This is a genomic window from Bradyrhizobium sp. CCBAU 51753 (assembly GCF_015291565.1).
GTDB classification, from domain to species: Bacteria; Pseudomonadota; Alphaproteobacteria; order Rhizobiales; family Xanthobacteraceae; genus Bradyrhizobium; species Bradyrhizobium ivorense.
The window spans coordinates 7347970-7806683 of record NZ_CP030037.1 but is presented as its reverse complement, the minus strand read 5'-3'; the positions used below and the strand labels follow the sequence as shown (position 1 = coordinate 7806683).

General features: G+C 64.8%; 430 protein-coding genes and 2 tRNA genes (1 of these 432 running past the window's edge). 233 read left to right on the top strand and 199 right to left on the bottom strand.

Annotated features, from left to right (window positions below; translation table 11 throughout):
• Positions 1-14 carry the beginning of a lipopolysaccharide biosynthesis protein gene (locus XH93_RS35685; RefSeq protein ID WP_194471064.1) on the bottom strand. Its footprint begins 1333 nt before the window's first position, so the window shows 14 of its 1347 coding nt (coding positions 1-14); its start codon is at positions 12-14; the stop codon falls past the left edge of the window.
• Between the two features lie 561 nt (positions 15-575).
• Between XH93_RS35685 and XH93_RS35680 the strand changes: the two genes are divergently transcribed.
• Complete coding sequence (locus tag XH93_RS35680; protein WP_194471063.1) at positions 576-1796, top strand: NAD(P)/FAD-dependent oxidoreductase; 1221 nt, start codon at positions 576-578, stop codon at positions 1794-1796.
• Positions 1797-2021: 225 nt separating this feature from the next.
• On the opposite strand, the gene XH93_RS35675 is transcribed toward XH93_RS35680, so the two are convergent.
• The gene (locus tag XH93_RS35675; protein ID WP_194471062.1) at positions 2022-3155 is read right to left on the bottom strand and encodes a GNAT family N-acetyltransferase; all 1134 of its coding nucleotides are present in this window, start codon (positions 3153-3155) and stop codon (positions 2022-2024) included.
• A 490-nt stretch (positions 3156-3645) separates the two neighbouring features.
• Between XH93_RS35675 and XH93_RS35670 the strand changes: the two genes are divergently transcribed.
• Together XH93_RS35670 and XH93_RS35665 are read left to right on the top strand one after the other, a co-directional pair.
• Positions 3646-4461, top strand: coding sequence for a WecB/TagA/CpsF family glycosyltransferase (locus XH93_RS35670; protein ID WP_139482288.1), 816 nt, complete (start codon positions 3646-3648; stop codon positions 4459-4461).
• A gap of 310 nt (positions 4462-4771) precedes the next feature.
• Positions 4772-6001, top strand: a complete 1230-nt coding sequence (locus XH93_RS35665; protein WP_246799758.1) for an MFS transporter — start codon at positions 4772-4774, stop codon at positions 5999-6001.
• Between the two features lie 10 nt (positions 6002-6011).
• Here XH93_RS35665 and XH93_RS35660 read toward each other — a convergent pair whose 3' ends face one another.
• The 4 genes from XH93_RS35660 to clpB form a co-directional block, all read right to left on the bottom strand.
• A complete protein-coding gene (locus tag XH93_RS35660; RefSeq protein WP_194471061.1) occupies positions 6012-6206 on the bottom strand; it encodes a hypothetical protein in 195 nt (64 codons plus the stop codon).
• Between the two features lie 71 nt (positions 6207-6277).
• Positions 6278-7093 carry a family 1 encapsulin nanocompartment shell protein gene (locus tag XH93_RS35655; RefSeq protein ID WP_194471060.1) on the bottom strand — a complete coding sequence of 272 codons (816 nt, stop codon included), beginning with the start codon at positions 7091-7093 and terminating at the stop codon, positions 6278-6280.
• Position 7094: 1 nt separating this feature from the next.
• Positions 7095-8135 carry a Dyp-type peroxidase gene (locus XH93_RS35650; RefSeq protein ID WP_194471059.1) on the bottom strand — a complete coding sequence of 347 codons (1041 nt, stop codon included), beginning with the start codon at positions 8133-8135 and terminating at the stop codon, positions 7095-7097.
• A 221-nt stretch (positions 8136-8356) separates the two neighbouring features.
• Positions 8357-10969: an ATP-dependent chaperone ClpB gene (clpB, locus tag XH93_RS35645; RefSeq protein WP_194471058.1), complete on the bottom strand. Its 2613-nt coding sequence runs from the start codon at positions 10967-10969 to the stop codon at positions 8357-8359.
• Between the two features lie 219 nt (positions 10970-11188).
• Between clpB and XH93_RS35640 the strand changes: the two genes are divergently transcribed.
• The 14 genes from XH93_RS35640 (at position 11189) to XH93_RS35575 (ending at position 23835) form a co-directional block, all read left to right on the top strand.
• Positions 11189-11659, top strand: a complete 471-nt coding sequence (locus XH93_RS35640) for a DUF992 domain-containing protein (protein ID WP_194471057.1) — start codon at positions 11189-11191, stop codon at positions 11657-11659.
• A gap of 102 nt (positions 11660-11761) precedes the next feature.
• Positions 11762-12664, top strand: a complete 903-nt coding sequence (locus XH93_RS35635; RefSeq protein WP_194471056.1) for a DnaJ C-terminal domain-containing protein — start codon at positions 11762-11764, stop codon at positions 12662-12664.
• Complete coding sequence (locus XH93_RS35630) at positions 12661-12933, top strand: chaperone modulator CbpM (protein ID WP_139482170.1); 273 nt, start codon at positions 12661-12663, stop codon at positions 12931-12933. The genes XH93_RS35635 and XH93_RS35630 overlap by 4 nt, the downstream gene beginning before the upstream one ends.
• Positions 12934-12982: 49 nt before the next feature.
• On the top strand, positions 12983-13216 hold the full coding sequence (locus tag XH93_RS35625) for a hypothetical protein (protein ID WP_139482169.1): 234 nt from the start codon (positions 12983-12985) through the stop codon (positions 13214-13216).
• Entirely contained in the window at positions 13197-13736 is a 540-nt protein-coding gene (locus XH93_RS35620; RefSeq protein ID WP_246799380.1) for a thioesterase family protein, read from the top strand. The genes XH93_RS35625 and XH93_RS35620 overlap by 20 nt, the downstream gene beginning before the upstream one ends.
• A gap of 108 nt (positions 13737-13844) precedes the next feature.
• On the top strand, positions 13845-14510 hold the full coding sequence (locus tag XH93_RS35615; RefSeq protein ID WP_194471055.1) for an HAD family hydrolase: 666 nt from the start codon (positions 13845-13847) through the stop codon (positions 14508-14510).
• A 12-nt stretch (positions 14511-14522) separates the two neighbouring features.
• The gene (locus XH93_RS35610; protein ID WP_139482167.1) at positions 14523-15473 is read left to right on the top strand and encodes a sugar-binding transcriptional regulator; all 951 of its coding nucleotides are present in this window, start codon (positions 14523-14525) and stop codon (positions 15471-15473) included.
• Positions 15474-16064: 591 nt separating this feature from the next.
• Entirely contained in the window at positions 16065-17378 is a 1314-nt protein-coding gene (locus XH93_RS35605) for a sugar ABC transporter substrate-binding protein (RefSeq protein WP_139482166.1), read from the top strand.
• Positions 17379-17568: 190 nt separating this feature from the next.
• Positions 17569-18441, top strand: coding sequence for a carbohydrate ABC transporter permease (locus XH93_RS35600; RefSeq protein WP_194471054.1), 873 nt, complete (start codon positions 17569-17571; stop codon positions 18439-18441).
• A gap of 4 nt (positions 18442-18445) precedes the next feature.
• Positions 18446-19276, top strand: a complete 831-nt coding sequence (locus tag XH93_RS35595; RefSeq protein WP_194471053.1) for a carbohydrate ABC transporter permease — start codon at positions 18446-18448, stop codon at positions 19274-19276.
• 15 nt (positions 19277-19291) lie between these two features.
• Positions 19292-20299: an ABC transporter ATP-binding protein gene (locus tag XH93_RS35590; protein WP_194471052.1), complete on the top strand. Its 1008-nt coding sequence runs from the start codon at positions 19292-19294 to the stop codon at positions 20297-20299.
• 127 nt (positions 20300-20426) lie between these two features.
• Positions 20427-21200 carry an SDR family NAD(P)-dependent oxidoreductase gene (locus XH93_RS35585; protein WP_139482162.1) on the top strand — a complete coding sequence of 258 codons (774 nt, stop codon included), beginning with the start codon at positions 20427-20429 and terminating at the stop codon, positions 21198-21200.
• Between the two features lie 28 nt (positions 21201-21228).
• Positions 21229-22884: an FGGY-family carbohydrate kinase gene (locus tag XH93_RS35580; protein WP_194471051.1), complete on the top strand. Its 1656-nt coding sequence runs from the start codon at positions 21229-21231 to the stop codon at positions 22882-22884.
• A 12-nt stretch (positions 22885-22896) separates the two neighbouring features.
• On the top strand, positions 22897-23835 hold the full coding sequence (locus XH93_RS35575; protein ID WP_194471050.1) for a carbohydrate kinase: 939 nt from the start codon (positions 22897-22899) through the stop codon (positions 23833-23835).
• A gap of 24 nt (positions 23836-23859) precedes the next feature.
• Here the strand turns inward: XH93_RS35575 and XH93_RS35570 are convergent, their stop codons facing one another.
• Positions 23860-24747 (bottom strand): LysR family transcriptional regulator, encoded by an 888-nt coding sequence (locus tag XH93_RS35570; protein ID WP_194475449.1) that lies wholly within the window; start codon positions 24745-24747, stop codon positions 23860-23862.
• 121 nt (positions 24748-24868) lie between these two features.
• On the opposite strand from XH93_RS35570, the gene XH93_RS35565 reads away from it, so the two are divergent.
• The 6 genes from XH93_RS35565 to XH93_RS35540 all read left to right on the top strand — a co-directional run bounded on the left by XH93_RS35565 (position 24869) and on the right by XH93_RS35540 (position 32094).
• Complete coding sequence (locus tag XH93_RS35565; protein WP_194471049.1) at positions 24869-26293, top strand: amidase; 1425 nt, start codon at positions 24869-24871, stop codon at positions 26291-26293.
• 302 nt (positions 26294-26595) lie between these two features.
• A complete protein-coding gene (locus XH93_RS35560; protein ID WP_194471048.1) occupies positions 26596-27546 on the top strand; it encodes an ABC transporter permease in 951 nt (316 codons plus the stop codon).
• Positions 27543-28439, top strand: coding sequence for an ABC transporter permease (locus tag XH93_RS35555; RefSeq protein ID WP_194471047.1), 897 nt, complete (start codon positions 27543-27545; stop codon positions 28437-28439). The genes XH93_RS35560 and XH93_RS35555 overlap by 4 nt, the downstream gene beginning before the upstream one ends.
• Positions 28440-28441: 2 nt before the next feature.
• The gene (locus tag XH93_RS35550; protein ID WP_194471046.1) at positions 28442-29452 is read left to right on the top strand and encodes an ABC transporter ATP-binding protein; all 1011 of its coding nucleotides are present in this window, start codon (positions 28442-28444) and stop codon (positions 29450-29452) included.
• 2 nt (positions 29453-29454) lie between these two features.
• The gene (locus XH93_RS35545) at positions 29455-30483 is read left to right on the top strand and encodes an ABC transporter ATP-binding protein (protein ID WP_371815134.1); all 1029 of its coding nucleotides are present in this window, start codon (positions 29455-29457) and stop codon (positions 30481-30483) included.
• 114 nt (positions 30484-30597) lie between these two features.
• Entirely contained in the window at positions 30598-32094 is a 1497-nt protein-coding gene (locus XH93_RS35540) for an ABC transporter substrate-binding protein (RefSeq protein ID WP_194471044.1), read from the top strand.
• Positions 32095-32569: 475 nt separating this feature from the next.
• Here XH93_RS35540 and bla read toward each other — a convergent pair whose 3' ends face one another.
• Positions 32570-33469, bottom strand: a complete 900-nt coding sequence (gene bla / locus XH93_RS35535; protein WP_194471043.1) for a class A beta-lactamase — start codon at positions 33467-33469, stop codon at positions 32570-32572.
• Between the two features lie 100 nt (positions 33470-33569).
• Between bla and XH93_RS35530 the strand changes: the two genes are divergently transcribed.
• Positions 33570-34538, top strand: coding sequence for a LysR family transcriptional regulator (locus XH93_RS35530; RefSeq protein ID WP_194471042.1), 969 nt, complete (start codon positions 33570-33572; stop codon positions 34536-34538).
• 443 nt (positions 34539-34981) lie between these two features.
• Here XH93_RS35530 and XH93_RS35525 read toward each other — a convergent pair whose 3' ends face one another.
• From XH93_RS35525 to XH93_RS35360, 34 genes are all read right to left on the bottom strand, one after another.
• The gene (locus XH93_RS35525; protein WP_194471041.1) at positions 34982-35950 is read right to left on the bottom strand and encodes an ABC transporter ATP-binding protein; all 969 of its coding nucleotides are present in this window, start codon (positions 35948-35950) and stop codon (positions 34982-34984) included.
• Positions 35947-36927 (bottom strand): ABC transporter ATP-binding protein, encoded by a 981-nt coding sequence (locus XH93_RS35520; RefSeq protein WP_194475448.1) that lies wholly within the window; start codon positions 36925-36927, stop codon positions 35947-35949. The genes XH93_RS35525 and XH93_RS35520 overlap by 4 nt, the downstream gene beginning before the upstream one ends.
• Complete coding sequence (locus tag XH93_RS35515) at positions 36924-37847, bottom strand: ABC transporter permease (protein ID WP_139482150.1); 924 nt, start codon at positions 37845-37847, stop codon at positions 36924-36926. The genes XH93_RS35520 and XH93_RS35515 overlap by 4 nt, the downstream gene beginning before the upstream one ends.
• Positions 37813-38772 carry an ABC transporter permease gene (locus XH93_RS35510; RefSeq protein ID WP_139859519.1) on the bottom strand — a complete coding sequence of 320 codons (960 nt, stop codon included), beginning with the start codon at positions 38770-38772 and terminating at the stop codon, positions 37813-37815. Before XH93_RS35510 ends, XH93_RS35515 begins: the two co-directional genes overlap by 35 nt.
• Before the next feature lie 260 nt (positions 38773-39032).
• The gene (locus XH93_RS35505) at positions 39033-40823 is read right to left on the bottom strand and encodes a peptide ABC transporter substrate-binding protein (RefSeq protein ID WP_139482148.1); all 1791 of its coding nucleotides are present in this window, start codon (positions 40821-40823) and stop codon (positions 39033-39035) included.
• 314 nt (positions 40824-41137) lie between these two features.
• Positions 41138-42556, bottom strand: coding sequence for a M20 family metallopeptidase (locus tag XH93_RS35500; RefSeq protein WP_194471040.1), 1419 nt, complete (start codon positions 42554-42556; stop codon positions 41138-41140).
• 303 nt (positions 42557-42859) lie between these two features.
• The gene (locus XH93_RS35495; RefSeq protein ID WP_194471039.1) at positions 42860-43951 is read right to left on the bottom strand and encodes a mandelate racemase/muconate lactonizing enzyme family protein; all 1092 of its coding nucleotides are present in this window, start codon (positions 43949-43951) and stop codon (positions 42860-42862) included.
• A gap of 115 nt (positions 43952-44066) precedes the next feature.
• The gene (locus XH93_RS35490; protein WP_194471038.1) at positions 44067-44594 is read right to left on the bottom strand and encodes a hypothetical protein; all 528 of its coding nucleotides are present in this window, start codon (positions 44592-44594) and stop codon (positions 44067-44069) included.
• A gap of 68 nt (positions 44595-44662) precedes the next feature.
• Positions 44663-45298, bottom strand: coding sequence for an HD domain-containing protein (locus XH93_RS35485; RefSeq protein WP_194471037.1), 636 nt, complete (start codon positions 45296-45298; stop codon positions 44663-44665).
• 168 nt (positions 45299-45466) lie between these two features.
• Positions 45467-45679, bottom strand: a complete 213-nt coding sequence (locus XH93_RS35480; RefSeq protein WP_194471036.1) for a hypothetical protein — start codon at positions 45677-45679, stop codon at positions 45467-45469.
• A gap of 370 nt (positions 45680-46049) precedes the next feature.
• Positions 46050-46676 carry an FMN-dependent NADH-azoreductase gene (locus tag XH93_RS35475; RefSeq protein WP_194471035.1) on the bottom strand — a complete coding sequence of 209 codons (627 nt, stop codon included), beginning with the start codon at positions 46674-46676 and terminating at the stop codon, positions 46050-46052.
• Between the two features lie 13 nt (positions 46677-46689).
• Positions 46690-48261 (bottom strand): isochorismatase family protein, encoded by a 1572-nt coding sequence (locus XH93_RS35470; protein ID WP_194471034.1) that lies wholly within the window; start codon positions 48259-48261, stop codon positions 46690-46692.
• A gap of 18 nt (positions 48262-48279) precedes the next feature.
• On the bottom strand, positions 48280-49128 hold the full coding sequence (locus tag XH93_RS35465) for an MBL fold metallo-hydrolase (protein WP_194471033.1): 849 nt from the start codon (positions 49126-49128) through the stop codon (positions 48280-48282).
• Positions 49129-49179: 51 nt separating this feature from the next.
• Complete coding sequence (locus XH93_RS35460; RefSeq protein WP_194471032.1) at positions 49180-50070, bottom strand: amidohydrolase; 891 nt, start codon at positions 50068-50070, stop codon at positions 49180-49182.
• Complete coding sequence (locus XH93_RS35455) at positions 50067-51185, bottom strand: VWA domain-containing protein (RefSeq protein ID WP_194471031.1); 1119 nt, start codon at positions 51183-51185, stop codon at positions 50067-50069. The genes XH93_RS35460 and XH93_RS35455 overlap by 4 nt, the downstream gene beginning before the upstream one ends.
• On the bottom strand, positions 51182-52063 hold the full coding sequence (locus XH93_RS35450) for a MoxR family ATPase (protein WP_194471030.1): 882 nt from the start codon (positions 52061-52063) through the stop codon (positions 51182-51184). The genes XH93_RS35455 and XH93_RS35450 overlap by 4 nt, the downstream gene beginning before the upstream one ends.
• Before the next feature lie 9 nt (positions 52064-52072).
• Positions 52073-53095 (bottom strand): xanthine dehydrogenase family protein molybdopterin-binding subunit, encoded by a 1023-nt coding sequence (locus tag XH93_RS35445; protein WP_194471029.1) that lies wholly within the window; start codon positions 53093-53095, stop codon positions 52073-52075.
• A gap of 2 nt (positions 53096-53097) precedes the next feature.
• Positions 53098-54681 carry a xanthine dehydrogenase family protein molybdopterin-binding subunit gene (locus XH93_RS35440; protein WP_194471028.1) on the bottom strand — a complete coding sequence of 528 codons (1584 nt, stop codon included), beginning with the start codon at positions 54679-54681 and terminating at the stop codon, positions 53098-53100.
• Between the two features lie 12 nt (positions 54682-54693).
• Positions 54694-55173: a (2Fe-2S)-binding protein gene (locus XH93_RS35435; protein WP_194471027.1), complete on the bottom strand. Its 480-nt coding sequence runs from the start codon at positions 55171-55173 to the stop codon at positions 54694-54696.
• Between the two features lie 6 nt (positions 55174-55179).
• On the bottom strand, positions 55180-55995 hold the full coding sequence (locus tag XH93_RS35430; protein ID WP_194471026.1) for a xanthine dehydrogenase family protein subunit M: 816 nt from the start codon (positions 55993-55995) through the stop codon (positions 55180-55182).
• A gap of 15 nt (positions 55996-56010) precedes the next feature.
• Positions 56011-56454, bottom strand: coding sequence for an SRPBCC family protein (locus XH93_RS35425; RefSeq protein ID WP_194471025.1), 444 nt, complete (start codon positions 56452-56454; stop codon positions 56011-56013).
• A 231-nt stretch (positions 56455-56685) separates the two neighbouring features.
• Positions 56686-57123, bottom strand: coding sequence for an SRPBCC family protein (locus XH93_RS35420; RefSeq protein WP_194471024.1), 438 nt, complete (start codon positions 57121-57123; stop codon positions 56686-56688).
• A 9-nt stretch (positions 57124-57132) separates the two neighbouring features.
• Positions 57133-60024, bottom strand: coding sequence for a flotillin family protein (locus tag XH93_RS35415; RefSeq protein ID WP_194471023.1), 2892 nt, complete (start codon positions 60022-60024; stop codon positions 57133-57135).
• A gap of 24 nt (positions 60025-60048) precedes the next feature.
• Positions 60049-60882: a phosphoenolpyruvate hydrolase family protein gene (locus XH93_RS35410; protein ID WP_194471022.1), complete on the bottom strand. Its 834-nt coding sequence runs from the start codon at positions 60880-60882 to the stop codon at positions 60049-60051.
• Between the two features lie 3 nt (positions 60883-60885).
• Positions 60886-63099, bottom strand: a complete 2214-nt coding sequence (locus XH93_RS35405) for an ABC transporter permease (RefSeq protein WP_194471021.1) — start codon at positions 63097-63099, stop codon at positions 60886-60888.
• Positions 63092-63874 (bottom strand): ABC transporter ATP-binding protein, encoded by a 783-nt coding sequence (locus tag XH93_RS35400; RefSeq protein WP_194471020.1) that lies wholly within the window; start codon positions 63872-63874, stop codon positions 63092-63094. The genes XH93_RS35405 and XH93_RS35400 overlap by 8 nt, the downstream gene beginning before the upstream one ends.
• Complete coding sequence (locus XH93_RS35395; protein ID WP_194471019.1) at positions 63867-64949, bottom strand: branched-chain amino acid ABC transporter permease; 1083 nt, start codon at positions 64947-64949, stop codon at positions 63867-63869. Before XH93_RS35395 ends, XH93_RS35400 begins: the two co-directional genes overlap by 8 nt.
• A 1-nt stretch (position 64950) precedes the next feature.
• Positions 64951-65961, bottom strand: coding sequence for a branched-chain amino acid ABC transporter permease (locus tag XH93_RS35390; RefSeq protein ID WP_194471018.1), 1011 nt, complete (start codon positions 65959-65961; stop codon positions 64951-64953).
• A 133-nt stretch (positions 65962-66094) separates the two neighbouring features.
• Positions 66095-66913: an AraC family transcriptional regulator gene (locus XH93_RS35385; RefSeq protein WP_139859472.1), complete on the bottom strand. Its 819-nt coding sequence runs from the start codon at positions 66911-66913 to the stop codon at positions 66095-66097.
• Between the two features lie 150 nt (positions 66914-67063).
• Positions 67064-68314 (bottom strand): ABC transporter substrate-binding protein, encoded by a 1251-nt coding sequence (locus XH93_RS35380; protein WP_194471017.1) that lies wholly within the window; start codon positions 68312-68314, stop codon positions 67064-67066.
• Positions 68315-69249: 935 nt separating this feature from the next.
• Positions 69250-69969, bottom strand: a complete 720-nt coding sequence (locus XH93_RS35375) for an SDR family NAD(P)-dependent oxidoreductase (RefSeq protein ID WP_194471016.1) — start codon at positions 69967-69969, stop codon at positions 69250-69252.
• A 25-nt stretch (positions 69970-69994) separates the two neighbouring features.
• The gene (locus XH93_RS35370) at positions 69995-71239 is read right to left on the bottom strand and encodes an acyl-CoA dehydrogenase family protein (protein WP_194471015.1); all 1245 of its coding nucleotides are present in this window, start codon (positions 71237-71239) and stop codon (positions 69995-69997) included.
• A 371-nt stretch (positions 71240-71610) separates the two neighbouring features.
• Entirely contained in the window at positions 71611-72546 is a 936-nt protein-coding gene (locus XH93_RS35365) for a helix-turn-helix domain-containing protein (RefSeq protein ID WP_194471014.1), read from the bottom strand.
• Between the two features lie 194 nt (positions 72547-72740).
• Positions 72741-74165, bottom strand: coding sequence for an aldehyde dehydrogenase family protein (locus XH93_RS35360; protein ID WP_194471013.1), 1425 nt, complete (start codon positions 74163-74165; stop codon positions 72741-72743).
• A gap of 95 nt (positions 74166-74260) precedes the next feature.
• On the opposite strand from XH93_RS35360, the gene XH93_RS35355 reads away from it, so the two are divergent.
• Positions 74261-75166, top strand: coding sequence for a LysR family transcriptional regulator (locus tag XH93_RS35355; protein ID WP_194471012.1), 906 nt, complete (start codon positions 74261-74263; stop codon positions 75164-75166).
• Positions 75167-75208: 42 nt separating this feature from the next.
• Here XH93_RS35355 and tuf read toward each other — a convergent pair whose 3' ends face one another.
• Positions 75209-76414 (bottom strand): elongation factor Tu, encoded by a 1206-nt coding sequence (tuf, locus tag XH93_RS35350; protein ID WP_194471011.1) that lies wholly within the window; start codon positions 76412-76414, stop codon positions 75209-75211.
• Positions 76415-76774: 360 nt separating this feature from the next.
• Here tuf and XH93_RS35345 point away from each other — a divergent pair, with 360 nt between their 5' ends.
• On the top strand, positions 76775-77395 hold the full coding sequence (locus XH93_RS35345; RefSeq protein ID WP_194471010.1) for a hypothetical protein: 621 nt from the start codon (positions 76775-76777) through the stop codon (positions 77393-77395).
• A 42-nt stretch (positions 77396-77437) separates the two neighbouring features.
• Here XH93_RS35345 and XH93_RS35340 read toward each other — a convergent pair whose 3' ends face one another.
• The 4 genes from XH93_RS35340 to XH93_RS35325 form a co-directional block, all read right to left on the bottom strand.
• The gene (locus tag XH93_RS35340) at positions 77438-79630 is read right to left on the bottom strand and encodes a TonB-dependent receptor (protein WP_246799757.1); all 2193 of its coding nucleotides are present in this window, start codon (positions 79628-79630) and stop codon (positions 77438-77440) included.
• Positions 79631-80191: 561 nt separating this feature from the next.
• Positions 80192-81685: an FAD-binding protein gene (locus XH93_RS35335; RefSeq protein WP_246799379.1), complete on the bottom strand. Its 1494-nt coding sequence runs from the start codon at positions 81683-81685 to the stop codon at positions 80192-80194.
• 146 nt (positions 81686-81831) lie between these two features.
• Positions 81832-82719 carry a LysR family transcriptional regulator gene (locus XH93_RS35330; protein WP_194471009.1) on the bottom strand — a complete coding sequence of 296 codons (888 nt, stop codon included), beginning with the start codon at positions 82717-82719 and terminating at the stop codon, positions 81832-81834.
• A 474-nt stretch (positions 82720-83193) separates the two neighbouring features.
• On the bottom strand, positions 83194-84285 hold the full coding sequence (locus XH93_RS35325; RefSeq protein ID WP_139862613.1) for a TRAP transporter substrate-binding protein: 1092 nt from the start codon (positions 84283-84285) through the stop codon (positions 83194-83196).
• Between the two features lie 206 nt (positions 84286-84491).
• On the opposite strand from XH93_RS35325, the gene XH93_RS35320 reads away from it, so the two are divergent.
• Positions 84492-84833, top strand: a complete 342-nt coding sequence (locus XH93_RS35320; protein WP_229178799.1) for a hypothetical protein — start codon at positions 84492-84494, stop codon at positions 84831-84833.
• Between the two features lie 141 nt (positions 84834-84974).
• Here XH93_RS35320 and XH93_RS35315 read toward each other — a convergent pair whose 3' ends face one another.
• The 3 genes from XH93_RS35315 to XH93_RS35305 form a co-directional block, all read right to left on the bottom strand.
• Complete coding sequence (locus XH93_RS35315; protein ID WP_194471008.1) at positions 84975-85649, bottom strand: RraA family protein; 675 nt, start codon at positions 85647-85649, stop codon at positions 84975-84977.
• Between the two features lie 217 nt (positions 85650-85866).
• Positions 85867-86892 carry an amidohydrolase family protein gene (locus XH93_RS35310; RefSeq protein WP_139862615.1) on the bottom strand — a complete coding sequence of 342 codons (1026 nt, stop codon included), beginning with the start codon at positions 86890-86892 and terminating at the stop codon, positions 85867-85869.
• A 16-nt stretch (positions 86893-86908) separates the two neighbouring features.
• Positions 86909-88237 carry an MFS transporter gene (locus XH93_RS35305; RefSeq protein WP_194471007.1) on the bottom strand — a complete coding sequence of 443 codons (1329 nt, stop codon included), beginning with the start codon at positions 88235-88237 and terminating at the stop codon, positions 86909-86911.
• Positions 88238-88481: 244 nt separating this feature from the next.
• On the opposite strand from XH93_RS35305, the gene XH93_RS35300 reads away from it, so the two are divergent.
• Entirely contained in the window at positions 88482-89417 is a 936-nt protein-coding gene (locus tag XH93_RS35300) for a LysR family transcriptional regulator (protein ID WP_194471006.1), read from the top strand.
• On the opposite strand, the gene XH93_RS35295 is transcribed toward XH93_RS35300, so the two are convergent.
• The 3 genes from XH93_RS35295 to XH93_RS35285 all read right to left on the bottom strand — a co-directional run bounded on the left by XH93_RS35295 (position 89418) and on the right by XH93_RS35285 (position 91830).
• Positions 89418-90128 carry a type 1 glutamine amidotransferase gene (locus tag XH93_RS35295; RefSeq protein WP_194471005.1) on the bottom strand — a complete coding sequence of 237 codons (711 nt, stop codon included), beginning with the start codon at positions 90126-90128 and terminating at the stop codon, positions 89418-89420. It abuts the gene before it with no gap.
• A gap of 86 nt (positions 90129-90214) precedes the next feature.
• Entirely contained in the window at positions 90215-91168 is a 954-nt protein-coding gene (locus XH93_RS35290) for a hypothetical protein (protein WP_194471004.1), read from the bottom strand.
• Between the two features lie 188 nt (positions 91169-91356).
• The gene (locus XH93_RS35285; RefSeq protein WP_172627118.1) at positions 91357-91830 is read right to left on the bottom strand and encodes an Lrp/AsnC family transcriptional regulator; all 474 of its coding nucleotides are present in this window, start codon (positions 91828-91830) and stop codon (positions 91357-91359) included.
• A 141-nt stretch (positions 91831-91971) separates the two neighbouring features.
• Between XH93_RS35285 and ald the strand changes: the two genes are divergently transcribed.
• A complete protein-coding gene (gene ald, locus XH93_RS35280) occupies positions 91972-93087 on the top strand; it encodes an alanine dehydrogenase (RefSeq protein ID WP_194471003.1) in 1116 nt (371 codons plus the stop codon).
• A gap of 567 nt (positions 93088-93654) precedes the next feature.
• Here ald and XH93_RS35275 read toward each other — a convergent pair.
• On the bottom strand, positions 93655-94443 hold the full coding sequence (locus tag XH93_RS35275; RefSeq protein WP_194471002.1) for an IclR family transcriptional regulator: 789 nt from the start codon (positions 94441-94443) through the stop codon (positions 93655-93657).
• A 142-nt stretch (positions 94444-94585) separates the two neighbouring features.
• Between XH93_RS35275 and leuC the strand changes: the two genes are divergently transcribed.
• The 6 genes from leuC to XH93_RS35245 are packed head-to-tail and all read left to right on the top strand — an operon-like array spanning position 94586 to position 100502.
• Entirely contained in the window at positions 94586-95989 is a 1404-nt protein-coding gene (gene leuC, locus XH93_RS35270) for a 3-isopropylmalate dehydratase large subunit (protein WP_194471001.1), read from the top strand.
• 2 nt (positions 95990-95991) lie between these two features.
• Positions 95992-96627 (top strand): 3-isopropylmalate dehydratase small subunit, encoded by a 636-nt coding sequence (leuD, locus tag XH93_RS35265; RefSeq protein WP_194471000.1) that lies wholly within the window; start codon positions 95992-95994, stop codon positions 96625-96627.
• Positions 96624-97757 carry a 3-isopropylmalate dehydrogenase gene (leuB, locus tag XH93_RS35260; protein ID WP_194470999.1) on the top strand — a complete coding sequence of 378 codons (1134 nt, stop codon included), beginning with the start codon at positions 96624-96626 and terminating at the stop codon, positions 97755-97757. The genes leuD and leuB overlap by 4 nt, the downstream gene beginning before the upstream one ends.
• Positions 97757-98803 (top strand): ABC transporter substrate-binding protein, encoded by a 1047-nt coding sequence (locus XH93_RS35255; RefSeq protein ID WP_194470998.1) that lies wholly within the window; start codon positions 97757-97759, stop codon positions 98801-98803. Before leuB ends, XH93_RS35255 begins: the two co-directional genes overlap by 1 nt.
• Positions 98800-99633, top strand: a complete 834-nt coding sequence (locus XH93_RS35250) for an ABC transporter ATP-binding protein (protein ID WP_194470997.1) — start codon at positions 98800-98802, stop codon at positions 99631-99633. The genes XH93_RS35255 and XH93_RS35250 overlap by 4 nt, the downstream gene beginning before the upstream one ends.
• Entirely contained in the window at positions 99630-100502 is an 873-nt protein-coding gene (locus tag XH93_RS35245; RefSeq protein ID WP_139486231.1) for an ABC transporter permease, read from the top strand. Before XH93_RS35250 ends, XH93_RS35245 begins: the two co-directional genes overlap by 4 nt.
• 50 nt (positions 100503-100552) lie before the next feature.
• Here the strand turns inward: XH93_RS35245 and XH93_RS35240 are convergent, their stop codons facing one another.
• Positions 100553-100729, bottom strand: coding sequence for a hypothetical protein (locus tag XH93_RS35240; protein WP_172627116.1), 177 nt, complete (start codon positions 100727-100729; stop codon positions 100553-100555).
• Positions 100730-100938: 209 nt separating this feature from the next.
• Here XH93_RS35240 and XH93_RS35235 point away from each other — a divergent pair, with 209 nt between their 5' ends.
• Positions 100939-102444: a CYTH and CHAD domain-containing protein gene (locus XH93_RS35235; protein WP_194470996.1), complete on the top strand. Its 1506-nt coding sequence runs from the start codon at positions 100939-100941 to the stop codon at positions 102442-102444.
• Between the two features lie 130 nt (positions 102445-102574).
• On the opposite strand, the gene garD is transcribed toward XH93_RS35235, so the two are convergent.
• From garD to XH93_RS35205, 6 genes are all read right to left on the bottom strand, one after another.
• Complete coding sequence (gene garD / locus XH93_RS35230) at positions 102575-104116, bottom strand: galactarate dehydratase (RefSeq protein ID WP_194470995.1); 1542 nt, start codon at positions 104114-104116, stop codon at positions 102575-102577.
• A 107-nt stretch (positions 104117-104223) separates the two neighbouring features.
• The gene (locus tag XH93_RS35225) at positions 104224-105672 is read right to left on the bottom strand and encodes an aldehyde dehydrogenase family protein (protein ID WP_194470994.1); all 1449 of its coding nucleotides are present in this window, start codon (positions 105670-105672) and stop codon (positions 104224-104226) included.
• A 23-nt stretch (positions 105673-105695) separates the two neighbouring features.
• Positions 105696-107051, bottom strand: coding sequence for a glucarate dehydratase (gene gudD, locus XH93_RS35220; protein WP_194470993.1), 1356 nt, complete (start codon positions 107049-107051; stop codon positions 105696-105698).
• A gap of 36 nt (positions 107052-107087) precedes the next feature.
• Positions 107088-108029, bottom strand: coding sequence for a 5-dehydro-4-deoxyglucarate dehydratase (gene kdgD / locus XH93_RS35215; protein ID WP_194470992.1), 942 nt, complete (start codon positions 108027-108029; stop codon positions 107088-107090).
• A gap of 146 nt (positions 108030-108175) precedes the next feature.
• The gene (locus tag XH93_RS35210; protein ID WP_194475445.1) at positions 108176-109081 is read right to left on the bottom strand and encodes a LysR substrate-binding domain-containing protein; all 906 of its coding nucleotides are present in this window, start codon (positions 109079-109081) and stop codon (positions 108176-108178) included.
• A 303-nt stretch (positions 109082-109384) separates the two neighbouring features.
• Positions 109385-110722: an MFS transporter gene (locus tag XH93_RS35205; RefSeq protein WP_194470991.1), complete on the bottom strand. Its 1338-nt coding sequence runs from the start codon at positions 110720-110722 to the stop codon at positions 109385-109387.
• A gap of 198 nt (positions 110723-110920) precedes the next feature.
• Here XH93_RS35205 and XH93_RS35200 point away from each other — a divergent pair, with 198 nt between their 5' ends.
• Together XH93_RS35200 and XH93_RS35195 are read left to right on the top strand one after the other, a co-directional pair.
• Positions 110921-111952, top strand: a complete 1032-nt coding sequence (locus XH93_RS35200) for an alpha/beta fold hydrolase (protein WP_194470990.1) — start codon at positions 110921-110923, stop codon at positions 111950-111952.
• 13 nt (positions 111953-111965) lie between these two features.
• Positions 111966-112913, top strand: a complete 948-nt coding sequence (locus XH93_RS35195; RefSeq protein WP_194470989.1) for a fatty acid desaturase — start codon at positions 111966-111968, stop codon at positions 112911-112913.
• A gap of 23 nt (positions 112914-112936) precedes the next feature.
• Here XH93_RS35195 and XH93_RS35190 read toward each other — a convergent pair whose 3' ends face one another.
• A complete protein-coding gene (locus tag XH93_RS35190) occupies positions 112937-113548 on the bottom strand; it encodes a TetR/AcrR family transcriptional regulator (RefSeq protein ID WP_194470988.1) in 612 nt (203 codons plus the stop codon).
• Positions 113549-113677: 129 nt separating this feature from the next.
• Between XH93_RS35190 and XH93_RS35185 the strand changes: the two genes are divergently transcribed.
• The 7 genes from XH93_RS35185 (at position 113678) to XH93_RS35155 (ending at position 120347) form a co-directional block, all read left to right on the top strand.
• Positions 113678-114703, top strand: a complete 1026-nt coding sequence (locus XH93_RS35185; protein WP_194470987.1) for a histone deacetylase family protein — start codon at positions 113678-113680, stop codon at positions 114701-114703.
• Positions 114704-114900: 197 nt separating this feature from the next.
• Entirely contained in the window at positions 114901-115659 is a 759-nt protein-coding gene (locus XH93_RS35180) for a FadR/GntR family transcriptional regulator (RefSeq protein WP_194470986.1), read from the top strand.
• 7 nt (positions 115660-115666) lie between these two features.
• Entirely contained in the window at positions 115667-116596 is a 930-nt protein-coding gene (locus XH93_RS35175; protein ID WP_194470985.1) for a Gfo/Idh/MocA family protein, read from the top strand.
• Positions 116597-116598: 2 nt separating this feature from the next.
• Positions 116599-117675 carry an aldose epimerase family protein gene (locus XH93_RS35170; protein WP_194470984.1) on the top strand — a complete coding sequence of 359 codons (1077 nt, stop codon included), beginning with the start codon at positions 116599-116601 and terminating at the stop codon, positions 117673-117675.
• Between the two features lie 23 nt (positions 117676-117698).
• On the top strand, positions 117699-118577 hold the full coding sequence (locus tag XH93_RS35165; protein ID WP_194475444.1) for an SMP-30/gluconolactonase/LRE family protein: 879 nt from the start codon (positions 117699-117701) through the stop codon (positions 118575-118577).
• Between the two features lie 45 nt (positions 118578-118622).
• Positions 118623-119351: a TetR/AcrR family transcriptional regulator gene (locus XH93_RS35160; protein WP_194470983.1), complete on the top strand. Its 729-nt coding sequence runs from the start codon at positions 118623-118625 to the stop codon at positions 119349-119351.
• 51 nt (positions 119352-119402) lie between these two features.
• Positions 119403-120347 carry a DUF1932 domain-containing protein gene (locus XH93_RS35155; protein WP_194470982.1) on the top strand — a complete coding sequence of 315 codons (945 nt, stop codon included), beginning with the start codon at positions 119403-119405 and terminating at the stop codon, positions 120345-120347.
• 191 nt (positions 120348-120538) lie between these two features.
• Here the strand turns inward: XH93_RS35155 and XH93_RS35150 are convergent, their stop codons facing one another.
• Entirely contained in the window at positions 120539-121996 is a 1458-nt protein-coding gene (locus tag XH93_RS35150) for an MmgE/PrpD family protein (protein WP_194470981.1), read from the bottom strand.
• A 286-nt stretch (positions 121997-122282) separates the two neighbouring features.
• On the opposite strand from XH93_RS35150, the gene XH93_RS35145 reads away from it, so the two are divergent.
• Positions 122283-123062 carry an SDR family NAD(P)-dependent oxidoreductase gene (locus tag XH93_RS35145; protein ID WP_139486215.1) on the top strand — a complete coding sequence of 260 codons (780 nt, stop codon included), beginning with the start codon at positions 122283-122285 and terminating at the stop codon, positions 123060-123062.
• A gap of 179 nt (positions 123063-123241) precedes the next feature.
• Here the strand turns inward: XH93_RS35145 and XH93_RS35140 are convergent, their stop codons facing one another.
• Positions 123242-124054 carry an enoyl-CoA hydratase gene (locus XH93_RS35140; RefSeq protein ID WP_194470980.1) on the bottom strand — a complete coding sequence of 271 codons (813 nt, stop codon included), beginning with the start codon at positions 124052-124054 and terminating at the stop codon, positions 123242-123244.
• Positions 124055-124439: 385 nt separating this feature from the next.
• On the opposite strand from XH93_RS35140, the gene XH93_RS35135 reads away from it, so the two are divergent.
• Positions 124440-125093 (top strand): PilZ domain-containing protein, encoded by a 654-nt coding sequence (locus XH93_RS35135; RefSeq protein ID WP_194470979.1) that lies wholly within the window; start codon positions 124440-124442, stop codon positions 125091-125093.
• Positions 125094-125148: 55 nt separating this feature from the next.
• Positions 125149-125415, top strand: coding sequence for a PilZ domain-containing protein (locus tag XH93_RS35130; RefSeq protein WP_244622483.1), 267 nt, complete (start codon positions 125149-125151; stop codon positions 125413-125415).
• A gap of 495 nt (positions 125416-125910) precedes the next feature.
• Here the strand turns inward: XH93_RS35130 and dapD are convergent, their stop codons facing one another.
• Positions 125911-126882, bottom strand: a complete 972-nt coding sequence (gene dapD, locus XH93_RS35125) for a 2,3,4,5-tetrahydropyridine-2,6-dicarboxylate N-succinyltransferase (RefSeq protein ID WP_194470978.1) — start codon at positions 126880-126882, stop codon at positions 125911-125913.
• A 110-nt stretch (positions 126883-126992) separates the two neighbouring features.
• A complete protein-coding gene (locus XH93_RS35120; RefSeq protein ID WP_194470977.1) occupies positions 126993-127706 on the bottom strand; it encodes a hypothetical protein in 714 nt (237 codons plus the stop codon).
• Positions 127707-127889: 183 nt separating this feature from the next.
• Between XH93_RS35120 and XH93_RS35115 the strand changes: the two genes are divergently transcribed.
• From XH93_RS35115 to XH93_RS35085, 7 genes are all read left to right on the top strand, one after another.
• A complete protein-coding gene (locus XH93_RS35115; protein ID WP_194470976.1) occupies positions 127890-128519 on the top strand; it encodes a trans-aconitate 2-methyltransferase in 630 nt (209 codons plus the stop codon).
• A 4-nt stretch (positions 128520-128523) separates the two neighbouring features.
• Positions 128524-128934 (top strand): DOPA 4,5-dioxygenase family protein, encoded by a 411-nt coding sequence (locus XH93_RS35110; protein WP_194470975.1) that lies wholly within the window; start codon positions 128524-128526, stop codon positions 128932-128934.
• Between the two features lie 149 nt (positions 128935-129083).
• Positions 129084-131465 carry a bifunctional diguanylate cyclase/phosphodiesterase gene (locus XH93_RS35105; RefSeq protein ID WP_194470974.1) on the top strand — a complete coding sequence of 794 codons (2382 nt, stop codon included), beginning with the start codon at positions 129084-129086 and terminating at the stop codon, positions 131463-131465.
• A gap of 271 nt (positions 131466-131736) precedes the next feature.
• Positions 131737-132699 (top strand): DUF2778 domain-containing protein, encoded by a 963-nt coding sequence (locus XH93_RS35100; RefSeq protein ID WP_244622128.1) that lies wholly within the window; start codon positions 131737-131739, stop codon positions 132697-132699.
• A 213-nt stretch (positions 132700-132912) separates the two neighbouring features.
• Complete coding sequence (locus tag XH93_RS35095; RefSeq protein WP_194470973.1) at positions 132913-133974, top strand: aromatic ring-hydroxylating dioxygenase subunit alpha; 1062 nt, start codon at positions 132913-132915, stop codon at positions 133972-133974.
• A gap of 3 nt (positions 133975-133977) precedes the next feature.
• Positions 133978-134733 (top strand): GntR family transcriptional regulator, encoded by a 756-nt coding sequence (locus XH93_RS35090; protein WP_139481083.1) that lies wholly within the window; start codon positions 133978-133980, stop codon positions 134731-134733.
• A 12-nt stretch (positions 134734-134745) separates the two neighbouring features.
• Positions 134746-135726, top strand: coding sequence for a PDR/VanB family oxidoreductase (locus XH93_RS35085; protein WP_194470972.1), 981 nt, complete (start codon positions 134746-134748; stop codon positions 135724-135726).
• A 213-nt stretch (positions 135727-135939) separates the two neighbouring features.
• Here the strand turns inward: XH93_RS35085 and XH93_RS35080 are convergent, their stop codons facing one another.
• Positions 135940-137901, bottom strand: coding sequence for a bifunctional diguanylate cyclase/phosphodiesterase (locus XH93_RS35080; protein ID WP_194470971.1), 1962 nt, complete (start codon positions 137899-137901; stop codon positions 135940-135942).
• A gap of 285 nt (positions 137902-138186) precedes the next feature.
• Between XH93_RS35080 and XH93_RS35075 the strand changes: the two genes are divergently transcribed.
• The 3 genes from XH93_RS35075 to XH93_RS35065 all read left to right on the top strand — a co-directional run bounded on the left by XH93_RS35075 (position 138187) and on the right by XH93_RS35065 (position 142449).
• Complete coding sequence (locus XH93_RS35075; RefSeq protein ID WP_194470970.1) at positions 138187-139182, top strand: VOC family protein; 996 nt, start codon at positions 138187-138189, stop codon at positions 139180-139182.
• 1 nt (position 139183) lies between these two features.
• The gene (locus XH93_RS35070; RefSeq protein WP_194470969.1) at positions 139184-140773 is read left to right on the top strand and encodes a bifunctional 3-(3-hydroxy-phenyl)propionate/3-hydroxycinnamic acid hydroxylase; all 1590 of its coding nucleotides are present in this window, start codon (positions 139184-139186) and stop codon (positions 140771-140773) included.
• A gap of 62 nt (positions 140774-140835) precedes the next feature.
• The gene (locus XH93_RS35065) at positions 140836-142449 is read left to right on the top strand and encodes a GMC family oxidoreductase (RefSeq protein ID WP_194470968.1); all 1614 of its coding nucleotides are present in this window, start codon (positions 140836-140838) and stop codon (positions 142447-142449) included.
• Between the two features lie 173 nt (positions 142450-142622).
• Here XH93_RS35065 and hemE read toward each other — a convergent pair whose 3' ends face one another.
• Entirely contained in the window at positions 142623-143669 is a 1047-nt protein-coding gene (hemE, locus tag XH93_RS35060; protein ID WP_194470967.1) for a uroporphyrinogen decarboxylase, read from the bottom strand.
• A gap of 147 nt (positions 143670-143816) precedes the next feature.
• Between hemE and XH93_RS35055 the strand changes: the two genes are divergently transcribed.
• Positions 143817-144002 (top strand): hypothetical protein, encoded by a 186-nt coding sequence (locus XH93_RS35055; protein WP_139481075.1) that lies wholly within the window; start codon positions 143817-143819, stop codon positions 144000-144002.
• Between the two features lie 59 nt (positions 144003-144061).
• On the opposite strand, the gene XH93_RS35050 is transcribed toward XH93_RS35055, so the two are convergent.
• The 3 genes from XH93_RS35050 to XH93_RS35040 all read right to left on the bottom strand — a co-directional run bounded on the left by XH93_RS35050 (position 144062) and on the right by XH93_RS35040 (position 146618).
• A complete protein-coding gene (locus tag XH93_RS35050) occupies positions 144062-144301 on the bottom strand; it encodes a PilZ domain-containing protein (RefSeq protein WP_194470966.1) in 240 nt (79 codons plus the stop codon).
• A gap of 224 nt (positions 144302-144525) precedes the next feature.
• Entirely contained in the window at positions 144526-146196 is a 1671-nt protein-coding gene (locus tag XH93_RS35045; RefSeq protein ID WP_194475443.1) for a pilus assembly protein TadG-related protein, read from the bottom strand.
• 8 nt (positions 146197-146204) lie between these two features.
• On the bottom strand, positions 146205-146618 hold the full coding sequence (locus XH93_RS35040) for a TadE/TadG family type IV pilus assembly protein (RefSeq protein ID WP_139481074.1): 414 nt from the start codon (positions 146616-146618) through the stop codon (positions 146205-146207).
• Positions 146619-147005: 387 nt separating this feature from the next.
• On the opposite strand from XH93_RS35040, the gene XH93_RS35035 reads away from it, so the two are divergent.
• On the top strand, positions 147006-147893 hold the full coding sequence (locus XH93_RS35035; protein WP_244626842.1) for a LysR family transcriptional regulator: 888 nt from the start codon (positions 147006-147008) through the stop codon (positions 147891-147893).
• 26 nt (positions 147894-147919) lie between these two features.
• Here the strand turns inward: XH93_RS35035 and XH93_RS35030 are convergent, their stop codons facing one another.
• Both XH93_RS35030 and XH93_RS35025 read right to left on the bottom strand, forming a co-directional pair.
• The gene (locus XH93_RS35030) at positions 147920-148135 is read right to left on the bottom strand and encodes a SlyX family protein (RefSeq protein ID WP_194470965.1); all 216 of its coding nucleotides are present in this window, start codon (positions 148133-148135) and stop codon (positions 147920-147922) included.
• Positions 148128-148880, bottom strand: coding sequence for a rhodanese-related sulfurtransferase (locus XH93_RS35025; protein WP_194470964.1), 753 nt, complete (start codon positions 148878-148880; stop codon positions 148128-148130). Before XH93_RS35025 ends, XH93_RS35030 begins: the two co-directional genes overlap by 8 nt.
• 182 nt (positions 148881-149062) lie before the next feature.
• On the opposite strand from XH93_RS35025, the gene ggt reads away from it, so the two are divergent.
• From ggt to XH93_RS35010, 3 genes are read left to right on the top strand one after another with little or no spacing between them, the layout of a single operon-like run.
• A complete protein-coding gene (ggt, locus tag XH93_RS35020) occupies positions 149063-150649 on the top strand; it encodes a gamma-glutamyltransferase (RefSeq protein ID WP_194470963.1) in 1587 nt (528 codons plus the stop codon).
• Positions 150650-150674: 25 nt separating this feature from the next.
• Entirely contained in the window at positions 150675-151133 is a 459-nt protein-coding gene (locus XH93_RS35015) for an FKBP-type peptidyl-prolyl cis-trans isomerase (RefSeq protein ID WP_139481070.1), read from the top strand.
• 28 nt (positions 151134-151161) lie between these two features.
• Positions 151162-152151 carry a D-2-hydroxyacid dehydrogenase family protein gene (locus tag XH93_RS35010; protein WP_194470962.1) on the top strand — a complete coding sequence of 330 codons (990 nt, stop codon included), beginning with the start codon at positions 151162-151164 and terminating at the stop codon, positions 152149-152151.
• 65 nt (positions 152152-152216) lie between these two features.
• On the opposite strand, the gene XH93_RS35005 is transcribed toward XH93_RS35010, so the two are convergent.
• Entirely contained in the window at positions 152217-152432 is a 216-nt protein-coding gene (locus tag XH93_RS35005; RefSeq protein WP_139864518.1) for a CsbD family protein, read from the bottom strand.
• Positions 152433-152591: 159 nt separating this feature from the next.
• Here XH93_RS35005 and XH93_RS35000 point away from each other — a divergent pair, with 159 nt between their 5' ends.
• Both XH93_RS35000 and XH93_RS34995 read left to right on the top strand, forming a co-directional pair.
• Positions 152592-153113 (top strand): cupin domain-containing protein, encoded by a 522-nt coding sequence (locus XH93_RS35000; RefSeq protein WP_194470961.1) that lies wholly within the window; start codon positions 152592-152594, stop codon positions 153111-153113.
• A 151-nt stretch (positions 153114-153264) separates the two neighbouring features.
• Positions 153265-154002: an enoyl-CoA hydratase/isomerase family protein gene (locus XH93_RS34995; RefSeq protein WP_194470960.1), complete on the top strand. Its 738-nt coding sequence runs from the start codon at positions 153265-153267 to the stop codon at positions 154000-154002.
• Positions 154003-154057: 55 nt separating this feature from the next.
• Here XH93_RS34995 and XH93_RS34990 read toward each other — a convergent pair whose 3' ends face one another.
• Positions 154058-155584, bottom strand: coding sequence for an amidohydrolase family protein (locus tag XH93_RS34990; RefSeq protein WP_194470959.1), 1527 nt, complete (start codon positions 155582-155584; stop codon positions 154058-154060).
• Positions 155585-155852: 268 nt separating this feature from the next.
• Between XH93_RS34990 and XH93_RS34985 the strand changes: the two genes are divergently transcribed.
• The 5 genes from XH93_RS34985 (at position 155853) to XH93_RS34965 (ending at position 161816) form a co-directional block, all read left to right on the top strand.
• Positions 155853-156863 (top strand): alpha/beta hydrolase, encoded by a 1011-nt coding sequence (locus XH93_RS34985; RefSeq protein WP_194470958.1) that lies wholly within the window; start codon positions 155853-155855, stop codon positions 156861-156863.
• 119 nt (positions 156864-156982) lie between these two features.
• Complete coding sequence (locus tag XH93_RS34980; protein WP_194475442.1) at positions 156983-157405, top strand: VOC family protein; 423 nt, start codon at positions 156983-156985, stop codon at positions 157403-157405.
• 31 nt (positions 157406-157436) lie between these two features.
• Entirely contained in the window at positions 157437-157916 is a 480-nt protein-coding gene (locus XH93_RS34975) for a VOC family protein (protein ID WP_194475441.1), read from the top strand.
• A gap of 255 nt (positions 157917-158171) precedes the next feature.
• Complete coding sequence (locus XH93_RS34970) at positions 158172-160280, top strand: phospholipase D-like domain-containing protein (protein ID WP_194470957.1); 2109 nt, start codon at positions 158172-158174, stop codon at positions 160278-160280.
• Positions 160281-160523: 243 nt separating this feature from the next.
• A complete protein-coding gene (locus tag XH93_RS34965) occupies positions 160524-161816 on the top strand; it encodes a phospholipid carrier-dependent glycosyltransferase (protein ID WP_246799378.1) in 1293 nt (430 codons plus the stop codon).
• 102 nt (positions 161817-161918) lie between these two features.
• Here XH93_RS34965 and XH93_RS34960 read toward each other — a convergent pair whose 3' ends face one another.
• Positions 161919-162554: an OmpA family protein gene (locus tag XH93_RS34960; protein ID WP_194470956.1), complete on the bottom strand. Its 636-nt coding sequence runs from the start codon at positions 162552-162554 to the stop codon at positions 161919-161921.
• Positions 162555-162779: 225 nt separating this feature from the next.
• Between XH93_RS34960 and XH93_RS34955 the strand changes: the two genes are divergently transcribed.
• The 20 genes from XH93_RS34955 (at position 162780) to XH93_RS34860 (ending at position 189289) form a co-directional block, all read left to right on the top strand.
• Positions 162780-163943 (top strand): winged helix-turn-helix domain-containing protein, encoded by a 1164-nt coding sequence (locus XH93_RS34955; RefSeq protein WP_194475439.1) that lies wholly within the window; start codon positions 162780-162782, stop codon positions 163941-163943.
• A 233-nt stretch (positions 163944-164176) separates the two neighbouring features.
• On the top strand, positions 164177-165502 hold the full coding sequence (locus tag XH93_RS34950; protein WP_194470955.1) for an MFS transporter: 1326 nt from the start codon (positions 164177-164179) through the stop codon (positions 165500-165502).
• A 337-nt stretch (positions 165503-165839) separates the two neighbouring features.
• On the top strand, positions 165840-166946 hold the full coding sequence (locus XH93_RS34945) for an efflux RND transporter periplasmic adaptor subunit (RefSeq protein WP_194470954.1): 1107 nt from the start codon (positions 165840-165842) through the stop codon (positions 166944-166946).
• A gap of 123 nt (positions 166947-167069) precedes the next feature.
• Complete coding sequence (locus XH93_RS34940; RefSeq protein ID WP_194470953.1) at positions 167070-170210, top strand: efflux RND transporter permease subunit; 3141 nt, start codon at positions 167070-167072, stop codon at positions 170208-170210.
• A gap of 22 nt (positions 170211-170232) precedes the next feature.
• Positions 170233-170841, top strand: a complete 609-nt coding sequence (locus XH93_RS34935) for a TetR/AcrR family transcriptional regulator (RefSeq protein ID WP_139864509.1) — start codon at positions 170233-170235, stop codon at positions 170839-170841.
• A 133-nt stretch (positions 170842-170974) separates the two neighbouring features.
• The gene (locus tag XH93_RS34930; protein WP_194470952.1) at positions 170975-171598 is read left to right on the top strand and encodes a flavin reductase family protein; all 624 of its coding nucleotides are present in this window, start codon (positions 170975-170977) and stop codon (positions 171596-171598) included.
• A gap of 397 nt (positions 171599-171995) precedes the next feature.
• Positions 171996-173216, top strand: a complete 1221-nt coding sequence (locus XH93_RS34925; protein ID WP_194470951.1) for an SMP-30/gluconolactonase/LRE family protein — start codon at positions 171996-171998, stop codon at positions 173214-173216.
• Between the two features lie 320 nt (positions 173217-173536).
• Positions 173537-175804: an acyl-CoA dehydrogenase gene (locus XH93_RS34920; protein ID WP_194470950.1), complete on the top strand. Its 2268-nt coding sequence runs from the start codon at positions 173537-173539 to the stop codon at positions 175802-175804.
• Entirely contained in the window at positions 175804-177087 is a 1284-nt protein-coding gene (locus tag XH93_RS34915; protein WP_139864505.1) for an acetyl-CoA C-acetyltransferase, read from the top strand. Before XH93_RS34920 ends, XH93_RS34915 begins: the two co-directional genes overlap by 1 nt.
• Positions 177088-177089: 2 nt before the next feature.
• Positions 177090-179186, top strand: coding sequence for a 3-hydroxyacyl-CoA dehydrogenase NAD-binding domain-containing protein (locus XH93_RS34910; RefSeq protein ID WP_194470949.1), 2097 nt, complete (start codon positions 177090-177092; stop codon positions 179184-179186).
• Positions 179187-179275: 89 nt separating this feature from the next.
• Entirely contained in the window at positions 179276-179629 is a 354-nt protein-coding gene (locus XH93_RS34905) for an acyl-CoA thioesterase (RefSeq protein ID WP_139481262.1), read from the top strand.
• A 121-nt stretch (positions 179630-179750) separates the two neighbouring features.
• The gene (locus XH93_RS34900) at positions 179751-179945 is read left to right on the top strand and encodes a hypothetical protein (RefSeq protein ID WP_139481051.1); all 195 of its coding nucleotides are present in this window, start codon (positions 179751-179753) and stop codon (positions 179943-179945) included.
• Positions 179946-180126: 181 nt separating this feature from the next.
• Entirely contained in the window at positions 180127-180957 is an 831-nt protein-coding gene (locus tag XH93_RS34895; protein WP_139481050.1) for a DeoR/GlpR family DNA-binding transcription regulator, read from the top strand.
• 461 nt (positions 180958-181418) lie between these two features.
• Positions 181419-182963, top strand: a complete 1545-nt coding sequence (gene glpD / locus XH93_RS34890) for a glycerol-3-phosphate dehydrogenase (protein WP_139482142.1) — start codon at positions 181419-181421, stop codon at positions 182961-182963.
• The gene (locus tag XH93_RS34885; protein ID WP_194470948.1) at positions 182960-184099 is read left to right on the top strand and encodes an ABC transporter ATP-binding protein; all 1140 of its coding nucleotides are present in this window, start codon (positions 182960-182962) and stop codon (positions 184097-184099) included. Before glpD ends, XH93_RS34885 begins: the two co-directional genes overlap by 4 nt.
• A gap of 12 nt (positions 184100-184111) precedes the next feature.
• Positions 184112-185197 (top strand): ABC transporter ATP-binding protein, encoded by a 1086-nt coding sequence (locus XH93_RS34880; protein ID WP_194470947.1) that lies wholly within the window; start codon positions 184112-184114, stop codon positions 185195-185197.
• On the top strand, positions 185197-186099 hold the full coding sequence (locus tag XH93_RS34875) for a carbohydrate ABC transporter permease (protein WP_139482139.1): 903 nt from the start codon (positions 185197-185199) through the stop codon (positions 186097-186099). The genes XH93_RS34880 and XH93_RS34875 overlap by 1 nt, the downstream gene beginning before the upstream one ends.
• Positions 186099-186905 (top strand): carbohydrate ABC transporter permease, encoded by an 807-nt coding sequence (locus tag XH93_RS34870; RefSeq protein ID WP_028333212.1) that lies wholly within the window; start codon positions 186099-186101, stop codon positions 186903-186905. Before XH93_RS34875 ends, XH93_RS34870 begins: the two co-directional genes overlap by 1 nt.
• A 199-nt stretch (positions 186906-187104) precedes the next feature.
• A complete protein-coding gene (locus XH93_RS34865; RefSeq protein ID WP_194470946.1) occupies positions 187105-187431 on the top strand; it encodes a DUF2160 domain-containing protein in 327 nt (108 codons plus the stop codon).
• Between the two features lie 115 nt (positions 187432-187546).
• Positions 187547-189289: an ABC transporter substrate-binding protein gene (locus XH93_RS34860; protein WP_172628398.1), complete on the top strand. Its 1743-nt coding sequence runs from the start codon at positions 187547-187549 to the stop codon at positions 189287-189289.
• 242 nt (positions 189290-189531) lie between these two features.
• Here XH93_RS34860 and XH93_RS34855 read toward each other — a convergent pair whose 3' ends face one another.
• The 4 genes from XH93_RS34855 to XH93_RS34840 all read right to left on the bottom strand — a co-directional run bounded on the left by XH93_RS34855 (position 189532) and on the right by XH93_RS34840 (position 193833).
• A complete protein-coding gene (locus XH93_RS34855) occupies positions 189532-190635 on the bottom strand; it encodes an alkene reductase (protein ID WP_194470945.1) in 1104 nt (367 codons plus the stop codon).
• A gap of 126 nt (positions 190636-190761) precedes the next feature.
• Positions 190762-191622 (bottom strand): SDR family NAD(P)-dependent oxidoreductase, encoded by an 861-nt coding sequence (locus tag XH93_RS34850; protein WP_194470944.1) that lies wholly within the window; start codon positions 191620-191622, stop codon positions 190762-190764.
• 100 nt (positions 191623-191722) lie between these two features.
• Complete coding sequence (locus tag XH93_RS34845; RefSeq protein WP_194470943.1) at positions 191723-192226, bottom strand: DUF1993 family protein; 504 nt, start codon at positions 192224-192226, stop codon at positions 191723-191725.
• A gap of 275 nt (positions 192227-192501) precedes the next feature.
• Complete coding sequence (locus XH93_RS34840) at positions 192502-193833, bottom strand: lytic murein transglycosylase (RefSeq protein ID WP_194470942.1); 1332 nt, start codon at positions 193831-193833, stop codon at positions 192502-192504.
• A 184-nt stretch (positions 193834-194017) separates the two neighbouring features.
• Between XH93_RS34840 and XH93_RS34835 the strand changes: the two genes are divergently transcribed.
• Positions 194018-195670: an ATP-binding protein gene (locus tag XH93_RS34835; protein WP_194470941.1), complete on the top strand. Its 1653-nt coding sequence runs from the start codon at positions 194018-194020 to the stop codon at positions 195668-195670.
• A 344-nt stretch (positions 195671-196014) separates the two neighbouring features.
• On the opposite strand, the gene XH93_RS34830 is transcribed toward XH93_RS34835, so the two are convergent.
• Both XH93_RS34830 and XH93_RS34825 read right to left on the bottom strand, forming a co-directional pair.
• Complete coding sequence (locus tag XH93_RS34830; protein WP_139482130.1) at positions 196015-196242, bottom strand: hypothetical protein; 228 nt, start codon at positions 196240-196242, stop codon at positions 196015-196017.
• A 4-nt stretch (positions 196243-196246) separates the two neighbouring features.
• Complete coding sequence (locus XH93_RS34825; RefSeq protein ID WP_139482129.1) at positions 196247-196477, bottom strand: hypothetical protein; 231 nt, start codon at positions 196475-196477, stop codon at positions 196247-196249.
• 229 nt (positions 196478-196706) lie between these two features.
• Here XH93_RS34825 and htpX point away from each other — a divergent pair, with 229 nt between their 5' ends.
• Positions 196707-197648 (top strand): zinc metalloprotease HtpX, encoded by a 942-nt coding sequence (gene htpX, locus XH93_RS34820; RefSeq protein WP_194470940.1) that lies wholly within the window; start codon positions 196707-196709, stop codon positions 197646-197648.
• A 289-nt stretch (positions 197649-197937) separates the two neighbouring features.
• On the opposite strand, the gene XH93_RS34815 is transcribed toward htpX, so the two are convergent.
• The 4 genes from XH93_RS34815 to XH93_RS34800 form a co-directional block, all read right to left on the bottom strand.
• On the bottom strand, positions 197938-198888 hold the full coding sequence (locus XH93_RS34815) for an aldo/keto reductase (RefSeq protein ID WP_194470939.1): 951 nt from the start codon (positions 198886-198888) through the stop codon (positions 197938-197940).
• Positions 198889-198976: 88 nt separating this feature from the next.
• Entirely contained in the window at positions 198977-199189 is a 213-nt protein-coding gene (locus XH93_RS34810) for a toxin-antitoxin system HicB family antitoxin (protein ID WP_172626796.1), read from the bottom strand.
• Positions 199182-200174: an SPFH domain-containing protein gene (locus tag XH93_RS34805; protein WP_194470938.1), complete on the bottom strand. Its 993-nt coding sequence runs from the start codon at positions 200172-200174 to the stop codon at positions 199182-199184. Before XH93_RS34805 ends, XH93_RS34810 begins: the two co-directional genes overlap by 8 nt.
• Positions 200175-200554: 380 nt before the next feature.
• Positions 200555-200854 (bottom strand): hypothetical protein, encoded by a 300-nt coding sequence (locus XH93_RS34800; RefSeq protein WP_347339302.1) that lies wholly within the window; start codon positions 200852-200854, stop codon positions 200555-200557.
• 744 nt (positions 200855-201598) lie between these two features.
• On the opposite strand from XH93_RS34800, the gene XH93_RS41950 reads away from it, so the two are divergent.
• Positions 201599-201853 (top strand): iron oxidase, encoded by a 255-nt coding sequence (locus XH93_RS41950; protein ID WP_210340419.1) that lies wholly within the window; start codon positions 201599-201601, stop codon positions 201851-201853.
• Between the two features lie 170 nt (positions 201854-202023).
• Here the strand turns inward: XH93_RS41950 and XH93_RS34790 are convergent, their stop codons facing one another.
• Complete coding sequence (locus XH93_RS34790) at positions 202024-203466, bottom strand: short-chain fatty acyl-CoA regulator family protein (RefSeq protein WP_194470936.1); 1443 nt, start codon at positions 203464-203466, stop codon at positions 202024-202026.
• 385 nt (positions 203467-203851) lie between these two features.
• Between XH93_RS34790 and XH93_RS34785 the strand changes: the two genes are divergently transcribed.
• The 4 genes from XH93_RS34785 (at position 203852) to XH93_RS34770 (ending at position 207390) form a co-directional block, all read left to right on the top strand.
• A complete protein-coding gene (locus tag XH93_RS34785; protein ID WP_194470935.1) occupies positions 203852-205489 on the top strand; it encodes an isocitrate lyase in 1638 nt (545 codons plus the stop codon).
• 48 nt (positions 205490-205537) lie between these two features.
• Entirely contained in the window at positions 205538-205747 is a 210-nt protein-coding gene (locus tag XH93_RS34780) for a hypothetical protein (protein WP_139482122.1), read from the top strand.
• 299 nt (positions 205748-206046) lie between these two features.
• Complete coding sequence (locus tag XH93_RS34775; protein WP_139864491.1) at positions 206047-206625, top strand: hypothetical protein; 579 nt, start codon at positions 206047-206049, stop codon at positions 206623-206625.
• Between the two features lie 24 nt (positions 206626-206649).
• A complete protein-coding gene (locus tag XH93_RS34770) occupies positions 206650-207390 on the top strand; it encodes a hypothetical protein (protein WP_194470934.1) in 741 nt (246 codons plus the stop codon).
• Positions 207391-207416: 26 nt separating this feature from the next.
• On the opposite strand, the gene XH93_RS34765 is transcribed toward XH93_RS34770, so the two are convergent.
• A complete protein-coding gene (locus tag XH93_RS34765; RefSeq protein ID WP_194470933.1) occupies positions 207417-208304 on the bottom strand; it encodes a metallophosphoesterase in 888 nt (295 codons plus the stop codon).
• A gap of 125 nt (positions 208305-208429) precedes the next feature.
• Here XH93_RS34765 and XH93_RS34760 point away from each other — a divergent pair, with 125 nt between their 5' ends.
• The 3 genes from XH93_RS34760 (at position 208430) to XH93_RS34750 (ending at position 209901) form a co-directional block, all read left to right on the top strand.
• A complete protein-coding gene (locus XH93_RS34760; protein WP_194470932.1) occupies positions 208430-208918 on the top strand; it encodes an NUDIX domain-containing protein in 489 nt (162 codons plus the stop codon).
• Positions 208919-208957: 39 nt separating this feature from the next.
• Positions 208958-209470, top strand: coding sequence for a GNAT family N-acetyltransferase (locus XH93_RS34755; protein WP_194470931.1), 513 nt, complete (start codon positions 208958-208960; stop codon positions 209468-209470).
• Positions 209471-209583: 113 nt separating this feature from the next.
• Positions 209584-209901 (top strand): EthD family reductase, encoded by a 318-nt coding sequence (locus tag XH93_RS34750; protein ID WP_139482117.1) that lies wholly within the window; start codon positions 209584-209586, stop codon positions 209899-209901.
• Between the two features lie 142 nt (positions 209902-210043).
• Here XH93_RS34750 and XH93_RS34745 read toward each other — a convergent pair whose 3' ends face one another.
• The 6 genes from XH93_RS34745 to XH93_RS34720 all read right to left on the bottom strand — a co-directional run bounded on the left by XH93_RS34745 (position 210044) and on the right by XH93_RS34720 (position 220051).
• Positions 210044-212431 (bottom strand): TonB-dependent receptor, encoded by a 2388-nt coding sequence (locus XH93_RS34745; RefSeq protein WP_194470930.1) that lies wholly within the window; start codon positions 212429-212431, stop codon positions 210044-210046.
• 108 nt (positions 212432-212539) lie between these two features.
• Positions 212540-212962 (bottom strand): DUF2946 family protein, encoded by a 423-nt coding sequence (locus XH93_RS34740; protein WP_194470929.1) that lies wholly within the window; start codon positions 212960-212962, stop codon positions 212540-212542.
• Positions 212963-213117: 155 nt separating this feature from the next.
• Positions 213118-215181 carry a hypothetical protein gene (locus XH93_RS34735; protein ID WP_139864485.1) on the bottom strand — a complete coding sequence of 688 codons (2064 nt, stop codon included), beginning with the start codon at positions 215179-215181 and terminating at the stop codon, positions 213118-213120.
• Between the two features lie 123 nt (positions 215182-215304).
• Complete coding sequence (locus XH93_RS34730; protein ID WP_194475438.1) at positions 215305-218106, bottom strand: DUF4159 domain-containing protein; 2802 nt, start codon at positions 218104-218106, stop codon at positions 215305-215307.
• Positions 218106-219047, bottom strand: coding sequence for a DUF58 domain-containing protein (locus XH93_RS34725; RefSeq protein WP_194470928.1), 942 nt, complete (start codon positions 219045-219047; stop codon positions 218106-218108). Before XH93_RS34725 ends, XH93_RS34730 begins: the two co-directional genes overlap by 1 nt.
• On the bottom strand, positions 219047-220051 hold the full coding sequence (locus XH93_RS34720; protein WP_139482112.1) for a MoxR family ATPase: 1005 nt from the start codon (positions 220049-220051) through the stop codon (positions 219047-219049). The genes XH93_RS34725 and XH93_RS34720 overlap by 1 nt, the downstream gene beginning before the upstream one ends.
• A 229-nt stretch (positions 220052-220280) precedes the next feature.
• On the opposite strand from XH93_RS34720, the gene XH93_RS34715 reads away from it, so the two are divergent.
• The 4 genes from XH93_RS34715 to XH93_RS34700 are packed head-to-tail and all read left to right on the top strand — an operon-like array spanning position 220281 to position 223118.
• Positions 220281-220937, top strand: a complete 657-nt coding sequence (locus tag XH93_RS34715; protein WP_194470927.1) for a DUF1285 domain-containing protein — start codon at positions 220281-220283, stop codon at positions 220935-220937.
• Positions 220938-220945: 8 nt separating this feature from the next.
• Positions 220946-221605 (top strand): CoA pyrophosphatase, encoded by a 660-nt coding sequence (locus XH93_RS34710; protein WP_371815132.1) that lies wholly within the window; start codon positions 220946-220948, stop codon positions 221603-221605.
• Positions 221602-221865 (top strand): DUF6111 family protein, encoded by a 264-nt coding sequence (locus XH93_RS34705; RefSeq protein ID WP_194470925.1) that lies wholly within the window; start codon positions 221602-221604, stop codon positions 221863-221865. The genes XH93_RS34710 and XH93_RS34705 overlap by 4 nt, the downstream gene beginning before the upstream one ends.
• Positions 221862-223118, top strand: coding sequence for a CCA tRNA nucleotidyltransferase (locus tag XH93_RS34700; protein ID WP_194470924.1), 1257 nt, complete (start codon positions 221862-221864; stop codon positions 223116-223118). The genes XH93_RS34705 and XH93_RS34700 overlap by 4 nt, the downstream gene beginning before the upstream one ends.
• Before the next feature lie 93 nt (positions 223119-223211).
• On the opposite strand, the gene XH93_RS34695 is transcribed toward XH93_RS34700, so the two are convergent.
• From XH93_RS34695 to XH93_RS34670, 6 genes are all read right to left on the bottom strand, one after another.
• Complete coding sequence (locus XH93_RS34695) at positions 223212-223496, bottom strand: DUF2158 domain-containing protein (RefSeq protein ID WP_172628383.1); 285 nt, start codon at positions 223494-223496, stop codon at positions 223212-223214.
• A gap of 114 nt (positions 223497-223610) precedes the next feature.
• Positions 223611-224351, bottom strand: a complete 741-nt coding sequence (locus XH93_RS34690; RefSeq protein ID WP_194470923.1) for an HAD family hydrolase — start codon at positions 224349-224351, stop codon at positions 223611-223613.
• Complete coding sequence (hemF, locus tag XH93_RS34685) at positions 224342-225232, bottom strand: oxygen-dependent coproporphyrinogen oxidase (protein ID WP_194470922.1); 891 nt, start codon at positions 225230-225232, stop codon at positions 224342-224344. The genes XH93_RS34690 and hemF overlap by 10 nt, the downstream gene beginning before the upstream one ends.
• A gap of 2 nt (positions 225233-225234) precedes the next feature.
• Positions 225235-225600, bottom strand: a complete 366-nt coding sequence (locus XH93_RS34680) for a 6-carboxytetrahydropterin synthase (protein WP_194470921.1) — start codon at positions 225598-225600, stop codon at positions 225235-225237.
• A gap of 31 nt (positions 225601-225631) precedes the next feature.
• Positions 225632-226264 (bottom strand): 7-carboxy-7-deazaguanine synthase, encoded by a 633-nt coding sequence (queE, locus tag XH93_RS34675; RefSeq protein ID WP_194470920.1) that lies wholly within the window; start codon positions 226262-226264, stop codon positions 225632-225634.
• A 10-nt stretch (positions 226265-226274) separates the two neighbouring features.
• Positions 226275-226742, bottom strand: coding sequence for a tRNA (cytidine(34)-2'-O)-methyltransferase (locus XH93_RS34670; protein WP_194470919.1), 468 nt, complete (start codon positions 226740-226742; stop codon positions 226275-226277).
• Positions 226743-227018: 276 nt separating this feature from the next.
• Between XH93_RS34670 and petA the strand changes: the two genes are divergently transcribed.
• The 3 genes from petA to XH93_RS34655 all read left to right on the top strand — a co-directional run bounded on the left by petA (position 227019) and on the right by XH93_RS34655 (position 230556).
• Entirely contained in the window at positions 227019-227549 is a 531-nt protein-coding gene (gene petA, locus XH93_RS34665; protein WP_139482101.1) for a ubiquinol-cytochrome c reductase iron-sulfur subunit, read from the top strand.
• Between the two features lie 72 nt (positions 227550-227621).
• Positions 227622-229694 carry a cytochrome c1 gene (locus XH93_RS34660; RefSeq protein ID WP_194470918.1) on the top strand — a complete coding sequence of 691 codons (2073 nt, stop codon included), beginning with the start codon at positions 227622-227624 and terminating at the stop codon, positions 229692-229694.
• Positions 229695-229881: 187 nt separating this feature from the next.
• Positions 229882-230556 carry a dienelactone hydrolase family protein gene (locus XH93_RS34655; protein WP_194470917.1) on the top strand — a complete coding sequence of 225 codons (675 nt, stop codon included), beginning with the start codon at positions 229882-229884 and terminating at the stop codon, positions 230554-230556.
• Between the two features lie 133 nt (positions 230557-230689).
• Here the strand turns inward: XH93_RS34655 and XH93_RS34650 are convergent, their stop codons facing one another.
• Positions 230690-231685, bottom strand: coding sequence for a VOC family protein (locus tag XH93_RS34650; protein ID WP_194470916.1), 996 nt, complete (start codon positions 231683-231685; stop codon positions 230690-230692).
• A gap of 342 nt (positions 231686-232027) precedes the next feature.
• Here XH93_RS34650 and XH93_RS34645 point away from each other — a divergent pair, with 342 nt between their 5' ends.
• Complete coding sequence (locus XH93_RS34645) at positions 232028-234193, top strand: anthranilate synthase component I (RefSeq protein ID WP_194470915.1); 2166 nt, start codon at positions 232028-232030, stop codon at positions 234191-234193.
• A 149-nt stretch (positions 234194-234342) separates the two neighbouring features.
• Positions 234343-234882, top strand: coding sequence for an adenine phosphoribosyltransferase (locus XH93_RS34640; protein ID WP_139481844.1), 540 nt, complete (start codon positions 234343-234345; stop codon positions 234880-234882).
• Positions 234883-235073: 191 nt separating this feature from the next.
• On the opposite strand, the gene XH93_RS34635 is transcribed toward XH93_RS34640, so the two are convergent.
• The 11 genes from XH93_RS34635 to XH93_RS34585 form a co-directional block, all read right to left on the bottom strand.
• On the bottom strand, positions 235074-235742 hold the full coding sequence (locus XH93_RS34635) for a hypothetical protein (RefSeq protein WP_139864462.1): 669 nt from the start codon (positions 235740-235742) through the stop codon (positions 235074-235076).
• A gap of 60 nt (positions 235743-235802) precedes the next feature.
• Positions 235803-236552: a hypothetical protein gene (locus tag XH93_RS34630; RefSeq protein WP_139481842.1), complete on the bottom strand. Its 750-nt coding sequence runs from the start codon at positions 236550-236552 to the stop codon at positions 235803-235805.
• Positions 236553-236715: 163 nt separating this feature from the next.
• A complete protein-coding gene (locus tag XH93_RS34625) occupies positions 236716-237939 on the bottom strand; it encodes a M48 family metallopeptidase (protein ID WP_194470914.1) in 1224 nt (407 codons plus the stop codon).
• Between the two features lie 143 nt (positions 237940-238082).
• Complete coding sequence (locus tag XH93_RS34620) at positions 238083-238643, bottom strand: LemA family protein (RefSeq protein WP_139481840.1); 561 nt, start codon at positions 238641-238643, stop codon at positions 238083-238085.
• A gap of 142 nt (positions 238644-238785) precedes the next feature.
• Complete coding sequence (locus tag XH93_RS34615) at positions 238786-239082, bottom strand: type II toxin-antitoxin system RelE/ParE family toxin (RefSeq protein ID WP_172628381.1); 297 nt, start codon at positions 239080-239082, stop codon at positions 238786-238788.
• Positions 239079-239306, bottom strand: coding sequence for a hypothetical protein (locus XH93_RS34610; protein WP_139864453.1), 228 nt, complete (start codon positions 239304-239306; stop codon positions 239079-239081). The genes XH93_RS34615 and XH93_RS34610 overlap by 4 nt, the downstream gene beginning before the upstream one ends.
• A gap of 67 nt (positions 239307-239373) precedes the next feature.
• A complete protein-coding gene (locus tag XH93_RS34605) occupies positions 239374-240339 on the bottom strand; it encodes a small ribosomal subunit Rsm22 family protein (protein ID WP_194470913.1) in 966 nt (321 codons plus the stop codon).
• A 139-nt stretch (positions 240340-240478) separates the two neighbouring features.
• Entirely contained in the window at positions 240479-243943 is a 3465-nt protein-coding gene (locus XH93_RS34600) for a chromosome segregation SMC family protein (protein WP_194470912.1), read from the bottom strand.
• 392 nt (positions 243944-244335) lie between these two features.
• A complete protein-coding gene (locus XH93_RS34595) occupies positions 244336-244992 on the bottom strand; it encodes a DsbA family protein (RefSeq protein ID WP_194470911.1) in 657 nt (218 codons plus the stop codon).
• Between the two features lie 121 nt (positions 244993-245113).
• A complete protein-coding gene (locus XH93_RS34590) occupies positions 245114-245593 on the bottom strand; it encodes a DUF721 domain-containing protein (RefSeq protein ID WP_139481834.1) in 480 nt (159 codons plus the stop codon).
• 31 nt (positions 245594-245624) lie between these two features.
• On the bottom strand, positions 245625-245915 hold the full coding sequence (locus XH93_RS34585) for a HigA family addiction module antitoxin (protein ID WP_194470910.1): 291 nt from the start codon (positions 245913-245915) through the stop codon (positions 245625-245627).
• Positions 245916-245980: 65 nt separating this feature from the next.
• Between XH93_RS34585 and mutY the strand changes: the two genes are divergently transcribed.
• Positions 245981-247084 carry an A/G-specific adenine glycosylase gene (gene mutY, locus XH93_RS34580; RefSeq protein WP_194470909.1) on the top strand — a complete coding sequence of 368 codons (1104 nt, stop codon included), beginning with the start codon at positions 245981-245983 and terminating at the stop codon, positions 247082-247084.
• A 60-nt stretch (positions 247085-247144) separates the two neighbouring features.
• The gene (locus XH93_RS34575; RefSeq protein ID WP_194470908.1) at positions 247145-247564 is read left to right on the top strand and encodes a PaaI family thioesterase; all 420 of its coding nucleotides are present in this window, start codon (positions 247145-247147) and stop codon (positions 247562-247564) included.
• A 198-nt stretch (positions 247565-247762) separates the two neighbouring features.
• On the opposite strand, the gene XH93_RS34570 is transcribed toward XH93_RS34575, so the two are convergent.
• Both XH93_RS34570 and XH93_RS34565 read right to left on the bottom strand, forming a co-directional pair.
• Positions 247763-248542 (bottom strand): DUF4239 domain-containing protein, encoded by a 780-nt coding sequence (locus XH93_RS34570; protein WP_194470907.1) that lies wholly within the window; start codon positions 248540-248542, stop codon positions 247763-247765.
• Between the two features lie 106 nt (positions 248543-248648).
• Positions 248649-249935 (bottom strand): flavin-dependent oxidoreductase, encoded by a 1287-nt coding sequence (locus tag XH93_RS34565; RefSeq protein ID WP_194470906.1) that lies wholly within the window; start codon positions 249933-249935, stop codon positions 248649-248651.
• Positions 249936-250200: 265 nt separating this feature from the next.
• Between XH93_RS34565 and XH93_RS34560 the strand changes: the two genes are divergently transcribed.
• Entirely contained in the window at positions 250201-250821 is a 621-nt protein-coding gene (locus tag XH93_RS34560; RefSeq protein ID WP_194470905.1) for a glutathione S-transferase family protein, read from the top strand.
• A gap of 234 nt (positions 250822-251055) precedes the next feature.
• On the opposite strand, the gene XH93_RS34555 is transcribed toward XH93_RS34560, so the two are convergent.
• Positions 251056-251970, bottom strand: a complete 915-nt coding sequence (locus XH93_RS34555) for a LysR family transcriptional regulator (protein WP_194470904.1) — start codon at positions 251968-251970, stop codon at positions 251056-251058.
• Positions 251971-252122: 152 nt separating this feature from the next.
• Here XH93_RS34555 and XH93_RS34550 point away from each other — a divergent pair, with 152 nt between their 5' ends.
• A complete protein-coding gene (locus XH93_RS34550) occupies positions 252123-252566 on the top strand; it encodes a nuclear transport factor 2 family protein (protein WP_194470903.1) in 444 nt (147 codons plus the stop codon).
• Between the two features lie 446 nt (positions 252567-253012).
• Here the strand turns inward: XH93_RS34550 and XH93_RS34545 are convergent, their stop codons facing one another.
• The 3 genes from XH93_RS34545 to XH93_RS34535 all read right to left on the bottom strand — a co-directional run bounded on the left by XH93_RS34545 (position 253013) and on the right by XH93_RS34535 (position 255535).
• Positions 253013-253699 (bottom strand): glutathione S-transferase family protein, encoded by a 687-nt coding sequence (locus XH93_RS34545; RefSeq protein ID WP_194470902.1) that lies wholly within the window; start codon positions 253697-253699, stop codon positions 253013-253015.
• A 153-nt stretch (positions 253700-253852) separates the two neighbouring features.
• Positions 253853-254179 (bottom strand): hypothetical protein, encoded by a 327-nt coding sequence (locus XH93_RS34540; protein ID WP_194470901.1) that lies wholly within the window; start codon positions 254177-254179, stop codon positions 253853-253855.
• A gap of 222 nt (positions 254180-254401) precedes the next feature.
• Positions 254402-255535: a site-specific DNA-methyltransferase gene (locus tag XH93_RS34535; RefSeq protein WP_194470900.1), complete on the bottom strand. Its 1134-nt coding sequence runs from the start codon at positions 255533-255535 to the stop codon at positions 254402-254404.
• A gap of 382 nt (positions 255536-255917) precedes the next feature.
• Here XH93_RS34535 and XH93_RS34530 point away from each other — a divergent pair, with 382 nt between their 5' ends.
• Both XH93_RS34530 and moaB read left to right on the top strand, forming a co-directional pair.
• Positions 255918-256856, top strand: coding sequence for a neutral zinc metallopeptidase (locus XH93_RS34530; RefSeq protein ID WP_194470899.1), 939 nt, complete (start codon positions 255918-255920; stop codon positions 256854-256856).
• Positions 256857-257008: 152 nt separating this feature from the next.
• A complete protein-coding gene (gene moaB / locus XH93_RS34525) occupies positions 257009-257572 on the top strand; it encodes a molybdenum cofactor biosynthesis protein B (RefSeq protein ID WP_139864436.1) in 564 nt (187 codons plus the stop codon).
• A 116-nt stretch (positions 257573-257688) separates the two neighbouring features.
• Here the strand turns inward: moaB and XH93_RS34520 are convergent, their stop codons facing one another.
• The 3 genes from XH93_RS34520 to XH93_RS34510 all read right to left on the bottom strand — a co-directional run bounded on the left by XH93_RS34520 (position 257689) and on the right by XH93_RS34510 (position 259409).
• On the bottom strand, positions 257689-257841 hold the full coding sequence (locus tag XH93_RS34520; RefSeq protein ID WP_194470898.1) for a hypothetical protein: 153 nt from the start codon (positions 257839-257841) through the stop codon (positions 257689-257691).
• Positions 257838-258773: a helix-turn-helix domain-containing GNAT family N-acetyltransferase gene (locus XH93_RS34515; protein ID WP_246799377.1), complete on the bottom strand. Its 936-nt coding sequence runs from the start codon at positions 258771-258773 to the stop codon at positions 257838-257840. Before XH93_RS34515 ends, XH93_RS34520 begins: the two co-directional genes overlap by 4 nt.
• A 66-nt stretch (positions 258774-258839) precedes the next feature.
• Positions 258840-259409, bottom strand: coding sequence for a glycosyl transferase (locus XH93_RS34510; protein WP_194470897.1), 570 nt, complete (start codon positions 259407-259409; stop codon positions 258840-258842).
• Between the two features lie 158 nt (positions 259410-259567).
• Here XH93_RS34510 and XH93_RS34505 point away from each other — a divergent pair, with 158 nt between their 5' ends.
• From XH93_RS34505 to XH93_RS34490, 4 genes are all read left to right on the top strand, one after another.
• Positions 259568-260731, top strand: coding sequence for a PA0069 family radical SAM protein (locus XH93_RS34505; RefSeq protein WP_194470896.1), 1164 nt, complete (start codon positions 259568-259570; stop codon positions 260729-260731).
• A gap of 208 nt (positions 260732-260939) precedes the next feature.
• Positions 260940-261386, top strand: a complete 447-nt coding sequence (locus tag XH93_RS34500; protein WP_194470895.1) for a VOC family protein — start codon at positions 260940-260942, stop codon at positions 261384-261386.
• 184 nt (positions 261387-261570) lie between these two features.
• Complete coding sequence (locus tag XH93_RS34495; RefSeq protein WP_194470894.1) at positions 261571-262350, top strand: ribonuclease HII; 780 nt, start codon at positions 261571-261573, stop codon at positions 262348-262350.
• Between the two features lie 339 nt (positions 262351-262689).
• Positions 262690-264195: a glycosyltransferase family 39 protein gene (locus tag XH93_RS34490; protein ID WP_194470893.1), complete on the top strand. Its 1506-nt coding sequence runs from the start codon at positions 262690-262692 to the stop codon at positions 264193-264195.
• A 122-nt stretch (positions 264196-264317) separates the two neighbouring features.
• Here XH93_RS34490 and XH93_RS34485 read toward each other — a convergent pair whose 3' ends face one another.
• Positions 264318-265145, bottom strand: a complete 828-nt coding sequence (locus XH93_RS34485; protein WP_194475436.1) for a uracil-DNA glycosylase — start codon at positions 265143-265145, stop codon at positions 264318-264320.
• Between the two features lie 139 nt (positions 265146-265284).
• On the opposite strand from XH93_RS34485, the gene XH93_RS34480 reads away from it, so the two are divergent.
• The 6 genes from XH93_RS34480 (at position 265285) to XH93_RS34455 (ending at position 273931) form a co-directional block, all read left to right on the top strand.
• The gene (locus XH93_RS34480) at positions 265285-266943 is read left to right on the top strand and encodes an electron transfer flavoprotein-ubiquinone oxidoreductase (RefSeq protein ID WP_194475435.1); all 1659 of its coding nucleotides are present in this window, start codon (positions 265285-265287) and stop codon (positions 266941-266943) included.
• Between the two features lie 349 nt (positions 266944-267292).
• The gene (locus XH93_RS34475) at positions 267293-269080 is read left to right on the top strand and encodes a tetratricopeptide repeat protein (protein WP_194470892.1); all 1788 of its coding nucleotides are present in this window, start codon (positions 267293-267295) and stop codon (positions 269078-269080) included.
• Positions 269081-269305: 225 nt separating this feature from the next.
• Positions 269306-270193 carry a 4-(cytidine 5'-diphospho)-2-C-methyl-D-erythritol kinase gene (locus tag XH93_RS34470; protein ID WP_194470891.1) on the top strand — a complete coding sequence of 296 codons (888 nt, stop codon included), beginning with the start codon at positions 269306-269308 and terminating at the stop codon, positions 270191-270193.
• Positions 270194-270608: 415 nt separating this feature from the next.
• Positions 270609-271535, top strand: a complete 927-nt coding sequence (locus XH93_RS34465; protein ID WP_194470890.1) for an SMP-30/gluconolactonase/LRE family protein — start codon at positions 270609-270611, stop codon at positions 271533-271535.
• A gap of 133 nt (positions 271536-271668) precedes the next feature.
• Entirely contained in the window at positions 271669-272262 is a 594-nt protein-coding gene (locus XH93_RS34460; RefSeq protein WP_139486024.1) for a GNAT family N-acetyltransferase, read from the top strand.
• Positions 272263-272287: 25 nt separating this feature from the next.
• On the top strand, positions 272288-273931 hold the full coding sequence (locus XH93_RS34455) for a GMC family oxidoreductase (RefSeq protein ID WP_194470889.1): 1644 nt from the start codon (positions 272288-272290) through the stop codon (positions 273929-273931).
• A gap of 202 nt (positions 273932-274133) precedes the next feature.
• Here the strand turns inward: XH93_RS34455 and XH93_RS34450 are convergent, their stop codons facing one another.
• The 3 genes from XH93_RS34450 to XH93_RS34440 form a co-directional block, all read right to left on the bottom strand.
• A complete protein-coding gene (locus XH93_RS34450; protein ID WP_194470888.1) occupies positions 274134-275636 on the bottom strand; it encodes an NAD(P)/FAD-dependent oxidoreductase in 1503 nt (500 codons plus the stop codon).
• Between the two features lie 78 nt (positions 275637-275714).
• Positions 275715-276557, bottom strand: coding sequence for a MoxR family ATPase (locus XH93_RS34445; protein WP_194470887.1), 843 nt, complete (start codon positions 276555-276557; stop codon positions 275715-275717).
• A 182-nt stretch (positions 276558-276739) separates the two neighbouring features.
• Positions 276740-278659: a diguanylate cyclase gene (locus XH93_RS34440; RefSeq protein WP_194470886.1), complete on the bottom strand. Its 1920-nt coding sequence runs from the start codon at positions 278657-278659 to the stop codon at positions 276740-276742.
• 157 nt (positions 278660-278816) lie between these two features.
• Here XH93_RS34440 and XH93_RS34435 point away from each other — a divergent pair, with 157 nt between their 5' ends.
• The 3 genes from XH93_RS34435 (at position 278817) to sseA (ending at position 281513) form a co-directional block, all read left to right on the top strand.
• Positions 278817-279992, top strand: a complete 1176-nt coding sequence (locus XH93_RS34435) for a VWA domain-containing protein (RefSeq protein WP_139864422.1) — start codon at positions 278817-278819, stop codon at positions 279990-279992.
• A gap of 121 nt (positions 279993-280113) precedes the next feature.
• Positions 280114-280527 (top strand): rhodanese-like domain-containing protein, encoded by a 414-nt coding sequence (locus XH93_RS34430; RefSeq protein WP_194470885.1) that lies wholly within the window; start codon positions 280114-280116, stop codon positions 280525-280527.
• Positions 280528-280655: 128 nt separating this feature from the next.
• Positions 280656-281513 carry a 3-mercaptopyruvate sulfurtransferase gene (gene sseA, locus XH93_RS34425; protein ID WP_194470884.1) on the top strand — a complete coding sequence of 286 codons (858 nt, stop codon included), beginning with the start codon at positions 280656-280658 and terminating at the stop codon, positions 281511-281513.
• On the opposite strand, the gene XH93_RS34420 is transcribed toward sseA, so the two are convergent.
• Complete coding sequence (locus XH93_RS34420; protein WP_194470883.1) at positions 281510-282367, bottom strand: hypothetical protein; 858 nt, start codon at positions 282365-282367, stop codon at positions 281510-281512. The two genes, sseA and XH93_RS34420, sit on opposite strands and share 4 nt — an antisense overlap.
• A gap of 327 nt (positions 282368-282694) precedes the next feature.
• Here XH93_RS34420 and XH93_RS34415 point away from each other — a divergent pair, with 327 nt between their 5' ends.
• Both XH93_RS34415 and XH93_RS34410 read left to right on the top strand, forming a co-directional pair.
• Positions 282695-283987, top strand: coding sequence for a L,D-transpeptidase (locus XH93_RS34415; protein ID WP_194470882.1), 1293 nt, complete (start codon positions 282695-282697; stop codon positions 283985-283987).
• A 99-nt stretch (positions 283988-284086) separates the two neighbouring features.
• Complete coding sequence (locus XH93_RS34410; protein ID WP_194470881.1) at positions 284087-284836, top strand: DUF4336 domain-containing protein; 750 nt, start codon at positions 284087-284089, stop codon at positions 284834-284836.
• 42 nt (positions 284837-284878) lie between these two features.
• On the opposite strand, the gene XH93_RS34405 is transcribed toward XH93_RS34410, so the two are convergent.
• The gene (locus XH93_RS34405; protein ID WP_194470880.1) at positions 284879-285841 is read right to left on the bottom strand and encodes a D-2-hydroxyacid dehydrogenase family protein; all 963 of its coding nucleotides are present in this window, start codon (positions 285839-285841) and stop codon (positions 284879-284881) included.
• A 107-nt stretch (positions 285842-285948) separates the two neighbouring features.
• Positions 285949-286197: a hypothetical protein gene (locus XH93_RS34400; RefSeq protein ID WP_194470879.1), complete on the bottom strand. Its 249-nt coding sequence runs from the start codon at positions 286195-286197 to the stop codon at positions 285949-285951.
• Positions 286198-286472: 275 nt separating this feature from the next.
• On the opposite strand from XH93_RS34400, the gene ettA reads away from it, so the two are divergent.
• The 4 genes from ettA to XH93_RS34380 all read left to right on the top strand — a co-directional run bounded on the left by ettA (position 286473) and on the right by XH93_RS34380 (position 290667).
• The gene (gene ettA / locus XH93_RS34395) at positions 286473-288122 is read left to right on the top strand and encodes an energy-dependent translational throttle protein EttA (protein WP_194470878.1); all 1650 of its coding nucleotides are present in this window, start codon (positions 286473-286475) and stop codon (positions 288120-288122) included.
• A gap of 242 nt (positions 288123-288364) precedes the next feature.
• Positions 288365-288949, top strand: coding sequence for a TIGR00645 family protein (locus XH93_RS34390; RefSeq protein WP_139864416.1), 585 nt, complete (start codon positions 288365-288367; stop codon positions 288947-288949).
• Between the two features lie 156 nt (positions 288950-289105).
• Positions 289106-290308, top strand: coding sequence for a lytic murein transglycosylase (locus XH93_RS34385; RefSeq protein ID WP_194475434.1), 1203 nt, complete (start codon positions 289106-289108; stop codon positions 290306-290308).
• Positions 290309-290322: 14 nt separating this feature from the next.
• Positions 290323-290667, top strand: coding sequence for a DUF3088 domain-containing protein (locus XH93_RS34380; RefSeq protein ID WP_194470877.1), 345 nt, complete (start codon positions 290323-290325; stop codon positions 290665-290667).
• 72 nt (positions 290668-290739) lie between these two features.
• On the opposite strand, the gene XH93_RS34375 is transcribed toward XH93_RS34380, so the two are convergent.
• Both XH93_RS34375 and XH93_RS34370 read right to left on the bottom strand, forming a co-directional pair.
• The gene (locus XH93_RS34375; protein ID WP_139486039.1) at positions 290740-291012 is read right to left on the bottom strand and encodes a hypothetical protein; all 273 of its coding nucleotides are present in this window, start codon (positions 291010-291012) and stop codon (positions 290740-290742) included.
• A gap of 228 nt (positions 291013-291240) precedes the next feature.
• Positions 291241-291546 carry a hypothetical protein gene (locus tag XH93_RS34370; protein WP_194470876.1) on the bottom strand — a complete coding sequence of 102 codons (306 nt, stop codon included), beginning with the start codon at positions 291544-291546 and terminating at the stop codon, positions 291241-291243.
• A gap of 279 nt (positions 291547-291825) precedes the next feature.
• Here XH93_RS34370 and XH93_RS34365 point away from each other — a divergent pair, with 279 nt between their 5' ends.
• Both XH93_RS34365 and bfr read left to right on the top strand, forming a co-directional pair.
• Entirely contained in the window at positions 291826-292098 is a 273-nt protein-coding gene (locus XH93_RS34365) for a bacterioferritin-associated ferredoxin (protein ID WP_194475433.1), read from the top strand.
• A 129-nt stretch (positions 292099-292227) separates the two neighbouring features.
• Positions 292228-292716 carry a bacterioferritin gene (bfr, locus tag XH93_RS34360; protein WP_194470875.1) on the top strand — a complete coding sequence of 163 codons (489 nt, stop codon included), beginning with the start codon at positions 292228-292230 and terminating at the stop codon, positions 292714-292716.
• Between the two features lie 89 nt (positions 292717-292805).
• Here the strand turns inward: bfr and XH93_RS34355 are convergent, their stop codons facing one another.
• The 6 genes from XH93_RS34355 to XH93_RS34330 form a co-directional block, all read right to left on the bottom strand.
• A complete protein-coding gene (locus XH93_RS34355; RefSeq protein ID WP_194470874.1) occupies positions 292806-293261 on the bottom strand; it encodes a hypothetical protein in 456 nt (151 codons plus the stop codon).
• Between the two features lie 146 nt (positions 293262-293407).
• A complete protein-coding gene (locus tag XH93_RS34350; protein ID WP_194470873.1) occupies positions 293408-294013 on the bottom strand; it encodes an MSMEG_1061 family FMN-dependent PPOX-type flavoprotein in 606 nt (201 codons plus the stop codon).
• Between the two features lie 316 nt (positions 294014-294329).
• A complete protein-coding gene (locus tag XH93_RS34345; protein WP_139484791.1) occupies positions 294330-294680 on the bottom strand; it encodes a hypothetical protein in 351 nt (116 codons plus the stop codon).
• Positions 294681-294782: 102 nt separating this feature from the next.
• Complete coding sequence (locus XH93_RS34340) at positions 294783-294965, bottom strand: hypothetical protein (RefSeq protein ID WP_194470872.1); 183 nt, start codon at positions 294963-294965, stop codon at positions 294783-294785.
• A gap of 129 nt (positions 294966-295094) precedes the next feature.
• Positions 295095-296156, bottom strand: a complete 1062-nt coding sequence (locus XH93_RS34335; protein ID WP_194470871.1) for an alpha/beta fold hydrolase — start codon at positions 296154-296156, stop codon at positions 295095-295097.
• Between the two features lie 108 nt (positions 296157-296264).
• A complete protein-coding gene (locus tag XH93_RS34330) occupies positions 296265-296666 on the bottom strand; it encodes a nuclear transport factor 2 family protein (protein WP_194470870.1) in 402 nt (133 codons plus the stop codon).
• A 134-nt stretch (positions 296667-296800) separates the two neighbouring features.
• Between XH93_RS34330 and XH93_RS34325 the strand changes: the two genes are divergently transcribed.
• A complete protein-coding gene (locus tag XH93_RS34325; RefSeq protein WP_194470869.1) occupies positions 296801-297490 on the top strand; it encodes a helix-turn-helix transcriptional regulator in 690 nt (229 codons plus the stop codon).
• 11 nt (positions 297491-297501) lie between these two features.
• Here XH93_RS34325 and XH93_RS34320 read toward each other — a convergent pair whose 3' ends face one another.
• On the bottom strand, positions 297502-297747 hold the full coding sequence (locus XH93_RS34320; RefSeq protein WP_139864408.1) for a DUF2188 domain-containing protein: 246 nt from the start codon (positions 297745-297747) through the stop codon (positions 297502-297504).
• 177 nt (positions 297748-297924) lie between these two features.
• Here XH93_RS34320 and XH93_RS34315 point away from each other — a divergent pair, with 177 nt between their 5' ends.
• Positions 297925-298191 (top strand): DUF2277 domain-containing protein, encoded by a 267-nt coding sequence (locus XH93_RS34315; RefSeq protein ID WP_139484795.1) that lies wholly within the window; start codon positions 297925-297927, stop codon positions 298189-298191.
• A gap of 88 nt (positions 298192-298279) precedes the next feature.
• Positions 298280-298507, top strand: coding sequence for a hypothetical protein (locus XH93_RS34310; protein WP_139484796.1), 228 nt, complete (start codon positions 298280-298282; stop codon positions 298505-298507).
• A 265-nt stretch (positions 298508-298772) separates the two neighbouring features.
• On the opposite strand, the gene XH93_RS34305 is transcribed toward XH93_RS34310, so the two are convergent.
• Positions 298773-299300 carry a collagen-like protein gene (locus XH93_RS34305; protein ID WP_194470868.1) on the bottom strand — a complete coding sequence of 176 codons (528 nt, stop codon included), beginning with the start codon at positions 299298-299300 and terminating at the stop codon, positions 298773-298775.
• 129 nt (positions 299301-299429) lie between these two features.
• Between XH93_RS34305 and XH93_RS34300 the strand changes: the two genes are divergently transcribed.
• Positions 299430-300416: a GNAT family N-acetyltransferase gene (locus XH93_RS34300; protein ID WP_194470867.1), complete on the top strand. Its 987-nt coding sequence runs from the start codon at positions 299430-299432 to the stop codon at positions 300414-300416.
• Between the two features lie 18 nt (positions 300417-300434).
• On the opposite strand, the gene XH93_RS34295 is transcribed toward XH93_RS34300, so the two are convergent.
• Both XH93_RS34295 and XH93_RS34290 read right to left on the bottom strand, forming a co-directional pair.
• A complete protein-coding gene (locus XH93_RS34295) occupies positions 300435-300698 on the bottom strand; it encodes a helix-turn-helix domain-containing protein (RefSeq protein WP_194470866.1) in 264 nt (87 codons plus the stop codon).
• Between the two features lie 177 nt (positions 300699-300875).
• Positions 300876-301643, bottom strand: coding sequence for an SDR family NAD(P)-dependent oxidoreductase (locus XH93_RS34290; protein WP_194470865.1), 768 nt, complete (start codon positions 301641-301643; stop codon positions 300876-300878).
• Between the two features lie 110 nt (positions 301644-301753).
• Between XH93_RS34290 and XH93_RS34285 the strand changes: the two genes are divergently transcribed.
• Positions 301754-302227: a hypothetical protein gene (locus tag XH93_RS34285; RefSeq protein ID WP_194470864.1), complete on the top strand. Its 474-nt coding sequence runs from the start codon at positions 301754-301756 to the stop codon at positions 302225-302227.
• A 209-nt stretch (positions 302228-302436) separates the two neighbouring features.
• On the opposite strand, the gene XH93_RS34280 is transcribed toward XH93_RS34285, so the two are convergent.
• From XH93_RS34280 to XH93_RS34255, 6 genes are all read right to left on the bottom strand, one after another.
• The gene (locus tag XH93_RS34280) at positions 302437-303138 is read right to left on the bottom strand and encodes a glutathione S-transferase C-terminal domain-containing protein (RefSeq protein ID WP_194470863.1); all 702 of its coding nucleotides are present in this window, start codon (positions 303136-303138) and stop codon (positions 302437-302439) included.
• A 158-nt stretch (positions 303139-303296) separates the two neighbouring features.
• Positions 303297-303551 (bottom strand): hypothetical protein, encoded by a 255-nt coding sequence (locus XH93_RS34275; protein ID WP_194470862.1) that lies wholly within the window; start codon positions 303549-303551, stop codon positions 303297-303299.
• Positions 303552-303677: 126 nt separating this feature from the next.
• Entirely contained in the window at positions 303678-304259 is a 582-nt protein-coding gene (locus XH93_RS34270; protein ID WP_194470861.1) for an NUDIX domain-containing protein, read from the bottom strand.
• Between the two features lie 16 nt (positions 304260-304275).
• Positions 304276-304713, bottom strand: a complete 438-nt coding sequence (locus XH93_RS34265) for a GNAT family acetyltransferase (protein ID WP_194470860.1) — start codon at positions 304711-304713, stop codon at positions 304276-304278.
• 14 nt (positions 304714-304727) lie between these two features.
• A complete protein-coding gene (locus tag XH93_RS34260) occupies positions 304728-306155 on the bottom strand; it encodes an FAD-binding oxidoreductase (protein ID WP_194470859.1) in 1428 nt (475 codons plus the stop codon).
• Positions 306156-306186: 31 nt separating this feature from the next.
• Entirely contained in the window at positions 306187-307179 is a 993-nt protein-coding gene (locus XH93_RS34255; RefSeq protein WP_139484806.1) for an L-threonylcarbamoyladenylate synthase, read from the bottom strand.
• A 67-nt stretch (positions 307180-307246) separates the two neighbouring features.
• Here XH93_RS34255 and XH93_RS34250 point away from each other — a divergent pair.
• A tRNA-Pro gene (locus tag XH93_RS34250) sits at positions 307247-307323 on the top strand.
• A gap of 299 nt (positions 307324-307622) precedes the next feature.
• On the opposite strand, the gene XH93_RS34245 is transcribed toward XH93_RS34250, so the two are convergent.
• Entirely contained in the window at positions 307623-308879 is a 1257-nt protein-coding gene (locus tag XH93_RS34245; protein ID WP_194470858.1) for a hypothetical protein, read from the bottom strand.
• An 858-nt stretch (positions 308880-309737) separates the two neighbouring features.
• Here XH93_RS34245 and XH93_RS34240 point away from each other — a divergent pair.
• The 11 genes from XH93_RS34240 to XH93_RS34195 all read left to right on the top strand — a co-directional run bounded on the left by XH93_RS34240 (position 309738) and on the right by XH93_RS34195 (position 320851).
• Positions 309738-311018, top strand: a complete 1281-nt coding sequence (locus XH93_RS34240; RefSeq protein ID WP_194470857.1) for a hypothetical protein — start codon at positions 309738-309740, stop codon at positions 311016-311018.
• Between the two features lie 9 nt (positions 311019-311027).
• Positions 311028-311603: a DUF2235 domain-containing protein gene (locus XH93_RS34235; protein WP_194470856.1), complete on the top strand. Its 576-nt coding sequence runs from the start codon at positions 311028-311030 to the stop codon at positions 311601-311603.
• The gene (locus XH93_RS43180; protein ID WP_371815131.1) at positions 311489-311938 is read left to right on the top strand and encodes a phospholipase effector Tle1 domain-containing protein; all 450 of its coding nucleotides are present in this window, start codon (positions 311489-311491) and stop codon (positions 311936-311938) included. Before XH93_RS34235 ends, XH93_RS43180 begins: the two co-directional genes overlap by 115 nt.
• The gene (locus XH93_RS34230) at positions 311896-312222 is read left to right on the top strand and encodes a hypothetical protein (protein WP_194470855.1); all 327 of its coding nucleotides are present in this window, start codon (positions 311896-311898) and stop codon (positions 312220-312222) included. Before XH93_RS43180 ends, XH93_RS34230 begins: the two co-directional genes overlap by 43 nt.
• A gap of 1214 nt (positions 312223-313436) precedes the next feature.
• A complete protein-coding gene (gene sfnG / locus XH93_RS34225; RefSeq protein ID WP_194470854.1) occupies positions 313437-314537 on the top strand; it encodes a dimethylsulfone monooxygenase SfnG in 1101 nt (366 codons plus the stop codon).
• 22 nt (positions 314538-314559) lie between these two features.
• Positions 314560-315477, top strand: a complete 918-nt coding sequence (locus XH93_RS34220; RefSeq protein ID WP_194475432.1) for an ABC transporter ATP-binding protein — start codon at positions 314560-314562, stop codon at positions 315475-315477.
• Complete coding sequence (locus XH93_RS34215) at positions 315477-316367, top strand: branched-chain amino acid ABC transporter permease (RefSeq protein ID WP_194470853.1); 891 nt, start codon at positions 315477-315479, stop codon at positions 316365-316367. The genes XH93_RS34220 and XH93_RS34215 overlap by 1 nt, the downstream gene beginning before the upstream one ends.
• Before the next feature lie 3 nt (positions 316368-316370).
• Entirely contained in the window at positions 316371-317432 is a 1062-nt protein-coding gene (locus XH93_RS34210) for a branched-chain amino acid ABC transporter permease (protein ID WP_194470852.1), read from the top strand.
• A gap of 72 nt (positions 317433-317504) precedes the next feature.
• A complete protein-coding gene (locus tag XH93_RS34205) occupies positions 317505-318782 on the top strand; it encodes an ABC transporter substrate-binding protein (protein WP_246799756.1) in 1278 nt (425 codons plus the stop codon).
• Between the two features lie 61 nt (positions 318783-318843).
• Positions 318844-319629, top strand: coding sequence for an ABC transporter ATP-binding protein (locus XH93_RS34200; protein WP_194470850.1), 786 nt, complete (start codon positions 318844-318846; stop codon positions 319627-319629).
• Positions 319630-319654: 25 nt separating this feature from the next.
• The gene (locus XH93_RS34195; protein WP_194470849.1) at positions 319655-320851 is read left to right on the top strand and encodes an acyl-CoA dehydrogenase family protein; all 1197 of its coding nucleotides are present in this window, start codon (positions 319655-319657) and stop codon (positions 320849-320851) included.
• Positions 320852-320935: 84 nt separating this feature from the next.
• Here the strand turns inward: XH93_RS34195 and XH93_RS34190 are convergent, their stop codons facing one another.
• A complete protein-coding gene (locus XH93_RS34190) occupies positions 320936-322219 on the bottom strand; it encodes a type II toxin-antitoxin system HipA family toxin (RefSeq protein ID WP_194470848.1) in 1284 nt (427 codons plus the stop codon).
• Positions 322216-322503, bottom strand: a complete 288-nt coding sequence (locus tag XH93_RS34185; protein WP_139484817.1) for a helix-turn-helix domain-containing protein — start codon at positions 322501-322503, stop codon at positions 322216-322218. Before XH93_RS34185 ends, XH93_RS34190 begins: the two co-directional genes overlap by 4 nt.
• Positions 322504-322914: 411 nt before the next feature.
• Here XH93_RS34185 and XH93_RS34180 point away from each other — a divergent pair, with 411 nt between their 5' ends.
• Positions 322915-323088 (top strand): hypothetical protein, encoded by a 174-nt coding sequence (locus tag XH93_RS34180; protein ID WP_194470847.1) that lies wholly within the window; start codon positions 322915-322917, stop codon positions 323086-323088.
• Between the two features lie 337 nt (positions 323089-323425).
• On the opposite strand, the gene XH93_RS34175 is transcribed toward XH93_RS34180, so the two are convergent.
• Together XH93_RS34175 and XH93_RS43175 are read right to left on the bottom strand one after the other, a co-directional pair.
• The gene (locus XH93_RS34175; RefSeq protein WP_194470846.1) at positions 323426-324028 is read right to left on the bottom strand and encodes a hypothetical protein; all 603 of its coding nucleotides are present in this window, start codon (positions 324026-324028) and stop codon (positions 323426-323428) included.
• 47 nt (positions 324029-324075) lie between these two features.
• The gene (locus XH93_RS43175) at positions 324076-324624 is read right to left on the bottom strand and encodes a recombinase family protein (protein WP_371815130.1); all 549 of its coding nucleotides are present in this window, start codon (positions 324622-324624) and stop codon (positions 324076-324078) included.
• A gap of 124 nt (positions 324625-324748) precedes the next feature.
• Between XH93_RS43175 and XH93_RS34165 the strand changes: the two genes are divergently transcribed.
• Positions 324749-325015, top strand: a complete 267-nt coding sequence (locus XH93_RS34165) for a hypothetical protein (protein ID WP_194470844.1) — start codon at positions 324749-324751, stop codon at positions 325013-325015.
• Positions 325016-325631: 616 nt separating this feature from the next.
• On the opposite strand, the gene XH93_RS43170 is transcribed toward XH93_RS34165, so the two are convergent.
• From XH93_RS43170 to XH93_RS34150, 4 genes are all read right to left on the bottom strand, one after another.
• Positions 325632-326153, bottom strand: a complete 522-nt coding sequence (locus tag XH93_RS43170) for a hypothetical protein (RefSeq protein WP_371814843.1) — start codon at positions 326151-326153, stop codon at positions 325632-325634.
• 18 nt (positions 326154-326171) lie between these two features.
• Positions 326172-326555 (bottom strand): hypothetical protein, encoded by a 384-nt coding sequence (locus XH93_RS43165; RefSeq protein ID WP_371814842.1) that lies wholly within the window; start codon positions 326553-326555, stop codon positions 326172-326174.
• A gap of 189 nt (positions 326556-326744) precedes the next feature.
• Positions 326745-328079: a metallohydrolase gene (locus XH93_RS34155; RefSeq protein ID WP_194470843.1), complete on the bottom strand. Its 1335-nt coding sequence runs from the start codon at positions 328077-328079 to the stop codon at positions 326745-326747.
• The gene (locus tag XH93_RS34150; protein WP_246799376.1) at positions 328061-329968 is read right to left on the bottom strand and encodes a serine protease; all 1908 of its coding nucleotides are present in this window, start codon (positions 329966-329968) and stop codon (positions 328061-328063) included. The genes XH93_RS34155 and XH93_RS34150 overlap by 19 nt, the downstream gene beginning before the upstream one ends.
• Positions 329969-330418: 450 nt before the next feature.
• Here XH93_RS34150 and XH93_RS34145 point away from each other — a divergent pair, with 450 nt between their 5' ends.
• Entirely contained in the window at positions 330419-331870 is a 1452-nt protein-coding gene (locus XH93_RS34145) for a metallo-hydrolase/oxidoreductase (protein WP_194470842.1), read from the top strand.
• Between the two features lie 75 nt (positions 331871-331945).
• Complete coding sequence (locus XH93_RS34140) at positions 331946-333352, top strand: hypothetical protein (protein WP_194470841.1); 1407 nt, start codon at positions 331946-331948, stop codon at positions 333350-333352.
• Positions 333353-333511: 159 nt separating this feature from the next.
• Here the strand turns inward: XH93_RS34140 and XH93_RS34135 are convergent, their stop codons facing one another.
• Positions 333512-334258, bottom strand: coding sequence for a hypothetical protein (locus XH93_RS34135; RefSeq protein ID WP_194470840.1), 747 nt, complete (start codon positions 334256-334258; stop codon positions 333512-333514).
• Positions 334259-334473: 215 nt separating this feature from the next.
• Positions 334474-335214, bottom strand: a complete 741-nt coding sequence (locus XH93_RS41945) for a hypothetical protein (protein WP_210340418.1) — start codon at positions 335212-335214, stop codon at positions 334474-334476.
• A gap of 446 nt (positions 335215-335660) precedes the next feature.
• Here XH93_RS41945 and XH93_RS34125 point away from each other — a divergent pair, with 446 nt between their 5' ends.
• The 5 genes from XH93_RS34125 (at position 335661) to XH93_RS34105 (ending at position 339212) form a co-directional block, all read left to right on the top strand.
• Complete coding sequence (locus tag XH93_RS34125; RefSeq protein WP_194470838.1) at positions 335661-336083, top strand: transposase; 423 nt, start codon at positions 335661-335663, stop codon at positions 336081-336083.
• Positions 336077-336430, top strand: a complete 354-nt coding sequence (gene tnpB / locus XH93_RS34120) for an IS66 family insertion sequence element accessory protein TnpB (protein ID WP_011931031.1) — start codon at positions 336077-336079, stop codon at positions 336428-336430. The genes XH93_RS34125 and tnpB (XH93_RS34120) overlap by 7 nt, the downstream gene beginning before the upstream one ends.
• Before the next feature lie 51 nt (positions 336431-336481).
• A complete protein-coding gene (locus XH93_RS34115; RefSeq protein ID WP_194470837.1) occupies positions 336482-338047 on the top strand; it encodes an IS66 family transposase in 1566 nt (521 codons plus the stop codon).
• Complete coding sequence (locus tag XH93_RS34110) at positions 338044-338646, top strand: plasmid pRiA4b ORF-3 family protein (RefSeq protein WP_194470836.1); 603 nt, start codon at positions 338044-338046, stop codon at positions 338644-338646. The genes XH93_RS34115 and XH93_RS34110 overlap by 4 nt, the downstream gene beginning before the upstream one ends.
• A 299-nt stretch (positions 338647-338945) precedes the next feature.
• Positions 338946-339212 carry a hypothetical protein gene (locus tag XH93_RS34105; protein ID WP_194470835.1) on the top strand — a complete coding sequence of 89 codons (267 nt, stop codon included), beginning with the start codon at positions 338946-338948 and terminating at the stop codon, positions 339210-339212.
• Between the two features lie 289 nt (positions 339213-339501).
• On the opposite strand, the gene XH93_RS34100 is transcribed toward XH93_RS34105, so the two are convergent.
• From XH93_RS34100 to XH93_RS34075, 6 genes are all read right to left on the bottom strand, one after another.
• Entirely contained in the window at positions 339502-340077 is a 576-nt protein-coding gene (locus XH93_RS34100; RefSeq protein WP_246799375.1) for a UPF0149 family protein, read from the bottom strand.
• 53 nt (positions 340078-340130) lie between these two features.
• Positions 340131-341690: an IS66 family transposase gene (locus XH93_RS34095; protein ID WP_194475108.1), complete on the bottom strand. Its 1560-nt coding sequence runs from the start codon at positions 341688-341690 to the stop codon at positions 340131-340133.
• Between the two features lie 50 nt (positions 341691-341740).
• A complete protein-coding gene (gene tnpB, locus XH93_RS34090) occupies positions 341741-342094 on the bottom strand; it encodes an IS66 family insertion sequence element accessory protein TnpB (protein ID WP_194470833.1) in 354 nt (117 codons plus the stop codon).
• Positions 342091-342564 (bottom strand): transposase, encoded by a 474-nt coding sequence (locus tag XH93_RS43160; RefSeq protein ID WP_194470832.1) that lies wholly within the window; start codon positions 342562-342564, stop codon positions 342091-342093. The genes tnpB (XH93_RS34090) and XH93_RS43160 overlap by 4 nt, the downstream gene beginning before the upstream one ends.
• 869 nt (positions 342565-343433) lie before the next feature.
• A tRNA-Arg gene (locus XH93_RS34080) sits at positions 343434-343523 on the bottom strand.
• A 388-nt stretch (positions 343524-343911) separates the two neighbouring features.
• Positions 343912-344415, bottom strand: coding sequence for a MarR family winged helix-turn-helix transcriptional regulator (locus XH93_RS34075; protein ID WP_194470831.1), 504 nt, complete (start codon positions 344413-344415; stop codon positions 343912-343914).
• A 237-nt stretch (positions 344416-344652) separates the two neighbouring features.
• Between XH93_RS34075 and XH93_RS34070 the strand changes: the two genes are divergently transcribed.
• The 6 genes from XH93_RS34070 to XH93_RS34045 are packed head-to-tail and all read left to right on the top strand — an operon-like array spanning position 344653 to position 351178.
• Positions 344653-345693, top strand: a complete 1041-nt coding sequence (locus XH93_RS34070; RefSeq protein ID WP_246799374.1) for an amidohydrolase family protein — start codon at positions 344653-344655, stop codon at positions 345691-345693.
• On the top strand, positions 345690-346793 hold the full coding sequence (locus XH93_RS34065; RefSeq protein WP_194470829.1) for an amidohydrolase family protein: 1104 nt from the start codon (positions 345690-345692) through the stop codon (positions 346791-346793). Before XH93_RS34070 ends, XH93_RS34065 begins: the two co-directional genes overlap by 4 nt.
• Complete coding sequence (locus XH93_RS34060) at positions 346793-347206, top strand: Rieske (2Fe-2S) protein (protein WP_139484831.1); 414 nt, start codon at positions 346793-346795, stop codon at positions 347204-347206. Before XH93_RS34065 ends, XH93_RS34060 begins: the two co-directional genes overlap by 1 nt.
• Positions 347207-347253: 47 nt before the next feature.
• Entirely contained in the window at positions 347254-348270 is a 1017-nt protein-coding gene (locus XH93_RS34055) for an ABC transporter substrate-binding protein (RefSeq protein WP_229174098.1), read from the top strand.
• A gap of 7 nt (positions 348271-348277) precedes the next feature.
• On the top strand, positions 348278-350041 hold the full coding sequence (locus XH93_RS34050; RefSeq protein ID WP_194470828.1) for an iron ABC transporter permease: 1764 nt from the start codon (positions 348278-348280) through the stop codon (positions 350039-350041).
• A gap of 18 nt (positions 350042-350059) precedes the next feature.
• Positions 350060-351178 (top strand): ABC transporter ATP-binding protein, encoded by a 1119-nt coding sequence (locus tag XH93_RS34045; protein ID WP_194470827.1) that lies wholly within the window; start codon positions 350060-350062, stop codon positions 351176-351178.
• 21 nt (positions 351179-351199) lie between these two features.
• On the opposite strand, the gene XH93_RS34040 is transcribed toward XH93_RS34045, so the two are convergent.
• Positions 351200-352252, bottom strand: a complete 1053-nt coding sequence (locus XH93_RS34040; RefSeq protein WP_194470826.1) for an ABC transporter substrate-binding protein — start codon at positions 352250-352252, stop codon at positions 351200-351202.
• Positions 352253-352257: 5 nt separating this feature from the next.
• Positions 352258-353586, bottom strand: a complete 1329-nt coding sequence (locus XH93_RS34035; RefSeq protein ID WP_139484835.1) for a Rieske 2Fe-2S domain-containing protein — start codon at positions 353584-353586, stop codon at positions 352258-352260.
• Positions 353587-353738: 152 nt separating this feature from the next.
• On the opposite strand from XH93_RS34035, the gene XH93_RS34030 reads away from it, so the two are divergent.
• A complete protein-coding gene (locus XH93_RS34030) occupies positions 353739-354218 on the top strand; it encodes a MarR family winged helix-turn-helix transcriptional regulator (protein ID WP_139484836.1) in 480 nt (159 codons plus the stop codon).
• A 516-nt stretch (positions 354219-354734) separates the two neighbouring features.
• Here the strand turns inward: XH93_RS34030 and XH93_RS34025 are convergent.
• The 3 genes from XH93_RS34025 to XH93_RS34015 form a co-directional block, all read right to left on the bottom strand.
• On the bottom strand, positions 354735-355994 hold the full coding sequence (locus tag XH93_RS34025) for an arsenic transporter (protein ID WP_194475429.1): 1260 nt from the start codon (positions 355992-355994) through the stop codon (positions 354735-354737).
• A complete protein-coding gene (locus XH93_RS34020) occupies positions 355994-357199 on the bottom strand; it encodes an MFS transporter (RefSeq protein WP_194470825.1) in 1206 nt (401 codons plus the stop codon). Before XH93_RS34020 ends, XH93_RS34025 begins: the two co-directional genes overlap by 1 nt.
• Positions 357200-357364: 165 nt before the next feature.
• Complete coding sequence (locus tag XH93_RS34015) at positions 357365-357844, bottom strand: hypothetical protein (protein WP_194470824.1); 480 nt, start codon at positions 357842-357844, stop codon at positions 357365-357367.
• A gap of 260 nt (positions 357845-358104) precedes the next feature.
• Here XH93_RS34015 and XH93_RS34010 point away from each other — a divergent pair, with 260 nt between their 5' ends.
• From XH93_RS34010 to XH93_RS33995, 4 genes are all read left to right on the top strand, one after another.
• Positions 358105-358311: a hypothetical protein gene (locus tag XH93_RS34010; protein WP_194470823.1), complete on the top strand. Its 207-nt coding sequence runs from the start codon at positions 358105-358107 to the stop codon at positions 358309-358311.
• Positions 358312-358608: 297 nt separating this feature from the next.
• Positions 358609-359274 carry a response regulator transcription factor gene (locus tag XH93_RS34005; protein WP_139484840.1) on the top strand — a complete coding sequence of 222 codons (666 nt, stop codon included), beginning with the start codon at positions 358609-358611 and terminating at the stop codon, positions 359272-359274.
• Entirely contained in the window at positions 359274-360659 is a 1386-nt protein-coding gene (locus XH93_RS34000) for a sensor histidine kinase (RefSeq protein ID WP_246799373.1), read from the top strand. Before XH93_RS34005 ends, XH93_RS34000 begins: the two co-directional genes overlap by 1 nt.
• A gap of 149 nt (positions 360660-360808) precedes the next feature.
• Positions 360809-361183, top strand: coding sequence for an anion permease (locus tag XH93_RS33995; RefSeq protein ID WP_246799372.1), 375 nt, complete (start codon positions 360809-360811; stop codon positions 361181-361183).
• An 89-nt stretch (positions 361184-361272) separates the two neighbouring features.
• On the opposite strand, the gene XH93_RS33990 is transcribed toward XH93_RS33995, so the two are convergent.
• Complete coding sequence (locus tag XH93_RS33990) at positions 361273-361857, bottom strand: ANTAR domain-containing response regulator (protein WP_139484842.1); 585 nt, start codon at positions 361855-361857, stop codon at positions 361273-361275.
• A complete protein-coding gene (locus XH93_RS33985; RefSeq protein WP_139864368.1) occupies positions 361854-363017 on the bottom strand; it encodes a transporter substrate-binding domain-containing protein in 1164 nt (387 codons plus the stop codon). Before XH93_RS33985 ends, XH93_RS33990 begins: the two co-directional genes overlap by 4 nt.
• Here XH93_RS33985 and XH93_RS33980 point away from each other — a divergent pair.
• From XH93_RS33980 to XH93_RS33935, 10 genes are all read left to right on the top strand, one after another.
• Entirely contained in the window at positions 363001-363156 is a 156-nt protein-coding gene (locus XH93_RS33980; protein WP_194470821.1) for a hypothetical protein, read from the top strand. The two genes, XH93_RS33985 and XH93_RS33980, sit on opposite strands and share 17 nt — an antisense overlap.
• A gap of 278 nt (positions 363157-363434) precedes the next feature.
• Positions 363435-364835 (top strand): amidase, encoded by a 1401-nt coding sequence (locus XH93_RS33975; RefSeq protein WP_194470820.1) that lies wholly within the window; start codon positions 363435-363437, stop codon positions 364833-364835.
• 20 nt (positions 364836-364855) lie between these two features.
• Positions 364856-365854 (top strand): acetamidase/formamidase family protein, encoded by a 999-nt coding sequence (locus XH93_RS33970; protein WP_194470819.1) that lies wholly within the window; start codon positions 364856-364858, stop codon positions 365852-365854.
• Positions 365855-365912: 58 nt separating this feature from the next.
• Entirely contained in the window at positions 365913-367127 is a 1215-nt protein-coding gene (locus tag XH93_RS33965) for an urea ABC transporter substrate-binding protein (protein WP_139484846.1), read from the top strand.
• Between the two features lie 122 nt (positions 367128-367249).
• The gene (locus XH93_RS33960; protein WP_194470818.1) at positions 367250-368116 is read left to right on the top strand and encodes a branched-chain amino acid ABC transporter permease; all 867 of its coding nucleotides are present in this window, start codon (positions 367250-367252) and stop codon (positions 368114-368116) included.
• Positions 368117-368131: 15 nt separating this feature from the next.
• Entirely contained in the window at positions 368132-369202 is a 1071-nt protein-coding gene (locus tag XH93_RS33955) for a branched-chain amino acid ABC transporter permease (RefSeq protein ID WP_194470817.1), read from the top strand.
• Positions 369203-369204: 2 nt separating this feature from the next.
• On the top strand, positions 369205-369924 hold the full coding sequence (locus XH93_RS33950) for an ABC transporter ATP-binding protein (protein WP_194470816.1): 720 nt from the start codon (positions 369205-369207) through the stop codon (positions 369922-369924).
• On the top strand, positions 369914-370624 hold the full coding sequence (locus tag XH93_RS33945) for an ABC transporter ATP-binding protein (protein ID WP_139484850.1): 711 nt from the start codon (positions 369914-369916) through the stop codon (positions 370622-370624). Before XH93_RS33950 ends, XH93_RS33945 begins: the two co-directional genes overlap by 11 nt.
• 65 nt (positions 370625-370689) lie before the next feature.
• Complete coding sequence (locus XH93_RS33940; protein ID WP_139864361.1) at positions 370690-371451, top strand: SDR family NAD(P)-dependent oxidoreductase; 762 nt, start codon at positions 370690-370692, stop codon at positions 371449-371451.
• Between the two features lie 82 nt (positions 371452-371533).
• Positions 371534-372937, top strand: coding sequence for an amidase (locus XH93_RS33935; RefSeq protein WP_194470815.1), 1404 nt, complete (start codon positions 371534-371536; stop codon positions 372935-372937).
• Between the two features lie 66 nt (positions 372938-373003).
• Here XH93_RS33935 and XH93_RS33930 read toward each other — a convergent pair whose 3' ends face one another.
• Positions 373004-374656: a TrkA C-terminal domain-containing protein gene (locus XH93_RS33930; RefSeq protein WP_246799371.1), complete on the bottom strand. Its 1653-nt coding sequence runs from the start codon at positions 374654-374656 to the stop codon at positions 373004-373006.
• Between the two features lie 14 nt (positions 374657-374670).
• Positions 374671-376362 (bottom strand): aspartate-alanine antiporter, encoded by a 1692-nt coding sequence (aspT, locus tag XH93_RS33925; RefSeq protein WP_194470814.1) that lies wholly within the window; start codon positions 376360-376362, stop codon positions 374671-374673.
• Between the two features lie 323 nt (positions 376363-376685).
• Here aspT and aspD point away from each other — a divergent pair, with 323 nt between their 5' ends.
• On the top strand, positions 376686-378317 hold the full coding sequence (gene aspD / locus XH93_RS33920; RefSeq protein ID WP_194470813.1) for an aspartate 4-decarboxylase: 1632 nt from the start codon (positions 376686-376688) through the stop codon (positions 378315-378317).
• A 141-nt stretch (positions 378318-378458) separates the two neighbouring features.
• Positions 378459-378713 (top strand): hypothetical protein, encoded by a 255-nt coding sequence (locus XH93_RS33915; protein WP_194470812.1) that lies wholly within the window; start codon positions 378459-378461, stop codon positions 378711-378713.
• 34 nt (positions 378714-378747) lie between these two features.
• Here the strand turns inward: XH93_RS33915 and XH93_RS33910 are convergent, their stop codons facing one another.
• Positions 378748-379134, bottom strand: a complete 387-nt coding sequence (locus XH93_RS33910; RefSeq protein ID WP_246799370.1) for a hypothetical protein — start codon at positions 379132-379134, stop codon at positions 378748-378750.
• Positions 379135-379328: 194 nt separating this feature from the next.
• On the opposite strand from XH93_RS33910, the gene XH93_RS33905 reads away from it, so the two are divergent.
• Both XH93_RS33905 and XH93_RS33900 read left to right on the top strand, forming a co-directional pair.
• Positions 379329-380408, top strand: a complete 1080-nt coding sequence (locus XH93_RS33905) for an AI-2E family transporter (RefSeq protein WP_194470811.1) — start codon at positions 379329-379331, stop codon at positions 380406-380408.
• Positions 380408-380836: a potassium channel family protein gene (locus tag XH93_RS33900; protein ID WP_172628394.1), complete on the top strand. Its 429-nt coding sequence runs from the start codon at positions 380408-380410 to the stop codon at positions 380834-380836. Before XH93_RS33905 ends, XH93_RS33900 begins: the two co-directional genes overlap by 1 nt.
• An 8-nt stretch (positions 380837-380844) precedes the next feature.
• On the opposite strand, the gene XH93_RS33895 is transcribed toward XH93_RS33900, so the two are convergent.
• Positions 380845-381513 (bottom strand): helix-turn-helix domain-containing protein, encoded by a 669-nt coding sequence (locus tag XH93_RS33895; protein WP_194470810.1) that lies wholly within the window; start codon positions 381511-381513, stop codon positions 380845-380847.
• A 248-nt stretch (positions 381514-381761) separates the two neighbouring features.
• On the opposite strand from XH93_RS33895, the gene XH93_RS33890 reads away from it, so the two are divergent.
• The 3 genes from XH93_RS33890 (at position 381762) to XH93_RS33880 (ending at position 384877) form a co-directional block, all read left to right on the top strand.
• Positions 381762-383606: an ABC transporter substrate binding protein gene (locus tag XH93_RS33890; protein ID WP_194470809.1), complete on the top strand. Its 1845-nt coding sequence runs from the start codon at positions 381762-381764 to the stop codon at positions 383604-383606.
• Between the two features lie 74 nt (positions 383607-383680).
• Positions 383681-384313, top strand: a complete 633-nt coding sequence (locus XH93_RS33885; RefSeq protein ID WP_194470808.1) for a response regulator transcription factor — start codon at positions 383681-383683, stop codon at positions 384311-384313.
• A 114-nt stretch (positions 384314-384427) separates the two neighbouring features.
• Positions 384428-384877, top strand: a complete 450-nt coding sequence (locus XH93_RS33880; RefSeq protein WP_371814839.1) for a response regulator transcription factor — start codon at positions 384428-384430, stop codon at positions 384875-384877.
• 16 nt (positions 384878-384893) lie between these two features.
• Here the strand turns inward: XH93_RS33880 and XH93_RS33875 are convergent, their stop codons facing one another.
• Both XH93_RS33875 and XH93_RS33870 read right to left on the bottom strand, forming a co-directional pair.
• Complete coding sequence (locus tag XH93_RS33875) at positions 384894-385436, bottom strand: invasion associated locus B family protein (RefSeq protein WP_246799369.1); 543 nt, start codon at positions 385434-385436, stop codon at positions 384894-384896.
• A gap of 55 nt (positions 385437-385491) precedes the next feature.
• Entirely contained in the window at positions 385492-386379 is an 888-nt protein-coding gene (locus XH93_RS33870) for a S9 family peptidase (protein WP_194470806.1), read from the bottom strand.
• 145 nt (positions 386380-386524) lie between these two features.
• On the opposite strand from XH93_RS33870, the gene XH93_RS33865 reads away from it, so the two are divergent.
• The 3 genes from XH93_RS33865 (at position 386525) to XH93_RS33855 (ending at position 391609) form a co-directional block, all read left to right on the top strand.
• Positions 386525-388219, top strand: coding sequence for a SulP family inorganic anion transporter (locus XH93_RS33865; RefSeq protein WP_194470805.1), 1695 nt, complete (start codon positions 386525-386527; stop codon positions 388217-388219).
• Positions 388220-388390: 171 nt separating this feature from the next.
• Entirely contained in the window at positions 388391-391141 is a 2751-nt protein-coding gene (locus XH93_RS33860) for a decarboxylase (RefSeq protein WP_194470804.1), read from the top strand.
• Positions 391142-391174: 33 nt separating this feature from the next.
• Entirely contained in the window at positions 391175-391609 is a 435-nt protein-coding gene (locus tag XH93_RS33855) for a hypothetical protein (RefSeq protein ID WP_194470803.1), read from the top strand.
• Positions 391610-391645: 36 nt separating this feature from the next.
• Here XH93_RS33855 and ppk2 read toward each other — a convergent pair whose 3' ends face one another.
• Together ppk2 and XH93_RS33845 are read right to left on the bottom strand one after the other, a co-directional pair.
• Complete coding sequence (gene ppk2 / locus XH93_RS33850; RefSeq protein WP_139864345.1) at positions 391646-392446, bottom strand: polyphosphate kinase 2; 801 nt, start codon at positions 392444-392446, stop codon at positions 391646-391648.
• Positions 392447-392469: 23 nt separating this feature from the next.
• Positions 392470-392925 carry a hypothetical protein gene (locus XH93_RS33845; protein ID WP_194470802.1) on the bottom strand — a complete coding sequence of 152 codons (456 nt, stop codon included), beginning with the start codon at positions 392923-392925 and terminating at the stop codon, positions 392470-392472.
• A gap of 155 nt (positions 392926-393080) precedes the next feature.
• Here XH93_RS33845 and XH93_RS33840 point away from each other — a divergent pair, with 155 nt between their 5' ends.
• The 8 genes from XH93_RS33840 (at position 393081) to XH93_RS33805 (ending at position 405130) form a co-directional block, all read left to right on the top strand.
• Positions 393081-393524 (top strand): hypothetical protein, encoded by a 444-nt coding sequence (locus tag XH93_RS33840; RefSeq protein WP_194470801.1) that lies wholly within the window; start codon positions 393081-393083, stop codon positions 393522-393524.
• The gene (locus XH93_RS33835) at positions 393517-394749 is read left to right on the top strand and encodes an HlyD family secretion protein (RefSeq protein WP_194470800.1); all 1233 of its coding nucleotides are present in this window, start codon (positions 393517-393519) and stop codon (positions 394747-394749) included. Before XH93_RS33840 ends, XH93_RS33835 begins: the two co-directional genes overlap by 8 nt.
• A gap of 56 nt (positions 394750-394805) precedes the next feature.
• A complete protein-coding gene (locus XH93_RS33830) occupies positions 394806-395186 on the top strand; it encodes a hypothetical protein (protein WP_246799368.1) in 381 nt (126 codons plus the stop codon).
• 154 nt (positions 395187-395340) lie between these two features.
• Positions 395341-397014: a DUF3300 domain-containing protein gene (locus XH93_RS33825; RefSeq protein WP_194470798.1), complete on the top strand. Its 1674-nt coding sequence runs from the start codon at positions 395341-395343 to the stop codon at positions 397012-397014.
• A complete protein-coding gene (locus XH93_RS33820) occupies positions 397011-397943 on the top strand; it encodes a DUF2950 domain-containing protein (RefSeq protein WP_246799367.1) in 933 nt (310 codons plus the stop codon). Before XH93_RS33825 ends, XH93_RS33820 begins: the two co-directional genes overlap by 4 nt.
• A 29-nt stretch (positions 397944-397972) precedes the next feature.
• A complete protein-coding gene (locus XH93_RS33815) occupies positions 397973-398395 on the top strand; it encodes a hypothetical protein (protein ID WP_194470797.1) in 423 nt (140 codons plus the stop codon).
• A 385-nt stretch (positions 398396-398780) separates the two neighbouring features.
• Positions 398781-400781: an autotransporter assembly complex family protein gene (locus XH93_RS33810; RefSeq protein WP_194470796.1), complete on the top strand. Its 2001-nt coding sequence runs from the start codon at positions 398781-398783 to the stop codon at positions 400779-400781.
• Positions 400781-405130: a translocation/assembly module TamB domain-containing protein gene (locus XH93_RS33805; RefSeq protein WP_194470795.1), complete on the top strand. Its 4350-nt coding sequence runs from the start codon at positions 400781-400783 to the stop codon at positions 405128-405130. Before XH93_RS33810 ends, XH93_RS33805 begins: the two co-directional genes overlap by 1 nt.
• A gap of 360 nt (positions 405131-405490) precedes the next feature.
• Here XH93_RS33805 and XH93_RS33800 read toward each other — a convergent pair whose 3' ends face one another.
• The 8 genes from XH93_RS33800 to XH93_RS33765 are packed head-to-tail and all read right to left on the bottom strand — an operon-like array spanning position 405491 to position 412039.
• Complete coding sequence (locus tag XH93_RS33800; RefSeq protein ID WP_194470794.1) at positions 405491-406351, bottom strand: VOC family protein; 861 nt, start codon at positions 406349-406351, stop codon at positions 405491-405493.
• Positions 406352-406363: 12 nt separating this feature from the next.
• A complete protein-coding gene (locus tag XH93_RS33795) occupies positions 406364-407248 on the bottom strand; it encodes a VOC family protein (protein WP_194470793.1) in 885 nt (294 codons plus the stop codon).
• Positions 407245-407928, bottom strand: coding sequence for a TetR/AcrR family transcriptional regulator (locus XH93_RS33790; RefSeq protein WP_139864336.1), 684 nt, complete (start codon positions 407926-407928; stop codon positions 407245-407247). Before XH93_RS33790 ends, XH93_RS33795 begins: the two co-directional genes overlap by 4 nt.
• Before the next feature lies 1 nt (position 407929).
• On the bottom strand, positions 407930-408244 hold the full coding sequence (locus tag XH93_RS33785) for a non-heme iron oxygenase ferredoxin subunit (RefSeq protein ID WP_139485226.1): 315 nt from the start codon (positions 408242-408244) through the stop codon (positions 407930-407932).
• 8 nt (positions 408245-408252) lie between these two features.
• Positions 408253-409014, bottom strand: a complete 762-nt coding sequence (locus tag XH93_RS33780; protein WP_194470792.1) for an SDR family oxidoreductase — start codon at positions 409012-409014, stop codon at positions 408253-408255.
• A 13-nt stretch (positions 409015-409027) separates the two neighbouring features.
• The gene (locus tag XH93_RS33775) at positions 409028-409513 is read right to left on the bottom strand and encodes an aromatic-ring-hydroxylating dioxygenase subunit beta (protein ID WP_194470791.1); all 486 of its coding nucleotides are present in this window, start codon (positions 409511-409513) and stop codon (positions 409028-409030) included.
• A 14-nt stretch (positions 409514-409527) separates the two neighbouring features.
• On the bottom strand, positions 409528-410799 hold the full coding sequence (locus XH93_RS33770) for an aromatic ring-hydroxylating dioxygenase subunit alpha (protein ID WP_210340417.1): 1272 nt from the start codon (positions 410797-410799) through the stop codon (positions 409528-409530).
• Between the two features lie 22 nt (positions 410800-410821).
• Positions 410822-412039 carry an NAD(P)/FAD-dependent oxidoreductase gene (locus XH93_RS33765; RefSeq protein WP_194470790.1) on the bottom strand — a complete coding sequence of 406 codons (1218 nt, stop codon included), beginning with the start codon at positions 412037-412039 and terminating at the stop codon, positions 410822-410824.
• A gap of 168 nt (positions 412040-412207) precedes the next feature.
• Here XH93_RS33765 and XH93_RS33760 point away from each other — a divergent pair, with 168 nt between their 5' ends.
• From XH93_RS33760 to XH93_RS33750, 3 genes are all read left to right on the top strand, one after another.
• Positions 412208-413185 carry an amidohydrolase family protein gene (locus tag XH93_RS33760; RefSeq protein WP_194470789.1) on the top strand — a complete coding sequence of 326 codons (978 nt, stop codon included), beginning with the start codon at positions 412208-412210 and terminating at the stop codon, positions 413183-413185.
• A gap of 55 nt (positions 413186-413240) precedes the next feature.
• Positions 413241-413675, top strand: a complete 435-nt coding sequence (locus tag XH93_RS33755; protein WP_210340416.1) for a hypothetical protein — start codon at positions 413241-413243, stop codon at positions 413673-413675.
• Positions 413676-413855: 180 nt separating this feature from the next.
• Positions 413856-414818, top strand: coding sequence for a tripartite tricarboxylate transporter substrate binding protein (locus XH93_RS33750; RefSeq protein WP_194470787.1), 963 nt, complete (start codon positions 413856-413858; stop codon positions 414816-414818).
• Between the two features lies 1 nt (position 414819).
• Here the strand turns inward: XH93_RS33750 and XH93_RS33745 are convergent, their stop codons facing one another.
• Positions 414820-415734, bottom strand: a complete 915-nt coding sequence (locus XH93_RS33745; RefSeq protein ID WP_246799366.1) for a MaoC/PaaZ C-terminal domain-containing protein — start codon at positions 415732-415734, stop codon at positions 414820-414822.
• Positions 415735-415873: 139 nt separating this feature from the next.
• On the opposite strand from XH93_RS33745, the gene XH93_RS33740 reads away from it, so the two are divergent.
• Positions 415874-416776, top strand: coding sequence for an SDR family oxidoreductase (locus XH93_RS33740; protein WP_194470785.1), 903 nt, complete (start codon positions 415874-415876; stop codon positions 416774-416776).
• Positions 416777-416825: 49 nt separating this feature from the next.
• Here XH93_RS33740 and XH93_RS33735 read toward each other — a convergent pair whose 3' ends face one another.
• Complete coding sequence (locus XH93_RS33735; RefSeq protein WP_139485236.1) at positions 416826-417350, bottom strand: MarR family winged helix-turn-helix transcriptional regulator; 525 nt, start codon at positions 417348-417350, stop codon at positions 416826-416828.
• A gap of 212 nt (positions 417351-417562) precedes the next feature.
• On the opposite strand from XH93_RS33735, the gene XH93_RS33730 reads away from it, so the two are divergent.
• From XH93_RS33730 to XH93_RS33720, 3 genes are all read left to right on the top strand, one after another.
• On the top strand, positions 417563-418444 hold the full coding sequence (locus XH93_RS33730) for an SDR family oxidoreductase (protein WP_194470784.1): 882 nt from the start codon (positions 417563-417565) through the stop codon (positions 418442-418444).
• Between the two features lie 46 nt (positions 418445-418490).
• On the top strand, positions 418491-419291 hold the full coding sequence (locus XH93_RS33725) for an enoyl-CoA hydratase/isomerase family protein (RefSeq protein WP_194470783.1): 801 nt from the start codon (positions 418491-418493) through the stop codon (positions 419289-419291).
• Positions 419292-419417: 126 nt separating this feature from the next.
• On the top strand, positions 419418-421043 hold the full coding sequence (locus tag XH93_RS33720; protein ID WP_194470782.1) for an AMP-binding protein: 1626 nt from the start codon (positions 419418-419420) through the stop codon (positions 421041-421043).
• Between the two features lies 1 nt (position 421044).
• On the opposite strand, the gene XH93_RS33715 is transcribed toward XH93_RS33720, so the two are convergent.
• A complete protein-coding gene (locus XH93_RS33715; protein WP_194470781.1) occupies positions 421045-421902 on the bottom strand; it encodes an enoyl-CoA hydratase/isomerase family protein in 858 nt (285 codons plus the stop codon).
• Positions 421903-421984: 82 nt separating this feature from the next.
• Here XH93_RS33715 and XH93_RS33710 point away from each other — a divergent pair, with 82 nt between their 5' ends.
• Positions 421985-422860: an SDR family oxidoreductase gene (locus XH93_RS33710; protein ID WP_194470780.1), complete on the top strand. Its 876-nt coding sequence runs from the start codon at positions 421985-421987 to the stop codon at positions 422858-422860.
• A gap of 11 nt (positions 422861-422871) precedes the next feature.
• Here the strand turns inward: XH93_RS33710 and XH93_RS33705 are convergent, their stop codons facing one another.
• Positions 422872-423885, bottom strand: coding sequence for an NADP-dependent oxidoreductase (locus XH93_RS33705; protein ID WP_194470779.1), 1014 nt, complete (start codon positions 423883-423885; stop codon positions 422872-422874).
• Positions 423886-424011: 126 nt separating this feature from the next.
• Between XH93_RS33705 and XH93_RS33700 the strand changes: the two genes are divergently transcribed.
• Genes XH93_RS33700 through XH93_RS33690 form a run of 3 tightly spaced genes read left to right on the top strand, consistent with a single transcriptional unit; the run spans position 424012 to position 426516 of the window.
• Entirely contained in the window at positions 424012-424464 is a 453-nt protein-coding gene (locus XH93_RS33700; protein WP_139485248.1) for a MaoC family dehydratase, read from the top strand.
• On the top strand, positions 424461-425339 hold the full coding sequence (locus tag XH93_RS33695; RefSeq protein WP_194470778.1) for a CoA ester lyase: 879 nt from the start codon (positions 424461-424463) through the stop codon (positions 425337-425339). The genes XH93_RS33700 and XH93_RS33695 overlap by 4 nt, the downstream gene beginning before the upstream one ends.
• A complete protein-coding gene (locus tag XH93_RS33690; RefSeq protein WP_194470777.1) occupies positions 425332-426516 on the top strand; it encodes an acyl-CoA dehydrogenase family protein in 1185 nt (394 codons plus the stop codon). The genes XH93_RS33695 and XH93_RS33690 overlap by 8 nt, the downstream gene beginning before the upstream one ends.
• A 34-nt stretch (positions 426517-426550) precedes the next feature.
• Here the strand turns inward: XH93_RS33690 and XH93_RS33685 are convergent, their stop codons facing one another.
• The 5 genes from XH93_RS33685 to XH93_RS33665 all read right to left on the bottom strand — a co-directional run bounded on the left by XH93_RS33685 (position 426551) and on the right by XH93_RS33665 (position 431483).
• A complete protein-coding gene (locus XH93_RS33685; protein ID WP_194470776.1) occupies positions 426551-427696 on the bottom strand; it encodes an acyl-CoA dehydrogenase family protein in 1146 nt (381 codons plus the stop codon).
• A gap of 23 nt (positions 427697-427719) precedes the next feature.
• Positions 427720-428649 carry a 3-keto-5-aminohexanoate cleavage protein gene (locus XH93_RS33680; RefSeq protein ID WP_194470775.1) on the bottom strand — a complete coding sequence of 310 codons (930 nt, stop codon included), beginning with the start codon at positions 428647-428649 and terminating at the stop codon, positions 427720-427722.
• Positions 428650-428660: 11 nt separating this feature from the next.
• Complete coding sequence (locus XH93_RS33675; protein WP_194470774.1) at positions 428661-429455, bottom strand: enoyl-CoA hydratase-related protein; 795 nt, start codon at positions 429453-429455, stop codon at positions 428661-428663.
• Positions 429456-429473: 18 nt separating this feature from the next.
• Positions 429474-430232 carry an SDR family oxidoreductase gene (locus XH93_RS33670; protein ID WP_194470773.1) on the bottom strand — a complete coding sequence of 253 codons (759 nt, stop codon included), beginning with the start codon at positions 430230-430232 and terminating at the stop codon, positions 429474-429476.
• A gap of 69 nt (positions 430233-430301) precedes the next feature.
• Positions 430302-431483 (bottom strand): acyl-CoA dehydrogenase family protein, encoded by a 1182-nt coding sequence (locus XH93_RS33665; protein ID WP_194470772.1) that lies wholly within the window; start codon positions 431481-431483, stop codon positions 430302-430304.
• Positions 431484-431607: 124 nt separating this feature from the next.
• Here XH93_RS33665 and XH93_RS33660 point away from each other — a divergent pair, with 124 nt between their 5' ends.
• Both XH93_RS33660 and XH93_RS33655 read left to right on the top strand, forming a co-directional pair.
• The gene (locus XH93_RS33660; RefSeq protein ID WP_194470771.1) at positions 431608-432906 is read left to right on the top strand and encodes an enoyl-CoA hydratase-related protein; all 1299 of its coding nucleotides are present in this window, start codon (positions 431608-431610) and stop codon (positions 432904-432906) included.
• 22 nt (positions 432907-432928) lie between these two features.
• On the top strand, positions 432929-434119 hold the full coding sequence (locus tag XH93_RS33655; RefSeq protein WP_194470770.1) for a CaiB/BaiF CoA-transferase family protein: 1191 nt from the start codon (positions 432929-432931) through the stop codon (positions 434117-434119).
• Positions 434120-434426: 307 nt separating this feature from the next.
• Here the strand turns inward: XH93_RS33655 and XH93_RS33650 are convergent, their stop codons facing one another.
• The 3 genes from XH93_RS33650 to XH93_RS33640 form a co-directional block, all read right to left on the bottom strand.
• On the bottom strand, positions 434427-434813 hold the full coding sequence (locus XH93_RS33650) for a Zn-ribbon domain-containing OB-fold protein (RefSeq protein WP_194470769.1): 387 nt from the start codon (positions 434811-434813) through the stop codon (positions 434427-434429).
• Complete coding sequence (locus tag XH93_RS33645; RefSeq protein ID WP_194470768.1) at positions 434813-435961, bottom strand: thiolase domain-containing protein; 1149 nt, start codon at positions 435959-435961, stop codon at positions 434813-434815. The genes XH93_RS33650 and XH93_RS33645 overlap by 1 nt, the downstream gene beginning before the upstream one ends.
• A 70-nt stretch (positions 435962-436031) precedes the next feature.
• Complete coding sequence (locus XH93_RS33640) at positions 436032-437219, bottom strand: ABC transporter substrate-binding protein (RefSeq protein WP_194470767.1); 1188 nt, start codon at positions 437217-437219, stop codon at positions 436032-436034.
• 266 nt (positions 437220-437485) lie between these two features.
• On the opposite strand from XH93_RS33640, the gene XH93_RS33635 reads away from it, so the two are divergent.
• The 6 genes from XH93_RS33635 to XH93_RS33610 all read left to right on the top strand — a co-directional run bounded on the left by XH93_RS33635 (position 437486) and on the right by XH93_RS33610 (position 443520).
• Positions 437486-438658, top strand: a complete 1173-nt coding sequence (locus XH93_RS33635) for a phosphotransferase family protein (protein WP_194470766.1) — start codon at positions 437486-437488, stop codon at positions 438656-438658.
• A 330-nt stretch (positions 438659-438988) separates the two neighbouring features.
• A complete protein-coding gene (locus tag XH93_RS33630; RefSeq protein ID WP_139864308.1) occupies positions 438989-439846 on the top strand; it encodes a branched-chain amino acid ABC transporter permease in 858 nt (285 codons plus the stop codon).
• A complete protein-coding gene (locus XH93_RS33625) occupies positions 439843-440877 on the top strand; it encodes a branched-chain amino acid ABC transporter permease (protein WP_194470765.1) in 1035 nt (344 codons plus the stop codon). Before XH93_RS33630 ends, XH93_RS33625 begins: the two co-directional genes overlap by 4 nt.
• A 1-nt stretch (position 440878) precedes the next feature.
• A complete protein-coding gene (locus tag XH93_RS33620) occupies positions 440879-441577 on the top strand; it encodes an ABC transporter ATP-binding protein (protein WP_194470764.1) in 699 nt (232 codons plus the stop codon).
• Positions 441574-442269 (top strand): ABC transporter ATP-binding protein, encoded by a 696-nt coding sequence (locus tag XH93_RS33615; RefSeq protein ID WP_194470763.1) that lies wholly within the window; start codon positions 441574-441576, stop codon positions 442267-442269. The genes XH93_RS33620 and XH93_RS33615 overlap by 4 nt, the downstream gene beginning before the upstream one ends.
• A gap of 33 nt (positions 442270-442302) precedes the next feature.
• Entirely contained in the window at positions 442303-443520 is a 1218-nt protein-coding gene (locus tag XH93_RS33610) for an ABC transporter substrate-binding protein (RefSeq protein WP_194470762.1), read from the top strand.
• Positions 443521-443549: 29 nt separating this feature from the next.
• On the opposite strand, the gene XH93_RS33605 is transcribed toward XH93_RS33610, so the two are convergent.
• The gene (locus XH93_RS33605) at positions 443550-444566 is read right to left on the bottom strand and encodes a zinc-binding dehydrogenase (RefSeq protein WP_194470761.1); all 1017 of its coding nucleotides are present in this window, start codon (positions 444564-444566) and stop codon (positions 443550-443552) included.
• Positions 444567-444749: 183 nt separating this feature from the next.
• On the opposite strand from XH93_RS33605, the gene XH93_RS33600 reads away from it, so the two are divergent.
• From XH93_RS33600 to XH93_RS33540, 13 genes are all read left to right on the top strand, one after another.
• Positions 444750-446408, top strand: coding sequence for an AMP-binding protein (locus XH93_RS33600; protein ID WP_194470760.1), 1659 nt, complete (start codon positions 444750-444752; stop codon positions 446406-446408).
• Complete coding sequence (locus XH93_RS33595) at positions 446405-447166, top strand: SDR family NAD(P)-dependent oxidoreductase (protein ID WP_194470759.1); 762 nt, start codon at positions 446405-446407, stop codon at positions 447164-447166. The genes XH93_RS33600 and XH93_RS33595 overlap by 4 nt, the downstream gene beginning before the upstream one ends.
• Positions 447167-447176: 10 nt before the next feature.
• Positions 447177-447962: an SDR family NAD(P)-dependent oxidoreductase gene (locus tag XH93_RS33590; RefSeq protein ID WP_194470758.1), complete on the top strand. Its 786-nt coding sequence runs from the start codon at positions 447177-447179 to the stop codon at positions 447960-447962.
• 39 nt (positions 447963-448001) lie between these two features.
• The gene (locus XH93_RS33585) at positions 448002-449246 is read left to right on the top strand and encodes an acyl-CoA dehydrogenase family protein (RefSeq protein ID WP_194470757.1); all 1245 of its coding nucleotides are present in this window, start codon (positions 448002-448004) and stop codon (positions 449244-449246) included.
• Between the two features lie 5 nt (positions 449247-449251).
• Positions 449252-450292: a phosphotransferase family protein gene (locus XH93_RS33580; protein WP_194470756.1), complete on the top strand. Its 1041-nt coding sequence runs from the start codon at positions 449252-449254 to the stop codon at positions 450290-450292.
• A gap of 20 nt (positions 450293-450312) precedes the next feature.
• Entirely contained in the window at positions 450313-450975 is a 663-nt protein-coding gene (locus tag XH93_RS33575; RefSeq protein ID WP_210340415.1) for a nitroreductase, read from the top strand.
• Between the two features lie 98 nt (positions 450976-451073).
• Complete coding sequence (locus tag XH93_RS33570; protein WP_305825957.1) at positions 451074-452114, top strand: CaiB/BaiF CoA-transferase family protein; 1041 nt, start codon at positions 451074-451076, stop codon at positions 452112-452114.
• Between the two features lie 473 nt (positions 452115-452587).
• Positions 452588-453847, top strand: coding sequence for a Rieske 2Fe-2S domain-containing protein (locus XH93_RS33565; RefSeq protein ID WP_194470753.1), 1260 nt, complete (start codon positions 452588-452590; stop codon positions 453845-453847).
• Entirely contained in the window at positions 453847-454341 is a 495-nt protein-coding gene (locus XH93_RS33560; protein ID WP_139485292.1) for an aromatic-ring-hydroxylating dioxygenase subunit beta, read from the top strand. The genes XH93_RS33565 and XH93_RS33560 overlap by 1 nt, the downstream gene beginning before the upstream one ends.
• A 15-nt stretch (positions 454342-454356) precedes the next feature.
• Positions 454357-455151 carry an enoyl-CoA hydratase/isomerase family protein gene (locus XH93_RS33555; protein WP_194470752.1) on the top strand — a complete coding sequence of 265 codons (795 nt, stop codon included), beginning with the start codon at positions 454357-454359 and terminating at the stop codon, positions 455149-455151.
• Positions 455152-455154: 3 nt separating this feature from the next.
• A complete protein-coding gene (locus tag XH93_RS33550; RefSeq protein ID WP_194470751.1) occupies positions 455155-455907 on the top strand; it encodes an SDR family NAD(P)-dependent oxidoreductase in 753 nt (250 codons plus the stop codon).
• 1 nt (position 455908) lies between these two features.
• Positions 455909-456841 (top strand): alpha/beta hydrolase, encoded by a 933-nt coding sequence (locus tag XH93_RS33545; protein WP_194470750.1) that lies wholly within the window; start codon positions 455909-455911, stop codon positions 456839-456841.
• Positions 456841-458034 (top strand): acyl-CoA dehydrogenase family protein, encoded by a 1194-nt coding sequence (locus tag XH93_RS33540; protein ID WP_210340414.1) that lies wholly within the window; start codon positions 456841-456843, stop codon positions 458032-458034. The genes XH93_RS33545 and XH93_RS33540 overlap by 1 nt, the downstream gene beginning before the upstream one ends.
• Positions 458035-458714: the final 680 nt, after the last annotated feature.

Here is a 458714-nt window from a genome sequence, read left to right as displayed (position 1 = left end):
AGGGAGTCAAACATGGAGACCGGGTATTCTCAGGATCCTGTCACGCCGTTGAACCTAGCACTGGGCGGCTAACACTTGGCAACGATGCGCTTGGCACGCAGCACCTGCCAACGTAGCACTTGGCGAATGCTGGAGTGTTAATGTTCTGTTGCTAAGATTCCGTTCGTTTTTCAGCGGCCGCGCGTCGCGCGGATCTGGTCCCCGGCGACCTTCCCGTCTTGCACCATTCTGGAACGCCTGTCTCCAAAAGGCGCAGAGGTCTCATGCAGGGCCGACCCGGCGGCGTAACGAACCGGCGGAACAGCCTCCACACATCACGAACGCGGCAGTGCGGCTCCCGGGCCCCTCGGCGCCGTTGACGATGCAGTAACCATCGATCCTGAGGCTGGACCTCCGGAAAATACCGCTGCACGCCGCCTATGACAGTGCAAGGCGTGTGCCGAGCTCCCGCCCACGCGCCTCCCGGCGCTGCCGTTAACCTCGATCGCGGAACTCGCCGTGCCCGCTCCCGTCCGCGGCACAGCAGGCAAGGAAATTGCAATTCGGCGGGCAGTTAAGCCGTTCGGAGCGGACAGATGATCGTTGACGAAAGCATTGCAAGGCCGATCGCAACCAGCGAGGCGCACACAATCGAAGCGGACGTCGCCATCGTCGGCGCCGGACTCGCGGGCTCGCTGGCGCGTGCCGTGCTGGTGCGGGCCGGATACCGGGTCGTCCTGATCGACAAGCGCACCGTCCCGCCGGACGAATTTCGTGTCGAAAAGATCGGCGGCCGGCAGCTCGATCTCATTCGCCAGCTTGGCTTCATCAACGACCTCGAGGCTGTCGGCGCGCCGTATGATCGGGTGCTCAACATCCGGGACGGCAAGGTGGTCGATATCAGCGTCGGCCAGGCGTTCGGGTTGTCCTATGCCAGCCTCGTCGGCATGGCCCGCGGGCTGTTGTCCGATCCGACCAGCTTCCTGATCGATCAGGTGACCGGCATCAGCTGCAGCGACGATCGTCAGCAGCTGGAGCTCGCCTCCGGCAAGCGCGTCACTTCGCGGCTCGTCATCCTGGCGACCGGCATGGCGAGCCCGCTGGCGTACAGTCTTGGAATCAAGCGGCGGATGCTGGCCGAACACCATTCGGTGTCATTCGGATTTACCATCGCGCGTCCGGACAACGCGCCGTTCGATTTCGACGCGCTGACTGCCTATGGCGAACGCACGGCCGACGGCGTCGATTATCTCAGCCTGTTTCCGATCGCGGACGGCATGCGGGCCAACCTGTTCATGTTCCGCGATCCGACCGATCCGATCATGCGCGAGCTGCGCCGCGACACCAGGCGGACGCTGCTTCGCCTGATGCCGGGATTGCAGCGCTATCTCGGCGATTTCGATGTCGTCGGCCAGGTGCAGAGCTGGGTCATGGGCCTGTCCGTGGTCGAGGGTCATCTGCAGCCGGGCGTCGTGCTGATCGGCGACGCGTTTCAAACCAACTGTCCGGCCGCCGGGACCGGCGTCAGCCGTCTGCTGGTCGATGTCGAGCGTCTGTGCACCGACCATGTGCCGCGCTGGCTCGAGACCGAGGGCATGGGCGCAGACAAGATCGCGCAGTTTTATTCCGATCAGGGCAAGCTCGCTGCCGACCGCCATTCGCTGGACATGGCGCGTTTCCGCCAGGCCCTGACGTTGAACAACGACGCGAGGTGGAGCGCGCGGCGCAAGCTGCACTTCCTGCGGCGCATGATCACGCATCGGGTGGACCGGATTCACCCGGGATGGGTCATGCGCGTCCGCGGCGCGCTGCGATAATTTGACAAGCGCCACTCAGCGGCGTCGCTGGAGCGAGCGACGAGATTCAGTTGAGCTTGCGCAGCATCGGAAGTTGACCTCTCCCTTTGGGAGAGGTCGGCGCGTAGCGCGGGGTGAGGGGTTATGGTCCCTCATTATTGCCGCGGCCCCTCACCCGATTTGCTGCGCAAATCGACCTCTCCCCGTCGGGGAGAGGTGGACCGAACGGTCAGACCCGATACTGCCTTAGCGTGTGCCGGTCGAGGTCCGGGCGGGCGGCAGCCTGAACTCGGTCATTCGCTTGGCGGCCTGCTTGATCCAGGGCGCCTGCCTCAGCGCAAACAACGCGACCGCGCCGGCCGCACTGCCGGCTTGCGTCACGCTCGACATCGGCGTGGGTTGTCCGCCGAACTGCATCTTGTAGGGCTCGTCACCGATGGTGAAGTCGAGCACCTGATAGCCGCGCTCGATGCAATCCCTGGCGACACTTTCGAAGGTCAGCGCGCCGATCGACTGGCTCTTGTATCCCTCGATGTCGAACGCGGTCATGACGATCAGCAGGCGGTCACGGTGCGTCAGCCCAAGCGCCGTCGCGATCACATTGCCGTCCATCTTCATGGTGTAGATCCGCGCAAACGAATCGAGGCGCAGCGCCACATCGGAGTAGAAGTCGAAATATTCCGGACGCTGCAGCAGATCGCCATCGCCGTGGGCCTGAAACCGCGGGCCACGAAACTTCCTCATGACGTCCATGGCCTCGAGGATGGAGGCGCGATCCTCGCACCAGGAGAAGGTCAGCGTGCCCTTCTTGTGGATCTGGCGCCATTTCTTTGCGAGCTCCTTCATATAGGAGCGTCCCAGCGCATTGATTTGCCATTGCTCGAACGGCGCCGACAGCACCGTTGCATAGGCGTTGGTGTCCATCGAAGCCCGGTGCGGCGCACCGAGCAGATTCTCGATCGGCATCCTCGCGTCGAGCAGTTTCGGGATGCGCAGCAGGTCGAACGGCCTGACAAGCTGTCGAAGCCTCTCGCAGGCACCCTTGTCCTGCAGCAGCTCGGCGAAGGTCTGCTCCGAGCAGACCGGCGCCAGATAGTCGGAGACACGCAGATCGGCGAATTCAATGGTGCGCATCGGCCCGCGCCGCACCCGCAGCAGCGGCAGCACGGCTGCCATCGCGCCGGTTGAGCGGCGGCGAACGACGATGACCAGCGGCTTCGCCGCCATCGCGGGAACGAGTCGGCGGTAAATGCTGTTCAGCCACAGCGGATGCTGAAAAGCGGTCGCGTCCGAGCCGTTGAACAGCTCCGCGTATTCCTCGGACAGGAAGTCGAATGCGTCGTCGATGCAGACATCGAACGCGTCATCATTCTTGTTCATGCGTGACCAAGCTACCGGGCGTTTTCAACGCGTCGGGACAATCCGACGCTGCGACCTTATAGCACAAGGCCCACGGGGCCATGCACCGATGGAATGCGATTTGTATTAATATAGTGCCTTCATCTTTGCACAGTGTTGCTGATGGCGCGCGTGCTTTCGTGCGCGATCGTGCGCGCCGGTTAACGTGCGCCGGACAGACCCACGATCGTTACCGTTAACGAACCTTTACGGTCCAGCCGGCCGGCTGAGACAAGAGACGCCCCAACGAGTCTGGACTCGATATTGCAGTTGGGAGCCCGTAAGCATTGGAGCTCCTGGTGAAATGTTGAGTCACAGCCAAAACGCCCGCGTTTCCTCCGCAACTTCGCCCTCGCGCGACGGTCGCGAAGTGTCCCGGCGTACCAATTCCGACACGGCTGCTCCGCCTGTCCAGATTTGCAACACCTCGCGCGGCACGCTGGCAAAATCCGCCGGTATGCCGTCAACCGGCATGCGCGAACGTCGCGTCAATCCGGTGGGCCGGGCCGCGACCGACAGCGTCGACCGCGCGACCGTCGGCGGGTTGCGGCTCGCCGTGCTCGATCTTGAGCAGACTGCGAACTTCATGGTCGACCTGGTGCATCCGCAGCGGCGCGTGCGCCGGCCGCTGTACCTGACCTCGGCCAATGGCGAGGTGCTGTCGCGCTGCGCGACCGAGCCGATGACCGACCGGCTGTTCAGAGCCGCCGACCTGATCAATGCCGACGGCCAGCCGCTGGTCATGGTGTCGAAGCTGCGGTCGTCGAAGCCGCTTCCCGAACGCGTCGCGACCACCGACCTGTTCGGCGTGGTCGCACGCAAGGCCGAAGAGCTCGGCCTGACATTCTATATGTTCGGTGCCAACGAGGCCGAGAACAAGGCGGCGGTCGCCAATGTCCGCAGGGCGTTTCCGGCCCTGAAGATCGTCGGCCATTGCCACGGTTACTTGCGCGGCGAAGCGCTGCGGGCCAAGGTCGACGAGATCAACGCGCTGGCGCCCGACTTTCTCTGGGTCGCGCTCGGCGTGCCCTATGAGCAGGCGTTCGTCGACGAGTACTTGCCGCGGCTCGGCAATGTCGGCGCCATCAAGACCTCGGGCGGACTGTTCAATTTCCTCTCGGGCACTCTGCCGCGCGCGCCGCGCTGGATGCAGATCGTCGGGCTGGAATGGGCCTGGCGGCTCTGGCTCGAGCCGCGCCGGCTGTTCTGGCGCTATCTGACCACCAATCCGCGCGCGCTCTATCTGCTGTTCCAGCAGACCCGGCCTTCGCTCACCAAGCGCGACTGAGCGACCCCCGATCCGTTGCTCGCTCCGGTCCCAGCGACCGGAGCCGCCGTGCCGTTCACGTCACGTACGGCCTGTGTCCTTGACGATCCGATTGTCGCGCGCCGTGAGCACTGCCGGCTGGCATCACATCTGTCCTCCCAGTCGATTGCGAACGGCATGCGATCGCGCGGAGTTGCCACGCCTTGCCTCGCATGGCCTGAGGAATGATACTCGCCCCGAACGAGCGAAGGAACCGAGATTGTTGCCGGATAGCGAGGCGAAACAGGCATTCGACGTCAAGCGCGCAGCCTTTGCCGCGACCATCGGCAACATGCTGGAGTTCTACGACTTCATCACCTACAGCTTCTTCGCGACCGAGATCGGGCGCACCTTCTTCCCCGCGCACAGCGAATACGGCAGCCTCATGCTGTCGCTGGCGACCTTCGGCGCCGGGTTCCTGACGCGGCCGATCGGCGGCATCGTGCTCGGCATCTTCTCCGATCGGGTCGGCCGGCGGCCGGCCATGCTGCTGAGCTTTGCGCTGATGGGCGGCGCGATCCTGACCATCGCGCTGACGCCGGCTTATGAGACGATCGGCGTCGTCGCGCCGATCATCGTGATCGTGGCGCGGATGGTGCAGGGGTTCGCGCTCGGCGGCGAGGTCGGGCCGACCACGGCCTATCTGATCGAGATCGCGGCGCCGCGGGATCGCGGCCTCGTGGTGGCGTGGCAGCCCGCCAGCCAGGAGATCGCGGCCACCGCCGGCGCGCTGGTCGGCGTCGTCCTGAGCAGCACGATGGCGCCCGAGATGCTGCAGGCCTATGGCTGGCGCGTCGCGTTCCTGATCGGGGCGGTCTGCCTGCCGTTCGGCATCTGGATGCGCCGGACGCTGCCGGAGACGATCTCGCACGAGGCGCGTCCTGCCGTCAGCGTCGAAAGCTCGGGTCATGTCGCACAGGCGCGCCGCCATCTTCGCGTCATCGTGCTGGCCGTGATGATTCTCGCCAGCGGCACGATCTCGACCTACGTCACGCAGTATATGACGACCTACGCCAAGACCACGCTGCATGTGTCGCCGTCGCTGGCGTTCACGGTGTCGCTGGTCAGCAACGGGCTGCAGATCATCGGCGCGCTGCTCGGCGGCTGGCTCGCCGATCGGCTCGGCCGCAAGCCGATCATGGTCTGGCCGCAACTGGTGGTGCTGGTGCTGACCTATCCGGCGTTCCTGTGGATCGTGCAGGCGCCGGGCGCGTGGTCGCTGCTGTTCGGCTTCGGCGTGCTGTCGTTCATCGGATCGTTGCCGTTCACCGCGTTCTATGCCGCGTTCACCGAAGCGCTGCCGCAGAACATCCGCGGCGGCGTGTTCGCCACCATCTATGCGGTCGCGATCGCGAGCTTTGGCGGCACCGCGCAGCTCGTCGTCACCTGGCTGCTGCACGTGACCGAAGATCCGCTGGCGCCGTCCTGGTACCTGCTGCTGGCGGCGATCGTCGGCCTTGTCGCGATGGGGCTGATGCCCGAGACCGCGCCGGTCAAGCTCGGTGACGATCGAGCGCGTTGAAAGAGCGCGCTCAATCCATGTCGCGGAAGGCGTGGCCGTTGGCCTCGATCTCCTTCACGAGCTGTGGCGGCAGATTGGCCTCTCCCGAAGTGCCGTCGAACACCCAGTCCTTGGCGTCGGCGAGGTCGGGCAGACCTGCGCCCTTGCGGACGTATAGACCGACCGATACCTTCTTGGCGTTGATGTAGAGATCGTAGTCCTGCATGGAGTTTCTCCACTACGGTTGACGACATCCCCCGCACAACAGCAGTTCGGATTGTTCGGTGCCGCCCGCGATCAGGCGGGCTTCTTCGCCTCCGGCGCGAGCACCACCGACGCTTCGCTGGTCAGCATCAGGAAGGTGATGGTTTCCTGGAAATACAGCTGCACCGCGCTCGCGGAATGGCTGAGGTAGCCGATCGAGAGGTCCTGGCCGATCGAGAGCTGGAAATCGCCGCCGCGGGTGGTGAGCACGACGCCGCCCTCGATCGCCGGCGCCCAGATGATCTTGCCGTCGACCAGGCGCTGGATGTGCTGCAGCACCGGATAGCCGTCATCGGTCGCGCCGCCGATCGCGGTAAACGGTTCGGTGCCGAGCAACAGCGTATAGGGGCCGTTGACACCGGCCAGCCGCAGCTGGCTCACGGCCTGCGCCACCACGCTCGGATAGTTCTTGACGCTCGACGGCAGCGTCAGCACCGGGTTGCTGGTGCCCTGGCGGATGCCCTGAATGCCGGCGGCGGCATAGCCGTCGAACACCGCGCGATCCTCGGCGAATGCGATCTTGCGCGCCGCCTGTTTCAGCGGCTCCCAGTCGGAATCGTTGGCGCCGCGCTCGACGTCGTCGATCGCCGCGCGCGTCAGCTCGAACGGCACGCGCAATTCGACCAGCGGCCGGACCTCGCGTTGGTTGGCCTCGACGCCGTCGCCCGGGGTCGCGATGCGCTTGAGATGGCCGGTGCCGACCGCGGAGTAGTCGATACCCTTCGGACCGTCGACGTCGACGACATGGCGCGCCGCCAGGTGCCGCTTCAGCGTGCGCGAGGCTTCCTCTTCGATCTGCGCCCATGCCGCGTCCGAGATGGGAGCAAGTCCCCGATGGAGGTTATTCATCTCAAGCCTCTCCTTTCAGTGAGCCGATCCCGAGCGAGCCATCGGTCGGCGGCAATCTTGGTACTTGTGTCTCGTCGGCCTGATCCAGCGCAGGCTGGGCGGGTGCGGGCACCACGTTCGCGGCATCCTCCAGAAAGGTCGCCGACGGGACGAAGAACAGCATGCCGGTGACGGCGCGGCTGAAGTCGAGCAGGCGGTCGTAATTGCCCGGCGGCTTGCCGACGAACATGTTTTGCAGCATCAGCTCGATGCGGTGCGGCGACTTGGCATAGCCGATGAAATAGGTACCGAACTCGCCCTTGCTGATATTGCCGAACGGCATGTTGTCGCGGACGATGTCGAGCTCCTCGCCGTTCTCCACGATGGTGGTCAGGGCATTGTGGGCGTAGCTCGGCTTTGCCGAATCATCGAGCTCGATGTCGGACAGTTTGGTGCGGCCGATGATCTTCTCCTGCATCTCGACCGGCAGCTCGTTCCACTTGCCGAGGTCGTGCAGATACTTCTGCACGATCACATAGCTGCCGCCGGCAAACGCCGCATCCTCCTCGCCGATGATGGTGGCGTCGGTCGCGGCCTGGTCCTCGGGATTCTCCGTGCCGTCGACGAAGCCGAGCAGGTCGCGCTCGTCGAAATATTTGAAGCCGTGCACTTCGTCCGCCGACGCGGCGGCGTCGCCGAGCCGCGTCATGATCTGGGTCGCAAGCTCGAAGCACAGATCCATCGGCACGGCGCGGATGTGAAACAGCAGGTCGCCCGGCGTCGCCACGGCATGGTGGACGCCATGGATTTCGCGGAAGGGATGCAGATCTTTCGGCCGCGGCGCGCCGAACAGGCGGTCCCATGCCTCGGAGCCGATCCCCATCACGCAGGACAGCCGGCCCTCGAGGTCGCGGAAGCCGACGGCGCGCACCAGCGCGGCGAGATCGCCGCACAGCGACCGCACCACCGCGTCATGATTCGGATCGGGCTTGATCGTGACCGCAAGAAAGATGGCCGCGCGCGTCAGCTTCGCAGCGACCGGTTGCGGAACGGCTGATGGCACGCATCTCTCCTTACTGAACGGCACTTACACGAAAACAAAGGGCAGGACGCCCGGCGGACCGCCAGGCACGGGGAGAGGAGCATGCCGATAGAACCTTTACAAGGCTCGAAATGGCCGGCTCCCGCAGGGGCATCTGCGTCGAGCGATGGGCTGCTTGCATATGATTCCGACAGACGACGCGGCGATGACATCGCGCGGCGCCGGCGCGGCATGCACCGCCTTCACACCGGTTCGAATTCGTCGGCTGATGCGGTCTCCGGCCGCTTGCCGTTGAAGGTGAGCCCGGCCTTGGTCGCCGAGATCTTCACCTGCGAGCCGTCGCGCACGTCGCCGGCGAGAATCATTTCGGCGAGCGGATCCTGCACGGCGCGCTGGATCACCCGCTTCAGCGGACGCGCGCCGTAGGCGGGGTCCCAGCCCTTTTCCGCGAGCCAGTCGCGCGCCTTCGGCTCGAGCTCCAGCTCGATCTTGCGATCGGCTAGCAGATTTTGCAGGCGGGTGAACTGGATCTCGACGATCCGGCCCATCTCGCTCTTCTGCAGCCGGTGGAACAGGATGATCTCGTCGACCCGGTTGAGGAATTCGGGCCGGAAATGCGCGCGCACCATGTTCATCACCTGCTCGCGCACCGCGCTGGTGTCCTGGCCCTCGGGCTGCGCGACCAGATACTCCGCGCCGATGTTCGAGGTCATGATGATCAGCGTGTTGCGGAAGTCGACGGTGCGGCCCTGGCCGTCGGTGAGGCGGCCGTCGTCCAGCACCTGCAGCAGCACGTTGAACACGTCCGGGTGCGCCTTCTCGATCTCGTCGAACAGGACCACCTGGTACGGCCGCCGCCGCACCGCCTCGGTGAGCGCGCCGCCTTCGTCATAGCCGACATAGCCGGGCGGGGCGCCGATCAGCCGCGCCACCGAGTGCTTCTCCATGTATTCGGACATGTCGAGGCGGATCATCGCGGTCTCGTCGTCGAATAGATATTCGGCGAGCGCCTTGGCGAGCTCGGTCTTGCCGACGCCGGTGGGACCCAAGAACATGAACGAGCCGATCGGCCGGTTCGGGTCCTGCAGCCCGGCGCGGGCACGGCGCACCGCGGTCGACACCGCGCGCACCGCCGGCGCCTGGCCGACCACGCGCTTGCCCAGCATCTCCTCCATGCGCAGCAGCTTGTCCTTTTCGCCCTCCAGCATCTTGTCGACCGGCACGCCGGTCCAGCGCGACACCACTTGCGCGATGTTGTCGGCGGTCACGGTCTCGCTGGCTGAGGAAGTCTCGCTGGCCTCGACCGCGGCCAGCCTCTTCTCGAGCTCGGGAATGCGGCCATAGGCGAGCTCGCCAGCCTTCTGGAATTCGCCCTTGCGCTGCGCGTTGGCGAGCTCGGTGCGCAGCTGCTCCAGCTCACCCTTGATCTTCTGCGCATCGGAGAGCTTGCTCTTCTCGGTACGCCATTTCGAGGTCATGTCGGCCGACTTCTTTTCGAGCTCGGCGAGATCGTGCTCCAGCGTCTGCAGGCGGCTCTTCGACCCGAGGTCGGTCTCCTTCTTCAGCGCCTCCTGCTCGATCTTCAAGCGGATGATCTCGCGGTCGAGCGTGTCGAGCTCCTCCGGCTTGGAATCGACCTGCATCTTCAGCCGCGCCGCCGCCTCGTCCATCAAATCGATCGCCTTGTCGGGCAGGAAGCGGTCGGTGATGTAGCGGTTCGACAGCGTGGCGGCCGCGACCAGCGCCGAGTCGGCGATGCGCACGCCGTGGTGCTGCTCGTATTTGTCCTTCAGCCCGCGCAGGATCGAGATGGTGTCCTCGACCGTCGGCTCGGAGACGAACACCGGCTGGAAGCGCCGTGCCAGCGCGGCGTCCTTCTCGACATGCTTGCGGTATTCGTCGAGCGTGGTGGCGCCGATGCAGTGCAACTCGCCGCGGGCAAGCGCGGGCTTCAGCAAGTTCGACGCATCCATCGCGCCGTCGGCCTTGCCGGCGCCGATCAGCGTATGCATCTCGTCGATGAACAGGATGATGCCGCCCTCGGCCGAGGTCACCTCCTGCAGCACCGCCTTCAGCCGTTCCTCGAACTCGCCGCGGTATTTGGCGCCCGCGATCAGCGCGCCGAGGTCGAGCGCCAGCAGCGCCTTGTCCTGCAGGCTCTCCGGCACGTCGCCATTGACGATGCGCAGCGCGAGGCCCTCGACGATCGCGGTCTTGCCGACGCCAGGTTCGCCGATCAGCACCGGGTTGTTCTTGGTCCGCCGCGACAGCACCTGGATGGTGCGGCGGATTTCCTCGTCGCGGCCGATCACCGGATCGAGCTTGCCGTCGCGCGCGGCCTGGGTGAGGTCGCGGGCATATTTCTTCAGTGCGTCATAGGCGTTCTCGGCCGAGGCGCTGTCGGCGGTGCGGCCCTTGCGCAGCGCGTTGATCGCCGCATTGAGGTTCTGCGGACTGACGCCGCCCTTGGCCAGCAGCTTGCCGGCATCGCTGTCCTTGTCGGCCGCTAGCCCCTGCAGCAGCCGCTCGACGCTGACAAAACTGTCGCCGGCCTTGTCGGCAGCCTGCTCCGCGGCGGTGAAGGCGCGCGCGGTCTCCGGCGCAAGGTAGATCTGTCCGGCGCCGCCGCCGCTCACCTTCGGCATTTTTGCCAGCGCATCCTCAGTCGCCTTCAGGATCGCGCGCGAATTGCCGCCGGATCGATCGATCAGGCCGGCCGCCAGCCCCTCGCTGTCGTCGAGCAGCACCTTCAAAATGTGCAGCGTCGTGAATTGCTGGTGCCCCTCGCGCATCGCGAGCGATTGCGCCGACTGGATGAAGCCGCGCACGCGGTCGGTGTACTTCTCTATGTTCATCGCGGCACCTCAAGGCCATATCAGTGAGCCGAAACCGTGCATGCCACGCAATCTGCGCCGGCGCCAGATGGTGGCACCCGTCATGCGATGGTGTGGTCGTTTCAAATGATAGTCAATTGCCGTTCGATCGCTGAAATACCGGCCACCGGAACCAAATGCCGTGTTCGCGCGTAAGGCTTGCGCAGGATTTTGCGAGCAGCCCGAGCGGAGGGTGCCGTCATGGACAGGTTGATCGGATCGGCTGTTGCCGTTGCCCTGGTCCTGGCTGCGCCGTTCGGCGCCGGCCTCGCGCAGCAGACCGGGCCGGTTCAGGTCGGAACGCTGACGTGCCGCGGCGGCGCCGGGAGCGGATTCATCCTGGGATCAGTGACCAATCTGGCGTGCGTGCTGCATGTCGCCGGCAAGCCGGATGACCGCTATCTCGCCGCCATCCAGAACTTCGCCGTCAACTTCGGCATCAACATCGGCGAAGCGGAAATCGCGCTGAGCTGGGACGTGATCGCACCGACGCCGTGGCTGACGCCCGGCCGGCTTGCCGGCACCTACGGCGCGGCGGCCGCGTCCGACGGGCGCAACCTCACCGGCGGCGTCAACGGTGTGATGGCGCTGCGGCCATCGCGTCAGCAGGACGAGGTCAGCCGTCGCATCGCCGAGAAGCTCGGTAGCCTCGAGCTGCGCTACGACGGATAATCGGATTTCTGCAAGCTTGGAGGCGGTGCGAGCGGTCTTGCAAATCGCCTGCTTTTGAGCCCTCATGATCTCGGGCGCATTCTCGATGTTGCGGAGCAGATCGTGAGAAATCCGTACGAAGTGCTTGGCGTGGCCCCGGCGGCGACTGCGGCCGATATCCAGAAGGCCTATCGCAAGCTGGCCAAGAAGCTGCATCCGGATCTCAATCCCGGCGACAAGGCCGCCGAGGAGAAGTTCAAGGAAGTCTCCGCGGCCTATGGTCTGCTCAGCGACGCCGACAAGCGCAAGCGCTTCGACGCCGGCGAGATCGACGAGAGCGGCGCCGAGCGGCCGCAGCATCGCTACTACCGGGATTTTGCCACCGCGGATGAAGGCCATCCTTATGCCGATGCATCCGGCTATGCCGATTACATGGATTCCGACGACGCCTTCGCCGAGCTGCTGCGGCGAAGCGAGCAGGCGCGCGCCAACCGGCGCGGCCGCGATCTGCACTACAGCCTGACGATCGATTTCGCCGAGTCGATCACCGGTGCGGCCAAGCGCCTGACCTTGCCGGACGGCGGCACGCTCGACGTCACGATTCCGCCGGGCCTGGTCGACGGGCAGGTGCTGCGCCTGCGCGGCAAGGGTGCGCCGGGCACCGGCAAGGGCGGCCCCGGTGATGCGCTGATCGAGGTTGCGGTCCGGCCCGATCCCCGCTTCACCCGCGAGGGCGACGACATCTCGCTGGAATTGCCGATCTCGCTGTCCGAGGCCGTGCTCGGTGGCAAGGTTCGCGTGCCGACGCCGACCGGCGACGTCACCATGACGGTGCCGAAGGGATCCAACACCGGCACGACGATGCGGCTGCGCGGCAAGGGCGCGCCGCATGTCGGCGGCGGCCATGGCGATGAGTTCGTCAAGCTCAAGGTGGTCCTGCCGAAAGGACCCGATCCCGCGCTGGAAGCGTTCGTGGCGGGCTGGGATCGCAAGGCATTCAATCCGCGGGAGGATGGCGCATCATGAACAGACATCAGTTCCTCACCCACGCGGGTCTCGAAGTGCAGACCCTGGAGTTCTGGATCGAGCAGCAGTGGCTGGTTCCGGATCAGTCCACGGACGAAATGACGTTCTCCGACACCGATGTGGCACGCGCCCATCTGATCCAGGATCTGAAGGGCGATTTCGGGGTCAACGACGAGGGCATCGACGTCATCCTCCATCTCGTCGATCAACTGCACGGCCTGCGCAAGGCGTTTGCGCAGCTGCACGACGACCTCGCGCGACGGCCTTAGGTGCCCGCGCGGGCCGGCACGTGACGGAACCAACGATCCGGAGACGATCATGAGCGAAAAGCTGACGCCGCTTGCACACGGCCAAATCGACGTTCTCATCCTGCAGGCTTTGGTCCGCAAGCTCATTGCGAAAGGCGTGCTCACGCCGGACGACGTTCGCGCCATGCTGCTCGAAGCCGCGCGGAATCTCGATCTGGTCGGCAGCGAGCTGACGCCGGAGGCGGCCGGCGTCATCGTGCAGGAAGACCTGGCGCCCGCGTTCCTTGGCGCCGACCGGGCATGATCCGGAAAAATGCGAAACGGTTTTTCGAAAGATCAGGCTCAAACTGAAGAGCAAAGGCGCGATGACGGTTCAATCCGATCTCATCGCGCAGGCGACATGGAGGCAAAACATGCGTGCGATACCCCCGGGAGCGAAGGGAAGCTTTGCGCTCGTCGTCGCGCCCGAGCACCTGGCGAGCCGGTTTAAGGATGCGATCCTGCCGCCGGTGCTGGCGACACCGATCATGGTCCTGGTCATGGAGAACGCCGCGCTCAACGCCATTCGTGACTATCTGGAGCCCGGCGAGAGCGCCCTCGGCACCGTGGTCGACGTGCGCCACCTCGCGGCAACGCCAGTCGGCCAGCGCGTCACCGCGGAGGCGGAGGTGACGCATGTCGAGGGCCGGCGGATCGTCTTCGCGGTGACCGCGCGCGACGAGGTCGAGGAGATCGGCAGGGGTACGCACGAGCGGACGGTGATCGATCTGCGCCGTCTCACGCAGCGCCTCGATGCCAAGGCCGGTCGGCAACGGAGGGATTGAAATCGCCGGTGAGATGTCGCGCCCCGCACGGCCGGTCGCGGGTTGCGTGCGGGGCGGTCACAAATTGTGATCTATTGCTCACGCGCTGAGCATATGATCTCATAGGGGATGGACCTCCGGCTTCCCGAGACCGACCTCGTCATCTTCGACTGCGACGGCGTCCTCGTCGACAGCGAGGAGTTGAGCTGCCGCTGCCTGTCCGAGGCGCTGGGCCGGGCCGGCATCGAAATGAGCACCGCGCAGGCGCTCAAACTCTTCCTCGGCCGCAGCACGGCGGCCGTGACCGAGCATTGCCGCGCGGCCGGCCAGCCCTTGCCGGAAAGCTTCCTGGCTGAACTGGCGCTCGCGGTGCGCGAGACCTTTCGCGCGCAGCTCAAGCCGATCGCCGGCGTCGCGGCGGTGCTGGCGGAGTTGCGGCTGCCGCATTGCGTCGCATCGTCGAGCGACCTCGAGCGTGTCAGGTTTTCGCTGGAGCTGACGGGACTTGCGCCGTATTTCGGCGAGCGGCTCTACACCTCCCAGATGGTGCAACACGGCAAGCCGGCGCCGGATTTGTTTCTCTATGCCGCGCGCGAGATGGCAGCGTCGCCACCGCGGACGCTGGTGATCGAGGACAGCGCCAGCGGGGTGATGGCGGCGAGGGCGGCGGGCATGAAAGTGTGGGGATTTGTCGGCGGTGCCCACCACCGCGGGCGGGAAGGCGATAGTCTGCTGCGCGACGCGGGGGCGGATCGAATCTTCGCGGCGATGACCGATTTCTGGACGGAAGGCTGACGGACGACGATGGTGGCGCCTGACAACGAAAAGTCCCGCCTCGACGATGCGGCGCGCGCCGGCTGGCTCTATTTCATCGCCGGCCACACCCAGGATGAAATCGCAAAGATGCTGCAGGTGTCGCGCGCTTCGGCGCAGCGCCTGGTGTCGCTGTGCCTCGCGGAGCGGCTGATCACGTTTCGCCTGGAGCATCCGATTGCGGCCTGCATGGAACTGGCGTCGCGGCTGAAGGAGCGGTTCGAGCTGGTGCATTGTGAGGTGGTTCCGAGCGATCCGGCGGCGCCGCTCTCGACCGCGGGAATCGCCGAGCGCAGCGCCAATTTGCTGGAGATGACGCTGCGCTCGGAGACGCCGGTCATCGTGGCGCTCGGCACCGGCCGCGCGGTGCGCGCCGCGGTCGAGCGCGTCTCGCCGATCGAGCGGCCGGATCACCAAATCGTCTCGCTGGTCGGCAACATCTCCGCCGATGGCTCGGCGAGCTTCTACGACACGGTAGGGCGGCTCGCCGACCGCACCGGCGCGCGGCACTACCCGATGCCGCTGCCGTTCCTGATGTCGAGCGAGGACGAGCGCAACCGCATGGTCCGCATCGATCCGATCGCGCGGGTGAGGGCGGTCGCCGCCAAGGCCGATCTCCGGCTGATCGGCATCGGCCAGATGGATCAGAAGGCCCAGGTCCATGTCGACGGTTTTGTCACCCGCGAGGAGCTGCTGGAGATGATGCGGCTCGGCGCGATCGGCGAGGTGACGGGCTGGGCCTATGACGCCAAGGGACGGCTGATCAAGGGCGGCACCAACAAGCGCCTGACCAGCATCCCGCCGCAGATCCCGGCAGTATCGACTACGATCGCCGCCGCCGTCGGCGCCGGCAAAGTGCCGGCGATCAAGGCCGCGCTGGCAGGGCGCGTGGTCAACGGCCTCATCACCGACGAGGCCACCGCACGCGCCGTGCTCGAGCGGTAGCGGGCTTCACCTCTCCCCGCTCTTCTGCGGGGAGAGGTCGGATCGCATCAAAGATGCGATCCGGGTGAGGGGCCAGGCACGCTGCCCGACAAATCCCAAAGTGCTCGCCGGATGGAGGCCCCTCACCCCAACCCTCTCCCCGCAAGAGCGGGGCGAGGGAGCGCACTGCCGTTGCGGCCGCGCGCGCCGTGCTCGAACGATAGCTTTTTGCAGCGAGCCGTGCGCTCGCCTCCACCTCTCCCCGCTCTTCTGCGGGGAGAGGTCGGATCGCATCGCAGATGCGATCCGGGTGAGGGGCCAGGCACGCTGCTCAACAGACCCAAAGTGCTCGCCGGATAGAGGCCCCTCACCCCAACCCTCTCCCCGCAAGAGCGGGGCGAGGGAGCGCAGTCCCGTTGCGGCCGCACTGCGTTTTCATTTTGCCGGACGCAGCAGCGCCTCTTTCGCTCCCGCAACATCTCCCCTCCAGCGTGTACCGGAACCCACAATCGCGCGTGGCGGGGCGTTCGCGCGCTTGACAAAATTTGACGACAGGTTGAACATACGCTCAACACGTGGGCATATGCTCAACGTGACAGATGGGAGGTCACCTTGAAAAACGTCCTTTGCGCCGTTGCGGGCGCGGCTGCCCTTTTGATCTCTGCCCCCTCGATCGCCCAGACCACGCTGACGGTGGCGACCGTCAACAATGGCGACATGATCCGCATGCAGGGGCTCACCAGCGAATTCACCGCCAAAAACCCCGACATCACCGTGAAATGGGTGACGCTCGAGGAGAACGTGCTGCGCCAGCGCGTCACCACCGACATCGCCACCAAGGGCGGCCAGTTCGACGTGCTGACCATCGGCACCTATGAGGTGCCGATCTGGGCCAAGAAGAGCTGGCTGGTGCCGCTCGACAAGCTCGGCGCCGACTATGACGTCGGCGACCTCTTGCCGAAGATCAAGGACGCCGTCTCGGTCGACGGCAAGCTCTATGCCGCGCCGTTCTACGGCGAGAGCTCGATGGTGATGTACCGCACCGATTTGTTCGACAAGGCCGGTCTGAAGATGCCGGACAGCCCGACCTGGGATTTCGTGGTCGATGCCGCCAAGAAGCTGACCGACAAGTCGGGCGGCGTCTACGGCATCTGCCTGCGCGGCAAGGCCGGCTGGGGCGAGAACATGGCGTTCCTGACCGCGATGGCCAATTCGTTCGGCGCGCGCTGGTTCGACGAGAAGTGGGAGCCGCAGTTCAACTCGCCGGAATGGAAGAAGACGCTCACCACCTATGTCGACCTGATGAAGCAGGCCGGGCCTCCCGGCGCCAGCTCGAACGGCTTCAATGAAAACCTTGCGCTGTTCAACGCCGGCAAATGCGCGATGTGGATCGACGCCACGGTGGCGGCGTCGTTCGTGACCAATCCGAAGGACTCCAGGGTCGCCGACAAGGTCGGCTTCGCGCTGGCGCCGAACACCGGGCTCGGCAAGAACGCCAACTGGCTGTGGGCGTGGAGTCTTGCGGTCCCCGCTGGCTCGAAGAAGGTCGACGCGGCCGAGAAGTTCATCGCCTGGGCGACCAGCAAGGACTACTCCAAGCTCGTCGCTGACAAGGAGGGTTGGGCCGCAGCACCTCCCGGAACGCGCATGTCGCTCTACAAGAACCCCGACTATCTGAAGGCGGCTCCGTTCGCCAAGATGACGCTGGCCTCGATCGACGCGGCCGATCCGAACAAGCCGACGGTGAAGCCGGTGCCTTACGTCGGCGTGCAATACGCCGCGATCCCTGAATTCCAGGGCATCGGCACCTCGGTCGGCCAGCAGTTCTCGGCGGCGCTGTCCGGCTCGACCACGGTCGATGCCGCGCTCGCGGCGGCGCAGTCCTCGACCGAGCGGGAAATGAAGCGCGCGGGTTACCTCAAATAGCCTGTACGAGAGCCGGGGCGCGCAAAAAGCGTCCCGGTTTGCGAACCAGCTCAATCCTCCCGGGCTGGGCCACTGGCGGCCATCCCTCCCGCAACGGGATGGTCGCCCCTTTCGTTCTTTGATTGACGCGTTTTCTTCACGCGAACCGGCGTCCATTTCGCTGGAAAACGCTTTGGGAAAGGAGGCGAGGATGGCGACCCAGCAGACCCAACTGCTCGCGCGGACACTGCTCACGCCCGCCGTGGCGCTGCTGTTCATCTGGATGATCGTGCCGCTCGCGCTCACGATCTACTTTGCGACGTTGCATTACAATCTGCTGGATCCCGGCTCCGAATCCTTCGTCGGCCTGGAGAATTTTCGCTACTTCCTGACCGATCCGGCGTTCCTCGCCTCGCTGCAAAATACTCTGGTGCTGGTCGGCTCGGTACTCGCGATCACGATCGTGCTCGGCGTGCCGCTGGCGCTGTTGCTCGACCAGCAGGTGGTCGGGCTCTCGATCGTCCGGTTGATGGTGATCGCGCCGTTCTTCGTGATGCCGACGGTGAGCGCGCTGGTCTGGAAGAATCTCTTGATGCATCCGGTGTCGGGCCTGTTCGCCTGGATCGCGCATCTGTTCGGGATGCCGGCGATCGACTGGTTCAACGATGCGCCGCTGTTCTCGGTGATTCTGATCATCTCCTGGCAGTGGCTGCCGTTCGCCACCCTGATCCTGCTCACCGCGCTGCAATCGCTCGACGAGGAGCAGAAGGAGGCCGCCGAGATGGACGGCGCCAGCGCGATCTCGACCTTCATCTACATCACGCTGCCGCATCTGGCGCGCCCGATCACGGTGGTGATCCTGATCGAGACCATCTTTCTCCTGACGGTGTTCGCCGAGATTTTCGTCACCACCGGCGGCGGGCCCGGCCTGCAGACCACCAACATCGCCTTCCTGATCTATTCGCAGGCGCTGATCCAGTATGACGTCGGCAGCGCCTCGGCGGGCGGCCTGGTCGCGGTGGTGCTCGCCAACATCGTCGCCTTCTTCCTCGTTCGCATCGTCGGCCGGAATCTGGAGGCGTAACGTCATGGCGCGCATGGTCACGACACAGAACAAGGTGATCTCGACGGCAGCGGCCTGGCTGGTCGGCTTCCTGATCTTCTTCCCGATCCTCTGGATGGTGCTGGCGAGCTTCAAGACCGAGCTGGAAGCGTTTGCGATCCCGCCCTCGTTCCTGTTCTTCCACTGGACCACGGAGAACTACACCACCGTGCAGGAGCGCAGCGACTATCTGCATCACGCGCTCAATTCGATTATCATCGCCGGCGGCTCGACGCTGATCGCGATGCTGATCGCAATTCCCGCGGCGTGGTCGATGGCGTTCTCGCCCACCAAGCGGACCAAAGACGTCCTGCTCTGGATGCTCTCCACCAAGATGATGCCGCCGGTCGGCGTGCTGGTGCCGATCTATCTGATCTTCCGCAATGTCGGCCTGCTCGACACCCGCTCCGGCCTGATCTTCATCCTCTGCCTCGGCAATCTGCCGATCGTGATCTGGATGCTGTTCACCTACTTCAAGGAGATCCCGAAGGACATTCTGGAAGCGGCGCGGATGGACGGCGCCACGATCGGGCGCGAATTGATCTACGTGCTGACGCCGATGGCCGTGCCGGGGCTGGCCTCGACCCTGCTGCTCAATCTGATCCTGGCGTGGAACGAGGCGTTCTGGACGCTCAATCTCTCGACGCTGGAGGCCGCGCCGCTCACCGTGTTCATCGCATCCTATTCCAGCCCGGAAGGTCTGTTCTGGGCGAAATTGTCGGCGGCGTCGACGCTCGCGATCGCGCCCATTCTCGTGCTCGGCTGGTTCAGTCAGCGGCAGCTCGTCCGCGGCCTGACCTTCGGCGCGGTCAAGTAGCAGAAAGGCTTTTCCATGGGTCAGATTACGCTGCAGGGTGTGCAAAAATCGTTCGGGCCGGTCCACATCATCAAGGGCGCCGACCTCGATATCGCCGACGGCTCGTTCGTCGTGTTCGTAGGCCCCTCCGGCTGCGGCAAGACCACGCTCTTGCGGCTGATCGCGGGGCTCGAGGACGTCACCGGCGGCGCGATTTTGATCGATGGCCGCAACGTGGTCGACGTGCCGCCGGCCAAGCGCGGGCTGTCGATGGTGTTCCAGTCCTACGCGCTCTATCCGCATATGAGCGTGCGCGGCAACATCGCGTTCGGGCTGAAGATGGCCGGCGTCGCCAAGGATGAGATCAACCGCAAGGTCGAGGCCGCCGCGGCCACCCTCAACCTGACGCCTTATCTCGACCGCAAGCCGCGCGAGCTTTCCGGCGGCCAGCGTCAGCGCGTCGCGATCGGCCGCGCCATCGTGCGGGAGCCGAAGGCCTTCCTGTTCGACGAGCCGCTGTCCAACCTCGACGCCGCGCTGCGGGTGCAGATGCGGCTCGAGGTGACACGGCTGCAGAAGCAGCTCGGCACCACCGCGATCTACGTCACCCACGACCAGGTCGAGGCCATGACCATGGCCGACAAGATCGTGGTGCTGAACGCCGGCAAGATCGAGCAATACGGCTCGCCGCTCGAGCTCTATGAGAAGCCGGCGAACCTGTTCGTCGCCGGCTTCATCGGCTCGCCGAAGATGAATTTCGTCACCGGCGAGCCGGCGAAGCAGCAGGGTGCCGCCACCATCGGGGTGCGGCCGGAGCATCTCAAGGTCGAGCGCGACGGACATGGCGGCTGGCAGGGTACGGTCGCGGTCGCCGAGCATCTCGGCAGCGACACCTTCCTCTATGTCGATGCCGGGCCGCAGGGAACGCTGACCGCGCGCTATGTCGGCGAGCTCGGCCTCAGCGCGGGCGACAAGGTGTCGCTGATCCCGGATCCGGCGCGCATCCACCGGTTCGACGACAGCGGCAAGTCGATCCACGCTTAGAGCATCATCCAGAAAAGTGTGAAGCGGTTTTCCGAACAGATCATGCTCAAGCAACAAGCCAATTGATCTCGCTTAGGCCGGGGCGAAGCGCCCGCTCATCACGGGCATCAGGCAAAGGAAGAAGAAAATGTACCTCGAAAAATTCAAGCTCGGCGGCAAGACCGCCATCATCACCGGCGCCGGTCAGGGCATCGGTCTCGCCTGCGCCGAAGCGCTGGCGGAAGCCGGCGCAAAGGTCATCATCGGCGATCGCGACGCCAAGGTCGCTGACGACGCCAAAGCGGCGCTGAAGGCCAAGGGTTTTGATGCCGATATCGCGCTGATGGACGTGACGGATTCCAAGCGCGTCGCCGCCGTCGCCGACGAGCTGGTCGGCAAGTACGGCAAGGTCGATATTCTGGTCAACAATGCCGGCATCGCCCGCAGCGAGACCCCGGCCGAGACCGTGACCGACGAGCACTGGCTCAACGTCATCGACGTCAATCTGAACGGCACCTTCTGGTGCTGCCGCGCCTTCGGCAACCACATGCTGAAGGCGAAGTCGGGCACCATCGTCAATGTCGGCTCGATGTCCGGCTTCATCGTCAACAAGCCGCAGGAGCAATGCTTTTACAACGCCTCCAAGGCCGCAGTGCACCATCTGACCAAATCGCTCGCCGCCGAATGGGCGACGCGCGGGGTGCGCGTCAACGCGGTGGCGCCGACCTATATCGAGACGCCGTTGAACGCCTTTGTGAAGAACAGCCCAAGAATGTATGACGCCTGGATCGGCGGAACCCCGATGGCGCGGATGGGCCAGGTCGACGAAATCGCCTCCGTCGTGCTGTTCCTGGCCTCCGAGGCGGCGAGCCTGATGACCGGCAGCATCGTTTTGGTCGATGGCGGCTACACTTGCTGGTAGGCTTGGCGCCGTAAATCACGGAGCGGCTATGCGGCAAGCCTATATCGGGGTGGACGTCGGAAGCACCAGCGCGCGCGCGGGCGTGTTCGACGAGACTGGGAAACTGCTGGGTGCGGCGAAGCATCCGATCCGGGTCTGGCACGAGCCCGGCGATATCGTCGAGCAGTCCTCCGACGATATCTGGGCGGCCTGCGTTGCGTCGGTGCGCAGCGCGATGCGCGAGGCCGCGGTCGCAGCCGAGCACGTCAAGGGCATCGGCTTCGACGCGACCTGCTCCCTCGTCGTGCTCGATCCGGCCGGGCGGCCGCTGACCGTCAGCCCGTCCGGCGATCCCGCGCGCAACGTGGTGGTCTGGATGGACCACCGCGCGATGGAGGAGACCGAGTTCGTCAACGCCACCGGCGACCGCGTGCTGCGCTATGTCGGCGGCGCCATCTCGCCGGAGATGGAGATCCCGAAGATTCTCTGGCTGAAGCGGCATCTGCCGGCGACCTTCGACGCCGCGGGGCATTTCTTCGACCTCGCCGATTATCTCTCGTTCCGTGCCACCGGCTCGCTGGCGCGCTCGACCTGCACGGTGACCTGCAAATGGACTTACGTGGCGGGCGAGGGCGGCTGGAGCGAGCCGTTCCTCAGGCGGGTCGGGCTCGAGGCTTTGGCGGCGGACCGTTTTGCCCGGATCGGCACCGAGATCGTGCCGCCCGGTTCGCCGCTCGGCCGCGGGCTGTCGGAAGCCGCCGCGCGCGACCTCGGCCTGCTGCCGGGCACCGCGGTCGGCGCCTCGCTGATCGATGCGCATGCCGGCGGCGTCGGCGCGATCGGCGGCCGCGACGGCTCCGGCACCGAGGTCGATGTCTGCAAGCGGCTCGCCTACATCATGGGAACGTCGGCCTGTATCATGGCGACGACTGTCGAGCCCTGTTTCGTGCCCGGCGTCTGGGGGCCGTATTTCGAAGGCATGGTGCCTGGCTTCTGGCTCAACGAGGGCGGCCAGTCCGCGGCCGGCGCCGCGGTCGATCATTTGCTGCGCTCGCACCCGGCGCATGCCGAGGTTTTGGCCGCTGCGAAGAACGACGGCGTCGATGTCATCGAATTCCTCGAGAAGCGCATTCTCGCGCGCGCCGGCAATGCCGGCGCCGCCGCGCTGCTGGCGCGCAACGTTCATGTGCTGCCGGAATTCCTCGGCAACCGCTCGCCCTATGCCGATCCGGGCTCGCGCGCCGTGATCGCGGGGCTCGATCTCGACACCGACGTGTCGGCGCTGGAGCGGCTGTTCGTCGCCGGGCTGTGCGGACTGGCCTACGGCCTCGCCGACGTGATCGATGCGCTGCACGCCCACGGCGCCTGCGGCGAGACCATCGTGATCGGCGGCGGCGCCAGCCGCAGCCCGCTGGTCCGCCAGATCATGGCCGACACCACCGGCTATACCGTGGCGCTGCCGCAGACCCAGGAGCCGGTGCTGCTCGGCGCCGCGATGCTGGGTGCGGTCGCCAGCGGCGCGCACGACTCGATCAACGCGGCGATGGCCGGCATGTCGGCGCTCGGCCGGCTGAGCGAGCCGACCAGGCCCGAGCTTGCCGATTTCCACCGCAAGAAGCGCGGCGTGCACAAGATGCTGCGCGACCTCGATCGCAACACGCGCGAGGCCATGAAGCGCGCGCCGGGCGAAGCACCGTCGAGCTAGGACATTTGCAAAATGCTGCTCAGTTGCGGAGATGCACTGATCGATTTCCTGCCGTCGAAGACGGCGGACGGGCGCGAGGCGCTGACGCCGGCGGTCGGCGGCTCCTGCCTCAACATCGCGGTCGGCATCGCGCGGCTCGATGTTGCCACCGGCTTTGTCGGCGGCATCTCGACCGATACGTTCGGGAAGATGATCGCCGATCATGCGGCAAGCTCGGGCGTCGATCTCGGCCGCGCGACCCGCAGCGATCACCAGGCGACGCTGGCATTCGCGCGCGTCACCGGCACCGAGACGCAATACGCCTTCTACGACGCCGACACCGCATCGCGGAACTGGACCTATCGGCGCGATGCGATTGGACTCGCGGACGTCGAATGCATCCACACCGGCTCGACCACGCTGGTCCATGACAAGGGCGCGTCGGAGACCCTGGCCTTGATCGAGGATGCGCGGCCAAGCGTGACGATCGCGCTCGATCCGAACTGCCGGCCGAACCTGGTTGCGGACAAGGACGCCTATCGCGCGCGCATGCTGGCATTCTGCGGCAAAGCGGACATCGTCAAAATGTCCGACGTCGATTTCGCCTATCTGTTCGGCGACGAGGCCTATGCCGACAGGGCTTTCAAACTGCTGGCGGGAGGCTGCTCCCTCGTCGTCATCACCCGCGGCAACAACGGCGCCTGCGCCTGGCATCGCCAGGCCGGACCGATTGAGGTCGCCTCGCCGGTGGTCAAAGTGGTCGACACCATCGGTGCCGGTGACAGCTTTCAGGCCGCGCTGCTGGCGGCGCTGCACCGGCTGGACCGGATCGCGCGGCAACGCCTGCGCGACATCTCCGCTGCCGAGCTCGACCGCGCGCTGGCCTTTGCCTGCAAATGCGCCGCCTTCACCTGCACCCGCGCCGGCGCCGATCCGCCGCGCAGCCGCGAGCTGCCCGCCGGCACCTGGTAGGAAGGCGACGGCCGATATCCCGGGTCACAGCCGCGCGACCACCTTCTCGGCGCTCTTGACGAAATTCCGGATCAGCGGACTCGAAGAATCCCGCCGCCAGCAAGCGGCGATCTCGATTGCGTCGGCGATCTCGAGGAAAGGTCTGAAGACGATACCGGGCGGTGCGCCGAGCTTTGCGCAGGCTGGCAGGATCGCAAGACCTTCGCCGGCGAGCACCAGGCTGAGCGCCGAGTGCACGGTCTCGACCCGGCTGACCACCGGCATCACCACCTGGTATCGCCGCAGCAGCGCCGCGACCGCGGAGGAGGTCGGTTCATCCTGTGGTCGCGGCAAGGCCACGAGCGGCCGTCCGTGCAATCTTTCGACCGGCACGGCGGCAAGCCGCGCCAGCGGCGAGCGGCTCGGCATCGCCAGCATCAGCGGCTGCGTGCCGATCTGCGCCACCTGGATCTCGCGGTGATGGATCGCCGGCATGCACAAAGCGACGCTGACGGCGCGATCGAGCAGCAGTGTCTCGCGCGTCGACGCGCTGAGCTCGACGAAATCGAGATCGACGCCCGGCAGCGAGCGGCGCAGTTCCGGCACCAGGCGCGGCAGCACCGCGCTGGCCAGCACGAACATGTAGCCGACCGAAAGCCGGCCGCGCTGTCCGGACGCGATCGCGCGGGCGGCCTCGATGCCTTCCTCAGCCAGCGCCAGCGCCTCGCTCGCCCGCGACATCAGGGCGAGGCCGGCCTCGGTCAAATCCATCCCGCGCGTGCCGCGGCGGAACAGCGCCGTACCCAACTCGGCCTCGAGCTTGCGGATCTGCACCGAGAGCGGCGGTTGCGCCATCCGCAGCCGCTCGGCGGCCTTGCCGACGCTGCGCTCCTCAGCCACCGCGACGAAGTAACGAAGCCGACGCAAATCCATAGGCATACCGAATTCGTATGGGTTGGCCTTCAAATTCGTATTGGACGCCGAGTTAACATGGGTGTCATTCTCGCTGTCAACGCCGTCAATGGTGAGGGCGCGCCTGGGAGACGTGGTCTCAATGAGCGGCGATTCTTGCTTCCTGCCCGCCACCGAACTGCGCGCGCGCGTCGCCCGCAAGGAGATCTCTCCGGTCGAAATCGTCAGCGCCGTGCTCGGCCGCGCCGAGCGGCTGCAGGGCAAGCTGAACTGCTTCATCACGCTGTGCGGCGAGGAGGCGATGGCGCAGGCCAAGGCTGCGGAGCGGAAAATCATGGCCGGGCAGCCGCTCGGCCTGCTGCACGGCATCCCCTTCACGGTGAAGGACATCGTCAACACCCGTGGCGTGCGGACGACGTTCGGCGCGGTGCCGTACCGGGACAATGTGCCCGATACCGACGCCGTCGCGGTGGCGCGGCTGCGCGCGCAGGGCGGCATTCTGATCGGCAAGACCACGACGCCGGAATTCGGCAGCAAATGCCTGACCGATTCGCCGCTGTTCGGCCGCACCCGCAACGCTTGGAGCGCCGAGCGTTCATCCGGCGGCTCGAGCGGCGGCGCGGCGGTGGCGGTCGCGAGCGGCATCGCGCCGCTGGCGGTCGCGACCGACGGCGGCGGCTCGACCCGAATTCCCGCCGCCTGCAACGGCGTGGTCGGGATCAAGCAGAGCAGCGGCGCGATCCCGCACAGCCAGGTGCAGGACGCCTTCGGCAACCAGACCTATGTCACGCCGACCACGCGCACCGTCGCCGACACCGCGCTGATGATGCAGGCGATGGCCGGCGAGGATCCGTCCGATCCCTGGTCGATCGGCGTGCCGGTGCCCGATTATCTCGGCGTTGCTGCGCCGCGCGGCGATCTCCGGGGCAAGCGCGTGCTGTTCTGCGTCTCGCCGCCGGGCCGCCCCGTCAGCGCCGATGTCGCTGCCTCGTTCAAGGTGAGCCTCGACCGGCTGGCAAGCTTGGGGGCCGAGCTGGAGGAGTTTTCCGGCGACGGCTTTGACATCGAGCCGATCTGGCGTGCCATCAATCACACGGTCTGGCGCACCCGCTTCGAGAAGCTCGCGGCCGATCATCCCAACGACCTCAGCGAAACCTTCCTCAAGCAGCTCGCGCTCGCCGCGAAGGTCTCTGGCGTCGACTACCAGCAGGCGATGTTCGACCGCACCGCTCTGTTCCGCCGCATCCAGGCACTGCTCGCGCGCGGCGACTTTCTGGCGATGCCGACGCTGACCCGCACCGCGCTGCCGATCGACCAGGACCTGTTCGGCACCATCGACATCGACGGCCGCAGCTTCGACAGCGTGCGGCCGCACTGGTTTCCCTGGACCATGCTGTTCAACATGACCGGGCACCCCGCGATCAGCCTGCCGGCCGGCTTTGGCCGCGACGGCCTGCCGATCGGCCTGCATCTGGTCGGCCGCTTCCGGGCCGATGCGGAACTGCTGCGCGTCTCGGCGCTGTTCGAGGCGGCCAGCGATCTGCTCGGCCGCTGGCCGGACGCATGAAGCACCGTTCGGAGGGCTTGCATTCGCCGGTCAATCCGTTGAAACGTGGTTGCAGTGACCAACAAGGGATATTGAATCTTGATTGAATCGGTTCGGCCGCGAACTCGGTTCACCTCTCCCCAGCGGGGAGAGGTCGATTTGCGCAGCAAATCGGGTGAGGGGGTGCCGCTCCGACGAGAGACCGCAACCCCTCACCCGGAATTCAAGCTGCGCTTGAATTCCGACCTCTCCCAAGGGAGAGGTGAACTTCCGCTGCCGCTCAGGCTCGACTCAATCTCATTCGGCACTAGAACGCGGAGCGCATGAGCGTCTTCCTGCTACGGCGGATTTTGACCCTGGTGGCGACGTTGTTCGCCGCCTCGGTGATCATTTTCCTCGTGCTGGACGCGCTGCCCGGCAATGCCGCGCAGATGCTGATGGGCGCCGATGCCTCGCCCGATGCGGTGCGCGCGCTCACCGTCAAGCTCGGGCTCGACCAGCCGCTCACCGTTCGCTATCTGCTCTGGATCAAGGGCATGGCGTCCGGCGATCTCGGCAACAGCTATGTCTACGGCACCCCGGTGGCCGGCCTGATCGCCGAGCGCCTGGTGCTGACCATTCCGCTCGCGATCATGTCGATGCTGATCACGGTGGTGCTGGCGCTCACCGCCGGGATCTACACCGCCGCCAACCACAACAGGCTCGGCGACGTCGGCGTGATGTCGCTGACGCAAGTCGGCATCGCGCTGCCGAACTTCTGGTTCGCGATCCTGTTGATCCTGCTGTTCGCGGTGAAGCTGCAGCTGCTCGCCGCCGGCGGCTTTGCCGGCTGGGACGATGGCATCTGGCCCGGTATCAAGTCGCTGCTGCTGCCCGCAATCTCGCTCGCCGTGGTGCAGGCCGCGATCCTCGCCCGCGTCACCCGCTCGGCCGTGCTCGAAGTGCTGCGCGAAGACTTCGTGCGCACGGCGCGCGCAAAAGGGCTCGGCAAGCGCGAGGTACTGTGGCGCCACGTGCTGCGCAACGCCATGATCCCGGTCATGACCGTGATGGGCCTGCAGTTTGCCAATCTGCTCGCAGGCACCATCGTGATCGAGAACGTGTTCTATCTGCCTGGCCTCGGCCGGCTGATCTTCCAGTCGATTGCCAATCGCGACCTGATCGTGGTGCGTAACTGCGTGATGCTGCTGGCGGCGATGGTGGTCGTCGTCAATTTCGTGGTCGATGTGCTCTATGCCTTCATCGATCCGCGCATCAAGGTGGCCAATCTGTGAGCGCGCCGCTGACCATTCCCGCCGATGCGCCGCCGCTCACGCCCGGCGCGCGGCCGGCAACCGGCTTCTGGCGGCGCGCGCTGCGCCATCGCAGCTTCGTGCTTGGCGCAGCGCTGAGCCTGCTGGTGCTCGGCTCGGCGCTGCTGTCGCTGCTGTGGACGCCGTGGTCGGCCTACGACATCGATGTGGCCTCAAAACTGCGGCCGCCCTCGGCCGCGCACTGGCTCGGCACCGACGTGCTCGGCCGCGACATCGTCTCGCTGCTCCTGGTCGGCGCACGCTCCACCATCATGGTCGGCGTCATCGCCGTCGGCATCGGCCTCACCTTCGGCGTCTGTCTCGGCCTGATCGCGGCGGCCCGAAAAGGCTGGACCGAAGAGCTCATCATGCGCCTCAGCGACTTCACCTTCGCCTTTCCCGCCGTGCTGTCCGCGATCATGCTCGCCGCCGTGGCAGGTCCTGGCATGCTGACCTCGATCACTGCGATCGGCATTTTTCAGATCCCGACCTTCGTCCGCGTCACCCGCGGCTCGGCCAACGCGATCTGGGCCCGCGAATTCGTGCTCGCCGCGCGCGCCGCCGGCAAGGGCACGTTCCGCATCACCATCGAGCACGTGCTGCCGAACATCCTGTCGATCCTGATCGTGCAGGCCACCATCCAGTTCGCGCTCGCGATCCTCGCCGAGGCGGCGCTGTCCTATCTCGGCCTCGGCACCCAGCCGCCGCAGCCGTCCTGGGGCCGGATGCTGAACGACGCGCAGACACTGCTGTTCCAGTCGCCGATGCTCGCAGTCTATCCGGGCGCGGCGATCGCGATTGCCGTGCTCGGCCTCAATCTGCTCGGCGACGGCCTGCGCGATCTGCTCGATCCGCGGCTGGCACGGGAGCGCTGAGCATGAACGGCTCAGCAAACGCTCCACTGATCGAGGTGAAGGACCTCGGCGTCCGTCTCAACACCAGCCGCGGCCCGGCGCAGGCCGTGCGCGGCGTCAGCTTTTCGCTTCGCCGCGGCGAGACGCTCGGGCTGGTCGGCGAATCCGGATGCGGCAAGTCGGTCACCGCGCTGGCGCTGATGGGCCTGCTGCCCGACAGCGCCGTCGTCAGCGGCAGCATCCGGCTGGAGGGCAGCGAGCTGGTCGGACTATCAGATGCGAATTACTGCAAGCTGCGCGGCAACCGCATCAGCATGATCTTTCAGGAGCCGATGACCGCGCTCAATCCGATGCACACGATCGGGCGGCAGGTCGCGGAGCCGCTGCGCCGGCACACCGGCTGCTCGGCGGGGGAGGCGCGCAAGCAGGCGATTGCCTTGCTCGACCGTGTCGGCCTGCCCGATGCGGCGAGGCGCGTCGATGCCTATCCGCACCAGTTCTCCGGCGGCCAGCGCCAGCGCATCACGATCGCGATGGCGCTGGCCTGCCAGCCCGATGTGCTGATCGCCGACGAGCCGACCACTGCGCTCGACGTTACCATCCAGGGCCAGATCCTCGATCTGATCGCCGATCTGGTCGAGGAGCGCGGCATGTCGATGATCCTGATCTCGCATGATCTCGGCGTCATCGCCGAGAACGTGCAGCGCATGATGGTGATGTATGGCGGCACCGTCGTCGAAAGCGGCGAGACCAATGCCGTGTTCACGCGGATGGGCCATCCCTATACGCAGGGCCTGTTCCGCGCCCGCCCGAAGCTTGGCGCGCGCAAGGGGACGCGGCTGACGACCATCGCCGGCACCGTGCCGGAGCTCGCCGACCTGCCGGCCGGCTGCACCTTCGCCGACCGCTGCGGCATCGTCGTGGAGCGCTGCCGCGCAGCACTGCCTCCTGCCGTCGATGTCGGCGCCGGCCATGGCGTGCGCTGCATCAGGACCGACGTCTCGATGGCATCAGCTCCGAGGGCCGGCGCATGACCATGCTCGACCAGGCTCCGTCCGCGTGCGAGACGCCGCTGCTCGAGGTGAAGGATCTCGCGCAACGTTACACGATGCCGCGCGAAAGTCTCTTCAAGCCGCCTGCGCAGGTGAACGCGCTCAATGGCGTCACGGCGCAGGTGAAGGCGGGCAGGAGCCTTGGCGTCGTCGGCGAGTCCGGCTCGGGCAAATCGACCTTCGCACGGCTGGTGATGGCGCTGGAGCGGCCGTCGTCGGGATCGGTCTCGCTGCTCGGGCGCGACCTCAATCAGCTGCCCTCGGATGAATTGCGCCGCGCCCGGCGCGATTTCCAGATGGTGTTCCAGGATCCCTATGGCTCGCTCGATCCGCGGCAGACCATTGCGCGGATCGTCGCCGAGCCGTTGACCGCGCTGGGGCGGATCGAGCGCAGCGCCCTGCGCGAGCGCGTCGCCACGGTGCTGCGCCAGGTGGGCTTGCGCGATGCCGACATGGACAAGTTTCCGCACGAATTCTCCGGCGGCCAGCGCCAGCGCATTGCGATCGCGCGTGCCTTGATCACCCAGCCGAAACTGATCGTCGCCGACGAGCCGGTGTCCGCGCTCGACGTCTCCGTGCAGGCCCAGGTGCTCAATTTGATGCAGGACCTGCAGGACCAGTTCGCCCTGAGCTACATCCTGATCAGCCATGACCTCGCGGTGGTCGACCTGCTCTGCGACGAAATCGCGGTGATGTATCTCGGCCGTATCGTCGAGCAGGGGCGGCCGGAGGATCTGTTCGCGCACAGCGCTCATCCCTATACGCGCGCATTGCTGGATGCGGTGCCGCGCGCCCGTGCCTCGGGGGTGCGCCGTCGCCGGGGCGCCCAACCGATCGCCTCGCAATCGTCGGCCGGGGCAGGGTGCCCCTATGCGCCGCGCTGCCCGCTGGCCGATCAGCATTGTCGCGAGACCGCGCCTGCGCTACGCAGCGTCGGGCCGGCCCATCTCGCCGCCTGCCACCACGCCGAAGCCGTGATGGCGCTGCCGCCAGCGGTGGCCGAGGCGGGTTAGCGTTCCGTGCTGGATTGGCGCTTGAATTTCGCATGATCTTTTTCGGAAAACCGCTTCGCACTTTTCCGGATCATGCTTTAGGCTAACAAAGAACACGTCCGGGGGAACGAACACATGCTGAAGAAACTATCCATTGCCGCCGTCGCCGCCGCCTTTGCCATGGCGCCGCTGCCGAGCCTTGCGCAGTCCAAGAAGGACAGCGTCGTGATGGGCATGACGCTGGAGCCGCCGGGACTCGATCCGACCAACGCGGCGGCTGCGGCGATCGCCGAGGTGACGCTCTACAACATCTACGAGACGCTGACCAAGATCAACGAGGACGGCTCGGTGTCGCCGCTGCTCGCCGAGAGCTGGCAGGCCTCGCCGGATCTGAAGACCTACACCTTCAAGCTCCGCAAGGGTGTCAAATTCCACAACGGCGAGCCGTTCGATTCCGCGGCGGTGAAATTCTCCTACGAGCGCAACGCGGCGCCGACCTCGACCAACAAGGACAAGAGCCTGTACCAGGCGTTCGAGTCGGTCACCGCGCCCGATGCCGAGACCATCGTGGTGAAGCTGAAATACTCCGAGCCGAACCTGCCGTTCCTGATCGGGCAGGCGTCGGGCTCGATCGTCGAGCCGAAGAGCGCGCCGACAGATGTGACGCAGCCAGTCGGCACCGGGCCGTATACGCTCGGCGCCTGGGCCAAGGGCTCCTCGATCACGCTGACGAAGTGGCCGGAGTATCGCAACGCCGCCGCGATCAAGCTCTCCAAGGTGACGATCCGTTTCATCGGCGATCCCGCCGCGCAGGTCGCCGCATTGCTGTCGGGCGACGTCGACGCGTTCCCGCGCGTGGCCGCGGCGCGCAGCCTGGCGCAGTTCAAGGCCGATCCGCGCTTCACCGTGATGGTCGGCGGCTCCAAGGCGAAGACCATCGTCGGCATCAACGAGCGCAAGAAGCCGCTTGATGACGTCCGGGTCCGCCGCGCCATCCTCGCCGCGATCGACCGCAAGGCGATGATCGACGGCGCCGTCGACGGTTTCGGCACGCCGATCGGCAGCTTCTACACGCCGGGCTCGCTCGGCTATGTCGATACCACCGGCATCAACCCCTACGATCCCGAGAAGGCCAAGAAGCTGCTGGCCGAGGCCGGCGTCACCACGCCGCTCGAGCTGAGCCTGAAACTGCCGCCGCCGCCCTATGCGCGGCAGGGCGGCGAGATCCTCGCGGCGCAGCTCGCCAAGATCGGCATCACCGCCAAGATCGAGAACGTCGAGTGGGCGCAGTGGCTGTCGCAGGTGTTTGCCGGCAATGGCCCGCACAATTTCGACCTCACCATCGTCTCGCATGTCGAGCCGTTCGATCTCGTCAAGCTGACCGAGCCGGACTACTATCTCGGCTACAACAACGAGGCGTTCAACGCGCTCTACAAGCAGATCATGTCGACACCGGACGAAGCTGGCCGCGCCAAACTGCTCGGCGACGCCCAGCGCATGCTGGCCACCGACGCCGTCGCCGGCTTCCTGTTCCAGCCGCAATGGATCACCATCTCGGCCAAGAAGCTGAAGGGCGTCTGGAAGGAAGTCCCGCAGTTCGAGAACGACTTTTCGGCGTGGTCGTGGGAGTAGTTGACTAATCTCTATTCACGTCATTGCGAGCGAAGCGAAGCAATCCATTGTCACCGCGTATGCGGACGAATGGATTGCTTCGTCGCGGAGCCTGTCATCGGGCGCGCGTTCGCGCGACCCGTTAGCGCCTCGCAATGACGGGGATAGTCCCGTCATCCTGAGGTGCGAGCCCTTGCGAGCCTCGAAGGATCGACGGCCACCAGCCGGGCCGATTCATCCTTCGAGGCTCGCCGAAGAGGCTCGCACCTCAGGATGACGGTGATGGTTTACTCAGCTTGTTCGGTGTCATCACCCGCGCATGCGGGTGATCCAGTATTCCAGAGACAGTAGTGCTTGAGCCGATAGGCCGCGGCGTACTGGGTCGCCCGGTCCATGTGCGCAATTGCGCACAGGCCGGGCGACGACAACGGTGGATGAGGACAAAGCCTCACATCCTCTCAGGATGACGGGTAAAGCGAGCTCATGACTGGGCAAACTACCCGCTCTGCCCCGCACTCGCCCCAGCCACCGCCCGCGCCACGCTCGCGATCGCCTCGTTGCACTTGTCCGCCGGCGCAGTGGCGCCGGTCAGATACACCGTCACCACGATCGGCTTGCGTCCGGGCGGCCAGAACACGCCGACGTCGTTGTAGGTGCCGCGCTCGCCGGTGCCGGTCTTGTCGCCGACCCGCCAGTCTGCGGGGACCCCGGCGCGCAGCCGCGCATCGCCGGTCTTGTTGGCGACCATCCAGTCGGTCAGCGTCTTGCGTGAAGTGGCCGACAGCGCGTCGCCGAGCAGCACGCGCTGCAAATTCTTCAGCATCGCGGTCGGGCTGGTGGTGTCGCGCGGATCGCCGGGCACGGCCTCGTTCAGCGCCAGCTCCCAGCGGTCGAGCCGGCTGACATTGTCGCCGATCGCGCGGAACAAGCTGGTCAGGCCTTCCGGCCCGCCGATCTCGCGGAGGATCATGTTGCCCGCGGTGTTGTCGCTCCGCGTGATGGCGGCCTCGCAAAGCTCGGCCAGCGTCATGCCCGATGCGACGTGCTCCTTGGTGACCGGGGAATTGGCCAAGATATCCTTGGCCTCGAATCGAACGCGCTGATCGAGGCTGGATTCGCCGCGGTCGACCCGGCGCAGCACGGCGGCCGAGGCCAGCGCCTTGAAGGTGCTGCACATCGGGAAGCGTTCGTCGCCGCGCAGGCTGGCGCGCAGTCCGCTCTCGGTGTCGAGCGCGGCGACGCCGAGCCGGCCGCCGGTACCCTGCTCGATGCGAGAAAACGCCTGCTGCAGGCGCTGCGTCAGCTCGTCGCGGTCCGCCGCCGCGCTTTGCCTCGGCAGCGCGCAGGCGATCGCAAGGCCCAGCGTGCGCGTTCCAAATGTCCGTCTCGTCAGCATGTCCGATTCTCCGTTGGCGGCGCGAACCTGCCGGGCGGCGTGACGATCGACAAACAATCATTTATACAACGAGGCATGAGGAAAACTTGGTCATGATCCCGTGCGCCGCTATCTGCCGCTGAACGCGTTGCGCGCCTTCGAGGCCTCGGCGCGACTGCTCAGCTTCACCCGCGCCGGGATGGAGCTGCGCGTGACGCAGACCGCGATCAGCCATCAGGTCAAGCAGCTCGAGGACACGCTGGGCGCGTCTCTGTTTCGCCGCCTGCCGCGCGGGCTGGTGCTCACCGACGAGGGCCTCGCGTTGTTGCCCGTGCTCACCGACGCGCTCGATCGGATCGGCGCGGCGATCGACCGCATCGAGGCCAAGGGCACAAGCGAGGTCGTCACCGTCGGCTGCGTCGCGACCTTTGCCACCGGCTGGCTGCTGCAGCGGATCGACCGCTTCAAGCGCGCGCATCCCTATATCGATCTGCGGCTGCTCACCAACAACAACCGCGTCGACATCGCCGGCGACGGGCTCGATCTCGCGCTGCGCTTCGGCGACGGCTCCTGGCACGGCACCGAGGCGATCCACCTGCTGTCCGCGCCGCTGTCGCCGGTGTGCCGCCCCGACATCGCCGAGCGGCTGCGCAAGCCGTCCGACCTCGCGCAGGAATTTCTGCTGCGCTCCTACCGCGCCGAGGAATGGCCGCTGTGGTTTGCAGTTGCCGGCGCCCCGTGCCCGAAAATCCAGGGGCCGATCTTCGACAGTTCGGTCGCGATGGCCCAAGCCGCCGCGCGCGGCGTCGGCGTCGGCCTCGTGCCGGTCGCGATGTTCCGGAACGAGCTCGTCACGGGCCGGCTGGCCCGGCCGTTCGCGGCCGAAGTGCCGGCCGGGTCGTACTGGCTGAGCTGGCTGAAGTCGAAGGACACGACGCCAGGCATGCGCGCCTTCCGCGACTGGCTGCTTGAGACGTTGCGGACGGATGCAAGTGAGGCGGAGGAGGCGGGGGCCGCGCCTGCTCCGCGGCTGAAATCGAAAGCCAAGGCAAAGGGCAAGATGAAGGTCGCAAGGAAGCGGCGGCGTTAGTCCAAGCGTCTTCGAGCCCACCCCGTCATCCTGAGGTGCGAGCCTTGCGGCGCAATTGCGCCGCTGGGCGAGCCTCGAAGGATGCACGGCCCCGATGTCTCAATACATTCGTGGAAAAAGCCGGGCCGTCGACCCTTCGAGGGCCGCTGAAGAAGCGGCCGCCTCAGGGTGACGGTGAGGGAATAAGCCCCCGTACCCCGGATGCAGCGAAGCGAAATCCGGGGTCAGCATCCGCGGCAAGATTCCCGGATTGCGCTGCGCTGCATCCGGGCTACGAGCTCTCGTGATTTCGGGATTTTAGAAGGATAATGGTGAGTTGCCCGACGTGTCAAGTGCCCGGTCGGACGCCGGCCGCCGCCTGCCGGCTACTTTGCATGGGGTTGTTTTTTCGATATTTGGCGGCGCGCCCGGCGACGTGAGCCCGCGGAAGTGGCGTTGGTCGGCTACGCCAGATGACACGCCACAAAATGCCCGTTGCTGCCCTCCCGCAGTTCCGGCGAGGTCTGCTTGCAGCGCTCCTCGGCGATCGGGCATCGGGTGTGGAAGTGGCAGCCCCTGGGCGGGTTCATCGGGCTCGGCACGTCGCCCTTGAGGCGGATGCGCTCGCGCTTGGCCTTCGGGTCCGGCACCGGCACCGCCGAGAGCAGCGCGCGGGTGTAGGGATGCTGCGGGTTGCGGTAGAGGTCGCTTGCCTTGGCGAGCTCGACGATGCGGCCGAGATACATCACCGCGACGCGGTCGGAAATGTGCTCGACGACAGAGAGATCGTGGGCGACGAACAGATAGGTCAGGTTCAGCTCGGCCTGCAGGTCCTCCAAGAGGTTGATCACCTGGGCCTGGATCGAGACGTCGAGCGCCGACACCGGCTCGTCGCAGACGATCAGCTTCGGCTCCAATGTCAGCGCGCGGGCGATCGCGATGCGCTGGCGCTGGCCGCCGGAGAATTCATGCGGATAGCGGAGCATGTGCTCGGCCTTCAGCCCGACCTTGACCAGGAGGCTCGCGACCCGCTCCTCGCGTTCGCTGGCTGAGGTGACGGTGCCATGGATGATGAAGGGCTCGGCGAGGATCGCGCCGACCGTCATGCGCGGGTTGAGCGAGGCGAACGGATCCTGGAACACGAGCTGCATGTTGCGCCGCATGGCGCGCAGATCACCGCCGCCGAGGCCCATCACGCTCTGGCCGTCGAACACCACTTCACCCGAGGTCGGCTCGATCAGCCGCAGCACGCAGCGGCCGGTGGTCGACTTGCCGCAGCCGGATTCGCCGACCAGCCCCAGCGTCTCGCCGCGGCCAACCGTGAACGAGACGCCGTCGACCGCATAGACCTGGCCGATCTCGCGCGACAGCAGGCCGCCCAGTACCGGAAAGTGCTTCTTCAGATTGCTGACGCGCAGCAGCGGCTCGCTCATGACGCGTCTCCGAGGTGGCAGGCCATGCGGTGGCCGGGCGCGATCTCGCGCAGCCGCGGCTCCCGCTCGGTGCAGATGCTCATGGCGTATTTGCAGCGCGGCGCAAAGCGGCAGCCTGGTGTCGGGTTGATCAGGATCGGCACCGAGCCGCCGATCGCCTCCAGCCGCGTCTTGTGCGCGGCGTCGAGATCGATGCGCGGGATCGAGCGGATCAAGCCCTGGGTGTAGGGATGCCGCGGGTTGCCGAACAATTCGTCGACCGGCGCTTCCTCCACCACCTTGCCGGCATACATCACGACGACGCGCTGCGCGGTCTCGGCGACCACGCCCATCGCGTGCGTGATCAGCATCACCGCCATGCCGAAGCGGTCCTTCATGTCCTGCAGCAGGTCGAGGATCTGCGCCTGGATGGTGACGTCGAGCGCGGTGGTCGGCTCGTCCGCGATCACCAGCTTGGGCCGGCAGGCCAGCGCCATCGCGATCATCACGCGCTGGCGCATGCCGCCGGAGAACTGGTGCGGATAGTGATGGACGCGGCCCGCGGCATTGGGGATCTGCACCAGCTTCAGCATGTCGATGGTGCGCTCAAGCGCCTGCTTCTTGGTCACCGCCTCGTGGCGGCGCAGGCTCTCGGCGATCTGCTCGCCGATCGTCAGCACCGGGTTGAGCGAGGTCATCGGCTCCTGGAAGATGAACCCGATCTCCTTGGCGCGGATTTCGTCGAGTTCGTGAGAGGTCAGCGGCACCAGGTCGCGGCCCTCGAACATGATCTCGCCGGCGACGATCTTGCCCGGCGGCATCGCGATCAGTTTCAGGATCGACATCGCGGTGACGGTCTTGCCGCAGCCGGATTCGCCGACCACGCACAGCGTCTCGCCGCGGTTGATGCTGATATCGACGCCGTCGACCGCCTGCAGGATACCGGCGTCGGTGGTGAAATGGGTTTTCAGGCCCTTGATGTCGAGCAGCGCCATCAGATCACCTTGCGCGCGTCGAGCGCGTCGCGCAGCCCGTCGCCGATGAAGTTGATGGCGACCACCGCGATGAAGATCGCCCCGCCGGGAAACAGCGCCCAGTGCGGGCCGATGTCGAGAAAATCCTTGGCGTCATAGAGGATGCGGCCCCAGGTCGGCGTGTCCGGCGGGAAGCCGAGGCCGAGGAACGACAGCGTCGATTCCGCGATGATCGCAGCCGCAACGTCGATGGTGCCGGCGATGATCACCGGCCCCAGCGCATTGGGCAGGATATGGCGCACTACCTGCCGCACCGGGCTGGCGCCGAGCGCGCGCGCGGCCTCGACGAACTCCTTCTCGCGCAGCGACAGGAACTGGGCGCGCACCAGCCGCGCCACCGGCATCCAGCGCAGCCCGCCGATCACAAGCACGATCAGGATGAAGATGCCGCCCTCCGGGCCGAACACCGCCTTCAGCCCGTCGCGGAACAGATAGATCAGCATCAACAGCAGCGGCAGCTGCGGCAGCGACAGGAACAAATCGGTCAGCCACATCAGCGCGTAGCCGAGCGCCCCGCGCGACATGCCGGCGAGCGCGCCGATCAGGGTGCCGACGAACACCGAGACCAGCATCGCGGCAAGCCCGACCGCGAGCGAGATGCGGCCGCCATAGATCATACGGGCCAAAATATCCTGGCCGAGATCGTCGGTGCCGAACGGATGCGCCAGCGACGGCCCCTGCAGGCCGGCGACGACGTCCATGTCGCTGATCGAGACGCGCCAGACGAACGGGCCGAGCACGACGGCTGCGATCAACAGCAGCAGCAGCACGGCGCTGACCACGGCCGGCCGATGCCGGCGGTAGCGCCGCCAGGTCTCGCGCCAGGGCGAGTAGCCGCGCCGCTGCGGTTCAGCGGAAGGAGATGCGAGGGTCAAGCCAGCCATAGAGCACGTCTGCAATCAGGTTGAACAGCACCACGAGACACGCGAAGACGAAGGTCACGGCCATCACGACCGGCGTGTCATTGGCGAGGATGGAAGAGATCAGGAGCGAGCCGATCCCGGGAATCCGGAAGATCTGCTCGGTGACGATGGCGCCGCCGAACACCGCGGGCATCTGCAGCGCGATCAGCGTGACCACCGGGATCATCGCGTTGCGCATCACATGCTTGACGATCACCTTGGCCTGGCCGAGCCCCTTGGCGCGGGCGGTGGTGACATAGTCGAGGCGGATCACGTCGAGCATCGCCGAACGGACGAAGCGGGTCATCGAGGCCGCCTGGAACAGGCCGAGCACCATCACCGGCATGATCGCCTGGCGGATCATCTCCAGCACCCAGGGAATGCCGGTGGCCTTGATGTCGGTCGAATAGACGAACGGCAGCCAGTCGAGCTTCACCGAGAAGATCAGGATGAACAGGATGCCGGTGAAGAAGGTCGGCAGCGAGAAGCCGATGAAGGCGAAGGTGTTGGCGATCTGGTCGAAGATCGAATAGGGCCGGGTCGCGGCATAGACGCCGACCGGAATGGCGATCGCCAGCGCCAAAAGCTGCGCCGAGCCGATCACGTAGAGCGTGGTCGGCAGCCGCTGCAGGATCAGCGTGTCGACATTCATGCGGCTGACGAAGGAAAATCCCCAGTCGCCCTGCGCCATCGCCGCGAGCCAGTGCAGATAGCGGAGATAGATCGGGTCGTCGAGGCCGAACTTGGCGCGCAGCGCCGCCTGCACCTCGGGCGGCACGTTGGGATTGGTCGCGAGCTCGCCGAACGGATCGCCCGGCGCGAGCGCCAGCACGATGAACAGCACGAGCGAGATCCCGAGCAGGCTCGGGATCGCGATCATCAGGCGACGCAGGACATACTGACTCATGGGATTATCGGACTAACGCTCGTACGCAGCTTCGAATGAACAGGCAACTCGGGCTTCACCTCGCCCGGCTCGCGGGGAGAGGTCGGAATTCAAGCAGAGCTTGAATTCCGGGTGAGGGGGATTCTCCACGAACTCAGCTTCCACCGCATTCGCGGATAAAGCCCCTCACCCCAACCCTCTCCCCGTAAGAACGGGGAGAGGGAGAAGCACTTCTGGGAGAAGCAGTTTCCAAAGGAAGCAATTTCCGGGCCGGTCACGGCTCAGGCTTCCCGGTACCAGTCCTGCAGATTGTCGGTCTGGTTGGCCCAGCCGGAGAGCGCCGGCCGCAGCGAGTTGGTGCAGGCCTCTACCGCGGCGCGATGCATCACCGGGATCACCACCGTGTCCTGCCACATCAGGTCGTTGCTCTTGACGTAGAGGTCGGCCCGCTTGATCGGATCGGTCTCGGTATCCGCCGCATCGACCGCGGCGTCGAAATCCTTGTTGACCCAGCGCGGGAAGTTGCGGCCCTGCCACTTGTTGTCCTTGGTGGCGACCTCGCGCGAGTGATAGCGGCGCATATGCAGCGCCGGATCGGGCTGCGTCATCGGGATCTGGAACATCTCGATGTCGGCGTAGAACTTCGCGTAGGTGTCGGGATTGGCGACGTCGGAGGAGAAGAACACCGAGGCCACCACCGATTTCAGCTCGACGTCGATGCCGGCCTTCTGGCAGGCCTGCTTGACGATCGCCTGGGTCTTCTGGCGCGGGCCGTTGATCGAGGTCTGGTACAGCAGCTTGAGCTTCTTGCCGTCCTTCTCGCGGATGCCGTCGCCGCCGATCTTCCAGCCGGCTTCGTCGAGCAGCGCGCTGGCCTTCTCGATCGAGAATTCCCATTTGGTGTTCTTGGAGACGAATTCTTCCGGACCATTGAGATAGTTGGACGTGGTGCGGCCGGCGCGGCCGTAGATCACCTTCTTGACGGACTCGCGGTCGACCAGCAGCGCCAAGGCCTTGCGCACGCGGGCGTCGGACAGGATCGGATGCTTGGTCTTCATCGAGGAACGCTCGCCGTCGACCTCGGTGTTCGGATCGGTGAAGTTGAGGGCGATGAACTCGATATCGCCGCCGACGGCGTAGAGCGTCTTGCCCTTGCCACCCTTCTCGAGCCGCAGCAGCACCTCGTCCTCGACCTGGATGTTCCAGGCGAAATCATATTCGCCGGTCTGGATCACCGCGCGCGCCGCCGAGACCGCGTCGCCGCCGCCCTTCATCTCGATGGTGTCGAAATGGGGCCGGTTTGCCATGTGGTAGTCGGGATTGATCTCGCCGCGGATCAGGTCGCCCGGCTTGAACTCGACGAACTTGTAGGGCCCGGTGCCGACCGGCTTCAGATTGTTCGGCGCCTCGCGCGACTTGCCGCCCTTGTACTCCGCGAACAGGTGTTTTGGGATGATGCAGCCATAGGCGCCGACAAAGGCATTGGCCCAGAATGGGGTTGGCTGCTTGAAGGTGATGCGAATGGTGAGATCGTCGACCTTCTCGACGGTCATGTCGGCGTAGGTGCCGCTCGAGACCGCCGCGGTGGCGGGATCGGTGGCGTATTCCCAGTTGAAGACCAGGTCGTCGGCTGTAACCGGTTTGCCGTCGTGCCACTTGACGCCGGGCTTCAATTTCCAGACCACCGATTTGGCGTCGGCGGAGAGCCCGCCGTTCTGGATCGAGGGGATTTCCGCGGCAAGGATCGGGTTGAGATGACCGTCGGCGTCCCAGCTCGCGAGCGGCTCGTAGAAGATGCGCGAGCCGTCCTGGTCCTTGGTGCCGGTGGCGAAATGCGGGTTGAGCAGGGTCGCGCCCTGCCACCACAGCAGTTTCAGCGGACCGCCGCCGCCGCGCTTGGTCGGCTTGTAGGGATTGGGGCTCTGCGCCATCGCGACGCCGCCGATGGCGAGAATCTGGTTGGCCATCGGCGCCGTGAGGCCGACGGCGATCATCCGCTGCACGAAGGCACGGCGGTTCATCCGGCCGTCCTTCACGTCGTCGATCATGGTTCGCAGGTCTTTGTCGAACATAGTCCCCTCGTCCGGTTCCGGTTATTGCGGCTGGCCACGACAAGCGGGCCGCCGGGTATTTGGCGGCAGGATGGCACACCGAATGACCGCGAAGGTCAACGTCTCCAGCGCCACAGGTCCTAGGTCTTTTGGCTATCGCTTGGGCAGAATCTTTCGCGACCGCACACGGCTTCGGCAATTGGGCGCCAAAGTCCGTCCCACCGCGCCTCGGACTTGCGGAAAATTTGTTCGTTATCCTTTGTTCCGAGGCGGTTTTTTCTCTCGCGCCCGGGCCTCGCCAGGAGCGGCGGGCCGGGCGCGGCAAAACTGCGGCGTTACGCCACCGACATCGTCAACGGCGGTGCAACATGCGCCGGCAACGGGCTGACATAGGGGGTGCGGGCGGTCCGCCTGGTCAGGTCGGCCTTGGCGGCCTCGATCAGCTTGGGATCCAGCAATGCCCTGACGCCGAGCCCGGCCATCGCCTTCGCGGCCTGCACCATGGCCTTGTGCGCGGCCGGGGTCTTGCCTTGCGCCACCACCTGCCAGGTGTGGAACGGGGTGCCGATCGCAACCGTCGGTGCATGGACCTGCACCGTCGGCACCACCCAGCTGACGTCGCCGACGTCGGTCGAGCCGATCAGCGGATTGCGCTTGGCGTCGATTGGCACCAGGAAGTCGGCGAGCGGCCGGTCGGTCGGCTCCATGCCGATCGCGTAATACACTGATGCGATGTCCTTGTCGGTCAGGGTCGCGCGGATCTTGCCGGCAAAATCCTTGTCGGCATCGTCGAAATGCGGCGGGCCGAGCTCCTCCATGATGCGGTGCAGCTCCTGCTCCAGCGGCGCGTTGGGCAGGATGTTGGAGACCGCGGAGATGATCTTCATCTCGACCTTGGTCTCGGTCATCAGCGCCGCGCCCTGTGCGATCTTGTGCACGCGCTCGACCAGTTCGTTCATGCCGGGCAGGTCGCGGGCGCGGATCGAATAGCGCACCCTGGCATGGGCCTGCACCACGTTGGGCGCGATCCCGCCGGTGTCGAGCAGCGCGTAGTGCACGCGCGCGTCGCTCGGCATGTGCTCGCGCATGTAGTTGACGCCGACATTCATCAATTCCACCGCGTCGAGCGCGCTGCGGCCGAGATGCGGCGAGGCCGAGGCGTGCGAGGTGCGCCCGGTGAAGCTGAAATCGGCGCGGGTGTTGGCGAGCGAGGGCGTCACCGCGACTTCCCAGAAGCTGTGCGGATGCCAGGTGATGGCGATGTCGGCGTCCGCGAACGCGCCGGAGCGGACCATGAACGCCTTGGCCGCGCCGCCTTCCTCGGCGGGGCAGCCGTAATAGCGCACGCGGCCCGGCACCTTGTTCTCGGCGAGCCAGTCCTTCACCGCGGTGGCGGCGAGCAGTGCCGAGGAGCCGAGCAGATTGTGCCCGCAGCCATGGCCATGGCCGCCGCTCTCGACCGGGCGATGCTCGGCGACACCGGCCTCCTGGCTGAGGCCGGGCAGGGCATCGTATTCGCCCATGAAGGCGATCACAGGGCCGCCTTCGCCCCATTCGCCGATCACCGCGGTCGGAATCCCGGCGACGTTTTCCGTGATGCGAAAGCCCTGATGGCGCAGCTCGGCCAGATGTTCGGCGCATGAGCGCGCTTCGGTGTAGCAGACCTCGGGCATCGCCCACACGCGGTCGCTCAGCTCGATGAATCGCGGCTTGATGGTGTCGACGCCGCGCCAAACATCACTACGGTTATCCATTTGCTCCGGTCCTTGCAAGGCAATCTGAAGCGCGGGACGCTAGCAGCTTGGCATCAACGCGCCTAGCACTTAGCGGCAGGGCAGCATTCCCGCAGCGCCACATCTGGAAACATCTTGAGATCCGGTCGGTGCCGCAGCACTAGTCCACCTCTCCCCTTGGGAGAGGTCGGCGCGCAGCGCCCGGTGAGGGGCTACGGTCTCTCGTTGGAGCTGCGGCCCCTCACCCGATTTGCTGCGCAAATCGACCTCTCCCCGTCGGGGAGAGGTGAACGGAATGCGCGGACAAATCGATGCACTACAAACTCAGCGCGCGCTGAGCTTGTCCAACCCCTTCCAGTCGAACGCGACGCCGTGCCCATGGCGATCCGGCGCGATCGCCATGCCCTGATCCAGCACCAGCGGATGTTCGATATAGCGGTCGAGCCCAAAACCGTGCGCCTCGAGATAGGAGCGGTTCGGGCAGGCCGCCAACAGATGCACGGTGATATCGTGCGCGCCATGGCTGGTCACGGGGATGTTGAACGCCTCGGCGAGGCGGGCGATTTTCATGAAGCTGGTGACGCCGCCGCAATTGGTGACATCGGGCTCGGCATAGGACAGCGCGCCGCCGGCGATGTACGGCTTGAACTCCCACAGGCTGCGCAGATTTTCGCCGGCCGCGATCGGCACGCCGCCCGCCTTGAGGATGCGCGCATGGCCTTCGACATCGTCGGGAATGGTCGGCTCCTCCAGCCAGGTCAGGTCGAACGGCTGCAGCGCGCGCGCGGCGCGGATCGCCTCCTCGACGGTCCACTTCATGTTGGCATCCGCCATCAGCGGAAACTCGTCGCCGAGATGGCCGCGCATCGCCTTGACGCGCGCCACGTCGGCCGCGAGGCTGGGGCGGCCGACCTTCATCTTGATGGCGCGAAATCCCTTGCCGAGGTTGTCGTCGGTCTGCTTGAGCAGCCCGTCCAGCGGCAGATCGAGATCGATGCCGCCGGCATAGCAGGGCACGCGGCGATCGAAGCCGCCGAGCAGCCGCCACAGCGGCAACGATGCGCGCCGCGCCTTCAGGTCCCACAGCGCGATGTCGAGCGCCGAGAGCGCCAGCACCGCCGGCCCGCCGCGGCCGCCATAGTGCAGCGCCCACCATACGCGGTGCCAGAGCTGCTCGGTGTCGTCGGCTTCCATCTCAAGCGCGACCTCGCCGATTTCGCGGCTCAGAATATCCGCGACGGCGCCGCCGTTGCGGCCGACCGTGTAGGTGTAGCCGGTTCCCACGGCACCGTCGGCATCGCGGGCACGGATCGTGATCAGCTCGAACGCCGTGATCTCGCCATGCGTGCTATCGCTCAGCACCACCGGAAGCGGGATTTTGTAGAAGCCGATCGTGAAGTCCTTGAGGATGGCCATGTCGGGACTCCCGTTCAGCGTGATGGCATGCGCGCCGCGCACGATCCCAAAAGCCGCGGCCGGCCGCAACCAGCAGCGGCTGAATGCCTGCCTTGAGCGGTCAGCCTGCCTTCCGCTATGAAGTGTTTTGCGAGGGCGTGGCGTATCTCCGGATTATGCCTCGCCGATATTGAAGGATAAGAAGTCCGCTAGCAGCCACGACGGCTAGATGGTTTGCAATCGACAGCCAGCGGCGGCTGCCATCATAGATCGAGCCCGAATATTCCTTCCAATGCCACGGGAAGGTTTTGACCATCGGCAAGCTCAATTGCATCTGTTTGTTGAGGACGGCCGGCCCCAGATCGACCAGATCGGGGAAGATCGCTCCCAGAAAGCAGGTCAGCAATATCCATCGCGCTTCCTTACGCGCGAGGACCCAAACACCGGAGAACAGGATCAGGCTGACAACGACGTCAGCGATGGAGCGGAGGGGATATTGATGTGGAAGCCAATCAAGCAGGCCATGTGAGAGCACGCCCGCGGTGAACCCGGCGACCAGCACGGCAATATTGCTGGTCGAATTAAGCGGTTCCTTCTCTTTGACCCGGCTCGACAGGGCGGCGGCGGTGGCCACGCTAACCAGGGTATGAAAAACAACGTTCATGGTTGAATGAGAACATGCCTTGCGCAACCTCATTCATAACAGATGATCTGAGCAATGTCGTCCGGCGCCTAGCTCCGCCACGGCGTATTGCGGATTCGCGTGCAGGCGTTGGGCTTGTGGAATGTGTGGTCGTGCTCCTGGATGAAGTCGAAGTTGACCGTGCCGAACGTGGTCTGCGGTTTCTTCAGTGCCGAGCAGGTTTGAACCTGGATGAACTCATTCTTGAAATCGCCGCGGGGAAAGGCGGCGATGACCTGATCGCGCTGCTCCGGCGTGTAGTCGTCGTAGCCGATCCCGACGACATCGACCAGCACGCCCGCATTGGTGAGCGCGATTTCCGGCCGCATGTATTGCGGGATGCCGGGCGTGGTGTGCAGGGCGATCGCTTCCCACACCAGGTCCGCTTGCGGCTCGGGGATGCCGTGGCTCCTGAGAAAGGCGCGCGCCGCGTCGGCGCCGTCGACTTCAAAGCGCTTTGTTTCGGTATGGAAGGCGTCGGCGAGGCCGAGGTCATGAAACAGCGCTGCGACATAGAGCAGCTCGGCGTCGAACTTCAGCTTTTGCCGGATGCCTTTCAGCGCGCCGAACGCGAACACCCGAACCGAGTGGTTGAACAGCATCTCGGATTCGTGCTGCCGCACCAGCTCGGCGGCCTCGCGGGCGATCTTGCTGTCGGGGATCACGATGCCGGAAATCTCGGCCATTGCAGTGCTCCTGGTCTTCGCGCGTGCGCTAGACGCGGCCGACAGCTTCGCGTTCGATGCGCTGGCTGTGGATCGTCGTCGACCAAGATAAAATCGCGAACCTTGAACGGAAGTGCCTTGCGCGATGAATATCCTGCAGCAAGGTATTGAGGCCGATGCAGATCGCGCTCAGTCGGGCTCGCGCGGCCTGCTGCGCGCGAGGCTTTTCAGCTCGCGGTCGATGATGGTGCAGACCCTCCGCTGCGCCAGCAGATCAAGCCGCGCACGGGTGGTGCCGCGCTTGATCTTGCCGTTGATTTCGAATGACCAGCTCCAGAGATCCGGTTCGATGTTGGTGACCGTGTACTGGATGTCCCGATGGCGATCGATCAGCTTCTTCATGCCGTTTCTTCTTGTTGGCTGAACGCTGCATAGCCAGATCGGGAACCCGCCTGTATCCGGACGACTACTTACGCAATTGGTCTAACGTCCGGTGCCGCGTGACGGAATTTTGCGGGACGACACCGAGCAAGGTGTTTGACATGTGAATCGGGGGCGCTCTTCTCTGCCCGTCATCCTGAGAGCTTGTTAAGCTTTGTCCTCATCTACCGTTGTCATCGCCCGGCTTGACCGGGCGATCCAGTACGCCGCGGCCCCTCGCTTCTATCACCGGCGTCTCTGGAATACTGGATCACCCGGTCAAGCCGGGTGATGACACCGAGCAAGTTGAGCAAACCCCTGATCAGGGTGACGGGACTGACAGTGGCGTTCGTCAAAATCTTGCCGCCATCTCCGCCAGTCTGCGGTGCGCGGCCTCGCGCGCGGCGCGGATCGGCTCGGTGGGGCCGGTGGTCGGGCCGATCGGCACGAAGCGCACGTCGCTGATGCCGATGAAGCGCAATGCCTCGCGCAGATAGGGCGTCGCCATGTCGATGCGGCCGCGGTTCATGCCGGTGACGAAGTCGCTGCCGCTGGCGACGATCACGACGGTCGGCCGGTCCTTGAGCAGCGGCAGGTAGCCGGTCGCGGGATCGAAGCGGAAGGTCAGGCCGGGCTGGATGATGACGTCGAGCCACTGCTTGAGCTTGTAGGGTATAGAAAAATTCCACATCGGCGTCGAGATCAGCACGCGATCGGCCAGCGACAGCCGCAACGCGAGGCGCTCGGCGACGGCGAAGGCGTCGCGCTGCGAGTTGGTAAAGGGCTTGCCGCCGAGCCGGGAATATTTGGCCTCCAGCAGATAGCCCTCGAAATCCGGCAGCGGCTCGCGCCACAGGTTCATCGCATCGATCTCCCAGTCCGGGCGCGCCGTGCGAAAAGCCTCGACGAAAACCCGCGCGCCATCGGCCGATTCCGACTCAGTGCGCGGAGAACAGGCGAGGTGAAGCAGCTTTGGCACCACCGCAGCCCCTTCAGCCGAGCGCCTTGATCACGGTGTCGGCGTTGGTCACGACCGAGACGTTCTGGAGCGCAAAATTGATCGCCGCGTTGTGCCAATCGGCGTTCATGGTCGAGCAGCAGTCCTCCGGCACGATCATGAAGAAACCCTTGTCGGCGCCGGTGCGCGCGGTGTGCTCGACCGACATGTTGGTCCAGGCGCCGGTGTTGATGATCATGTCGCGGCCGGTGGCCTTCAAAATCGTCTCCAGCCGGGTGCCTTCCCAGGCGCTCATCCGCATCTTCTCGACCACGAAGTCGCCCGGACGCGGCTCGAGGCCGGAGACTGGCGCTGCGCCCCAGCTGCCGCGCACCATCGCCTTGCTGTCGACCAGCCCCTCGAACAACGGCGCATTCAAGGTGACGCCGGGCGCGCCGGGTTCGACGACGAACCAGACGTGGATGATGGCGACGCCGCGAGCGCGCGCCGCCTCCGCAACGCGACGGACGTTTTCGATCACATGCTGCTGGCGGGCATGGGTGGGCGCGCCGGAGTCCGCGAACGCGCCGCCATCCATGATGACGTCGTTCTGCATGTCCTGGATGATCATCGCGCAGCGCTGCGGATCTATCCGCATCTCGCCGGTAGCGAGGTTCGGCACCGGTGTCGGAGAGGCGGCGCCCGCGCCGCCGGGCTTGCCGCTCATATAAGGCTCGTGGCGTGGCCCGACTTTGGTCGGGATCGCATAGACCGAATGGGTCGCGGTCAGATAGAGCGTGCGGAAATCAGGTCCGCCCCAGGCGAGGTTGGCGACCAGCTCCGGCAGGCGGACTTTTCCGAGCAGATTGCCGGCGGGCGAATAGACCCAGACGCCGCCGGGCGCGGTGACCCAGACATTGCCGCGCTGGTCGCATTTCATGCCGTCAGGCAGGCCGGGCTCGAGCTCGGAGCGGATGCCGGAGGCGAACACCCGCGGATTGGCGAGTGCGCCGTCGGGAGTCACGTCGAAGGCACGGACCAGCGCCTGCACGGTGTCGTTGACATAGAGGATGCGCTCGTCGGGCGAGAAGCACAGCCCGTTCGGCTGATCGAACAAATAGCGGTCGACGAGGAGCTGCGGCGCGCCGCCGCCTGATGGCACGCGGTAGACGCCCTGAAAGCCGAGCTGGCGCGGCCGCTCGACGCCATAGACCGGCATCCGGCCATACCAGGGATCGGAAAAATAGATCGCGCCCGAGGAGTGCACGCAGACGTCGTTGGGGCTGTTGAGCTCCTGGTTGTCGTAATGCGAGGCCAGTACCTCGCGCCGTCCGTCCGGCCGCTCGCGGATCAGCGACGACGTCGCGTGCTCGCAGACGATCAGATTGAGGTCGGCATCATAGGTCATGCCGTTGCATTTGTTCGAGGGGCGGCGGACTTCGACCACGCCGCGCCGCGCGTCCCAGCGACGGCGCACGTCGCCGGGCATGTCGGAGAACAGCAGGAAGTGTTCGAGCGGATGCCAGATCGGTCCTTCCGTGAACTCAAAGCCGGTGCCGACCTGGCCGACCGGCGCGTAGGGGTCGATCAAGTCCTCGAACTCGCTGCGCAGCGTGACATGCGTCATCGCGTCGATCCTTTACGCTTACGCCGGAAACCAGCTGCGTTGCGGCAGGCTCTGCACCACCGGCCCGGGCACCTGGTCGTGCAGCCGTCCCACCACCATGCCGCCCTCGATCTTGGCCGGGCGATCGTGCACCGGCAGCAGATAGCGCGAGCTAGCGAGCAGCTTCTTGATCGCGGCCTTCTCCGCCCGCTTGCTGGTGCCGTGGTTGCCGGTGGTGCGTGGCTCGGCGTCGTGGATTTCGTTGAAGGGATTTACGATCTGGTCGTTGAAATCATAGATCACGTCGCCGCAGATCGTCGCTATGCCGTCGGCGGTGTGGACGTGGATGTTCATCGAGCCCTCGGTGTGGGCGTTGGCGGCGTCGCAATAGACGCCCGGCATCAGCTCGACCGGGCCGGTGATTTCGAGATCGAGGAAGCGCAGCGCGCTCTTGGTGTGCAGGCGGTCGATCAAATGCTTGATGTCGGGCGCCGGATATTGCGGATGCATCAGGCCGGAGACCGAATATTCCAGCTCCTTGCGGTTGAGCACGACCGTGGTGTTCATCGGGAACAGATCGTCCTTGCCGGCATGGTCGATGTGCAGATGGGTGTGGCAGACGAAGCGGACGTCGCCGATCCGCACGCCGTGGCGGGCGAGCTGGTTCTCGATCATGTTCTCGTGGAACTGGAGCCCGCGCATGCCGAGCGTCTCCATGATCTGGTTGGAGCGATAGCCGGTGTCGACCAGCACGGGATAGGGGCCGCCGAGGATCAGAAAGCCGAGCGTCAGCACGCGCTTGGTCCGGCCGCAATTGTGTCCCAGGACGAGGAAGCTCGATTCCAGTTCGATATCGCCATAGTCCAGGATCTTGATCTCCAACGGCATCCCATTCCTCCCAATTCATGTTCGTTGCTTGTGTCTGTGTTCGCAGCGCGCTTACGGCCCCAACCGATAGACCCGCGCCGCCGTGGTGCTGAAGATTGCTTCGCGCTGCGCAGGCGTGAGCCGCGCAGCCGCCGCCTTGAAGGCGTCGATGAGGTCGCGATAGCTGGTCCACAGCTTCTCGATCGGAAAGTTCGAGCCGAACAGGCAGCGCTCCGCGCCGAAGATCGCAACGGTGTCGGTCACGACATCGGCGATGTGGGCCGGATCGTTGCGATGGATGAAGGTGCCGAGCCCGGAGAGTTTTGAGACCACGTTCGGACACTGCGCGAGCCGGGCCATTCCGGCGCGCCAGGCGACGCGGCCCTGCGGCGACAGATCCTCCAGCATGCCGGCATGCTGCAGGATGAAGGTGACGCCGGGGCAGGCCTCGGCCAGGCCGGCGGCCTCGGTCATCTGCGGCGCGAACACCTGCAGATCAAAACTCCAGCCATAGTCCGCGAGGTGGCCGATATTGCGCCGGATGGTCGGATCCGCGGAGAGGTCGGGCCGCGCGGCGAAGCGATACAGCGGGTTGTCATGCCAGTGCAGTTGCATGCGCACCCCGCGCACCAGCGGATAGCGTTTCAGGCGATCGAGTTGTGGGCGGACGTCGTCGACGGAAAAATCGGCGTAGGCGACGAGCGCGTGTGGCCAGCCATGCGCGTCCGCGGTCTGCTGCACCCAGGCCGCCTCGTCCTCGAACCGGCCGGTCGGCCAGTTGGTTTGGACATAGACCGAGCGGGTGACGCCGGTATTCTTGAGGTCGTCGAGATACTCTTGAATCGGATAATCGCGGCGGATCGGCTCATAGGGGCCGAAGATGCGCGGCTGCATCGGGCCGGACAGCCAGGCGAGATCGGCCTGTCGCCAGATGTGGTGATGGCCGTCGACGATGTCGGTCACGCAGCTCTCCTTCGTCCGAGCGACAGCAGATGCGCGACAACAGACGCGCTCGATCCGCCGTCGACGAGATCATCGACAAAGCGCTGGATCGCGACCAGCGCCTCGGTTTGCGGCTTGAAGCTCGGCGAGGTCGCCAGCGGTGTCAGCCAGCTCACCCGCCAGGCCCGCCGCGACAGCTTTGCGACCGCATCGCGCAGCGCAGCCGGGTCGCCGCGCTCGAGGCCGTCGGACACGATCACGACCGCGGCGCCGCGGGCATAGCCGCCGAACCGCGGCACGGCCAGAAACGCCTGCAACGCGTCGCCGATCCGTGTGCCGCCGTCCCAGTCGCTGACCAGGAAAGACGCGGCGCTCAGCGCCTGCTCGCGGCGCTTCAGCCGCAGCGCGCCCGTGATGCGGGTCAATCGCGTGCCGAAGGTGAACACCTCGACATTGCCGGCCGACTGCATCAGCGCATGCGCCAGCTTCATGTTCTCCTCGGTGCGCGCCTTCATCGAGCCGGAGACGTCGATCAGCAGCAGCATTTTTCGCGCCCGCGGCCGGCGGCGCAGCCGCCCGAGCCGCAGCACCTCGCCGTCATTGCGGACGCTGTCGCGCAGGGTGCGGCGGAGGTCGGCGAACGGGCCGGAGCGCGCCCGCCGCCGCCGGTGGCCGCGCCGCCGCGGCAGCCGCCGTGCCGCCTCGCGCGACAATCGCCGCAGTGGATCGCTCATCGACGTCTGCGCGAAGCGGCGCTCGACCAGCGCCTCGGCGCGCGCGGCGGCGAGGCCGGATTCATTGGCCTCCTCAGTGAGCGGCGGCTCGTCGTCGCCGCGGCCCTCTTCCTGCAGGCGGACGGTCTCCTCGTCCTCGCCCTCGGCCTGCTCGATCGCCTCCGCGCCGCGGAAATGGATGTCGAACAGCCGGTCATAGGTCGCGCGGCGCTCCGGCGGCGGCGCCAAGGTCGCGAGCCCGGCCCGGCGAATGTGCCCGAGGCTCTGCGGCCCGAGCAGCTCGATCGCGGCGAGAAAACTCGTGGTCTGCTCCGGCGCGACCGAGAAGCCGTTGGCGCGCAGCAGCGCGACAAAGGAGACGAAGATTTGCGCGGCGCGCGGCAGCTTCAGATCGTCGCTCACGCGGCCGCCTCCGCGATGATGACGTCGAGCCGCGGCGAAATGAAATGCAGGTCCTCCTCATCCTTGAGCGCCACGCCGATCGAGCGCTTGAATGCGTCGGGCCAGCGCGCGCCGCCCTTGTTGAGCAGCGTCGCGGCCTCGGCCCAGTCGACGGCTTCGGCAATGCCCGGGGCCTTGCTCAGCGGCTCGCGGCGCAGACGGCCGACCGCGGCGACGACGGCCCGCGCCGTCGCTTCCGCGACGCTGGAGGCCCGCATCATCACGATTCGCGCCTCGCGCTCGGCGTTGGGGTAGTCGATCCAGTGGTAGACGCAACGCCGCCGCAGCGCCTCGTGCAGGTCGCGCGTCCGGTTGGAGGTCAGCACGACGACCGGATGCTCTGCGGCGCGCACCGTGCCGCGCTCGGGGATCGAGATCTGGAAGTCGGAGAGGAATTCGAGCAGGAAGGCCTCGAACTCCTGATCGGCGCGGTCGATTTCGTCGATCAAGAGCACCGTCGCATCGGGCGCGCGCAGCGCGGCGAGCATCGGGCGCTCGATCAGGAACGACTCGCCGTAGATGTCGATGCTCTCCTCGCCGGCCTGGCGGATCGCCAGCATCTGGCGCGGATAGTTCCACTCGTAGAGCGCGGCCGACGCGTCGATGCCTTCATAGCATTGCAGGCGAATCAGCCTGCGGCCGAGAACGGCGGCGATCGCTTTCGCGGCTTCGGTCTTGCCGACGCCGGGCGCGCCCTCGAGCAGCAGCGGCTTGCCGAGCGCGAGCGAGAGATAGGACGCGGTCGCGATGCCGTCGTCGGCGAGGTAATAGGCCGCGCGCAGCGCCTTCTCCAGCGCCTCCGGGCTGTCGATGCCGACGATGTTGCTGCGGACCGGCATGGCAAAACCTCAGCGCCGCGGCTGCGGCCGCGCGCCGCCCTGCGCCTTGATCGCGCGCAGCACTTTCTCCGGCGTGATCGGCAGATCGTCGATCCGCACCCCAACGGCGTTGAAGATCGCATTGGCGACCGCGGGCAGCACCGGATTGGCGCACATCTCGCCCGGCCCCTTGGCGCCGAACGGACCGTCGGGCGCCGGGCGTTCCAGCACGGCGATATCGTGCGGGCAGATGTCGCCCGGCCCCGGCATCAGGTATTCGACGAAGTCGCGCGGCCCGTGCACCGGCTCGGGATAGTACGGCTCCGGCGTCTCGTACAGCGCGTGGCTGACGCCCATCCAGGCGCCGCCGACCAGCTGCTGCTCGACCAGCCGCGGGTTGAGCGCGCGACCGAGCTCATAGGCGGAATCCATCCTGATCATCGCGACCTCGCCGGTTTCGTCATCGACCTCGACCTCGGCGACCAGGCAGGCATGCGCGTAGCACGTCGCCGGCGACATCTCGCCAGTCTCCGGATCGACGTCGGACAGCGGCACCAGAAAGATGCCGCGGCCCGAGATGGTCTTGCCCTGCTTGAACTGCGCGGCGATCGCGACGTCCTTGGTCGAGATCGAGCGGTGCGGCGCGCCCTTGACGTGGATGTTGCCGCGGCCGTCGGTCTCGAGGTCGGCGGCATTCACCTCAAGCTCCTCGGCGGCCGCCTCCATCATCACGCCGCGCGCCTCGCGCGCCGCCGCCATCACGGCGTTGCCGACGCGATGGGTGCCGCGCGAGGCGAACGAGCCCATGCAGTGCGGGCCGGTGTCGGAGTCGGCGGTGTCGACATAGACGTCCTCGACGGGAACGCCGAGCGTCTCCGCGCAGATCTGCCGCGTCACCGACTTCATGCCCTGGCCGAGATCGATCGAGGACAGCGCCACCGTGAACTTGCCGCTCGGATTGGAATGCACCAGCGCCTGGCTCGGATCGCCGCCGAGATTCATGCCGATGGGATAGTTGACCGACGCGATGCCGCGTCCGCGATGTCTCGTCATGGTCAGCGCCTCCTGGTGCCGAAGACGGAAGAAAACCGCGTGGCGCCATGCGACGGCGCCGATGGCCGCGGCGGCGAAGGCGGCGCCGGCGGAGTAGGTGGCGGCGGCTCGTGGGTCGCGGCGGGCGCGCGGTCATATGTCGTGCGCTGCTGCATCGGTGCGGCCGCCGGCGCAGGCGTCTCGCGCGGCGTCGGCGTCACCGCGGCGCGGATGCCGCCGCCATCCTTGCGCGACGACATGCGCTTGTACTCGTCGCGGATCGGCCATTTGGCCTTTTCGGCGGCGACCTGCACGCATTCGATCAGCGCCGTGTTCTTGGCCTCGCGCCGGTGCGCCTTCATGTCGCCGTCGCGATAGGCATTGAGGATCCGGAACTCCATCGGGTCCATGCCGACCAGATACGCGAGCTTGTCCATCTGGCATTCGATGGCAAAGTCCATCGCCGTGACCCCGAAGCCGCGCATCGCGGTCGCCGGCGTCCGGTTGGTGAACACGCAATAGACGTCGCCATGGACGTTCGGAATGGTGTAGGGGCCGGGCAGATGCGCGGCGCATTTCACCGCGGCATAGCTCGACAGCCGCGTATAGGCGCCACTGTCGAAATAGGCGCGCACCTTGCGGGCGACGATGCGGCCGTCGTGCATCACGCCATCCTTGATGTAGATGCGCTCGGCGCCGCGCGGCGGGCCGTATTGCATTTCCTCCTCGCGCCCGAACACGTAGCGCACCGGACGCCCGGTCAGCATCGCGCCGAGGATGCAGAGCGGCTCGGTCAGCGTGTCGACCTTGCCGCCGAACCCGCCGCCGACCGTGCCGCCGATGAAGTGGAAGGTGTTGGAGGGTACGTCGAGGATTTTTGCGCAGGTGTCGACCGAGAAGAACAGCGCCTGCGTCGAGGTGTAGACGATGTAGCGGCCGTTGGTGTCGGGCGCTGCGATCGAGCCGTTGGTCTCGGTCGGCGCGTGCTCGATCGGCGACATCTGGTAGCGCTGCTCCAGCACATGGTCGGCCGTGGCGAGCGCACGGTCGGCGTCGCCGAAACGCAGTTGCTGGTGGTCGTAGGTCTCATGATAGGTGAAGGTGTTTTTCGGATAGACCTCGTTGACCACGGGCGCGCCTGGCTTCAGCGCGTCCTCGACGTCGAACACCGTCGGCAGCGGCTCATAGTCGATCTTCACCTTCGCGATGGCCTCATAGGCCTGGCGCGGGCTGTCGGCGACGATCGCAACGACCGGCTCACCCTTGTAGCGCACCTTGTCGACCGCCAGCGACGGCTCGTCGTCCTTGCCGAAATTGATCAGGCTGAGCAGCGTGTTCAGGTTGCGCGGTACGTCGGCGGCGCGGATCACCCGCCGCACGCCCTGGGACCGCTCCGCCTCGGACGTATCGATGCGGCGTAGCCGCGCATGCGCATGGGCGCTGCGGACCACCTTCAGATGCAGCATGCCCTGCAGCTTGTGGTCGTCGAAGTAGGGCGAGGTGCCGGTGACATGGCCGAGCATGTCCTGGCGCTGCGTGCCCTTGCCGATTTCCTTCAGGTTGTCGTCGCGCTCGTCGGCGAACAGGTCCTTGCGCAGTTCCAGCATGATATTGTTTCCTTACGCGCGGGCGCGGCCGCCGGATGCGGCAGCCAGCACGGCGTTGATGATCGGCTCGTAGCCGGTGCAGCGGCAGATGTTTCCGGAGATCGCCTCGACCACCTCGGCACGGCTCGGTTGCGGATTGCGGTCAAGCAGCGCCTTTGCGGCCATCAGCATGCCCGGCGTGCAATAACCGCACTGCGCGGCGAAATTATCGGCAAAGGCGCGCTGCAGCGGGTGCAGATTGGGGCCGTCCTTGATGCCGTCGAGCGTCTCGACCGAGCGGCCGGCAACCGTCTCGGCCAAGGTCAGGCAGGAGAGATGAAGCTCGCCGTCGATCAGCACGCTGCAGGTGCCGCAGCCGCCCTGGCCGCAGCCGAATTTCGGCGTCATGTCGCCGATCAGCTCGCGCAGCGCCACCAGGAGGTTGGTGCCGCCGTCGACGAAGATCGCGACATCGCGGCCGTTGTGCTGGAACTGAAGTGCGGTCGTGGCCATGACGAACTATTCCTGACCGGAGAGCAGACGGCGGAGATGCACGCCGACGATCTCGCGGCGATACCAGGCGCTGCCGAGCGCATTGTCGCTCGGAGCAGTTCCTTCGACAGCTGCCGCGGCGGCGGCGTTGATGGTGGAGGCGTCGAGCGATCGTCCTTCCAGCGCGCGTTCGGCGGCGCGGGCGCGGATCGGCGTCGGCGCCATCGAGCCGAGCGCGACGCGGGCACCGACGATGCGGCCGCCGTTCATGGGCAGGTGCGCGGCCAGCGTGATCACCGCGCCGCCCTTCGGCTTGATGCGTGCGATCTTGCGGTAGTGGAAGGCATCGGCGCTGCCAGGTTTGGCAAAGGAGATCGCCAGCACCAGCGTGCCGGCCTGCCTGTCGCGCGACTGCAGGAATTCGTCGAGCGCGATCTCGCGGCCGCCAAGGCCGCCCTGCACCGACACCACGGCATCGAGCGCGAGCATCGCCACCGTGAAGTCGCCGTAGGGCACCGGCGCGAACAGATTGCCGCCGACGGTGCCCATGTTGCGCACCGCCGGTCCGCCGATCGAGCGGGCAGGGGCGTGCAGGAAGGTAAGATCGCGCTCGGCGAGGATGCGCGCGAAGGTGACGCCGGCACCGAGCGTGATGCGCGAACCGGTCGCGTCGATCCGCGTCATGGCCTGGTCGCTGGCGCGCACGATGGTCGAGATCGAAATGTCGCCCTCGTTCAGGGCCCGCATCACCAGCGTGCCGCCGCCGAGATAGCGGGCGCTGCGGTCCGACAGCGCCGCCGCTGCGTCATGGGAGCTGGTGAAGGTCTTGACCGTGACTGGCATGATGTCGTTCCCCGCTTACGCGGCCTCCTTCAGATGCCGGCGGATCGCCTCGAAGCCGGCCTGGTAGATGTCTTCGGCAACCATGTGCGTGATGCGGTCCCGGTCCTCGGGCCGGGTCGTGAAGCGCGATTCCCAGTGCCAGAAGGTGCGGTCGCCATCGGTGACCGGCAGCAGCCGGACATGCGCCACGTAGTTGAACATCGGCACCGGCGTATCGAGCAGGCAGTAGCTGAAGGACTGTTCGAGGTCGGACAGCGCCAGCAATTGCTCGCGCAGCTCGGAGCCGTCCTTCAGCTTGAACCGCCTGACGCAGCCGATCTTGTCGGACGGTTGCGCGCGCTCGATCGCGCTGGTCGCGACCGCCGGATGCCAGCGGTCGTGGCCGTTAAAATCGCGCAGCACCGCCCACGCCGCATCGGTCGGCGCATCCAGGATCGTGCTCTTGACGATATGCGGCACGGCTACACCTCGAAGAGTTTGTTTCGAACTAGCGGATCGGCACGCTTCACCTCTCCCCGCTTGCGGGGAGAGGTCGGAATTTGCGCAACGCGCAAATTCCGGGTGAGGGGGACTCTCCACGAGTCGAACTGCGACCGTCCCCGCGGAGACTCCCCCTCACCCCGACCCTCTCCCCGCAGGCGGGGCGAGGGGGTACAACGTGCATCGTTCGTGGCAGGTGCGATCACGCTTTCATCCTCCGAACGCCCGCTTCAGCGCGTCGAAACCGCCCTGGAACACGCCGCCGCCGATGTTGTTGACGAGCTCGCTCTCGCGCTCCGGCGCGCAGTCGAACTCGGCGGTCCATTCCAGAAACGTCTGGTCACCGTCGGTGACCGGCGTCAGCCGCAACGTGGCGACATAGTTCTCGACGCCCATCGGCGATTCCAGGATCGAGTAGGTGCAGAACATGTCGTAGTCGGACAGCCCCAGCAGCTTCTCGCGGATGCGGTCGCCGTTGCGCAGCCGGAAGTCGCGCACACAACCGATCTTGTCCGAGGGCTCGCCGCCCTCGATGCGGCTCTCGGCGATCGCGGGATGCCAGTTCGGCAGGCCGTTGAAGTCGCGCACCCGGGCCCAGACCCGGTCGTTGCGGGCGTTGACGACGGTGGAGACGTAGACTCGTGCCATGGCGTCAGCTCAGTCCTTCTTGCGCGGCGCGCGCTCCGGGCGCGGCTCGCCGCCGCCCTCCGGCGCCGCCGGCTTGGCCTCGCCGCCGCTCTTCCGCGCCGAGTCCTTGATGCCCTGCATGTCGCGCGCCTCGCGGATCAGGCCGGGCATTTTTGCCAGGCTCCCGCCCTCGACGCCGATGTCGGAGAGGATCGAATCGATCAGCGGCGCCTGCACCCGGTAGCGCAGCGCCGAGTCGATCACCTCGTCGGTGGCGCTGCGGCCACCGCCCGCCCCATGGCCGTTGCCGTTGAGGCCGTCGACCTGGAGGATGCGGATGCCCTCGATCTTCTCCATCGGCTTGACGCTCTCGCGCACGATGCCCTCGATGCGGTCGAGCAGCTTGCGGCGGAACAGCGAGTAGCGCGCCTGGTCGGTCAGCACGTTCTCGGCTTCGTTGAGCAGCCGCTGCGCCTCGGCCTCGACCGCGGAGCGGACGCGCTCGGCCTCGGCCGCGATCCTTGTCTCCTCGGCCTGCTTCTCGGCAAGCAGCACCTCGACGGTTTTGCGACGCTTTGCGATCTCGCTCTCGCGCGCGGTGACGACGCGCTCGGCCGCCTCGGTGGCGCGCATCCGCGCTTCCTCGGCCGCGGCGCGCGCCGCCGACTCCTCCAGCGACTTCTGATGGATCGCGATCGCCTTCTCCATCAGCGTGGTCTCGACGTCCTTTTCGCGGTTGACTTCGAGCTTGCGCAGCTCGCGCTCGCGGCCGATCCGTGCCTCGTCGAGGCCGCGGTCGGAGGCGATGCGGGCGCGCTCGACCTCCTCGCGCGCGGCGATCTCGGCTTCCTGCAGCGACTGGTTGCGTGCGACTTCGAGCTGCTCAATGGCGCGGCGCCGCCCGATCCGGGCCGCTTCCAGCGCCTGCTCGCGGGTGACATCTGATGTCTCGACCTCCTTGCGGGCCACGATCTCGGCCTGCCGGACCTGCCGGTCGGCGTCGATCCGCTCCGAGCGCTTGGCGGCGAGCGCGATCACGCGCTCCTCGTCGGCGAGCTCGATCGCCTTCTTCTGATCGATGTTGAGCACCTCGCGGGTCCGCGAGGAGGCGATCCGCTCGCTTTCCAGTGCCAGCTCGACATCGATGCGCTGCCGCTCGATGGCGTCGCGCCGCTTCAGCTCGGCGGCCTCGATCGCCTCGGTGCGTGCGATCTCGAGCCCGCGGGTCTCGCGCTCGGCCCGGATGCGATGCGCGGCGACCGATTTCTCCTGCGAGATGCGCGCCGCCTCGATCGCCTCGCGCGATGCGATATCGGCTTCCTCGATGGCGCGGGTGCGGGCGATCTCGAGCGCGCGAACGTGCTCCTCCTGCGCAATCCGCGACGCTTCGGTGGCTTCGCGGGCGCTGATGCCGGCGATCTCGATCGCCTGGTTGCGCTCGATCTCGAGCTTTCGCGTGGTGTGGTCGGCGGCGATGCGCTCGGCGGCCAGTGTCTTCTCGCGGGCAATGCGGGCGGCTTCGACCGCCTTCTGCGCCTCGATCTCGGCTTCCTGGATGATGCGCACCTGCTGGATCTCCAGCGCGCGGGTGCGCTCGTCGGAGGAGATGCGCTCGACATTGACCATCATGGTCTGGGCGATGCGCGCCTTCTCGGTGGCCTCGCGCGCGGCGATCTCGGCCTCGTCGACCGCGCGGGTGCGCTCGATCTCGCGCCGCCGGGTCTCTTCCTCGTTGGCAATGCGGGCGTCGGTGACGACGCGGTCCTGCTGGATGCGGGCCTTCTCGATCGCCTCGCGCGCCGCGATCTCGGCCTCCTCGACCGTGCGCATCCGCTCGATCTCGCGCTGGCGCACTTCACGTTCGGAGGCGATACGCGTGGTGTCGACCGAACGCTGGTTGGCGATCCGCGCCTTCTCGATCTCCTCGCGGGCCAGCAGCTCGCGCTCTTCCACGGCGCGGGTGCGCTCGATTTCCCGGTGCCGCGTTTCGCGCTCGGAGGCGATCCGCGCCTCAGTGATCGCCTGCTCGTTGGCGATGCGGGCCTTCTCGATCGCTTCGCGCGCGGCGATCTGGGCTTGCTCGGCCTCGGTCTCGCGCAGTGCGCGTTCGCGGGTCACTTCGGTCCGCTGCAGCGCGCGGCGCATCTCGATGTCGCGCTCCTGCTCGAGGCGGGCGGTCTCGCTCTCGCGCTCGATCTCCAGCGCCTGCCGCTCAGCTTCGAGGTTGCGGGAGCGGATCTTGATCATCGAGTCCTGCTCGATGTCGTTGCGCAGCTTGCGCTTGGCCTCGATGTCCTCCATCAGGCGGGTGAGGCCTTCGGCATCGAAGCGGTTCGAGGGGTTGAAGAACTCCAGGTCGGTCTGGTCAAGGTCGGTGATCGCGACCGACTCCAGCTCGAGGCCGTTCTGCGCCAGCGCCTCCGCCGCATTGGCCTTGACGCGGGCGACATAGTCGCCGCGCTGCTCGTGCATCTGCTCCATGGTCATTTCGGAGGCGACCGAGCGGATCGCGGAGATGAACTTGCCGGAGAGCAGGGTGTGGAGCTGCTCGGGCTCCATGGTGCGGCGGCCGAGCGTGGCGGCGGCGATCGAGACGGCCTCGCGGGTCGGCTGGACGCGGACGTAGAAGTCGGCCTCGATGTCGACGCGCATGCGGTCGCGGGTGATCACGGCGTCCTGCCGGGAGCGCACGATCCCCATAGGCAGCACGTTCATGTTGACCGGCGTGGTGTCGTGGATGAACGGCAGCACGAAGGCGCCGCCGTTGATCACCACACGCTCGCCGAGGAAGCCGGTGCGGACGAAGGAGACTTCCTTCGACGAGCGGTGGTACAGCCAGTTCACGACATAGACGATGATGACGATCGCGACGATCGCGACGATGAGCCAGAGGATCAATTCACCGACCAGCATCCCCGACATCTCTTCCTCCCTTGGTCACGGCGCCTATCGCGCGCCGATCGCCTTGAACTTGCGAACCTGATCCGTCAGTGCCCGCTCCACCGGCAGCCGCTCCATCGAGGAGGCGCCGTAGAAGCCGTGGCAGTTGCGGGTTTGTTTCATGATGAAATCGGCATCCGCCGGGTCCGCGATCGGACCGCCATGCGCGAGCACGATGACGTCGGAGTTGACGCTGAGCGCGGCGTCCGCCCAGGCCTCGATGCGGGCAGGGCAGTCGGCAAGTTTTGGCGCGGTCTGCGCGCCGATGGTGCCGCCGGTGGTCAGGCCCATATGGCAGACGATGATGTCGGCGCCGGCGATCGCCATCGCGGCGGCCTCCTGCTCGCTGAACACGTAGGGCGTGGTCAGCATGTCCTTGTCATGCGCCTTGGCGATCATGTCGATCTCGAGCGCGTAGGACATGCCGGTCTCTTCGAGATTGGCGCGGAAGATGCCGTCGATCAGGCCGACGGTCGGAAAGTTCTGCACGCCAGCGAAGCCCAGCGCCTTGAGCTGGTCGAGGAACACGTCCATGTCGCGGAACGGATCGGTGCCGTTGACGCCGGCGAGCACCGGCGTCTTCGTCACCACCGGCAACACCTCGCCGGCCATTTCCACGACGATCGCATTGGCGTCGCCATACGGCATCAGCCCGGCGAGCGAACCGCGGCCCGCCATGCGGTAGCGGCCGGAATTATAGATCACGATCAGGTCGACGCCGCCGGCCTCCTCGCATTTCGCCGATAGCCCGGTGCCGGCGCCGCCGCCGACGATCGGCTCGCCGCGCGCGATCATGTCGTGAAATTTCTTCAGCAGCGCCGCGCGTTCAAACCTCGGCATGGGTCACCTCGCCACTCTCCGCCGCCCACCGCCGCGGCCGAGCAAAGGACGGAACGCGCTGACGATGGCGGCGGTGAATTCGGGATCGTTGATGTTGCGCTTGACGCGGATGATCTGGCGGTTGCTGGTCTGGCGCACGGTGCGCTCCAGCGCGCCGAACAGCGCAGCGTCGGCCTCAGGGTCCCAGAACGGCTGGCCCGGCGCATCGAGCGCGGAGACGCCGCCCTCGGGCAGGAAGAAGCGTACCACGCCGTCCATCTGGTTCAGCTTCTCGCCGATCCAGCAGCCGATGCGCTCGTTCTCTTCCGGCGTCGTCCGCATCAAGGTGACCTGCGGATTATGCGCGTGGAATTTGCGCTGCCGGTAGCGCTCGGGAATGGTGTCGGGCGCGCCGAAATTGACCATGTCCAGCGCGCCGACCGAGCCAACATAGGGCACGCGGCTGCGGATGATGGCGCCGAAGCGATCCTCGGTTGCCGGGAACACGCCGCCCATCAGGAGGTCGCAGACCTCTGTCGTGGTGAGGTCGATGACGCCGGCGAGCTGGCCGGACTCGACCAGCTTCTCCATCGAGCGACCGCCGACGCCGGTGGCGTGGAACACCAGGCATTCGAAATCCTCGCGCAAATCGGCGGCGATCTTCTGCACCGCCGGCGTGGTGACGCCGAACATCGTGATGCCGATGGCGGGAAGCGTGGCGCCCGTGTCGCGCTGCCTGTTGGCTTGCTCGTCGAGCCGTGCCTTGACCATGCCGACCAGCGCATTGGCGCCGTTGCCAAGCACGGCACGGGAGATCGAGTTGAGGCCCTGCACGTCGGTCACTGAATACATCATCGTGATATCGGCCGGGCCGACATAGGGGCCGACGTCGCCGGAGGCGACCGAGGAAATGATGAGTTTTGGCACGCCGACCGGCAGCGCGCGCATGCCGGGCGCGACCAGCGATGCGCCGCCCGAGCCGCCGGCCGAGATAATGCCGGCGACGTTGCCCTGGCGACGCAGCCATCGCTCGAACGCCTCAGCCATCGCCGTCACCGAGGCGCCGCGATCGGTGCCGAACACACCTGATCCGCCGCGGCCGTGGTTCAGCGCGATCTCCTGCGCAGTGACGTCACAGCTCGCCGCCTTGCCGCTGGTTGAGACGTCGACCAGCCGCGCGCGCAGGCCGCTGTTCACGATGATGTCGCGGATGAAGCGCAGCTCGGCGCCCTTGGTGTCGAGCGTGCCGACCACCAGCACGACCGGCGGCCCCGACGTCTTCGACAGTGCCGGTTCGCGCCGCGCCCGGGTCGCCTCTTCGAGCCGCGTCACGCCCGCCGACTGCGTCCGCGCGGCGGCCTCGATGCGGGCGATCGGCACCGGCTGCGACCACCGCGTCGGCAGCACCGGATTGGAGACGAAGATGCGGACCGGTCCCTTGCGTTCCGGCTGCGGGGCACTTGGCGCATCGGTCTTCGCCGGGGCTGCTGCCTCGGCGTCGGTCTCGTCCATGCCATGCGTGCCGACGCCGAGCAGCCGCTGCTGCAATTCCCGATCGGCGGCGAGGCGGGCCGAGTCGATGATGCGGTTGATGCGGCCATTGACCATGATCGCGACGTTGCGCGACACCGCCGTCGCCACGCCGATGTTCTGCTCGATCACCAGTACCGAGATGTCGCCCTCGTCGCCGAGCCGCAGCAGCATCTCCTCGACCTGGGCGACGATCACGGGCGCGAGGCCCTCGGTCGGCTCGTCCATGATCAGGAGCTGCGGATTGGTCAGCAGCGCGCGGGAGATCGCGAGCATCTGCTGCTCGCCGCCGGAGAGCTGGTTGCCGCCATTGCTCTTGCGTTCGGCCAGTCGCGGAAACGTGTCGTAGATGCGCTCCGTGGTCCACGGGCCGCGCCGCAGGCCGCCGGCCAGCGCGAGGTGCTCGTCGACGGTCAGCGAGCGCCAGAGACGCCGGCCCTGCGGCACGTAGCCGACGCCGAGCCGCGCGATCCGCGCCGGACTTTGTCCTGCGACTTCCTCGCCGCGAATCCGGATCGATCCTGCGCTGGCGCGCACCAGCCCCATGATCGCCTTGCACAGCGTGGTCTTGCCCATGCCGTTGCGGCCGACCACCGAGAACACGCCGGTATCGAGCGTGAGGTCGACGCCCTGCAACGCATGCGAATGGCCATAATAGACGTCGAGGCCCTTCACCTCGAGCGCGGGCGCGGCGCGGCGGTCACTCATGGCCGCCTCCGAGGTAGAGCTCCTGCACCTCGGGATCGGACTCGATCTCGCGCGGCAGGCCTTCCTTGAAGATGCGGCCGTTGTGCATCATCGTCACGCTCTCGACGACGCGCAGCGCGACGTCCATGTCGTGCTCGATGATGATGTAGCCGATATGCGCGGGCAGCGAGGTCAAGATCTCGATCAGCTCGCGGCGCTCGGTCGGCGATAGTCCCGCCGCCGGCTCGTCGAACAGGATGAAGCGCGGCGCACCGGCCAGCGCCAACGCGATCTCGAGCTGGCGCTGCTGGCCATGGGCGAGCTCGGCGACGCGCTGGTCCTTGACGGCGGACAGATGCACCGCCTGCACCAGCGTCTCGGTGGCATGCATCAGCGCGTCGTTCTGGCTCGGGCGCAGGAACGAGAACCGGCCGCGCGAGACGCCGCGGCAGGCGAGGTAGACGTTGTCCTGCACCGTGAGGCCGGGGAACAGCGCCGAGATCTGATAGGTGCGGCGCAGCCCGCGCCGGATCCGCTCATAGGGCGGGAACTGGGTGATGTCCTCGCCGAAGAAGCGGATGGTGCCGGAGGAGGGCGGGAAGTCGCCGGTGATGCAGTTGAACAGCGTGGTCTTGCCGGCGCCGTTGGAGCCGAGCACCGCGCGCCGCTCGCCGGGCCGCACCGTGATGGTGACGTCGGTCAGCGCTGCCAGCGCGCCGAACAGCCGCGTCACGCCGCGCAGCTCCAGCGCCGCGCCGGCGCCGACCGCGGACAGGCGATGCGCGACGCTATCCATGGCGGCCTCCCGCACGTGAAGCGGAGGATGCATTGCGGCGCCGCCAGCGCTCCCACAGGCCGATCACGCCGTCGGACGACCAGAACACGATGGCGAGGAAGCCGAGCCCGATCAGCAAGCGGAAGCGGTTGCCGTCCAGCCCGAACTTGATCAGCACGTCGAGCGCGAAGGTGCGCAGCAGCACGAAGATGAGCGCGCCGATGAACGGGCCGATCGGCCGGGTGATGCCGCCGACCACGGCGATGATCAGGACGTCGATGCAGGCACCGACGCTGACCGAGCCGGGCGAGATCTGCCGGTAGTTCCAGACCTGCAGCACGCCGCCGAGCCCGGCGATGAAGGCGGCGAAGGCGTAGGCGGCGATGCGGTGCGCATTGGGGTTGAAGCCGAGCGCCGCCATGCGGCGGGAATTGTCGCGCACGCCCTGCAGCGCGAGGCCGAACGGCGCGCGCGAGACGTACTGGACCGCGAAGTAGCAGATCGCGGCGACGCCGAGCGTCACGTAGTAGAAGGCGATGTCGGCGCGCCAGTCGACGCCCCAGAAATGCGGCGTCGCCACCGTGTTGATGCCGGTGTGGCCGTTGAAGATCGCCCAGTTCTGGTTGGTGAAATAGTAGAAGGCGGCGCCGATCGCCAGCGTGATCATGATGGTGTAGATGCCCTCGGTGCGCACCGCGAGCGCGCCGCCGAGCGTGCCGAACAGGGTTGCCAGCGCCAGCGCCATCGGGGTCGCGAGCCACCACGGCCAACCGAGGCTGATATTGGCGTTGCCGCTGACACCGAACACCGCGACCATGTAGCCGGCAAAGCCCGCGATGGTCAGCTGCATCAGGCTGACCATGCCGCCATAGCCGGCCAGGAACATCAGGCTGAGCGCGATCACGCCGAGGATCAGCGTGGTGGCGAAGATCTCGATCAGGAAGAAGCCGCTCGCGATCAGCGGCATAATTATGAGGATCACCGCGACGATCCAGGCGGCCGGATTCTGGAAGTCCGGCCAGGCGCGGATGAAGGCGCGGCGCGCCGTGGTGGCTGACGGGTCGGGGCGGAACTGGGTGCTCTGCAGCAGCGACATCTCATCGCCTCGCGAGCAGGCCCTGCGGCCGCAGCGTCAGCACCAGCACCATGATCAGGAAGGTGACGACGATGGCGTAGGTCGGGATGTAGACTGAGCCGAGCTGCTCGGCGAGGCCGATGATGACGGCGCCGAGCGCCGCCCCCGGGATCGAGCCCATGCCGCCGACGATCACGACGACGAGGGAGGCCAGCAGGAAGCGGGTGTCCTCGCCCGGCGACAGCGACTGGAAGGTGCCGCCGACCACCCCGGCGATGCCGGCCAATCCAGCTCCGAGCGCGAACACCAGCACGAACACCAGCTGGATCCGCACCCCGGTGGCGGCCAGGATGTCGCGGTCGTCGACGCCGGCGCGCACGATCATGCCGATCCGCGTGCGGTTCAGCGCCAGCCACATCGCGATGCCGATCACGACGGAGGCCGCGAAGATCACCAGCCGCACCAGCGGGTATTGCAGATAGACCGGCTCGCCCGAGGATTTGATCGCGGTGAGCAGCGGCAGCTGGACCGGGCCGATCAGCCAGCGCGGGGTCTGGATCTGGTAGAAGTCGCCGCCGAACACCCAGAGCATCAGATCGGCGAACACGATCGAGAGGCCGATGGTCACCATGGTCTGGCGCAAATCCTGGCCCTCCATGCGGCGGAACACGGCGAGCTGCAGGATCACGCCGACCAGCGCCACCACGATGAAGGCGACGATGAAGCTCAAGATCCAGGAGCCGGTCCAGGTGCTGATGGCGTAGCCGATATAGCCGCCGAACAGATAGAGCGAGCCGTGGGCGAGGTTGACGTTGCGCATCAACCCGAAGATCAGCGTGAAGCCGCTGGCCACCAGGAAATACAGCCCGCCGAGCGTGATGCCGTTCAGCACCGCGTTGAGGAACACGCGCTTGCGGCCGATCGCGGCTTCCAGCCCCGGCGGCCAGATCGAAAACACCAGCCACAGCAGCACCGCGACCGCGATGATGGCGATCAGCGCCCAGGCCGGATGGCGTTCGATGAAGGAGGCCATCTCCGTCGCGTTCCCTCAGGTAGCCGCGACCGTCTGCCGGGTCGCGTGCCGGCCATCCTATCGGGGGCGAGGCAGGCGGATTTGATCGAGAGTATCTTTTATCGATTCTCCTGTGGCTTATCCGGAACTCGCCTCACGGCCGCAGCACCTTGGCGGCGCGGCGATAGTCGGTCGGGGCCATGCCGACATTGGCGCAGAAGAAGCGGGTAAAGCCGCTCTGCGAGGAGAAGCCGAGATCGAAGCCGATGTCGGCGATCGGCGCTTCCGTTGCCACCAGCGCGTCCAGCGCCTGTTCCATGATCAGCGTGTTCATGTAGAGGTGCGGGGTGACGCCGGTCTGGGTGCGGAACAGCCGGTAGAAATGCGGCCGCGACAGCCCGGCCTCGCGCGCGATCGCGTCGAGCTCGATCTCGGCGCCGGGGCTTTCCGACATCAGCTTGATCGACTTGCGGACGCGGAAATCGGTGACCGCGGCCGTGGTGCGTGCCTCCTGCGCCGCCCGCCAGCTCTCCTCGTAGCAGGAATCGATCAGCTGCCTCAGCTCGCTGTCGAGGCTGCGCAGCGACGGCGCGCCGCACACCAAAGCTGCGGTGCGGCGGATGTGCTTGTCGAGCGCCTCGGTGCGGGGAAAGAAGGTGCGGCCGAACCGCATGCTCTGCGCATTCGCCGCATCGGGCGCGAACCACTCGGCGTTGACATAGAGCACGAAGAAGATCGCGCCGTGATCCATGTCGGTCGGCAGGAAATTGTGCGGTTCCCACGGGTTGACCGCGACCACGGTGTCGTCCTTGAGCAGCAGGCGCTGCTCGGAGACGTCGATCTGCGCCGGCGTGCCGCCGACATGAAAGATCAGATGCCCTTCGCGGTGCGCATGCACGTTGAAGGGACGGTTCAACTGATAGACCGTCGCGCGACCGAAGCGGCCGTGGAAGACGGCAAGCGCCCTGCTCATGCCTCCCCTCCCGCGGGATGTTCTTGTCTTTTCAACAAGCGTTCAACATCCGCCGGAGGAAAGCAAGGGCGAGCAGGCCGTTTGCTGCAACCGCGCTTCTCTGTCACGGCCGGCCTGCTCGCACTTGCAAAAAAACTTGCAAAAAATACGTCAGTACTTCTTGCACTCCGGCACCGTGCGGCTCGGCAGCCCGATCTTGGCGAACACCGCCGGATCGTAGCCGAGGGTCTGGTTGACGTTCGGGATCACCTTGACGACCTTGGAGAACAGCGCGCCCTTGCCGTCGTCGACCACCTCGGTGACGAAGTTGGTTCCGATCGCCTGGCGGTTGGAGTCGAGCTTGATCTTGCCGTTCGGCGCGTCGATCTCGATCTTGGCCAGCGCCTCCTTCAGCTTGGCTTGGTTGTTGGAGAGGTCGCCATTGACCTGGCGCAGCGCCTGGATCAGCGCCATCGTCGAACCGTAATAGTTGGTCGCGAGCAGCGACGGGCTCGGGAAGCGTTTGTTCTCCGGGAAGGAGTCCTGGTAGGCCTTGACGAATTTCTGCCAGCCCGGGTCCTCCCAGGTGTCGGCCTGGCCGCTCGCCGCGATGGTGCCGATCAGTGCGTTCTTGGCGCTGCCCTTCGACGACAGGATCGTCTGGTCGATCATGATCGAGCCGCCCATCAGATGGGCCTTGCCGCCGGCCTGCTGATACTGGTTGAGGAAGTTGACGGCGTCGGCGCCGCCGAGCCCGAGATAGATCGCGTCGACATCGTCGGGCAGCGCGGCGATGACCGAAGCAAAATCCTTGGTGCCGAGCGGCACCCATTGCCGGTTGGTGACCTGGCCGCCGGCGCCGCAGAATTCCAGCACCAGGCCGAACACCTGGGTGTAGATGAAGGAATAGTCCTCGCCGACGGTTGCGATCTTGCGATAGCCCTTGGTGTCATAGGCGTATTTGCCAAGGCCGACCTGCCACTGCGCGCCGTCCATGTTGTAGCGGAAGAAATTCGGCGCCGGATCGACGTAGGTCGTCTCCTGCGCGCCCGAGGCGGCGTTGACGAAGGTCAGATCGGGTTTGGTCTTGGCGAAGTTCTTCACCGCGATGCCTTCGTCGCCGGACAGCGGCGACAGCAGGATCTGCACCTTGTCCTGCTCGATCAGCTTGCGCACCGCGCGCACCGCGGAGTCCGGCGTCGCGTCGGTCGAGGCAATGACGAATTCGAGTTCCTTGTCGCCGACCTTCTTGCCGAGCACATTGAGCGCGGTCTGGAAGCCGCGGATGCCGTCCTCGCCGAGCACGGTGTAGGTGCCCTCGAGCGTCGCGGTGACGCCGACCTTGATCTTTTCCTGCGCGAATGCCGTTCCCGAAAGCAACAGGCTGCCCAGCGCAATCAGTCCCACACTGCCTTTCAACATCGCTCCCTCCATGGTGTTGTCGCCGGTGCGCCTTGTGTGCGGACGTCCGGTTGTTGCACGCAAGGCTAGCCGAAGGCGGGCACGGCGCGGATGTCGTCGCCGCGTTGTGGTTTGACGGGCAGTCTCATTTTGATTGTTGCGCCGCAACGAGGTCAGCGGCGCAATGTCGCGGCGGGTGGGGGGACTGGTCATTCCGGCACGGTGCGCCACTATCAGTCCCGTCATCCTGAGGTGCGAGCTCTTGCGAGCCTCGAAGGATCGACGGCCACCAGCCGGGCCGATTCATCCTTCGAGGCTCGCAAGAGCTCGCGCCTCAGGATGACGGTATCGATCTGATTCAACTGTCAAACAACTACTCGATGTCATCACCCGCGAAGGCGGGTGATCCAGTATTCCAGAGACGCCAGCGATAGAACGGAGAAGCCGCGGCGTACTGGATCGCCCGGTCGAGGCCGGGCGATGACAGCTGTGGGTGGGATACGGTTTCGCATTCTCGCGGCGCGTTTCGCCCGAGCTTTGCATCCTCGTTCCGCCCTCTCTTGAACTGAGGGCGCAGGGAAAGCCGGGTGCCGATCGCACCCATGGGCCCGGTGCAACAAAAAGCACCGGGGTAGGACCACAGGTGAAACCGGATACTCCGGCTTTCCCTGCGCGATGGGTTACGGCTTATACGTGCTCGCCCCGGCGAGACTGGGCTTGGTTGTCGTCATCAGCAAGAGAACTACCTCTCACTGAGAGACACCTGCCACTAGGGCGTCAGGCCTGCACGACTTCACCGTCCGCCTCGCGTGCTGTCGTCACTGACACGCGCAGCGTCCACCGCATCTCACACCGCGTCTGTGACGATGCGCAGCGCCCCTCGATCGGGTGAGACGGGCGCATTGAACATCTGACTTGGGGTCCGCGTCAAGAGAAAATTCGGAAAATACGAAGGACTACGGCATGTGGTGGCCGGCGGCCTGTCCGCCGTCGACGTGGAGGATTTCGCCGGTCACGAATCCTGCGCCGTCGAGGTAGAGCACCGCGTCGACGATGTCGGAGACATCGCCCATCCGGCCGACCGGGTGAAGGGCGGCCAGTGCCTGATGCGCCTCCACCGGATGCATCGGGGTCTTGATGATGCCCGCCGACACCGCGTTGACCCGGATGCCGCGCTTCGCATGTTCGATGGCGAGCGCGCGGGTGGCCGCGTTCAGGCCACCCTTGGTGAGCGAGGCGAGCGCGGACGGGACGCTGCTCATCGGCTGGTCGACGAGACTGGTCGTGATCGTGACGACGTGACCGTGGCCCTGCCTGCTCATCAGCTCCAGCGCCCGCTGGGTCATGTGGAAGAAGCCGGTCACGTTGGTCGAGATGTAGGCGGCGTAGTCCTCCTGCGAGTAGGCGGTGAAGGGCTTTGCCATGAACATGCCGGCGTTGTTGACCAGCGTGTCGACGCGGCCGAAGCGGTCCAGCGCTGCCTTGAACACCCGCTCCGCCGTTTCAGGGAGGCCGACGTCACCTTGCACCGTGACGATGTCCGCATCGTCGGCCGGCCTGATCGACCGCGACGTCGCCACGACCCGGCAGTTGCGATCCCTGAAGGCCTGCACGATGCCGGCGCCGATGCCCTGCGATGCGCCGGTGACGACGGCCACTTTCTGCTCTGTGCTCATGATTGCACCCTCCGGAATCTCACGCCTATGCCGCGCCGCTGGCCGCGAGCGGGCTGTAGTCGTCGCGCTTGAACATCGTGTGCAGCTGCCGCCGCCGGACGCCCATATTGCCGCCGTCGAAGATCGGCAGCGCCAGCGCGTCCTGGAGCAGGCGGCCGAACGGCGCCTCGTGATCGTAGCTGTCGATGCCGACCACGCGCATCAGATCGGTGATGACGCGCACCGCCGCCTCGGAGCCGAAGATCTTCGCCTGCACCGCGAGCTCCTCGGCCGCCGGAGATTGGGTGTCGAGCGCGTGGCAGGCCCGCCAGCTAAGGCTGCGCGCCGCCTCGATGGTGGTCTTGGCATCGGCCAGCGCGTAGCCGACCGCCTGATGCTCGATGATGGGGTGAACGCCGCCGCGCTTCTCGGTGCAGGCAAAATCGAGCGCGAACGCAAACGCCGCGCGCATCAGCGCGACGCCGAGGATGCCGACCAGCGCAGCAGTGCCTGTGAATGCCGCCGCGGTCAACGCCAGGCCGGAGCCCTCTTGTCCGAGCAGATTGCGCGCGGGGGTCGTGACATTGTGCAGGCCGAATTGCGGGACGAGGTGCGCGCGATGACCGATGGTGTCGATCGCGCGCTCGAACACGAGACCGCTCACCGGCCCTTCCACCGCAATGATCGAGATCGCGGCGTCGGGCGCCGCCGCCGGATCGGTTCGGCACACCACGGTCAGCACATCGGCGCCCGCGCGATTCCATCCCGTGGCCGAGGACACCCATTTCTTGCGGCCGTTGATCACCCAATTGTCGCCTTCGCGCCGCGCCGTGGTGCGGACGCCCTCGCCGGGCGGCGGCGAGCCGGCGTTGGCGCTGCCGCCGGGCTCGCTGGAGCAGAAGGCGGCGAGCGGCGCGCCGCTGGTCTTGAGGAACGGCGCCAGCAGCCGCTGGCATTGCTCCGGCGTGCCGCCGAGCAGCAGCGGCAGCAGTCCGAGCACGGAGCCGAGCATCGTCAGCGTGACGCTGGGGTTCACGCTGTAAAATTCCTCGGCCAGGATCGCCATATCGACCATGCCGGCATTGTCGCCGCCGGCCGGCGCCGGGATGCATTTGCGCAGATAACCGGCGGCCACCATCGCCTCATAGGTCGGCTTGGTGGCGAGAAAGCGCTGCTCCGGCGTCGCCAGCAGCTCGGCCGATCTGGCTTCGGCCAGCACGTCGGTGGCGAATTTGCGGGCAGTTGATTGCAGCTCGCGTTGCTGCGCCGTGAGCGTGAAATCGATCGCCATGCCAAATGCCTCCGGCGCGTGTCAGCCGTTCAGCTCATGACTATCGCGATCCGGTGAGAAAGTCTTGGACGGCAGCGCCAGATCTCTTGGCGCGGAGTGAACCTGAATAGTGGCCGCATCGGAACTGCGACACCCCTCCCGCTTGCGCGGAGGGCAATCGCATATGGGGATTGGAGTGATGTAGGCATTGGCGGTGGGCTCCCTCTCCCGCTTGCGGGGGAGGGCGGGGTGGGGGTGCCTCCGCACTGCGAATCCCACCGTGGACACACCCCCACCCGCCACGCATCTCGCGATGTGCGTCGGCCTCCCCGCAAGCGGGAGAGGCGAACCGAGTCTGCGGTGCGGCTGATTCAACCAAGAATCATCGCGTTTCAATGCGCGGCGGCGCGGCGGAACTCGCGCGGGGTGAGGCCGTTGCCGCGCTTGAACAGGCGGTTGAAATGCGAGATGTCGCGGAAGCCCGCGGCAAAGGCGATCTCGGCAATGGTCTTGTCCGCGGCGTTGCGATCGAGCAGCGCGCGCGTGCACAGCGCAATCCGCTGCTCGTTGACGTGTTCGCTCACGGAGCGGCCGGTGGCCGCAAACAGGCGGTGCACGTAGCGCTCGGAGCAGCGGAATTTTGCGGCCAGCACTGCTGCGCCGAGCCCGGGATCGCTGCTGTGACGCGCGATATGGTCGAGCATCATCGACAACAGCACCGGCGTATGCACGCGCTCGGCCGGCGCGTCGGCGAGGATGTCAGGGGCGTGCGCGATCAGCTCGGCGACGTGCGCGCCGGCCATCGCCGAGGTGTTTGCCAGTTGATGACCGCTGAGGGAGAGCTCGGCGTAGCTCGACAGCGTGCGGGACAGCGCGCGGCCGGTCGCGGTCGCGGACAGGCCGAGCCGCGGTCGGTCGAACAGCGCGTCCGGCAACAGCCGCCGCGGTACCGCAAAGCAGAAGAGCTTGAAGTCGTGGCGGTGGGCGATCTCGAACGGCTGCGTCGTGTCGGCGAGCGCCAGATCGCCGGGCGCGCTGATCTGCTCATGGCCGCGCTGCGTGGTGCGCCCGAGCCCTTCGAGCTGGAGGTTGACGAAGCAAAGATCATCCGTGCTCGACGCGATGTGGGAGGCGAGCCGCTGCACGGTATGCCCGCTGGCGGAGACCAGCGAGATCTGCAGCGGAGCCGCGTCAACCTTGCAGATCGTCCCCGCAAAGGGCTCCTCGGTGGTCCGGCGTGGCTCCAATCGGACGAAGGCGGCCGCGAGATCGTCAGCCCAACTGCCGAAGGGTTGATCCGGACGGGCCGGCCTGGTCGACCATTCCATGGGCACCTCGAATGAGTTGCGACTGCGAAGGCCCCAGCGCGCGAAAGATATAGGCGGTCAAACGGGCGGTCAAATTCACCAATGGCCTAGTCACGCAGCGGTGAATCACGCCTCCGTCACCGATGTGTGTCACACGAAAGTGTCGCGCACGATCGCGCGACGCGGCCGCTTCGCCATCAACGAAGCGCTTCGCATCACGCCGCGCGCGCGCCGAGCAATGTCTTCGGCTCGAGATAGGCCTCGAGCCCGAACGGGCCGTTCTCGCGGCCGAGCCCGGACTGCTTCATGCCGCCGAATGGCGCCAGCGGCTCGTGCGCGGCGCCGTTGATCACGACGCGGCCGCTGTCGATGCGTGCGGCGATCCGCTCGGCATGCGCAGGGTCACCGAACACGTAGGCCGAGAGGCCGTAGCTGGTGTCGTTGGCGATGGCGACGGCCTCGTCCTCGTCGCGATAGCTGAGGATCGCAAGCACCGGCCCGAAGATTTCCTCGCGCGCGACTTTCATGTCGTTGCTGACATCGGTGAACACCGTCGGGCGGACGAAATAGCCTGATAGCCCGTCGGGCCGGCCTTCGCCGCCGGTCAAGAGGCGCGCACCTTCCTGCTGGCCGAGGCGGATGTAGCGCTGCACGCGTTCCCATTGGGTCTGGCTCACCATCGGCCCGACCGTGGTCGCGGGATCGCGGGGATCGCCGACCTTCACCCGTGTCTCGATCGCGGCCTTGAGAAGCGCCTCGAAGTCGGCGCGGCGATGCTCGGACACCAGCACGCGGGTGCCGGCGATGCAGGCCTGGCCCGAATTCATGAAGCCGGCCTCGATCACGCCCGGGATCACCGCATCGAGGTCGGCGTCGTCGAGGATGATGGTCGGCGACTTGCCGCCGAGCTCGAGCGTCACCCGCTTGAGGCTCGCGGCGCTGGCCTGCACGATGGCCTTGCCGACCGCGGTCGAGCCGGTGAAGGAGATTTTTGCGACATCCGGGTGGGCGGTGATCGCGGCCCCGACATCGGCGCCGCTGCCGTTGACCACATTGTAGACGCCGGCGGGCAGGCCGGCCTCATGCAGCGCGCGCAGCACCATTTCGGTCTGCATCGCGCTCATCTCGCTCGGCTTGATCACCGCGGTGCAGCCCGCGGCGATGGCGTAGGCGAGCTTGTTGCAGATGAAGCCAGCGTTGGAATTCCACGGTGTGATCAACCCGACGACGCCGACCGGCGCCATCACCACGCGTGCGGTGCCGATCTCGCGCTGCAGCGGATAGTCGGCCAGGGTGCGCGCGGCGGCAACGAACGTGTCGGCGGCATAGTCGGCCATCCAGCTCGACCGCGAGACCGGGGCGCCGTATTCTGTGAGTACCGCCTCGCGCAGCTCTTCGACATGCGCGCGCATCGCGCTGTGCAGCGCGTCGAGCATCTGCAGCCGCTCGGCCTTGCCGGTGCGCGCCATGCCGGGCAGCGCGCGCTTCGCCGCCGCAACCGCGGCATCGACGTCGTCGGCGTCACCGAGGCGCACCCGGCCGATCACCGCGCCGGTCGCCGGGTTGTGCAGGTCGAACAGCTCGCGGCCGTGGGGCTCGACGAAGCGGCCGTCGATATAGCTGTGCTCGATGATGCGCATGGGATGTCTCCGTGTTGGCTGTCGCGGAGATAGACTTGGCAATTGATCCCGATTAGTGGCATTGTTCCGGATGAATTGACCTAAAAAACGGGACAATGGGCCGAGGACGTCTGATCGAGCTCGAAGCTGCGGTGGCGGTGGCCCGGCGCCGCAGCTTTCGCGCCGCTGCCGCCGAACTCGGGTTGTCGACCACGGCCCTGAGCCAGGCCATTGCCGACCTCGAAGCCCGGCTCGGTGTGCGGCTGTTCAACCGCACCACGCGCAGCGTCGCACCGACGCCGGCCGGCGAGCAGTTCGTGGCCGAGGTCGCGCCGGCGCTAACCGCGATCCGCGAGGCGTCTGATGCCGTCAACCAGCACCGCGCGACCCCGACCGGCGTGCTGCGGCTCAACACGTCGGCGGGCGCGGCCCGGCGCATTTTGCAGCCGATCATCTTTGAATATCTCGACCGCTACCCGGAAATGTCGGTCGACATCGTCACCGAGGGCAAGCTGATCGACATCGTGCGCGAGGGGTTCGACGCCGGCTTCCGCCTCGCCGAGCAGGTGCCCGCCGACATGATCTCGGTGCCGCTCGGACCAAGCGCGCGGCTCATCGTCGTCGGCGCGCCGGCCTATCTTGCGGCGCGGGCCGCCCCCTGCACGCCGGCCGATCTCGCCGGACATGATTGCATCCGGATGCGGCTGCCGGCCGGTACGGTCTACCGGTGGGAGTTCGAGAAGGATGGCGAGCAGCTTCTCATCGACCCCTCCGGCCGGCTCACGCTCGACGAGCCGAATTTGATCCGCGAGGCCGCGCTCGCCGGATATGGGCTTGCCTACATGTCGGAATGGGACGTCGCTGAAGCCGTGCGCGACGGGCGTCTGGTTCAGCTATTGGCGGAATGGACGCCGGCTTTCCCCGGCCTCTCGCTCTACTATCCCGGCGGCCGCCACGTGCCGGCAGGCTTGCGCGCCTTCATCGACCTGATCCACGAGCGGCGCCGCCAGGGCGAAGGTTAGAGCAAGCAAACGGGGGCCCGGCTTGCGCCAGGCCCCCATCCGTCAGTCGACGATTTCGGTCACGACACCCGCGCCGACGGTGCGGTTGCCTTCACGGATCGCAAAGCGCGACCGCGCCTCGAGCGCGATCGGCTTGTTGAGCTCGATCGTGAACTCGGCGCTGTCGCCCGGCATCACCATCTCGACGCCATCGCCGAGCTGGACGGTGCCGGTGACGTCGGCGGTGCGGAAGTAGAACTGCGGACGATAATTGGCGAAGAAGGGCGTGTGCCGCCCGCCTTCGTCCTTCGTCAGCACATACACTTCCGCGCGGAAGGTCTTGTGCGGCGCCGCGCCACCGGGACGCGACAGCACCTGACCGCGCTGCACGAGGGCCTTGTCGATCCCGCGCAAGAGGCAGCCGACATTGTCGCCGGCCTGCCCCTGATCGAGGATCTTCCGGTAGCTCTCGATGCTGGTCACCACCGACTTCCTCGTGTCGCCGAGGCCGACGATCTCGACCTCATCGCCGAGCCTGACGACGCCGCGCTCGATCAGCCCGGTCACGACGGTGCCGCGGCCGGCGATCGACTGCACGCCCTCGATCGGCATCAGGAACGGGCGATCATTCGGCCGCTCGGGAAGCTCGATATAGCTGTCGAGCGCCTCGAACAGTTTCAGGATCGCCTGATCCGCAAGCGGACCCTTCTCGCCGCGCAGCGCCTGCATCGCCGCCCCGCGCACGACCGGGACGTTGTCGCCGTCGTACTGGTACTTCGACAGCAGGTCGCGCACCTCGATCTCGACGAGATCGACCAGCTCCGGGTCGTCGGCGACATCGCACTTGTTCAGGAACACCACGATGCGCGGCACGCCGACCTGGCGCGCGAGCAGGATGTGCTCGCGGGTCTGCGGCATCGGTCCGTCGACCGCGGAGACGACCAGGATCGCGCCGTCCATCTGCGCCGCGCCGGTGATCATGTTTTTCACATAATCGGCGTGGCCCGGGCAGTCGACATGCGAGTAGTGGCGCGCCGCCGTCGAGAACTCGACGTGGCTCGTCGCAATGGTCAGGATCTTCGTGTCGTCACGCGTACCTTGCGCGGCCGACGCCTTGGCAACGTCCTGATAGGAGACGAACGCGCCCCAGCCGTTATCGGCCGAGACCTTCGTCAGCGCTGCCGTCAACGTCGTCTTGCCATGATCCACGTGGCCGATCGTGCCAACATTGCAGTTGGGCTTGAGGCGGATGAACTTCTCTTTGGCCATGGGACACCTGTGGTGTGCGAGCTCCCGTGCTGGTTTGCACGACTCGAGGCACCGCGAGAGCTCGTTCGGCGCCCGGAGCCGCTTCCGCTCCGGGCCGCTTCCCAATGTCAGGTGTGAATTGGTGAGGTCAGGTCCAAAGCAGATTGGCGGCGGACGAGGGGGTTAGCCCTCCCGTCATCAGCATCGATGCTCGCTGTGACTGCCGCATTGTTGGAAACCTGGGTCGCTCTCTATTTCAAGGAGGCGTGTACATAAGGGCTCGCCGTGGCGTTGGCAAGAGGTGCGCGCCTCGCGCGGCGCGCCGCACTGGCGTTCCCGCCGCCCGGCGCGTATAATTCCGGCAGAGGGACAGTTACTCGAATGTCGATCTTCGCAAGCAAAAGCGGTCTCGCGATGCTGCTGGCGGCGCTCTGTCTGGGCGGCCAGCAGGCCCATGCGCAGGCCGATCCCGTACGCTACTGGACGCCGGGTTCACTGTTCGGCTTCGGCGGCAGCCTGGCCGATGCCCAGAAGGCGGACACCTACGGCAACTTTCCGAGCTTTGGCGATAGCAGCGCCCAGGGCGGCAACGCCTGGCTGAACGCCAATCGTCCGGACGGCTGGTTCATGGGCAGCGAAGGCGGCCGCTTCGGCTGGAATGGGTTCGGCCGCTCCGGCGCGTTCGGCTCGTATGAGTATCAGGGCGCGCAGGTCGGCTATAATTTCAAGAGCGGCGACGGCTCCTCGCCGGTGACCTTCTTCGCCGGCTTCGACAGTCTGAAATACAATCCGCCCGGCGCCGGCGGGCCGCTGGCGCCGTTCAGCGGCAGTTCCAGCGCCAACGCCGGCTATGCCGTGCGCGGCGGTGTCGAGTTCCGGCCGACCTCGAACCTCAGCCTCTCGATCGGCGCCAGCTTCGCGCAGCCGCAGGCCGAGCGGATGGACAGCGACATCAATTCGCAGCTACTGCCTGGCCAGTCGCCGCTGTTTTTCGGCCGCTAAAACTTTCAAACCGGACCTGAGCGTTGGTTGAACCGACGCCGCCTAAAACTTCGCCCGGATACCGGCATAGGCCGCGAGCGGCATGCCCGGCACGAACGTGCGCGGGTCGGTCAGCTGCGCCATCAAATTGGTGACGCCGCGCGTGGTGCTGGCGAAGCCGCCGGGCTCGAAGAATGCGCCGCCGAGATAATAGTGCTGGTTGAAGACGTTGTTGATCAGCCCGAACAGCTCGACATTCTCTGTGATCTTGTAGGAGGTGTGCAGGTTCACCACTGCATAGGCCGGCACCTTCTGGCTCTGGTTGGTGTCGTCGCCGATCAACCACTGGCTGCCGACCACGTTGACGTCGGCGCCGATCTTCCAGGCGTCGGTGGCCTGATACTCGACACCGGCCTTGAAGCGGTGCGCGGGAATGCCGGGGATATGATCGCCCGGCTTGACGTTGATGAACTGGGAGCCGGTGGCCGGGTCGGTGATGGCATTCGGATTGTTGGGCGACGGCAGCGTGTTGGCGCTTTGGAAGGTGGCGTCGACGAAGGTGTAGTTGGCATAGGCGTTCCAGCGATCGACGCGGTAGTCGAGCTTGGCCTCGATGCCTTGCCGCAGGGTCTGTCCGGCATTCTGGAAATAGCCGAAATTGCCCGTGCCGAGTGGGCTGGTCACCCGGATGATGTCGTCGTCGGACAGGGTCCGGAACCCGCCGAGGCCCCAGCTCAGCACGCCGGTCCTGGCGTCGCGGCCCCAGCCACCGCGGATTCCGGCCTCGACGGTGTGCGCCACCACCTGCTTGAGCGGCGGATCGGCGATCAGGAAGCTGTCGATCACGCAGGGGCGCGCCGGATCGGAGCAGCCGAGCTCGAGCGGCGTCGGTGCGCGGTTGGCTTCGGAGTAGCCGGCATACACCGTGAGGTTCGGCGTGATCTTGTAGGTGCCGCCGATCACCGGATTCAGGCGCTGGAAGCGGTTGTTGCTGTTGAGCAGCGGGTTGGTCCCGGTCTGATCCTGCAAATCGATCTGCGCCAGGTTGAATCGGCCGCCCGCGGTTACCGCGAACTTGTTGGTCACGTCGAACGTGTCGGTGAGGTAGACACCGGTGTAGGTGTTGGTGGCGTGCAGGTCGACCGGGGCGAGGCCGGCGTCGGGCTGGTTGATGAAGATTCCGGTGCCGGTCACGAACAGATTGTTCGGATCGATGGTGCCGAGCTCGCTGGTGGCGTTGAACTTGGTGAAGCCGTGGTCGACGCTGACGCCCATCACGACGTGGTTGTCGTGGCCGAACAGCTTGTCACTGCCGGTCACCTGCGCGGTGCCGCCGTACGAATTGGTGGCAGCGGTGTTGCGGTCGATCTCGCCAAGGAAAGCCGTGCCAAGCGTGTTCGGCACCGGCGTCGTGCCGAAGATCGGCATGTTGTCCTGCGCGCCGTCGAGGCACAGATTGCGGCCGCGGTTGCAGGACTCGACGTCGGTGCCGTTGCCGTCGACATGGGATTGCCGGAAGCCGCGGAAATAGGCGTTGCCCTGGAACGACCAGGTGTCGGAAAAATTGTGGTTCAGCGTCGCGTTGACGAAGGCGAGCTGCAGATGCGTGGTCTGTGGCCAGGTATAGACACTCGACCAGCGCTGGTTGAGCATCTGGATCGGCGTCGCCGCGACATTGCCGAGAATGTTGTCGGCGCCGGTGAAGTTGACGTGGAATTCGGTCTGGTCGTTGCGCGCGCCGATGTCGACATACATCCGGTTGACGTGGGAGGAATTGGCGTAGTCGCGCCAGCCGCGGTCGTAAGCGGATTCGAACGCCGCGTAGGCGGAGACGTTGTCCTTCTGGCCGCCGGCCTGCACACTGCTCTGTACCCGTCCGTAGGAGCCGCCGAACAATTCGCCCTCGACGCCTTGATAGGTGAAGCCGTTCTTCATCTGGATGCTCAGCGCGCCGCCGATCGCGTTGAGGCCGAACACCGGGTTGTTGGGAAACAGCGAGACCCGGTCGATCGCTTTCTCCGGGATGAAGTCCCAGTTGACGACGTCGCCCCAGGATTCGTTGATGCGCACGCCGTTCTGATAGACCGCGAGCCCCTGCGGCGTGCCCTGCACCGGCGAGGCGGTGAAGCCGCGATAGTCGAGATTGCGCTGGAACGGATTGCCGGTGTGGTCGCCGAGGGTGACCCCCGGCAGCTTGCGGTTCACCGAGTCGAGGAAATTGGTCGAGTAGTTGCTGCTGAAATCCTGCGACGTCAGCACCTCGGTGTTGGACGGGACCTTGTCGCGATCGATCAGGCTCGAGTCGCGGTCGGACGGGCCGGGGGCCGCCGTGCCGCCTTCCGGCGCCGCCGCCGGTGCAGCAGGCGCGGCTCGGGTTCGGGCGGTTCGCGTGCTGCGAACCGCGGGCCGTGCCGCCGGCCTTGCGCTGCGCGTGCCAGCCAGCGGTGACGGGGCGATCACGTTGACCGGCGGCAGCTCGGTAACGGGCGCGGTGGTCTGGGCGTGCAGGACGGTCGACGGCGCAGCGGCGCCGATCACGACCAGCATGACTGCTGCCCCGCGCGCATGAAAGCAAGAGGATCGATATCGAGTTGCCGCACGCAACAACGTCGCAGCCATGGCGCCCACCCAGTCCCGGTCCGTCATTGTCCCCAACGAACCTTGCGGCTTCGAGACTGCTCAAGCGATCCGGCTTTGGCAAACAGGATTCGTTTCTGGCGGTCGGGATTCTTTTCCGGATGGTATCGGGAAAAATTCCCGATCACGTCTCGTGGGCCCGCAATGGGCGGCGTTTCGGCCGATTCGGTGCCGGCGGCCTCAGAACAAATTGTAGCCGGGGGTCAGCAGGCCAAGCGGATCGTAGCGCCGCCTGGCCTCGCGCAGCTTCGGCCAGGCGGGCCCGAAGTGATGCTCCCAGTCCTGCGGCGTCATCGGAAAGGCACTGACCGGATACAGGACGCCGCCCGCATCAACGACCCGGTCGTAGATCAAGCGGTTGTTCGCCAGCAGCCGATCGACCTGCGCCGGGTCGGCCGATGCCGGCATGTGGACGATGTTGCAGCAGAACGCCACGCCGCCGTCGGGCCACCGCACCAGCGGGGTGCCGGATACGCGGGTGCGCAGCGGATAAAAGGTCACGCGTCCGAGCGGGCCGATGTCCTCACCGGAGAGGCGGCCGAGAATCTCATCGGCCACCTGCTCGGCGGTGACGTTGGGCAGGAAGGTGAACAGCCAGGGGTGCGGATTGGACCACAGGCCCTTCGATCTCAGCAGCGCTTCCAGCTTGGCAAAGGCCAGCGCGTCGTCGCGATAGGTCAGATCGGTGACGACGGCGGTCTCGCGGTCGCCCGACAGCGAGGCGAACACCGTATTGTCGTCCGGAGGCGAGGCCTTGTCGTAGAACAGGGCGCCTTCGAGCTGGTATCGCCAGCCCGACTTGCCGTCGGGGAGAATGGCGCCCTGCAATTGATCGAAGCGATCGGCTTGCAGCGCGCGGCGTTGATCCACCGCCAGCGAGGCGAGGTCCTGATAGAACAGCTGATAGCGCCGCACCCGTTCCGGCGCGCGCACCAGTTTTATGGTTGCGCGCGTGATCAGGCCGCATTGTGCGAGGCCGGCGCGCGCGGCGTCGAACAGATCTGCGTTCGATTGCCGCGAGCAGGTCAGTGGCTCGCCGCTTGCCGTCACGATGTCGAGCTCCAAAACATGGTCGGTCTGCATGCCGTGGCGCGAGGTGCTGCCGCCGATCCCACCGACCGCGATGGTGCCGCCGACGGAGAGGCCGAGATAGTTGGTGAGCACCGGTGGGGTGAGGCCATGCGCCAGCGTCGCCTCGAGCACGCGCTCCCAGGTCGCGCCGGCGTCGACAACGATGTGATCAGCGCCGATCTGGTGGATCGCGTTGAGCCCGCTCATGTCGATGACGACACCGCCCTCGGCCATCGCGCGGCCATAGGTCGAGTGACCCTGGCCGCGCGCCGCGACCTTCTGCCTCGATTTGCCGGCGGCGCGGAGCACGCCGCCGATGTCGGCGGCGGAGGCCGGCTTGACCACGGCGCGCGGCCATCTTTGAACGATGTTGCCGAAATCGCGGGAGGCGGCGGCGCGATCGTTGCCATCGTCGCCGATCGCACCGGCCACCGGCAGCCAGTCGCATGCATACTGGCGCAGCTCGCCGCTCGCCGCCGGCCATTCGCAGCCTTGAACCTGCACTGGCGTCTGCGCCGGCATCGCCCCGAGCCCGGCGCGGGACGCGAATGCGGCGGTCATGCAAAGTCCTGCGCCGAGCAGGGCGCGCCTGTTCGTGGTCATGGGGCTCTCCTCAAGTGCACGATGCCGGCACGTCTCGTTGCCGTTCACCTGCACATTGGGTTTGGCCCTTGGGACGGACAATCGGTGCGGGGCGGGAAGCACCTTCTCGCAAATCGGGAGAATGGCGGGCGACGCGCGCCGGCGTCTCAAAGCCGCTCGTGCTTCAGCCGGGTGGCGAGTTGGTCGGCAAACAGCCGCGTCTTGGCCGCCGGCATGCCGCTCGGCGGAAACACCGCATGGATCGGCGTGCGCGGTGCTTCAAATTCCTCGAGCACGATCTCGACGGCGCCCTCGTTGAAGAGATCGCGGATCTGCCAGAACGGTCCGTAGCCGAGACCGAGGCCGTCACGCGCCGCCGCGCACAGCGCCGCCGAATTGTCGCTCTCGAAGCAGCCGTTGACCCGAATCGCCTTCGGCTCGCCGTCGATCTGAAAGCGCCACAGCTCCGGTTCGCCGTCGCTGCTGATGCGCCGCACACAGCGATGACGCGCGAGCGCATCGGGATGATCCGGCCGTCCGTAACGGGCAAAGTAGCCCGGCGCACCATAGACGACGGTGCGAATTTCGCCGAGCCGCCGCGCCTTCAGCGACGAATCCGGCAAGTCCCTGATCCGCACGGCAACGTCAAAGCCGTCGCCGACCACGTCGACGGCGCGGTCCGAGGCCTTGAGCTCGGCCTTGATCAGCGGGTAGCGCGCGATGAAGTCCGCGATCACGGGAACGACAAAGGCGGAGGCGAACTGCACCGGCGCGGCGATGCGCAGCAGGCCGGACGGTTCGCCGCGCTGGCTCGCCGCCTCCTGGCGCGCCTCGGTGATCTCGGCAAGCGCCGGCTTGACGCGCCGGTAGAACGCGAGCCCGGCTTCGGTCGGAAACGATTGACGCGTGGTTCGCCGCACCAGCTCGACGCCGACGCTGCGCTCCAGCGTCATCAGCGAGCGATTGACCGATTGCAGCGAGCGGCCGAGCCGGCGCGCCGCCGCGGTCTGGCTGCCGGCCTCGATCACGGCAAGAAAGGCCTCGATATCCTCCACCGCGCCACCTCATTCTATCGGATGGTGGGAGGATATTACGGTGCTGTGCGATTGTCAGGGCGCAGCTCGGGCTGGAACCCGTGGTGCGAATTGGATCGCTGAAACGAAAAAAGGACCGTCGACGTGACGGTCCTTTTCTGCCGGTTGAAATGGATCCTCTAAAAACTCAATCGTATAAAATGCTTCGCAAGTTACGGTCGCGCCGGCAGGGACCGTATTACGATCATCCTGGTTTATCAGAAATCCGGATCAGTACGGTGTTCCGGCCCGTGGAACCACGGGCGGAAGCGTTTGCACCATGATACCTGCATGCAGTCCTGGAGCCCGGATCGAATCTCGTAGTCCGGATGGAGCCAATCGGTCGCGCGGACGCGCCGGTGACCGGCTCCGCGCAATCCGAGACGCCTGGATCCGCGGGCGCACCGTTCCCGGATTTCGCTGCGCTTCATCCGGGCTACGGGTCACGGGTTCAACTCAGCCTGTCTTGCGCATTTTGCTGAGCAAATAGTTGTCGTAATAGTTCTCCGCGATCTGGGTGTAGAACAGCACTTCTTTCATGTAGGCGTCGTGGCTCTCGCGCGTCTTCTTGAACAGCGGGCTCTTCTCGGAGATCTCGTTGAGATGGTCCTGCGTGGCCTGGTAGCTGGCCTCCATCACCGGCTGCGGGAAGGCGCGCAGCTCGGCCCCGCCGGCGACCAGCCGCTTCAGCGCGGCCGGGTTCACGCTGTCATATTTTTCCAGCATCCAGGCGCCTGCCGCCGCACCAGCCTGGTTCAGCACCGCCTGGTATTGCTTCGGCAAGCCATTCCACTTCTCGTCGTTGACGATCATGTGCAGCATCGCGCCGCCTTCCCACCAGCCGGGGAAGTAGTAGTACTTCGCCACCTTGTAGAAGCCGAGCTTCTCGTCGTCATAGGGGCCGACGAACTCGGCGGCATCGATCGATCCCTTCTCGAGCGCGGCGTAGACCTCGCCGCCCGCAATCTGCTGCGGCACGATGCCGAGCCGCGCCAGCACGTGGCCGCCCATGCCGGCGATGCGAAACTTGAGGCCCTTGAGGTCGTCGACGGTCTTGATCTCCTTGCGGAACCAGCCGCCCATCTGGGTGCCGGAGTTGCCGGCAAGGATCGCATGCGCCTTGAACGGTTTCAGCGCCTCGTTGCAGAGATCGGCGCCGCCGCCGAACGCCCACCAGGATTCCTGGTGGCGATGGTTCATGCCGAACGGCACGCCGGTGGCATAGGCTAGCGCCGGCTCCTTGCCGATGTAGAAATACAGCGGCGTCTGCGCCATCTCGACGGTCGCCGAGCTGACCGCGTCGAGCGCCTGCAGGCCGGGCACGAGCTCGCCGGCCGCAAAGGTTTGGATCTGAAACTTGTTGTCGGTGACATCGGCGACGTATTTCGCAAAGGTCTGCGCGGTGCCGAAGATGGTGTCGAGCGACTTTGGAAAGCTCGACGTCAAACGCCATTTGATCTCGGGCATGCTCTGCGCGATCGCAGGCGCCGCAACCAGCGTGGTTGCGCCGGCGAGGGCGCCGCCTGTGAGGAACGTACGGCGTTTCATGATGGGGACACTCCTTTGGCTGGCAGGTCACCGGGGCGGGACGCCGTCCGGGACGATCTGGCCGGTATCATTACTGGCTCCAGGGCAGGCGTGGAAGGTGCCTTGCGGGCCTGCGGGCTTGTAAAGTGCCGGCAGGACGCGCAGTTTGTATCCGCTCCGGGGACAAGCAGGGCGCCGCGACGCTCGCGATTGCGCGGCATCGGATCATGATCAGAAACGGACTTTACCTGGCCGAGACGCGATTTCTGGACGGCGTGGAGGCCTACAACCGGCACGTCATGGTGCTGCGCGACGGCATGATGCGCGGCGGCGGCGGATTTTACTACACCGTCGGCAGCTACACCTCTGCGAACGGCAAGTGGAAAGGCGAGATGACGAGCCGGGAGCACTCGCCGATTTCCGCAACCTATCCCTGGGCGCGCAAGACCATCAGCATCGGATTTTCCGGCACCTATACCGACGAGGCCGCCGAGTTCGAAGCCACTGCGCTGGCCGGCAAGCAGTCGTTCCGCTTCAAATCGGTCTACCGGCTGCTGCACGCGGATTGAAATCGCATATGTTCGTCATGCCCGGGCATAGCCGTCCGAAGGACGGCGTCGCTTCCGCTCGACTATGTCCCGGGCATCCACGTCTTGTTTCCATTCGGCAGGAAGACGTGGATGGCGGGACAAGCCCGGCCATGACGTGAATCAGTCCTTGTACTCGCAGCCGAGCCGCGCCAGCGTCTCGTCGACCCAGCGGCGATCGGGGGTGCCGGCGAGGATCTGCTGGATCGCCTTTTCCTCGCTCGCCTTCTTGGCCTCGGTCTGCTTGCAGATCTCCGCGGCCTGGTCGTACGGCACGCACAGCACGCCGTCGTCATCGGCGACGATGAGGTCGCCGGGCTCGACGATCATGCCGTCGATCGAGATGGCGCAATTGATCTCGCCGGGGCCGTCCTTGTAGGGGCCGCGATGCGCGACGCCGGCGGCGAACACCGGGAACGATCCGGCCCGGATCGCGCCGGCATCGCGGATCGAGCCGTCGATGACAAAACCGGCGACGCCGTTCTTCTCGGCGAGCGTCGACATGATCTCGCCGATGATGGCGTTGACCAGCACGCCGCCGGCGTCGACGACGATGACGTCGCCCGGTTGCGCCAGGTCGATCGCCTTGTGCACCATCAGATTGTCGCCCGGCCGGGTCTTCACCGTCAGCGCCGGACCGCCGAGCCAGCCGCCGCCATGCATCGGCCGCAGCCGGTTGGTGCCCGCGATCCGCGACATCACATCGCTGACATTGGCGACGGGCAGCGTGCGGTAGCGCGCGACCAGATCGGGCGACACCTTTCGTTTCGCCTTGTGAATTGCAAATCCAATGGCCATCGGTTTTCTCCGGGTCTGTAGTTGGCTTGATCCGAGGTTTGAGATCAGGATGACGTAAACATCATACCCGCAGCTTCACCACCGTCATTGCGAGCGAAGCGAAGCAATCCATCACGCAACATATGCGGAGGCATGGATTGCTTCGTCGCTATCGCTCCTCGCAATGACGGGGCTGCTTTCGTGCGCGGCCTCTGGGTGAGAATGTGACGCATTGGCATCAATGCGCGCGGCGGTCGAGATGGGCGTTGAGGCGAGGATAGACGCGGCGGGCGTTGCCTTCGAAGATTTTGGCCTTGTCCTCGGCGCTCAGCGGCAAGGCATCGATATAGCGGCGGGTGTCGTCGAAGTGATGGCCGGTCTCGGGATCGATGCCGCGCACCGCGCCGACCATCTCGGAGGCGAACAGGATGTTCTCGACCGGGATCACCCGGGTCAGCAGCTCTATGCCGGGCAGATGATAGACGCAGGTGTCGAAGTACACGTTCTTCAACAGATGCTCCGACAGCGGCGGCAGCTTCATGTCTTGCGCGAGGCCGCGGTAGCGGCCCCAGTGATAGGGCACCGCGCCGCCGCCATGCGGGATGATGAAGCGGAGCGTCGGGAAGCGCTTGAACAGGTCGGAGGTCAGAAACTGCATGAAGGCAGTGGTGTCGCCGTTCAGGTAATGCGCGCCGGTGCCGTGGAAGCAGGGATTGCAGGACGAGGAGACGTGGACCATTGCCGGCACGTCGAGCTCGACCATCTTCTCGTACAGCGGAAACCACCATTCGTCGGTCAGCGGCGGATCGCACCAGTAGCCGCCCGCGGGGTCGGGATTGAGGTTGCAGCCGACGAAGCCGAGCTGGGTGACGCAGCGCTCCAGCTCGGCGATGCAGTTCTTCGGCTGCACGCCGGGGCTTTGCGGCAGCTGGCAGACGGGCACGAAATTGTTCGGAAACAGCGTGCAGACCCGGTGCACCATGTCGTTGCAGATCGTGGTCCATTCCACGCTGGTGGCTTCCTTGCCGACATGGTGCGCCATGCCGGCGGCGCGCGGTGAGAAGATGGTGACGTCGGTGCCGCGCTCCTTCTGCAGCTTGAGCTGCGCGCCCTGCACGCTGTCGCGAATCTCGTCGTCGCTGATGCCGAGATTGGTGGTGAGCGGGCGACGGCTCTTGTCGGCGAGGCCGGCGAGCTGCTTGTCGCGGAACGCGTGCAGTTTTGGCGGCTCGGTGGTGTAGTGGCCGTGGCAGTCGATGATCATGATTGCACTCTCTCTTCTAATGCGTAGCGGATGACGGGATCGCGTGCGTCAGCTCCGCCTCGCGCGGTTTGATGCGCATGGTGGCGGCGATGGCGGAGGCGACGATCAGGAAGCCGGCGATCCCGACCAGCGCCCAGGAGAAGCTGCCGGTGGAATCCTTGATCAGGCCGATGCACCACGGCCCGATCAGCCCGCCGAACTGTGCCAGCGTGTTGACCATCGCGATCGCGGCGGCACCGGCGGCGCCGGTCAGCAGCGAGGCGTTGATGCTCCAGAACAGCGGGTTGCCGGCGTTCAGGCTGAAGCCGACGATGCAGAGGAACACGAACGCCAGCACCGGGCTGTGCACATAGGCGCTGCCGAGCATCGCGATCGCCGCCAATAGGTAGACGCCGGCAAGATGAAACTTGCGGTCGCCGGTCTTGTCCGAGCTGCGGCTGACCACGATGGTGCCGACGACGCCGAGCAGCGGCGGGATCGCCGAGAGAAAGCCGACCTGGATGTTGCTGAGCTCGCCCATGCCCTTGATGATCTGCGGCAGCCACAGCAACAGGCCATAGATGCCGACCAGCGCGCAGCCGAACAGCAAAGCCAGCAGCCAGACCCTGATATCGAGGACGCAGTCGATCACCCTGTGCCGCCCCTGTTGCTCGATCTCGGCCCGCTCGGCGGCGAGCTCGCCTTCCAGCCAGTCGGCTTGCTCTTTCGTGAGCCAGCTCGCCTTGGCCGGGCGGTCGGTCAGATAATAGAGCGTGAACAGGCCGAGCAGAATGGTCGGCACGCCCTCGGCGAGGAACATCCACTGCCAGCCGTGCAGGCCGCCGGCGCCGTCGAACCAGGTCATGATGCTGGTCGAGATCGGCCCGCCCAGCACGGCCGAGAACGAGCCGGCGATGATGTAGCCGGCGACCGCGCGGGCGCGGTAGCGCGCGGGAAACCAGTAGGTCAAATAGAGCACGACGCCCGGCATGAAGCCGGCTTCCGCGACGCCGAGGCCGAATCGCATCACATAGAGGCCGAGCGGATTCCAGACGAACGCGGTCAGCGCCGCGACCAGCCCCCAGGTGATCAGGATGCGCGCGAGCCAGATCCGTGCGCCGAGCAGATGCAGCATCAGATTGCTCGGCACCTCCAGCACCATGTAGCCGAGGAAGAAGATGCTGGCCGCGAAGCCGAAGATCGCCGGGCTGAGGCCAAGATCCTGGTTCATGGTCAGCCCGGCATAGCCGAGATTGATGCGGTCGAGATAGTTGAAGAACATCATCACGAACAGGATCGGGATCAGCCGCCAGTAGACGCGGCGGATGGTCTGGCGCTCCAGGTCGCTGACGGCAGGTTGGGCCATGATTTCCTCTCTTCTTGTTATTGATGGCGCCGGCGGACCAAGGGGAGGATCAGTCTCCGCCGCGAATTCGCATGGCAGACCGGCAGCGCGCGCGGCGCTCCGGCGCCCGGTCGTGATGCATAGTTTCGCGCGTTTCCCCTTGGGCTCCCTAGGAGCATCGGCATTATCGCGCCAAGATCGGGAAACGGTTCTGTGAGGTCAAATACCGCTTTGACCCCTCACTTATAGGGAAACGGAATAAGCGATGGATTACCGGCAGCTTCGCTACTTCATCGCCGTCGCCGAGGAGCTGAGCTTCAGCCGCGCCGCAAAACGGTTGCATGTCAGCCAGCCGCCGCTGAGCACGCAGATCAAGGCGATGGAGGAGGAACTCGGCACCCAGCTATTGTCGCGGACGCGGCGTGCCGTCGAGCTCACCCAGGCCGGCCAATTGCTGCTCGAGCACGCGCGGCGCGCCGTCGGCGAGCTCGATCTTGCGTCGGAGACGGTGCGCCGGGCCGCGCGCGGCGAAGCCGGCGTGGTCCGTGTCGGCTTCACCGACTCGGTGCCGATGCTCGACATGTTCGCCGAACTGTTCCGCAGCTTTCGCGCCAGCTATCCGCGGGTGAAGATCGAGCTCAGGCACATGTCGACCGCAAAGCAGCTGCAGGCGATGGCCGATGCCGAGCTCGATGTTGCGATCATGCGGCCGCCGCTCGACTTCCGGCCCGCGGCCGACCTGCAGGTGCACGTGGTCTGGCGCGACCGGCTGATGGCGTTTCTGCCGCTGGATCATCCGCTCGCCGCCGCGCCGGGCAAACTGCAGATGGCCGATCTCGCCGACTACGAATTCGTCGGCATGGCCGAGAGCGGCTGCGGCGTCGGCGATCAGGCCGCGATGCTGTGCCGGCGCGCCGGCTTTGCACCGCGCATCGCGCAGGAGGCGCATGAGCTGCGCACCGTGCTCAGCCTGGTCGCGGCGGGAATCGGGATTTCGGTGCTGCCGTCCTGCTATCAGCAGGCCGGCGTCATGAATGTCGTCGCCAGGACGCTGGATACGCCTGACGCCGAGAGCCGGATGCTGGTGGCGATGCGCTCCAGCGCCTCGCTGCTGCCGCGGCGGTTCGTCGAATACGCGCTGCAGGCGGCGTCGCGCAGCGGGCCGCCGCTTGCGGCGGAGGTTGCCGCCGCCGGCCGCTGATCAGCCGCGCGGACGGGTCAGGAAACGCGTGATCACGCCGCCGAGTTTGGCGTGATCGAGCGGTTCGGCGAGCGAGGCCTTGGCTGAAACGACCAGCGCGTCGGGCGCGCGGCCGCGGTGCAGGTCGCACAGCGCGTCGGCATAGTCGATGGAAAATTCCGGATGCGGCTGCACCGACAGCGTGGTGCCGCCATCGTAAAGCAGTCCGGCATGCGGCGTGAAATCGGACGACATGATGGTGCGCGCCGAGGCGGGCGGCGTGATCACCTGGTCCTGATGCGAGCAGGCGACCGCGATCTCCTCGCCCGCGATCAGGCCGTTGTCCTGCACCAGTTGGTAGATGTGGCGTCCCATGCCCCAGCCCTTGTCGGACTTGCGCACCGTGCCGCCGAGCGCCTGCGCGATCAGCTGATGGCCGAAGCAGACGCCGACCATCGGTGTACGCCGGTCATGGGCCGAGCGCACGAAAGCCTCGAGCGGCGCGATCCAGTCGAATTCGTCATAGACGCCGGCCGGTGATCCCGTGATCAGGATCGCATCCAGTGCCGCGGGGTCCGGAAGTCGCTCGCCATTGGGAATGCTGACTGTGTCGCAGGCGATCGACCCATCGGCGGCGGCGACCATTCGCGCGAACATCTGCGGATAGCTGCCGTGGCGCTCGCGGAACTGGGCGTTGACGAGGCCGGTTTCGATGATGGTGATACGAGGCATGAACGGCGCCGGCGGATGAGCGGGGACGGCCCCGCCTTTACTCCGAAAGCGCGCCGGGCCACAAGCCGCGCCCGGCGTTCATTCGATCAATTCTGCGACGGCGCCGCCGGCCCGATGGTCGCAGTGTGATGCGCCGCTGGCGTTGCGCTTACGACGGCCGGCGTCGTGCTGACGATTGCCGGCTCGGTGCGGTAGCGCGGCAGCTGGTCCTCGAGCGAATAGCCGACGCAGAGCGCAAGGCTCGACCACACCGCCATGCTGAAATACAGCGACATCCAGGCGATTTCCTCGCGCCATTCGGCGATGTCGTGGGTGACGACCCAGCGTGTGCTGACGTCGCGCAGGCCTTCGAGCGGGTGCAGCAGCGTGCCGCCGGCGGCGAGCTCGGCGCGCCAGCGGTTCAGATACATCGGCACGTCGACCGTCATCAGGAAGGCGAGGTAACCGGTGATGCCGACGATCGCGATGATGAAGGTCCAGCGCACCGGGCCGTGAAACTCCGGCAGCAGCCGGCACAAAGCGATGCCGACCAGGAAGAACACGACGGCCCAGATCGAATTCTCGATCGCGTTGCCGAGATAGTGTGTGGTCAGCACCGCATACCAGGAGAAGGCTTCCGCGATCAGGATCAGCGGCACGATGATCCATGCGATGTTCACCGTGGTCTCGGCGCCGGTCATGGTGCCGAGCTGATGCAGCACGATCGCCCATTGCGCGGCGAAGCAGACCTCGGCGACGGTGGCGACCGTGCGGCCGACCGCGACGCTCGACAGCCAGGTGTCGAACAGGCAGATGCGCTGCACATCGGCGCGCGGCAGGATCGAGCGGAAGGCGCAGCCGAACACATAGGCCGCGCACAGCAGCAGCATCAGGCCGATGCCGGACGAGTTGCCCAGGCTGCCGCTGCTCTGCTCGTGGAACTGGCGGTACAGCACAAACCAGACCGCGATGTTGGCGGCGCTGACCAGCGTCAGCAGGCCCCACCACCTGACCACCGGATTGGACCAGGCCAGCGAAACCGGCCGTGCCTGACGCTTCATGCTCAATTCACCACTCCGCGTGTTACCGAACCGACATTGATATGTAGCAATTCTGTCATAAAGGATAGGGAATCACGACTAAAAAATGCGTGTGGAGTGGGGGCGACAACCAGCGTCCTGACTCACGGCCGCGTCCGAAAAAGGTCGCGCGCCCGGAATGACGACGGAGTGTGACGCGCTGCCTCGCCTCAGCCGCGCAGCGCGGTTTCGGGGATGGTCCGCCGGACCACCTCACGCATCGCGAAGCTTGAATGGATGCGGGCGACGCCGGGCATGCGTGACAGATGCTGCTTGTGGATGCGCTCGAAGTCGGCGATGTCGCGCGCGATGACCTGCAGATGATAATCGTCGCTGCCGGACATCAGGTGGCAGGAGACGACGTCGGGGCAGCGCGCGATCGCGGCCTCGAACGCCGCCAGATAATCCTCGCTCTGCTTCTCCAGCGTGATGGTGACGACGACTGTGGTCACGAGACCAAGCGCTGATGGTTCGAGGTCGACGCGGTACCCTCTGATGACGCCGGTCTCCTCGAGATGACGGATGCGCCGCGCGCAGGCGGTCGGCGACAGCCCGACCTTCTCCGCAAGCTCGATCTGGCTGGCGCGGGCGTCGGACACCAGCTCGGCCAGGATTCGGAGATCGATACGGTCGAGACCGTCCACGCAGCTTTCCTCTAAGAATGCCGTCGAGCGCGAAGGATATGAGCGTATTCAGCTGTGATCAAGCCGGATTTCGCTGAGAAACGCCGTGTGACGGGGAATAGCCTCGATGTAGGCAGAAGCGAATCTTGCAAGGAGCGGACCATGCGCATCGGCGTGCCCAAGGAGATCAAGATCGAAGAGTATCGTGTCGGACTGACGCCGGCGTCGGTCCGCGAATATGTCGCGCATGGGCATGAGGTCGTGGTCCAGCGCGGCGCCGGTGAGGGCATCGGTGCTGGCGATGATGTCTACCGGCAGGCCGGCGCCAGCGTCGCCGACACCGCCGACGAGGTGTTTGCCACGGCCGACATGATCGTGAAGGTGAAGGAGCCGCAGCCGTCGGAATGGACGCGCTTGCGTGAAGGCCAGATCCTCTTCACCTATCTGCATCTCGCGCCCGATGTGCCGCAGACCAAAGGCCTGCTCGCCTCCGGCTGCACCGCAGTCGCCTATGAGACGGTCACCGACGCGCATGGCGGGCTGCCGCTGCTGGCGCCGATGAGCGAGGTCGCCGGCCGGCTTGCGATCGAGGCCGCGGGCGCGGCGCTGCGCAAATCCGCCGACGGCATGGGCAAGCTGCTCGGCGGCGTGCCCGGCGTTCCGCCAGCCAGGGTTGCGATCATCGGCGGCGGCGTGGTCGGCACCCATGCGGCGCGGATGGCGGCCGGGCTCGGCAGCGACGTCACCATCCTTGACCGCTCATTGCCGCGGCTGCGCCTGCTCGACGATCTCTTCGCCGGGCGCGTCCGCACCCGCTTCGCCACGCTGGAGGCGATCGAGCAGGAGATCATCGCCGCCGACGTCGTGATCGGCGCGGTGCTGGTGCCCGGCGCCAGCGCACCAAAACTCGTCTCGCGCGCGCAGCTGTCCAGCATGAAGCGCCGCGCGGTGCTGGTCGATGTCGCGATCGACCAGGGCGGCTGCTTCGAGACCTCGAAGCCGACCACGCATCAGGCGCCGACCTATCTGGTCGACGACATCGTGCATTACTGCGTCGCCAACATGCCGGGCGCGGTGCCGGTGACGTCGAGCCACGCGCTCAACCACGCCACGCTGCCGTTCGGCCTGGCGCTGGCAGCGAAGGGCTTGCGCGCGCTGGTCGAGGACCCGCATCTGCGCGCCGGCCTCAACGTCCATCGCGGCCGCATCACCAACCGCGCCGTCGCCGAGAGCCAGCATCTGCCGGCCGTGATGCCGGAGGAGGCGCTGGCGTCGTGAGAGTCCCGATCTCGTGCGGGTCCAACCTCTCCTTGAAAAGGGGAGGTCGCTTTGCTCGTAAGAGCAAAGCGGGTGGGGATCTGCGCTCTCCACGAGCAGCGTCGTCTGCGGCTGACCCCCATCCCGACCTTCCCCCTTTCAGGGGTAGGGCTATCGCATATGAAAGAAACCCGCGTGGAATCGATAGTTCTGCGAGGTGCGGGCCGAGCGGGCCTGTTCGCCATTCGCTGTCCGATTCCGATTTGTTCTCCATCCGATTCCCTTGCTCGTTCGGGGCTCGCTCGTGCCACGCCAAGCCAAGTATCGGAAGGGACTCGGGAATTGCCATATGCGATAGCCCTACTTTCAGGAGGAAGGAGAAGACAGACCTTTAGCCTGTAGCCCGGATGCAGCGCAGCGAAATCCGGGTAGGTCCTTCCGCGGAGACCGGCCCCGGATTGCGCTACGCTCCATCCGGGCTACGCACTGTCGTCTGGTGCGCAATTGCGCACGGGAGCAGGGACGACACTCAGGATGTTGCGACATCCGTCGCCGGCATCCGCACGATGCATTCAGCGTCCTGAGACGTCATTTCCGAGAGTATCTTCGCCCGGTTTCATCGGTCAGTTTTTCCAGCCGACGCTGCATGACTTCAATGATGAGCTCGCGCTTTGCCGCGATTCGTTCGATTGGTCCGCCGATGCCGATAGCGAGCGGAGCGCGTCTCTTCGGCAGCGGAACAAGCATGCCTATCGTGTTTGCACCCGGCGTCGTGCGGCCGCCTGACTCGGAAAACCCGCGTCGGCGGATGCGCTCGACCTCTTCGAGAAAGACCGATTCTCGAACGCGCACCGATTGATCCGGCTCTTCGGCGTTATTGCGACGGATAATGCCGCGCACGGTTGCGTTCGGCATTTGGCTCAGCAGCACGTGTCCGAGGGCGGTACGAACCATCGGTCGTATTTGACCAGCTTGAGCAGTGTACTGAAGCCGCGAGGTGCTGGGTACAACGTGAAGATACTGCATCCCCGCGGCGCCCGCCTGATGTCCAAGCATAACGGTTTCGCCGCCAGTCGCCCTCCAGAGTTCCTCCATCAGGTCGGTGAGCTTGGTATCGCGGAACGGAGAACGACGGATCCAATCACCAAGCAGGTTTACCCGATAGCTAGGTAGGAAACGCCGGGTCAGTCGGTCGTATTCAAGGTAGTGCAATGCAACGAGACTGCTCAGCAACACCGAAGTGCTCGATTGGGGCATCTCCAGCGCGGCAGAAATTTCAGTCACGGACGCAGCCCGCTTTGTTTCCCGAAAGAACTCCAGAACCGCAAAAGTCCGCATCGCCGATTTGACGATGGTCGTCTTGTTCGAGTTCGGCATGCCTGTCTCCGCGGGGCAATTGCCGCACCTCTATCACATATGTGATGTTAGGGCGAAACGGCTTCACTTCAGGGCAACTTTGGCACAGATTGGCGTCAATTAGATCAAACCGCATGGAAACGCAGAGCGCAGGGGAAGGCGGATGCCCGGACGAAGCCTGTTCGAGAAGATCTGGGACCAGCATGTCATTGCCCGGTTGAACGAGGACACGGACCTCCTTCATATCGACCGCCATCTGCTGCACGATCTCGGCGGCTCGCGCGGCCTGCTCGACCTCAAGAGCCGGGGGCTCAAGGTCCACAATCCCGAGCTGACCTTTGCGACGCCGGATCATGCGATCTCCACTGCGCCCGGGCGCGCCGGAACCAGCAAGATCGGACTGGAATTGCTGGCCGCGCTCCGGGTCGAGACCTCCGAGAGCGGCATCACATTGTTCGACGTCGACCAGCCCGGCCAGGGCATCGTCCATGTCATCGGGCCGGAGCTTGGCCTGAGCCTGCCGGGCGCAACCATCGTCTGCGGCGATAGCCACACCTGCACCCATGGCGGCCTCGGCGCACTCGCCTTCGGCATCGGATCGAGCGAGCTCGCCCATGTGCTGGCAACGCAGGCGCTGATCCAGCGCCGGCCCAAAACGCTGCGCGCGCGGTTTGAGGGCAAATTGCCGCTCGGCGTCACCGCCAAGGACATGATCCTGGCGCTGATCGGCCATATCGGCGCCGCCGGCGGCACCGGCTATGCCGTCGAATATGCCGGCAGTGCGATCCGCGAGCTGTCAATCGAGGGCCGGCTCACGATCTGCAACCTCTCGATCGAGCTCGGCGCCAAGATGGGCATGGTCGCGCCCGACGAGAAGACCTTTGAATATTTGCGCGGTCGCCCTTATGCGCCGACAGGAGAGATGTGGGAGCTCGCGGTCAAGGCCTGGCGCGAACTGCCGAGCGATCCCGACGCCGTGTTCGACCGCGAGGTCACGATCGACGTCACAAAAATCATTCCGCAGGTGACCTGGGGCACCAGCCCCGAGCATGTCATCGGCGTCGACGGCAAAATTCCCGATCCGAAGGCGGTCGACGATCCCGCGCGCCGCGCCGCGATCGAGACCGCGCTGGAATATATGGGTCTTAAGGGCGGCGCGCCGATTGCGGGCACGCCGGTCGACTGGGTGTTCATCGGCTCCTGCACCAACAGCCGGCTCAGCGATCTGCGCGCGGCGGCCGAGGTGGCGCGCGGCCGCAAGGTTGCGGCCGGCGTCCGCGCCTGGGTGGTGCCGGGTTCCGAGAACGTCAAGCGCGAAGCGGTCGCCGAAGGGCTCGACAAGATCTTCGTCGAGGCCGGCTTCGAATGGCGCGAGCCGGGCTGCTCGATGTGCCTCGCCGCCAATGGCGAGGTGGTGGCGCCCGGGCAGCGCTCGGTCTCGACCTCGAACCGCAACTTCGTCGGCCGGCAGGGGCCGCGGGCGCGGACGCATCTGGCAAGCCCGGCGAGCGCCGCAGCCTCGGCCATTGCCGGTGCGATCGCCGACGTCAGGATGATGGGGCGCTGAAAATGCCAAAACCGTTCGACAAGCTGACCGCAACGGCCGCGCCGATCATGCGCGCCAACATCGATACCGACGTGATCATCCGCATCGAGCGGCTGGTCGGCAATTCGATCCGCGGCACGCTCGGCAAATGGGCGTTCGGCTCGCTGCGCTATCTGCCTGACGGCTCGGAGAACCCGGACTTCATCCTCAACCGCGAGCCGTATCGGGAGGCGGAGATCCTGGTCACCGGGCCGAATTTCGGCTGCGGCTCGTCGCGCGAAGGTGCGGTGTGGTCGCTGCAGGAGCGCGGCATCCGCGCCATCATCGGCTCCGGCTTCGGCGACATCTTCTTCGCCAACTGTTTCCAGAACGGCATCCTGCCCATCATCGTCGACAAGGCGGTGGTCGATCAGCTTGCCGCCGACATCGAGGCGACGCAGGGCGCCGGTAAGGTCTCGATCGATCTGGAGGCGCAGACCATCGTCTCGCCCTCGGGCGCACGGCATTCCTTCGAGATCGATCCGCGGCGGCGCGAAGGGCTGCTGAAGGGTCTCGACGAGGTCGCGCTGACATTGCAGCGCGATGACGAAATCCACGCCTTCCAGGCCGCCGACCGCGCGGCGCGCCCCTGGATTCACTCGACAAGGATATCCGCATGAGCACGCAATCCAACATGATCAAGGTCGCCGTGGTCGGCGGCGAGGGCATCGGTCCCGAAGTCACCACGCAGTCGCGCCGTGTGCTCGAATGGTTCGCCGCCAACCGCGGCGTGCCGATGACGCTGCGCGACGCCGAATATGGCCTGATCCCGTACCTCAAGACCGGCAAGGTGCTGCCGGAGGACACTGCCGAGGCGATGGATGAGGCCGACGCGATCCTGTGGGGCGCGACCGGCGGTCCTGAAACCACCGAGGTGCCGGCGGCGGCACGCAAGGCCGGCAGCCTCCTCGGCCTGCGCAGCAAATACGATCTCTACGCCAACTTAAGGCCGATCGTAGCGAGCCCGTCATTGTCGGCCTCTGCGCCGCTGAAGGCTGAAGTGCTCGACGGCGTCGATTTCGTCATCATTCGCGAGTTGACCAGCGGTATCTATTTCGGCGAACCGCGCGGCATCGAGACGCTGCCCGACGGCCAGCGCCGCGGCTTCAACACCGAGCAATACACCACCAACCAGATCCGCCGGGTGGCGCGCGCCGCCTTCGAGCTGGCGCGGACCCGCCGGGGCAAGGTCTGCTCGGTCGACAAGGCCAACGTGCTGGAGACCAGCGTGGTCTGGCGCGAGGAAATGATCGCGCTGCATAAGGAAGAGTTCTCGGACGTCGAGCTCACCCATCTCTATGTCGACAACGCCGCGATGCAGATCGTGCGCGAGCCGCGGCAATTCGACGTGATGGTGACGGGCAACATTTTTGGCGACATCCTGTCCGACTGCGCGGCGATGGCCTCGGGCTCGCTCGGCATGCTGCCGTCGGCCTCGCTCGGCCCGGTCGATCGCTACGGCCGCCGCAAGGCGCTGTACGAGCCGGTGCATGGCAGCGCGCCCGACATCGCCGGCAAGGGCATCGCCAATCCGCTCGGCTCGATCCTCAGCGTCGCGATGCTGCTGCGGCTGACGCTTAACCGTCCGGAGGACGCCGACCTGCTGGAGCAGGCGGTGCAGACCGCGCTCGCCTCCGGCGCGCGGACTGCCGACATCGCCGAGGCGGGCGCGAAAAAACTCTCCACCGTCGAGATGGGCGACGCGGTGCTGCGCGCGCTGGACAAGGTGTCAGCGAAGGAGAACGCTTGATGGCCAATATCTCGAGACGCTCGGCGCTGACGGTGATCGCGGCGAGTGGCGCGGCACTTGCCACCCGGCGGGCCGGGGCGCAGGCGATGAGCGGCCGCGCGATCTATCCGGTCGCGGTGCCGGTCTACCAAACGCAATTCATCGCCGACCGCATCGGCTACTTCAAGGAGGCCGGGCTCGATTGCAAGCTGCTGCAGGGCGGCAGCGGGGTGAAGACCCGCGAGATCATCGCCTCGTCGCAGGGCGACATCGGGATCGGCGACGTCACCCATCCGATGCAGCTGACCAATCATGGCCGCGCGGCGCGCGTGCTGTTGCCGGTGGATACCAGATCGAACTCGGTGATGTTCATCATCCGCAAGGACCTGAAGGACCAGGGCATCAACTCGCTGGAGGCTTTTACACAGTGGAAGCGGCCCGACGGCCGCAAGCCGATCGTCTCGGTGTCCTCGCTCGGCGGTACCAACCATGTCTGGTCGTCCTACTACATGGAAACCATGGGACTCGACGACAAGGTGACTTGGATCGGTACCGGCAATGTCGACACCATGCTGGGCTCCTTGAAGTCGAAGCAGGTCGACATCCTCGTCTCTTCGCTGTCGCTGTTGACCGACGCGCAGAAAAACGGTTGGGGCGAATTGCTGTTCGACGGCACCGACGAGGCGATCTGGAACAAGCATATCGGCGGCAAGGTCCCGGTCACCGGGCATTTCACGTTGCAGGCGACGATCGACAAGGACCCGGCCAAGATGCAGGCCTATGTCACCGCGCTATGGCGCGCGGCGCAGTGGATCAAGGCGCACAAGGCGGACGAGGTCTACGACGCGATCGAGCCATATGTCGGCAGCACGTCGCGTGAATCCAACATGCTCGAGATCGCCTCGATCCAGAAGGTCGCGGATTATGACGGCAGGGTCGACGCTGCGAGCTTCGCGCGCGGTGAAAAAGTCTGGTTCCGCGAGATGACCGGCATCAAGCCGCTGAAGATCGCGGACGTGATCAATTCGACCCTGATCGAGGCAGCACGAAAGGCCTATCCGGGTTGAGCGCGCTGGAGACAAGCGAAAGGTTAGCGCCACGCTCGCAGGCTGATCGCCGCGTCGAGGTCAAGGGGCTGAGCAAGTCGTTCCAGCTCGCCAAGACCACGATCGAGGCGGTGCGCGACGTGACGTTCGACGTCCGCCGCGGCGAGTTCGTCGCGCTGCTCGGGCCGTCGGGCTCCGGCAAGAGCACCGTGCTCAACATGATCGCCTCGCTGATCCGCCCCACCGGTGGCGAAATCCTGATCGACGGCAAGCGCGTCATCCCGGGCAAGGCGACATCGGATGTCGGCTATGTGTTCCAGCGCGACACGCTGTTTCCCTGGCGCACCGTCGGTGACAACATCGGCTACGGGCTCGAGCTGTCGGGCGTGCCGGCGCAGGAGCGCAAGGCGCGCATCGCCGAATGCGTTGCGCAAGCCGGCCTCAAGGGATTCGAGAACGCCTATCCGTCGGCACTCTCCGGCGGCATGCGGCAGCGCGCGGCGCTGATGCGCACGCTGATCGTCGAGCCGCAGATCCTCCTGATGGACGAGCCGTTCGGCGCGCTCGACACCCACACCAAGATCGATATGCATGAGGTGCTGTTGCGGATCTGGGAGCGCGAGCAGCAGACCGTGCTGTTCGTCACCCACGATCTCGGCGAGGCGCTGACGCTCGCCGACCGCATCATCCTGTTCTCGGCACGGCCGGGCCGCATCAAGGACATGTTTACGGTCGATTTCGCGCGGCCGCGCGACGCGGTGAAGGTGCGCGAGACGCCGCGCTATGCCGAGCTGTTCCAGCACATCTGGCATTCGCTCGGCGAGGAATTCGTCAAGGGCCGCAGCGCATGAAGCGATACAGCACGCTGAACACGGTGGGTTGGCAGGTCCTGATCTGCGCCATCGTGCTGTCGGTCTGGCAATGGGGCCACGATCTGCACGCGAGATTGCCGTGGCTGGTGCCGGATCTGCTCGATCCGTACTTCATCTCCAAGCCGTCGATGATCTGGGACAATTTTTTGATCCAGAGTTGTCTGACCTCGAAGCTCGGCGTCTTCAACGGCTGGTTCAACGGCGATTTTGCAAAATGCCTGGCGCGCAACGAGAACAATCTGTGGGCGGCAACGGCGATCACGCTGAAAAACACTTTCTTCGGCTTCGTCACCGGTGTGGTCTCCGGCTTCATCGCCGGGCTGATCCTGGGGCGCTCCGATCGCCTGAGCGCGATCTTTCAGCCGTTCATCACCGCGGTGAATTCGATCCCGCGCATCGCGCTGGCGCCGATCATCGTGCTGGCGTTCGGGATCGGCGACATGTCGAAGATCGTGACCTCCTGGATCGTGGTCGTGTTCCTGGTATTCTTCAACACCTTTGAAGGCGCCCGCTCGATCGACGAGGGCTTTACCAACGCCGCGCGGCTGCTTGGCGCCAGCGAGTGGCAGATCACCCGCACGGTGGTGATCCCCTCGACCATGGCCTGGGTGTTCGCCTCGCTGACGCCTGCGATCTCGTTCGCGCTGATCGGGGTGATCGTCGGCGAGTTCATCGGCGCCGAGCGCGGCATTGGCCGGCTCATCATCGAGTCGGAGGCGCGCGGCGAGGCCTCCGGCATGATGGTCGCGGTGGTCGTGCTGATGCTGGTGGGCGTCGTGCTGTCGGCGATCATCTGGCGGCTGCAGGCCTATCTGCTGCGCTGGCAGCGGCAGCGGACCGCGGAGTAAGAGGCGGCCCGGAACGCATCTCAGCGTCGGCTCGGGCCGCCCTTGAAGTCTCAGGCCGCGTGTTCCGACGGCGAGCTCTCGCCGTCGAGCCAGTCCTGCTCCCGCGCCAGCGCGCGCCAGGCTGCTTCCATCCGCTTGTAGCGATTGCAGGTCGGCTCGTCGGATGCGTGCTCGGCGAGTTGGGCGCAGTTCTCCGCATTGTCGAGAAAATGCTGCGACTGCTTCATGGAACGTCCTCCTTGTTAATGAGGACGTGGGAGATCATTTCAGGCTATTCAACGCGCGGAACGTGATCATTTCGCCACAGTGGTGAACGCGCGTTCACCGAGTTCCACGATTGCGCCTGCGGACAATTTGCCCCGGCCGCTTCGTGATTGCGCCCTGAACGTGCCGCCAGCGTTGTCGGATCGAGCAGTATGAACGCCGCGGAGGGACCATGGCGATTGAGACGGAACTCAAGTTCCGCGTTGCCGCGAGCAAGCTGAAGATGCTGGCGAAGCCGCGGATTGCCGGCGTCAGGAGTCATGAGCCATCCGCGCGCGAGCTGGTCTCGACCTATTTCGACACCACGAAGCACAAGCTGAAGCGGCATGGTATCACGCTTCGGGTGCGGCAGGACGGCGACACGCGCGTCCAGACCATCAAGGCAGCCGAATGCGCGCAGTTCGGCCGCGGCGAATGGGAGAGGGAGCTCGACGGCGATGGGCCCGATCTCGGCAAGGCTGAGGGCACGCCGCTCGATGCGCTGGTATCCCGGAAGCTGCGCGACAAGCTGAAGCCCATCTTCGAGACATCGGTGCGGCGCATCACCGTGCCGCTGCGCACCAAGCGGAGCGCGATCGAGCTTGCCATCGATCGCGGCCATACCACGGCCGGACAGCGTTCGCACCCGATTCAGGAGATCGAGCTTGAGCTGAAGAGCGGGCGGCTGCTCGACCTGTTTCGGGTTGCGAGGGCACTGGAACGCAAGGCCGGCGCCGAGCTCGACATGCGCTCGAAATCCGAGCACGGATACGAGCTTGGCGGCGAGGCGGATCATCTCGCCGTCTCGGCCGAAAGCATCGTGCTGGGCCGCGGGCTGACGGCCGGCAATGCGTTTCGGGTGATCGCGCGGTCGGCGTTCCGGCACTTTTCGGCAAATGCCGATGCGGTTCGCGAAGGCGAGGCTGAAGGCATTCGCCAGATGCGGGTCGGCCTGCGCCGGCTGCGTGCGGCGATCTCGCTGTTCTCGAAGATATTGACCGGGCCGAGCACCGAAGAGATCAAGGGCGAGCTGAAGTGGCTGACCAGCGAGCTTGCGCCCGCGCGTGAACTTGATGTGTTCGTCAGGGAGGACATCGAGCCGGCCTCGCACGATGCGCTGCTGCGGCGTGGCGGCAGCGCGATCAGGCGGGAATTTTCCGGGCGCCGTGATCGCGCCTTTGCGCGTGCGAAGAAGGCGGTGAGCTCGTCGCGGTACCGCTCCTTGCTGATCGACACGCTGCAATGGATCGAATCGAAGCAGACAGTCGCAGCGGACGATGAGGGCGGCCCGATCGACGCGTTCGCTGCCGCGGTGCTGCATCGCCGGATCAGGAAGCTGCGCAGGGATGGCCGGCGTCTCGACCGCCTGTCGGCCGAGGAGCGGCACAAGGTCCGGATCCGAGCCAAGAAGATCAGATATGCGGTCGATTTCTTTGAAAGCCTGTTCCCGGGCAAGCGCGAGCGGAAGCGGCTTGCGCGGCTGTCAAAGCACCTGAAGCGCGTCCAGGACGCGCTCGGCTCGCTCAACGATTTCGCGGCGCATCGCAAGCTTGCGGTCGATGCCGCGCTGAAGGCGCCGCATCAGAAGGAGCGCGCCCGTGCCTTTGCGTCGGGCGTGGTGCTCGGCCGCGAGCAGCAGGCGGTCAAGCCGCTGATCAAGATCGCCGTGAAGGAAGTGCGCGGGCTGGAGCGGTTTTGAGCGGATTGTCAAAGCTCGTCATTCCGGGGCGACACGTCAGCGTCGAACTCGGAATCCATCGAACCGCAGAGCAGGTGGATGAATGGATTCCGGGTTCTCGCTTCGCGAGCCCCGGAATGACGATCGGGGGTTAAGTCACCGGCGCCGGGTTGAACAGCGTGAGATCGTTATGAATGCCCCAGCGGTCCGACCACGGCTTCGTCCTGCCGCTGGCGACGTCGAGGATCAGGTGGAACAGGTCCCAGCCGGTTTCCTCGATGGTCTGCTCGCCGGTTGCGATGCAGCCGGCGTCGAAATCGATCAGATCCTTCCAGCGCCGCGCCAGCTCGCTGCGGGTCGCGACCTTGATCACGGGGGCGGCGGCAAGGCCGTAGGGCGTGCCGCGGCCGGTGGTGAACACCTGCAAGGTCATGCCGGAGGCGAGCTGCAGCGTGCCGCAGATGAAATCGCTGGCCGGCGTCGCCGCGAACAGCATGCCCTTCTGCCGCGCCTTCTCGCCGGGCGCCAGCACGCCGGTGATCGGGCCGGATCCCGACTTGACGATCGAGCCGAGGGATTTCTCGACGATGTTGGCAAGCCCGCCCTTCTTGTTGCCCGGCGTGGTGTTGGCGCTGCGGTCGGCGCCGCCGCGGGCGAGATAGGCGTCGTACCACGCCATTTCGCGGATCAGCGCGCGGCCGACATCCTCGTTGACGGCGCGGCGGGTGAGAAGCTGGATCGCATCGCGCACCTCGGTCACTTCCGAGAACATCACGGTCGCGCCCGACTGCACCAGCAGGTCGGCGGCGAAGCCGACCGCGGGATTGGCGGTGACGCCGGAGAACGCATCGCTGCCGCCGCATTGCAGGCCGATCACGAGATCGGAGGCCGGACACGTCTCGCGCTTGCGGGTGTTGAGCACCTTCAGCCGCGCCTCGGCCTGGGTCATGATGGCCTCGACGATCGCGCCAAAGCCGTCGAACGCCTCGTCCTGCATCCGCACGATGGCATTATCGACGCCTTCCGGCACCAGCCGTTCCGGCGCCAGCTTCTCGCAGCCGAGGCCGACGACCAAAATCTCGCCGCCGAAATTCGGATTGAGCGCGAGGTTCTGCAGGGTACGGATCGGCACCACGGCGTCAGGTGCCGTGATCGCGACGCCGCAGCCATAGGCATGGGTCAGCGGCACCACGTCGTCGACATTGGGATATTTCGGCAGCAGCTCGGCGCGAATGCGCTTCACCGCATATTCCATCGTGCCCTTGACGCATTGCACCGAGGACGAGATGCCGAGGATGTTCTTGGTTCCGACCGAGCCGTCGGGATTGCGAAAGCCCTCGAAGGTGAAGCCTTCAAGCGGCGGCAGCGCAGGGGGTACGGCGGTTGCGATCTCGAGCTGATCGAGCGGCGGCGCCTCGGGCATGCGGATGCGCGCCTCGTCGACCCATTCGCCGGCCAGAATCGGCGATAGCGCATATCCGATCACTTCGCCGTAGCGGATGATCGGCGCGCCCTCGGCGATGTCTTCCAGCGCGGTCTTGTGGCCCTGCGGCACGAAGGTGCGCAAGGTCAGGCCGCAGGCGAAGCGCGAGCCGGCGGGCAGGCCGAAATCATTCACCACGATCGCGACATTGTCGCGCGCGTTGAGCTTGATGTAGCGGGGCTGCTCCTTGGCGCCGATCGACTGGTCCATGCGGACTCCAGGATTTGTAGGGTGGGTTAGCCGAAGGCGTAACCCACCATGTTTGTGCGTCGTGGTCATATGGTGGGTTACGCCTTCGGCTAACCCACCCTACGGTCTCAACCCGGGAACGTGTAGGCCGTCTTCACCGTGGTGTAGAACTCGCGGGCATAGGCGCCCTGTTCGCGCGCGCCGTAGCTCGAGCCTTTGCGGCCGCCGAACGGCACGTGGTAGTCGACACCGGCGGTCGGCAGGTTGACCATCACCATGCCGGACTCGCTGTTGCGCTTGTAGTGCGAGGCGTATTTCAGGCTTGACGTGCAGATGCCCGAGGCAAGGCCGAACTCGGTGTCGTTGGAGATCGCCAGCGCCTCCTCGTAGTCCTTGGCGCGGATCACGCAGGCGACCGGGCCGAAGATTTCCTCACGCGCGATGCGCATGGAATTGGTGGTCTCGGTGAACAGTGCGGGCTGCAGGTAGAAGCCGGGCGTCTCGCGGTTGAGCAGTTCGCCGCCCCAATGCAGGCGGGCACCTTCGTCCTGGCCGATCTTGATGTAGCGGAGGTCCTGGTCGAGCTGGCTCTGGTCGACGACGGGGCCGACATGCACGCCGCTCTTCAGCGCGTCGTCGACCGAAAGCCCCTTCATCCGCTCGGTCATCGCGGCGACGAAGCGATCGTGAATGCCTGCGGTGACGATCAGGCGCGACGACGCCGTGCAGCGCTGGCCGGTGGAGAAATAGGCGCCGTTGACGGCGACCTCGACCGCGACCCTGAGGTCGGCGTCGTCGAGCACCACCAGCGGGTTCTTGCCGCCCATCTCGAGCTGGAACTTCTTCATCGGCGTCGAGAGCACGCAGGCCTGCGCGATCTTGCGCCCGGTCGCGACCGAGCCGGTGAAGGAGATCGCGGCGACATCAGGATGCTCGAGCAGGGTCTGGCCGACCACCGAGCCCGAGCCGACCACGAGATTGAAGACACCGGAGGGAAGCCCGGAGCGCGCGATGATCTCGGACAGCGCATGTGCCGAACCCGGCACCAGCTCGGCCGGCTTGAACACCACGGTGTTGCCGTAGCAGAGCGCGGGCGCGATCTTCCAGGCCGGGATCGCGATCGGGAAATTCCACGGCGTGATCATGCCGACGACGCCGACCGGCTCGCGCGTGATCTCGACCTCGAGGCCGGGCCGCACCGACGCGCCCTTCTCGCCGGTCAGCCGCAGTGCCTCGCCGGCGAAGAACGCAAAGATCTGCCCGGCGCGCGCGACCTCGCCGATGCCTTCGGGGAGCGTCTTGCCTTCCTCGCGCGCGAGCAGGCGGCCGAGCTCTTCCTTGCGGGCGAGGATTTCGACCGAAATCTTGTTCAGTGCATCAAAGCGCTCCTGCGGCGTCGCGCGCGACCAGGCCGGGAAGGCGGCCTTGGCGGCGGCGATCGCCTTTTCGGTCTGCGCCTTGTCGGCCTTGGCGTATTCGCCGACCACGTCATTGGTGTTGGAGGGGTTGATGTCCCGCGTGATGCCTGATCCGTCGATCCATTCGCCGGCGATAAAATTCTTCTGATGAGCGGTCATGGTTCTCTCCAACCTTTTCGTTGTTAGCGCACGAGGCAGGGACGCTTGTCGTCAAAGGTCCAGCCCGGGATCAGGAACTGCATGGCGAGCGCATCGTCGCGGGCGCCGAGGCCATGCTGCTTGTATAGCGCGTTCGCGGCTTCGATGGCAGCGCGATCGATCTCGATGCCGAGGCCCGGCCGGTCCGGTATCGCGATCTTGCCGCCCTTGATCTGCAGCGGCGCCTTGGTCAACGCCTGACCGTCCTGCCAGATCCAGTGGGTGTCGATCGCGGTCACCTTGCCGGGCGCGGCGGCGCCGACATGGGTGAACATCGCCAGCGAGATATCAAAGTGGTTGTTGGAGTGCGAGCCCCAGGTCAGGCCGTTGTCGCGGCAGGTCTGCGCCACCCGCACCGAGCCCTGCATGGTCCAGAAATGCGGATCGGCGAGCGGAATGTCGACGGCCCCCAGCCGCAGCGCGTGAGAGAGCTGGCGCCAGTCGGTGGCGATCATGTTGGTTGCGGTCGGCAGGGCGGTGGCGCGGCGGAACTCGGCCATGATCTCGCGGCCGGAGAAGCCGGCCTCGGCGCCGCAGGGGTCCTCGGCATAGGCGAGCACGCCACCCATGTTGCTGCAGAGCCGGATCGCCTCATCGAGCGACCAGGCACCGTTCGGATCGAGCGTGACGCGGGCGTTCGGAAAGCGCTTTGCGATCGCGGTGACGGCCTCGATCTCCTGCTCGCCGCGAAGCACGCCGCCCTTGAGCTTGAAATCGGCAAAGCCGTAATGCGCCTGGGTGGCTTCGGCGAGGCGCACGATCGCCTCCGGCGTCATCGCCTCCTGGTGACGCAGATTGAACCAGTCCGGCTTGCCGGTCTCGCCTTCGACATAGGGAAGGCTGGTCTTCCTGCGGTCGCCGACGAAAAAGAGATAGCCGAGCGTCTCGACGCTGGCGCGCTGCTGACCTTCGCCGAGCAGCGCCGCGACCGGGAGCGCGAGATGCTGGCCGAGCAGATCGAGCAGTGCGGATTCCACCGCGGTCACCGCATGGATGGTGACGCGGAGGTCAAAGGTTTGCTTGCCGCGGCCGCCGGCGTCGCGGTCGGCGAATTTCTCGCGCATCGACGCCAGGATGTTGTTGAGCGCACCGATGGTCTGGCCGACGACGAGGTCGCTGGCGTCCTCCAGCGTCTTGCGGATCTTCTCGCCGCCCGGCACCTCGCCGACGCCGCTGTGGCCGGAATTGTCGGTGAGGATGACGAGGTTGCGGGTGAAGAACGGCGCATGCGCGCCGCTGAGATTGAGGAGCATGCCGTCGCGGCCGGCGACCGGGATCACCTCCATCGCCGTGACGACGGGGGCGCCGGAAAAACCGGCGCGGACCGTATCCTGGATCATCTGCTCCTCCCTTTGTCTTGTTGTTCGCCCTGCGCTCTATTCTGCCGCCTGTTGCGTCGCCGCCTGCGGCAGCTTCGCCACCAGCGCCGCAAGCTCGGCGATCTCCTGCTCCGCGAGATCGGTCAGCGGCGGCCGCACCGGGCCGGAATCGCGACTGATCACCTTCATGCCGGCCTTGATGATCGACACCGCATAGCCCTTCTTGCGGTTGCGTATCGCGATCAGCGGCAGGATGAAATCCTTCAAGCCTGCATGGATGGTCTGATGATCGCGCCGGCGCACCGCGGCGTAGAAATTGGTGGCGAATTCCGGCACGAAGTTGAACACCGCCGACGAATAGGTCGTGACACCCATGTCGAGATAGGGCAGCGCAAAGGTTTCCGCCGTGGGCAGCCCGCCGATATAGGTCAGGCGGTCGCCGAGCTTGGTGTAGACCCGGGTCATCAGCTCGATATCGCCGATACCGTCCTTGTAGCCGACGAGGTTCGGGCAGCGTTCGCACAGCCGTGCCAGCGTGTCGGGCTGCAGGATCGCATTGTCGCGGTTGTAGACGATGACGCCGATCTTCACCGATGAACAGATAGCCTCGACATGGGCGGCGAGCCCATCCTGCTCGGAATGGGTGAGATAGGGCGGTAGCAGCAGCAGGCCATCGGCGCCGGCCTTCTCCGCGCCGACCGCGATCTCGCGCGCGATCGCGGTGCCGTAGCCGGTGCCGGCGAGCACGGGCACGCGGCCTTTGGTCTCCTCGACCGCGACCTTCACGATCTGCGGAACCTCGGTCGGCGTCAGCGAGAAGAATTCGCCGGTGCCGCCGGCCGCGAACAGGCCGGCGACGTCATAGCCGCACAGCCAGTCCATGTTGGCGCGGTAGGTCGCCTCATCGAACGAATGATCCGCCTTGAACGGGGTCACGGGAAACGACAAGAGGCCGCCGCCGATTTGCCGGGCCATCTCCTGAGGGGTCATCTTGCTCATGGCGCCACTCCTTCAAAATTCTCGCAAAATTCTTGCAAAGTCCCTGGGAACTGGATGCGCGAGAGCGCGCGTCCATGGCGTCGTTTTAGGAAACGGTTCGATGCGCGTCCAAGCCAAACGCGGTATCGAGCGATGCCGAAACGGCATCAATCGCCGCGCAGATGCGGCGCGGCGATTTCGCCGGCGATCTCGATCAGCGACGGCAGCAGCTGGTTCTCGTGATCGCGCCGCCACACCATGAACAGCTCGACCGGCACCGGCGTGCGCAGCTTCAGCGGCTTCAGCCGGACGTCGGCGATCTTCAGGCTCGCGGCGGCCTCCGGCACGATCGAGACGCCGAGCCCGGCGCGCACCATGGCGAGGATGGCGTGGATCTGGCTGAGATGCTGGACATAGCGCGGCAGCACGTCGGCGCGGGTGAACAGCGCCACCAGCAAATCGTGGAAGTAGCGGCTCTCATAGGGCGAATACATCACGAAGGGCTGGTCGTCGAAATCCTTGAGCGTGATGGTTTCAGCCGACGCCAGCGGATGCTTCTTCGGGATCGCCGCGAGTAGCGGCTCGGCGACCACGCGCCGGCTCGCAAGCTCCGGCCGCGCCACCGGCGGGCGCAGCAGGCCGGCGTCGATCTGCCCGGTGGCGAGCGCCTCGAACTGGTCGCCGGAGACCATCTCCTTCAGCGAGAAATCGACCTCCGGCAGCCGCACGCGGCAGGCCGCGATCAGGTCGGGCAGGAAGCCGTAGGCGGCCGCCGCGGTGAAGCCGATCTTGAGCGAACCGGTCTTGCCGAGCGCGATGCGGCGCGCGACCTGCGAGGCGGATTCCGCAAGCTTGAGGATGCGCCGCGCCTCGGGCAGAAAGCTGCGCCCCGCCGGCGTCAGCCGCACCGAGCGGCTGGTGCGTTCGAGCAGCGGCGCGTCGATGATGTGCTCGAGCACCTGGATCTGCCGGCTCAGCGGCGGCTGCGTCATGTTGAGCCGCACTGCGGCGCGGCCGAAATGCAGCTCCTCGGCCACCGTGACGAAACAGCGGAGCTGGTTGAGGTCGAACATCGATGCAAGCCCGGAATGGATCGCGCGGGGTTTTGTGCGTTCTAGCATCGATGCCTCCCAGTGGCCAAGGACGCAAACAGACGAAGACGGCGGCCGCAGCCGCCGTTTTCAAGTTTTGTGTCAACTCCATCCTCGTCATTGCGAGCGAAGCGAAGCAATCCATCGCGCGGCATATGCGGTGGCATGGATTGCTTCGTCGCTTCAGCGCAAAATTGCTTTGCAATTTTGTCGCTTTCACTCCTCGCAATGACGGAACTGGACAGATTTACGGCCTTTCCAGAAGTACTGCTCACGGCGGCTTGGTCACGCCGCCTTCAGTTGCACCCGCTTGATCTCGCCAACGATGAAGAGGTAGGCGATCGCCGCGACCAGCGCGTTGGCGCCGACGAACACCAGCGCGCCGTTGAACGAGCCGGTGGCGGCCAGGATGTAGCCGATGATGATCGGCGTCGTGATCGAGGACAGGTTGCCGAAGGTGTTGAACAGGCCGCCGGAGACGCCGCCGGCTTCCTTCGGCGAGGTGTCGGAGACGACAGCCCAGCCGAGCGCGCCGATGCCCTTGCCGAAGAAGGCGAGCGCCATGAAGCCGACCACCAGCGCCTGGCCGTCGACATAGTTGCAGGCGATGATCGACATCGACAGCAGCATGCCGCCGACGATCGGGATCTTGCGCGCCATGGTCAGCGAGCCAGTGCGGCGCAGGATAGCGTCCGAGATCACGCCGCCGAGCACGCCGCCGATGAAGCCGCACAGCGCCGGCAGCGTCGCGACGAAGCCGGCCTGCAGGATCGACAGCCCGCGCTCCTTCACCAGATAGACCGGGAACCAGGTCAGGAAGAAATAGGTCAGCGTGTTGATGCAGTACTGGCCGATATAGACGCCGAGCATCATGCGGTTGGCGAGCAGCTGGCGGATATGATCCCAGCCCGGGCCGCTATCGTGCGCCTTGCCGCCCTTCGCGGCGTCCATGTCGACCAGCGCGCCGCCCTTCTCGATGTAGTCGAACTCGGCCTCGTTGATCGCCGGGTGCTCTTTCGGCTCGTAGATCGTCTTGATCCAGGCGATGCCCATCACGATGCCGAGCCCGCCCATCACGTAGAACACGTGGCGCCAGCCGTAACTGTGCGCGATCCAGCCCATCAGCGGCGCGAAGATCACGGTCGCGAAATATTGCCCGGAGTTGAAGAAGGCCGACGCGGTGCCGCGCTCATTGCCGGGGAACCAGGAGGCGACGATGCGCGCATTGGCCGGGAACGACGGCGCTTCGGCGATGCCGACCAGGAAGCGCAATGCGAACAGCATGATCACGGCGGCGCCGGCGGACAGGAAGCCGACCAGGCCCTGCACGGCGGTGAAGATCGACCAGACGATGATGCTGATCGCATAGACCCATTTCGAGCCGAAACGGTCGAGCAGCCAGCCGCAGGGCACCTGCGCGACCACATAGGACCAGCCGAACGCCGAGAACACATAGCCCATCGCGATCGGATCGAGCTGCAGTTCCTTGGAAAGGGCGGGGCCGGCGATCGAGAGCGTGGCGCGATCGGCATAGTTCACGGTGGTGACGAGAAACAGCATCGTCACGATCAGAAGCCGGACGCGGGATCGCCGCGTCTCCGCAGCTGTTGCAATTGCGCTCATTAGCGCCTCCTCGAAAATTTCCTCGAGGGCTCTCCTAGAGAGTTGACGGCAAGGGGTCCAAGCCCAAACGGGTATCGATCCATACCGGTTTTGAATTGATCGGCCCGGTGTCATGCCACCGTTGACAAATAATGTACGAATAGTACAGTTATTGAATGCGCAGCGTCGCGCAAGCAGCATGACCGGAGGCGATCGGCGATGACCGCGCCACGCGATTACGAGATCTTCGAAGCCGGCGACGTGACGCTGCAGGGCGGCGCCGTGTTCCCGCAGCTCAAACTGGCTTACAAGACGTTCGGCAGGCTGAACGCGGCCAAGGACAACGTCATCCTCTATCCGACCTCATTCTCCGCGCAGCACACCGACATCGAATGGCTGGTGCAGAGGGGCGGGGCGCTCGATCCCGACCGGTACTTCATCATCATCGCGAACCAGTTCGGCAACGGCCTGTCGTCCTCGCCGTCGAATTCGCGCGACGTGCTGGGCGCGGCGCCGTTTCCCGCCTTCAGCTATTACGATGGCGTTGCCGTTCAGCGGCGGCTGCTGGTCGAGCGGTTCGGCGTAACAAAACTCGCGCTGGTCTATGGCTGGTCGATGGGCGGCATGCAGGCCTATCACTGGGCCGCGCGCCACCCCGAGATGGTCGAGCGCGCAGCGGTGGTCTGCGGCAGCGCGCGATGCTCGCCGTACAACCATGTGTTCCTCGAAGGCGTGAAGGCCGCGCTGACCGGCGATCCGGCCTATCGGGACGGCCGTTTTGTCACCAGGCCGACGGCGGGCTATCGCGCGATGGGCCGCGTCTATGCCGGCTGGGCGATGTCGCATGAGTTCTATCGCGAGGAAGCCTGGCGCGAGGCCGGCTTCGCATCGCTCGAAGAATACCTTGCCGGCTCGTGGGACACGACATTCGCGCGGCGCGACGCCAATGACCTGCTGGCGCAGATCGCGATCTGGCAGGCCGGCGACATCAGCCGTTGCGACGAATTCGGCGGCGACTTCGACCGGGCGCTAGCTGCGATCAGAGCGCACATGCTGCTGATGCCCGGGCGTACCGACCGCTACTTCGACATGCGCGACAACGAGGACGAGCTCGGCCGCCTGGTCAATGCGCGCTCAGCCGCATTGCACGCGATCCCCTCGATCCACGGCCACCGCGCCGGCAATCCGGTCAGCAACGCCGCCGACCGCGCCTTCATCAACGCCGAGATCTCGGCGCTCCTGCAACGCTGACAGGTGAGACGACATGAGCATCGCAGAGACCCATGACGGCGGACCTCGCCTGAAGCCGCTGAGCGCAACTGATGTCCGCGACCTGTCGGACAAGTCGAACTTTGCAGGCGCGGTTCGCGCGGCGAGCCACTACGGAATGATCGCGATCGTCGGAACACTGATCTGGCTGGTCGCGTCGCGCTACGGCCTCGGGTGGGCTCTGCCGTTGATCGCTGTGCAGGGCTACTTCGTCGCGTTCCTGTTCATGGTGGTGCATGAGACCGCGCACAAGACCGCGTTCCGCAGCCATGCGCTCAATCTCGCCGTCGGCAATCTGTCCGCCTTCATGATCGGACTGCCTTACGAATACTACCGCCTGTTTCACTGGGACCATCATCGCTACACCCAGGATCCGGACAAGGATCCGGAGCTGATCGTCGGCCCCAAGCCGAGGTCGGACACGCAGCTCGCGATCGCCTATTCGGGGCTGCTGCAGGTGCTGGTCCGCATTCGCCTGATGCTGCGGCATGCGATCACGGGACAGGTGATCGTGCCGTGGATTCCGCAAGCCAAGCGCGCATCGATCGTGCTGGAAGCAAGGCTCTATCTTGCGGGCTATCTGCTGCTCCTGGCGGCGTCGCTGGTGCTGCACAGCGCGATCCTGCTCTGGGTGTGGATCGTGCCGCTGCTGGCCGGTCAGCTCATCCTGCGTCCGTATCTCTATGCCGAGCACACCGGGTGCGAGCGGACGCGCAGCGCGTTCGAGAACACCCGCACCACGATGACCGGTCGGATCATGAAATGGTTCGCCTGGAACATGCCCTATCATGTCGAGCACCATGCCTATCCGACGGTGCCGTTCCATGCGCTACCGAAGCTGAACGCCATCGTCGACGGCCACATCGTGTATCGCGGCAGCAACTATCGCGCCGTGACCCGCGAGACCTGGGCCTGGTTCCGCCGTCAGCGGCAGACCACTTGATGCTGGAGCAAGAGAGCCCGCGATCACGCGTCCGCGCGCGGCCGCAGCACCAGATTGACGAGATTGCGTGCATAGGCCGGCGTCAACGGCTTGATGCCGAACACATAGCGATAGAACAGGCTACCGTAGATCGCGTCATAGATGTCGCCGGGGACGCCGGGCGCAGCGATGCTGCCGTCCTTCTGGCCGGCGGCGATGATCTCCAGCATCTTTGTGCGGCGCAGGCTGAGGTAGCGCTCGTAGAACAGCTCCGCCGATCCGGTCCTGGAGATGCATTCCGAGATCACCGCGAGCTGCACCCGTCCGAATTCGCCCTGCAACGCCTCGACATAGGTGCCGACATGGCGGCGGATCCGGGCCACCGGGTTGCCCGTATCAGGCAGCGGCACGGCGCGCGAGGCCTGGTCGAGAAAGGCATCGATCAGCAAGGCCTCGCGCGACGGCCACCATTTGTAGATCGTCATCTTCGAGACGTTGGAGTGTTTTGCGATCGCATCGATGGTGGTGGCGGCAAGGCCGGTGCTCGCCATCAGCGCGTAGGCGCTCTGCAGGATCGCGGCCGTGGTCGCGGCGGAGCGTGGCCGGCCGCGCCGCGCGGTCGTGGCATCCGCGGTTTCCGCCTTGCTGCGCGCCATCGCCGGAATTCGTCCCCTGCATGTTTGAATCACTGCCGTGCACGTGGGCATAGCATGAAATCGAGGCGCTGTTTCGGATCATCGTTGCCGCTGATAGTCTACAACGCTACCGATTGAGAGGAGTGTCCCGTGAAGGCCGTCTACAGTGATCTGCACCGCAGCCATGATCCGCAATTCTTCCTGGTCCGCGGCGTGGTCCAGCGCACCACCGAGCAGCCAGAACGCGCCGATCGTCTGCTGGCGGGGCTGAAGGCCGGCAAGCACACGCTGGTCGAGCCGACGACGTTCGGGCAGGGGCCGCGGGCGCGGGTGCACAGCCCGGAATATCTGAGCTTTCTCGCCGAAGCCTGGGACGCCTGGACCGCGCTCGGCGATGCCGGGCCGGAGATGATCGCCAACATGCATCCGGTGCGCAACGCCGGCACCTATCCGACGCATATCGTCGGCAAGCTGGGGTGGCACACGGTCGACACGGCTGCGCCGATCGGTCCCGGCACCTGGGCCGGCGCCTGCGCGTCGAGCGATGTCGCAGTGAGCGCGGCGCAGATGGTGCTCGACGGCGAGGACGCGGTGTATGCGCTGTGCCGTCCGCCCGGCCATCACGCCTATCGCGATCTCGCCGGCGGCTTCTGCTTCCTCAACAACAGCGCGATCGCCGCCGAGCATCTGCGACTGAAGCACGAGCGCGTCGCGATCCTCGACGTCGACGTGCACCACGGCAACGGCACGCAGGGCATCTTCTATGAGCGGCCGGACGTGTTCACGGTCTCGATTCACGCCGATCCGTCGTTCTTCTATCCGTTCGTCTGGGGCTATGCGCATGAGCGCGGCGCCGGCGCCGGTCTCGGCACCAATCTCAATATTCCCCTCGCCAAAGGCACCGGCGACGACGATTACATCAAGGCGCTGGCGGTGGCGGAGAAGGCGATCCGCGCCTTCGCGCCGACCGCGCTGGTGGTCGCGCTCGGCCTCGACGCCTCGGAAAGGGATCCGCTCGCGGGCCTCGCCGTCACCACCGACGGTTTTCGTCGTATCGGCGAGCGGCTTGCGCGGATCGGCTTGCCGACCGTGCTGGTCCAGGAGGGCGGCTATCTCTCCGATATCCTCGGCGCCAATCTGACCGCCGTGCTCGGCGGGTTCGAGGCGGCGCGCTGACACGGTGATCTGGCGATGAATTTGGCTGCACCCCTCCCGCTTGCGGGTCATCGCAGGGGGGCGCGGCCAAACCAGCGAAAACAACCCCATGCAAAGTAGCCCGGGCGCCACCAAAAGTAAGATTATATGACTAGGAATTGGCGCCGACTTGTGGTCATCCTTGCGGCATGAGCCGATCAGGGGCAGCCGATCGATCGATGACTTCCGGTCTCGTGATCATTCCGGCGCGGCGTGCGCATTCCAACCACGCCGAGGTGGCGCGCAGCATCGGCATCGACATCATCGCCGGCCGCTATGCCGAGGGCGCGCGGCTGCCGGGCGATGCCGAACTGACGTCGAGCTTTGGCGTGTCGCGCCCGGTGCTGCGGGAAAGCATCAAGACGCTGGTGGCCAAGGGCCTGCTCACCACCAAGGCGCGGGTCGGCACCGTGGTGCGCGGGCGCAATGCCTGGAACATGTTCGATGCCGACGTGCTGGCCTGGCATCTCGACGTCGGCATCGACAAGCAGTTCCTCGGCGATCTCGCCGAGATACGGCTTGCGATCGAGCCGCGCACGGCGGCGCTGGCCGCCTTGCGCCGCACCGAGGCGGACATCGCCGAGCTGCGCCGCTGCGTCGAGATCATGCGCCGCGAGCCGTCGGATTCCGACGCCTTCACCGACGGCGATCTGGCGCTGCATATCGCGGTCGCCAACGCGTCCGGCAATCCGTTCATGCGCTCGGTCGACGGCGTGATCGAGGCCGCGCTACGCGCATCCTTCGTCGTCAGCGCGCCGGTCGATCCGGCCGACCGCGAGACCGTGCTGAACTGGCACCAGCGCATCGTCGATGCGATCGCCGACGGTCGTGCCGCCGATGCCGCCGCCGCGATGACCGGAGCCATCTTCCACGGCATCCGCCGCCACGGCGCGGCGGTGGTCGATCCCGCCTTGTACGACGCGAAATCCAAGACATGAGTCCGCAGTGACAGAACCGCTTCGTATCGCCATCGTCGGGTTCGGCGAGATCGCGCGCCGCCAGCACGTGCCGGCGATCGCCAGGACGGCAGGCGCTGCGCTGATCGCGGTGGCCGATCCGGTCCGATCGTCGCCGGACCTGCCGCATTTCCGCGACCTGCAGGCGCTGCTGCGCGACCGTCCGGAGATCGACGCGGTCGCGCTCTGCACGCCGCCGCAGCTGCGTCGCGAGCAGGCCGCCGCCGCGCTCGCCGCGGGCAAGCATGTGCTGCTGGAGAAACCGCCGGGCGCCGCCGTCAGCGAGCTCGCGCCGCTGGCTGCGGCCGCGCACGCAGCGGGACGGACGCTGTTCGCGAGCTGGCATTCGCGGTTCGCGCCGGCGGTTGAGCCGGCGCGGACCCTGCTCGCCGGCCGCAACATCACCAAAGTGACGATCACCTGGAAAGAGGACGTGCGGGTCTGGCATCCCGGCCAGGCCTGGATCTTCGAGCCGGGCGGTTTTGGCGTGTTCGATCCCGGCATCAACGCGCTGTCGATCCTGACGCGGATCCTCCGCGAGCCGGTGTTTGCCAAAAGCGCGGAGCTGATGTTTCCGTCCAATCGCGCGGCGCCGATTGCGGCGGAGCTCGAGCTCTCCGATCAAAATGGCCTGCCGGTTCATGCCGCGTTTGATTTCCGCCAGACCGGCCCGCAGACCTGGGAGATCCATTGCGAGACCGATGCCGGACCCGTGGCGCTGCTGAAGGGCGGCAGACAATTGCGCGATGGCGGCCAGCTGATCGTCGACGCCGAAAAGGAGGAGTATCCCGCGCTCTATCGTCACTTCCTCGCGCTGACGGCCGACGGCAAATCCGATGTCGACCTGGCGCCGCTGCAGCTCGTCGCTGACAGTTTTATGCTCGGGCGGCGGCACGTCGTCGAGGCGTTTGAGGACTGACCATGGGCACGATCGATCGCGCGCCCTTTGGCAAGCTGCCTGATGGCTCCATGGTCGAGCGGGTGACGCTGCGCGGCGCCGGCGGCTTCGAGGCCGCGATCCTTTCGTTTGGCGCTACGCTGCAGGCGCTGCTGACGCCGGATCGCGACGGGCATTGCGACGACATCGTGCTCGGCCATGACGCGTTCGACGGCTATCTCGCGCAACGAAAATTCTTCGGCGCGACGATCGGGCGCTACGCCAACCGGATCGCCGGCGCGCGTTTTGTCCTCGACGGGACGCCCGTCACGCTCGACGCCAACAACGGCCCCAACGCCTTGCATGGCGGGCTGCAGGGCTTTGATCGCAAGCTCTGGCGGATCGCCGCGCTCACCGACCATCCGGAGCCGACGCTGGTGCTGGAGCGCGAGAGCCCGCATTGCGAGGAGGGCTACCCCGGCAATCTTTCGACCCGCGTCACCTATCGCGTGCGCAATGCAACCGAGCTTTCGGTGACCTACGAGGCGACCACCGATCGCCCGACCGTGCTTAACCTCACCAACCACAGCTTCTTCAATCTCGACGGCGCCCGGGCCGGCAGGCAGATCCTCGATCACCGGCTGACCATCGCATCGGATCATTTCCTGGCCGTCGACGCGACGGCTATACCGTTGCCGGAGTCGCCGCGGCCGGTCGACGGCACGCCGTTCGATTTCCGCGAGCCGACCGCGATCGGTGCGCGGATCAGGATGAACCACGAGCAGCTCCGCCTCGGGCGCGGCTACGATCACAATTTCTGCCTGGCTCCGGGCACCGGCCTGCGCTTCGCCGCGCGGCTCGAGGCGCCGCGTAGCGGAAGGGTGATGGAGCTGTTCACCGATCAGCCCGGACTGCAGTTCTATTCCGGCAATTTCCTCGACGGCTCGACGGCCGGCAAGGGCGGCCTTCTGTACCGGCAATCGGACGCGCTCTGTCTCGAGCCGCATGCCTGGCCGGATACGCCGAACCGGCCGGATTTTCCGTCGGCGCGGCTCGATCCCGGGCAGACCTATCGGCGCACGATCGTCTATCGCTTCGCAACGGATGGAGCATCGACATGACAAACCACGACGCCGATGCCTTGATGGAAGACGTGCCGACGTCGGTGCTGTCGGCCGAACGCTGCCACCTCGGCGAGGGACCGACCTACGACGCCACGACCGACACCGCCTGGTGGTTCGACATCCGCGAGCGCCGTCTGTTCGAGCATCGCTTTGCCGGCGGACGCACATTGGTCCACGAACTACCAAACATGGCGAGCGCGCTGGCGCGGATCGACGACGCGCGGCAGCTCATCCTCACCGAGGACGGGCTGTATGTCCGGCATGTCGCCGATGGCCGCATGGAATTGTTCGTCGCGCTGGAGGCCGACAATGCTCTGACGCGCTCCAACGACGCGCGGGTGCATCCTTCGGGCACGTTCTGGCTCGGCACCATGGGAAAGCGCGCGGAGCAGGGGGCGGGCGCAATCTATGCGCTGCACCGTGGCCGCATCACGCGGCTTTACCCTGACATCACCATCCCGAACGCGATCTGCTTTTCGCCCGCCGGCGACATCGGCTATTTCGCCGATACCGCGACCAACCTGCTGTACCGCGTGCCGCTCGATGCATCGACCGGATTGCCGGCCGGCGAGCCCGCCGTGTTGATCCGGCATGAAGGCACGGGCGGGATCGACGGCGCGGTGGTCGATGCCGACGGGCTGATCTGGAACGCGCGCTGGGGCGGCGGCTGCGTCGATGTCTACGATCCCACAGGCCGCCGCCTGCGCTCGCTGCAGGTGCCGGCGACGCAATCGAGCTGCCCGGCGTTTGTCGGCCGCGATTTCTCGCGGCTGCTGGTGACGTCGGCCTGGCAGGACATGGACGCGGCGCAGCGCGCCGCCGATCCCGAACACGGCAAGACGTTTTTGCTCGAGGCGAGCGCGCGCGGCCGCGCCGAGCCGGACGTCAGGCTCGCCTGACGCGTGTTGTTGACGCGACCTGATCGCTTGTACGATAGTACAAATATGGTCCGCAAAGCCGCCAAAGCCGACGCCAAGGCCGCCAGCACACGCAAGCCGAACATGCGCGAGGCGATCCTCGCCGCGGCGGAGGAATTGTTCTCGACCTACGGCTTCAACGCCGTGTCGGTGCGCGACATCGCGCAGGCCGCCGGCGCCAATCCCGGCAGCGTGACCTATCATTTCAAGACCAAGGACGGCCTGCTGCTGGAAATCTATCGCCGTCATTGCGGGCCGATGAACCGGCGGCGTTCCGAATTGCTGGCGGCCGCGCGGCGGGTGCGCGACCTGCAGGACCGCCTGGAGGCGATCGTGCGCGCCTATGTGCTGCCGGCCTTCACCTCGGGCAGCGACCTCGCCGGCGGCGGCACACGGTTTACGCGGCTGCGCGCCATCATGTCGGCCGAGGGCAATGAGGTGGTGCGCAAGATCATCGCGCAGACCTTTGACGACACCAGCCACGCCTTCATCGATGCGATCCATGAGAGCCTGCCGCACATCCCGCGCACCGACATCGTCTGGCGCAGCCACTTTCTGCTCGGCGCGCTTTATTATTCGCTGGTCACGCCGGAGCGCGTCTCGCGCCTGTCGCGTGGCAGTGCCGACGGCGCCGATGCCGGCCACGCCATCGAACAACTGGTGCGCGCAACCGCCGCCTCGCTGCAGGCCGCGCCGCTCGATCAGGCGGCGCCGGCGCGGCGCAAGGCCCTCGTCTCGGCCAAGGGCGAACGCTGACCTGGTCTTCGGTCGACGACTGTTCGACGATACAACACGGGATTTGAACTGATGACAGTCTCCAGCGATCCACGGCAGTGGCAGATCGGCCTGCTCGGCTATGGCGAGGTCGGCCGCATCCTCGCGGAGGATTTGCGCAAGCAGGATATCAAGGTCGCCGCCTACGACATCAAGCTCGACCGCGAGCAGGGTGCGCCGCTGCGCCGGCACGCGGCGGGCATCGCGGTCGAGCTGATGCGGTCGCATGCCGAGCTGGCGGCCAGCGCCGACTTCATCGTCTCGGCGGTGACGGCGAGCCAGGCGGTGGCGGTCGCCGAGGCCTGCGCGCCTGCGATCCGAAAGGACAACTGGTTCCTCGATTTCAACTCGGCGTCGCCCGGCGCTAAGCAGCGCGCCGCAGCTCATGTCGACGGCGCGGGCGGGCGCTATGTCGAGGGCGCAGTGATGACCTCGGTGCCGCCGTACCGGATCAAGGTGCCGCTGTTGCTCGGCGGCCGCGATGCGCGCGAGCTGGCGCCGCTGCTGGTGACGCTCGGCTTTGCGGCCAAGGTCGCGAGCGACGAGCTCGGCGTGTCCTCGGCGGTCAAGATGTGCCGCAGCATCATGATCAAGGGCCTCGAGGCCATGGTGATCGAGAGTTTTACGACCGCACGCGCCTATGGCGTCGAGGATGCGGTGCTCGCCTCGCTGAAGGAGACCTTTCCGGCCATCGACTGGGAGAAGCAGGGCGCCTACTTCTTCCAGCGCGTGATCGAGCACGGACGGCGGCGGGCCGAGGAGGTGCGCGAGGTGGCGGAGACCGTGCGCGAGGCCGGGCTGACGCCATGGTCGGCATCGGGCACGGCGGAACGCCAGGCCTGGGTCGCCGACCTCGCCGACGAGGGCGTGTTCGGGATCAAGGGATCGCCCGACTTCGCCCGCAGCGCCGATTGGCGCACCGAGGCCGACCGGATTTTGGCGCGGCGCAGTCCGGGGTCACGCAAGGCGACAGCGTGACACCTTCGACGGTGTCTTAGAGCACGATGGGATCAGGTCGAACAGTCATCGCGAAGGCGGTGGGCTCCCTCTCCCGCTTGCGGGGGAGGGTGGGGTGGGGGCTCTCTCCGCGAGTCGCAACGTGGAGAGAGCCCCCACCCGCAAGCGGTAGAGGTGCAGCGAGCCTGCCGCGAGACCGACTTAGCCTGACTTCAAGTCGAGACCGACATCCTGGCGATCTCGGCGGCGTTCGGCAGGCTCTCGACATTCCAGCAGGCGTCCATCACGCGGCGCGCCGCAGCAGTCGGAATGATGCCGTCCGCGAGGTCCGCGAACTTGGTCTCGAGCTGCTTGTCGGTCATGGGCGCCTCGACGCTGCCGATCGCATGCTCGATATGACGATGCAGCGTGCGGCCGTCCTTCAGCACGATGGTCATGTCGACCTGCGCCGCATCGATACCGGGGGTGACGACCGGCGCCACCTTGGAGCGCAGCGCGACGATGGTCGGATCGGTCACCGCGCGGTCGCTGAACTGCTTCTCTCCGCCGGCGCCCTCGACCAGCGCGACCGCAACCGCGTGATAGATGCTGAACTTGCCTTCGAGGCCCTCGCGCGGCGTCTTCTTGCCGGTCAGCTCGAGCACCAGCGGATGCACCTTGAGATCGACGCGCTCGATGTGATCGGCGGTCAGCTTGTTCTCGTTGCGCAGCTGGATCGCGGCGTCGATCGCCGGATGCATGACGATGCCGCAGGCGAACGGCTTGTAGGTGTTGAGCGCGGCTTCATAGCGCTTGCCGAGGTCGCCGAGGATCTCGTTGTAGTCCTGCTTGGTGCTGATCGTGTTGGCCCAGCCGCGCTTGGCCTCGATCATGCCGTCCGATGAGGTAAAGTTCTTCGAGGCGAGCATCGCGGCGAAGATGCCGTTCGATGCGGCACGGCCGGGATTGAAACTCTTGTTCATCGAGCCGAAGGATTCGCGCAGGCCGACCGGCTGCGATGCGGCAAGGCCGAGCGCCCACACCATCTGCTGCTCGTTGAGGTTCAAGAGCTTGCCGACGGCGGCGGCCGAGCCGAACACGCCGGCGGTGCCGGTGATGTGCCAGCCGACGTCGTAGTGATTGGGATAGACCGCGTTGCCGATCCGGCATTCGGTCTCGACGCCCAGCACCAGCGCGTTGAGAAACTCCTTGCCCGACACCGGCTGCAGCTCCGACAGCGCGAGGATGGCGGACGCCACCGGGCCAGCCGGATGGATCACCGTCTTCAAATGGGTGTCGTCATAGTCGAAAATGTGGCTCGACACGCCGTTGAGGAAGGCGGCGTTCATGATGTCGAAGCGCTCACGGCGCCCGAACAGCGAGGCTTGCGCCGGACCCGAGAACGGCGCCAGCGCCGAGACCGCGATGTCGACGGTCTGGTGATGCGACCCGCCGATCGCGACGCCGACCCAGTTCAACAGCGTGCGGACGCCTTCCTTGCGGACATTGGCCGGCAAGTCCTCGTACTTCGCGCCGACGAGATAGTGCGCGAGCTTGCGCGTCACGTCCTTTGCCGGCGCTCCCTTGGCCGGTTCGGCCGGCGTCTGCGCCAGCGCCGAGGTCGCGGCCGACGCGACGAAGGGGATGGTGGCCGCAGCCTGCAGCAGCGATCGGCGGTCGGTGATCGACATGGTGGTCTCCCGGAGCGAGATTGGTGTGGGGCGGCTGGGTGAGCCGACATCGATCGCGCTATATCAGGCCATCTCGGGCGGGAGCAGGCGCGCGAAGTGGTTGGCTGCCGCGCTGACTTGCCCGCTTGACGAACAGGGCGGAGTCGTTTCTGAAGCGCGGCCGAAAACGGCACGCAGCGGTGAATCCGCCGCGTTCCCTCGCGTCCGGGAATGGGCTATTGCTCGTACTGCATGCGTCAGTCAGGCTCTGGCGGAAGGCGCAAACCGAAATCCTGGAGGCACTCCCATGAAGTTTTCCGGCAAGGTCGTCGCCATCACAGGCGCGGCGCGCGGCATCGGCAGGGCCTGCGCCGAGCGCTTCCTGGCCGACGGCGCCAAGGTCGTGATCTCGGATGTCGACGCCGCCTCGCTCGCCAGGGCGGCCGGCGAGCTCGGACCGTCCAGTCACCTGCGCGCCGTCGAGGCCGACGTCAGCAAGCGCGCCGATGTCGACCGCATCGTCGCCACCGCGGCGAAGGAGTTCGGCCGGCTCGACGTCATGGTCAACAACGCCGGGGTGGCGCGCAACCGCGATTTCCTCGAGATCACCGAGGCCGAGTTCGACGACGTGATGGGGATCAACCTGAAGGGCGCGTTCTTCGGCGTCCAGGCCGCGGCGCGCCAGATGATCGCGCAGGGCGGCGGCGGCGTCGTGGTCAACATGTCCTCGGTCAACGCGCTGCTGGCGATCCCCTCGCTCGCGACTTATGCGATGTCCAAGGGCGCGATGAAGCAGCTCACCTCGGTGGCCGCGGTGGCGCTGGCGCCGCACGGCATCCGCGTGGTGGCGGTCGGGCCGGGCACGATCCTGACCGAGATGGTGGCGACCGCGATCTTCTCATCCGAGGACGCGCGGCGCAGCGTGCTGTCGCGCACGCCGGCCGGCCGCTGCGGCGAGCCGAGCGAGGTCGCCGCCGTGGTGGCGTTCCTCGCCTCCAGCGATGCTTCCTACATCACCGGCCAGACCATCTATCCCGACGGCGGGCGGCTGATCCTGAACTACACGGTGCCGGTCAGCGAGAAGTAGGGGGCAGTCAATCGCGGAGGTAACCTGCTGCTCCCTCTCCCCGTTTTTACGGGGAGAGGGTTGGGGTGAGGGGCTGGCGCCGCATCGACGGTGACAGAGGGACTCGCGGACACTCCCCCTCACCCGCATCGCATCTTCGATGCGATGCGACCTCTCCCCGCAAGCGGGGCGAGGTGAAATCACCGCCCCTTGAACTGCGGCTTGCGCTTTTCCATGAAAGCGCGGCGGCCTTCGCGAAAATCCTCGCTGTCCATGCAGTCGATGCCGATCTGCCTGATCGCGGCCATGTCGCGCTCGGCCGGATCCTTCAGCACCTCGGCGATGGTGATCTTGGCGGCCTTGATCGCGAGCGGCGCGTTGGTGGAGATGGTGCGCGCAATCTCCATGGTGGCGTCCCACAATTCGGCATCCGGCAGCACGCGGTCGACCAGCCCGATCCGCAGCGCCTCGGCCGAGTCGATCCGCATGCCGGTGTACATGATCAGCCGCGCCCAGGACGGCCCGACCAGCGAGACCAGATGGCGCAAGCCCTGATAGCCGTAGGCGATGCCGAGCTTGGCGGCGGGGATGCCGAACTGCCCGCTTTTGCCCGCGATGCGGATGTCGGCGAGCATCGCCACCTGCATGCCGCCGCCGAGGCAGAAACCGCGGATGCAGGCGATCGTCGGCTTCGGATAGCTCGCGAGCAGCGCGCGCTGCGCCTCGCTGCGCCGCGAATATTCCTCGGAGGCCTCGGCGTTGTGCCTCGTCTTCTCGAACTGGCTGATGTCGGCGCCCGAGACGAAGGCCTTGTCGCCGGCCCCGACCAGGATCACGACGCGGACGGCGGGATCGTCGCGCAATGCCGTCAGCGCCTCGCCAAAACCTTCCCACATCTCCAGCGACATCGCGTTGCGCTTGTCGGGATTGTTGAAGGTGATGACGCCGACGCCGTCGACGACGCGTTGCAGGATCTTGCCGTCGGCAAGCGATTGCTCTGAAGTATCGGCCATGCGCGGGTTCCAAATCTGGTTTCGGACCAAAGTAGCATCCGTTCGGAAGACGAGGCAGGCGGTTTACAGCGCGCCACGATTGCATCGCTGCGCGATGTTTCCTCCGGTAGTTGTGCGGCTCGCAAAATAAACCAATCGGAAAGGGTTCGGCCATACAGTGCGTCGCCCGCTCCCTGTCCGATTCAGCCTTTCTTAGTTTTTCGACGGTACGCCTGTACGTACCTGCGCGCCAGGACGAGCCCGCGACGCGCTGGGACGCGTGCCGCACTGCTCTCCTTCCTGCTGCATCCGCGTCGGTCACGGACGTCCTTACCGCCGGACCGGCAAGGGAGCCGGTCAATCCCCGACCCCATGCACTCTCATCGCCTCAGGCGAGGGTCCAGTTGTGTCTGTCGAAAAGTTCCTCAAGCAGCGCGCAGTCAAGATCACGGTCGACGGCAGCTACATGTTGCCGAACTGGTACGACGCGCAGGGCCGATTGCGCAGCTTCGCCTGCCGCACCACGCGCGTGTCGCCGTTCCGCATGATCGTGGACGTCCCCGTGGTCGGCAAGGTCGGCGACCGCCTGACGTCGTATTTCGAGGAGTTCGGCAAGTTCGAAGGCCGCATCACCGAGACCATGAGCGGCAGCTTCCTGTACGAGCTCGAGATGACGCATGCGATGCGCGAGAAGTTCGCGGACAAGCTGACCTGGATCGAGAAGAAGCAGAAGGATCCGAGCATCCGCGACGCGCGCAACAGCCCGCGCTTCATTCCCGCGGCGCCACACGCCATGCTGACGCTGGCGGACGGCAGCATGCAGAGCTGCTTCATCATCGATATGTCGCTGTCCGGCGCCGCAGTGTCCTCCGCCGCGCAGCCGCCGCTCGGCACGCCGCTGGCGATCGGCGCCTGCGTCGGACGGGTGGTCCGGCATCTTCCGAGCGGCTTCGCGATCAAGTTCGTCGAGACCTACAAGCAGAACGACCTGCTGCGCCTGATTGCGCGCAAGACCAAGGAGCTTCAGACGGTGTCCGCGGCGGCGGACACGGTCGCCTGAGACGATGCCAGCACACGAGCGACGATCAACTCCGCGTGTCAGGTTCGAGAAGCCGATGCCTGCGCAAATGATGGCGATCGACGGAACCTGGCGCCGTGAATGCGCGATCGAGGACGTCTCCGAGGAGGGCGCCAAGCTGATCGTCGGCTCCTCGATCGAAGGCCTGCAACTCAAAGAGTTCTTCCTGCTGCTCTCGACAAAAGGTCTCGCCTACCGGCGCTGCAAGCTGGCCTGGGTCAATGGCGATCAGATCGGCGTCACCTTCCTGCGCCGCGGCAAGAAGCCGGCGCAGCCCGCGGCAAAGAACGAGCAGGGCGGCTAGACTGGCGCGGGATCAGATCAGAAGCCGACATACACATGATGCTATCCCACGATGATTTGTTGCCATGCACCGTCTGCCCGAGACAGAATTAGCTTGTCTTGCTTCGAGTCCTTTTGCACTCTCAGGCAAGGAGGCCGATGCATGAAGAAAATGACCGTCGCGTGCGCTCTCGGAGCGGCCCTCGTGCTGTGCAATCTCGGGACGTCCGGTGCTGAAGCCCGGACGCGGAGGGCACAAGTCGTTCATGAACCGAGGCGGATTATCATCCCGACGCCCGTGATCAGGCCGACTCCGTGGGATTATAACGTTGTTCCACGATATCGTTTTCGCCCTGAAGACGACCGGGTCGATCCGTACGGTCCGCCGCTGGAGTCGTCGTGGGTCCGTTATGAGGCGTGGCGCTGGCCATACTGGTGGTGAACCGCGATCAGCCAAGCCACGACGCGACATCGCCGATGCGCCACATGTCGCCGGCGATGTCTTCGATCGAACGGCCTAGCCGTGAAGCTGCGCGTTGAGGCCGTCCCAATTTTGCGTGCGTCTGGTTGCCTCAAGCGCGCCGCTCTGGGAATTGCGACGGAACAGCAGGCCGTTCTGGCCGGATAGTTCCTTGGCTTTCAGCACCCGGCCATCCTGCAAAAGGATGCGCGCGCCTGCCGTGACATAGCAGCCCGCTTCGACGATGCAATCGTCACCCAATGAAATGCCGATGCCGGCATTGGCTCCGATCAGGCAGCGCTCGCCAACCGTAATCCGCTCCTTGCCGCCTCCGGACAGCGTGCCCATGATCGAGGCTCCGCCGCCGATGTCGCTGCCGCTGCCGACAACCACGCCGGCGCTGATGCGGCCTTCGACCATGCAGGGGCCGAGCGTACCCGCATTGAAATTGCAAAAGCCTTCATGCATGACGGTCGTGCCCGGCGCCAAATGGGCTCCGAGCCTGACGCGATCCGCATCTGCAATGCGCACGTCCGCGGGTGTCACATAGTCCGTCATGCGCGGAAACTTGTCCACGCCGGTCACCTCGAACGCGAGGCCACGCTTGCGCGCGGCGATGCGCGCTTGCGGGACACGGGAGCTTTCACAGGGACCGAGCGTCGTCCAGGCGACGTTCGGCAACAGACCGAAAATTCCGTCAAGGTTCAGGCAATTCGGCTGGACCAGCCGGTGGCTCAGCAGATGGAGCCGGAGATAGGCGTCGTGCACATCAGTTGGCGCAGATGCGAGGGAGTCGATTGTTGTGCGAATGGCAACGATGTCGACATTGCGGATGTCGTCGTGGCGCGCATATCCGTCTGCTGAGTCACCCAACGATCTGATGATCTCGTCGCCCGCCAGCCGGACTGTCGCGGCCTTGCCGACCTCCGCAACCAGGCGCGGCTGAAGAAACCAGGAGTCCAGCACGCGACCATCGGCGGCAATCGTCGCAAATCCCTCGCCGCTCGCGCCCTTCAGTTCCATCGCCATTTTGAATGTCTCACGTTACGATCCTGCGCGTCATGCATACGCGAGTTCTCGTCGACATGGCAACTTCCGGACTTTCAAACGCGTTTGCTTTGGGGCATTTCCGTCGGGGTCTAGCCCTTCGCCTCGAGCTCTTCCGGATCCAGCGCCGACCGTACGCGCGCGAGCGCGTCCTCCGGCAGGCTCGCGCCGGCGGCCGCGAGTGCGATTTCGCGGCCGAGATTGGTGCACTCGGCCCACAGCAGGAAGAACACCAGCGGCGGCCGCTCGCGGGCCTCGAGCAACTGGCGGCAGCGCTCCGCCGCGCCGTCGATCGCCCACCATTGCCGTGCCACGACCATGACCCGCCGAAAGCTGCGCAGCGTGCCGGAGAATTTTTGCGGATCGGCGCCCGCGACGGCGCCGCAATGGTTCAGCCAGTTCAGCCCGGCGTAGATCGCGATGCCGTAATCCTCGATTGCGGTGCCGGTGAAATCGACCACCGTGTTCTCGTGCGGCTGTTGCCGCAGGAAGGCATCGATCATCTCGGCCTGGCGGGCCGGATCGACCAGCAGCGCGGCCTCCTGCCGCGGCACCATCGGGATGTAGCGCATCGCCTCGAGCCGGGTGTGCTCCCAGATCGCGCGGAGGTCGCCCAGAAGGTCGGTCGGCTTGCGCTTGCAGGCCGGATAGACCAGCACGCCGTTGTCGGCGAGATCGAGATAGCGCGGCACCACCTTGCCGAGCGCGGTGAGCAACGCCGACGGATCGGTGAGGCCGCGCAGGTCGACGGCGGCGTCCTCCGCGGGATCAGGCTTGTTGACGCGTGTCCAGCCAAAAGCGGCCATATCGAGCGCCCCGATCGCTACCTGCCCGTCAGGTTAAATGGAAATTTCGTCGAAGCAAATGCGGCATTTGCCGCAACGCGGCAGGCCGGCACGCCGGCGGCGGCTTCGGTTGGGTTGACGGTCGAGGCCGCTGCGCCTAGCTCATGGCTAGCCGGCCACCGGCTGCTGCTGGAGCTCATCGCCATGACCGCCCCGGATCGTCAATCGCACTGGCAGACCGTCTATCAGACCAAGGGCGAGCAGCAGGTCAGCTGGTCGCAAGCCGATCCGCAGCCGTCGCTGCGCCTGATCGAAAGCGCCGTTGCCGATCGTCACGCATCGATCGTCGATATCGGCGGTGGCGCGTCGCGCCTCGTCGATGCGCTGCTCGCGCGGGGCTTCGACGCGCTGACGGTGCTCGATCTGTCGGAGGCGGCGCTGCGCAGGGCGAGGGAGCGCGTCGGTGCCGCTGCAAGCACCGTGCAGTGGATCGCCGCCGATGCCACCGTCTGGCAGCCCCCGCAGCCGTTCGACGTCTGGCATGATCGCGCGGCGTTTCACTTCCTGGTCGAGCCGCGCGACCGCGATGCCTATATCGATCGGCTGCATCGCGGCGTGCGGGCCGGCGGCCATGCCATCATCGCCACGTTCGCGCTCGACGGTCCGGAGAAATGCAGCGGCCTGCCGGTGCAGCGCTATGATGCCGGGACGCTGAGCCGGACCATCGGTCCGGCGTTCGAATTGATCGCCGAGGTGCCGCATCAACACGTCACGCCGTGGGGCGCGACGCAGTCGTTCCAGTTCAGTGTCCTGCGGCGGTCGAAGGAGGGCTGACGAGATGACGGACGCGCCACGCACGATCGGCGAGATCGCGAGCTATCACGCCCACGTCTATTACGATCCCGCGACCAGCCGCGGCGAGGCGGAACGCCTGCGAGAATGGATCGGCGAACGCTTTCTGGTCACGCTCGGACGCTGGCACGACGTCAAGGTCGGCCCGCATGATCAGGCGATGTATCAGGTGGCGTTTGCGACCGCGCTGTTTCCGACCTTCGTGCCGTGGCTGATGCTCAATCGCGGCAGCCTCAGCATCCTGGTGCATCCCAACACCACCAATCCGCGCCGCGACCATGCCGAGGATCCACTCTGGATCGGCACGCCGCTCGCCGTCCACGCCGACAAGCTGCCCGAGGAGGCCGAGATGGAGCAGGCGCCGGCGCCGAACACCACGCCGACGCTGCAGCCGTGAGCGGCGGGCCGGGCCCGTGGTCCGGACGCGTAAAGTTTGACGCAATTTCACTGCAACCAAGTCGTTTCAAACTCATCGCGTTTTGCAACGTGAGGTTAAGTCACGATTCCTAGGCTTGCCCGGCAGGTTTGTGGTGGGCGCATTTGGGCATGTTCTTTTCGTTCCGAAGCTGGTCCCTGTGGCGGGTGGTCGGGCCACTGGTTGCGATCGTGTTGCTGCAGGCCAGCGTGACGGCAGGCAGCCTCCAGGTGATGTCCGCGGTGCGCGCCTATGTGGCGGGCGAGAGCATGTGGTCGAAGGGGCAGAAGGACGCCGTCTACTATCTGCAGTCCTATGTCAGCACCGGCACGCCGGACTATCTGAAGAAATTCGACGCCGCGATCGCGGTGCCGCTGGCCGATCGTACGGCGCGGCTCGCGCTGGAAGCGCCCAGCAACCACGATGCGGTGGCGCGCGCCGGCTTCGCCAAGGCGGGCAATCACGACGACGACATCGGCGGCCTGATCTGGCTGTTCAAATATTTCCGCGGCATGCACCACGTCGCCGCCGCGGTGAAGGCATGGCGGGAGTCGGACGCGCTGCTCGACCAGCTGATCGCGATCCGCAACGAGGCCGCGGACGACGTTGCGCTGCACGACCCGTCCGCTGCGACCATCCGGCACTGGGCCGAACGGATCGGCACCGTCGACGCGGCGCTCGGTGTCCTCGCGATCGGCTTCTCCGATCATCTCGGGCATGCCTCGCGCCAGGTCTCCACGCTGCTGCTGCTGGTCAACGCGTTGATCGGGACCTGCCTCGCCGGCATCGTCCTGTTCCACACGCGGCGGATGCTGTTGCGGCGCTGGCTCGCCGAGACCGCGCTTGCGGTGGAGAAGGAGCGCGCCCAGCTGACGCTGGCCTCGATCGGCGACGCCGTGATCGTGACGACGCCGGAGGATCGCGTCGGCTACATGAACCCGGCCGCCGAGCGGATGATCGCGGCCGGGCAGGACGTCACCGACCGGCTGCTGTCGTCGCTGTTCAGCATCACCGAGCAGCCGGTGCAGGGATCGTTCCGCACCGCCGAGGCGGAGGGCGAGGAGTGGCTGCAGCAGCGGCTCCTGGTGCGGCCGGATCAGTCCAGCGTGCCGGTCTCGGTGGTCGAAACCCCGATCGTGCATGACGGGCACTGGGCGGGCCGCGTCATGATCATCCACGACATGACCGCCGAGCGGCGGCTGGTCGAGGAACTGGCCTGGGCCGCCTCCCACGACGCGCTGACCGGGCTCGCCAACCGCCGGCAGTTCGAGTTCGAGCTTCATGCGTTGATGTCGGGACCCGGGGCCGCGCGCGCCGACCTGATGCTGATCGATCTCGATCAGTTCAAGATCGTCAACGACACCTGCGGCCACATGGCCGGCGACCGGCTGTTGAAGCACGTGGCGCGGCTGCTGGCCGCGGAAGTCGGCGGCAGCGGGCTGGTGGCGCGGCTCGGCGGCGACGAGTTCGGCATCCTGCTGCGTGCCGACGGCACAGCGGCCTACGATGTCGCCTCCGACGTTGCCGAGCGGATCAGGGCGGTGGTCGAGCAATCGAGCTTCGTGCACGACGGCTCGAGCTTCCGGATCAGCGCCAGCATCGGTCTGGTCAGGCTTGGCGATTGCGCCGGCGTGCAGGACGCGCTGCAGCTTGCCGACGTCGCCTGCTTCCTCGCCAAGGACAAGGGCCGCAACCGCGTCCAGCAGCATTTCCCGGCGGATACCGATCTGACGGTGCGGGTCGCCGAGATGAGCTGGGTCAACCGCATCCGCAAAGGCCTGGATGAGGGGCGCTTCTGTCTCTACGAGCAGGAGATCCGTCCCATCGCCGCTGCGCTGAAGGGCCAGGAGCGGCGCGAGCTGCTGCTGCGGCTGCGCGATGAAAGCGGCGGCCTGGTGCCGCCCGGCAGCTTCCTGCCCGCCGCCGAGCGCTACGGGCTGATGCCGCTGATCGACCGCTGGGTGGTCCGCCACGCCTTCGAGCTGATCGCGGAGCGCCGGCGCGGTTCGCGCAAGGTGGTCGGCTACGCCATCAATCTGTCCGGCGCCACCATCGGCGACGGCGATTTCGTCGACTTCGTCGCCGAGCTGTTCGCGCAGCACGACGTGCCGCCGAAGCAGGTGTGCTTCGAGATCACCGAGACCAGCGCGATCTCCAATCTCGACGAGGCGCAGAAGTTCATCGCGCGGCTGCGCGAGATCGGCTGCAGCTTCTCGCTGGACGATTTCGGCACCGGCATGTCCTCGATCGCCTATCTGAAGCACCTGCCGGTCGACGTCATCAAGATCGACGGCTCGTTCGTGAGGGAGATTTTGAACAGCAAGGTCGATCGCGCGATGGTCGAGATGATCACCAAGACCGCGAAGATCATGCAGAAGCAGGTGGTGGCGGAATTCGTCGAAAGCGCCGCCATCCTGGAGGAACTCCGCCAGATCGGGGTCGATTACGCCCAGGGCTATGCCATCGGAAAGCCGGTCCCGGTCTTCACCCTCCGGGAAGAGAAGATCGCCTGACGGTAAAATCGTCCCGATTCGGGACTATTTTGGGCGCTTTCGGCCGCCGCCGGCCCTGATTCGCGCGCCAGTGCGATCGGAAAAATGCTTAAAAAGCTTATCGTTGCCCGATCGGTCTCGATTATGCCTTACTCTAATTCCCTGATATGATGAGTGATCGGTGAATCCCGGAGGGGGCCGTAACTGGCCCGAGACGCACCGAACTTGGGGATGAATGGGTCAACGTACGATGAAAGCTGCCGCGCGTAAGTCAAGCCGCGGCATTTCTTTGGTGGGCAGCACGGCATTCGCCGTCGGCGCGCTCGCTTTGTCGTCGAGTTTTGCCGCCTGGATGGTCGGCATCAATCCCGTCGCCTGGCTGCATGGAGCCGCGCTCGCCAATACCAGCGCCGCGCTGAACTTCGACGATCGCTTCGGCTCGCGCTCGACGCTGAGCACGGCGTCGATCTACTATCCGTTGCGCCGCGGCATTCGGTCGGACCGTGGTGACTTCAACACCGAGTTCGATCGGATCGAGGATGCGCTGGCCGGTCAATTGCGCAATACGCAGGCCGATCTGACCAACCAGCCGGTGATCACGCCTCCGCAGGCCGTCGCCACCACAACGGTGCCGATGCCGCGCTCCCGGCCTGCCGAGGCCAATCTCGCACGGAACGATGTTTCGGCGCCACCGCCTGCGCCTATCCAGCAGGCCGACAACCGCACCTTCCTGCAGAAGATTGCCGACATGATGCCGGCGAAACTGCAGCTGGCTTCGATCGATCCCAATGACGTGCTGTCCGGTCCGAGCCCGGATCTGAACGCGCTCGGTTACGACGGCAGCACCGCGGTCTACGACATCACCGCCCGCGTGGTGTACATGCCCGACGGCACCAAATACGAGGCGCATTCCGGCCTCGGCAACCTGCTCGACGATCCCGCGCACGTAAAGGCGCGCAATGCCGGCGCGACGCCGCCCGGCATCTATGAAATGAAGCCGCGCGAAAAGCTGTTCCACGGTGTGCCGGCGCTGCGCATGAACCCGGTCGACGGCAGCGACACCTTTGGCCGCGTCGGCCTCCTGGTGCACAGCTACATGCTTGGGCCGAACGGCGACTCCAACGGCTGCATCTCGGTCAAGCACTACGACAAGTTCCTGCAGGCCTACCGCAACGGCACCATCAAGCGCATCGCCGTCGTGGTCAGCATCAAGGACATCCAGTCGGCCTCGACCCGCTCGGCGTCGAACTCGTAGGCCGCGCGCCGTCGCCGGTCAGCCGGCGACCCATCCATCCGGTCACTCACCATCGTTCTGGCTCGACAGCGGCTAGGGAATTCCCTTGCGTCGCTTGGCATCCGTTTGGATGATTTGGTATACATTAGTCCCCAGAAATTGCCGACTTTCGGCGGATATTGCCTATTCGTCCAAATTATTGTATACATGACGTATCCAATGCGGAGGATGCGCATGCCAAAACCCTTCCCCATGAACGCCTGGTACGCAGCGGGCTGGGACGCCGAGATCAAGCACGCGCTGCTGCCGCGCACGATCTGCGGCAAGCATGTCGTGATGTACCGGAAGGGCGACGGCGAGGTGGTGGCGCTGGAGGATGCCTGCTGGCACCGCCTGGTGCCGCTGTCGAAGGGCCGGCTCGACGGCGACACCGTGGTCTGCGGCTATCACGGGCTGAAATACAATGCGCAGGGCCGCTGCACCTTCATGCCCTCGCAGGAGACGATCAATCCGTCGGCCTGCGTGCGCGCCTATCCGGTGGTCGAGCGCCACCGCTTCATCTGGCTCTGGATGGGCGATCCGGCCCTGGCCGATCCCGCGCTGGTGCCCGACATGCATTGGAACGACGATCCCGCCTGGGCCGGCGACGGCAAGACCATTCATGTGAAGTGCGACTACCGCCTCGTCGTCGACAACCTGATGGACCTGACGCACGAGACCTTTGTGCACGGCTCCAGCATCGGCAACGACGCGGTGGCGGAGGCGCCGTTCGATGTCACCCATGGCGACAAGACCGTGACGGTGACGCGCTGGATGAAGGGCATCGAGCCGCCGCCGTTCTGGGCCAAGCAGTTGCGGAAGCCGGGCCCGGTCGACCGCTGGCAGATCATCCGCTTCGAGGCTCCCTGCACCGTGAATATCGACGTCGGCGTCGCGCCGGCAGGCACCGGCGCGCCCGAAGGCGACCGCGCGCAGGGCGTCAACGGCTATGTGCTCAACACCATCACGCCGGAGACCGACAAGACCTGCCACTACTTCTGGGCCTTCGTCCGCAATCACCGCCTCACCGAGCAGCGGCTGACTACCGAGATCCGCGAGGGCGTCGCCGGCATCTTCCACGAGGACGAGATCATCCTGGAGGCGCAGCAGCGCGCGATGGACGAGAATCCGGATCGGGTGTTCTACAACCTCAACATCGACGCCGGCGCGATGTGGGCGCGGCGCGTGATCGACCGCATGGTGGCGCAAGAAAATCCACCGCAGAATCCGCCGCAACATCTGCAGGCCGCGGAGTAGGCCATGGCCGAGCGCGAGGCCGATCGTTCCGTGTCGCAGACCGTGCGGGCGCAGCTCGCGCTGCGCGACCTGATCCTCTCCGGCGGGCTGCGCCCGGGCGAGCGCATCTCGGAATTGCAGGCGGTCGAGACGACAGGCGTCTCACGCACGCCGGTGCGGATGGCGCTGGTGCGGCTGGAGGAGGAGGGCCTCCTGGAGGCGATCCCGTCCGGCGGCTTCATGGTCAAGGCGTTTTCCGAGCGCGACATTCTCGATTCGATCGAGCTGCGCGGCACGCTCGAGGGGCTCGCGGCGCGCTTTGCCGCCGAGCGCGGCGTCTCGTCGCGCGATCTCGAGCCGCTGAAGGAATGCCTCAACGAGATCGACGGCCTGGTGCGGCAGGATCCGATCTCGGTCGAGGCGTTCTCGTCCTATGTCGCGCTGAACGCGCGCTTCCATGCGCTGCTGACCGAACTGTCGCGCAGTGCGCCGGTGATCCGGCAGATCGACCGCGCCTCGGCGCTGCCGTTCGCCTCGCCGAGCGGGTTCGTGATGGCGCAATCGGCGCTGCCGGAGGCGCGCCAGATCCTGCTGATCGCGCAGGACCAGCATCGCATTGTGGTCGACGCCATCGAGAACCGCGAGGGCGCGCGCGCCGAGGCGACCATGCGCGAGCATGCGCGGCTTGCGGCGCGCAATCTGCGGCTGGCGCTGCGCAACCGCACCCATCTCGATCTGTTGCCGGCGCTGGCGCTGATCAAATCGGCCGCAGCTGATTGAGCGGAGAGTATCGTGCGCTTCATCGACACCTGGACAACCGCAACCGTCGTCGCCACGCGCGACCTCACGCCCGGCATCCGCGAATTTCTGCTGCGTCCCGACGGCTTCAACGCGTCGCCCTATCCGGTCGGCAGCCACATCCAGGTCGCCGTCACGATCGATGGCCGGCCCGAGACGCGGTCCTATTCGCTGGTCGGCGAGGCCGATACGCAAGGCTACCGGATCGCGGTGCGCCGCGCGCCGGACAGCCGCGGCGGCTCGCGCTACATGTGGTCGCTGGCACCTGGCGCGCGCATCAACATCACGCTGCCGGCGTCGCTGGTCCAGCTCGACTGGACGCGGCGGCATTTTTGTCTGATCGCGGGCGGCATCGGCATCACGCCGATCCTCGGCGCCGCCCAGGCGCTGGCGCGCCGCAACGCCGACGTCACGCTGCATTACGCGGTGCGTTCGCGCGCGGATGCCGCCTATCTCGATCAACTCGAAGCCTTGCTCGGTCCGCGCCTGGTGGTTCATGCCGGCGACGAAGGCCGCCGGCTCGATCTCGCTGCCGTATTCGCGGCGTTGCCGCAGGGCGCGACGATCCTGTTCTGCGGTCCGATGCGGATGCTGGACGCGGCGCGCCATGCCTGGGAAGCCGGTGGCCGGCCGCCGACCGACCTGCGCTACGAAACCTTCGGATCGAGCGGATTGCTGCCGACCGAAGCCTTCCGCGTCCGGCTGCGGCAGGAGGGCGTCGAGCTGGTGATCCCGCCTGACCGCTCGATGCTGGACGTGCTCAACGCCGCCGGCCACGAGGTGATGAGCGACTGCCGCCGCGGCGAATGCGGCGTCTGCGCGCTTGATGTGGTCGAGGTCGACGGCGAGATCGACCATCGCGACGTCTTCTTCAGCGAGCACCAGAAGCGCGAAGGCCGCAAGATCTGCGCCTGCGTCTCGCGCGCCCGCGGCACCGTCACGGTAGACACGCTGCACCGCGCCGACGCGATCTGAGCGTTGGAACGATGAGAGTAGGTTGAGCTGGGCGGCATCGGAAGTTCACCTCTCCCTTGGGAGAGGTCGGCGCGCAGCGCCGGGTGAGGGGTTAAAGTCTCTCGTTGGAGCCGCGACCCCTCACCCGATTTGCTGCGCAAATCGACCTCTCCCCGTCGGGGAGAGGTGGACCGAGCCCGCGGTCAAACAGATTTAACCTAACTTCATCCCGCGCTAGGCGGCGTGCACCGACTGCCGCGGCTTGGCGTCGAGCATGCTGGCGATCTCGCTCGCCGACATCGGGCGGCCGATCAGATAGCCCTGCACTTCGTCGCAGCTGGTCTGCCTGAGATATTCGAGCTGGTCGACCGTCTCGACCCCCTCGGCGACGACGCCGATCTTGAGCTCCTGCGCGAGGCCGATCACCGATTTGACGATCGCGGCGCAGTCCGGCTGGGTCAGCATATCGCGGATGAACGACTGATCGATCTTGATGCGGCTGAACGGCAGCTTGCGCAGATAGGTGAGCGACGAGAAGCCGGTCCCGAAATCGTCGAGCGCGACCGTGAGGCCCAGCTCGAGCAGCGAGTTCAGGATCGCGGGCGCCGCGCCGTATTTCGAGATCAGCATCGATTCCGTGATCTCGATCTCGAGCCGGTCGGGCGCGACCTTGGCCTCCGCCAGCGCCTCGACGATGGTCTGCAGGATGCCGACATTCTGGAACTGGACCGCGGAGAAGTTCACCGCGATCCTGATGCCGTCGGGCCAGCGCGCCAGCATCGCGCAGGCGCGGCGGACCACCCATTCGCCGAGCTGGTGGATCAGTCCGCTCTCCTCGGCGATCGGAATGAAGACGCTCGGCGGAATCAGGCCGCGCACCGGGTGCTGCCAGCGCAGCAGCGCCTCGAAGCCGGTGATGCGGCCCTGGCGGATATCCAGGAACGGCTGATAGACCAGGAACAGCTCGTCGGCCTCGATGGCGCGCTCGAGGTCGCGCTGCAGGGCGCGGCGTTCGCGCGCCGACGTGTCGTCGCTGGCCTCGAAGAAACAGATCGTCCCGGGCCCGGATTTCTTGGCGCGATAGAGCGCGGCGTCGACATGCTTGAGCAGGTCGTGCGGCGTGTTGCCGTCGCGCGGCGCCAGCACGATGCCAACGCTGGTCGCCCCAGTAACCTCGCATCCCTCGACCAGGAACGGGTCGGCAAACGCCGCCACGAACCGCTCGGCGATGGCGAGCGCATCCTCCGGCCGGGTCAGATTGGACATGATCAGCGCGAATTCGTCGCCGCCGATCCGTGCGACGTGCTCGCTGGCACGCGTGCAGCGCTGCAGGCGGGCGGCGACCTGCACCAGAAAATCGTCGCCGGCGGGATGGCCGAACCGGTCGTTGACCTCCTTGAAGCGGTCGAGATCGAGCAGCAGCACGGCGAATTCCTCGCCGGAGCGGGCCAGCCGCTTCAGCGCGCCGTCGAGCGCTTCATTGAAGGCGAAGCGGTTCGGCAGATGGGTCAGCGAATCCTGCCGCACCGTCCGTTCCGCTTCGTGCTGGGCGATGATCCGCCGCCTGAACTCGAACGCGTTGACGAAGACGCCGCGCAGCAGCACGGTGCCGTAGACCACGACCAAAGCGGCGACCAGCAGATAGACGTAGTCGCCCTCGCGGCCGAGGCAGATCGCGGTGCCTACGAAGATCGGCGCGGTGAATGCGATCGCCGCGATCGGGATGGTGGCGAAGGCGAGGGCGCCGCCGGCCAGCATTCCGGCGCACAGGCAGGTGATCACCAATTGCGCTCCGCTGGAGGCGTCGGCGAAGAACGCCACCGGAACGATGCCCCAGGCGGTGCCGAGCGCCAGTGCGTTGCGCACCAGCCGGTACATGGCCCGGCGCGAGACGAATTGCGGCTTGGCGATCCGTCGCGCGGCGCGCGCCTGCAGGCCGAAGAACAGCGCAGCGCAGCTTACGGCGGTTGCCCACACCAGCGCGAAGATCCAGTCGGGCGATTGCCACAGCGCGACCGCGAGCACCAGCGCGTTGCAGGCATTGGCGAGCATGATGCCGAAGGAATAGCCGAGCACCAGCGAGACCTGCTCGGCGCGGATGTGGCCGGCCAACGCTTCATCCGTCGGTGGTGCACCGAAGGCCGCCAGATCGCCGGCGAACAGTTTCGCGAAATATGAACTCAGGTAGGTACGCATCACTACGCTGCTCGCGCGATGGGGCCCCGGCGCCGCGTCGGCAAAATTCGCTGCAAACCTTTGACAAACTATGAACTATTGGGATCAACCGTGCCGCGGCGGGTGGGCGTTCCGGTTCCCGTGCGCGGGCATTGCTAACAAATCGATACAAATGCACGCCTGACCCCGGCGCCGGATCTGTGACATGACGTGACCGGCAAAAGCTGCTGCCGGCCGCGCTGCTTGATCCCACGTTGGTTTTTCGCAATGAATCACCTCCTGCGACGGGCAAACCAGAAGGTGCGCATGAGCCTCCCGACCACGAACCACGATCCCGGGTTTCGCATCACGCGCGCCAGCCATGTCGTGCTCCAGGTCCGCGACCTCGCGGCGAGCCGGCAGTTCTACGAAAAGGTGATCGGGCTGATCCTGACCGCGGAGGACGGAGACGCGCTGTATTTTCGCGGGATCGAGGAAGCGTGTCATCACAGCCTGGTGCTGCGCAGGGGCAACGCGCCGGCCTGCGCGCGGCTCGGCTTGCGGGTTTTCCAAGAGCATGACCTCGAGCGGCTGAAGACGTTCTTCGAGGCCCATGGCTGCCGGGCCAGCTGGGTCGATGTGCCGCACCAGGGACGCACGCTGCAGGCGGCCGATCCCGCCGGCACGCCGCTGGAGTTTTGTGCGACCATGCCGGTGGTGCCGCGCATGATCACCAAATTCAGCCGTCACACCGGCGGCTCGCCGCTGCGGCTCGATCATTACCAGGTGCTGACGCCGGAGGTGCGCAAGGCGTGCGAGTTCTACACCGCCGCGGGCTTCCGCCTCAGCGAGTATATCGCGCCCGCAGGCACGTTCGATCTGCGCGGCGTGTTCCTGCAGCGCAAGGGCAATCCGCACGACATCGTGTTCTTCAATGGCGCCGGCCCGCGCTTGCATCATTTCGCGTTCCTGGCGCCCGAGGTGCATCATCTGCTGCACGCCTGTGATCTCGCCGGCGAGCTTGGCTATGGCGCGTCGGTCGAGCGCGGCCCGGGGCGGCACGGGCCGGGGCACGCGATGTATGTCTACATGCGCGACCCCGACGGCCACCGGGTCGAGCTGTTCAACACCCACTACCAGATCATGGACATCGAGAACGAGCCGGTCGGCTGGGATCCGTCCGACCATACGATCTCGTTTCCGTGGGGCCTGCCGGCGCGGCAGGCCTGGTTCGAGGAGGCGACGCCGTTCGCCGGTGTCGCGATCCGCGAGCCCCAGCTGAAGCCGAAGCCGCTGACGCTCGAAGCCTATCTCGCGAAATAGCATGTCGGCGTCCCCGGTGAATTCCCTCTACGACGTGGCGATCGTCGGCCTCGGGCCGGTCGGCGCGATCTTCGCCAATCTGCTCGCGAGCAGTGGCTTGCGCGTCGCGGTGGTCGAGCGCGCCGGCGTTGTCTACGACAAGCCGCGCGCGATCACGCTCGACCACGAGGCGCTGCGGATCTTCCAGGCGATCGGGCTCGGCGACGTCATGGAGCGGGCGATCGCCCCGCACAACGGCTCGCATTTTCTCGGCGTCGACGGCGAGATCATCAAGAAGTTCGACCCGATGCCGCCGCCATTTCCGCTCGGCTGGATGCCGAACGTCACCTTCGTGCAGCCGGAGGCGGAACAGGCGCTGCGCGAGCGGCTGGCCGAACAGGGCAATGCCGACGTCTTTCTCGCGACCACCGGCGTGTCGCTGCAGCAGGATGACGACGCGACGACATTGGTCGCGCGCCGCGAGTCCGGCGACGAGCTCGTGATCCGTGCGCGGTACCTGGTCGGTTGCGACGGTGCCAACAGCTTTGTGCGCAAGCAGCTCGGCATCGGCCTCGAAGACCTCGCCTTCGATGAATGGTGGATGGTGGTGGACACCCTGACCAGCGAGCCCGCCAAGCGGCCGGCCAAGGGCTTTCAGTATTGCTGGCCACAACGTCCCGGCACGTTCATCCCCGGCCCGCGCAATTTGCGGCGCTGGGAGATCAAGCTGCTGCCGGGCGAGGATCCGGACGCCGCCGGCGCGCCCGACAATGTCGCAAAGCTGCTGAAAGGCTTTACCGACATCTCCGACCTCACGATCTGGCGCTCGGCGGTCTATCGCTTCCACGCGCTGCTTGGACAGCGCTGGCGCGACCGCCGCGTGCTGCTGATGGGCGATGCCGTGCACCAGACGCCGCCGTTCCTCGGGCAGGGACTTTGCGCCGGCATCCGTGACGCGGCGAACCTTGCCTGGAAGCTGCGGCTGGTGCTGCGCGGCGACGCCGGCGAGGCGCTGCTCGACAGCTACGAGATCGAGCGCAAGCCGCATGTCCGCGCCGTGGTCGCCAGCGCCAAGGAGTTCGGCAAGGTGATCGGCGAGCTCGATCCGGTCGCGGCCGCCGAGCGCGACGCGCGGCTGCGCGCCGATCTGAAGGCCGGCCGGGCGGAGACGATCCGGCAGAAGTTCATTCCCGATCTCGTCTCCGGCCTGATCGCGCGCGATGCAAAGCTCGCGGGACGGCTGTTCGTGCAGCCCCATGTGCGTGCGCCGGATCGGCGGACCTGCCGCCTGGACGATCTGCTGAAACCGGAGTTCGCGATCGTCGCGGCAACAACGGAGACGCTGGCATGGTTGTCGGATGCGTCACGCGCCGCCTGGCAGCGTCTCTCCGGCGAGCGCGTCGTCATCGCGACATCAGGCGAGAGCACGGACAGCAATGGCATCCTGACCGCGGTCGAACGCGACGGACTGTTCGCCGACTGGATGCAGCAAAATACCGTCGCTGCGGTCGTGGTACGGCCCGACCGTTATGTGTTCGGTGCCGCCGCCAGCGCCGACGAGCTCAATATGCTTGTCGGACAACTGCTCCAGAACCTCAGCGCAGGGCGCTAATCTTTTCAAGCCGCTGCTTTGTCTGTACCACCGAGGAAAACAACATCTCCCGGGGGAAGCCAGTGAACAACAATCATGACGCGGCCGAATTCGACTACGTCATCGTCGGCGCCGGCTCGGCCGGCTGCGTGCTCGCCAACCGCCTGAGCGCCGACGGCAAGCATTCGGTGCTGCTGCTCGAGGCGGGCCCGAAGGACAGCAACATCTGGATCCACATCCCGCTCGGCTACGGAAAACTGTTCAAGGAAAAATCCGTCAACTGGATGTACCAGACCGAGCCGGAGCCGGGGCTGAACGGCCGGCAGGTGTTCCAGCCGCGTGGCAAGGTGCTTGGCGGGTCCAGCTCGATCAACGGCCTGCTCTATGTGCGCGGCCAGCACGAGGACTACGACCGCTGGCGCCAGCGCGGCAATGCCGGCTGGGGCTATGACGACGTGCTGCCGTATTTCAGGAAGGCGGAAGATCAGCAGCGCGGCAGCGACAAATATCACGGTGCCGGCGGTCCGCTGCCGGTGTCGGACTGGCGGCATCACGATCCGCTGTCTGAAGCGTTCGTGCATGCTGCGGCCGAGGTCGGGATTCCGACTAACCCGGATTTCAACGGCGCGACCCAGGAGGGCGCCGGCTTCTTCCAGACCACGACCCGGCGCGGCCGGCGCGCGTCCACCGCACGGTCCTATCTGCGGCCGGCGCTGACGCGCGGCAATCTGCACGTCGAGACCTCGGCGCTGGCGCAACGCATCCTGTTCGAGGGCAGGCGTGCCAGCGCGGTGGAGTACAAACAGCACGGGCAACTGCGCAAGGCGAAGGCGCGCAAGGAGATCCTGGTGTCGAGCGGCGCGTACAACTCGCCGCAATTGCTGCAGCTGTCCGGCGTCGGTCCCGCCGATCTGTTGAAGCAGCACGGCATCGAGATCGTGCTCGATGCGCCCGGCGTCGGCAGCGATTTGCAGGATCATATGCAGGTGCGGCTCGTGACGCGCTGCGCGCAGTCGGTCACGCTGAACGATATCGTCAACAATCCGGTGCGCCGCGTCATGGCCGGCCTGCGCTATGCCGCGCTGCGCAAGGGGCCGCTGACGATCGCGGCCGGTACCTCGGGCGCGTTCTTCAAGACCAGCCCGCGGCTCGCCTCGCCCGACATCCAGATCCACTTCCTGCCGTTCTCGACCGACAAGATGGGCGAGAGGTTGCACCCGTTCTCCGGCTTCACCGCCTCGGTCTGCCAGCTGCGCCCGGAAAGCCGCGGCTCGCTGAAGATCAGGAGCGCCGACCCGAGCGTGCCGCCGGAAATCCGCATCAATTATCTGGCGACCGAAACCGACTGCCGCGCCTTCATCGACGGCATCCGCATCCTGCGCAAGATTCTGGCGGCGCCGGCGCTAAAGCCTTATGCGGTCGCGGAGGTCGATCCCGGCGCCAAGGTGGTCAGCGACGACGATCTGCTCGAATTCTGCCGCCGCACCGGCAGCACGGTCTATCACCCGACCTCGACCTGCCGGATGGGCAACGATCCGCTCGCCGTCGTCGACCAGCGGCTCAAGATGCGCGGCATCGAGGCCTTGCGCGTGGTCGACGCCTCGATCATGCCGGATCTGATGTCGGGCAACACCAACGCGCCGACCATCATGATCGCGGAAAAGGCCTCGGATATGATTCTGGAGGACGCCCGGTAATCCGTCATCCTGAGGTGCTCCCCTCTTCGGCGAGCCTCGAAGGATGCACGGGCCGGAAATCTCCACGCGCGGCACGTTCCACTCGTGGCGGCAACCCGGCCGTCGACCCTTCGAGGGCCGCTGAAGAAGCGGCCACCTCAGGGTGACGGTGAGAGAGTGGATTGCGGCCTACTTCACCCCCGATACGCCCGCACGCGCTGCACCATCTGCTCGACATGGGCGATCGGCGTCTCCGGCAAAATGCCGTGGCCGAGATTGAAGATCAGCCGGCCCTTGCCAAAATTCTCCAGCACGTCGTCGATGGCGCGGTCGAGCGCGGCGCCGCCGGCGATCAGGGCCAAGGGGTCGAGATTGCCTTGCACGGCGGCGCGCGGCTGCACGCGCTCGCGGATCATCGCTGGCTCGGTCGCCCAGTCGATCGAGACCGCGTCGACGGCGGTCTGCTCGACATAGGCCGGCAGCTGGCCGCCGGCGCCGCGCGGAAAGCCGATGATCTTGGCGCCCGGCACCTGCTTGCGCACCCCGGCCACGATGCGCCGCGCCGGCTCGATCGACCAGCGTGCGAACTCGCGCGGCGGCAGCACGCCGGCCCAGGTGTCGAACAGCTGCACGCAATCGGCGCCGGCCCTGATCTGGCCGACCAGATGCTGAATCGAGTTCTCCACCAGGATATCGATGATTTTTGCGAATGCGTCCGGATGGCGGTAGGCGAGCATTCGCGCCGGCGCCTGGTCCGGCGTGCCTTGCCCTGCCACCATGTAGGTCGCGACCGTCCACGGCGCGCCGCAGAAGCCGATCAGCGCGATCTCGGGTGCAAGCTCGCGCCGCACCCGGCGCAGCGCCTCGTAGACCGGCTCGAGCTTGGCGAAATCCGCCTGCGTCGCCAGCGTCGCGATCTCTTCACGCGTTGCCAGCGGATCGAGCCGCGGACCTTCGCCGGCCTCGAAGCGCACCGAGCGGCCGAGCGCATAGGGGATCACCAAAATGTCGGAAAAGATGATCGCGGCGTCGAAAATGAAGCGGCGGATCGGCTGCAGCGTCACCTCCGCCGCATAGTCCGGCGTGAAGCAGAGGTCGAGGAAGCTGCCGGCCTTGGCGCGCAGCTCGCGATATTCGGGCAGATAGCGTCCGGCCTGCCGCATCATCCAGAGCGGCGGCACGGCTTGCCGGCGGCCGGACAAGACCTCGATGAGCGGTTGGGTGGCGGGGGCCTGGGGCACGCGAAAGGTTCCTGATCAAGGTCGAAAGTTGCCGCCCCTGATACACGGTGTGCCGTCTTGGGCCAAGTCTTGGGCCAAGGTCCCGGGCAAGGCGGCTCTGGAACCCTGCTTTGCGCGGGCGCGTTGTCCTTCAAACGGAGGGATGACATGGCCGAGAAATTCAATCCTGCGGCGCATGACAAGCATGCCGACAAGCCGCGCGAGGCGCGGCCCGCCGACCGCAAAATTCACGAGCGGCTGGAGGCCGAGCTGGAGGACAGCTTTCCGGCATCCGACCCGGTCAGCGTGACGCAGCCTGCGCCGTCGAAGCACGACGGCGATCGAGACAATTAGCGGCTTTGCACCAGCGCTTCGCTAACCACGATGCAAGCCGGATTCTAGCACGCGAACTCCTAGATCGGTCTCCGTTCGGGGCGCGGCACCGGATCAAGCTCGAAGGTCACGCCGAGCCGGCGTTCCAGACGCCAGGCGACGACGCAGCGCCGCCGGATCGGCTCGCTCTCGATCTCTAGCTCGAACGCGAGCGGGATTGCGACGTCGCTTTCCACGGCGAGACCTGCGCCCCCGGTCGAGATGTTGAGCACGAGGCATCCGAGGCTGCTGTCGCGGAAGTAGATCGTGCCGCGCTTCATCAGGATGCTTCGCTGGCTGTCGGTTTTGTACCGTTTTATTGTTGTGCTCACCGCAGGTCTCCTGACCCCCGTTATGCTGCCGGTCGAGAAAGCTGGCTAAAGCGCGATCAGATCACGTTGAACGGTCATCGCGCTTTGGCTGTTCGGTTGCGCATGCTCGCCGCGCAAGCGCGTTCCGCGTTGGTCGCGAGGGAAAACCGCTTCAGACTTTTCCGGATCATGCGCTAGTTCACCAGAACCGCGCCGTCGCAGCGGATGCCCATCACCGTGACGTCGACCTGGCCGAGACCCACGCCGAGCGTCGCCAGCAAGGATGCCAGCACTTGATCGATCGGACTGGTCACGCCGTTCAGGATGCCGGTGACCAGGCCGCCCAGGCCCGGAATCGGCAATCCGAGCGGGCCGACACCGATGGTGAGGGACAGGTCGCCGAGCAGGCTGCTGGTCAGCGACGAAAGAAAATTGGTCGTCGTCACCGTCTTCTTCGTTCCCGACTGAATCTCGCTGTAGCTGAAATTGACGTTGGTCGGCGTGGTGTTGCCCATGCCGGCATGGGCAAGCCCGCTGACCGTGGCGCCCAGCACATTGACCAGCGTCGCCGGCGGCGGATTCGGCTTGTGCGTGAAGTTGGTCATGTCGGCAACAGTGACATTGCCGATCCACGCATCGATGATCCCCGGCGTCACCCCGATCGTGACCTGGGACGTGTTGATGTTCGGATGGCCGCAGGACACCGCATTGAGCGTCGCGGTGCCGGAGGCGACCTCGACATAGATGGGCAGGTTGATCGTCGAGACGCTGCCGCTGCCGAGCACCTGGACCGACACCAGCAGCCGGGTCTGCGCGGTGTGGACGCTGACGCCCTGGGTGCCGACCGCGATCCAGCTCGAGCCGACGGGGCGCTCGCCGACCGTGGCGAGCACGCTCACATTGGCGATGCCGGGTAGGCCGAGATTCACGCTGGTCGCGATCTGGTGGCTGCCGTTGGCGATCTGCGCGACCGTGCTGACGAGGTCGAACACCGAAACGCTGGCGCCGACCTTGGGCTTCTGGCCCACCGTGAGGTTGGCAAAGGGGCCAAGATCGACCAGCGAGCCCGGCGTGATCTTGGTCGAGGAGCCGGTCACGGCCTGCGAGATCGACGACAGCGCGGTGGTCGCGGCGTTCGCGCCGTTGGTGATCTGCTGCGTGGTCAGCGCGGCGGCCATGATGTCGCCGACCTTGATGTTGCTGCTCAACAGGTCGCTGTAGGTGACGCCGGTCAGGTTGACCCGCGTCGCCAGCGCCGACAGGAAATCCAGCGCGTCGATCTTGGCGCTGATCAGCGCATTGTAGTCCATCACCGAGAGCGAAATCGTCGTGCCGAGCATGCTGCCGAGCATCGCATTGAGCACGCCGCCGTTGACCGCGAGCAGCCGCGAGCCGATCTGGAACGCCGCCATCTCGGTGGACGTCGCGGTGGCGGTGGTCCGGATCGAGAAGGTGCTCGAGCCGGTCAGGTAGCGCGCGAAATAAAGCGGGGTCTGGGTATTCAGCGTGACGCGCGCGGCGTTGGGGGTCCCGACGGCCGGGGTCACGAACCGCGCCTGCGGTGCGATCGCGCTGTTTGCGGTGTAGGTCCCGGTTTCGACCCTGACCAGCGCGCTGGCCGGATAATTGTTCTGCGTCACCGTCGCGGTGGCGGCGTTGGTCGGATTGTTCAGATTGGCGGCAGCGACGATCGCGGCGAGGTCGGCGGTGCTCTGCGTCTTGCGCCGGTCGGCGAAGATGGAGCCGAGATCGACCGCAAGCCCGGCGCAGCCGATGACCAGTGTCATCAGGCCGGCGCTGATCATCGCGAAGTTGCCTCGTTCATCGGCGCCGAAGCGCCGAACCAGATTGACGGTCCCTGCCATTTTCATTGTTAGAATCCTCCGTACTGGATTGCGGCCGAGCGCACGATGGTGGTCGACGGCGCGCGAACGAAGGGTAGGCTGTAGATGAAGCTGTTGGCCGCGTTGTAGTTGACCGTCACCACATAGACGTTGGCGTTCGACGGCGACGGCGCGGCGCTGACCGTGAGATTGCCGGGCACCAATAGCGGGTAGGTCGAAGCGTTCGCGGCGACGTAGCTCGTCGCGAGGCTGTTGCGTTCAGTGTCGGTCATCCCGGCGACCGATGATCGCGCCGCCTCGGCGGCGAGTTGCTGAACGCCATGCACCATCGCCAGATACGAGCCGAACACGACGATGCCGAATATCACGGCGAGAAACAGCGGCAGCATCAGTGCGAATTCGACGGCCGATGTGCCGCTTCGACAGCGGAAAAACCTGATCATTGCACACACCTCGCAATGCAATTTGTGCCACCACGTTGCGAGGCTTTGATTAAGGAAAACTATGAAAACGCTTCCGCGAATCAGTGGTGCCAATCCGGACAAATGGCCGCACCAAATTTATTGGGTTCGCGATGCCTTATGGGGCGATCAAAATCCTTGATGCGATGTCCGGAGAAATGCGGGTGTGCAGCAGCGCGGGCCGGCGGATGCCCTCGTCCGATACCGTATCACTACGTAGCAATGCACGTAACGATGCATAAGAGGCTCGAATACTGTATCGGCGCCGAAAATTGCAGCTAAACCAAGCTGCAACCAAATGTTAGTATAGCTCAACCACACACTATGGAGATCGTAACTGCGTCCCGTGCTGAGATTGGAGCGCTCGCGATGCACAGACCACGTCAGCATTTGAATATTCCTACTGAGATCGTTCGCACGGTCGTTGCCATTGCAGAGACAGGAAGCCTATCGAAGGCCGGGGAGCGGCTCGGTCTCAGCCAGCCGGCGATAAGCTCGCAGGTGAAGCGACTGCAAAGCCTGGTCGGCGGCGCGCTCTTCATCAGAACGGCCAACGGCACCACGACCACCGAACTCGGAAAAGTCGCCGTGCAGCAGGCCCGGCGGATCCTGGAGGCGAACGACCAGCTGCTCCGGCTCGGCGGCACTCATGAAGGACCGCAGCCGCTGCGGCTCGGGTTGAGCACGATGCTTGCCGAGGAATTCCTCAAGCTGCATCCGTCCGACGCGCTGGCCGATGTCCTGGTCCACGCCGACATGTCGCCGACGATCATCAGAGGCTTGATCGACGGCTACATCGACATCGCCTTCGTCTACAGCAATCCGTTGCTCGAGGCCGAAGACGAGATGACGATCGCCAACGAGGCCGACGAACGCTCGGTTTGGGTGCGATCACGCGATTTTGTGCTGCGGCCGGGGGCGCCGATCCCGGTGCTGGCGTGGCCGGGTGACGACTGGATGATCCGCACCCTGACCAAGCACAACATCTCCTACAAGATCGTGTTCAGAAGCCCGAACCATCAGCTGCGGCTCGAGGCGGCGCGGGCGGGATACGGCCTGACGGCGTGCCCCGAGCGGATGATTCCGCCGTTCCTGGTTTCGGCCAAGGACTACTACCTGCCGGAGCTGCCGGTGCAGAAGCGCTTGCTGTGCGTGCGCCCGGGCCTCGAAGGCAGCCGCGCGACGGCGCTGGTGCAGCGCTTGTCCAGCCTGTTCTTCAGCGGCGCCAAGCCGATCCGTCAGGTGAGCAACCTGTAAGCCTGACGCCGCCACGGCGGCGCCGGTCAGTAGTGCGGCGGGCGCTCGTTGGCGGGGCCCGGCGCCTGGCGCTCGGCCTCCTGGAGTCGGTCGCGCAACTCGGCGATCTGGCGCGTCAGCGCGTCGATCTGCTTCCACTGCGCCGTGATGGTCTGGTTCAGCGTCTCGATGGTCTCGTCCTGGTAGGTCAGGCGGACCTCCAGCGCATCGATCCGTTCGCTCAGCTTTGCGGCATCACTCATCGGCGCTGGCCTCAAAGCCACGCTGGCGCAGGCCGTGGCCGAGCGCGACGCGCTCGTCGAACACGAAGCAGTCGCCGCGCCAGCGGCTGTCGCGCTCCGGCGTCGCCTCGAGATATTTCAGGATGCCGCCCTTGAGGTGATAGACCTCGGCAAAGCCGCGGGCGAGCAGATAGGCGCTGGCCTTCTCGCAGCGAATGCCGCCGGTGCAGAACATCGCGATCCTCCTGTGCTTGGCGGGATCGAGGTGACGCGCGGCAAACTGCTTGAACTCGCCGAAGCGCGCGATCTTCGGATCCAGCGCGCCCTCGAACGTGCCCATCGCGACCTCGAAGGCGTTGCGGGTGTCGAGCAGCAGCATGTCGGGCGAGGCGATCAGCGCGTTCCAGTCGGCGGCGTCGACATAGGTGCCGACCTGCCGGGTCGGGTCGACCGTGGTGTCGCCGAGCGTCACGATCTCCTTCTTCAGCCGCACCTTGAGCCGCCCGAACGGCATCTGCGCGGCTGCGGAGAATTTCAGCTCGAGATCACTGAGCCGGCCGCCGAACAGCGGCCCGCGCCGTAACTCCGCGACGAAGCCGTCGATGCCTGCGGCCGGGCCGGCGACGGTGCCGTTGATGCCCTCATGCGCCAGCAGGACGCTGCCCTTGAGATCGTGCCCGGCGGCGAGCGCGCGCAGCGGCTCGCGCAGCGCGCGGAAATCGGGCAGCGCGGCGAACTGGTAGAAGGCGGCGACCTTGAGCGGCATGATGGCGGGGGTTTATCAGCCCGACCAGGCTGGCGAAACCCCGCAAAGCCATGCGCTAGCGGGATAATTCCCCTGATGATTCACTGGTATGCCAGGCATTGCCCAGCCGGGGATGAATGTGTCATGTACGTCGCACCCACCGCAGCCGCGTCAGAACATCAGAAGCAAGCGAGCGCTCGATTATGAGGAATTTCCATTTCGCCGGCCGTTCCACGGTCCACGCCCAGAACGCGATGGTGGCGACCTCGCATCCGGAGGCGGCGCTCGCGGCCATCGAGGTGATGCGCGAGGGCGGCACCGCGGCCGACGCTGCGGTTGCGGCCTGCGCACTGCTTGGCGTCATCGAGCCGCAATCGACCGGCATCGGCGGCGACTGCTTTGCGCTGATCCAGCCGCGCGGCGAGGGCAAGATCATCGCCTATAACGGCTCCGGCCGCGCGCCGATGGCGGCGACCGCGGACTGGTACCTCGAGCGCAAGATCCATTCGGTGCCGCTGACCTCGGCGCACGCGGTCAGCATCCCGGGCGCCATCGACGCCTGGGACGTGATCCTGCGGGATCACGGCAAGTTCGGCTTCGACCGGTTGCTGCAGCCGGCGATCAAGGCCGCTGAAGAGGGCTATGTGGTCGCCCCGCGCATCGCTTTCGACTGGAAGAATGGTTTTGAGAAGCTGAAGAACGGCACCAACACCGAGCGCTATCTCTTGCCGCACGGCAAGCCGGCGGTGGCCGGCGACGTGATCCGCCAGCCCGAGCTCGGCAAGACGCTGCGCGCGATCGCCCAGAAGGGGCGCGACGCCTTCTATTCCGGCGAGATCGCGGCCGACATGGTCGACACGTTGCGCCGCATCGGCGGCCTGCACACGCTGGAGGATTTCGCCGCGCATTCGACCGAGACGACGTCGCCGATCGGCACGATGTACAAGGGCTACGACGTCTGGCAGTGCCCGCCGAACGGCCCGGGCATCACCATGCTGGTCATGCTCAACATCCTGTCGCGCTTCGACCTGACGCAATTCAAGCCGCTCAGCATCGAGCGTTTCCACCTCGAGGCGGAAGCCGCGCGCATCGCCTATATGATGCGCGAGCAGCATATCGGCGATCCCCAGCAGGTCCATGTCGACGTCGCCGGCATCCTGTCGAAGGAATTCGCCGACGAGCACATCAGGAACATCCGGATGGACCGGCTGCTCGACCTGCCCAACGTCGCGCCGCCGATGAATCCGTCGACGGTCTACATCACCGTGGTCGACAAGGACCGCAACGTTTGCTCGTTCATCAATTCGATCGCGCACTCGTTCGGCTCGGCGATCGTCTCCGACAAGACCGGCATCCTGCTGCAGAACCGCGCCGGCGGCTTCCGCATTCAGCCCGGCCATCCCAACTGCATCGCGCCGGGCAAGCGTCCGCTGCACACCATCATCCCGGCGCTGGCCACCAAGAACGGCCGCGCCGTGATGCCGTACGGCGTGATGGGCGGCCAGTACCAGCCGGTCGGCCAGACCCATGTGCTGACCAACATCCTCGACTATGGCTGCGACGTGCAGGAGGCGATCGACATGCCGCGGGGCCTGCACTACGAGGGCGTCTACCAGCTCGAGGACTCCGTGCCGGCCGAGATCGTCGAAGGCCTGAAGAAGATCGGCCACAAGACCGTCCGCGTGGTGCCGCCGCTCGGCGGCGGCCAGGCGATCTGGATCGACTGGGACAAGGGCACGCTGACCGGCGGCTCCGATCCCCGCAAGGACGGCTGCGCGCTCGGCTACTGATTGCCATATCAAGGAGAACGATAAGATGCGATCTTCCCGACGCACGATCATCAGGACTGCGCTCGCCGGCCTTGCGGCCGCGGTCTCCACGCCCGTTGTCAGCGAGATGGCAGCGGCCCAAACTGCAGGAAAGCCCATGACCACAGCTTCAGGCCTCCAGATCATCGACAGCAAGGTCGGCACCGGCGCTTCGCCGAAATCCGGCCAGATCTGCGTCATGCACTACACCGGCTGGCTCTACGAGAACGGCCAGAAGGGCAAGAAATTCGACTCCTCCGTCGACCGCAACGAGCCGTTCGAGTTTCCGATCGGCGCCGGCCGCGTCATCAAGGGCTGGGACGAGGGCGTCGCCAGCATGAAGGTCGGCGGCAAGCGCACGCTGATCATCCCGCCGGAGCTCGGCTATGGCGCGCGCGGCGCCGGCGGCGTGATCCCGCCGAATGCGACGCTGATGTTCGACGTCGAACTGCTGGGCGTGAAGTAGCAAGCCCGCAACAAGGGGAGGCGCAGCGATGAAGGTCTCGATCCTCGACGATTACTTCGACACGCTGCGCACCCTCGACGCCTTCCGCAAGCTCGACGGCTACGACGTCACGGTCTGGAACGATCATGTCCAGGACGTCGATGCGCTGGTCGAGCGGTTGCGCGACACCGACGTGCTGGTCTTGATCCGGGAGCGGACCCAGATCCGCACGCCGCTGCTGGAGCGGCTGCCGAAGCTGAAGCTGATCAGCCAGCGCAGCGTCTATCCGCACATCGATATCGACACCTGCACGCGGCTCGGCATCGTCGTGTCCTCGGGCCAGCATGCGGATACGCCGTCCTACGCCACCGCCGAATTCACCTGGGGCCTGATCCTGGCGGCGATGCGCGCGATCCCGCAGCAGATGGCGGCGCTGAAGGCCGGCAAGTGGCAGATCGGCGTCGGCCACTCGGTGCGGGGCAAGACGCTCGGCATCTACGGCTATGGCCGGATCGGCGCGGTGGTCGCAGGCTACGGCAAGGCTTTCGGCATGAACGTCTTGGTCTGGGCGCGCGAGGCTGCGATGGCCAAGGCGCGCGCCGACGGCTACGAGACCGCCACCAGCAAGGCGAATTTCTTCGCGCGCTGCGACGTGCTGTCGCTGCACATGCGGCTGGTCGACGCCACGCGCGGCATCGTCAAGGCGGAAGATCTGGCACGCATGAAGCAGACTGCACTGATCGTCAACACCAGCCGCGCGCCGCTGATCGAGCCGGGCGCGCTGGTTGGTGCGCTGCGCGCCGGCCGGCCCGGCATGGCCGCGGTCGACGTCTATGAGAAAGAGCCGCTGCGCGACACCTCAGATCCGCTGCTCAACATGGACAACGTCGTCTGCACGCCGCATCTCGGCTACGTCTCGCGCGACGAGTACGAGATCCAGTTCACCGACATCTTCGATCAGATTTTGGCCTACGCCGCCGGCAGACCGACCGATGTGGTCAATCCGGATGTGCTGGCAAAGGCCCGCCCGCGGGGCTGACAAGCGTCACTGACGCGCAATCGGCCGGCCCGTTCGACCGGTCTCCGCAATTCATCGTCCGGCGTTCAAGTCTTCCAGGTGCCGGTTCCGGTGGCCCTGTTGAAGGCATTCCTGACCAGTTGCTTGGCGCTGCCCCACGCCTTCTGGCCCTTGCCCTTGGCTTGCTGGATCGCGCCTCGTCCCTGCATCGCCGAAGAGCCGGTGGCCTCGCCGAGCCGCTGCTTGACCTTGCCGATCGCCTCGTTGGCGGTCCCCTTGATTCTGTCCGTTGTGCTGCCCATGGATTTCTCCCTGGATTTGGATTTCTCCCTGGATTTCTTCTTCGTCATGCATGGAGGCAACGCGCCGGAACATGGCAATGTTCCGATTTTCCCCTCGCTCGAACCAACGCTTTTCGCTAGCGTTCCGTACACGAAACTCTACTCGCGAAAGCAAGCACGATGAGCGGTTCCCACGACCATACCCATTCCCACGACCACGACCATCATCATGACGACGAGCGCTGGAAGCATGACGGCGTCCGCGTGATTCCCGGCAACCAGCTCGATCCCAACGTGCCCTCGACCGCCGGCATGGACCGCAAGGCCGCGATCAATTTCGCCCGCGTCGGCGCGCAGAAATTGTGGGCCGGCACGGTCAGCATCAAGCCGGACGCCAAGACCGGCGCGCATCACCACGGCCATCTCGAAAGCATCATCTATGTGGTGAAGGGCAAGGCGCGGATGCGTTGGGGCGAGAAGCTGCAGTTCACCGCCGAAGCCGGGCCCGGCGATTTCATCTTCGTGCCGCCTTACGTGCCGCACCAGGAAATCAACGCCAGCCGCGATGAGGTGCTGGAATGCGTGCTGGTGCGCTCCGACGGCGAGGCGGTCGCGATCAATCTCGACATCGAGCCGGTGGAGAAGCCGGAGACGGTGCTGTGGGTCGATCCGGTGCACCGGCATCCGGATGAGAAGAAATGACGGTGTGGTAACCCCCACCGTCATTCCGGGGCGATGCGCAGCATCGAACTATTGTGCGCAATTGCGCACCTGAGAATCTCGCGCTGCAATCTCTAGATTCCGGGTTCACGCTGCGCGTGCCCCGGAATGACGGCATCAGAGGGAGGCCAGCATGACACTCGTCCGCTACGACAGCGCCGACCACGTCGCGACCATCACGATGGCGCGCAGCGAGAAGCACAACGCGCTCAACAATGCCTTGTGCACTGCGTTGCGTGACGCCTGGCTGCGGTTTCGCGACAGCGACGATCGGGTCGCGGTGCTGGCCTCGTCGGAGGACAAGTATTTCTCCGTCGGCGCCGATGTCGGCGATCTCCCCGTCAACATGTGGCACGCCGTGCCCGGCCTCGGCGTCGAACTGGACAAGCCGGTGATCGCGGCGACCTCCGGCTGGGTCGTCGGCGGCGCCTTCGTGCTGGTGCAGATGGCCGACCTGTGCGTCGCGTCGGAGACGACGCGCTTCATCTATCCCGAGGGCAAGATCGGCACCACCGCGGGCGGCGTGTCATCGGTGATGGCGCGGATGCCGCACAAGATCGCGATGGAGTTTCTGCTGGTCGGCGAGGAAATGTCGGCGGAGCGCGCCTACCAGATCGGCTTCGTCAACAAGGTGGCGCCGAAAGGCCAGCACGTCGCGATGGCGCAGGAGATGGCCGCGAAAATCGCCGGCAATGCTCCGCTGGTGGTCCGTGCGCTGAAGAAGCTGGCGCGCGAGGCCATGCCGAAGGGACCGCTGGAAACCGTCGCCGACGTGCGGCGGCTGCTCGATGAGGTCAGGGACAGCGACGATCTCAAGGAAGGCGTCAAGGCTTTCGCAGAGAAGCGGAAGCCGCGGTTTACGGGGAAGTAGGATTCCACCCTACCGTCATTGCGACCCGTTGGCTCGCAATGACGCGGTTAGAGCGTCACACAAACACCCGGTGATCAATCGCCCCGTTCGGCACCACGTAGCCGTAGCGCGTGTTCGACGGCTCGACGCCGGCCTTCTCATACTGCGCCTTCATCATCGCAAAGCGGTCACCCTTGAGCTCCAGCATCGCGCGCTTCGGCTGGACGTTGTAGAGCCGGGCGTTGTTGTCGCCGAAGATCGCTGATTTCACCGGTCCGTCGGCGGGGCCGAGCGGCGCGTAGCCGAACTTCTTCTGCATCACCTCGGGGATCTCCAGCCGGCGGAAACCCTCGATCTGCCATTGCGGCGCGCCGGTCCACAGCGCGTCGGTGCCCCAGCAAACGTGATCGACGCCGAGGCCCTTGATCAGCGTTCCCATCAGCGCGGCGCAGACATTGGGTTCGGCGACCAGCGTGGTCGCGAACAGCTGCCCGACATCGCCATAGACATTGTTGACGCCGTATTGCGCCGGGATGTCGGCGAGGTCGGAGGTCCAGGCGATGCGGCCGGTGCGCTCGAACTCGGCGAGCGCAACCCGGGGATCGCCGCCGACATGGCGATAGGCCGAGTGGTAGATGATGAAGTTGAGCTGCGGCCAGTCCTTGGCCGCCTGGCCGACATCGGCGACGTCGGCAAAGCCGCGCAGATTGGGATACTGCTTCTCGATGCCGGGCGGGAACAGCCCCTTGTGGACGCAGACATTCTTGATGCCCGCCTGCACCATCTTCTCATAGCCCTTGTAGGCCACCTTCTCGTCGTCGAGCCGCCACGGATAGCGGCTGATCTCCTTGTGGGTGTTGTCGCCGATGGTGTAGCCCTTGCAGGATTCCGGCTTCAAGGCGAGCGCGGCGTCGAGCTTGTCGAGCCAGCCGGGCTGGCCCGGCGTGAAGATGGCGTGGCAGAACACCCGCCGCGCGCCGGCCTCGTCGTTGATCTTCTTGCGGGCGTCGGCCATCTGCTCGTTGGTCAGGAACCAGTCCTGCTCGATATCCGACGGCGCCGAGGAGATCAGCGCGATCTTGGTGTCGGAATCGAGAAACATCTCCTTCTTGTAGTTGTTGAACTTCAGATCCTCGATGGTCTGCTCGTGGTCGCTGAGCTGCTTGTTCCAGCCGGCCTTGCCGACCGCCTTGCGCATTTCCACAAAGCCCATGATGCGGGTGTCGTCGCGCAGGAAATGCGTATGCATGTCCATGATGAACTGGTCCTTCAGCGCGCTGGCGCGCTCCTGCGCCATCGCCGGCGTCGCGGCCTCCGCCGGCGTGACGTCGAACAACGGGCCGTAGACCTGGTTCATCGCGACGAACGAGGCGGCCATGCCGGCCGCGGTCTGGAAAAATCTGCGGCGGTCGAGGCCCTGCTTGCCGCCGAGATCGTCGGCCATCGCCAGCAGCCGCGCCTCGACCTCGCGCTGCCGCTCATTCTGGGGATCGGGATAGAACTCGTCGCTGGAAACGATCTGGGTCGGGATCGGCGTTGGGTACTGGCACAGTTCGGAGGGTATCAAGGCGGCAAGTTCTTCGTCGGTGAGGTTGCTGCTCATTCTTCGCTCCCGCTTCTCGCCGGATATTTCCGGTCGGACCGCGGCGGAGACTAGGCGCAAGTCCGGCCGCCGTCCCGTCCCGATCGCCGTTGCCATTCACAAAATCGTGCGCCGAATTTGCTGTCATTGCGAGCGCAAGCGAAGCAATCCATGCTTCCGCAAGCGGCGGCATGGATTGCTTCGCTTGCGCTCGCAATGACGGGCGTGGATGCTAGCATTGCTCAACCTTGGGGACCGAACGAAGCCCCACCATGAAGGGAGGCGAGCCATGACGCATTCCGACCATTCGCGCCGCACCATCATCAAGGGCCTAGGCGTGGCAGCGGCAGGAGGCGTGCTCGGCGGGGCGCAGGCCGCAACTGCGGTTCCCGCCGAGGGCGAGATCTGGAGCGGCGAGTACTGGGCGAAGAAGGGCGACATTCCGCTGTGGATGTTCCGCAAGCGGATCGGCGCGCCGAAACCGGGCGAGCCGGCGCGGCCCGTGGTGTTCTTCGTCCACGGCTCGTCGGTGACGTCGCGCGTGTTCGACCTCACCGTTCCCGGCAAGGGCGAGTATTCTCTGCTCAATACGTTCGCGCGCTACGGCTTCGATTGCTGGACCATGGACCATGAGAACTACGGCAAGTCGGGCCGCACCTCCGGCAATGCCGATATCGCGAGCGGCGTCGAGGACCTGAAGGCGGCGGTCGAGGTGATCGCCCGCGAGACCGCGCAAACCAAATATCACTTCGTCGGCGAATCCTCGGGCGCGCTGCGCGCCGGCGCCTATGCGATGGCGGCGCCTGAGCGGATCGACCGGCTGGTGTTCGCGGCTTTCACCTACAAGGGCGAGGGCTCGCCGACGCTTGCAAAACGAGCCGAGCAGCTCGCCTATTACCGCAGCCACAACATGCGCAAGCGCGACCGCGACATGATCCGCTCGATCGCGACGCGCGACAGAGCGGGCACGTCGGATCCTGCCGTGGTCGAGGTACTGGCTGATGTCGAGATGCAGTTCGGCGACCAGATCCCGACCGGCACCTATCTCGACATGACCGCCAATCTGCCGGTGGTGCATCCGGAAAAAGTGCTGGCGCCGGTGCTGCTGGTCCGCGGCGAATATGACGGGATCGCGACCGTCCCCGACCTCGAGGAATTTTACAACAAGCTGCCGAACGGCGACCGCCAGTTCATCATCCTGCCCGGCACCGCCCATTCGGTGGCGCTGGCGACCAACCGCGAGCTGTTCTGGCACGTGACGCGGGCGTTCCTGACCATGCCGACCCCGATCGTCACCTGAGGCCTGCGGCAGGACGTCGCAACAAAAATTCTCAAAATCAAATGTCGGGAGCGCGCCCTCGGCTTCGTCCTTGGGGCACAACCCCGCCAAAGGAGTGCCTTCCCTTGTCCCAAGCCAAGATGATCTTCGTCAACCTGCCGGTTTCCGATCTCGCCCGATCGACCGCCTTCTACGAGGCGATCGGCGCGACGAAGAATCCGCAATTCTCCGACGACACCGCATCCTGCATGGTGATCTCCGAGACCATCTTCGTGATGCTGCTGACCCACGACAAATTCCGCCAGTTCACGCCAAAGAAGATCTCCGACGCCAGGACCTCGAGCGAAGTGCTGATCTGCCTCTCCGCCGATGGCCGCGAGGCGGTCGACGACACCGTGAGCAAGGCGACGGGCGCCGGCGGCACCGCCGATCCTTCGCCGAAGCAGGATTACGGCTTCATGTATGGCCGCAGCTTCGAGGATCTCGATGGCCACATCTGGGAAGTGATGTGGATGGACGTCGAGGCCGCGACCAAGGGCCAGCCCGCTGCCGCCAACGCCTGATCGCATCCGCCGACGCGAGGAGAGTTGCATGATGTCAAAAGTGTCGCCCTGCCTGTGGTTCGACGGCGAGGCCGAGGAGGCGGCGAACTTCTACGTCTCGCTGCTACCGAATTCCCGGATCGAGAAGGTCCAGAAGAACGTCGTCGACTGCCCGGCCGGCAAGGCCGGCTCGGTGCTGGTGGTCTATTTCACGCTGGCCGGCCAGAGCTACATCGCGCTGAACGGGGGCATGAAGATGGAATACTCCCACGCCGCCTCGTTCTCGATCGATTGCGCCGATCAGGCCGAGGTCGACCGGCTCTGGGACGCTTTGCTCGCCGATGGCGGCAAGGCGGAGCAGTGCGGCTGGCTGCGCGATCGCTTCGGCGTGCCGTGGCAGATCGTGCCGACGGCCGTTCACGACACCATCGCCGGACCGGACCCGGCCGGCGCCGGCCGCGCGATGCAGGCGATGCTCGGCATGATCAAGCTCGATGTCGAAGGCCTGCGCCGGGCCTATCGGGGCGTGTGATGCGTCCTGGGTGAACCGTGCCTGGGTGAACCGTGGTGGCGCCGGCCGGAGCACGCTCCGACCGGCTTTTGTTTCGGGCTGAGCAGCCCCGCGGATGTGATCTCCAGTCGAGCCGGCGCAGCCCTCCGCGCAAGCATCCGACAAACTTTCTTCGTCGCCTTTCGCATTGAAACAACTACAGGTTGCTTTGATTCGGGTGTCCTGCTACAACGCACGCAGGTCTGTATCAGCACGTCTGCATCAGAGGGGGCGGTGATGGCGGCGAAGGCAATCGCATACGCGAACAACGACGTCGTGCAGATCGGCTGGAGCATCGACGAGAAGCTGCCCGGGTGTCTTGGCTTCGCCGTGTATCGTCTCCCCGCGGACGTCGATCTCCCCGAAGTGCCGCTCACATCGCACGTTGGATTCGAGGAGACCGATCCCAACAAGTGGATCGCAAAGCCGACCACGCTGCAGCCTATCGCCAACTTTCGCTGGCGCGACCTTGCGCCTGAGCGTGGCAAACCCGTCCGCTACAAGATCGTGCCGATGCAGGGGCCGCCGCAAAACCCGCAGCCGGTGCCGAACTTCAAGCCGATGATTACCCCGGCGGTCACCGCGACCGACACCTATGGAAACATCCGCGTCTATTTCAACCGCGGCATTCTCTCCACCCAACACCTGTCACGAGCGCTGATCGCCGAAGGCAAGAAGCCGTCGCCGGCCGCGCTGGATCCGCACATCAAGAAGGAGGGCGACCCGATCAGGCTCGGCCTGACCGGGCAGCTGCTTGATGCCTTACTTTCGATCATCAAGCGCGCCAAGCTGGAAGGCGGCAAGTGCTATGCGTCGCTGTACGAACTGACCGACACCCAGCTGATCGCCGAACTGGTCTCGCTCGACGAGGTCGAGATCATCCTGTCGAACAACGGGACCGGCGACGATGGAAAGCCATATGACGACGGCAATGCCTTCGCGGCGGAACAATTGGCAGGCAAGCCACTGATCCGGCGCTACATGCCCAAGGGGCAGATCGGCCACAACAAGTTCATCGTCTATGTCGGACCGGACGGTGCGCCGAAGTCGGTATTGACCGGAAGCACCAACTGGACCGCGACCGGCCTCTGCACCCAATCCAACAACTGCATGATCGTCGAATCGTCCGACCTTGCCAAACAATATCTCGACTATTGGCATGAGCTTAAGACCGACGCCGAGACGGCCGGCATTCCTCCGACGCCCGAGCCGATGCCGGACATACAGGGCGACACGCTGCGCAAGGACGATGCCAAGCCGCGGCCCGCGCTTGCGATCGCGGGCGGCCCGAGCGCGCAGGTGTGGTTCTCTCCGAACATGCCGGGGCTGATCAGAAAACCCGCCAAGCTGCCGCCCGACCTCAAGCAGTTGTTTGCGCTCTGCGAGGCCGCAGAGCAGGCGGTGATGTTCCTTTGCTTCCAGCCCGGCGGCGCCGGCTCGGAAATTTCCACCATCGTCAAGTTCCTGTCCGGCGTATCGGAGAAGAAGCCGTATCTGTTGATCCGCGGTGTGATCAGCGATCAGGCCGAGGCCGAGGAATTCATGAAATTCCGGGATCCGGACGAGGATGCCGACGTGATCGCGCCGGCGGGCATTCTCGACGGCTTTGCGGAATGGGAAAAGGAGTTCTACCGGTTCGGCAATGCGATCGTGCACGACAAGATCGTCGTGATCGATCCATTCTCGCTGACCAACTGCGTCGTTGCGACCGGCAGCCACAATCTGGGCTACCGTGCCTCGCACAACAACGACGAGAACTTGCTGATCCTGCGCGGCGACCGCCGCATCGCCCAGGCCTACGCGACCCACGTCTTCGACATCTACAGCCACTATCGCTGGCGTTACTACCAGATGCTGAAGGCCCAGCGGCTCGCCAACGCAGCCTGGATGAAGGCGGGTGGCGACAAGGATCAGAAGAAGAACTTCCCCGCCTCGAAATTCTTCGATCAGGTCGTCAGCTGGAAGCACAACGAGCCGAACGACAGCTGGCAAGACCGCTATTTCGATCCATCGAGCATGGCGATGCTGGAACGTCTGTTCTGGGTTTCGGAGGGCCAGCCACTCGCGGCGCGCATCCCGAAATTCCCCATCACCAAACGCAGGGGCTCGGTGCTGGAGCCGGGGCCGGGATCGACCGCAACGGGCAAGAAAACGGCTGGTGCGACCAAGCCGGGTGCCACTGCCAAGAAGGTCAAGAAGGTCAAGAAGGCCAAAAAAGCCAAGAAGGTCAAAACTGCAAAGAAGGCAAAGAAGGCCAAGCCGGCCCGAAAAGCCAAGAAGGTCGCCAAGGCCGTTCGAAAGCGCAAGGCAGCCCCGAAAAAGTCAGCGAAGAAATCCAGAAGCTAGGCCAGCTCGGCGGATCAAGCATCGATCGGCAACCCGACGCCGCGGTCGATCAGCCGCGTGGCAAGACCCTTTGTCATCGTACCGGACCGCGCTTGCATCTGATACTGTAGGCTCGCTATCGACGAAGGAGAATTCGTTCAATGCGGTGGATATGAACGTAAGTTCCGCTCACACACATCACGCGCCACGACGCCAACCTAGCTCCTTCGCTCACATGCGTTCGCCTCGTATTGCGTCCAATCCGTGAGCGTCCAACCCGATTCACATTCGGTTCTGCCGCGCACGGCCGTCGTCGCCGCGATCATCTTCGTCGTCGCCCACATGGTGCTGCTGATCGGGATCACGGTGCCCGACAAGCTCTATTTCGACGAGGTGCACTACGTGCCGGCGGCGCGGCAGATGCTCTCGCCGGCGCCGGAGGCGCCGATCCTCAACCCGATGCATCCGCCGCTGGCCAAGGAGATCATCGCACGCTCCATCAAAGTGTTTGGCGACAATCCGTTTGGCTGGCGCTATCCCGCCGCGCTGTTCGGTGCGCTGGCGCTGGTCGGCGTCTATCTCGGCGGCCTCGCGCTGTTCGCCGCACAGGGACGCGCGCTCGCGGCCACGCTGCTCGCCTTCTTCAACCAGATGCTGTTCGTACAGTCGCGGATCGCGATGCTGGATATTTTCGCGCTGGCCTTCGGCTTGTTCGCGATCGCGGCGTTCATCCATGGCTTCAGGCAGCAGCGGCCGCAGCTCGCTTTCGCGCTGGCGGGGCTTGCCGCGGGCTTTTCGGCCGCCTGCAAATGGAGCGGCCTGTTCGTGCTCGCGACCTGTATCGTCATCGTCGCGGCTGTCAGCCTGCTGCGGAGCTGGCGCACCCGCTTTGCCGACGGCACGTCCGAGGACTGGTACCGGCCGGACCTGTGGCCGGATTTTCGCGTCCATCACTTCATCGCCTGCTTCGTGCTGATCCCGGCGGTCGTCTATCTCGCGACCTTCGTGCCGTTATACGGTTTCTCGGTCTCCGCGATCGTGGAGGCGCAGCGCCGCATCTTTGCCGACAACACCACGACGGCGATCGCAGGCCACACCTATATGAGCTCATGGCCGTCATGGCCGCTCCTGGTGCGGCCGGTCTGGTATCTCTTCGACAAGGTCAGCGATGACCGGATCGCGGCGGTGGTGTTTCTCGGCAATCCGCTGATCCTGTGGCCGGCGCTGATCGCGCTGGTTGTCGCGTTGCGCGACTGGATCGTGGCGCGCCAGCGCGACGCATTCCTGGTGCTGGCGTTCTATCTCGGCCCCTATCTCGCTTGGGCGCTGCTGCCGCGCACGCTCGGCTTCATCTATTATTATCTGCCGGCGGCGACCACGGCGAGCTACGCGCTGGTCTATGCGCTGACCCGCAAGGGCGCGCCGCGCTGGCTGTTGTGGGCGTTCGTGGCGGTCGGCTGCGCCGGCTTCGTCGCAATGCTGCCGGTCACCGCGGCGATCGTCGAGACGTCGATGGCGACGTTCAACCGATTGATGCTGTTCCAGAGCTGGATCTAAGTCTCGTCATTGCGAGCGAAGCGAAGCAATCCATTCTCACCGCGCATGAGGATGGATGGATTGCTTCGCTTCGCTCGCAATGACGGGAGGAGGCAGCAACGCCTACTGCGACGCAGTCTTGGTCTCCATGTTCACGACCTGCACGCGGCGGTTGGTCGGGTCGAACGGCGCGTTCGGATCCTTCGGCTTGGTCTTGCCGTAGCCGACGGTGACGAGGTTGGAACCGATCAGGCCGTAATGCTCGACCAGGTATTTCTTGATGGTGTCGGCGCGGCGCTCCGACAGATCCTGGTTGTAGCTCTCGCCGCCGACCGCATCGGTGTGGCCGGCGAGCACGAAGGTCGAGCCCTTCAGGCTGGCATCGGACAGCGCCTTGCCGAGTTCCTGCACGGCCTGGGTCGAGCCCTTGCTGATGTCGGCGGAGTTGTAGTCGAAGTGGATCTCCAGATCGATCTTCGGCTTGTTGGCGGCGATCTCGGCGATCTCTTGGCGTTCGCCTGATGACAGCGAACGGTTGCGGACGCTGTTGAGGAAGCCGGCTTCCTTGGCCGATTCCTTGGCCGAGGCCGCGGGGTCGACCTGCGGGCCGGCCGACAGGCCGCGGGTGGCCGATTTCGGCTTCAGCGCATCGAGGATCTTGGCGGCGGGAACGGTGTCGCTGCCGGCCAGTGCGAGGCCCGCCGTCATCGACAGCGCAGCGCCGATCGTCAGAAGGGAAACGGAGAGAGAGCGGGTCATGGCTTTGGTCCTTGAAATCGTGCCAACCAAATCTGGCTTGCTGTCGTTTTGATGCGGGAACTCTAGGACCGGTTCAAAGCGCCGAATGTGATCTTGGTCACGGTTGGGTTGTCGGTGACCGGGATGTCGACCGGCACGGTGCCGGAACGGGCAAAGCGCTGGACCGATGACGCGCAGCCGGACCGCTCTCCACAATCGCGCGAATCTCACTACATTGCCGGGCAAATGCCCCGCCGAGCCGAACCCCTGCCGTTGAGCAATGCCGCCGCCCGCCGCATCTGGCTGCGCGCGCAGCGGCTCGATACCAGGGCGCCGTTCGCCGAGGGGGCGTCGGCGGTGGCTGATGCCGTCGACCATCTCGGCTATGTGCAGATCGACACCATCAACGTGATCGAGCGCTGCCATCACCACATCCTGTTCTCGCGGATTCCGGACTACCGCCGCGCCGATCTCAAGCAGGCGCAGAGCACCGACAAGACCGTGTTCGAGTATTGGACGCACGCGCTGTCCTACGTGCCGTCGAAGGACTTTCGCTTCTTCCTGCCGGCGATGAAGGCGCACAAGCGCGACGGTCATCAATGGTATTCGTCGGTGACGCCGGCCGACACCCGCAAGATCATGCGGCTGCTGCGCGCCGGCCCGCTCACCATCCGCGACATCGACGACGACGTGCTGACCGAGAAGGAGCATCTGTGGCAGAGCCGCAAGCCCTCCAAGCGGGCGCTGCAACTCGCCTTCTACGGCGGCGTCGCCACGATCAGCGAGCGCAACGGCATGCTCAAGACCTATGAGCTGATGACGCGGCATTTCGGCTGGGACAAGCCGCCGAAGCCGGCGTCGGCGTCGGAGCAGACGGCCTATCTGCTCGACCGCGCGCTGCGCTCGCAGGGCGTCGTCAGCCTGGATTCGGTCTGCCATCTCGATGCGCCGAGCAAAAAGGCGGTGCGCCGCCTGATCGAGGCGCGCGTCCGCCGCAACGAGCTGATCTCGCTCGCGCTCGAGGGCGCCGGCAAGCAGGAGCATTGGGTCCGGCCGGAGGTTCTGGAACAGGCCGGCGAGGCCGATCCGGGCCTGGTCCACATCCTGTCGCCGTTCGATCCCTTGATCATCCAGCGCAAGCGCACCGAATTGTTCTTCGGCTACGGCCATCGGTTCGAGGCCTATGTGCCGAAAGAAAAGCGCGTGTTCGGCTATTTTGCGTTGCCGGTGCTGGTCGGCGACGACATTGTCGCCGCCATTGACCTCAAGACCGACCGCCAGAACAAGAAGCTGCTGATGCAGAAATGGACCTGGGTCGGCAACGGCAAGAAGCAAGCTGCGCGCAAGGAGCTGAAGCGCCGCATCGAGGAAGAGCTCGGCCGCTTCGAGCGCTTTCAGCTGGCGGATTGAGGCTCACTTGTCTCCGTCATTGCGAGCGGAGCGAAGCAATCCATCGAGCCGCATATGCGGAGCCATGGATTGCTTCGTCGCTTCGCTCCTCGCAATGACGGTGGCGGTCGGTTCGGCCAATCGCTATCCCCATTCGGTTCCCGTTTGGCGCTGTGAGCTATGAGCTTTTTGCCATTGCTCAACCTGCGTGCACCCAATAATCCTCAAGCCAAGCAATAGCCCGGGGGAAACCAATGAGCCAGACCACCACCTTCGCGTCCGACGGCGCCGCACGTAGCGAAGTCGAAACATCGACGATCCGCGCCATCTCGTGGCGGCTGATCCCGTTCCTGATCCTGGCCTACTTCTTCTCCTATCTCGACCGCGTCAATCTCGGCTTCGCCGCGCTGACCATGAACGCGGACATGAAGTTCACGCCGGTGGTGTTCTCGCTCGGCGCCGGCATCTTCTTCATCGGCTATTTCATCTTCGAGGTGCCGAGCAATCTGGCGCTGGAGAAGTTCGGCGCCAGCAAGTGGATCGCCCGCATCATGGTGACCTGGGGCGTCATCTCGGCGCTGATGGCAACCGTCTCGGGCGAGACCAGCTTCTATGTGCTGCGCTTCCTGCTCGGCGTCGCCGAGGCCGGCTTCTTCCCCGGCATCATCCTCTATCTCACCTACTGGTATCCGGCCCAATATCGCGCGCGCTTCCTCGCCGCGTTCGCGCTCGCCGTGCCGGTCTCGACCGTGATCGGCGCGCCGATCTCGGGCCTCTTGCTCGGGCTCGACGGCGCGATGGGGCTGAAGGGCTGGCAGTGGCTGTTCATCATCGAGGGCATTCCCTCGGTGCTGCTCGGCATCGTCACCTGGTTCTACCTCACCGACAAGCCGGAGAAGGCCGACTGGCTCTCGGCCGACCAGAAGGCGTGGCTGAAGGCAAAGCTCGACGCCGAGATCGCGGCCAAGCAGGCGGTGAAGCATTTCTCGCTGGGCGAGGCGCTGGCCTCGCCAAAGGTGCTGGCGCTCAGTGCGATCTATTTCGGCTTCGTCGGCGCGCTCTACGGCATGCAGTTCTGGCTGCCGCAGATCGTCAAGGCGTTCGGCCTCACCAACGCGCAGACCGGCTTCGTCACCGCGATCCCCTATCTGTTTGGCACCATCGCGATGATCCTGTGGGCGCGCCATTCCGACGCCACGCGCGAGCGCGTCTTCCACGTCGGCGCACCCTTGCTGCTGACCGCGCTGGCGCTCGGCATCTCCAGCTACATCACCGATCCGACCATCACTATGATCGTGCTGACGATCGCGGCGATCGGCGTGTTCTGCTGCTTCGCGGTGTTCTGGACGCTGCCGACCGCCTGGCTGTCCGGCACCGCGGCTGCCGGCGCGATTGCGCTGATCAACTCGATCGGCAACCTCGCCGGGTTCGGAGGTCCTTATCTGATCGGCTGGATCAAGGAGGCGACCGGCAGCACGTCCACGGGCTTGCTGGTGCTGTCGCTGCTGCCGCTGGTCGCGGGCTTGCTGGTGTTCCTCGGCGGCCACGAGACCAAGACCGAGTTCGCCGGCACGAAGTAGGCGTGCCGTCCGCGCAGGATGGCTAGAGCGAAGCGAAACCCATCGCCTTGCCGCGGAGGAGATGATGGGTTTCGCTACGCTCTACCCATCCTTGTAATAGCGCATCCCGCCCGCGTAGCCCGGATGAAGCGAAGCGCAATCCGGGACCGCTCTCTCCATCAAAGTGATCCCGGATTTCGCTGCGCTGCATCCGGGCTACAGCACTGCGCACCCCAATCATGGTGAACCAACCGTCAATCACCCTAACCTCACGAATTGGTGTTCACTGACGAATATTGACATTCGTCAGTGATAAATCGATACTCTTCATCAGTCGTCAGCCCGATGGAGAGATCAGATGTTCGTCCGTTCCGTTTTCTCGAGCTATTACAGGCTCTTGACTGGAGCGCTGCTGGCTTTCGCGGTGTTCGCGCTGACCGGCTGCAACGAAAAGGCGGCCGAAAAGGCCGATCCCGGGCGCCCGGTTCTGGTGGCGACCGTCCATTACGAAGCCGAGACCCCTGAGCGCAGTTTTGTTGGCACGATCAAGCCCCGGATCGAAGCCGATATGGGCTTTCGGGTTGCCGGCAAGGTGGCCAAGCGGCTGGTCGAGGTCGGACAGACAGTCGACGTCGACCAGCCCTTGGCCACCCTCGACGAGGTCGATCTGAAGCTGCAGGCCGAGCAGGCCGAGGCCGAATTCCGCGCCGCCACCGGCGTGCTGGCGCAGGCCGCCGCCGCCGAGCAGCGCGCCAAGGATTTGAAGGCCAAGGGTTGGACCACCGACGCGCAGCTCGATTCCGCCAAAGCCGCCGGCGATGAAGCCCGCGCCCGGCTGAACCGTGCCGAACGCTCGGTCGAGCTGACCAAGAATTCTCTCTCTTACGCAACGCTGGTGGCCGACACCAAGGGTGTCGTCACCGCGACCATGATCGAGCCCGGCCAGGTGGTTGCCGCGGGCCAGGCCTCGATCCGTGTCGCCCGACTTGGTGAGAAAGAAGCTGTCGTCGCGATCCCAGAGACGCTTCTCGCTCGTGCCAGGTCGGGCGCAGCCACGGTCACGCTGTGGTCGGATGCCAAGAAGACCTATGCCGCCAAGCTGCGCGAGGTCGCGCCGCAGGCCGATGCCGCCACCCGCACCTATCTCGCAAAATTCTCGCTGCCGGATGCCGACGAGGCCGTCTCGCTCGGCATGACCGCGACGCTGACCTTGGCCGACAAGGCGAGCGAGCGCGTGGCAAAACTGCCGCTGTCGGCGCTGTACAGCCAGGGCGGCGATCCCTCGCTCTACATCGTCGACGACAAGGGCGAGCTCGCGCTGAAGCCGGTCAAGGTGAAGGGCTATGAGAGCGACAACGTCGTGATCGCCGGCGGCGTCGACGAGGGCGCCAGGGTCGTGACGCTCGGCGTGCAGAAGCTCGATCCGAGCCAGAAGGTGCGGGTCGTCTCGTCGCTGTCGTTCTAATCGCGCGTCATTGCGAGGAGCGAAGCGACGAAGCAATTCATGTCGCCGCAAGCGGAAAGATGGATTGCGTCGCTTCGCTCGCAATGACAGCTGAAGTCGAAAAATTTGGACTTGGAGAGTTCGATGAAGCGCTTCAACCTTTCGGCCTGGGCGGTCAGCCATCCGACGCTGGTGCTGTTCCTGATGCTCGTGCTCGGCGCCGCCGGCTTCTTCTCCTACGAAAAGCTCGGCCGCGCCGAGGACCCGTTCTTCACTGTGAAGGTGGTGAATGTCTCGGTGATGTGGCCGGGCGCGACCTCGCAGGAAATGCAGATGCAGGTCGCCGACCCGATCGAGAAGAAGCTGCAGGAACTGCCGTTCTTCGAGAAGGTGCAGACCTATTCCAAGCCGGGCTTCACCGCGATGCAGGTCACCTTCCGCGACTCGACGCCGCCGAAGGACGTGCCCTATCTCTTCTATCTCCTGCGCAAGAAGCTGGTCGACGTGCAGGGCCAGCTGCCGTCCGGCATCTTAGGTCCCGTGGTCAACGACGAATTCTCCGACGTCGATTCGATCCTCTACATGATGACCGGTGACGGCGCCGACTATGCGCAGCTCAAGAAGGTCGCCGAAGGCTTTCGCCAGCGCCTGCTCAAGGTGCCGGGGGTGACCAAGGTCGACCTCTACGGCATCCAGGACGAGCGCATCTACGTCGAATTCTCCCACGCCAAGCTGGCGACGCTCGGCATCACGCCGCAGGCGCTGTTCGATTCGCTCGCCAAGCAGAACAACGTGACGCCGGCCGGCACCGTGGAAACCTCCTCGCAGCGCGTGCCGCTGCGCGTCACCGGCGCGCTCGACGGCGTCAAGGCGGTTGCCGAGACCCCGGTCGAGAGCAACGGCCGCGTATTCCGGCTCGGCGATATCGCCACCGTTTCCCACGGCTATGTCGATCCGCCGACCTTCACCGTGCGCCAGGAAGGCAAGCCGGCGCTCGGCATCGGCCTCGTCACCGCCAAGGGCGCCAACATCCTCGAGCTCGGCAAGCAGGTCCAGCAGGCCACCGCCGACTTCGTCAAGGCGGTGCCGCAGGGCGTCGAGATCGAGCAGATCGCCGACCAGCCCAAGGTGGTCGAGCACGCTGTCGGCGAGTTCGTGCACTCCTTCGTCGAGGCGCTGGCGATCGTGCTGTTCGTCTCCTTCATCGCGCTCGGCTGGCGCACCGGCATCGTGGTGGCGCTGTCGGTGCCGCTGGTGCTCGGCATCGTCTTCATCGTGATGAACACGATGTCGCTCGACCTGCACCGCATCACGCTCGGCGCGTTGATCATCGCGCTCGGCCTTCTGGTCGACGACGCCATCATCGCGGTCGAGATGATGGTGGTGAAGATGGAGCAGGGCTGGGACCGCATGAAGGCGGCGTCCTTTGCCTGGGAATCCACCGCGTTTCCCATGCTGACCGGCACGCTGGTCACCGCGGCCGGCTTCCTGCCGATCGGTTTTGCCAATTCTGCGGTCGGCGAATATGCCGGCGGCATCTTCTGGATCGTGGCGATCGCGCTGGTCGCCTCCTGGTTCGTCGCGGTGATCTTCACGCCCTATATCGGCGTCAAGCTGCTGCCCAACATCAAGGTGCACCAGAACCACGATCCGCATGCGATCTACGATACGCGGATGTATCGCGGCCTGCGCCGCGTGGTGCAGTGGTGCGTCAACCACCGCATCACGGTGGTGGCGGCGACCGTCGGCGTGTTCGTTGCCTCGATCGTCGGCTTCGGCCACGTCCAGCAGCAGTTCTTCCCGCTGTCCGAGCGTCCCGAGCTGTTCCTGCAACTCCGCCTGCCGGAAGGCACCGCCTTTAACGTCACCGAGAAGGCCGTCAAGAAGGCCGAGGGCCTGCTCAAGGACGACCAGGACATCGCGACCTATACCGCCTATGTCGGCCAGGGTTCGCCGCGCTTCTGGCTCGGCCTCAACCCGCAGCTGCCGAACGAGGCCTTTGCCGAGATCGTGATCCTCGCCAAGAACGTCGAGGCGCGCGAGCGCGTCAAGGCGAAGATCGAGCAGGCGGCCGCTGACGGCATGCTGAACGAGGCGCGGGTCCGCGTCGACCGCTTCAATTTCGGCCCGCCGGTCGGCTTCCCGGTCCAGTTCCGCGTGATCGGCCCCGACGCCAACAAGGTGCGCGACATCGCCTACCAGGTGCGCGAGATCATGCGCCAGAACCCCAGCGTCAAGGACGTCCAGCTCGACTGGAACGAGCAGTCGCCCTACCTGAAGCTGGTCGTCGACCAGGATCGGGCACGCGCCCTCGGCCTCACCCCGCAGGACGTCTCGCAGGCGCTGTCGATGCTGATCACGGGCGCGCCGGTCACCACGATCCGCGACGGCATCGAAAAGGTCGGCGTGGTCGCCCGCGCCGTGCCGGCCGAGCGGCTCGATCTCGGCCGCGTCGGCGATCTCACCATCACCTCGCGCAACGGCGTGGCGGTGCCTCTGCAGCAGATCGCCAAGCTCGAATATGCCCACGAGGAGCCGATCCTGTGGCGGCGCAACCGCGACATGGCGATCACGGTGCGCTCCGACGTCGTCGACGGCGTGCAGGCGCCCGACGTCACCAACCAGATCGCGCCGAAGCTGAAGGACATCCAGGCCCATCTCGAGCCGGCCTACCGGATCGAGCCGGGCGGCGCGTTCGAGGAATCTGCCAAGGGCAATGCGTCGATCTTCATCCTCTTCCCCGTGATGGTGATGGTGATGCTGACGCTCCTGATGATCCAGCTGCAGAGCTTCTCGCGCCTGTTCCTGGTGTTCCTGACCGCGCCGCTCGGCATCGTCGGCGCTTCGCTCGGGCTCAACGTCGCCAACCAGCCGTTCGGCTTCGTGGCGCTGCTCGGCCTGATCGCGCTGGCCGGCATGATCATGCGCAACGCGGTGATCCTGGTCGATCAGATCGAGAGCGATGTGGCGAGCGGCCTGACGCGGCGCGAGGCGATCATCGAAGCCACCGTCCGGCGTGCCCGGCCGGTGGTGCTGACCGCGCTTGCCGCCATCCTGGCCATGATCCCGCTGTCCCGCTCCGCGTTCTGGGGCCCGATGGCGATCACCATCATGGGTGGATTGTTTGTTGCGACTTTCCTGACCTTGCTGTATCTGCCGGGCCTTTACGCCCTCTGGTTCCGCAAGACCCTGGACGAGTGCGGTCCCAGCGAGCAAGCCGATACTGCGCCGCAGCATGCCGGGAATGCGCAACGTGCAATTCCGCTTGCTGAGGCGGCCGAATAATTGAAGATTGAGTAGGCCAAACATGACGCTCATCTCGGAACATACCGAAACCGACACCCGCGAACGGATTCTCGTGGTGGCGGAGCGTTTGTTCCGGCAGATCGGCTACCTCAAGACCACTGTGGCCGACATCGCCAAAGAGCTGCGGATGAGCCCCGCCAACGTGTACCGCTTCTTCGATTCGAAGAAGTCGATCCACGAGGGCGTGGCCCGGCGGCTGATGGGCGAGGTCGAGCTCGAGGCGCAACGCATTGCCCGGACGCCCGGCCCGGCGGTGGTTCGCCTGCGCGAGGTGATGACGACCGTCAATCGCATGAACACCGAGCGCTATGTCGGTGACAACAAGCTGCACGAGATGGTCGAGATCGCGATGCAGGAGGACTGGGACGTCTGCGTCGCCCACATGGAGATGATCGCGGGCGTCATCGGCGAGGTGATCGCGCACGGCGCGGCCACCGGCGAATTCGAGGTCAAGGACCTGCAGCTCGCCTCGCTGTGCGCCTGCACCGCGATGATGCGCTTCTTCCACCCGCAGATGATCGCCCAGTGCGCCACCAAGCCGGGCCCGACCATCGACGAAATGATCGATTTCGTCATCGCCGGCCTGTCGCCGCGCACCCGGCCCAACTGACCCCCATCTACTGACGCACTCGTCAGTTGACTTGGCCGTCATTCCGGGGCGATGCGTAGCATCGAACCCGGAATCTCGAGATTCCGGGTCTGGTGCTAGCGCACCATCCCGGAATGACGAGGAGGCTCCAGCCGTGACCGCGAAAGATCTGCATTTCTACGAGCCGAAGAACGGCCACGGCCTGAAGCACGACCCGTTCAATGCCATCGTCGCGCCGCGCCCGATCGGCTGGATCTCCTCGCGCGACCCCGACGGCAACGTCAACCTTGCGCCCTACAGCTTCTTCAACGCCTTCTGCTACGTGCCGCCGATCATCGGCTTCTCCTCGACCAACTGGAAGGACAGCGTCGCCAACATCCAGGAGACCGGCGAGTTCGTCTGGAATCTGGCGACGATGGATCTGGCCAAGCACATGAACGCGACGGCGGCGCATGTCGCCCGCGATGTCGACGAGTTCAAGCTGGCGGGCCTCACGCAGCTCCCGGGCAAGCTCGTCAACGTGCCGCGGGTCGCCGAGAGCCCGGTGTCGTTCGAGTGCAAGGTCAGCCAGATCGTCCAGCTGCAGGGCGCCGACGGCAAGAAGGCGGAAGCCTGGCTGACGCTCGGCGAAGTCGTCGCCGTCTATATCGACAAGGCCTTCATCAAGGACGGCGTCTACCAGACCGCGCTCGCCCACCCGATCGTCCGCGCCGGCCGCCGAGGCGATTATTTCGAGATCAAGCCGGAAAACATGTTCGAGATGATCCGGCCGGATTGAGCCGCGCTCTATCGTCTCCCTCGCCCCGCTCTTGCGGGGAGAGGGCGGGGTGAGGGGCTTCCTCCACAAGTCGCGCAAGCAGTGAGACCTGTACCCCCTCACCCGGAACGCATCTGCCGATGCGTTCCGACCTCTCCCTGCAAGCGGGGAGAGGTGAAGGCACCCGCCCGCGCGCCGTCATTGCGAGGAGCGAAGCGACGAAGCAATCCATCCATCCACGCGCGAGATAGATGGATTGCTTCGCTTCGCTCGCAACGACGCGGTGAAGAGCGCACGCAGCGCCGTGACCTTTTCGCGCGCAGGCATGAAAAACCGTCACTCGCAACCTCGCCGGGAGCAGTCTAACCTCCACCCGCCAGGCCGGATCAACGGCCGGTCAACCCAGTGGGAGGATGCGATGACACGCCAACAGAAGCGCGATCCAAACGTTTCACGACGAACGCTTGTCCAGGGTCTTGCGGTCACCGCAGCCGCCGGCGCAACGGGTATCGGCAGCGCGCTGGCCCAGAACGCCGCCCCGGTCGGACCGCCGACCACGATCACCAGCCCGCCGCGCGACTTCAGCCCGCGCGGGGCGCCGACCACCTATTTCTGGGACCCCGACGTCATCGCGGTCGATCCGTCCTTCAACGACCTCGCCCAGCCGAACACCTCGATCAAACGTCTCTACACGGGACTGTTGTGGGCGGAAGGCCCGGCCTGGAGCTCGCAGGGCCGTTACCTCCTGTGGAGCGACATCCCCAACAACCGGCAGATGCGCTGGTCGGAAGATGACGGCCATGTCAGCGTGTTCCGCGCGCCGTCCAACAATTCGAACGGCAACTCGTTCGACTTCCAGGGCCGCCAGCTGTCCTGCGAGCATCTGACCCGCCGCGTGACGCGCTACGAGCACGACGGCACCGCGACGGTGCTCGCCGATTCCTACAATGGCAAGCGCCTGAACTCGCCGAACGATATCGTCGCGCATCCCGACGGCAGCTACTGGTTCACCGATCCGCCCTATGGCGGCCAGCTCTACGAGGGTGAGCCCGACGCCGCGAGCGGCCCGAGCAACCCGGCCGGCAAGCTCAATCCGCGGATCGGCCAGCCCGCGGGCTTCGTACCGGGCAAGCGTGAGCTGCCGACCAACTGCTACCGCATCGATCCCTCCGGCCGCGTCGATCTCGTGGTGACCGAGGACCAGGTGCCCGACCCGAACGGCCTCTGCTTCTCGCCGGATTACAAGAAGCTCTACGTGGTCTCGACCGGCAAGGGGCCGGGCGATAGCGGTCCGGGCGGCAAGGGCGACGTCTTCGTGTTCGATGTCGGCACCGACAACAAGCTCTCGAACGGCAAGCGCTTCAGCGATTTCATGATCGATGGCGTGAAGTGCGGACCCGACGGCATCCGTTGCGACGTCAACGGCAACGTCTGGTGCTCGAGCAATGCCGGCCGCGCCGTCGGCTACAGCGGCGTGACGGTGTGGTCGCCGGATGGCAAGCTGCTCGGCCGCATCCGCCTGCCGGAGGTCTGCGGCAACATCACCTTCGGCGGCCCCAAGCGCAACCGCCTGTTCATGGCCGCCAGCCAGTCGCTCTACGCGGTCTACTTGGCCACCCAGGGCGCGGGACCGGGCTGACTTGCGTCACCTCTCCCCAGCGGGGAGAGGTCGATTTGCGCAGCAAATCGGGTGAGGGGCCGCGGCTCCAACGAGAGACGATAACCCCTCACCCGGCGCTCCGCGCCGACCTCTCCCAATGGGAGAGGTGAGCACCGCGCACCCCCGCTACCTGATTGCCGCACCTTGGTTTTCGGAACCCAACGCGCGGCGCGCCGTTAACAAACGGCGCGTTTGCCGTGTCAATTTCGCTTTATTTGAACAGCGAAGTGTTCACCGGAGAACGGCAGTTTCCGATAAGATCACCCATCCGCGCCGCCGTTTCATGAGGAGCCCCCGCCATGAGTTTCCGCCGCGACCGCATCACAAAGCCGATCTTCTCCTGGGCGCGTGGCGTGCTGCCGACGATGTCGGACACCGAGCGCGAGGCGCTGGAGGCCGGTGACGTCTGGTGGGATGCCGATCTCTTCACCGGCAATCCCGACTGGCCGAAATTTCTGGCCTACGCGCCGGCCAAGCTGACCGACGAGGAGCATGCCTTCCTGCACGGCCCGGTCGACGAGCTTTGCAAGATGCTCGACGAGTGGAAGATCAATTGGGAATGGCGCGACCTGCCGCCCGAGGTCTGGTCCTTCATCAAGGCGAACAAATTCTTCGGCATGATCATCCCGAAGGAGTTCGGCGGCCTCGGCTTTTCGCCCTACGCGCATTCCGAAGTGGTGCGCAAAATCTCCTCGCGCTCGCTGACCGCGGCCGTCACCGTGATGGTGCCGAACTCGCTCGGGCCGGGCGAACTGCTGATGCGCTTCGGCACCAGGGAGCAGCAGGACAAATGGCTGCCGCGCCTCGCCGACGGCCGCGACATTCCCTGCTTCGGCCTGACCAGCCCCGAGGCCGGCTCGGACGCTGCCTCGATGGTCGACACCGGCATCATCTGCAAGGGCAATTTCGAGGGCCGCGAGGTGCTCGGGCTGAAGCTGAACTGGCACAAGCGCTACATCACCCTCGGCCCGGTCTCGACGCTGCTCGGCCTTGCCTTCAAGGCCTACGATCCCGATCACCTGGTCGGCCAGGAAGAAGAGCTCGGCATCACGGTGGCGCTGATCCCGACCCATCTGCCGGGTGTCTCGATCGGCCACCGCCATCTGCCGGCGATGCAGGTGTTCCAGAACGGCCCGAACTGGGGCCGCGACGTCTTCATCCCGCTCGACTACATCATCGGCGGCCAAGAGCGGCTCGGCCAGGGCTGGAAGATGCTGATGACCGCGCTCGCTGCCGGCCGCGGCATTTCGCTGCCGTCGCTGTCGGCCGCCGGCGCCGCCTATGCCGCGCGCACCACCGGCGCCTATGCCCGCATCCGAGAGCAGTTCGGCATCTCGATCTCCAAGTTCGAGGGCATCGAGGAGCCGCTGGCGCGCATTGCCGGCACCGCCTATCTGCTCGACGCCGCGCGGCGGCTGACCTGCGCCGCGCTGAACGAGGGGCATCATCCCGCCGTCATCTCCGGCATCATGAAGCTGCACGCCACCGAGCGGATGCGGATCGCGATCGACGACGCCATGGACATCCATGGCGGCAAGGCCGTGATCGACGGGCCGCAAAACTATCTCGGCAACCTCTACCGCTCGGTGCCGGTCGGCATCACGGTCGAAGGCGCCAACATCCTCACCCGCAACCTGATCGTGTTCGGGCAGGGCGCGATCCGCGCGCATCCCTATCTGCTGCAGGAGATAAATGCGCTCGGCGACACCGATCGCGACAGGGGCTTGATCGCGTTCGACACCGCGTTCTGGCAGCATGTCGGCCACAGTTTTGCGACCATGTTCCGCGCCTGGGGCCGCAGCTGGACCTTTGGCCTGTTCGCACCGGCGCCCGATGCCGGCGAGGCGACGGAATATTATCGCCAGCTCTCGCGCTATTCGTCGGCCTTCGCGCTGTGCGCCGACATGGCGCTGCTCACGCTCGGCGGCGCGCTGAAGCGCAAGGAGATGCTCTCCGCCCGCTTCGGCGACATTCTCTCAGAACTCTATCTGCTCTCTGCCGCGCTGAAGCGCTGGCAGGACGAGGGCCGGCAGAAGGAGGATCTGCCGGCGCTGGAATGGTGCATGGCGACCGGTTTCAAGACCATCGAGAACCGTTTTGCCGAGATCCTCGCCAATCTGCCTAACCGCTTCGTCGCGATCATCCTCAAATTCCTGATCCAGCCCTTTGGCGCCCGCGTGGTGGGTCCCTCGGATCGCGTCGTGCATCAATGCGCGCAGCTCGTGCTGTCGCCGTCGGCAGCGCGCGATCGCCTGACGCCCGATCTCGCCTTTGTCGAGGATGACGGCGGCATCGCGCGGCTGGAAAAAGCCTTCCGCCTCGTGCACGAGGCCGAGGACGCCGCCAAGCAGCTGCGCGCGGCGCGGATTCATGACTGGAAAGAGGCGGTCAAGAAGGGCGTCATCACCGAGAGCGACGGCGCCAGGCTCGCGGCCGCTCATGAAGCCGTCACAAAAGTCATCGAGGTCGATGATTTTGCGCCCGAGGCGCTGTCCCCGATTTACAAGAAATCCGCCGACGTGCATCAGTTCTTCCAGGAGCTTGGTGAGCAGAGGGCGGCGAGCTGATGGCGCGACCAGTCTTTATCGTCGACGGCAGCAGGACGCCGTTCCTGAAGGCGCGCTCCGGTCCCGGCCCGTTCACCCCGGTCGATCTCGCCGTGCAATGCGGCCGGCCGCTATTGGCGCGCCAGCCGTTTGCGCCCACCGCGTTCGACCAGGTGATCCTCGGCTGCGTCAACGTCATCGCCGACGAGATGAACCCGGCCCGCGTCGCGGCGCTGCGGCTCGGCATGGGCGAGCAGATGGTCGCCTTCACGGTGCAGATCAATTGCGGCTCCGGCATGCAATCGATCGACACCGGCTACCGCTACATCCGCGAGGGCATTTCCGACCTCATCCTCGCCGGCGGCGCCGAGGCGTTGAGCCACGCGCCGCTGGTCTGGCCGAATTCCGGCGTGCGCTGGTTCGCGGGCCTTGCCGGCGCCAAGGGCATCGGCGCCAAGATCATGGCCGCGCTGAAGGTCAAGCCGAGCTACCTCAAGCCGATCATCGGGCTCGAGCGCGGGCTCACCGATCCGATCACCGAGCTCAACATGGGCCAGACCGCCGAGAAGGTCGGCCATCTCTTCGGCATCACGCGCGCCCAGTCCGACGCCTATGCCGCCGAGAGCCACCAGCGGCTGGCGAATGCGCAGAAGCAGGGTTTCCTCAAGGGCGAGGTCGAGACTGCGTTCTCCCGCGACGGCAAGTTCTACGATCATGACGACGGCGTCCGCCCCGACTCGACGCCGGAGACGCTCGCAAAGCTGAGGCCGGTGTTCGAGCGCCCCTGGGGCCAGGTCACCGCCGGCAATTCCTCGCAGATCACCGACGGCGCCTCCTGGGTGATCCTGGCGTCCGAGAAGGCGGTGGCCAAGCACGCCTTGACGCCGAAGGCCGTCATTCTCGACAGCCAGTGGTCGGCGCTCGATCCATCGATCATGGGGCTCGGCCCGGTGCTGTCGGCGAGCGCGCTGCTGAAGCGCAATGACTTGACCTTGCAGGACGTCGAGACCTGGGAATTGAACGAGGCGTTCGCCACCCAGGTGCTCGGCTGCCTCGCCGCCTGGAACGACGACAAATTCTGCCGCGAGATTCTCGGCCTCGACGGCGCCGCCGGCGAGATCGACCGCGCAAAACTCAACGTCGACGGCGGGGCGATCAGCCTCGGTCATCCCGTCGGCACCAGCGGCAACCGCATCGTGCTGCATCTGGTCAATGCGATGAAGCGGCTCGGCACCCGGCGGGGCGTCGCCACCGAATGTATCGGCGGCGGGCAGGGCGGCGCGATGTTGATTGAGATGGTGTGATCATGGATTCTCGGATCATGGACCTTCTCGCCGACCGCGTGCTCGAGCTCGGGCCGGCGCCGGCTGCCGACAGCCCGTACAAGAATTTCAGGCTGACCCGCGACGAGGACGGCATCGCCTGGCTGCTGTTCGACCGCGCCGGGGCCAGCGCCAACACGCTGTCGGCCGATCTGCTGGAGGAGCTCGACGCTGTTGTCACCGCGCTGGAGAGCCAGCGGCCGACCGGGCTGGTGATCCGCTCGGCGAAAAAAAGCGGCTTCATCGCCGGCGCCGATGTCAACGAATTCCGCGGCGCCAGCGATCCGCGTGCGGTCGAGACCGAGATCGGCCGTGCGCATGCGGTGATCGACCGGCTCGAGGCGCTGCGCGTGCCGTCGGTCGCGGTGGTCCACGGCTTCTGCCTCGGCGGCGGCCTCGAGGTCGCGCTGGCCTGCCAGATGCGGATCGCGATCGACGACGCGCGGTTCGGCTTTCCCGAGGTGATGCTCGGCCTGCATCCGGGCCTCGGCGGCACCGTGCGCTTCACCGAGCTAGTCAACCCGCTACAGGCGATGACCCTGATGCTGACCGGCCGGACCATCGACGCGCGCCGCGCCAAGGCGCTTGGCCTGGTCGATGCCGTCACCCAGGAGCGCCACGTCCGCAACGCGGTCAAAGACGCGGTGTTCGGCCGGCTCAAACGCACGAGGCCGGGCGCGCTCAACAAGCTGCTCAATCTCGGCGCCGCCAGGGGCTTTCTCGCCTCCCGCATGCGCCGCGAGGCCGAGAAGGCGGCGCCGCACGCGCATTATCCGGCGCCCTACGCGCTGATCGATCTCTGGGAGAAGCATGCCGGCAACCGCGCGGCGATGCTGAACGCGGAGAAGGTCTCGTTCGCCAATTTGATGGTGACGCCATCAGCGCAGAATCTGATCCGCGTCTTCTTCCTGCGCGAGCAGATGAAGAAGGCCGCCGGCAGCGGCAACAAGGTGCAGCACGTCCATGTCATCGGCGCCGGCGCGATGGGCGGCGACATCGCGGCCTGGTGCGCCAACCAGGACATGCGGGTGACCTTGGCCGACATGAAGGCCGAGCCGATCGCCGGCGCGATGAAGCGGGCCTCCGAGCTGTTCGGCAAGATCAAGCGCAAGAAGATCGACCAGCGCGACGCGCTCGACCGCCTGGTCCCCGACATGGAGGGCGAGGGCGTCCGCAACGCCGACCTGATCATCGAGGCGGTGCCGGAGAAGCTCGAGCTGAAGCAGAAGGTCTACGCCTCGCTCGAGCCGCGGATGAAGCCGGGCGCGATCCTCGCCACCAACACTTCCAGCATCCCGCTGCAGGACCTACGCACCACGCTTGCCCGGCCGGAGCGGCTGCTCGGCCTGCATTTCTTCAATCCGGTGTCGCGGCTGCAACTCGTCGAGGTCGTCAACCATGACGGCACCGATGCGACGCTATTGAAGGAGGCGCTGGCCTTCGTCGGCGCGATCGACCGCTTGCCACTGCCGGTTAAGAGCTCGCCGGGCTTTCTCGTCAACCGCGCGCTGACGCCCTACATGCTGGAAGCGATGATGATACTGGACGAGAAGACCGACCAGCGCCTGATCGACGCCGCGGCCGTGCAGTTCGGCATGCCGATGGGCCCGATCGAGCTCGCCGACCAGGTCGGCCTCGATATCTGCCTCGACGTTGGCGACATGCTGCGCTCGAAGTTCGGCGATGCGCTGCCGCCGACGCCGGCCTGGCTGCGCGACAAGGTCGCCAAAGGCGAGCTCGGCCGCAAGACCGGCAAGGGCTTCTACACCTGGAAGGACGGCAAGGCGGAGAAAGCGCCGCTGCCGGAGACCGGCCCCAAGGTGACCGACGAGATGATCGACCGCCTGGTGCTGCCGATCTCCAATGTCTGCGTCGCCGCGCTGCGCGAAGGCATCGTCGACAACGCCGACATGGTCGACGGCGCGATGATCTTCGGCACCGGCTATGCGCCGTTCCGTGGCGGCCCGCTCAACTACGCGCGCAGCCGCGGCGTCGACAATGTGGTATCGACCATGCAGACGCTGATGCGCAAGTTCGGCGGACGATTTGCGCCCGATCCCGGCTGGGAGGCTTTCAAGTGACCGACCCGCAAACGACCGACGTCCATGCTCACCCGCCGCTCTCCACCGACACCGAGCCGCAGGGCGATCTCTGCATCCGCACGCTGGCGATGCCGGCCGACACCAATGCCAATGGCGACATTTTTGGCGGCTGGCTGCTCAGCCAGATGGATGTCGGCGGCGGCGTGTTCGCCTCCAAGGTCGCGAAGTCGCGCACCGTGACGGTCGCGATCGATGCGATGAACTTCCGCAAACCCGTCTATGTCGGCGATCTCGTCTCGGTGCACGCCACGCTGGTGCGGCTCGGCCGCACCTCGATCACGGTGCATCTCGAAGCCTGGGTGCTGCGCCGCCGCGCGCAGCAAGCCATTTTGGTGACTGACGGCAATTTTACCTATGTTTCGATCGACGAACACGGCCAGCCGCAGCCGATCCAGCGCGACGGTGCGACGATCACGACCTAAAGCATGATCCGGAAAAGTGCGAAGCGGTTTTCCGAAAAGATCATGCTCAAACAAGGCGCGGGCGCGAGGAACAAACCGCCAGCAACCCCGTTGTCGGCCCGGAATCAAACAGAGGCCGACTATGTCTGATAGCTACGTGATCGAAGTGAGTTCGCAGACCGCGGGTATCGTGGTGCGAGATATCAGTGGTTACCGGTTCTTTGCTGCGTCGCACCGTTTCGCCCCCCTCGAGGGCCAGATTTTCCGCAACGCCCGCGAAGCCGAACGCGCCGCACGCCGTCTCGTGACCGGCCAGACCTTGCAGATGGCGTCGTAGGAGAGATGTCGTTCCGGGGCGATGCGATAGCATCGAACCCGGAATCTCGAGATTCCCCGGTGCGCAATCGCGTACCTGAGGTCTGGTGCTGCGCAGCATCCCGGAATGACAGAAGCGCGATCGTTGACCTCTGCGCCGAACAGTCGCAGCATGGGCGACTCGCCGCTTCAAGGGTGCCACCGTGGCCGGACTTTCCCATCGCCAGACCGAGATCCTTAACATCGCACGCGCGTTCGGCCGGGTCATGGTGGAGGATCTGGCAAAGCGTTTCGAGGTTTCGGCGCAGACGATCCGCAAGGACCTCAACGATCTCTGCGACCAGCGCTCGCTGACCCGCATCCACGGCGGCGCCATCATCGCCTCCGGCGTGGAAAATCTTGCCTATGAGGCCCGGCGATTCGTCGCCGCCGAGGAGAAGAAGGCAATCGGCGCCGCCGCCGCGGCGCGGATCCCGAACGGCTGCTCGCTGTTCATCAACATCGGCACCACGACGGAGGAAGTCGCGAGCGCGCTGACCTCGCACGAGGACCTGCTCGTCATCACCAATAACCTCAACGTCGCGATGCTGCTGTATCGCCATCCGCGCATCGAGGTGGTGGTCGCCGGCGGCACGGTGCGGCGCGCCGACGGCGCCGTGGTCGGCTCGACCGCGACGCAATTGATCGGCCAGTTCAAGGTCGACTACGCCATCATCGGCGCCTCCGCGATCGACGAGGAGGGCGCCTTGCTCGATTTCGACTATCGCGAGGTGCAGGTCGCGCAGGCGATCATCGCCAACGCGCGCAACGTCATGCTGGTGTCGGACGCGACAAAACTCCGCCGCAGCGCGCCGGTGCGGATCGCCCATATCAGCCAGATCCAGACCTTTATCACCGACTCGCCGCTGCCCACGGGTCTCGCCAACATCTGCCACAGCCGCGGCATCGAGGTGGTGGTGGCGATGGACAAGCCGCAACCCGACATCGACGACACCGCCGCCGAGCCCGCCCCGGCCACGCTGCGCAGCGCGTAGCCGACGCGAGCTGTGCTTTCCACCGGGTGACGAGCCAAAGCAGTGCGTATCTCCTTCCCCGTCATTGCGAGGAGCGATAGCGACGAAGCAATCCATCCTTCCGCGGATGCGGACCGATGGATTGCTTCGCTTCGCTCGCAATGACGCGGATAGACCTGCGCGCACAAATCCATCCCCGTCACCCTGAGGTGGCCGCTTCTTCAGCGGCCCTCGAAGGGTCGACGGCCACCAGCGGGGCCGTGCACCCTTCGAGGCTCGCCTAGCGGCGCAAATTGCGCCGCTAGGCGCGCACCTCAGGGTGACGGGTCCGGCAATGGCCACCTAACCCGGCCGAAGGCACTTGCCTAAAAATTCCCCACCGCAGGGTTCCCATTTTCGGTTTGCTTTCGTTTTCGCTTGTGATCTAATGCAATCCGAAAGTAAGACCGCCAAAGCGAAGACGGTTTGCCGGGGAAGCGTTCTTGGACCGAATTTACGACCTCGCCATCATTGGAGGCGGTGTGAATGGCTGCGGCATCGCGCGCGATGCGGCGGGCCGGGGCAACTCTGTTTTCCTTTGTGAAATGAATGACTTGGCGAGCGGGACGTCGTCCTGGTCGACCAAGCTCGTGCATGGCGGCCTGCGCTATCTCGAATATTACGAGTTTCGTCTGGTGCGCGAGGCGCTGATCGAACGCGAAATCCTTTGGCAGATCGCGCCCCACATCATCCGCCCCTTGCGCTTCGTTTTGCCGCATCACGCCGGCCTGCGTCCGGCCTGGCTGCTGCGGCTCGGCCTGTTCCTGTACGACCACATCGGCGGCCGCCATCTGCTGCCGGCGACGCGCTCGCTGGATCTCACCCGCGACGCGGTCGGCAAGCCGCTGATCCCGGGCCGCTACAGCAAGGGCTTTGAATATTCCGACTGCTTCGTTGACGACGCGCGGCTGGTCGCGCTGACTGCGCGCGACGCCGCCGATCGCGGCGCCGAGATTCGCACCCGCACCCGCGCAGTCGAGATCAGGCAGGTCGACGGCGTCTGGCACGTTACGGTCGAGGACCGCGACAGCGGTGTGCGCGAGACCATCAAGTCGCGCGTCTTGGTCAATGCCGGCGGTCCCTGGGTCGAGCAGGTGCTTTCGTCCGGCGCCGGCGTCAACGCGCGCGCAAAGGTGCGGCTGGTGCAGGGCTCGCACATCGTGGTGAAGAAGCTCTACGACCACGACCGCGCCTACATCTTCCAGAATGCCGACGGCCGCATCATCTTCGTCATCCCCTATCAGGGCGATTTCTCGCTGATCGGCACCACCGACCGCGACTATGACGGCGACCCGGCCAAGGTGAAGGCGACGGCCGAGGAGATCGCCTATCTCTGCGCCTCCGCCAGCGAATACCTCGCCAAGCCGGTGAAGCCCGAGGACGTGGTCTGGGACTATTCCGGCGTGCGACCGCTGTATGACGACGGCGCCAGCGAAGCCAAGGCCGCGACCCGCGACTATGTGTTCGAGCTCGACACGCCCGGCGGTGCTCCGCTGCTGTCGATCTATGGCGGCAAGATCACGACCTATCGCCGGCTTGCCGAAGAGGCGCTGGAGCGGCTGGCGCCTTATCTGCGCAGCGCAAAGGCCAAGGAAGGCTGGACCGGCAAGGCGCCGCTGCCCGGCGGCGACATGGATGTCTCCGCCGTCACGGCGCTGTCGGCCGAACTCGTGCGCAGCTATCCGTTCCTCGCGCAGCCGCACGCCAACCGTCTCGCGCATGCGTACGGCACGCGCGCCACAAAACTGCTGGGCAATGCAGCATCGGCCGATGATCTCGGCCGCGCCTTCGGCGCCACCTTGACGGAGAGCGAAGTCAGGTACCTGATGGCCAACGAGTGGGCGCGGACTGCGGAAGACGTCGTCTGGCGACGATCCAAGCTGGGCCTGCGGATGACGGCGAGTGAAATCGCCGCGCTCGACGAGTGGATGGCCGCCAACCGCGTCTCGGGTGAACGTCCCCTTCGCGAAGCGGGAGGACGGACATGAGCGTCGCGCTGCAAAACGTCACGCGGACCGTGGATGGCATTCCGACCATCCGCGATGTCTCGCTGACGCTGGAGCGAGGCACGCTCAGCGTGCTCCTCGGGCCGACGCTGTCGGGCAAGACTTCGATCATGCGGCTGCTCGCCGGCCTCGACAAGCCGGCCACCGGGCGCGTGCTGGTCGACGGCAAGGACGTCACCGGCGCCGACGTGCGGCAGCGCTCGGTCGCGATGGTCTACCAGCAGTTCATCAACTATCCCTCGCTGACGGTCTACGAGAACATCGCCTCGCCGCTGCGGGTGCAGGGCAAGCCGCGCGCCGAGATCGAGCAGCGGGTCGCCGAAGCCGCCCATCTACTGCGGCTCGAGCCGTTCCTGAAGCGCACGCCGCTGCAGCTCTCCGGCGGCCAGCAGCAGCGCACGGCGATCGCGAGGGCGCTGGTCAAGGGCGCCGACCTCGTGCTGCTCGACGAGCCGCTCGCCAATCTCGACTACAAGCTGCGCGAGGAACTGCGCACCGAGCTGCCGCGCATCTTCGAGGCGTCGGGGGCGATCTTCGTCTACGCCACCACCGAGCCCTCCGAAGCGCTGCTGCTCGGCGGCGACACCGTGTGCATGTGGGAGGGCCGGGCACTGCAGGTCGGCGCGACGCCAAAGGTCTACCGCCATCCCGACACGCTGCGGGTCGCGCAGGTGTTCTCCGATCCGCCGCTCAACATCATCGGCATCGAGAAGAAGGGCGGGCAGGTGACTTACGGCGGCGGCGAGCAGGCCCCGGCGGCCGGCCTCTATGCCAATTTGCCCAACGGCACCTACCGCGTCGGTTTTCGCGCGCATCAGCTCGAGGTCGGCAGCGCCGCCGCGGGACGCCACAAATTCTCCGCCGCCGTGACGGTGACCGAGATCACCGGCTCGGAGAGCTTTGTGCATTTGCATGTCCATGGATCGAATTGGGTCGCGGTGCTGCACGGCGTGCACGAGTACGAGCCGGGGCAGATGCTGGATGCCGCGCTCGATCCCGACAATATCTTCGTGTTCGACGCGTCCGACCGCCTGGTCGCGTCGCCTGCAACAGCGTTTTCAAGCGAAGTGCGCGGCGGTTCGCGTGAAGCGAACGCGCCGATCAAGCAGAGCAAGTGAGGGAGATGCTTCATGGCCCGCATTGACCTCGTCGATTTGGCCCATTCCTACGGCGGCAACGACGCGCCGCCGGCATCCTTTGCGCTGAAGCCGGTGACCATGACCTGGCGGCAGGGCGGCGCCTATGCGCTGCTCGGCCCGTCCGGCTGCGGGAAGACCACGCTGCTCAATCTGATCTCCGGCATCGTGACGCCGTCGCGCGGAAAAATAATGTTCGACGGCAAGGACATCACGCCGCTGTCGACGCAGAAGCGCAACATTGCGCAGGTGTTCCAGTTCCCTGTGATCTACGACACCATGACGGTGGGTCAGAACCTGGCCTTCCCGCTGAAGAACCGCGGCGTCGCCAAGGCCGAGGTCGATGCGCGGGTCAAGCAGATCGCCGACCTGCTCGACTTGAGCCCCTATCTGAATCGCAAAGCGACGCGGCTCACTGCGGATGCCAAGCAAAAAATCTCGCTCGGCCGCGGCCTCGTGCGCTCCGACGTCGCCGCCGTGCTGTTCGACGAGCCGCTGACGGTGATCGATCCTGAATTGAAGTGGCAGCTGCGCTCCAAACTGAAGGCGCTGCATCGCGAGCTCGACCTCACGATGATCTACGTCACCCACGACCAGACCGAAGCGCTGACCTTTGCCGACACTGTCGTCGTGATGCATGACGGCCGCGTGGTGCAGAGCGGCACGCCGGCCGAATTGTTCGACAAGCCGGCGCACACCTTCGTCGGCTACTTCATCGGCTCGCCCGGCATGAACATCGTGCCCGCCGAAGTATCCGGCCACGAGGCGCGGATCGATGGTCACGTCATCGGGCTTCGCCGCAACTACGGCGTCCTGCCGGCGGGCAAAAAGATCGAGATCGGCGTGCGGCCCGAATTCGTCGATGTCGCGACGCCCGCCTCGGGGCTGTTGTCGGCCAAGGTCGAGCGGATCGACGATCTCGGCCGCATCCAGTTCGCCCGCGTCCGCGTCGGCAACACCAAGCTCGCCGCCCGCGTGCCGCCGGGCTTCTCGGTCTCCGGCGACACGACAGGGCTGATCTTCGATCCCGCGCATGTCCACGTCTACGCCGACAGCCAATTGGTCGAGGGGGTTGCCTGATGGACAGGATCGTCAACCAGAAGGCCTGGTTCCTGGTGCTGCCGGTGTTTTTGGTGGTCGCGTTCTCCGCGGTGATCCCGCTGATGACCGTCGTGAACTATTCGATGCAGGACACGTTCGGCAACAACCAGTTCTTCTGGAACGGCGTCGGCTGGTTCAAGGAGCTGCTCGATCCCTCCACCGATCTCGGCGGCCGCTTCCTGGCCTCGCTCGGCCGCAACCTGTTCTTCTCGGCGGTGATCCTCGCCATCGAGGTGCCGCTCGGCATCATCGTTGCGCTGTCGATGCCGCGCGAGGGCTGGACCGTCGCCGCCTGCCTCGTCATCCTCGCGCTGCCGCTGCTGATTCCGTGGAACGTGGTCGGCACCATCTGGCAAATCTTCGGCCGGCCCGATATCGGCCTGCTCGGCTACGTGCTGAACCACCTCGGCTTCGACTACAACTACGTCTCCAATGACGTCGACGCCTGGATCACGGTGATCGTGATGGACGTCTGGCACTGGACGAGCCTGGTCGCGCTGCTGTGCTACGCCGGGCTGAAGTCGATCCCCGAGGCCTATTACCAGGCGGCGCAGATCGACGGCGCCTCGCGCTGGGCGGTATTCAAGGCGATCCAATTGCCGAAGATGAACCGCGTGCTGCTGATCGCGGTGCTGCTGCGCTTCATGGATAGTTTCATGATCTACACCGAGCCGTTCGTCGTCACCGGCGGCGGTCCGGGCAACTCGACCACCTTCATCTCGATCGAGCTCGTCAAGATCGCGCTCGGCCAGTTCGACCTCGGCAAGGCTGCGGCGCTGTCGCTGGTCTACAATCTGATCATCCTGATCGTGTGCTGGGTGTTCTACACCGTGATGACCAATGCCGGTGCAGAGCGCCCGGCCAAGGAAGGAGTGGCGTGATGCACTCGATTCCCGGCCGTCGCCTGATCATGGCGCTGTTTTTGATCTTCCTGCTGCTGCCGATCTACTGGCTGGTCAACATGAGCTTCAAGACCAACGCCGAGATCGTCTCGACCATGACGCTGTGGCCGCACACGCCGACGCTGCAGCACTACAAGCGCATCTTCACCGACGAGAGCTGGTATTCGGGCTACATTAACTCGCTCGAATATGTCGTGCTCAACACCATCATCTCGATCGCGGTGGCGCTGCCTGCGGCCTATGCGTTCTCGCGCTACCGCTTCCTCGGCGACAAGCATTTGTTCTTCTGGCTGCTGTCGAACCGCATGGCGCCGGCCGCGGTCTATGCGCTGCCGTTCTTCAACCTCTATTCGGCGATCGGCCTGTTCGATACGCCGTGGGCGGTGGCGCTCGCGCACTGCATCTTCAACGTGCCGCTCGCGGTGTGGATCCTCGAAGGCTTCGTGTCCGGCGTGCCGCGCGAGATCGACGAGACCGCCTTCCTCGACGGCTATTCGTTCCCGCGCTTCTTCATCAAGATCCTGGTGCCGCTGATCGCAAGCGGCATCGGCGTTGCCGCGTTCTTCTGCTTCATGTTCTCGTGGGTCGAGCTGCTGTTGGCGCGCACGCTCACATCCGTGCAGGCCAAGCCGATCGCGGCGATCATGACGCGCACGGTGTCCGCCGCCGGCATGGACTGGGGCCTGCTCGCCGCCGCCGGCGTGCTCACCATCATCCCGGGCGCGCTCGTGATCTGGTTCGTCCGCAACTATATCGCGCGCGGCTTCGCGCTCGGCCGGGTGTAGCACCATGACGAAGCCCAGCCGCATGCTGAACTTCACCTCGCCCCGCTTGCGGGGAGAGGTCGGATCGCATCGCAGATGCGATCCGGGTGAGGGGGGCTCTCCGCGAATCGACCGCGTGGATAGAGCCCCTCACCCCAACCTTCTCCCCGTGAAGGACGGGGAGAGGGGGCGCAGTGCGTCGCATGGAAGGAGTTGAGGCATGGAATCCATTGCATGGATGGCCTGGACGCTGCCGACCGCGATCTTCTTCGCGCTACTCGCCTCGACGCTCGGCGTGATGACCTGGCTCGCGGCGGTTTATCCCGAGGCCGAGCGCGTCGGCGTGCTGCGCATTCCGACCACGCGCGGCGATCGTTTGTTCATTTCGCTGGTGCTGGCAGCGGTGATCCACCTGGTGTGGATCGGCCTCGTCGGCACCGATCCGATCCTCACCCTGCCGATCGGCGAGGGCGTGGAAATCTCGAGCCTGTGGCTCGCAACACTGATTTCGCTTCTGTCGGCCGTGGTGATCTTTCGCACCGTCTGACCCGAGCGAAGAAGAGCAGATCCGGGGTCTACCCGGGCCTGGGGTTTGGTTTGTCGCTGCAACCGGAGGAAACATGATGCGACATTTTAAAACGACGAAGGATAGTCTTTTGACTATGACCAGCGCGGCCGCATTGATCGCGGCTTCGCTTGCGGTGGCTGCGCCAGCCCGCGCCGCCGACGATGCCGTGATCCAGAAGTGGATCGCCGAGTTCCAGCCCTCGACGCTGTCGAAGGACGACCAGAAGAAGGAGCTGGAGTGGTTCGCCAAGGCGGCCGAGCCCTTCAAGGGCATGGAGATCAACGTCGTCTCGGAGACGATCACGACCCACGAATACGAGTCGCAGACGCTGGCCAAGGCGTTCTCCGAGCTCACCGGCATCAAGCTCAAGCACGACATCATCCAGGAAGGTGACGTCGTCGAGAAGCTGCAGACCCAGATGCAGTCCGGCAAGAACGTCTATGACGGCTGGATCAACGACTCCGACCTGATCGGCACCCACTTCCGCTACAACCAGACGATTGCGCTCTCGGACTACATGTCCGGCGAGGGCAAGGACGTCACCGATCCGATGCTCGACGTCAACGACTTCATCGGCAAGTCGTTCGGCACCGCGCCGGACGGCAAGCTCTATCAGCTGCCCGACCAGCAGTTCGCGAACCTCTACTGGTTCCGCTACGACTGGTTCACCAATCCCGAGTACAAGGCCAAGTTCAAGGCCAAGTATGGCTACGATCTCGGCGTGCCCGTGAACTGGTCGGCCTATGAGGACATCGCCGAGTTCTTCACCAACGACATCAAGGAGATCAACGGCGTCAAGGTCTATGGCCACATGGACTATGGCAAGAAGGACCCGTCGCTGGGCTGGCGTTTCACCGACGCCTGGCTGTCGATGGCCGGTAACGGCGACAAGGGCATTCCGAACGGTCTGCCGGTCGACGAGTGGGGCATCCGCATGGAAGGCTGCCGCCCGGTCGGCTCCTCGGTCGAGCGTGGTGGCGACACCAACGGTCCGGCCGCGGTCTACTCGATCACCAAATATCTCGACTGGCTGAAGAAGTACGCTCCGCCGCAGGCCCAGGGCATGACCTTCTCGGAATCGGGCCCGGTGCCGGCGCAGGGCAACATCGCCCAGCAGATGTTCTGGTACACCGCCTTCACCGCCGACATGGTGAAGCCGGGCATCGCCGTGATGAACGCCGACGGTACGCCGAAGTGGCGCATGGCGCCGTCGCCGCACGGCTCGTACTGGAAGGAAGGCATGAAGCTCGGCTACCAGGACGCCGGCTCCGTGACGCTGTTGAAGTCGACCCCGGCCGACCGCCGCAAGGCGGCCTGGCTCTATCTGCAGTTCATCGTCTCCAAGACGGTGTCGCTGAAGAAGAGCCATGTCGGTCTCACCTTCATCCGTGAATCCGACATCTGGGACAAGTCCTTTACGGAACGTGCGCCGAAGCTCGGCGGCCTGATCGAGTTCTACCGCTCGCCCGCGCGCGTGCAGTGGACCCCGACCGGCAACAACGTGCCCGACTATCCGAAGCTGGCGCAGCTGTGGTGGCAGAACATCGGCGATGCGTCGTCCGGTACCAAGACGCCGCAGCAGGCGATGGACGCGCTCGCCGCGGCCCAGGATTCGGTGATGGAGCGTCTTGAGAAGTCCGGTGTGCAGGGCGCCTGCGGACCGAAGCTGAACAAGAAGGAGACCGCCGAGTTCTGGTTCAAGAAGGCGGAGAAGGACGGCACCATCGCGCCGCAACGCAAGCTCGCGAACGAGAAGCCGAAGGGCGAGACGGTCGACTACGACACCCTGATCAAGTCGTGGCCGGCGACGCCGCCCAAGCGCGCCGAGGCGAAGTAAGGCGTACCAGCCCACGCCTTGCATGAAACTGAGAAGGCCGGGAGCAATCCCGGCCTTTTTTCTTTCTCACCTCGCCCCGCTTGCGGGGAGAGGTCGGATCGCATCGTTAGATGCGATCCGGGTGAGGGGGTACAGGTCTCACCTCGTTCACAGCTCGTGGAAGCAGCCCCTCACCCCAACCCTCTAAGAGCGAGCTTCGCTCGTCTCGACCCCGCAAGAGCGGGGCGAGGGAGCGCAGCGTGCTACTCCGCCGCTTCCTTCGCCTTCAGCGTCGGATAGTCCGTATAGCCCTTGGCACCGCCGCCGTAGAACGTCGCCTTGTCCCACTCGTTGAGCGGGGCGCCGGCCTTGAGACGCTCGACCAGGTCGGGGTTGGAGATGAACGGCTTGCCGAATGCGATCAGATCGGCCGCGCCTTGCTCCAGCACCTTTTCTGCCAGCGCAAAGTCGTAGCCGTTATTGGCGACATAGGCCTGCTTGAAACGTTTGCGCAAGCTCGCGTAGTCGAACGGTGCGATGTCGCGCGGGCCGCCGGTGGCGCCCTCGATGACGTGGATGTAGGTCAGCTTCAGCGCATTGAGCTGGTCGACGATGTAATCGAACAGCGGCTGCGGATTGGAGTCGGTGATGTCGTTGGCCGGCGTCACCGGCGAGATGCGGATGCCGGTGCGATCCGCGCCGGCCTCGGTCGCGACCGCCTTCGATACTTCCAGCATCAGCCTGGCGCGGTTCTCGATCGATCCGCCGTAGGCGTCGGTGCGGTGGTTGGCGCCGTCGCGGGCAAACTGGTCGAGCAGATAGCCGTTGGCGCCATGGATCTCGACGCCGTCGAAGCCGGCGGCCAGCGCGTTCGCGGTGCCGCGCTTGAAGTCGTCGATGATCCCGGGAATTTCCGACAGCTCCAGCGCGCGCGGCTCGGAGATTTCGGTGAAGGTGCCGTTCACGAAGGTCTTGCCCTTGGCGCGGATCGCGCTCGGCGCCACTGGTTTGCCGCCGCCCGGCTGCAGCGAGGTGTGCGAGATGCGGCCGACATGCCAGAGCTGGATGAAGATGCGGCCGCCGCGCTCATGCACGCGGTCGGTGACCTTGCGCCAGCCCGCGACCTGCTCCTTGGAATAGATGCCGGGCGTGTCCTGATAGCCCTGGCCCTGCTGCGAGACCTGGCTCGCCTCGGTGACGAGCAGACCGGCGGAGGCGCGCTGGCCGTAATAGTCCACCGCGAGCGGGCTCGGCACGAAGCTGCCGGGCTCCGCGCGGTTGCGCGTCAAGGGCGCCATCACCAGGCGGTTCGGCAGCGTCAGCGCGCCAAGCTTGTAGGGCTCGAGGAGTTTGGTCGGTTGGCTCATGTGCAATTGTTCCTGAGTGGTGTTCTTGGGTGATGTTCCCGGGCAATGTTTCAGAGAGTGGCTGATGGAGGAGATTTGTGCATTGCAGTGACGAGCGCAATGGCCGAGCCATTCGTGCGGCGCAGGCTAGCCGCGCACGATCCCGCCCATGTGGCCGGCATCGAGGAACAGGGTGTGCGCGTTGACGTAGGAAGATTCATTCGAGATCAGGAACAGCGCAGCATAGCCGACCTCCCAGCCGGTGCCCTGGCGGCCGAAAGGCACTGTCACGGCGCGGTCGGAACGCCGGCGGCTGGCGTCGCGGCCCATCGGCGTATCCATGAAGCCGGGCGCGATCACATTGCAGCGAATGCCTTTCTCTTCGCCGGCCCGCGCGATCGCCCGTCCGAGCGCGATCTGCGCCGCCTTGGAGGATTCATAGGCCGGGTTGCGGCCGCCTGAGCGCTGGCTCGCCATCGAGGAGATCAGGATGATCGCGCCGCCCGGCGCCATCACCTCGAGCGCCTGCTGCGCGAACAGCATGTGGCTGCGCACATTGACGGCGTAGTCGCGGTCCCAGGCTTCGGCAGTCATCTTCGGCAGCGACAGCCCGCAGGAGATGCCGACATTGAGCGCCAGCCCGTCGAGCCCGCCGAGTTTTTGCGCACAGCGCGCGACCGCAGGTGCGATCTGCGCGACATCGCTGACGTCGACCACGTCGGTGAAGGCCTTGCCGCCTTCGCGCGTGATCTGCGCGACGGTGTCGTCGGCGGCTTCCTTGTTGATGTCGATGCACGCGACGGAAGCGCGCTCGCGCGCGAACAGCACGCTCATGGCGCGGCCGTTGCCGATCGGCGGTTCTTCGTCGACGGTTGAGCGCTGTCCCGCGCCGACCACGATGATGCGCCGGCCGGCGAGGCGGCCGTGGCTCTTGGCCTGCCCGAGCGATTCCGCATGCAGCGACGCGGCGGGATCGACGGATTTCGGCGCGTGGGTCGTGGCGGACATAAGCGTGCTCCCTGACGTCTTGTTGTTGTCAGGGAGCAGTAGCACGGCATTGTGCGTGAGGCGAAAATCCCGCGGCGGGGAATTTGACGCGCGCTTCGCGTCAGCTCACGCCGAGGAAATCGCGCTTGCCGATCTCGACGCCGTTGTGGCGCAAAATGCCGTGCGCGGTCACGGCGTGGAAGTAGAAGTTCGGGAACGAGAACGCCGAGAGGAATTGCTGGCCCTTCAGCGTCATGGTGCGCTCGGGGCCGACCGGGAAGGTGACGTCCTTGGCATCGGCGCCGTCGAACTGTTCGGGCTTGAACGACTTCACATAGTCGATGGTCTTTGCCAGCCGCTGCTTCAATTCGGCAAAGCTCTTCTCGGTGTCGGGCGTCGACGGTACCTCGCTGTGCGTCAGCCGCGCGCAGCCGCGTGCGGCGTGATCGCAGACCAGTTGCACCTGCTTGGTCAGCGGCAGCATGTCCGGATAGAGCCGCGCGCCCAGCAGCACCTCGGGCTGGATCTTCTTCGCCTCGCAATGCGCTTCGGCCTTGGTCAGCAGCCCGGTCAGGCTGTTGAGGATTTGCAGGTAGGCGGGGACGACGGCGTCATGAAAGGACATGTGATGCTCTCGCGCTGTGGAGGTCGGATGTGCCGAACGGCGATGCTGCAAATGGGGCGGCCGGGGGATGAATACAACTGCGCGAGGCTGTAACACTTGGTCAAATATTTCCCGGCGGGCCCCACTCTTAGCCCCGTCATCCTGAGGTGCGAGCCCTTGCGAGCCTCGAAGGATGCACGGCCCGGTTGGTGGCCGTCGACCCTTCGAGGGCCGCTGAAGAAGCGGCCGCCTCAGGGTGACGGAGATAAGGTGGTGGTGCGCGGCGGAATCGAAGCCTACCTCAACCCGGGCATCGCGGCCTCGGCCGGCGGCGTGCGCGGGCCGCGCATGCGGGCCAGGAGCTCCGCGGTCGGCCAGGAATCCGCCGGCAAGCCATACTTGATCTGCATCGCCTTCACGGCGCTGCGGCTCGCCTGGCCGAGAACGCCGTCGACCTTGCCGACGTCGTAGCCGGCGCGCACCAGAAGGCCCTGCAGCTCCTTGATCTCGTTGAACGGCAGTTGCGCCACCGGCGCGTGCGGCTTTTGCATCGGCGGCGCGCCGGCGATGCGGCCGGCGAGATAGCCGGCGGTGGTCGAATAGATCAGCGAGTTATTCCATTCGGTGTAGGCGGCGAAATTGGCGTAGGCGAGGAACGCAGGTCCCAGCCGGCCCATCGGCAGCAGCAGCGAGGTCGGCATCTCGTCGTTCGGCAACGGCTTGCCGTCGGTCGTGGTTACGCCGAGTGCGGCCCATTTCGAGCGCGGCAGCTTGATGGTCAGGTCGGCCTGGTCCCACGGAAAGTTGGCCGCCTGCGGCACCCGCACCTCCTGCAGCCACGGCTCGCCGCGCCGCCACTTCAACCCGTTGGCGATGTAGTTCGCGGTCGAGCCGATCACGTCGGGGCCGCTGGCGAGCAGATTGCGATGGCCGTCGCCGTCGTAGTCGACCGCGTAGTTGAAATAGTGCGTCGGCAGGAATTGCGTCTGGCCGAGCTCGCCGGCCCAGGAGCCGATCATCTCTTCGGGCGAAAGGTCGCCGCGATCGATGATCTTCAGCGCGGCGATGGTCTCGGCCTGGAACATCTCGGAGCGGCGGCAATCATAGGCCAGCGACACCAGCGATTTCAGCGTCGGCAGATTGCCCATCTGGACGCCGAAGTCGCTCTCCAGTCCCCAGAACGCGGCGATCACCGCCGGCGGCACGCCATACTCCTTCTCGGCGCGCGCGAACGCGGCCGCATAGGTCTTGATGTATTGCTGGCCCTGCTGCATCCGGTAGTTCGCGGCCATGCGTCCGGCGAACACCGTAAAAATCTGACCGAACACGCGCTGGCCGCGGTCGCGGTTGACGATGCCCTGGTCGTAGATCAGGTACGGCGCGGTCTCCGCCATGGTGGCTTGCGAGACGCCGGCGGCCACCGCCTTCTGCTTCAGCTCGGCGAGGAAGCGGTCAAAGCTCTGCCCGTTGTGGCAGGACGCCGCACGCGGCGAGGCCGCCACCGGCCGCGGCTTGGCAGGCCGTGGTTCTACGGGGCCGGGCAGCAGCTGTTGCGCCGATGCTACGGACGAGAGCGTCAGCGCGACCGCTGCGATCACGATCGGGGCGCTCACGGAAGATGCTGGCATCGTTGTCACCGGGGTGGGATCGGGAGAGGTCCGCCTGCATACACCAGGGCGGCACCGGGCAACAACGGGGGTGGGCGGCCTTAGACCAATTGGGCTTCGGCAGCGCAAGTCGCCGCCGGTATGATCGGCAAAAGCGATTCGCGGGCAGGGGGTGTCGGCGGATCGATCACGCCCGGAGCGACCCATGTGGAGTTTTCTCGAGCGTCTGTTGGATTCATCGACGTTCTCGCCGCACGGCATCTGCCTGCTCTGGGAGCCGGAGCTGATCTGGCTCCACGTGATTTCGGACGCCATCATCGCCGCGTCGTATTTCTCGATCCCGTTCGCGCTCGCGATCGTGGTGTTGAAACGGCGCGATTTCCAGTTCGGCTGGATGGCCTGGCTGTTCGCCGCCTTCATCCTGCTCTGCGGGCTCACCCATGTGTTCGCGATCTACACGCTGTGGATTCCGATCTACGGCCTCGAGGGCCTGCTCAAGGCGATGACCGCGATCGCCTCGATCTTCACCGCGGTGCTGCTGTGGCCGCTGATCCCGAAAATCCTCGCCATCCCGACCGAGCAGCAGCTGCGCGAGGCGCATGTCGCGCTCGCGGAGGAGGGACGGCAGCGTCAGCGCCAGGAGTTCCTGCTGCAGCGGTTTCGCGAGGCCGAGGCCAATGAGAGCAAGATCCGCCAAGCGCAGAAGATGGAGGCGGTCGGCCAGCTCACCGGCGGCATCGCGCACGACTTCAACAACATCCTCACCGTCATCACCGGCACCATCGACATCTTGGCGGAGGCGGTCACCCACAACCGGCAGCTGGTCGAGATCACCGGGTTGATCCGCGACGCCGCCGAGCGCGGCGCGTCGCTGACGCGGCATCTGCTCGCGTTTGCGCGCAAGCAGCCGCTGCAGCCGACCGATGTCGACGTCAACGCGCTGATGGTCGACACCATCGAGCTGCTGCGGCCGACCATCGGCGACCAGGTCGAGATCGACTTCCGCCCCGCGGCGGCCCTGCCGCGCGCGCTGGTCGATTCCAATCAGCTCGTCACCGCGATCATCAACCTGGCGCTGAACGCGCGCGACGCGATGCCGAAGGGCGGCCGGCTGCGGATCGAGACCGGAACCGCCGAGCTGAAGGCAGCCGACGTGCACGGCCATGACGGGCTCGCCGCCGGCGACTATGTCGCGATCACGCTGGTCGACAACGGCCAGGGCATCGCCGAGGCGGACCTCGCCAAAGTGTTCGAGCCGTTCTTCACCACCAAGGATGTCGGCAAGGGCACCGGCCTTGGGCTGAGCATGGTCTACGGCTTCGTCAAGCAATCCAACGGCCACATCGTGCTCGACAGCGAGGTCGGCCGCGGCACCAGCGTCGTGCTCTATCTGCCGCGCGCGGCCGTGATCTCGCCGGCGGTCGCGCCCGAGCGGCGGCAGCCGAACCAGCGCGGCGCGCAGGAGATCGTGCTCGTGGTCGAGGACGACAGGCTGGTGCGCACCTACGTGCTCGCCCAGATCGAGAGCCTCGGCTACACCACGCTGTCGGCCAGCAACGGCACGGAGGCGCTCGCCGTGCTCGACAGCGGTGCGCCGGTCGATCTGCTGTTCACCGACGTCATCATGTCGGGCGCCATGAACGGCCGCGAGCTCGCCACCGAAGCGCTGCGGCGACGGCCTCAGCTGCGCGTGCTGTTCACCTCCGGCTACACCGAAAACGCCTTCGACCACGACGGCCGGCTCGACGAGGGCATCCTGTTCCTCGCCAAGCCCTACAGCCGCGCCGAGCTCGCCCGTATGCTACACGTCGCGCTGCGCGAGCAGGAAACCGCCGCCGCGCGCGTGCCCGCGGAGTAGTTGCGCTGCCGTAGCCCGGATGAGCGCAGCGATATCCGGGGCCGTCCGTCCCGCATATCGCTGCGCTCATGCGGGCTACGAACCTTGCTCACCCCACGGTCCTCGTAGCCCGGATGGAGCGAAGCGTAATCCGGGAGCGGTTTCGCCGCAGGCACTGCCCCGGATTTCGCTGCGCTTCATCCGGGCTACAATCGCTGCGCGAGGAGGAGGCGGTCGGCACCGCGCGGAGTAGCCACGATCCCGTAGCTCGGATGAAGCGAAGCGCAATCCGGAGCCTCTGCCACCGCGGGCGCTGTCCTGGACTTCGCTGCGCTCCATCCGGGCTAGCCTCGCTGCTTGCTGGCTTACGCGGCCAGCACCGCCCGTCTCACGGCTAGCGGAAGGGCGATCGACCGGAACAAGGTCCTGGGGTAGAGGTAATCCTCACCGGATTCATCGACGATTCGAAACATGCCGTGTTTCTCGGCGGCGGCATCGCGAAGCGCCACGTAGATCTTGCGCTTTTCCAGTGAAGCTGCGTAGCCATCGTTATTGACGCAGACGACCAGTTGCCTTGCTTGTGCTTTTGTCATCGTCCTAGAGCAGATGTTTGATCTTGAATTCCTTGCGGCCGATTCCGGAAGCCTCGTACCAGTGTAGCTCAGCTGTATGAACCGAGCCATCCGATAATCGCACGCGTGCGATACCTTTCCGCTTGCGCCAGCGGCCACGCCCGTAGATGCGGCGCAGCCGCGCGATCTCGCGAATACCGGACCCGGTCGCGAAGGTTTCGACATCGGAGATATCGCCTAGAATCTCGAAGCGCACGACTTGATCGTGCCAGACGGATCGGCCGGGTCAACGGCTCTGCAGCCCGACTGAGCGACTTGTACGCCGCCCGAGCTCGGAGAGATCACAGGCTAGCCGCACATGACCAATCCGTAACCCGCGCCCGCGTCGCTGCGACGCACGGCTTGGCCTTGCGGCGCCGCCGGCAAAATCCCTACCTCAGGCGCGACAGTTGTGGCAGGATTCCGCCTGCCGTCAGGGAACCACGATGAACTACTTCCGCACCGCGCTCCTGCTTGCCGGCCTCACCGCGCTGTTCATGGGCGTCGGCTATCTGATCGGCGGCGGCAGCGGCGCCGTGATCGCGCTGCTCGTCGCGGCTGCGATGAACCTGTTCACCTACTGGAATTCCGACCGCATGGTGCTGTCGATGTACGGCGCCCACGAGGTCGATCAGCGCACTGCGCCCGATCTTTACAACCTCGTCGCCGAGCTGGCGCAGCGCGCGAGCTTGCCGATGCCGCGGGTGTTCGTGATGGACGAGGCGCAGCCCAACGCGTTTGCCACCGGCCGCAATCCGGAGAACGCGGCGGTCGCCGTCACCTCCGGGTTGATGCAGCAGCTCAGCCGCGAGGAGCTCGCCGGCGTGATCGCGCACGAGCTCGCCCATATCAAGCATCACGACACCCTGACCATGACGATCACCGCGACGATCGCCGGCGCGATCTCGATGCTGGCGCAGTTCGGCATGTTCTTCGGCGGCAACCGCAACAACAACGGCCCCGGCATCATCGGCTCGATCGCGATGATGATCCTGGCGCCGCTCGGCGCCATGCTGGTGCAGATGGCGATCAGCCGCACCCGCGAATACGCCGCCGACAATCTTGGCGCGCGCATCGTCGGCCAGCCGATGTGGCTGGCCTCGGCGCTGGCAAAACTCGAGAACGCCGCGCATCAGGTGCCGAACATGGAGGCCGAGCGCAATCCGGCGACCGCGCACATGTTCATCGTCAACCCGCTGTCGGGCCACGGCGTCGACAATCTGTTCGCCACCCATCCCTCGACCGCGAACCGCATCGCCGCCCTGCAGCAGCTCGCCGCCGAACTCGGCACCCAGACCGCGCCGCGCCCCACTGGAGCGAGCTATCCGCCGCGCAGCCCATGGGGCGGCTCGTCAGGCCCGTCGGCTCCACGCGGGCCGTGGGGCTAGACAATTCTGCTCCAATTGAGCCGCGGACTCCGCTCCGCCTCGCCCCGCGTGCGGGGAGAGGCGCAGGCCGCCCTTGGGCGGCCGTTACTTAGAACGCCGAGGCAAAGCCTCGGCTATGACGCATCGCTAGATGCGTTCCGGGTGAGGGGGAGGCTCCGCAAATACAGCTATCACCGTGTACGCGCGGACGCCCCTCACCCCAATCCTTTCCCCGTAAGAACGGGGAGAGGGAGCGCAGTGCCGGCGCGGTCGATATTCGATCCAATCTCATCACGCTTTGGACTGCGGGCTACGCGCTTGCAGCGTCGAGGCGTTCGACCTGACCCTTGGTCAGCTCCAGCCTGGTCGCCGCGACCAGCGTCGCGACGTGCTCGGGCTTGGTCGCACTGGCAATCGGTGCGGTGATCGACGGCTTGGCCATCAGCCAAGCGAGGGCGACCGCGGCAGGCTCGGCGCGCGTTTCCGCGGCGACCTCGTCGAGACCGGCCAGAATGCGCAGGCCGCGCGGATTCAGGTATTTCGGAATGCTGCGCGGACCGCGCGGGCTCTTGGCGAAGTCGCTCTCCGAGCGGTACTTGCCGGTCAAAAATCCCGCGGCGAGGGAGAAGAACGTGATCACGCCGACGTCGTTGTCCTCGCAGACGCGCTGCAGCGCGCCTTCGTAGCTGGATCGCTCCGACAGGCTGTATTCGGGCTGCATGCTGTCGTAGCGTGGCAGCCCGGTCTTTGCGGAAATCTCGAGCGCGCTCTTCAGCCGCTCCGCTGAAAAGTTCGAGGCGCCGATCGCCCTGATCTTGCCGGCCTTGATCAGCCTGTCATAGGCCGCGAGCGTCTCCTCCTGCGGGGTCGTCTCGTCGTCCTTGTGGGACTGATAAAGATCGATGGTGTCGGTCTGCAGCCGCCGCAGCGAGTCCTCGACGGCACGCGCGATATAGTCGGCCTTCAGCCCGACATTGCCATTGCCCATGTCCATGCCGACCTTGGTGGCGAGGATGACGCGGTTGCGGTTGCCGCGCGCCTTCATCCATTTGCCGATGATGATTTCGGACTCGCCGCCGCTATGGCCCGGCACCCAGCGCGAATAGACATCGGCGGTATCGAGAAAGCTCAGCCCGTGCTCCAGCACGGTGTCGAGCAGCCGAAACGATGCGGCCTCGTCGACCGTCCAGCCGAACACATTGCAACCGAAGCAGAGCGGAGGAACGGAGAGGGCGGAGCGGCCGAGCGCGCGAAGCTTCATGCGTTTTTCTTTCGTTATTCTTGATGGGCGCGCGGAGACTGAGGCAGATCGCCGCTGTTTGCAAGGCACAGCCCCGCTCGCGCGCGGCTTAGCTGGACCCCTCTTTCGGCTCAGTTTCCCCCGCCTTCGGCGGCCAGGCTCCGCGGCGGATCAGCGCCTCGTGCAGCAGCTTTTCGATCTGCCCTTGCCGCGAGCGGAATTCCGCGGCGGCCAGCCGGTCGAGGATGTCGAGCAGCGGGCTGCCGAGCCTGAGCAGGATCGGCTCCTTGTCCGGCCCTTTGGGGCGGCCGCGCTTAGGCATACAGCGTTCCGGTGTTGACGACCGGCGTCGCGTCCTTGTCCGAGACCAGCACGACCAAGAGGTTCGACACCATCGCCGCCTTGCGCTCGGGATCGAGATCGATGTCGGTCTGCTCACGCAGCTTGTCGAGCGCTTCCTTGACGATGTCGACCGCGCCCGACACCACGAGCTTGCGCGCGGCGATCACCGCGCTCGCCTGCTGACGGCGCAACATCACCGGCGCGATCTCCGGCGCGTAGGCGAGGTGGTTGATCCAGGCCTCGTCGATGGTGACGCCGGCGACCGCGAGGCGCTCCCTCAGCTCGGCGATCAGCTCGTTGGTGACCTGATCGCCGCTCTCGCGCAGCGACAGCGTGCGCGCCGCGATCTGCGCGTGGCTGGCGCTGTCGTCGTGGCCGCTATGCGCGACGGCCTCGTCGAAATCATAGGGATGGCGGCCGGCGATGTGCCGCAGCGCCGACTCGGTCTGCGCGCCGACGAAGTCGGCATAGTCGTCGATCTGGAAGATCGCCTTGGCGCTGTTGTCGACCCGCCAGACCACGACCGCGCCGATCTCGATCGGGTTGCCGATCAGGTCGTTGACCTTCAGCTTGCCGCACTCATGGTAGCGGACGCGCTGCGAGACCTTTGCGACCTTGAACAGCGGCACGGTGGCGCGCAGGCCCGGCGCCGAGTCGGTGCCGGCATAGGCGCCGAACAGCGTCAGCACCGCGCTCTCGTTCGGCTGCAGCGAATAGATCGACGCGCCGAACAGCGCCGCGACGATGAGGCACAGCAGCGCGACGAACAGCGACCAGCCCGAGACGTGGACGCCGCCGTAGACATCCCGCGCGAATCCGCCATAGGCGATCCAGCCGGCCAGCAGGAAGAAGACGAAGGCGATCAGCAGCGCAACGTAGCCGCTGCCAACCAGAATCGCCGGGCGATCGTCGACCCGGACCCTGATCGTGGAGAGGCCTGAACCGGAATGATCTTGAATGGTCATGGGAGCAACCCCGATGCATCCAGCACAATTGCTGATATTTTTTGATATCAAAAAATAAGGGCGCGCGAAAGGGGTGGCTTGATGAACCTCGCCTATCGCCAGGATTCAGATGTAGAAACAATGACATGGCGTAGCGACTGGGAGGTCTCGCCTAAGGGACCGGTCGAGCCATCCATGACGGCACACCGGCGATTGCGTCTCGACCCCGGGGCCGCGAATTCTGGTTTGCTAGCCGTGGGCCTATTTCCAGACCTTCGCGAACACGATCAGCCCAAACCGTAGCGCATGATGGAGGCCGGGTTGGGCCGGCGCGCGCTGGAGGTGCACCTCTCGCGTCGGGTGGTGAATCGAGTCAGAGGCCAGCCTGATCTGATCGCGCTTTACTCGCGCTCGGCCAGCGCCAGTTCCAGCAGCGCGATCCGCTGCAGCGCGCCAACCTCGCGCTCGCCGTCGTTCGCGGTGCGCAGGATCGATTCCGCGATCAGGGTGATGTGCGAGGTGCTGACCGGATCGGGCAGCGTCGCGATCGAAGACTCCAGTGCCCGGGACATCAGGTCGATCACTTCGGGCGAAAAAGCAGCATCGGGAAAATTCTTCATCGTTCGGAGGTCGTGCATTGCGTTCTGCAACTGTCCGCGTCGACAACGCCGGATCCCACCTGCGAGTTCCGGTTCCGGCATCGCAGGTGGATCGGGGAACAAGGCCTGCCGCGCCCGCTGCCGATTTGCCCCTAGGGATAGGTCAAGCATGCGCGGCGAAAATATTTCTGTTTTCAGGAATGGCAACTCAGGTGTATGGTTTGCCCGTCTCACCCGATCGAGGGGCGCTTCGCGGTCGTCATGGTGTTGCGGTGAGATGCGGTGGACGCCGCGCGTGCGACTGACGAGAACGCGCGCGGCGGACGGTGAAGTCGTGCAGGCCTGACGCCCTAGTGGCAGGTGTCTTCTCGCAGGATGGAAATGCGTCTTGCGAGGGACGGTGACAAAAAAGCCCAGTCTCGCCGGGGAGAGCACGTATAAGCCGTAGCCCATCGCGCAGGGAAAGCCGGGTTGTTTCCGGTTTCACCTGTGGTCCTACCCCCGGTGCTTTTTTTGTTGCACCGGGCCCATGGGTGCAATCGGCACCCGGCTTTCCCTGCGCCCTCTGATCAAGAGAGGGCGAAACGAAGAGCAAAACTCGGACAAATCATGTCGCGAGAACGCGAAGCTGCACCCCACCCACAACTGTCATCGTCCGGCCTGGGCGCAATTGCGCCCATGGACCGGGCGATCCAGTACGCCGCGGCCTCTCGGCTCAAGCACTGCCGTCTCTGGAATACTGGATCACCCGCTTTCGCGGGTGATGACACCGAGTTAGTTGTTTGAGACGTGAATCAAACCAACAGTGGCGCAACATATCCAGGGACGACGCATGGGGTGAACACCATGGCCAAACGACAGGATCATTCGCGGCGCGCGTTCATTTGTGCCGCTGGGGCGGGACTGCCCGCAACGCTTCTACTTCGCGCCGCTTCCGCTTCCGACAAGATGACAAAACCGCAGGCCGAATATCAGGACGCGCCGAACGGCATCTATTCCTGCGGCCTGTGCACGCTGTTCGTCGCGCCCGACGGCTGCAAGGTGGTCGACGGCGCGATCAGCAAGGACGGCTGGTGCAAGGCGTTTGCGGCGGTGGATTGAGCGCACCCTCCCCTGCAGGGGGAGGGTCGTCTCGCATCGTCAGATGCGAGGCGGGGTGGGGTGACGGTCTCTCCGCCCGATCAGTGCCCGTGTTGAGAGACACCCCACCTCGTTTCGCATTGCGCTACGCTCCATGCGAACCGATCCTTCCCCTGCAGGGGAGGATAAGACTACAACTCCCGTGCGTTCGAGAACGCGAACGAGCTGACCCGCCGCGTGGTCTCGTCGAGGATCAGGCTGCGCGTGATCGGCGGCTCGGCGCGCTGGCTGCAGTTCTCGCGCTCGCAGAGCCGGCAGTTGACGCCGATCGGGGTGCCCTCGGCCTTCTCCAGATCCATGCCGGTGGCATAGACGAGCTTCGATGCATGGCGGATCTCGCAGCCCAGACCGATCGCAAAGCGCGGCTGCGGCTGCGGGTAGGGCGCCACCGGCCGCCGCACCATCTGCGCGATCGAGAAATAGCGCGTGCCGTCGGGCAATTCGATCACCTGGCTGAGCAGGCGGTCCGGCATGTCGAAGGTCGAGTGCACGTTCCAGAGCGGGCAGGTGCCGCCGAATTTCGAGAACGGGAAGGTGCCGGACGAGAATCGCTTGGAGACGTTGCCGGCGTTGTCGACCCGCAGCATGAAGAACGGCACGCCGCGCGCATTCGGCCGCTGCAAGGTGGTGAGGCGGTGACAGACCTGCTCGAAGCCGGCGTTGAAGCGCTGCGCCAGCACGTGGACATCGTAGCTCAGCGCCTCGGCGGCGGAATGAAATGCCTGGTAGGGCATCATCGCGGCCGCCGCGAAATAATTCGCGAGCGTGATGCGGTACAGCCTGCGCGCGGTGTCGTCGAGCGGGCCGGCGCGGCCGACGATGGCATCGATGCTGGCGCCGCATTCGGCAAAGCCGATCTGCAGCGCGAGCTGAAAGCTGCGGCCGGAACTGTCGACCAGCTCCGAGATCAACAGCTGCCGGCGGTGGCGGTCGAAGCGCCGCAGCGTCTCGCGCATCACGTCGACCGGCATCACCCGGGTGACGATCGAATGCTTCTCCCGCAAGCGCGTGGCAAGCGCAGCGTAAAGCCCCTCGGCCGGCACGTTGAGCTCGTCGCGCAAATTTTCCGCCGCGGTATCGAGCTCCGGAAAGTAGTTGCGATTGGCTTCGATCAGATCGCGCACCCGCTCGATCGGGTTGGCCTCGAACTGGGTGCCCTCGCGGTCGGCCATCTGCGCCGCCACCAGCGTTTCGCCGCGGCGCGCCTCGGTGTAGGCGGCGTAGAGCCGCTGCAGCGCGTGGGTGACGCCGGGGCAGAGCTCGGCGAGGTCGCGCAGTTCCTGCTTCGGCAGGTCGATCTGGCGGAACAGCGGATCGGAGAAGATCTCGTTCAGTTCCGCGAAGAAGCGGTCCTCGTCGGCGGTGGCAAGGTCGCGCAGATCGAGATCGTAGGTCTCGGCCAGCCGCAGCAGGATCTGCGCCGTCACCGGGCGCTGGTTGCGCTCGATCAGATTGACGTAGGACGGCGAGATGCCGAGCCCCTCGGCAATCTGGGTCTGCGACAACCCGAGCTGCTGGCGGATCCGCCGGAACCGCGGCCCGACGAAGAGCTTTTTTCCGGACTCAGCGGGCATGGGGAACTCCCGAGGTGCTCTCCCTCTCCCCGTTCTTACGGGGAGAGGGTTGGGGTGAGGGGCTCTCTCCACGGCGGGACTCGCGGAGAGTCCCCCTCACCCGCCGCGCTTCCGACGATGCTTCGCATCGCTCGGCGCGCGTCGGCCTCTCCCCCCGCGCGGGGAGAGCCGAAGAGAAACCGCCTCCAGAACCACGAACCATGGCAGTCTTCCTGACCTATATCGTGACAAAATTTACAAATCGACATTTGTTACAAGTGCATATGTTACATGACATCACCAATAAAAAACAAGGCATCTATACGTATTTGGTTTTCTCGCGTTTATCTCCCGACACGCATTTCGCAACGCACTGTCAAGAATGTCGATCGGAAGGATCAAGCACATGAATTACCAGCCACGCGGACTCAGCGACCGGGCACTGCAGGGACCGGCGTCCTATCTGAAAGAGGTCGAAGCCGCCAAGGCGCTGCTCGAGACCCAGCCGACGTGGAATGGCGTCACTGCCGAAGCCGTGGCGCGGATGCGGCTGCAGAACCGCTTCAAGACCGGCCTCGATGTTGCCCGCTACACCGCGGCGCTGATGCGCGCCGACATGGCGGCCTATGATGCCGATCCGACCAAGTACACCCAGTCGCTGGGCTGCTGGCACGGCTTCATCGCGCAGCAGAAGCTGATCTCGGTCAAGAAGCATTTTGGCAAGACCGATCGCCGCTATCTGTATCTGTCCGGCTGGATGATCGCCGCGCTGCGCTCCGAGTTCGGGCCGCTGCCGGATCAGTCGATGCACGAGAAGACCTCGGTGCCGGCGCTGATCGAGGAGCTTTATACCTTCCTGCGGCAGGCCGACTCCCGCGAGCTCAACGACATCTTCCGCGCGCTCGACGCCGCCCGCAAGGCCGGCGACCAGGCCAAGGAGAAGGCGCTGATCGAGAAGATCGACAGCTTCCAGACCCACGTCGTGCCGGTGATCGCCGACATCGACGCCGGCTTCGGCAATGCCGAGGCGACCTACCTGCTCGCCAAGAAGATGATCGAGGCGGGCGCGTGCGCGCTGCAGATCGAGAACCAGGTGTCCGACGAGAAGCAGTGCGGCCACCAGGACGGCAAGGTGACGGTGCCGCACGAGGTCTTCCTGGCGAAGATCCGCGCCTGCCGCCACGCCTTCCTCGAGCTCGGCGTCGAAGACGGCATCGTCGTGACCCGCACCGACTCGCTCGGCGCCGGCCTCACCCAGCAGATCGCGGTCAGCCACAAGCCGGGCGACATCGGTGATCAGTACAACAGCTTCCTCGATTGCGAGGAAGTGACGGCGGAGAACGCCCGCAACGGCGACGTCATCATCAACCAGAACGGCAAAATGATGCGTCCGAAGCGGCTGGCCAGCAACCTCTACCAGTTCCGTCCCGGCACGGGAGCGGATCGCTGCGTGCTCGACTGCATCACCTCGCTGCAGAACGGCGCGGACCTGCTGTGGATCGAGACCGAGAAGCCGCATATCGAGCAGATCGCCTCGATGGTCGACCGCATCCGCAAGGTCGTGCCGAACGCCAAGCTCGCCTACAACAACTCGCCGTCGTTCAACTGGACGCTCAACTTCCGTTGGCAGGTCTACGACGCGATGAAGGAAGCCGGCAAGGATGTCAGCCAGTACAACCGCGCCGACCTGATGAAGCCGGAATACGACGAGACGCCGCTGGCGATCGAAGCCGACGAGCGCATCCGGACCTTCCAGGCGGATTCGGCCAAGCGCGCCGGCATCTTCCACCACCTGATCACGCTGCCGACCTACCACACGGCGGCGCTGTCGACCGACAACCTGGCGCGGGAGTACTTCGGCGAGCAGGGCATGCTCGGCTATGTGAAGAACGTGCAGCGTCAGGAGATCCGTCAGGGCATCGCCTGCGTCAAGCATCAGAACATGGCGGGCTCCGACATCGGCGACGATCACAAGGAATACTTCGCCGGCGAGGCCGCGCTGAAGGCGGGCGGCGCCCACAACACGATGAACCAGTTCGGCTAACTTTTTTCAGGCGGCTGAGTGAGGTCGGCCGGCAACAGGAGACTGACAATGACCAAAGGCAGCAATTTCTGGGTGATCGGCGGCGAGTTCGGCTCGATGAACTTCCACAAGCTCGTGGAAGGCTCGGCCCAGGTCAAAGGCCCGTTCAAGACCCGCAAGGAAGCCGAGGACTGCTGGCGCGAGGTCTCTGAAGAGAACCGCCACAAGGCCGGCGTCCGCTTCTCCATCGTCGAGGAGCCGTCGCGGGTCTCGGCCTGAGACAGTTGCCTTCGAGCATGATCCGGAAAAGTGGGAACCGGTTTTCCGAAAGGGATCATGCTCAAACAAGAGATAGATCGTGATGCGAAAAGCATCACGATCGGATCAAGAAACGTCCAAGGACGGCGGCCCCATCCGGTTTCATCCGGGTGGGGTCGTCCGTTTTTGGAACAACGTTTCGGCGTTTTTGCGCTGGGGATAAGTGGCCGCGCAACCCCTTGGGAACCAACCGCCTTTGCGGACGTCATGGTTGCTGATAGGTTAACGGCAGGGAAAACCGCAACCTGAGGCCGCCAGCGATGTCCGATCCGCAGAACACCGGCAGTGAGGCGCGCGAATTGCGGCCGACGCTGCGCGAGGCGCTGCGGCGGGCCCGGATCGAGGCCGCCGACCGCACCGGCGTCGTGGTCGAGCTGCGCGATGCCGAGGTGGCGCGGCTCGAGATCCTCAACGAGGCGCTGGATCCGCTGTTTGCCCAGGTGCCGGAGAAGGTCGACCTGTTCGACCGCGGCATCAGCCAGGGCGAGACGCCGCGGCTGTGGATCGACGTCGTCGCGCACGTGCTGATGGGCCGCGACAAGCGCATCTACCGTTTCGTGCAGGACACGCGGTTCGGCCGCATCGTGCTCGCCGAATCGCACGACGCCTCCGTGATGGTCGACGCCGTCACCGACTATGTCGCGCGCCGGATGATCGAGCGCGAGCATGCGATGGTGGCGACACCGCTGCCCGCCGTCGAGCCGCTCGGGCCGCCGCCGCCGGTTCTGGTGGCGACGCCGCGGCGCCGCGGCGGCTTCGGCATGTTCGTGTTCGGCTTCCTGATGGGCGCGGTGGCGCTGTTCGGTCTCGCGCTGTTTGCCAGCCTGAGAAATCTTTAAGCCGCCGATGCGGCGGGGGGCATCGTGGTCGTAACACCGGTGTCGGCGTTGATGGGCGTGGTGGCGGCCGCCGCGGTGATCGGCAGCGCCGTGCTGTTCGGCAAGTGGCAGACGCTGCGGCGCGCCGAATTCATCCGCACCTTCACCCTGCCGCAGGGGCTATTGGCCCGGCTCGAGAAGCGCCATCCCGGCTTCACCCGCAAGGACAGCGCGCTGGTCTCGCGTGGCCTGCGCCAGTTCTTCCTCGCTTACCTCATGAGTGGCAAGCGCTACGTCTCGATGCCCTCGCAGGCCGCCGACGACCTCTGGCACGAATTCATTCTCTACACCCGCGAATATGATGCGTTCTGCCGCCGCGCCTTCGGCAGCTTCCTGCATCACACGCCGGCGGTGGTGCTGGTGAAGGAGCGGCGCCGGAGCAATGAGGGGCTGCGCCGGGTCTGGTGGTATTGCTGCAAATACGAGAACCTCGATCCTGTGCGGCCGACACGCCTGCCGCTGCTGTTCGCGCTCGACGCCAAGCTGAACATCCCGAACGGTTTTGTCTATCACCCCGACTGCGAGGCACTACGCCGCAGCGGCGCCGGCGGCAGCAGTCCCTATTGCGGCGGCGATTTCGCCGACTCATCGATCGACGGCTCGTCGGCCGGCTTCGGTGACGCCGGTAGCGATGGCAGCGGCGGCGATGGTGGCAGCGGAGACGGTGGCGGCGACGGCGGCGGCGGGGATGGCGGAGGTGGCTGCGGCGGTGGGGGCGGCGACTAGCGCATGCTCCGGAGCAGCCGTCGCATTCAGCACAGCCGCATCTGCTGCAGCTCGCGGATGCCGTCGTGACTATCGAAGCCGCGCACGGTGTGCTCGCAGCGCCAGCCATTGCCGTCGCGCTCGATCGAAAACAGATTGTAGGCCGCGGCCGGATAATGCTTGCGCGGCAGCGCCGAGGCCGACGGCACGCCGATCGCCGGGATCTTGCGCTCGGGGCCGTCGAACCACATCGTCGAATGGATGTGGTCGTGGCCGTGCAGCACCAGCTCGACGCCGTGCCGCTTGAGCAGCGCGAGCAGCTGGTGCGCATCGGTCAGCCGCTTGGCGCGACCGTCGGAGTGCAGCGGGTGATGCACCAGCAGCACGCGGAAGGCGTCCTCGCGGGACAGCTGCGCCAGGATCTTGTCCAGCTCGCCGAGCTGGGCATGGCCGAGCCAGCCGGTCGCCATCAGCGGCGGCGTCGGCACCGCCGAGGAGACGCCGATCAGCGCCATCGGCCCGCGCCGGCGCACGAACGGAAAATGCGTCGCCGCGCCATCAGTATCGCCGCGCAGATAGTCGCCGAACATGCCGACGAAGCGGTGCCGCGTCGCGCGCACATAGGCGTCATGATTGCCGGGAACCACGGTGACGTCGGCGGGCGGGCCGACGCCCTCCAGCCATTGCCGGGCCGGATTGAACTCGCCTTCCAGCGCGAGGTTGACAAGATCGCCGGTGACGGCGACATGGTCCGGCTGCTGCGCCTGCATGTCGGCCACCAGCGTGTCGAGCACGTCGCGGCGGTGGTACTTGTGGCGGTTGCGGGTCCAGTTGAGGTAGCCGAAGGCGCGCTTGCCGGCGAGATCGCGCAGCCGCGCCGCCGGCAATGGCGGCAGATGCGGGTCGGACAGATGCGCCAGCCGGAACGCCGCCATCATTCGCTTCCGTGTGAACTTTCCGTGACGAGTGGCCGGCAACCGGTCATGTGCTATCCCGAAAATCCGCCTCTGTATTGGCAAGACGCGGGCATCCGCGCAAGGATCAAACGCATGAGGGTTCAGTGACGCTCCTGCTGGAATTGCGCAAGCGCTTCGAGCCGCAGATCAGGTGGATTTTCCATTTCTACTGGCGGCTGGTCCGCAGCATGACGCTCGGCGTCCGCGGCGTCGTGCTCGACGCCGACAACAAGGTGTTTCTGGTCAAGCACAGCTATGTCCATGGCTGGTATCTGCCGGGCGGCGGCGTCGAGGTCGGCGAGAGCATTTTGGAGTCGCTGCGCCGCGAGCTGGTCGAGGAGGGCCGGATCGAACTGGTCGGCGAGCCGGTGCTGCACGGCGTCTTCTACAACAGCCACGTCTCGCGCCGCGACCATGTCGTGGTCTATGTGATCAGGAACTACCGCCAGGACCGGCTGCCGGAGCCGAACCACGAGATCGTGGCCTGCGGCTTCTTCGACCCGGCTGATCTGCCCGACGACACCACCCCCGGCACGCGGCTGCGGATCACCGAGGTGCTCGACGGCAGGCCGCCCACCGAGACGTGGCGGTGATGGACCCCGCGCGCATCAGATGCTATCCCGCGCTCCATCATGACTGAACTGTCCCTGACCATCCTGCCCGAGACCCCGAAAGACGCCCAGGCGATCGAGCGCCTGCACGAGCGCACCTTCGGGCCCGGCCGCTTCGTGCTCAGCGCCTACCGGCTGCGTGAGCATGTCGATCATCTGCTCGATGTCTCCTTCACGGCGCGGATCGGCACGCTGCTGGTCGGCTCGGTGCGCCAGCTGCCGATCCTGATCGGCGAGACGCCGGCCCTGATGCTCGGGCCGCTGACCGTCGAGCCGCCGTTCCGCAGCCGCGGCGTCGGCCGCGCGCTGCTCGAGCGTGCGATCGCCGGCGCCCGCGCCAAGGGCCATCGGCTGATCGTGCTGGTCGGCGACGAGCCCTACTATTCGCGCGTCGGCTTCAAGCTGATTCCGAAGGGGCAGGTCACCATGCCCGGCCCGGTCGATCCCAGTCGTCTGCTTGTCATGGAACTGGCAGATGGCGCCTTCGAGGGCGTCTCCGGGCCGATCCAGCCGGATTGGAGCAAGGCGATCTGACCTGCACGCGAGCGCCGCCGGAACGGTTGCGCCGTTGCACGATCTGACGCACAGTTGAGCGAAGCGCCGGGACCAGACCGGCGCAATTCATGTCAACAGGGAGAGTGCGCGCCATGATCAAAGTCAGTGTGATGTATCCGAACAACCCCGGCGCGCGCTTCGATCATGACTATTATCGCGACAAGCACATGCCGCTGGTGAAGGCGCGGCTGGGCGACGCCTGCAAATATTACACGATCGACAAGGGTCTTGCCGGCGGTGCGCCGGGCGCACCCGCGACCTATGTCGGGATGTGCCACATCTTCTGCGACACGGTCGAGGCGTTCGCCGCCGGCATGGGGCAGCATGGCAAGGAGATCCTGGCCGACATCCCGAACTACACCGATCAGCAGCCGGTGATCCAGATCAGCGAAGTCGTCGTCGGCCACTGATCACGCTTCGCAGCCCGGATGAAGCGAAGCGAAATCCGGGATTCTGGACGTGTGGCACAACGCCCCCGGATTGCGCTTCGCTGCATCCGGGCTACGCGAATGTAACTCCCTCTGCCGCTGACGGCAGAGGGATTTGCTTGGCTCAGAACTTCAGATTGGCGAACGCGCGCACGCCGAGGCCCGGCATCAGTACCTCGTCCTTGGTGTAGGAGACGGAGTTGCGGATGTTCTGGTTGAGCAGATTGTTGCCGACCAGGCCGATCGTCATCTCCTTCGCGCCGATCCATGACGACGTCAGCTTGGTGTTGTAGGTGACCTCCGCGTTCAAGAGATTGTAGCCCGCGGTCGGGGTCTCGCCGATCACGGCGATGTCGTTCTGCGCGAAGGCGTGCACCAGATTGATGCGGGTGAGCCAGTTGCTGTCGCGCCAGTAGACGCCGCCGCCGAGCCGCACCGGCGGAATCCGCGGCACGTTGCTGCCGTCCGTGAAGGTGGCGCGCACCACGTCGAACTGGTTCTCGATGCCCCAGATGCCGCCGTTCAGCGGGCCGATGTCGAGCTGGCTCTGGAACTCGGCGCCGCGGAAGATCGCGTCGCGCTGCGAGTAGCGCGCTTGGTTCAGTTCGAGGCCGGGGCCCAGCTGGCACGCGCTCTCGTCACATGTGTTGCCCGTCAGCCGGCGGAATATGAAGCCGTCGAACCTGGTGTAGTAACCGGTGAGCTCGAACCGCAGCGGTCCGGTCGCCCGCCGTAGGCCGATCTCGATCGATTTGGCGGTTTCGATGCCGAGATTGGGATTGCCGATGTCGAAGGTGGCGGTCGCATCGTGGGGGCCGCGCGAAAAGAGCTCGGCCGGTTTCGGCGCACGTTCGACGTATTGAGCGGTCGCGCTTGCTACCAGATCCCACGGCAGATTCTGGATCAAGCCGAGGCTGCCGCTCTTGGGCGTGAAATTCGGATTTTGCGCTGTAGCTGGACCGATGCTTGCGGGATCGGTGGCCACGTCGAATATGGGGGGAATGAAAGCCGGAGTTGTGCCGGAGAGATCGATATGTTCGATCCGCCCCGCAATCTGTGCCTTGGTGGTGTCGGTGAACTTTAGCTCGTTGAATACGTAACCAGCGACCCTGTTGTTCTTGTTGGGGTCCCATAATCCGTTGAGCGGGCTCGTCGGATCGTCAGGGCTCGGCGCGGTCAGTTCCTGGTGCCCGGCTTGCAGACCAAATGCCGTCGTCACGGTGGCGAAGCGCGCGTTGAACGGCATCATCTGCACCTCGACGCGGGCCTCCTGCTCCTTGTTGGTGAAGGTCTGCCGTACGCCGTCGCTGGATGAGTCGGCCGGATCGGCAAGGCCGAGCTCGTTGTGGCGATAGTCGGTCGCACCGAGCCAGAACCGCACTGCGTCGATCGCGGCCGCGTCGGGCCGGTATTCGCCCTTGACGGCGATCTTGGTCTGGTGCGCGTCGATCCGGGTCTGGTGATCGGCGCCGTCAATGCCGGGGATATGGTAGAGCGAGTCGTTCTGGGTGATCGATGCGCCGATATAGCCGCCCTGGAAGAAATACGATGCGCCGACCGACGCGCCGTCGGACTGCGTCGCAGAGTTCGGCTGGCGGCCGTTCACCGGCCGGGTCTGGTCGAACAGATACGGATAGCTCGGGATGCTGTAGTCGCTGGTCGTGCGGCCATAGACGTCGGCATGCACGGCGACATTGTTGCCGCCGGCGTCCAGCAGCATGCCGCCCTCGACGCCGCGATTGACCGAGCTGACCGAGGTGCGGGTCTCGACGTTGAGGCAACCGGGCGAGCCGACGTCGGCGAGCGGCGCCTTTGCCGGAAGCCCATAGGTTTGGAACGGCGCGGCCGTGCAGGTCGGCATCGCATCGGGAATGCGGTTGTTGGTGGCGCTGACCACGCCGCCGATCGAGGTCGAGCCGTAGCGCAGCGCGGCAGGTCCCCGCACCACCTCGACCTGGTTGGTCGACAGCGGATCGATCGGCACGAAATGATCTTCGCCGAGATCGGAGGCGCCGCCGCCGCCGAGGCCATTCTCGACAATGCCGACGCGGTTGACGTCGAGGCCGCGGATGATCGGCCGGCTGGAGGCGCCGGGCGCAAAACTCGAGCCGGTGATGCCGGGCTTGGAAAACAGCAGATCGCCGAGCGTGGCGCCGCCCTCGCGCCGCAGCTCCTCGTTCGGCACCACGGTGACGGTGGCGAACTGGTCGGTGACCACGGGCAGCACGCCCTGCTGGGGGGCGGGAGCGGCAGCAACAGCCGGCGCCGGCTGCGCCGCGGGCGCGCGTTCGCGGTTGCGGCTCGGCGCGGCGCGGACCGCGCGGGTCGGCGTGCGCGTCGTCACGGTCCGGTGCCGCTGGATCGGGCTCGGCGCCGTCACGGTGATGTCAGGCAGTTGCGTCGGCGTTGATGCCGATGGCGTGTCGTCGGCGATCGCGCCGTGGCTTGCCGCGCACAGCAGGAGCCAGCTCGCTCCGCCGATGGTGAGTGTTCGTCGTCCCTGGAATGTCATTGGTCCCGATCCTGATCCCGTCGACCGATGCGACGGATCGACTTCGATTTCCCTTCGCCGACGCCCGGATTGAGGGCGTGAAGGCGCGAGGGCACGGCGGTCAGTCGATCAGGACAGCGGAGGCGCGCGGGAGCGGAATGCCGCGGGCGCGGATTTCAGGTGAAGGAATTCGGCATCGGTGGTGCGGTGGAGAAACTCCACCGCTTCCGGCAACAGCAGCACCGGCGGGGTCGCGGCCAGAAGGTTGCCGGCCAGCGAGATGATGGCGCAGATCGCGCAAGTGTCGGCCGGCTGCGGGTCATTGTCGGGGTGGGCTGGCGGCTGCTTCTGGACCACCTGGATGGCGAGGTCCGGCGTCGCCGAGGTGCCGAGAAAGGCGAAGTCGAGCTGCGACAGCCCGGTTTGCAGCGCCGGAGCCGCCTGCGCGGCCGCAATCGGGTGGAAATGGCCGAACGACAGCACGAACTGGACGGCGAGCGCGAACAGCGCCAGCCGCGAGCCAGTTTTGATGTGCCGCCGAAACCACTTCATGACGATTGACGCCCACCCGATCGGAACGGCGTCACGACCCCGTGCCGTCCCGATGTTACATTATAACATCTGACGATGATGGTGATGTCAACCGTCGGCCAGATGAACCCGTGTCGATCAGTTGCCGGTGTGTGATTGACGCAACGCGTCCCGCTTCAGCGTCCTTCGCGCAGCCAGGTCGCCGCGAATGCGCCGAGCAGCAGCAGCAGGCCAACGATGCCGGCGAACATCGGCAGCACGCCGACGCCCTTGACGACGCTGGCGTCGCGCATTTTGACGCCGAGCCAGCCGTCGCCGCGGAAGATCGAGGAGGCGCGCACCGGCACCACGCGGGGCATATCGAGGCTCGATCCGTCGACGATGCGCCGCGCGTCGCCGCCGGTCGCCTGCGCCAGCGGCTTCAGCATCTCGGTGGTCGAGGTGACTTCCGAAAACTCCTTCGGATTGGTCGGGCCGACATTGATCAGCGCCTTCAGCGTGCCGTCGGTCGCCTGCCACAGGCCGAGCTCATTGGCGGGCAGCGTTGCACGCCACTCGCCGGGATCGCCGGCGGTGAGGGTCAATTCGCGCGTGGTGCCGCCCGGCGACGTCACAGTGACGGGTGAGACGGTGTCGGCCATGGTCTGGCGCACCACCATCAGGTCCTTGCCCTGCACCTGCATGCGCAGCGACTCTTCGTCGAGGTCGGGCTGCTTCATCAGCCAGTGCGACATCCGCCGCAACAAATCGAGATGCGGGCCGCCGCCCTCATAGCCGCGCGCCCACAGCCAGATATGGTCGGACAGCAGCAGCGCGACGCGGCCTTCGCCGAAGCGCGACAGCAGCAGCAGCGGCTTGCCGTCGGCGCCGGTCATGACCGGCGGGTTGATCGCGTTGCGGGTATCGACGGTGCGGAAGAACCGGCTCCAATGCGGCGGCTCGGCGTTCGCGCCCTCCAGCCCGCGCGTCACCGGGTGGCGTTTTCCGGCATCGCTCAAGTGCGCGTAGAACGGTTTTTCGGTGACGCCGACCGGCTCGGCCGGCAGCACTGAATCCAGCGGCGTGCGCCAGATGCTGGTGGTCGAGGCGTAGTCGGGCCCGGCAGAGACCAGCACCGCGCCGCCGGAGCGGACGTAGCGCGCGATGTTGTCGAAATAGGCGATCGGCAGCACGCCCTGCCGGGCGTAGCGATCGAAGATGATCAGCTGGAAGTCGTTGATGCGCTGCTGGAACAGCTCGCGGGTCGGAAACGCGATCAGCGACAGTTCGTTGATCGGCGTGCCGTCCTGCTTCTCCGGCGGCCGCAGAATGGTGAAGTGGACGAGGTCGACACTTGGATCGGACTTCAGCAGGTTGCGCCAGGTGCGCTCGCCGGCATGCGGCTCGCCGGAGACCAGCAGCACGCGCAACCGGTCGCGCACGCCGTCGATCGCGACCACGGCGCGGTTGTTCACCGGCGTCAGCTCGTTGGCGAGCGGCGAGGCCTCGATCTCGACGATGTTCTGGCCGGCGTGCTTGATGTCGATGTCGACGCTGGCGGTCTGGCCGCTGCTCATCGTGCGCTCGTTGATCGTCTCGCCGTCGCGGCGGACGGTGACCTTGGCGCGCTCGCCGACAACGCCCTGGTCGTCGAGCCGGAAGGTGATGGTCTGGGTCTGGCCGACGATGCCGAAGCGCGGCGCCGCCGTGATCGCGATGCGACGGTCGCGCTCGTCCTTGCGGCCGGTGATCAGCGCATGCACCGGCGCCTGGAAGCCGAGCGCCTGGGCGTTGGACGGAATGTCATGCACGCGGCCGTCGGTGATCATGAATGCGCCGGCGACGCGCTCGACCGGAACGTCCGACAGCGCCGACGACAGCGCGCCGAACAGTTTGGTGCCGTCGGTCTCGCCGTCGGCCTGGCCGGCCTCGACGACGCGCACTTCGAGGCCCCTGATCTGCTTCAGGCTGTCGACCAGCGCCTGCCGCGCCTTGTCGGTCTCTTCGTTGCGGGTGCCGAAATTCTGGCTCGGGCTCTTGTCGATCACGACCGCGGCGACCGAGGACAGCGGCTCGCGGTCCTCGCGGGTGAAGGAGGGGTTGGCCAGCGCGAGCAGGATCAGCGCCAGCGCGGCGACACGCACCGCGGCGCCGCGCGACCGCGCCACCAGCAGCAGCGCGGCGATCACCACGATCGCGCCGAGCGCGAGCCACAGCACGAGCGAAGGAACCAGCGGTGTGAACGCGATGCCGTAGTTCATGGCGTCACTCCGTCATTCCGGGGCGATGCGCAGCATCGAACCCGGAATCTCGAGATTCCGGGTCTGGTGCTGATGCACCATCCCGGAATGACGGTGTGGGCGGTTGAATGCATCACTCCCATCTCATTGTCCCAGCCGCTCGATCAGGGCAGGCGCGTGCACCTGGTCGGCCTTGTAGTTGCCGGTCAGCGTGTACATCACGATGTTGACGCCGGCGCGGAAGGCGAATTCGCGCTGCCGCGGCTCGCCCGGCGTCAGCGGCAGCATCGGCTGGCCGTCGGGGCGGATCGCCCAGGCGCCGGCGAGGTCGTTCGAGGTGATGATGATCGGCGACACGCCATCGCCGCCGCGGGCCGGGCGCTGCGCGGCCTCGTCGTCGTCGTCGCGCGGCAGCGCCTCGACCCAGGTCTGGCCGTTGTTGAAGCGGCCGGGGAAGTCGCGCAGCAGATAGAACGTCTTGGTCAGCACGTGCTCGCGCGGCACCGGCTCGAGCTCGGGAATGTCGAGGGTCGACAGCAATTCGCGCAGCGTCTGCATCGCCGGCGTCTGCGCGCCGCCATTGTCGCCCGGCGGCGCCTCGACGGCGTCGCGGGTGTCGAAGATCACCGTGCCGCCCTGCTTCATGTAGGCGTCGATCTTGTTGATGGCGTCCTGCGGCGGCTTCGCCGCGCCCGGCACGATCGGCCAGTAGATCAGCGGAAAGAACGCCAGCTCGTCGTGCGCCGGGTCGACGCCGACGGGATCGCCGGCCTCCAGCGCGGTGCGCTGCGCCAGGAACAGCGTCAGGCCGGACATCCCGGCCTTGACGACGGAATCGATGTCGGCATTGCCGGTGACGACATAGGCGAGCCGGGTCTGCGACACCGACTTGATGGCAAAGTCGTCGCTGCTCTCGGCGCGGCTCGGCGAGGGCGACATCGCCGCCAGCACGAACGCGAGGACGAGGACGGCGGGCGCCGCGCGCCGCCGCAGCAGCGCGGCAATGCCGCCGCCGAGCATCGCCACCACGATCGCGTCGATCAGGAACAGCGCCAGCGCGGTCGACAGCATGATGCCGCGCAGATCGCGCGGCTCGGTGTTGGTGTAGCTCGCATGCTGCGCCTTCAGGCCGGAAGTGTCGATCGGCGCGATGCGGTCGGCGGAGGCGAGGGTGTTGACCGCGATCGGGCTTTCCGCCGGACCGTAGAAGCCGGGCGGATGATCTGAAGTGGCGCGGTCGCGATAATCCGCCGGCATCGGCTTGGCGGTCGACGGCGGCGGACCGAATGCGCCGAACCCGTCGAGGGTGCGCAGCGGCGCCACCGTCGCGGCAGCAGGATCGCTGGCGACGCCGGGACCGGGCGTCGAGGTGTAGCCGGACATGTCGATCAGCCGCCGCAGCATCTCGACGAAGGTGCCGGACATCGGCAGGTCCGACCAGCGCATGTCGGCGCCGACATGGAACAGGCTGACCACGCCCTTGCCGCGGTGCTCGCCGGTGACCAGCGGCGTGCCGTCTTCCAGCGACGCCCAGCTCTTGGTCGCGAGCACGGCGTCGGGCTCGGCCAGCACCTGCCGGTTGACGGTGATGTCCTTGGGCACGGTGAGGCCGTTGAACGGCCCGTCGGCGGCGAACGAGGCCATGTGTTGCGGCTTCTCCCAGGTCAGGCTGCCGCCGAGCGTGCGGCCGCCCTTGCGCAATTTAACCGGCACGAGATCGTCATCGGCCTGCGCGAGGCGCGGACCGGCGAAGCGCACCAGCACGCCGCCCTGGTCGATCCAGGCGTTGAGGCGGTCGCGGATTTCCGGCGACAGCGTGCCGACATCGGCCATCACGATCATCGGCAGCCGCTGATCGAGGAATTGCGCGATCACCTGCTGTGGCGCGCCGCGATCGCCGAGCCTGATATCGGCGAACGGCGACAGCGCGCGGGAGAGATAGAAGGTCGAGGCCAGCAGCGGCTGCGCGGTATCGCTGCTCGAGCCCGAGACCACGCCGATCGCGCGGCGGCGCCAGCGCCGGTCGAGCAGCTGCACGGCGCCGGCCGAACGCTCGCCGGAGATTTCGAGCCGCGCGATGTCGTTGCGGAGTTCGACCGGAAGATCGAAGGCGGCCTCGGTCTCGCGCTCCTGCGGAGCGAATGCGTAGCGGGCCTCGCCGATCGGCGAGCCCTTGGCGTCGACCGCACGCACCGTGCCGCCGGCAACCCCGGTCTCGGTGCGCAGCACCTTGACCGTCATCTTGGCGGCGGCGTTCTCGGCCGCGACCAGCGCCTGCGCGGACGGCGCGCCGCCGGAGAAGATCGTCAAATTGCGGCCCTCGATCACCTTGCCAAGGCCTTCGGTGAATTCGCTGCCGCGGCCGGTGTCGACGCCATCCGACAGCCAGGCGATATCGCAATCGCCGGTCGATTTGAGGAAACGTCCAAGCGCCGTGAGGGTTTCAACGCGGTCGACCGAATAGGGCTTTGGCGCCAGCTGTCGCAGCGCGACGCGCGCGGCGCCGGCCGGCATCAGCGTGATGTCGCGCGCCGGCTCCGACAACGGCACCAGCGCGACGCCGCGGCGGTCGCTGTCGGCATCGGCGACCAGCTCGTCCGCCGCCCTGATCCGCGCATCCCAGCTCGAGGCGGAGCTCCAGCCGTCGTCGAGCAGGATCACGAGCGGCAATTTGCTTGCGGCGATGCCGGTTTGCGGATTCCAGATCGGGCCGGCGGCGGCGAGGATGACGAGGGCTGCAGCGGCAAGCCGCAGCAAGGTCAGCCACCACGGCGTGCGCGACGGCGTCTCCTCCTTGGGCGCAATGTCGAACAACAGCCGGGTCGGCGGGAATTCGATGCGCCGCGGCCGCGGCGGCATCACGCGCAGCAGCCACCACAGCACGGGCAGGCTGAGCAGGCCCAGCAGCAGCAGCGGTTCGGCAAAGGAGAGGGGGAGGCCTGCGATCATGCGCTGCGTCCCGCCTTGACGGTGGTGCGTCCGCCGCCCTTGTTCACCATCATGCCGGCATGCAGGAACAACAGCAGCTCGGCCGCGGAGCGGCTGGTGGTGTGGGTCGAGAACAGCCAGTCGAGCCGGTTGGTCTCGGCGCGGATCTGGTCGCGATGCAGCGCGACGCGGGCGACGTAGTCGGTCGTCCAGCTTTCGGCGCGGCCCGCGGTGATGACGCTGCCGATCTCCGGCTCGACGAATTCGACGCGGCCGGAATAGGGAAAGGTCTCTTCGGCGGGATCGACCACCTGGATCAGCGTGCCATGCGCGCCCGACGAGGCGAGCCCGCCCAGCATGGCCGTGATCTCCGCAATTGGCGACCAGAAGTCCGACAGCACCACGATCTCGGCGAGCGATGACGGCACGAAGGACGGCGGCAGGCTGGCGCGCGTCTTGTCATCGTGCAGCATCGCCTGCGCCATCTTGTCGATCACCGCGCGGCTGCCGGTCGGATTCATCAGGCCGGGAATGCCGACGCGTTCGCCGCCGGCGACCAGCAGCTCGGCAAGCGCGAAGGCGACGATCAGGCCGCGCTCGAGCTTGCTGTCGCGCGCATCGCGCGAGGCAAAGGCCATCGACGGCGAGCGGTCGGGCCAGATCCACACGGTGTGCGCGGCCTCCCATTCCTGTTCGCGAACATAGAGGTGATCGTCGCGTCCGGAGCGGCGCCAGTCGACGCGCTGCGCCGGCTCGCCGGAGACGAAGCGGCGATACTGCCAAAAGCTTTCGCCGGCGCCGGCGCGGCGGCGGCCGTGCAGGCCGTGGATCACATTGGCGGCGATGCGGCGGGCCTCAAGCACCAGGCGCGGCAGCGAAGCGGCGAGCGATCGGCTTTCGCCATCTGCACGTCGAACCGCAACAATCTCCTCGTCCTTGTGCTTGTTGTCAGCGGCCATCAAGCGATCCGCGTCTTCAATTGCTTGATCACGTCCGGAATGGTGCGCCCTTCGGCGCGCGCCGAGAAAGTCAGCGCCATGCGATGCTTGAGCACGGGTTCGGCAAGGTCGAGCACGTCGTCGATCGAGGGCGCGAGCCGTCCGTCGAGCAGCGCACGGGCGCGCACCGCGAGCATCAGGGCCTGGCTGGCGCGGGGACCAGGTCCCCAGGCGATCAGCTTGCCGGATTCACCGCCGTCGGGGCCGGGACGCGCGGCGCGGACCAGCGACAGGATCGCCTCGACCACGGAATCGCCGACCGGCAGCCGGCGCACCAGCCGCTGTGCCGTGAGCAGCGTCTCGGCATCCATCGCGGGTTTCGCCGCCGTCTCTTCGGCGCCGGTGGTCTCGAACAGGATGCGCCGTTCGGCGTCGCGATCGGGATAGTCGACGTCGATTTCCATCAGGAAGCGGTCGAGTTGTGCCTCGGGCAGCGGGTAGGTGCCCTCCTGCTCCAGCGGGTTCTGCGTCGCCAGCACATGGAATGGCTTCGGCAGATCGTGCCGCGCGCCGGCAATGGTGATGTGCTGCTCTTGCATGGCTTGCAGCAGCGCCGACTGGGTGCGCGGGCTGGCGCGGTTGATCTCGTCGGCCATCAACAGCTGCGCGAACACCGGACCTGCGATGAAGCGGAACGAGCGCTTGCCGGCCGAGCTCTCGTCCAGCACCTCGGCGCCGAGAATATCCGACGGCATCAAATCGGGCGTGAACTGGATGCGCTTGGCGTCGAGCCCGAGCGTGACGCCGAGCGTCTCGACCAGTTTTGTTTTGGCAAGGCCGGGGACGCCGATCAGCAGCGCGTGGCCGCCGGACAGGATCGTCACCAGGGTGTTTTCGATCACCTGGTCCTGGCCGAAGATGACGGTGGACACCGCCTCCTTGGCAGCCCGGATTTGCCCGGCGACCTGCTCGGCCGAACGGACGATCACATCCTCCAGTTTCTCGACGCTGTCTACACCAGCCATTCGGTCCGCTCCTTCTCGACATTCGCACCGTATCGGCGCGTCGTCATGTCATGGCCCACATGCTAAACCTGTGAGAAGGCCATGTATTCGTTGAATTAAACTATCCCCACCTTATCGGCATTTCGGGGTATGAACGGCATCACGATGTGGCGAGAATGACGTCCCGACCACATCTCAGAAGACGTACACAAAACGTGCCAGATTGAGGGTTGAAACTTTAGGGCAAACAATGGCGAAGCAAGGGCAAACGGGTCAGGGCAGGGAAACCACGGATAACGCAGGCAAGGGTCTCGAAAAGACCGGCCTCGACGGGCTCACTGCCGCGGCCAACCAGGCTGCGACATCGGGTCCTGCCGGGCGCAAGGGCCTGCCGCCGGTTCATCTGTGGAATCCGCCGTTTTGCGGCGATCTCGACATGCGAATCGCGCCCGACGGCACCTGGTTCTACATGGGAACGCCGATCGGCCGGCCGGCGCTGGTGCGGCTGTTCTCCACCATTCTGAAGCGCGAGGACGGCAAGCACTTTCTCGTGACCCCGGTGGAGAAGGTCGGCATCCGCGTCGACGACGCGCCGTTCCTTGCCGTGGAAATGCAGACGCAGCACGACGCGCGCGGGCGTCTGCTCAGGTTCCGCACCAATGTCGACGACTGGGTCGATTGCGAGCAGGGCCACGGCCTCCGATTCGAGGCCGCCGAGGATGGCGGGCTGACGCCCTATCTGCATGTCCGCGCCGACCTCTGGGCCAAGGTGACCCGCGCGCTCTATTACGATCTGGTTGACATGGGCGAGGCGCGGATGGTCGATGGTGAAGAGATGTTCGGCATCGAGTCCGGCGGCGAATTCTTCGCGATGGCGGATGCCAAGCAGGTGAGGGACGCGCTTTGAACGAGCCGATGGTGAAGGCGCAGCCCGCGAGGATCGGCTCGTCGGAATTTTTTGCGCGGGCCCGCGCCCGGCTCAATTTCGAGGTGCCGGCGGGGCTGGTCGATCCGCATATCATTCCGCGCACCGGAGACTCCGGTAACGACCGCATGCTCGAGATCGTAGCCAAAGAACAGCCGGTGCGGCCGGCCGCGGTGCTGATCCCGGTGGTCGATCACCCCGAGCCGACGGTGCTGCTGACGCAGCGCTCGCCGCATCTGTCGAGCCATGCCGGGCAGATTTCGTTTCCGGGCGGCAAGATCGACGCGACCGACGCCTCGCCGCTCGACGCCGCGCTGCGCGAGGCGTGCGAGGAAGTCGGGCTGAAGCGGGAATATATCGATCCGGTCGGCTATCTCGACCTCTACGGCACCGCATTCGGCTTCCGCATCCTGCCGACGGTCGCCAAGGTGGAGCCCGGCTTTGCGCTCGATATCAACGAGGCCGAGGTCGTCGATGCCTTCGAGGTGCCGCTGGCATTCCTGATGAATCCGGAAAATCACCAGATCCATACCAAGGAATTCCGCGGCATGGACTGTTCCTATTACGCGATGCCGTTCGCCGAGCGCTACATCTGGGGCGCGACCGCCGGCATCCTGCGCGTGCTGTATGAGCGGATCTATCTGTCATGATCCGCACGGTGCTGACCGAGGTCGGTGTCTTCCTGATCCCGTTCGTCGCCTATGCCGTCTTCCTTATGGCCACGCGCGCCGGCGTGACGCTGCCGGCGTCCTGGCCGCTCGACATGCTGGCGAAGCTGACGCTCGCGGCCCTTGTGCTTGTCATCATCAGCTTCCTCCTGCTCGCCGAATACACCGGCGCGCCGCCCAACTCGACCTACGTGCCTGCCCATATCGAGAACGGCAAGCTGGTGCCCGGAGTTGAGAAATGAGCGAGGCGCGCCTTCTGTCCGATGCGCCGTGGCTCGCCTCGGGCCCGGCGGCGCGCGTGCTGGCGCTGCTCAATGCCGACGGCGAGGAGGCGCGGGTGATCGGCGGCGCGGTGCGCAACGCCCTGATGAAGATTCCGCTCGGTGACATCGATATCGCGACCACGGCGCTGCCCGACGAGGTGGTGCGCCGCGCCAAGCGCGCCAGCATCAAGAGCGTGCCGACCGGCATCGAGCACGGCACCGTGACCCTGGTGGTCGAAGGCCAGCCGTTCGAGGTGACGACGCTGCGCGAGGACACCGAGACCTATGGCCGCAAGGCGAAGGTGACGTTCGGCCGCGACTGGGTGCGTGACGCCGAGCGGCGCGATTTCACCATCAACGGGCTGTCGGTCGATGCGGATGGCGTCGTGCACGATCACGTCGGCGGGCTGGACGACATCGCTGCAAAACGGGTGCGCTTCATCGGCGATCCCGCGCGGCGCATCGCCGAGGATTATCTGCGCATTCTGCGCTTCTTCCGCTTCCACGCCGCCTATGGCGAAGGCGAGGTCGATCGCGCCGGCTATCTCGCCTGCGTCAGCGGGCGCGACGGACTTGGAGAGCTTTCGGCCGGACGCATCCGCATGGAGATGCTCAAGCTCGTGGTCGCCGACGGTGCGGCGGCCGCGGTGGTCGCGATGGGCGATGGCGGCCTGCTGCAGCCGCTGTTCGGCGGCGTCGCCTATACCGGGCCGTTCGCGGCGATGATCGGGATCGAGAGCTGCATGGAGCTTTCGCCGAGCGCGATGCGACGGCTCGCCGCGCTGACGGTCGCGGTTACCGAGGACGCGCGGCGCATCGCGGGCCGGCTGCGGCTCTCCAACACTGAGGCCAAGGCGCTGGATTCGATGGGGCATCGCTGGTGGCGCCTGCCCGGCATGGACGAGGCGCATGCGCGGCGCCGGCTCTACCGGCTCGGCGACGACGCCTATCGCGACCGGCTGTTGCTGGCCTGGGCGCGCAGCGGCACCCGCGGCGACGTCGAGCAATGGCGCGCGCTCGCCACGCTGCCGCAGCGCTGGCGCGCGCCGCATTTTCCGTTGCGGGCGTCGGATTTCATCGCACGCGGAATTGCCGAGGGGCCGGCGCTGGGACATGTTCTGACGCTGGCCGAGGACGCCTGGCTCGCCGCGGACTTTCCGCTGGAGCCGAAGACGCTGTCCGATATCGCCGACCAGACCGTCGCCCGGTTCACCCGCGACCATCGGCTGTAACAGCAACGGTGGCGCGGCGATGATGCGGCCGCGCCGAAGAGGGGCGGAGGCGATGCCGCCGGCGTTGCGCCAGGCAGCATCGCACCGGAAATGCTACGCCGCCTTGCGCTTCTTCTTGCGGTCGCCGTCGTCGTCCTCGTCCTCGTCGTCCTCTTCTTCCTCGTCCTCGTCCTCGTCTTCCTCTTCGTCGTCTTCCGCTTCATCCTCTTCCGGATCGAGCTCGGTCGATTCGAGCGCGATGACCGGCAGCGTCTCGCGAAACAGGTCGCCGTCGACACCCATCCAGAGACACTCGACGTTTTCCTCGTTGACTTCCACCACCGTCAGCGGGTGACCGCCGGACTTCAGGATGACAACATCGCCTGGCTTCAGTTCCATGATCTTCCCTCCGCGCTTGATGACGCGGCCGGCAGGCTAGCGAGCGGTGATGACAGTCCGATCACGGACCGCTGCTCACGCGATCAATTGACGTGGAAAACGGCCGATGCGGCGCTATTTGCGCGCGGCAGGCACCAGCTCGGCCAGGGAGCGGATGATGCGGTCCGGCTTGATCGTGGACCCCGGCGGTAATCCGACGCCGTGCACGTCCATCCAGATCGCGTAGATGCCAAGCCGTTGCGGCGCCACGACTTCCCACTCCAGATTGTCGCCGACCATCCAGGTGTCAGGCGCGGTGACGCCGAGCGCCTGCATCGCGTGCAGATAAGCGCGCTCCTCCGGCTTGCCGAAACCGTGCTCGCCCTCGATCTGGATGTGGTCGAAGCGATGGCCGAGCGCAAAGCGTTCGACCTTGGCGCGCTGCATGTCGGCGGCGCCGTTGGTGACCAATGCGAGCTTGATGCCGAGCGCCTTGAAGGCGTCGATCGCCTCATGCGCGCCGGGGAAGACGAACATCTCCTCCTCGCGATAGGCGGTGAAGCGATCGGCGATGCGGTCGGCGAGCTCGTCCGGCAGCGCACGGTGGCCGTCGGCCGCGAGCGCCGCGAAGCCGCCTCGCACCGTGAGACGCCGCGCCTCGCCGAGTCTGATCCGCCAGATCGGCTCCGCCGTCGACCAGAATTTTCGCGCCGACGCCAACAACGCGGTCGCGACCTGCTCGGGAGGCAGGGGCGCGAGTTCATCGGCAAATTCGGCGGCGATCGTGTTCCAGGCGATCTCTGGGCGACCATAGGCCGACAGGATGGTGTCATCCATGTCGATCAGCATCGCGCGCGGCAGGTCTCTCACGGCCATTTCACCTCCGGCGGCAGCGACGACAGGATCGAATCGACATTGCCGCCGGTCTTCAGGCCGAAGATGGTGCCGCGATCATAGAGCAGGTTGAATTCGACATAGCGGCCGCGGCGCACCAGCTGCTCGTCGCGGTCCGCGGCGCTCCACGCTTGCGCGTAATTCCGCCGCACCAGCTCCGGATAGATCTTCAGGAAGCTGCGCCCGACGTCCTGGGTGAACGCGAGGTCGGCGTCCCAGTCGCCGCTGTCGTGCCAGTCATAGAAGATGCCGCCGATGCCGCGCGCCTCCTTGCGATGCGGCAAATAGAAATACTCGTCGCACCACTTCTTGTACTTCTCATAGTCGGCGACAGGACTGCTGCACGCCTCTTTCATCGCGGCGTGGAAGGCGACCGTATCGGCATCGTCCTGGGTGCGCCGCCGGTCCAGCACCGGCGTCAGATCGGCGCCGCCGCCGAACCACGCCTTTGTGGTGACGACGAAGCGCGTGTTCATGTGCACCGCCGGCACATTCGGATTGCGCAAATGCGCGATCAGCGAGATGCCGGAGGCCCAGAACCTCGGATCGTCGGCGGCGCCGGGAATCTGCGCGCGGAATTCGGGGGCGAACTCGCCATGCACGGTCGAGCAGTGCACGCCGACCTTCTCGAACAGCCGGCCCTTCATGATCGACATCACGCCGCCGCCGCCGGGCTTGCCGGTGTGGTCGGTGCGGTCCCATGGCGTGCGCGTAAAGCGGCCGGCGTCGCCGGGATAGAGCGCGGGCGGGGCGTCGTCCTCGAGCTTTTCCAGCGCGAGGCAGATGTCGTCGCGCAGCGCCTCGAACCAGCTGCGGGCCCGGGCCTTGCGGTCCTCGGTGATGGCGGGGTCTGTGGGGAGCATTTCTATCCCTGCGGTCCGAAATAAGTGCAGCTCTCGTTGCAGCTGTCGCGATGGACGCTGACGCGGGTCAGTTTTCCGGCATGCTGCAGCCGCTCCCAGATGAAGCGCGACAGGTTTTCCAGCGTCGGCGGGCCGAGCGCCTCAATCTTGTTGAGCAGCTTATGGTCCAGCGTCTTCTGCACGTCCGCCATGGCCTGTTCGAGCACGCCGAGATCGACCACCATCCCGGTCGCCGGATCCGGCGTGCCGCGCACCGTGACTTCGGCGCGGAAGGAATGGCCGTGGATCTCCTCGCTGTCGGCGCCAAAGGTCGTTCCGGACAGCGCATGCGCAGCCTCGAACCGAAACGCTTTCGTCAATTCCCACATCTCTTTCAACAATCCAATTCGGTAAGGGAGTTCATCGGATGCCGAGCGTCTTGTGCGTCTGCACGCTGAGTCGCCATTGCGGGTGCTTCAGGCAATACGCGATCGCGCGCTCGGTGTTCTCGATCACGTCCGGGCCGTCCATCGGCTGCAGCGAGAAGCGCTCGAAGGCGAGGCCGGCAAAGTCCTCCGGCCGGTTCTCCGGTTGCGGATAGACCAGCTTGAGCTCATGTCCCTTGCGCACCACGAGCTCGGCGGCCGCCTTGGGGCTGACGCAGATCCAGTCGAGCCCGTCGGGCGGGGCGATGGTGCCGTTGGTCTCGATCGCGATGGCAAAGCCGCGGCCGTGCAGGGCCTCGATCAGGGGCGTATCGACCTGCAGCAGCGGCTCGCCGCCGGTCAGCACCACGTAGCGGTCGGCTTCGCCTCCGGTCCATTGCGCGGCGATGGTGTCGGCCAGCGCGGCCGCGTCGGGATAGCGCCCGCCGAGCGTGCCGTCGGTGCCGACGAAGTCGGTGTCGCAGAACCGGCACACGGCGCCGGCGCGATCCTGCTCGCGGCCGCTCCACAGATTGCAGCCGGCGAAGCGGCAGAACACGGAGGCGCGGCCCGCATGGGCGCCTTCGCCCTGCAGGGTGAGAAAGATCTCCTTGACCGCGTAGCTCACCAAAAATCCTCTAACTTACCTGGTCATGTGTCTGGCCGGTCTGGCGCAGCGCCTCGCCGACCGCCATCGCCGCCGTGACCGCCACATTGAGCGAGCGCAAGGGCGGCTTGATCGGAATCAAGAGCCGCGCATCCGCGGCCGCCACCACCGCATCGGTGACCCCTGCCGTCTCGCGCCCGAACAGCAGCACATCGGAGGCAGCATAGGTGAAATCAAGATAGGACTTCGCCGCCTTGGTCGTGAACAGGATCAGCCGGCACCCGGCCTCGGCACGCCATTCCTCGAATTTCGACCATGAGTCGTGACGCTTCAACCGCACATGGTCGAGATAGTCCATACCCGCCCGGCGGAAATGCCGGTCCGAGGTGTCAAAACCCGCCGGTTCGATGATATGGGCTGAGACGTCCAGGCACGCGCAGAGCCGCAGGATGGTCCCTGTATTCTGGGGAATATCGGGCTGAAACAGCGCGATCTGCATGGTGCTCACGGCCTGTGAAGACTGGATGAAATTGTCTCAATAAAACATCGCCCGGGGCGGATTTCGTGCATTGCACGCTTGCGAGCCGATAGCGGGCTTGCGCTCGTCCGGCAAGGGTGCCAATAGAACGATTCTGGACTGCTGTTCCGCCGTTTGGGGTGTGGAATGGCGGTTTTCTGCCGCCGCGGGGGCCGCGGGCGCCGGCAGCCTTTCCTGGGCGCGTTCTGCGTCTCCGGGGCGGTTCCACCGGCTGCGGATATGAAAGGGCTTGGAAACGTGACGACAGCGTCTTCGGCGGACCATCCGACACGCCGTGATTTCCTTTTTGTTGCAACCGGGGCCGTCGCTGCGGTCGGCGCAGCCGCCACCGTGTGGCCGCTGGTTTCCCAGATGAACCCGGACGCTGCGACAATTGCGGCCGGTGCGCCGATCGAGGTCGACCTGACGCCGATCGCCGAGGGACAGGATATCAAGGTGTTCTGGCGCGGCAAGCCGATCTACATCAGCCATCGCACCAAGAAGCAGATCCAGGAAGCCCAGAGCGTGGCGCTCTCGAGTCTGCCCGACCCGCAGCCCGACTCGGCGCGCGTCAAGGCGGGCCACGATCAGTGGCTGGTCGTGATCGGCATCTGCACCCATCTCGGCTGCATCCCGATCGCCCATGAGGGCAATTACGACGGCTTCTTCTGCCCCTGCCACGGCTCGCAGTACGATTCCTCCGGCCGCATCCGTCAGGGGCCCGCGCCCGCCAACCTGGCAGTGCCGCCCTACACCTTCGTTTCCGATACCAAAATCCAGATCGGCTAAGCCCCGGACCGTCCGGGGCTTCGGCCTGCACTCGGAACCCATCGCGTCGTTTTTCTTCTCAGGATCGCATCAATGAGCGGACCATCCGATTTTCAACCGACCAACCCCGCCTTGAAGTGGATCGAACGGCGCCTTCCGATCTTCGGCCTGATCCACTCCTCGTTCGTGGCCTATCCGACGCCGCGCAACCTGAACTACTGGTGGACCTTCGGCGCCATCCTGTCGATGATGCTGGCGCTGCAGATCCTGACCGGCGTGATCCTGGCGATGCACTACACGCCGCATGCCGACTTCGCCTTCAAATCGGTTGAGCTGATCGTCCGCGACGTCAATTACGGCTGGCTGCTGCGCAACATGCACGCCTGCGGCGCGTCGATGTTCTTCTTCGCGGTCTACATCCACATGTTCCGCGGCCTCTATTACGGGTCGTACAAGGAGCCGCGCGAGGTGCTGTGGATCCTCGGCGTCATCATCTACCTCTTGATGATGGCGACCGGCTTCATGGGCTACGTGCTGCCGTGGGGCCAGATGAGCTTCTGGGGCGCCACCGTCATCACCAACCTGTTCTCGGCGATCCCCTATTTCGGCGAAAGCATCGTGACGCTGCTGTGGGGCGGCTATGCGGTCGGCAACCCGACGCTGAACCGCTTCTTCTCGCTGCACTATCTGCTGCCCTTCGTGATCGCCGGCGTGGTCGTGCTGCACGTCTGGGCGCTGCATGTCGCGGGCCAGAACAATCCGGCCGGCGTCGAAATGAAGACCGAGAAGGACAGCGTGCCGTTCACGCCGCATGCGACGATCAAGGACATGTTCGGCGTGTCCTGCTTCCTGATCTTCTATTCCTGGTTCATCTTCTACATGCCGAACTATCTCGGCGACGCCGACAACTACATTCCGGCGAACCCGGGCGTGACGCCGGCGCACATCGTGCCCGAATGGTACTATCTGCCGTTCTACGCGATCCTGCGCTCGATCCCGAACAAGCTCGCCGGCGTGGCCTGCATGTTCGGCGCCATCATCATCCTGGCGTTCCTGCCCTGGCTCGACAACGCGCGGACGCGTTCTTCCAAGTACCGTCCGCTGGCCAAGCAGTTCTTCTGGATCTTCGTGGTGGTCTGCATCGGGCTCGGCTATCTCGGCTCGCAGCCGCCGGAAGGCATCTACGTGATCGCGGGCCGCATCCTGACGGTCTGCTACTTCGCCTACTTCCTGATCGTGCTGCCGCTGCTCTCCCGGATCGAGACACCACGGCCGGTGCCGAACTCGATCGCCGACGACGTGCTGGCGAAGAGCAAGGGCAAGGTCGCGACCGCCGCGTCCGTGATGCTTGCGCTGGTGGTGGCCGGTGGCCTGTTCGCCGGCAGCACCCAGACCGCCAAGGCCGAGGAGGGCGGCGATGCGCCGCCGGCGCAGAAATGGTCGTTCTCCGGCCCTTTCGGCACCTATGACCGCGGTTCGCTGCAGCGTGGCCTGAAGGTCTACAAGGAAGTCTGCGCGGCCTGCCACGGTCTGTCCTATGTCGCGTTCCGCAACCTCGCCGATCCTGGCGGCCCCGGCTACTCGCCGGCGCAGGCTTCGGCGTTCGCGTCCGAGTACAAGATCAAGGACGGCCCGAACGACCAGGGCGAGATGTTCGAGCGTCCGGGCCGTGCGGCGGATTACTTCCCGTCGCCGTTCCCGAACGAGCAGGCCGCACGCGCGGCCAACGGCGGCGCGGCGCCGCCCGACCTCTCGCTGATCGCCAAGGCGCGGTCCTACAAGCGCGGCTTCCCGCGGTTCGTGATCGACTTCTTCACCCAGTATCAGGAGCAGGGACCCGACTACGTCGACGCCATCCTGCAAGGCTTCGAGGACAAGGTGCCGGCCGGCGTCACGATCCCGGAAGGCTCGTACTACAACAAGTACTTCCCCGGCCACGCGATCAAGATGCCGAAGCCGCTGTCCGACGGCCAGGTGACCTTTGACGACGGCTCGCCGGCGACGGTTGCGCAGTATGCCCACGACGTGACGACGTTCCTGATGTGGGCCGCCGAGCCGCATATGGAAGCGCGCAAGCGCCTCGGCATGCAGGTGTTCGCGTTCCTGATCATCTTCGCCGGTCTGATGTACTTCACCAAGAAGAAGGTCTGGGCCGACGCGCACTGAGGCGAAGGCCACCGTATCGCGATTGTGAAAAAGCCCCTGCGGGGGCTTTTTTGTTGGCTGCGCAACGTCAGCAACGCGTTTGCGCGGGGATGACGAGTGCGCGAGCGTGCCCGAGGGCGATTGCGTCCGTCACTTAGTGCGGACAGAATGCCGCCTAATCGGCCGGCAAACATCGCGGAGGGAACTCATGGGTACGATCATCAGCTTCAAGCGTCCGGACGGCAAGGATGCGTCGGGCTATCTCGCCAATGCCGCGCGCGGCAATGCGCCGGGTGTGGTCGTGATCCAGGAATGGTGGGGCCTGCAGGACCAGATCAAGGGCATGTGCAACCGCTTCGCGCTGGCCGGCTTCGATGCGCTGGCGCCCGACCTCTACAAGGGCACCGTGGTGCCGTATCACGACACCGACGCGGCGGCCAAAGAGATGAACTCGCTCGACTTCATGGACGCCACCACGCAGACGGTGCGCGGTGCCGCGCAATACCTCGGCAAGAACGGTACCAAGGTCGGCCTCACCGGCTTCTGCCTCGGGGGCGCGGTGACGATCATCGGCGCCACCAAGATCCCGGAACTGACGGCCGGCGTGGTGTTCTACGGCATTCCGCCGGAGCAGGCGGCCAAGCCGGCCGACGTCCGGATTCCGCTGCAGGGCCATTTTGCCAACAAGGACGACTGGTGCACGCCGGCGCTGGTCGATGGTTTCGAGAAGGGCATGAAGGCCGCCGGCAAATCACTGGAACTGTTCCGCTACGACGCCGAGCACGGTTTCGGCAACGAGCAGCGCCTGTCGGTGCACGACCGGCAGTGCGCGGAATTGGCCTGGGGCCGCGCGACGGAGTTTTTCCGCAAGCACCTGGGGTAGCGCTGCCTGCACCACCATCGGCGTCGCCCCGGCGAAGTCTGTAGCCCGGATGGAGCGCAGCGCAATCCGGGACAGCCTCCCCGTTGAGAAGGTGGTCCCGGATTGCGCTTCGCTCCATCCGGGCTACGCAGTGTCAATTGTTGCGCACCCCGTCCCACCACGGGCAGGTCCCCGACATCAGCTTGAAATTGCCCTCCATCACCTGCACCGGCGCGCGCTTGCCCTCGGCGGCGGCGCGCATCCGCATCTCGCGCGCGATCGCGCGGTCCTCCGGCGACAGCCAGACCCGCTCGTGGCCCCACAGGCTCGGGCCGTCATGCATCTCGAACGGCGTCCAGCTCGCCGGGTCGATCTCGCGGCCGCCCCAGCCGCACTCGACCATGAAGGCCGACGGCGATTTGGCATAGAACGACGTCATCAGATCGTTGGTATGGCGGCCGAGCGTGACATTGACGCGGTCTTCCTTGATCGCGATGTCATAGGCCTGGCCGACGTCGTCGAGCGAGAACAACTCCATCATCAGGTGATGCATGCCGTTGGCGCCGGTCTCGATCAGCGCCAGCGAGTGATGGCGTGGGTTGACGTGGAAGAAATAGGCGCGGAACGGTTTTTCGATGTAGTCGCTGAGGCCGAAGCCGAGCACGTCGACATAGAACGCCATTACCGGCGCGAGGTGCTCGACGGTCAGCACGGCGTGGCCGAGGCCTTGCGGCCCGGTGCGGAAGCCGGAGATCGACCGCCCCGGCTTGAACGGCGTGTCGTCGATCTCGGCGCCGTGAAACGCCTCGAGACGGTTGCCGGCCGGATCGTGGAACGAGATCAGGGAGCGCACCCGCCTGCTATCTGCCAGTGCCTGCGGCTCGGCGGTGACGCCGACGCCGGCGCGCTCCAGCCGCGCCGCCAGCGCGTCGAGCGCGGCGGCATCCGCCACCTCCCAGCCGAAGAAGCGCGTGCCTTCGCCCTGCGCTCGGTCGATCACGATGCGTTGCTTGCGGTCGTCCATTCGAAACGCGAGCAGCGAATTGCCGCGCTCGATCGCCTGCAAGCCCACCAGGCCGGTGCCGAACTGCCGCCAGTCGTCGAGGGCGTCCGAACCGAACCCGGCATATCCGAGACCCAAAATCGCCATGCGCGCTCTCCGCCATTGTCTGTTTTTTGGGCGGTCGATCGGCCGCCGTTGGGCGCAAATCCTACGCGGAATTCCGTCCGTTCAAACCGGAAAAAGGGTGTCCCGGAGCGGGGCAGGGGCTCGCCCCCTCCCTTGACAGGGCCGGCGCCCGGTGGTGAGTAGCTGCCATGCGCACCGTTGCCAGCCCATCCCGTCGTTGGTGGCCCACCTTCTCATAGGTGGCCGGTGCGATTTCATTTCCCAAAATCGTCGAAGGTCGCCGTCGCGGTGCGACCGATGGTTTTATTTGCCCTTCGTTTGTCCTGTGTGGCGCTCTCTCGGCAAGTCTCGTAAGAGGATCACATGAACAGGACAGTCTTCTCCCTGCCGGCCCGAAGCGAATACCTGACCAATGGCGGCCTTGCGGTCGCGCGCGTGGTCGAGCAGTTCACCGGCGGCGCCAGCCGCCTCGACGACCTGATCGCGCTGCTGGACCGCCGCCGCGGCGTGGTGCTGTCCTCGGGCACCACAGTGCCGGGCCGCTACGAGAGCTTTGATCTCGGCTTTGCCGATCCGCCGCTGGTGCTGGAAACCTCGGGCACCGACTTCTCGCTGTCCGCGCTGAACCCGCGCGGCGAGGTCTTGATCACCTTCCTCGGTGACGTGCTGCGCGAGCCCTGTGTCGTGATCAGCGAGCGTAGCGCGACCAGGCTGGCCGGCCACATCATTCGCGGCGCCGCGCCGGTCGAGGAGGACCAGCGCACCCGCCGCGCCAGCGTGATGTCGCTGGTGCGCGACATGGTGGCGGCGTTCACGTCCAATGCCGACCCGCTGCTCGGGCTGTTCGGCGCCTTCGCCTACGACCTCGTGTTCCAGATCGAGGACCTTGTGCAGAAGCGCGCCCGCGAGGCCGACCAGCGCGACATCGTGCTCTACGTGCCAGATCGCCTGCTGGCCTATGACCGCGCCACCGGCCGCGGCGTGGCGCTCACTTACGAATTCGCGTGGAAGGGCAAATCCACCTTAGGTCTCGCACACGAGACCGCGCCGAGCCTCTACGCCAAGACTGGCCGGCAGGGGTTTGCCGATCACGCGCCCGGCGAATATCAGGCGACGGTCGAGACCGCGCGCGCGGCATTCGCCCGCGGCGATCTGTTCGAGGCGGTGCCCGGGCAACTGTTCGCCGAGCCCTGCGAGCGCTCGCCGGCGGAAGTGTTCCAGCGGCTCTGCCGCATCAACCCCTCGCCCTATGGCGCGCTGATGAATCTCGGCGACGGCGAGTTCCTGGTCTCCGCGTCGCCGGAGATGTTCGTGCGCTCCGACGGCCGCCGGGTCGAGACCTGCCCGATCTCCGGCACCATCGCGCGCGGCTCGGACTCGATCGGCGACGCCGAGCAGATCCGCAAGCTCCTGAACTCGGAAAAGGACGAGTTCGAGCTCAACATGTGCACCGACGTCGACCGCAACGACAAGGCGCGCGTCTGCGTGCCCGGCACCATCAAGGTGCTGGCGCGGCGGCAGATCGAGACCTACTCAAAACTGTTCCACACCGTCGATCATGTCGAGGGCATGCTGCGCCCGGGTTTCGACTCGCTCGACGCCTTCCTGACCCACGCCTGGGCGGTGACGGTGACCGGCGCGCCAAAACTGTGGGCGATGCAGTTCGTCGAGGATCACGAGCGCTCGCCGCGGCGCTGGTATGCCGGCGCGATCGGGGCGGTGAATTTCGACGGCAGCATCAACACCGGCCTCACCATCCGCACCATCCGCATGAAGGACGGCCTCGCCGAGGTGCGCGTCGGCGCCACCTGCCTGTTCGATTCCGATCCGGCGGCCGAGGACCGCGAATGCCAGGTCAAGGCCGCCGCGCTGTTCCAGGCGCTGCGCGGCGATCCGCCGAAGCCGCTGTCGGACTCTGCGCCCGATGCCACCGGCTCCGGCAAGAATGTGCTGCTGATCGATCACGACGACAGCTTTGTGCATATGCTGGCGGATTACTTCCGCCAGGTCGGCGCCAACGTCACCGTGGTCCGGCATGTCCACGCCCAGGACATGCTGAAGCGGAAGGGCTGGGATTTGCTGGTGCTGTCGCCCGGCCCGGGTCGGCCCGAGGATTTCGGCATCGCGAAGACCATCGGCACGGCGCTGGAGAAGCAGCTGCCGATCTTCGGCGTCTGCTTAGGGGTGCAGGCGATCGGCGAGTATTTTGGCGGCCAGCTCGGCCAGCTCGGGCAGCCCGCGCATGGCCGGCCCGCGCGCGTCCAGGTGCGCGGCGGGCGGCTGATGCAGAACCTGCCGAACGAGATCGTGATTGGCCGCTATCATTCGCTTTACGTCGAGCGCGACAGCGTGCCCGACGTGCTTGATGTGACCGCGACCACCGAGGACGGCGTCGCGATGGTGATCGAGCACAAGACGCTGCCGGTCGCCGGCGTCCAGTTCCATCCGGAGTCGCTGATGTCGCTCGGAGGCGAGGTGGGACTGCGGATCGTGGAGAATGCGTTCCGGCTCAACCCGGGAGCGAATTGATTTGAACCGTCATTGCGAGGCGCGAAGCGGCGAAGCAATCCATTTCCCCGCAGGTGCGGAGGGATGGATTGGTTCGCGGAGCCTGTCATCGGGCGGCGCTACGCGCCGACCCGTTGGCTCGCAATGACGACGCGGAGAAAGCGAGAGCAATGACCTTCGACCAGGACATCAAGTCGACCGTTCGTCACATCCCGGATTACCCCAAGCCGGGCATCCTGTTTCACGACATCACGACCTTGCTCGCGGACGCCCGCGCGTTCCGCCGCGCGGTCGACGAGCTGGTGCATCCCTGGGCCGGATCGAAGGTCGACAAGGTCGCCGGCATCGAGGCCCGCGGCTTCATCCTCGGCGGCGCGGTGGCGCACCAGCTCTCGGCCGGCTTCGTGCCGATCCGCAAGAAGGGCAAGCTGCCGCACACCACGGTGCGGATCGCCTACTCGCTGGAGTACGGCATCGACGAGATGGAGATGCACGCCGACGCGGTGCAGCCCGGCGAGCGCGTCATCCTGGTCGACGACCTGATCGCGACCGGCGGCACCGCCGAGGGTGCGGTGAAGCTGCTGCGCCAGATCGGCGCCGACGTGGTCGCGGCCTGCTTCATCGTCGACCTGCCCGATCTCGGCGGCGCCGCCAAGCTGCGCGCGATGGACGTCCCGGTGCGCACCCTGATGGCGTTCGAGGGGCATTAATCTTCCTTCGCCTCGCCCCGCTTGCGGGGAGAGGCCGGATCGCATGCCAATGCGATCCGGGTGAGGGGGAGTCTCCGCGCACTCAAATGTTGATCGAATTTGCGGAGACAGCCCCTCACCCCAACCCTCTCCCCGCATCCGCCTTCGCCCGAAGGCGGGCTTCGGCGGACAAGAGAGCGGGCGAGGGAGAACTACGACCTTTGCAGCAGCATGCTCAGTTCGAGATCGCGGAACGTGGTGTAGTTCTTGCGGATCCACTGGTGCAGCTCGGTCGAGGAATCCTTTTCCTGGCGCAGATAGCCGGTGAAGGAGAAGCTCAGCCGGTCGATATAGGTCTTCAAAAACACCGGCAGCGCGCGCAGGCGCAGGATGCGGCTGCGGGTCATGGCCGGCGGCAGCTCGCCGCGCACCACGAACTCGTTGTCGATGACGACGAGCGCGTTCGGCGGCATCAGGCCCTCCAGCATCTGGTAGCTGCGCACCGAGACGCGGTCGGTATCGGCCACGAACAGGATCACCGGCGCGACGCGGCGGCGCAGCGCCTCCTTCATCAGGCCGATCTCGTCGCACATTTTGAAGAATTCGTCGAAGGCGTGGTAGCCGAGGTCGATCACCTTGGCGATGCCGTCATTGACGATGACCCGGTCCATCAGCTGCATCTTGCCGTAGGTGTCGATCACATCCGCGGTTTCGGTGATCCGCGGCAGATAGTCGAGCAGCGACGGCTCCTTCAGGTTGATGTCGAAGGACAGCACCGCCCCGTTCTTCAGGAGCAGGAATTCGCTGAGCAGCCGCGCGATCAGCGTCTTGCCGACCTGCGGGCGGGGCGAGCAGATGATGTAAACGGGCGTGGACGACATCGCCCGTTATATCAATCCAAATTTTCCCCTAATCCAGCCCCATCGCGGGCGGGATCGCGACTATTTTTCGCCGCCGCGGGTGGTCGACTTGGCGCCGACCAGGTCGGTCAGCTTGATCCGGTCGAACTCGCTCCAGACGTTGGCCAGCCAGTGCCGGACATAGCCGCGCAGCACGAAGGAGTAGTTCGCGGCGTCGTCGGTCATCAGCTTGTTGGCGACGAATTTCAGGAATGGAACCGAGGCGACCTCGACCTGCTCATAGGCCATTTCGTTGAGCTTGGGGATGGTGAGGTCGGTCGCATCCTTGATACGGTGGAAGTAGGAATTGTAGGTCGACTGATCCCACTGGAAGAACTGGGTGTCGTTGATGAAGTTCTTGACCAGGTAATATTTCGCGCCGGTCATGAAGCTCGACGTCTCGGCGATCTCGTCCAGCGAGGCGATCGACGGGCCCAGGATATGGAACACGGCGAAGGTGATCTGGCCGGAGCGCGCCGCATCCAGGAAGCCGATGTCGCGCAGCGAGGCCAGCGCGGGCGACAAGAGGCCGGCGCGGACGTCGATCACGGTCACCGACGGACCGGAATTCAAAGTATCGAAGATCTTCATCTGGTCCGCGGTCGTCGTCATGTCGACGATCTCGGTGATGTCAGGATGGAAGCGCTTCAGCGTGCCGCGCGGCGATTCGGTGTCGAATGCCCGGGTCTGCACGTTATTGGCACTGAAATAGTCCAGGAGCGTCCGCGAGACCGTGGTCTTGCCGACCCCGCCCTTGTCTGCGCCCACCACGATCACGACTGGCTTTGCCATGGAAGTCCTTATAAAAGCGCGCTCCCGACCGCGATGGCGATCGGCAAGTCCCCACATCTGCTTTGGGCGCGAACATGGCAGAAACGAGGGGGAATTCAAACCTTTAAGGCGCCAGCGATTGGTTTGGTGGGGATTTCCTTAATGGACTGAGGTGGCTAGCGCGCTATCGGAGGTGGCGGCCCCAGGGTCCCTGAAGCGGTCCCAATGGTCCCTGCTGCGGGTTGGCGCCCGGCAGTGCGGGCGGATTGCCGGCCGGCGCCGGCGGCGCATCGCCCCATGGGCCGTGCTTGATCGGGGGAGGCTGGTCGCCTTGTCCCGGCAACTGCTCCTGCGTCTCGGGCTCCTCCGATGTCTCATCGGGCAGCGCCAGCGGCCCGGGATCGCGTCCGCCGGCATATTTCACCAGGGCGTCGACCCGGGACTGCACCGACGGATGCGTCGCGAACAGGTCGGCAAAGCCCTCGCGCGGATTGTCGACGCACAGTTCCATCACCGCCGAGGTCGCGCCCTCCAGTTCGCCGCGGTTCTCGATCTTGCGCAGCGCCGAGATCATCGCATCGGGATTCTTGGTCAGCTCGACCGAGCCGGCATCGGCGAGAAATTCACGCGAGCGGGACAGCGCGAGCTTGACCACCTGCGACAGCAGCCAGGCCAGCAGGATCAGCACCACCGCGATGATGATCACGATGATCGCGCCGCCGCCGGAGCCCTTGCTGTCGCGGTCCGACGAGGAGGACCGGGAGGATGATGAGGACGACCAGCCGCCGCCGCTCGAGTTCCACGACAGATTTGTGAAGACGCGGAAGAACATCTCGCCGAAGAAGCCGACCACGCCGGCGATGATCACGGCGATCACCATCAGCTGCACGTCGCCGTTCTTGATATGGGTGAGCTCGTGGCCGAGCACGGCCTCGATCTCCTGGTCGTTCAGCGCATTGAGCAGACCCGTCGTGACGGTGATCGAATATTGCCGCGGGTTCAGCCCGGCCGCGAACGCGTTCAGCGCCGGACTGTCCATGATCTTCAGCTTCGGCATCGGGATGCCGCGCGAGATGCAGAGGTTTTCCAGGAGATTGTACAGCCGCGGCTGCTGCTGCCGCGTCACGCTCTCGCCGCCGGTGACGGCGTCGATCATGTTCTGGTGGAAGAAATAGGCGATCACGATCCATGCCGCCGCCGCGAGCGTCGCCCAGGGAAACGCCGAGACGAGGTCGCGCGAGGCGTGCCGCAAATAATAATCGACGGTGCGGTTGCTGTCGATCATCACCTCGGCGACCAGCGCGCCGGCATAGACCAGCACGTAGATCAGCAGGAACAGGCCGGCGAGCAGCAGCATCGAACGAAACTTGTTCGATGCGATATGCGTGTAGAGACCGTAGGCGGCCATGTTGCGCTTCCGCTAACCACCGTCATTCCGGAGCGCGCTGCAAGCGCGAACCCGGAATCCAGAGGTTTTCTGGCAGGTCGAGATTCCGGGTTCGATGCTTCGCATCGCCCCGGAATGACGGGGCAGGCTGCAGGCCATGCGGGTCAGAACTTCACGCTCGGTGCCGTCTCCACCTCCGTCCGGCTGGCGCCGAGATCGAAAAAGTCCTTGCGGGTGAAGCCGAACATGCCGGCGAACAAAGCGGCCGGCATCTGCTGAATGCCGGTGTTGTACTCCTGCACCGCGTTGTTGAAGAAGCGGCGGCTGGCGGCGATCTTGTTCTCGAGGTCGGAGAGCTCGGAGGCGAGCTGCTGGAAGTTGGCGTTGGCCTTGAGGTCCGGATAGGCCTCCGACAGCGCAATCAGCCGGCCGAGCGCGCCGGTCAGCTGGTTCTCGGCCGCCGAGACCTGCGCCGGTCCCTGCGCCGACAGCGCCGAATTGCGCGCCTTGATCACGTCGTCCAGCGTGCCGCGCTCATGCGCGGCATAGCCCTTGACGGTCTCGACCAGGTTCGGGATCAGGTCGTGGCGCTGCTTGAGTTGCACGTCGACGTCGGCAAAGGCCTGGTCGACCCGCTGCCGGAGCGCGACGAGGCGGTTGTAGGCGCCGAACGCAAACAGCACGAGAAGGACGATGACGCCGATAACGATCCAGCTGGTCGACATGACGGGCAGCTCCTGATGGGACGAAACGGCGGCACCGTAGCCCAAATCAGGCCACACGGCAGCCCGCCGCGAAAAGGTGGGCATTGCCTTGGTCGGAGATGGTGCCGAATTAGTTCAACGTTCTCCCAGGTGGTAACCTGGGCTAGGTGCCAAGCTCGCCGGCCTTCGGGGTGTCCCGTCGCCCATCGCGGACATGAATAATGATTATTTCCTGCTCCGTTATCCGGTGATAGATCAGATACGGATAGCGAGACGTCGGAAAGACCTTGACCTCTGGCATATCGGTTTCTCGCCCGAGGCGTGGATATCGTGCAAGCAGCTCGCAGGTCAGCCGGATCTGTCGCACCACCGCCGTGGCCGCTCGCTTGTTGCGTTCCGCGATGTATTCGTGAATATCGTCGATGTCGTTGCGTGCCCGCGGTGCAAAGCGCAGCTTCACAGGCCGCATTTCTTCCAGAGGGCCGACATCTCCTCGTCACTCACGAGTTCGCCGCGCTTGGCCTGATCGAGGCCTTCCAACACCGCGGAACGATGATCGTCGGGGATCGTGAACACGTCCGCGCCGGCGGCAGCAATCTGCTCCAGCACTTCGGCGATATACGCTTGGCGGTCCGCAGGCAGCCGGCGGACTTTCTCAATGGCGTCTTCCAAGACCTGGTTCATGTCCCAAATATATGCTGATTGACCGCGAAATGCGAGTGGCCGGCGGATCGCCGGGACGCCTGAAAGCCTAAACCGCGTCGCCCCAGCGCCAGCGCCGCGCGGCGGCGTAGTCGGCCTTGGCGCGGCGCGGGATTTTTGCCACGACGACGCCATCCGCCGTGCAGAGCTTGGCTGCGATCTCGACCTTGCCGACATCCGGCTGCGCCAGCACGCGCGATGGCCGCGCCGCGGCCTTCGCGCGGCTCAGTGCGACATAGGCGAAGCGCTCGTCCTCGAACGGCAGCTCGGCGCCCTTGACCTGCTTGTGCGCGCGCGAGCGCTGCAGGCGCTGCGAGAAATGGCACCAGTCGGGCGCGACCAGCGGGCAGGCGGCGTCATGCGGACAGGGCGCGACGACATGGGCGCCGGCGGCGATCACTCGGGCGCGGAGCGCGATGATCCGCGCATAGCCCGCGGGCGTGCCGGGTTCGACGACCAGCAGCGTGTCGGCGGTCTTGGACCACAGCGCCTCGGCTAACGCTGCGCGTTCGGCATCGCTGAGCTCGCCGATCATGTAGCTCGCGACAACGAGATCGGCCGGCTCGGCCTGCGCCAGCAGTGCGCCGGCCTGGCCGAGCGCGTAGCTGACGTCGTTCAGCCGGGCGCCGTCACGGAACAACTCCTGCGCCAGCGTTCGCAATGCGCTGTTGGTGTCGAGCAGGGTCAAGCGTTGCAGCGAGGAAAATGTTTCGGAGGCTGCCCAGGTTGCGGTGCCCGGGCCGGCGCCGACGTCGAGCAGGCTGGCCGGCGCAAAATCCGGTCGGATCCCGGTGAGCGCATTGAGGCTCGCCGCAACGGCGGCATAGGTCGCCGGCATCCGCGCCAGCGCGTAGGCCAGCGCATCGGTCTCGGTCCTGATCGTCCCGGAGCCGCCGCCTTCGCGATAGGTCTTCGAGATCACCGCCGCGCGGCCCGCGGCGTCGCTGCGCGACAGGCCTTCGAGTCGCGTGTTCAGGGCAGCTCGTAGTTCAGCGGGCAAGTCGGGAGAGGTCATACGACGCACTTTGCCACGTCATTGCGAGCGAAGCGAAGCAATCCATCGCGCCGCTTGCGGAGACGTGGATTGCTTCGCTTCGCTCGCAATGACGGGGCCCGGAGGGCCCCGTTCGTAGCTTGACGCGAGCAGGCTACGCCTACGCCACGTTCTGGTCGAGAATATCCACCGCGCCCTGCAGGTCGACCGAGACCAACTGCGACACGCCGCGTTCGGCCATGGTGACGCCGAACAGCCGGTTCATCCGCGCCATCGTGATCGGGTTGTGCGTGATGATGATGAAGCGGGTTTCCGTCGACGACGTCATCTCGTGCAGCAGGGTGCAGAACCGCTCGACGTTGTGGTCGTCGAGCGGCGCGTCGACCTCGTCCAGCACGCAGATCGGCGACGGGTTGGTGAGGAACACCGCGAAGATCAGGGCCAGCGCAGTCAGCGCCTGCTCGCCGCCCGACAGCAGCGACAGCGTCTGCGGCTTCTTGCCCGGCGGTTTGGCGATGATCTCGAGGCCGGCCTCGAGCGGATCGTCGCTCTCGATCAGATGCAGCGCCGCTTCGCCGCCGCCGAACAGCTCGGTGAACAGCCGCTTGAAGTGGCTGTTGACGGTCTCGAACGAGGTCAGCAGGCGCTCGCGCGCCTCGCGGTTGAGGCTCTGGATGCCCTGGCGCAGCCGCTTGATCGCCTCGACCAAGTCGTCGCGCTCGGTGGTCAGCGCGGTGTACTGGGTCTCGACTTCCTTCAGCTCTTCCTCGGCGCGCAGATTGACGGCGCCGAGCCGCTCGCGATCGCGGCGCAATTTTTCCAGCTCTTCCTCGACCTGGGCGACCGGCGGCAGCTCCGCGCCGGGCTCGATCTCGGCCATGGCGGCGACCGCGTTCGGCTCGACCTCGAGCATGTCGTGGATCTCGCGCTCGATATCGGCGAGCCGGCGGCGGGTGCCTTCCATGCGCTCTTCGGCGCGCGCGGTGCCCTCGCGGGCATAGGACAGCGCTTCGAGCGAGGCCTTGGCGAGACGGTCGGTCTCCGCCATGGCGGCTTCGGCGGTGGCAAGCGCGTCGGCGGCGATCCGGCGGTCGCCCTCGGCGTGCTCGATCTCCGTGATCAGCGCGCTGCGCTTCTCGGCGAACACTTCCGGTGCGTTGGCGAGCTCCTCGCGCTCGATCGACACCTCGGCGATGCGCGCCTCGATGGTCTCGACCTGCGAGGCGGCGCTGGTCTTGCGGTTCTGCCACTCGTTGCGCTCAGCGAGGATCGCCTGCACGCGGCGGTCCGCCAGCTCGGCCTCGCGGGCGAGCGCCTGCGCCTCGGCGCGCACCTGGGCGGCGGCGCGGCGCTGGTTGTCGATCTCGGCGCGGACCGCGGCGAGCTGGGCCTCGGTCTCGACACCCGGCGGCAGTTCGCTCAGAGCGCCGACCGCGCTTTCATGCGCGGCTTCGGCCTCGGCGCGGTCGGCGGCGACGCGGGTGTGCGCTTCGGTCAGCGCCGATTTGCGCGTGGCGTGGCGGTTGATCTCGCGTTCGGTCGCAGCATGGCGTTCGCGCGCGGCATCGGCCTCGCGGCGGGTGGCGCGCACGGCCTCGCGGGACGCGCCCTCGGCGGCCGACGCGGTCCGCAGCTCCATCTCGGCCGTTTCCAGCGCCTGGCGCTTGGCGGTGGCATCGAGGCGGGCCTGCTCCAGCTCGTGCTCGATATCGACCAGGCGGGCGCGCTCGGCGAGCCGGCGCGCGGCGCCGGTCGGGGCATGCGCGTCGGCGACGAAGCCGTCCCAGCGCCAGACGTCGCCCTCGAGCGACACCAGCCGCTGGCCGGTCTTGAGCTGCGCCACCAGCGCCGCGCCGCGCTCCTTGGCCACGACGCCGATCTGCGCCAGGCGGCGCGCCAGCTCGGGCGGCGCCTGAACATGGTCGGCCAGCCGCTCGACGCCGTCAGGCAGCGACGGGTCGCCGCCGTCGGTGCCGATATTGGTCCAGCGCATCGGCGCCGACGGATCGACCGGCGCGTCGAGGTCGTCGCCGAGCACGGCGCCGATCGCCTTCTCATAACCCTTGGCGACCGTGATGCCGTCGATGATCGGCGGCCACAGATTCTTGGTCTCGCTGTTGACCAGTTTTGAAATCGTGCGGGCTTCGGTCTCGAGTCGCTGCACGCGCTTCTCGGCCTCGACCAGCGGATTGCGCGAGGATTCCAGCGTCTGCCGCGCCGCGGCGTGATGCGCTTCGCTGGCCTGCACGGCGGCTTCGGATTCGGCCACCGCCTGCTGCGCCATTTCCATGGCGGCGGCGAGTGCGTCGATGTCGCCGAGACTGCCGGTCTCCTGCGCGAGCTTCTCCTCCTCGGCCTGGACGTTGGCGATCTCCTGCTCGAGCCGCGCCAGCCGGTCGCGATGGGTGCGCACGCCGGCCTCGAGCTGGTTGCGCTTCGCGGTGAGATCGGCGAGCTCCGTGGTCAGCTCGGTGAACTGCCGCTCGGTCGCCGCCAGGATAGCCTCGGCCTCCGCGACGCGCTCGTCGACGCCGGAGCGCTTCTCGACGCGGGTCTTGATCTCTTCCTTCAGCTCGGCGTCTTCGGTGTCGAGCCGCAGCAAGGCGACGTCGGCATCCGAGGTCTGCTGCTGTTCGCGGGCGATGTCCTGGGCGAACTGCGTGAGACGGCGATCGAGCTCGCCGACGCGCTCCTTGGCGCGCTGCTCCTCGCGGTCGAGCATCTCGCGCGCATTGGTCAGGCGCTGCAGGCCGGCTGCGGCGCGCGCCTCGGCATCACGCAACGCCGGCAGTTCGGCGGCGCGAATCGCCTGGATGCGCGCGGATTCCGCCTGCTCGCGGGTGCGCTCGGCCATCTCGCGCACCGCGACATCGTGGGTGTGCGCGGCGTCGTTGACGTCGGCATTGGCCTCGATCCAGCGCAAATGGAACAGCATGGCCTCGGACTTGCGCACCTTGGCCGCGACCTCGCGGTAGCGAATCGCCTGGCGGGCCTGCTTCTTCAGGCCTTCCATCTGGCCGGTGAGCTGGCCGATCACATCCTCGACGCGGGTCAGGTTGGTTTCGGCCGCCTTGAGCCGCAGTTCCGCCTCGTGGCGGCGGGCATGCAGGCCGGCGACGCCGGCGGCGTCTTCCAGCACGCGGCGGCGCTGCTCGGGCTTGGCCTGAATGATCTCGCCGATCTTGCCCTGGTGGACGAGGGCCGGCGAACGCGCGCCGGTGGCGGCGTCGGCGAACAGGATCTGCACGTCACGGGCGCGGACGTCGCGGCCGTTGATGCGATAGACCGAGCCGGCCTCGCGCTCGATGCGACGGGAGATCTCGAGCAGCTGGCTGTCGTTGACGGCGGCCGGCGCCGAGCGATCGGAATTGTCGATCGTCATCACCACTTCGGCGTGGTTGCGCGCCGGCCGATTGCCGGAACCGGCGAAGATCACCGCGTCCATGTCGGCGGCGCGCAGCGATTTGTGCGAAGTCTCGCCCATCGCCCAGCGCAGCGCTTCGACGAGGTTGGATTTGCCGCAGCCGTTCGGTCCGACGACACCGGTGAGGCCCGGTTCGATCATGAAGTCGGTGGGTTCAACGAACGACTTGAAACCGTGAAGGCGGAGGCGCGTGAGCTTCATGTACACAAATCTCGCTTGGCCGGGCGCGAATCTCCCTGCCGTGACAGTACCATAGAAGGCAATGTCGGTGTGGGTGTGAGTTGCTGCGGGCAGCTCTCATGCCGGGCGACAATGGCGAGGTGCGCGCTTCAGGGCAACCGCTTGACGCAGCTTTTCCCAAGGGATTTGCAGGGTTTTGCGCTCCCTGCATGTGATCGAAGATTCGCATCTCGCGAATCAAGTTTTCAACAACGAAATGATGTGACGGCCGTGGTCGCGATCGCTAGCCATCCACAATTATCGTGCCCCGCGCGAACGCGGGCGACGATATTCTTGCCGCGACGTCACCCGAGAGGATGTTCGTCGTCCCGGCTTTCGCAGGACGACATCGAGTTAAGTTCCCGTGGGCTCGATCAGCTCTTCAGCAGCGGATCGATCTTCTTGCTGAACTCCTCGAACGAGGTCTCGCCCTTCAGCATCTCGCCGTTGATGAAGAAGGTCGGCGTCGAGTTCACCTTCAGCACCTCGTTGGCGTATTTCTGGTCGGCCGCGATCTTGTCGAGCAGCTTCTGGTCCTTCAGGCACTCCTCGACCTGCTGCTGGCTGAGGCCGGCCTGCTTGCCGATCCGCGTCAGCGTCTCGGTGGTGTTCTTCATCACCCAGTCTTCCTGCTGGCGGAACAACAGATCGATCACAGCATAGAATTTCGGCGCGTCGTCCTTGGCGATGCAGCGCGCCAGCATCGAGCCGGCGGCCGCCTTGATGTCGAGCGGGAATTCGCGGAACACGTAGCGGACCTTGCCGGAGTCGATATAGGTCGACTTGAGCTTCGGGAACACGGTCGCGTTGAAGTTGGCGCAGTGCGGGCAGGTCATCGAGGCATATTCGGTGATGGTCACCTTGGCGTCCTGCGAGCCGAGCACCATGTCCGGCAGCGACTGCGGCTTGGCGACGTCGGTGGCGCTCTGCGCGAACGCTCCGGTGATCAGCCGCAGCGGCGACAGGCCGGCGAGGGCGGCGAGGGCGGTCAGCGAGAGAGCGGTGGTGAAGGCGCGGCGCGTGATGATCAAGGTCAGCTCCCGATTGGCGCGTTCACGCCGAATGAATAGGGGTCCCGAAAAGAAGCCTTCGCTAGCTTGAAACGACCATTGTGGCAATGCCGGGATCCCGCGGCAGAGCCGGCGAAAAACGTCAATTTCGCTTGATCGAGGCGCCGAGACGGGCGAGCGCGGCGCGCAGCTCGTCATCCTCCACCGCCTTGAGGTTTTCGGCCTCCCGGGCCACCGCCTTGGCGTCCGGCGCGCGCGGCCGCGCCACCCGGTCGCGGCGCGACAGCGGGGCCTGGCGGATGGTCAGCCGTCCCACCGCATGCCAGCCGAAGAAGCGGTTGACCCGCTCCAGGATCACGTCGGAGGAGTGCTGGATCTCCAGCGCCATCGGCCCCTCGACCCGCAGCACCAAGGTCGCCGGCTCCTGCGGCTGGCCCTCCACCGGCCGCGGCCACTGGATCTTGAGCGGCTCGCAATAGGCCGCGATCCGCTCGCCCGCGATCTCGCCCCAGCGCGTCACCAGTTCGCGCGCCGCAAACCCCTGCTTTGCGTAGGCGTCGGTAAAGACGTCGCTGAGCAGGATCGAGAGGGGCTTTGCGCTGATCGGGCCGGGTTTTGACATCGGGGGATTATAGCATGGTGCGCGGACGTGCTCAGGCCGCGCGGGGCCGGATGGCCTTGAGGTCGCGATCAATTTCGCGCCGCCGCTGCATCAGGTCATAATCCATCTGCAAGCCGAGGAAGAACCCCTCCGAAACGCCGAAATAGCGCGCCAGCCGCAGATCGGTGTCGGCGGTCATGTCCCGCTTTCCCAGCACGATCTCGTTGATGCGGCGCGGGGGCACATGAACGGCCTTCGCCAAGCCATTCTGGCTAAGGCCCATCGATCTGAGGAACTCCTCGAGCAGGATTTCACCGGGATGGGGATTGGCTGATTTCGACATGGATATCACCGAGTCCTTGAGCGCTGGTGCTTACGCGATGTCCCCGGGTGACGCTATATGACGACATGACTCTATCAAGCCCAGCCGCAAGACGGAAGAATGCGCCCGCGATCGATGATCGCGCCGACCGTCCGGCGCGGCTGCTCGCCTGGTATGACCGGCACCGCCGCAAGCTGCCGTGGCGGGCGGCGGCGGGCGAACTGGCGGATCCGTACCGGGTCTGGCTGTCGGAGATCATGCTGCAGCAGACCACGGTGCGGGCGGTCGGGCCTTATTTCGAAAAATTCGTGACGCGCTGGCCCGATGTGTCGGCGCTCGGGCGCGCCTCGCTGGACGACGTCCTGAGGATGTGGGCCGGGCTCGGCTATTATTCGCGGGCGCGCAACCTGCATGCCTGCGCGGTCGCCGTGCTCAACGACCATGGCGGGATCTTTCCGGATACCGAGGCGGGCCTGCGCGCGCTGCCCGGCATTGGGCCCTACACCGCGGCCGCGATCGCCGCGATCGCGTTCGACCGCCGCACCATGCCGGTGGACGGTAATATCGAGCGCGTGGTGTCGCGGCTCTACGCCATCGAGGAGCCGCTGCCGCAAGCAAAGCCGCTGATCCAGCAGATGGCCGCGACCTTGCTCGGCCCATCTCGCGCCGGCGATAGCGCGCAGGCGCTGATGGACCTCGGCGCCACAATCTGCACGCCGAAGAAGCCGGCCTGCGCGCTGTGTCCGCTGAACGACGATTGCGCAGCGCGCAGGCGCGGCGACCAGGAGACGTTTCCGCGCAAGGCGGCGAAGAAGAGCGGCGCGCTGCGCCGCGGCGCCGCCTTCGTGGTGACGCGCGGCGGCGAACTGCTGGTGCGCTCGCGCCCGGACAAGGGCCTGCTCGGCGGCATGACCGAGGTGCCGGGGTCGGAATGGCATGCCGGACAACAGGACGACGCGGCGCTGGCGCAGGCGCCCGCGCTGAAAGGCGTGGTGCGCTGGCACCGCAAAACCGGCGTCGTCAGCCATGTGTTCACGCATTTTCCGCTGGAGCTCGTGGTCTATACGGCCAGCGTTTCGGCACGGACCCGCGCGCCCGACGGCATGCGCTGGGTGCCGGTCGCGACGCTGGATAACGAAGCGTTCCCGAACGTGATGCGCAAAGTCGTCGCCCACGGCCTCGATCTCTAGCCTGCTGACACCATGCTGGCAGCAGGGCCCGGCTATCACGGCGGGCAAACGGAGGCCGCCATGATCGCAACTGCGCTCGACCACATCCCGATGCCGCCTGTCGCAAAACTGCTGGGCTGGCGGCTGATCGACGCCCGCCCGCAGGACGGCTGGATCAAGATGGCCTTCGACGGCAAGCCGGGTTTCTGCAATCCGGCCGGCTTCATCCAGGGCGGCATCCTGTCCTCGATGCTCGACGACACCATGGGACCGGCGGTGTTCGTGATGACCGAGGGGAAGCTGTTCACCACGACGATCACGATGACGGTGAATTTCCTGGCGCCGGCAAAACCCGGGCCGATCACCGGCGAGGCGACCGTGACGCAGCTCGGCAAGACCATCGCCTTCGTCGAGGGGCGGCTGACCGCCGAAGACGGCACGCTGCTCGCGACCGCGATGAGCAGCATCCGCCTGGTCGAAGCAGCGCGGGCGCTACGATAACACGTCACGCGCCGAAGCCAGTCCCGTCACCCTGAGGTGCGAGCTCTTGCGAGCCTCGAAGGGTCGACGGCCATCAGCCGGGCCGTGCACCCTTCGAGGCTCGCCTCGCAGCGCGATTGCGCTGCAAGGCTCTCACCTCAGGGTGACGGGGATAAGATCGGGGCGCCTCAGCTCACGCCCGAACGATGCGCGCAGTGCCTACCGGCCGGCCGGATCGTTCGGCATGATCTGCAGCAGCGGCTCGGGGCGGATCGAGATCTGGCCGGTGAAGGGACGGTCATGGGCCGCGATCAGCAGCACCGCGGCGGCGACGCCGGTAGAGAACAGCCCGAGCGCAAGCGCCGAGGCCAGCCGATTGTCGCAATGCACCAGCGCGATCGCCAGCATCTCGCAGATCGCCAGCAGATAGAGGCAGAACCATTTGACCGGATTGACTTCGGCCTGGCTGACGATGATCCGTTGTCGGCGCGCGTCGAGCGCGGACTGCAGCGCGGCGATCAGTTCGCGCTGGGCAATCGGTTGGCCTTCCTGCGGCGCGATGACGAGTTGCAAGGCCTCGACAAGGTTGGGCGGACTTGCCCGCAGCGAGGCGGTCTGGCGCGCCATCATCGGCCATTCCACGTTTGCAGCCTGCTCGACATAGTCGCGCACCAGGCCGCGCAGTTTTGCCTGCTTCTCCGCCGGCAAGCCGGCGGCGAGCAGCACCACGGCGCGCAGTGCGCTCGCCTCGTGGCTGACCGCCGTATTGGCGCGGTCACTATCGCTCCAGACCTGCGCGGCGGTGAATGCCACGAATAGGCCGAAGATGATGCCGAGCACCGGCAGCAGGCCGGGCGAGATGGCCTTGAACGACTTTGCCCGCTCGCCCGTTGCGAGCGCGGTCACGGCCATCAACGCGGCGGCCGCGAGCAGATAGGTGAAGCCAAAGACAACCAGCGCCATTGCCGTGACAGGCAGATTGTGCACCCAGTCGCTCATTCCCGCAGTCCCCGTTTGATTTTCCCGCGCGCGACCAACGCGAAACGCGCTTACGCGGAGATCATGCCCAAACAAGACCTAAAGCGTGATGACGATTCACGCAATGTCAGGTTGAACCGGCCCGTGCCGCTGCGCCGCGCGGCACGATCGGCGGCTTGGCGTTCAGTCCCTCGACCTGGAAGCCGGCGACGCGCTTGTAGTTGGCGGCGATGTCTTCCAGCTCCTGCTGCGACAGCACGTCGGTGACGACGCCGAACCCGTCCGGCGCGCGCTCCTCGACGAGCTGCATCACCTGCTCCGGGCCGTTGCGGCGGTTCAGCATCACGAGATCAGTGGTCGCCGGCCGCCGCTCGGCCTCGTAGGCCGCGAGCGCGGCCTGCGTCGCGCCCTGCGCCAGGATCTCGCGGGTCAGCACCCGCGCATCCAGAATCGCCTGCGAGGCGCCGTTGGAGCCGATCGGATACATCGGGTGCGCGGCGTCGCCCATCAGCGTGACGCGGCCAAAGGTCCATTGCGGGATCGGGTCGCGGTCGACCAGCGGATATTCGTAGGCGTGCGGGCAGTTCCTGATCAGGCCGGGCACGTCGAGCCAGTCGAAATTCCAGCTCTCGAACCACGGTAAGAACTCGCCCAGATCGGCGGTGCGGTTATAGTCCTCGCGGCGCCACTGATAGGTCGGCGGCATGTGGCGCTCGGCGACCCAGTTGATGTCGAATTTGCCGTCCGCGCCGGCCGCTTTCGAGATCGGGTAGCAGACGAATTTCAGGATCTCGTGGCCGGCCATGATCATGGTGCGGCCGGTGAGGAAGGCGTCGGCGCGGGTGATGCCGCGCCACAGGATGCGGCCGTTCCAGAGCGGCGGTCCTTCCTGCGGATACAGTTTTTCGCGCACCGCCGAATGGATGCCGTCGGCGGCGATCAGAATCGCGCCGTCGTAGCTGCCGGCTGGTTTTCCGGTGGCGCGGTCGATGAAATCGGCGCGGATACCGTCCGCGGTCTCCGTCCAGCCGGTGAGGTGATGGCTGGTCAGGATAATGTCGCGTCCGAGCCGCTCGGTCGCGGCATCGAGCAGGATCTGTTGCAGCCGGCCGCGATGGATCGAGAACTGCGGCCATTTATAGCCGGCCTCGAGCCCGCGCGGCTCGCTCCAGATCGGCTTGCCGTGCTTGGAGAAATAGGCGAGCTCGCATGTGCGCACCGCCGACGCATCGAGCACATCGTGCAGGCCGAGCTCGATCAATTCGCGCACCGCATGCGGCAGCACGTTGATGCCGACACCGAGCGGCTTCAGCTCGGGCACGCTCTCGAACACGCGGCAGGGCACCCCGATCTGATCCAGGCTGAGCGCCAGCGTCAGCCCGCCAATTCCGCCACCCGCGATGAGCACAGTCATGAAAAATCCCCTTCGATCGGCCATGGTCATGGCATGACAGCGCTGCGGTGGGCAACCGCGAAAGGCAGAGCATGATCCGGAAAAGTGAACCCCGGTTTTCCGAAAAGATCATGCTCAAGCAAAAAGTCGGGGAGCGATGACGAGTGCGTCATCGTTCCCCGGGGGATGGACGGCAAACGGCCGCGCCGGTAACCTCCGCCGCGTCAAAACAAGAACCGGAGCCATGGTTCTGAGCGAACCGACAAGGCTCGGAGAGGACAGCAACATGCTCAAGCTTTATTACGTGCCCGGCACCTGCGCGCTCGCCTCCCACATCGCGCTGGTCGAGGCCGGCGCGCCTCACACGGTCGAGCGGCTCGACTTCAAGACCAACCAGCAGAACAGCCCGGAATATCTCAAGATCAATCCGAAGGGCCGTGTGCCGACCTTGGTCACCGACCGCGGCGTGCTGACCGAGACGCCGTCGATCCTGGCCTACATTGCCCAGACCTTTCCGCAGGCCAGGCTGGCGCCGCTCGATGACGCCTTCGAGTTTGCCAGGGTGCAGGCGTTCAACTCCTATCTCTGCTCGACCGTGCATGTGAACCACGCCCACAAGGGGCGCGGCTATCGCTGGGCGACGCAGGAGACCTCGTTCGCCGACATGAAGGCGATGGTGTCGAAGACCATGGCGGCGAGCTTCGGCCTGATCGAGCGCGACATGCTGAAGGGCCCCTGGGTGATGGGCGACAGCTACACGGTCTGCGATCCCTATCTCTACACGCTGACGCTCTGGCTCGAGGGCGACGGCGTCGACATCGCAACCCTGCCCAAGGTGAAGGCGCATCGCGCCGCGATGGAGCAGCGTCCGGCGGTGCAGAAGGTGCTGGCCGAGCAGAAGGCGTAAGAGGCGATCACGCCAGCCAAGGTTCGTAGGGTGGGTTAGCGAAGCGTAATCCACCGCCTATCCGCAATTGCGGTCAAAATGGTGGGTTACGCCTTCGGCTAACCCACCCTACACTTTCCTCTGCTCCAGCTCGCGTCCGGTCTCCAGGTTCGTAGGGTGGGTTAGCGAAGCGTAACCCACCGCCTATCCGCAATTGCGGTCAAAATGGTGGGTTACGCCTTCGGCTAACCCACCCTACACTTTCCTCTGCTCCAGCTCGCGCCCGGTCTCCAGCATCAGCCTGCGCAGCCAGATCGAACCGGGATCCATCTGGGCCCGCGTCGGATAGAACATGTGCTGCTCGTCAATGCCGGGATCGAGCGGCGGCGTCACGGCGACCAGTGACAATTGCCTGGCCAGCGCCGCGATCAGCCGGCGCGGCACGAAGGCGACGAGGTCGGTGCGCGCGGTGACGTGCAGCGCCTCGATATAGCCGGGCACGACCAGCGCGATCCGCCGCTCGATGCCTTTTGCGCGCAGCCAAGTGTCGATCAGATCCTCGTTCTGGCCGCGGATCACCACGGCGACGTGCCGCGCCGCGAGGAAGACCTCGCGCTTCTTCAGCTTCGCACCCACCGGATGGCCGCGGCGCACCGCGAGCGCATCGCTGTCGGTGTAGAGCCGCTGGCGGTGAAAGCCCTTGAAGGAGTCGCCGATCGAGATCACGAGATCGATGGTGCGGGCGAAGTCCGGCGTGAAGATCGCGGGCCCGCGCCACGGCACCACGTCGATGGTGACGTTGGGGGCGAGCCGCGTCACCTTCTCCATCAGCGGCGGCATCAGGAGCTCGACCGCGAGGTCCGGCATCATCAGCCGGAAATGCCGCTCGCTGCTAACAGCGTCGAAATCGTCTGATACGAACAGCGCGCGGATCTGGTCGAGCGCCTGCGCCAGCGGCGCGCGCAGCGCCTGCGCCCGCGGCGTCAACTCCATCCGCGCGCCGCTCCGCACCAGGAGCGGATCGCCGATCAGCTCGCGCAGCCGCTGCAGCGCGTGGCTGGCCGCCGGCTGCGACAGATGCAGCCGCAGCGCGGCGCGGCTGACACTGGTTTCCTTCAGCAGCGCGTCGAGCGCCACCAGCAGATTGAGGTCAAGCGAATTCAAATTCATCAGATGAATATATATCATACCATCTATCGATTGGAAGAATGCGCGTCGGCGCGGCAATGATGGGCAGAAGCGTTTTCGAGCGACGTGGATACCCCTTCGCGTGAACAAAACGCGTCAAGGCAAGAGCCAACCCCCATCGATGGAGAGCCGCCATGAGCGCAGCCGACAACAAGAAACTGGTGCAGGAGATGTTTGCGATCGCGGGCGATCCCGATCCCGCGGTGCGCGAGAAATCGCTGTTCATGGCTGTTCTCGCCGATGACGCGGTCTGGACCGTGACCGGGCAATATTCCTGGTCGCGCAGCTTCACCGGCAGGCTATCGATCATGACCGACCTGCACGGCCATGTGCGCTCGAAACTGGTCGAGCGCGGCCGCACCATCGCCCATCGCATCATCGCCGACGGCGACATCGTCGTGGTCGAGGCCAAGGGCAACAACCTCACCAAGCAAGGCCAGCGCTACGACAACGATTATTGCCTGGTGTTCCGCTTCGAGGCCGGCAGGATCAAGGAGGTGCGGGAATATTGCGACTCGGTGCTGACCGAGCGGGCGCTGGGCCCGTTCCCGGCGCCCGAGGCGCGCGCGGCGGGCTGACCGTTGACGAGCATTTTTGCGAGCGTGGCGTGGATGGTGGGCACGGCGCTTTCGCGCCTTTGCCCACCCGATTTCTCGCACGGACCCATCAACGAGTCGTCCCTGCGAAAGCACTAGGGCATGCACACATCTGGAGGGCTTACAGGTCAGGAAGGCGCCACCGGATGGGTTCCCTCCCCCCTTGCGGGGGAGGGCTAGGGAGAGGGGTAAGCCCCGCGGGCGGTGATTGTGGCTTACCCCTCTCTCCAACTCTCCCCCGCAAGGGGGAGAGAGCCCTCCCACCTCCCGTGTCGCCTTAAGCAAGATCGGCTGAGTGATGAGATGTGTGCATGCCCTAGGTGCCTTCGCAGGGACGACGTTGGGGAGATAGGTCGCGCCAGCAAATTGCTTGCGTGGGTGGGCAAAGCGGAAGCGTGCCCACCCTTGTCGCGTTGAGGTGGCTCGTGTCACGCCACCTTGGTCTTGAGATGGCCGAACATGATGCCGCGGGCCTCGTCGTCCATCTCGGCCTTGAAGGTGTGCTTGTCCTTCAGCGCGTTGGCGCGGGCCGCCGCGGGACGCGCCGAGATCTCGTCGAGCAGCCGCTTCACATTCGGATACTTCGCAAAACCGTCCTCGCCGAGGATGAATGTTCCCATGCGGACCCAGCCCCAGAACGCCATGTCGACGATCGAATAGGCATCGCCGACCATGTAGCGCGACTTGGCGAGGTGATCGTCGAGGATCTTGTAGTGGCGATGCGCCTCGTACTGGTAGCGGTTGTGGGCGTAGTCGAGATCCTTCGGCGCAAAATGCTTGAAGTGCACGGCCTGGCCGGAATAGGGGCCGAGGCCGGTTGCGATGAACATCAGCCAGGACAGCGTCGCGGCGCGGTTGGCCGGTGTGTTGGCCGGCAGGAACTTGCCGTGCTCCTCGGCGAGGTAGAGCAGGATGGCGTTGGAGTCGAACACGAGGATGCCGTCGTCGTCGATCGCCGGCACCTTGCCGTTCGGATTGACCTTCAAAAAGTCCGGCGCGAACTGCTGGCCCTTGCGGGTGTCGACCGGGATCGCCTCGAACGGCAGGCCGGACTCTTCCAGGAACAGCGCGACCTTCATCGGGTTCGGCGCGCCGTTGAAATAGAATTTGAGCATGGAGGAACTCCCCTGGTTTTATGACCGATTGATGTTTTCACCGACGGGATCGGGACGCTGCGGGGGGAAAGCCCGCGCGTGTGCCTTCATGCGCAAACTTTGCTGCGATGCGCAAGCGACGAGTTTGCGAGAGAGCCGTGCGCGCCGCGCCGGTCAGCCATAGCCGAAAAAGCCGGCCAGGCCGGTTACGACCAGCGCCAGCCCGACGATCTCCAGCACCGCCGCGGCGCGGGTCGCAGCATGCAGGTTTGAGATCTGCGTCGCGCGTTCGGACGGACGCGCGTAGCCGTGGACGATGATCCCCTCGTTGAATTCGCCATGCGCCTCGAGGCCGAGCGTCAGCCCGACGCAGACCAGCAGGATGCCGAAAATGATCAGGCCAAAAAATCCGAGCAGGCCGATCAGCAGCATCGGAAACATGCCGATCAGGAAGATCGGCAGCAGCGGCACCAGCAGCAAGGTCTCGGATTGTCTGCGCATCGGGCGACCAATCGAAACGGCAAGTGACAGCGCCTATATCTTAGGCCCGGGCGTCGCGGAGCGGCAATCGAAAAACAAATGGCTGCCCTGCGTCCGACACGCGAAGGTGGGAACGCGTAGGATGGGTAGAGCGCAGCGAAACCCATCATCTCACCCGCGGACTCAAAGTTGATGGGTTTCGCTGCGCTCTACCCATCCTACGGCCGCGGTTCTCGGAAACGTTCAGCCCGCCGCCATCCCTGACCGGATCTCGGCGCGCAGCTCGTCGATCAGCTTCAGGCCGGTCTTGGTCTCGACGTGCCAGAAGGTCCAGCCGTTGCAAGCCCCCGAGCCCTGCGCCACCGCGCCGATGCGGTGGATCGAGCCGACCTTGTCGCCGAGCATGATGGCGCCGTCGGCGCGGACCAGCGCGCCGTGGCGCTTCTTGGCGTCGACCAGCTTGGCGCCGGGCAGGATCATGCCGCGCTCGATCAGTTCGGAGAACGCCACGCGCGGCGCCTCGCGCGCGGTCATGAACGGCGCCAGCGTCGCGTCCGGCAGCGGCTCGATCGCGGCGATCCGCGCTTCGGCGGCCGCGGCATAGGCCTTGTCGCGCTCGAAGCCGATGTAGTTGCGGCCGAGCCGCTTTGCGACGGCGCCGGTGGTGCCGGTGCCGTTGAACGGATCGATCACGAGATCACCCGGCTTCGACGACGACAGCAGCACGCGGGCGAGCAGCTGCTCCGGCTTCTGCGTCGGATGCACTTTCTTGCCGTCGCTGCCTTTCAGGCGCTCCTCGCCGGTGCACAGCGGGATCAGCCAGTCGGAACGCGCCTGCACGTCCTCATTGGCCGCCTTCAGCGCTTCGTAATTGAAGGTGTAGCCCTTCGCCTTCTCATCGCGCGCGGCCCAGATCATGGTCTCGTGCGCATTGGTGAAGCGGCGGCCGCGGAAATTCGGCATCGGGTTCGACTTGCGCCACACGATGTCGTTCAGCAGCCAGAACCCGAGGTCCTGCATCATGGCGCCGACGCGGAAGATGTTGTGATAGGAGCCGATCACCCACAGCGTTGCAGACGGCTTCATCACGCGGCGGCAGGCCAGCAGCCAGGCGCGGGTGAAATCGTCATAGGCGGCGAAGGACGTGAACTTGTCCCATTCGTCGTTGACGGCATCGACATGCGATTCGTCGGGGCGCTTCAGGTCGCCCTTGAGCTGCAGATTGTAGGGTGGATCTGCGAACACCAGATCGACGGAGCTTGCGGGAAGCTTCGACAACTCGGCGACGCAATCGCCGACGACGATCCGGCTCGACGGGGCATTCTCAAATTTAGTGCGGGGCGCCTTTGCAGACGCCCCGCGACGCGACACTACCATGACTCAAGAACTCTGACTCAGGCGACGCTGTCGGCGACGCGGGACTAAACAACCGACTGACCACACATTGACCCGGCAAAGTAAAAATCGACTTAATTGGAAATGTTCGCGTAAAAGATTGCAGCGACTTTCGAACCGCGCGGCACGTCGTCATTCGCATTGTGCGCTGCGCATCTGCACGGTGCGATGCGAGTTGCGCGATCATCAAACCGGCACGATTCGACCGCTAGAATTGCCTTCGCTCGCGCGGCAAACTCCGCGAGGGCGGCCGCCTCGGCGCACTAGGCAATTTTTGCCGGCCGGGTTATTGATTAACAGAGTAAAAATTTTACGTCTGATGTGTCCCGCATTGGGCCACGGACTGGAGTGGAGGGAAACCGCCATGCGCTACGATGACTTCCGCCGCAGCGACGACATCGAAGACCGTCGCGATGAAGGCGGGATGGGCGGAGGCGGCGGTGGTTTCGGCATTCCGATGGGCGGCGGTGGCGGGCTCGGCATCGGCACCATCATCGTGCTCGGCCTGCTCGGCTACGCCTTCGGCATCGATCCGCGCATCCTGATCGGCGGCGCGGAGATTCTCACCGGCGGCGGCCACGCTCCGACCTATCAGACCGACCGGCAGTCGTCGGGCGGTCAGGTCAAGCGCGGCGCGCCGACCGACGAGATGGGCAGCATGATTGCCGGCATCCTGGGTGAAATCGACGATCGCTGGAGCGAGATCTTCCAGGCGAGCGGCCAGAGCTACACCGGCCCGAAGATCGTGCTGTTCCGCAACGCGACCAACGGCGGCCGCTGCGGCATGGCGCAGTCGGCGATGGGCCCGTTCTACTGCCCGCCGGACAAGACCATCTATCTCGACACCGGCTTCTTCCGCGAGGTCGAGACCCGCTTCCGCGGCTGCTCCGGCAACGCCTGCAAGTTCACCGCGGCCTATATCATCGCGCATGAGGCCGGCCATCACATCCAGAATCTGCTCGGCATCATCCCGCGGGTGACGCGGCTGCAGCAGCAGGCCGGCGACAAGCGGGAAGCCAACGCGCTGCAGGTCAGGGTCGAGCTGCAGGCCGACTGCCTGTCCGGCGTCTGGGTCAATCGCGAGGAGAAGAAGCGGCCCGGCTTCCTCGAGGCCGGCGACATCGATGCCGCGCTGACCACCGCGAACGCGATCGGCGACGACACGCTGCAGCGCCAGGCGACGGGCAGGGTGGTGCCCGATTCCTTCACCCACGGCTCCGCCGCGCAGCGCAAGGAATGGTTCATGCGCGGCTACCAGCAGGGCACGGTGCAGGCGTGTAATACGTTCGGCAGCGGCGGGTAGCTCTAGATCGCGTCATCCTGAGGTGCTCGCCTCTTCGGCGAGCCTCGAAGGATAAAGCGCCCGCGGCCCATCCTTCGAGGCTCGCCCAGCGGCGCAAGTGCGCCGCAAGGCTCGCACCTCAGGATGACGGCGGAGTGTGTGGAGTGATTGAAATGTCCTCAACCGACGAAACCAAAACCTTCATCCCGCTCAACATCGCGGTGCTGACGATCTCGGACACGCGATCGCTCGCCGACGACAAGTCCGGCACCACGCTCGCCGACCGCCTGACCGCCGCCGGCCACAAGCTCGCGGCGCGCGAAATCGTCACCGACGATGTCGAGGCTATCCGCGCCGTGATCCGGCGCTGGATTGCGGATGAAGGCGTCGACGCCGTGATCACCACCGGCGGCACCGGCTTTACCGGCCGCGACGTCACGCCGGAGGCGGTCGAGCCGTTGTTCGAGAAGCGGATGGACGGCTTTTCGATCGCCTTCCACATGCTGAGCCACGCCAAGATCGGCGCATCGACGATCCAGAGCCGCGCCACCGCCGGCGTCGCGGGCGCGACCTTTATCTTCTGCCTGCCGGGTTCGCCCGGCGCCTGCCGCGACGGCTGGGACGGCATTCTGGCCGCGCAGCTCGACTACCGCACGCGGCCCTGCAATTTCGTCGAGATCATGCCGCGGCTGGATGAGCATCTGCGCCGCCCGAAGGCAAAAGGCGCCAGCGCGTGAGCGTTCCGTAGCCCGGATGCAGCGAAGCGCAATCCGGGGCGGTCTCTCCTGCGTCGACACCGGTCCCGGATTGCGCTGCGCTGCATCCGGGCTACGCACTCAGTGTGCGGGACCGATCACCTGCCTCTGACCATCCTCACCACCGCCCGCCACAACGCCAAGGCCGCGTTGCGATACGCCGCGGCGCGCAGCGCGTGGGCCCGCCGCGCATAGAACGTGATGAGTTCTGCCGTCACGCGCCGCCCTTCGTCGCGGCGCTGCGGCTTCACAGGTCCAGCTCCCAGGTCTCGCCGACCAGGTCGACGCCGAAGCTGTGATGCCTCTCTTCCTTGACCCGCTCGAAGCCGGCGTGGGCGTAGATGCCGCGGGCGGCGAGCAGGATACTCTGGGTCCACAGCGTCATCTTCTTGTAGCCGTTGTCGCGCGCGGTGCGGATGCATTGCTCGACCAGCGCCCGTCCGACGCCGAGCCCGCGCGCCTTCTCCTCGACCATCAGCAGCCGCAGCTTTGCAATGCCGTCACCGCCGTTGACGAGGAAGACCGAGCCGACCGGTTCGCCCGCCACCTCGGCGATCCAGCAATGCTCGCGCGCCGGGTCGTAGTTTCTGATGAACTGGGCGCAGATCTCGGCGACCAATGCCTCGTAGCTGATGTCCCAGCCATATTCCTCCGCATAGGCGCGGCCCTGCCGCGAGATCACCCAGCCCATGTCGCCGACGCGGTGGCTGCGCAGCAGGAAGCCGGCCGGCTTTGCGGCCGGCGGCTCCAGCAGCCGTTCGATGGTTGCCATTGCAGCGGTGACCCGGATGCGGTCCTCCGGCGACAGTGGCGCCAGCATCGCGGCGACTTCGTCATGTGAGGCGCGGCTGACCTTGGCGAACGCCTGCCGCCCCTTGGCGGTGAGATTGAGCCGGATCTGCCGCCGGTCAGTCGGCAGCGGCTTGCGGGCGAGCAGGCCGTCGTCCTCGAATTTCTGCAGGATACGGCTGAGATAGCCGGCATCGAGCCCGAGCTCGATCCCGATGTCCCGCGCGGCGGCGTCCTCGCGATGCGCCAGCTCGTACAACACCCGCGCCTCGCTCAGCGAAAACGGGCTGTGCACGAGATGCTGATCCAGCATGCCGAGCTTGCGGGTGTAGAAGCGGTTGAAGCCGCGGACGGCGGTGACCTGGTCGTCGGGATCTGTCATGGGATCAGTCATGGCGCACCTCGATATTTGCCAGTGTCAAATAATTATTTGACTTTGGCAAGTATATCTTGGGGGCGTCTATGCGACCATGATCCGGCTGCGCAGCATGGTGCGCGAGGAGCGGCCGAGCCGGCGCAGCAGCCGCGCCTCGGAGCGGCGGGCGTCGGGCCGGTAGCCGCCGAGCCGCTCGTAATGTTCGCGCGCGATCAAGAGGCCCTGTTCGGCCGACGGGCCGGCGACCATCCGGGCGACGAATTTGAAGCCGTCGCGCAGCCCGGCATCGGTGTAGGGCGAGCGGGCATAGCGAAAAATGCCGGCGCGGTCCTTGCCGCTCGCCGCCACGATCTGGATGAACTGGGTGGTCTCCTCGATCCAGCCTGTGTCCAGCACGGCGCCGGGATGCAGGAACATCAGCCAGGGCGAGCGCGCCTGTTTGGCGCCGGCGGCCAGCGCCGCGGCGCGGCTGCCCTCGAACCGCAGGAAGCGGCAGCCCGCGACGTCGGCGACGCGCTCCATCACGTCGGTGTTGGTCCGCTCGACCAGCAGCACCTCGCGGATGACCCCCGCAGCGGCGCCCGGCACCAGCGCCGCCAGTGTCGCAACCGCGGTGCGTTCGACCCCGTCGGTCGGAATGATCACGCTCAGCATTGAGGCTCAACGGCTCAAAGGGGTGGAAAAACCGCGCTGTGTTATCACCATGTCATATTCAAAGCAGCCTTCTCGTCTGCAGATTTTTGCGCCACGGTTCTGTGGAATTTCTCCGTTCATGTTCTTGATTTGTTCTCAAGCTGTGTTAGCTTCACGGCATGAGCAGAGCATCCTCTCATGCCCTCAGGCACCCGCCGGCAACGGCGCCCTCCGATAACCCGGCGGGTGCTTCCCCTTTTCCCGAGATCGCGGTGGCGATAGAGCGCGAGCGGCGGCGTGGCCGCGGCGCGCAGTCCAATGCAAGCGGCCGCTATGAGGCCGAGGCGCGGACGGCCTTCGACGACGGCTGGCAGAGCCTTGACGACCTGCCGCCGTTCAAGACCTCGGTGGCGCTCGATACCTCGCGCAAGGTGATCACCCGCAACGACTCGCCCGACATCGGCTTCGACCGCTCGATCAATCCCTATCGCGGCTGCGAGCATGGCTGCGTCTACTGCTTCGCGCGGCCGACCCACGCCTATCTCGGCCTGTCGCCGGGGCTTGATTTCGAATCAAAGCTGCTCGCCAAGCCGGATGCGCCGGAGCTGCTCGAGAAGGAGCTTGCCGCGCCCGGCTACGAGGCGCGGATGATCGCGATCGGCACCAACACCGATCCCTATCAGCCGATCGAGCGCGAACGGAAAATCATGCGCGGCATTCTCGAGGTCTTGGAGCGCGCCGGCCATCCGGTCGGCATCGTGACAAAATCGGCGCTGGTGACCCGCGACATCGACATCCTGGCGCGGATGGCCAAGCGCAATCTGGCAAAAGTCGCGCTGTCGGTGACGACGCTCGATCCGAAGCTCGCGCGCACCATGGAGCCGCGCGCCTCGACGCCGACGAAGCGGCTCGAGGCGATCAAGCGGCTGGCCGATGCCGGCATCCCGACCACGGTGATGGCGGCGCCGATCATCCCGGCGCTGAACGATTCGGAGATCGAGCGCATCCTCGATGCCGCGGCGCATGCCGGCGCCAAGGAGGCGAGCTATGTGCTGCTGCGGCTGCCGCTCGAGGTCCGCGATCTATTTCGTGAGTGGCTGATGGCGAACTATCCCGACCGCTACCGCCACGTCTTCACCCTGATCCGCGACATGCGCGGCGGCCGCGACTACGACTCGCAATGGGGCACCCGGATGAAGGGCACCGGCCCGATGGCCTGGATGATCGGCCGCCGCTTCGAGATCGCCTGCGAAAAGCTCGGCCTGAACAAGCGCCGCACCAAGCTGACCACCGATCATTTTGCGAGGCCGAAGCGGAATGGCCAGCAGTTGAGTTTGTTCTAGGGCAGACTTGTAGCCCGGATGCAGCGAAGCGAAATCCGGGGCCAGTCTCTCCGCGGAAAGACTTACCCGGATTACGCTTCGCTGCATCCGGGCTACGAAGCACGCTGCAACCAGAGCGTCATTGCGAGCGAAGCGAAGCAATCCATGTCGCAACGTTGGGATAGATGGATTGCTTCGCTTCGCTCGCAATGACGGGAATGAGGTAACAATGAGTAACGCCCCGACCCCACGCTTCACCGTCCTGACCCTCGGCGTCAATGACATGCGCGCCAGCATCGCCTTCTATGAATCGCTCGGCTTCACCAGAAAAATGCGCGCGACCGGCGAGGAGGTCGCCTTCTTCGACACCGGCGGCACCGTGATCGGGCTGTTCCCTTGGCATCTGCTCGCCGCCGACGCCGCGCTGCCCGACAAGCCGCGGCCGGCCGGCTTCCATGGCGTCTCCATTGCCTGGAACTGCCGCGACGATGCCGAGGTCGATGCCGTGATGGCGTTCGCGCTCGCCAAGGGCGCAAAGCTGCTCAATCCGGCGAAGCCGACCAGCTATGGCGGCTATTGCGGCTATTTCGCCGATCCCGACGGCCACGCCTGGGAGGTGGTCCGCGCGCCGGGCTTTACGGTCGGCGACGACCGCCGGGTCTCGCTGCCGGACTAGCTCTCGCGGTATTTTATTACCTCTAACCCGGTGCGCGAGCTACTTTGCATGGGGTTGTTTTCGCTGTTTTGACAGCGCGCCACCGTCAAGCGGAACGTGCTGCCCGGCGCCGCGGCCTGAATAACGGGGAAGGGCGCCGGGTTCCCGGTTGCGCTGGCGGTTCGGCCTGCGCCACGATCGGCGCATGATTCGGGACAAATCCAAGAGCGTGCCCAAAGCCGCGAAGACCGCGGCGCAGAAGACGCCGGCCGAGCCAGCCAAGCCGGAGAAGCGCGTCATCGTGCGGCCGAGCTTTCGGCGCGAGCGCGCGCTGATCAAGCGCGGGGTCTGGCCGATCGCTGGCTGCGACGAGGCCGGGCGCGGCCCGCTGGCGGGCCCCGTGGTCGCCGCCGCGGTGGTGCTGGATCCGAAGCGCATCCCGAAAGGCCTCGACGATTCCAAGCGGCTGACCGCCGAGCGCCGCGAGGAACTGTTCGAGGAGATCTGCGCGACCGCAGCCTATTCGGTCGCGGTGGCCTCGCCGGCGCGAATCGACCGCGACAATATTTTGCGCGCCTCGCTGTGGGCGCTGGCTCGCGCGGTGCATGCGCTCCCCGAGGCGCCCAAGCACGTTTTCGTCGACGGCCGCGACCGGCTCGCCACGCCTTGCGACTGCGAGGCCGTGATCGGCGGCGATGGCCTGGTGGCGTCGATCGCCGCGGCCTCGATCATCGCAAAGGTGACGCGCGATCGCCTGATGAGCGCACTGGCGCTGGATTGCCCCGGCTACGGTTTTGAGCAGCACAAGGGCTACGCCGTGCCCGAGCATCTCGAAGCGCTGGATCGGCTCGGCCCCAGCGCCCATCACCGCAGCTTCTTCGCCCCCGTCGTCGCGGCGCGGCTAAAGCATTTCCCGGAGCCGCCGACGCCGGACCTGTTCACCGTCGATCCGGAGAGCGAAGCCGTGGCCTCCGCCGCGGCGTAGCGTCCAAACGTACGCCATCGCTTGCGGCCACCCCTCTCCCCACCCTCCCCCGCAAGGGGGGAGGGAGCCTGACCTGCGTGCCCACCTCACATCGAGTCGTACGTTCGAACGTGCGCGAAAGCTATCCCTCGGTAGCAAGTGAGTGAGCCGCCGACGGAAGGGCTCCCTCCCCCCTTGCGGGGGAGGGTTGGGGAGAGGGGTGGCCGCGAGTCGCACTGTTGGTTTGTCGCGGAGAGAGTCGTGCGTACACCGGTTGCCTCCATCGCCGCCGCCCGTTATCAAACCGCAAGGACCAGCTTGCGCCGCTGACACGGGTGGTTGGGGCATTTCAGGCGTTTCATGCGGTTTACCTCCCTCGTCGTCGAACTGATCCGCGCCCGGCCGCGTCTGGTGGTGTGGATCGTGGTGCTGGCGCAGGCGGCGATCTGGCTGTTCCTGCCGCTGATCGTCTATGGCAGCCCGCCCGGCAATCTCGCCACCGTGCTGGCGTTCGGCCGCGAATACCAGGTCGGCACCGACATGGGGCCGCCGCTGTCGTTCTGGCTCGCCGACATCGCCTACCGCGCCGCCGGCAATCACGTGTTCGGCGTCTATCTGCTGGCGCAGATCTGCGAGATTGCGACCTTTATCGCCTTCTACCAATTGGCGCGCGCCATCGTCGGCGGGCCGCAGGGCGTGCTCGCGGTGCTGCTGTCGATGACGGTCGTCGTGTTCTCCTCGCCGAGCGTCGAGTTCGGCCCGCTGATCCTGGCGCGTCCGTTGTGGGCGCTGCTGCTGCTGCATTCCTGGCAACTGATCGGGCAGAACCGGCGCAGCGCCTGGTTCGCCTGGTCGATCGATTGCGGCCTGCTGCTGCTGACCACGCCTGCGGCGATCGGCATGATCCTCCTGGTCGCGGGCTTTGCGGTCGCGACCGCACGCGGCCGCCGCACCTTGCGCGCGGTCGATCCGATCTACGCGCTGCTCGTCGTCATCGTGCTGGCGCTGCCCTATCTGATCTGGCTGATCCGCGCCGACGTCTTGGCGCTGCCGCCACTGCCGGCGCTCGGCGAACTCGGCGCCCGCGCCACGCGCTGGGGCATCGTGCTCGGCGGCCTGATCGTGGCGACCGCCGCGATCGTGCTGCTGGTCATCCTCAATTCGCGCTGGTTTGCCCGCGAGAAGGAGGATCCGCCGATCATCTACCGCCCGGCGGTCGATCCGCTGGGGCAGCAATTCGTCTACTTCTTCACCTTTGCGCCTGCAGTCGTCGGCAGCTTCGTCTCCGGCCTGTTCAACCTCGACCGCGTGTTCGGCGGCGCCGGCGTCGCGCTCTTGATGTCGGGGCTCGCCGTCGTGGTCGCGAGCGGCGATCTGATTCGTCTGCGGCGGCAGCGGCTGCTGCGCTCGGTGTGGGCGCTGGCCGTCGCCGCACCGGCCGCGCTGGCGCTGGTGGTGGCGCTGTTCCTGCCCTGGACCAGCACCACGGAGGCGCCGACCTCGCTGCCGTCGGCCGCGATCGGCCGCTTCTTCGACGACAGTTATGAGCGCCGCACCAACCAGCGCCTGCGCGCGGTCGCCGGCGATCCGGAGATCGCCAGCCTGATCGCGATGCAGGCGCGCCGTCCACACCTGTTGCTCGACGCCACGCCGCAGCGGACGCCGTGGCTGTCGATCGCAAAATTCAACGAGACCGGCGGCGTCGTGGTGTGGCGCGCGCAGGACACCGCCGGCACCCCGCCGCCCGATATTGCGCAGCGTTTCCCGAATCTGGTGCCGGAGGTGCCGCGCTCGTTCGACCGCCTGGTCAACGGCCGGCTGCCGACCTTGCGGATCGGCTGGGCCATCGTGCGCCCGAAGGGGTGATCTTGCGACCGTCATTCCGGGGCTCGCGAAGCGAGAACTATGGTGCGCACTTGCGCACCTGAGAATCTCGAGATTCCGGGTTCGATGCTCCGCATCGCCCCGAAATGACGGTGCTTACGAAGCTACGCGCTTGCCGCCGCCAACGCCTTCGCGATCGCGCGCAGGTCGAGCCAGGTCATCTTCTTGTACGACGGCGAACGCAGCAGATACGCCGGATGGAACGTCGCGATGGCGCGGATGGTGCGGGTGCCGGTGTCGTAGTCGACCCATTTGCCGCGCGTACGCATGATGCCCTCGCGGGTGCCGAGCAGCGCCTGGGTCGAGGGATTGCCCAGCGTCACCAGCACGTCGGGGTTCACCAGCTCGATCTGGCGCTGGATGAAGGGCAGGCAGATTTGCGTCTCCTGCGGCGTCGGCGTGCGGTTGCCGGGCGGCCGCCACGGGATCACGTTGGCGATATAGGCCTTGCTGCGATCGAGCCCGATCGCCGCGATCATGCGGTCGAGCAGCTTGCCGGAGCGGCCGACGAACGGCAGGCCCTCGATGTCTTCGTCGCGGCCCGGCGCCTCGCCGACGAACATCACGCGCGCCTCGGGGTTGCCGTCGGCGAACACCAGTTTCGTCGCGGTGTGCTTCAGCGCGCAGCCGTCGAACGTCTGCAGCAATTCGCGCAGCGCCTCGAGCGTCGGCGCCATCCGTGCCGCATCGCGCGCCGAGGCGATCGCGGCGTCCGGCGCCACGGTGTTTTCGCTGCGCGGAACTGACGGCATCACCGGCGGCGGCGGACGCAGCGGATTGAGCGCGGCAACGGGCCGCGGCGCGGCGGGCGCGGGAACCGCGTCGACCTCCGCCAGGCGGTTGATCGGCTCATCGCCCAGCGCGCAGTCGACCCCGGCCTCGAGGTAAAAGGCCAGCAATTGCTGCAGAGTAGGGGCGGGTTCGGGCGTCAGGGCCATGGCATATTGAATTTAGGACAGAATGGACGCGCGCGAAACGTCCCGAAGCGCAATTCCATGGTTGTCCTTCCCCGAAAAATCGGAAACAACGACCCTGAAAAGCTTAGAAGCGTTCTCAATGGGCTGAGATCAGATCATGAGTGAAGAACTTCCTCCGCGCGAATCCATGGAATTCGACGTCGTCATCGTCGGCGCCGGCCCCTCGGGCTTGTCGGCCGCGATCCGGCTCAAGCAGCTCAATCCGGAGCTATCGATCGTGGTGGTGGAGAAGGGCTCTGAGGTCGGCGCGCACATCCTCTCGGGTGCGGTGATTGATCCGGTGTCGCTCGACAAACTGATCCCGGACTGGCGCGAGGACGCCGACTGTCCGCTCAAGACCCAGGTGACCAGCGACCGCTTCTACTGGGCGACGTCGCAGGGCTGGTTCCGCATTCCGAACTTCATCATGCCGCCCTTGATGAACAATCATCACTGCTACATCGGCTCGCTCGGCAATGTCTGCCGCTGGCTGGCGCCGAAGGCGGAGGCGCTCGGCGTCGAGATCTATCCGGGCTTCGCCGCCGCCGAAGTGCTCTACGACGACAAGGGCGCGGTGCGCGGCATCGCCACCGGCGACATGGGCATCGCCAAGGACGGCACCCACAAGGATTCCTACACCCGCGGCATGGAGCTGCTCGGCAAGTACACGCTGTTCGCCGAAGGCGCGCGTGGTTCGCTGTCCAAGCAACTGATCGCGAAATACAACCTCGACGCCAACTGCGAGCCGCCGAAGTTCGGCATCGGCCTCAAGGAGGTCTGGCAGATCGACCCGGCGAAGCACAAGAAGGGCCGGGTGCAGCACACGCTCGGCTGGCCGCTGAACGACAAGACCGGCGGCGGCTCGTTCCTCTATCACTACGACGACAACCGCGTCGCGGTCGGCTTCGTCGTGCATCTGAACTACAACGACCCGTATCTGTCGCCGTTCGACGAATTCCAGCGCATCAAGACGCATCCCGACATCCGCGAGCTGTTCGAGGGCGGCAAGCGGCTCGCCTATGGCGCGCGCGCCATCACCGAGGGCGGCTACCAGTCGGTGCCGCGGCTGTCGTTCCCGGGCGGCGCGCTGATCGGCTGCGCCGCCGGCTTCGTCAACGTGCCGCGCATCAAGGGCGTCCACAACGCGATGGGCTCCGGCATGCTCGCCGCGGAGCATGTCGCCTCGGCGCTCGGCGCCGGCCGCGCCAATGACGAACTCGTCGAGTACGAGAATGCCTGGCGCTCGTCGGCGATCGGCAAGGACCTGTTCAAGGTCCGCAACGCCAAGCCGTTGCTGTCGAAGTTCGGCAATCTGCTCGGAACGCTGTTCTCCGGTTTCGACATGTGGTGCAACACGCTCGGCTTCTCGCTGTTCGGCACCCAGTCGCACGCCAAGCCCGACCGCAAGACGCTGGATGCCGCCACGCAGCACCAGCCGATCGCCTATCCGAAGCCGGACGGCAAGATCACGTTCGACAAGCTGTCCTCGGTGTTTTTGTCCAACACCAACCATGAGGAGGACCAGCCGGTCCATCTCAAGGTCGCCGACATGAACCTGCAGAAGACCTCCGAGCACGACGTGTTCGCCGGTCCCTCCAACCGCTATTGCCCGGCCGGCGTCTATGAATGGGTCGAGGAGAGCTCGGGCCCGCGTTTCCAGATCAACGCGCAGAACTGCGTCCACTGCAAAACCTGCGACGTGAAGGACCCCAACGGCAACATCACCTGGGTTCCTCCGGAAGGCGGCGGCGGCCCGAACTACGAGGCGATGTAAGCCTGACCACAATTGCGTGAGGGCACAGCGCTCCGGACAACCCCCGTCTCTCCGCTTGCGAGGGGAGGCGGAACTGTTTCCAGGGCATCCTTCTGTGTCTCAACGCGTTTGTGCGCGCGCCGGCCACGATACCGCCACACTAGAAGCGTCTTGCGGGGCAGGCTGGCTGGATCGGCGGTCCTAAGGGCCTAATCTGCCGATTGATTCGTCATGCCTATCCTTGCGGTTGAACGCCAAAAGCGGCATTGTCGGCGGCCGTGATGCCGCCGCTTGGGTCGCATTTTGAAGCTGATCGCAAGCGAGATCTTGTAAGGATCTGGCCGTAAATCCCTGGAGCAAGGCGACCGTGATGCTGTTCACCCGTTTCAACCGCCTGACCATTGCCGCACTCGCCGCAGCCGCGCTCGCCGCGCCGGCGCAGCTGGCGGCGCAGACGCCCGACCATCCCGCCGACAACACGGCGCAATTCCCGACCAAGAACGATTTGAAATCGCTGACCACCGCCGGCAGCTATCTGGCCGCCCGCCATGCCAGCGTCGAGCGCGATGCGGCCTCGGCCGCGGCGTTCTACCGCTCCGCGCTGCGCACCGATCCGAAAAATTCCGAGCTGCTCGACCGCGCCTTCATCTCCTCGCTCGCCGACGGCGACATCGACGAGGCGGTCAAGCTCGCCGACCGCATCCTGACCCAGGACAAGGCCAACCGCGTCGCCCGCCTCGTGGTCGGCGTGCGCGACCTCAAGCTGAAGAAGTACGCCGCCGCGCAGACCAACATCAACCAGTCGATCCGCGGCCCGATCACCGACCTCGTCGCGACGCTGCTGTCGTCCTGGGCCGCCTATGGCGCCGGCGACTCCAAGGCCGCGATCGCCGGAATCGACAAGCTGACCGGGCCGGACTGGTATCCGATCTTCAAGGACCTGCATGCCGGCATGATCTACGAGCTCGCCGGCAAGGAGAAGGACGCCGGCACCCGGCTCGAGCGCACCTACAAGCTGGACGATTCGGCGCTGCGCACGGTCGACGAATATGCGCGCTGGACCTCGCGCAACAAGGATACCGCCGCCGCCACCGCGCTCTATGAGGCCTTCGACAAGAAGCTGCCGCGCCACCCGCTGGTGCTTGACGGCATCAAGGAGACCAAGGCCGGCAAGAAGCTGCCGCCGCTGGTCGATAGCCCGCAGGCCGGCGCCGCCGAGGCGCTCTACGGCATCGGCGCGACCTTGACCCGCCGCGGCGGCGAGGACCTCGCGCTGGTCTATCTGCAGCTGGCGCTCTATCTGCAGCCGAGCCATCCGATGGCGCTCCTCTCGCTCGCCGATCTCTATGAATCGGTGAAGAAGCCGCAGATGGCGATCAAGATCTATGAGCGGATGCCGGCGTCCTCGCCGCTGAAGCGCAACGCCCAGATCCAGCTCGCGACCAATCTCGACGCCGCCGACCGCAGCGACGAGGCGATCAAGATCCTCAAGGACGTCGCGACGGAATACCCGAAGGACATCGAGGCGATCCTGGCGCTCGGCAACATCGAGCGCGGCCGCAAGAAGTTCGGCGACTGCGCGGTGACCTATTCGCAGGCGATCGATGCGCTGCCGGCCGGCGGCGACAAGAATGCCTGGGTCACCTACTACTATCGCGGCATCTGCGAGGAGCGCTCCAAGCAGTGGAACAAGGCCGAGACCGACATGCGCAAGGCGCTCGAGCTGCAGCCCGAGCAGCCGCATGTGCTGAACTATCTCGGCTATTCCTGGATCGACCAGGGCATCAACCTCGACGAAGGCATGAAGATGATCAAGCGTGCCGTCGAGCAGCGCCCCGACGACGGCTACATCGTGGATTCGCTCGGCTGGGCCTACTACCGGATCGGCAATTTCGAGGAAGCGGTGAAGAACCTCGAGCGCGCCATCGACCTGAAGCCGGAAGATCCGACCATCAACGACCATCTCGGCGACGCCTACTGGCGCGTCGGCCGCACGCTGGAGGCCAAATTCCAGTGGGCGCACGCCCGCGACCTCAAGCCGGAGCCGGACGAGCTGCCGAAGATCCAGGCCAAGATCGACAACGGTCTGCCCGAAGACGCCTCGCCGGCCGCCGCCGCCAACGACAAGAAGAAGGACGACGGCGGCAAGGGCGGGTAGTTGCCCGCTAGACAGGCCAAGGCCTTCCGCAGAATGAGATCGACATGGCCGGGCTTGACCCGGCCATCCATCCCCTTCGCGAGATGCCCTTTCGGGCGATGGATGCCCGGGTCAAGCCCGGGCATGACGAGTGGTGCCGGAATTTCCGTGCCAACAAAGGGATAGGATCGTGGTGCGATTTACGCTAATCGCATCACGATGTTTGTTTTTTAGGGGTTATTCGCCGTGCCGGCGCTGATTGAAGAGGGGCGTGCCAAGGTCAACCTGACGCTGAAGGTGGTCGGGCGGCGCGTCGATGGATTTCACGATCTGGAGAGCGTCGTCGCGTTTGCCGATTGCGCCGATCGCCTGATCTTGGAGCCGGGCGACCAACTGGCGCTCTCGATGTCCGGGCCGCTGGCGGATGCCTGCGGCGACACCTCGGACAATCTGGTGCTCAAGGCCGCGCGCCTGCTCGGCGAGCGCGTCGCCGACCTCAAGGTCGGCCACTTCACGCTGGAGAAGGTGCTGCCGGTGGCCGCCGGGATCGGCGGCGGCTCGGCGGATGCCGCGGCCGCGCTGCGGCTTTTGGCGCGGCTCAACGAGCTGTCGCTCGACGATGACCGGATCATGGAGGTCGCGCTCAAGACCGGCGCCGACGTGCCGGTGTGCGTCGCCTCGCGCGCCTGCGACATGAGCGGCGTCGGCGAGAGCCTGTTGCCGCTCGACCTGCCGACGCTGCCGTGCGTGCTGGTCAATCCGCGCGTGCCGGTTGCGACCAGGGACGTCTTCAACGCGCTCGGCCTGCGTCACGGCGAGCTGTTGATCGGCGCCACCGATGTGGTGATGCAGGCCCCGTCCTGGCCCGACACTTCGAGCGCGATCGACGACTGGATCGACGCGCTCGCAAGCGGCACCAACGATCTCGAAACCCCCGCCGCGCGCGTCGAGCCTGTGATCAGCAACGTGCTGTCCGCGCTGCGGCAGGCAACCGGTGTTCGCCTCGTGCGCATGTCCGGCTCCGGCGCGACCTGCTTTGCGATCTTCGCAACGGATGCCGACGCGGCCGCTGCCGGCGAGAGGCTGCGCGCCGACCAGCCCGGCTGGTGGGTGCACGCCGGCACGCTGAGCTGAGGCTTTTTCCCATCGTCATTCCGGGGCATGCCAACGGTCCGCGCGAAGCGCGGCCCGATGACAGGCTCCGCATGAGCCGGGAATCCAATATTCACCCGTCATCCTGAGGCGCTCGTCCAGCAGCGCAGCTGCGCTGCTGGGCGAGCCTCGAAGGATGAATCGGCCCGGCTGGTGGCCGTCGATCCTTCGAGGCTCGCCGAAGAGGCTCGCACCTCAGGATGACGGGTTTGATAAGCTTCGCCAGGACGATACTGTTATCACGGCGCCAGCTCGGGGCCGCCGCAACGCCGGGCAGCGTTGCGGCGCGGTTGCTTGGCAAGACAAATCGGCTTTGCCATAACAGGCCGAAACAACAACGTTGCGCGCGCGGGACCGTCATAAAATCCGCCGGCAGCCAATGAGCCGGGAGGATGCCATGGCCAATATCCGAGTTCTCGCCACCGATCTGGAATTTCCCGAAGGGCCGGTCGTGCTGCCCGACGGTTCGGTGGTGCTGGTGGAAATCCGCGGCCAGCGGCTGACGCGGGTCTATCCCGACGGGCGCAAGGAGATCGTCGCGAAAGTGCCGGGCGGCCCGAACGGTGCGGCACTTGGTCCCGATGGCAAGATCTACATTTGCAACAATGGCGGCTTCTCCTGGATGCCGGCCGGCAAGATGATCATGCCGGGACCGCAGCCGGAGGATTATCTCGGCGGCTCGATCCAGCGTGTCGATCTGCAATCCGGCAAAGTCGAGACCGTGGTGACGAAGTGCGGCGAGCACGGCCTGCGCGGGCCGAACGATCTGGTGTTCGACAAGCACGGCGGCCTGTGGTTCTCCGACCTCGGCAAGCGCCGCGCCCGCGACATGGATGTCGGCGCGTTCTATTACCTCAAGCCCGGCATGAACGAGATCGTCGAGGCGGTGCACGGCATCCTGCCGGCCAACGGCATCGGCCTGTCGCCGGACGAGAAGACCGTCTACATCGCGGAGACGCCGACTGCACGGCTGTGGGCCTATGAAGTTTCCGAGCCCGGCACGATCAAGCCGCGCGAGGTGATCTATCGCGGCGAGCGCGGCAAGCCGATCGCCGGCCTCGGCGGCTACCAGATGTTCGACTCGCTCGCGGTCGAAGCAAACGGCAATGTCTGCGTCGCGACGCTGGTCTCGGGCTGCATCTCGGTGATCGCGCCCGACGGCACGCTGGTCGAGCAGGTGCCGACCGGCGACCGCGTCACCACCAACATCGCCTTCGGCGGCCCCGAGCTGAAGACCGCCTATATCACGCTGTCAGGCAAGGGCGAGCTGATCGCGATGGACTGGCCGCGGGGCGGATTGCCGCTGAATTTTTTGAATACATGATCGCGCCCACCGTCATTGCGAGGAGCGAAGCGACGAAGCAATCCATCGTTCCGCATGCGCGGAGAGATGGATTGCTTCGCTTCGCTCGCAATGACGGCTAGGATCGCGCCGGATTACAGATAGAGGACACAGAATGCCCTGGCTTGAACCGGTCACCCTGCGCGGCGCACATGCGCGGCTCGAACCGCTGTCGCACGATCACCTCGCCGGGCTGACCGAGGCGGTGAAGGACGGCGAGCTGTCAAAGCTCTGGTACACGGCGATCCCGCAGCCGGAGAACATGACGAAAGAGATCGACCGCCGGCTCGGCCTGCAGGCCGCCGGGTCGATGCTGCCGTTCACGGTGTTCGATGCCGACGGCAAGATCGCCGGCATGACCACCTACATGAATGTCGACACGCCGAACCGCCGTGTCGAGATCGGGTCGACCTGGTACGCCAAGCGTGTGCAGCGCAGCGCGGTCAATACGCAGTGCAAACTGTTGCTGCTGACCCACGCGTTCGAGAAGCTCGATTGCATCGCGGTTGAGTTCCGCACCCATTTCTTCAATCACCAGAGCCGCCGCGGCATCGAGCGCCTCGGCGCCAAGCAGGACGGCATCCTGCGCAGTCACCAGGTCGCGCCCAACGGCACGTTGCGCGACACCGTGGTTTACAGCATCATTGCCAGCGAATGGCCGACGGTGAAGGCGCATCTCACCTATCAGCTCAACGATAAACCGCGCTGACGGTGTCGGCGCCAGAAACGGAACGATGGAAACCTTCGATTATGTGATCATCGGCGCAGGCTCCGCCGGGAGCGTGCTGACCAACCGCTTGAGTGAAGACCGCACGACTCGCGTCTGCGTGCTGGAGGCGGGGCCGAGCGACTGGCATCCCTACATCCATCTGCCGGCCGGCTTCATCAAGACCTTCCACATGAAGAGCGTGAACTGGGCCTATCAGCAGGAGGTCGGTCCCTACACCGGCGGGCGCAGCATCTACGCGCCGCGCGGCAAGACGCTCGGCGGCTCGTCCTCGATCAACGGCCACATCTACAACCGCGGCCAGCGCCAGGATTTCGACACCTGGGCGCAGATGGGCAATCGCGGCTGGGGCTATCCCGACGTGCTGCCGTACTTCCGGCGCATGGAGAAGCGGATCGGCGAGGGCGACGACACCTATCGCGGCCGCGACGGCAATCTCACCGTCACCACGATGGACTGGCAGGACCCGCTCTGCGAGGCCTTCATGGCCGGCGCGGTCAGCCTCGGCATTCCGCGCAACCCCGACTACAACGGCCAGATCCAGGAGGGCGTGTCGTACTGCCAGCGCACCATCCAGAACGGCCGCCGGGTCAGCGCCGCGACAGCGTTCCTGCATCCGGCCAACCGGCGGCCGAACGTCGACGTGCGCACCCATGCGCATGTCACCGGCATCATCTTCGAGGGCAAGCGCGCGGTCGGCGTGCGCTACAATCGCGGCGGCAAGTATGGCGATCCCTTGGAGATCCGCGCCAACAAGGAAGTCATCCTGTCCGGCGGCGCCTACAACTCGCCGCAACTGCTGCAGCTCTCCGGCGTCGGCGCGCCCGAGCTGTTGAAGACCCACGGCATCGAGGTGGTTCACGCGCTGCCCGGCGTCGGCGAGGGCCTGCAGGATCACTACGCGCCGCGTTCGGTGGCGCGGGTCAAGAACATCAGGACCATCAACGAGCTCCGTCGCGGTCTCAGCCTGTGGGTCGAGGCCCTGAAATGGGCGACGACGCGGCGCGGCCTGCTGTCGCTATCGCCGACCATGGTGTACTGCTTCTGGCATTCCGGCGAGACCACCGAAAGCTCCGATCTGCAGCTCACCTTCACGCCGGCGAGCTACAAGGAGGGCGTGCAGGGTCAGCTCGAGGACGAGCCCGGCATGACGGTGGCGTCATGGCAGCAGCGGCCGGAGAGCCGCGGCTATGTCCGGATTCGCTCCGCCGATCCGTTTGCGCCGCCGATCATCCAGACCAATTATCTCGCCGAAGAACTCGACCGCCGCGTCGTGGTCGCCGGCATGAAGCTGGCGCGCCGGCTGCTCGCCTCCGAGCCGCTCAAGCCGTATTACGCTTACGAGGATTTTCCCGGCCCGAAGGTGCAGAGCGACGACGAGCTGCTCGCCGCCGCGACGGAGCGCGGCACCACCACCTTCCATCCCGGTTGCACCTGCCGGATGGGTCCGGCGGATGCACCGTGGTCCGTGGTCGACGACCAGCTTCGGGTTCACGGCATGGAAGGCCTGCGCGTGATCGATGCCTCGATCATGCCGCGAATGATCTCCGCCAACCTCAACGCGTCCACGCTGATGATCGCCGACAAGGCCTCCGACATGATCCGCGGCAAGACGCCCGAGGCCGCGGCGAAGCTGCCGGAGTATGCGTGAGGCCTTCGATCAGCGCGCACGACCTGTCACCGTCATCCTGAGGCGCGAGCTCTTGCGAGCCTCGAAGGATGAATCGGCCGCCGGCGGTGGCCGTCGACCCTTCGAGGGCCGCTGAAGAAGCGGCCACCTCCAGCGACAACGGCGAAGCCGTTGCGCGGGGGTGACGGGATTGGCAAGAGGGTGACGGGATAAGCAGCGGGCGCTACCCGTAGACGAACGCCTTGTCCTTGAGGTCGATGGCCGGGAATTCGTCCTTCTCGGCCCAGTAGTCCTGGTTGTGCTGCCACTCCGGCTTGTCGCCGCGCTTCGGCAGCAGGTGCATGCCGCGCATCATGTAGCCGGGATTGAAGTTCTCCGGATCGATCCACGGCAGCAGCGGCATGTTGTGGTCCTCGGGCCGCAGCGCCGGCGTCACCTTGCTCGCGCCTGTTACCTTCATGTGCTTGAGCATGCGGCAGACGAAGTCGGCGACGAGGTCGACCCGCAAGGTCCAGCTGGCGCGGAAATAGCCGAACACCCAGACGAGGTTCGGCACGCCGGTGAACATCATGCCGCGATAGGTCACGGTGTCCTTGAAATCGAGCGGCTTGCCATCGATCGCAAACTCGATGCCGCCATTGGCGGAGAGATGGAATCCGGTCGCGGTGATGATGATGTCGGCCTCGAGCTCTTTGCCGGACTTGAGCAGGATGCCGGTCTCGGTGAAGCGCTCGATCTCGTCGGTGACGACCGAGGCCTTGCCGCCCTTGATGGCGTGGAACAGGTCGGCATCCGGGACGAAGGCAATGCGCTGCCGCCACGGCCGGTAGCTCGGCGTGAAATGGGTGGCGATGTCAAAATCCTTGCCGAGAACGGCCTCGACCGCCGCCAGCAGGTCCTTCTTGGCGCCCTCGGGCTCGGCAAAGGTCCGCTTGGTGAAGGCATCCTGCTCGAACAGGATTTTTCTGCGGACGATCTCGTGGATCCAGGCCTCGTCGACCTGCAGCCGGCGCAGCTCCTCGGCGATCTCGATGGCGTTGCGGCCGGTGCGGAAATAGGTCGGCGAGCGCTGCAGCATGGTGACGTGGCCGGCATCGTTGGCCATCGCCGGGATCAGCGTCGCGGCAGTGGCGCCGGAGCCGATCACGATCACCCGCTTGCCCTTGTAGTCTAAATCGTCGGGCCAGGTCTGCGGATGCACGATGGTGCCCTTGAACTTCGCCATGTCGGTCCACTCGGGCGTGTAGCCGGCGTCGTGGCGGTAGTAGCCCTGGCACATCCAGAAGAAATTCGCGGTGAAGCGCAGGTGCTCGCCGGTGTCGATGCGCGTCGCATCGATGGTCCAGAGATTGGTCTCGTTCGACCATTCCGCGGCGGTGATGGTGTGGCGGTAGCGGATATGCCCGGCGAGATCGTTCTCCTCGATCACCTCGCCCATGTACTTCAAAATCTCGGCCGCGCTCGCGATCGGCGCGCTGGTCCACGGCTTGAAGCGGTAGCCGAAGGTGTGCAGGTCGCTGTCGGAGCGGATGCCGGGATAGCGGTGCGTCGACCAGGTGCCACCGAACGTCTTCTGCGTCTCCAGCACCACGAAGCTGGTGCCCGGACATTGCGTGGTGAGATGGTAGGCGGCGCCGACGCCGGAGATGCCGGCGCCTGCAATCAAAACGTCGAAATGCTCGGATGTAACGGGCTCGGCGGCCCGGATCTGGGTCTGGACGTTCATCTTCCCTGGTCTTCTTGTTGGTTGAGGCTGAGAAGCAAAACGCCGGAGCTTTCGCTCCGGCGCTCGCCGATATCGAAGCTAGACTTCGCGGCGGCTGAGGAACGCCAGCCGCTCGAACAGGTGCACGTCCTGCTCGTTCTTCAAGAGCGCGCCGTGCAGCGGCGGGATCAGCTTGCGCGGGTCGCGCTCGCGCAGCATCTCCGGCGTGATGTCCTCGTTGAGCAGCAGCTTGAGCCAGTCGAGCAGCTCCGAGGTCGACGGCTTCTTCTTCAGGCCGGGCACCTCGCGCACCTCGAAGAAGATGCGCAGCGCCTCTTCGACCAGCCGCTTCTTGATGTTGGGGAAGTGCACGTCGACGATCCGGCCCATCGTGTCGGCGTCGGGGAACTTGATGTAGTGGAAGAAGCAGCGGCGCAGGAAGGCGTCCGGCAGCTCCTTCTCGTTGTTCGAGGTGATCATCACGATCGGGCGCAGCTTCGCCTTGATGTTCTCGCCGGTCTCGTAGACGTAGAACTCCATGCGGTCGAGCTCGAGCAGCAGGTCGTTCGGGAATTCGATGTCGGCCTTGTCGATCTCGTCGATCAGCAGCACCGGGCGCTTTTCGGCGGTGAAGGCGTCCCACAGCTTGCCGCGCTTGATGTAGTTCCTGATGTCGGAGACGCGGGCATCGCCGAGCTGGCTGTCGCGCAGCCGCGACACCGCATCGTATTCGTAGAGGCCCTGCTGCGCCTTGGTGGTCGACTTGATGTGCCAGGTCAGCAGCGGCGCGTCGATCGCCTTGGCGACTTCCTCGGCCAGCACGGTCTTGCCGGTGCCGGGCTCGCCCTTCACCAGCAGCGGGCGCTCGAGCACGATGGCGGCGTTGACGGCAACCTTGAGATCATCGGTGGCGACGTAATCCTTTGTACCCGTGAATTTCATCTATCTGTTTGCCTTGGTTCGTTCGTCGGCCGCACGGGGCCCGACATGAAACGACCGCTCTCGCGGCGGTCGCAGATCCTGTCCAATGTCTTGTCAGCTGTCATACTAGATGAAAAAGCAGGGCGGTCTAGGCCGGATTCCGCAGCGCAGCGGGGCCCGGACAGCGCCGTGCGCATAGTATGTCAGGCGTACTGTTTCCGCCCTGCGGAATGACTGTCACCCGACAGCGACGACGCCAGCACGGTGCGGTCGCGCCCGGAATGCTTCGCCTCGTAGAGCGCGAGGTCGGCCCGGCGGAGCAATTCGCTCTCGTCGACAGTGGCGGCCGAGCGGCTGGCAATTCCCACGCTGATCGACACCACGCCGCGGCGCGCGGCGGGATTGGCGATCGCCAGCGCGCGCACCATGAGACGGATGGCTTCCGCCACCTTGAGCGCGTCCTGCTCGCCGACGCTGGGCAGGATGATGGCGAATTCCTCGCCGCCGTAGCGCGCCGCCAGCGCCGTCGTCTTGTCGGTGGCGTCAGCGATCACGTTCGCGACGCGCCGCAGACATTCGTCGCCGGCCTGATGGCCCAGGCTGTCGTTGAAGCCCTTGAAGTGGTCGATATCGAGCATGATCAGGGAGATGTGCTCGCGGTCGCGAAACTCGCGCGGCAGCGCCACGTCGAAACTTCTGCGATTGGCGAGCCCAGTCAGGCCGTCGGTGGTGGCGAGCGCGGCCAGCCGCACGTTCAGCGCGTTGAGCTCGTCCTCCATCTTGCGGCGTTCGGTCACATCGCGCAGCACGCCGACCACCTCGATGCCGCGGTGATCGTCCGCGGCGCCGGCAAGCTTGAAGTTGATCTCGACCCAGACCTCCGATCCGTCGGCGCGATGGGTTCTGAATTCCACCGTCTTGGTGATCGTCCAGTCGGTCAGCTCCGACGTCGCCTTGGCGACGTCTGCGAGGTTGTCCGGATGCACGAACGCGAAGCAGGACTTGCCGATCAGATCGTCCGCCTTGCGGCCGAGAATGGTCTCGACCGACTGCGACACGAACAGAAAATGGCCGTTGCGATCGAGCAGGATCACGACGTCGGCGATGTTATCGGCGAGCAGCCGATAGCGCGCCTCGCGTTCGCGCAACATCAGCCCGACCCGGGTTCGCTTGCCGAATTCGCGCGCCAGCAGGACCGCAAACAGGACGACGATTCCCATCAGCACCAAAGCAACGAGCAGGTCATTGCGCAAATCCTCGTGCCACGCGGCAAGAACCTCGGCCTCCGGCAGCGCAACGGTCACCACGATCGGATATTGCGAGGCCCGCTCGAAACCGAGATATTTGATCCGCCCGTCGAACGGCGAGGTGGTCTTGGTATAGCCGGTTCGATCCTGCTCGATCCTGGTCTTGAAAGCCGCCGACACCTCCTTGTTCCACTTGCCCGACGGCCAATGCGCCAGCACGATGCCGTCGAGCCGCAGCAGGGTGATCCCGGCATGCGGGCCGAACCGGAACGCCTGGTAGAAATTGTCGAAATACCGGCTCTCGATGGTGGCGAACAGGATGCCGCCGAAGCTGCCGTCCTCCTTGGTGATGCGGCGCGAGAGCACGATGGTCGGCCGGCCGGTCAGGCGCGACTCCAGCGGCTCGCTGATATGCAATGCGGGATCGGTGGAATCGCGGTGCGCGATGAAATAGCTGCGATCGGCGTTGTTGTGCGCCGGCAGTTCCGCGGCAGACGAGTAGACCCTGGCGCCGTCCGGCCCGATCACGCCGATCTCGCCGATCTGCGGCAGGGCGTCCGCGGTCTTGCGCAGCGCGGCATTGAAGCGGTCGACGCGGGGCTTCTGGTATTTCAGCAGGTCGACCATGGCGCCCATGGCCACGTCGATGGCCTGGATCGAATGCGAGGCATGTTCGGCGAGCGAATGGGTGAGATTGTGAATGTCCCGCTCGCCCTGGGCCAGCGCCGCGGCGCGACCCTCGATGGCCTTCCAGACCAGCAGTCCGAGCACGCAAGCGCTCATCGCGACGACGACCGTGGTCACGATGGCCCGCGGCGAAAACAATTTCGGCTGCTTGGCGGAGCTGTAGGGCAAGTTGGTGTCCACTGGTGTCATGCCGCCTCCAGTGATCAACGCGCCATCTTAATGTGACGTTTCGGCCGGCAGGACCGAAGCTGGCCGGGGTGGTTAAGTGAAGGTGAATGGCTGATCCGCGGGTCCCGCCGGGGAGGGGCCCTTGACGGCACCGGCGGGGCGGGCGATTTAAGTAACCATGTTCCTGCAGTTCTTCACATCGCTGCGCGACGCCCAGGTCCCGGTCACGCTCCGGGAATATCTGACGTTGATGGAAGCGCTTGACGCCGATCTCGCCGATCAGTCGGTCGAGAATTTCTACTATCTGTCGCGCACCGCGCTGGTGAAGGACGAGCGCAATCTCGACAAGTTCGACCGCGTGTTCGGCTCCGTGTTCAAGGGACTCGAGAGCCTGCTCGACGCCATGGACAAGGCCGAGATCCCCGAGGAGTGGCTGAAGAAGCTCGCGGAAAAATATCTCACCGAGGAAGAGAAGAAGCAGATCGAGGCCATGGGCTGGGACAAGCTCATGGAGACCCTGAAGAAGCGCCTCGAGGAACAGAAGGGCCGCCACCAGGGCGGCAGCAAGTGGATCGGCACCGCCGGAACCTCGCCGTTCGGCGCCCACGGCTACAATCCCGAAGGCGTCCGCATCGGCCAGGAGAAGAACCGCAACAACCGCGCCGTCAAGGTGTGGGACAAGCGCGAGTTCAAGGATCTCGACGGCAATGTCGAGCTCGGCATCCGCAACATCAAGGTCGCGCTGCGCCGCCTGCGCAAGTTCGCCCGCACCGGCGCGCCCGACGAGCTCGATCTCGACACCACGATCAAGGAGACCGCCAACCACGGCTATCTCGACGTGCACATGCGCCCCGAGCGGCGCAACGCGGTCAAGGTGCTGGTGTTCTTCGATATCGGCGGCTCGATGGATTCGCATATTGAGCAGGTCGAGGAATTGTTCTCGGCCGCCAAGACCGAATTCAAGCACATGGAATATTTCTACTTCCACAACTGCCTCTATGAGGGCGTCTGGAAGCAGAACAAGCGGCGCTTCACCGATCGCACGCCGACTTGGGACGTGCTGCACAAATACCCGCACGACTACAAGGTGGTGTTCGTCGGCGACGCCTCGATGTCGCCTTACGAGATCATGGTGCCCGGCGGCTCGGTCGAGCATGTCAACGAGGAGGCCGGCTCGGTCTGGCTCGACCGCATCATCCGCACCTATCCGCATGCGGTGTGGCTCAATCCGGTGGCGCAGAAGCACTGGGACTATTCGGAATCCACCACCATCATCCGCCGCATCTTCTCCGAGCGCATGTATCCGATCACAATCGAGGGTCTGGAGAATGCGATGAAGGAACTGGTGCGGTAGCCGTTTCCGTCGTTCCGGGGCGCACGGAGTGCGAACCCGGAACCTCGAGCTGATGAAACTCGATCGAGATTCCGGGTTCGCTTCGCGCCCCGGAATGACAGACAAAACGAGGGAGAGCGCCATGCCCCAGACCATCCACCGCGGCATCAAGGCGATGATCGACGAGGCCAATGCCGAGATCGAGACCATCAGCGCGAAGGATGCGATCACGCTGATCGGCAAGGACGACGTCGTGATCGTCGATATCCGCGATCCCCGCGAGATCGAGCGCGACGGCAGGATCCCCGGCGCGTTCCCCTGCACCCGCGGCATGCTGGAGTTCTGGATCGATCCGAACAGCCCCTATGCCAAGCCGATCTTCCAGCAGGACAAGAAGTTCATCTTCCACTGCGCCGGCGGCCTCCGCTCGGCGCTCGCCGCCAAGACCGCCAAGGACATGGGCCTGAAGCCGGTCGCGCATATGGGCGGCGGCTTTGCCGCCTGGCGCGACGCCGGTGGCCCGATCGAGGCCTGGGAGTCGAAAAAGAAGGGGTGAGGGGCGCTGCCGTTCTCGCCATCGTCATTCCGGGGCGCGCGAAGCTCGAACCCGGAATCCAGAGATTGCCTTGCGAGATTCCGGGTTCAATGCTCCGCATCGCCCCGGAATGACGGGAAAGAAACACCATGACCACCGCCGACGATCCGCTTGTTTCCACCGAATGGCTGGCCGCGCATCTCAACGATGCCAACGTGAAGGTGCTCGACGCGACTTTCAAGCTGCCGGGCGTGCTGCCGCTGCCGAAGGACGACTATCTCGCCGCACATTTGCCCGGCGCGGTGTTCTTCGATGTCGATGCGGTGTCCGATCGTGCCAATCCGCTGCCGCACATGTTTCCGAGCGCCGAGCAGTTCGGCCGCGACGTCGGCGGGCTCGGCGTCAGCAATGCCGACACCGTCGTGATCTATGACGGCGGCGGCTGGGTGGCGGCGCCGCGCGCCTGGTGGATGTTCCTGTCCTATGGCCACCGCAATGTGCGCATCCTCAACGGGGGCTTAAAGAAGTGGCGCGCCGAGGGCCGGCCGGTCGAGAGCGGCGACGTCAAGCCGAAGCCGGCGAGCTTCAGCGCGAGCTATGATGCGAAGCGCGTGCGCAGCATCGAGCAGATGATCGCCAATGTCGAAAGCCGCAAGGAGCAGGTGATCGACGCGCGCGCCGCCGACCGCTTCGAGGGCCGCGCGCCGGAGCCGCGGCCGGGCATCCGCGCCGGCCACATCCCGGGCGCCCGCAACGTGCCCTACAACCAGCTGTTCGATGCCGCGACCGGCGCGATGAAGCCGCTCGACGATCTGCGCGCCGCATTCACCGGCGCCGGCGTCAAGCTCGATGCACCGATCGTGACCAGCTGCGGCTCCGGCGTCTCGGCCGGCGTGCTGACGCTCGCGCTATACCGGCTCGGCATCACCGACACCGCGCTCTATGACGGCTCATGGTCCGAATGGGGCCAGGCGAGCGGCCCGCCGATCGCGACCGGGCCGGCTTAGCGCCGCGTAGTGGCCGGCACCGGCTGGCCGAACGGATCGAGTTGCTGCTGAACCAGCGCCTGCCGCGGCGGCCGCGCTCGGGTGACCCGGCGCCGTTCCTTCTTGCGTGCCGTCCGCTTGGGCTCGCTGCGCTCCGACTTCTTCTTCTCCTCGACCTTCGACTTCTTCTCCACGACCTTCGGCACCGCCGCCGGCTCAACGACGACTTCCGGTCCCCCCAGCGTTGCGATTGTCTTCGCGGCCGCGATCGCTTCGGGTGAGGGCGGCGGCGGTTCGGGCGCAACCGTCACCGGCGTCGGTGCAGCGGGGGCCGGCACGATGGCCGTCGTCGGAGCCGGCTCGGCCACCGCGGCGACTTTGACCTCGACGGGAGACGGGACTGCCTCAGTGACGGGCGGCGCGGGCTGCGGGGCCGGCGAGGCCTCCACGGCCGGTGCCTGCGCGGGGGCTTCGGCTGCCTCAACAGGTGCCGGCGCCTCGACCGCCTGCGGCTCCTGCTTCGGGTCGGCCGCCGGAGCGGGATCGGCGGTCGTCACGGCGGCGAGCTTCTCGGGCTCGGCCGGGGGCGGCGCCTCGGCAGCGGCAGGCGGCTCGGATGAAGGCAAACTCTGCGGCGCCGGGCTATCGGCCGTCACCTTCTCGGCGGGCGGCGGCGGGTCGACGCGCACCATGGCGAGCACCGGCTGCGTGTCCACCTGCTGGGCGAACGGGGGCTCGGGCGGGGCCCGGCGGGCCGGGATGCTGGCGAATTCCTCATGCGCGGCACGCAGTAACGCGGCGGCTCCCAGCCCGAATATCAGCAGCGAGGTCGCCAGTACGATCGCGGCGAACAGAAAACGAAGTCCGGGGAGCATGGGCGCGGTTCCCCCTTCTGCGGGAGGGTCTTGATGTCAGGGGTACGCGGTGACCACACGAGGAAGGCCGGCACGCGAAGCGCGAATCAGGCCGATTCGAGAATATCGCAACGCTTGGGGACTGTTTGTTACAAAATGCGCACGATTGATGACTTCAGGCACATGGACAGCGTTTCGCGGACCGTGAGACATCTTTGCCGCAGCGTGATGTTCAATCACAAAATGCCCGTATTGGACCGGATTTCGCGGATTTGTCTTGAATGCGCCGCTATCTTCCGTCATCTGCCCGTTAACAGTCCGGTGTGGCTTGGGGACTATACAAGAGCAATGATGATCAATCGCATTCTGACGATTTGCGCTGCCGCGGCGCTTGGCGTGGCAGGAACCTCGTTCGCGCATGCGCAGGGTTATCCGGCGCCCCGGGGTACCACCTATTCGGCGGCGCCACAGCCTTATCCGCCGGGCGGCCTGCCGGATTTCGACGCGATCAACGATGACGACGATGCGCCGCACGATTCGGCCGCATTGCCGCCGCCCGGTCCCGTGATGTCGCCGGACGACCCGCGCTACGGCCGCCCGATGAACGCCCCGCGCGCCTATTCCGATCGCGCGCCGGCGGGACCCGTGATGTCGCCCGACGATCCGCGCTACGGCCGTCCGATGAATGCGCCGCCGGTCTACTCCGACCGCACGCCGACTGGCCCGGTGATGTCGCCCGATGATCCGCGCTATGGCCGCCCGATGGGCCCGCCGCCGGTGATCTATGGCGACCGTGCGCCTGGTGGGCAGCAGGAAGCCTATCGCGACACCAACGGCGTTCCGGCCGCCGGCGTCGTCTATTCCGCCACCCCGGGCGGCGACGATCGTGGCGGCATCCGCCCGCCGGAAGCGGTCGGCGGGACCAACGTCACCGGCGCGGTGCCGTCGCAGCAGCCTCCGGTCGACGCCAATGGCAGGCCGTTGCAGATCGCGGCGCTGCCGCCGGATGAGCAACCGGAAGACGGCCAGGCGCAACTGCCGCCGAACTTGCGGCGCCAGGAAGTCGCGTTCGCCACCAAGGAGCCCGCGGGCACCATCGTGGTCGATACGCCGAACACCTACCTTTACTACGTCCTCGGCAATGGCCGGGCGATCCGTTACGGCGTCCGCGTCGGCCGCGACGGCTTCACCTGGACCGGCGTGCAGAAGATCACCCGCAAGGCCGAGTGGCCGGATTGGCATCCGCCGACCGAGATGATCGAGCGCCAGCCCTATCTGCCGCGCTTCATGGCCGGCGGACCCGGCAACCCGCTCGGCGCCCGCGCGATGTATCTCGGCTCGACCGTGTACCGTATTCACGGCACCAACCAACCGTCGACCATCGGCAAGTTCGTCTCGTCGGGCTGCATCGGCATGCTGAACGAAGACGTCTCCGACCTGTTCGAGCGCACCAAGGTCGGCACCCGCGTGGTCGTGCTGCCCGGTGGACAGGCCCCGGGAACGGCGACGGCCTCCGCAGCGCCGCCCTCCGGCGGCCCCGCGGCCGGCGCACCTGCACCGGTTCAGGCGCAGGCTGGGCCGGTGCCCGGCACCCAGCCGACCAGCGTGCAGCCGCTGCCTCCGCCGGTGACGGTCCGCTAGGCCCGACGGCGATCGATTTTTGAAAAAGGCGCGCGAACAGCGCGCCTTTTTTGTTGCAACAAGCTGCGGGTCTCGACGTTGCCGCGATGAGGCAACGCGATGCATGACTCCCGCTTGATCTATCCGCCGCTGAATACGCCAAAACTGGTTGCCGACGATGTCTGGATCGTCGACGGCCCGGTGATCCGGTTCGGTCCGCGCTGGTTCAAGATTCCATTTTCGACCCGCGCCACCATCATCCGCCTGCCGGATCGGCGTCTGTTCATTCACTCGCCAACGCCATTGGTGGATGAGCTGAAAGCCGAGATCGCATCTCTGGGCGTGCCGAGCTGGATCATCGGGCCGAACCGTCTGCACTATTGGTGGATACCGCAGTGGCACGCCGCGTTTCCCAATGCGCGCGTCTTCCTCGCTCCCCGCATCAGGGAGCAGGCCGGCGATGCGCTCATGCTCGACGGCGAACTGCTGGAGCGCGAAACAGGCTATCCCTGGGACGCGTGGATCGCGACGCTTCCGGTCGCCGGCAGCTACATGACCGAGATCGTGTTCTTCCACCGTCCATCGCGGACGCTGGTGCTGACCGACCTGATCGAGAACTTCGAAGCCGATCGCCTCGGCTCGCCCCTGATGCGATTCCTGACCAGGCTCGGCGGCGTGCGCGATCCCGATGGCAGCACGCCGAGCGACCTTCGATCGACGTTTGCGCGGAACAAGGCCGCGCTGCGGGACGCGGTCGCGCGCATGATCGCATGGAATCCGGAGCGGATCATCCTGGCGCATGGACGCTGGTACAAGTGGAACGGCCGCGCCGAGCTGCGGCGCGCGTTCCGCTGGATACCGAAGTCCTGACCATCCCGCGGACCCGGTCGCGTCGACCAGCGCCCGCGACGGTCAGGCCAGCCGCCGCGGCGGCTCGGCACCCTTGGTGAAGGCGTCGATGCACTCGACCATCTGCTGGTAATGCGTCTGCAGGCCCTCGCGCGTGGCGTAGCCGAGATGCGGCGTGATCACGACGTTGTCGAGCTTGCGCAGCGGGTGGTCCGTCGGCAGCGGTTCGACCGCGAACACGTCGATGCCGGCGCCGGCGATCTTCCTGTCACGAAGCGCAGCGAACAGCGCATCCTCGTCGACGATCGGTCCGCGCGCGGTGTTGACGAGATAGGCCGACGGCTTCATCCGCGCGATGTCGGCGGCGCTGACCAGGCGGCGCGAGCGCGGGCTCAGCACGACATGGATGGTGACGATGTCTGATATCGCGAACAGCTCGTCCTTGCTGGCGTAGCCGACGCCGGCCTCCTTGCATTTCTCGGGCGTGAGGTTGGGGCTCCAGGCGATCACGTTCATGCCGAACGGCTTGGCCATGCCGGCGACCTTGCTGCCGAGCTTGCCGAGGCCGATGATGCCGAGCGTCTTGCCCTCGATCTCGGTGCCGGCAAAGGTCTGCCAGGGCTCGCCGGCGTGCATCCGTGCGTTCTCGCGGCCGATGCCGCGGGTCAGTTCCAGGATCAGACCCATCGCCAGCGCGGCGGTGGGATCGCGGCTGTACTGGGTACCGCAAAACACGATGCTGCGTTCCTTGGCCGCCTCGGCGTCGATCGAGGCATTGCGCATGCCCGAGGTGATCAGGAGTTTCAGCTTCGGCAACTGTACGAGCAGGGTGCGCGGAAACGGCGTGCGCTCGCGCATCGCGCAGATGATCTCGACATCCTTCAGCTTGGCGGCGGCATCAGCCTCGCTCGCGAACGGCTTGTCGAACACGGTGACGTCGACCCGATCCTTGATGCGGGGCCAGTCGGCCACCGACAGCGCCAGGTCGAAATAGTCGTCGAGGATTGCACAGCTGAGCCGCGTCATTGGCAGGTCCGTTATTGGCGAGGAGGACGGCGGAGATCAAGCCGTCGAAGGCCTGTCATGGTCGCGCGCAATCGAGAGGCGCGCAAGCGGCCGCGGCTGAACGGCTGTTATGCGGAGGGAGACTTCTGCGCCTTCGCGGTGCGGATGTCTGACAGCATCGACTGCACCGCCGGCGACAACGTCCTCTGCTTGGCGCGGCAGGCCGGGCCCGGGCCGCGCATATAGTGCAGTTCCGGCCGATACGGGTTGAAGGCCTTGGCGGCGAAGGCACGCCAGAAGGCGCGGATTTCAGCGAACAGCGTTGCCCGGCCTCTAGAGGCCGGGCGCGCGAGAGATGCCGAGGTGATGGTAGCCATGACGCGGCCTCTGCTGTTTCGGTCGCGGTTTTGCCGCGAAAAACGCCGTTTTCGGCGTTCGAGACGAGTTTTGGCCTGATTTATTAAAAGATGGTTTCAATTGTCGTGATCCCGGGCACACACGGGGGTGGCCGGCGCGCACATGGTATCGGACCCGTTACCTCCGGCGGCGAAAGACCGGAAAACCGAGCCCGCGCGGTTGCGCTTTCAGGGGCCGGCCGTTACATCGGCGGCAGCAAAATTTCCACAAATCGGATCGAATTCAGGGACAGCGGATGGCGCGCCAGTTCATCTATTTCATGCAGGGTCTGACCAAGAGCTATCCGACCCGCAAGGTGCTCGATAACATCCATTTGAGCTTCTACCCGGACGCCAAGATCGGCGTGCTCGGCGTCAACGGCTCGGGCAAGTCGACGCTGCTCAAGATCATGGCCGGCCTCGACAAGGAATATACCGGCGAGGCCTGGGTCGCCGATGGCGCCCGCGTCGGCTATCTCGAGCAGGAACCGCATCTCGATCCCGCGCTCAACGTCCGCGACAACGTCATGCTCGGCGTCGCCAAGCAGAAGGCGATCCTCGACCGCTACAATGAGCTTGCCGTCAACTACTCGGACGAGACCGCCGACGAGATGACCAAGCTGCAGGACGAGATCGAGGCCCAGGGCCTGTGGGATCTCGACAGCAAGGTCGACCAGGCGATGGACGCGCTGCGCTGTCCGCCCGACGACGCCGATGTCACAAAACTGTCGGGTGGTGAGCGCCGTCGCGTCGCGCTGTGCCGCCTGCTGCTCGACCAGCCGGAACTGCTGCTGCTGGACGAGCCGACCAACCATCTCGACGCCGAGTCGGTGTCGTGGCTGGAAGGCCATCTGCGCAACTATCCCGGCGCGATCCTGATCGTGACCCACGACCGCTACTTCCTCGACAACGTCACCGGCTGGATCCTCGAGCTCGACCGCGGCCGCGGCATTCCCTACGAGGGCAACTACTCGTCATGGCTGGTGCAGAAGCAGAAGCGGCTGGAGCAGGAAGGCCGCGAGGAGGTCGCGCACCAGAAGACGCTGGCCCGCGAGCAGGAATGGGTGGCGTCCTCGCCGAAGGCGCGCCAGGCCAAGTCGAAGGCGCGCTACCAGCGTTATGAGGAGCTGCTCAAGAAGGCGAGCGAGAAGCAGACCCAGGCCGCGCAGATCATCATTCCGGTGGCCGAGCGGCTCGGCGCCAACGTCGTCGACTTCGAGGGACTCAGCAAGGGCTTTGGCGATCGCCTCTTGATCGACGATCTCACCTTCAAGCTGCCGCCCGGCGGCATCGTCGGCGTGATCGGCGCCAACGGCGCCGGCAAGACCACGCTGTTCAGGATGATCACCAAGCAGGAGACGCCGGACAAGGGCACCATCACGGTCGGCGAGACCGTGCATCTCGGCTATGTCGACCAGTCGCGCGACGCGCTCGAAGGCAACAAGACCGTGTGGGAGGAGATCTCCGGCGGCAACGAGCTGATCCTGCTCGGCAAGAAGGAAGTCAACTCGCGCGGCTACTGCTCGGCGTTCAACTTCAAGGGCGCCGATCAGCAGAAGAAGGTCGGCGCGCTGTCTGGCGGTGAGCGCAACCGCGTGCATCTGGCCAAGATGCTGAAGTCGGGCGCCAACGTGCTGCTGCTCGACGAACCGACCAACGACCTCGACGTCGACACGCTGCGCGCGCTGGAGGAGGCCCTGGAGGACTTTGCCGGCTGCGCCGTCATCATCAGCCACGATCGCTGGTTCCTCGACCGCATCGCGACCCACATCCTGGCCTTCGAGGGCGACAGCCACGTCGAATGGTTCGAGGGCAATTTCCAGGATTACGAAAAGGACAAGATGCGCCGGCTCGGCCAGGACAGCATCATCCCGCACCGCGTGAAGTACAAGAAGCTGACGCGATGAGCTGAATATCGTCATGCCCGGCCTTGTGCCGGGCATCCGCGTCTTTGCTTCGTAGGTACAAAGACGTGGATGGCCGGAACAAAGCCCGGCCATAACGGATGGATAAAGCAAGCTCGCGCCACTTTTCATCTTGAGGATCATGACGGCTTCGCGGCAGGTTCTGCGGCCAGTTGTCGCTTGGCAAGCGCGCGGGATTGCGTAGATAGAGCGCTCCGCAAATCCAATTCCGCGAGCTCTCCAATATGTCCGCCATGTCAGACGCGCCCGCCCACGCGAAGGGCCGGTCGCTGCGTCCCGTTCCCATGCTGATCTTCGGATCGCGTTGGCTGCAATTGCCGCTCTATGTCGGCCTGATCATTGCCCAGGGCGTCTATGTCGTGCTGTTCCTCAAGGAACTCTGGCACCTGTTTGCCCATTCCTTCGATTTCAGCGAGCAGCAGATCATGCTGGCCGTCCTCGGCCTGATCGACGTCGTCATGATCTCGAACTTGCTGGTGATGGTGATCGTCGGCGGCTACGAGACCTTCGTGTCGCGGCTCAATCTGCAGGGCCATCCCGACGAGCCGGAGTGGCTCAGCCACGTCAATGCCAGCGTGCTGAAGATCAAGCTGGCGATGGCGATTATCGGCATCTCCTCGATCCATCTGCTGCGCACCTTCATCGAGGCCGGCGCGCTAGCGTCCGGGAAGAGCAGCTACACCGAGACCGGCGTGATGTGGCAGACCATCATCCACTGCGTCTTCATCCTGTCGGCCATCGGCATCGCCGTCGTCGACAAGCTGTCGAACGATTCGATCGAGGGAGCGAAGCAGCAGGGCGCGCATTGAGCGCTGCCGCCGGCGGCTTCGCCGTTCACAGCGATCCGGTGCCGTGATAAGGCTCTCGGCACGACTACGCCGGGTGACCGCCGCACGGCGCGCCCATTGGACCGCTGCGTGAACAGGCTGCTCGATTTGACCTTCCTCCGCGCGCTCGCCCTCGGGCTGCTGCTTGCATCCTTGCCCGCCGTCTCGCCCGCGCGCGCCGCCGACGCCGCCTTCACCCAGTTCATCGCCTCGCTGTGGCCGGAGGCGCAGGCCGCCGGCGTGTCGCGCGAGACCTTCGATCGCGAGACGCGCGGGCTCGAGCCGGACTACAAGCTGCCCGACCTGATCCTGCCTGGGCGTCCCAAGACCGGCGCGCCGGCGCAGGCCGAGTTCGTGCAGGTGCCGGCCGATTACGTCAGGGAAGCCTCGATCGCGCGGCTGGCGGGCGAGGGGCAGCGGCTGCTGCAGAAGTATCGCGCTTCGCTCGATACGATCGAAAAACGTTTTGGCGTGCCGGCGACCATCGTGCTGGCGATCTGGGGCCGCGAGACCGATTACGGCCGCTATTCGCTGCCCTACGACACGCTGCGCGTGGTGGCGACGCAGGCCTATGTCGGCCGCCGCAAGGACCAGTACCGCACCGAATTCATCCTCGCGCTAAAAATCCTCGGCGAGGGCGTGGTGACGCGCAAGGCGATGACGTCGTCTTGGGCCGGCGCCACCGGCTACACCCAGTTCCTGCCGTCGGAATACTACAAGCACGGCGTCGATCTCGACGGCGACGGCAAGGTCGACATCTGGCGCTCGGTGCCGGATGCGCTGGCCTCCGCTGCGCAGCAGCTGGTCAACAAGGGCTGGCAACCCGGCGTGCGCTGGGCCTATGAGGTGACCACGCCCGGCAATGTCGATTGCACGATGGGTGTGCCCGAAGTGACGAAACCGATCGGCGACTGGCTACGCGCCGGTTTCGCGCCGGTGCGTGGCACGAGGCTCAGCGCCGCCGAGCAGGCGCGCCCGGCCTCGCTGCTGCAGCCGGAGGGCATCTACGGCCCCGCCTTCCTGACCACGCAGAACTACTTCGTGATCAAGGAGTACAATTTCTCCGATCTCTACGTGCTGTTCGTCGGCCATCTCGCCGATCGCATGACGAGCCCTCAGCCGTTCGCAACGCCCTGGTCGGCATCGAAGCAACTGCGCTCCACCGACGTCGAGGCGATGCAGCGGCATCTGACCAAGATCGGCCTCTACAAGGACAAGCTCGACGGCAAGGCCGGGATGCTGACCCGCGCCGCGCTCGGCGCCTATCAGAAGCAAGCCGGGCTGAAGGTCGATTGCTGGCCGAGCGAGTCAGTGCTGCGCGCGATGAGTTCGGCGCGCTAGAGCGGGGGGCACGGATGCGCGACAGGCTGTTTCTGCTGACGCCCGGCTTCGAGGATCCGGCCTTTCCCGGCAAGCGCTTCTACTGCTGGCACTGCGCGCTCTTGGAAGGCGTGATGGCATCGTTTCCGCAGCTCACCGAGGCGATCGATGTCGAGCGGATCGCATGGCCGCGGCCACGGCGGGAGGTCGTCGAACTGATCGGGGCTGGGAACCAGTCGCTTCCGGTGCTCGTGCTGGGCGACGATGCCGAGGCCGGGCTTGAAACGGGAACCGCCCATGGCCGCCGCTTCGTCGAAGGCAAGGACGCCATCTTGCGCGTGCTGAGCCTCAGGCACGGCATTCCTGAAGCGCATCCGTGAGCGGATCGCCCAAAAACGAAAACCCGGCCGCAAGGGCCGGGTTCGAAGCTTGATAGGCGCGAGACGCGAGGCTTAGTCGCAGACCTCGACGCGGCGGAAGCGCCAGGCGTAGCCATCCCAGAAGCGCTCACGGACCATGCGGCAGGGCGGGGGCGCCTCTTCCACATACACCGGTCCGCCGTAGGCGGGACGGCTGGCAGCGATCGCGCCGCCGACGATGGCGCCGCCGATCAGGCCGGCGGCGATGCCCGCGCCGACGCCGCGCTGGGCGCTGGCCGGGGTCGGGGCAAACGACGTAGCAGCGATCGCAGCGACAGCGACGAAGGCAGCCAGGGTCTTCTTCATGTCTAGGGCACTCCTGAGGTGGCGCCATCGGCCGGCGCCGGGTTGAGGTGACTCACGCTGGTTTCGAACTGCTGTCTCGCTAAACAGCGCATAACAGTCAATTGAAAGTAAACGTCCAACCGATGATCACTTAAAAAGCGGGCTTTTTCGGGCCATCAAGCACAGATGTCCCGGAATACAGTCGTTTTTCCGGGGCATCTGGTTCGATTTAATCGAGATGAACGGCGATTAATCGCAGACCCTGACGCTGCGCACGCGCCAGGCGTAGCCGTCCCAGAAGCGCTGGCGCTGCCAGAAGCAGCCGGGCGGAGGGCCGTAGCCGGGATCGACCACATAGGCCGGGCCGGGGCCGTAGTAGCCGGGGCCGTAATAGCCGTTCTGCGAGGCGATCGCGCCGCCGATGATGGCGCCGCCGATCAATCCCGCGGCGACGCCTGCGCCGACACCGCGTTGAGCATGGGCCGGGGCGGGCACCGCCACAGCCGAAATTGCGAGGGTGGCGACGGCGCAAAGCGCGAGCACTGTTTTCTTCATGACCTCACCTTTCCCGAAAGCTGAGCTTGCAAAGCGGTTTTGTCCAAGCAAGGGTTCCATATTCTGCTTGAATGATCAATGAACACAGCCACTGCGTTCGGCGGTGCACAAATCAAAAATGCTTTCGGTGGATGTCTGCGGGCCCCGATTTAGACTCGTTCCAAAATGAATCCCGCATCAGTTTGGAATTGCTTCAAAAAGCGCTTTTTCCCTTTGCGTCCGGGCGGGACGGACAATATCGATAATGGTCAGCATCACCGACCGACCAGCCGAATTCTGATGATTGTCTGTTCCTGCAACGTCCTCAGCGACCACGATGTCCGCAATGCCGTGAGTGCCGGCGGTCCCGTGACCCGCAACGCCAAGCAAGTCTACGGTTGCCTCGGCTGCAGCGCCGAATGCGGCCGCTGCGCGCGCACGATCAAGGCCATCATCGACGAGGCGCTGGGGCCCTGCGCCAAGGCCTGCTGTGCCGGTTGTCCGCACGCCGCCCATCCGGACGCCGCCAACGAAGATGCCGAGCCGGCCGAATTCGCGCTCGCCGCCTGCTGATCCCCTGAAATCCACAAAATCCGGTCCGCGCGCGCTTCTGCGAAGGGTTGCCCTTGCCCGCAATCTGATTTAGAAGCGTTCTAAATTGAGGTTTCGGCCGATTTTGGCCGGCGACAGGTGGAGTGGATCATGCAAGGCGACCCGAAGGTCATCGACTATTTGAACAAGGGGCTGCGCAGCGAACTGACCGCCATCAATCAGTACTGGCTGCACTACCGGATGCTGAACAACTGGGGCCTGCTCGAGATGGCCAAGGTTTGGCGCAAGGAATCCATCGAGGAGATGGAGCACGCCGACAAGTTCGTCGACCGCATCCTGTTCCTCGACGGTTTTCCGAACCTGCAGGTGCTGGACCCGCTCAAGATCGGCCAGGACGTCAAGGAGATCATCGATTGCGACCTCGCCTCCGAGATCGGCGCGCGCACGCTGTACCAGGAGGCGGCGACCTACTGCCACGGCGTCAAGGACTATGTCAGCCGCGACCTGTTCGAGCAGCTGATGAAGGACGAGGAAGACCACATCGACTTCCTCGAGACCCAGCTTGATTTGATCAAGCGCATCGGGCTCGAGCTCTACACCCAGAAGCACGTCGGCCATCTCAAGGGCGACGAATCCTGAACGCGATCCGAGATTATCCCTGAAGAACGACGAGAGGCCGTCCTTGCGGGCGGCCTCTTTCGTTTTTGCGGGGTGTCGGTGCCGCGCTCTCAGTAGCAGCGCGTTATGTTGATGGTCCGGTCGCCGCCGCGTCCGGGCACGGTGACGCTTTCGGTGGGGCAGCTCGACACGTAGGGACGATCCGACGGCACCACGGCCGGCGGATAGCGATGCGCCCAGTCCCAGGGAACGTCATAGGTGTAGGTGTAGCGGTAGTCGTTCGAGACGGCGGGTATAGCCTGGGCCAGCGGTTCGCTGCTGTATGGCCCGTTATCATAGCCGTAGCCCGGCCAGAACGTGCTGACGCCGCGGCCGTGGTGGCGGAATCCCGGGTGTGCCGGACGCGACGGTGCGAATCCGCCGCGCGGCCCCTGCGCCTGCGCCGATCCGGATCTCGCGAAGCTCTCGGTTGAGGAGGCAAGCAGCGCTGCAACGCCGACCGACGCTGCAAGGGCCACGGAAGTTCGATACGCCGATGTTCTATACGCCAATGTTCTAAACACCATGGCACGCACCAACTCGGTTAACGGAGCATTAAGCAACGCTATGCCGTGCTCCGTGACGCCCGCAAACTCCTCCTTAATTATTGGTTAAGAATTAAGGTTAACAGGCCGTATCGCTTCAAAACCGCGGGAGGCGACGTCGTGTCGCGTCACAGCTGGGTCTTGTAGCGCTCGTAGATGACCTCCTGGCTCTCCGGCTCGCCGAGCGCGGTCTGGTCGTGGATCACCTCGCTGATGCTCGGGAATACCTTGCGCTCGACGCGCGTCTCCGCCGACCACAGCTTCGAGCGCATCAGCGCCTTGCCGCAGTGGAAATAGGCCTCGCTGACCTCGATGCGCAGCACCGCGCGCGGCGGCTTGCCGAATTCGATCATCGACGCCAGCAGCTCCGGATCATCGGACAGCCGGCCCTTACCGCCGACGCGCAGCGTCTCGTCGATGCCGGGCACGAAGAAGATCAGTTGCAGCAGGCCGGAGCCTTCGACGATGTTGCGAAAGCTGTCGATGCGGTTGTTGCCGGAGCGGTCCGGCATCAACAGCTGCTTCGGCCCGGCCACGGTGACGAAGCCTGTGGTGCCGCCGCGCGGCGACGCATCGACGCTGCCGTCGGAGCCGGAGGTCGCCAGCACGCAGAACGGCGACATCTCGATGAATTTTCGCGCGTGGACGTCGATCTCGGGACGCGCCTTGGCGATCACGCGCGCGGTCGGCGGCGGATAGATCGTGGCGAGGTCGGACGCGGCAAGGTCGGTCACGGCGTGTCTCCGATTGCTTTGCGCCGGAGATTAGCACCTTGGCAGGCTTCCGTCATTTCGGTGTCATCGAGCTAGAGCGTTTCCATTGCATCGGAGCAGAGCGCTAGAGCGGGGTGAAGTTAGCTTGAATCGATTTGACCGCGGGTTCGGCCCACCTCTCCCCGATGGGGAGAGGTCGATTTGCGTAGCCAATCGGGTGAGGGGCCGCAGCTACAAGGAGAGACCGTAACCCCTCACCCGGCGCTGCGCGCCGACCTCTCCCAAAGGAGAGGTGAACCTCCCCTGCCGCTCCATCCGAACCTAATCTCATCACGCTTTAGACTGCATCGGCGGGAACGAAGCAACTGATGATGATGCCGCCACCGTGATGCACGTACCACACCACGGCCTCGCCGACCGGATTGCCGCGATCGCGGATGATGGCGCGCTCCGGCACCATCATCCATTGCCCCTCGATCGGTACCCAATAGGCGCCGTTCCGCACGTCATAGCTGGTGCGATGGCCGTCGGAGATGTCGCAGCAGGGCACGCCGTTCGGCGCCATCACGCTCTTGAACCAGGCCCGGATCTCGGGCGGCACGTTCTCGTATTGCCCGTTGTCGAATCCCAGCGCGGCGCTTGCCATGGAGAGCCACGCGAGCAGCGCGACATGCGTCAGCCTTCGCATTCCGTTCCTCCACATGACGTATCGGATCATTCGCGCGGCGTATGATGCGCGCGAATCCCGTTGTTGACGTGATTGGACACGAACCGCGCAGCAGATGCATGCTCAAAGAATGAGCGGCAACGCGCCGTGCGGTTTGATGCAGCGCGAGATGCGCTCTCTCAAGATGACGGGATTGGTTTGCTCAGCTTGCTCAGTGCCATCACCCGCGCATGCGGGTGATCCAGTATTCCAGAGACGGTAGTGCTTGAGCCGATAGGCCGCGGCGTACTGGATCGCCCGGTCCATGTGCGCAATTGCGCATAGGCTGGGCGACGACAGCGGTAGATGAGGACAAAGCCTCACATCCTCTCAGGATGACGGAGATGGCAGCGTAATTCTCTCCAAGCTTGCGACATCGCACGCTTCAGCTTGGCGCTACATCGTGCGCTGCGGCGCCGTCTGCAGCAATTCCTGCAACTGCCTGACGTAGAACTTGGCGTTGCCGGTGGTGAGGTGGCCGCGCGTCTCGGTGCTCGCGGGGATCAGGTAGATATTGCCGTGCTTGATCCGCTTCACCGCGGCCTCCGTGACGCCGGTCTCCGGCGGATTGCGCTCATCGTCGGCGGCGTTGATCGCAAGCAAGGTGGCCTCGATCTTCTCCATGCCGGCGGATGGATCGTAATCGTGCGAGGCCTCCCATTGATAGACATAGTCGTTGGCATCGGTGGTGACCGGCAGCGCCAGTTGCTCGTCGACCATCTTGTCGGCTTGCGGTGCCGTCGGCGCCAGCGTCTGGTAGCCGAGCGTGCCGCCGGCACTGGCAAAACGGTAGGCCGAGATGGCGTATTTCATCATCCGCGGCTGGCTCGTGTAGTTGCCGCCCTTGTAGTCGGGATCGTTGCGGATCGTCTCCAGCATCATCCGCCGCAGCATCCAGTTGCGCGCCGCCATCGCGGTCGGCTGCGAGGCCATCGGCACCAGCACGTCCATCGTCTGCGGATAGCGCACGCCCCAGATCCAGGTGTGCATGCCGCCCATCGAGTTGCCGATCACGAGCCGCAGGTGCTTGATGTTGAGACCTTCGGTGACGAGCCGATACTGCGCGTCGACCATGTCGTTGTAGTCGTATTTCGGAAAGCTGGTCCGCATCGCGTCCGACGGCTTCGACGATTTGCCGTGCCCGATGCCGTCGGGGATGATGATGAAATATTTCGTGGCATCGAGCGGCTGGCCGGGTCCGAACAGCTCGCCGGCGAAGGTCGGCGTCAGCATGCTCGCGGCCGAGCCGCCGGAGCCGTGCAGCACCAGCACCGGCTGTCCGGTCGGCGCGCCCACCGTGGTGTAGTGCAGCCGGAGTTCCGGCATCAACTCGCCCGAGTGGAACTTGAAATCCTTCGCGATCCACTCGCCGTCTTGCGGCGCGGGATAGTCTGCAGCCATGGCCGGTACCGAAATCGAGATGAGGGCGGCCAACAGCGCCGCGCACAAACGGATCATGGTGCGTTCTCCCTGGGCGCGGCACGTTTGTCCAGCCGCTTGGGCGCAAGCCTAGCATGACAGAAGAAACTGTCCGAGAGGCGCACCGCGCGGCTGGCGGAGAATTGTCTAGCTCTGCCTCAATATGTTGAGCGCGTACCAGCCCCAATAGACGCGGTGGCGCTGGATCAGGCCATCCGCGATCTCCATGACCTCGACGAGGTCCATCTGATCGCCATCCGGAGCCTGGCGCGGATATTCCCAGGTGAGGATCCGGCCGTCGCTGAAGAAGCCTTGCTTGAAGCGCCTGCGCTCCGGCGGATTGGTCTGGAACACGCGGGTGATGAACGCGCGCAGCGCCTCCGTGCCGCGGACGATACCTTCATTCGTCTGCATCAGGTGCTGAACCAGCGGGCTCTCGATCGAGGCGTCCGGCGCATAGAGTGCGAGCGCCGCTTCGAGATCCTTGTTGCCGAGGGCTTCGTCCCAGAGCCTGTAGATGCGTTCCGCGTCATGGCGGTTTTCCTTCATGTCTGTTCCCCTATCCTTGTTGGACCTGGGGCGATCTCAGCCGATGGCGCGGCGCCGATGTTTCAGGAAAATCTGAAATGAGTTTCGCGGCACCCCATATACGTTGAGTGCCGTTTGCGGTGGAGGCCGATGCGATGGAAACACACCAATCCATCCAAACCGGATTTTCGCGGATCGCCGAAGCCTTGGGCGATCCGATCCGGGAAGCGATGGTCAGCGCGCTGGCCGATGGCAAGGCCTTGCCGGCGGGCGAGCTGGCCGCGGTCGCCGGCATCTCGCCGCAGAGCGCGAGCGCGCATCTACAGAAGCTGGTCGATGCGCGCGTGCTGTCGGTCTGGGCGCAGGGCAGGTTCCGCTACTACCGGATCAGGGACGACGACGTCGCGGCGCTGATCGAGAACCTGGTCGACCTTGCGGCGAAGAGCCACGGTGCGCGCAAGCGGGCGATGCCGGCCGACCAGCTCAGGCAATCGCGGACTTGCTATCATCATCTGGCCGGACAGCTCGGCGTGCTGTTGTCCAACGCACTGATCCGCCGCCGGCTGGTCGCAATCGACGGCCGCGGCGGTCACGTCACCGAGCAGGGGCTGGCCTGGTGCCGAGCCGAAGCGATCGATTTCGACCCCGCGCGGCAGCCGCATGTCAGGCTCTGCAACGACTGGACCGAGCGGCTGCCGCATCTCGCCGGTCCATTCGCCAACGCCGTGCTGGTGCGATTGCTCGAGACGCGCTGCGTTGCGCCGCACCGCATTCCTCGCGCCTTGCGGATCACGGACCGAGGACGCGCCTTCTTCGACCGGCTCGGTGTGCAGGTGCCGTTTTGAGCTATGGCGCTTTAACGCCCGTCCTCGACCTCGGTCTCCGGCCGATCGTTGCCGGCGGCGGTTTCGGTCAGCCACTTGCCGTCGGATGTCTCGTACTGGATCGCCTCGGTGCGGCCGGGGACCCGTTGCTCGTTGGCGGCGCGCCGCGCCGCGGCAAGTGCCGCAGCGTGGGTTGGAAATGGTTCCGAAAACACCCCGTTGACGGTATAGGCCCAGCCGCCGTCGTGCTGGACGACCTTGTAGACCACGTGGCTCATCGGGAACCTCGCTCCGCCGTTGGACGATGAGGCTGCCAGAATAGTCCACGATGTCGTATTTTGCAGCAGCCGATCGTCCTAGAGCATGATCCGGAAAAGTGGGTACCGGTTTTCCGGAAAGATCATGCTCATGCTTAAAAGAGTCGCCCCGGTCAGGCGGGCGCGAGGGAGTTCATCATGTGCCGCAACATCAAGACGCTGTTCAACTTCGAGCCGCCCGCCACCGAGGACGAGATCCACGCCTCGGCGCTGCAATTCGTGCGCAAATTGTCCGGCTTCAACAAGCCGTCGCAGGCCAATGAGGCTGCGTTCAACCTTGCGGTGGCCGAGGTCTCCGACGCGGCGCGACGGCTTCTGACCTCGTTGCAGACCACCGCGCCGGCGCGCGATCGCGAGATCGAGGCGGAAAAGGCCAAGGAACGCTCGCGCCTGCGATTTGGCTGAGGCGCGGCGGCGTCCGTGACGTAGCTCACGGTATCGCGGCGCCAGGGGTGGGCATGATTGCCTTTCACCCCGGCACCGGAGCGCTGCCATGAAGTCTGCCGTCCTGCTTACCCTCGGTTCGATCGCGTTCGCCGTCCTGTGGACCGGCGGCATGGTGTGGTCGAGCGGCACGGTCGACAGTACCGACGTGATCATCCTGTCGGTCTGCGGGACATTCGCCGGCGTTGCCTGGTACTACGCGATGCGCTGGGTCTTCCAGCACATTCGCCTCGCGCCGCCATGCGACCCTCCGGCCAATCCCGGTGCGGACCGGTGAACGCGAGTTCGGGCGCGATGTTGATCAAGCGGTTCGGCTACAGGGCAAGCCTGCCGAACTGAGAGGTGTGAAGCTTTGTCCTCATCCACCGCTGTCATCGCCCGGCCTGTGCGCAATTGCGCACATGGACCGGGCGATCCAGTACGCCGCGGCCTATCGGCTCAAGCACGCCTGTCTCTGGAATACTGGATCGCCCGGTCAAGCCGGGCGATAACACCGAGTAAGTTGAGCAAATCATCCCGTCACCCCTGAGGACGAGAAGATTCTACTTCTTGTCCTTCTTGCGGTGCTTCTTCTTTTTCTTGCGATCGTCGTCGTCATCTTCATCGTCCTCGAAGTCGACGGCGTCGACATCGAGGGCGATCGCCTCAGCCGCGGCGCGTTCGATGGCGTCGCGCTCGGCCTGCTCGGCGGCTTCGCGCTCCCTGGTGCGCTTGTAGTCTTCATAAGCGTCGAAGATCATGTGCAGCCACGGCATCACCTGGTCGATCGACGGCAACTGGCCGGGCGGTCCGGCTTCGCCGCGCGGACCTGCCGGTCCCTGGGGACCCTGCGGACCGGCCTCGCCGCGCGGACCCTGCGGCCCGGGCTTTCCTGGCGCGCCCGGTTTGCCCTGCGGGCCTGGCTTGCCGACCGGTCCCGGCTTGCCCACCGGGCCCGGCTTGCCGCGCACGCCTTCCGGCCCCGGCCGTCCCGGGTGACCCTGCGGACCGGGACGTCCGGGCTCGCCCTGACGGCCCTGCGGCCCTTGCGGTCCCCGTAGCCCCTGGCGGGAAGTTGTGTCGTTAGCCACTGCTATGCTCCGTCGCGATGTGAAGCCGCTTGTAACAGAGGTTTGCGGACGGCTTCAATTCTGCCGGCCCGCACTGATCCGAGCGATCAACAGTCATAATTCGATGCGCCGGCGACGAGGGAGAGCGCGTTGCGGTTTCTGAAGAATGTGCGCGGCGAAGCCGCAGGCGAGGCGATGCCGCCGCTCGACATCGTCGTGACGCGGCAGGATGTGACGGACGAAGCGAGCTTTCGCGGCAGCGGCGTCCTCGAGCTCTACGAGGCGCTGTTTCCTTTAAGCGAGCGCGACAGCTCCGACGACATCGTGCGCTGGGTATTGTCGGAGGATCTCGGCGAGCGCAGGCAGTTCGCGCTCGGCGATCGGCAGCTGTCGTATTGCCTCGACTCGCGCTGCTTCGTCCTTCGCGCGGCGGAGCGCGCGATCGGGCTCGGCTTCTTCACCTGCGATCACACGAGTCATCTGATCTTCTGCAATTATGTCGGCGTGGCGCCGGCGTGGCGGGGCGGCGGCCTGGCGCGCGCGTTCTATCGCGAGATGGTCGACATGCTCGACGAACTGTTTCCGCGCAACATCGGCGTGGTGCTCGAAGTCGAGCCGTTCGATCGCGGTCAGCTCGAGACGGTCATTGGCGATCTCGAACAAACGGGACGGCGGCAGCTCGATGCGCATGAAGCGGCCACGATCCGCAAATTCCTTCGCGTCTGCTGGTACCACAAGCTCGGCTATCGCTTCTTCTGCGACGCAGCTACCGCGCGGCCGCTGCAATGCCGCTCGCCCTGTCTCGATCCGGCGTTGCCGCCAACGGAATGGGTCGGCGCCGAGGAGGACTACTGGCTGATGTGGCACGCGCGAGAGCGCGCAGCGCCCGCGCCGTCAAGCGCAGGCGAGCTTTGGCGGCAAGCGGTCGAGGCGATCTATGTCGAGATCCTGGCAAAGTCGCTGGTCGACGAGGACCCGCAGCGCCGGCGCGGCTATTGGGACTACGCGACGGCGCTGGTCGCCGAGACGGTGCAGCGGACCGCGGTGGCCGAGGTAACGCTTGCGCGCTATCTCGGCCCCGACGACAGCCCGCTGCTGTCGCGCTGGCGGCGTCTGGCGATCGATTTGCCGATCTGACTTTGCCGATCCGGGCTGTTATCCCGCCGCGTGGTCGCTATGCGCGGGCACGTCGATGCCCTCGGCGGAATATTCGCGGATCTTGTTGCGCAACGTGCGTACCGACAGCCCGAGCACGCGCGCAGCGCGGGTGCGGTTGCCGTCGCAGCGCGCCAGCGTCTGCAGCACAAGCTCGCGTTCGACTTCGTCGACGGTCGCGCCGATCAGCAATGGTACGATTTCATGTGGTGCGAGCGACGGCAGCACGGCTTCCGGCGCAGGCAGGGTGGACGCGTAGGACATGAACATCTCCCGATCAACGCCCGCCTCGTCGATGAAGCGGAAACATCGAGTACCCAACTACCCCAAGACCCGTGGTTTCACGGTGTGCCAGTTTGGTTAACAGGTCCTTAACGCGCCTCTAACTGTTTGCGTCGCAACGAAAATACCCTGAAATCGCCACGATTGCGGTTCCCCGCGTCACAGCGTCCGATAGCCGCCATCGACCATCACGATCGATCCCGAGACATAGGCCGACAGATCCGAGGCGAGGAAGATCGCGGGCCCGACGATGTCCTCCGCCTTGCCGGCGCGGCCGAGCGGGGTGTGGTCGATGAACACCTTCACCAGATCGGGATTGCTGGCGCGCACCTTCTCGTTCAGCGGCGTCTCGATGAAGCCCGGGCCGATCGCATTGACGCGTACGCCTTCCTTGCCGAGCTCGGCGGCGAGCGCCTTGGTGAAGCCGAGCACGCCGTGCTTGGAGGCGGTATAGGCCGGCGAACTCGGCGTGCGCAGATGCACGAAGGACTGGATCGAGCCGATGTTGACGATGCGTCCCTTGTTCTTGCGCAAGGCGGGGAGGAAGGCGTGCGTCACGTTGAAGACGCCAGTGAGATTGATCGAGATGATGTCTTCCCAATCCTTGATCACGGCCTCGTCCGCGCCGAGCATGCCGTTGCGGCGGGCGATGCCGGCATTGTTGACCAGGATCGAGACAGCTCCGACCTTGTCGGCCACGTGCTTCGCCATCGCGCTGCAGGCGTCGCGATTGGTCACGTCGAGCGTATAACTTTCCGCGTTGCAGCCGGCGTTGCGGATTTCCTTCGCCGCCTCCGCTGCCGCGTCGCCGTTCTGGTCGAGCAGCACCGCATGCGCTCCCTCCCGTGCATAGCCGGCCGCGATGGCGCGCCCGATCCCGGAGCCGGCACCGGTGATGACGGCGATGTGATTGGTGAGTAGGGGCATGGCGTTTCCTCGTTTTTGATTGCGTTGTCGACAACACTATTCAAAACCGCGCCAACCGAAACGCCAAGCCGGCTTTGCGCGTTGCTGTCATCCAGATTCGGATGACAAACATGGACCCGCATATCAGACGGTGGAAATTTGCAATCGATCGGTTTCGCGAGGCGTCCGATCCCGACTATGGCGAAATGGCGCGGATGGTGGCCGAGATCGCGGCGACCGACATCGACGAAACGCTGCGGCAAGCGGCCGCACAGGTGCTGCCGATCGCCCGGCAAGCGGCACAGCGGTCGGCCGATCGTCGCACCAGGGCGATGGCGCTGCGCCGTCTCGGCATCATCAGCGATGCGCTGCACATGCTCTCGGCGCCGCGGTTCGGCCGCCGTGGTCTCGCACCCAAGGTGCTGACGCAGGAGGACCAGTACCGTCAGATGCTCGGCCTGCCGCTCGGCCGCCGCCTTGCGCCGAGCGAGATCCACCAGGCCTTCAAGCATGCCGCCAAGACCGCGCATCCCGATGGCGGCGGCAACGGCCCCGCGTTCCTCGAACTTGCCGCCGCGCGCGACGCGCTGATCAAGCATCATTAGCGCGCGATGAAGTTAGGCTGAATCGGTTGACCGCAGGTTCGGTCCACCTCTCCCCGACGGGGAGAGGTCGATTTGCGCCAGCAAATCGGGTGAGGGGCCGCGGCTCCAACGAGAGACCGTAACCCCTCACCCGCGCCTTCGGCGCGACCTCTCCCAAGGGAGAGGTGAACTTCCGCTGCCGCGCCAGCTCAACCTAATCTCATCACGCTTTAGGTTTTAGGAGTGCTCACCGCTTCATGGATGGCGCGGCAGTGCCGCACGATGTTGTCGTGGGCGACCACGAACTGCTTCAGCGGCGTATCGATGTCGTAGAAATAGATATTGGCGATGAAGCCGTAGAGCCCGGCATCGATCGCGGTCGCCTTGTCGCCATGCACATAGCCCTGTGCCGGGATCAGCGCCGCGATCGCGGCGAGATCGGCGAGGCCGCGGGCCATTGCGGCGTCCGGATCGAAGCGGCCGATGCCCTGGTAGTAATAGCGCTGGGCGTTGAACGCCTTCGCCTTGACCAGGACCTCGTCCGTCACCGCCGAGTGCTCGCGCTTGAGTGCATCGCGGAACAGATGCCAGTAGCGCTCGTCCTGCCAACGCGAATACGACATCACCCAATAGAGGTCGTCGAGCATCCGCGTGATCAAAAGGTTCTGCGTTCGCTGCTGCGGCGTCAGCGCGGCATCGATGGTGAGGCGGTATTTTTGCGTGAGCCAGGCCAAAATGGTCTCGCTGTCGCCGACCGTGTCCTCGCCGTCGACGATATAGGGCAATTGGCTGCGCGGCGCCTTCGAGGCGTCGAAGATGTGCTCGTGGCGGAACGGCACGCCGGCGAGTTTGAGGAAGGCGAACACTTTCAAGCCGTAGCCGTTGTTGTCGGCGACGCCGAACAACGGCGGGTAGGAATAGAGCGTGAGCATATCGCACTAGCCCCCGAGAATTCGAAGGAGCTCTTTTTAGCTCGATACCGCAGGTTGAGCAAAGCGTCAGCGCGCCGCGGTCTCACATTCGAACGGCAGTGGCGGGCACGGCGCTTGCGCGCCTTGCCCACCACGAATTCTGTGCGATCGAGCGCGGCTCAGAACGAGCAGGTGCCGCTGCTCAGGAGGCCGGTCTTGAGCGCGAACGCAGCCTCGAAGGTCGGCAGCTCCGGGCTGACCACGCTGTAGTTCGCCGGGAACGGTGTGGTCGGGATGCCCTGATCCCAGATCTGGCAGAAGCCGGAGTCCTGCCAGCGGATCAGGTGATAGGGGTTGGCGCTGGCCGGGCTCGCCGCGGCAAGCGCAGCAACGGTGACGGCAATTGTGGCACAGGCAATCGTAAGACGGCGCATAGGAATCTCCGGTTTGAAAACAACGCGCTCCGCAGGGCAATGTCGGAGCTCTGGGGCCGATCGCCCCGGACATGCAGTGAGTGTTGCAACCCCCGGAACAGGTTCAACACCGCGGCGCGCGCACGTTTACTTGAACAGATGCAGCGCGGCGTATTGCAGCAGCATGATGGTCTTGGCGTCGACGATGCGGCCGTCGGCGATCATCGCGAGCGCCTCGTCGATCGAGAGCTCCAGCACCTCGATATCCTCGCCCTCGTCGGCGAGCCCGCCGCCGTCACCGATGCGCATCGCCGCGTCGTATTCGGCGACGAAGCAATGCAGCTTCTCGGTCACCGCGCCCGGGCTGGTGAAGGCCTCGAACACTTTTCGCACATGAACGAGCCGGTAGCCGATCTCCTCCTCGGCCTCGGCTCTGATCCGCGCCTCCGGCTCGGCATCGTCGAGCAGGCCGGCGGCGACCTCGATCAGGAGATCGTCATAGCCGTTGGCGAAGGCGGGAAAGCGAAATTGCCGCACCAGCACCACGGTACGCTGCGCGAGATTGTAGGGCAGCAGCGCAGCACCGCTGCCGCGCTCGAACACGTCGCGCAGCTGGGTCTGCCATTCGCCGTTGGCGCGCCGGTAGTCGAAGGTCGCGCGCTTGAGCTCGTAGCGGCCCTTGGCGAGCGTTTGGACGTCCTTGATGCGAACGCGGTCGGCGATGCTCATGCGGTACCCCAACTCCTCACGGCGTCGCTTCGCGGCCGTCGAGCCATTTGGCGAGCATCACCGAGGTCGATTCTTCATAGCCGAGCGATTGGTAGAACGCGCCGGCCTTGGCGTTTTCGCGGCGAACCAACAATTGCAGTTTCGGCACGCCGGCCTGGCGCAGCCAATCCTCGGCCGCCGCCATCATGGTGCGGCCAAACCCCTGGCCCTGGCGATCGGGGGCGACCGCCACGTAATAGACCCAGCCACGATGGCCGTCATGCCCGACCATCGCGGTCGCGACGATCGCATTGTCGTCGCGGCCGACCAGCACGGCCGAACCCGGTCCGCGGCGCGCCAGCGCGATGTCTGCGGCAGGATCGTTCCACGGCCGCGTCAGGCCGCAGGCCTGCCACAGCGCGATGACGTCAGTGACGTCGGCGTCGGCAATCGGGGCAATGGCGAGCGAGGGCATCGTCGCGTCCGCGCTCACAGCACCTTGCCCGGGTTCATGATGCCGAGTGGATCGAGCATCGCCTTGACGGAGTGCATCAGCTCGATCGCGACCTTGTCCTTGACGTCGGGCAATTCGTCGCGCTTGAGCACGCCGATGCCGTGCTCCGCCGAGATCGAGCCGCCGAGCCGCAGCACGATCTCGAACACCACGGCGTTGACGTCGTGCCAGCGCGCCAGGAAGTCGGCGGCATTGGCGCCGACCGGCTGCGAGACGTTGTAGTGGATGTTGCCGTCGCCGAGATGGCCGAACGGCACCGGCCGCGAGCCCGGAATCAGCTTCACCACCGCCGCATTGGCCTCTTCGATGAAGGCAGGCACCGCTGCGACCGGCACCGAGATATCGTGCTTGATCGAGCCGCCCTCCGGCTTCTGCGCCGCCGACATCTCGTCGCGCAGCTTCCAGAACGCCTGGCGCTGGCTCAGATTGGCGGCGATCACCGCGTCGTCGACGATGCCGTCCTCCATGCCCTGGGCGAGGATTGCCTCCAGCGTGTCGCGGGCGTCGTCGCGCGACGACGACAGCTCCATCAGCACGTACCAGGGATGCTTGCTGGTCAAGGGATCGCGGATGTCGATGCCGTGGCGGATCGAGAAATCGACCGCGATGTCGGCGAGCAGCTCAAAGCTGGTCAGCGCGCCCGCCGCCTCGTTGCGCGAGATCGACAGCAGTTTGAGCGCCGCGGCCGGCGATTGCAGGCCGACATAGGCGGTCTCGATCGCGCGCGGCCTCGGAAACAGCTTTAATGTCGCCGCCGTGATGATGCCGAGCGTGCCCTCGGCGCCGATGAACAGATTGCGCAAATCGTAGCCGGTATTGTCCTTTTTCAGCTTCGACAGCGCGTTGAGGACGCGGCCGTCGGCCAGCACGACCTCGAGCCCGATCGCCATCTCGCGCGCCACGCCATAGGCCAGCGCCGCGGTGCCGCCGGCATTGGTCGACAGATTGCCGCCGATCGTGCAGCTGCCCTCGGCGCCGAGCGACAGCGGAAACAGCCGGTCGACCTCGGCAGCCTTCTGCTGCGCGATCTGCAGCACCACGCCGGCCTCGCAGGTCATGGTGTTGGACTCGACGTCGATGTCGCGGATCTTGTCCAGCCGCCGCAGCGACACCACCACCTCGCCATTGTGCGGCGTCTGGCCGCCGACCAGGCCGGTATTGCCGCCCTGCGGCACCAGCGCGATGCGGTGCTCGCTCGCCAGCTTGCAGATCGCGGCGACCTCCGCGGTCGAGCCGGGGCGCAGCACCAGCGGCGAGCGGCCGTGGAACAGGTCGCGCTCTTCGGTAACGTACGGTTCGATGTCGGCGGCGTCGGTCACCGCATATTTTGCGCCGACGATGGCGCGGAATTTTTCGATCAATTCAGGCGGAAGCGGCGGCACGGCAGGCTTTGCGATGTTCATCTTGTTCTTGGTCTTTCACGCGAATTGGAATCTAGCCTCGTCCGACGGCGGCGCGGCGCAGCCGGTCATTGATCGCTTCGCCGAGCCCGTCCTCGGGGATCGGCATCACCGCGATCGCATCGGCGTTTCGCTTGTCGAGGGTGCGGAGGTAGCCGAACAGATTGGCGGCGGCCTCGGCGAGATCGCCGCGGGTCGACAGGTTCATCACCACGGAGGCGCATTCGCTGCGGGCGACCTTGCCCGACCCGAACGCCAGCAGCGCCTCGCCGACATGGACGTCGCTGGCATTGAGCCTGACCGGCGTGCGCGGCGCATAATGCGAGGCGAGCATGCCGGGCGCGATCGGCTGGGCGCTGTCGCTCTCCGCCTCGGGTGGCGGCGATAGCAGGGGATGGCCGAGCACGCGTTCGATTTCGTCGCGGGTCAACCCGCCGGGCCGCAGCAGCACCGGATCGGAGAAGCAGCCGACGATGGTGGATTCGACGCCGACCTCGACCGGGCCGCCGTCGATGATCAGGTCGATGCGGCCGGCGAGGTCGCCATTGACGTGCTCGGCGGTGGTCGGTGAGACGTGGCCGGACAGGTTGGCCGAAGGCGCCACCACGGCGCCGCCAAACGTCCTGATGATGTCGCGCGCCACCTTGTGGGCGGGAACGCGAATCGCCACCGTATCGAGCCCTGCGGTCGCCAGTTCCGCCACCGGGCAGGACAGGGCCTTTGGCAGCACCAGGGTCAGCGGTCCGGGCCAAAATGCCTCCGCGAGCCGCAGCGCCTGGCCGTCGAACAGGGCAATCCGCCGCGCCGCGGCGAGATCGGCGACGTGGGCGATCAGCGGATTGAAGGCGGGCCGGCCCTTGGCCTCGTAAAGGCGGGCGATTGCACCGGCATTGCCGGCGTCGGCGCCGAGGCCGTAAACCGTCTCGGTCGGAAACGCCACCAGGCCGCCTTCGGCCAAAACCCCGGCTGCGGTTGCGGTAGCGGCGGCGCCGGCGGGCAAAACGTGGGTTTTCAGACCTGTATCCACGGTGACTAAATCCTCAAAGGGTGCCTTGCGGTCCCGGAAACCCGACGCTATAAGCCCGGCTCTTAGTCGGAGTGTGGCTCAGCCCGGTAGAGCACTGCGTTCGGGACGCAGGGGTCGCAGGTTCGAATCCTGCCACTCCGACCATTCTTTCAAGCACTTATAGGTTCTGTGTTTTTTGTGCGCAACGAAATGCGCAACGATTTGAAGCTCGGCAGCCATGTCTGTCGCCCTCGAGGCACCCGTCAAGGACGTCGAAGAGCTGTTCGCGACGGCCTTGTACTGTTCTAAACCGGAAAAAAGACGATCGGGGAGCGCGAGGGAACTAGCCCCTGTCGGGATGTTGCATCGAACACCAGCTAGCACCACAAGTCCTCCCTTCGGACCTACGAGCTTATTTTGGCGGATATCAAAGCACGAATAGCTCGCACAGAGTAGTGGCCAGCTCAGCGCCTTGCCCCAAACGCTTCCGCCGCCTCTTCCTGAAAGTCCGGGTGGTGATGGCCATAGTTGGCCTCTAATTGCTCAACGGTCATCCCAAGCCAGCCGGCGGCTTCCCACATGTCGACGCCCGCCTGCATCAACCATGTCGCCGCTGTATGGCGCAGGGAATGCCGGACGACGTCGTCCCCCAGCCCGGCATCCTCCAGAATACCATTCCAGGCTGACCTGATCTTGCCGGCAAGCGGCTGGCCGTCGTGCATGCGGTTCACGACGAAGCGAATTTGCTCACCGTCTCTCATGACCCCTGAGGCGCGGAGTTCTGCAGACCGAGCTTGGTCGATCCTGCGCCAGCGAATCAGATGCGGACGCAGGCGGCTAGCGATCTTTGCCGGCGGCCGCCGTTTCTTGGTCGACCGCTCCAGCGCCCCTTTGCCCTGGTAGACCATCGCGTCAAGGTTCATCCACGGATGGGTCGTTGTTGGCAGCCACTGGGTGCGCCGGATGGTCTCTTCGCGACGAGCACTGTAGATACCAATCAGGCAGAAGCGCGCCGCGGCATAGCGACGACGAATGATCCACCGCTCCCGGCGCGCGAGCTCGCCATCCTCGCTGCGCTTCCACGTTTCCTGCTCGGTGTCCCACACGTAGCCGATTGTTGCTCCGAGTAGGCGCGCTGCCTCGTTGCGTGTTAGCCATCGGTGTCGTCCTTCGGCTTTAGGAGGAAGAGTGATCTTTGGAACGACGGTGAGCGTATGCTCGGCGTGGTAGGCGTTCACCGCAGCGCGTAGATCTTCGAGGCGACGTCGTGCCGTTTGATCAGAGACTGTCCCGTTGCGTGGCTTGATGCCAGCTTTCCTATTATTGTCGTTCACAGTACCGGTGGACCAATCGACAAAGTCGCGACAAAGCTGAGCTCTGAGCTGACTGACGGTTTTATCGCCAAAGAAATTGTTAAGATCGAGCAAGCGAATGAGCAGCAGGTCATGTTGTGCCCACGCGCGTTCGTCGCCCGTGTCCTTGGGCCGCTTTGAAATTTCGTAGGCTGTGAGGACGTCGGCTATCGCGAGGATGTTCGGGTCAGTTGCCCCGATGGTGCTGGTATGTCGCTCGCCGATGTAGGTCTCGAGCGCCTTCGCAGCTCCGTCAATGTCGTCGCGGCTGCAGCCTGTGCGGATTTGCCGGCCACGATCGAGGATGATCCAGGTTTCATCGTCCTCTCTAAACCAGAGTCGTGGCGGCTTGGCTTTGCGGCCCGGCATGACGGCTTGACCAATTTGCAGATCGCTCGAGGGGTTGTCAGATCCTTGCCCGCAACTTTGGCGATTTCAAGAGTCCCAGTGGCCGCGGCTCTACGCAACGATGATATTGTCAACGGACCGAGTGGGAAGAACACTGCCGCGGCCTCGACAAGGGTCATTACTTCATCCTCACCCCATTGGGCAGGATCGGGCCGCGCTTTTGCGCGAGCCAGCTTGTCGATCTTGCGCTTCGGCATTCCTTGAACGCGTTGCTCGTGGGTTCGCGCTGCCTTTGGATCGGAGCGTTAGGTCCTAAGTGTAGACGAAATCCACTCTTTGAGCAGTCTACCGATGCGTAAATGGGGTAATCGGCGGCTTACGACTGCGAATCGGACAATTTTGCTTGCAGCCCTGAAGCGCCGTGAAGTGGCGGCGGCCCCTTGCTCCGGGGACAGTGGGGGGCAGCCGCAATAGGCGGGAGGATCTTATTCGAGCTTGAGGTGGCGCCGCCCTATCGCAGGTTCTGCAATCTCAACAACCTGTGACAGCCGGTGACAATCCCTGACCAAACCCGAAAGAAGCTTGACTGGTCGGGGAGAACGACCTCCATTCGGCGAGGTTAGTTGCGAGTACGATGCAACCATGGGTAAATAGAATTTTCGTCGTTCGGATTTTGGTGTCGCAATGTCTAGATCGTGTTTTTTTCCCGTGTGGGCCATTGCGCTCGCGAGCGTACTCCTTCTTACGCCGGCGAAATCTCAGCAGCAGCCGACGACGCCGGCCAATAGTCCAGCGCCTGCAGCGCAAAGTACCACGCCCGAACCGCCACGCGCTGCTCAGCCGGCCCAGAAGCCCGGGGCGACGCCTGCGGGTGCCGAGATGCCGGCGGCGGTCACGCCGAGCGATCCGCAGAAGCAGTGCGTAGGGGCCAACGAGTTTGCGGTAGAGCTTCGGTCCGGGCGTAATCCCGTAGGCGCCGCCATCGTGCTTGCGACGAATTTTCTGCCGACGAACCAGCACGTTGACGTCGGCGTGCGCGCGGCGTTCGTCGACGGCGTCCGTTACTTCGCGGGCATCGATTACGGCGACGAGACCTACCTCTTCAAGCGGCAGGACGCGGTCACCCACCGCGCGACAGAATCCGATCCGTTGGTTCAGAAGCATCTGCTCGAACCCGATCAGACCATCGTCACGCTAAACATGGGCGACGATCTAGCTTGGTTCTGGAGCCGGGTCGATCTCTATCTCTACACGTGCAACAGCCCGGTCGGACAATCTCCGTGGCGGGCCTCGTCAGTGAGCGTCCGGCTCAGTCCGTACTGGTTTAGCATCTTTGCTGTCGTCGCTGAGATCCTCATCCTTTATGTCTGGATCGGGTTCGCGCTCCGCAAGCAGGATCACACGCTCGCATCGTTCCTCCGTGCATTGAACCCTGCCCAGGTCTCCGCGGGGCCGGACGGAAAGGGCAGTCTCTCGACGTTCCAGACGTTGGCCTTTTCTCTGTCCGTCGCCGCCCTAATCACGCTCCTACTGTTGCAGACGGGGACCTTGGTAGACCTTTCGGGCTCGATCTTGACGCTGCTCGGCATCAGCGGGATCGGAGCCACAATCGCGAAGGGCACAGATAGCCAGCGCAATACGCTGTCGGCCGACAACCGGGCATGGCTCCTCAGGCGTGGTTGGATTCCAATGGCCAAGACCGTCGTCGATCCGTCCAACGCGACGTGGCGCGATTTCTTCACGACGGACGGTGTCTTCGATGTGTATCGATACCAGAGCTTCATCTTCGGGCTCGTGGTGATCGGCGGATTGATCGCGGCGGGCGTCAATCAGCTATCGACGTTCGTCGTCCCGAACACGATCCTGGGCATCGTCGGATTGAGTCAGGTCGTCTATATCGGTGGCAAGCTCGTGACGCCTACCAACATTTCCGATCTAAACGCCGCCATTGCCGGCCTTCGCACCGACGAACAGAAGCTCAAAGCCGCCGCGGTCGCCAAAAAGCAAGGTCAAGTGGCGAGTTTGGCGGAAGCAATCCCGCTGATAGGACAGGACGTCTACGATGAGTACCGACAGAAGGCGAGGGATGTCGCAGCGATCTTCTCTGATGCGACCGGAATCATTATTGCCGACGCTTCACTCGAGCCCGTCATCATTTGAAGGAGTGGCATGCCCAAAAACATCCTGGTCTTCGCTGACGGTACGGGCAACGAGGGCGGCCTCTTGCCGGATGAGAGCCGCACCAACGTCTACAAGCTGTATCGAGCGACCCGGACAGGGCCTGACTCGATCGTCGACCCAAAGAAGCAGCTCGCGCTCTATGTTCCGGGCATCGGAACGCCGGCTCCGAGGCACGACAACGGCTGGAATCGACTCAAGGAGACCGTTCAGCAGATGTTCGGCTTCGGACTCACGACGAAAATCGTCGACTGCTATGTGGCAATTGTCGGCGTTTGGGAACCAGGAGACCGGATCTATCTGTTCGGCTTCAGCCGCGGTGCATACACGGTTAGATGTCTCGCGCACGTACTTGAGCTTTGCGGGGTTCCGCGGAAAGGCCAGAATGGCGCGTCCATCAGCCTCGAACCAAAATCCTTGAGGCGGGTCGCCAAGGAGGCCGTCTCTTCCGCATACTGGCTCGGAATGCCCCGAGACGGGGACGAGGCGCACAAGCGAGCGGCGCAATTCAGATCCACCTACAAATCGGAAGTCGGACGCCCTGCAGGTGCTTCCGCTTATTCATAGCAATCTGGGATGCTGTCGCCGCGATTGGGTGGCAGCGCTTCTTCCCCGACTGGGCATACGATCGGCATTTCACTACAGACGTCCAGTACGCGCGGCATCTGCAGTCGATCGACGAGGGCCGCAAGGACTTCAAGCGGGTGCCGTGGGGAGCGAGCGGGACTGTCAAGTGGCTCGACCGGCAGGGCGAGCCTGAGCAGTTCGATCAGATCTGGTTCGCGGGTAACCACGCCGACATGGCGGGAGCTATCCTGAGAACGAGTCTCGGCTGTCTGACATCACACTCGACTGGATGGTGGAATTCATCACCGAGAAGATTCCCGAAGCAGGTCGCGTGATCGTCGACAAGAACCTGTTACGGCTCTATCCGTCGGCCGATGGAATGATGCACGACGAATGCATGGTCGGGATGGGCGGAACCGCATTCCATTGGTCGAAAGCGGTCCGCGACGTGCCAGAAACCGCGCAACTTCACGAGACGGTCAATCAAAGGCTTGCGATGAGTTCGGTCCGCAACTTTACGAGCTTTGGCCCGTACAGGCCGGTCGCTCTGCGAAATCATCTAAAGGCAAAAGCGTTCTTCGAAACAGTCTCGATGGAGAAGGATCTCACCGCGAGATAACCTTCCAAATGAAAGGCAAACGTGCCTCAGCTTCATGAGGGAGACCCCGCGGCGAAATAGACCCTCGCTGCCCCGAACGCGACAACGCCGACCACTTCGTTTCTGAATAGAGGTGGTCAATGTAGCCTGTCCAATCCAACCCATCGATTGATGGCGGCTGCAACCTTCTTGGATAAACTATGCCAACGACGCCGCATCGCAGTCTCTGCTTGGATCTGGCAAACGGATAACCACAGTCTTTGCGCTCGTGTCATTCCGACGGCAGGAAATTCAACTGCTGATGCAATGGAGGTCCAGCGATACACTTGTTGGACGGGCCATCGATTTTGCTATCAAAACATACGGCTCTCGATTAGCCGTCTGTCGGAGTGTCTCCAAATTGTGAGGCGGCCCCAAGGAGGAGGCCTTGCAAGCTCGACGTCGTTCTCTATTCACCGGCTACCGTTACGGCGCTCCCGAGCGATCATCGGGGAGGCGTTCGAAGTGCGATAATGACATCGAGGTCAAGCCCTGTACTTCCGCGGCTTCAGATGCCGCCAAGGTTAGGGGCGTGACATCGCGTTCTCGCCATCAAGAGATGGCGCGGTGTTCGCGCAACTGTGGCCAAGAACGGCTTTCGCCTACGAAAGATCGGTCTGGAAAACGTTGCAAATGCGGTGCTGTGTTTGCAGAGGCTTACAAAGCGGACAACCGCCTCGAAACCAGAAAGCAATTCTAGCGCAGCCACCCAAATCGGAATGGCTTGGAAACACTGGTGTTCAACCGCTCGCCATTATCTTCAGCAGGCGAGTCTTCGCAACCGAGATTTCGCCCGCATGGCAACAATCGTCGCGTTTCGCGTCAACAAAAGAATACCGCTTTCCCGGACGCGCTGAAAAAGAGTTTGCCTTGGACTCGCTCGTCCCAACTTTCTCTGAGAGTATTGGTTGCTCGCCGATGACGCTTGCGAGGGGAACGCGAATGAATTTCAGGGGCCTCTTTGACCGATCTCGAACCTGCGTCACGCAGCTGATGTCGTCTCGCACACCGTATTGTTGACGCACAATTGCGCGCCGGCGCGGATCAGGACTGATCGCGCCAACTTTCCCATCATCCCGATCTCAGCGACGGCTCGAACGAGCCGTGTCGTAGCCCGCTGACCAACCGCAGCGTGAATGCATCGTGCTGCTTGCGTCACATCCATCTGCAAATCCAAACTCCAGAAGGACATTCCTATGACCGCGAACCATGATCAAATCAAATTCGCCTATTGGGTGCCGAACGTTTCCGGCGGCCTCGTGATCAGCAAGATCGAGCAGCGGACCGGTTGGGATATCGATTATAACCGCCGGCTGGCGCAGATCGCGGAACAGGCGGGGTTCGACTATGCCCTGAGCCAGATCCGCTTCACGGCCGGCTATGGCGCCGAGTTCCAGCACGAGCCGGTCGCCTTCAGCCACGCGCTGCTCGCGGCGACCACGAAGCTGAAGGTGATCGCGGCGCTGCTGCCAGGGCCCTGGAATCCGGCGGTCGCCGCCAAGCAGATCGCCACCATCAGCCAGCTCAACGAGGGCCGCGTTGCGGTCAATATCGTCTCTGGCTGGTTCCGTGGCGAGTTCACCGCGATCGGCGAACCCTGGCTCGATCACGACGAACGCTACCGGCGCTCGGAAGAGTTCATCCGGTCGCTGCGCGGGATCTGGACCCAGGACAACTTCACCTTCCGCGGCGATTTCTATCGCTTCAGCGACTACACGCTGAAGCCGAAGCCGCCCCAGCCGCTGCCCGAGATCTTCCAGGGCGGCAGCTCGCGCGCGGCGCGCGACATGGCCGCGCGGGTGTCGGACTGGTACTTCACCAACGGCAATTCAGTCGATGAGATCAAGAAGCAGATCGACGATATCAGAGCCAAGGCAAGGGCCAATAACCATTCGGTCAGGATCGGCGTCAATGCGTTCGCGATCGCGCGCGACAGCGAGGCCGAGGCGCGCAGCGTCCTCAACGAGATCATCGCCAAGGCCGATCCGGAGGCCGTCAATGCCTTCGGTCACGAGGTCAAGAACGCCGGCAAGGCCTCACCGGAAGGTCAGGGAAATTGGGCCAAATCGAGCTTCGAGGATCTCGTCCAGTACAATGACGGCTTCAAGACCAACCTGATAGGCACGCCCGATCAGATCGCCGAGCGCATCATCGCGCTCAAGGCGGTCGGGGTCGACCTGGTGCTGCTCGGCTTCCTGCATTTCCAGGAAGAGGTCGAGTATTTCGGCCGCCGCATCATTCCGCTGGTGCGTGCACTGGAAGCGGACGCGCTGCGGCACGTTCAGGCCGCCGAGTGATCCGGAAAACACGGGCGTGACCATGATTGCAGCAAGCGCGGGTGTTCTTCCATTGGATGGCGCCCTTGTCGAGCCGGCGCTCTCTGCGCCCTTGTCCACGCACGCGGACGTTGCGGACCGTGCGCTCGTGAAACGAGGCAGTGGCGAGATCCAGCCGGTGCTCGCGCTTGCTGACATCTCGCTTTCGTTCGGCGGCGTCGCCGCATTGCGCGACATCGATTTCGAGGTGGCACAAGGCGAGATCCGCGCGGTGATCGGCCCCAACGGTGCCGGCAAGAGCTCGCTGCTCAATGTCATCAGCGGGCTCTACCGGCCGGACCGGGGCCGGGTGTGGCTCGGCGAGCATTCCTTCGCCCATGTACCGACGGCGCGGCTGGCGCAGCATGGTGTGGCGCGGACGTTCCAGAATCTCGCCGTGTTCAAGGGCCTCTCGGTGCGGGACAACGTTCTGATGGGACTGGCGCACCGGGTCCGCGCCGGCTTCCTGCGCCAGATCGCGGGCATGCCTCTGGCGCGGCAGATCGACGCGGAGAACCGCGCCGCCGCAGAAGACGTCATCGGCTTCCTGCACCTTCGCGAGGTGCGCGACCGTGCCGCCGGAACCTTGCCCTATGGTTTGCTGAAGCGCGTCGAGTTGGCGCGCGCGCTGGTGGCGCGGCCGTCGCTTTTGCTGCTCGACGAGCCCTTTGCGGGCGTCTCGCTCGGCGAGAAGCGCGAATTAGCCGCGCATGTCCGCAACGCGCGCGACCACTATGGCGCCACCATTGTCCTGATCGAGCACGACATCGGCGTCGTGATGGGACTGTCCGATCGCGTCGCGGTGCTCGACTACGGCCGCAAGATCGCCGACGGCACGCCGGACCAGGTGAGATCAGACCAGGCGGTGGTCGATGCCTATCTCGGCGTTGCGCATGCGGACGAAACGGAGCTCGCACTTTGATGTTTGACTATCAATTCCTCATCGAAGTGCTGGTGGGCGGTCTGCTGTCGGGCGTGATGTATTCGCTGGTCGCGATCGGATTCGTAGTGATTTACAAAACTTCGGGCGTGCTCAACTTCGCGCAGGGCGCGATGCTGCTGTTCGCGGCGCTGACCTTCGTCAGCCTGGTCGAGCGCGGCGTCGCGTTTCCGTTGGCGTTGCTGGCGACATTGGCGATCATCGTCGCGCTCGGCGTCGGGGTCGAGCGTGCGGTGCTGCGCCCGCTGCTCAACCAGCCGCCGATCACCCTGTTCATGGCAACGCTCGGGCTCTCATATGTGATCGAGGGGGCGGCGCAACTGCTGTGGGGCACCCAAGTCCACGGCCTCGACATCGGCATCAGCGACGTGCCGCTCGATATCGCCGGGGTCTTCATCAGCCAATTCGACCTGTTCGCGGCGGCGGTGGCGGGCAGTCTGGTGACGCTGTTCGCGCTGTTCTTCCGCACCACGCGGACCGGGCTGTCGTTCCGCGCCGTCGCCGACGATCCGTTTGCAGCACTTGCGGTCGGCCTTCGCCTGCAGCGGGTCTGGGCAATCGTGTGGACCGTCGCCGGAATCGTAGCTCTCGTCGCCGGACTGCTGTGGGGCGCGCGGCTCGGCGTGCAGTTTTCGCTGTCGCTGGTGGTGCTCAAGGCGCTGCCGGTGCTCGTGCTCGGCGGCTTCGATTCGATCGCCGGCGCCATCGTCGGGGGCCTCCTGATCGGCGCGATCGAGAAGCTCGCCGAGGTCTATGTCGGCCCGCTGGTCGGCGGCGGCATTGAAGCCTGGGCCGCCTATGTCGTGGCGCTGGCGTTCCTGCTGGTGCGGCCCTCGGGCCTGTTCGGGCAGAAACTGGTTGAGAGAGTTTAGGGCATGGACACCATCGCTTCGACATCGCACCGGACCGGGCCGGTCGCCGAGAGTATCCTGGTCGGCGTTGCCGCCGTGATCGCCTTCGGCGTGATTCCGCTCGCCGGCTCGGATTACCTGATGGACGCCGTGCTGACGCCATTCCTCGCGCTTGCGCTCGCCGCGGTTGGGCTCAACGTCCTCACCGGTTATGCCGGGCAGGTGTCGCTCGGCTCGGCCGCGTTCCTCGCGGTCGGGGCCTACGCCGCCTACAATCTGCATCTGCGCGTGCCCGAGCTGCCGCTGCTGCTCGATCTGGTGCTCGCCGGTTTCGTCGCGGCGGCGATCGGCATCGTGTTTGGACTGCCAAGCCTGCGGCTGCGCGGGTTCTATCTTGCGGTCTCGACACTGGCCGCGCAGTTCTTCGTGCAATGGGCGCTGACGAAGTTCGGTTGGTTCTCCAACGACAATCCGTCCGGCGTGATCGATGCACCGGCGCTCAGCTTTGCCGGTTATTCCTTCACCAGCGCCGCCGGCCGTTATCTGTTCTCGCTGGCCGTCGTGACAGTGGCGACGATCCTGACATTGCGGCTGCTGCAATCGCAGACCGGCCGCAACTTCATCGCCGTCCGTGATCACGAAATCGCCGCAAAGGTCATCGGCGTGCCACTGCTGCAGACCAAGCTGCTGGCATTCGGCGTCTCCTCGTTCCTGATCGGCGTCGCGGGCGTGCTGTGGGCGTTCGCCTACCTGCGTACGGTCGAGCCGGCCGGATTCAATCTCGACCGCTCGTTCCAGATTCTCTTCATCATCATCATCGGCGGATTGGCGTCGTTGCGCGGCGCATTCCTTGGCGCGGCCTTCATCGTGGTGTTCCCGCTGATGCTGTCGCGGCTGGGCGCGGCGCTGCTCGGCGGTGTGTTCGACTCCGGCGTGCTGGAGATGAGCCAGCGCATCGTGATCGGCGCACTCATCATCGCCTTTTTGATCACCGAGCCGCGCGGACTGATCGCGCTGTGGGATCGCTTTCGTGCCGCGATCGGCCGCCGCACTGGACGGCCACGGCAGGACATTTCCTACAACTGACAAATGAAGGAGTGGACGATGACGACGTTACGAAATTTTAAGTTCGCGCTGGGTTTGGTGGGTACCTTGGCCATGGCCGGCGCACCGGGGGCGCGCGCCGACGAGCAGTTCTTCCCGCTGCAAAGCTATCGGGTCGGTCCCTACGCCGCCGGCGGTACCGGCTTCTTCGGCGGCTTCATCGACTATTTGAACCTGGTCAACATCCGCGACGGCGGCGTCAACGGCGTAAAACTGACCTGGGACGAGGGCGAGACCCAGTACGAGGTCGAGCGCGGCGTCGAGGTCTATGAGCGGCTGAAGAACCGGCCCGGCGTCGCCGCCTGGAATCCGCTCTCGGTCGGCATCGCCTACGCCATGATCGACCGCATCACCAAGGACAAGGTGCCGCTGATCACCGTCAACCATGGCCGCACCGATTCGACCGACGGTCGCGTCTTTCCCTACGTCTTCCCGCTGCTGCTCAATCCTTACAGCGAGACCTCGGGCATCGTGAACTACATCGCGAGCCGCGAAGGCGGCGTCGACAAGCTCAAGGACAAGAAGATCGTCGTGCTCTATCACGGCTCGCCCTACGGCAAGGAGACGATCCCGATCTACAAGCTCCTCGCGGACAAGTATCATTTCAGCGTCGAGCAGATCGAGGTGCCGCATCCCGGCAACGAGCAGCAATCGCAATGGCTCTCGATCCGGCGTGCCAAGCCCGATTATGTGGTGCTGCGCGGCTGGGGCGTGATGAATCCGGTGGCGCTGAAGACCGCGCAGAAGGTCGGCTTCCCGGCCGACCACATCATCGGCAATGTCTGGTCCAATTCCGAAGAGGATGTGATCCCGGCGGGCGATGCCGCCAAGGGCTACATCGCGATCACGACACAAGCCTCCGGTGCCGAACATTCGGTGCTGCAAGAGGTGATCAAGACCGTCTATGGCGCCGGCAAGGGTAATCTCGACGACAAGAAGCGGATTGGCAGCGTCTACCACAACCTCGGCATCGTCAACGGCATCCTCAATGTCGAGGCAATCCGGATCGCGCAGGCGAAGTTCGGCAAGCGCACGCTGACCGGCGACGAGGTGCGCTGGGGCTTTGAGCATCTGCAGCTCGATCCGGCGCGGGTCGAGGCGCTCGGTGCCAGGGGCCTGTTCCATTCGATCAACGTCACCTGGGACAATCACGAGGGCGACGGCCGCGTCACCTTCCAGCAGTGGGATGGTGCGAAGTGGAAGGTGGTCTCGGACTGGATAGCGCCGGACTGGGCGTCCCTGCGGCCGATCATCGAGAAGTCCGCGGCCGCCTATGCCCAGGAGCGCGGCATCAAGCCCCGCACCTCCGGCGACGATCCGGTCAGCCAGTAACCGATCGCGCGGCTGCGGGAGCCTTATGCCTCCCGCAGCCGGCAACCCGACGGATCGAACCATGAGTGAAGTCCTGCTCTCTGTCGACGGCCTGGCCGCGACCTACAACCACGCGATCCGCGCCGTCAGCGACGTGTCGCTCGTGGTGCAGCCGGGCGAAATTGTCGCCGTGCTCGGCGCCAACGGTGCCGGCAAATCGACCACCCTGCAGGCAGTGTCGGCGCTGCTGTCCGCCCGTCGCGGCCAGATCACTGCTGGCCGTATCGTGTTCGATGGTCGTGATCTCGCCGGTTCATCGGCCGCCACGCTGGTGCGCGAGGGCATCGTGCCGGTGCTCGAGGGGCGGCACTGCTTTGCGTCGCTGACGGTCGAGGAGAACCTCTTCACCGGCGCGATCGGGCGCGATGCGACCCGCGCCGAGACCGCAGATGATCTCGACCGCGTCTACACGTTGTTTCCGCGGCTGAAGGAGCGGCGCCGTTCGCTGGCGGGGCTGACCTCGGGCGGCGAGCAGCAGATGACAGCGATCGGCCGCGCCCTGATGTCGCGGCCGCGGCTGCTGGTGCTCGATGAGCCGTCGACGGGGCTGGCGCCGCTCGTCGTGGAGGGAATTTTTCGCGCACTCAAGCAGCTCAATGCCGAGAAGGATCTGTCGATCCTGGTCGCGGAGCAGAACTCGACGGTGGCGCTGCGCTTCGCCGACCACGCGGTCGTGCTCGAGAACGGCCGCAGCGTGCTCGCGGGTGCCGCCGCCGAGCTGCGGCGGCGAGGCGACATCAAGACGCTCTATCTCGGCGGATCGTCACAAGCCGATCCGAGCCGGCAGCCGACCCAGGCTGTCGCTTGACATCAACCTGGACAGGAGAATGACCATGGCCCAAGAAAATCTCGCCCGAAAGATCGACGGCGACGTCTATGCAAGACTCGACGCCGCGATCGACGCCACCGTGAAGGTGAACGCCGATCGCAACGACAAGGAGAGCCGCTTTCCGCGCGAGAATCTGCGTGCGCTGTCGGAGGCCGGATGGACCGGCGTGCTGAACGAGGTGCAGCATGGCGGGCTCGGCCTCGCTCACGTCGACTTTGCCGAAGCCGCCTATCGCATCGGGCAAGCCGATGCCTCGACCGGTCTCGTCTATGTGATGCATGTCGGCGCGGCCCAAACTATCAATCTGTTCGGCAGCGCCGACCAGAAGGAGCGCTGGCTCAAATCCAACAATGGCAGCCTGCTCGGCACCTATTCGACCAGCGAGCGCGCCACCGGCGGGCACTGGTGGTACAATCTCTCGGAAGCCTCGCGCGACGGCGAGGATTATCTGGTCAATGCCGAGAAGTCATTCACGACCAGCTCGGGCCAGGCCGATTACTATGTGGTGCAGACGCGCGCGCCCGGCGCACAGGACCAGGCCGATATCGTGTTCTTCATCGTCGACGGCAAGGCCGAAGGGATCGAATCACGGCCTTGGGATGCGCTCGGCGTGCGGGCCAATCATTCAGGCCCGATCCGCTACAGTAATGTGCGGGTGCCACGGCGCGACCGGCTCGGCACCGAGGGGCAGGGCAAGGAGATCATCTATGACGGCGTGTCGCCGGTCTATCTGATCGGACTCGGCGCGGTCTGGGAAGGCGTGGCGCGCGGAGCGCTGAACGCGGCGGTAGCGCACACCACGAGCTTCGTGCACAAGGACAGGAACAAAAGCTTGTCGGATTATCAGGCGATCCGGCAGGAGCTCGGCGCCGCCAAGGTACTGGTCGAGACCTTGCGGCCCTGGCGCAACGAACTCGCCGCCCGGCTTGACACGCTTTGGCGCGCCGGCAAGCCGCAGAGCGAGATCCTGATCCCGCTGACCGAGTTCAAGGTGCACGCCGCCGAGGTCGCCAACAAGGTCGCGGCCACCGCGCTGACCGTGACCGGGGGCTATGGCTACCATCGCGGTCCGATCGAGCGCTCCTATCGAGACGCGCGCGCCGCGATCGCGATGGGCCCATCCAACGTGATCGCACGCGACTGGATCGGCAAGGCGCTGGTCGGCTTGCCGTTGGAACTGTTCTACGAGGGCGGAGAGTAAAGCCTCGCGGCCTGCACTCCACGGGCTGCGGAATACCGTTCCCTACCGTCGCTGGTCGACCGCGAACCGTGAATCTGTGCAAGCTTAGGGGCCTTTCAGAAGGCGTTGGCAGTCTTTGGCTCGCTCGATCAGCTTTGCGGCAAGGCGCTGGATAACGGCGTTATCTAGCCCTTCCGCTTGCGCGGTAGCGCACACGCCGCTTACGCTGTCCGGAAGCAGATCGGCCAAGGAGTTCAGTCCCGCAATGACTTTTTCCGCATCGAAACGGATTTCGCGGGCGAATTTCCGCCATTCGCGCGCACCTATTTGACCAAGCTTGTATTCCCCACCAATCTTCATCGCGAGCTTCATCTTTTGCAGATCAACATCGTCGTAGGGAAGGATGCTGGCGATATCGTAGAGTGGCGCAAGCCGCACCGTTGGGCCATTGGCTAGCAGTAGTGAGTAGTTTTTGGCGTGCGCATCGGTACCCCCGATGAGCCAATTGAAGCCGAGAGCATCGATGAACGTATCGAGATCATCAACGCTCTCGGTGGAGTGGGTACGTAAGAGTTCGATAATATCCGTGGCGGACGGGCCGCCCTCGCTTTGATATTTCCTGGTTGGCATGATGCCGCGTGCCTGGCACACGTCCTCTTGATGGACGCGAATGACGTTATTGCCACTGAACTGCCGATCGTAGCGTTCGACGACAATGGCGACCTCATTCTCAAACCGCATGACCTTTGTTTCGGCGACAGGCAAGCCGAGATTACGCGCGAGATTGAGGCAGATATGTTCGTTCTCGGCATGGCCGTCGAAGTGGCCGGTCGGAGGCTTCAGGATATGGGTTGTCGGAATGCGTCCAGACGGTATCCCCCATCGTCTTTTTTGCAGAAGCAGTGCGGTTTTCGGCTGCGCACCGGCGAGGCTGAATTGCCCTGTATCACGCGGCAGCCGCCACGCGGCATGATCTTCTCTCAATGCTTGCAGACGTTTTGCGACGGCGGCTTCGTCAAGCCACTCAACCTTGTCGTCCGTACCGCTTCGCAATTTCTCCAAACGATCGGGCGTGACGAATTGAATGGCGCCGGCGCAGTCTTCGCCAACATGAGAGATCAGGGCAAACACGTTGCGGGCCGAGACCTGAAACTTCTTCGCCCAACGATCGAGAACGCGCTCATTGTCCGGGAGCAGTCCCCATAGAAAGGCCTGAACGGCGGCGGGACCGTGTTCCTCGGCCGCGAGTGGCATGGAGAGCGAAATGGGGTATGCGCCCCTCGTTTGCCGCCAATCGCTGTCATAGACAAAGGTGAGACGGCCACGAGCGTCGTTGTGCACGCGGCCGACTTCCCTGCCGTCCAGGAGCGCGACGAGTTCGTTGGTCATTGCCTGCTCTTTTTGGCTTTTGACACGATTGCATTGATATCGACGACTGGCTTTTCTGAACCGCGGCCATGGGGTTGTTCGCTGCCCGCGTCTAGACGGATGCCGAGAGCGTCAAGGGCGCGGAGCACGAGGCCGAGTTCAGCGCGGGCATGGCCGCGCTCAACCTCAATAACCCACTGACGGCTGACGCCAATGCGCTTGGCGAGGCTCGATTGGTCGAGCTTGAGGCGTTTGCGTGTGTCTCGAATGATGGCCCCGAGATCGGCCGACGTGCGTATGAGCATGGCAATTCAAAATGTTGGCGTTCGCTTACATTAGCGCATGTCAGCGTTCGGTTACAATTTGAAAATGTCAGCGAATGATGACTTCTGCAAATGTCATCGTTCGTTAACATAATCGGCTCGGCCGTCGAGAGAAAGAACTATATAGATCAGTGCCTTATCTTAGGGCGTGCGAACTTTGGTAACGACCCTTGATAGCCTCTGCCGAGCCACAGTTGGGTTATCCGCATTCAACGGAGATGCCAGATATCCATATCGGTGGGAATACGAACGGGCCCGGAACGGTGGCTAGCCACGACCGTCCCATGCCCTCAAGAATATTGAACCGGCATTCAAGCAGGGCTTTTCGGGAATGACGCGCGATCCCTTGGAACTTGCCTGCTCGCCGCGCGAGCGACGTTGATAAAGTCCATAGTGGGCGACATGCCGGCCGATCATCGCAAATTTCTTATCTCGTTCGAGCGTGGCGAGCCCGATTGGGATTTGTTGGGTGTGCCCAACGCGCCCGAACTTCCCGCGGTGCGCTGGCGGCAGCAGAATCTCCACAAACTCTCGGCGAACAAGCGTGCTGTCCTCGTCGAGGCTTGAAGAGGTGCTTGCTGACCCTGGAACCGAACCCTTACAAACGACACCCCAACTTGATCTCATTAGCGGTCCATGAACCGGCGCAGATCCGGAATCGACGCGTGCTCCTTGCGGACCCTAAGTCTGCTTGCGGAACTTCCGTGCTGTCGGCGATTTCGCGGCTGAGATGCTCGAGATCACGGCAGAGTGATCATCGGCCTGTCTGCAATAAAGCCGGAGTGCCCCCTGTTGTGCCCCAGCTGTTTAGGGGCACATTTGAAGGGAGCTAAATCGATAACTAATTGATTTATTGGGGTTAATGGTGAGCGCCCTTGGACCTCTTCCGTGTGAACGCTGAAGATCATCTTCCGGGTAAGCTCGATTGCAGACCTTTGTTCAGGCCTCTCGCGCCGGAGGTCGCGGGTTCGAGCCCGCTTTTCGCGCGTCCATCTGGCTCAGAAATGGGCGCCAGAGAAAACGCCCCCGCTACCATCTTTATAGCCGACACCCCTTCGACGCCCATTAGGGCCGCCAAACGGCCTTTAATCTGAACCTCATATTCGTCACCCGCCTCTCGGGGGCGCACTATTACGTTCTCCACCAGCGAACGGAACCGAGCGATGAGCGCCAAATCGGGGCTAGCGCCGCTTTTGAGGATTTCCGCCAAGTCTTCCAAGTTCTTCTTGAACAAGCGAACCGCCTTTGGGTGCAACTCGATTACATTGGTGTGAGTTTCAGCCAACGCAAGCTCAGCCTCGACTTTCGCTAGGTCTGCACGCAAGGGACTGAGCAGGTCACTTGCCTCGCTGTCACTGATGATCCCCTTGGCGATCGCCGTAACCACGCGCTGAATTTTGGCCTTTGCTGTGGTGCGATCTTTCTCAAGATTTACCCGCTGCTTTCGAGCGTTCGACTCGGCGCGATTTCTTTCGTTACGGTAGGCTTTGACGTATTCCTCAATCACGTCAGGATTATCTAGCTGGACGCGAAGAGCATCGATAACCAGTCGCTCTATCTTGGCGACATAGTATCGCGCGCCATTTTTGCAGACACCCGATTCTCTGTGAACGCTGCACTGAATACGAGGGCCGCTACATCTGCGCCGATGATAGTCATTCCCCCGCCGCAGCATCCACACTTCAACAGCCCGGACAGCATCCGTTTCGACCGCGAAGCTTGCTTGGCTTGCGGTCCTCCAACGGTGCTCAGCCGCTGAGCGACTCGCGCGAACAGCGCTTGATCGACAATTCTGAGGTGGGGTACGTCTACACTTTGCCACTCAGACTCGGGATTGACGCGAGACAAGCGCTTGCCGGTCGAAGGGTTCTTCACCATCCGAACGCGATTCCAAATCTGTCGTCCGGAGTAGAGCGGGTTGCGTAGAATTCCGTGGCCGCGTTGAGAATTGCCGTTGATCGTTGATGCGTTCCATCGCGTTCCCCGGGGAGGCGCGATCCCTTCCCGATTCAGCATCGCCGCAATAGACCGGGGTGCTGTACCGACAGCGTAGAGTGAAAAAATCCGGCCAATGACATTCGCCTCATCCGGGACGATCTCCAATTCGCCGGGCTTTCCTACGATGGGGCGATAGCCATATGCTCGACAAATCTCTAGCTGGTCCTCAACGGACCGGTCGTTCTGAAAATCGGTTGAATACCTCGCGTAAAGTACGGCGCGCTTCGGCGTGCTGGCCAACGTCAGTCAACACCACCCACCGCAGAAGAGATTCGTAAGTCGCCATCTTTCAAGCTGCCTATTACTGGCGGAGGGCGGAAGAAGGATGCTCAGCAACTGTTGCCAATGGAAGAACCTGTTTTGGTGCGGCCGCACCCAAAGGGTAACAAGCGAAAAAAATCCGCGTAACGCTTCCATGCTTGAGGCCTTTGAGGATTTCGTGAAGCGCCAGAAAAATCGGCTCGGGATCGATCCGAAGAAAGAGGCCGCCAACTGAGGCGGCCTCCGGTCGAGCGACCCCAGCAACCTTTGGGGGCCGTGGGGGCCGGCTGCTGGGGCCATCTACCCACCCGGGATGCCGGGCCAGGTGCCGGTTAGTTCGCGAACATCGCGATGCCGACAATGATCATCGGGCACAGCCCGAATAGTGCAATCCAAATACTGTTGAGGTCGCTGCCCATGACACAACCCCTGTGTGGTGTCTGGGTAACTTACGCCCCATGGGATTCCTTAGGTAGTGCAGATTGTGCCGCAGCGATCCGCCGAAGCAAAATCGACGGCAGGAACTCCGTTCACCCACGGAGAACCCCGGGACTGCCGGGGTTCGCTAGCTGAGAACGTTTTGCGCCCCATTCCATGTGATGGAGTCAGAACATCCGATGGCCGACTCAGTAGCTCTACTGAGAACAACGGTTAAGGTTTTGGTTTCCGTTCGCTTAATCCGAACTAGGACACTTCAAATTCAACTTAGGACACCGGGGCTTAAATACGGACAGCACCCAGCTAGACTTAGGAACGGATTGACATTTTAGAACAAAATAAGAACATGGGCGGATGGCCGAGACCGCACCGATCGCACCGACCCAAGCCGACCGCCTCGAAGCGGCGACCGATCAAGCCATCATGGCTTGCGGCGGGGACGCGCGGGCGGCGGTGACCGCGCTGATCGTTGCCAACGAATTCCTTCGAGCAACGGCTAGAACGGCTTGCATCGACCGGCTACCCCAGTAGGTGCCGTTATGATCCTTGCGCTCAAAGGAATCTATGAGGTGACGCTTGCGCAAACTCCTGACTTGATTGTCAACGGTATCCAGGACTCGCAGCGAATGTCTCGCCCAGTCGCGATGAGGATCTGGATCTGGGGCAATCTTTTGACCGGCGTCGCTGACCAGAAGCGTGACGAAGCGCTTCGTTATCGTCTCAAGCCCTAAATTGTCGTACACGCCACCGTCGCTCAGGATTGCCTTTTCGGTGTAAGGCTCCTTGTGCAGATCCGCTCCAGGCGTGTTGATAACTGGCTGCTCGATGTCGAGTTCGGAGGGAGAAAGCACTGGCGGAAACGCAGAAGATGCCGCAACTGCGATGGCGAGAAGGACATCGGGCCGTTCGACCAAACCGACGCGGTAGTCGCCCATGTAGTTACGAGAGAAACGCTAAAGCGCAGCCGTTTGAATATTTGTGGCGTTGATGACAAAACGGGGGTTTCCTGGCTGAGAATCGTCTGGCAGATCATTCAGCCTCGCGCCCTTGAAGAGCACCTTGTCGTACGCCTTGGCAACCCTGTCGCTGATCGAGCCCGGGAGCAAGATGCCGCCGATGATTGCGCCCGCATCAACTGTAGTGTCCGCGAGTTGCCTAACCCGTTCAATGACGAGTTCAAAGTTTACGGCGACGTCATCGGTAAATTGCAAGTCCTTCCAACTCGTTCCGAGTACGCCGGCCGTGATCGATCCGCCCGAGACGCTGGAAATCCGCTTGACCTTGCGCAGAAGTCCAACTTCATTGAGGCGGATCAATCCACCTACGTGGAAGACCATAGCGCGATACCCTCCACCCGAAAGCGCTAGGGCCAATTCCGTCTTCAGGCTGAGCGGGTCGCTTGTCAATGAATTCGTCTAATGACATTTGATGCTCCAATCTTGCGATTTTGACGAGGCGACCACAGGATGAAAAGGTTTGCTCTGACGGCAGTGATCTTGCTTTCGGCTCTTCTATGTCGTCGCGATCTATTCGATCTCCACGTCGATGAAGCCTTGCGAGCCGAGCATCCGCTCAAGGTCGGTGCGGACCGGCTGGGGGGCAGAGAATGACTCCTTCTCGTACTCGGCGAAGCGTGGTACTTCCGAGGTCGTCATCTTGGCCTTTTTGAAAAGAGCGGCGTAGTTTCTGGTGTTCGATACTCGTTTTCCAATTTCAGCGAGAAGGTCCGCGCGGGGAATCGTTGGATAGTTGGCCCTATGGGTTGAAACGATTGCGTTGGCGCCGGCTTTCGACGCCTCAGGAAGGATTGCATTGAGGATTGCCAGCGGCTCTCCCTTGCTGGCAGCGGCGGTTTGTCCCCAGGGCGTCGCATTGACACTCCCGTGATGTCCTACCTTGTAGAAATTAAGCGCTCCCTTGAGCTTGTTCTTCCGCAAGTTCCACATCACGTTCCAAGAGCAGTTTGCCTTGGTCCCCTTCTTGTACGCTCCGTCCCACTCGGCATCGCCGCCAAAAAGAAGTCGCTTGCCCTTCCATTCAAGCAAAAGCACAACGCTCGTGTTGTTACAGACTTTCCCGTCGAGATCTGCAAAGGCGAGTGCCGTCGACAGCATGCGCGAGCGCAACTGACGGAAGTCGGCAGGATCAAGATTACCAGGAGCTGATACTGGTACTTCCGGAACTGCCGCCTCCACGGGGGGGAGCCCCGAATCGATGAACGTCAGAGCATGGCGGAGCGAGGGGTCTCCCTCGTCGCCCAGATAGTAGAAATCAATGTCGCGCTCCGGCCCGAGCACGCTGATAGTTGCGCTGGTAAGCGGCAACGAAAGATCAGCCTTGCTCGAATCTGCATGAACGTAGGTAGGTTTAATGCCGCTTGCCTTCGGCAGCGTTACGCGAAGTGTCCGCATAGCGTCTGCGTTAAGCGCCATTACATTCGCGAGTTCCGTCAATTCAGGTCCGAGCGCCAGGTGGAGTCGCAATGCCTGGGCCATCGCGCCAGCGGCGAAACTATGTAGCTTCTTCGCTTTCTCCGCCTCAGGATGACTCGGGTCCATCGCGGCATTCATCCAGATCGCCCCAAACGAGATATCCTCCCAGAGGTCCATTCCGAAGCCGGTCATATGATCCTTGTGCTCGTGGGTGACGACCAAGAGATCGATGCGGCGCTTGCCTTTGATCAACGGCAATAAAGTCTTGAGGTTTTCGACCGCCGCCGAAAGATAATCCGTGCTGCTCAGCGTTCCGCAATCGATGAGGATGTGAAAGTCGCGACCCTCTTTATGAGCCTTGGGGATCCGACAATAAATGCAGTCGCCCAGACCGACATCGAACATCCGGATCAGAAGCTTATCTGCCATTGCCGATCCCCCGTTTCGTCGAGTTCGACGTCGCCACGAAGTGAAAAGTGCGGTGCAAGCTGAAAGCGGATTGTTCCGTCGATCTTCTGAAAGCCAAACGGCGGCGTAGCTCGCTCGACCAAGCCGATCTCACTGCCGATCGTTTCGCCGACGGCTCCCGCCGCGACCCGCGCTGCAATTGTCTTCAGAAGCTCAGTACGCCGAGCAGCGCCCTGGACTTGCTCTGCCGTGGCTGCCGCATTGGTACCGACGCTGACGCTGCCTGGCTTGCGGGCCCAGTGGATCAGATTCCCATTCTGGTCGAGTACCATGGTTGCGCCGCAAAGCATCGCCGTCCGCTCGCCGTCGAAGCGGCCAAATTGTTTACCTGCGAGAATAAGATTCTCACGCCAGATATATTGCACGATGATCTGCTCGGGTAACGATCGGCCGTCCCGCGCTAACTTGCTGGCGCGCACGATTTCGCTGACGATCAGATCCGCGTTGAGCGGAATCAGTAGTTTAGCGCGGTTGTCATCGAGGAAGCGATAGGCGCCGCCCCTCGACGCGGCGATAGCGTCGATCGAGTGAAATACGTCTAGGGGCGGCCGTTGAAACACCGGCGCTGGTTCAAGCAATTCCGTCCTGTCGCCTTCGGTCAGAATGCCGCGCCTGATGAAGCAATCGAGCATGAGCGCCCGATAGCCCGAAGGGTCGGTCGGATTGGCAACCTGCTCGGAGCGCAGTACTGCCAACGCATAGTCACGAAAGGTAACGGCGCAAGGGGGTAAGAGGTCAAGTGGTTGAAAAGCGAGCATCTGCATCCGAGGGACCGTGTCGGCCAGCGCTCTCACATCGCTGGGCCTACTGCTTCGGCCTTTCTTGTGTCGCTCTAACTCGCGCTCGCGGTGCTGGGCGAAAACACCCTTGAGAATGTCGAACATCGTGGCGGTCATGACCTCTGACAGCGCGTGCGGTTCGAGCTTGCCTTTGAGTTTCTCCATCGTCTGGTCGTTGAGCGCGCTGCGCAGATAGGGTGAGTTAGATGTCGCCTCACCGAACTGCCGAGCAAGGCCTGCAAGCAATTGGGCAGTGTTGAGATCGCCGTTACTTTCCTTGAGCACAACCTTGCGGAAAGCGTTATTTCTGAATGCCATCACAATGGCAGTGAGATCGCCGAAAAATTCGTGAAACGCGGCAGTTTGCGCGTCGACCGATTCGTAGAAGTGTGGCCGAAGGCCGTCGAGCAATGCATGGCCAAATTCGTGGTTTACGATGTCGCTCGACAAGCAAGTGTAGACTCGGTTCTTGTCATCGCCGAACCAATAGAATTGCAGCGACTTGCTAGTCCGGTCGTAGTAAGCGTTTTCGCCATATCCGGCGTGAGGCACGACTATCAGCCGATTACCTTCAAATGCCCAGCTGATCCTGCGCCCGAGCGCAAAGCCGCTCTCAAAAAACTCAAGAGTATTTTGCAGGTTTGCCCAGACACTGAGCTGATGATACTGGAAGCGATCCTTTGTTTTGCTGTTAAGTACGGAGCCATCGGGCGCTCGATAGCAATTACACTTACGGTCCCAGACCGCAGGGGGCGTAAGCGTGTTGCTTGTGGCGTCATAGTCAACGACGGCAAAGCGCGCGCTGGTTGGACCGTCGCGCAGCCCGGGCTCCCAAGGCGCAGTGAACTCGGTGTCGAAGCCCGCGCCCTCAGATGCGCTGGCTACAGCCGGATCCTTGAAATAGACCTCGATTGGCAAACGCAGCCCGGTCTCCTTTAGGGCAGCGAGTCCCAGGTAACGTCGGGCCGCATACAGCTCAATTAAGGTGGCGCGCGTTAGCTTTCGATCGGAGTTTCCCGCCGAGCCGTTCGCCTTGGCTTCAGCAGGTGCCTTAGTCTTCTTGGCCCCCATGTCCGCTCCCTCGCGAGGGTGCGCCGCTCCGCCTGATCGAGGCCCTAGTCGAGAGACGCACAATCTCGGGTAGTATAGTCGTCACGTTTGGAAAATTCGAGCAAGATTTTTCAAGCGATCCGATCTCTAGGATGGGGACCGCTCGCGAACGCAGAAAGTTCTTGCCTAGGAAATGTGCTTCGGGGAGGTTGCACGTAGAGCGCGAAAGGTGTTTGATGGCGCCAATGACATTATAGGCGGACAGATCCTGAGTGATCGTCCCCAAACAGATTAAACGTGGTCGTTGTCGGATTTGTGACCGGGAAAGATTTGAGAAGAATCGGGGCCACTAATCTCCGCGCTCTAATGGGTCGGCGTTGGCTTCGCGTGCCGAGCCCGAACGCTTACAAGGGTTGAGAGGCTGAGAGCAGGGCTGAAAGTGTCCGTAATCGCGGCGGGCAGGGCAAAACAATGAATCCTATCTTCTCACCAATTGGCGAGGGATGGCCAAGCTTTCCGAGACGCTCTTATGGTAAGCTAGACCAGAGCGAGCCGATTGCGCCCAAGGGTGCGTCGGTGGCCGTATTTTGCTTTGACGTGGTCGATGCTGATTGGCCCGGCTTCGGCGATGGCGGTCTCTTCGACCTTGGAAGTGTGCCACGTCTGAAGATTGACCATGCCAAGTACTGGCAAGGACTTTTCAAACATAATCCAATGGTCGGTCCGGATCCATACGATCAGCTTCCGATCTATCGAGTGGAGATTACGGCTAGCCCTGGCGATGCCTGGTTCGACTTACTCGTTGCCGTAGCTGAGACCGAGTGGGTGACTATTGAACTGGATGATTCTGGGCACTTCGAAGTCGATGTTTTTGGCGGGTTGCTCGCCGCCGCCGTAACCGCATCTCTCAAGGATGTTCAGAGATTTATACCTGAAGCGGCAGCACTCGATGCAGCGTTTTCGATGGATTCCTTTCCGGACGCCACTTCGTCTGAGCTCTCGGGGGCGATCTCAGCTCCCTCTTTCGACTATCTCATTGGCTTTGATGTCGGCCAGGGTGCGGCGGTAGGTCTGGCCGACGCTAACGAGGATGTTCATCTTTATTTCGATTTAGGTGGGGGCGTTTATAGGAATGCTCCCACCAGGCCGAAGCCGCTGCGATTCTGCTGGAGAGTGGATGCAGCGATCGTATTGAGCCACTGGGATTCGGATCATTGGTCGGGAGAGTTGACGGACCCGCAAGCGAGATCGAGGACGTGGATTGCCCCGCGTCAATCAATTACCAAGAAGCATCTTGCATTCGCGAATCGTATCCTAAAGGCCGGGGCAACTCTATTGGTTTGGGGCACAACCCCGACGACGCTTCGCATTTCGCTCGCAAGTGGCCGGCAGTCTATCGAATTGCGGCGATGCACGGGTACCGCCGCTCTCCGAAACGGTTCGGGGATCGCCGCCATTGTGGAGGACGCAAGTTCAGGCAAGCAGTGGTTGCTGACCGGAGATGCAGGCTATCACGAGATAGGGACGCCCCCTTCGAATCCAAGCGCAATCGTTGTGCCTCATCACGGTGCTGACATGGGAAGTAGCAGCATCCCTCCTAGCAGACCTACAGCGTATGCGCGTCTACTCTACTCATTTGGACCTGGGAACCGACATGGGCGAAAGCCGGGGGTGCAGCATCCAACAGTTGGTGCCATGAATGCACACCGAACTCAGTCTTGGGATCATGGCACTTGGGCTGGCAATACTCCGGGCACCAGCGTGGCAACGAGAGATGTTCTTGCAACAGCGCAACATCCAGGAACGCATTTGGACGGGGCGACCATAGGCTGGACGGCTTCGCCCACCACACCGTTCACGTCGTTGCCGTGCGCGGCACCCGGAGCGCCAATCGGATGCACTGGAGCGGTGAAGCAAGCTTGATCCTCTTGAAATCGTATTCGGCCGGAAGATGCACTTGGTGCTCTCTAGTCCACCCCACCTCTAGGGAAAGCGAAAATGTTCACAGCATCAGTTGTCAGGAAGCAATATGCTGTAGGTCATGGAGGATTTCACGCCGGTAAGATTACGGTCCGCAAGGACGAGCTTCACATACCGGAATTGATGCTGTTTGACGCCAAGGATGCCACGGGCAAGTCGACCACAGTCCTTGAAAAATTCTACGTCTACGATTGCGGGTCGGAGTCGCCTCAATCCTTTGATCGCTCTCTCGGAAATCATGAACGAATGACGGGAGGTCGAACCGATCTGCTTTTCATCTCACATCTCGATTCCGACCATGTAAACAAGATCGATCGGCTCATGGGCACGACACCCGCCAAGATAGTGGTGCTTCCTTATTTGGAACCCGAAGATTTGTCCGAATTATTGGTGCGCGAAGTAGATGGCGGGAGCGCCACCGCGTCCATCCGCGACTATGTTCGTGACCCGGGCGGATGGTGGCGTCGACATGGAGCAGATGTCGTCATCTTCGTAGAACCAGGAAATGGAGAAGACCAACCGCCCAGTGGTGGCGTGCCAGACAAGCCGATTGATCCCGAAGGACCGCTTCCGATTTCTCCTGGCTCGGAGGAGGGCCTTCAGGCGCGGCTCACCCTCATCGTAAATAAGCCGCGGAAGGCACCTCCAAAGGACTTCGTCACTGTGCCTTATAACACACCGCGCGACGTTGACCGCGAGCTATCAAGCGGATCGTTGTTGGCCGGATGCGGTTCGCATTTTCGACTTGAATGGCGAAAAGATGCGAGTGACCGTTGGCGTCTAGGAGACTGGATTCTTCTGCCCTATGTGCATCCCGTTGAAAACGAAATGAGGGCAGCTTTTCGCCAGGCGATCAGGAATGAATTGGGCCTCAATTCGTTGGACAGCGAGACCTTCGCGAGCGCGCTGCTCGAGAAACTGAGTTCAGATAGGAAAAAACTCGTCACGTTATACAATGATCATTTCGAAGTGGGGCAGAACGCGATATCGATGTCGCTCTATTCAGGTCCAGGAAGGTCGCTTGGATCTCAATCTGGATCGGATTGGCTCGTTCCTGCCGGCGACACTCCGATCGGGTACAGCATGCGGCCCTCGCCAGCAGCTTGGTTAGCGACCGGCGATTCTAAGCTCAAACAAAGCTCGAGGCGTCAGCCTTGGCACTCGTTCTTCAATCCCTTTTCGAAGCAAATATGCATTCTATCGCTGCCGCATCATGGTTCGTCGAAGGATTTCCATGAGGAAGTGCTAAATTTCGACGGCCTCGCACTTGCGGTGGCTACCACCATTCGAGATCGTAATCGTGTTGCTGGTTTGGAAGACACCCTCAGCCAGGTCCAGGCTGCCGGAAAGCAATACAAGATAGTAGACGATCGGGCCGAGACCGAATTTCACTTCATGTGTGCGCGAGCAATGCAGCCAACCTAGTCCTGGTGGTACAATGTTCATTTCCTTGGTCCAAAACGGTGCGTTCCTAGAAGTGCTGCTGTGCCCCGATGGCACAAACTCAGTCGGACGAGGCCAAACCAGATTCGCGGAGTGTGATCGGCACTCGATTCGCGCGGCATCCCTTAGCTTCTCTCATCGTCAAACATCTATCAAATCGTCCTTTGAAATGCTCTTTGCGGCTGCCTTTGCATCGCCCGCGACAAGGGAGGTGACGAAAGCGACGACCTTTTTCGTGATGGGCTTTGCTACCTCTCCTACAAGCTCGCCCGCTATCGCTTTGCCTGCTTCACCGGCGACCTTCTCCCCGAGCTTTGAAAGGACGCCCGTCGCTATAGCCTTGAAGCTCTTGTCAGGAAGCTGCTTGTCCTTGACTAAGGTTTGCCGGACGTTGTTTTTCGTTTCCTCATCCACGAGGTCATCGAGAAATTCGACAAAAGCATCGACCGGCATACGCACGATCTCTTTCGAAAATGACGCGTCGGAAAAGACTCCCTTATTCCGCAGACGTGCAGCAATATCCTCTTTCAGTAGCGGACTCTCAACCCCAAACGACAACAACGTGCCATCGCTGCTAAAGCGCGTCTTACCCAATGCCGCAACAATAGCTGGACGCAAGTCGCTATCCGGCGCCGTATTGCGTAGTTGCCAGTTCAACATCAGGCTGCGAACTCGAGCCGGTGTGATGTTCAGCGCGCGCGCGATTTCGTAAGTCGGCAACGCTGGATCGATCGCGCCGGCCGCAATCAGACAACTAATGACAAGCAGGTCAATTTCGGATTTTGAACGCGCACCAAACGCAGGAGAGAGGTAGCCATCAACAAACACCGTAGCGAACGTTGAAGCGTTAGCCGATCTAGATAGCGCTTTTTTAATGTCGATTGGCACGCCACAGCTCCTTTTCAAGACAAAGTGGTGTAGTCGCGTAGCCTACCCGGCCGGGCTTAAATTATAGAGGCTCGTGCGGGGCTCCCAAAGCCCGAACCCCTTGCCTACCAGACAGCGTCTTCCAGTGAGCTTGCACAAGACGAATTTAAGGCGCGTGATATCGGTCGTAAGAATTCGAGCCGAGCGATCCGAAGTGCTCATCTGATCGACCACTATCAATGCCGATCAAGAACGCCTACGCGCGCTCTTGTTGTACTCTTCCCCATTGTTCTTCGCGCGCCTTTCTTTGCAGTCTTCCTCGCGCGTTCTTTCGCTCCTTTGTTCGCGCGCGGTGCTCCGGATTGCGTGGCCGCCTGAAAAGCCCGGCGCGCCCTTGGTCCCTGATTCAGGACTAACGACTTGATACATTCTAAGACGATTGCCTGCTGCTTTTCTCCAAGGTGATGGTATTTCTCGTCAAAATAATAACGTTGGAGCGCTTCGGCCAATGTCGATGAGACGGTAATGCATTCCTCGGTGGAAGTGACGGCAATGCCGTACATTCGACAATCTCCCTCCGACTCGATTGTCTGATGTTCGAACCAAATCTCTCCACCGACGGGAGGCTCCCTGAGAAGCCAAGTCATTTGGCTCTCGATCCAGTCGTCGCCCGCGTCGATCGCCTCCTGATCTACGAAAGTGTCGTCCGTTGAGAACATTATCAGCTGTTGAGTGTCCCTCGGACAACCAACGAAGCCAGCCTCAATCTCGAAGTTGCCAGATCGGTCGCAAAGGTCGCGAAATGTAAGCAGTGGGGGCTTCTTCTTCCTCCGAGTATTCTCAAGCTTCGTGAAGCACGCCATCATCCGGAAGACGTCCACCAGCTTGCTATCGGTACTGGAATCCTTCCCGGCATAAAGGTTTGATGAAACCGCCCCTTCGTCGACCGTCTCGAGTACCCGTTTCCTCGACCCCATGCGAAGTTCATCGGTGCTGTGATTCAAAAATATCGGCCGCGCAGTGGCAGGCCCAGTAGCGCATTTCAGCACTGGATTGACCAACTCGTTGGAGGTCTCAAGACGACTCTTTGTCCAGCGCTTGAGAAGGCCGGCATGTTGGAGTCAGCGGAATTTGAACAACGCTCCGGAATAACCATTCCAACCAAGCGCTTTCTGCCTCATGGCCTTCAAAAGAGTCCGTGAATCCCCATCCCCCAACTGCATCTTCGGGATCGGGGACAGCCCCGCCCAACGTTCCCCCAGCCGATGCCCTTGAAATCGAGGCCAACGCCAAGCGGAAGTTGGCCGATGAATACGACGCGGCACAGGCGCGGGGGTAAGCGTGGCGTGGAGGCCCTTGAGAATTTTTGTACACAGTCCTGAGAGCACCGCTAGAAGAGTCACCTTCTGCAAGGGTGCTCACAATGGACGACCATTCGGACGACATAAGACGACCGTTGTCACCGCGTATCGAAGTGTACGCAGGCGCAGGTCGAAAGCGCTGGCCGGACGATTTGAAGGCACGGATTGCCGCGGAAAGCCTTGAGCCGGGGGCGATTGTCACAGATGTCGCGCGTCGCCATGGGTGCCGACCCCAGCAGGTGCACGACTGGCGGCGTCGGGCGCGTTTAGGCCAGTTAGTGCTGCCGGCTTCGGCAGACACGCTGTCGTTCGTACCGGTGGTATCGGAATCGGCGCTACCGGCAGCCACAGAGCCCACCGGGTCGCCGGAAGAAGCCGTTGTGACGGTTGAACTCCAGGGGACACGCGTGGAGGTGCGAGGGACGCCTGGCCTTGCTGTGTTGAGTGATGTGTTCTTGGCGCTTCGGCGGACACGTTCATGCTGACGCCGCCCGCGAGCCTCATGATTTACGTGGCGACGCAACCTGTGGACTTCAGAAAAGGTGCGGAGGGCTTGGCGCTGTTGGCGAAGGAGACGCTGGGCCACGACCCGATGAAGGGCGTGGCGGTGGTGTTCCGTGCGAAGCGCGCCGATCGGGTGAAGATTGTCGTCTGGGATGGCAGCGGCCTTGTGATGTATTGGAAGCGGCTCGATGGCAGCGGCTTCAAATGGCCTCCCATCGTAGCCGGCGTGATGCGGATGAATGCCGCGCAGCTGTCCGCGCTTCTGGCCGGCATGGATTGGACGCGGATGCACGCGCCTCGAATCCCGCAGCCGAAAGCACTTGCGTAGGGCATAAAATCTTCGCTGCATCGGGGCGCGAAGCATGGCAGACTCGGGCCAATGAGTGATTTGCCTGATGAGCTGCCGAGCGATCCGGCCGAGCTGCGTGTCTTTGCCGCGGCTCTGCTGGATCGCTGCGCCAGGCTCGAGCGGTTGCTCAAGCTTGCAAAAGATGCGCAGTTCGGTCGGTCCTCGGAAAAGCTCGACGCTGATCAGCTGCAGCTTGTTCTGGAGGACATCGAAGAGGCCGTTGCGGCCCTCGAAGCAGCCGAGGATCGCGCCAATCCCAGAACCAGCGAGAAGAGAACTGCCGCGCGCAGAGCCAACCGTGGTCAGCTGCCGGAGCATTTGCCGCGCATTGTCGAAATATTGATGCCGGCTGCGACCTGCTGCCCGTGCTGCAAAGGTGATCTCGTCGAGATTGGTCGCGATGAGAGTCAGAGGCTCGACGTCGTACCGGCGCAGTATCGTGTCATCGTCACCCGCCGGCCCAGACTGGCCTGCCGTGCCTGTCATGGCGTCGTCCTCCAGCACGCTGCTCCCGAGCGACTGATCAGGGGAGGATTGCCCACCGAGCGGCTGGTCGCGCATGTGATCGACGCCAAGTATCATTGGCATTTGCCGCTTTACCGCCAGGCGCAGATGCTGGCGACGCATGGAATTGCGCTCGACCGTTCCACGCTCGCCTTCTGGGTCGGCTATGCCACCCAGGAATTGAAGCCCTTGTGGCATCGTCTGCGCGCGCTTCTGCTGGCCTCCTCGAAGCTCTGTGTCGATGAGACCCCGGCACCGGTACTGGATCCGGGGCGCGGCAGGACCAAAACCGGCTACTTCTGGGCACTCTCGCGCGATGACAGGCCCTGGGCCGGACCTGACCCACCTGGCGTTGTTTACGCCTATGCACCGGGCCGTGGGGCCGTTCATGGCTTGCGGCTGCTTGAGGGCTATCGCGGCATCATCCACTGCGACGGCTATCAGGCTTACAAGACCATGACCCGAGAGACGCGTGCGGACGCCTTGTCCGGAACGCTCGCCTTCTGCTGGTCGCATCTGAGGCGCCAGTTTGTGAAGATCGAGCGCGAGGCGGCGCCCGCGCCAGCTCCGGTTGCCCGCGAGGCTCTCGAGCGCATCGCCCAGCTTTACGCGGTCGAGAAAGTGCTCCGCGGCCGATCGGATGCCGAGCGCCGTGTTGGCAGGCAGGTGCATGCCGGGCCTCTGGCTGCAGCCTTGAAGCAGTGGTTTGAGGCGAGGCTTGATCACCTTGCGCAGAAGAGCGACACGGCGAAGGCGTTGCGTTATGCGCTGCGTCATTGGGACGGCCTGACGCTCTACCTTGATGACGGGCGCATCGAGATGGACACGAATGCGGTCGAGCGTGCGATGAGGCCGATCAAGCTCAACGCCAAGAACTCCCTTTTTGCCGGTTGCGACGAGGGCGCTGAGAATTGGGCAGTTCTGGCTTCGTTAATCGAGACCTGTAAGCTCAATGGCGTCAGTGCCGAGCACTGGCTCGCTGACGTTCTCGCCAAGCTCGTCAATGGCTGGCCTGCGGCGCGACTGGACGAACTGCTCCCTTGGGCGTCGATCTACACGATGCATGCACACGATCCGAGGCTGGCAGCATGAGCCTGAACACGACCGCGGTCCGGATCAAGGTGACCCTCAAGGATGTGAAACCGGAAGTGATGCGATGCCTTGTCGTGCCGCTCACGCTGCGCCTTGATCGGCTGCATCTGACGCTTCAGGCGGCGTTTGGCTGGACGAACAGCCATCTCTTCGAGTTCCTGGCCGGCGAAGGACGTTGGGGTATCCCTGATCCCGATGGAGATTTTGGCCCTCAGCCCATCGATGCCCGCAAGACGCGGCTCTCTAATATCGTTCAGGAGACCGGTGCCAAGACAATCCATTATCTCTACGACTTCGGCGACAGCTGGGATCACGTGATCAAGCTTGAAAAGTGGTTCGACAACACGACAACGGAGGAACTTCCGTTCTTGCTCGAGGCCGCCGGCCGTTGTCCTCCGGAAGACGTCGGCGGTGCGCCAGGCTATGCCGAATACCTCAATGCCATCGGTGACCCCACCCATCCGGAGCACGAACATATGCGCCTCTGGGGCCCGGAGCAGTTCGATCCCAACGTCATCGACCGGAAGGCGCTTGAGGCCGCTGTTAATGCCTTGTCCGACAGTTGGAAGCCGCGCCGGCGCACGACCCGCTCAAAATAGACGTCAAGCGCCAATCAAATGGGCCTCAGAGCTACGCTTACGCGCGGGGTGAGCTTGCGACGGATGGACGGCCACGAAAAACCGCTCCCAATGAGAACAGTATTCCGACCGCCGCTGATGTTGGCTTGTCCCGCAAGCAAATTCACGAAGGGAGGCAGATCGCGCGGGCGGAACAGCGCGACCCCGGCGTGATACGGCGATGCGCGCGTTGATTGGCGGATAATGGATCGAATGGGAGAACTCCGAAAGTCTAATTTCGTCAGCATTGTCGGAGCGGCTAAGTGTCTTTGAGGTTGTAGTTGGCGCATCATTGCGCGCTCTGGGGTGGGGAAGCTTATGAGGTTAAGTTGGATTTATGTCGCCGCTTCGTCGCGGTGGCGAGCGTAAGCGTGCGTGCCATGGCGGAACCTGCCGAACCGTTCAAATCGAGATTCGCGGGCGCGTATGCAGCGATCACCGGTGGATACGATTTTTCAGACGGCCAAACGCACTACACGCAGTATTCAATGCGCAACCCCGCCGATCTTGCCGCCCTTGATTGCCCATCAGAATGGTGGGTTTGGTGACGATAAGGGGGCTACTCTTCAACCTACAGCAACTCGTTGCCATTTTGGTTTGGGTCTTGCTCTGGTGCATGCAGTCCGGACGCGTCGCTAAGCAGCATTACCTTGTTGCAGCAATCAAATTACACGGAGCGAGTAACGCGACCGTTCACGGCCGACCTGTCGTTTCGCGGGGGCATGATCTTTGGTGATTGGTTGATCTATGGGCGCGCCGGTGCCGGTGTTGAGTACAGCCGGAAGACTACAGTTGACGATTCATCGTAACCGGTATGAGCATCCACGTCGGCGGTGATCAGCGTGCGCGAGCGTAGCGCGTCGGCATCCAATACTGGCGCATGGCCTCGACGACGGCTGGGATGTCGTCGTGGGCGTTGCGCAGGAACTCCTCGGTCTCGCTGCCTTTCCTTGGCGGTCCAAGCAGTGGACGGCCTTGATCGTCGACGCAATGCAGCAGGATGGGCAGGAGCAAGCCGTGGTTTATGTTGCGGGTGTCGAGCAGCGGGGCCCAGGCCGATAGTCTCAGCCGCATGGCGGCATGGAATCCCTGGCACCACGGCCGCGCATCAACGTCGCCATTCGGCTTGCGGGCGTGGGTCGGAGCGAACCGATGTGGTGCGGTGGAAAGAACGTTGCTGATGTTGTTGTGGCGGAGCGCGACGGCCGAAATCGCGGCGAACTCCGGCGTGCCGCCGTGGTTGAATGCGTCGGCGTCGATGGCGAGTAGCGGGCAGATCCAGTCCGGCGGGCCGATCGACACCGGTCCGGCCACGATCGCGGCGACGTAGCCGTCGAGCACGGCAAGACTCGTAGCGACGGGATTCTGCTCGGCGCGAGCCTGCAGCCAATGCTCGAGTTCGTCGAGCGGCATCGCGGCTGCCGCCATCGATGGTGAAGAGGACGAAGACGAACGGCGCCGCCGGCTCATGCAGCGGCCTGTGCGCTGAGCTCGCGGGCCGCCTTCCAGTTCCAGGCGAGAAGTTCGTGTAACTGGTGGCTCCTGGTCTGACCGGAGACGATGCGCTCCAGCACATCGACCAGATAGGTCTGCGGATCGAGTTCGTGGAGCTTTGCCGTATTGACCAGGGATGAAAGAATTGCCCAGCTCTCGGCGCCGCCCTCGCTGCCGCTGAACAATGAGTTCCGCCTTCCCATTGCAATCGGGCGCATCGAACGCTCGACGGTGTTGCTGTCGACCTCGACGCGGCCGTCGCGAAGAAACAGCGTCAGTCCGTCCCAATGGTTGAGCGTATAATTGATGGCCTCCGTCAGCTTCGACTGGGAGAACAGCTGGTCGAGCATCGAGGCCAGCCGCACCTTCAGCTCCTCCATCAACGGAGCGGTCCTGGTGCGGCGGACGGCAAGCCGCTGTTCGGCACTCGAGCCGCGGATCTCGGCCTCGATGGCGTAGACCACCTGCAGGCGCTCGATCACCTCGCGGGCGAACGGCGACTGCATTGTCTTGTACACCTCGACGAATTTGCGTCGGGCATGGGCGAGACAAAAAGCCAGCTGGATCACGCCGCCATGACCGCGGGCAAGCGCCTTGTAGGCGGCATAGCCATCCACCTGCAGGATGCCCGAGAAGCCGGTCAGCTGCCCGGCGATCTCCTTGGTGCCGCGGCCATCGGCAAATACGTAGGCAACCGCCGGCGGGGATGGGCCGCCCCATGGGCGATCATCCATCGCATGCGCCCAGAACTGGCAGATACGGGTGCGATGTCGTCCGGGATCGAGCACCGGCATCGGCGTCTCATCGCAGAACAGCCGCGGCGAAGCCTGGATCGTCCGCAGTTGGACCTCATAAAGGCTTTTGAGCCACCATGCTGCACGCTTCACCCAGCCAGCAAGCGTCGCGCGGTCGAGATGAATGCCCTGGCCGGTCAGGATCTGCGCCTGGCGATACAGCGGCAGATACCAGGCGAACTTTGAGACCACCACATGAGCAACGAGTGCCGTCGATGCCATGCCGCCCTCGATCAGGCGTGGCAGCGCCTTGGCCTGGACCACGCCGTCGGTGCAACCGCGGCAGGCGTATTTGGGGCGGATCGTGCGCAGTACCCGCAGGATCGCCGGGATGACGTCCAGCACTTCGCTGACGTCTTCGCCGATCCGGTGCAGAACGCCCCGGCAGCACGGGCACGCCGTCGCGTCCGGCTCGAGCACCTGCTCGCAGCGCGGCAAATGCCTAGGCAGCGCGCCGATGTTGCGCCTTGCCTTCTTGCGTGGCTTCCCAGCCTGCTTCGTCGCAGGCACATGGTCGTTGGCCGGCGCAGGCGGTGTGACGCCGGTCGCGAGGTCATCCAGTTCGAGCGCGAGCTGTTCGTCCACGATCGCCGCCAGCCGCTCCGAGCGCTTGCCGAAGATCATCTCCTTCAGCGTCTGCATCGCCACACGCAGCTTCTCGTTCTCGGCATCAAGCGCGAGCACCATCTCGGTCAGAGCTGCTGCGTCGGTCGGAAGAGCTTCGGGGCGAATCGCCATGATCGAACGATACATCCACGCATCATAGGCTCCAGCAAAATCTTCGCTTCTCAGCCGACAACGGTCGGCCGCTTCACAGGTTCAGGTGAAACACGCGTCCACTGAAGGCCGTCGAGCAGCATCGCGAGTTGTGTGGCACTCAGATACACGACGCCGTGGCGGACCGGCGGCCAGGTGAAGTGTCCCTGGTGCAACCACTTCGTCACCAGCACCATGCCGCTGCCGTCCCACGCCAAAAGCTTCACCCTGTCCGCGCGTTTGCTGCGGAACACGAAGACGTCGCCGCAATATGGGTTTGCGCGCAATGCTTCGCTCACCAGCGCCGACAGCGTGTGCACCGACTTGCGAAAGTCGACCGGCTGTGCTGCCAGCACCACCTTGAGGCCGGGCCGCAAAGCAATCAACGAACGCTCCAAAGCGCCGATAACACCGTCGAAAGCGTCGCCAACTCAACTCCGGGTTCAACCCGGATACGTGCCCCTCTCACCTCGATCTCGATCATCCCGCCAGGCTTGCCTGGGGGCAGCGTCATCTGCGGCGTCACTTCATGCGCAGACGCCAGCCGGTCCGGCTCGTCTGCCGTCGCCGGACCGCTCTCGGAAGTGATCCGTACCGGTACGAAGCCTGGCGCCTGAAAGCTCGCTGCCGTCGCGAACTTGCGCCGCCACACCGTCAGCAGCCCACGGACAACGCCATGGCGCCGGGCGACCTCGGAAATATTGACCCCTTCCTCGAAGCTCTCCGCCACGATCCGAGCCTTCTCCTCCGCCGTCCACTGCCGCCGCCGACGCTGCCCCGTGATCACCTCGATCCGACGATAGGAGCCGCCTTCCTGCCTGGCATCAAGCATGGCTTCATGCATGGCATCTGCCATAGCCCACCTCCAAAAAACAGTTCATGCCAGGATCTATCGCAGCTCCGTCGCGCGATGCCCAGGTGGCGGGCTCATGCCGGTTACGATTCATCGAAGAACTCAACCTGCGTCAATCCCATTACGACGGCTACGCCGGCCGGAGGGGGCTACAATTACTCCGTCACTTCTTGCGGCAGTATCGAGAACAGGGGTACTTACACGACAAGCGTATTCAGCGGCTTCAATCCAATTGTGACGGTGGCAACCGGCATTGAGCGAAATTTCGGCAGTGTCTTTGTACGGGCCGAATTTGAGCTTATCGCGCACATACCGAATGTATCGGTTCCTTTCGGTCAGATTTACTACAATCCAGCTGCTAACCTCGCAGTAGGATATCGTTTCTAGAACGGGTGGCATTGCATCGCTTCCGACCAAAGCGATGCCCTGTTCCTATTTGTTCGCCGGCATGGTTAGGCCGCACGCTTCAACTTGGCATCGGAGCCGCCGTTTAGCTTCTCGAAGACTGATGTTGCATTAGCATGAGCGTATCGAAACAACATGGTAGGATCTCTGTGACCGCTAATGGTAGCGACCTCAGGGATGGTCAGCCTCATCGTCTTGAGGATGCTGGCGTCGGCGGGTAGATCAGACCGGTTTGCCCGGACCTCCATGTCCCTCGCCCAGGCTTCCGCATCCTTCCTCCTGAGGAAGGATTTAGACAGCGGGCGAGCGCCCGACCGCCTGACCTGTACCTGCCATTTTGCGCCTCTTTGTCGGATCGTAGCCATTGGTCCTCTCGCTGTGACACGGTTGTGACAGCGAGGTTTCCGGGGGTGGCGGCGGTCGGACCCGATTTGCCAAAAACGCCTGAAAACAGGCCATTTCAGCATTGGCACACCCGACACGATTCGAACGTGTGACCTTTGCCTTCGGAGGGCAACCCTAAGCGGTCGCCTCGAACAGCAATTTGAGATGGTTGCAGGTCCCCGCAACCACCGATTCTTACGATATCGGCGCATGCGAACCGCAAGGCTCACGCTGGAGGCCGCGGGTTCGAGACCATTTTCCGCGCGTCCATCGGCTCGTAAATCGGCGCTAGAGAGAACACCCTCAAGCGGCTTTTCTTTCCCTCCGGATGACGATGAAGAGTTCCGAGGGGGGAGGGGGGAACGCGTGAATCGCCCCCCCGCTACCATTGAACCGGTCTGCGCTCGGAGACTTCAAGTGGCGGTACGTCTGCCGTCCGCGGGGCTGGCGTGACGGAAGTTTCAGGTGTCTTGCGAATGATCGAAGTTCGATCAGGGCCCGCTCCTTAACGGCGAACGACAAAGCATCTGATCGCCTCATCGTGGAGAGCATTGACCGCAGTCAGTGCTCCCAATCGGCTTTTTCCAGCGAGCGGGCGAGCTGGTGCAGGAGATCGCGTAGTCTCTCCTTGTCGGACGGGGTGAATTCCCTGAAAAGTCGTGTGTCTCGTTCGCGTGAGACTTCCGTCAACTTGAGGGCGAATTTTCGACCTTCGGCCGTCAGCTTGGCGATCGCAGCTCTGCCACGCGATCGCGTTTGCTCGACCGATACGAGCCCGCGCTCCTCCAGGATCGCGAGGCTTCGGCTTGCGGCAGCCTTGTCTATGTCCGCAGCGTCCGACAACTCGCTGACATTCAGCGAACTGATGCTCTTGAGCGTCATGATCAGGCGCCACTCGACCGCGCCGATGTTCCAGACCGAGCGATAATACGCAGTCGCGCCTCTATTGAGACGCATGCCGATGGTCGAGACCAGCACGGCCAAATGTTCGCGCGCCAGCGTTCCGGCAGTGCGCGCGCGGTCGTTCGACGCTTGCTCAACCTCGCGCTTCTTGGCCGCAGGCATTCCAGGAATCTCCCTCAGCAAATCTTCGCCCAAAGTCTCACTTTTGCGGCGCGATTTATCCAGATCAAATTTCTTGACAAAACATTTATTGACATATCAACATAGAGCTCAATCTCCCAATTCCAAGAAAAAAGTGGCGAGAGCGACATGGAAGGAAACGGCTTGGTCGCCGGTCTTGATCAGGCGAGGACGTATGCCGGGGCTATCGATTGCGATCTTCATCCGGCGGTGCCCGGGATGGGCGCCCTCCTGCCGTATCTGAACGACTATTGGCGCGAGATGGTCTCGGTCCGCGCGCTCGATCGTCTCAATCTGAGCCTGACGAGTTATCCGCAGAACTCGCCGCTGTCGTGTCGCCCGGACTGGGCTCTCGAGGGTGGCGCGAAAGCGGGCTCCTCGCTCCAGGCGATGAAGGACCATGTGCTCGATCGGTTTCGGCCGCGCTATGGAATCCTGAACTGCCTCTACGGCGCGCAGGTCCTTCACAGCGAGGACATGGCGGCTGCGTTCTGCCGGGCGACCAACGACTGGATCAGGGATCACTGGCTCAACCACGATCCGCGGCTGCGCGCCTCGATCGTGATTCCGTCGCACAATGCGGAGCTCGCCGTGGCGGAGATCGATCGCCGCGCCGACGATTTCCGGTTCGTGCAGGTCCTCATGCTGGTGTCCGGCGAAACCACGCTGGGCCGGCGGCATCTCTGGCCTATCTATGAACGCGCCGAGCGTCTCGATCTGGCGATCGGGATTCATGCAGGCAGCGCCTATCGATACGCGCCAACCGCCATCGGTTGGCCGTCGCACTATGTCGAGGACTATGTGGCGCAATCCGCTGCGTTCGAGAGCCAACTGCAAAGCCTGATATCGGAAGGCGTGTTCGCGAAATTCCCCCGGCTCAAGGTCGTCGCCATAGAATCCGGACTGACATGGCTGAGCGGGTTCATCTGGCGGGCCGACAAGACCTGGAAAGGCGTGCGGGCCGAGGTGCCCTGGGTCACGCGCACGCCATCGGAGATCATCCGCAACAACGTCCGCTTCACCGTGCAGCCCGTCGATGCGGCGGACGACGGCGAGGCCATCATGCGGCTCGCCGATCACATCAAGTCGGATGAGCTGTTCCTGTTCTCGACGGACTATCCGCATTGGCATTTCGACGGGGATGCGGTTCTTTCCGGCCGGCTCCCTGACGAACTGTTCCGCAAGATTGCCAGTAAAAATGCGCTTGCCACTTACGCGCGATTGGCCAAAGCCGATCAGGTCATGGAGGTTGTACCATGAGCACCGTTGAACTCGAGCGGCCGCGGGTCTCGACCTACAAGCTGAAGGTCATCGATTGCGACATCCATCCGGCGATGACCTCGTGGACCGAGGTGCATCCCTATCTGGAAAGACGGTGGATCGAGCATCTGTCGGTCTATGGCAGCCATCTGCGCCACGCATTCTCCGAGGCGCTGTCGCATCCGCGCATGTCGCCCGACGCTGCGAGGATCGATGCCTATCCGGAGGAGGGCGGGCCGCCGGGATCGAGCCTCGAATTGATGAGGAAGCAACACCTCGACCCCAACGGGATCGAGGTGGGGATGTTGATTCCCCTGCGCTGGAATCCGGGGAGCCAGCGCAATCTCGACCTCGGCGCCGCATTGACCCGCGCGATGAACACCTGGCAGGTCGAGCGCTGGGTGAAGCAGGAGCCGCGGTTGCGGGCCTCGGTGCTGGTCGCCCAGGAGGATACGGTGGCGTCCGTCGCCGAGATCGACGCCAGGGGAGGTGACCCCAACTTTACCCAGATCCTGATCCTGCCCAAGACGGATGAGCCGCTGGGACGGCGGCGCTACTGGCCGATCTATGAGGCGGCCGTGCGCAACAAATTGCCGATCACGATTCATGTCGGCGGCACCAATGGCCATCCGTCGACCGGCGGAGGGTGGACATCCTACTACATGGAGGAACACCATTCGGTCGCCCAGACCATGCAGGCGGTGGTGGCCAGTCTCGTGTTTGAAGGGGTCCTGGAGCGCTTTCCTGAACTGCGCGTCGTCATCATGGAGGGCGGCCTCGGCTGGATACCATCCATCAATGCGCGCATGGACAAGCATTGGGCGCGCCTGCGTAGCGAGGTTCCCCACGTGAGGAAGCCGCCGTCGGAATATGTGCGCGAGCAGGTCTGGTTCAGCACGCAGCCGATGGAAGAACCGGCGACGTCAGCCGAATTGATCGATCTGTTCGACCGGATCGGCTGGGACCGGCTGCTGTTCTCGACCGACTACCCACATTGGGATTTCGACGATCCGCGCTACGCATTTCGCGCCAACCTCACGCAAGCGCAGCGCGAGCAGCTTCTCTATGAGAATGCCCGCAAGTTCTACAGGTTGGACTGATGGCGCGGCATGTGGTTGCGACTGTGGATCAGATCCCGCCGGGTCAGCGCCTGCTGGTCCAGGTCAATGGACGCGAGATCGGCATCTTCAATGTGGAGGGCGAGTATTTTGCCGTCGGCAATCGTTGTCCGCACGAGGGGGCGTCCCTGTGCAAGGGGCGTATCGTCGGGCTCGTCGAGGCCGCAGGTCCGGGCGACTATCGATATAGCCGTCGTGGCGAGTTGTTGCGCTGCCCATGGCATGGCTGGGAATTCGATCTGCGCACCGGGCGCTCGTGGTGCGAGCCTGACCGCACCAAGGTGCGGAGTTATGAGCTGAGGGTCGAGTCCGGCGGAGCGCTGATCGAAGGCGAGCTGCGCGCCGAAACGTTCCAGGTCACCATCGACAAGGAATATGTAGTCCTGGAGATCTAAAGACCGGCGAAGCAAATAGCCAATAAAAGGATTTTGGGAGGAGTAACGTGTTGTTCAAGCGAGTCATGCCGGCGGTTGTCGCCTGTCTTGTCGGTCTGTTGAGCCCGGCGCAAGCCGATGACGGTTCTTGGGACAAGGTTGTCGAGGCCGCCAAGAAGGAAGGCAAGGTCGTCGTCTACAACATGGCTTTGGGCGCGCCTTACTTCAAGGACGTGCTCAAGTCGTTCGAAGCAAAGTACGGAATTGCGGTCGAGAGCCTCGACCTGCGCGCCAGCGAGCTCGCCGAGCGCATCCGCACCGAGCAGGCGGCCGGCCGCTTCCTGGGTGACGCGGAAATGGTCACGACGACCATGATCGAGGAGCAACTCAAGAACGGCGATTTCGTGCAGAAATTGCCGCCGATCCCGAATGCCGCCCATCTGCGGCCGCCCTTCAAGGCCAACGAATACAGCGTGCCGGCCTTCATGCAGCCGATGGGTATTCTGATCAACACGCGGCTGGTCAAGGAGCAGGACATTCCGACGAGCTGGAGCGATCTCAACGATCCCAAATGGAAGGGCAAGATCCTTTCGGACGATATGCGGCCGCTCGGCAGCGGAAACACCATGTTCGCCATTCTGGAAAAAACCATGGGCGGCGACTTCAACCAGAAGCTCGCCGAGCAAAAGCCGGTGTTCAGCCGCGACATGCGAAACGACGCCCGCCGCGTGGCGCGCGGCGAGTACGCCATCTATATCCCGCAGATCTTTGCCTTCACGTCCGATCTGAAGGGCTTGCCGGTGAAGGTCGTGATTCCGAAGGAGGGCGCACCTTACGCGGAGATGGATCTCGCGGTGCTCAAGAACGCGCCGCATCCCAATGCCGCGCGTTTGTTCATCGACCACTTCCTCAGTGTCGAGGCGCAATTGCTCTACGCCAATGCCTGGATGCTGCCGGTGAACGCGGCGGCTGCCGAGCGCGCCAATCCGGACGCGCAGCAGTTCGTGAACGCCAAGATCATCGGTCCCGCAAAGCTGGCTGAGCGTCCTTCGATGATGGAACTCGCCAAGAAGCTCTATCCCTGAGAGGGCCATGAGCATTTCAGCCGGAGAGGGAGTGAACGACCTGGTCGAGAGGCGCCCGGCCGCCTTGAGCGGGCTCGGGCGGTGGCTGCAGGCGACTGCAGCGGGCCGCATTGCGGCGCTCGCGCTGCTCGTCGCCATCCTCGCCTTCCTTTCCGTCTATCCGTTGTCGATGCTGCTCTATGGCAGCCTGCATTCGACGCCGCCGGGGATGGCCGGAACGTTCAATCTGGACGGCTATCGCGACGTCATCACGCTGCAGAGCGCGGTGACGCTGCTCAACACCATCGGCATTTCGCTGGCCAAGACCATTCCTTCCGTGATCCTGGCCGTCCTGCTTGCCTGGATTCTGGCCCGAACCGACACGCCGTTCCGCGGAGCGCTGGAAGTCCTGATCACGCTTCCATTCTTCATTCCCCCGATTCTGACCGCGATGGCCTGGGGCATGCTCGGCAACCCGCAGGTCGGGTTGCTCAACCAGCTCTATCAATGGATCACGGGGTCCGAGACGGCGCCGATCAACGTCTATTCATATGGCGGCGTGGTCTGGCACATGATGCAGTATTCGGTGCCGTTCCTGTTTCTTCTCATCGTCGACGCCTTCCGCGCGATGGATCCGAGCCTCGAAGAGGCCGCGACGATGTGCGGAGCGTCGCGCCTGAGGACTTTTCGTACGGTAACCTTGCAACTCATGCTGCCCGCGCTGACCGGCGCGGCCATTCTGAGCTTCATTCGCGGCATCGAGAACTTCGAGTCTCCGCTGTTCTTCGGTTCGCCGGCCGGAATTCGGGTCATCACCACCGACATCTATGACTCGATCAACCAGCGGTCGCCGCCGCAATATCAGTATGCGACCGCGGTCAGCTTCGTCATCATGGCGCTGCTGTTCCTGATCGTCCTCCTGCAGCGGCGGATGTTGCGCGGCCGGAGCTTTCAGACCATCACCGGCAAGGGCTATTCGCCTTCGGTGATGAAACTCGGCGCATGGCGATGGGCAACCTTTGCGTTCTGCGTTCTATTCTTCGTGGTGACGGTGGTTCTCCCGGTCGGCCAACTCATCATCGGCTCGTTCTTCAAGTTCTTCGGGTTCTATCAGTGGGACATGCTGACACTCGAGCACTATCGGGAGGTGTTCGGCAGCAGCGAATTCTGGCGCGGGTTCAGCAACACGATGTTGCTGGGTCTCGTCGGTGCCACCTTGACCATGTTGCTCGGCGCTACCGTCGCCTATGTCTCGGTCCGCACGAAATGGCGTGGCCGGCTGCTGATCGATTCGATGGCCTGGCTGCCCTGGATGATGCCCGGCATCGTCCTCGGTGTCGGGTTTCTCTGGGGGTTTGCACTTTTGCCTCACGGGATTCCGATCTACGGCACGATCTGGGCGCTGTTGCTGGCCTACATCTCGCTCGGGACGCCGCTTTCGGTGCGGGCGATGTCGAGCGCATATGCGCAGCTTTCGTTCGACCTCGAGGAGTGCTCCAGGGTGCACGGCGCAAGCTGGCTGCAGACCATGAGGCGCATTGTCCTTGCGCTGGCGTGGCCGTCCTTCGCGGTCGGCTGGGTCCTCGTATTCTTCGGCATCATGCGCGAACTGAGCGCATCCGTTCTGCTCTATTCGGTCGGCTCCGAGGTGTTGTCGGTCGTCTTGCTGAAGCTGTGGGCGAACGGCAATGCGGAGCAGGTCAGTGTCATCGGGCTCATCATGATGGTTCTCGTGATCATCTTCCGATGGGTTCAACTCAAGTTCATCAACAGCCGCATCGGTGGAATGTGACCGGGCCTGGATCATGCCATGTCGAATGTCGTTCTTGAGAAGGTGAGCCGCGTCTTCAGTGATTTCGTCGCGGTCGACGGCGTCGACCTGCGCGTCAGCGAGGGTGAATTCGTGACCCTGCTGGGGCCGTCGGGGTGCGGCAAGACCACGACGTTGCGGATGGTTGCGGGCCTCGAGCAAAATACCGGCGGCCGCATCAGCATCGGCAACGAGGTCGTGAGCGATGCAGGGCGCGGCCTCTTCGTTCCCTCGGAGCGCCGCAGGCTCGGCATGGTCTTCCAGTCATACGCGATCTGGCCACATATGACGGTTTTCGAGAACGTCGCGTACCCGCTGCGCGTGAGACGCAAATCCACCGCCGAGATAGGCGATCTGGTCGGCAAGGCACTGCGCCTGGTCGAGATGGAAAGCTTCGCCGAGCGGCCGGCGCCGGCGCTGTCCGGCGGCCAGCAGCAGCGGGTGGCGATCGCGCGGGCCCTCGTCTTCGAACCCAAGGTTCTGCTGCTCGACGAGCCGCTCAGCAATCTGGACGCAAAGCTTCGCCTGCAGATGGGCGATGAGTTCCGTTCGATCCAGAAACGGCTCGGGATGACGAGCCTGTACGTGACACATGATCAGGCCGAAGCGATGGCTCTGTCCGACCGTGTGGTCGTGATGGATCGCGGCCGGATCCAGCAGATCGGCGCGCCTGAGGAGATTTACCGCTATCCCGCAAACCGGGTCGTGGCGGCCTTCTTTGGAACACCGAACCTGCTCGAGGCCAGCGTCGAGGCCTGCGCGCGGATCGACGACCGCCGGGTGCGGCTCAACGTCGTCGGCAAAGGCTGGCGCGGTGCGTGCGAGTCGGCAAGCGAGATCAGGCCGGGTCAGGCCGTGACCGTCATGGTCCGTCCCGAAGACGCCCGTATCGCGCCGCCTGACGCGGCCCACAGAGACCACGAACTTCGGTGGTCCGGGCAGATCGCGCACACGATCTTCCGCGGGCCGACCCGGTCGGTCGTCGTGCAGACCGGTGACGGCCGCCTCAACGTCGATGCACCATCGTTCGGCGATTTCGCCGTCGGCGACAACGTGACCGTCGTCGTTCCGCAGAAGTCGGCATGGGCTGTGCCGGAGCATCCCGGCACGGCCTCATAACCGGCTGTGCCGGGATGCCTCTCAGCGATAGATCTGCTGAGCCAGGGACAGCATCTCGTTCATGCGTTCGGGATCGGTGGTGCCGAGAAGCTTGGTCGTCTCGAGTTGCGCCACCGCCGGATCGACACCTGTCAGCGCGTCGGTCGTGGTCGGCAGTAACCCCAGCTTCGCCAGGTTCTGCTGCATCGTCTTGCCGAGGTAATGTTCCATCAGCAGCCGCGCCGCGTTCGGGTGAGGCGCATTCTTCAGCAATGCGAGATCGTAGCCGACATAGGGCAGACCCTCTTTGGGCGCGATGAACTTCACCGGCAGCCCCTTGAGTTCGAGCAGTGATGTCAGGCTGTCAGGGATGTAGAGCGGTAGCTCGCCGCGGGCCACCCGCCGCTCGTTGGCGGGTATCTCCCTGCTGAACTTCAGTTCCTGCTGGGCGAGCTTTTCGTGGAAGCCACGGCCGTAAAGGTCCTGCAGGACGGAGAAGAGCACCCCGCCGCCGCCCAGCGTCCGCAGATCGTCACTGAGAATCTTACCCTTCCAGCGCGGGTCCGTCAGGTCGAGCCAGCTTTTCGGCTCGTCCGCCGGCTTGACCAGCATGGTATTCGCCAGGATGCCGTAGACTATTGCAAAAATCGGCAGCCGCATGCCGTCGCTGGGGAAATCCGCCTTGAGACGGCCGAGGCTGGGGAGGGGACCGTGCGGCTCGAAAACGCGCTCCTCCTTGATCTGCAGCGTGGTCGTGGTCCGCCCGTTCTCGGAGACGTCGGCAGCGTTGCGGCCAGCCGCCTGCTCGATGCGGATGCGTTCCCGGACCTCGCTCGCCCGGGCTTCGAGAATGTCCACGGTGATTCCGTAGGCGGACTCGAAGTCCTTCTTGAGCTCCTTGTGCGCAGCAAGGCCGACGAAGGCGCTGTAGAGCACCACCCGGCCTTCCTTCTTTGCCGCGGCGACGAGTGCGGACCATTGGTCGTCCGCTCTTGCCGGGGCCATGATCGAAGGCAGGATCGAAGACGCCGTCAGTCCAAACACCGCAGCGCGGCGCGTGATGCGCGCGCGCTCCTTCCAATCCGGCGCGGACATCGGCGCTACTCCGCCGCCTGCTGGCTCGGTGCACGCCAGCGAATGGCGGTCTTCAACTTGTCCTGATAAGCCTCGAGCCAGTCGAGCTTCGCGTCCGCGTAGTACGATCCTGCGCGCGCGTTGAAGAACACCTCGGCATCGTCAACGCCGGACGGCACGGTGCCGCTGTTGGCGAATGCCCGTGCCGCGTTGAGCAGGCGGCGTCTCGTCCGCGAGATCATCACGTCGCTCGGTGCGAGATGTTCCTTGGTATGATCGACGATCGGCCCCATGCTCTCCGTGACGGCCTGGTCCTGCATCACGATGTTGCGGATGCCAGTGTAGATCTTGTTGCTACGCTGAGCCTCGCGATCGATCTGCCAGTCATTGCCGATGTTCTGGACCGGACGCCAGCGTCCAAACCAGTCCGTGGTGTTGGGCAGATAATCGAGACCGTCGGCTCCCGGGATGCCGCCGCCGGATTTCAGCTTCGAGCTCGAGTAAGTTGCCCCCTTGGCGCGGCCGCCATAGATCGAGATCAGCATCGTATGGGTGTCGTCCATAGGCACCCAGGCCTTCGCGACCACATGGTCGGCGAAATCGGCGTTCGGTGTCTGGGTCCAGAACGGCAGGCAGAAATGCGCCATGCGCCAGTGCATCTGGCCGTCCGTCTCCGGCCGGAATGCACCGTACATCGTTCCCCAGTCGGTCTCGGTGACTTTGTACTCCGGCGCGCGGTTGGAGACGGTGTGCCGGGCCGGATGGCCCTCCTCGAAATCGTCCGGATTGATGTGTCCCGCGTGCAGAAAGCCGAAATGCGATGTGTCGATGTCGCCTTCGAGGCCCTGGAGCCAGTTGGCCTCGCGCTGCAGAATGGTGACCGTCAAATCCTGCTCGGGAACGAACAGCGCCTCGAGCATCGGCATCGGCGGCGCTTCGGCGCGGGCGCCCATGTAGACCCAGATGAGGCCGGCGCTTTCGCGCACTTTGTAGCTTTTTGCGCGGACCTTTTCCTTGAAGTCCTGCGGAGGGGGCACGTTCGGCATTTCGAGGCAGCGGCCGTCAACGTCGAATTTCCATCCGTGATAGACGCAACGGATGCCGTCGTGTTCGTTGCGGCCAAGGAACAGCGAGGCACAGCGATGCGGACATTGATGGTCCAGCACGCCGACCCGGCCCGAACTGTCGCGGAAGGCGATCAGCTGTTCACCGAGCAGCATCAAGCGCATCGGGTCTCCGTCGACTGATAGTTCCGAAGAGAGCGCGGCGGGGATCCAGTACTGCCGCATCATCTCGCCCATGACCGTGCCTGGGCCAACCAGCGTCAGATCCTGGCCGTCAGTCGATTTCGACATAGTGACCTCCTTGCTTCTTTTGATTGCTTATTATTTTCATAATGCAAGTAATTTGATCCTGCGTCAATGGCGCGATCTCCGAATATCCGACGGGTTGAGAGGTGCGGTACGACTCGTTATGGTTCTGCTCCCATCATCGCGAGCGAATCTTCTTGAACAAACTCAGCACGATCCTCCCGCTTGAGAATTGGACCGGATACCGTTTTGGTCTCATCGCTTCGCGGCTGGGTAGCTTCATTGCTCCCATGTATGAAGAACGTTACGAGCTGACGATGCCAGCCTGGCGAAGCCTTGCGGTCATTGCCAGGCATCAGCCCCTGACCGCTGCACGGCTTGCAACGCTAACCTCGTCGGACGCCTCCAAGGTCGCCCGGGCGATTGATTTGTTGGTACGCCGCGGGCTCATTCATCGAGACCTGGACAAGGCCGATCGACGACGCGCCAGCCTTAGATTGTCAGCCGAGGGCCGCAAGGTTTACAAGGATATTGAGAAATTCGTTGTTCGGGTCGAGCGTAAGCTCACGGCCGCGCTCGATCCCCATGAAATCGAGGTTCTGAGGCGAAGCCTCGACAAGCTTGATCGTCAACTGGAGACCGAGATCAAAGCGAAAGGCCGAGAGAAATTCCTATAACTCCTTCAAGTGCGGCAAGCGAGCCAAGGCAACGCACGCTACCGGAACGGATCGGTAGTAGCCGACCTGATGACCTCAAAAGGATGTTTTCCGACGGCCGCAAGTTGGTCGGCGCGCCGCCGTCCGCGCCTCCGCAGCTCACAATGTCCGAATTGATACCATCGGCGATCTGACCGATCTGCTCCTCATCGATGACAAGAGGGGGTGAGAGGATCAGCGTATCGCCAAGGGCGCGAACAAAGATTCCGTTTTCGAGGCAATGGTTGGCCACAGCGCGGAGCCAACAGCATCGGCCGAAGTGCACGACATGTGGCCAGACGAGGACGAAGCAGAGGTCCTTAGTGGACCACAAGCGGAATGCGGCCGCCGCCGATTGCGGCGCGCCAACGGCGCTCGGTCGAGTTGAGCGCACCCACGGCTTGGGAGGTCAATCTCGGCAACACTTCGCCAGTCGCGGTGGTTTAGAGCTCGTCGGCCAGATCAGCGGCTTAGGCTTCGCATTGCTCTTACGCGACCTCATGACGCGACTAGCGATAGCGCAAGAAGCGACAGCACCAATGCCGGCGGCATGACCAGAACGCCGAGCCGCAGAAAGCGAAGCGCACCTACGTGCTCACCCTCGCGCCGCAGCGCAATCAGCCACAGGATCGTCGCGAGCGATCCGGTGACCGAAAGGTTGGGTCCGAGATCGACGCCGATCAGCACCGCCCCAATGGTGTAGTGCGAGACCTGCGCGGTTTGCGTCGTGGTCGCCGCGATCAATCCCATTGGCAGGTTGTTGATGAGGTTCGACGCGATCGCCGTGATGATGCCGGCTCCCCATGAAGCTCCATGCGGCGAAAGCACGGCGGCTCGCCTGAGTTCTTCGGCCAGTGTCGGCAGGACGCCCGTTCGGTTGAGACCTTCGACCAGAATGAACAGTCCGGCGACGAGGGGCAGCACCGACCAGGAGATATCACGTGCGACAGAGAGCGGCGATTTGCGGCCGAGCAGGAGCACGATCGCGGTCACCACCGCACCGCAGGCGAAAGTCGGGATTCCAAGATCGAGGCCAAAGGCCGACACGGCGAGCAGAACCAACGCCGTCGCACCGATCCCAGCTGCGACGATCGCAGCATTCCTCGTCAGTCCGGCGCGCTCTCCCTCGAGTTCATCGACGCCACCCAACAGGCTGTTCCGCAGGCTGATCCGGAGCATGATGAATGTCGCTGCGACCGCTGCGATCGATGGCAGCAGGAAGTGGTGCAGCCACTCCAGCAGCGTCGGCATCCGCGCGCCGAACAATACGAGGTTCGCCGGGTTCGAGATCGGCAGCACGAAACTCGCCGCGTTGGCGATAAACGCGCAGGCGAACAGATAAGGCAGCGGTTCGACCTTTGCGGTACGCGTCGCGGCATAAACCGCGGGCGTCAGCACGACCGCAGTGGCATCGTTCGACAAGAAGATGGTGACCAGCGTCCCGACCGCGTAGACGATCGAAAACAGTCGGGAGGCCGAGTTGCGCGAATGAATGACGGCCTGTTCGGCGAGCCAGTCGAACAGGCCCTCTTTCCGCGCGACCTCGGCCAGCAGCATCATGCCGATCAGAAAGAAGTACACGTCCGTGCCCTTCCCAGCGGCCGCGACGGCGTCTCGCCACGGCAACAGGTCGAAGGCAATCAGCGAGATGGCTCCGGTCACCGCCCAGACGTATTCTGGAAGATTCCACGGACGAGCGATGACGCCCAGGGTCGCAAGACCCGCGATTCCGCAGGTCGCGGCGTTGTTGACAAGCATCAGGCAACACCCACGACCTGTGGCGCCAATCCGTCTGATGTGCGCGGAGGTTTCGTCGCGCAAACTGGCCTCAGCAACGGAACGAAGACGCTCCACAGCACGACCGAGACTGTGGCGAAGCCGCCGAGAATGACAAACATCGGACCATAGCCGAACTCCTGCGCAATCCAGCCGCCGATCGCAGGGCTGAGGGAAGCGCCGATGCCCTGGACCGTCATGACCGCCCCCTGGCCTGCGTTGATCCGCCCGGTGCCATCGAGGATTCGGGCGACCAGTCCCGGCACGGCGACGCTTTGCAGGCCTGCCCCGACACCATCGAGAATCTGCACCGGATAGACACCCCATCTGTTCAGGAGCCACGCAGCTATAATACCCCGGATCGGCAGGGCCATGAACGACACCAGCAGGACCAGCCAGTATCCTTCCCTCTCGGTCATCCGCATCGCAGCCAGCGAGGTGAGAATCATAGTGGCTTGGGCGATGACGATGGTCATGGCGACGAAGCTTGCCGGATCGGCCTGCTTGTCGGCGACGACGGCCAATCCGTAGAGTGGAAGCATCGCCGCATTGCCGAGGTGAAAGAATAACAGCGCTGCGGCGAGGACCAGCAACGGTTTCGATTCGACCAGCACCTGCAATCCGCTCGCCGGCCTGTCATCATTGCCTTCGCGTCCGAGCCCGCAAGCTGCAGCGTCGTCGATCGACGCGCTCGGGATCATCCGCACCGAGACGATGGACAGGACGCCAAATAGCGCGGCGAGCCAGAACACTGCTGTGAAGCCGTATACCCAGCCAATGAATCCAGAAAGTCCGGCACCCACCATGTTGCCGGCGTGGTTGAAGGCCTGGTTGCGGCCAATTTGCCGGTTGAAGCCGGCTTGGCGCACGATGCCGAGCGTGATGCCAGCGACGGCCGGACCGATCGCGGCGCCTGCAATCGCGGTCGCGACCTGTGAGGCTGCCACCAGCCAGAATTCCTGCGACAGCAGTACGATGCCGGACGCAACGACGGTGCAGATGCCGGGAATGATGACGAACAGTTTCTTGCTGTGCGTGGCGTCGATCAGGGCGCCAGCCGGCGTTGTCATCAGCATGCCGGCGACGCCGCCCGCCGTCATCACCGTCCCAATCCAGCCGCTCTGCCAGCCGTGAGCGAGGAGAAATACGCCCAGGAACGGGCCGACGCCGGCCTGCATGTCCGCCATGAAGAAATTCAGTGCGAGCAGCGGGCGAAGCGCCTTCTCTGGACTTGCGCTGTATGAGGTCGCTGGTGGTATCGACACGTTGTATCCGTCCGATAAGATCCTCGATGGACCCGAGCCGGTTGAGTCCGGCTCGGGCCCGTTGTCCCGACTGCTGACTAGGGCTGCTCAGAGCAACGTCGGTCGCCCCCTTAAGCGTCGAGCAGCTTCATGTCCGTTGCCGATGAGCTTGGATTTTCGGATCCGTCCATCCAGTTCGATGTGCAGTTCGTAGGTCTCGCCGTTGCGCCGGCCGTCGATTTCGAAATGCTTCGGCTTGCGGCGGGGCGCACCCATCGGTTCGAACCCGGCCGACCGCGCGGCCTCGATCGCCGTGGCGGGATCCGCTGGCTTGTGATGGCCGTGATCTGGCTTCTCCCTGTGCTGGATCGCCAGGCTTGCGCCATCGCACGCGAAGCGCGTCACCTTGAGCTCAGAAGGCTTCTGTTCTCCTTCCAGCTCGACATCGGCACCGATCCTGAGCTCGACGAGATCCGCTCCGTGCGGCGTGAGATCGGCAAGCACTACGCCCTTCGAGGTCTGAACCACAAACCGGTGCGCGAACACGTGCACGATCTTGCCGGACAATTTGATCTGGTCTTCGGACATCCTGGTCTCCTGATTTTCATCCATTCGTCATTCGGTCACAGCGCCTTGAGTCCCGGGGCGTCGGCGCGCGGAGGTGGAGGCGGCGCCCCCGGAGGAGGAGGTAGCGGAGCGTCGGCCCGCGGTGGCGGAGGCGGCGCCCCTGGAGGAGGCGGGGTCGGCGGCGCATCGGCCCGCGGAGGAGGTGGGGGCGCCCCGCGAGGCGGATGCGGCGGAGGACCGAACGCTTCCGTGCGGCCGTCGGCATGCGATACGATCTGAGCGTGGATGATCCCCTGATCGAACATGCCCTGAATCGTAACCGTCTCTCCCTTGGTGACGACGTCGGCGTTATCTCCACGCGGTCCGAGGTCGACCAGTGCGCGGCCGCTGCCGTCTTCGACGACGAACAGGTGGCCGAAGATCTCAGCCACGTTGCCCCTGACTGCAGACGGGCCGGACTGCAACCTCTCGATCGCGGTTGGCCGTAACAGCATGATGCTTCGCGGCTGCCAATTCTGGGCGACGCGAACGCCGCCGGCACCGGCAGCCGCGCCGGCGGCAAGCACGGCAAGCGCGGCCCCTGCCAACAGGCCACGATGCCGGGTCTGCCGGCGTCCGGGCAGCGAGGGGCTCGCATCCCTCTGTGCATCGCTTTCGGTCATTGAGCGCTCCTTTCGTGATTGCGATACCTGGAGCCTAGGGCACCGTCCCCAATCCAGCCTGAACCGTTCCGTTCAGGTTGGGTTAAGCTTGGGCGCCTAGTTCCGGTCCGAGGTGTAAGCCGAATGAAAATCCTTCTGGTCGAAGACGATCGCCTGCTCGCGCAAGAGATCGCCCGAGCCTTGCGCGAGGAGAATTTCGCGGTCGACATCGCCGCCAACGGCGAGGACGGACAGCACCTCGGCGAAACCGAGTCCTACGATGCCGCGGTGCTCGATCTCGGGCTGCCCAAGGTGCCCGGCGCCGAGGTGCTGCGCGGTTGGCGGAAGCAGGGCCGGCATCTGCCGGTGCTGATCCTGACTGCGCGCGACGGCTGGACCGACAAAGTGGAAGGCTTCAAGGCCGGGGCCGATGACTATCTCACCAAGCCATTCCGGATCGAGGAATTGGTCATGCGCCTTCGCGCGCTGGTCCGTCGCGCCTCCGGGCATGCTGCGCCGCGAATTTCCTGCGGACCTCTGAGCTTCGAAACGCAAACCGGTGTGTTCGAGCTCGATGGACTGCCGTTGAAACTGACGGGGTTGGAGTGGCGTGTTCTCGAATGCCTGATCCTGCGCAAGGATACCGTGGTCGAGCGAGGCCTGCTGTCGGAAAAGGTCTATGAGGGCGACGTCGGGACGGATTCGAATTCCATCGAAGTGATCGTCGCGCGGCTCCGGCGCAAGGTCGGCAAGGCGCTGATCGAGACCGAAAGGGGCCGCGGCTACAAGCTCAACTCGGGATCCCCATGATGAGCCGGAACGCATCGCTCGGCCGGCGCCTCATGATCGGAGCCGGAGTGTTCATCACTGCGGCCCTGATCGTTTCCGCGATCCTGATATCATTCGTGCTGCATCGTTTCGTGCAGGGACAGATCGATCAGAGGCTCGACGCGCAGATTCTCTTCCTCGCCTCCATGCTTGAAGCCGATGGCGGCGGCAACATGCGTCTCGTGGGATCCGCCGACGGACCGCCGTTCGACCGGCGCCGACACGGCTGGTACTGGCAGATTTCCGGACCAAAGAATGTCTTACGGTCGCGGTCGCTCGAGGCGGCGGATCTGGCTCCGCCCGACATCAGCAACAGACCCTTGCCGCCCCCGCCGCCTCCCCCGATCGGCGACGATCCGCCTCCGCGAGAACACCCGCTGCCTGCCGACGGCAAGGGCCCATACGACCGCATGCTTCACTTCCGCATCCTCGATGTGGCGGTGCCCGGTGCCCCCGTCAGGATCGTGGCCTCCGCTCCGAGAGACGCGGTGCGTGGGCCGTTGTGGGAAGCGATGCGTACATTGGCCCTGTCGCTCGCGGCGCTCGGCATCGCATTGATCTCAGCGATGCTGATCCAGGTTCGCCTGGGATTGCGTCCCCTCGAACGACTTCGTCAAGCTGTCGCCGATGTGAGAGCTGGACTTCGTGACAATGTGCCCGACGCGCAGCCGGGCGAGGTGCAGCCACTGGCGGCAGAACTCAATGCGCTGCTGGTTCAGAACGCCACCAACCTGGAGCGGGCGCGCAAACACGTTTCGAATCTGGCCCACGGCCTGAAAACGCCGCTTGCGACGCTGGCGATCGCGCTTCAGAAGCAAGCCCCGGGCTCCAAGGATCTTCATGGCCTCGTCGTGTTGATGGACCGGCGCATCCGGCATCATCTGGGTCGTGCCCGATCGGCCGCACTTGGCGGTCCGGTTCGGACCAGAACAGCGATCGCGCCACGGGTCGCGGATCTCGGTCTCGTCCTCGGCAAGGTGAACGCCGACAAGGCGATCGATTTCGCCAACCGCATACCAGCCGGCCTCGCGGTGGCCTGTGAACAGCAAGACGTCGACGAAATGCTGGGTAACGTGCTGGAGAACGCTTTCTCCTGGTGCCGCAGCAAAGTCGCGGTCGGATCTCGCGAAGAGACGCGGAGCGTCGTTCTCGTCGTCGAGGACGATGGACCAGGACTTTCGCCAGAGCAGATGTCGCAGGCGATGCAGGCCGGCCAACGGCTCGACGAAAGTTCTCCGGGATTTGGCTTCGGCCTGTCGATCACGCGCGAGCTAGCCGAGCTTTACGCCGGATCCCTTACTTTGGACCGGTCTCCACTCGGAGGACTTCGAGTAACGATATGCCTGCCATCCGCGGGCGCAGATTGATCGATTATTCCAGATGTCTTGCGATGGCGCACCAAGCCCAACGCTCTCGCGAAGGCTCACGACGAACCGAGTGAGACATAGGCGGCACCGCAAGCGCCCTATGCACTTTTGAGCGGTAGGCAAAGAAGAGCGATGTGCCCCGATGTTCAGTGAGTGCAACGCATCAATGGTTGGTTTCGGCCTTATCGCGTGCGGCGACGCTCGTTCCGATCGGGATCGGGTTGACCGAGGCTGTTGGCCTTCCGCGCAGCAGTCAGATCGGCAAGGCCATGCTCCTTCTCGCTTGGATTCTGCCGTCGGTGACCGGACTAGGCGTGCTCACCGGAGCTGCACCCAATCCGGTGATGGTCGATTTCCTGACCGGAGCCGGCCAGGTCCAGGTCGGCTACGTCGACTGGCCGCTCTATTGGTTTCCCTACACCGTGCTTTTTTCCATCGGCCTCTATTTTCTGGCGACCCGGCTCTTCAGGTTCGAGTTCCCAGAACTACCCGGCGGCAGTGACTACATCGCACCGCCACCTTGACGCCGGGAATAATTTGCGGCCCGGCCCGAACCTCGGCATCGGGTCAGCCGACACAGTCGGTTGTGTGCCGCCCGAGATCGAGCGCTGGTCTAGCCGGCGCGAGGCAGGCAGCCGTTCATGGTGATCTCCGCAGAAATTTCCTCGATGGTCTTGCGCTGCTCCATGGCGGTTCGCCGAATTAGTGCAAATGCGGCCGGCTCCGCCAGCGCACGAGAGTGCATGACCTGAAGGACGGCAGCTAGCACAATCCGGCGCGAGCGAAGACGCTGTTCAAGCTTGAAGACCTGCTGCTTCAGCTCGTTGGTGCGCTCGTTCTTTTCCAATGCCATGACGAGCGCAGCGTAAATGCCAGCCGAGCGCAATGGCTTGATCAGGAAGGATGCCGGATCTAGCTCAAGCACCAGCTTCAGGCGGCTGGGCGTCTCGGTGCCGACCAACGCGATGATTGGGCATCCGGCAAGGAACTTGCGCTGTGCAGGCGAGGCCAGCGGCAGGAATTCATCGTCGACCAGCGCGATATCAGGGCGGCCGCCGATGACGCCGCCGGGCTCCGATGCGACGATGTCGATGCCGAGGCGTTCGAACTGACGTTTGACGATCGAGGCGTCGCGTTCGTCCTTGATGACAAGGAGCGCCTTGCGCCCGCGCAGCGAAAATGAAGACGGCTTGCTCATTTCACCACCCGCAAATGCGGCGCATTCGGCGAGGCTCCGTCCCTTGCGGGACTGACGGCGACGTCGAGCTGCGTCAGATAGGGATCAGGCTTTACCGGTGCGTCAGCTTCCCAGAAGATATCAAACTGTCCATCGGCGTTGGACACGGCGAGCCGCGGCGTCAGGACGCAATGATTGTTGCCGCCGTCGATCCACACCGGGCCCTGCGGCGAATTGTAGCGAAATCCGGCAGCGGCGCGTCTGACCTCGCCGATGTTGGACGCGCCGGCGCGCTGCAGCGCGCGCGCCAAGAGATAGACCGCGACATAGGCCGATTGGCCGTCGACGGAGGGACTGCTGTCGTCGCCATAGCGCGCCTTCCAGCGTGCGACGAAGGCGCGGTTCTCGGGCAGGCGAATGCTTTCGAAATAGGCCGATGAGGTGATGCATCCGGCCGATGCGGATCCGACGATCTTGAGCTCAGGCTCGCACAGGCTGCAGCTCAACATCGGGATGTCGAGGCCGGCCGCCGTGGTTGCGGCGTGAAACGCGCGGATGAAGTCGTAGCTCGAGCTGCCGACCAGCGTGTTGAACACCACCGGCGGCCGGCGGCGCACAATCTCGTCGACGATGTGTCCGACCGCGCTTTCGCCGAGCTCAAGCAGCCGTTCGGCGACAATTCGCCCGCCCGATGCGGTGACCAGCTCGCGGGTGACCCGATTGGTCTCCCAGGTCCAGACATAGTTGGAGCCGACACAGAATATCTCGCGCGACAAATTGTCCAGAACGTAACGCACCAGCGGCAGCACGTTATGGTTGGGTGAGGCGCCGACATAGATGACGTTGTCGGAGCACTCGAAGCCCTCGTATCGCGCGGGATACCACAGCAGACGATCCGTGCGCTCAACGATTGGCAACACCTGCTTGCGCGAGGCCGAGGTGTAGCAGCCGATAATGTGCTCCACGCCGACGTTGCGAATGAGGTCGTCGCAGACCGTGTGATACTCCGCAATGACGCCGCGCGGATCGCGGACATGGGCGGTAACGGTGAAGTCGAACTCGGCCTGGTTGTTGATCTCGTCGACCGCCATCAGCGTGCTCTTCAGGATCTCGCGTCCCATGGCCTGATAGGGCCCGTGCTGCGAGCAGATGATGCCAACTGGAATGGACGGCTTTGTCATTGAAGGCCTTCGGCGGCGAGGGATGCAGGAAACCATCTTCGCCGATGCCGGTGCAAGAGGTCATGCCGAATTGCTGCGCATGCACATCGCGAAATTTGTGCAGCTCGCCTCGTTGACAATGCGCCGGACACTTCCTTAGAATTTTCTCCTACGGGTTTCCTGTCGAACCTTGCGTGCGTCGATCCGGCCGATGACGTCCTGGTCCCTGCACTAAGTGCTCCGTTCGATCCTGGACCCATGCGATAGATCATAGCCGCGGCATTAGAGCCATTCGCCATCTCGTTTCCGAGGTGCGGGTGGCTTTTTTCTTTTGCTGCCAAACACATTGGCGATGCATCCGTGTCGCCAAGCCGGTGGTGCATGCGCGGTGATTGGCCCGCCTGCGCTTGCGCCGGATTGAGCGCGGGGATGAATGCGATGGCGACCACAGATCTTCACTATCTCGGACTGGTTGAAGTCGGGCAGCAGATCCAAACGAAGAAGCTGTCGCCCGTCGAGGTGACGAAGGCGGTGCTCGAACGGATCGGGCAGCTCGACGGTAAGCTCAAGAGCTATGCCCATGTGATGGCCGATGCGGCGCTCGCGGCGGCGGCCGCGGCCGAGAAGGAGATCGCGTCGGGCAAGATCAAGGGGCCGCTGCACGGCGTCCCGATCGCGATCAAGGACCTCTGCTGGGTCAAGGGTGCGCCGGCGGCGCATGGCATGATCATTCACCGCGACTTCCGCCCGAGCGAGGATGCCACCGTGGTGGCACGGCTGAAGGATGCCGGCGCGGTCATCCTCGGCAAGCTGCAGCAGACCGAGGGCGCTTACGCCGATCATCACCCGCAGATCGACCCGCCGCAGAATCCCTGGAACGCGGATCTGTGGTCCGGCGCATCCTCGAGCGGCTCGGGCGTCGCTACTGCGGCGGGCCTGTGCTTCGGATCGCTCGGTACCGATACCGGCGGATCGATCCGCTTTCCATCGGCCGCCAACGGCATCACCGGGCTGAAGCCGACCTGGGGGCGGGTCAGCCGTTACGGCGCGTTCGAACTCGCTGCGACGCTGGACCACATCGGGCCGATGGCGCGCAGCGCTGTTGATTGCGGCGCGCTGCTCAGTGTGATCGCAGGGCAGGATCCCAAGGACACGACGTCGGTGCCGCTGCCCGTGCCGGACTATCTCGCCGGCCTGTCCGGCGACCTGCGCGGCGTGACCATCGGCGTCGACCGGCGCTGGACCAGCGAAGGAACCGACGAGACCGCGAGCAAGGTGCTCGGCGAAGGTTTGCGCGTTGCGGCCGATCTGGGGGCGAAGATCAAGGACATCACGTTCCCCGATCCCAAGGCCGTGATCGAAGACTGGTTTCCATTGTGCGGCATCGAAGTCGCCGTCGCGCATGAAGCGACCTATCCCGCGCGCAAGGACGAATACGGGCCGGCGCTCGCTGGCCTGCTCGACCTCGGTCGGCAGCAGTCCGGCATGGACTATCAGAAGATCGTGCTGCGGCGCGAAGCGTTCCGCGGCGCGGTACGGCTGCTGTTCGAAACCGTCGATCTCATCGCGGTTCCGGCCCAAGCGTTTGCCGCACCTACGCTCGCCAAGATGGCGGCGCTCGGCGAGGACGCCTCGCTCATCGCGGGGCTGCTTCGTTTCACTTGTCCGTTCGACATGACCGGGAGTCCGACGGTGACACTGCCGGGCGGTTTTGCGGCGAACGGCGGGCCGGTCGCTTTCCAGTTCGTCGGCCGTCATTTCGAGGAGGCGGGCCTCGTCCGCGCTGGCGATGCGTTCCAGCGCGTCACCGACTGGCACAAGCGCCATCCCGGTATCTGAGAGCTTGAGGAGCTATTCGCATGGGCGCAGAAGACTGGTTGAAGAATTCGATCATGGCGAAGCGGGCCGTCGCCAAGGGCGCGACCGGCACGACCCATGGTTTGACGATCGAGCAGCAGGGCGGGTTTCACTACGTCTACGGCCCATACGCGAAGCCGACGCTGTCGATCGATCCTGGCGGGGTGGTCGTCGTCGAAACCGAAGATGCTTTCGGCGGCGTCATCACCAGCGAGAGCGACAGCCCAACGGCAAAACTGAACTTTCCGTACCTGAACCCGCAATGCGGACCGATCGCGGTCAAGGGCGCCAAGAAGGGCGACTGCCTCGCTGTCTACATCCGCGACGTCGAGACACGCGGCGCGCAGCCGGCAGGAACGACCTGCATCATTCCGGAGTTCGGTGGGCTGGTTGGCACCGCCGCCACGGCCATGCTCAATTCGCCACTGCCTGAACGCGTCAAGAAGCTTCATGTCGACCGCAACGGGGTGCGCTGGAACGACAAGATCACGCTGCCGTACGAGCCGTTCATCGGCACGATCGGCGTCTCGCCGGAAATCGAGGCGATCTCCTCGCTGCAGCCCGACTATCACGGCGGCAACATGGATCTGCCCGACGTCGCGCCTGGCGCGATCATCTATTTTCCGGTGCACACCGAAGGCGGGCTGCTCTACGTCGGCGACTGCCACGCCACGCAGGGCGACGGCGAGCTCTCGGGCGTCGCGATGGAGCAGCGTGCAACTGTGACGCTGCAGATCGACCTGATCAAGAACTGGAGTTTTGCCTGGCCGCGGCTCGAGACGCGCGACTTCATCATGACGATCGGCAGCGCGCGTCCGCTCGAGGATGCAGCGCGCATCGCCTATCGCGAGCTCGTGCGCTGGATGGCGGCCGACTACGGCTTCGACGAGATCGACGCCTACATGCTGCTCAGCCAGGCCGGCCGCATGCGGCTCGGCAACATGGTCGACCCCAAATACACGATGGGGGCGTCGATCCTGAAGAATTACCTCAAGGCGTGACTTCAAACATCCTTCAACGACAGGGGATTTCGCGATGTATTCGGGGCGACTAGCTGGAATGGCTTTGCTTGGTGCAATGCTGGGGACCGCGGCAATTGGTGCCGCTCAGGCGGCCGAGCCGCCACTGAAGATCGGTCTGCTCGAAGACGTCTCCGGCGACCTGGCATTCATGGGCATGCCGAAGCTGCACGGCTCGCAGCTTGCGGTCGAAGAGATCAACAAGAGCGGCGGCATCCTCGGGCGGCAGATCGAATTGATCCATCTCGATCCGCAGGGCGACAATGCGCGGTACCAGGAATTCGGCCGGCGGCTGCTCAACCGCGACAAGGTCGACGTGCTGATCGGCGGCATCACCTCGGCCTCGCGCGAGGCGCTGCGGCCGATCGTGGATCGCACCACCACGCCATATTTCTACACCAACCAGTATGAGGGCGGGGTCTGCGACGCCAGCATGGTCAGCATGGGCGCCGTGCCCGAGCAGCAGTTCTCGACGCTAATTCCGTGGATGGTCCAGAAATTCGGCAAGAAGGTCTACGTCATCGCCGCCGACTACAATTTCGGCCAGATCTCGGCGGAGTGGAACCGCAAGATCATGAAGGATCTCGGCGGCGAGGTGGTGGGCGAGGAGTTCATCCCGCTCGGCGTCTCGCAGTTCGCGCAGACGATCCAGAACATCCAGAAGGCCAAGCCGGATTGGTTGCTGACGATCAATGTCGGCGCTGCGCAGGACTCGTTCTTCGAGCAGGCCGCCGCGGCAAACCTCAATTTGCCGATGGGCTCGTCGATCAAGGTCATGCTCGGCTTCGAGCACAAGCGGTTCAAACCGCCGGCCCTCAATAACATGCATGCCACCGCAAACTGGTTCGAAGAAATCGACACGCCCGAAGCCAATGACTTCAAAAAGCGCTGGCACGCCAAATTCCCGGACGAGCTCTACATCAACGACATGGGCTACAACGCCTACAACGCGCTCTACATGTACAAGACGCTGGTCGAGAAGGCGAAGTCGATCAAGCTCGAGGATATGCGCAAGGTGATCGCGGCGGGTGATGCCTGCATCGACGCGCCCGAAGGCAAGGTCTGCATCGATCCGAAGAGCCAGCATACCTCGCACCGCATGCGCCTGATCTCGGTCGGGCCCAAGCATGAGGTGACCGTGGAGAAGGACTACGGCACGATCCAGCCCTACTGGCTCGGCGAGATCGGCTGCGACCTCACCAAGAAGAACGACAAGGATCAGTACACGCCGAGCCATCTTCCGAACAAGTCGTGACGCGCGGCGGGCACGGATCTTGCTGGCGTCACGCGTGACAGCCGTGTCAGGTGTGTCAGATGTCGCGACCTTGAACCACGCCGGCGCCGCGATGATGCGGCGCCGCGAATACGGAGACCAGGATGTCGGCTGAACTCTTCTCGGTATTCTATCAGTTCGCCGACGTCTTCGCGTTCCTGATCCTCTCGGCGGCGGGCCTTGCCATCGTGTTCGGCATGATGGGCGTCATCAACATGGCGCATGGCGAGTTCATCATGTGCGGCGCCTATGTGACGGTCGGCCTGGTGAATCTCGGCGTGCCGCTGCCGATCGCCCAGATCCTGGCCGCGCTGACCGCGGGCATCATTGGCGTTGCCGTCGAATTTCTCATCGTGCGGCGCTTCTACAAGCGTCCACTCGACTCGCTGCTCGCGACCTGGGGCCTCAGTCTGATCGTCACGCAGTCGATGCTCCTGATCGTCGGCTCTGCGGTGCGGGGCATCGGCACGCCCGAGGGAAGCTTTGCGATCGGCGAATACACTTTCTCGACCTACCGGCTCATCTTGTTCGGCTGCGCGGTGGCGGTGCTGGCCGGGCTGTACATCATCTTCATGAAGACCCGCTTTGGCGTGATCGCGCGTGCGACGATGCAGAACGCGGCGATGGCGAAGGCGCTTGGGGCGCGCACCGGGCGAATCTACTCCATCAGTTTCGGCATCGGGACGGCCCTCGCGGGGCTCTGCGGGGCACTGTACGCCCCGACCATGACGCTGATCCCGACCATGGGCGCGACCTTCGTGGTCGAGAGCTTTGTCACCGTCGTGATCGGAGGCGCGAATGTGCTGCTCGGAACCGCGCCGGCCGCGGTGTTCCTGGCGATGATCCGAATGGCATTGAATGCGAGCTACGGCCAGATCATCGGCCAGATCGGCATGCTGGTTGCCGTCATCCTGATCGTTCGTGTTCTGCCTGAAGGACTTTCCAGCGTATTGGTTCGGCGTGGGCGCTAGACGGGAATTCTCTTGATGTTGAAACTGCTTGAAGGCCCACAGACCCTCGGACGGGGAAAGATCTTCTGGTCCTGCTTCCTCGCGGTGCTGGCGGGCGCGCTGATCTATCCGCTGTTCGCCGATTCCTATGATGTCGGCAACTTCTCCTACTTCCTGATCTGGATCTTCATGGCGCTCGGCCTGTGCCTGATGTGGGGCTATGGCGGTATGCTGTCGTTCGGCCAAACCTTGTTTTTCGGCGTCGCCGGTTACGGATACGGCGTGCTGGCGATCAACATGGGCGGTGGCACGATGACGATCGCCGCGCTCGTCCTTTCGGTCATTGTCGCGATGGTTGCGGCCGGAATTCTCGGCTACTTCATGATCTGGGGCGGCATCAGCGGCATCTTCTTTGGCATCGTCACCCTCTCGGCGACGCTTGTCCTCGCCTTCTTCCTCGGACAGACGGCGGGGCCGGAATGGCACATCGGCACCGCGCGGCTGAACGGCTTCAACGGCATGAAGGGCATGGATCCGCTTGCCGTCGGCGACTTCTATATCGAGGGTTCGGCGCTCTACTACGTCATGATCGCCCTGATCGTGATCGTCTACGTCGCGCTGCGCATGCTGGTAAATTCAAGCGTCGGCAACGTGATCGTGGCGACGCGGGAAAATCCGCAGCGCGCCGAGATGCTCGGCTACGACGTCCGCAAGTATCAGCTTCTGACCTTCGTGATCGGCAGCGGCCTCGCCGGCCTCAGCGGCGCGCTGTACACCTCCTGGGGACAGTTCATCACGCCGTCGAGCATCGGCCTCCCGGCGGCGGCCATGCCGATCGTGTGGGTCGCATTCTCCGGACGCAGCGATCTGACCGCGACGCTGGTCGGGTCCTTCCTGTTGCTTTTCGGCTTCCAGACCATCACGATCTACAGCCAGCAGGCGGCGCTGGTGCTGATGGGCGCGTTGCTCCTTGCCACCGTGATGCTGGCGCCGCAAGGCTTTGTGCTCGGCATCGGCAAGCTTGTCGTCGATTGGTGGACCAGGCGCCGCCGGCCTGACTCCGGCCCCGCGCTGGCCGCCGGCCGCCTCCAGTCGGATGAGACCTGACCATGGCGCTTGTCGATGTGCAGGGCGTATCCAAGCGCTTCGGTGGATTGACCGCCGTCTCCGACGTCGATCTCACCGTCAACACCGGAGAAATTCATTGCCTGATCGGGCCCAACGGGGCCGGGAAAAGCACGCTGTTCAAGCTGATCGTCGGACTCTATCCGCCGACCAAGGGCAGCATTTTCTTCGATACTGTCGATATCACCAACGAGCGCCCCCATGCCCGCGTGCAGCGAGGCATGAGCATCAAGATGCAGGCGCCAAGCGTGTTCAAGGAACTGCCGGTGCGGCAGAATATCCAGATTGCACTGCAGGAGCGCTTTTCTGGTGCGGAGCGCAGCGCCGAGGAGGACCGTCTGCTGACGCTGCTCGATCTGGCGCCGGACAGCGGCAAGCTCGCGGGCGCGCTGTCGCACGGCCAGCAGCAGTGGCTGGAGATCGGGATGGCGCTGGCGCTCAAGCCGCAGCTCCTGCTGCTTGACGAGCCGACGGCCGGCATGTCGCCGGAGGAAACCTTCAAGACCGGCGAGCTGATCAAGTCGTTCAATTCAGAGGGAATGACGGTTCTGGTCGTCGAGCACGACATGGCGTTTGTGCGCCAGGTCGCGCAGCGGGTGACCGTGCTGCACCTCGGCAAGATATTTGCCCGCGGCAGCCTGGAGGCCATCCTGCAGGACGAGAAGGTCGCGGAAATCTATCTGGGTAAGGCCCATGCCCACTGATCGCATCCTGGACGTTTCGGGACTCTGGGCAGGTTACGGCGCGACGCCGATCCTGCAGGGCGTCAGCATGCAGGTCGCACGCGGCGAGATCGTCGGCGTGATCGGCCGCAATGGCGTCGGCAAGTCCACCCTGATGCGCTGCCTGATCGGACTGCTGCAGACCTGGCGTGGCACGATCACCTTTATGGGCCGGGACGTGACCCAGCTCGAGGCCGACGCGCGGGCGCGGGCCGGCTTCGGCTATATTCCACAAGGCCGCGACGTCTTTCCGCAAATGAGCGTCGAGGAGAACCTGCAGGTCGGCGAACTGATCGGCGGGCCCGACGGAAAGAAGTTGCCGGAATTGGTCTATGAGTATTTTCCGCGTCTGAAGGAGCGACGGCGGCAGGCGGCCGGCACCATGTCGGGCGGTGAGCAGCAGCAGCTCGCCATCGGACGTGCGCTGATCGGCAATCCGGCCCTGATGATCCTGGACGAACCGTCCGAGGGCATCCAGCCGTCAATCGTGCAGCATATCTGCGACGCGCTGAAATCGTTCAGGGACGAACTCGGTACCACGATCATCTTCGTCGAGCAGAATCTCGACACCATCCTGGCGATCGCCGAGCGCTGCTACATCATGGAGAAGGGTAAGATCACGCGGTCGCTGGCCGGCGAGCAGGTCGATGCGGACAATGTCCGCGCCCAGCTCTTGCTCTGACAGGCCGCGGCGGCATGGCCGGGAATCGCGCGCTTTAAAGTCGACAATAAATGGAGGGAACGGACATGGATCTGGGACTCAAAGGAGCAAAGGTTCTCGTCACGGGCAGCACCAAGGGGATCGGTCGGGCGATCGCCGACACCTTCGCCGCCGAAGGCGCCGATGTCGGCATTTGCGCGCGCAACCAGGCCGATGTGGATCGCGCGGTCGCTGATATAAAGGCGAAGGGCGTTGCGGCGTTTGGCGGTGCGGTCGACGTCTCCAACGGCCCGGCGCTGAAAGCCTGGGTCGGCGATATGGCCTCGAAGCTCGGCGGCATCGATGTCGTCGTCGCCAATGTCAGCGCGCTGTCGATCGGACAGGACGAAGAGAGCTGGGAGAAAGAGTTCTCGACCGACATGATGGGTACGGTGCGGCTGGTCAACGCCGCGATGCCCTATCTGGAAAAGAGCAAGGCTGCTGCAATCGTCACCATCTCCAGCGTGTCGGGCCGTGAGGTCGACTTTGCGAGCGGCCCCTATGGGACCTTCAAGGCCGCTATCATCCATTACACGCAGGGCCTGGCCTACCAGCTTGCCAGCAAGAGCATTCGCGCGAACTCGGTGTCGCCGGGAAATACCTATTTCGAGGGCGGCGTCTGGAACATGATCAAGGACGGGAATCCCGAGCTGTACAAGACCGCGCTGGCGCTGAACCCGACGGGGCGAATGGGTACGCCGCAGGAAATGGCGAACGCCGCCGTATTCCTTGCCAGCAAGGCGGCGAGCTTCATCACGGGGACAAACCTCGTGGTCGACGGCGCCTTGACCCGTGGGGTGCAGTTCTAGGCGCTTTGACGCGACGAGGAGCGCGACCGCGCCGACGACGGCGCGGCCGGTGATGATATTTTCAATAGCAGCAGGGCGTCAGATGTCAGCGGATCCATTGCATTACAAGTCGATCACCGAGATCTCGGAGTTGTTCCGCCGGGGCGAACCGCTGTCGTCGGAAGTCACCGCAGCGATCCTGAGTCGAATCGCGAAGCTGGACGGAAAATTCCACGGTTACGCTACCGTTCTTGCGGAGCGAGCGATGGCGCAGGCGGAGCGTTGCGACGACGAAATCGGCAGGGGCATTTGGCGCGGTCCGTTGCACGGCGTTCCGATCGGGTTGAAGGACCTCTGCTACACGACATTTGCGCCGACCGCGGGCGGCACGACGATCCACGCCAACTTCGTGCCGTCCTTCAATGCCACGATTGTCGATCGGCTTGAGCGCGCCGGCGCTGTCACGCTCGGCAAGCTCAAGATGACCGAGGGGGCCTATACCAGCCATCATCCCAACGATCAGGCGCCGCTCAATCCCTGGAATATCGACTATTGGGTCGGCTCCTCGTCGAGCGGTTCTGGCGTGGCGACGTCGGCGGGCCTCTGCTACGGCTCGATCGGCAGTGATACGGGAGGCTCGATCAGGTTCCCGTCGGCGACCTGCGGGTTGACCGGGATCAAGCCGACCTGGGGCCGTGTCAGCCGGCACGGCGTCTTCCCGCTGGCCGACTCGCTCGATCATGTCGGGCCAATGTGCCGGAGCGCGGCCGACGCCGCAGCGATGCTCGGTGTCATCGCGGGTGCGGACATCAACGATCCGACGACCTTGCGAGCGCCGGTGCCGAACTATCTGGCCGGACTCGGGGACGGCATCCGTGGCCTGAGGATCGGGGTCGATCGCAAATATACCCAGGAGGGAATTGACCCTCAGGTGGTGGCGGCCTTGAAGGATGCCGAGCGCATGCTTGCGGATCTCGGCGCCGACATTCGCGAGATCAAGTTCCCGGCCTACGAGAAGCTTGTCAGCATGTGGATTCCGATGTGCTCGATTGAGACGGCGGAGGCTCATCTCGGGACCTATCCGTCGCGCAAATCGGAATATGGCCCCGACCTCGCGCAACTGATCGAGCAGGGACGGTCGATGAGCGGCATCGAGATCGCCGCCGTCCACCATGAGCGGCTGAAGTTCAGCGGCAGCCTGGCTGCGTTGTTCGGGGATATCGACCTTCTGCTTATCCCGACGATGCCCGTGCCGATCCCGACGCTCACCAAGATGGGCGAATACGGCGCCGACCCAAATGTGCTGCTGAGCATCCTGCGCTTTACCGCCGTGTTCGATTTCAGCGGCAGCCCGACGATAACCCTGCCGATGGGCCTTGCTTCGGACAATATGCCCTTGAGCATGCAGCTGGTCGGCCCGCATCTGTCCGAAGACGTGCTTGCCCGGGCCGGCCACGCATTTCAATCCGCAACCGACTGGCATACCCGCCGTCCGCCGCTCGACTAAAACCTGAGCATCGAGGTGCGTTGGCTCATCCGGCGAAGACCACCACCATGACCGATCCCCAGGTCGTCAGCAGAATATTCGAGATCGATAGGCGGGCGTATAGCCAAGCACCACCACGGAGCTGCCGGAACGCTCCTGAATGGCAGCCATCGCTGCCGTGACCGTCTGTGCCCCGGTCAATGCGCCGAGCAGGAGGATAGGGTTCATGCGCAACACGAAATGGCCGAAGCAGAAGCCGACGATCTGCGGCAGCAGGGTGACGATCATGCCGCCCAGCAACAGGCCGATGCCGGATTCCTTGATGGCGGATAGGAAGATCGGGCCGGCATGAATTCCGGTCAGGCCGACGAACGCCGCCAGTCCGAGTGACGTCATCAGGCTGATGGCGCCGTCGGGGATCCGGCCGAAATACGGTAGACGCGTGCGCAGATAGCCGACCAGAAGTCCGGCGAGCAGCGTGCCGACGCTGGTGCTCAGCGAGATCGTGACGCCACCAACCGTAAATCCCGCGAGAACGCCAATCAGGCCGCCGAGGAAAATCGCTAGCCCCAGCACGACGAAATCGATGGTGTTGCTCGGCGCAACGATGACGCCGATGCTCTTGGCGGCGTTCTGCACCACGGCGTCAGAACCGACGATGCGAAGCAGATCGCCGCGCTGCAGGACCGTGCCGGCGGCGATCGGAAGCGCTTCACCACCGCGGCTCACCGCGCGCAAGTAGAGGCCGCGCGACCAGCTCTGTTCCGACGCCTGCTGGAGACTGGTGCCCGCGAGTTTTGCGTTGATCAGGAACACGTCGGCCGAGACCAGCGGGATATCGAGCAACTCCCGGTCCTCGACCTCCTCGCCGCGCGGTTCGATCAGCTCGACGATGATCTGGCGCGCTGCTGACAGCGCGATGACATCGCCGGCCGCCAGCACCGTTCCAGGCTCCGCCTCGAGAATGCGCTCGCCGCGGCGGATGCGATGAATGAACACGCGTTGTCCGGGCACGCGGGCTTCGGCGGCCGCGACCGTCAGTCCGGCGATCGCCGCTTCATCATCTAGCCGGTAGGCGCGCATTTCGAATTTGCGCCAGGCCGACGCCAGCCCCGGCTTGGCGCGCGTGATGCCTAGCGTCTGTTCCAGCTTGAGCGCTTCCGTCTTCAGATCGATCTTGAGCAGCGCCGGAACGACGATCGTGCAGAATGTGATCACGCCGGCATAGCCGAAGATGTAGCAGACCGCATCGGCGACTGCGATGTGCGAAACGAACAGCGCGCGCTGTGCGTCGGACACCGGCAGTCCGTTGACCGCGTCGGTCGCCGTTCCCATTGCAGCGCTCTGACTCAGGGCGCCGGACATCAGCCCGGCCGCAAAACCGGGGTCGAGTTGCAGCGCGCGTGTCACAACGATCGCGGTCGCAAGGCCGGTTAGGCTCACGACGACGGCCATCAGCATCGGCTTCAATCCATCGCGTTTCATCGCCAGCACGAATTGCGGTCCGACCGAATAGCCAACCCCGAATAGGAACAGCAGGAACAGGAACGATTTCGTCATGCCGGAGACCGGCACATGCGCGAAGTCGCCGACCGCGAGGCCGGCGAAGAGCGCGCCGGTTACCGGGCCAAGGCTGAAAGCGCCGATCCTGAAGCTTCCGATCCAGTAGCCCGCCGCGATCACCAGAAATAACGCGAGTTCCGGATAGCGAACCAGAAACTGCTGCAGCCAGATCGACATGGTCCGGGCCGCGGCTAGGTCATCATCATCACCAGCACCATGCCCCAGATCGTCAGCAGCGTGTTTCCGACCGCGTAGGTGACGGTGTAGCCAAGGCCGGGAATCTGGCTCTTGGCGCGATCGTTGATCATGCCGAGCGATGCGGTGGTCGTACGCGCGCCGGAGCAGCATCCGAGCAGGATCGCGTCGTGGAAACGGAATACGTATTTGCCGACAAACATCGCCAGGATCAGCGGCACGGTGGTCACGACGACGCCCCAGAGGAACAGGCTAAAGCCGAGCTTCTGCAATCCGGCGACAAATCCCGGTCCCGAGGAGATGCCGACCACGGCAATGAAGACGTTCAGGCCGACCGAGTTCATGAACCACACGGTGGGTGACGGGATGCGGCCGAACGTCGGGTGCACGGATCGGAGCCAGCCGAAAAACAGACCGGAGATCAGCGCGCCGCCGGAGGTGGACAGGGTGAGCGGCACGCTCCCGATCTTGTAGACGAAGGCGCCGACCAGGGCGCCGATCGCAATGGCTGCCCCAATGAACGCGACGTCGGCAACGTCGGTCGCGCGATCCGGCCGGCCCAGCATCTTTGTCGTGGCGGCCACGTCGGAGGTGCGACCGACCAGGGTGACGATGTCGCCCCGGTTGATCTTGGTGTTCGGCAGGATCGGAATCTCGGTCGCGATCGCGCCCCGCACGATCCTGCGCAGGAATACGCCGCGCGCGCCCGGTTCCTTCGCCAGTTCTTCCAGCGTCTTGCCATCGACGTCCTTGCTGGTCACGTAGACATCGACGCCCTCGATCGGCACCGCTAGCAGCTCACGGTCGTCGACTTCCTCCGCCTGCTCGCCGATCAGCTGCACCAGCACATCGCGGCGGCCGGCGACGGCGACGACATCGCCGGCATGGATCACGGTGTCGGAAGTGGCCTCCACGATCTTGCCGCCCTGCCGAAGCCGGAGGACGAAGACCCGATGATCGGGAATCAGCGCCTCGGCCTGCGCGACCGTCTTGCCGACGACAGGCCCACGCTCGCGAACGCGATAGGCGCGCACATCGAACTGGTGCCAGGCCGTCCCAGGACCACCCAGCTCCTTCTTGCCGCCATGCTCTTCCTCATATTTCTTGCATGCGGCCTCGAGATCGATGCCGAGCAGCGCGGGACCGAGCAGGGCCAGCACGATCGCCGACCCGACCGTGCCGAAAATGTAGGTCACGGCATAGGCGACCGGCATGGCATCCAGCAGCTTCTTGGCTTCGTCCGCGGGCAGGCCGAGGCGATTGATGGCGTCGGTCGCAAGCCCCATCGACGCGGAGATCGTCTGCGAGCCGGCATAGAGCCCGATGGCCGATCCGACGTCGTAGCCGGCGATCTTTGCGCCGAAATACGCAGAGAGCAGACAGAAGACACAAACCACGGCGGCGAAGATCGCCTGCGGAACGCCGTCCTGCGCGATGCCGCGCACGAACTGCGGCCCGACGCCATATCCGATCGCAAACAGGAACATCAGAAAGAAAAACGGTTTGAGCGGCCCTGAGATGGTAATGCCGATCTGGCCGATGATGACCGCGGCGATCAGCGTCGCGGTGACGGCGCCGAGACCGAGACCCTTGAAGGTGAAGGATCCGAAATAGTAGCCCAGGGCCAGAGAGAGGAAGATCGCGATTTCGGGATAGGTGCGGAGCGTCTGGAAGAGCCAATCGATCATGATGTCACCCGTTCATGCTGTCCCGGGGCTTCGGCATGCGCCTGCTTCGGTCTCGCGCAGGGGGCCGAAAAGGGCGAGCAACTGCTTCGGTCAGCATCAGACGGTGGTTGGCGAGATGGATGTTGATCTATGTCAACCGCTACTGCGGGAGCCTTGCGATTTCATCGTCTTGCCGACGACGCACGCGTGCGTCGCTGCAGTCGCATCGGCTGCACGGAGACCGTTGACATAGATCAAGGCGCGTCCCCGGCCGCCGATCATGCTGAGCGCAAGGCGCCTGTCCGCCTCCATCCCAACAGCTTGCATCGCCCCGGGAGTGTCAAATGGCCGATCTTCTGACCTTAAAGAAATTCGAAGCGTTGAGCCCGTTCGAGATCAAGGACGAGCTGATCAACCTCGCGAAGAGCACTTCGAAGCTGAGCCAGATGCCCTTCCTGAACGCCGGACGGGGCAATCCGAACTGGGTGGCCACGACGCCGCGTGAAGGTTTCTTCCTGTTGGGCCAATTCGCCATCACGGAGAGCAAGCGGGTGATGGAGCATCCGGCTGGGATCGGCGGCATGCCGCAGGCAAAGGGCATTGCCGGGCGGTTCGAGACCTGGCTCAAACTGCACAAGGACATGCCAGGCGCGAGCTTCCTGACCGAGATGCTGCCCTTCGCGGTGAAGAAATTCGGCTTCGATCCGGATGCCTTCGTCCACGAACTGGTTGATTCGATCATCGGCGACAATTACCCGGTACCGGACCGCATGCTGGTGCATAACGAGAAGATCGTGCACGAGTACCTGATGTGGGCGGTTTGTGGCGAGCCCCGGCCGGCGGGAAAATTCGACATCTATGCGGTCGAGGGCGGCACGGCGGCGATGTGCTACCTCTTCAAGTCGCTGAAGGCCAATCGGCTGCTGGTGCCCGGCGATACGATTGCCCTGGCGACGCCGATTTTCACGCCCTACATCGAGATGACGCACCTTGAAGACTACGACTTGAAGGTCGTTCAGATCAGGGCGCCGCAGGAAAACAAATTCCAGTTCACCGACGAGGAAATCAGGAAGCTGGAGGATCCGAAGATCAAGGCCTTCTTCGTCGTCAATCCGTCCAACCCTCCGGGGATGGCGTTAAGCAAGGAGACGATTGCCAAGTTGGCCAATTTGGTCAAGACCAAGCGCCCCGACCTGATGATCCTCACCGACGACGTCTATGGCACCTTCGTGCACGGCTTCCGTTCGTTGCTCGGCGAATTGCCGCACAACACCATCGGCGTCTACTCCTATTCGAAGTATTTCGGCTGCACGGGTTGGCGGTTGGGGGCCATCGCCATCAACGAAGACAACGTCTTCGACAAGATGATCGCCAGGCTCCCGGACGAGGCCGTCAAGGCACTCGACAAGCGCTATGGGCCGCTGACGCTCGAACCGCGCAAGCTCAAGCTGATCGACCGCATCGTCGCCGACAGCCGCGACGTGGCACTCAATCACACCGCCGGGCTGTCGTTGCCGCAGCAGGTCATGATGAGCCTGTTCTCGCTGGCGGAGATGATGGACGTGAACAAGGCCTATCAGGCCGCCTGCATGGAAATCGTCAACAAGCGCCTGTGGTCGATGCTCGACGGCCTCGGCCTTGCCGACAAACTGACCCCGAATCCGAACTATGATGCCTACTACGCCCTCATCGATTTCGAGTTCTGGGCTCGAAAGAACATCGGCGATGATGCCGTGGAACACCTGAAGAAGGGTGTCCATCCGCTGGATCTCGCGTTCAGGCTGGCCGAGGCCCACGGCATCGTGCTGTTGAACGGAGGCGGCTTCGATGCGCCGGAATGGTCGCTTCGCGTGTCGCTCGCGAACCTCCCTGATGATGTCTACGACGACATCGGACGCGGCGTCCGGACCATCGCCAGAGGCTATCGCGATGCCTACGAGGCGGCGACGGGCAAGGGCGGGGCGGCAAGGCGCTGATGAACTAAATTTTCCCCGGTCGCGGAGACGCCCTGACTTCCGGCGCGACAGCTGGCAGCAGACAACGCTGTCAGGTCATACGCCGCTCAGGTGTCACGGCGTCAACCGCCCGGCTCCTATAGCCCGATTGGGTTAGGCAGGTTGTCGCGTCTGATCTCGATCGTGTGGCACAAGCTGCACTGGACACCCGGTTCCACCGTGATCTACGTAGACACCATGGGGAACGGCAGCGACATATTTGGTCAAATGCTTCGCGCATGCCGGCCGGCCCAAATTCGCGGTCGGTTGCGTCATTGGCTTGAAGCGATCGACGGCGATTTTGCTTTCAGAATGGTCGTCATGACAGCCGGGATGGTGTCGACTGTCGCGTTTGCCTTTGGACTGCTGTCGCCCTGAGCGCTAAATCCGCATCAAGATCGTTGCAAATTCGCTACCATCCGTAATAGTAGCGCGGCTGCGCGTAGCCGTAACCTCCGCCAGGCGGGCAATAGCCGTATCCGTAACCATAGCCATATCCGCCGTAATAGGGGTATCCACCATAGGCCGAGCTCGCGATGGCTCCGCCAACGATCGCGCCGGCAGCGGCGGCGCCCCATCCTCGATAACCCCAGCCGCCGTAGCCGCCTCGCCAGCCGCGATAGCCCCAGCCACCGCGCCAGCCGCCACCCCAGCCGCCCCAACGAGCCTCAACGACGCCATTGTCGACCATGCCTTTCATGGCTGCGACGTTGGTCGGCAGCGGGGCCGCCTGGCCTGCGCCAATGCCGATCGTGCTCGCAAGCAGGATCGTGGCCAGCAGGGTGTTGGTGTTCTTCATGATGTCCTCCACATCGGGGTGACGCGTGCGGCCGCGATCGACACGGCGCGCAAGTGCATGACCAAATTCCGGATCATGCGGAGGCAAGCCTGTCAGCCGGCACCATCCGACGCTTGATCTGGATCAAGCAGCGTGTGCCAAGGTGATGCCACGGCTTCCTGCGTGCCTGCTGACGCTCAATCGGAAGCGCGCCCTTGAAAACCCCTCGCCAACTCGTGGCCGGAGACGAGTTCATCCAACTCGCAATCCGTCTCGGATTGCTGGCGTTGCTGATCTACTGGTCGTTCGTCCTGGTCCGCCCGTTCGTGCCGATCCTGGCCTGGAGCGCCGTGCTCGCGGTCGCGCTCTATCCGGTATTCAACTGGCTCACTGCGATGCTCGCCGGCCACGCGGGCATTGCCGCTCTGGTCCTGACCTTGATCGCATTGGGTGTCGTCATCGGACCGGCGGCCTGGCTCGGGATCGGGGCGGTGGAGGGGGTGAGGGAGCTCGCCGAACAGCTGAGCGCCGGCAACGTCGTCGTGCCGTCGCCGATGCCGGAGATCAGGGATTGGCCGCTGATCGGCGGCCCGCTCCATGACCTCTGGGATCGGGCATCGACCAATCTGCGCGCCGTGTTGCGCGAGGTCGTGCCGCATCTGAAGCCGCTGGCCGGGATCCTGTTTGCGTTTGCCAGCAACGCAGGGGTCGGAGCACTGAAGTTTGTGCTGGCGGTCGTCGTGGCGGGTTTCCTGCTTCCCCACGGACGGCAGCTTGCCGCGGCGTGCAGGGGCTTCCTGTCCCGTATCGTGCCCGAGCAGAGCGAGCACTTCCTCGACCTTGCCGGCGCAACGATTCGAGCGGTCTCCCAGGGCGTCATAGGCGTCGCCGTCCTGCAAGCGCTGCTGGCCGGCATCGGCTTCAAGCTGGCGGGAATTCCGAGCGCAGGGCTGCTGGCGTTGGTCGTGATGCTGCTTGCGATCGTGCAGATCGGGGCGGCGATCGTGCTGTTCCCCGTTATCATCTGGCTCTGGTCGACCAAGGACTTCGCGACGGCGCTCGCGCTGACGCTGTTCTTCCTGGTGGTCGGCGTCCTCGACAATGTGCTGAAGCCGCTGGTCATGGGGCGGGGCCTGACCACGCCGGCGCTGGTCATCTTCGTCGGCGTGATCGGCGGCACGCTCGCGCACGGCATCGTGGGCCTGTTCATTGGGCCAATTATTCTCGCGGTCGCCTGGGAGTTGATCACGGCGTGGATCCGCGATGACCGCGCCCGGCTGGCGGGGCAGCGATGATGCTATTTCAGCTGATCGTGGGATCGGCGGTCAGTGCGATCAATATTGTGCTGCACTCGTTGTTCACCGTCGCGGTGATCGGACTGTTGCGCAATGTCACCTTCAGCGCCACCGGCCGGTCTGGGCTGCAACTCAGCGGCGTGATGGTGGCGACTGCGCTGATCCTGATGCTAGCCCACACGTTGGAGATCGTGGTTTGGTCACTGGCCTATTTTGTATGCAGTGCCGCGCCCGCCGGCAGCGATCTGCTCTATTTCGCCTTTGTGAACTACACAACGCTTGGCTATGGCGACGTCGTTCCGGTCAAGAAGTGGCAGCTGATCGGGCCGATGGCCGCCATGAACGGCATCCTGATGTTCGGCTGGTCGACAGCGGTCCTGTTCGAAGTGCTGCAGAAGACCATCGAGCGCCAGGCGAGATCCTCGTGACGTCGCGGTCAATTGTCCAGCCTGGCCAACTGCTCGCGGTCAACCAGCATGATTTCGCGCTGGTTCGAACCGAGGAAGTTGAGGGCCCCATAGGCGTGCAGTTTGGATAGCGCGCGCGACACGGTCTCGAGGGTCAGCCCGAGATAGTCGGCGATATCGCGCCGGCACATCGGCAGGGCGACGACGCCTACCCCGGTCAGCCGGCGATCCATTTCGAGCAGGAACGCGGCCACCCGCTCCAACGCGGTCTTGCGGCCGAGCAGCAGCATGTGGTCTTCGGCGTGTTGCAGGTTGCTGGTGGTCATGACCAGCAGATTGCGAGCCAGGGCGGAATCGGAATGGGCCACCCGTTCGAGGCTCGTCCGCCTGATCAGGCGCACATTCGTGTCGACGATAGCTTCGGCCGTGAAGCGATGGAATTCGGCATTCTCAAGTCCGAAAATGTCTCCGACGAGATGAAAGGCGCCAATCTGGCGTCGGCCGTCGGACAGCAGCTTGTAGCTGCGGACGGCGCCGGAGACGACCTGGTAAACGTACTCCGCGGGTTCCTTCTCGCCGTAGATCTCGGCGCCCTTTCTGTAGTGGAATTCGCTAGTGATGAAATTGGCGTGCTGGGCGGTCAGCCCGCCGAGGATGCTCGGTACGTTGGCCGGTCTAACATTGACGTGAGCGAACATGGACCAACTCACTCTGTAATGAACTTGCGACGTCCGCGCGGTTCGAAATGTCTGTCCGCGCGCAATGACTACGACACGGATCGAACAGCTTCTATTGGTCTTGAGGTCATTGTCCTAAAGGACAGGGTACGCAAAATGCGATAGTCTCTTCGCAATTGCTGCACACAATCTTAGATTACTTTTCAATTTTCACGACGATGACGGGGTGCTAGCTTTCTTGAACCCGTCGGTCTCCGGCTCCGAGCGATATGGGCAAGGCAATTCGGCTCTCTGGACTGATTATCCTGCTGGCTACGTTGTTGTTGCCGGCTGGTCTCCGGGCGCAGCAGATGCGTCCACATTCCATGCTGGTGCTCGACCAGTCCGACCGGCGCGGTCCGTTCTACTACCAGGTCTTCGTCGGGTTGAGGGATGCCGTGAGCGCGCACGGTCACGCTCCGACGACCGTCTACACGGAGAGCCTCGATCTCAATCGCTTCGGCGGCGAGGCCTATCAGGACAGCTTCCAGAGGTTTCTCGAGGTGAAATATCGCGATCGGCCGATCGGCGTCGTGGTTGTCGTTGGAGCGGCGGCGCTCGAGCTTGCGCTCCGCTGGCGCCCGCAGCTTTGGCCCGACGCGCCGATTGTGTTTGCGCTGGTGGAAGAGGCCGATTTCAAGCGATTGCGGCCGCCTGCCTATGTCACCGGCGGCATCCTGGACTTGAAGTTCAACGATGCCGTCTCGGCCGCCCGCGCCGTGGTACCGAACCTCAAGACCGTCGTGCTCGTCGGCGCGGAATGGGAGCGGCAGGTCATCTTTCGCAACTGGAAAGACCAGGCAGCGGCCGGCATTGCGGGCGTCGATATTATCGAAATAGTCGGACGCCCGATGCCGGATATCGTTGTGCGGGTCGCCGCGCTTCCTGACCACAGCGCGATCGTCTACACGGGCCTCTATAGCGACGGCAAAGGCAACTACTATCCACCTTCGGATGCCCTCGCATTTGTCGCGGCGAAGGCAAATCGCCCCATCGTGGTGCCGGCGGAGACCTTTCTCGAGCCAGGCGGCGTCGGCGGATATGTTCTCGTTCCGTCCTTGATCGGTGCCGAGGCAGCGCAAAGGGCGCTGCGGATTCTGGATGGAGAGGCGCCGGAGAACCTGCCGCCGTCGGTCGTCGATGCTGTGAAGCCGATCTTCAATTGGCGGCAGATGGAGCGCTGGGAGGTCAGCGAGGCCAGTCTGCCGCAGGGCAGCGAAATCCGCTTCCGTGAGCCAGGCTTCCTGGAAAGGTATCGCTGGCGGGCGGTTGCGCTAGCCACGGCGGTACTGGTTCAGTCCTTGCTGATCGCCTTCCTGCTGCACGAGCGGCATATGCGGCGGAAGGCCGAGGTCGAAGCCAGCAATCAGCAGTCCCAGCTTGCCCACATCAATCGGCAAGCGACCGCCGGAGAACTGTCGTCCTCGATCGCCCATGAGCTGAATCAGCCGCTCGGCTCGATCCTGACCAATGCGGAGACGGCGGAGTTGATCCTCGCTTCGCCAACACCTGACCTTCAGGAGGTGCGGGAGATCATTTCGGACATCAAGCGCGACGATCTGCGTGCGAGCGAGGTGATCCGCCGGATGCGCAGCCTGCTGAAGCGTGCGCCATTTGAGAAGAAGGAGATCGATCTCAACCAGATTATGCGGGAAGCATTCGATTTCCTCAAGCTGCAGGCCTCGTCGCGCAACGTCGCGATCTACCTGCAGACGTCGCCGCAGACCCTGCGGGTGAAAGGCGACCCGGTCCAATTGCAGCAGGTCATTCTCAACCTCGCGGTCAACAGCATGGACGCAATGGCCAAGATGCCCTACGGACGCACGATCATCGGCCGTACTGAACTCAACGGCGAGGCGTCGGCCGTGATTTCGATCTCCGATTCCGGTCCGGGAATTCCCCAGGACAGGCTGAACGAGATTTTCGATCCGTTCTTCACCACAAAGGAGCAGGGAATGGGCATCGGGCTGTCGATCGCGCGGACGATCATTCTGGCGCATAGTGGTCAGATCTGGGCCGAAAACCAGTCCGGCGGTGGAGCGGTATTCCACCTTTCATTACCACTGGCGGCATAGCGCGTTTGGGCTCTTTTCTTGGCAAGAGGCAGTGCTAATAGTTTGCTTGTCAGTCGGGTGGAAGAGAGAGGGTAATGCACGCTTACGTGCATATTGTTGATGACGACGCCTCGTTTCGTACGGCGCTCGAGCGCAGGCTCAAGCTTGCGGGCTATCGTGTTGCGACATACGCATCGGCCCGGCAACTGCTCGATCAATTGCCCGGCGATGAAGAGGCTGGCTGCATCCTGCTGGACGTACGCATTCCCGGGATGAGTGGCCCGGAGCTGCAGATCCGTCTCAACGAGCTGGAGTCGACACTTCCGATCGTATTCCTCACCGGGCATGCCGACACGGCGACGACCGTGCAGGCGATCAAGGCGGGGGCCGAGGATTTCCTGACCAAGCCGATCGAGTCGGAGCAGCTGATCGAAGCGATCAATCGCGCCGTTGCCCGACACGAGTTGACCCGTACTGCGCGAACCAGGCTCGACACTCTCCGTGCGCTGCTGGCGAGGTTGACCCCACGCGAGCGGCAGGTGTTCGATCTGATTGTACGCGGTCGGATCAACAAGCAGATCGCCTACGAGCTCGGCACGACGGAACGCACCATCAAAGCGCACCGTCACCAGGTCATGGAGAAGATGCAGGTGCAGTCACTTGCCGAGCTGGTCTCGATTGCCGAGCGGCTCGGCGCGCGCGAGCTCGATGGCGAGCTCAAGGGGTGATCGGCCGGGGGCGGTTTCGGTCGTCCATGTCCCATGGTACAATATGAAAGCCCTGTGACGGCGCGTATCTCCAATGGTGGCCGCGACGATGTCGCGTGCCGGTGAGATTTCGATGTGTCCTTTGTCCGGGCACGGACGCTGGGCAGCAAGTGGAGATTCCGATTCCGCGACAAGGTAGAGGCCCCGGATTTGCCGACCGCCAAAATTGTCTTCGTCGTAGACGATAACCCCTCGATGCTCCGTGGAATCGGACGGCTGCTGCGGGAATATGGCTTTGCATCCAGATTGTTCGAGACCGGAAATGCCTTGCTGATGGATGGCGGCTTCGATCGCGCGCTGTGTCTGATCCTGGACGTCAATCTCAGCGATGGTTCGGGGATCGAATTGCGGCACCGCCTGACGGATCAGGGCGTCGACGTTCCCGTTATCTACATCACCGGGAATGACAACCCGGCGACGCGCATGGCGGCGATCGCATCGGGATGCGTGGCCTATCTGACCAAGCCATTCACGGCAAAATCGCTGATGCAGCCGATCGAGCAGTTGTTGGCTAGCGTCGTCTAGCGATCGCGAACCTCAATTATTCGTCAATGACCTGATCGAGCATCAGCGTGGGCGCTCCCTTGCGGACGCTCGCAAAGCGGTCGAGCGGCACGGATGTCGTCACCGTCAGAATGCTGGTGTCGACCACCTCGATCGCGAGTGCCTTTCCGCTATCCATTTCCTCGATCAGTCCGGGATCGGCAACATTGGCCGCGATGCAGATGTTGCTCACGCACCAGGTATAGGGCATGCGATGGATTTGCTGCTGGTCGACCGACAGTTTGACCCCGGCCTGCAGGTACATCCCGACCGGCAGGAACAGCTGGAGCCGGGAGGTGCCGTCTTCGCGCTCGACCAGATCAACGCGCACGGCGGTCTGGCCGGTCGCCAAAGTGCCGGTGATTGTCGTTCTGCACAATGTCTTGGCGCCGGCAGCGTTGAAGCAGAGCTTTCGCCATTCGCCGTACTTGACGTCCCGCGCTGCACGCGCTCCCCGCGGGGAAACCTCGGGACTGTCGTTGACTGCGGCTGGCGGTGAGGGCGCCTGCTGACCATGCGCCGCACCGATGCTCGCCGCCAACAGCGCGAGGGTAGCCAAGACACCATATCCGACCATGGATGCTCCTCCGGGGTGCCTAGCGAGCCCTGTCCACAAACCGCTCGACCAATGGCGACCTGATCGGAATCGAATCGGGAGAGCCGATCAGGAAATGCCCTTCGTCGCCGAACCGCGGCAACAGATGGTACTCGGCCCGGCCGCCGGCGCGGATGAACGCCTCGTACATTCGCTTCGACAGGGCCGAGCCAAAGAACGTGTCGTTCTCGATGTAGAGCCACAGCATCGGGACCCGCGATGTGTGGCCAAACGCGCCGGTCGCTTCGACCAGCCTGTCGGGATTGCAATTGTTGTTGGGCTTGCCGTCGACGCGGCCGCCGCGGCCTGCCGCGAAGGCGATGATGGCCTTGACCTGCGGCGGATTGAGGCTCGACAGCGCGATCGCCGCCCAGCCGCCGGCGGACTGGCCGAGGACGATGACGCCTTCCGGCAGGGTGCGCTTTTCGGCGGCCATGTAATCGATGATCCAGAGATCGACCTGCGCGACGGCGAGGCCCGGATCGAGGAAATTGGGATTGGCGCATTTCCCGATCTTGGAGAAGAACGGGCCATAGAGACCGCGTTCGGGAATATCGATCGCCGCTGCGCCGTAGCCGGTACCGACCGGCGCCACCACGAGATAACCGCGCCGTGCAAACCACATCGCGGCATCGCGAAACTCGACCAGCGGGAAGAAGCTGCGATCCCTGGGGTTCAGCGACACGCCGTGGTTCATGATGACCAGCGGAAAGGGGCCGTCGCCGAGCGGGCGGACCAGATAAGCGAACATCGGCAGCGGCAGCGGCAACGCCCAGATCTCCTCCTGGATGCGCGGGGATGTGCCCTGGTCGTCTGCGCGCGCTGCGGCGATCAGACCGAGCAACAGAAGTGCTCCGGTGGTGAGCACTCGGAAGCCGTGCAGGCGCATGTCATGCCCTCCGGCGGGCCGCGGACACAATGTGTGGGTTTGCGACCATCGTTGACCAGCGAGTGCGAGGCTTGATCTGAATCAATGCGAATTGGCCCGGCCGGCGCGACCACGTCCGACCATTGCGCTTCACACGGCGGGTATGATGTCAGCCCAGGGGGAGACGAGTTGGATCCGCCACTTTCCGCCGGCGAGCTGGCTTGCCGATTACCGCGCATCCTGGCTTGGTGCGGACGTCATCGCCGGGGTCACGCTGGCGGCCTACGCGATCCCGGTGTCGCTGGCCTATGCCGGGCTCGCCGGCCTGCCGCCGCAGATCGGGGTTTACGGTTACCTGCTTGGCGGCGTGGGTTACGCCTTGCTGGGCTCGTCCCGGCAACTCGCGGTGGGACCGACCTCGGCGATCTCGCTGATGATCGCCGGCGCCGTCGGCCTGCTGGCCGGCGGCGACGCCACGCGTTACGGGCAGATCGCCAGCCTGGTTGCCTTCAGCGTTGCCGTGCTCTGCCTGATTGCCTGGCTGTTCAGGCTCAGTGTGCTGGTGCGGTTGATCAGCGACAGCATTCTGGTGGGCTTCAAGGCCGGGGCAGGGCTGACCATCATCATGAGCCAGCTGCCCAGCCTGTTCGGCGTGGCGGGTGGCGGCCACAACTTTTTCGATCGCGCGATAAAGCTGGCCGGCCAGTTGGGCGATACAAGGCCGCTGGTGCTCGGCATTGGCGTGGTTGCGATCGTGCTGCTCCTGCTCGGCGAGCGCAGGCTACCCGGAAAGCCCGTTGGGCTGGCAGTGGTCGCGCTGTCGATCCTGCTCGTATCGGTACTTGGACTTGCTGCAATGGGATTGTCGGTGACCGGCAACATCCCGACCGGGCTGCCGAGCCTCGCGCTGCCGACCTTTGGCTTGCTCGAATTCGACGACCTCTTCCCGATCGCCGCCGGATGTCTCGTCCTGGCCTACGTGGAAGGCGTGTCCGCCGCGCGAAGCTTCGCGGCCAAGCACGGCTATGCACTGGATGTCCGGCAGGAGTTTCTCGGGCTCGGCGCGGCCAATCTCGCTGCCGCCCTGGGCCACGGCTACCCCGTCGCCGGCGGCCTGTCGCAGTCGGCGGTCAATGACGCCGCCGGCGCCCGGACGCCGCTGGCGCTGGTATTCTGTTCGGCGACGCTTGCGCTCTGCCTGCTGTTCTTCACCGGCCTGCTGACCAATCTGCCGAAGACGGTGCTTGCTGCGATCGTCTTCTCGGCCGTCTACAAGCTGGTCGATATCCCGGCGCTCGCCAGAATGTGGCGGATCAGCCGGATCGACTTCTATGCCGCGGTCATTGCGCTGGTGTCGGTGCTGTTCCTCGGGATCCTGCAGGGCGTATTGTTGGCGGCCGTCGCCTCGATCTTCCTGCTACTGCTCCGCGCATCGCAGCCCAATATCGCGTTTCTTGGCCGTCAGCCCGACAGCGGCCGCTATTCCGATCGGGCGCGACATGACGACGTGGAGCCGTTAAGGGGGATCATCGCGTTCCGTCCTGAAACCTCGCTGCTTTATGTCAATGCCGAGACGATCTTCGAGACGGTGTTGGCGGCGCTGCGGACGTCCGCCGACGTCAAGCTGGTGGCCTGCGATCTGTCGGCCTCGCCGTTCATCGACCTGGCGGGGTCGCGCATGCTGCATGATCTGCACCAGGAACTCGCATCGCGCGGAATCACGTTCTGCATCGTCGGCGCGCATGCGCAGTTGCGGGATCTGCTGCAGGCGGACGGTCTTGCCGACAAAACCGATAGCGGGGACTGGATGCGCACGCTCGACAGCGTCTTGAGCAACAGGATGCCGCAGCCGAGTAGCTAGCCCGCGCGGCCGCGCGGACCGCTCCCGATGCATCGGCCGTGTTGCATTGCAGGACATCGCGATCGGCTGCGAGGTTTACCTCAATCCGGCGCGGGCTTGACTTGGATCAAAGGCGGCGACGGGTGCGGTTCTTACGATTGGACGGAACCAGCGCCAAATCGGGAGACAGCGATGGCCAACGACGCGAAGCCGGCACAGCAGCGCATCGATCAGTTCTTCTCGGGCCCCGGCGGACGAGCCGACAGTTGGCGCGATCTGGTTGAGGCGGCAAAGATGTGGAGCAGGGACGGCGACCGTGCGGCGTATGACGCGGCGCTGTCGACGCTCGCGGTCACCGAGGAGTTTCACGGCTACCCGGGCCTTCACTTGATGACGGCGCTGAAGGAAGCCGCGGCGGCGGGCGACGCCGCCACCTCGCATATGCTTTCGGCGCGGATCGCGCAGGCGCTCCAGGCAAAATCCTTCCGCCAGCATGCCAGTGACTGGAGCACGCGCGACGAGGGCAATGGCGACGTACCCGATCTGCTCCCGCCAACGCTCGGACCATCGGCGGCGCGTCGTCCTTACTTCGAGACCTTGATCGTGACCGGGGTGCCAGCCAGCAACTGGCCGGGACTCCTGGCGGAATGGCGCAGGCTGCGGCGCCCGGTCGACGCGTTCATCTATGAGCCCGTGGTGGTCGGCAGCCTCGAGGACGCCTTCTGTGCGGCAATGCTGAATCCCAACCTTGCGGCGGTGGTGATCAACGAAGGCTTTGGACTGCGCTCGCGCCACGACGCGCCTGTGCTTCGTGCCATGACTGCCGCCATGGGGCTCAACGAGGAGTCCGATGCGTCCGCGCTACGGCTGGCCCACATCTTGAAGCGGATCCGGCCCGAACTCGATCTCTATTTGATGTCCAACCGCGACGTCGAGGAGCTGGCCGGCAGTCCCGAGGCCGACGTGGTGCGCCGGGTGTTCTACTCGGTCGAGGATATACTGGAATTGCACCTTTCAATTCTGGAAGGCGTGCAGGATCGCTTCGACACGCCGTTCTTCGACAATCTGAAAAAATACGCGCAGCGGCCGATCGGGACCTTCCACGCGCTGCCGATCGCGCGGGGCAAGTCCGTATTCAAGTCGGACTGGATCCGCGATATGGGCGAATTCTACGGGCTGAACCTGTTCCTTGCCGAGAGCAGCGCCACCACCGGCGGCCTCGACAGCATGCTGGAGCCGACCGGCAACATCAAGAAGGCGCAAGAGAAGGCCGCGCGCGCTCTCGGCGCCGATCGCGTCTACTTCGTGACCAACGGCACCTCGACATCCAACAAAATGGCGGTGCAGGCGCTGCTCGGTCCCGGCGACATCGCCATCGTCGATCGCAACTGCCACAAGTCGCACCATTACGGCATGGTGCTGGCGGGCGCGCAGCCGCTCTACGTCGAGGCATTCCCGATGACGGAATACTCGATGTATGGCGCGGTGCCGCTGAAGACGATCAAGCAGGCACTGCTGAACGCCAAGGCCGATGGCCGGCTCGACCGGATCAAGATGATCGACCTGACCAATTGCACCTTCGATGGTCACATCTACAACACGCGGCGGGTGATGGAGGAATGTCTCGCCATCAAGCCCGACCTGATCTTCCTCTGGGACGAGGCCTGGTTCGGCTTCGCGCGGTTTTCGCCGTTCCTGAGGCGGCGAACCGCGATGGGCGCGGCGAACGAGATCGAAGCCTGGATGCGCGATCCAAAGTCGGTTGCCGCTTACGAGAAGCAGCAGGCCGAACTTGGCAAGAACCCCTCGGACGAGGTGCTGCTCAAGACCAGGCTCATCCCCGATCCGCGCCAGATCCGGTTGCGGGTCTACCAGACCAATTCGACGCACAAGTCGATGTCGGCGATCCGGCAGGGCTCGATGCTGGCCGTCAAGGACATCGAATTCCACACCGTCGAAGCGCAGTTCAAGGAAGCCGTCTTCACGCATGCTTCGACCAGCCCGAACCAGCAGTTGATCGCAAGCCTCGACGTCTCGCGCCGGCAGATGGAGCTCGAGGGCTATGGACTGGTGGCCAACGCAATGGAGATTGCATTTGCCATCCGCAACGCGGTCAACACCAATCCGTTGATCTCCAGATATTTCCGCGTTCTCGGCGCCGACGCCATGGTGCCGAAGGATTATCGCCAGAGCGGATTCACGGATTATCTGGCGGCGGGCACCAACTGGTCGAGCGCCCTGAAGAGCCTGAACGATGACGAGTTCTGCCTCGACCCGACCCGCATGACGCTGGTCTGCGGCACGGCCGGTTACGACGGAACGTCGTTCAAGGGCCTGCTCGCCAGCCGCTACAACATCCAGGTCAACAAGACCTCGCGCAACTCGGTCCTGATCCAGTCCAATATCAACAATACGCGAAGCGATGTCGCGCATCTTGTCCGGGTGTTAGCCGAAATCTCCGGTGAAATCGATCGCGGCCTGGCCAAGGGCGGCGCGAACGCCAAGGTCGATTTCGACGCCAGGGTCAACAGCCTGATGAAGGACGTGCCCGACCTGCCGAACTTCTCGCATTTCCACGATGCCTACCGTGGCGATGCCGGCACGAAGACGAACGAGGGCGACATTCGCGGCGGATTCTATTCAGCCTATGATGCCGCCGGATGCGAATACATTCGCCTGAACGATCCCGAGATCGACCGGCGTCTGAAGAACGGGCCCGCTCTCGTCTCCGCCAACTTCGTGATTCCGTACCCGCCGGGCTTCCCGATCATGGTCCCCGGCCAGGTCATCACCCAGGAGACCATCGACTTCATGCGCAAGCTCGATGTCAAGGAAATCCACGGCTACGACGCGGCCGAGGGCCTGAAACTGGTGACGACCGAGGCCTTGGCCAGGATGGGCAAGCCGAAGGCGGCGGCACCGAAGCTCAAGGCTGCATCATAGATTGCTGACGCAACCGATCTCTGGAGGGAAAACATGAGGAAAGCAAATCTGCCTGGAATTGTCGCCGCATTGGTGATCGGATGCGCCGGCTTCAGCACACCGTCGCGGGCTGAAACCGGCTCAGTCGCCGTTATCTTCACCAAGGGTGGGTTCATCGTCGGTGTCGGAGGCGGCGAGGGCGTATTGACCCTGCGCGGCAAGCATTATCCATTCACCGTGTCGGGCATGAGCGTCGGCTTCACGATCGGCGCCTCGACCACCAAGTTTGTCGGGCGTGCGATCAACCTCAGGGGGCCGGCCTCGCTCGAAGGCTCGTACACCGTCGCGGGCGCGGGCGGTGCGATCGCCGCGGGTGCCGGCGGGGTGCAACTGCAGAACGCCAACGGCGTGATCCTGCAGCTCAGCGGCCCGAAGGTCGGTGCCGAAGTGTCGGCCGCGGTGGGCGGCGTCTCGATCCGCCTGAAATAGGCCGGGACCCGGGCCGCGCCTGGCGCGGCCTGGCCTTCAATAGCGCGCCTCGACGAACTTCATTCCGCGCAGACCGGCCTGATCATTGTAGCGGCCCTTATCGGAGCGCCGGGGAAGCTTGACCTTGTCGCGCTTCACGCGTCCGTAGGGAATCGTCTTCAGGAGGTGTGAAATGCAGTTCAGTCGCGCGCGCCGCTTGTCGTCGGAGCGGATGACGTACCAGGGTGCGTGCTTCGAGCTCGTCGCCTTGAACATCAGGTCGCGGGCCCGGGAGTAGTCGTACCAGCGGCGGTAGGATTCGGTGTCCATCGGGCTCAGCTTCCATTGCCGCAGCGGATCGTCGATCCGGGCCCTGAAGCGGCGCTCCTGCTCCTCCATCCCGACCTCGAGCCACAGCTTGATCAGGATGATGCCGCCTTCGATGATGTATCGCTCCATCTGCGGGCAAAGCGCGAGGAAGCGCTTGTGCTCCGCCGGCGTGCAAAACCCCATCACATACTCGACGCCCGCGCGATTGTACCAGCTGCGGTCGAAGATCACGATTTCGCCGGCGGCCGGAAACTGCTGCATGTAACGCTGAATGAAGAGCTGGGATTTTTCGCGATCGGATGGTGCGGGCAGCGCGACCACGCGAAACACGCGCGGGCTTACCTTCTCGGTGAGCGCCTTGATGGTCCCGCCCTTGCCGGCCGCATCGCGTCCCTCGAACAGGACGATGACCCGGAGCCTGTTCGCCTTCACCCATTCCTGCAGATGGCAGAGCTGAATCTGCAGCTTGTGCAGCTCTTCCTCATAGTCCTTGCGCTTCATCTTCCCGGTGGACTTGTCTTTGGCCATGGAATGCGCATCCATCGTTTGAACTAGTCGCCCCAGGCGATGACGATGCCAATGTCGCCGGGCATGCCACCAGGGTACTCAACGACCTGGTAGCGGATGCGGTAGCCGCGCGGCTGCAGGTAGTCCGCCCAGAGCTGGTATATTTCCTTGGGTATACCTGTCAGCGTCTTCTCCCAGCCCGCTTCCATCTGGTTGATGGCCCGTCCCTTGTCGGTGCACAGCGTGTTGGGAAATCGGTAGACCTGAACTTCGGTCAGGCCGTTGCGCACCGCGCGCTGGATCACCGTCGACGCCAGCTTGACCTTCTCGTCCTCGCTGAGCCCGGACGGCTTACTCAGCCGCTCGATCAGGGCGCGCTTCTCGGCTTCCACAGCCGCCGCGCGCTTGGCATGCTCCTCGGCTTTCTCCGCCTCCTTGAGGGCGGCCTGTTTCTGGATCTCGCGCGCATTTGGGATCAGGTCATCGATTTTGTCTGGCATGGCTGGGGACTCCTAAGCCCGATCTCGACCTTGCCCTCGAACGGTAGGGGCGGGCCGACCGCTTTGCTTGATCCAGATCAAGCAAGCGCGATAGGATAACCAGCACGGTTCAATCGGGAATCGCATGCGTTTCGGTCGCAAGTGGGAGGATTGGCTTGAGCGAACAGATTCATCCGTTGGCTCCGCATCATCTGCCGTTCTTCATTCCTGGCGTCGACGGGTCGGACACCCTGACCTTGGTGATGGGCATTTTCCTTGTAGCCACAGTCCTATGGGTCGGCACTCTGTACTGGAGGCTGCACAGCTTGCCGGAGCGCATGGCGCACAAGAGCCAGAAGCTGCAGTTTGAGATCGTCGCCGTCCTCGGCCTGATATCGCTTTTCACCCACATGCATATCTTCTGGGTTGCCGGCCTGCTGCTGGCACTGATCGACCTACCGGATTTCGGCACGCCGATGCGCAGCATTGCCGATTCCGTCGAGCGCATCGCCGACGCCACGCCGGGCGCGCCCGCTGCCGAGCCGGAAGCCGAAGCCGTACCTGGCGGCAGTCAAGACGTCCGGACGCCGACGAAGCAGGAGGTGCACAGCCATGCTTGAGCTGATGATCTGCTCGCTGGTGACGATCCTGCCGGATTACCTCTACCGCCGCTATCGGCAAGGCAAACGGTTCGGCAAGGAGATCACGTTCTTCTCGGTCTGGTACGAACTGAGGTGGGGTATCACCGGCTGCCTGATGCTCACGGTCTCGTTGATCACGATGATCTTCTACTTTCATCCCTCGACCACCGCCGCGGCGATCTACTTCAGGACGGTGCCAATCCTGCCGGAAGGCTCCGGCCGGGTCGTCGAGGTCAATGTCGGCTTCACCGCGGCGGTCAAAAAGGGGGACGTTCTGTTCCGGCTCGATAGTTCGAGGCAAGAGGCCGCGCTCGAGACTGCCAAGCGAAAGATCGCCGAGGTGGATGCGTCGCTCATCTCGGCAAAGGCCGATGTCGTCAAGGCGGACGCTCAGGTCGGGGAGGCGAAAGCCTCCTTGCAGCAGGCCAGGGACGAGCTGGATGTGAAGAGCGAATTGCAGCGCCGCAATCCCGGCATCGTGCCGCAGCGCGACATCGACAAGCTGCAGGTCCTGGTCGATCAGCGGCAGTCCGGCGTCGATGCCGCCAACGCCGTCAAGGAATCGGCGACGTTGCGCGTCACTACGCTCTTGCCGGCGGAGAAGGCAAGCGCCGAGGCCGCGCAGGCGCAGGCGCAAGTGGACCTCGACAAGACCTTCGTCCGTGCCGGCGTCAATGGCCGCGTCGAGCAATTCCTCGTGCGGCCCGGAGACCTCGTCGCTCAGATCATGCGGCCGGCCGGAATTCTGATACCGGACGAAGCGGGCCGAAACAGGTTGCAGGCGGGGTTCGGGCAGATCGAAGCCCAGGTGATGAAGCCCGGTATGATCGCGGAAGCCACCTGCATGTCGAAGCCGTGGGTGATCATTCCGCTGGTCGTTACCAGCGTGCAGGATTTCATCGCCACCGGCCAGTTTCGCGCCAGCGAGCTGTTGATCGATCCGCAGAACCTGCAAAAGCCGGGTTCGATCCTCGTGTTCCTCGAGCCGCTCTACAAAGGCGGGCTTGACGGCGTGACGCCGGGCAGCAGTTGCATCGTCAATGCCTACACCAGCAACCATGACGAGATTTCCGATCCGAAAACCGGCGCGTTGAAGGGCTTTGCCCTGCACGCCGTCGACGCGACCGCACTCGTTCATGCATTGCTGCTTCGGATCCAGGCCCTGCTGCTGCCGATCCAGACACTCGTGCTGAGCGGTCACTGACGCGCGCAACAGGGAGGTGTCGGATGAACCCAGGCTACAGGCTTCGCGCGATCGTCGTGGCGAGCACGATCCTCGTACTGCCAGATTGCGCGCATGCGTTCGATCTCACCGGCGCATGGGCCACGAGCGCGGACCAATGCGGCAAGGTGTTCATCCGCAAGGGGCGGGCGAGCCAGGTCACCTTCAGAAACCTCTCCGGCGTCTACGGCAAGGGATTCATCGTCGAGGCCGACCGGTTGAGAGGCAAGTTCGAGATTTGCGCGATCAAGTCGCGCAAGGACGAGGGGCAGACGATCAATATCATCGTCGGCTGTGCACAGGGGATCATGATGTCCAACGTGCAATTCTTTCTCAAGACCGTCGACGATAACACTATCACGCGGCAGTTCCCCGGTGTTGAGGGGATGGACGCCACGTACTACCGCTGCAAGATCTAGACGGTTTCGGGATGCGCAATCGATGCGTGGGTCTTGCGTTGCAGCAACCAGGCAATTTGCGAGATTGAAGCAGCGCGACTTTCCTTGATCTTGATCAAGGGGCTGCGATGCCCGTGTCCGATGCTGCCCGCCATCGTCGTCGATGGAGGTTGCAATGTTCCGTCCGGGCAAGTTCCTGCTCGCGCTCGTGCTGTCGTCGCTAGTCCCCGTTGCGGCGGTTGCGCAAACCACCGACAAGCCGCCGGCCCAGGCTAGCCAGCCGGCCGCCGCATCAGCCCAGCCGGCCGATCAGCTCCTGAAGCCTGAACAGCTGGAAGCCCTGGTGGCGCCGATTGCGCTCTATCCGGACTCGCTGCTGGCCAACGTGCTGGCGGCATCGACCTATCCGCTCGAGGTCGTGCAGGCCGATCGCTGGCTGAAAGAGCGCAAGACGCTCAAGGGGGACGCGCTGAAGGCCGAGGTCGACAAGCAGGCCTGGGACGACAGCGTGAAGGCGCTCGCGAGCACGGCCGACGTGCTCTCGATGATGAGCGACAAGATCGATTGGACCAAGAATCTCGGCGATGCCGTGCTGGCCCAACAGGCCGATGTCATGGATGCGATCCAGCGGCTGCGCAGCAAGGCGCAGGCCAACAACAAGCTGGTGACGACCAAGCAGCAGAAAGTGAGCGTGCAGACGCAGGAGAACAAGCAGGTCATCGTCATCGAGCAGACCGATCCCAATACGATATACGTGCCCTACTACGAGCCGGCGACAGTCTACGGGGCGTGGCCCTATGCAGACTACCCGCCGTATTATTTCGGCTATCCGTCCTACATCGGCGCCGGCGTGGTCGCAGCAGGCCTCGCCTTCGGTGCCGGTTGGGCGATCGGGCGATGGGGCAATTATTGGGGCGGCGGCTGTAACTGGGGCAACCGCAACGTCTACGTCAATCACCGTACCACCAACATCGGAAATGGCTGGCAGCACAATTCAGTCCATCGGCAGGGCGTGCGCTATAACAACACCAACGTTCAACAGCGCTTCGGCAATAACAACATCAAGGCCGGTGCCTCGAACCGGATGGATTTTCGCGGTCGCGACGGGCAGCAGGTGCTGCGTCCCAACCAGGATCGGCCGGGTGGCGGAGATCGTGCAGGTGCGGCGGATCGAGCAGGTGATCGAGCCGGCGACCGGGCCGGGGATCGCGGTGGAGATCGTGCCGGTTCTCGCGACCGGCCCGGCGGCGGCGAACGCGCTGGCGGGGCAGATCGCGCCAAGGGCGGCGACCGCGCCAAGGCCGCCAACCGGGGCGGCGCCGGCACGGCCAACCGGAGCGCCGGCAATCGTGGCGGGGGCAATCGCGGCGGCGCCATGAACGTGTCATCCAGCCGGGCGGCTTCAGCCGCGTCGGCGCGCGGCCGGTCGAGCATGGCGAGCATGCCGCGAGGCGGAGGTGGCTATGGCGGTGGCGGCTTCGCCGGCCGTGGCGGTGGCGGATTCAGTGCGGGCGGGGGCGGCGGTTTCCGCGGCGGTGGCGGAGGTGGCGGCTTCCGTGGCGGCGGCGGTGGACGGCGTTCCGACATCGCGCTCAAGCACGATATCGAACTGCTTGGCCATCTCGCCAACGGCCTCGGCTACTACCGCTTCAGCTATCTCGGCAGCAGCAAGGCCTATGTCGGCGTGATGGCGCAGGAGGTCGAGCAGATCATGCCGGCGGCGGTGACACGCGGCGCCGACGGCTATCTCAGGGTCTATTACGACAGGCTCGGACTCAAGTTCCGGAGTTACAACGACTGGCTTGCCGCCGGCGCAAAGATTCCATCCCAGTCGGAGGCATCACGATGACAGGCTCTTCGCACTTGCGATTTGATCGCATTGCTTCCATCGGTCTTGCCGCAGCGGCAGCGCTCGCGCTGCTGCTGTCGCCAGCACGCGCCCAGCAAGGCTTCCCCAATCCGGAAGACGCGGCGTCCGCCCTGGCAACCGCGGTCAAGGCCGGCACCAGTCGGGCCATGCTGAAGGTGCTTGGCCGCGATGCTGCCGATATTATCGAGTCGGGCGACGATGTCGCCGACGCCAACGCGCGGCAGAGCTTTCTGTCCGCCTACGACGCCAGGCATTCGATCAAGGCCGACGGCAACAAGAAGGCCATCCTGATCCTGGGCGCGGACGACTTCCCGTTCCCGATTCCGCTCGTCAACAACCATGACGGCTGGAGTTTTGATGCAGCTGCGGGGCGCCGGGAAATCCTCTACCGCAGGATCGGCCGCAACGAGCTCGCTGCGATCCAGACCTGTCTTGCCTATGTCGACGCCCAGAACGAATACGCGGAAACGGATCGCGGCGAAGGCGTGGGCACCTATGCCCAACGCATCGTCAGCAACCCGGGCAAGACCGACGGATTGTTCTGGCGCGACGACAAGGATCCGAGTCCGCTCGGTGAGCTGGCGGCCCAGGCCGCGGCCGAAGGCTACAGGGTCGGCGAGCAGGGCACGCCGTACCATGGATACTATTATCGGATCCTGAAGGCGCAGGGCTCCGACGCCCCGGGCGGCGCGCTGAACTATGTTGTGAAGGGCAAGATGATCGGTGGATTTGCCCTGGTCGCCTATCCGGCCGAATACGCCAATTCCGGCGTCATGACGTTCCTCGTCAACCACACTGGAACGGTCTACCAGAAGGATCTCGGCTCACGCACCGATTTCATCGCCAAGCGCATGATCGTGTTCGATCCGGATCACACCTGGAAGAAAGTGGACCCGACAAATCCCTGAGCGAAGAGGGGGCTGCAGTGATGCGATGCATGATCCGATCCGTCGTGCTGGCGCTTGTGGCAATCGTCCTGGCGGCCACGCCATGCGCCGCGCAGGCGACCGGCCACGTCCAGGTCAAGTTCGTCAAAGCGGCTCTCGTCGTCGGTGGCGGCGGCGGGAGCGGCACGCTGACCTACCGTGGACGGCACTATCGGTTCATCGTGTCCGGCTTCAGCCTCGGCATAAGCGCGGGCGCCTCGGTGACCTGGCTGGAAGGCACTGCCTCAGGCCTCAGGGAGGTCAACGATTTCGCCGGCAGCTATACGCTGGTCGGGGGAGGCGGCGCCTGGGCCGCCGGCGTCGGCGGCGTGAGCATGCGAAATGAACACGGCGTTCTGCTTACGCTCAAAGGGCCGAAAGCGGGGCTCGAATTCGCTGCAAATCTGGGCGGACTTACCATCTCGCTGCGGTGAGTTCCGATGTGGACGCTCGCGTCGCAAGACGGTCTGGGAGAACCCAATCACGGAATGCCGTCCAAACGCCACAATGCCATCGCGCTGCGCGCTGCTCTTCGGATGAGGAACACGTTTTGAAGAGTAATTTTTTCGGCGAGCGTACTTGAATCGCGGAGCTTTTTTGAACGTCGCGGTCTTTGTTCGATCAATAGAGGATTACGAAGGCGATTTTATTGATGCCCTACATTGTCCATCATGATGTTTATCAATTTCACGTGTGGTGCCTGTTGAATGCGGAGACAGGGGATCGCCGGACCCAAGTTGCAAAGACCCGGGTTGCGTCAACAGGCGAGTGCGGAGCGGAACCATCAAGCAAATCGTGGTGCGACGATGCCTGCCGCTCTTGTCGGGGCAGGCATGGCGAAGATATTTCAGCGCTGCGGCGGGACGCATTCTGCATTTGGCTTGCGTGGCTGTCGCCGGTTGCTCGCTGTGCGAGCAGGCTCACGCGCTGGATCTCTTTGGCCTCTTCGGTTCCGACGATCCGCCGCCGGTCAGCGCCACGACACTGTCCTATCGACTGGAGATCGAAGCCAAAACGCCGGACGGCAAGAGCGATAGCGACGCCGAGCAGGTGTTGCGCGATGCCTCCGGCACCTATCGCCTTCGACAGGAACCGCCGCCGGACGGCGAAGGCCTCGCGCGCCGCCTTCAGGCTGATATCAATCCGCTGCTCGATGCCCTTTGGGGGCTTGGTCATTACAACGCTGAGATCGATGTCACGGTGGATGGAGTTCCAGTATCCCTCGATGAGACCGGCCTCGCCGCCGCAGCGCGTCGCGCCGACACCTTTCGCAATCGAACGGTCGTTCCCATCAAGGTTGCTGCGCGACTCGGCCCGTTGTTCAAGCTGCGCACCGTCGAGGTGGACTACTCGCGCGACCAGGCGCCGCATGGGTTGCCGCGCCGCGCCTTTGCGCTGAGATCCGGCGATCCAGCGATCTCGGCCGACCTGCGCGCCGCGCAGGTGAAGCTTGTTGACTGGTTCCGCAGCAACGGACATCCGCTTGCGAAGATCGCCGACGTCAAGGCCACTGTCGATCATGCGGCCGCCGCGATGGACTTTCGGCTGCGGGTCGAAGCAGGTCCCAAGGCCGGCATCGGCGCCGTGACGATCTCGGGCGGAGACGTCGATCCGCGAGTGGTGGCCACGCACGTCTATCTGAGGGAAGGCGAGCCCTACTCGCCAGAGCGGCTTGCCTTGACGAAAACCTCGATCGCCAAGATCCCGGCCATCGGGGGAATTCGCGTCCGTGAGGCCGACAAGCTCGATGCCAATGGCAATCTGCCGGTCTTCATCGATTTGGCGGAAAGGCCCAGGCACGCGGTGGGCCTCTCGGCAAAATATTCCACCGTCGATGGTCCCGGCATTGCAGGCTATTACGAGGATCGGAACATATTCGGCGGCGGCGACCGCCTGAGGCTCGAGGCATCCGCTTCGCTCCTGCAACGGATCGACGGCACGTCCTTCACCGGCTTCAACAATGTGCGCGCCTCGGATTTCGGCGCACGGTTTACCGGTACCTTCATCAAGCCAGGCTTGTTCGGGACGGCCAACGATCTTCTGATCGAGGCCACTGCGTTCCGCGAGCGTGTCGGCAACAACGACCTCGGCGGTTACACTGACGACACGGTGCGCGGCACGTTCGGCGTGATCCATCGCTTTTCGGAGGCGGCTTCGCTGCAGGCCGGTCTTCAGGTCGAGCAATCGAAATCGCAGGACGTACTGGGGCGCGTCGATGCGACATTGATTGGCTTCACGGCGACCGGCCGCTACGACACCACAGACAATCCGCTCGATCCCACGCGCGGTGCGCGCCTCTCGGCGACTGTCAATGCCTATCCGAAGCTGATGGGTTCCACGATCGATCTGTTCGAAGCGCGGGTTGCGGGCTCGGCCTATTATGCGATCGACGAGCAGGCCGACTACGTTCTGGCGGGTCGGTTGGCCGCAGGCTCGCTTGCGGGCGCGCCGCTTTCCGAGATACCGGATGCGCATCGCTTCTTCGCTGGCGGCGGCGGATCCGTGCGCGGCTACGGCTTTAACACCATTTCGCCGATGATGTTCGGTCAAATCACCGGTGGTCGCAGCCTGATCGAGGGCTCCGCCGAAGTGCGGGTGAGGATCACGCCCACCATCGGGCTCGTGCCATTCTTCGACTTTGGCACCGCCTCCCGATCATCGCTGCCAGGCTTCGACAACTATGTGGGCTACGGAGCGGGACTTGGCTTGCGTTATCTCACACCGGTCGGCCCGATCCGCCTCGATGTCGCGACACCGTTGAACCCTCGCCCAGGCGACAGCCGTTACGCGATCTATGTCAGCATTGGGCAAGCTTTCTGATGCGCATCAGTCGGCCGTTCATCATCGGTTCCGCCGTCGCGGCCCTGGGCCTCGTCGCTGTCGCGGTGCTCGGCGTCGTGCTCTACGGAATGCTGGTGCGAGGCGGAGAGAACCAGCAGGACGTGTTGGCAGGCCTCGTCTCGCGGACGCTCTCGACGTCGGCGACCCAGGTCCATGTCGGCGCCGTCGATGGTGTGCTGTCCTCGGATGCAACGGTCCGCGACGTTAGCATCACCGACAAGGACGGAGTCTGGCTAACGCTCGACAAGGCGCGCCTCGTCTGGCGACGCAGCGCACTGCTGCTGGGGCGACTGGAGATCGACCGCCTTGAGATTGGTACGCTCGAGATCAGGCGAAAGCCGCTGCCGTCCGATCAACCGGTCGCGGAGTCCGATCAGCCGATCCTGCCGGACCTTCCGGTGAAGGTGCAGGTGAAAGCTTTCGACCTGCATGCCCTGACGCTGGGACAGTCCATTCTGGGCGAGGGGCTGAAGGTCAGGGCGACCGGCAACACCGAACTCGGCTCGCCCTCGGAAGGGCTCGTATTCAATCTCGACGCCACCCGCCAGGATTTTCCTGGCCGCTTCAAGGCCGCTCTCGCTTACGTTCCACAGGGAAATGCACTCACGCTCAACGTCACGCTCGACGAGCCCGCGCACGGGCTCACATCCAAGCTCGGCCATCTGCCGGGCGAACCGCCTGTTTCGTTCGCGCTCGGAGGCCGGGGCACGCTCGACAGCTTTCGTGGTGCCTTGAAGTTGCAGGCCGGCCCCACGATCGATGCGACCGGCACGATCACGCTCGATCGGGAAGGGAGCGGCCGCGTACTCGCAACCCGGCTTTCCAGCCATTTCGGGCCGCTGCTGCCGGCGATTGCCGCGCCTGTCTTTGCCGGAGAAACCAATCTCGAGAGCATGACGCGTATCGGCGACGATGGAAGCGTTGCGCTGAATGGGCTGACGCTCACAAGCCATCTTGCGCAGCTCGATGCGAAGGGTCTGCTCGGGGCCGACAAGATGATGGATTTCGCGGCGTCTATCCGCGCCCTGCCAAGCAACGGTGAACTGACCGAAACCGACCAGGGTTCTATCCGCAGCCTCGTCTTCGACGCGCGCGTCAACGGCCCCCTCAAGGCTCCCACGGGCTCGGTCAAGCTCGCGCTGTCGGGCGCTCGTCTGCCGGACGCAGGCGTCGACACGCTGGACGCTTCCGTCACGGCTGTCCCGCGTACCGAAGCCGGCGATCTTGCAACGCGTATCATTCTGGACGCGAACCTGCGCGCCTCCGGCATCGCGCCGCGCGATGCCGGCCTGGCAGCAGCGATCGGCAGCACCGCATCGCTCGTGCTGCACGGCGACACAGATCTTGGCGGCAACGCCAGGATCGAGCGGCTGGAGATCGGCACGTCCACGGTTCAGGCCACCTATACAGGTAACGTCAGCGCCGATCGGCTGCATGGCCGTGCAACCGGGGTGCTGCCAGACCTCGGCTACTTCGCCGACCTTGCCGGACTGAAGCTTAAGGGCTCGGCGGCGTTCGGCATCGATCTCGACGCCGACCTCCAGCATGGCGGCTTTGACGCCCGAATGTCAGGCACCGGCGAGGGGCTTGCGACGGGACTTGCGGCGCTGGATGGGGTCGCAGGGTCGCGGCTCGCACTCACAGCCGATGTCTCTGCCGATGGCCGCGACACCTACACGGTCCGCGAAATTTCGCTCGACGGCGCGCACATCGCGGTTCGCGCCAAGGGAACGGTGGCACGCGAGACGAGTGACCTGTCGGCTCACGTGGACCTTCCCTCTCTTTCGGCAGTCGATGCGCGCCTCACGGGTGCTGGAGTTCTCGACGTCGGCCTGACCGGCGGGCTTGCGCGTCCCGGCGTTTCGTTCGCGGCTTCGGTGGATCGCGCCACCGCCATGCGGCGCCCCATTGCGCACCTTGAGCTCGCCGTGACGGTCAACGACATCAACGGGCCCTGCGCCGTCGACGCCAGGCTCGATGGCTCCGTCGATGGCAAGCCAGCGCGTGGCGTTGTCCAAGTCAGCCGCCGATCGCCGGATCGTGACGATCGCGAAGCTGCGGCGTTTGCCGGATGGGACGCAAAGACCCTCGACGTCGAGATCGGCTCGGTTTCGCTGAAGGGCGCAGGAACGGTTGACACACAGAATCTGGCACGCGGACAGGTTCGCTTCGCCGCGGGGGCGCTCGCCGACCTTTCGCCGCTCGCGCTCGCAGAACTCGCCGGTTCGGCCTCACTCGACCTTGCCGCTTCGGTCGATGGCGGCCAGCAATCCGTCCGTCTCGTTGGCAAGGGCGCCGGAATCCGTGCCGCCGGTGCAGCCATCCGCAGCTTCGATCTGCGTGCCGATGGCGCCGATCTCTATCGCCATCCGGTGCTCTACGCGGATGCCAAGGTGAACGGTGCCGCGTTCGGCGGTCAGACCGTCTCGAACATCATGCTGACGTCCAAGGGTAACGCCGATGGGAGCACGATCGTTCTCTCCGCCAAGGCTGCTGGCTTCGATCTCGATGCCGCAGGCGCTTTGGCATCATGGGATCGGACGCGGTTCGATCTCAATCGCTTCACCGCACGGCGAGGCGCCCAGGCGATCGCGCTGCAGGGGCCAGCTAGCTTCACGCTCGACGATGGCACAGTGCTGATCGAGCATCTGGCCCTCGGGATTGGAAGTGGCCGCTTCACGGTCGACGGCAAGGCGGGCAAGGCGCTCGACCTCAAGGGCGTGGCGAGCGCGATCCCGCTCGGCGCGGCCGATGTCGTGATGCCGGGTTTGGGCCTCGCCGGGACCCTCGACGCTTCGGCCAGAATCGCCGGCTCCGCGAGCGCGCCGGTGGGCGAGTACAAGGTGGCCGTCAAGCAACTCACGGCGCCGCAGACCAGGAACGCGGGCCTGCCGCCGATCGACGTTGCCGGGGATGGGCGGCTCGACGGAAGCCGCGTCAGCCTGAACACCACGGTTGCCGCAGGAAAGGCCGGCGCGATCACGGCGTCGGGCATGGTGCCGCTCGACGCTGCGGGTCCTATCGCGCTGACCGCGAAGGGCCGTGTTGATGCTGCTGTCGCCAATGCCGCGCTGTCCGCCTCCGGCCGCACGGTGTCCGGCACCGTCGCGCTCGATGCCCGTATCGGCGGCACGCGCGCCAAGCCCCAGATCGGTGGGGTCGCTACCTTGAGCGGAGGGGCCTTCCGCGACAGCCTGCTCGGCACGCGCCTCGATGGCATCGAGGCGAAAATCACCGCCGAAGGAGAGCGGATCGTGGTGGAGCGCCTGGCCGCGGCGACGCCCAACGGCGGTACGTTGTCCGGCTTCGGCCAGGTGCGGCTCGCACCGGATGCAGGCTTCCCAGGCACGGTCTCGATCCGCGGCCAGCAGGCGACCCTCTCCGCCAGTGCTCTGGCAACCGCTCAGGCCAATCTCGCCCTCGACGTCACGGGCGCCCTGGCGCGCGATCCGCGGATCGCCGGTCGCATCGACTTGACCCGCGTCAATGTCGATATTCCCGATCGCCTCCCTTCGACGCTCAAGCCGATCGACGGCGTCGACCATGTGAACGCCTCTGGCCAGGCGGCCGCCCGGCTCGCGGCTGTGCGGAAGGTCGAGGCGCTGAAGGGCAACAAGGGGCGCGCGGCGCTCTTCAACGCCGCGCTCGACGTGGCGGTCTCGGCGCCGAACCATGTCTTCATCCACGGTCGCGGAGTGACCGCGGAACTCGGCGGCTCTGTTCATGTGGGCGGCACGACCAACAGTCCGGTGACGAAGGGCGCCTTCTCGCTTTACCAGGGCCAGTTGGTGGTGCTCGGTAAGACCTTGACCTTCACCAAGGGCAATCTCTCCTTCAACGGAGATCTCGCGCCCGAGCTCGATTTCGCGGCAGAGCTAAAGGCCTCCGATATCACGGCACAGGTCGGAATTTCGGGACCTGCAGCCGCGCCAGTCTTTGCCTTCCACTCGCAGCCCGAGCTGCCGCAGGACGAGATCCTATCGCGCATCCTCTTCCAGAAAGCCTCGGGCAGCTTGACGAGCTCGCAGGCCTTGCAACTCGCAGGGGCGGCGGCTCAGTTCGCAAGCGGTGGTGAGGGGACCGTGGACCGCATGCGCCGCTCGCTCGGGGTCGACAATCTGGACGTGGGCGCCGGGGCGAGTGGTCCAATGGTCGGCGCGTCGCGCGCGATCGGCGACAGGCTGAGCGTGGGTGTGCGGACGGGCGCGAGCCCTAGCCAGTCAGGAGTGTCGGCCAATGTCGACGTGACGCGCCACATCCGCGTCGAGTCGGATGTCGATGCGAAGGGCTCGACATCCGTCGGGGTCGGCACGCGATTCGAATGGTAAGGCGAGAGCGACTTCTGCGACCGATGCCGCCGGTTCCATGTTCGATAACGCACTTGCGCGCCCGATACTAAGATCGCGACCTTTAAAGGTACGTCGCGATATGAGCTGAACTCGCTACCGGGCTCGTGGACTGCGTTATGCGAAGGATTGGATGAGATATCGCAGGTTTGGTTAGTATATGGAAAGGCGGTAGCGTTCCCCCGCTACCAAGCCTGCGATTTTGTACGCCAGACTACGATTTCCTGCGATTTTGTCGTTTGCCGGCGCTCCAATGGCGAAGCTTAGACCGAGCGCCTCGGGTACCTCGCATCGAGGCGCAAATCCCCTGCAACTGATGCCGAGAACATTCGCGCGATTATCTCACGTGCTTGGCAGAGCCATGCCGGCCGGCCTGGAGCCCCACATGCAAAAGCTGGTTGGCTCGAAGCCGAATTGCCGGGGTCGGTGCGTTGCCTCATCCTCGATTTCATCGACCCCCACCGAATACTCGAAGATCATGCCGTCCGGTCCCCTGAAATAGAGGAAGCGGGCACCCGAGGTCGGATGCCGCCCCGGACCGAATACGATCGGCACGCGCTTGTCGTTCAGGAAGTAGTAGGAGCGCAGCACGTCGTCGCTGCTCTCGACCTGATGATTGATGTGCTGGATGCCGGCCTGGGGCGCGCGGACCAGCGCGATAGTGTGATGGATGGTGTTGACGCGCATCAGCGGGATGTCGCCGATGCGGTCACTGACGCGGGCGTTGCAGACCTGGGTCCAGAACCGCTCATCGCGCGCGGGATCGGTCGAGTTGAGGCCGACATGACTGAAGCCGGTGATGCCGGCGTCGCGGCTCGCGAAGTAGCGGCGGCCGCTGCGCTCGGGGCGAACCACCAGCTCGATATGATTGCCGGTGGGATCGCGGAAGCCGATGAAGGATTTCACCTTGCGCCGTTCGGTTTCCTCCGCGGTGCCGGCGTGGACGGCGTGACCGAGCACTTCGAGGGTGGACGCCGCATCCTGCAGGCTCGCCTCGTCTTCGACCTCGAACCCGACCGTCTGCTGCCTCGGGTCGCCCTCCGTGTAGCACAGCGTGTGCGCGCGCGCGTCGGACCGCAGGTAAAGATCAGCCTTGCCACGCCCGGCGATCTGCAGGCCGAGGCAAGTGGTGGCGAATTGCTCGGCCTGCTCGAGATCCGCCGAACCGAGGCGGACATAGCTGACGTCCTTCAGCTGGATCATGCATCTCTCCTGTTAGCGCTGCGTACTCAGTTCGGGGACATCCTTGCTTTCGCTGCCCCAGTTGCAGAGCGAGGTGGGATCAAGCGGAAACTGCCGGGGCGGTCGCGCATTGTCGCCGATCTCGGCCATGCCGCTGACATAGGACAGGATCAGTCCGTCGGGGCCTTCGACATGCAGGAAGATCTGCTGCGAGGCGGACTGGCGGCCGGGCCCCTGCACGATCTTCACTTGGTTCTCCTGCATGAAGTAACTGTTCTGCATGATCTGATCGAGCGACTCCACCTCGAAGGCCGCATAGAGCAATCCGTTGCGCGGCGACGGGTAGAGCGCGATGCGATGATGCAGGACGTCGATATGCAGATAGGCGATATCGCCGACCCAATCCGTCACCTCGGCGCCGAGCAGGCGCCAGAAGGCGAGATCTCTGATGTGGTCGGTGCTGCAGAGGCCGATGCCCTGGAACTGCACGATGCCGGCATCGCGCGGCGGAAAGTAGCGCCGGCCGCTGCGGGTCGGCCGGGTCACGAGATCGATCCGATTGCCGGATGCATCGCCGGCGAGCAGGGCGGACTGCACGTAACGCCGCCGGCACTCGTCTGCGCTCGCCGGTCTCGCGGCGAAGCCGTGTGCGCTCAGCCGCCCGCCGATTGCCTCGAGCGCGGCGTCGTTCCAGACCTCGATACCGATGCTGGTGCCGCCGTCGTGATCGCCGCTCAGGCTCAGGGTTCGGAAGCGATCGTCGGAGCGGAAGGAGAATTCGCCGTCCTGACCGATCACCTTCTGCAGCCCGAAGATATCGGAGACGAAGCGCGCGCTGGCCTGCGGATCGCCGACGGCGTGACGAACGTAGCAGACGGAGGTGATCAGTGGATTCGATCCGTTCAAGACGGCGTTCATCGCAGCCGCCCTCGCTTCTGCTCGGCTTCGAGGAAGACCCTGATCATCTGCCGCCATAGCCCGAACAGATGATCGAACCACTTCGGATCGTTATCCCAGAGCGTACGCAGCGCCATGCCACGAACCACGCCGAGGGTCAGCGCGACGACGTCGGCCGCGACGGTTGCTGGAACCCCGCCGGCCACGAGTGCTTCGGCCCAGGCCGCCTCGACGGGACGGCGCGCTCTGCGCGAGATGTCGAGGATCTGCTTGCGCACGGCTTGGTCGGTGGAGGTCGAGAGCACGATATCGATCGCCACCATGAAGTGTTCGCTGAAGAAGAACTCCCTGGCGTCCGCGATGACAGCCTCGATCAGGTCGCGCGGCCGGTTGACCGCGGCGGCGCGGCGCCGGCTGACGATCTGGGCCTGCTCGAATACATATTCGAGCGTGGCGACGACGAGCGCGTCCTTGGTCGGGAAATGATGCAGCTGGGCGCCGCGGGACAGGCCGGCCTCGGCCGCAACCTCGGCCGTTCTGAACCGCGCATAGCCGCGGCGGCGGATCAGATTGGCCGCCGCCTTCAGAATACGCAGACGGGTTTCCGCCGTCCGTTCGGCCTGGGTGCGTCGGCGCGGCGGCGCCAGCGGGCGGCGGGCGGATTTGAGCGGAGTGGGCGCGTGGTCAGGACGGCGGGCCATGTCACACCTCGATCTGGACCCGCCCGTCCACCACCGTGACGGGATATGTCTTCAGGGGAATCTCGCAGGGCATGCCGGTCGGTTCCCCGGTGGTGACGTCGAATGTTCCGAAATGGAAGGTGCATTCCACGATCTTGCCGGTGATGATGCCTTCCTCCGCCAGCGACGCCTCGCCATGGGTACACATGTCAGCGGTGGCGTAGATCGTGCCGGCCACGCGATAGAGCGCGACGTTGGTGCCGTCGGGCAGGGGCGCCTGCTTGATCTCGCCTTCGATGACCTCGTCAGCCGTGCAGAGAATAATCGTTTCAGCCATCGCGAACCCTACAACATGGTGCTGCCGCCATTGACGCTGATGACCTGGCCGGTCACGAACGACGCTTCGGCGGAGGCGAGATAGGAGACCATGGAGGCGACCTCCTCCATTTCGGCCGGACGGCCCATCGGTATGACGCTGACAAACTTGGCGGCGAGCGCGGGATCGCTCTTCGTGATGGCGACCATTTGCGGTGTGTTCACCGCGCACGGGGCAACCGTGTTCACGGTGATGCCGTCCCTGGCGAACTCGCGCGCCATGCCCGTGGTAAGGCCGTGCATGCCGCCTTTGGCGGCGTTGTAGGCGGCATGGTCCCACAGACCGTTGCGCACGGAGTCGGCACCGAGATTGACGATGCGGCCATAGCCCTGCTTGCGCATCGGCGTGACCGCATACCAGGAGCACCACAGTACGGTCCACAGATTGCGGTCGATCGTGGTTTTCAGCGTCTCCGGCGTGTGCTCTGCGAACGGCCTGATGATGCCGCCGCCGGCATTGTTGACGAGGATGTCGAGGCGGCCGAACCGCTCGGCCGCGAGCCGGATGGTCTTCTCGGCGACATTCTGATCGGAGAGATCGCCCGCCTGGGTCACAACCTCGGTGTCGAACCGGCTGGCGAGATCGGTTGACGCCTGCTGCAGCCCGGGCTCGTCGAGATCGGCCAGCACGAGTTTGGCGCCGTCTCGCGCCAGCCGCTCCGCGATCGCGAGGCCGATGCCCTTGGCGGCACCTGTCACGACAGCAATGTTGTTCTTGAGCTTCTTGTCCACGACTGAACGTTCCCTAGAGGATGATGCTGACGCGCCCCTGCGTGCGCAGGCCTTCGCTGTCGAGCAGGCAGCGTTTCTCCCTGATCCGCAGCCGGCCGTTCTCGGCGACCAGCCGGTAGCGGTTGCTGCCGAAATAGGTGTCGGTGATGCCGTCCTTGGTGCGGTAGGTGATGAAGGCGGCGGCGACCTCCATCTCGTTGTCGCTGCGGCCGCGAATCCGTACATTGCTAACGAGATGCCGCGTCCGTGAACGCGGGAACTCGGCATGCGCGGTCCGTTTCATCAGACGCTTGACCCGTTCGCTGAGGCGAAAGCGGTCGTCGGCGACATAGAACAGGTTCTTGTCGGGCGAGGAGTCCGCGGGAACGTCGGTCGACGGCACGTAGTAGATCGCGTCGTCCGTGAACAACTCGAGCCATTCCGGCAGTCGCCACTCATCGAGCAGCTCGGCCTCGGCGAACAGGAAATCCTCAACGTCGGCCCGGGAGATATTCTGCATGAGTCCCTCCCGGCTCAAGCAGATGCCGCGAAGACGTGCTTGTTCCAGTTCGACCAGAACGCGCGCATCTGCAACTCGTCGTCATAGGCCGGTGTCGCCTTGCCCATGCCCTTGGAAATGTCGTTCCACTGCGCCTCCGTCGCGTTGCGAAAGCCGCGCTGGCACTGCTCGAGTGCCTCGACGTCGTCGGGCGTGGCAAAGCCGCCGGGGCCGAGGAATTCGAGGAAGTTGAACAGGCGATATTTGCGGGCCCAATCGGTCTCCTCCTTAGGCGCCAGCGCCCAGGCGCTCACGGTCATGAAATCGGGCGCATGTGGATAGTAGGTGCGGATCGTCACGGCCATGATGTCGTTGACGACGAGGTTGGGAAATACGAACAGGTTGCGGTTGTAGAGCGCGATCCGCCTGGCGCGCTCCTCGCCGAAGCGGGTCACGAGCCCCTGATAGAGGCGGTCGATCTCGCGTTTGCCATCATCGCCCCACATCGGAACCCATTGTGCGACCGGCCGCCCCCATGGCGCCTTGTACTCCAGCACCGCATGTCCATTGCCGAGATCGCGCGCAGCGCCCTCCAGCGGCACCGGTGCGAGCCCGCCATTGGTGGCCTTGAGGTAATCGAAATAGGTCGCGTGGGTGGTGAGTGCGTGATAGCCGTCGATCGAGTTCTCGGTGAGCAGCTTCCAGTTGGCGCGCATGGAGTATTCCTGCGTGCCGCCGACGATGGTCATGCCCATCTCGGCCTGGTCGGCGATGACGTCGAGATATTCCTTGACCGCGCCGAGATAGCTGTCGAGCGGCTCCGCGTTCTTGTCGAAGCAGACGAAGCAGAAATCGCGATAGGTTTCGAACCTCGACACCTGCTGCATGTTGGAGGTGCTGCGCTCCTTGAAGTCGGGCGCGTAGGACGCTTCGCCCGGCTGGCTGCGCAGCGCGCCGTCGAGCCCGAACACCCAGCCGTGATAGAAGCACTGGAACGACTTTGCGTTGCCGTGCTTCTCGCGGCAGACCTGCGCGCCGCGGTGCGGGCAGGTGTTGAACATCGCGCGCAGCGACCCCTTGGCGTCGCGCGCGAACAGGATGCTGCGTCCGCCGACCTGGCGGGTGACGAAGTCGCCAGGCTTGGGCAGCTCCGAGGCGTGGCCGAGATAGAGCCAGCATTTGTCGAAGATGCGGGTGCGCTCGGCCTCGAGAATGTCGGGATCGACGAAGGCCTGGCGCGACACCTTGAAGATCTGCTTGCTCTCGTCGACCATCAACGCGGTGTTCATTCGCTGGAATGCATTCATTGCCATCCCTCCCTCGAATTGGTCATGGTGCCCTCAACGCGGTGCGCAAGTCGTAATCCGGTGATTCCAGATCAGCGCGCTGTGGCTTTGCATTGGCCGCAATGATCCGCCGCAGCATGGCCATGTCCTTGGCGGCATTCACGGAGAGCGCGCCGACAAGCTCAGTGCCGCGCATGGCAATGATCGAAAACCGGCCGCTGTCCGGATCGCCGCGCGCAATGTGTTCGGCGTCGCGCATGTCGCCGGCGACCTGGATGTTCAGGTCGTATTGATCGGTCCAGAACCACGGCGGGTCGCTGTAGTCCCGCGTCTCGCCGATCATGTTGGCGGCGACCGCGATCGCCTGGTTCAGGGCATTCGCCCAGGTCTCGACACGGATCGCACGGCCGTGGCAGCGGCTCCATTGCAAGGCGGCATCGCCGGCGCAGAAGATGCCGGGAGCCGCGGTGCGGCCGCAGGCGTCCACCGCGATGCCGTCGGCGGCGGGCAGACCGAGCCGGCCGGCGAGGTCGCTTGAAGGGCAGACGCCGATACCGATCAGCACCAGATCGGCTGCGATCTCCGCGCCATTGCTGAGCGTCACGGAGTGCGAGGAGCTTCCCGTCACCGTCGCGCCGAAGACGAACGTGACGCCGTGATTGCGGTGCCTGTCGGCAACGAGGTCGCTGATCACGATGGGGAATGCGCGCGCCAGCAGCCGCGCTTCATTCTCGATTACCGTGACATGGCAGCCGCCCTTGGCGGCTGCGCAAGCCGCCTCCAGGCCGATGACGCCGCCGCCGACGATCACGATGCGCGATCGCGCCTGGATATGGCGGCGGAAACGGAGCGCGTCCTCGACGTTGCGCAGATACTGAACCTCGAGTTGCGTGTCGTCGAGCGCGGGCAGCCGTCGCGGCCGCGTGCCGGTCGCAAGCAGAAGGGCGTCAAACGGAAAGCGGCGGCCGTCCGCTGTGGACACGATGCGGCGATCGGCATCGCCATCGATCGCAGCAGAGCCGGTCTGGATTCGGATATCCAGCCCCTCGTTCCAGTCTCCGGTCCGCTTGATGTAGGCGACAGGCACGTCAGCGGACTGTAGCATGGCCTTGGACAGCTGCGGCCGCTCGTAAGGAGGGTGCTGCTCGTCGCCGATCATCGTGATCGAACCCTTGAAGCCGCGCGCCCGCAGCGCTTCGGCGGCGCGCGCTCCGGCCTGACCGGCTCCCGCGATCACGATGTCGTTGATCGTTCGCGCCACGCTCGTTTCGTCCCCTGATCGCAAGGTTGGTTAGATAGTGCACTAGCATACGAATAATGGATTGCATAGAAAATAAAAACAGTCCAACCTGCTTGTAAGTAGACAAGCTCCCCTTGCGGGAGCTTGTCGGCGCCGAGTGCGGCGCAAAAAATCCGCCGAGGAGACGACGTGGTCGAAGCGATCGACACCCATACCCATTTCGTTCCGCAGCACATTTCGGCGGAACCAGGTCGCAACCCGCTTTGGCCTTCGGTCGAGCTCCGGGATGCATCGGCGGCCGTCGTGGTCGGCGGCAAGGTGTTTCGCGTGATCGACCACCGAAGCTGGGACGCCCATCGCCGGCTCGATGATATGGCGGCCGACGACGTCGATGTGCAGGTCGTCTCGCCGATGCCGGAATTGCTGTCACATTGGTTTCCATCCGGCGACGCGGACGCACTGTGTCGTCATGTCAATGCGGGAATCGCTGCCCTTTGCGCAGAACATCCGCGGCATTTCATCGGGATCGGCATGGTTCCGATGCAGGATGTCGCGCTCGCGGCGCGGCGCATGGAAGAAATCAAGTCGCTCGGTCTGCGCGGCATCGAGATCGGCACGCATATCAACGGCATGCCGCTCGGCGATGCGCGCCTCAACGAGGTCTATGCCGCGGCGGAGCAGGCAGGTTTGATGGTGATGATCCATCCGTTGCACCCGCTCGGGCTGGAGCGGATGGGCGGCCGTCCGGAGCTTGCGGCAGTGGCGGCATTCCCGCTGGAGACGGCGTTTGCCGCGATGTCGCTGATGACGAGCGGAGTGCTGGAGCGGTTTCCAAAATTGCGGGTCCTGCTCAGCCATGGCGGCGGTGCGTTGTCCTGGCTGCTGCCACGGCTATGTCACGCCTATGGCAGGGGGCCGCCGCTGCGGAGCCTGTTTCCGAGAGACCCGACAGATGCCGTGCGATCCTTTTACTACGACACGATCCTCTACGATGGGCCAGCGTTGCGCTATTTGGCCGACAAGGTCGGGACGGATCGCCTCGTCGCGGGCTCCGACTATCCGTTCACGATCAAGCAGGACAAGCCCGCGCAGTTTGCCGAGAACGCCTTGTCGATTGGGCGTGCAGCACTGTCGGCCAATGCCGCGCGGCTGCTCGCGCTCGGGTAGGGAGGAGAATTTGGCCCGCTGTTATTCCTATCGGCAGTTCTGCTCACTTGGTCCCTTGCCGCCGCGCACGCCGGCACGGCCGGATCCGCAGGTGCCGAAAGACACCAAGCTTGGTCCATGCGCGCACGGCAAGATCGGCGCGTTCTACTTCTATGCCGATGGTTCGACGGACGATCCCGCCTTCGGCTTCTGCGACATCGAGCTATCGGTGCAGCGGGTGACCGAGAACACAATGCGGCTCGAACTCTACTGCATTGCTGACGGCTATCAGAGCGCGCGAGGCGTAGGCGCCCGGCATCCATTGAAGCTCGCGGTGCTTGCCGGAGAGACGGTGTTGGGCACCGCGAGCTGGCATTTTCCGGACGTGATCTGCGGCCATGCCGATCCCATGCATTTTGCGGCCGACATTCGGCTCGACGACGGGCTCTTCGCGAAGCTCGATCGCGTCGAACTGAGCCGCACCAGCGGCGAATCGGAGCCGTGCGGATAGCCCGTCGTGTGGGGCAGCAAGGTCAGCTTCGGCATGGTACGGCAACAAACCGGACAGCTGTCCTGTAAACAGACGTTCTTATCAATCGTAAGATAGAGTACGATTGGAACAAAGCGGGACTGCGGCTCGAGGCTGAGCCGCGCATGGAAACGTCAAGCGCTTCAGGCTGAAGGAGAATTCATGCGGCTTCGTGTTGCGATCGTGATGTGGCTGATCGCCGTTTTGATCGGCACATCCGCGTCGGCGGAAGTCTATCCATCGCGGCGCATCAATCTGATCGTGCCGTTCCCTGCGGGCAGCGCCACCGATGCCGTGACGCGGCGTCTTGCGGAGAGCATTCGCACCGAGACCGGGGCGACCGTGCTGGTCGAGAACAAGCCGGGTGCCGACGGCAATCTGGCGGCACTCGCCGTTCTGAAGGCGGATGCCGACGGCTACACGGTGTTCGTGACCACGAACTCGACGCAGTCAGCCAATGTCAGCCTGTTCAACACGATGCCCTACAACCCCGCGACCGACTTTGCGCCTGTGGCAGGGATCATGACCATTCCGATGATGCTGGTCGTCAAGCCGGAGTTTCCGGCCAAGACCGTTGCCGAATTCATCGCGCTGGCGAAGTCGCGGCAGAAGCCGCTGTCATTCGGAAGCGGCAACACGTCGAGCCGGGGTGCTGCGGAATTGTTTCGCGCCCGGGCCGGGATCGAGATGCAGCATGTGCCGTACCGTGGGATGCCGCAAGCGCTGACCGACGTGCTGGCGGGCGAGATCGATTGCGTGTTCGCCGATCCGGCCAGCGCGCAGGGGCTGATCCAGGACGGCCGGTTGCGCATCCTTGCCGTGACGAGCAGCGAGCGGCTGGCAGGGATGCCCGACATCCCGACCCTGGCGCAAGCGGGCTTGTCCGGCGCTGAGCTGGCGGCCTGGGTCGGCGTGTTCGTCCGAACCGGAACGCCTTCCGACATCATAGCTAAGCTCAGCCAGACCGTGCTGGCCTTCGTCAACAACAAGGAGACCGCGGGCTATCTGCAGTCCGTGGGCGCCAAGCCGTTCCCAGCGGGGCCCGATGCGCTACAGGCTTTCGAGGAGGCTGACACGCGGCGCTGGGCAGAGATCGTCGCGATCGCCAAGATTGAGAAAAAGTAGCTCAATCTCGCAACACGGCCGTTCCCCGATCGAGCACGACGACGTCGCGTTCGATCACCCGTGAGCGGAAACGGACCTGGCCGTCGTCAGCGAAAAATTCCGTCCTGATCGTCTCACCCGGGAACACCGGACGGCTGAAGCGCGCCGACAGCGAGACAAGACGTCTGGCTGCGCCATCGGCGAACGTGCCGAGAACGGCGCGCGTTGCCACGCCGAGCGTGCACAGACCATGCAGGATCGGCCGCTCGAAGCCGGCCTTGGCCGCGGCATCGGGATCGGCGTGGATCGGATTGTAGTCACCGCTCAGCCGATAGATCAGCGCGCTCTGCGGCAGCGTCGCGATATCCCTGGTCAGCGTAGGGGGCCGTTCGGAAATCGCCGTCGGCTCGGCAGGAACATCGCCGAACCCGCCACAGCCGCCGTCGCCGCGCAGGAAGAGCACGCTGCGCACCGTCGCCAACCTTGCGCCGGTGCTCGCGTCGGCGAGCGTCTTGACGAGGTGAAGGATCGCGCCCTTGCCGGCGCCCTTATCCGCCACAGCCGCGATCTGATAGCTGGCTCTCAAGGTGCCTTCGGGCGGGATCGGATGGTGGATTTCAAAGCTCTGCTCGCCGTGCAGCAGCCTGAGCCAGTCGATGCCGAGCTCGGGCCGTTTCGCCCAGAAGCCCGGATGGGCAAGCACGCAACAGATCGACGGCACGGCACGGAGATTTGCTTCGTAAACGAAGTCGAGCTGCGCCGGATCCAGGGGATCGGACCCATAACCGAGGCCCAGCGCATAAAGCATCGTATCGCGGCGGGTGTAATTCTGCGTGACAGGCTCGAAGCGAAGATTTCTGACGGCTTCAAGATTCAAGGCGTCCTCCCATACCTGCCGGCGCGACTGAGCATCGCGCCGCTGCAAAGGCAGTTGCAATGATGTCATGTCATATAATACAGTAGTGTACGAAATAGAAGCAGGCTAGCTCCACTAATGCGCTTCGAGGGCGCGACCTGGCACCTGTTCGGTGACGTCATGAGCGGCGCTGCGAAGAACTGAAAGAGGGAGACGACGAATGGGACGACTATGTGCCGGACGGGTCGCGATCGTGACGGGCGGCGGCCGGGGACTCGGGCGGGAATATGCGCTGATGCTGGCGGAGCAGGGCGCCAAGGTCGTCGTCAACGATCTCGGCAGCACCGCGGCGGGTGAGGGCGCCGATCTTTCGCCCGCCCGGCAGGTCGTCGATGACATCAGGCGCGCCGGCGGCGAGGCCATCGTCAACGGCAACGACGTCAGCGACTGGGCGGGCGCCAAGGCGCTGATCGACGCCGCGGTCAACAGCTTCGGCCGGCTCGACGTGCTCATCAACAACGCCGGCATCCTGCGCGACCGCATGATGGTCAATATGAGCGAGGCGGAGTGGGACGCCGTGATCAAGGTGCATCTGAAAGGCACCTTCGCGCCGTCGCATCATGCCGCGCAGTACTGGCGCCAGCAATCCAAGACGCAGGGCAAGCCGGTGAGCGCCCGCCTGATCAACACCTCGTCGGCCTCCGGGATATTCGGCAATGTTGGCCAAAGCAACTACGGAGCCGCCAAGGCGGGCATCGCCGCGTTCACGATCATCAGCGCGATGGAGCTTCGGCAGTACGGCATCACGGTGAACGCGATCGCCCCCCGCGCGCAGACCCGGATGACCGAGGGATTGCGCGAGCGGACCGAGGAGGAGATCAAGCGGCGGAATCCGCGCTGGGTCGCCCCGATCGTGATCTGGCTCGCGAGCGAACAGTCCGCCGAAGTAACCGGTCGCGTGTTCGAAGCGGGGGACGGAATCCTGAAGGTTGCCGAAGGCTGGCATGCCGGCCCAGGCATCGATCCCGTCGAGGATCCGAACGAACTCGGCCCCCGGGTCCTGGAGATGGTGCGCAGAGCACGTCCAAACGCCGACATCTGGGGACGCGACATCGCTTCATAACGATCTGCGAAACTCCTCCCGGAGTGCACTCGGGGCGGGCGGATAGGCCCTAAGCCGCCGCCCGCTTCTTCTTCCGGGTCTTGGCAGGCTGGGCCTCTTCCTCTTCGTCGTTCGCGCCACTGGGGGTCTCACCGTCGGACATGGCGATGAGATTGTGCTTCATGGCAAGCAGCGCCTCGGATGCCGCCTCGAGCTGCTTGCGGTCGATGCCGTTGACGATTTTGGCGTTGAACTTGTCGGTTTCCTTCCGCAGCTTCTCAAGGAAACCGCGCGCCTGCTTGGTAACATAGACGCGCTTGACGCGCCGATCGACCGGATCGGCCTGGCGGAGCACGAAGCCGGACGCCTCGAGCCGGTCAATCAGGGCGCCGACGGCGACCTTGCCGACATCGAGCTCGTTGGCGAGCTGGGTCTGGGGCAGGCCGTCCTTGCGCGAGATGAAGGCCAGCACCCACCATTGCGAGCGGGTGATGCCGAGCGGCGCTAGCGCGCGGTCGAACATCATCCTCCTGAGCCGCGACACGTCGTGGATGAGATATCCGAGCCGGAGATCCCAATCGGGCTGTTCAACCATTGATATTTCCCTTCCAGGCCGAGTCGGGCCGCCGGTTCACTAATACCATACACCAGCGTATTTTAAAGGGAAGGCCGTGGGAATGGGCAGAAAAGCTTCGAATCAGGTGCCAGCGGCGGATTTACAAAAGAAGTACGCTAGTGTATTAATATCGCCGATGGCGGCCAGGCGAAGCTGCCGCAGAGGATCAGCCACAGGGAAGGAGCCACCCCATGTTCGACGCTGCGGTGCTCAAGGGAAAGCGCATCCTGATTACCGGCGGCGGGACCGGGCTCGGCAAGGAGATGGCGGTCGGCTTCGCCGGCCATGGCGCCCACGTCTATATCTGCGGGCGACGCAAGGAGGTGCTCGAGCAGGCTGCGCAGGATATCCGCGCGCGGTCAAAAGGACAGGCGTCCGCGCTGCTCGCCAATGTACGCGACCCCGACAGCATCGAAGCGATGATGGAGAGCATCTGGGCGGAGGGGCCGCTCACCGGTCTCGTCAACAACGCCGGCGCGAATTTTCTGGCGCCGACCGAAAGCCTGTCGCCGCGCGGCTATGAGGCGGTTCGCTCGACGGTGATGGACGGCTCGTTCTACGCCTCGCTCGCCTGCGGCAAGCGCTGGATCGCCGCCGGCCTGCCGGGCGTCATCATCAGCAATCTCGTCACCTGGGTGTGGACCGGATCGGCCTATGTGGTGCCGGCGGCGATGGCGAAGGCGGCCGTGCACGCCATGACCATGTCGCTCGCAGTCGAATGGGGCCCGAAGAACATCCGCGTCAATGCCATCGCACCGGGGCCGTTCCCGACCGAAGGCGCCTGGGACAAGCTCAATCCGCTGGCCGAGACCGGCGTCGGCGCGACCCAGGCCGACGAGGTGCCGTTGCGGCGCTTCGGCAAGATGGACGAGCTGCGCAATCTCCTGATCTTCCTGATGTCGGACGGCTGCAGCTACATCACCGGCGACACGATCAGCATCGATGGCGGTCACCATCTGGCGGCGCCGAGCACCCTTGCCGGGCTTTCCAAGCTCTCACCCGCCGACTGGCAGCGGGCGCGCGAGGCCATCCAGGCATCAGTGCAGAAAGAGAAGCAGGCGCGATCGATCTGAGCGTCGGCCAACCGACGTTCCGCAAACGCCTTAGAAGGGAGAGCCGATGGGACTGGGGATTGCGACCAAGAGTTTCCAATGCACCATCGAGGGTGGTCTGGCGCATATTGTGCTGGATCAGCCCACCCGCGGCAATCCGATCGACGGCGATTTCTGTCGCGAGTTCGCGCTTGGCATCGCCGAGCTGAGCGAGCGCGCGGACGTTCGCGCGGTGCTGCTCTCGGCGCGCGGACGGCTGTTCAGCGTCGGTGGCGACCTGATGTCGCTGGCCAAGCAGGGCGACGCCCTGCCGGGAACGATCAAGGCCTGGACCGCCGACATTCATGTCGCGATCGCCCGGATGGTGCGCATGCGCGCGCCGGTCGTCGCTGCTGTCCACGGCAATGTCGCGGGCGGAAGCGTGTCGCTGATGGCCGCGGCCGATCTCATCGTGATGGCGGAATCGGCGAAAATCTCCGCGGCATTCTCCAAGATCGGCTTCAGTCCGGACAGCGGATCGACGACCACGGTGACCCGACGGATTGGTGTTGCGCGCGCGAGACGGTTCTTCCTGCTCGGCGAGACGCTCGATGCCGCGACCGCGCTGTCGCTTGGCCTTGTCGACTTCGTCGTTCCGGACGGCGCGGTGCGGGCCGAGGCTGCGCGGATCGCAACGGAGCTCGCCGCCGGGCCGACCGAGGCGTTCGGCGCGATCAAGCGGCTGTTCTCCCAGACCAATGACCGCTCCTTCGAAAGTCAGCTCGAGGAGGAGGCGCAGACGCTGGCCGCGATCTCGCGAACGGCGGATGCGCAGGAGGGCGTCCGCGCCTTCGTCGAGAAACGCAAGCCGATGTTCTCGGGGAAATGACCCGCGACGCTGCCGCAAGCGACGATCTTTTGCATTGGCAGCCAATCATACTCTGCAATAACGTACACACATGAACCAATAACCGGCGGCGAAGCCGGAGTAGACACGACACCGCAGGAGGGAGAAATGACCGTGGCCGCCGCCATACGAGACACGTTCGACGCGAGCTTTCGCGAAGCCGGCTATTGGCTCGACAAGACCGTCGACCAGTTCCTGACGGAGGCTGTCGCGAAAATGCCAGACAAGGTCGCCATCGTCGCGGACCGGGCCGATCGCGACCAGGCGCCGCGTTTCACCTACAGGGAATTGAACGATCTTGCCGATCGCGCCGCGAGCTCGCTGTTGCGGCTCGGCGTCGGGCGCGGCGACGTCGTCACGGTGCAGTTGCCCAACTGGTGGGAGTTCGTGGTCACGGCCTTTGCCTGCAGCAAGATCGGCGCAGTGATGAATCCCGTGATGCCGATCCTGCGCGAGCGCGAGCTGCTCTACATCTTGAATTTCTGCGAGGCGAAGGTCTTCATCGTGCCGAAGAGCTATCGTGGATTCGATTATGCCGCGATGGCGCACGGCATGCGCGCCGAACTGCCGCATCTCAGGCACGTGATCGTCGCCGATGGTGACGGCGAGACCGGCTTCGAGCGCATGCTGCTGTCGTCCGAGGCGCCTAGGCTGCCGTCTGGTTTGCATCCGGATGACATGGCCGTGCTGATGTTCACATCGGGCACCACGGGCGAGCCGAAGGGTGTCATGCACACTTCGAATTCACTGATTGCCTGCTGCAAGGCGTTGTCGGGCCGGTTCGGATTGGATGCCAACGATGTGCTGCTGGTGGCGTCTCCGGTCGGTCACATGACGGGCTATGCCGCCATCGTTCTGCTCTCGGTCTATCTCGGCGGCACGATGATCCTTCAGGACGTCTGGGAGGCCAGGCGCGGCGTCAATTTGATGGCGCGGGAGGGGGTGTCCTACACCGCGGCCTCGACTCCGTTCCTCAGCGACATCTGCGACGCGGTCAAGGCCGGTGCGCCGCAGCCGAAGAGCCTGCGTTCCTTCCTGTGCGGCGGCGCGCCGATCCCGTCGGTCCTGATCGAGCGCGCCGCCGGCGAGCTCGGTCTGACCGTCTGCTCGCTGTGGGGGATGACGGAAGTGCTGTCGGGCACACTCACCGAGCCGGCGCGTGCGGCCGAGAAATCGGCGAGCACGGATGGCCGCGCGCTCGAAGGCATGGAGGTCAGGATCGTTGACGGCGACGGCAGGCCCTTGCCGGCCGGAGAGTCGGGCCGGTTGCTGGTGCGCGGCGCCCAGATGTTCAAGGGCTACTACAAGCGGCCGGAACTGCAGACCTTCGACAGCGAGGGCTGGTTCGATTCCGGCGATCTCGCCTACATGGATGGCGATGGCTACGTCCGGATCTCCGGCCGGGTGAAGGACATCCTGATCCGCGGCGGCGAGAACGTGCCCGTCGTCGAGATCGAGAACCTGCTCTACAAGCATCCTGCCGTTTCCGGCGTGGCGGTGGTCGGATTTCCCGATGCCCGGCTCGGCGAGCGCGGCTGCGCGTTCATCGTTCCCCGCAGCGGAAGCACGATCGATCTGGCGGCAGTGCAGGCCTATCTTGGCGAGGCGAAGATGGCGAAGCAGTTCTGGCCGGAACGCGTGGAGCTCGTCACCGAGCTTCCCCGCACGGCGAGTGGCAAGATCCAGAAATTCAAGCTGCGCGAGATCGCCGTCGGGTTCTCCGACGCGAAATAGCTTACTGATCGTGATAGGTCGGAGACCGTCGTTCGCGAAACGCGGCGACGGCTTCCGCGTGGTCATGCGTCTCCAGCAGGATGACCTGCTGGCGGTCCTCCATCATCAGCGCCGCATCGAGGCTCGGCGCATCGATCAACGTGTTGAGAGCCTGCTTGGTCATGCGCAGGCCCATCGGCGAAACGCGCAGCATGTCTTCGGCGAACGCCATGCCTTTTGCGAGGAGCTCTTCCGCCGGCACAATGTCGCTGACCAGGCCGATCGACTTGGCACGCTCGGCCTTGATGAAGCGCCCCGTGAGCAGGAATTCCGAGGCTACCGACAACCCGACCAGGCGCGGCAGCAGATAGCCCGAGCCCATGTCGCAGCCGCCGACGCCGATCTTGATATAGGCGGCGTTCATACTTGCATCGGGTGCGGCAAAGCGGACGTCGCAGGCGAGCAGGAAGGAGAAGCCGGCGCCGCAGGCTGCGCCGTGGGCGAGGCCAATGATCGGCTGCGGGCAGGATCGCATCAAGCGGATCACGCCGGAATAGTTCTGCTGCATCTTGAGCTGGCGCTGCGGCCGACCTTTGCCGGGCGCGGCGAATGCATCCGAGCCGAGTTCGGCGCCCGCGGAGAACTGAGGCCCGTTACCGCGCAGGATCACGACGCGCGTCGTTGGCCGGTCGTGCAGGGCAGAGAAATAGGCGGTGAGTTCCGTTATCATGTCAGGCGAAACGGCGTTGAGCTCGGCCGGACGGTTCAATGTCAGGATGTCGATCGCGCCCTTCGTTTCGGTCGTGATGGTGTTGGTTTGCGCCACGTCTCGCTCCCATCGTTCATTGTCCTTGGATATAGTAATAAAGTGTACTATCATCGGGCGCAATGCTCGCCGAAGCCTCCTGTGTTCAAAAGGCAGGGGGCAATAACCGGCGTTGAGGAGCTTCAGGGAGCCAGGGATGCCGTATCAATCCGTGTTCAGGCCGGATCTGTTCAAGGACCAGACCATCATCGTGACCGGCGCCGGCAGCGGCATCGGGCGCTGCACCGCGCACGAGCTCGCAGCGCTTGGCGCCAATGTCGCGATCCTCGGGCGGACCATGGAGAAGCTCGTCGAGGTGCAGCGCGAGATCGAAGAGGATGGCGGGCAGGCGATGAGCCATGCCTGCGACATCCGCGATGAGACGATGGTGGTTGGCGCCGTCGATGCCGTGCTGGGGCGCTACGGCCGGATCGACGGGCTGGTCAACAATGCCGGCGGGCAATTTCGCGCGCCGTTGAAGGCGATTTCGACCAAGGGCTTCGAGGCCGTCGTGCGCAACAATCTGACCGGCGGCTTCATTTTCATGCGCGAGGTCTATAACCGCTGGATGGAGGCCAATGGCGGCGCGATCGTGAACATCATCGCCGACATCTGGCACGGCTGGCCCGAATTCGGCCATTCGGCTGCGGCACGCGGCGGCATGCTGACCCTCACCGAGACGGCCGCCTGCGAATGGTCGGCATCGGGCGTGCGCGTGAACGCGGTGGCCCCCGGCGGCATCGTCTCCAGCGGCTTCGATACCTACACACCGGAGATGCAGAAGAAGCTGCACGATTTCACCGAGCGCGTGCCGCTGCAGCGGTTCGGCACCGAGGCCGAGATTTCGGCCGCCATTGCCTATCTGCTGTCGCCGGCGGCGGCCTACATCACCGGCTCGTGTCTTCGTGTCGACGGCGGAACGCCCAACGCGCGCACCACCTGGAAGCTCGAGCCGCACAGCCGCAGCGTGCCGTTCGAGGGTTTTCATCGCGTGAAGCTGCCGGAGGTGATGAAACGCAAGGCCAGCGCATAGCCCAGCCGCGTTCAGTCGACTTCGATGATCAGCTTGCCGTGGTTCTCGCCGCGGTAGAGTTTTGCGATCGCGCCGGGAGCGTGCTCCAGACCCGGTAGAACCTCCTCGTCGTGAACGATTTTGCCAGCCAACGCGAACTCGGCGAGCCGCGCCGCGGCTGCTTCGAACTCGGCGAGATGATCGAAGATGATGAAGCCCGACCAGCGCAGGCGGCGGGTGAGAATTTCGCGCTCGGGACGCGGGCCGGTGGGCGCGGGGGTCCATGACGCGTTCGCGGCCGTGCCGCACTGGATCACCCGTCCGCGTAAGCGCATGGTGCGAATGGCCGCGTCGGCGATCGCGCCGCCGGTATTATCGAAGAAGATGTCGTTGCCGTCAGGGCAGGCCGATCGGATCGCGGCGCCGAGATCGACCACTTCGCGATAGTTGATCATGTCCGCGTAGCCGTAGCGCGCTTTCGCGAACGCGGCTTTCTCGGCGGAACCGGTCAATCCGACCGCACGGCAGCCCGCGATCCGTGCCAACTGGCCGACAAAGCTCCCGACGCTGCCTGCCGCGGTCGACACCAGCACATGCTCGCCGGGCTTGGGATCGCCGAGGCCGTGAAAGGCGAGGTAGGCGGTGATGCCATTCATGCCGAGCACGCTGAGATTGGCGCTGAGCGGCAGGCTGGACGGCACGACGCGGCGCAGCACCGCGTCTGGCGTCGCAACGCAATAGCGCTGCCAGCCGAACCATCCGTAGACGTGCTCGCCGGTGCGATAGTCCGGGACATTGCTCTCGATGACCTCGCCAACCGCGAGCGCGCGCATCGGGGTGTCGAGCGGCACCGGGGCGCTGTAGTTCCCTTCATCATTGGCCCATCCGCGCTGCGCCGGATCAACCGACAGATAGCGGTTCTGGATCAGGAGCTCGCCCTTGCCGGGGGCAGCCACCGGCCCCGTGAAAAGCGAGAAATGTTCCGGCTGCGGGATGCCGCGCGGCCGGGCGGTCAGCCGGACCTGTCGATTTTCGCGAACGGACATGAGCGTTCCTCATAATTAGTACGCTTGTGTACGATATGACTATACGGTAGAAAACCGGCGGGAGACAAGGAAATCCGGGCGGCGTCGCCGCCGGCAACCCTGCAAGACAGCACAAGAGGCAACGACATGGCGGGGCTCTATTTCGAGCAGTTTTCGGTCGGACAAACCTTTGTCCATGAGATCCGGCGTACGGTGACCGATATGGACAATATCCTGTTCTCGTCGCTGACCTACAATCCGGCGGCGGTGCATATCGATCACGACTATGCCAAGGGCACCGAGTTCGGAAAGCCCTTGATGAATTCGATCTTCACCCTCGGGCTCATCATCGGGTTGTCGGTGCAGGACACGACGCTGGGAACCACGGTCGGCAACCTTGGCATGGAGGACACGCGATTCCCGAAGCCGGTGTTTGCAGGGGACACGCTGCGCGCCGAGACCAAGGTCGTCGCCGTGCGCGAGAGCAAGTCGCGGCCGACGCAGGGCATCGTGACCTTCGAGCATCGCGGCTTCAACCAGCGCGACGAGGAAGTGGTGTACTGCCGCCGGAACGGCTTGATGATGCGGAGGCCGGCATGAAACTGCGCTCGCTCCTCTTCGTACCCGCCGACAGCGAACGCAAATTCGCCAAGGCGGACGGCATCGGCGCCGATGCCTTGATCCTCGATCTCGAGGATTCGGTAGCACCGAGCCGGAAGGCCTTTGCGCGCGACGCGGTCAAGAATTTGCTGGGCGGTCCGAGGAACTGGTCGTTCCTGGTGCGGATCAATCCGTTCGGCACCGGGTTGACACTGGAGGACCTTGCAGCCGTGGTCCGTCCCGGCCTCGACGGCATCCTGATTCCCAAGGTCAACGGCATCGAGGATGTCGATCTGGTCTCGCATTATGTCGACGCGCTCGAGGTCGCGAACGGAGTTCCGCCTGGTCATGTCAAGCTGCTGACGGTCGCGACCGAGACGCCGGCGGCGATGATCGGCTTCAGCGGCTATTCGCGCAAGAACAGGCGCCTGGTGGCGCTGACCTGGGGCGGCGAGGATTTGAGCGCGGCGCTCGGCGCGCTGACGCCGCGCGAAGCCGACGGGAGCTGGACCTTCCCCTATCAGGTCGCGCGCGCGCAGTGCCTGTTTGCAGCGGGGGCCGCCGATGCTGCGGCGCTCGAAACCCTGTATGTCGACTTCAGGGATCAGCAGGGCTTGGCGGAAAGCTGCAGGATCGCCCGCCGCGACGGCTTTGTCGGCCGCATTGCGATCCACCCGGATCAGGTCGCGACGATCAACACCTGCTTCACGCCGTCGGATGACGATCTGGCGCACGCACGGCGCGTCGTCGCCGCATTCGCGGCCGCGCCCGATGTCGGCACCGTCGGCATCGACGGCAAGATGTACGACATTCCGCATCTGGTCGCCGCGAAACGAACCTTGGCGTCGGTCGGGGAGGGCAGTTCGAATGGATAGATCCTTTGCCAATCAGCTCGACGTGCCCGAAGATCACGCTGCCATTCGCGAGGGTGTCCGGGCCGTCGTCTCGCGCTTCGATGACGAGTATTGGCTGGCGCGCGACGAGGATGGCGAATTCCCGCGCGAATTCCACCGCGCCATGGCGGATGCCGGCTGGCTCGGCATCACGATGCCCGAGGAATATGGCGGCTCCGGTCTGGGCGTGACCGAAGCCGCGATCATGATGCACGAGGTGGCGAGCCATGGTGGCGGCATGACCTCGGCTTCGGCCGTGCACATCAACCTGTTCGGGCCGCATCCGATCGTGGTGAAGGGCACGGACGACCAGAAGCGGCGCTGGGTGCCACGGCTGGTGTCCGGTGAGGACCAATGTTGCTTCGGCTTCACCGAGCCGGATGCCGGGCTCAACACCACGCGCATCAAGACCTTTGCCGAGAAAGTCCCGGGCGGCTATCTGGTGTACGGCCAGAAGGTATGGACCTCGACCGCGCAGGTCGCCAACAAGATCATGCTGCTGACGCGGACGACGAAGTACGAGGATTGCAAGCGGCCGACCGACGGCATCACGATCTTCTACACCGACCTCGACCGCTCCAAGATCGAGGTGCGCCGCATTCCGAAGATGGGACGCAAGGCGGTCGATTCCAACGCCATCTTCATCGACGGCCTGTTCATTCCGGAAGCCGACCGGATCGGTGAGGAAGGCAAGGGTTTTTCCTACATCCTGCACAGCCTCAACCCCGAGCGTATCCTGATCGCGGTCGAGGCCATCGGGATCGGGCAGGATGCGCTGCGCCGGGCGACGCGCTACGCCCGGGAACGCGTGGTGTTCGACCGTCCGATCGGGCAGAACCAGGCGATCCAGCATCCGCTGGCGGAGAAGTGGATGTATCTGGAGTCGGCGTGGCTGATGGCGATGCGCGCGGCCTGGCTCTACGACTCGGACAAGCCGTGTGGTGCCGAAGCCAACAGTGCCAAACTGCTGGGCGCGCGCGCCGGCCACGATGCGGCCTGGCAGGCCATCATGACCCACGGCGGTTTCGGCTATGCCAAGGAGTATCACGTCGAGCGGCTGTTTCGCGAGGTCTCGATCACGCGCCTGGCGCCGATCACCGAGCAGCTCATCCTGAGCTTCATCGCCGAGAAGGTGCTGGATCTGCCGAAGAGCTACTGACCGCAAAAGGCGCGGGGCGCGATCGCGGCCCGCGTCAGAGGTTGCGCGCGATCAGCTCGCGCATGATCTCCGATGTGCCGCCATAGATGCGCAGCACGCGTGCGTCGGCAAACAGCCGGCAGATCTCGTATTCGCGCATGAATCCATAGCCGCCGAAGAACTGCAGGCACTGGTCGACGAGACGCCCATGCATCTCGGTGGTCCAGAGTTTTGCTGTCGATGCGGCGTAGGTGGTGAGCTCACCGCGGATGTGTTGCGCCAGGCATTGGTCGACATAGGCCCAGCCGACCTGAAGGTCCGATTTCAGATCGGCGAGCTTGAAGCGGGTGTTCTGGAACGTGCCGACGGCCTGGCCGAACGCCTTGCGCTCCAGGACGTAAGCCTTGGTGATGTCGAATGCCTTCTGCGCCGACGCGATCGAGTGGAGGGCGATCGTCAGCCGCTCCTGCGGCAGCTCGCTCATCAGCGCCGCCATGGCCCCGCCTTCCGAGCCCAGCAGGTTGCTGACGGGAACGCGGACCTGGTCGAAGAACAGCTCCGACGTATCGGAGGAGAGGTGGCCGAGCTTGTCGAGATTGCGGCCGTGCCGGAAGCCGGCGCGGTCGGTCTCGACCAGGATCAGGCTCATGCCGCGCGACCCGCCATCGGGATTGGTGCGGGTGACGGCGATGACGAGATCGCACATCTGGCCGTTCGAAATGAAGGTCTTCTGGCCGGAGATGACGTAGTCGTCGCCGTCGCGGACAGCGCGGGTTCGAATGCCCTGCAGATCGCTGCCGCTGCCGGGCTCGGTCATCGCGATCGCGCACACGGTCTCGCCGGCGACCATGCGCGGCAGCCACTTCTTCTTCTGCTCCTCGGTGCCGTAGCTCAGGAGGTAGCCGCAGCAGACGTCATTATGGACCGAGAAATCGGTCGCGGGACCCGCGAAGCCGGAATAGGCGAGCTCCTCGATGACGACGGCGTTGTGGCGAAAATCGCCGCCGATCCCGCCATATTGCTCGGGCACCTGCGGGCACAGCAGGCCGGCCTCGCCGGCCGCCGGCCACAGCGCGCGGTCGATGATCCCCGCTTTCTCCCATTCCTGGAAGCGGGGAGCGATCTTGGCCGCGGCGAAGCGGCGGACGCTGTCGCGCAGCAGGGCGTGCTCTTCGTCGTAGACCGGGCGATTTGGCAGCATGTCCGTCGAACCGTCTGTTGGAGCTAGAAGGCGACCGTGTCGCCGCCCTTGAGCTGGAGAATGTCGCGTGCCTCGTCGGGGCTTGCGATCTCGAGCCCAAGGCCTTCGATGATCTTGCGCACCTGCGTCACTTGCGCCGCGTTGGTCTCGGCGAGGCGGCCGGCGCCGATCCACAGACTGTCCTCGAGACCGACCCTGACATGGCCCCCCATCGATGCGGCCATTGCCGCGACCTGCATCTGGGCGCGGCCGGCGCCGAGCACGGACCAGCGGTAGTTGTCACCGAACAGGCGATCGGCCGTCCGCTTCATGTGCATGACATCGTCCGGATGCGAGCCGATGCCGCCGAGCAGGCCGAAGCAGGTCTGGATGAACAGCGGCGCCTTCACCAGTCCCTCGGTCCAGAAATAGTGCAGATTATAGAGATGGCTGGTGTCGTAGCATTCGAACTCGTAGCGCGCGCCGGTGCCGTTCAGCGTCTCCAGCGCGTAGCGGATATCCTTGAACGAGTTGCGGAAGACGAGATCGTGGGAACCTTCCAGCATCTGCGGCTCCCAGTCGTGCTTGAACGACTTGTAGCGCTTCAGCATCGGGAACAGGCCGAAATTCATCGAGCCCATGTTGAGGCTCGCGACTTCCGGCTTCCAGGTCGCCGCCGGACGGACGCGTTCTTCCACGGTCATATAGGGCGAGCCGCCGGTGGTCAGATTGACGACGACGTTGGAGCTTTGCTTGATGACGCGAAGGAAGGGCTCGAATGCCTCCGGGGATTGATCCGGCCGTCCATCGGCCGGATTTCGCGCGTGCAGATGCACGATGGCGGCCCCCGCCGCCGCGGCGCCGAGCGCGGACTCAGCGATCTCGACCGCCGTCACCGGCAGATGCGGCGACATCGACGGCGTATGAATCGATCCCGTGACCGCGCAGGAGATGATGACCTTCTGAGGCGCCATGATGGGGCCGCTCAGCGCACGAATTTGTGGAAGTCCGGGTCGCGCTTCTCGTTGAACGCGGCAACGCCTTCCTTCGATTCCGCCGTGTCATAGAACAGCTTGACGGCATGGAGCGCAAAATTGCTGATGCCGCGGATGTTGTCGGAATCGGCGTTGAAGGATCGCTTGGCCAGCGCGATCGCGGTCGGCGAGCGCTGCGCGAGCTTGTCGGTCCAGTCCTTTACGGCCGCATCGAGCTGCGCCATCGGGACGACCTTGTTGACGAGCCCCATCTCGCGCGCCTGCTCGGCGGTGTAGCGTTCATTGAGGAACCAGATCTCGCGCGCCTTCTTGTCGCCGACGTGGCGCGCCAGGAACGCGGTGCCCCAGCCGGCATCGACCGAGCCGACCTTGGGGCCGACCTGACCGAACTGCGCATGTTCAGCGGCGATCGTCAGGTCGCAGAGCGTCGCAAGCACGTTGCCGCCGCCAATCGCAAAGCCGTTGACCCGGGCGATCACCGGCTTCGGGACGTCGCGGATCAGGCCCTGGATCTCATCGATCGGAAGTCCGACCACGCCGCGGCCGTCATACTGCCCCTCATGCGCCGATTGATCGCCCCCGGTGCAGAAAGCCTTTTCACCGGCGCCGGTCAGCACGATGCTGGCGACGTTGCGATCGTTTCCGGCGAGCTGGAAAGCCCAGATGAGCTCGTCCAGCGTGCGCGCGCGGAATGCGTTGTAGACCTTCGGCCGATTGATGATGATCCAGGCGGCGCGGTCGCGCACTTCATAGATGACGTCGGTGAATTGCTTCGGGTCGGTCATGGCGTTTCCTTCCGCTGATCAGATCATGTTCATTCCGCCGGAGACGGAAATGGTTTGTCCGGTGATGAATTTGCCGTCGTCGGAGGCGAGCATCGCGACGATTCCGCCGTAATCATCCGGCTCGCCCATCCGCTTGAGCGGAATGCCGCGCACCATCGCATCCTTCCATTTGACGGCATGCTCGCCTTCGCCGAGCACTGCCGCCATCATCGGCGTGTTGGTCGGGCCGGGGCAGACGGCATTGAGCAGGACGTTCTTGCGCGCCAGTTCCCGCGCCAGCGACTTGGTGAAGGAGATCAGGCCGCCCTTGCAGGCCGAATAGACCGCTTCGTCGCTGGTGCCGACGCGCGCGGCGTCGGAGGCGATATTGACGATGCGGCCACCGCCGCGCTCGGCCATCAATGGCGCGATCGCCTTGTGGGTGTTGAGGGGCCCGTAGAGATTGATCCGGATGATCTTGTCCCAGAGCTCCTTGTCGGTCTTCAGGAACGGCATTGGACGGTCCCAGCCGGCGTTGTTGACCAGCAGCCAGATCGGGCCGAGCTCGGCCTCGACCTTGGCGACGGCGGCCTCGACCGAGGCGGCATCGCCCACATCGACCGCATAGGTCTTGATGACGGCCTGCGGCGCGAGCTTGGCGGTCTCTTCGCCGCCTTGCGGATTGATGTCGAAGATTGCGACCTTGCAGCCTTCTTCCGCCAGCCGCAGCGTCAATCCTCGTCCGATGCCCTGTCCGCCGCCGGTGACGACGGAAACCTTTCCAGATAGGCCCTTCAACGCTGATCTCCCTTGTCGTTTGTCGTTCTGTCGCTTCGCCGCCGGTCTTCGATGCTCAAAAGACGAGAGCTATGTGGCTGACCCGTTCTTCTGAATATCGAAGCCGCGCTGTGAATACATCTGCCGGGCGATGATCGTCTTCATGATCTCGATCGAGCCGCCGGCGATCTTCACCACCCGCGCGTCGGCATAGGCCCGCGCGATCGGGTACTCCCACATATAGCCCCAGCCGCCGAATAGTTGCAGGCATTCGTCGACGGTTTCGCAGTGCAGCTCGGAGGTGAACATCTTGGCCATGGCGGCGTCGACGGGATCGAGCTTGCCCTCCATGAAGAGGGCAATGCATTTGTCGGTGAACACGCGCGCCACGGCCGCCTTGGTCTTTAGCTCGGCGAGCTTGAACTGGGTGTTCTGGAAATCGGCGAGCTTCTGGCCGAAGGCGCTGCGCTCGGCGGTATATTGCAGCGTCCAGTCGATCACGGTCTCCGTGACCGTGGCCGAGCGAATCGCCTGCGCAAGGCGTTCCTGCGCCAGCTTGGTCATCATCTGCGCAAAGCCCCGGCCTTCCGCGCCCAGCATGTTGCTGGCGGGAATCCGTACATTGTCGAAGAACAGCTCGGACGTATCCTGCGCCCGCATGCCGAGCTTTTCGAGGTTGCGGCCGCGCTTGAAGCCCGGCCGGTTGCTCTCGACGATGAACAGGGTGACGCCCTTGGCACCGGCCTGGCTGTCGGTCTTGGTCGCCAGCACGATGAAATCGCAGAGCTGGCCGTTGGAGATGAACACCTTCTGGCCGTTGATGACGAATTCGTCGCCGTCGCGCACGGCCTTGGTGCGGATCGCCTTGAGGTCGCTGCCGGCATGCGGTTCCGTCATGCCGAGCGAGCCGATCGCTTCGCCCGACACCATCTTCGGCAGCCATTTGCGCTTCTGCGCCTCGGTGCCGAAAGAGAGCAGATAGGTGGCGACGAGGTCGGTGTGAATGAGAAAGCCCGGGCCGCTCGCGCCGGCCCGCCAGAGTTCCTCGAATACGACGACGTCGAACAGGTAATCGAGGCCCATGCCGCCATATTCCTCGGGCACGGTGCAGCAGAGCAGGCCGGCGGCGCCGGCCTTCAGCCACAGCTCGCGGGGGACGATGCCGTCTTCCTCCCACTGCGCGTGGAACGGCACGATCTCGCGGTCGACGAAGCGTCGGACCGTCTGCCGGAAAATTTCATGCTCTTCGCGAAAGATCGTGCGCTCGATCATTGTCAAAACGCGTCCCGTCTGATTTAGTTTGCTAGTGTACAGTATTCGGATTGGGTATACAACCCGAAACGGGGTAAGCGCAAGCACGATCGTACACCAATGAACTGTAATCAGGGAGGGAAGGATGCCGATCGGACCGGAGCTGAAGCAGTTTCGCATGGAGCAGTCGGGAAACGGCATCCTGCACCTGATCTTCGATATGCCCGGCCGTTCGATGAACGTGTTCTCGAATGCGGCGATCGAGGAGCTCGGCGTTTTTGCAGACTGGCTCGGGCAGAGTGATGTGGCGGGCGTCGTTATCAGCTCCGGAAAATCATCGGCGTTCTGTGCCGGCGCCGATCTGGCCGAGTTGGAGACCGCTTACGACATGATCATGGCGGCGCCGCCGGGCGAGCGAGACCGTCTTGCCTTCGACCATTTCTTCCGGCTGAGCCACGGACTGCGCAGGCTCGAGACGGCAGGCAAGCCCATTGCGGTCGCGGTCGCGGGCCTGGCGCTGGGAGGCGGCTGTGAGTTCGCGCTTGCCGCCCATCACAGGGTGCTCGCCGACCAGCCGCATGCCACATTCGGCTTGCCGGAGTCGCTGGTCGGATTGCTGCCGGGCGGTGGCGGAACCCAACGGCTGCCCCGCTTGGTCGGTATCGACGCGGCGCTGCCGGTGTTGCTCGATGGTGCGCGGATCAGCGGGCAAGCCGCCGTTGCAGCGGGCCTTGCGCATGAACTGGTCGCGCCGGGCGACGAGATTGCGGCCGCCGAACGGTGGGTCCTGTCGCGTCCTGCTCCCACCCAGCCTTGGGATCGACCGGATTGGCGTCCGGCTGCCGCGCAACGCGTCGCAGGCGAGGTCGATGCATGCCGGACCAAAATGCTCGCCGACACCCTCGGACACTATCCGGCGCCGTCAGCCATTCTTGATTGTGTCGCGCAGGGATTACCGCAGGATTTCGATACGGCGATCCGGACCGAGATGCAGATTTTTGCAAAACTGATTCAGCGGCGGGAGCCGCGCAACATGATCAGGACGCTGTTTCTCGGCAGGCTCGACTACGAGCGGCTGAAGAAGAAGGGGCTTGATCCCAGGATCACGCAAGCCGTCGGCGCGGTCTCGCATGCGCTGCGTGCGCAAGCAGGATCAGGACAGGAACTTGACGAGGCTTTTGCGCGAGCCGGCTTTCGTGGCGACGGACAGCGCAAGGCGAGCTTTGACGGCCGGATCACCGCCGGCGTCTATTGGCATGACGACGAGCCGAAAACCTGGGGCAAGGAATTGCTGCGCGCGCGGCTCGCCGATGCGGAAGCTGCGGCAGCGACCTGGCGTCCGGAGCTTGATGAGTCGGAGCGGCGCGCCGCCGACTACGTCCTGGTCACGCAACAAGGCTTTCCGGCGTATCTCGGCGGCTTGTTTGCCGCCGGGCTGAATTGATCGCGGTTAGGGAGAGACTGTCGTGTCAAGACCGCTCGATGGCATCAAGGTTCTCGATCTCTCAAAGGTTCTGGCCGGCCCGCTCTGCGCCCAATATCTCGGCGACCTCGGTGCCGAGGTCATCAAGGTCGAGGCGGTGGGGCAGGGTGACGAGACGCGGGGGTGGCCACCGTTTCCTGCGCCCGGCCTCGGCACCGTGTTCCTGAGCGCTAATCGCAACAAACGCAGCATTGCGATCAACATGAAGTCGGACCAGGGGCGAAAGCTCGTGCACGAGCTGGCGAAATCAGCCGACGTTGCCATCGAGAGCTTTGGCACGGGTGTTGCCGAGCGGCTGGGCATCGATGCCGCGACCCTTTGCGCACTCAACAGCCGGCTGGTCCATTGCAGCATCTCCGGATTCGGCCGGACCGGACCGCTCAAGAACTCGCCTGGCTACGACGTCATCCTGCAGGCCTTCGGCGGCATCATGTCGATGACCGGCGACGACGGCGGCGGCTACATCCGCAGCCCGATCTCGCCGATCGACCAGATGACCGGCGTACATGCCTTCAGCGGCATTCTGGCCAGCCTGCTCGCGCGGGAGAAGTCGGGCAGGGGCGGGGCGATCCAGGTGTCTTTGTTCGACACGGCGCTGGGATTGCTCGGCTACAATCTGCAGACCTATTGGCAACGCGGGACGCAGCCGGCCAAATGCGGCTCCAGCCACGAGTCGCTTTGTCCTTATCAGGCGTTCGAAGCCGCCGACGGACCGATCATGATCGGCGTCGCCAACGACAATCTCTGGCGCAAGTTCTGCGCGATTGCGGGGCTGAACGCGATCGTCGACGACCCGAAGTTCCGGACCAACGCGGAGCGGGTCAGGCACCGTGCCGAAACGCTGCAGCACGTCCAGGCAATTATCGCGACGCGGACGGTTGCGGACTGGAACGAGGCGCTGAACGCGGTCGGCATTCCCTGCTCGCCGATCAACACGCTCGCGCAGCTGCTGGATCACCCGCACACCAAGGCGGACAAGCTGATCATGCAATATGAGCATCCGGCTGCCGGCCGCTTGAACTGCGTCGGCCATCCCGTGACGTTCGTCGGCGCGGAGCGCGACCCGGGCCTGCCGCCGCCGATGCTCGGGCAGCATACCGATGACGTATTGAGGGAGATGGGGTTTTCAACGGAGAGCATCGCCGAATTGCGTCGCGACGAAGTCATCAGCTGATCGGGATGCAGCGCCTTCCACAATCGTCTCCGCGAGCGACGGCGTCAGTTAATGTGCCCTCTCCCCTTGTGGGAGAGGGCCACGAGAACGGAGTCACAGACTCATTCGGGTGAGGGGTTGCCTCCGCAAGGACAGTGCCGCATGGCGAGATACCCCTCATCCGGCGCTACGCGCCACCTTCTCCCACAAGGGGAGAAGGTACTTTCTAGAGCATGATCCGGAAAAGTGCGAAGCGGTTTTCCGAAAAGATCATGCTCAAAACAAAGAGCTAAAGCGCGATGATGATTCGATCCAATCTCATCGCGCTTTAGGCCAGCGTGAAAAACGGCAGCGGTGCGCCGCTTGTCGGCTTCCACACCAGCTTAACCTTTTGCCCGATCTTCAATTTCTCCAGATCGCAGTCGACGATGTTGGTCTGCAGCGACGGACCTTCCTGCAGCGTCACATACGCGATCGCGTACGGTCCGGTCGGCGATTTCCGCATCAGGCTGAACGTGTAGATCGTGGCCTCGCCCGAGCTCTCCTCCCATACGGTCCGATCAGAGAAGCAGAACGGGCAGATCGAACGCGGGAAATAGTGCGCTTCGCCGCAGGCGGTGCAGCGCTTGATCAAGAGCTTGCCGGCCTTGGCGGCTTCCCAGAATGGCGCCGTCTCGGGATTTGTCACGGGCGCCGGATATGTCTTCTCGCTCATCACACGCGCTCCAGAATGGCGGTCGAGGCGGCGTGGCGGACGCCCAGCAATCCGCCGGTGCCGTGGGCGATGGCGAGATCACAGTTCTTGACCTGCACCTTCGGGTGCGCCTCGCCGCGCAACTGCCGCACCGCCTCGATGATCTTGGTCATGCCGCCACGGTTGACGGGATGGTTGCTGCACAGACCGCCGCCATCGGTATTGAACGGCAGCTTGCCGACGCCGGAGATCAGGTTGCCGTCGGCCACGAACTTTCCGCCTTCGCCCTTGTTGCAGAAGCCGAGATCCTCCAGCTGCATCAGCACGGTGATGGTAAAGCTGTCGTAGATCGAGGCGTATTTGATGTCCCCCGGCGTGACGCCGGCTTCCTCGAAGGCGCGGGGGCCAGACCAGACGCCGGCTGAATAGGTGAGGTCGAGATCCTTGCCGCCGTTCGGTCCCTTCATGGCCTCGCCGTGACCGATCAGCCGGACCTGCGGCTTTTTCAGGCTTTTGGCGATCTCCGGAGACGTCACGATCAGCGCGCCGCCGCCGTCAGTGACGACGCAGCAGTCGAGCCGGTGCAGTGGATCGGAGATCATCGGCGAGTTCACGACGTCCTCGACGGTGACGACCTCCTTCAGCAGCGCGTGCGGATTGTATTGCGCATGGTGGGAGGCGGCGACCTTGATCCAGGCCAACTGTTCGGAGGTGGTGCCGTAATCGTGCATGTGGCGCATCGCGCACATGCCGTAGGCGTTGTGGGTGGTAGCGCCGTAGGCCGCCTCGAAATCCGCTTCGGCGCCCGGCGCACGCGGCGGCGTGTGGCTGGTGCGCGGCTTGCCTGCCAGCGTGATCAGCGCGACCGAGCATTTGCCGGCCGCAATCGCTTCGGCCGCGTGGCCGAGCTGGATGATGTAGGAGGAACCGCCGGTATCGGTGCTGTCGATATGACGGACCTTGAGGCCGAGATAGTCGACCATCGGCCAGGTTCCGCCCGGCGCGTTGCCGGACAGAAAATAGCCATCGATGTCGTCCTTGGTCAGCCCGGCGTCCTCGATCGCGCCCTTGGCGACCTCGGCGTGGAGCTGCGCGATCGATTTGTCCGGCGCATGCCGGGTGGGATGCTCATAGATCCCCGCGATGTAGGCTTTGCCCTTGATGCTCAACCTGGCCTCCGCCAACGCTGCTGAATGCATAAAGGCCCGCCGGGACATGCCCGGCAGGCACGGCGCGGCGCTACTCTTCGAGAAGCTTCCATGAGTTCTTCTCGAAGATCGCCATGCGCAATGTGCGGTAAGGAGCGAAATTTTCCTTTGAATTGGAGAGCTCGATTCCCGGCAGCAGCATGCCGACCCGCTCCTTGTTGAAGCTCGTGGCCTGGGCCAGCAGGTTCTCGCGCGTCAGGTTGTCGCCGCATCGCTGCAGGCCCTTGGCGATGGCCTGCGCATTGATGTAGCCAGACAGCGCGATGAAATCGTTGGGGCTGTCATTCGGTGCCCACTTCTTCATGAAGGCGATGTAGTCCTTCACCTCCTGGTCGTCGGCCCAGGCCGGGTCGCTGGCCTGCTTGGTGAACTGGGTCGTGTAGGCACCCTGGACGTTCTCCAGGCCGGCCGGCATCAGCACGCCCTGGATCGAGTTGACGGGGCTGGCGAGGAACTGCGCCGGCTTCCAGTTCACTTCGTTGGCCTTCTTGATCGCCTGTGCGGCAAACTTGGGCGTCGCGAAATAAACGATCGTGTCCGCGCCGGAGGCCTTGAGCTTGAGAACCTCTGAATCGACGGTCGGATAGCTCAGCTCATAGGACGCCTCCGCCACGATCTTGGCGGCGCTATCCGCGCCCAGGCCCGACTTGAAGCCGGTCAGATAGTCCTTGCCGTAATCGTCATTCTGATAGAGCACCGCGATCTTCGCGCTGGGCAGCTTCCGGGCGATGAATTTGCCGAAGGTCGCCCCCTCCATCTCGAACGGCGGATAGAACGGCACGGTCCAGGGGAAATTCTGCGGATCGTTGAAACGGCGGCCGCCGGCCGAGATGAACACCTGCGGCACCTTGTTCTGGTTCAGATATTTCTGAACGGCGACGTTGGGGACGGTGCCGACGGTTCCGACCTCGGCAAGGACGCCGTCGTCGTCGACCAGCTTGCGGGTCTGCTCGATCGCCTTTGGCGGGCTGAATGCATTGTCGAGCGAGATCAGGTTGACCTTCCGGCCATTGATGCCGCCGCTCTCATTCAGCATCTGAAAATAGCCGGTCATGACGCGGCCATAGCTGGAAAAGGCGGAAGCGGGCCCGCTATAGGGAACGGTCTGGCCGATCTTGATCTCGGTGTCGGAGACGCCCGGGCCGTACTGCTTCTCGGCAGCACCAGCCACGCTGCCGAAAACAAGTGCGGAAACGCCGACCAGTATCGGAATCCTCATGTTCTCTCCCATGTCGTTCCGGTTATGTGTTCTGACTGCATAATAAGTACACACATGTACCATATATTATCAAACGAAATATGCGGAGAGCGTCGCGACGAAATTTCCCGCCGGGCACCGGTTGCTACGAGAGGCCCAATTCCGGTGATCGCGTAATGCGGCGCAGCCATGCCTTGAACGCGGTCCGAATTATGCTAAAGATGGTACAGAAGTGTACTAATTATGCTGAGCGGCGATATTGATCGCCGACGGAACAGGGAGGGACCATGGCTGCTTCGGGTGCGACGGCACTGGCTGCGCTGAAAATTGGCGGACGGGTGGCCTTCGAGCGCCTGACGCGGCCGAAGGCCCGCCGGGCGGAGGATGTTCCGTGCTCGCCCGGGGCCATTACGCCGGAATGGCTGACCGCCGTGCTCTGCCAGAAAACGCCCGGCGCTATCGTCACCGGCGTCGTGGTGAAGCCTGCGAGCGCGGGGACCCATGAGCGCCATCAGTTGATCGTCAGCTACAATGATGCCGGCGAGCGCGCCGGCCTGCCGCGATCGATGTTCACGAAGTCGCTGCCCAGCGTCGTCACGCGGATGATCGGCGGCTTCAACGGCACCGCGCGGGTCGAGGGCCGCTTCTACATGCAGTTGCGGCCGCAGCTCGAGATCGAGGCGCCGATCGGCTATCACGCGGCATTCGATCGCCAGACCTACGCCTCGATTCTTCTTCTTGAAGACATGGTCGCGACCAAATCGTCGACCTTTTGCAACTACAAGACCTACGTCGATCGCGAGATGGCGGAAGACATGGTCGATGTCCTGGCCGCGCTGCATGCACAGTTCTACGGCAATGGTGAGCTGGCGGCGCGCTATCCGTGGGTCGCCAGCTATCCGCGATGGTTTACTATCGGCGCGGAGAAGATGAGCCTCGAGCATTACACGCGCAAGGCGTTCGACGCCGCCGCGCATGTCATCCCAAAGAGCGTGCTGGCGCAGCGCGACGCGGTCTGGCCAGCCGCCATGCAAGCCCTTGTTGTCCATGACAGCGAGCCGCAGGGTCTGATCCACTCCGACGTGCATATCGGCAACTGGTACCGCACCGGAGCCGGCAAGATGGGCCTGTGCGATTGGCAATGCCTTGCCCGCGGTCACTGGTCGCGCGACTTTTCCTATGCGGTGACCGCGGCGCTCACGCCGGACGATCGCCGCAAGTGGGAGAAGGATCTGCTGCTCCGCTATCTCGACCGCTTCGGCGCCTTGACGGGGACCAAGCCGGATTTCGACCGGAGCTTCCTCAACTACCGACAGCAGATGGTGCACGCGCTCCTGATGTGGACGATCACCTTGTGCCATTCGCCGCTGTTGCCGGCCATGCAGTCCGAAGCGACGACGCTGGCGATGATGGAGCGGATCTCCACCGCGATGGCGGATCTCGACGCGCTGCGCAGTTGATCGGGCGTCCGACGTCGGGTCGCCGATGCCCCGAACCAAAAGCTTCGCAAACATGGCGCGGCGATGCGCGAGATGCCGCAGCGCGCCGTCCAGATTAGGATTTGCGGCGAACACCAGTATATGATAAGCCAGTGTACTAATCGGGCAATGAACTCGAGATCGTCCGACAGGACGGGGAAGTGCTGAAGGCCGGCGCCAGGCGCGATCGACATCCGCCGTGGACGCCGAGCAATGGCGGGAGGGACCTTTGCGAGGTCAAGCGCGCAGACTGGCGGCGCATCGGACGGTCGTGTGCCGTCGTGCCGGGCGCCGCGGCGGGAGATCGCGGTCGTGATCGCGCTGCTGATCGCGAATTCGCTGGCGCTGGCGTCGCTGCTGATCATGCTCTCCAGCGGGCTCGCCCTGATCTATGGCCTGCGCGACGTCATCAATTTCGGGCATGGCGCGATCTACATGCTCGGCGCCTATCTCGGCTACACGATCGCGCTCGTCGGCGGGTTCTGGCTCGCACTGCTGCTCGTTCCGATCCTGCTGGCGCTGCTCGGGATCGCATTCGAGTATCTGGCGCTGCGGCCGCTACAGCGCCGCTCGCATATCGAGGTGGCGCTGGTCACGCTGGGCCTCGGTATCATCCTCGGCCAGATCATCATCTACATCTACGGCGGCGAAGCCCGCAGCGTCGATGCGCCAAAAATCCTGTCGGGCTCCGTGACCGTGCTGCATCTGTCCTATCCGGTCTATCGTCTGTTCCTGATCGTGATGGGGCTCGGCTCCTGCGTGTTGCTGGCGCTGTGGCTTCGCTACACCTCGTCGGGGCTTTACGTGCGCGCGGTCAGCCAGGACCCGTCGGTGGCGCGCATGATGGGCATCAATGCCGATCGCCTGAGCCTGCTCGTGACTAGCCTCAGCACGGCGTTCGCCGGCATCGCCGGCGTGCTGGCCGGGCCGTATCTGTCGGTCGATCCCGGAATGGACGTCGTGATGATCGTGAACTGCCTGATCATCGTGGTGATCGGCGGCACCGGCAGCATCGGCGGCGCGATCATCGCGGCGTTGCTGTTCGGCTTCGTTCAGGTGGCGGGATCGGTATTCCTACCCAATCTTGCGGCGCTCGTACCTTACATCCTGCTGATGGTCGTGCTTCTGATCGCACCGGGCGGAATCGGACGTGGGAGGGTGCTGAATTGAGCAACGGCACCATGACCGACGATCTGCGTGCACCTGCGACGGCAACCGTCGGCGGTCCGCTCTCGCGGCTTTCGCTCGGTATTGTCGTCGGACTGATCGGGCTTGGTGCGGGTGCGATCGTCCCGACCTATCTGGCCAGCGATTTCGTGCTCCGCCTCGGCAGCGAAGGCCTGCTGCTGGGTCTGCTCGCACTCAGCGTCGCCTTTCTGATGAACCAGGCCGGACTCGTGGCGCTCGGCGCGGCCAGCATCTATGGCGGCGCCGGATATCTGTTCGCGATCGGCATGAGTGACTGGGGCCTGACGCCGACCGTCGCGTTGTGCGTCGCGTTCGTGATCCTGCTCGCCTATGCCGCGATCCTTGGGGCGCTGATCGTCCGGACCAAGCCGCTTGCCTTCATGATGCTGACGCTCGCCGCCGGCGAGATGATCAGCCATGCGGTGCTGCTCGAGGGATTGCGCGACTATACCGGAGGCGCGGACGGACTGGTGGTTCGGGTCAATGGATCGGTCCTCGGCGTCGACGCGGTTCGCTTTACCGACCCGGCACAGTTCTGGTCATTCGCCTGGATCACGACCGTGCTGGTCGGGCTGGCGTTATGGGCGATCGCGCGGTCCCGCCTCGGTGCGGTGCTCCGCGCCATCAGGGAGAACGAGGAGCGCATGCGCTTCTCGGGCTTCAACACCTTCCTGCCGCGGCTGATCGGATACGTGCTTGTCAATGTCGTGGCCGCGGTCGCCGGCTTCCTGCATGTGCTCAATGCCGGTTTCGTTTCGCCGGAGAGCCTTGGGCTATTCGTCAGCACCAACACGCTGGTCGCCGCGTTGATCGGTGGCATCGCCGGTTCGCTCGGCCCGATTCTTGGCGGGCTGATCTTTTCCTTTGCGCAGGACGAGTTCGGTGCGCGCGGTCTCACGCAGCTTCTCACTGGTGTTGCCATCGTCCTGTTCATCGTCGTGTTCCCGCGGGGTGTCGTCGGCGGCCTCTCGAGCCTGTCCAGACGGCTCGGCTGGCGGCGGGAGGCGTCCTGACATGCTCGCGATCGAACAACTATCGGTGAGCTATGGCTCGGTGCGGGCCTTGACTGATGTCGATCTCGAGATCCGCGGCGAGGGCCTGCTGCACGGCATCATCGGCCCGAACGGTGCCGGCAAGTCCACCTTGCTCGATGCGATCTGCGGCCGACGGCGCCCCAGTTCCGGCCGCGTTCGCTATTGCGGCGAGGACATCACGCGACGGTCGATCAGCTGGCGGCGCCGGCAGGGCATGGCGCGGTCGTTCCAGCGCACCAGCATCTTCCAGGACCTGACCGTGCACGAGCAGCTCAAGCTGGTTGCGCAGCATCTCGGCGACGACAGGCTCGACGACGTCATCGAGGTCATGGATCTCGGCAGCTATCTCCAGCAGAAGGCAGGGCGCATCGCCTATGGCGTGCAGCGCCGAATCGACGTTGCGCTGGCCCTGATCGGCCGTCCGCGCCTCCTGTTGATGGATGAGCCGGGCGCCGGCCTGTCGGCAACTGAGACGTTGCGCCTGTTCCAGCATGTGCGCGACCTCGTCCGCGAGCGCAGGATTGCCGCCGTCGTGGTCGAGCACGACGTCGATGCGGTGTTTGCCTGCTGCGACATGGTCACCGTGCTCGATCTTGGCCGCCACCTCGCGACGGGGGCTCCGGACGTCATCCGGGCCGACCATCGTGTCATTGCGGCATATCTGGGGACGGCGGCATGAGCGCGCTGCGCATCCAATCGCTGTTTGCCGGCTATGGCGCGTCGACCGTGCTGCGCGGCATTGACCTCACGGTCGAGGAAGGCGAGTCGGTGGCGCTGGTCGGCCGCAACGGCGCCGGCAAGTCCACACTGCTGCTCTCCGTGTTTCGCGAGACGAATATTCTGTCGGGCGAGATCTGGGTTCGCGACCGTAGAATCGACGCCCTGCCGGGTTACACGGCAGCCAAGCTCGGTGTCTCGATCGCACCGCAGGGACGTCGCATCCTGCCGAACCTCACGGTCAGGGAGAACCTGCTGCTGGGCAGGTCGACCGGCAGGGTCGGGCATTGGACGCTGAAGACCGTCTACGAATTGTTCCCCGTGCTTGAGGAGCGCGCCGATCGGCTGGGCACGATGCTGAGCGGCGGCCAGCAGCAGATGCTGGCGATCGGCCGCGCGCTGATGGCCAATCCAAGCCTCATTCTGCTCGATGAGCCCTCGGAAGGTCTCTCGCCCGTGCTGATCGACGGGTTGGTCGACACTCTCAACAGCATCCGCAGGGCAGGAACAGGCGTGCTTGTGGTCGAGCAGCATCTCAATCTGGTCAGGCGTGCCACCGATCGGTTCGTCATTCTGGCAAAGGGCGAGGTGGTTGGCTCTGGCGCGATCGGGACCATCGGCGCGCCGGAGAACCAGGCGCTCATGGCGCTCTAGCGGAACATCGGGATAAACGGAGGAGGGAGGAAAATGAAAAGATCACCCATGGGTTCGGCTCTCGGCGTGTTGCGCGCGGCAGCCATCGGCGCGGCAATTGTCTTGGGCGCCACGACCGCAGCCTGGGCCGAGGATACGGTCAAGATCGGCGTTCTCCTGATCGACAGCGGACCGCTCGCCGGCTTGAAGGATACCCAGGTCAAGGCCGTCAACCTCGCGATCGAGCAGATCAACGCCGCCGGCGGCGCGGCGGGCAAGAAGCTGGAAGCGACCTTCATCTCCTACCCCGGCACGCCCGATACCGCGGTGGACGGCGCCACCCGCGCGGTCCAGAAGGACGGGGCGATGTTCATCACCGGCATGGATACATCTGCCGTCACGCCCGCGCTGCAGGCCAAGCTGCCGGCGCTGAAAGCCCTGATGCTGGAGGTGATGGCCAATGCCGACGGGCTGACCGGAAAGAACTGCTCGCCGAACTATTTTCGCGTCAACGCCAACGACTCCATGATCATGGGGACGTTCAGGGAATTCCTGAAGGATCAGGGCATCAAGAAGTGGGACATCCTCGCGGTCGACTATGCCGCCGGGCGCGACTCCGCCGACAAGTTCAAGGCGCTGGTGACGTCGCAGGGCGGAACGATCGGAAAAACCCTGTTTTCGCCCAACGGGACGCCGGATTTCGGGACCAAGATTTCCGAGCTCGGTGCGGATCCGGCTGAAGGCCTGTTCGTGACGATCTTCGGCAGCGACGCGATCAATCTCGCCAAGCAGCAGCAGCAGTTCGGCCTGTTCAAGAAGTACAAGATGGTGCTCGGCAATTCCTTCGTGATCCCGCAGACGCTGCCGGCGCAAGGCGAGACCGTGCTCGGCGTCTACCAGAATATCGGCTTCGTGGCCGGCTTCCCCGGCGCGCAGGCCGAAGCCTTCGTGAAGGCGTACAAGGAGAAATACAACGGCGAACTGCCGCCCTACACCAGCGCCGATCAATACGCGGCCATCCAGCTGATGGCTGCAGCGCTCAAGAAGGCGAACTCGACCGATATCAACGCGGTTCGCGCGGCGCTGTCCGGCCTCAAGACCGAAACGGTCCTCGGCGACGTCGAGATCCGCGCGGGCGACCATCAGACCGCGCGGCGGATGGCGATCAGCCAGATCGTGATGGGTCCGGAGGGCAAGCCGGCCTACCAGATCAAGAAGATCGAGCCGGGGGCGGACATCATTCCGCCGGTCGATCCCGCCTGCAAGATGTGACGCTGATCCGGCTCGCTCGTGGCGCGGAGTTAAGCCACGAGCGACACCTTGCCGAACTGCGCCCCTGAGGCGAGACGCGCGAGGGCCGCAGGAGCGTCGGCCATCTTGAACGTCGAGTCGATCACCGGCCGGACCAAACCGCGATTGAACACGTCGAGCAACTGCCGGAACTCCGCGACGCTGCCGCCGGTCGAGCCGTAGATCTCGAGCTGGCGGATGAAGACGCGTTGCAGATCGGCCGGCGGGTTGGAGCCCGTGGTGGCACCGCAGGTCACCAGCCGGCCGCCGCGGCGCAGAGAGCGCAGCGATTCACCCCAGCTCGCTTCGCCGACGCTGTCGATCACCATGTCGACGCCGCCGCTCATCTGCTGGATCGCGGCCGAAACCTTGTCGTGCCGATAATTGACGCCGCCGTCCGCCCCCAGCGCAATGGCCCTGGCGATCTTCTCGTCGCTGGAGGAGGTGACGAACACGCGGGCGCCGACCAGCTTTGCGAGCTGCAGGCAGGCGACCGCGACGCCGCCACCGATGCCGACGATCATGACGCTCTCGCCCGGCTGCAACGCGCGCTTGCCGAACAGCATCCGCCACGCGGTGAGATGGCCGGTCATCAGGGCGCCTGCGGCCGCCAAATCCGCATCGTCAGGCAGCGGAAAGAAGCAGCTGTTCGGCATCGCGATGTATTCTGCGAAGCCGCCATGGCGATGTTCGCCCATGATCCTGACGTTCTCGCAGAGCGGCTGGTCGCCGGCCAGGCAGTAGCGGCATTGGCCGCAGAACGCCTCGGAGAACAGGACCGCCTTCATGCCCGGCCTCAAGCCGCTGCCGGGCGCGGCCTCGGAGACCTCGCCGGCGGCCTCGACCCCCATCACCTGCGGCAAGGTGTGGGTAATGCCGCCGCCATTGTCGCGCATGTAGAGATCGACGCGATTGACCGAGGAGGCCGCGACCTTGAGCACCGACTCGCCTGCGGTGGGAACAGGATCGGGGAAATCGCGCCAGGACACGCCGTCCGGCCCGCGTCGTTGCAGAACTGCCGCCTTCATGACCGCCTCCCGTTTTTTGATCGCACTGCAAAACTAATGCACTAGCTCACCAAGCGTATCCGGCCTGGGCCGCAGAGCGCCGTGATTGCCGACGAATTTAGTATTGCAGTTCACTTCAAATATAATACACTAGCGAACTAACATGCCGTCAAGGGCATCGATCAATCCCATGGAGGCAACGTCATGAGCGAGAATCGTTTCGATCCCGTGGCGCATGCGCGCGCGATGCGCGCCAGCGGATTTTGGGTCGACAAGAGTTTTGACGAATTCCTGCAGCAGACGATCGCCGCGACGCCCGACAAGCTCGCCTTGATGGCGGATCGCGCCGATCGCGACACGCCGAAGCGCCTGACCTACGCCGAGCTGGGCGACATGATCTCGCGCGCGGCGGCTTCGCTGCGCCGGCTCGGCATCGGTTCGGGCGACGTGGTGTCGGTCCAACTGCCGAACTGGTGGGAATTCGCCGTGATTGCGCTCGCGGCGTTCCGGGTCGGCGCGGTGGTCAATCCGCTGATGCCGATTTTCCGCGAGCACGAACTGAAATACATGCTCGGCTTTGCCGAGACCAAGCTGCTGGTGGTGCCAAGACTGTTCCGCGGCTTCGATCACGAGGCAATGGCGCGCTCGCTACAGCCGGCGCTGCCGAAGCTCGCGCACGTCATCGTGGTCGACGGTGAAGGACCCAGCGGCTTCGACCAAGCCCTGCTGTCCGGCAGCGAGCGTCTCGGTCCGCCCCCGCTTGGCGAGATCGGCGCGCTGCCGGCCGACCGGATGGCTGTGCTGATGTTCACGTCGGGAACCACCGGTTCGCCGAAGGGCGTCATGCACTGCCTTAATACGCTGATGGGCTGCTGTATCGGACTTGCCGGACGCTTCGGCCTCGACGCCGGCGATACCATGCTGGTGTGCTCGCCGCTCGGCCACATGACCGGCTTTGCCGCCGGCATGCTGCTCGGCCTGAAGATCGGCGCCACCGTGATCTTCCAGGACATCTGGGAGCCCAAGCGCGGCGTCTCGATCATGGCCAAGGAAGGCGTCACCTATTCCGCCGGCGCCGCCACGTTCCTGGCCGACATGTGCGAGGCTGTCGCCGCGGGCGCGGCGAAGCCGGCCGAGCTACGCAAGTTCCTTTGCGCGGGCGCGCCGATTCCGCCCGCGCTGATCGATCGCGCCTATCGGGAGCTCGACCTCAAGGTCTGCTCGTTGTGGGGCATGACCGAGTCGCTCGCGAGCACGCTGACCGAGCCGGAGCGGGCGCTGGAAAAATCGTCGAAGACCGACGGGCGTCCGGTCGAAGGCGTTGCGGTCAAGGTGTTGCGCATGGACGGCTCGCCGGCTGCGGTCGGTGAGCGGGGGCTGCTCAAGGTCCGCGGCGCGCAGATGTTCCTCGGCTACTACAAGCGCGACGACATGGAGCCGTTCGATGCCGACGGCTGGTTCGACACCGGCGACATGGCCTACATGGACGACGAGGGCTACATCCGGATCGACGGCCGCATCAAGGACATCATCATCCGCGGCGGCGAAAATGTCCCGGTTTTCGATATCGAAAACCTGATGTTCAAGCTTCCTTCCGTGTTGTCGGTCGCCATCGTCGGCTATCCGGATCCGCGGCTCGGAGAACGAGCCTGCGCCTTCGTCGTCCTGCGTCCCGGCACGACGCTCGATCTCGCCGGCGTGCAGGCGCATATGGCCGAGCACAAGGTCGCCAAGCAGTACTGGCCCGAACGCCTCGAGATCGTCGCCGACCTGCCGAAGACGCCGGCCGGCAAGGTGCAAAAGTATCAGCTTCGCGAAATCGCCAAGGCGTTCGCCGAGCCTGCCCAAAAGGCCAGCGCATGAACGCACGTTTGCAGGACCGCGTCTGCGTCGTCACGGGAGCAGCGCGCGGAATTGGCTTCTCCATTGCCGAGCGCTTCGGCCGCGAGGGCGGGCGTCTCGCCTGTGTCGACATCAGCGCGAAGCGGCTGGAGCCGGCGGTCGGCCGGCTGAAAGACATGGGATTCGAGACCAGGGGATATGAGGTCGACATCGGCCGGCGCGACGATGTGCTCGCGTTGTTCGAACGTGTCGAGCGCGAGTTCGCCGCGCCGGTCGCTGCGCTCGTCAACAATGCCGTGTTCGCGCGCTTCGAGCCGCTGGCGCAGATCGCGGTCGAGACCGTGGAACGGATGTTTGCGGTCGGCGTGCATGGGTTGATCTGGTCGACGCAGGCCGTCGTGCCGCAGATGGAGCGGCGCGGCGGTGGCTCGATCGTCAATCTCAGCTCGGTGTCGGCGTTTCATCCGGCCAAGGACTCCATTGCCTATTCCGCGCTGAAGGCCGGCGTCGTCGGGCTGTCGCGGGCTTCCGCGATCGAGCTCGCGGCCAAGAAGATCCGCGTCAACGTGATCGCACCGGGCATGATCGGAACGCCGGCCTCGATCGCGCAGTTCGACGAAGCGACGATCGCGACGCGTCAGGCCGAGATGCCCGCCGGGCGGTTCGGTCAGCCCGAGGAGATCGCGGCGCTCGCGGCGTTCCTTGCCAGCGACGACGCCAGCTACATCCAGGGCGCGGTCATCACCGCCGACGGCGGTTGGACGGTTCCTGCACAATAGGAGAAGGCGCATGAAGCGGCTCGAAGGCAAGCGCGCGGTTGTCACCGGCGGTGGAAGCGGGATCGGGCGCGCCAGCGCCATTCGCTTTGCGCGTGAAGGCGCGTCCGTTCTAGTGGTCGGCCGCGCCGGCAATACCGAGGAGACCGCATCGACGATTCGGGGCGAGGGTGGCGTCGCTTCTGCCATGATCACGGACGCCGCGGTCGAGGAGAACGTGGCCGCGATCGTTTCGCGATGTGTGTCCGAGTTCGGCGGGCTGGAGGTCTTCTTCGCCAATATCGGGGTCACCGGGACCAATACGCCGTTACTGGAACAAACCGTGGAGGAATGGTCCGAGGTCTATCGCATCAACACGATCAGTTGCTTCCTCGCCATCAAATACGCCGGTCGCCGCATGACCGCGCAGGGCTATGGTTCGATCATCCTGACCTCGTCCGCGGCGTCGCTGCGCGCCAACGCGGGTGCGATCTCTTACAGCGCAAGCAAGGCCGCGGTGAACAATCTGGCGCAGACCGCCGCCAATGCCTTCGCTGGCACCGGCGTGCGCGTCAATGCGGTGCTGCCCGGCCTCGTCGAGACGCAGCTGACCCGCAAAGTGTTCGAGGATGCTCGCGCGCGAGGCATCGAATCCAAGCTCGGGCACGTCACGCCGCTGAAGCGCCCCGGGCGCTCCGAGGAGATTGCGGCTGCGGCGGCGTTCCTGGCGAGCGACGATTCCTCCTATGTCGATGGTCAGTTGCTGTCGGTCGATGGCGGCGTCAGCAGCACCCATCCCTATGGCCGGATCGCGCTCTAGCAGGGCGGGCAGCTCAACAAGAACAAAGGAAAATGTGCCATGGATTTCGAACTCCCGAAGGAGATCACCGACAAGCTCGCCGAGCTCGACGCGTTCATCGAGGCGGAGATCAAGCCGCTCGAGCGCGACAACATCCAGTTCTTCGATCATCGCCGCGAGAACGCCCGCACCGACTGGGACAATGACGGCCGGCCGCGCGACGAATGGCGGGCGGTGATCGGCGAGATGGAGCGCCGTGCCGACAAGGCCGGGCATCTGCGCTACGGCCTGCCGAAATCATGCGGCGGGCAGGGCGCCTCGAATCTCGCGATCGCAGCGATCCGCGAGCATCTGGCGGCCAAGGGCCTCGGCCTGCACAACGATCTGCAGGACGAATCCTCGATCGTCGGCAATTTTCCGATCATCCCGGCGCTCGCCGATTATGGGACCGCGGAGCAGAAAACCTATATCGAGGGTATCATCACCGGAAAGAAGCATCTCTCGTTCGGCTTGACCGAGCCGGGGCATGGCAGCGACGCGATCTGGCTCGAGACCACCGGCGTGCGCGACGGCAATCACTGGGTCATCAACGGCCGCAAGCGCTGGAACAGCCAGGTGGCCCGCGCGCACGCCAATCTGGTGTTCGCGCGCACCTCGGGCAAGCCGGGTGAGGCCAAGGGCATCACGGCGTTCATCGTGCCGACCAATACGCCCGGCCACAACGTGCTCTACAATCACTGGACCTTCAACATGCCGAGCGATCACGCGGAGACGGAGCTCGTCAATGTGCGGGTGCCCGACAGCGCGATCCTGCACCGCGAGGGCGAAGGCCTCGTCGTCGCGCAACGTTTCGTGCACGAGAACCGCATTCGCCAGGCCGCGGCCAGCGCCGGCGCCGCGCGCTATTGCATCCAGGAGGCCGTCAAATACGCGAGATCGCGGGTCGCGTTCGGCGAGCCGCTTGCCAAGAAGCAGGCGGTTCAGTTCCCGCTGGTCGAGCTCTGGGCCGACTATCAGTTGCTGCGCAACTTCATCTTCCGCACCGCATGGCAGATGGATCGCCAGAACCCGCTGACCATTAGCGACATGGTGTCGATCTGTAACTTCCGCGCCAACCGGCTCTGTTGCGAGGCCGCGGACCGCGCCATGCAGGTGCATGGCGGCATGGGCTACAGCCGCGCCATGCCGTTCGAGCACATCTATCGCCATCACCGCCGCTACCGCATCACGGAGGGAACCGAGGAGGTGCAGATGCGGCGAGTCGCGCAATATCTGTTCGGCTTCAGCGGCAAGAGCGCGAGCTGATTGCAATGAACGGACAGGCGAGCGACGGCGATGTGGATTTCGACCTTCGTCGGCTCGACGCATACCTGAAGGACTGGCTCGGCGGCAGCGCCGAGACGCGCGTGACGCGGACCAGCGGCGGGATGTCGAATCCCACCTATTTCGTGACGCGCGGCGATTGGCAGGCGGTTCTGCGCAAGCAGCCGAACAATGTTCTGATGCCGTCGGCTCACGCGATCGACCGCGAATATCGGGTCCTTAGGGCCCTGCAGCAAAGTGCCGTTCCGACGCCGACGCCCTATCGCTATTGCGAAGAGCGTGAGGTGCTAGGAACGCCGTTCTATCTCATGGAATGGCTGAAGGGACGTGTCATCTACGATTACGCGCTACCCGGGCTGGCGCCGGAGGAGCGCGCGGCCTGCTATCGGTCCATGAGTGAAACACTGGCCGCGCTCCACCGGCTCGACTATCGCGCGCTCGGACTCGGCGATTTCGGCAAGCCCGGGAACTATTTCGCCCGCCAGCTCAATCGCTGGTCCAGGCTGTGGGCCGAGTATCGCCGCGGCGACGACGACAATCCGGAGCTCGACCGGATGGTACGGTGGCTGTCGGCGCGCGTGCCCGAAAGCGATAGCCTTGCGCTATGCCACGGGGACTTCCGGATGGCGAATCTCGTGTTTCATCCGACCGAACCGCACGTCATCGGCGTGCTCGATTGGGAGCTGTCGACCTTGGGCCATCCGCTGGTCGATCTCGCGTTCAACACCCAGGCCTGGCGCATGGCGCCCGACGAAAACGGCGGCTTGCTCGGTCTGCCGCTCGAGCAGATGGGAATACCAAGCGAACACGACTATCTCGGCCGCTATTACGACTGCGCGGCGGCGACCGAACGGCTGACGGTGTTTCATCAGGTCTTCGCGATGTTCCGCGGTGCGGTCGGTAGCGCCGGCGTCGCGGCCCGCGGCGAACTCGGCAACAACACGCTACCTGATGCCGCGAATGTGGGGCGCCGGCTCGCGCGTGCCTATGCGACGCGGGGCATGGCCTTGATCGAGGGTGAGCCATGAACATGTCGGAGCGCCCCGCGATGAGTGTCGATGAGGCGATCCGCAGGCGCCGTTCGGTGCGTGGATTCCTTTCGTGCGAAGTGCCTGACCCGATCCTTCGCGAGGCTTTTGCGCTGGCGCAGTGGGCGCCGTCGAATTGCAACGTGCAACCATGGGTCCCTCACGTCGTGTCGGGCGAGACGCTCTCGCGGCTTCGAGAGGCGCTGGTGGCCGCGGGCATGCGCGATGAGCCGATCAAGCCGGACTGGCCGGCCGACGGCAAGTTCACCGGGGTCTATCGGGAACGGCAGGTCGGCGCGGCGCAGGCGCTCTATGGCGCGATGGGTGTGGCGCGGAGCGATCGGGTTGGACGCAAGCTGGCCTATGTTCGTAACCACGCATTCTTCGATGCGCCCCATGCCGTCTTCATCTTCATGCCCGCGCCGTTCGATACGCGTGAAGCGACCGATATCGGCATGTATGCGCAAACCCTGATGCTGGCGCTCACCGCCCGCGGCATCGCCTCCTGCGCGCAAGGCGCGCTCGGATTGTTTCCTGATATTGTCCGCGAGCAGCTCGGAATTCCCCACAGTCAGAAACTGCTGTTCGGCATCTCGTTCGGCTACGAGGACCTCGACGTCAAGGCCAACGCGGCGCGCGTCGACCGGTCCCCGATCGAGGACGTTGTGCGTTTTCACCGCTGAGGTTTCCGATCAGAGGAGATGCCGTCTTGACCGGACCGTTGCACGGCTTTCGTATCGTCGAAATGGGCGGAATTGGCCCAGCTCCCTTTGCCGGTGCGTTGCTCGGCGATCTCGGCGCCGACGTTCTGCGGATCGATCGCCTTCCCCGGCAAGGCGTCGAGCCGGAACTGCCGGCGCAGTTCGATTTCTACAACCGCAACAAGCGTTCGGTCGCGCTCGATCTCAAGCAGCCGCAGGGCGTCGCGACGGTGCTACAGCTCGTCGCGCAGGCCGACGCGCTGATCGAGGGTTTCCGGCCTTCGGTGATGGAGCGGCTCGGGCTTGGGCCAGATCCTTGCCATGCCATCAACCCGCGTCTGGTGTATGCACGCATGACCGGCTGGGGGCAGCAAGGTCCGATGTCGCAGGAGGCGGGCCATGACATCAACTACCTCGCGCTGACCGGCGCGTTGCATTGCCTGGGTGAGGCGGACCGTCCGCCGCCGCCACCGCTCAATCTCGTTGCCGATCTCGGCGGCGGCGCGCTCTATCTGACCGTCGGCCTGCTTGCGGCAGCCTTGGAAGCGCGGCAATCGGGCAAAGGGCAAACGATCGACGTTGCCATGATCGACGGCGTGACGCATCTGATGTCGGCGTTCCAGGCGTTCCGTCAGCAGGGCAGTTGGACCGAGCAGCGCGCCGATAACATCGTCGATGGCGGCGCTCCCTTCTATGGCAGCTATGCGACCAAGGACGGCAGGTTCATTGCCGTCGGCGCGATCGAACCGCACTTCTATGCCAATCTGTTGAAAGTGATGGGGCTGAGGCCAGAGGAACTCCCGAACCAGAACGAGCGCGCATCCTGGCCGCAGACGCGCCGGCGCTTTGCCGAAATATTCGCCGGCCGCACGCGCGACGAATGGGTCGCGGCTGCGATGGGGCGCGACGCCTGTCTCGCGCCGGTATTGACGATCGACGAGGCCCCTTCGCATCCGCAGATGAAGGCGCGAGACGCCTACACCATGTTCGACGGCGTACGTCACCCGAGCCCCGCGCCGCGGTTTTCACGTACGCCGTCCGAGCTTCACACGCCACCGCCGTCACCGGGGCGCGACAACCGTCAGGCCCTCGCCGATTGGGGCATTTCGCCGGAGCCCTAAAGCGCGATGAGATCGGGTCGAATCGTCATCGCGCTTTAGCTCTTTGTTTGAGCATGATCTTTTCGGAAAACCGCTTCACACTTTTCCGGATCATGCTTTAGCTGCTTTAGCTACTGCGCGCCGACAATGCGGCGACGGATCGCGAATTCCGCGATCTCGTCATTTCGCGCGTTGAGGTTCATTGGCTCAAGGTCGAAATTCCCGGGAGCGCGCGACGACCCAATTCGTCTTCGATTTCATCGGAAGTCATGCCCGCGGGTCCGGTGGGAATGAGCGAAGCCGAAGCACAGCATTTTCCCGCCATAACAGCTGGCCTGAATTCCCGTCAGCCAATCTGACGCGAGTTCCAGCCTCAACATGGCACTTGCAGAATGGAAAGAGGATGCTATTATTTAAACGGTCGTTCGGATTATTATTGTAGAAGCCGGCAGCAGAGCGGCGGGACGATGGTCGAGCCGCGGGAGGTCCTGGAAATGAACGTCATGCCGCGCACGTCGCAGTGGAGCGAGTTGATCCGGCCCGACCGGGTGCACGGCTCGCTGTACACGGATCCCGCGATCTTCGAGGCCGAGCTGCAGAACATCTGGTACCGCACCTGGGTCTATGTCGGTCACGAGACCGAGGTGCCCAACGCCAACGACTACGTGGTCAAATCGATCGGCCCGCAGTCGGTCATCATGACCCGCGACGAGCAGGGCAGGATCAATCTGCTGCTCAACCGCTGCTCGCACCGCGGCAACCAGGTCTGTTCCTACGACCGCGGCAATGCGCGCTCCTTCACCTGTCCGTTCCACTCCTGGACGTTTGCCAATGATGGCAGGCTGGTCGGCTATGCCTTTCCGGATGGTTATGAGGGGCAGGACAAAGCCGATCTCGCGCTCGGGCGGGTGACGCGGGTCGAGTCCTATCGCGGCTTTGTGTTCGGCTCGTTCGCAGCCGATGGACCGACGCTGAAGGAGCATCTCGGCGGCGCCGCCGAGACCATCGATCGGCTGGTGCGGACCTCGCCGGAGGGCGAGATCGAGATCACGGCGGGCTTCCTCAAGCATCGCGTCAAGGCGAACTGGAAGTTCATCCTCGAGAACGAGTGCGACGGCTATCACCCGGCCTTCGTGCACACCTCGATCTTCGGCGTCGCCGACAGCATGATCGGCAAACTCTATGGCGGCGCATCGAGCGCGCTGACGCGGGACTACGGCAGCGGCCACACCGAAATCGATCTGCGGCCCGAGTTCCGCAAGCGCGATCAACCGATGAGCTGGTTCGGCACCAGCGAGGAGCGGCTGCCGGACTATACCGCGCGGATGAAGGCCGCCTATGGCGACACCGCCGCACGCCAGATCATGATCGACGGCACGCCGCATGTGATGATCTTCCCGAACCTGTTCATCGCCGAGATCCAGATGTTCGTGATCCAGCCGCTCGGCGTCGACGACAGCGTCCAGCACGTCACCGCCCTGCAGTTCAAGGGCGCGCCGGACCTCAATCGCCGCCTGCGCCAGCAGACCATGGGTTCGGTCGGCCCGGCCGGCTTCCTGCTCGCCGACGATTCCGAGATGTATGAGCGCTGCCACCGCGGCGTGCTGGCGCGCAATCCGGAATGGATCTTCCTCGGCCGCGGCGAGAAACGCGAGCGCCGCGACGAGCTCGGCTTCACGGTCGGTCACGTCACCGACGAGGTGCCGTCGCGCGGCATCTGGCGCCACTATCGCAAGCTGATGGAGCCCGCCTGATGCTGTCGCGCGAGAGCAACGCCACGCTGATGGGCGCCGTCACCGCGTTCCTCTATCGCGAGGCGCGGCTGCAGGACGAGCACCAATACGAGGCCTGGGAAAAGCTCTGGACCGACGACGGCGTCTACTGGGTGCCGGCCAACGGCGCCGATATCGATCCGGAACGGCAGATGTCGATCATCTACGACAATCGCTCGCGGATCGCGTTGCGGGTCCGGCAACTGATGACCGGCAAGCATTTCACCCAGACGCCGCAATCGAACCTGCGCCGGCTGGTCTCCAACATCGAGCTGATGGACGAGCAGGCGGGCGGCGACATTTCGGTGGCCAGCAACAGCCTGATCTTCGAATCCAGCCTGCGCGACGACACGCTGTGGGCCGCGCGCAATGAATATCGCCTGCGCCACGTCGATGGTGAGCTGCGGATGGCCTACAAGAAGGTCGTGCTCGTCAACAACGACAAGGCAATCTACACGCTGTCATTCCTGGTCTAGGAAAGGTCTGCCGCGATGATCGACAAGGGCCCCGTTCTGCTCGACGTCACCGACGGTATCGCGCGGTTGCGGCTCAATCGCCCCGATGCCGCCAACGGCATGAGCGTCGAGCTGCTGAGCGCGCTGTGCGACGCCATCATGGCCTGCCACGGCCACCCCGATCTGCGCGTCGTGCTGCTGAGCGGCGAGGGTACCAACTTCTGCGCCGGCGGCGACGTGCGTGCCTTTGCATCCAAGGGCGAGAAGCTGCCCGACTACATCCGCCAGGCCACAGCCCATCTGCAGAATGCGGTGACCGGCATGCTGCGGCTCGAAGCGCCGGTGATCGCATCGGTGCAGGGCTTTGCGGCCGGCGGCGGCGGGTTTGGACTGGTCTGCGCTTCCGATATTGTGATCGCAGCGGAATCCGCAAAGTTCCTGGCTGGCGCGACGCGGGTGGCGATGGCGCCGGATGCCGGCGTTTCCGTGACGCTGTCGCGGCTGGTCGGCTTGCGGCGTGCGATGTCGATCCTGCTGACCAACCCGGTGATTTCGGCGGCCGATGCGCTGCAGATGGGAATCGTCACCAAGGTCGTTCCGGATGCCGAGCTCGGCGAGGCATCGCTGGCGCTGGCGCGTGAGCTGGCGGCCGGTGCGCCGAAGGCGCTCGCGGCCACCAAGCGCTTGGTCTGGGCCGGCACCGGCACCAGCATCGAGCAATGCCTGTCGGAAGAGGCGCGCACCGTCGCCGAACTCTCCGGCATGGCCGATGCGCGCGAGGGCCTTGCTGCCGTCGTCGAACGGCGCAAGCCGGTGTTCAGGGGGCGTTGAGGCGTGGCCGGCTCCTTGCCATTCGGGCGCCTCGACGGCCGCCGCGCCTTCGTGAGCGGTGGTGCGCGCGGCATCGGGGCTGCAATCGTGCGCAGCTTTGCCGGCGCGGGCGCCCGCGTCGTGATCGCCGATCTCGACATTGCAGCAGCGACGGCGCTTGCGGACGAAGTGGGGGCGGCTGCCGCCGGGCTCGACGTCAGCGATGCGGTCGCGGTCCCAGCCGTGATGGCGCAGGACGGCCCGTTCGATATCCTGGTCAACAATGCCGGCGTCGACCAGCACGCCTTCTTCACCGACACCACCGCGGACGACTGGGCGCGGCTTATCGCTGTGAACCTCACCTCGGTGCTCGCCTGCACCCAGGCTGCGCTGCCGGCGATGCAGAAGGCTCGCTTCGGCCGCATCATCAACATCACGTCGGAAGCGGCGCGGCTCGGCTCCAGGGGCGGCTCGGTCTATTCGGCTGCCAAGGGCGGCGTGATCGCCTTCACCAAGAGCATCGCGCGGGAGAACGCGCGCTACGGCATCACGGTAAATGCGATCGCGCCGGGACCGATCCGCACACCGATGCTGGAGCAGGCGGTGGCGAAGGGCGGAGAGAAGATACTGCAGGCGATGACCGGAGCGACGCTGCTCGGCCGGCTCGGCGAACCCGAGGAGGTGGCCGCTGCCGCGCGGTTCCTGGCCTCGGACCAGGCCGCCTACATCACCGGTGAAACGCTCGGCGTGTCCGGCGGCATGGGGATCGGTGGCTGAGATGGCAGATCCGGCCGACGATATCGAACTGACGCCGGTCGATCGCGCGACCGAGCGCCTGCGCGCGATCTATCGCAACTGGAATCGCGACACGTCGGTGGCGCAGATGCGCAGCGATTGGGACGCGGCGTTCGCCGGCTGCTCGGTCGCCGTGCAGTGCCGTCAGGTGTCCGCCGACGGCGTCGATGCCGAATGGATCGCGCCGCCCGCTGCGCCGCACGACAAGGCGATCCTCTACTTTCATGGCGGCGGCTTCCGGATCGGCTCGGTGGCCTCGCATCGCGATTTGATCGCGCGGCTCGCGGAGGCCGCGGGCTGCCGGGTGCTGGCGATCGACTATCGCCTGGCGCCGGAGCATCGCTTTCCCGCGGCGCTGGAGGATGCGCAGACCGCGTATCGATACCTCCGCGACCAGGGCCTGCGGCCAGCCGATATCGCGTTCGCGGGCGACTCCGCCGGCGGCAATCTCGTGCTTGCCGCTATGGTGGCGGCGCGCGACGCCGGCGATCCGCTGCCGGCTGCGGCCGTGCTGATGTCGCCCTGGACCGATCTTGCCGCGACCGGCGCCAGCTACCAAAGCCGCGCTGCCGCCGATCCGATTCACCAGCGCGCCATGATCCTGGCGCTGGCGAAAAACTACCTCGGCGCCGGCGGCGACCCGCGCCATCCGCTGGCGTCTCCGCTCTATGCCGATCTCGCCGGCCTGCCGCCGTTGTTCATTCAGGCCGGTGACCGCGAGACCGTGCGCGACGATGCCACGGTGCTCGCCGCCAAAGCGAAAGCTGCCGGCGTCGACGTCGAGCTCGAGGTCTGGGACGGCATGATCCACGTGTTCCAGATGTTTCCCGAGATCCCGGAGGCGCGCGAGGCGATCTCACGTCTTGCGGCGTTTCTGCGTCAGCAGCTTCACATCAGGGCCGAGAGGGCGCCATAATGAACGTCATGACGTCGGATCCGCGCCAGCTCACCGAGACCGCATTCCGCTTCGCGGAGCAGCCGAACCTGCCTGAGGAACTGCGGATGCTGCGCGAGCAGGTGCGTCGCTTCGTCGAGAAGGAGGTGATCCCGCACGGCGAGGCCTGGGAGCGCGACGGCAAGATTCCGCGCGAGATCTTCCGCCGCATGGGTGCGCTCGGCTTTCTCGGCATGCGTCATGAGGCCGAATATGGCGGCACCGATATGGGACCGCTGGCCTCGATGGTGTTTGCGGAAGAACTCGGGCGCTCGAGCTTCGGCGGCTTTACGTCTTCGACACTGGTGCACACTGACATGTCCGCGGTGCACATCACGCTCCGCGGCACGCCGGAGCAGAAGCGGAAATATCTGCCGGCGATCATCCGCGGCGAGACGATCTGCTCGATCGCGGTGACCGAGCCGGACGCCGGCTCCGATGTTGCCGGGCTGAAGACCCGCGCGACGCGTGACGGCGATGGCTGGGTGATCAACGGCTCAAAAATGTTCATCACCAACGCGGTCTATGGCGACATCCTGATCGTCGCGGCGCGGACCGATCCGCAGGCCAAGGGCAGCCGCGGCATCTCGCTGTTCATCGTCGAACGCAACACGCCCGGCATATCCGCAACCAAGCTCGACAAGCACGGCTGGCTCTGCTCCGACACCGCCGAGATCGCCTTCCAGGATGTCCGCGTGCCCGCCGACAGCCTGCTCGGCGAGGAGAACAAGGGTTTTTACGGCATCATGGAGACCTTCCAGAACGAGCGCATCTGCATCGGCGGCATCTGCGCCGGCGAGTCCGCCAAGGCGATCGAGCTGACCACGAATTATGTGAAGACCCGGCAGGCGTTCGGTGGCCCACTCTGGAACCAGCAGGGCGTGCGGTTGAAGCTGGCGCAGCTTGCGGCCAAAGCCGCCGCCGCGCGTCAGCTCGCCTATCACGCCGCCGAACTCGCCGCGGCCGGACAGGACTGCCTGCGCGAAGTATCGATGGTGAAGGCGCTGTCGCCGGAAGTGCTGCACGAGGTCGTACATGGCTGCCTGCAACTGCACGGCGGCAGCGGCTTCATGCGGGGAACGCCGATCGAGCGCATGGTCCGCGACGCCCGCGTCCTGACCATCGGCGGCGGTGCCACCGAGGTAATGCTGGAGGAAGTGGCGAAGCGGATGTGAGCGGAACTTTTCGCCCCGCTTGCCCGTCGCAGGGGGGCATGGTCAAAATGCCGAAAAACAACCCCATGCAAAGTAGCCGGCCGGTGGCAACCGGCGCTCCGACATGGCGCTTGACACGTCGGGCAACTCACCGGTATTCTTCCAAAATGCAGAAATTGTGCTGATGCTCCTGAACACGGCTTGACCGGGGGACCCAGTACGCCGCGGCCTATCGGTCGATCACTGCCGCCCCTGGAATGCTGGATCGCCCGGTCAAGCCGGGCGATGACGGCGGAGTTGCCGCACAAGCAAGGGCGCGCAGCATACGCAGTGTCGTCCGCCGGCTTGACCGGGGGACCCAGTACGCCGCGGCCTATGGTCGATCACTGCTGCCTCTGGAATACTGGATCGCCCGGTCGAGCCGGGCGATGACGGCGGAGTTTGCCGCACGAGCAAGGGCGCGCCGCATACGCAGTGTCGTCCCCCGGCTTGACCGGGGACCCAGTACGCCGCGGCCTATCGGTCGATCACTGCCGCCTCTGGAATGCTGGATCGCCCGGTCAAGCCGGGCGATGACGGCGGAGTTTGCCGCACAAGCAAGGGCGCGCCGCATACGCAGTGTCGTCCCACGGCTTGACCGGGGACCCAGTACGCCGCGGCCTATCGGTCGATCACTGCCGCCTCTGGAATACCGGATCGCC

Coding starts and splice junctions, on each gene's coding strand:
- XH93_RS35355 (WP_194471012.1), top strand. CDS start 74,261: ATGGGCCGAGGACGTCTGATCGAGCTCGAAGCTGCGGTGGCGGTGGCC.
- XH93_RS33945 (WP_139484850.1), top strand. CDS start 369,914: ATGCCCACTGATCGCATCCTGGACGTTTCGGGACTCTGGGCAGGTTAC.
- XH93_RS33620 (WP_194470764.1), top strand. CDS start 440,879: ATGCTCGCGATCGAACAACTATCGGTGAGCTATGGCTCGGTGCGGGCC.
- XH93_RS34970 (WP_194470957.1), top strand. CDS start 158,172: ATGGCGGCGAAGGCAATCGCATACGCGAACAACGACGTCGTGCAGATC.
- XH93_RS33580 (WP_194470756.1), top strand. CDS start 449,252: ATGAACGGACAGGCGAGCGACGGCGATGTGGATTTCGACCTTCGTCGG.
- leuD (WP_194471000.1), top strand. CDS start 95,992: ATGCCAAAACCGTTCGACAAGCTGACCGCAACGGCCGCGCCGATCATG.
- XH93_RS33820 (WP_246799367.1), top strand. CDS start 397,011: ATGACAGGCTCTTCGCACTTGCGATTTGATCGCATTGCTTCCATCGGT.
- XH93_RS35295 (WP_194471005.1), bottom strand. CDS start 90,128: ATGCCTCGTATCACCATCATCGAAACCGGCCTCGTCAACGCCCAGTTC.
- XH93_RS34260 (WP_194470859.1), bottom strand. CDS start 306,155: ATGAACATCGCAAAGCCTGCCGTGCCGCCGCTTCCGCCTGAATTGATC.
- leuC (WP_194471001.1), top strand. CDS start 94,586: ATGCCCGGACGAAGCCTGTTCGAGAAGATCTGGGACCAGCATGTCATT.
- XH93_RS34920 (WP_194470950.1), top strand. CDS start 173,537: ATGAGTTTCCGCCGCGACCGCATCACAAAGCCGATCTTCTCCTGGGCG.
- XH93_RS35575 (WP_194471050.1), top strand. CDS start 22,897: ATGCTGCTCAGTTGCGGAGATGCACTGATCGATTTCCTGCCGTCGAAG.
- XH93_RS34680 (WP_194470921.1), bottom strand. CDS start 225,600: ATGTGGGAATTGACGAAAGCGTTTCGGTTCGAGGCTGCGCATGCGCTG.
- XH93_RS33540 (WP_210340414.1), top strand. CDS start 456,841: ATGAACGTCATGACGTCGGATCCGCGCCAGCTCACCGAGACCGCATTC.
- XH93_RS35180 (WP_194470986.1), top strand. CDS start 114,901: ATGACTTCCGGTCTCGTGATCATTCCGGCGCGGCGTGCGCATTCCAAC.
- XH93_RS35245 (WP_139486231.1), top strand. CDS start 99,630: ATGAAGCGATACAGCACGCTGAACACGGTGGGTTGGCAGGTCCTGATC.
- XH93_RS34110 (WP_194470836.1), top strand. CDS start 338,044: ATGAGCCTGAACACGACCGCGGTCCGGATCAAGGTGACCCTCAAGGAT.
- XH93_RS33635 (WP_194470766.1), top strand. CDS start 437,486: ATGGCTGCTTCGGGTGCGACGGCACTGGCTGCGCTGAAAATTGGCGGA.
- XH93_RS33825 (WP_194470798.1), top strand. CDS start 395,341: ATGTTCCGTCCGGGCAAGTTCCTGCTCGCGCTCGTGCTGTCGTCGCTA.
- XH93_RS33605 (WP_194470761.1), bottom strand. CDS start 444,566: ATGAAGGCGGCAGTTCTGCAACGACGCGGGCCGGACGGCGTGTCCTGG.
- XH93_RS33675 (WP_194470774.1), bottom strand. CDS start 429,455: ATGACCGACCCGAAGCAATTCACCGACGTCATCTATGAAGTGCGCGAC.
- XH93_RS34635 (WP_139864462.1), bottom strand. CDS start 235,742: ATGTCGTCCACGCCCGTTTACATCATCTGCTCGCCCCGCCCGCAGGTC.
- XH93_RS33815 (WP_194470797.1), top strand. CDS start 397,973: ATGATCCGATCCGTCGTGCTGGCGCTTGTGGCAATCGTCCTGGCGGCC.
- XH93_RS34735 (WP_139864485.1), bottom strand. CDS start 215,181: ATGAACTACGGCATCGCGTTCACACCGCTGGTTCCTTCGCTCGTGCTG.
- XH93_RS35485 (WP_194471037.1), bottom strand. CDS start 45,298: ATGGCCGAGATTTCCGGCATCGTGATCCCCGACAGCAAGATCGCCCGC.
- XH93_RS34875 (WP_139482139.1), top strand. CDS start 185,197: ATGGACAGGATCGTCAACCAGAAGGCCTGGTTCCTGGTGCTGCCGGTG.
- XH93_RS34855 (WP_194470945.1), bottom strand. CDS start 190,635: ATGAGCCAACCGACCAAACTCCTCGAGCCCTACAAGCTTGGCGCGCTG.
- XH93_RS33770 (WP_210340417.1), bottom strand. CDS start 410,799: ATGAATGCATTCCAGCGAATGAACACCGCGTTGATGGTCGACGAGAGC.
- XH93_RS35335 (WP_246799379.1), bottom strand. CDS start 81,685: ATGACCACGAACAGGCGCGCCCTGCTCGGCGCAGGACTTTGCATGACC.
- XH93_RS34340 (WP_194470872.1), bottom strand. CDS start 294,965: ATGGACCGGGCGATCCAGTACGCCGCGGCCTATCGGCTCAAGCACTAC.
- XH93_RS34860 (WP_172628398.1), top strand. CDS start 187,547: ATGACCAGCGCGGCCGCATTGATCGCGGCTTCGCTTGCGGTGGCTGCG.
- XH93_RS34070 (WP_246799374.1), top strand. CDS start 344,653: ATGGGCGCCCTCCTGCCGTATCTGAACGACTATTGGCGCGAGATGGTC.
- XH93_RS35560 (WP_194471048.1), top strand. CDS start 26,596: ATGAGCGTCTTCCTGCTACGGCGGATTTTGACCCTGGTGGCGACGTTG.
- XH93_RS34495 (WP_194470894.1), top strand. CDS start 261,571: ATGATTCGGGACAAATCCAAGAGCGTGCCCAAAGCCGCGAAGACCGCG.
- XH93_RS35115 (WP_194470976.1), top strand. CDS start 127,890: ATGACCGCCCCGGATCGTCAATCGCACTGGCAGACCGTCTATCAGACC.
- XH93_RS34630 (WP_139481842.1), bottom strand. CDS start 236,552: ATGGCAAAGCCAGTCGTGATCGTGGTGGGCGCAGACAAGGGCGGGGTC.
- XH93_RS35515 (WP_139482150.1), bottom strand. CDS start 37,847: ATGGCTGGCTTGACCCTCGCATCTCCTTCCGCTGAACCGCAGCGGCGC.
- XH93_RS34510 (WP_194470897.1), bottom strand. CDS start 259,409: ATGCTGAGCGTGATCATTCCGACCGACGGGGTCGAACGCACCGCGGTT.
- XH93_RS34345 (WP_139484791.1), bottom strand. CDS start 294,680: ATGCGAAGGCTGACGCATGTCGCGCTGCTCGCGTGGCTCTCCATGGCA.
- XH93_RS35160 (WP_194470983.1), top strand. CDS start 118,623: ATGGTCCGCAAAGCCGCCAAAGCCGACGCCAAGGCCGCCAGCACACGC.
- XH93_RS41945 (WP_210340418.1), bottom strand. CDS start 335,214: ATGGGGTCGAGGAAACGGGTACTCGAGACGGTCGACGAAGGGGCGGTT.
- XH93_RS34210 (WP_194470852.1), top strand. CDS start 316,371: ATGGACACCATCGCTTCGACATCGCACCGGACCGGGCCGGTCGCCGAG.
- XH93_RS34740 (WP_194470929.1), bottom strand. CDS start 212,962: ATGAAGTGGTTTCGGCGGCACATCAAAACTGGCTCGCGGCTGGCGCTG.
- XH93_RS34330 (WP_194470870.1), bottom strand. CDS start 296,666: ATGAAGGAAAACCGCCATGACGCGGAACGCATCTACAGGCTCTGGGAC.
- XH93_RS34785 (WP_194470935.1), top strand. CDS start 203,852: ATGAATTACCAGCCACGCGGACTCAGCGACCGGGCACTGCAGGGACCG.
- XH93_RS34095 (WP_194475108.1), bottom strand. CDS start 341,690: ATGGCGATTCGCCCCGAAGCTCTTCCGACCGACGCAGCAGCTCTGACC.
- XH93_RS35095 (WP_194470973.1), top strand. CDS start 132,913: ATGCCAAAACCCTTCCCCATGAACGCCTGGTACGCAGCGGGCTGGGAC.
- XH93_RS35235 (WP_194470996.1), top strand. CDS start 100,939: ATGGCGATTGAGACGGAACTCAAGTTCCGCGTTGCCGCGAGCAAGCTG.
- XH93_RS43165 (WP_371814842.1), bottom strand. CDS start 326,555: ATGGTCTTCCACGTAGGTGGATTGATCCGCCTCAATGAAGTTGGACTT.
- XH93_RS34625 (WP_194470914.1), bottom strand. CDS start 237,939: ATGGCCGCCTACGGTCTCTACACGCATATCGCATCGAACAAGTTTCGT.
- XH93_RS35070 (WP_194470969.1), top strand. CDS start 139,184: ATGTCGGCGTCCCCGGTGAATTCCCTCTACGACGTGGCGATCGTCGGC.
- XH93_RS35675 (WP_194471062.1), bottom strand. CDS start 3,155: ATGAACAAGAATGATGACGCGTTCGATGTCTGCATCGACGACGCATTC.
- XH93_RS35540 (WP_194471044.1), top strand. CDS start 30,598: ATGCTGAAGAAACTATCCATTGCCGCCGTCGCCGCCGCCTTTGCCATG.
- XH93_RS33790 (WP_139864336.1), bottom strand. CDS start 407,928: ATGGCCCGCCGTCCTGACCACGCGCCCACTCCGCTCAAATCCGCCCGC.
- XH93_RS34155 (WP_194470843.1), bottom strand. CDS start 328,079: ATGGCAGATAAGCTTCTGATCCGGATGTTCGATGTCGGTCTGGGCGAC.
- XH93_RS34375 (WP_139486039.1), bottom strand. CDS start 291,012: ATGAAGAAGACCCTGGCTGCCTTCGTCGCTGTCGCTGCGATCGCTGCT.
- XH93_RS34035 (WP_139484835.1), bottom strand. CDS start 353,586: ATGTCGAAATCGACTGACGGCCAGGATCTGACGCTGGTTGGCCCAGGC.
- XH93_RS35080 (WP_194470971.1), bottom strand. CDS start 137,901: ATGCGTACCTACCTGAGTTCATATTTCGCGAAACTGTTCGCCGGCGAT.
- XH93_RS34410 (WP_194470881.1), top strand. CDS start 284,087: ATGCATGACTCCCGCTTGATCTATCCGCCGCTGAATACGCCAAAACTG.
- XH93_RS35430 (WP_194471026.1), bottom strand. CDS start 55,995: ATGCCAGTCACGGTCAAGACCTTCACCAGCTCCCATGACGCAGCGGCG.
- XH93_RS35140 (WP_194470980.1), bottom strand. CDS start 124,054: ATGGCCGATACTTCAGAGCAATCGCTTGCCGACGGCAAGATCCTGCAA.
- XH93_RS34980 (WP_194475442.1), top strand. CDS start 156,983: ATGATCTTCGTCAACCTGCCGGTTTCCGATCTCGCCCGATCGACCGCC.
- XH93_RS33560 (WP_139485292.1), top strand. CDS start 453,847: ATGCTGTCGCGCGAGAGCAACGCCACGCTGATGGGCGCCGTCACCGCG.
- XH93_RS33980 (WP_194470821.1), top strand. CDS start 363,001: ATGGACGGCTTTGTCATTGAAGGCCTTCGGCGGCGAGGGATGCAGGAA.
- XH93_RS34530 (WP_194470899.1), top strand. CDS start 255,918: ATGCGCTACGATGACTTCCGCCGCAGCGACGACATCGAAGACCGTCGC.
- XH93_RS35380 (WP_194471017.1), bottom strand. CDS start 68,314: ATGTTGAAAGGCAGTGTGGGACTGATTGCGCTGGGCAGCCTGTTGCTT.
- XH93_RS34540 (WP_194470901.1), bottom strand. CDS start 254,179: ATGCGCAGACAATCCGAGACCTTGCTGCTGGTGCCGCTGCTGCCGATC.
- XH93_RS34885 (WP_194470948.1), top strand. CDS start 182,960: ATGAGCGTCGCGCTGCAAAACGTCACGCGGACCGTGGATGGCATTCCG.
- XH93_RS35420 (WP_194471024.1), bottom strand. CDS start 57,123: ATGGCACGAGTCTACGTCTCCACCGTCGTCAACGCCCGCAACGACCGG.
- XH93_RS34550 (WP_194470903.1), top strand. CDS start 252,123: ATGAGCGCAGCCGACAACAAGAAACTGGTGCAGGAGATGTTTGCGATC.
- XH93_RS34775 (WP_139864491.1), top strand. CDS start 206,047: ATGTCCGATCCGCAGAACACCGGCAGTGAGGCGCGCGAATTGCGGCCG.
- XH93_RS34335 (WP_194470871.1), bottom strand. CDS start 296,156: ATGATCCGTTTGTGCGCGGCGCTGTTGGCCGCCCTCATCTCGATTTCG.
- XH93_RS35670 (WP_139482288.1), top strand. CDS start 3,646: ATGCGCGAACGTCGCGTCAATCCGGTGGGCCGGGCCGCGACCGACAGC.
- XH93_RS33705 (WP_194470779.1), bottom strand. CDS start 423,885: ATGTCCGTTCGCGAAAATCGACAGGTCCGGCTGACCGCCCGGCCGCGC.
- XH93_RS33855 (WP_194470803.1), top strand. CDS start 391,175: ATGAGGAAAGCAAATCTGCCTGGAATTGTCGCCGCATTGGTGATCGGA.
- XH93_RS34570 (WP_194470907.1), bottom strand. CDS start 248,542: ATGAGCGACTGGGTGCACAATCTGCCTGTCACGGCAATGGCGCTGGTT.
- XH93_RS34220 (WP_194475432.1), top strand. CDS start 314,560: ATGATTGCAGCAAGCGCGGGTGTTCTTCCATTGGATGGCGCCCTTGTC.
- XH93_RS35570 (WP_194475449.1), bottom strand. CDS start 24,747: ATGGATTTGCGTCGGCTTCGTTACTTCGTCGCGGTGGCTGAGGAGCGC.
- XH93_RS34910 (WP_194470949.1), top strand. CDS start 177,090: ATGGATTCTCGGATCATGGACCTTCTCGCCGACCGCGTGCTCGAGCTC.
- XH93_RS35345 (WP_194471010.1), top strand. CDS start 76,775: ATGTCGATCTTCGCAAGCAAAAGCGGTCTCGCGATGCTGCTGGCGGCG.
- XH93_RS34515 (WP_246799377.1), bottom strand. CDS start 258,773: ATGACTGATCCCATGACAGATCCCGACGACCAGGTCACCGCCGTCCGC.
- XH93_RS35165 (WP_194475444.1), top strand. CDS start 117,699: ATGGAAGACGTGCCGACGTCGGTGCTGTCGGCCGAACGCTGCCACCTC.
- XH93_RS34955 (WP_194475439.1), top strand. CDS start 162,780: ATGCCCCGCCGAGCCGAACCCCTGCCGTTGAGCAATGCCGCCGCCCGC.
- leuB (WP_194470999.1), top strand. CDS start 96,624: ATGAGCACGCAATCCAACATGATCAAGGTCGCCGTGGTCGGCGGCGAG.
- XH93_RS34145 (WP_194470842.1), top strand. CDS start 330,419: ATGAATCCTATCTTCTCACCAATTGGCGAGGGATGGCCAAGCTTTCCG.
- XH93_RS34205 (WP_246799756.1), top strand. CDS start 317,505: ATGGCCGGCGCACCGGGGGCGCGCGCCGACGAGCAGTTCTTCCCGCTG.
- XH93_RS34065 (WP_194470829.1), top strand. CDS start 345,690: ATGAGCACCGTTGAACTCGAGCGGCCGCGGGTCTCGACCTACAAGCTG.
- XH93_RS33695 (WP_194470778.1), top strand. CDS start 424,461: ATGAAACTGCGCTCGCTCCTCTTCGTACCCGCCGACAGCGAACGCAAA.
- gudD (WP_194470993.1), bottom strand. CDS start 107,051: ATGATCCAGGATACGGTCCGCGCCGGTTTTTCCGGCGCCCCCGTCGTC.
- XH93_RS33615 (WP_194470763.1), top strand. CDS start 441,574: ATGAGCGCGCTGCGCATCCAATCGCTGTTTGCCGGCTATGGCGCGTCG.
- XH93_RS35375 (WP_194471016.1), bottom strand. CDS start 69,969: ATGAGCACAGAGCAGAAAGTGGCCGTCGTCACCGGCGCATCGCAGGGC.
- XH93_RS35010 (WP_194470962.1), top strand. CDS start 151,162: ATGAAGGTCTCGATCCTCGACGATTACTTCGACACGCTGCGCACCCTC.
- XH93_RS34990 (WP_194470959.1), bottom strand. CDS start 155,584: ATGAGCAGCAACCTCACCGACGAAGAACTTGCCGCCTTGATACCCTCC.
- XH93_RS34325 (WP_194470869.1), top strand. CDS start 296,801: ATGGAAACACACCAATCCATCCAAACCGGATTTTCGCGGATCGCCGAA.
- XH93_RS34015 (WP_194470824.1), bottom strand. CDS start 357,844: ATGTCCGAAGACCAGATCAAATTGTCCGGCAAGATCGTGCACGTGTTC.
- XH93_RS35300 (WP_194471006.1), top strand. CDS start 88,482: ATGGATTACCGGCAGCTTCGCTACTTCATCGCCGTCGCCGAGGAGCTG.
- XH93_RS35385 (WP_139859472.1), bottom strand. CDS start 66,913: ATGAGCAGGGCGCTTGCCGTCTTCCACGGCCGCTTCGGTCGCGCGACG.
- ggt (WP_194470963.1), top strand. CDS start 149,063: ATGAGGAATTTCCATTTCGCCGGCCGTTCCACGGTCCACGCCCAGAAC.
- XH93_RS35660 (WP_194471061.1), bottom strand. CDS start 6,206: ATGCAGGACTACGATCTCTACATCAACGCCAAGAAGGTATCGGTCGGT.
- XH93_RS33795 (WP_194470793.1), bottom strand. CDS start 407,248: ATGAACGCCGTCTTGAACGGATCGAATCCACTGATCACCTCCGTCTGC.
- XH93_RS34290 (WP_194470865.1), bottom strand. CDS start 301,643: ATGCCCCTACTCACCAATCACATCGCCGTCATCACCGGTGCCGGCTCC.
- XH93_RS35615 (WP_194471055.1), top strand. CDS start 13,845: ATGGACCTCCGGCTTCCCGAGACCGACCTCGTCATCTTCGACTGCGAC.
- XH93_RS34750 (WP_139482117.1), top strand. CDS start 209,584: ATGATCAAAGTCAGTGTGATGTATCCGAACAACCCCGGCGCGCGCTTC.
- XH93_RS35130 (WP_244622483.1), top strand. CDS start 125,149: ATGCCTGCGCAAATGATGGCGATCGACGGAACCTGGCGCCGTGAATGC.
- XH93_RS35590 (WP_194471052.1), top strand. CDS start 19,292: ATGGGTCAGATTACGCTGCAGGGTGTGCAAAAATCGTTCGGGCCGGTC.
- XH93_RS34720 (WP_139482112.1), bottom strand. CDS start 220,051: ATGGCTGGTGTAGACAGCGTCGAGAAACTGGAGGATGTGATCGTCCGT.
- XH93_RS34845 (WP_194470943.1), bottom strand. CDS start 192,226: ATGTCCTTTCATGACGCCGTCGTCCCCGCCTACCTGCAAATCCTCAAC.
- XH93_RS34940 (WP_194470953.1), top strand. CDS start 167,070: ATGAAGCGCTTCAACCTTTCGGCCTGGGCGGTCAGCCATCCGACGCTG.
- XH93_RS34400 (WP_194470879.1), bottom strand. CDS start 286,197: ATGGCTACCATCACCTCGGCATCTCTCGCGCGCCCGGCCTCTAGAGGC.
- XH93_RS34555 (WP_194470904.1), bottom strand. CDS start 251,970: ATGAATTTGAATTCGCTTGACCTCAATCTGCTGGTGGCGCTCGACGCG.
- sfnG (WP_194470854.1), top strand. CDS start 313,437: ATGACCGCGAACCATGATCAAATCAAATTCGCCTATTGGGTGCCGAAC.
- XH93_RS34790 (WP_194470936.1), bottom strand. CDS start 203,466: ATGCCCGCTGAGTCCGGAAAAAAGCTCTTCGTCGGGCCGCGGTTCCGG.
- XH93_RS33805 (WP_194470795.1), top strand. CDS start 400,781: ATGCGCATCAGTCGGCCGTTCATCATCGGTTCCGCCGTCGCGGCCCTG.
- XH93_RS33975 (WP_194470820.1), top strand. CDS start 363,435: ATGGCGACCACAGATCTTCACTATCTCGGACTGGTTGAAGTCGGGCAG.
- XH93_RS35415 (WP_194471023.1), bottom strand. CDS start 60,024: ATGTCGGGGATGCTGGTCGGTGAATTGATCCTCTGGCTCATCGTCGCG.
- aspT (WP_194470814.1), bottom strand. CDS start 376,362: ATGATCGATTGGCTCTTCCAGACGCTCCGCACCTATCCCGAAATCGCG.
- XH93_RS34355 (WP_194470874.1), bottom strand. CDS start 293,261: ATGGTGTTTAGAACATTGGCGTATAGAACATCGGCGTATCGAACTTCC.
- XH93_RS35445 (WP_194471029.1), bottom strand. CDS start 53,095: ATGACGAGACATCGCGGACGCGGCATCGCGTCGGTCAACTATCCCATC.
- XH93_RS34405 (WP_194470880.1), bottom strand. CDS start 285,841: ATGACGCGGCTCAGCTGTGCAATCCTCGACGACTATTTCGACCTGGCG.
- XH93_RS34810 (WP_172626796.1), bottom strand. CDS start 199,189: ATGCCTAAGCGCGGCCGCCCCAAAGGGCCGGACAAGGAGCCGATCCTG.
- XH93_RS35405 (WP_194471021.1), bottom strand. CDS start 63,099: ATGAGTGACCGCCGCGCCGCGCCCGCGCTCGAGGTGAAGGGCCTCGAC.
- XH93_RS35490 (WP_194471038.1), bottom strand. CDS start 44,594: ATGAACGTTGTTTTTCATACCCTGGTTAGCGTGGCCACCGCCGCCGCC.
- XH93_RS33860 (WP_194470804.1), top strand. CDS start 388,391: ATGGCCAACGACGCGAAGCCGGCACAGCAGCGCATCGATCAGTTCTTC.
- XH93_RS35310 (WP_139862615.1), bottom strand. CDS start 86,892: ATGATCATCGACTGCCACGGCCACTACACCACCGAGCCGCCAAAACTG.
- bla (WP_194471043.1), bottom strand. CDS start 33,469: ATGCTGACGAGACGGACATTTGGAACGCGCACGCTGGGCCTTGCGATC.
- XH93_RS34745 (WP_194470930.1), bottom strand. CDS start 212,431: ATGACATTCCAGGGACGACGAACACTCACCATCGGCGGAGCGAGCTGG.
- XH93_RS35550 (WP_194471046.1), top strand. CDS start 28,442: ATGAACGGCTCAGCAAACGCTCCACTGATCGAGGTGAAGGACCTCGGC.
- XH93_RS34025 (WP_194475429.1), bottom strand. CDS start 355,994: ATGCTTGTCAACAACGCCGCGACCTGCGGAATCGCGGGTCTTGCGACC.
- XH93_RS34445 (WP_194470887.1), bottom strand. CDS start 276,557: ATGAAATTCACGGGTACAAAGGATTACGTCGCCACCGATGATCTCAAG.
- XH93_RS34705 (WP_194470925.1), top strand. CDS start 221,602: ATGATCCGCACGGTGCTGACCGAGGTCGGTGTCTTCCTGATCCCGTTC.
- XH93_RS35205 (WP_194470991.1), bottom strand. CDS start 110,722: ATGAGCGCAATTGCAACAGCTGCGGAGACGCGGCGATCCCGCGTCCGG.
- XH93_RS34950 (WP_194470955.1), top strand. CDS start 164,177: ATGAGCCAGACCACCACCTTCGCGTCCGACGGCGCCGCACGTAGCGAA.
- XH93_RS35110 (WP_194470975.1), top strand. CDS start 128,524: ATGACGGACGCGCCACGCACGATCGGCGAGATCGCGAGCTATCACGCC.
- XH93_RS35200 (WP_194470990.1), top strand. CDS start 110,921: ATGACCGCGCCACGCGATTACGAGATCTTCGAAGCCGGCGACGTGACG.
- XH93_RS33730 (WP_194470784.1), top strand. CDS start 417,563: ATGTTCGACGCTGCGGTGCTCAAGGGAAAGCGCATCCTGATTACCGGC.
- XH93_RS34050 (WP_194470828.1), top strand. CDS start 348,278: ATGAGCATTTCAGCCGGAGAGGGAGTGAACGACCTGGTCGAGAGGCGC.
- XH93_RS34690 (WP_194470923.1), bottom strand. CDS start 224,351: ATGGCCGTGAGAGACCTGCCGCGCGCGATGCTGATCGACATGGATGAC.
- XH93_RS33985 (WP_139864368.1), bottom strand. CDS start 363,017: ATGACAAAGCCGTCCATTCCAGTTGGCATCATCTGCTCGCAGCACGGG.
- XH93_RS43160 (WP_194470832.1), bottom strand. CDS start 342,564: ATGGCAGATGCCATGCATGAAGCCATGCTTGATGCCAGGCAGGAAGGC.
- XH93_RS34270 (WP_194470861.1), bottom strand. CDS start 304,259: ATGAGCATCGCCGACCGCGTTCGCATCAAGGACGTCCAAACGCTCGCC.
- XH93_RS34240 (WP_194470857.1), top strand. CDS start 309,738: ATGCCGGCGGCGGTCACGCCGAGCGATCCGCAGAAGCAGTGCGTAGGG.
- XH93_RS33650 (WP_194470769.1), bottom strand. CDS start 434,813: ATGAGCGAGAAGACATATCCGGCGCCCGTGACAAATCCCGAGACGGCG.
- XH93_RS33845 (WP_194470802.1), bottom strand. CDS start 392,925: ATGCCAGACAAAATCGATGACCTGATCCCAAATGCGCGCGAGATCCAG.
- XH93_RS34475 (WP_194470892.1), top strand. CDS start 267,293: ATGCTGTTCACCCGTTTCAACCGCCTGACCATTGCCGCACTCGCCGCA.
- XH93_RS33785 (WP_139485226.1), bottom strand. CDS start 408,244: ATGGCTGAAACGATTATTCTCTGCACGGCTGACGAGGTCATCGAAGGC.
- XH93_RS35030 (WP_194470965.1), bottom strand. CDS start 148,135: ATGAGTGATGCCGCAAAGCTGAGCGAACGGATCGATGCGCTGGAGGTC.
- XH93_RS33640 (WP_194470767.1), bottom strand. CDS start 437,219: ATGAGGATTCCGATACTGGTCGGCGTTTCCGCACTTGTTTTCGGCAGC.
- XH93_RS35225 (WP_194470994.1), bottom strand. CDS start 105,672: ATGACCGCTCATCAGAAGAATTTTATCGCCGGCGAATGGATCGACGGA.
- XH93_RS35105 (WP_194470974.1), top strand. CDS start 129,084: ATGTTCTTTTCGTTCCGAAGCTGGTCCCTGTGGCGGGTGGTCGGGCCA.
- XH93_RS34585 (WP_194470910.1), bottom strand. CDS start 245,915: ATGTCGAAATCAGCCAATCCCCATCCCGGTGAAATCCTGCTCGAGGAG.
- XH93_RS35325 (WP_139862613.1), bottom strand. CDS start 84,285: ATGAAACGCCGTACGTTCCTCACAGGCGGCGCCCTCGCCGGCGCAACC.
- XH93_RS33865 (WP_194470805.1), top strand. CDS start 386,525: ATGTCAGCCCAGGGGGAGACGAGTTGGATCCGCCACTTTCCGCCGGCG.
- XH93_RS35360 (WP_194471013.1), bottom strand. CDS start 74,165: ATGCGCATCATCGAGCACAGCTATATCGACGGCCGCTTCGTCGAGCCC.
- XH93_RS35580 (WP_194471051.1), top strand. CDS start 21,229: ATGCGGCAAGCCTATATCGGGGTGGACGTCGGAAGCACCAGCGCGCGC.
- XH93_RS35630 (WP_139482170.1), top strand. CDS start 12,661: ATGAACAGACATCAGTTCCTCACCCACGCGGGTCTCGAAGTGCAGACC.
- XH93_RS34040 (WP_194470826.1), bottom strand. CDS start 352,252: ATGTCCGCGCCGGATTGGAAGGAGCGCGCGCGCATCACGCGCCGCGCT.
- XH93_RS35595 (WP_194471053.1), top strand. CDS start 18,446: ATGGCGCGCATGGTCACGACACAGAACAAGGTGATCTCGACGGCAGCG.
- XH93_RS34700 (WP_194470924.1), top strand. CDS start 221,862: ATGAGCGAGGCGCGCCTTCTGTCCGATGCGCCGTGGCTCGCCTCGGGC.
- XH93_RS35625 (WP_139482169.1), top strand. CDS start 12,983: ATGAGCGAAAAGCTGACGCCGCTTGCACACGGCCAAATCGACGTTCTC.
- XH93_RS34880 (WP_194470947.1), top strand. CDS start 184,112: ATGGCCCGCATTGACCTCGTCGATTTGGCCCATTCCTACGGCGGCAAC.
- XH93_RS35410 (WP_194471022.1), bottom strand. CDS start 60,882: ATGCCGAGGTTTGAACGCGCGGCGCTGCTGAAGAAATTTCACGACATG.
- mutY (WP_194470909.1), top strand. CDS start 245,981: ATGACTCTATCAAGCCCAGCCGCAAGACGGAAGAATGCGCCCGCGATC.
- XH93_RS33990 (WP_139484842.1), bottom strand. CDS start 361,857: ATGAGCAAGCCGTCTTCATTTTCGCTGCGCGGGCGCAAGGCGCTCCTT.
- XH93_RS34535 (WP_194470900.1), bottom strand. CDS start 255,535: ATGGTAGTGTCGCGTCGCGGGGCGTCTGCAAAGGCGCCCCGCACTAAA.
- XH93_RS33685 (WP_194470776.1), bottom strand. CDS start 427,696: ATGCTGCCAAATCGCCCGGTCTACGACGAAGAGCACGCCCTGCTGCGC.
- XH93_RS34490 (WP_194470893.1), top strand. CDS start 262,690: ATGCGGTTTACCTCCCTCGTCGTCGAACTGATCCGCGCCCGGCCGCGT.
- XH93_RS33900 (WP_172628394.1), top strand. CDS start 380,408: ATGCTATTTCAGCTGATCGTGGGATCGGCGGTCAGTGCGATCAATATT.
- XH93_RS33590 (WP_194470758.1), top strand. CDS start 447,177: ATGAAGCGGCTCGAAGGCAAGCGCGCGGTTGTCACCGGCGGTGGAAGC.
- XH93_RS35305 (WP_194471007.1), bottom strand. CDS start 88,237: ATGGCCCAACCTGCCGTCAGCGACCTGGAGCGCCAGACCATCCGCCGC.
- XH93_RS34310 (WP_139484796.1), top strand. CDS start 298,280: ATGAAGTCTGCCGTCCTGCTTACCCTCGGTTCGATCGCGTTCGCCGTC.
- XH93_RS34060 (WP_139484831.1), top strand. CDS start 346,793: ATGGCGCGGCATGTGGTTGCGACTGTGGATCAGATCCCGCCGGGTCAG.
- XH93_RS35640 (WP_194471057.1), top strand. CDS start 11,189: ATGGACAGGTTGATCGGATCGGCTGTTGCCGTTGCCCTGGTCCTGGCT.
- XH93_RS34985 (WP_194470958.1), top strand. CDS start 155,853: ATGACGCATTCCGACCATTCGCGCCGCACCATCATCAAGGGCCTAGGC.
- garD (WP_194470995.1), bottom strand. CDS start 104,116: ATGGACCAGTCGATCGGCGCCAAGGAGCAGCCCCGCTACATCAAGCTC.
- XH93_RS34245 (WP_194470858.1), bottom strand. CDS start 308,879: ATGCCGGGCCGCAAAGCCAAGCCGCCACGACTCTGGTTTAGAGAGGAC.
- XH93_RS35075 (WP_194470970.1), top strand. CDS start 138,187: ATGAGCCTCCCGACCACGAACCACGATCCCGGGTTTCGCATCACGCGC.
- aspD (WP_194470813.1), top strand. CDS start 376,686: ATGGCCGATCTTCTGACCTTAAAGAAATTCGAAGCGTTGAGCCCGTTC.
- XH93_RS35465 (WP_194471033.1), bottom strand. CDS start 49,128: ATGCCGTTGGAGATCAAGATCCTGGACTATGGCGATATCGAACTGGAA.
- XH93_RS34835 (WP_194470941.1), top strand. CDS start 194,018: ATGTGGAGTTTTCTCGAGCGTCTGTTGGATTCATCGACGTTCTCGCCG.
- XH93_RS33970 (WP_194470819.1), top strand. CDS start 364,856: ATGGGCGCAGAAGACTGGTTGAAGAATTCGATCATGGCGAAGCGGGCC.
- XH93_RS33660 (WP_194470771.1), top strand. CDS start 431,608: ATGCCGATCGGACCGGAGCTGAAGCAGTTTCGCATGGAGCAGTCGGGA.
- XH93_RS34380 (WP_194470877.1), top strand. CDS start 290,323: ATGCGCGACAGGCTGTTTCTGCTGACGCCCGGCTTCGAGGATCCGGCC.
- XH93_RS35680 (WP_194471063.1), top strand. CDS start 576: ATGATCGTTGACGAAAGCATTGCAAGGCCGATCGCAACCAGCGAGGCG.
- XH93_RS34610 (WP_139864453.1), bottom strand. CDS start 239,306: ATGAACCAGGTCTTGGAAGACGCCATTGAGAAAGTCCGCCGGCTGCCT.
- XH93_RS34320 (WP_139864408.1), bottom strand. CDS start 297,747: ATGAGCCACGTGGTCTACAAGGTCGTCCAGCACGACGGCGGCTGGGCC.
- XH93_RS35495 (WP_194471039.1), bottom strand. CDS start 43,951: ATGGCCATCCTCAAGGACTTCACGATCGGCTTCTACAAAATCCCGCTT.
- XH93_RS35480 (WP_194471036.1), bottom strand. CDS start 45,679: ATGAAGAAGCTGATCGATCGCCATCGGGACATCCAGTACACGGTCACC.
- bfr (WP_194470875.1), top strand. CDS start 292,228: ATGCAAGGCGACCCGAAGGTCATCGACTATTTGAACAAGGGGCTGCGC.
- XH93_RS33835 (WP_194470800.1), top strand. CDS start 393,517: ATGCTTGAGCTGATGATCTGCTCGCTGGTGACGATCCTGCCGGATTAC.
- XH93_RS41950 (WP_210340419.1), top strand. CDS start 201,599: ATGGCCAAACGACAGGATCATTCGCGGCGCGCGTTCATTTGTGCCGCT.
- XH93_RS33690 (WP_194470777.1), top strand. CDS start 425,332: ATGGATAGATCCTTTGCCAATCAGCTCGACGTGCCCGAAGATCACGCT.
- XH93_RS34945 (WP_194470954.1), top strand. CDS start 165,840: ATGTTCGTCCGTTCCGTTTTCTCGAGCTATTACAGGCTCTTGACTGGA.
- moaB (WP_139864436.1), top strand. CDS start 257,009: ATGTCCTCAACCGACGAAACCAAAACCTTCATCCCGCTCAACATCGCG.
- XH93_RS34115 (WP_194470837.1), top strand. CDS start 336,482: ATGAGTGATTTGCCTGATGAGCTGCCGAGCGATCCGGCCGAGCTGCGT.
- XH93_RS34575 (WP_194470908.1), top strand. CDS start 247,145: ATGATCGCAACTGCGCTCGACCACATCCCGATGCCGCCTGTCGCAAAA.
- XH93_RS33935 (WP_194470815.1), top strand. CDS start 371,534: ATGTCAGCGGATCCATTGCATTACAAGTCGATCACCGAGATCTCGGAG.
- XH93_RS35665 (WP_246799758.1), top strand. CDS start 4,772: ATGCTGGAGTTCTACGACTTCATCACCTACAGCTTCTTCGCGACCGAG.
- XH93_RS33940 (WP_139864361.1), top strand. CDS start 370,690: ATGGATCTGGGACTCAAAGGAGCAAAGGTTCTCGTCACGGGCAGCACC.
- XH93_RS35440 (WP_194471028.1), bottom strand. CDS start 54,681: ATGCTGGAACTGCGCAAGGACCTGTTCGCCGACGAGCGCGACGACAAC.
- XH93_RS34125 (WP_194470838.1), top strand. CDS start 335,661: ATGGACGACCATTCGGACGACATAAGACGACCGTTGTCACCGCGTATC.
- XH93_RS34815 (WP_194470939.1), bottom strand. CDS start 198,888: ATGAAGCTTCGCGCGCTCGGCCGCTCCGCCCTCTCCGTTCCTCCGCTC.
- XH93_RS34725 (WP_194470928.1), bottom strand. CDS start 219,047: ATGGCCGCTGACAACAAGCACAAGGACGAGGAGATTGTTGCGGTTCGA.
- XH93_RS35365 (WP_194471014.1), bottom strand. CDS start 72,546: ATGGAATGGTCGACCAGGCCGGCCCGTCCGGATCAACCCTTCGGCAGT.
- XH93_RS34925 (WP_194470951.1), top strand. CDS start 171,996: ATGACACGCCAACAGAAGCGCGATCCAAACGTTTCACGACGAACGCTT.
- XH93_RS33700 (WP_139485248.1), top strand. CDS start 424,012: ATGGCGGGGCTCTATTTCGAGCAGTTTTCGGTCGGACAAACCTTTGTC.
- XH93_RS35470 (WP_194471034.1), bottom strand. CDS start 48,261: ATGACGCATGTCACGCTGCGCAGCGAGTTCGAGGACTTGATCGACCCC.
- XH93_RS33665 (WP_194470772.1), bottom strand. CDS start 431,483: ATGATCGAGCGCACGATCTTTCGCGAAGAGCATGAAATTTTCCGGCAG.
- XH93_RS35045 (WP_194475443.1), bottom strand. CDS start 146,196: ATGGCAGGGACCGTCAATCTGGTTCGGCGCTTCGGCGCCGATGAACGA.
- XH93_RS34565 (WP_194470906.1), bottom strand. CDS start 249,935: ATGACTGTGCTCATCGCGGGTGGCGGAATTGGCGGGCTGACGCTGGCG.
- XH93_RS34000 (WP_246799373.1), top strand. CDS start 359,274: ATGAGCCGGAACGCATCGCTCGGCCGGCGCCTCATGATCGGAGCCGGA.
- XH93_RS34805 (WP_194470938.1), bottom strand. CDS start 200,174: ATGACCATTCAAGATCATTCCGGTTCAGGCCTCTCCACGATCAGGGTC.
- XH93_RS34715 (WP_194470927.1), top strand. CDS start 220,281: ATGGCGAAGCAAGGGCAAACGGGTCAGGGCAGGGAAACCACGGATAAC.
- XH93_RS34235 (WP_194470856.1), top strand. CDS start 311,028: ATGCCCAAAAACATCCTGGTCTTCGCTGACGGTACGGGCAACGAGGGC.
- XH93_RS35035 (WP_244626842.1), top strand. CDS start 147,006: ATGCACAGACCACGTCAGCATTTGAATATTCCTACTGAGATCGTTCGC.
- XH93_RS34905 (WP_139481262.1), top strand. CDS start 179,276: ATGCCGGCCGACACCAATGCCAATGGCGACATTTTTGGCGGCTGGCTG.
- XH93_RS34285 (WP_194470864.1), top strand. CDS start 301,754: ATGGACCCGCATATCAGACGGTGGAAATTTGCAATCGATCGGTTTCGC.
- XH93_RS35025 (WP_194470964.1), bottom strand. CDS start 148,880: ATGCCGCTCAAGGTCGCCGCCTTCTACCAGTTCGCCGCGCTGCCCGAT.
- XH93_RS35525 (WP_194471041.1), bottom strand. CDS start 35,950: ATGAGCGAGCCGCTGCTGCGCGTCAGCAATCTGAAGAAGCACTTTCCG.
- XH93_RS34870 (WP_028333212.1), top strand. CDS start 186,099: ATGCACTCGATTCCCGGCCGTCGCCTGATCATGGCGCTGTTTTTGATC.
- XH93_RS34695 (WP_172628383.1), bottom strand. CDS start 223,496: ATGGAACTGAAGCCAGGCGATGTTGTCATCCTGAAGTCCGGCGGTCAC.
- XH93_RS35190 (WP_194470988.1), bottom strand. CDS start 113,548: ATGGCGCGCAGCAAGGCGGAAACCGCGGATGCCACGACCGCGCGGCGC.
- XH93_RS34390 (WP_139864416.1), top strand. CDS start 288,365: ATGTCCGCCATGTCAGACGCGCCCGCCCACGCGAAGGGCCGGTCGCTG.
- XH93_RS34005 (WP_139484840.1), top strand. CDS start 358,609: ATGAAAATCCTTCTGGTCGAAGACGATCGCCTGCTCGCGCAAGAGATC.
- XH93_RS33565 (WP_194470753.1), top strand. CDS start 452,588: ATGAACGTCATGCCGCGCACGTCGCAGTGGAGCGAGTTGATCCGGCCC.
- XH93_RS35655 (WP_194471060.1), bottom strand. CDS start 7,093: ATGAATAACCTCCATCGGGGACTTGCTCCCATCTCGGACGCGGCATGG.
- XH93_RS35120 (WP_194470977.1), bottom strand. CDS start 127,706: ATGGCCGCTTTTGGCTGGACACGCGTCAACAAGCCTGATCCCGCGGAG.
- XH93_RS34995 (WP_194470960.1), top strand. CDS start 153,265: ATGACACTCGTCCGCTACGACAGCGCCGACCACGTCGCGACCATCACG.
- XH93_RS35170 (WP_194470984.1), top strand. CDS start 116,599: ATGGGCACGATCGATCGCGCGCCCTTTGGCAAGCTGCCTGATGGCTCC.
- XH93_RS34660 (WP_194470918.1), top strand. CDS start 227,622: ATGAGCGGACCATCCGATTTTCAACCGACCAACCCCGCCTTGAAGTGG.
- XH93_RS35545 (WP_371815134.1), top strand. CDS start 29,455: ATGCTCGACCAGGCTCCGTCCGCGTGCGAGACGCCGCTGCTCGAGGTG.
- tnpB (WP_011931031.1), top strand. CDS start 336,077: ATGCTGACGCCGCCCGCGAGCCTCATGATTTACGTGGCGACGCAACCT.
- hemF (WP_194470922.1), bottom strand. CDS start 225,232: ATGCTCCCCACAGACCCCGCCATCACCGAGGACCGCAAGGCCCGGGCC.
- XH93_RS34900 (WP_139481051.1), top strand. CDS start 179,751: ATGTCTGATAGCTACGTGATCGAAGTGAGTTCGCAGACCGCGGGTATC.
- XH93_RS34710 (WP_371815132.1), top strand. CDS start 220,946: ATGGTGAAGGCGCAGCCCGCGAGGATCGGCTCGTCGGAATTTTTTGCG.
- XH93_RS34295 (WP_194470866.1), bottom strand. CDS start 300,698: ATGTCCTACGCGTCCACCCTGCCTGCGCCGGAAGCCGTGCTGCCGTCG.
- XH93_RS34185 (WP_139484817.1), bottom strand. CDS start 322,503: ATGCTCATACGCACGTCGGCCGATCTCGGGGCCATCATTCGAGACACA.
- XH93_RS35055 (WP_139481075.1), top strand. CDS start 143,817: ATGGCCGAGAAATTCAATCCTGCGGCGCATGACAAGCATGCCGACAAG.
- XH93_RS34830 (WP_139482130.1), bottom strand. CDS start 196,242: ATGACAAAAGCACAAGCAAGGCAACTGGTCGTCTGCGTCAATAACGAT.
- ettA (WP_194470878.1), top strand. CDS start 286,473: ATGGCGCGCCAGTTCATCTATTTCATGCAGGGTCTGACCAAGAGCTAT.
- XH93_RS33545 (WP_194470750.1), top strand. CDS start 455,909: ATGGCAGATCCGGCCGACGATATCGAACTGACGCCGGTCGATCGCGCG.
- XH93_RS33870 (WP_194470806.1), bottom strand. CDS start 386,379: ATGCGCCTGCACGGCTTCCGAGTGCTCACCACCGGAGCACTTCTGTTG.
- XH93_RS33555 (WP_194470752.1), top strand. CDS start 454,357: ATGATCGACAAGGGCCCCGTTCTGCTCGACGTCACCGACGGTATCGCG.
- XH93_RS34935 (WP_139864509.1), top strand. CDS start 170,233: ATGACGCTCATCTCGGAACATACCGAAACCGACACCCGCGAACGGATT.
- XH93_RS34195 (WP_194470849.1), top strand. CDS start 319,655: ATGGCCCAAGAAAATCTCGCCCGAAAGATCGACGGCGACGTCTATGCA.
- XH93_RS34215 (WP_194470853.1), top strand. CDS start 315,477: ATGTTTGACTATCAATTCCTCATCGAAGTGCTGGTGGGCGGTCTGCTG.
- XH93_RS34460 (WP_139486024.1), top strand. CDS start 271,669: ATGCCCTGGCTTGAACCGGTCACCCTGCGCGGCGCACATGCGCGGCTC.
- XH93_RS34045 (WP_194470827.1), top strand. CDS start 350,060: ATGTCGAATGTCGTTCTTGAGAAGGTGAGCCGCGTCTTCAGTGATTTC.
- XH93_RS35450 (WP_194471030.1), bottom strand. CDS start 52,063: ATGCCGGTCCGCAGCAACATCGTCGGCATCGACAGCCCGGAGGCGCTG.
- XH93_RS34605 (WP_194470913.1), bottom strand. CDS start 240,339: ATGACCTCTCCCGACTTGCCCGCTGAACTACGAGCTGCCCTGAACACG.
- XH93_RS35000 (WP_194470961.1), top strand. CDS start 152,592: ATGAGCGGTTCCCACGACCATACCCATTCCCACGACCACGACCATCAT.
- XH93_RS33735 (WP_139485236.1), bottom strand. CDS start 417,350: ATGGTTGAACAGCCCGATTGGGATCTCCGGCTCGGATATCTCATCCAC.
- XH93_RS35090 (WP_139481083.1), top strand. CDS start 133,978: ATGGCCGAGCGCGAGGCCGATCGTTCCGTGTCGCAGACCGTGCGGGCG.
- XH93_RS34440 (WP_194470886.1), bottom strand. CDS start 278,659: ATGACACCAGTGGACACCAACTTGCCCTACAGCTCCGCCAAGCAGCCG.
- XH93_RS34670 (WP_194470919.1), bottom strand. CDS start 226,742: ATGCAGATCGCGCTGTTTCAGCCCGATATTCCCCAGAATACAGGGACC.
- XH93_RS33610 (WP_194470762.1), top strand. CDS start 442,303: ATGAAAAGATCACCCATGGGTTCGGCTCTCGGCGTGTTGCGCGCGGCA.
- XH93_RS35370 (WP_194471015.1), bottom strand. CDS start 71,239: ATGGCGATCGATTTCACGCTCACGGCGCAGCAACGCGAGCTGCAATCA.
- XH93_RS33885 (WP_194470808.1), top strand. CDS start 383,681: ATGCACGCTTACGTGCATATTGTTGATGACGACGCCTCGTTTCGTACG.
- XH93_RS34275 (WP_194470862.1), bottom strand. CDS start 303,551: ATGCGCCGTCTTACGATTGCCTGTGCCACAATTGCCGTCACCGTTGCT.
- XH93_RS35400 (WP_194471020.1), bottom strand. CDS start 63,874: ATGGATAGCGTCGCGCATCGCCTGTCCGCGGTCGGCGCCGGCGCGGCG.
- XH93_RS35210 (WP_194475445.1), bottom strand. CDS start 109,081: ATGTTCGACCTCAACCAGCTCCGCTGTTTCGTCACGGTGGCCGAGGAG.
- XH93_RS35505 (WP_139482148.1), bottom strand. CDS start 40,823: ATGTTCGACAAAGACCTGCGAACCATGATCGACGACGTGAAGGACGGC.
- XH93_RS34505 (WP_194470896.1), top strand. CDS start 259,568: ATGAGCAGAGCATCCTCTCATGCCCTCAGGCACCCGCCGGCAACGGCG.
- XH93_RS35195 (WP_194470989.1), top strand. CDS start 111,966: ATGAGCATCGCAGAGACCCATGACGGCGGACCTCGCCTGAAGCCGCTG.
- XH93_RS33680 (WP_194470775.1), bottom strand. CDS start 428,649: ATGGCGCCTCAGAAGGTCATCATCTCCTGCGCGGTCACGGGATCGATT.
- XH93_RS33600 (WP_194470760.1), top strand. CDS start 444,750: ATGAGCGAGAATCGTTTCGATCCCGTGGCGCATGCGCGCGCGATGCGC.
- XH93_RS34765 (WP_194470933.1), bottom strand. CDS start 208,304: ATGGCGGCGTTCCGGCTGGCGCATCTGTCCGACCCGCATCTGCCGCCA.
- XH93_RS34200 (WP_194470850.1), top strand. CDS start 318,844: ATGAGTGAAGTCCTGCTCTCTGTCGACGGCCTGGCCGCGACCTACAAC.
- XH93_RS34545 (WP_194470902.1), bottom strand. CDS start 253,699: ATGCTCAAATTCTATTTCAACGGCGCGCCGAACCCGATGAAGGTCGCG.
- XH93_RS33575 (WP_210340415.1), top strand. CDS start 450,313: ATGAGTGTCGATGAGGCGATCCGCAGGCGCCGTTCGGTGCGTGGATTC.
- XH93_RS34850 (WP_194470944.1), bottom strand. CDS start 191,622: ATGTCCGCCACGACCCACGCGCCGAAATCCGTCGATCCCGCCGCGTCG.
- XH93_RS35015 (WP_139481070.1), top strand. CDS start 150,675: ATGCGATCTTCCCGACGCACGATCATCAGGACTGCGCTCGCCGGCCTT.
- XH93_RS33960 (WP_194470818.1), top strand. CDS start 367,250: ATGTCGGCTGAACTCTTCTCGGTATTCTATCAGTTCGCCGACGTCTTC.
- XH93_RS35585 (WP_139482162.1), top strand. CDS start 20,427: ATGTACCTCGAAAAATTCAAGCTCGGCGGCAAGACCGCCATCATCACC.
- XH93_RS34415 (WP_194470882.1), top strand. CDS start 282,695: ATGATGATCAATCGCATTCTGACGATTTGCGCTGCCGCGGCGCTTGGC.
- XH93_RS34780 (WP_139482122.1), top strand. CDS start 205,538: ATGACCAAAGGCAGCAATTTCTGGGTGATCGGCGGCGAGTTCGGCTCG.
- kdgD (WP_194470992.1), bottom strand. CDS start 108,029: ATGAGCAAGATGACCCCTCAGGAGATGGCCCGGCAAATCGGCGGCGGC.
- XH93_RS33895 (WP_194470810.1), bottom strand. CDS start 381,513: ATGTTCGCTCACGTCAATGTTAGACCGGCCAACGTACCGAGCATCCTC.
- XH93_RS33930 (WP_246799371.1), bottom strand. CDS start 374,656: ATGTCGATCTGGCTGCAGCAGTTTCTGGTTCGCTATCCGGAACTCGCG.
- XH93_RS33710 (WP_194470780.1), top strand. CDS start 421,985: ATGCCGTATCAATCCGTGTTCAGGCCGGATCTGTTCAAGGACCAGACC.
- XH93_RS34840 (WP_194470942.1), bottom strand. CDS start 193,833: ATGCCAGCATCTTCCGTGAGCGCCCCGATCGTGATCGCAGCGGTCGCG.
- XH93_RS34640 (WP_139481844.1), top strand. CDS start 234,343: ATGACCTTCGACCAGGACATCAAGTCGACCGTTCGTCACATCCCGGAT.
- XH93_RS33800 (WP_194470794.1), bottom strand. CDS start 406,351: ATGATCCAGCTGAAGGACGTCAGCTATGTCCGCCTCGGTTCGGCGGAT.
- XH93_RS33715 (WP_194470781.1), bottom strand. CDS start 421,902: ATGATAGTACACTTTATTACTATATCCAAGGACAATGAACGATGGGAG.
- XH93_RS43170 (WP_371814843.1), bottom strand. CDS start 326,153: ATGGGCGACTACCGCGTCGGTTTGGTCGAACGGCCCGATGTCCTTCTC.
- XH93_RS34655 (WP_194470917.1), top strand. CDS start 229,882: ATGGGTACGATCATCAGCTTCAAGCGTCCGGACGGCAAGGATGCGTCG.
- XH93_RS34265 (WP_194470860.1), bottom strand. CDS start 304,713: ATGCCCTCGCTCGCCATTGCCCCGATTGCCGACGCCGACGTCACTGAC.
- XH93_RS35255 (WP_194470998.1), top strand. CDS start 97,757: ATGGCCAATATCTCGAGACGCTCGGCGCTGACGGTGATCGCGGCGAGT.
- htpX (WP_194470940.1), top strand. CDS start 196,707: ATGAACTACTTCCGCACCGCGCTCCTGCTTGCCGGCCTCACCGCGCTG.
- XH93_RS35320 (WP_229178799.1), top strand. CDS start 84,492: ATGATCAGAAACGGACTTTACCTGGCCGAGACGCGATTTCTGGACGGC.
- XH93_RS33950 (WP_194470816.1), top strand. CDS start 369,205: ATGGCGCTTGTCGATGTGCAGGGCGTATCCAAGCGCTTCGGTGGATTG.
- XH93_RS34140 (WP_194470841.1), top strand. CDS start 331,946: ATGTTCACAGCATCAGTTGTCAGGAAGCAATATGCTGTAGGTCATGGA.
- XH93_RS34560 (WP_194470905.1), top strand. CDS start 250,201: ATGCTCAAGCTTTATTACGTGCCCGGCACCTGCGCGCTCGCCTCCCAC.
- XH93_RS34465 (WP_194470890.1), top strand. CDS start 270,609: ATGGCCAATATCCGAGTTCTCGCCACCGATCTGGAATTTCCCGAAGGG.
- ald (WP_194471003.1), top strand. CDS start 91,972: ATGCGCATCGGCGTGCCCAAGGAGATCAAGATCGAAGAGTATCGTGTC.
- XH93_RS35145 (WP_139486215.1), top strand. CDS start 122,283: ATGAAGTTTTCCGGCAAGGTCGTCGCCATCACAGGCGCGGCGCGCGGC.
- XH93_RS34645 (WP_194470915.1), top strand. CDS start 232,028: ATGAACAGGACAGTCTTCTCCCTGCCGGCCCGAAGCGAATACCTGACC.
- XH93_RS34020 (WP_194470825.1), bottom strand. CDS start 357,199: ATGGCGGACATGCAGGCCGGCGTCGGCCCGTTCCTGGGCGTATTTCTC.
- XH93_RS34280 (WP_194470863.1), bottom strand. CDS start 303,138: ATGCTCACGCTCTATTCCTACCCGCCGTTGTTCGGCGTCGCCGACAAC.
- XH93_RS35240 (WP_172627116.1), bottom strand. CDS start 100,729: ATGAAGCAGTCGCAGCATTTTCTCGACAATGCGGAGAACTGCGCCCAA.
- XH93_RS35600 (WP_194471054.1), top strand. CDS start 17,569: ATGGCGACCCAGCAGACCCAACTGCTCGCGCGGACACTGCTCACGCCC.
- XH93_RS33585 (WP_194470757.1), top strand. CDS start 448,002: ATGGATTTCGAACTCCCGAAGGAGATCACCGACAAGCTCGCCGAGCTC.
- XH93_RS34190 (WP_194470848.1), bottom strand. CDS start 322,219: ATGACCAACGAACTCGTCGCGCTCCTGGACGGCAGGGAAGTCGGCCGC.
- XH93_RS34915 (WP_139864505.1), top strand. CDS start 175,804: ATGGCGCGACCAGTCTTTATCGTCGACGGCAGCAGGACGCCGTTCCTG.
- clpB (WP_194471058.1), bottom strand. CDS start 10,969: ATGAACATAGAGAAGTACACCGACCGCGTGCGCGGCTTCATCCAGTCG.
- XH93_RS35565 (WP_194471049.1), top strand. CDS start 24,869: ATGAGCGGCGATTCTTGCTTCCTGCCCGCCACCGAACTGCGCGCGCGC.
- XH93_RS33740 (WP_194470785.1), top strand. CDS start 415,874: ATGGGACGACTATGTGCCGGACGGGTCGCGATCGTGACGGGCGGCGGC.
- XH93_RS34370 (WP_194470876.1), bottom strand. CDS start 291,546: ATGAAGAAAACAGTGCTCGCGCTTTGCGCCGTCGCCACCCTCGCAATT.
- XH93_RS34755 (WP_194470931.1), top strand. CDS start 208,958: ATGACTGAACTGTCCCTGACCATCCTGCCCGAGACCCCGAAAGACGCC.
- XH93_RS34500 (WP_194470895.1), top strand. CDS start 260,940: ATGAGTAACGCCCCGACCCCACGCTTCACCGTCCTGACCCTCGGCGTC.
- XH93_RS34100 (WP_246799375.1), bottom strand. CDS start 340,077: ATGCCGCTCGACGAACTCGAGCATTGGCTGCAGGCTCGCGCCGAGCAG.
- XH93_RS35040 (WP_139481074.1), bottom strand. CDS start 146,618: ATGATCAGGTTTTTCCGCTGTCGAAGCGGCACATCGGCCGTCGAATTC.
- XH93_RS35150 (WP_194470981.1), bottom strand. CDS start 121,996: ATGTCGATCACCGACCGCCGATCGCTGCTGCAGGCTGCGGCCACCATC.
- XH93_RS35510 (WP_139859519.1), bottom strand. CDS start 38,772: ATGAGTCAGTATGTCCTGCGTCGCCTGATGATCGCGATCCCGAGCCTG.
- XH93_RS34650 (WP_194470916.1), bottom strand. CDS start 231,685: ATGGCGATTTTGGGTCTCGGATATGCCGGGTTCGGTTCGGACGCCCTC.
- XH93_RS34075 (WP_194470831.1), bottom strand. CDS start 344,415: ATGCCTGCGGCCAAGAAGCGCGAGGTTGAGCAAGCGTCGAACGACCGC.
- XH93_RS34975 (WP_194475441.1), top strand. CDS start 157,437: ATGTCAAAAGTGTCGCCCTGCCTGTGGTTCGACGGCGAGGCCGAGGAG.
- XH93_RS33750 (WP_194470787.1), top strand. CDS start 413,856: ATGCGGCTTCGTGTTGCGATCGTGATGTGGCTGATCGCCGTTTTGATC.
- XH93_RS35315 (WP_194471008.1), bottom strand. CDS start 85,649: ATGGCCATTGGATTTGCAATTCACAAGGCGAAACGAAAGGTGTCGCCC.
- sseA (WP_194470884.1), top strand. CDS start 280,656: ATGACCACCGCCGACGATCCGCTTGTTTCCACCGAATGGCTGGCCGCG.
- XH93_RS33955 (WP_194470817.1), top strand. CDS start 368,132: ATGTTGAAACTGCTTGAAGGCCCACAGACCCTCGGACGGGGAAAGATC.
- tuf (WP_194471011.1), bottom strand. CDS start 76,414: ATGGCCAAAGAGAAGTTCATCCGCCTCAAGCCCAACTGCAATGTTGGC.
- XH93_RS34600 (WP_194470912.1), bottom strand. CDS start 243,943: ATGAAGCTCACGCGCCTCCGCCTTCACGGTTTCAAGTCGTTCGTTGAA.
- XH93_RS34960 (WP_194470956.1), bottom strand. CDS start 162,554: ATGACCCGCTCTCTCTCCGTTTCCCTTCTGACGATCGGCGCTGCGCTG.
- XH93_RS34420 (WP_194470883.1), bottom strand. CDS start 282,367: ATGCTCCCCGGACTTCGTTTTCTGTTCGCCGCGATCGTACTGGCGACC.
- XH93_RS34435 (WP_139864422.1), top strand. CDS start 278,817: ATGTTCCTGCAGTTCTTCACATCGCTGCGCGACGCCCAGGTCCCGGTC.
- XH93_RS33595 (WP_194470759.1), top strand. CDS start 446,405: ATGAACGCACGTTTGCAGGACCGCGTCTGCGTCGTCACGGGAGCAGCG.
- XH93_RS34315 (WP_139484795.1), top strand. CDS start 297,925: ATGTGCCGCAACATCAAGACGCTGTTCAACTTCGAGCCGCCCGCCACC.
- XH93_RS34430 (WP_194470885.1), top strand. CDS start 280,114: ATGCCCCAGACCATCCACCGCGGCATCAAGGCGATGATCGACGAGGCC.
- XH93_RS35390 (WP_194471018.1), bottom strand. CDS start 65,961: ATGGCCTCCTTCATCGAACGCCATCCGGCCTGGGCGCTGATCGCCATC.
- XH93_RS34590 (WP_139481834.1), bottom strand. CDS start 245,593: ATGTCAAAACCCGGCCCGATCAGCGCAAAGCCCCTCTCGATCCTGCTC.
- XH93_RS33965 (WP_139484846.1), top strand. CDS start 365,913: ATGGCTTTGCTTGGTGCAATGCTGGGGACCGCGGCAATTGGTGCCGCT.
- XH93_RS35500 (WP_194471040.1), bottom strand. CDS start 42,556: ATGGATAACCGTAGTGATGTTTGGCGCGGCGTCGACACCATCAAGCCG.
- XH93_RS35435 (WP_194471027.1), bottom strand. CDS start 55,173: ATGGCCACGACCGCACTTCAGTTCCAGCACAACGGCCGCGATGTCGCG.
- XH93_RS35005 (WP_139864518.1), bottom strand. CDS start 152,432: ATGGGCAGCACAACGGACAGAATCAAGGGGACCGCCAACGAGGCGATC.
- XH93_RS34865 (WP_194470946.1), top strand. CDS start 187,105: ATGGAATCCATTGCATGGATGGCCTGGACGCTGCCGACCGCGATCTTC.
- XH93_RS33720 (WP_194470782.1), top strand. CDS start 419,418: ATGACCGTGGCCGCCGCCATACGAGACACGTTCGACGCGAGCTTTCGC.
- XH93_RS34620 (WP_139481840.1), bottom strand. CDS start 238,643: ATGTCGACCAGCTGGATCGTTATCGGCGTCATCGTCCTTCTCGTGCTG.
- ppk2 (WP_139864345.1), bottom strand. CDS start 392,446: ATGGCCAAAGACAAGTCCACCGGGAAGATGAAGCGCAAGGACTATGAG.
- XH93_RS35050 (WP_194470966.1), bottom strand. CDS start 144,301: ATGAAGCGCGGCACGATCTACTTCCGCGACAGCAGCCTCGGATGCCTC.
- XH93_RS35290 (WP_194471004.1), bottom strand. CDS start 91,168: ATGAAGCGTCAGGCACGGCCGGTTTCGCTGGCCTGGTCCAATCCGGTG.
- XH93_RS33725 (WP_194470783.1), top strand. CDS start 418,491: ATGGGACTGGGGATTGCGACCAAGAGTTTCCAATGCACCATCGAGGGT.
- XH93_RS34450 (WP_194470888.1), bottom strand. CDS start 275,636: ATGAACGTCCAGACCCAGATCCGGGCCGCCGAGCCCGTTACATCCGAG.
- XH93_RS35275 (WP_194471002.1), bottom strand. CDS start 94,443: ATGCCGAACTCGAACAAGACGACCATCGTCAAATCGGCGATGCGGACT.
- XH93_RS34365 (WP_194475433.1), top strand. CDS start 291,826: ATGATTGTCTGTTCCTGCAACGTCCTCAGCGACCACGATGTCCGCAAT.
- XH93_RS34150 (WP_246799376.1), bottom strand. CDS start 329,968: ATGGGGGCCAAGAAGACTAAGGCACCTGCTGAAGCCAAGGCGAACGGC.
- XH93_RS35395 (WP_194471019.1), bottom strand. CDS start 64,949: ATGTCGCTGCTGCAGAGCACCCAGTTCCGCCCCGACCCGTCAGCCACC.
- XH93_RS34455 (WP_194470889.1), top strand. CDS start 272,288: ATGGAAACCTTCGATTATGTGATCATCGGCGCAGGCTCCGCCGGGAGC.
- XH93_RS33890 (WP_194470809.1), top strand. CDS start 381,762: ATGGGCAAGGCAATTCGGCTCTCTGGACTGATTATCCTGCTGGCTACG.
- XH93_RS35155 (WP_194470982.1), top strand. CDS start 119,403: ATGACAGTCTCCAGCGATCCACGGCAGTGGCAGATCGGCCTGCTCGGC.
- XH93_RS33775 (WP_194470791.1), bottom strand. CDS start 409,513: ATGCAGAATATCTCCCGGGCCGACGTTGAGGATTTCCTGTTCGCCGAG.
- XH93_RS33910 (WP_246799370.1), bottom strand. CDS start 379,134: ATGAAGAACACCAACACCCTGCTGGCCACGATCCTGCTTGCGAGCACG.
- dapD (WP_194470978.1), bottom strand. CDS start 126,882: ATGGCGATGGAACTGAAGGGCGCGAGCGGCGAGGGATTTGCGACGATT.
- XH93_RS34800 (WP_347339302.1), bottom strand. CDS start 200,854: ATGCCGGAACCGGAACTCGCAGGTGGGATCCGGCGTTGTCGACGCGGA.